The organism is Streptomyces sp. NPDC104226 (assembly GCF_055584085.1).
The window spans coordinates 1-455927 of record NZ_JBVJMS010000007.1 but is presented as its reverse complement, the minus strand read 5'-3'; the positions used below and the strand labels follow the sequence as shown (position 1 = coordinate 455927).

396 protein-coding genes, 4 pseudogenes and 1 riboswitch (1 of these 401 running past the window's edge) are annotated in these 455927 nt (G+C 71.7%); of the genes and pseudogenes, 166 read left to right on the top strand and 234 right to left on the bottom strand.

The window, feature by feature from the left end; translation table 11 throughout:
• The 11 genes from ACZ60J_RS24005 to ACZ60J_RS23955 form a co-directional block, all read left to right on the top strand.
• Nucleotides 1–2853: the 3' portion of a nitrate reductase subunit alpha gene (locus ACZ60J_RS24005; RefSeq protein WP_469684762.1), read on the top strand. The gene continues 831 nt to the left of window position 1, outside the view; 2853 of the gene's 3684 nt are visible here — the last part of the coding sequence; the start codon falls outside the window, past its left edge; the stop codon is at nt 2851–2853.
• Nucleotides 2854–2855: 2 nt separating this feature from the next.
• Nucleotides 2856–4385 carry a nitrate reductase subunit beta gene (gene narH, locus ACZ60J_RS24000; RefSeq protein WP_469684760.1) on the top strand — a complete coding sequence of 510 codons (1530 nt, stop codon included), beginning with the start codon at nt 2856–2858 and terminating at the stop codon, nt 4383–4385.
• Nucleotides 4382–5080 carry a nitrate reductase molybdenum cofactor assembly chaperone gene (gene narJ / locus ACZ60J_RS23995; RefSeq protein ID WP_469684758.1) on the top strand — a complete coding sequence of 233 codons (699 nt, stop codon included), beginning with the start codon at nt 4382–4384 and terminating at the stop codon, nt 5078–5080. The genes narH and narJ overlap by 4 nt, the downstream gene beginning before the upstream one ends.
• A complete protein-coding gene (gene narI, locus ACZ60J_RS23990) occupies nt 5080–5805 on the top strand; it encodes a respiratory nitrate reductase subunit gamma (protein ID WP_469684756.1) in 726 nt (241 codons plus the stop codon). Before narJ ends, narI begins: the two co-directional genes overlap by 1 nt.
• On the top strand, nt 5802–7022 hold the full coding sequence (locus ACZ60J_RS23985; RefSeq protein WP_469684755.1) for a TIGR04053 family radical SAM/SPASM domain-containing protein: 1221 nt from the start codon (nt 5802–5804) through the stop codon (nt 7020–7022). The genes narI and ACZ60J_RS23985 overlap by 4 nt, the downstream gene beginning before the upstream one ends.
• A 67-nt stretch (nt 7023–7089) precedes the next feature.
• A complete protein-coding gene (hemG, locus tag ACZ60J_RS23980) occupies nt 7090–8469 on the top strand; it encodes a protoporphyrinogen oxidase (RefSeq protein WP_469684753.1) in 1380 nt (459 codons plus the stop codon).
• Nucleotides 8470–8721: 252 nt separating this feature from the next.
• A complete protein-coding gene (locus tag ACZ60J_RS23975) occupies nt 8722–9411 on the top strand; it encodes a response regulator transcription factor (RefSeq protein WP_469684898.1) in 690 nt (229 codons plus the stop codon).
• Between the two features lie 5 nt (nt 9412–9416).
• Nucleotides 9417–10673 carry a sensor histidine kinase gene (locus ACZ60J_RS23970; RefSeq protein ID WP_469684896.1) on the top strand — a complete coding sequence of 419 codons (1257 nt, stop codon included), beginning with the start codon at nt 9417–9419 and terminating at the stop codon, nt 10671–10673.
• A gap of 702 nt (nt 10674–11375) precedes the next feature.
• Nucleotides 11376–12122 (top strand): ABC transporter ATP-binding protein, encoded by a 747-nt coding sequence (locus ACZ60J_RS23965; protein WP_469684894.1) that lies wholly within the window; start codon nt 11376–11378, stop codon nt 12120–12122.
• Nucleotides 12123–12212: 90 nt separating this feature from the next.
• Nucleotides 12213–14741 (top strand): ABC transporter permease, encoded by a 2529-nt coding sequence (locus ACZ60J_RS23960; protein WP_469684751.1) that lies wholly within the window; start codon nt 12213–12215, stop codon nt 14739–14741.
• An 84-nt stretch (nt 14742–14825) separates the two neighbouring features.
• Nucleotides 14826–16403 (top strand): alpha/beta hydrolase, encoded by a 1578-nt coding sequence (locus tag ACZ60J_RS23955; RefSeq protein ID WP_469684749.1) that lies wholly within the window; start codon nt 14826–14828, stop codon nt 16401–16403.
• Nucleotides 16404–16484: 81 nt separating this feature from the next.
• Here ACZ60J_RS23955 and moeZ read toward each other — a convergent pair whose 3' ends face one another.
• The 12 genes from moeZ to ACZ60J_RS23895 form a co-directional block, all read right to left on the bottom strand.
• Nucleotides 16485–17663 (bottom strand): adenylyltransferase/sulfurtransferase MoeZ, encoded by a 1179-nt coding sequence (moeZ, locus tag ACZ60J_RS23950; RefSeq protein WP_254384022.1) that lies wholly within the window; start codon nt 17661–17663, stop codon nt 16485–16487.
• 63 nt (nt 17664–17726) lie between these two features.
• Nucleotides 17727–18479, bottom strand: a complete 753-nt coding sequence (locus tag ACZ60J_RS23945; RefSeq protein WP_469684747.1) for a spherulation-specific family 4 protein — start codon at nt 18477–18479, stop codon at nt 17727–17729.
• On the bottom strand, nt 18467–19483 hold the full coding sequence (locus ACZ60J_RS23940; RefSeq protein ID WP_469684746.1) for an NAD-dependent epimerase/dehydratase: 1017 nt from the start codon (nt 19481–19483) through the stop codon (nt 18467–18469). Before ACZ60J_RS23940 ends, ACZ60J_RS23945 begins: the two co-directional genes overlap by 13 nt.
• Nucleotides 19484–19591: 108 nt before the next feature.
• A complete protein-coding gene (locus tag ACZ60J_RS23935) occupies nt 19592–20506 on the bottom strand; it encodes a hypothetical protein (protein WP_469684744.1) in 915 nt (304 codons plus the stop codon).
• Nucleotides 20503–22311 carry a DUF3492 domain-containing protein gene (locus tag ACZ60J_RS23930; protein ID WP_469684892.1) on the bottom strand — a complete coding sequence of 603 codons (1809 nt, stop codon included), beginning with the start codon at nt 22309–22311 and terminating at the stop codon, nt 20503–20505. The genes ACZ60J_RS23935 and ACZ60J_RS23930 overlap by 4 nt, the downstream gene beginning before the upstream one ends.
• Nucleotides 22312–22483: 172 nt before the next feature.
• Nucleotides 22484–24190, bottom strand: coding sequence for a dipeptide ABC transporter ATP-binding protein (locus tag ACZ60J_RS23925; protein WP_469684742.1), 1707 nt, complete (start codon nt 24188–24190; stop codon nt 22484–22486).
• A complete protein-coding gene (locus ACZ60J_RS23920; RefSeq protein ID WP_469684740.1) occupies nt 24187–25179 on the bottom strand; it encodes an ABC transporter permease in 993 nt (330 codons plus the stop codon). The genes ACZ60J_RS23925 and ACZ60J_RS23920 overlap by 4 nt, the downstream gene beginning before the upstream one ends.
• Entirely contained in the window at nt 25176–26159 is a 984-nt protein-coding gene (locus tag ACZ60J_RS23915; protein ID WP_469684738.1) for an ABC transporter permease, read from the bottom strand. The genes ACZ60J_RS23920 and ACZ60J_RS23915 overlap by 4 nt, the downstream gene beginning before the upstream one ends.
• Nucleotides 26156–27895 carry an ABC transporter substrate-binding protein gene (locus ACZ60J_RS23910; RefSeq protein WP_469684736.1) on the bottom strand — a complete coding sequence of 580 codons (1740 nt, stop codon included), beginning with the start codon at nt 27893–27895 and terminating at the stop codon, nt 26156–26158. The genes ACZ60J_RS23915 and ACZ60J_RS23910 overlap by 4 nt, the downstream gene beginning before the upstream one ends.
• A gap of 202 nt (nt 27896–28097) precedes the next feature.
• Nucleotides 28098–28193, bottom strand: a complete 96-nt coding sequence (locus tag ACZ60J_RS23905) for an Ms4533A family Cys-rich leader peptide (protein ID WP_469684734.1) — start codon at nt 28191–28193, stop codon at nt 28098–28100.
• A gap of 45 nt (nt 28194–28238) precedes the next feature.
• The gene (locus ACZ60J_RS23900) at nt 28239–29837 is read right to left on the bottom strand and encodes a DUF3152 domain-containing protein (protein WP_469684732.1); all 1599 of its coding nucleotides are present in this window, start codon (nt 29835–29837) and stop codon (nt 28239–28241) included.
• A 4-nt stretch (nt 29838–29841) separates the two neighbouring features.
• Entirely contained in the window at nt 29842–30888 is a 1047-nt protein-coding gene (locus tag ACZ60J_RS23895) for an alpha/beta fold hydrolase (protein WP_469684731.1), read from the bottom strand.
• Nucleotides 30889–31026: 138 nt separating this feature from the next.
• Between ACZ60J_RS23895 and ACZ60J_RS23890 the strand changes: the two genes are divergently transcribed.
• The 4 genes from ACZ60J_RS23890 (at nt 31027) to ACZ60J_RS23875 (ending at nt 32882) form a co-directional block, all read left to right on the top strand.
• Complete coding sequence (locus ACZ60J_RS23890) at nt 31027–31242, top strand: hypothetical protein (RefSeq protein WP_469684729.1); 216 nt, start codon at nt 31027–31029, stop codon at nt 31240–31242.
• Nucleotides 31243–31388: 146 nt separating this feature from the next.
• Nucleotides 31389–32027 carry a TetR/AcrR family transcriptional regulator gene (locus ACZ60J_RS23885; RefSeq protein WP_266880971.1) on the top strand — a complete coding sequence of 213 codons (639 nt, stop codon included), beginning with the start codon at nt 31389–31391 and terminating at the stop codon, nt 32025–32027.
• A gap of 173 nt (nt 32028–32200) precedes the next feature.
• Nucleotides 32201–32428 carry a DUF3107 domain-containing protein gene (locus tag ACZ60J_RS23880; protein WP_469684727.1) on the top strand — a complete coding sequence of 76 codons (228 nt, stop codon included), beginning with the start codon at nt 32201–32203 and terminating at the stop codon, nt 32426–32428.
• 151 nt (nt 32429–32579) lie between these two features.
• The gene (locus ACZ60J_RS23875; protein ID WP_469684725.1) at nt 32580–32882 is read left to right on the top strand and encodes a hypothetical protein; all 303 of its coding nucleotides are present in this window, start codon (nt 32580–32582) and stop codon (nt 32880–32882) included.
• Between the two features lie 121 nt (nt 32883–33003).
• Here the strand turns inward: ACZ60J_RS23875 and ACZ60J_RS23870 are convergent, their stop codons facing one another.
• Nucleotides 33004–33762, bottom strand: a complete 759-nt coding sequence (locus ACZ60J_RS23870; RefSeq protein ID WP_250741764.1) for a ferritin-like fold-containing protein — start codon at nt 33760–33762, stop codon at nt 33004–33006.
• 437 nt (nt 33763–34199) lie between these two features.
• On the opposite strand from ACZ60J_RS23870, the gene ACZ60J_RS23865 reads away from it, so the two are divergent.
• The 3 genes from ACZ60J_RS23865 (at nt 34200) to ACZ60J_RS23855 (ending at nt 37514) form a co-directional block, all read left to right on the top strand.
• The gene (locus ACZ60J_RS23865) at nt 34200–36263 is read left to right on the top strand and encodes a DEAD/DEAH box helicase (protein WP_469684723.1); all 2064 of its coding nucleotides are present in this window, start codon (nt 34200–34202) and stop codon (nt 36261–36263) included.
• A gap of 106 nt (nt 36264–36369) precedes the next feature.
• The gene (locus tag ACZ60J_RS23860; protein ID WP_469684721.1) at nt 36370–37242 is read left to right on the top strand and encodes an alpha/beta fold hydrolase; all 873 of its coding nucleotides are present in this window, start codon (nt 36370–36372) and stop codon (nt 37240–37242) included.
• A gap of 119 nt (nt 37243–37361) precedes the next feature.
• A complete protein-coding gene (locus ACZ60J_RS23855) occupies nt 37362–37514 on the top strand; it encodes a hypothetical protein (RefSeq protein ID WP_328300661.1) in 153 nt (50 codons plus the stop codon).
• Nucleotides 37515–37598: 84 nt separating this feature from the next.
• Here ACZ60J_RS23855 and ACZ60J_RS23850 read toward each other — a convergent pair whose 3' ends face one another.
• The 4 genes from ACZ60J_RS23850 to ACZ60J_RS23835 form a co-directional block, all read right to left on the bottom strand.
• Nucleotides 37599–38204 (bottom strand): MarC family protein, encoded by a 606-nt coding sequence (locus ACZ60J_RS23850; RefSeq protein WP_469684719.1) that lies wholly within the window; start codon nt 38202–38204, stop codon nt 37599–37601.
• A gap of 67 nt (nt 38205–38271) precedes the next feature.
• Complete coding sequence (locus ACZ60J_RS23845) at nt 38272–39138, bottom strand: PHP domain-containing protein (RefSeq protein WP_469684717.1); 867 nt, start codon at nt 39136–39138, stop codon at nt 38272–38274.
• 195 nt (nt 39139–39333) lie between these two features.
• Nucleotides 39334–39975: a DUF6758 family protein gene (locus tag ACZ60J_RS23840; RefSeq protein ID WP_469684715.1), complete on the bottom strand. Its 642-nt coding sequence runs from the start codon at nt 39973–39975 to the stop codon at nt 39334–39336.
• Between the two features lie 79 nt (nt 39976–40054).
• On the bottom strand, nt 40055–40639 hold the full coding sequence (locus ACZ60J_RS23835) for a suppressor of fused domain protein (RefSeq protein WP_469684713.1): 585 nt from the start codon (nt 40637–40639) through the stop codon (nt 40055–40057).
• Between the two features lie 417 nt (nt 40640–41056).
• On the opposite strand from ACZ60J_RS23835, the gene ACZ60J_RS23830 reads away from it, so the two are divergent.
• Both ACZ60J_RS23830 and ACZ60J_RS23825 read left to right on the top strand, forming a co-directional pair.
• Nucleotides 41057–42181: a magnesium and cobalt transport protein CorA gene (locus ACZ60J_RS23830; protein ID WP_469684711.1), complete on the top strand. Its 1125-nt coding sequence runs from the start codon at nt 41057–41059 to the stop codon at nt 42179–42181.
• Nucleotides 42182–42227: 46 nt separating this feature from the next.
• Entirely contained in the window at nt 42228–42743 is a 516-nt protein-coding gene (locus tag ACZ60J_RS23825) for a hypothetical protein (RefSeq protein ID WP_469684709.1), read from the top strand.
• Between the two features lie 23 nt (nt 42744–42766).
• On the opposite strand, the gene ACZ60J_RS23820 is transcribed toward ACZ60J_RS23825, so the two are convergent.
• Nucleotides 42767–43555: a hypothetical protein gene (locus ACZ60J_RS23820; protein WP_469684707.1), complete on the bottom strand. Its 789-nt coding sequence runs from the start codon at nt 43553–43555 to the stop codon at nt 42767–42769.
• A 256-nt stretch (nt 43556–43811) separates the two neighbouring features.
• On the opposite strand from ACZ60J_RS23820, the gene ACZ60J_RS23815 reads away from it, so the two are divergent.
• From ACZ60J_RS23815 to ACZ60J_RS23805, 3 genes are all read left to right on the top strand, one after another.
• Nucleotides 43812–45119: a magnesium transporter MgtE N-terminal domain-containing protein gene (locus ACZ60J_RS23815; RefSeq protein ID WP_469684705.1), complete on the top strand. Its 1308-nt coding sequence runs from the start codon at nt 43812–43814 to the stop codon at nt 45117–45119.
• 97 nt (nt 45120–45216) lie between these two features.
• Nucleotides 45217–45813 carry a DUF1003 domain-containing protein gene (locus tag ACZ60J_RS23810; protein ID WP_469684890.1) on the top strand — a complete coding sequence of 199 codons (597 nt, stop codon included), beginning with the start codon at nt 45217–45219 and terminating at the stop codon, nt 45811–45813.
• A gap of 42 nt (nt 45814–45855) precedes the next feature.
• Nucleotides 45856–47025 carry an Mrp/NBP35 family ATP-binding protein gene (locus ACZ60J_RS23805; protein WP_469684703.1) on the top strand — a complete coding sequence of 390 codons (1170 nt, stop codon included), beginning with the start codon at nt 45856–45858 and terminating at the stop codon, nt 47023–47025.
• A gap of 82 nt (nt 47026–47107) precedes the next feature.
• On the opposite strand, the gene ACZ60J_RS23800 is transcribed toward ACZ60J_RS23805, so the two are convergent.
• The 5 genes from ACZ60J_RS23800 to sigE all read right to left on the bottom strand — a co-directional run bounded on the left by ACZ60J_RS23800 (nt 47108) and on the right by sigE (nt 51452).
• A complete protein-coding gene (locus ACZ60J_RS23800; protein ID WP_469684702.1) occupies nt 47108–47821 on the bottom strand; it encodes a hypothetical protein in 714 nt (237 codons plus the stop codon).
• Nucleotides 47822–47955: 134 nt separating this feature from the next.
• On the bottom strand, nt 47956–48405 hold the full coding sequence (locus ACZ60J_RS23795) for a sec-independent translocase (protein WP_469684889.1): 450 nt from the start codon (nt 48403–48405) through the stop codon (nt 47956–47958).
• Between the two features lie 118 nt (nt 48406–48523).
• A complete protein-coding gene (locus tag ACZ60J_RS23790) occupies nt 48524–49840 on the bottom strand; it encodes a S1C family serine protease (protein ID WP_469684700.1) in 1317 nt (438 codons plus the stop codon).
• Between the two features lie 152 nt (nt 49841–49992).
• The gene (locus ACZ60J_RS23785; RefSeq protein ID WP_469684698.1) at nt 49993–50676 is read right to left on the bottom strand and encodes an anti-sigma factor family protein; all 684 of its coding nucleotides are present in this window, start codon (nt 50674–50676) and stop codon (nt 49993–49995) included.
• Complete coding sequence (gene sigE, locus ACZ60J_RS23780; protein WP_407837359.1) at nt 50673–51452, bottom strand: RNA polymerase sigma factor SigE; 780 nt, start codon at nt 51450–51452, stop codon at nt 50673–50675. The genes ACZ60J_RS23785 and sigE overlap by 4 nt, the downstream gene beginning before the upstream one ends.
• Nucleotides 51453–51595: 143 nt before the next feature.
• Between sigE and ACZ60J_RS23775 the strand changes: the two genes are divergently transcribed.
• Nucleotides 51596–52258 (top strand): O-methyltransferase, encoded by a 663-nt coding sequence (locus ACZ60J_RS23775; RefSeq protein ID WP_250741749.1) that lies wholly within the window; start codon nt 51596–51598, stop codon nt 52256–52258.
• 34 nt (nt 52259–52292) lie between these two features.
• Here ACZ60J_RS23775 and ACZ60J_RS23770 read toward each other — a convergent pair whose 3' ends face one another.
• Together ACZ60J_RS23770 and ACZ60J_RS23765 are read right to left on the bottom strand one after the other, a co-directional pair.
• Nucleotides 52293–52910 carry a hypothetical protein gene (locus ACZ60J_RS23770; protein WP_469684695.1) on the bottom strand — a complete coding sequence of 206 codons (618 nt, stop codon included), beginning with the start codon at nt 52908–52910 and terminating at the stop codon, nt 52293–52295.
• A 122-nt stretch (nt 52911–53032) separates the two neighbouring features.
• Nucleotides 53033–53200, bottom strand: coding sequence for a DUF3117 domain-containing protein (locus ACZ60J_RS23765; RefSeq protein WP_003966491.1), 168 nt, complete (start codon nt 53198–53200; stop codon nt 53033–53035).
• Nucleotides 53201–53531: 331 nt separating this feature from the next.
• On the opposite strand from ACZ60J_RS23765, the gene chcB reads away from it, so the two are divergent.
• Entirely contained in the window at nt 53532–54335 is an 804-nt protein-coding gene (gene chcB / locus ACZ60J_RS23760; RefSeq protein WP_469684694.1) for a 2-cyclohexenylcarbonyl CoA isomerase, read from the top strand.
• A gap of 183 nt (nt 54336–54518) precedes the next feature.
• Here chcB and ACZ60J_RS23755 read toward each other — a convergent pair whose 3' ends face one another.
• The gene (locus ACZ60J_RS23755; protein ID WP_469684692.1) at nt 54519–55094 is read right to left on the bottom strand and encodes a DNA-3-methyladenine glycosylase I; all 576 of its coding nucleotides are present in this window, start codon (nt 55092–55094) and stop codon (nt 54519–54521) included.
• The gene (locus ACZ60J_RS23750) at nt 55091–55462 is read right to left on the bottom strand and encodes a DivIVA domain-containing protein (protein ID WP_469684690.1); all 372 of its coding nucleotides are present in this window, start codon (nt 55460–55462) and stop codon (nt 55091–55093) included. The genes ACZ60J_RS23755 and ACZ60J_RS23750 overlap by 4 nt, the downstream gene beginning before the upstream one ends.
• Before the next feature lie 76 nt (nt 55463–55538).
• Between ACZ60J_RS23750 and folP the strand changes: the two genes are divergently transcribed.
• Nucleotides 55539–56399: a dihydropteroate synthase gene (gene folP / locus ACZ60J_RS23745; RefSeq protein WP_469684689.1), complete on the top strand. Its 861-nt coding sequence runs from the start codon at nt 55539–55541 to the stop codon at nt 56397–56399.
• A gap of 9 nt (nt 56400–56408) precedes the next feature.
• Here the strand turns inward: folP and ACZ60J_RS23740 are convergent, their stop codons facing one another.
• Together ACZ60J_RS23740 and dapE are read right to left on the bottom strand one after the other, a co-directional pair.
• Nucleotides 56409–57167 (bottom strand): LOG family protein, encoded by a 759-nt coding sequence (locus tag ACZ60J_RS23740; RefSeq protein WP_469684687.1) that lies wholly within the window; start codon nt 57165–57167, stop codon nt 56409–56411.
• Nucleotides 57168–57231: 64 nt separating this feature from the next.
• Nucleotides 57232–58311 (bottom strand): succinyl-diaminopimelate desuccinylase, encoded by a 1080-nt coding sequence (gene dapE, locus ACZ60J_RS23735; RefSeq protein WP_351441536.1) that lies wholly within the window; start codon nt 58309–58311, stop codon nt 57232–57234.
• Nucleotides 58312–58398: 87 nt separating this feature from the next.
• Here dapE and ACZ60J_RS23730 point away from each other — a divergent pair, with 87 nt between their 5' ends.
• Together ACZ60J_RS23730 and ACZ60J_RS23725 are read left to right on the top strand one after the other, a co-directional pair.
• Nucleotides 58399–59373 (top strand): hypothetical protein, encoded by a 975-nt coding sequence (locus ACZ60J_RS23730; protein ID WP_469684685.1) that lies wholly within the window; start codon nt 58399–58401, stop codon nt 59371–59373.
• 228 nt (nt 59374–59601) lie between these two features.
• A complete protein-coding gene (locus ACZ60J_RS23725) occupies nt 59602–59934 on the top strand; it encodes an ATP-binding protein (RefSeq protein ID WP_469684684.1) in 333 nt (110 codons plus the stop codon).
• 73 nt (nt 59935–60007) lie between these two features.
• Here the strand turns inward: ACZ60J_RS23725 and dapC are convergent, their stop codons facing one another.
• On the bottom strand, nt 60008–61105 hold the full coding sequence (dapC, locus tag ACZ60J_RS23720; RefSeq protein ID WP_469684682.1) for a succinyldiaminopimelate transaminase: 1098 nt from the start codon (nt 61103–61105) through the stop codon (nt 60008–60010).
• Between the two features lie 139 nt (nt 61106–61244).
• Nucleotides 61245–61574, bottom strand: a complete 330-nt coding sequence (fdxA, locus tag ACZ60J_RS23715; RefSeq protein WP_030868357.1) for a ferredoxin — start codon at nt 61572–61574, stop codon at nt 61245–61247.
• A gap of 117 nt (nt 61575–61691) precedes the next feature.
• On the opposite strand from fdxA, the gene ACZ60J_RS23710 reads away from it, so the two are divergent.
• Both ACZ60J_RS23710 and ACZ60J_RS23705 read left to right on the top strand, forming a co-directional pair.
• Nucleotides 61692–62684 carry a GNAT family N-acetyltransferase gene (locus ACZ60J_RS23710; RefSeq protein WP_469684681.1) on the top strand — a complete coding sequence of 331 codons (993 nt, stop codon included), beginning with the start codon at nt 61692–61694 and terminating at the stop codon, nt 62682–62684.
• Nucleotides 62681–63472: a transglutaminase family protein gene (locus ACZ60J_RS23705; RefSeq protein WP_469684679.1), complete on the top strand. Its 792-nt coding sequence runs from the start codon at nt 62681–62683 to the stop codon at nt 63470–63472. The genes ACZ60J_RS23710 and ACZ60J_RS23705 overlap by 4 nt, the downstream gene beginning before the upstream one ends.
• A gap of 152 nt (nt 63473–63624) precedes the next feature.
• Here the strand turns inward: ACZ60J_RS23705 and ACZ60J_RS23700 are convergent.
• The 17 genes and pseudogenes from ACZ60J_RS23700 to ACZ60J_RS23620 all read right to left on the bottom strand — a co-directional run bounded on the left by ACZ60J_RS23700 (nt 63625) and on the right by ACZ60J_RS23620 (nt 85799).
• Nucleotides 63625–65762 (bottom strand): annotated as a pseudogene (locus ACZ60J_RS23700) (peptidoglycan binding domain-containing protein).
• A gap of 237 nt (nt 65763–65999) precedes the next feature.
• Nucleotides 66000–66383: a DUF6113 family protein gene (locus ACZ60J_RS23695; protein WP_469684678.1), complete on the bottom strand. Its 384-nt coding sequence runs from the start codon at nt 66381–66383 to the stop codon at nt 66000–66002.
• Nucleotides 66380–67288: an N-acetyl-1-D-myo-inositol-2-amino-2-deoxy-alpha-D-glucopyranoside deacetylase gene (mshB, locus tag ACZ60J_RS23690; RefSeq protein WP_469684677.1), complete on the bottom strand. Its 909-nt coding sequence runs from the start codon at nt 67286–67288 to the stop codon at nt 66380–66382. The genes ACZ60J_RS23695 and mshB overlap by 4 nt, the downstream gene beginning before the upstream one ends.
• A gap of 66 nt (nt 67289–67354) precedes the next feature.
• A complete protein-coding gene (locus ACZ60J_RS23685) occupies nt 67355–67549 on the bottom strand; it encodes a hypothetical protein (RefSeq protein ID WP_250741735.1) in 195 nt (64 codons plus the stop codon).
• 357 nt (nt 67550–67906) lie between these two features.
• On the bottom strand, nt 67907–68992 hold the full coding sequence (locus ACZ60J_RS23680; protein ID WP_469684675.1) for an ABC transporter ATP-binding protein: 1086 nt from the start codon (nt 68990–68992) through the stop codon (nt 67907–67909).
• Nucleotides 68985–69959, bottom strand: coding sequence for an ABC transporter ATP-binding protein (locus ACZ60J_RS23675; protein WP_382976862.1), 975 nt, complete (start codon nt 69957–69959; stop codon nt 68985–68987). Before ACZ60J_RS23675 ends, ACZ60J_RS23680 begins: the two co-directional genes overlap by 8 nt.
• Nucleotides 69960–69971: 12 nt before the next feature.
• Nucleotides 69972–70925 (bottom strand): ABC transporter permease, encoded by a 954-nt coding sequence (locus tag ACZ60J_RS23670; RefSeq protein WP_469684887.1) that lies wholly within the window; start codon nt 70923–70925, stop codon nt 69972–69974.
• A 61-nt stretch (nt 70926–70986) separates the two neighbouring features.
• Complete coding sequence (locus tag ACZ60J_RS23665) at nt 70987–71910, bottom strand: ABC transporter permease (RefSeq protein ID WP_469684674.1); 924 nt, start codon at nt 71908–71910, stop codon at nt 70987–70989.
• Nucleotides 71911–71941: 31 nt separating this feature from the next.
• A complete protein-coding gene (locus ACZ60J_RS23660) occupies nt 71942–73570 on the bottom strand; it encodes a peptide ABC transporter substrate-binding protein (RefSeq protein ID WP_469684672.1) in 1629 nt (542 codons plus the stop codon).
• Nucleotides 73571–73717: 147 nt separating this feature from the next.
• Nucleotides 73718–74641 (bottom strand): GNAT family N-acetyltransferase, encoded by a 924-nt coding sequence (locus ACZ60J_RS23655; protein ID WP_469684670.1) that lies wholly within the window; start codon nt 74639–74641, stop codon nt 73718–73720.
• A 209-nt stretch (nt 74642–74850) separates the two neighbouring features.
• Nucleotides 74851–75906, bottom strand: coding sequence for an ABC transporter ATP-binding protein (locus tag ACZ60J_RS23650; protein WP_469684669.1), 1056 nt, complete (start codon nt 75904–75906; stop codon nt 74851–74853).
• Nucleotides 75899–76945 carry an ABC transporter ATP-binding protein gene (locus ACZ60J_RS23645; protein WP_469684886.1) on the bottom strand — a complete coding sequence of 349 codons (1047 nt, stop codon included), beginning with the start codon at nt 76943–76945 and terminating at the stop codon, nt 75899–75901. The genes ACZ60J_RS23650 and ACZ60J_RS23645 overlap by 8 nt, the downstream gene beginning before the upstream one ends.
• 20 nt (nt 76946–76965) lie before the next feature.
• The gene (locus ACZ60J_RS23640; RefSeq protein ID WP_469684668.1) at nt 76966–77910 is read right to left on the bottom strand and encodes an ABC transporter permease; all 945 of its coding nucleotides are present in this window, start codon (nt 77908–77910) and stop codon (nt 76966–76968) included.
• Complete coding sequence (locus ACZ60J_RS23635; RefSeq protein ID WP_469684884.1) at nt 77903–78835, bottom strand: ABC transporter permease; 933 nt, start codon at nt 78833–78835, stop codon at nt 77903–77905. The genes ACZ60J_RS23640 and ACZ60J_RS23635 overlap by 8 nt, the downstream gene beginning before the upstream one ends.
• A 181-nt stretch (nt 78836–79016) precedes the next feature.
• Nucleotides 79017–80651, bottom strand: a complete 1635-nt coding sequence (locus tag ACZ60J_RS23630) for a peptide ABC transporter substrate-binding protein (RefSeq protein ID WP_469684667.1) — start codon at nt 80649–80651, stop codon at nt 79017–79019.
• Between the two features lie 440 nt (nt 80652–81091).
• Nucleotides 81092–82996, bottom strand: a complete 1905-nt coding sequence (gene typA, locus ACZ60J_RS23625; RefSeq protein WP_469684665.1) for a translational GTPase TypA — start codon at nt 82994–82996, stop codon at nt 81092–81094.
• A gap of 358 nt (nt 82997–83354) precedes the next feature.
• Entirely contained in the window at nt 83355–85799 is a 2445-nt protein-coding gene (locus tag ACZ60J_RS23620; protein WP_469684664.1) for an ABC transporter family substrate-binding protein, read from the bottom strand.
• A 369-nt stretch (nt 85800–86168) separates the two neighbouring features.
• Here ACZ60J_RS23620 and ACZ60J_RS23615 point away from each other — a divergent pair, with 369 nt between their 5' ends.
• From ACZ60J_RS23615 to ACZ60J_RS23585, 7 genes are all read left to right on the top strand, one after another.
• Nucleotides 86169–86408: a hypothetical protein gene (locus ACZ60J_RS23615; protein ID WP_469684662.1), complete on the top strand. Its 240-nt coding sequence runs from the start codon at nt 86169–86171 to the stop codon at nt 86406–86408.
• Nucleotides 86409–86510: 102 nt separating this feature from the next.
• A complete protein-coding gene (locus tag ACZ60J_RS23610; protein ID WP_469684661.1) occupies nt 86511–87335 on the top strand; it encodes a hypothetical protein in 825 nt (274 codons plus the stop codon).
• On the top strand, nt 87335–89248 hold the full coding sequence (locus ACZ60J_RS23605; RefSeq protein WP_469684659.1) for a fumarate reductase/succinate dehydrogenase flavoprotein subunit: 1914 nt from the start codon (nt 87335–87337) through the stop codon (nt 89246–89248). The genes ACZ60J_RS23610 and ACZ60J_RS23605 overlap by 1 nt, the downstream gene beginning before the upstream one ends.
• Nucleotides 89245–90018 (top strand): succinate dehydrogenase/fumarate reductase iron-sulfur subunit, encoded by a 774-nt coding sequence (locus tag ACZ60J_RS23600; RefSeq protein ID WP_469684657.1) that lies wholly within the window; start codon nt 89245–89247, stop codon nt 90016–90018. The genes ACZ60J_RS23605 and ACZ60J_RS23600 overlap by 4 nt, the downstream gene beginning before the upstream one ends.
• Before the next feature lie 84 nt (nt 90019–90102).
• Nucleotides 90103–93459, top strand: coding sequence for a protein kinase domain-containing protein (locus tag ACZ60J_RS23595; RefSeq protein ID WP_469684656.1), 3357 nt, complete (start codon nt 90103–90105; stop codon nt 93457–93459).
• 94 nt (nt 93460–93553) lie between these two features.
• Complete coding sequence (locus ACZ60J_RS23590) at nt 93554–95689, top strand: TPM domain-containing protein (protein ID WP_469684654.1); 2136 nt, start codon at nt 93554–93556, stop codon at nt 95687–95689.
• A 58-nt stretch (nt 95690–95747) separates the two neighbouring features.
• A complete protein-coding gene (locus tag ACZ60J_RS23585; protein ID WP_469684652.1) occupies nt 95748–96467 on the top strand; it encodes a PspA/IM30 family protein in 720 nt (239 codons plus the stop codon).
• 69 nt (nt 96468–96536) lie between these two features.
• Here the strand turns inward: ACZ60J_RS23585 and ACZ60J_RS23580 are convergent, their stop codons facing one another.
• From ACZ60J_RS23580 to ACZ60J_RS23540, 9 genes are all read right to left on the bottom strand, one after another.
• Entirely contained in the window at nt 96537–97199 is a 663-nt protein-coding gene (locus ACZ60J_RS23580) for a hypothetical protein (protein WP_469684650.1), read from the bottom strand.
• A gap of 78 nt (nt 97200–97277) precedes the next feature.
• Nucleotides 97278–99878, bottom strand: coding sequence for a SpoIIE family protein phosphatase (locus tag ACZ60J_RS23575; RefSeq protein ID WP_469684882.1), 2601 nt, complete (start codon nt 99876–99878; stop codon nt 97278–97280).
• Nucleotides 99879–100063: 185 nt separating this feature from the next.
• Nucleotides 100064–100492 (bottom strand): ATP-binding protein, encoded by a 429-nt coding sequence (locus ACZ60J_RS23570; RefSeq protein WP_250741823.1) that lies wholly within the window; start codon nt 100490–100492, stop codon nt 100064–100066.
• Nucleotides 100493–100657: 165 nt separating this feature from the next.
• Nucleotides 100658–101092, bottom strand: a complete 435-nt coding sequence (locus ACZ60J_RS23565) for a (deoxy)nucleoside triphosphate pyrophosphohydrolase (protein ID WP_469684648.1) — start codon at nt 101090–101092, stop codon at nt 100658–100660.
• 41 nt (nt 101093–101133) lie between these two features.
• Nucleotides 101134–101337 (bottom strand): SPOR domain-containing protein, encoded by a 204-nt coding sequence (locus tag ACZ60J_RS23560; RefSeq protein ID WP_469684646.1) that lies wholly within the window; start codon nt 101335–101337, stop codon nt 101134–101136.
• Between the two features lie 160 nt (nt 101338–101497).
• On the bottom strand, nt 101498–103186 hold the full coding sequence (locus ACZ60J_RS23555; RefSeq protein ID WP_469684645.1) for a purine-cytosine permease family protein: 1689 nt from the start codon (nt 103184–103186) through the stop codon (nt 101498–101500).
• Between the two features lie 179 nt (nt 103187–103365).
• The gene (locus ACZ60J_RS23550) at nt 103366–104118 is read right to left on the bottom strand and encodes a GntR family transcriptional regulator (RefSeq protein ID WP_469684643.1); all 753 of its coding nucleotides are present in this window, start codon (nt 104116–104118) and stop codon (nt 103366–103368) included.
• A 126-nt stretch (nt 104119–104244) separates the two neighbouring features.
• A complete protein-coding gene (locus ACZ60J_RS23545) occupies nt 104245–105420 on the bottom strand; it encodes a DUF4190 domain-containing protein (protein ID WP_469684641.1) in 1176 nt (391 codons plus the stop codon).
• Nucleotides 105421–105567: 147 nt separating this feature from the next.
• A complete protein-coding gene (locus tag ACZ60J_RS23540) occupies nt 105568–107142 on the bottom strand; it encodes a S8 family peptidase (protein ID WP_469684639.1) in 1575 nt (524 codons plus the stop codon).
• A 219-nt stretch (nt 107143–107361) separates the two neighbouring features.
• Here ACZ60J_RS23540 and ACZ60J_RS23535 point away from each other — a divergent pair, with 219 nt between their 5' ends.
• The gene (locus tag ACZ60J_RS23535; protein ID WP_469684637.1) at nt 107362–108483 is read left to right on the top strand and encodes a pyridoxal-phosphate dependent enzyme; all 1122 of its coding nucleotides are present in this window, start codon (nt 107362–107364) and stop codon (nt 108481–108483) included.
• Between the two features lie 91 nt (nt 108484–108574).
• Nucleotides 108575–109495 (top strand): EamA family transporter, encoded by a 921-nt coding sequence (locus tag ACZ60J_RS23530; RefSeq protein ID WP_469684635.1) that lies wholly within the window; start codon nt 108575–108577, stop codon nt 109493–109495.
• On the opposite strand, the gene ACZ60J_RS23525 is transcribed toward ACZ60J_RS23530, so the two are convergent.
• The 4 genes from ACZ60J_RS23525 to ACZ60J_RS23510 form a co-directional block, all read right to left on the bottom strand.
• The gene (locus ACZ60J_RS23525; protein WP_469684634.1) at nt 109492–110295 is read right to left on the bottom strand and encodes a trypsin-like serine peptidase; all 804 of its coding nucleotides are present in this window, start codon (nt 110293–110295) and stop codon (nt 109492–109494) included. The genes ACZ60J_RS23530 and ACZ60J_RS23525 overlap by 4 nt on opposite strands.
• Nucleotides 110292–111353 (bottom strand): alpha/beta hydrolase, encoded by a 1062-nt coding sequence (locus ACZ60J_RS23520; protein ID WP_469684880.1) that lies wholly within the window; start codon nt 111351–111353, stop codon nt 110292–110294. Before ACZ60J_RS23520 ends, ACZ60J_RS23525 begins: the two co-directional genes overlap by 4 nt.
• Before the next feature lie 286 nt (nt 111354–111639).
• Nucleotides 111640–112722 carry an alpha/beta hydrolase gene (locus tag ACZ60J_RS23515; protein ID WP_469684878.1) on the bottom strand — a complete coding sequence of 361 codons (1083 nt, stop codon included), beginning with the start codon at nt 112720–112722 and terminating at the stop codon, nt 111640–111642.
• A gap of 354 nt (nt 112723–113076) precedes the next feature.
• Entirely contained in the window at nt 113077–113514 is a 438-nt protein-coding gene (locus ACZ60J_RS23510; RefSeq protein ID WP_469684632.1) for a MarR family winged helix-turn-helix transcriptional regulator, read from the bottom strand.
• 77 nt (nt 113515–113591) lie between these two features.
• Here ACZ60J_RS23510 and ACZ60J_RS23505 point away from each other — a divergent pair, with 77 nt between their 5' ends.
• Nucleotides 113592–114605: an SMP-30/gluconolactonase/LRE family protein gene (locus tag ACZ60J_RS23505; RefSeq protein WP_469684630.1), complete on the top strand. Its 1014-nt coding sequence runs from the start codon at nt 113592–113594 to the stop codon at nt 114603–114605.
• 35 nt (nt 114606–114640) lie between these two features.
• On the opposite strand, the gene ACZ60J_RS23500 is transcribed toward ACZ60J_RS23505, so the two are convergent.
• Together ACZ60J_RS23500 and ACZ60J_RS23495 are read right to left on the bottom strand one after the other, a co-directional pair.
• Nucleotides 114641–115282, bottom strand: a complete 642-nt coding sequence (locus tag ACZ60J_RS23500; protein WP_469684876.1) for a response regulator — start codon at nt 115280–115282, stop codon at nt 114641–114643.
• 62 nt (nt 115283–115344) lie between these two features.
• The gene (locus tag ACZ60J_RS23495) at nt 115345–116637 is read right to left on the bottom strand and encodes a sensor histidine kinase (RefSeq protein WP_469684629.1); all 1293 of its coding nucleotides are present in this window, start codon (nt 116635–116637) and stop codon (nt 115345–115347) included.
• A gap of 110 nt (nt 116638–116747) precedes the next feature.
• On the opposite strand from ACZ60J_RS23495, the gene ACZ60J_RS23490 reads away from it, so the two are divergent.
• Entirely contained in the window at nt 116748–118655 is a 1908-nt protein-coding gene (locus ACZ60J_RS23490) for an FtsX-like permease family protein (RefSeq protein ID WP_469684627.1), read from the top strand.
• A gap of 17 nt (nt 118656–118672) precedes the next feature.
• Here ACZ60J_RS23490 and ACZ60J_RS23485 read toward each other — a convergent pair whose 3' ends face one another.
• The 7 genes and pseudogenes from ACZ60J_RS23485 to ACZ60J_RS23455 all read right to left on the bottom strand — a co-directional run bounded on the left by ACZ60J_RS23485 (nt 118673) and on the right by ACZ60J_RS23455 (nt 127869).
• Nucleotides 118673–119710, bottom strand: a complete 1038-nt coding sequence (locus ACZ60J_RS23485; RefSeq protein ID WP_469684625.1) for an AfsR/SARP family transcriptional regulator — start codon at nt 119708–119710, stop codon at nt 118673–118675.
• Nucleotides 119711–120061: 351 nt separating this feature from the next.
• A complete protein-coding gene (locus tag ACZ60J_RS23480; protein WP_469684623.1) occupies nt 120062–121060 on the bottom strand; it encodes a methyltransferase in 999 nt (332 codons plus the stop codon).
• The gene (locus ACZ60J_RS23475; RefSeq protein ID WP_469684621.1) at nt 121057–122136 is read right to left on the bottom strand and encodes a type III polyketide synthase; all 1080 of its coding nucleotides are present in this window, start codon (nt 122134–122136) and stop codon (nt 121057–121059) included. The genes ACZ60J_RS23480 and ACZ60J_RS23475 overlap by 4 nt, the downstream gene beginning before the upstream one ends.
• 432 nt (nt 122137–122568) lie before the next feature.
• Nucleotides 122569–124058, bottom strand: a pseudogene (locus ACZ60J_RS23470) (nitrosuccinate lyase).
• Entirely contained in the window at nt 124055–126067 is a 2013-nt protein-coding gene (locus ACZ60J_RS23465; RefSeq protein ID WP_469684619.1) for an FAD/NAD(P)-binding protein, read from the bottom strand. The pseudogene ACZ60J_RS23470 and the gene ACZ60J_RS23465 overlap by 4 nt, the downstream one beginning before the upstream one ends.
• Nucleotides 126068–126159: 92 nt before the next feature.
• Nucleotides 126160–127296, bottom strand: coding sequence for a DegT/DnrJ/EryC1/StrS family aminotransferase (locus ACZ60J_RS23460; protein WP_469684617.1), 1137 nt, complete (start codon nt 127294–127296; stop codon nt 126160–126162).
• Nucleotides 127297–127311: 15 nt separating this feature from the next.
• On the bottom strand, nt 127312–127869 hold the full coding sequence (locus ACZ60J_RS23455) for a cupin domain-containing protein (protein WP_469684616.1): 558 nt from the start codon (nt 127867–127869) through the stop codon (nt 127312–127314).
• Between the two features lie 516 nt (nt 127870–128385).
• Here ACZ60J_RS23455 and ACZ60J_RS23450 point away from each other — a divergent pair.
• A complete protein-coding gene (locus ACZ60J_RS23450) occupies nt 128386–129498 on the top strand; it encodes a polyprenyl synthetase family protein (RefSeq protein ID WP_469684614.1) in 1113 nt (370 codons plus the stop codon).
• Nucleotides 129499–129594: 96 nt separating this feature from the next.
• Here the strand turns inward: ACZ60J_RS23450 and ACZ60J_RS23445 are convergent, their stop codons facing one another.
• The 9 genes from ACZ60J_RS23445 to ACZ60J_RS23405 form a co-directional block, all read right to left on the bottom strand.
• On the bottom strand, nt 129595–131706 hold the full coding sequence (locus tag ACZ60J_RS23445) for an MMPL family transporter (protein ID WP_469684612.1): 2112 nt from the start codon (nt 131704–131706) through the stop codon (nt 129595–129597).
• Between the two features lie 203 nt (nt 131707–131909).
• On the bottom strand, nt 131910–133547 hold the full coding sequence (locus tag ACZ60J_RS23440) for a prenyltransferase/squalene oxidase repeat-containing protein (protein WP_469684610.1): 1638 nt from the start codon (nt 133545–133547) through the stop codon (nt 131910–131912).
• A 34-nt stretch (nt 133548–133581) separates the two neighbouring features.
• Nucleotides 133582–135126 (bottom strand): FAD-binding oxidoreductase, encoded by a 1545-nt coding sequence (locus tag ACZ60J_RS23435; RefSeq protein ID WP_469684608.1) that lies wholly within the window; start codon nt 135124–135126, stop codon nt 133582–133584.
• A 132-nt stretch (nt 135127–135258) separates the two neighbouring features.
• On the bottom strand, nt 135259–137025 hold the full coding sequence (locus ACZ60J_RS23430; protein ID WP_469684606.1) for an FAD-dependent monooxygenase: 1767 nt from the start codon (nt 137023–137025) through the stop codon (nt 135259–135261).
• A gap of 83 nt (nt 137026–137108) precedes the next feature.
• A complete protein-coding gene (locus ACZ60J_RS23425) occupies nt 137109–138041 on the bottom strand; it encodes an aromatic prenyltransferase (RefSeq protein WP_469684604.1) in 933 nt (310 codons plus the stop codon).
• A 211-nt stretch (nt 138042–138252) separates the two neighbouring features.
• Nucleotides 138253–139821 (bottom strand): class I adenylate-forming enzyme family protein, encoded by a 1569-nt coding sequence (locus tag ACZ60J_RS23420; RefSeq protein ID WP_469684602.1) that lies wholly within the window; start codon nt 139819–139821, stop codon nt 138253–138255.
• A gap of 160 nt (nt 139822–139981) precedes the next feature.
• Nucleotides 139982–142381: a xanthine dehydrogenase family protein molybdopterin-binding subunit gene (locus ACZ60J_RS23415; protein ID WP_469684600.1), complete on the bottom strand. Its 2400-nt coding sequence runs from the start codon at nt 142379–142381 to the stop codon at nt 139982–139984.
• Between the two features lie 2 nt (nt 142382–142383).
• Complete coding sequence (locus ACZ60J_RS23410) at nt 142384–143019, bottom strand: (2Fe-2S)-binding protein (RefSeq protein ID WP_469684598.1); 636 nt, start codon at nt 143017–143019, stop codon at nt 142384–142386.
• 1 nt (nt 143020) lies between these two features.
• Nucleotides 143021–143914, bottom strand: a complete 894-nt coding sequence (locus tag ACZ60J_RS23405; RefSeq protein WP_469684597.1) for an FAD binding domain-containing protein — start codon at nt 143912–143914, stop codon at nt 143021–143023.
• A 211-nt stretch (nt 143915–144125) separates the two neighbouring features.
• On the opposite strand from ACZ60J_RS23405, the gene ACZ60J_RS23400 reads away from it, so the two are divergent.
• Nucleotides 144126–145853, top strand: a complete 1728-nt coding sequence (locus ACZ60J_RS23400) for a PucR family transcriptional regulator (protein ID WP_469684595.1) — start codon at nt 144126–144128, stop codon at nt 145851–145853.
• 57 nt (nt 145854–145910) lie between these two features.
• Nucleotides 145911–146492, top strand: a complete 582-nt coding sequence (locus ACZ60J_RS23395; RefSeq protein WP_469684594.1) for a Uma2 family endonuclease — start codon at nt 145911–145913, stop codon at nt 146490–146492.
• A 13-nt stretch (nt 146493–146505) separates the two neighbouring features.
• Here ACZ60J_RS23395 and ACZ60J_RS23390 read toward each other — a convergent pair whose 3' ends face one another.
• The 5 genes from ACZ60J_RS23390 to ACZ60J_RS23370 form a co-directional block, all read right to left on the bottom strand.
• Nucleotides 146506–147576, bottom strand: coding sequence for a C40 family peptidase (locus tag ACZ60J_RS23390; RefSeq protein ID WP_469684593.1), 1071 nt, complete (start codon nt 147574–147576; stop codon nt 146506–146508).
• 79 nt (nt 147577–147655) lie between these two features.
• Complete coding sequence (locus ACZ60J_RS23385) at nt 147656–148138, bottom strand: poly-gamma-glutamate biosynthesis protein PgsC/CapC (RefSeq protein WP_469684591.1); 483 nt, start codon at nt 148136–148138, stop codon at nt 147656–147658.
• Nucleotides 148135–149682 carry a poly-gamma-glutamate synthase PgsB gene (gene pgsB / locus ACZ60J_RS23380; RefSeq protein ID WP_469684589.1) on the bottom strand — a complete coding sequence of 516 codons (1548 nt, stop codon included), beginning with the start codon at nt 149680–149682 and terminating at the stop codon, nt 148135–148137. The genes ACZ60J_RS23385 and pgsB overlap by 4 nt, the downstream gene beginning before the upstream one ends.
• Before the next feature lie 2 nt (nt 149683–149684).
• On the bottom strand, nt 149685–151964 hold the full coding sequence (locus tag ACZ60J_RS23375) for a HAMP domain-containing protein (RefSeq protein ID WP_469684874.1): 2280 nt from the start codon (nt 151962–151964) through the stop codon (nt 149685–149687).
• Between the two features lie 146 nt (nt 151965–152110).
• Nucleotides 152111–153289 carry a CapA family protein gene (locus ACZ60J_RS23370; protein ID WP_469684872.1) on the bottom strand — a complete coding sequence of 393 codons (1179 nt, stop codon included), beginning with the start codon at nt 153287–153289 and terminating at the stop codon, nt 152111–152113.
• A 195-nt stretch (nt 153290–153484) separates the two neighbouring features.
• On the opposite strand from ACZ60J_RS23370, the gene ACZ60J_RS23365 reads away from it, so the two are divergent.
• The 3 genes from ACZ60J_RS23365 (at nt 153485) to ACZ60J_RS23355 (ending at nt 154969) form a co-directional block, all read left to right on the top strand.
• The gene (locus ACZ60J_RS23365; RefSeq protein WP_469684587.1) at nt 153485–154357 is read left to right on the top strand and encodes a hypothetical protein; all 873 of its coding nucleotides are present in this window, start codon (nt 153485–153487) and stop codon (nt 154355–154357) included.
• Between the two features lie 86 nt (nt 154358–154443).
• Complete coding sequence (locus ACZ60J_RS23360) at nt 154444–154713, top strand: type II toxin-antitoxin system Phd/YefM family antitoxin (RefSeq protein ID WP_469684585.1); 270 nt, start codon at nt 154444–154446, stop codon at nt 154711–154713.
• Nucleotides 154706–154969: a type II toxin-antitoxin system RelE family toxin gene (locus ACZ60J_RS23355; protein ID WP_469684583.1), complete on the top strand. Its 264-nt coding sequence runs from the start codon at nt 154706–154708 to the stop codon at nt 154967–154969. Before ACZ60J_RS23360 ends, ACZ60J_RS23355 begins: the two co-directional genes overlap by 8 nt.
• 345 nt (nt 154970–155314) lie before the next feature.
• Here the strand turns inward: ACZ60J_RS23355 and ACZ60J_RS23350 are convergent, their stop codons facing one another.
• From ACZ60J_RS23350 to ychF, 4 genes are all read right to left on the bottom strand, one after another.
• Nucleotides 155315–156331: a hypothetical protein gene (locus tag ACZ60J_RS23350; protein ID WP_469684581.1), complete on the bottom strand. Its 1017-nt coding sequence runs from the start codon at nt 156329–156331 to the stop codon at nt 155315–155317.
• Nucleotides 156332–156471: 140 nt separating this feature from the next.
• Nucleotides 156472–156726 carry a Txe/YoeB family addiction module toxin gene (locus tag ACZ60J_RS23345; RefSeq protein ID WP_469684579.1) on the bottom strand — a complete coding sequence of 85 codons (255 nt, stop codon included), beginning with the start codon at nt 156724–156726 and terminating at the stop codon, nt 156472–156474.
• A complete protein-coding gene (locus ACZ60J_RS23340; RefSeq protein WP_327409024.1) occupies nt 156723–157004 on the bottom strand; it encodes a type II toxin-antitoxin system Phd/YefM family antitoxin in 282 nt (93 codons plus the stop codon). Before ACZ60J_RS23340 ends, ACZ60J_RS23345 begins: the two co-directional genes overlap by 4 nt.
• A 198-nt stretch (nt 157005–157202) precedes the next feature.
• The gene (ychF, locus tag ACZ60J_RS23335; protein ID WP_469684577.1) at nt 157203–158291 is read right to left on the bottom strand and encodes a redox-regulated ATPase YchF; all 1089 of its coding nucleotides are present in this window, start codon (nt 158289–158291) and stop codon (nt 157203–157205) included.
• A gap of 134 nt (nt 158292–158425) precedes the next feature.
• On the opposite strand from ychF, the gene ACZ60J_RS23330 reads away from it, so the two are divergent.
• Nucleotides 158426–158893 (top strand): DUF6542 domain-containing protein, encoded by a 468-nt coding sequence (locus ACZ60J_RS23330; RefSeq protein ID WP_469684576.1) that lies wholly within the window; start codon nt 158426–158428, stop codon nt 158891–158893.
• A gap of 30 nt (nt 158894–158923) precedes the next feature.
• Here the strand turns inward: ACZ60J_RS23330 and ppgK are convergent, their stop codons facing one another.
• Both ppgK and ACZ60J_RS23320 read right to left on the bottom strand, forming a co-directional pair.
• Entirely contained in the window at nt 158924–159676 is a 753-nt protein-coding gene (gene ppgK, locus ACZ60J_RS23325; RefSeq protein ID WP_469684575.1) for a polyphosphate--glucose phosphotransferase, read from the bottom strand.
• 63 nt (nt 159677–159739) lie between these two features.
• Nucleotides 159740–160780 carry a 4-hydroxy-3-methylbut-2-enyl diphosphate reductase gene (locus ACZ60J_RS23320; RefSeq protein ID WP_469684573.1) on the bottom strand — a complete coding sequence of 347 codons (1041 nt, stop codon included), beginning with the start codon at nt 160778–160780 and terminating at the stop codon, nt 159740–159742.
• 87 nt (nt 160781–160867) lie between these two features.
• Between ACZ60J_RS23320 and ACZ60J_RS23315 the strand changes: the two genes are divergently transcribed.
• The 4 genes from ACZ60J_RS23315 (at nt 160868) to ACZ60J_RS23300 (ending at nt 164520) form a co-directional block, all read left to right on the top strand.
• Entirely contained in the window at nt 160868–162277 is a 1410-nt protein-coding gene (locus ACZ60J_RS23315; RefSeq protein ID WP_469684571.1) for an APC family permease, read from the top strand.
• A gap of 45 nt (nt 162278–162322) precedes the next feature.
• Nucleotides 162323–163534, top strand: coding sequence for an exodeoxyribonuclease VII large subunit (gene xseA, locus ACZ60J_RS23310; RefSeq protein WP_469684569.1), 1212 nt, complete (start codon nt 162323–162325; stop codon nt 163532–163534).
• A 68-nt stretch (nt 163535–163602) separates the two neighbouring features.
• Complete coding sequence (locus ACZ60J_RS23305; RefSeq protein WP_250742764.1) at nt 163603–163830, top strand: exodeoxyribonuclease VII small subunit; 228 nt, start codon at nt 163603–163605, stop codon at nt 163828–163830.
• Nucleotides 163831–163929: 99 nt separating this feature from the next.
• Complete coding sequence (locus ACZ60J_RS23300) at nt 163930–164520, top strand: malonic semialdehyde reductase (protein ID WP_469684567.1); 591 nt, start codon at nt 163930–163932, stop codon at nt 164518–164520.
• Between the two features lie 135 nt (nt 164521–164655).
• On the opposite strand, the gene ACZ60J_RS23295 is transcribed toward ACZ60J_RS23300, so the two are convergent.
• Complete coding sequence (locus ACZ60J_RS23295; protein ID WP_469684870.1) at nt 164656–165174, bottom strand: DUF4245 domain-containing protein; 519 nt, start codon at nt 165172–165174, stop codon at nt 164656–164658.
• A gap of 210 nt (nt 165175–165384) precedes the next feature.
• Here ACZ60J_RS23295 and glpX point away from each other — a divergent pair, with 210 nt between their 5' ends.
• A complete protein-coding gene (gene glpX, locus ACZ60J_RS23290; RefSeq protein WP_469684565.1) occupies nt 165385–166416 on the top strand; it encodes a class II fructose-bisphosphatase in 1032 nt (343 codons plus the stop codon).
• A 135-nt stretch (nt 166417–166551) separates the two neighbouring features.
• Here glpX and ACZ60J_RS23285 read toward each other — a convergent pair whose 3' ends face one another.
• The 3 genes from ACZ60J_RS23285 to ACZ60J_RS23275 form a co-directional block, all read right to left on the bottom strand.
• A complete protein-coding gene (locus ACZ60J_RS23285) occupies nt 166552–166926 on the bottom strand; it encodes a WhiB family transcriptional regulator (RefSeq protein WP_374213444.1) in 375 nt (124 codons plus the stop codon).
• Nucleotides 166927–167127: 201 nt separating this feature from the next.
• Nucleotides 167128–167727, bottom strand: coding sequence for a TIGR03086 family metal-binding protein (locus ACZ60J_RS23280; RefSeq protein WP_469684563.1), 600 nt, complete (start codon nt 167725–167727; stop codon nt 167128–167130).
• Nucleotides 167728–167795: 68 nt separating this feature from the next.
• The gene (locus ACZ60J_RS23275) at nt 167796–168482 is read right to left on the bottom strand and encodes a DUF1707 SHOCT-like domain-containing protein (protein ID WP_469684562.1); all 687 of its coding nucleotides are present in this window, start codon (nt 168480–168482) and stop codon (nt 167796–167798) included.
• 150 nt (nt 168483–168632) lie between these two features.
• On the opposite strand from ACZ60J_RS23275, the gene ACZ60J_RS23270 reads away from it, so the two are divergent.
• The gene (locus ACZ60J_RS23270) at nt 168633–170297 is read left to right on the top strand and encodes a fumarate hydratase (RefSeq protein WP_469684560.1); all 1665 of its coding nucleotides are present in this window, start codon (nt 168633–168635) and stop codon (nt 170295–170297) included.
• A gap of 91 nt (nt 170298–170388) precedes the next feature.
• On the opposite strand, the gene ACZ60J_RS23265 is transcribed toward ACZ60J_RS23270, so the two are convergent.
• Complete coding sequence (locus tag ACZ60J_RS23265; RefSeq protein ID WP_469684558.1) at nt 170389–170751, bottom strand: hypothetical protein; 363 nt, start codon at nt 170749–170751, stop codon at nt 170389–170391.
• Nucleotides 170752–170804: 53 nt separating this feature from the next.
• Here ACZ60J_RS23265 and ACZ60J_RS23260 point away from each other — a divergent pair, with 53 nt between their 5' ends.
• The gene (locus ACZ60J_RS23260) at nt 170805–171572 is read left to right on the top strand and encodes a glycerophosphodiester phosphodiesterase (RefSeq protein ID WP_469684556.1); all 768 of its coding nucleotides are present in this window, start codon (nt 170805–170807) and stop codon (nt 171570–171572) included.
• Between the two features lie 71 nt (nt 171573–171643).
• On the opposite strand, the gene ACZ60J_RS23255 is transcribed toward ACZ60J_RS23260, so the two are convergent.
• The gene (locus ACZ60J_RS23255) at nt 171644–173203 is read right to left on the bottom strand and encodes a ricin-type beta-trefoil lectin domain protein (protein WP_469684554.1); all 1560 of its coding nucleotides are present in this window, start codon (nt 173201–173203) and stop codon (nt 171644–171646) included.
• A gap of 107 nt (nt 173204–173310) precedes the next feature.
• On the opposite strand from ACZ60J_RS23255, the gene ACZ60J_RS23250 reads away from it, so the two are divergent.
• The 3 genes from ACZ60J_RS23250 to ACZ60J_RS23240 all read left to right on the top strand — a co-directional run bounded on the left by ACZ60J_RS23250 (nt 173311) and on the right by ACZ60J_RS23240 (nt 178071).
• On the top strand, nt 173311–174702 hold the full coding sequence (locus tag ACZ60J_RS23250) for a class II fumarate hydratase (protein WP_469684552.1): 1392 nt from the start codon (nt 173311–173313) through the stop codon (nt 174700–174702).
• A gap of 112 nt (nt 174703–174814) precedes the next feature.
• A complete protein-coding gene (fomD, locus tag ACZ60J_RS23245; protein ID WP_469684551.1) occupies nt 174815–175558 on the top strand; it encodes a cytidylyl-2-hydroxypropylphosphonate hydrolase in 744 nt (247 codons plus the stop codon).
• A gap of 230 nt (nt 175559–175788) precedes the next feature.
• Entirely contained in the window at nt 175789–178071 is a 2283-nt protein-coding gene (locus tag ACZ60J_RS23240) for a SpoIIE family protein phosphatase (RefSeq protein ID WP_469684550.1), read from the top strand.
• Nucleotides 178072–178173: 102 nt separating this feature from the next.
• Here the strand turns inward: ACZ60J_RS23240 and ACZ60J_RS23235 are convergent, their stop codons facing one another.
• The gene (locus ACZ60J_RS23235; RefSeq protein WP_469684548.1) at nt 178174–180429 is read right to left on the bottom strand and encodes a transglycosylase domain-containing protein; all 2256 of its coding nucleotides are present in this window, start codon (nt 180427–180429) and stop codon (nt 178174–178176) included.
• A gap of 239 nt (nt 180430–180668) precedes the next feature.
• Between ACZ60J_RS23235 and ACZ60J_RS23230 the strand changes: the two genes are divergently transcribed.
• The 3 genes from ACZ60J_RS23230 (at nt 180669) to ACZ60J_RS23220 (ending at nt 182699) form a co-directional block, all read left to right on the top strand.
• On the top strand, nt 180669–181583 hold the full coding sequence (locus tag ACZ60J_RS23230; RefSeq protein WP_469684546.1) for an SPFH domain-containing protein: 915 nt from the start codon (nt 180669–180671) through the stop codon (nt 181581–181583).
• Entirely contained in the window at nt 181580–181873 is a 294-nt protein-coding gene (locus tag ACZ60J_RS23225) for a type II toxin-antitoxin system antitoxin (protein ID WP_469684544.1), read from the top strand. Before ACZ60J_RS23230 ends, ACZ60J_RS23225 begins: the two co-directional genes overlap by 4 nt.
• A gap of 118 nt (nt 181874–181991) precedes the next feature.
• A complete protein-coding gene (locus ACZ60J_RS23220) occupies nt 181992–182699 on the top strand; it encodes a peptidylprolyl isomerase (RefSeq protein WP_469684542.1) in 708 nt (235 codons plus the stop codon).
• Nucleotides 182700–182781: 82 nt separating this feature from the next.
• Here the strand turns inward: ACZ60J_RS23220 and ACZ60J_RS23215 are convergent, their stop codons facing one another.
• On the bottom strand, nt 182782–184293 hold the full coding sequence (locus ACZ60J_RS23215) for a DUF2079 domain-containing protein (protein ID WP_469684540.1): 1512 nt from the start codon (nt 184291–184293) through the stop codon (nt 182782–182784).
• A 141-nt stretch (nt 184294–184434) separates the two neighbouring features.
• Between ACZ60J_RS23215 and ACZ60J_RS23210 the strand changes: the two genes are divergently transcribed.
• Genes ACZ60J_RS23210 through ACZ60J_RS23200 form a run of 3 tightly spaced genes read left to right on the top strand, consistent with a single transcriptional unit; the run spans nt 184435 to nt 188035 of the window.
• Complete coding sequence (locus tag ACZ60J_RS23210) at nt 184435–184959, top strand: PadR family transcriptional regulator (protein WP_243335746.1); 525 nt, start codon at nt 184435–184437, stop codon at nt 184957–184959.
• Nucleotides 184956–185642: an ABC transporter ATP-binding protein gene (locus ACZ60J_RS23205; protein WP_266880873.1), complete on the top strand. Its 687-nt coding sequence runs from the start codon at nt 184956–184958 to the stop codon at nt 185640–185642. Before ACZ60J_RS23210 ends, ACZ60J_RS23205 begins: the two co-directional genes overlap by 4 nt.
• Nucleotides 185639–188035: an ABC transporter permease gene (locus ACZ60J_RS23200; protein WP_469684537.1), complete on the top strand. Its 2397-nt coding sequence runs from the start codon at nt 185639–185641 to the stop codon at nt 188033–188035. The genes ACZ60J_RS23205 and ACZ60J_RS23200 overlap by 4 nt, the downstream gene beginning before the upstream one ends.
• 31 nt (nt 188036–188066) lie before the next feature.
• Here the strand turns inward: ACZ60J_RS23200 and ACZ60J_RS23195 are convergent, their stop codons facing one another.
• Nucleotides 188067–189023 (bottom strand): hydrogen peroxide-inducible genes activator, encoded by a 957-nt coding sequence (locus ACZ60J_RS23195; protein ID WP_469684536.1) that lies wholly within the window; start codon nt 189021–189023, stop codon nt 188067–188069.
• 135 nt (nt 189024–189158) lie between these two features.
• On the opposite strand from ACZ60J_RS23195, the gene ACZ60J_RS23190 reads away from it, so the two are divergent.
• Together ACZ60J_RS23190 and ACZ60J_RS23185 are read left to right on the top strand one after the other, a co-directional pair.
• Nucleotides 189159–189713, top strand: a complete 555-nt coding sequence (locus tag ACZ60J_RS23190; RefSeq protein WP_469684535.1) for a peroxiredoxin — start codon at nt 189159–189161, stop codon at nt 189711–189713.
• A 3-nt stretch (nt 189714–189716) separates the two neighbouring features.
• The gene (locus tag ACZ60J_RS23185) at nt 189717–190265 is read left to right on the top strand and encodes an alkyl hydroperoxide reductase (RefSeq protein ID WP_469684534.1); all 549 of its coding nucleotides are present in this window, start codon (nt 189717–189719) and stop codon (nt 190263–190265) included.
• An 84-nt stretch (nt 190266–190349) separates the two neighbouring features.
• Here the strand turns inward: ACZ60J_RS23185 and ACZ60J_RS23180 are convergent, their stop codons facing one another.
• The 6 genes from ACZ60J_RS23180 to ACZ60J_RS23155 all read right to left on the bottom strand — a co-directional run bounded on the left by ACZ60J_RS23180 (nt 190350) and on the right by ACZ60J_RS23155 (nt 197056).
• Nucleotides 190350–191084 carry a hypothetical protein gene (locus ACZ60J_RS23180; protein ID WP_469684533.1) on the bottom strand — a complete coding sequence of 245 codons (735 nt, stop codon included), beginning with the start codon at nt 191082–191084 and terminating at the stop codon, nt 190350–190352.
• Between the two features lie 27 nt (nt 191085–191111).
• On the bottom strand, nt 191112–191876 hold the full coding sequence (locus ACZ60J_RS23175; RefSeq protein ID WP_469684531.1) for a hypothetical protein: 765 nt from the start codon (nt 191874–191876) through the stop codon (nt 191112–191114).
• On the bottom strand, nt 191860–193278 hold the full coding sequence (locus tag ACZ60J_RS23170) for an AI-2E family transporter (protein ID WP_469684529.1): 1419 nt from the start codon (nt 193276–193278) through the stop codon (nt 191860–191862). Before ACZ60J_RS23170 ends, ACZ60J_RS23175 begins: the two co-directional genes overlap by 17 nt.
• 136 nt (nt 193279–193414) lie before the next feature.
• The gene (locus ACZ60J_RS23165) at nt 193415–194113 is read right to left on the bottom strand and encodes an aggregation-promoting factor C-terminal-like domain-containing protein (protein WP_469684527.1); all 699 of its coding nucleotides are present in this window, start codon (nt 194111–194113) and stop codon (nt 193415–193417) included.
• A gap of 437 nt (nt 194114–194550) precedes the next feature.
• Nucleotides 194551–195867 (bottom strand): PhoH family protein, encoded by a 1317-nt coding sequence (locus tag ACZ60J_RS23160; RefSeq protein WP_469684525.1) that lies wholly within the window; start codon nt 195865–195867, stop codon nt 194551–194553.
• A 415-nt stretch (nt 195868–196282) separates the two neighbouring features.
• Nucleotides 196283–197056 (bottom strand): isoprenyl transferase, encoded by a 774-nt coding sequence (locus ACZ60J_RS23155; protein WP_469684523.1) that lies wholly within the window; start codon nt 197054–197056, stop codon nt 196283–196285.
• Between the two features lie 140 nt (nt 197057–197196).
• Here ACZ60J_RS23155 and mgrA point away from each other — a divergent pair, with 140 nt between their 5' ends.
• The 4 genes from mgrA (at nt 197197) to ACZ60J_RS23135 (ending at nt 201286) form a co-directional block, all read left to right on the top strand.
• Nucleotides 197197–198234: an L-glyceraldehyde 3-phosphate reductase gene (gene mgrA, locus ACZ60J_RS23150; protein WP_469684521.1), complete on the top strand. Its 1038-nt coding sequence runs from the start codon at nt 197197–197199 to the stop codon at nt 198232–198234.
• 342 nt (nt 198235–198576) lie between these two features.
• Nucleotides 198577–199011, top strand: a complete 435-nt coding sequence (locus tag ACZ60J_RS23145) for a DUF192 domain-containing protein (protein ID WP_469684519.1) — start codon at nt 198577–198579, stop codon at nt 199009–199011.
• Nucleotides 199012–199070: 59 nt separating this feature from the next.
• Nucleotides 199071–199688 (top strand): SMI1/KNR4 family protein, encoded by a 618-nt coding sequence (locus ACZ60J_RS23140; RefSeq protein WP_382977044.1) that lies wholly within the window; start codon nt 199071–199073, stop codon nt 199686–199688.
• A 287-nt stretch (nt 199689–199975) separates the two neighbouring features.
• Entirely contained in the window at nt 199976–201286 is a 1311-nt protein-coding gene (locus tag ACZ60J_RS23135; protein ID WP_469684517.1) for an extracellular solute-binding protein, read from the top strand.
• Nucleotides 201287–201504: 218 nt separating this feature from the next.
• Here ACZ60J_RS23135 and ACZ60J_RS23130 read toward each other — a convergent pair whose 3' ends face one another.
• The 4 genes from ACZ60J_RS23130 to ACZ60J_RS23115 form a co-directional block, all read right to left on the bottom strand.
• On the bottom strand, nt 201505–202128 hold the full coding sequence (locus ACZ60J_RS23130) for a hypothetical protein (protein ID WP_469684515.1): 624 nt from the start codon (nt 202126–202128) through the stop codon (nt 201505–201507).
• A gap of 96 nt (nt 202129–202224) precedes the next feature.
• Nucleotides 202225–202554, bottom strand: a complete 330-nt coding sequence (locus ACZ60J_RS23125) for a nuclear transport factor 2 family protein (protein WP_469684513.1) — start codon at nt 202552–202554, stop codon at nt 202225–202227.
• A gap of 132 nt (nt 202555–202686) precedes the next feature.
• The gene (locus ACZ60J_RS23120; RefSeq protein WP_469684511.1) at nt 202687–203508 is read right to left on the bottom strand and encodes a polysaccharide deacetylase family protein; all 822 of its coding nucleotides are present in this window, start codon (nt 203506–203508) and stop codon (nt 202687–202689) included.
• Between the two features lie 424 nt (nt 203509–203932).
• Nucleotides 203933–205534 (bottom strand): MDR family MFS transporter, encoded by a 1602-nt coding sequence (locus ACZ60J_RS23115; protein ID WP_469684509.1) that lies wholly within the window; start codon nt 205532–205534, stop codon nt 203933–203935.
• A gap of 165 nt (nt 205535–205699) precedes the next feature.
• On the opposite strand from ACZ60J_RS23115, the gene ACZ60J_RS23110 reads away from it, so the two are divergent.
• Both ACZ60J_RS23110 and ACZ60J_RS23105 read left to right on the top strand, forming a co-directional pair.
• A complete protein-coding gene (locus tag ACZ60J_RS23110) occupies nt 205700–206284 on the top strand; it encodes a TetR/AcrR family transcriptional regulator (protein ID WP_469684507.1) in 585 nt (194 codons plus the stop codon).
• Nucleotides 206285–206396: 112 nt separating this feature from the next.
• The gene (locus ACZ60J_RS23105) at nt 206397–207401 is read left to right on the top strand and encodes an SGNH/GDSL hydrolase family protein (protein WP_469684505.1); all 1005 of its coding nucleotides are present in this window, start codon (nt 206397–206399) and stop codon (nt 207399–207401) included.
• A gap of 34 nt (nt 207402–207435) precedes the next feature.
• Here the strand turns inward: ACZ60J_RS23105 and ACZ60J_RS23100 are convergent, their stop codons facing one another.
• The gene (locus ACZ60J_RS23100) at nt 207436–207567 is read right to left on the bottom strand and encodes a hypothetical protein (RefSeq protein ID WP_469684503.1); all 132 of its coding nucleotides are present in this window, start codon (nt 207565–207567) and stop codon (nt 207436–207438) included.
• Complete coding sequence (locus tag ACZ60J_RS23095; RefSeq protein WP_469684501.1) at nt 207564–208427, bottom strand: hypothetical protein; 864 nt, start codon at nt 208425–208427, stop codon at nt 207564–207566. Before ACZ60J_RS23095 ends, ACZ60J_RS23100 begins: the two co-directional genes overlap by 4 nt.
• Before the next feature lie 184 nt (nt 208428–208611).
• Here ACZ60J_RS23095 and ACZ60J_RS23090 point away from each other — a divergent pair, with 184 nt between their 5' ends.
• Complete coding sequence (locus ACZ60J_RS23090) at nt 208612–208998, top strand: VOC family protein (RefSeq protein ID WP_469684500.1); 387 nt, start codon at nt 208612–208614, stop codon at nt 208996–208998.
• Nucleotides 208999–209022: 24 nt separating this feature from the next.
• On the opposite strand, the gene ACZ60J_RS23085 is transcribed toward ACZ60J_RS23090, so the two are convergent.
• Nucleotides 209023–209388, bottom strand: a complete 366-nt coding sequence (locus tag ACZ60J_RS23085) for a nuclear transport factor 2 family protein (RefSeq protein ID WP_469684498.1) — start codon at nt 209386–209388, stop codon at nt 209023–209025.
• Nucleotides 209389–209458: 70 nt separating this feature from the next.
• Between ACZ60J_RS23085 and ACZ60J_RS23080 the strand changes: the two genes are divergently transcribed.
• On the top strand, nt 209459–210334 hold the full coding sequence (locus tag ACZ60J_RS23080; protein ID WP_469684496.1) for a LysR family transcriptional regulator: 876 nt from the start codon (nt 209459–209461) through the stop codon (nt 210332–210334).
• 32 nt (nt 210335–210366) lie between these two features.
• Here the strand turns inward: ACZ60J_RS23080 and ACZ60J_RS23075 are convergent, their stop codons facing one another.
• Both ACZ60J_RS23075 and ACZ60J_RS23070 read right to left on the bottom strand, forming a co-directional pair.
• Nucleotides 210367–210762, bottom strand: coding sequence for a DnaJ family domain-containing protein (locus ACZ60J_RS23075; RefSeq protein WP_469684494.1), 396 nt, complete (start codon nt 210760–210762; stop codon nt 210367–210369).
• A gap of 49 nt (nt 210763–210811) precedes the next feature.
• Entirely contained in the window at nt 210812–211261 is a 450-nt protein-coding gene (locus ACZ60J_RS23070) for a nuclear transport factor 2 family protein (protein WP_469684492.1), read from the bottom strand.
• Between the two features lie 108 nt (nt 211262–211369).
• On the opposite strand from ACZ60J_RS23070, the gene ACZ60J_RS23065 reads away from it, so the two are divergent.
• The 6 genes from ACZ60J_RS23065 to ACZ60J_RS23040 all read left to right on the top strand — a co-directional run bounded on the left by ACZ60J_RS23065 (nt 211370) and on the right by ACZ60J_RS23040 (nt 218171).
• Nucleotides 211370–211978 (top strand): TetR/AcrR family transcriptional regulator, encoded by a 609-nt coding sequence (locus tag ACZ60J_RS23065; protein WP_469684490.1) that lies wholly within the window; start codon nt 211370–211372, stop codon nt 211976–211978.
• Nucleotides 211979–212169: 191 nt separating this feature from the next.
• Nucleotides 212170–213681 carry an SH3 domain-containing protein gene (locus tag ACZ60J_RS23060; protein ID WP_469684488.1) on the top strand — a complete coding sequence of 504 codons (1512 nt, stop codon included), beginning with the start codon at nt 212170–212172 and terminating at the stop codon, nt 213679–213681.
• A gap of 280 nt (nt 213682–213961) precedes the next feature.
• Nucleotides 213962–215455 (top strand): APC family permease, encoded by a 1494-nt coding sequence (locus tag ACZ60J_RS23055; protein ID WP_469684486.1) that lies wholly within the window; start codon nt 213962–213964, stop codon nt 215453–215455.
• A gap of 53 nt (nt 215456–215508) precedes the next feature.
• Nucleotides 215509–216504 (top strand): hypothetical protein, encoded by a 996-nt coding sequence (locus ACZ60J_RS23050; protein WP_469684485.1) that lies wholly within the window; start codon nt 215509–215511, stop codon nt 216502–216504.
• A 94-nt stretch (nt 216505–216598) separates the two neighbouring features.
• The gene (locus tag ACZ60J_RS23045) at nt 216599–217012 is read left to right on the top strand and encodes a YciI family protein (RefSeq protein WP_469684483.1); all 414 of its coding nucleotides are present in this window, start codon (nt 216599–216601) and stop codon (nt 217010–217012) included.
• 1 nt (nt 217013) lies between these two features.
• On the top strand, nt 217014–218171 hold the full coding sequence (locus ACZ60J_RS23040; RefSeq protein ID WP_469684481.1) for an RNA polymerase sigma factor: 1158 nt from the start codon (nt 217014–217016) through the stop codon (nt 218169–218171).
• A 110-nt stretch (nt 218172–218281) separates the two neighbouring features.
• Here the strand turns inward: ACZ60J_RS23040 and ACZ60J_RS23035 are convergent, their stop codons facing one another.
• Nucleotides 218282–218728 (bottom strand): winged helix-turn-helix transcriptional regulator, encoded by a 447-nt coding sequence (locus ACZ60J_RS23035; protein WP_469684479.1) that lies wholly within the window; start codon nt 218726–218728, stop codon nt 218282–218284.
• 138 nt (nt 218729–218866) lie between these two features.
• Here ACZ60J_RS23035 and ACZ60J_RS23030 point away from each other — a divergent pair, with 138 nt between their 5' ends.
• The 3 genes from ACZ60J_RS23030 (at nt 218867) to ACZ60J_RS23020 (ending at nt 221781) form a co-directional block, all read left to right on the top strand.
• Complete coding sequence (locus ACZ60J_RS23030; RefSeq protein ID WP_469684477.1) at nt 218867–219787, top strand: zinc-binding dehydrogenase; 921 nt, start codon at nt 218867–218869, stop codon at nt 219785–219787.
• 56 nt (nt 219788–219843) lie between these two features.
• Nucleotides 219844–220218: a DUF4267 domain-containing protein gene (locus ACZ60J_RS23025; RefSeq protein ID WP_469684475.1), complete on the top strand. Its 375-nt coding sequence runs from the start codon at nt 219844–219846 to the stop codon at nt 220216–220218.
• A 132-nt stretch (nt 220219–220350) separates the two neighbouring features.
• Nucleotides 220351–221781, top strand: coding sequence for a hypothetical protein (locus tag ACZ60J_RS23020; protein ID WP_469684474.1), 1431 nt, complete (start codon nt 220351–220353; stop codon nt 221779–221781).
• A 43-nt stretch (nt 221782–221824) separates the two neighbouring features.
• On the opposite strand, the gene ACZ60J_RS23015 is transcribed toward ACZ60J_RS23020, so the two are convergent.
• Both ACZ60J_RS23015 and ACZ60J_RS23010 read right to left on the bottom strand, forming a co-directional pair.
• Nucleotides 221825–222103 (bottom strand): hypothetical protein, encoded by a 279-nt coding sequence (locus tag ACZ60J_RS23015; RefSeq protein ID WP_469684472.1) that lies wholly within the window; start codon nt 222101–222103, stop codon nt 221825–221827.
• Between the two features lie 180 nt (nt 222104–222283).
• Nucleotides 222284–222784, bottom strand: coding sequence for an ATP-binding protein (locus ACZ60J_RS23010; RefSeq protein WP_469684470.1), 501 nt, complete (start codon nt 222782–222784; stop codon nt 222284–222286).
• Nucleotides 222785–223000: 216 nt separating this feature from the next.
• On the opposite strand from ACZ60J_RS23010, the gene ACZ60J_RS23005 reads away from it, so the two are divergent.
• The 3 genes from ACZ60J_RS23005 (at nt 223001) to ACZ60J_RS22995 (ending at nt 224616) form a co-directional block, all read left to right on the top strand.
• The gene (locus ACZ60J_RS23005) at nt 223001–223852 is read left to right on the top strand and encodes a helix-turn-helix domain-containing protein (protein ID WP_469684468.1); all 852 of its coding nucleotides are present in this window, start codon (nt 223001–223003) and stop codon (nt 223850–223852) included.
• Between the two features lie 10 nt (nt 223853–223862).
• Nucleotides 223863–224060: a hypothetical protein gene (locus tag ACZ60J_RS23000; RefSeq protein ID WP_469684466.1), complete on the top strand. Its 198-nt coding sequence runs from the start codon at nt 223863–223865 to the stop codon at nt 224058–224060.
• A gap of 85 nt (nt 224061–224145) precedes the next feature.
• Complete coding sequence (locus tag ACZ60J_RS22995) at nt 224146–224616, top strand: DIP1984 family protein (RefSeq protein WP_469684464.1); 471 nt, start codon at nt 224146–224148, stop codon at nt 224614–224616.
• A 302-nt stretch (nt 224617–224918) separates the two neighbouring features.
• Here ACZ60J_RS22995 and ACZ60J_RS22990 read toward each other — a convergent pair whose 3' ends face one another.
• The 14 genes from ACZ60J_RS22990 to ACZ60J_RS22925 all read right to left on the bottom strand — a co-directional run bounded on the left by ACZ60J_RS22990 (nt 224919) and on the right by ACZ60J_RS22925 (nt 236045).
• Nucleotides 224919–225335, bottom strand: coding sequence for an OmpA family protein (locus ACZ60J_RS22990; RefSeq protein ID WP_469684462.1), 417 nt, complete (start codon nt 225333–225335; stop codon nt 224919–224921).
• 226 nt (nt 225336–225561) lie between these two features.
• The gene (locus ACZ60J_RS22985; protein ID WP_383941552.1) at nt 225562–225921 is read right to left on the bottom strand and encodes a hypothetical protein; all 360 of its coding nucleotides are present in this window, start codon (nt 225919–225921) and stop codon (nt 225562–225564) included.
• 258 nt (nt 225922–226179) lie between these two features.
• Nucleotides 226180–226776, bottom strand: a complete 597-nt coding sequence (locus tag ACZ60J_RS22980) for a pilus assembly protein TadG-related protein (protein ID WP_469684460.1) — start codon at nt 226774–226776, stop codon at nt 226180–226182.
• A gap of 5 nt (nt 226777–226781) precedes the next feature.
• Nucleotides 226782–226982, bottom strand: a complete 201-nt coding sequence (locus ACZ60J_RS22975) for a hypothetical protein (RefSeq protein ID WP_469684458.1) — start codon at nt 226980–226982, stop codon at nt 226782–226784.
• A 110-nt stretch (nt 226983–227092) separates the two neighbouring features.
• Nucleotides 227093–227782, bottom strand: a complete 690-nt coding sequence (locus ACZ60J_RS22970) for a response regulator (protein WP_469684456.1) — start codon at nt 227780–227782, stop codon at nt 227093–227095.
• Nucleotides 227782–229041: a sensor histidine kinase gene (locus tag ACZ60J_RS22965; RefSeq protein ID WP_469684454.1), complete on the bottom strand. Its 1260-nt coding sequence runs from the start codon at nt 229039–229041 to the stop codon at nt 227782–227784. Before ACZ60J_RS22965 ends, ACZ60J_RS22970 begins: the two co-directional genes overlap by 1 nt.
• A gap of 3 nt (nt 229042–229044) precedes the next feature.
• Nucleotides 229045–229938, bottom strand: coding sequence for a DUF5936 domain-containing protein (locus tag ACZ60J_RS22960; RefSeq protein WP_469684453.1), 894 nt, complete (start codon nt 229936–229938; stop codon nt 229045–229047).
• Nucleotides 229939–229948: 10 nt separating this feature from the next.
• Nucleotides 229949–230887 carry a type II secretion system F family protein gene (locus ACZ60J_RS22955; RefSeq protein ID WP_469684451.1) on the bottom strand — a complete coding sequence of 313 codons (939 nt, stop codon included), beginning with the start codon at nt 230885–230887 and terminating at the stop codon, nt 229949–229951.
• Nucleotides 230884–232290 carry a CpaF family protein gene (locus ACZ60J_RS22950; RefSeq protein ID WP_469684449.1) on the bottom strand — a complete coding sequence of 469 codons (1407 nt, stop codon included), beginning with the start codon at nt 232288–232290 and terminating at the stop codon, nt 230884–230886. Before ACZ60J_RS22950 ends, ACZ60J_RS22955 begins: the two co-directional genes overlap by 4 nt.
• Entirely contained in the window at nt 232287–232682 is a 396-nt protein-coding gene (locus ACZ60J_RS22945) for a TadE/TadG family type IV pilus assembly protein (RefSeq protein WP_469684448.1), read from the bottom strand. The genes ACZ60J_RS22950 and ACZ60J_RS22945 overlap by 4 nt, the downstream gene beginning before the upstream one ends.
• Nucleotides 232679–233065, bottom strand: a complete 387-nt coding sequence (locus ACZ60J_RS22940; RefSeq protein ID WP_469684446.1) for a TadE/TadG family type IV pilus assembly protein — start codon at nt 233063–233065, stop codon at nt 232679–232681. Before ACZ60J_RS22940 ends, ACZ60J_RS22945 begins: the two co-directional genes overlap by 4 nt.
• A gap of 3 nt (nt 233066–233068) precedes the next feature.
• The gene (locus tag ACZ60J_RS22935) at nt 233069–234373 is read right to left on the bottom strand and encodes an AAA family ATPase (RefSeq protein WP_469684444.1); all 1305 of its coding nucleotides are present in this window, start codon (nt 234371–234373) and stop codon (nt 233069–233071) included.
• Nucleotides 234374–234380: 7 nt separating this feature from the next.
• On the bottom strand, nt 234381–235085 hold the full coding sequence (gene cpaB, locus ACZ60J_RS22930; protein ID WP_469684442.1) for a Flp pilus assembly protein CpaB: 705 nt from the start codon (nt 235083–235085) through the stop codon (nt 234381–234383).
• A 39-nt stretch (nt 235086–235124) separates the two neighbouring features.
• The gene (locus ACZ60J_RS22925) at nt 235125–236045 is read right to left on the bottom strand and encodes a hypothetical protein (RefSeq protein WP_469684440.1); all 921 of its coding nucleotides are present in this window, start codon (nt 236043–236045) and stop codon (nt 235125–235127) included.
• A 415-nt stretch (nt 236046–236460) separates the two neighbouring features.
• Between ACZ60J_RS22925 and ACZ60J_RS22920 the strand changes: the two genes are divergently transcribed.
• On the top strand, nt 236461–238158 hold the full coding sequence (locus ACZ60J_RS22920) for a chitinase (protein WP_469684438.1): 1698 nt from the start codon (nt 236461–236463) through the stop codon (nt 238156–238158).
• 109 nt (nt 238159–238267) lie between these two features.
• Nucleotides 238268–239605: a M14 family metallopeptidase gene (locus tag ACZ60J_RS22915; RefSeq protein ID WP_469684436.1), complete on the top strand. Its 1338-nt coding sequence runs from the start codon at nt 238268–238270 to the stop codon at nt 239603–239605.
• Between the two features lie 88 nt (nt 239606–239693).
• Here ACZ60J_RS22915 and ACZ60J_RS22910 read toward each other — a convergent pair whose 3' ends face one another.
• From ACZ60J_RS22910 to ACZ60J_RS22900, 3 genes are all read right to left on the bottom strand, one after another.
• Nucleotides 239694–241580 carry a serine/threonine-protein kinase gene (locus ACZ60J_RS22910; protein WP_469684434.1) on the bottom strand — a complete coding sequence of 629 codons (1887 nt, stop codon included), beginning with the start codon at nt 241578–241580 and terminating at the stop codon, nt 239694–239696.
• 233 nt (nt 241581–241813) lie between these two features.
• Complete coding sequence (locus tag ACZ60J_RS22905; protein ID WP_469684432.1) at nt 241814–242224, bottom strand: RidA family protein; 411 nt, start codon at nt 242222–242224, stop codon at nt 241814–241816.
• On the bottom strand, nt 242221–242994 hold the full coding sequence (locus ACZ60J_RS22900; RefSeq protein WP_469684430.1) for an IclR family transcriptional regulator: 774 nt from the start codon (nt 242992–242994) through the stop codon (nt 242221–242223). The genes ACZ60J_RS22905 and ACZ60J_RS22900 overlap by 4 nt, the downstream gene beginning before the upstream one ends.
• A gap of 164 nt (nt 242995–243158) precedes the next feature.
• Between ACZ60J_RS22900 and ACZ60J_RS22895 the strand changes: the two genes are divergently transcribed.
• The 5 genes from ACZ60J_RS22895 to ACZ60J_RS22875 all read left to right on the top strand — a co-directional run bounded on the left by ACZ60J_RS22895 (nt 243159) and on the right by ACZ60J_RS22875 (nt 248016).
• A complete protein-coding gene (locus ACZ60J_RS22895) occupies nt 243159–244436 on the top strand; it encodes an amino acid deaminase (RefSeq protein WP_469684428.1) in 1278 nt (425 codons plus the stop codon).
• 32 nt (nt 244437–244468) lie between these two features.
• On the top strand, nt 244469–246055 hold the full coding sequence (locus tag ACZ60J_RS22890) for an N-acyl-D-amino-acid deacylase family protein (protein ID WP_469684426.1): 1587 nt from the start codon (nt 244469–244471) through the stop codon (nt 246053–246055).
• Nucleotides 246056–246119: 64 nt separating this feature from the next.
• Entirely contained in the window at nt 246120–247127 is a 1008-nt protein-coding gene (locus ACZ60J_RS22885) for a YdcF family protein (protein ID WP_469684424.1), read from the top strand.
• 96 nt (nt 247128–247223) lie between these two features.
• A complete protein-coding gene (locus ACZ60J_RS22880; RefSeq protein ID WP_274549281.1) occupies nt 247224–247409 on the top strand; it encodes a hypothetical protein in 186 nt (61 codons plus the stop codon).
• A gap of 124 nt (nt 247410–247533) precedes the next feature.
• Nucleotides 247534–248016: a nitroreductase/quinone reductase family protein gene (locus tag ACZ60J_RS22875; protein WP_469684422.1), complete on the top strand. Its 483-nt coding sequence runs from the start codon at nt 247534–247536 to the stop codon at nt 248014–248016.
• 6 nt (nt 248017–248022) lie between these two features.
• On the opposite strand, the gene ACZ60J_RS22870 is transcribed toward ACZ60J_RS22875, so the two are convergent.
• A complete protein-coding gene (locus ACZ60J_RS22870; protein ID WP_469684420.1) occupies nt 248023–249162 on the bottom strand; it encodes an alpha/beta hydrolase in 1140 nt (379 codons plus the stop codon).
• Between the two features lie 132 nt (nt 249163–249294).
• On the bottom strand, nt 249295–249771 hold the full coding sequence (locus ACZ60J_RS22865) for a macro domain-containing protein (RefSeq protein WP_469684418.1): 477 nt from the start codon (nt 249769–249771) through the stop codon (nt 249295–249297).
• Between the two features lie 310 nt (nt 249772–250081).
• Here ACZ60J_RS22865 and ACZ60J_RS22860 point away from each other — a divergent pair, with 310 nt between their 5' ends.
• Both ACZ60J_RS22860 and ACZ60J_RS22855 read left to right on the top strand, forming a co-directional pair.
• The gene (locus ACZ60J_RS22860; RefSeq protein ID WP_469684869.1) at nt 250082–251293 is read left to right on the top strand and encodes a PTS transporter subunit EIIC; all 1212 of its coding nucleotides are present in this window, start codon (nt 250082–250084) and stop codon (nt 251291–251293) included.
• 2 nt (nt 251294–251295) lie between these two features.
• Entirely contained in the window at nt 251296–251541 is a 246-nt protein-coding gene (locus tag ACZ60J_RS22855; RefSeq protein ID WP_469684416.1) for a DUF977 family protein, read from the top strand.
• 67 nt (nt 251542–251608) lie between these two features.
• On the opposite strand, the gene ACZ60J_RS22850 is transcribed toward ACZ60J_RS22855, so the two are convergent.
• A complete protein-coding gene (locus ACZ60J_RS22850) occupies nt 251609–251941 on the bottom strand; it encodes a hypothetical protein (protein ID WP_469684414.1) in 333 nt (110 codons plus the stop codon).
• A 365-nt stretch (nt 251942–252306) separates the two neighbouring features.
• Here ACZ60J_RS22850 and ACZ60J_RS22845 point away from each other — a divergent pair, with 365 nt between their 5' ends.
• Nucleotides 252307–253518: a pyridoxal phosphate-dependent aminotransferase gene (locus tag ACZ60J_RS22845; RefSeq protein ID WP_469684412.1), complete on the top strand. Its 1212-nt coding sequence runs from the start codon at nt 252307–252309 to the stop codon at nt 253516–253518.
• 13 nt (nt 253519–253531) lie between these two features.
• On the opposite strand, the gene ACZ60J_RS22840 is transcribed toward ACZ60J_RS22845, so the two are convergent.
• Together ACZ60J_RS22840 and ACZ60J_RS22835 are read right to left on the bottom strand one after the other, a co-directional pair.
• A complete protein-coding gene (locus ACZ60J_RS22840; RefSeq protein WP_469684410.1) occupies nt 253532–254173 on the bottom strand; it encodes a biliverdin-producing heme oxygenase in 642 nt (213 codons plus the stop codon).
• The gene (locus tag ACZ60J_RS22835) at nt 254170–255378 is read right to left on the bottom strand and encodes a polyprenyl synthetase family protein (protein WP_469684408.1); all 1209 of its coding nucleotides are present in this window, start codon (nt 255376–255378) and stop codon (nt 254170–254172) included. Before ACZ60J_RS22835 ends, ACZ60J_RS22840 begins: the two co-directional genes overlap by 4 nt.
• 172 nt (nt 255379–255550) lie before the next feature.
• Between ACZ60J_RS22835 and ACZ60J_RS22830 the strand changes: the two genes are divergently transcribed.
• Nucleotides 255551–255949 (top strand): SCO4983 family protein, encoded by a 399-nt coding sequence (locus tag ACZ60J_RS22830; protein ID WP_469684406.1) that lies wholly within the window; start codon nt 255551–255553, stop codon nt 255947–255949.
• Between the two features lie 170 nt (nt 255950–256119).
• On the opposite strand, the gene ACZ60J_RS22825 is transcribed toward ACZ60J_RS22830, so the two are convergent.
• Nucleotides 256120–256620, bottom strand: a complete 501-nt coding sequence (locus ACZ60J_RS22825) for a hypothetical protein (RefSeq protein WP_469684404.1) — start codon at nt 256618–256620, stop codon at nt 256120–256122.
• Nucleotides 256621–256766: 146 nt separating this feature from the next.
• Here ACZ60J_RS22825 and ACZ60J_RS22820 point away from each other — a divergent pair, with 146 nt between their 5' ends.
• From ACZ60J_RS22820 to ACZ60J_RS22805, 4 genes are read left to right on the top strand one after another with little or no spacing between them, the layout of a single operon-like run.
• Entirely contained in the window at nt 256767–257855 is a 1089-nt protein-coding gene (locus ACZ60J_RS22820; protein WP_469684402.1) for a hypothetical protein, read from the top strand.
• 14 nt (nt 257856–257869) lie between these two features.
• Nucleotides 257870–259057 carry a toxic anion resistance protein gene (locus tag ACZ60J_RS22815; RefSeq protein ID WP_469684400.1) on the top strand — a complete coding sequence of 396 codons (1188 nt, stop codon included), beginning with the start codon at nt 257870–257872 and terminating at the stop codon, nt 259055–259057.
• A complete protein-coding gene (locus ACZ60J_RS22810) occupies nt 259054–260682 on the top strand; it encodes a substrate-binding and vWA domain-containing protein (protein WP_469684398.1) in 1629 nt (542 codons plus the stop codon). Before ACZ60J_RS22815 ends, ACZ60J_RS22810 begins: the two co-directional genes overlap by 4 nt.
• Nucleotides 260669–261289 carry a hypothetical protein gene (locus ACZ60J_RS22805; protein ID WP_469684397.1) on the top strand — a complete coding sequence of 207 codons (621 nt, stop codon included), beginning with the start codon at nt 260669–260671 and terminating at the stop codon, nt 261287–261289. The genes ACZ60J_RS22810 and ACZ60J_RS22805 overlap by 14 nt, the downstream gene beginning before the upstream one ends.
• 90 nt (nt 261290–261379) lie before the next feature.
• On the opposite strand, the gene ACZ60J_RS22800 is transcribed toward ACZ60J_RS22805, so the two are convergent.
• Nucleotides 261380–263221 (bottom strand): phosphoenolpyruvate carboxykinase (GTP), encoded by a 1842-nt coding sequence (locus ACZ60J_RS22800; RefSeq protein WP_469684396.1) that lies wholly within the window; start codon nt 263219–263221, stop codon nt 261380–261382.
• A 220-nt stretch (nt 263222–263441) separates the two neighbouring features.
• Here ACZ60J_RS22800 and trhA point away from each other — a divergent pair, with 220 nt between their 5' ends.
• Nucleotides 263442–264128: a PAQR family membrane homeostasis protein TrhA gene (gene trhA, locus ACZ60J_RS22795; RefSeq protein WP_469684394.1), complete on the top strand. Its 687-nt coding sequence runs from the start codon at nt 263442–263444 to the stop codon at nt 264126–264128.
• A gap of 10 nt (nt 264129–264138) precedes the next feature.
• Complete coding sequence (locus ACZ60J_RS22790) at nt 264139–264579, top strand: nitroreductase/quinone reductase family protein (RefSeq protein ID WP_469684392.1); 441 nt, start codon at nt 264139–264141, stop codon at nt 264577–264579.
• A 72-nt stretch (nt 264580–264651) separates the two neighbouring features.
• Here ACZ60J_RS22790 and ACZ60J_RS22785 read toward each other — a convergent pair whose 3' ends face one another.
• From ACZ60J_RS22785 to ACZ60J_RS22765, 5 genes are all read right to left on the bottom strand, one after another.
• Nucleotides 264652–267072 carry a galactose oxidase-like domain-containing protein gene (locus tag ACZ60J_RS22785; protein ID WP_469684390.1) on the bottom strand — a complete coding sequence of 807 codons (2421 nt, stop codon included), beginning with the start codon at nt 267070–267072 and terminating at the stop codon, nt 264652–264654.
• Between the two features lie 50 nt (nt 267073–267122).
• On the bottom strand, nt 267123–268334 hold the full coding sequence (locus ACZ60J_RS22780; RefSeq protein ID WP_469684388.1) for a glycosyltransferase: 1212 nt from the start codon (nt 268332–268334) through the stop codon (nt 267123–267125).
• Nucleotides 268335–268340: 6 nt separating this feature from the next.
• Entirely contained in the window at nt 268341–270062 is a 1722-nt protein-coding gene (locus ACZ60J_RS22775) for an ArnT family glycosyltransferase (protein ID WP_469684386.1), read from the bottom strand.
• Nucleotides 270059–271429, bottom strand: coding sequence for a glycosyltransferase (locus tag ACZ60J_RS22770; protein ID WP_469684384.1), 1371 nt, complete (start codon nt 271427–271429; stop codon nt 270059–270061). Before ACZ60J_RS22770 ends, ACZ60J_RS22775 begins: the two co-directional genes overlap by 4 nt.
• A 275-nt stretch (nt 271430–271704) precedes the next feature.
• On the bottom strand, nt 271705–273768 hold the full coding sequence (locus tag ACZ60J_RS22765; protein ID WP_469684382.1) for a thioredoxin domain-containing protein: 2064 nt from the start codon (nt 273766–273768) through the stop codon (nt 271705–271707).
• A gap of 139 nt (nt 273769–273907) precedes the next feature.
• On the opposite strand from ACZ60J_RS22765, the gene ACZ60J_RS22760 reads away from it, so the two are divergent.
• Entirely contained in the window at nt 273908–274474 is a 567-nt protein-coding gene (locus ACZ60J_RS22760; protein WP_469684380.1) for a Uma2 family endonuclease, read from the top strand.
• A gap of 590 nt (nt 274475–275064) precedes the next feature.
• Here the strand turns inward: ACZ60J_RS22760 and ACZ60J_RS22755 are convergent.
• The 16 genes and pseudogenes from ACZ60J_RS22755 to ACZ60J_RS22680 all read right to left on the bottom strand — a co-directional run bounded on the left by ACZ60J_RS22755 (nt 275065) and on the right by ACZ60J_RS22680 (nt 305204).
• Nucleotides 275065–275886, bottom strand: coding sequence for a hypothetical protein (locus tag ACZ60J_RS22755; protein WP_469684378.1), 822 nt, complete (start codon nt 275884–275886; stop codon nt 275065–275067).
• Complete coding sequence (locus ACZ60J_RS22750; protein ID WP_469684376.1) at nt 275879–277351, bottom strand: zinc ribbon domain-containing protein; 1473 nt, start codon at nt 277349–277351, stop codon at nt 275879–275881. The genes ACZ60J_RS22755 and ACZ60J_RS22750 overlap by 8 nt, the downstream gene beginning before the upstream one ends.
• 442 nt (nt 277352–277793) lie before the next feature.
• Nucleotides 277794–278638: pseudogene (locus ACZ60J_RS22745) on the bottom strand (IS481 family transposase); the annotation flags it as partial.
• A 273-nt stretch (nt 278639–278911) separates the two neighbouring features.
• Nucleotides 278912–280213, bottom strand: coding sequence for a cation:proton antiporter (locus tag ACZ60J_RS22740; protein WP_469684374.1), 1302 nt, complete (start codon nt 280211–280213; stop codon nt 278912–278914).
• A gap of 79 nt (nt 280214–280292) precedes the next feature.
• On the bottom strand, nt 280293–292487 hold the full coding sequence (locus tag ACZ60J_RS22735; RefSeq protein WP_469684372.1) for a non-ribosomal peptide synthetase: 12195 nt from the start codon (nt 292485–292487) through the stop codon (nt 280293–280295).
• A gap of 162 nt (nt 292488–292649) precedes the next feature.
• Nucleotides 292650–293486 (bottom strand): siderophore-interacting protein, encoded by an 837-nt coding sequence (locus ACZ60J_RS22730; RefSeq protein WP_469684370.1) that lies wholly within the window; start codon nt 293484–293486, stop codon nt 292650–292652.
• Nucleotides 293486–296074, bottom strand: a complete 2589-nt coding sequence (locus ACZ60J_RS22725) for an amino acid adenylation domain-containing protein (RefSeq protein ID WP_469684368.1) — start codon at nt 296072–296074, stop codon at nt 293486–293488. The genes ACZ60J_RS22730 and ACZ60J_RS22725 overlap by 1 nt, the downstream gene beginning before the upstream one ends.
• Nucleotides 296075–296200: 126 nt before the next feature.
• Nucleotides 296201–296992 carry a 2-keto-4-pentenoate hydratase gene (locus tag ACZ60J_RS22720; protein ID WP_469684366.1) on the bottom strand — a complete coding sequence of 264 codons (792 nt, stop codon included), beginning with the start codon at nt 296990–296992 and terminating at the stop codon, nt 296201–296203.
• 14 nt (nt 296993–297006) lie between these two features.
• Nucleotides 297007–297999, bottom strand: coding sequence for an SAM-dependent methyltransferase (locus ACZ60J_RS22715; RefSeq protein WP_469684364.1), 993 nt, complete (start codon nt 297997–297999; stop codon nt 297007–297009).
• A 55-nt stretch (nt 298000–298054) separates the two neighbouring features.
• Nucleotides 298055–299092 carry a 4-hydroxy-2-oxovalerate aldolase gene (gene dmpG, locus ACZ60J_RS22710; protein WP_469684362.1) on the bottom strand — a complete coding sequence of 346 codons (1038 nt, stop codon included), beginning with the start codon at nt 299090–299092 and terminating at the stop codon, nt 298055–298057.
• Nucleotides 299089–299946, bottom strand: a complete 858-nt coding sequence (locus ACZ60J_RS22705; protein ID WP_469684360.1) for an acetaldehyde dehydrogenase (acetylating) — start codon at nt 299944–299946, stop codon at nt 299089–299091. The genes dmpG and ACZ60J_RS22705 overlap by 4 nt, the downstream gene beginning before the upstream one ends.
• A 106-nt stretch (nt 299947–300052) precedes the next feature.
• The gene (locus tag ACZ60J_RS22700; RefSeq protein WP_469684358.1) at nt 300053–301180 is read right to left on the bottom strand and encodes a prephenate dehydrogenase; all 1128 of its coding nucleotides are present in this window, start codon (nt 301178–301180) and stop codon (nt 300053–300055) included.
• 23 nt (nt 301181–301203) lie between these two features.
• A complete protein-coding gene (locus ACZ60J_RS22695; RefSeq protein WP_469684356.1) occupies nt 301204–302694 on the bottom strand; it encodes a tryptophan 7-halogenase in 1491 nt (496 codons plus the stop codon).
• Between the two features lie 56 nt (nt 302695–302750).
• On the bottom strand, nt 302751–303845 hold the full coding sequence (locus ACZ60J_RS22690; protein WP_469684354.1) for an alpha-hydroxy acid oxidase: 1095 nt from the start codon (nt 303843–303845) through the stop codon (nt 302751–302753).
• A gap of 1 nt (nt 303846) precedes the next feature.
• On the bottom strand, nt 303847–304929 hold the full coding sequence (hppD, locus tag ACZ60J_RS22685; protein ID WP_469684352.1) for a 4-hydroxyphenylpyruvate dioxygenase: 1083 nt from the start codon (nt 304927–304929) through the stop codon (nt 303847–303849).
• 62 nt (nt 304930–304991) lie between these two features.
• Nucleotides 304992–305204, bottom strand: a complete 213-nt coding sequence (locus ACZ60J_RS22680; protein WP_351376935.1) for an MbtH family protein — start codon at nt 305202–305204, stop codon at nt 304992–304994.
• A 952-nt stretch (nt 305205–306156) separates the two neighbouring features.
• On the opposite strand from ACZ60J_RS22680, the gene ACZ60J_RS22675 reads away from it, so the two are divergent.
• From ACZ60J_RS22675 to ACZ60J_RS22650, 6 genes are all read left to right on the top strand, one after another.
• Nucleotides 306157–307164, top strand: a complete 1008-nt coding sequence (locus ACZ60J_RS22675; RefSeq protein ID WP_469684350.1) for a ParB and winged helix-turn-helix domain-containing protein — start codon at nt 306157–306159, stop codon at nt 307162–307164.
• 216 nt (nt 307165–307380) lie between these two features.
• On the top strand, nt 307381–316263 hold the full coding sequence (locus ACZ60J_RS22670) for a non-ribosomal peptide synthetase (RefSeq protein WP_469684348.1): 8883 nt from the start codon (nt 307381–307383) through the stop codon (nt 316261–316263).
• Between the two features lie 75 nt (nt 316264–316338).
• A complete protein-coding gene (locus ACZ60J_RS22665; RefSeq protein WP_469684346.1) occupies nt 316339–317670 on the top strand; it encodes an MFS transporter in 1332 nt (443 codons plus the stop codon).
• Nucleotides 317671–317724: 54 nt separating this feature from the next.
• Nucleotides 317725–319065 carry an aminotransferase-like domain-containing protein gene (locus ACZ60J_RS22660; RefSeq protein WP_469684344.1) on the top strand — a complete coding sequence of 447 codons (1341 nt, stop codon included), beginning with the start codon at nt 317725–317727 and terminating at the stop codon, nt 319063–319065.
• A gap of 30 nt (nt 319066–319095) precedes the next feature.
• Nucleotides 319096–320376, top strand: a complete 1281-nt coding sequence (locus ACZ60J_RS22655; RefSeq protein WP_469684342.1) for a cytochrome P450 — start codon at nt 319096–319098, stop codon at nt 320374–320376.
• Nucleotides 320377–320545: 169 nt separating this feature from the next.
• Nucleotides 320546–321541, top strand: coding sequence for a hypothetical protein (locus tag ACZ60J_RS22650; protein WP_469684340.1), 996 nt, complete (start codon nt 320546–320548; stop codon nt 321539–321541).
• A 177-nt stretch (nt 321542–321718) separates the two neighbouring features.
• Here the strand turns inward: ACZ60J_RS22650 and ACZ60J_RS22645 are convergent, their stop codons facing one another.
• Both ACZ60J_RS22645 and ACZ60J_RS22640 read right to left on the bottom strand, forming a co-directional pair.
• Nucleotides 321719–322066 carry a hypothetical protein gene (locus ACZ60J_RS22645; RefSeq protein WP_469684338.1) on the bottom strand — a complete coding sequence of 116 codons (348 nt, stop codon included), beginning with the start codon at nt 322064–322066 and terminating at the stop codon, nt 321719–321721.
• Between the two features lie 16 nt (nt 322067–322082).
• Nucleotides 322083–322247: a hypothetical protein gene (locus ACZ60J_RS22640; RefSeq protein WP_469684336.1), complete on the bottom strand. Its 165-nt coding sequence runs from the start codon at nt 322245–322247 to the stop codon at nt 322083–322085.
• Nucleotides 322248–322884: 637 nt separating this feature from the next.
• Between ACZ60J_RS22640 and ACZ60J_RS22635 the strand changes: the two genes are divergently transcribed.
• Together ACZ60J_RS22635 and ACZ60J_RS22630 are read left to right on the top strand one after the other, a co-directional pair.
• Nucleotides 322885–323868: a helix-turn-helix transcriptional regulator gene (locus tag ACZ60J_RS22635; protein ID WP_469684334.1), complete on the top strand. Its 984-nt coding sequence runs from the start codon at nt 322885–322887 to the stop codon at nt 323866–323868.
• A gap of 132 nt (nt 323869–324000) precedes the next feature.
• Nucleotides 324001–327225, top strand: coding sequence for a tetratricopeptide repeat protein (locus ACZ60J_RS22630; protein WP_469684332.1), 3225 nt, complete (start codon nt 324001–324003; stop codon nt 327223–327225).
• Between the two features lie 93 nt (nt 327226–327318).
• On the opposite strand, the gene ACZ60J_RS22625 is transcribed toward ACZ60J_RS22630, so the two are convergent.
• Both ACZ60J_RS22625 and mca read right to left on the bottom strand, forming a co-directional pair.
• A complete protein-coding gene (locus tag ACZ60J_RS22625; RefSeq protein WP_382977232.1) occupies nt 327319–327537 on the bottom strand; it encodes a hypothetical protein in 219 nt (72 codons plus the stop codon).
• A 2-nt stretch (nt 327538–327539) separates the two neighbouring features.
• Entirely contained in the window at nt 327540–328421 is an 882-nt protein-coding gene (gene mca, locus ACZ60J_RS22620) for a mycothiol conjugate amidase Mca (protein ID WP_469684330.1), read from the bottom strand.
• A 121-nt stretch (nt 328422–328542) separates the two neighbouring features.
• Here mca and ACZ60J_RS22615 point away from each other — a divergent pair, with 121 nt between their 5' ends.
• Together ACZ60J_RS22615 and greA are read left to right on the top strand one after the other, a co-directional pair.
• The gene (locus tag ACZ60J_RS22615; protein WP_469684329.1) at nt 328543–328956 is read left to right on the top strand and encodes a DUF4307 domain-containing protein; all 414 of its coding nucleotides are present in this window, start codon (nt 328543–328545) and stop codon (nt 328954–328956) included.
• A 225-nt stretch (nt 328957–329181) separates the two neighbouring features.
• A complete protein-coding gene (greA, locus tag ACZ60J_RS22610) occupies nt 329182–329679 on the top strand; it encodes a transcription elongation factor GreA (RefSeq protein WP_469684327.1) in 498 nt (165 codons plus the stop codon).
• A gap of 82 nt (nt 329680–329761) precedes the next feature.
• Here the strand turns inward: greA and ACZ60J_RS22605 are convergent, their stop codons facing one another.
• The 3 genes from ACZ60J_RS22605 to ilvA all read right to left on the bottom strand — a co-directional run bounded on the left by ACZ60J_RS22605 (nt 329762) and on the right by ilvA (nt 333042).
• Nucleotides 329762–330613 (bottom strand): ABC transporter permease, encoded by an 852-nt coding sequence (locus tag ACZ60J_RS22605; RefSeq protein WP_469684326.1) that lies wholly within the window; start codon nt 330611–330613, stop codon nt 329762–329764.
• Entirely contained in the window at nt 330610–331650 is a 1041-nt protein-coding gene (locus ACZ60J_RS22600; RefSeq protein WP_469684324.1) for an ATP-binding cassette domain-containing protein, read from the bottom strand. The genes ACZ60J_RS22605 and ACZ60J_RS22600 overlap by 4 nt, the downstream gene beginning before the upstream one ends.
• A 159-nt stretch (nt 331651–331809) precedes the next feature.
• Nucleotides 331810–333042: a threonine ammonia-lyase gene (ilvA, locus tag ACZ60J_RS22595; RefSeq protein ID WP_469684322.1), complete on the bottom strand. Its 1233-nt coding sequence runs from the start codon at nt 333040–333042 to the stop codon at nt 331810–331812.
• A gap of 242 nt (nt 333043–333284) precedes the next feature.
• On the opposite strand from ilvA, the gene ACZ60J_RS22590 reads away from it, so the two are divergent.
• The 3 genes from ACZ60J_RS22590 to ACZ60J_RS22580 all read left to right on the top strand — a co-directional run bounded on the left by ACZ60J_RS22590 (nt 333285) and on the right by ACZ60J_RS22580 (nt 334634).
• Entirely contained in the window at nt 333285–333818 is a 534-nt protein-coding gene (locus tag ACZ60J_RS22590; protein WP_469684867.1) for a MarR family winged helix-turn-helix transcriptional regulator, read from the top strand.
• Nucleotides 333819–333888: 70 nt separating this feature from the next.
• Complete coding sequence (locus ACZ60J_RS22585; RefSeq protein ID WP_469684320.1) at nt 333889–334395, top strand: RNA polymerase; 507 nt, start codon at nt 333889–333891, stop codon at nt 334393–334395.
• Entirely contained in the window at nt 334392–334634 is a 243-nt protein-coding gene (locus ACZ60J_RS22580; RefSeq protein WP_469684318.1) for a hypothetical protein, read from the top strand. Before ACZ60J_RS22585 ends, ACZ60J_RS22580 begins: the two co-directional genes overlap by 4 nt.
• A gap of 50 nt (nt 334635–334684) precedes the next feature.
• Here ACZ60J_RS22580 and ACZ60J_RS22575 read toward each other — a convergent pair whose 3' ends face one another.
• On the bottom strand, nt 334685–335839 hold the full coding sequence (locus tag ACZ60J_RS22575; RefSeq protein WP_469684316.1) for a cystathionine gamma-synthase: 1155 nt from the start codon (nt 335837–335839) through the stop codon (nt 334685–334687).
• Between the two features lie 135 nt (nt 335840–335974).
• Here ACZ60J_RS22575 and ACZ60J_RS22570 point away from each other — a divergent pair, with 135 nt between their 5' ends.
• Nucleotides 335975–337081: a hypothetical protein gene (locus ACZ60J_RS22570; protein WP_469684314.1), complete on the top strand. Its 1107-nt coding sequence runs from the start codon at nt 335975–335977 to the stop codon at nt 337079–337081.
• 95 nt (nt 337082–337176) lie between these two features.
• Nucleotides 337177–337842 carry a peptide-methionine (S)-S-oxide reductase MsrA gene (msrA, locus tag ACZ60J_RS22565; RefSeq protein ID WP_469684312.1) on the top strand — a complete coding sequence of 222 codons (666 nt, stop codon included), beginning with the start codon at nt 337177–337179 and terminating at the stop codon, nt 337840–337842.
• Nucleotides 337843–337933: 91 nt separating this feature from the next.
• Here the strand turns inward: msrA and ACZ60J_RS22560 are convergent, their stop codons facing one another.
• From ACZ60J_RS22560 to ACZ60J_RS22550, 3 genes are all read right to left on the bottom strand, one after another.
• Complete coding sequence (locus tag ACZ60J_RS22560) at nt 337934–340669, bottom strand: PKD domain-containing protein (protein ID WP_469684310.1); 2736 nt, start codon at nt 340667–340669, stop codon at nt 337934–337936.
• 210 nt (nt 340670–340879) lie between these two features.
• Nucleotides 340880–343090 (bottom strand): sulfatase-like hydrolase/transferase, encoded by a 2211-nt coding sequence (locus tag ACZ60J_RS22555; RefSeq protein ID WP_469684308.1) that lies wholly within the window; start codon nt 343088–343090, stop codon nt 340880–340882.
• A 147-nt stretch (nt 343091–343237) separates the two neighbouring features.
• On the bottom strand, nt 343238–344284 hold the full coding sequence (locus tag ACZ60J_RS22550) for an NAD(P)-dependent alcohol dehydrogenase (protein ID WP_469684306.1): 1047 nt from the start codon (nt 344282–344284) through the stop codon (nt 343238–343240).
• Nucleotides 344285–344449: 165 nt separating this feature from the next.
• Between ACZ60J_RS22550 and ACZ60J_RS22545 the strand changes: the two genes are divergently transcribed.
• Complete coding sequence (locus tag ACZ60J_RS22545) at nt 344450–345376, top strand: helix-turn-helix transcriptional regulator (RefSeq protein WP_469684304.1); 927 nt, start codon at nt 344450–344452, stop codon at nt 345374–345376.
• Between the two features lie 33 nt (nt 345377–345409).
• Here ACZ60J_RS22545 and ACZ60J_RS22540 read toward each other — a convergent pair whose 3' ends face one another.
• The 5 genes from ACZ60J_RS22540 to ACZ60J_RS22520 form a co-directional block, all read right to left on the bottom strand.
• Nucleotides 345410–346399 carry a GNAT family N-acetyltransferase gene (locus tag ACZ60J_RS22540; protein WP_469684302.1) on the bottom strand — a complete coding sequence of 330 codons (990 nt, stop codon included), beginning with the start codon at nt 346397–346399 and terminating at the stop codon, nt 345410–345412.
• 37 nt (nt 346400–346436) lie between these two features.
• Nucleotides 346437–347114, bottom strand: a complete 678-nt coding sequence (locus ACZ60J_RS22535; RefSeq protein ID WP_469684300.1) for an ABC transporter ATP-binding protein — start codon at nt 347112–347114, stop codon at nt 346437–346439.
• A 111-nt stretch (nt 347115–347225) separates the two neighbouring features.
• A complete protein-coding gene (locus tag ACZ60J_RS22530) occupies nt 347226–348713 on the bottom strand; it encodes an ABC transporter permease (RefSeq protein WP_469684298.1) in 1488 nt (495 codons plus the stop codon).
• A gap of 180 nt (nt 348714–348893) precedes the next feature.
• Nucleotides 348894–350177 (bottom strand): L,D-transpeptidase, encoded by a 1284-nt coding sequence (locus ACZ60J_RS22525; RefSeq protein ID WP_469684296.1) that lies wholly within the window; start codon nt 350175–350177, stop codon nt 348894–348896.
• A gap of 116 nt (nt 350178–350293) precedes the next feature.
• Entirely contained in the window at nt 350294–350578 is a 285-nt protein-coding gene (locus tag ACZ60J_RS22520) for a hypothetical protein (RefSeq protein WP_243340602.1), read from the bottom strand.
• A gap of 164 nt (nt 350579–350742) precedes the next feature.
• Between ACZ60J_RS22520 and ACZ60J_RS22515 the strand changes: the two genes are divergently transcribed.
• On the top strand, nt 350743–351033 hold the full coding sequence (locus ACZ60J_RS22515) for a hypothetical protein (protein ID WP_469684294.1): 291 nt from the start codon (nt 350743–350745) through the stop codon (nt 351031–351033).
• A gap of 85 nt (nt 351034–351118) precedes the next feature.
• On the opposite strand, the gene hutH is transcribed toward ACZ60J_RS22515, so the two are convergent.
• From hutH to ACZ60J_RS22490, 5 genes are all read right to left on the bottom strand, one after another.
• On the bottom strand, nt 351119–352660 hold the full coding sequence (gene hutH, locus ACZ60J_RS22510) for a histidine ammonia-lyase (protein WP_469684865.1): 1542 nt from the start codon (nt 352658–352660) through the stop codon (nt 351119–351121).
• Between the two features lie 651 nt (nt 352661–353311).
• Complete coding sequence (locus ACZ60J_RS22505; protein ID WP_469684292.1) at nt 353312–354430, bottom strand: GGDEF domain-containing protein; 1119 nt, start codon at nt 354428–354430, stop codon at nt 353312–353314.
• Between the two features lie 81 nt (nt 354431–354511).
• Nucleotides 354512–355312 carry an enoyl-CoA hydratase/isomerase family protein gene (locus tag ACZ60J_RS22500; protein WP_469684290.1) on the bottom strand — a complete coding sequence of 267 codons (801 nt, stop codon included), beginning with the start codon at nt 355310–355312 and terminating at the stop codon, nt 354512–354514.
• A 118-nt stretch (nt 355313–355430) separates the two neighbouring features.
• The gene (locus ACZ60J_RS22495) at nt 355431–356618 is read right to left on the bottom strand and encodes an adenylate/guanylate cyclase domain-containing protein (protein WP_469684288.1); all 1188 of its coding nucleotides are present in this window, start codon (nt 356616–356618) and stop codon (nt 355431–355433) included.
• Nucleotides 356619–356753: 135 nt separating this feature from the next.
• A complete protein-coding gene (locus ACZ60J_RS22490; RefSeq protein ID WP_469684286.1) occupies nt 356754–357632 on the bottom strand; it encodes a biotin--[acetyl-CoA-carboxylase] ligase in 879 nt (292 codons plus the stop codon).
• A 131-nt stretch (nt 357633–357763) separates the two neighbouring features.
• On the opposite strand from ACZ60J_RS22490, the gene ACZ60J_RS22485 reads away from it, so the two are divergent.
• The 4 genes from ACZ60J_RS22485 to ACZ60J_RS22470 all read left to right on the top strand — a co-directional run bounded on the left by ACZ60J_RS22485 (nt 357764) and on the right by ACZ60J_RS22470 (nt 360497).
• Nucleotides 357764–359359, top strand: coding sequence for an acyl-CoA carboxylase subunit beta (locus ACZ60J_RS22485; protein WP_254382561.1), 1596 nt, complete (start codon nt 357764–357766; stop codon nt 359357–359359).
• Between the two features lie 19 nt (nt 359360–359378).
• Complete coding sequence (locus ACZ60J_RS22480; protein ID WP_469684284.1) at nt 359379–359588, top strand: acyl-CoA carboxylase epsilon subunit; 210 nt, start codon at nt 359379–359381, stop codon at nt 359586–359588.
• 103 nt (nt 359589–359691) lie between these two features.
• On the top strand, nt 359692–359826 hold the full coding sequence (gene mmpB / locus ACZ60J_RS22475; protein ID WP_266880764.1) for a morphogenic membrane protein MmpB: 135 nt from the start codon (nt 359692–359694) through the stop codon (nt 359824–359826).
• A gap of 62 nt (nt 359827–359888) precedes the next feature.
• Nucleotides 359889–360497 (top strand): Maf family protein, encoded by a 609-nt coding sequence (locus tag ACZ60J_RS22470; protein WP_469684281.1) that lies wholly within the window; start codon nt 359889–359891, stop codon nt 360495–360497.
• Here ACZ60J_RS22470 and ACZ60J_RS22465 read toward each other — a convergent pair.
• Complete coding sequence (locus ACZ60J_RS22465; RefSeq protein WP_469684279.1) at nt 360478–361062, bottom strand: hypothetical protein; 585 nt, start codon at nt 361060–361062, stop codon at nt 360478–360480. The genes ACZ60J_RS22470 and ACZ60J_RS22465 overlap by 20 nt on opposite strands.
• Nucleotides 361063–361503: 441 nt before the next feature.
• On the opposite strand from ACZ60J_RS22465, the gene ACZ60J_RS22460 reads away from it, so the two are divergent.
• Entirely contained in the window at nt 361504–363258 is a 1755-nt protein-coding gene (locus ACZ60J_RS22460) for an acetyl/propionyl/methylcrotonyl-CoA carboxylase subunit alpha (RefSeq protein ID WP_469684278.1), read from the top strand.
• A 219-nt stretch (nt 363259–363477) separates the two neighbouring features.
• Here the strand turns inward: ACZ60J_RS22460 and ACZ60J_RS22455 are convergent, their stop codons facing one another.
• Nucleotides 363478–364425 (bottom strand): DeoR/GlpR family DNA-binding transcription regulator, encoded by a 948-nt coding sequence (locus ACZ60J_RS22455; RefSeq protein ID WP_469684276.1) that lies wholly within the window; start codon nt 364423–364425, stop codon nt 363478–363480.
• A 175-nt stretch (nt 364426–364600) separates the two neighbouring features.
• Nucleotides 364601–366040 carry an NAD(P)H-quinone dehydrogenase gene (locus ACZ60J_RS22450; RefSeq protein ID WP_469684274.1) on the bottom strand — a complete coding sequence of 480 codons (1440 nt, stop codon included), beginning with the start codon at nt 366038–366040 and terminating at the stop codon, nt 364601–364603.
• A 198-nt stretch (nt 366041–366238) separates the two neighbouring features.
• Between ACZ60J_RS22450 and ACZ60J_RS22445 the strand changes: the two genes are divergently transcribed.
• The 3 genes from ACZ60J_RS22445 (at nt 366239) to ACZ60J_RS22435 (ending at nt 369296) form a co-directional block, all read left to right on the top strand.
• Nucleotides 366239–366676 carry a gamma-glutamylcyclotransferase family protein gene (locus ACZ60J_RS22445; RefSeq protein WP_469684273.1) on the top strand — a complete coding sequence of 146 codons (438 nt, stop codon included), beginning with the start codon at nt 366239–366241 and terminating at the stop codon, nt 366674–366676.
• A 125-nt stretch (nt 366677–366801) separates the two neighbouring features.
• A complete protein-coding gene (locus ACZ60J_RS22440) occupies nt 366802–367608 on the top strand; it encodes a purine-nucleoside phosphorylase (RefSeq protein WP_469684271.1) in 807 nt (268 codons plus the stop codon).
• Between the two features lie 38 nt (nt 367609–367646).
• Entirely contained in the window at nt 367647–369296 is a 1650-nt protein-coding gene (locus tag ACZ60J_RS22435; protein WP_469684269.1) for a phospho-sugar mutase, read from the top strand.
• 223 nt (nt 369297–369519) lie between these two features.
• Here the strand turns inward: ACZ60J_RS22435 and ACZ60J_RS22430 are convergent, their stop codons facing one another.
• Genes ACZ60J_RS22430 through afsQ1 form a run of 3 tightly spaced genes read right to left on the bottom strand, consistent with a single transcriptional unit; the run spans nt 369520 to nt 372375 of the window.
• A complete protein-coding gene (locus ACZ60J_RS22430) occupies nt 369520–370182 on the bottom strand; it encodes a hypothetical protein (protein ID WP_469684267.1) in 663 nt (220 codons plus the stop codon).
• Nucleotides 370183–370216: 34 nt separating this feature from the next.
• Nucleotides 370217–371800, bottom strand: coding sequence for a sensor histidine kinase (locus ACZ60J_RS22425; protein WP_469684863.1), 1584 nt, complete (start codon nt 371798–371800; stop codon nt 370217–370219).
• Nucleotides 371698–372375, bottom strand: coding sequence for a two-component system response regulator AfsQ1 (afsQ1, locus tag ACZ60J_RS22420; protein ID WP_250746240.1), 678 nt, complete (start codon nt 372373–372375; stop codon nt 371698–371700). The genes ACZ60J_RS22425 and afsQ1 overlap by 103 nt, the downstream gene beginning before the upstream one ends.
• 199 nt (nt 372376–372574) lie before the next feature.
• On the opposite strand from afsQ1, the gene ACZ60J_RS22415 reads away from it, so the two are divergent.
• Nucleotides 372575–373294, top strand: a complete 720-nt coding sequence (locus ACZ60J_RS22415; RefSeq protein WP_469684265.1) for a SigE family RNA polymerase sigma factor — start codon at nt 372575–372577, stop codon at nt 373292–373294.
• A gap of 133 nt (nt 373295–373427) precedes the next feature.
• On the opposite strand, the gene ACZ60J_RS22410 is transcribed toward ACZ60J_RS22415, so the two are convergent.
• Entirely contained in the window at nt 373428–374153 is a 726-nt protein-coding gene (locus ACZ60J_RS22410; protein WP_469684263.1) for a uridine kinase family protein, read from the bottom strand.
• Between the two features lie 27 nt (nt 374154–374180).
• Between ACZ60J_RS22410 and ACZ60J_RS22405 the strand changes: the two genes are divergently transcribed.
• A complete protein-coding gene (locus ACZ60J_RS22405) occupies nt 374181–374531 on the top strand; it encodes a hypothetical protein (RefSeq protein ID WP_469684262.1) in 351 nt (116 codons plus the stop codon).
• 70 nt (nt 374532–374601) lie between these two features.
• Here the strand turns inward: ACZ60J_RS22405 and ACZ60J_RS22400 are convergent, their stop codons facing one another.
• The 3 genes from ACZ60J_RS22400 to deoC are packed head-to-tail and all read right to left on the bottom strand — an operon-like array spanning nt 374602 to nt 377907.
• Nucleotides 374602–375510 (bottom strand): aldehyde dehydrogenase family protein, encoded by a 909-nt coding sequence (locus tag ACZ60J_RS22400; RefSeq protein WP_469684260.1) that lies wholly within the window; start codon nt 375508–375510, stop codon nt 374602–374604.
• On the bottom strand, nt 375503–376939 hold the full coding sequence (locus ACZ60J_RS22395; protein ID WP_469684258.1) for an aldehyde dehydrogenase family protein: 1437 nt from the start codon (nt 376937–376939) through the stop codon (nt 375503–375505). Before ACZ60J_RS22395 ends, ACZ60J_RS22400 begins: the two co-directional genes overlap by 8 nt.
• 5 nt (nt 376940–376944) lie before the next feature.
• Nucleotides 376945–377907: a deoxyribose-phosphate aldolase gene (gene deoC / locus ACZ60J_RS22390; RefSeq protein WP_469684861.1), complete on the bottom strand. Its 963-nt coding sequence runs from the start codon at nt 377905–377907 to the stop codon at nt 376945–376947.
• A gap of 268 nt (nt 377908–378175) precedes the next feature.
• Between deoC and ACZ60J_RS22385 the strand changes: the two genes are divergently transcribed.
• From ACZ60J_RS22385 to ACZ60J_RS22360, 6 genes are all read left to right on the top strand, one after another.
• Entirely contained in the window at nt 378176–379129 is a 954-nt protein-coding gene (locus ACZ60J_RS22385; RefSeq protein WP_469684256.1) for a hypothetical protein, read from the top strand.
• Nucleotides 379130–379440: 311 nt separating this feature from the next.
• Nucleotides 379441–380157: a hypothetical protein gene (locus tag ACZ60J_RS22380; protein WP_469684254.1), complete on the top strand. Its 717-nt coding sequence runs from the start codon at nt 379441–379443 to the stop codon at nt 380155–380157.
• Nucleotides 380158–380244: 87 nt separating this feature from the next.
• A complete protein-coding gene (locus ACZ60J_RS22375; protein WP_469684252.1) occupies nt 380245–380898 on the top strand; it encodes a class F sortase in 654 nt (217 codons plus the stop codon).
• A gap of 25 nt (nt 380899–380923) precedes the next feature.
• Nucleotides 380924–381541, top strand: a complete 618-nt coding sequence (locus ACZ60J_RS22370; RefSeq protein WP_469684250.1) for a PH domain-containing protein — start codon at nt 380924–380926, stop codon at nt 381539–381541.
• A 50-nt stretch (nt 381542–381591) separates the two neighbouring features.
• Nucleotides 381592–382161 (top strand): VanZ family protein, encoded by a 570-nt coding sequence (locus tag ACZ60J_RS22365; RefSeq protein WP_469684248.1) that lies wholly within the window; start codon nt 381592–381594, stop codon nt 382159–382161.
• Between the two features lie 66 nt (nt 382162–382227).
• Nucleotides 382228–382440, top strand: a complete 213-nt coding sequence (locus tag ACZ60J_RS22360) for a PspC domain-containing protein (protein ID WP_469684246.1) — start codon at nt 382228–382230, stop codon at nt 382438–382440.
• A 17-nt stretch (nt 382441–382457) separates the two neighbouring features.
• Here ACZ60J_RS22360 and ACZ60J_RS22355 read toward each other — a convergent pair whose 3' ends face one another.
• The 3 genes from ACZ60J_RS22355 to ACZ60J_RS22345 form a co-directional block, all read right to left on the bottom strand.
• Nucleotides 382458–383267, bottom strand: a complete 810-nt coding sequence (locus ACZ60J_RS22355) for a sensor domain-containing protein (protein ID WP_469684244.1) — start codon at nt 383265–383267, stop codon at nt 382458–382460.
• A 166-nt stretch (nt 383268–383433) separates the two neighbouring features.
• Entirely contained in the window at nt 383434–383706 is a 273-nt protein-coding gene (locus ACZ60J_RS22350) for a hypothetical protein (RefSeq protein WP_469684242.1), read from the bottom strand.
• A 139-nt stretch (nt 383707–383845) separates the two neighbouring features.
• Nucleotides 383846–384994, bottom strand: a complete 1149-nt coding sequence (locus tag ACZ60J_RS22345) for an adenosine deaminase (protein WP_469684240.1) — start codon at nt 384992–384994, stop codon at nt 383846–383848.
• 114 nt (nt 384995–385108) lie between these two features.
• On the opposite strand from ACZ60J_RS22345, the gene ACZ60J_RS22340 reads away from it, so the two are divergent.
• Nucleotides 385109–385828, top strand: a complete 720-nt coding sequence (locus ACZ60J_RS22340) for an alpha/beta hydrolase (protein ID WP_469684238.1) — start codon at nt 385109–385111, stop codon at nt 385826–385828.
• A gap of 275 nt (nt 385829–386103) precedes the next feature.
• Complete coding sequence (locus ACZ60J_RS22335) at nt 386104–387270, top strand: helix-turn-helix transcriptional regulator (RefSeq protein ID WP_469684236.1); 1167 nt, start codon at nt 386104–386106, stop codon at nt 387268–387270.
• Here the strand turns inward: ACZ60J_RS22335 and ACZ60J_RS22330 are convergent.
• Entirely contained in the window at nt 387206–388147 is a 942-nt protein-coding gene (locus ACZ60J_RS22330) for a LysR family transcriptional regulator (protein ID WP_469684234.1), read from the bottom strand. The two genes, ACZ60J_RS22335 and ACZ60J_RS22330, sit on opposite strands and share 65 nt — an antisense overlap.
• Before the next feature lie 99 nt (nt 388148–388246).
• Here ACZ60J_RS22330 and ACZ60J_RS22325 point away from each other — a divergent pair, with 99 nt between their 5' ends.
• From ACZ60J_RS22325 to ACZ60J_RS22310, 4 genes are all read left to right on the top strand, one after another.
• Complete coding sequence (locus tag ACZ60J_RS22325; protein ID WP_469684233.1) at nt 388247–389527, top strand: MFS transporter; 1281 nt, start codon at nt 388247–388249, stop codon at nt 389525–389527.
• A gap of 50 nt (nt 389528–389577) precedes the next feature.
• The gene (locus ACZ60J_RS22320; RefSeq protein WP_469684231.1) at nt 389578–390822 is read left to right on the top strand and encodes a ribonuclease FAU-1 family protein; all 1245 of its coding nucleotides are present in this window, start codon (nt 389578–389580) and stop codon (nt 390820–390822) included.
• Nucleotide 390823: 1 nt separating this feature from the next.
• Nucleotides 390824–391807 carry an RNA-binding protein gene (locus tag ACZ60J_RS22315; RefSeq protein WP_469684229.1) on the top strand — a complete coding sequence of 328 codons (984 nt, stop codon included), beginning with the start codon at nt 390824–390826 and terminating at the stop codon, nt 391805–391807.
• 91 nt (nt 391808–391898) lie between these two features.
• On the top strand, nt 391899–392909 hold the full coding sequence (locus ACZ60J_RS22310) for a sigma-70 family RNA polymerase sigma factor (RefSeq protein WP_469684227.1): 1011 nt from the start codon (nt 391899–391901) through the stop codon (nt 392907–392909).
• On the opposite strand, the gene ACZ60J_RS22305 is transcribed toward ACZ60J_RS22310, so the two are convergent.
• The gene (locus ACZ60J_RS22305) at nt 392796–393131 is read right to left on the bottom strand and encodes an STAS domain-containing protein (protein ID WP_469684225.1); all 336 of its coding nucleotides are present in this window, start codon (nt 393129–393131) and stop codon (nt 392796–392798) included. The genes ACZ60J_RS22310 and ACZ60J_RS22305 overlap by 114 nt on opposite strands.
• A 56-nt stretch (nt 393132–393187) precedes the next feature.
• Between ACZ60J_RS22305 and ACZ60J_RS22300 the strand changes: the two genes are divergently transcribed.
• Entirely contained in the window at nt 393188–393766 is a 579-nt protein-coding gene (locus ACZ60J_RS22300; protein WP_469684223.1) for a ferredoxin, read from the top strand.
• A 67-nt stretch (nt 393767–393833) separates the two neighbouring features.
• Here ACZ60J_RS22300 and ACZ60J_RS22295 read toward each other — a convergent pair whose 3' ends face one another.
• The 11 genes and pseudogenes from ACZ60J_RS22295 to ACZ60J_RS22245 form a co-directional block, all read right to left on the bottom strand.
• Complete coding sequence (locus ACZ60J_RS22295) at nt 393834–395111, bottom strand: thymidine phosphorylase (protein WP_469684221.1); 1278 nt, start codon at nt 395109–395111, stop codon at nt 393834–393836.
• A 101-nt stretch (nt 395112–395212) separates the two neighbouring features.
• Nucleotides 395213–395605 (bottom strand): cytidine deaminase, encoded by a 393-nt coding sequence (locus tag ACZ60J_RS22290; RefSeq protein WP_243333749.1) that lies wholly within the window; start codon nt 395603–395605, stop codon nt 395213–395215.
• Entirely contained in the window at nt 395602–396867 is a 1266-nt protein-coding gene (locus tag ACZ60J_RS22285; RefSeq protein ID WP_469684219.1) for an ABC transporter permease, read from the bottom strand. Before ACZ60J_RS22285 ends, ACZ60J_RS22290 begins: the two co-directional genes overlap by 4 nt.
• A complete protein-coding gene (locus ACZ60J_RS22280; RefSeq protein ID WP_469684217.1) occupies nt 396864–397979 on the bottom strand; it encodes an ABC transporter permease in 1116 nt (371 codons plus the stop codon). Before ACZ60J_RS22280 ends, ACZ60J_RS22285 begins: the two co-directional genes overlap by 4 nt.
• Entirely contained in the window at nt 397976–399643 is a 1668-nt protein-coding gene (locus tag ACZ60J_RS22275; RefSeq protein ID WP_469684859.1) for an ABC transporter ATP-binding protein, read from the bottom strand. Before ACZ60J_RS22275 ends, ACZ60J_RS22280 begins: the two co-directional genes overlap by 4 nt.
• Nucleotides 399644–399873: 230 nt before the next feature.
• Complete coding sequence (locus ACZ60J_RS22270; protein ID WP_469684215.1) at nt 399874–400932, bottom strand: BMP family lipoprotein; 1059 nt, start codon at nt 400930–400932, stop codon at nt 399874–399876.
• A gap of 218 nt (nt 400933–401150) precedes the next feature.
• Nucleotides 401151–402419, bottom strand: coding sequence for an amidohydrolase (locus tag ACZ60J_RS22265; protein WP_469684857.1), 1269 nt, complete (start codon nt 402417–402419; stop codon nt 401151–401153).
• Between the two features lie 149 nt (nt 402420–402568).
• Nucleotides 402569–403726, bottom strand: a complete 1158-nt coding sequence (locus ACZ60J_RS22260; RefSeq protein ID WP_469684213.1) for a hypothetical protein — start codon at nt 403724–403726, stop codon at nt 402569–402571.
• 123 nt (nt 403727–403849) lie between these two features.
• Nucleotides 403850–404758 carry an N-acetylneuraminate synthase family protein gene (locus ACZ60J_RS22255; RefSeq protein WP_469684855.1) on the bottom strand — a complete coding sequence of 303 codons (909 nt, stop codon included), beginning with the start codon at nt 404756–404758 and terminating at the stop codon, nt 403850–403852.
• Between the two features lie 432 nt (nt 404759–405190).
• Nucleotides 405191–405544: pseudogene (locus ACZ60J_RS22250) on the bottom strand (acylneuraminate cytidylyltransferase family protein); the annotation flags it as partial.
• A gap of 389 nt (nt 405545–405933) precedes the next feature.
• Nucleotides 405934–407340 (bottom strand): DUF6716 putative glycosyltransferase, encoded by a 1407-nt coding sequence (locus tag ACZ60J_RS22245; RefSeq protein ID WP_469684211.1) that lies wholly within the window; start codon nt 407338–407340, stop codon nt 405934–405936.
• Between the two features lie 176 nt (nt 407341–407516).
• On the opposite strand from ACZ60J_RS22245, the gene ACZ60J_RS22240 reads away from it, so the two are divergent.
• Both ACZ60J_RS22240 and ACZ60J_RS22235 read left to right on the top strand, forming a co-directional pair.
• Complete coding sequence (locus ACZ60J_RS22240) at nt 407517–408533, top strand: glycosyltransferase family 2 protein (RefSeq protein WP_469684209.1); 1017 nt, start codon at nt 407517–407519, stop codon at nt 408531–408533.
• The gene (locus tag ACZ60J_RS22235; RefSeq protein ID WP_469684207.1) at nt 408530–409891 is read left to right on the top strand and encodes a polysialyltransferase family glycosyltransferase; all 1362 of its coding nucleotides are present in this window, start codon (nt 408530–408532) and stop codon (nt 409889–409891) included. Before ACZ60J_RS22240 ends, ACZ60J_RS22235 begins: the two co-directional genes overlap by 4 nt.
• Nucleotides 409892–409904: 13 nt before the next feature.
• On the opposite strand, the gene ACZ60J_RS22230 is transcribed toward ACZ60J_RS22235, so the two are convergent.
• The 3 genes from ACZ60J_RS22230 to ACZ60J_RS22220 form a co-directional block, all read right to left on the bottom strand.
• Nucleotides 409905–410720, bottom strand: a complete 816-nt coding sequence (locus tag ACZ60J_RS22230) for a hypothetical protein (RefSeq protein WP_469684205.1) — start codon at nt 410718–410720, stop codon at nt 409905–409907.
• A gap of 112 nt (nt 410721–410832) precedes the next feature.
• A complete protein-coding gene (leuE, locus tag ACZ60J_RS22225) occupies nt 410833–411504 on the bottom strand; it encodes a leucine efflux protein LeuE (RefSeq protein WP_469684203.1) in 672 nt (223 codons plus the stop codon).
• 79 nt (nt 411505–411583) lie between these two features.
• A complete protein-coding gene (locus tag ACZ60J_RS22220) occupies nt 411584–413167 on the bottom strand; it encodes an acyl-CoA mutase large subunit family protein (protein WP_469684201.1) in 1584 nt (527 codons plus the stop codon).
• A 167-nt stretch (nt 413168–413334) separates the two neighbouring features.
• On the opposite strand from ACZ60J_RS22220, the gene ACZ60J_RS22215 reads away from it, so the two are divergent.
• The gene (locus tag ACZ60J_RS22215) at nt 413335–414213 is read left to right on the top strand and encodes a L,D-transpeptidase family protein (RefSeq protein WP_469684199.1); all 879 of its coding nucleotides are present in this window, start codon (nt 413335–413337) and stop codon (nt 414211–414213) included.
• A gap of 246 nt (nt 414214–414459) precedes the next feature.
• Here the strand turns inward: ACZ60J_RS22215 and ACZ60J_RS22210 are convergent, their stop codons facing one another.
• Both ACZ60J_RS22210 and ACZ60J_RS22205 read right to left on the bottom strand, forming a co-directional pair.
• On the bottom strand, nt 414460–415521 hold the full coding sequence (locus ACZ60J_RS22210; protein WP_469684197.1) for a hypothetical protein: 1062 nt from the start codon (nt 415519–415521) through the stop codon (nt 414460–414462).
• Nucleotides 415521–416318, bottom strand: coding sequence for an RNA polymerase sigma factor (locus tag ACZ60J_RS22205; protein WP_469684853.1), 798 nt, complete (start codon nt 416316–416318; stop codon nt 415521–415523). Before ACZ60J_RS22205 ends, ACZ60J_RS22210 begins: the two co-directional genes overlap by 1 nt.
• 538 nt (nt 416319–416856) lie before the next feature.
• On the opposite strand from ACZ60J_RS22205, the gene ACZ60J_RS22200 reads away from it, so the two are divergent.
• From ACZ60J_RS22200 to ACZ60J_RS22155, 10 genes are all read left to right on the top strand, one after another.
• A complete protein-coding gene (locus tag ACZ60J_RS22200; protein ID WP_469684195.1) occupies nt 416857–417378 on the top strand; it encodes a 2-oxo-4-hydroxy-4-carboxy-5-ureidoimidazoline decarboxylase in 522 nt (173 codons plus the stop codon).
• Between the two features lie 152 nt (nt 417379–417530).
• Nucleotides 417531–417911 carry a succinate dehydrogenase, cytochrome b556 subunit gene (sdhC, locus tag ACZ60J_RS22195; RefSeq protein WP_266880720.1) on the top strand — a complete coding sequence of 127 codons (381 nt, stop codon included), beginning with the start codon at nt 417531–417533 and terminating at the stop codon, nt 417909–417911.
• 5 nt (nt 417912–417916) lie between these two features.
• A complete protein-coding gene (locus ACZ60J_RS22190; RefSeq protein WP_469684193.1) occupies nt 417917–418399 on the top strand; it encodes a succinate dehydrogenase hydrophobic membrane anchor subunit in 483 nt (160 codons plus the stop codon).
• 23 nt (nt 418400–418422) lie between these two features.
• A complete protein-coding gene (gene sdhA, locus ACZ60J_RS22185) occupies nt 418423–420177 on the top strand; it encodes a succinate dehydrogenase flavoprotein subunit (RefSeq protein ID WP_469684191.1) in 1755 nt (584 codons plus the stop codon).
• Nucleotides 420177–420944 carry a succinate dehydrogenase iron-sulfur subunit gene (locus ACZ60J_RS22180; RefSeq protein ID WP_469684189.1) on the top strand — a complete coding sequence of 256 codons (768 nt, stop codon included), beginning with the start codon at nt 420177–420179 and terminating at the stop codon, nt 420942–420944. Before sdhA ends, ACZ60J_RS22180 begins: the two co-directional genes overlap by 1 nt.
• A 110-nt stretch (nt 420945–421054) precedes the next feature.
• Nucleotides 421055–421579: a hypothetical protein gene (locus tag ACZ60J_RS22175; protein ID WP_469684187.1), complete on the top strand. Its 525-nt coding sequence runs from the start codon at nt 421055–421057 to the stop codon at nt 421577–421579.
• A 57-nt stretch (nt 421580–421636) separates the two neighbouring features.
• Nucleotides 421637–422395, top strand: a complete 759-nt coding sequence (locus ACZ60J_RS22170) for an alpha/beta fold hydrolase (RefSeq protein WP_469684185.1) — start codon at nt 421637–421639, stop codon at nt 422393–422395.
• 94 nt (nt 422396–422489) lie between these two features.
• The gene (locus tag ACZ60J_RS22165) at nt 422490–422894 is read left to right on the top strand and encodes a hypothetical protein (protein ID WP_469684183.1); all 405 of its coding nucleotides are present in this window, start codon (nt 422490–422492) and stop codon (nt 422892–422894) included.
• Complete coding sequence (locus ACZ60J_RS22160; RefSeq protein WP_469684181.1) at nt 422870–423325, top strand: thiol-disulfide oxidoreductase DCC family protein; 456 nt, start codon at nt 422870–422872, stop codon at nt 423323–423325. Before ACZ60J_RS22165 ends, ACZ60J_RS22160 begins: the two co-directional genes overlap by 25 nt.
• Nucleotides 423326–423335: 10 nt before the next feature.
• Nucleotides 423336–424094: a TetR family transcriptional regulator gene (locus tag ACZ60J_RS22155; RefSeq protein WP_469684179.1), complete on the top strand. Its 759-nt coding sequence runs from the start codon at nt 423336–423338 to the stop codon at nt 424092–424094.
• Nucleotides 424095–424191: 97 nt separating this feature from the next.
• Here ACZ60J_RS22155 and ACZ60J_RS22150 read toward each other — a convergent pair whose 3' ends face one another.
• From ACZ60J_RS22150 to ACZ60J_RS22140, 3 genes are all read right to left on the bottom strand, one after another.
• A complete protein-coding gene (locus ACZ60J_RS22150; protein ID WP_469684851.1) occupies nt 424192–425748 on the bottom strand; it encodes an ABC transporter substrate-binding protein in 1557 nt (518 codons plus the stop codon).
• Nucleotides 425749–425880: 132 nt separating this feature from the next.
• Nucleotides 425881–427407: a metallophosphoesterase gene (locus ACZ60J_RS22145; protein WP_469684177.1), complete on the bottom strand. Its 1527-nt coding sequence runs from the start codon at nt 427405–427407 to the stop codon at nt 425881–425883.
• Nucleotides 427404–427664: an SCO4848 family membrane protein gene (locus ACZ60J_RS22140; protein WP_250744046.1), complete on the bottom strand. Its 261-nt coding sequence runs from the start codon at nt 427662–427664 to the stop codon at nt 427404–427406. Before ACZ60J_RS22140 ends, ACZ60J_RS22145 begins: the two co-directional genes overlap by 4 nt.
• A 121-nt stretch (nt 427665–427785) precedes the next feature.
• On the opposite strand from ACZ60J_RS22140, the gene ACZ60J_RS22135 reads away from it, so the two are divergent.
• Nucleotides 427786–429036: a D-alanyl-D-alanine carboxypeptidase family protein gene (locus tag ACZ60J_RS22135; protein ID WP_469684175.1), complete on the top strand. Its 1251-nt coding sequence runs from the start codon at nt 427786–427788 to the stop codon at nt 429034–429036.
• Here ACZ60J_RS22135 and ACZ60J_RS22130 read toward each other — a convergent pair.
• From ACZ60J_RS22130 to ACZ60J_RS22115, 4 genes are all read right to left on the bottom strand, one after another.
• Nucleotides 428984–429961, bottom strand: coding sequence for a YihY/virulence factor BrkB family protein (locus ACZ60J_RS22130; RefSeq protein ID WP_469684174.1), 978 nt, complete (start codon nt 429959–429961; stop codon nt 428984–428986). The two genes, ACZ60J_RS22135 and ACZ60J_RS22130, sit on opposite strands and share 53 nt — an antisense overlap.
• A gap of 145 nt (nt 429962–430106) precedes the next feature.
• Nucleotides 430107–430730, bottom strand: a complete 624-nt coding sequence (locus tag ACZ60J_RS22125; RefSeq protein ID WP_469684172.1) for a 2'-5' RNA ligase family protein — start codon at nt 430728–430730, stop codon at nt 430107–430109.
• Nucleotides 430731–430870: 140 nt separating this feature from the next.
• On the bottom strand, nt 430871–431884 hold the full coding sequence (trpS, locus tag ACZ60J_RS22120) for a tryptophan--tRNA ligase (protein WP_469684171.1): 1014 nt from the start codon (nt 431882–431884) through the stop codon (nt 430871–430873).
• Nucleotides 431885–432322: 438 nt separating this feature from the next.
• Complete coding sequence (locus ACZ60J_RS22115; RefSeq protein ID WP_469684169.1) at nt 432323–433603, bottom strand: serine hydroxymethyltransferase; 1281 nt, start codon at nt 433601–433603, stop codon at nt 432323–432325.
• A gap of 35 nt (nt 433604–433638) precedes the next feature.
• A riboswitch (ZMP/ZTP riboswitch) is annotated at nt 433639–433729 on the bottom strand.
• A 109-nt stretch (nt 433730–433838) separates the two neighbouring features.
• Between ACZ60J_RS22115 and rocD the strand changes: the two genes are divergently transcribed.
• The gene (gene rocD / locus ACZ60J_RS22110) at nt 433839–435044 is read left to right on the top strand and encodes an ornithine--oxo-acid transaminase (protein ID WP_469684167.1); all 1206 of its coding nucleotides are present in this window, start codon (nt 433839–433841) and stop codon (nt 435042–435044) included.
• Nucleotides 435045–435053: 9 nt separating this feature from the next.
• Here rocD and ACZ60J_RS22105 read toward each other — a convergent pair whose 3' ends face one another.
• Together ACZ60J_RS22105 and ACZ60J_RS22100 are read right to left on the bottom strand one after the other, a co-directional pair.
• Nucleotides 435054–436241 (bottom strand): glutathionylspermidine synthase family protein, encoded by a 1188-nt coding sequence (locus ACZ60J_RS22105; RefSeq protein ID WP_469684165.1) that lies wholly within the window; start codon nt 436239–436241, stop codon nt 435054–435056.
• 6 nt (nt 436242–436247) lie between these two features.
• The gene (locus ACZ60J_RS22100) at nt 436248–436571 is read right to left on the bottom strand and encodes a hypothetical protein (protein ID WP_469684164.1); all 324 of its coding nucleotides are present in this window, start codon (nt 436569–436571) and stop codon (nt 436248–436250) included.
• 115 nt (nt 436572–436686) lie between these two features.
• On the opposite strand from ACZ60J_RS22100, the gene ACZ60J_RS22095 reads away from it, so the two are divergent.
• Nucleotides 436687–437520, top strand: coding sequence for a DMT family protein (locus ACZ60J_RS22095; protein WP_469684849.1), 834 nt, complete (start codon nt 436687–436689; stop codon nt 437518–437520).
• A 149-nt stretch (nt 437521–437669) separates the two neighbouring features.
• Here ACZ60J_RS22095 and pdxR read toward each other — a convergent pair whose 3' ends face one another.
• Nucleotides 437670–439088: a MocR-like pyridoxine biosynthesis transcription factor PdxR gene (gene pdxR / locus ACZ60J_RS22090; RefSeq protein ID WP_469684163.1), complete on the bottom strand. Its 1419-nt coding sequence runs from the start codon at nt 439086–439088 to the stop codon at nt 437670–437672.
• A gap of 46 nt (nt 439089–439134) precedes the next feature.
• On the opposite strand from pdxR, the gene ACZ60J_RS22085 reads away from it, so the two are divergent.
• The gene (locus ACZ60J_RS22085) at nt 439135–439623 is read left to right on the top strand and encodes a carboxymuconolactone decarboxylase family protein (protein ID WP_469684161.1); all 489 of its coding nucleotides are present in this window, start codon (nt 439135–439137) and stop codon (nt 439621–439623) included.
• Between the two features lie 24 nt (nt 439624–439647).
• On the opposite strand, the gene ACZ60J_RS22080 is transcribed toward ACZ60J_RS22085, so the two are convergent.
• Complete coding sequence (locus ACZ60J_RS22080) at nt 439648–440070, bottom strand: hypothetical protein (protein WP_469684159.1); 423 nt, start codon at nt 440068–440070, stop codon at nt 439648–439650.
• Here ACZ60J_RS22080 and ACZ60J_RS22075 point away from each other — a divergent pair.
• Nucleotides 440057–440413, top strand: coding sequence for a hypothetical protein (locus ACZ60J_RS22075; protein WP_469684157.1), 357 nt, complete (start codon nt 440057–440059; stop codon nt 440411–440413). The genes ACZ60J_RS22080 and ACZ60J_RS22075 overlap by 14 nt on opposite strands.
• A gap of 350 nt (nt 440414–440763) precedes the next feature.
• Here the strand turns inward: ACZ60J_RS22075 and ACZ60J_RS22070 are convergent, their stop codons facing one another.
• The 5 genes from ACZ60J_RS22070 to ACZ60J_RS22050 all read right to left on the bottom strand — a co-directional run bounded on the left by ACZ60J_RS22070 (nt 440764) and on the right by ACZ60J_RS22050 (nt 445631).
• Entirely contained in the window at nt 440764–441162 is a 399-nt protein-coding gene (locus ACZ60J_RS22070) for a hypothetical protein (RefSeq protein ID WP_469684155.1), read from the bottom strand.
• Nucleotides 441152–442858 (bottom strand): hypothetical protein, encoded by a 1707-nt coding sequence (locus tag ACZ60J_RS22065; RefSeq protein ID WP_469684153.1) that lies wholly within the window; start codon nt 442856–442858, stop codon nt 441152–441154. Before ACZ60J_RS22065 ends, ACZ60J_RS22070 begins: the two co-directional genes overlap by 11 nt.
• A 135-nt stretch (nt 442859–442993) precedes the next feature.
• Nucleotides 442994–443983, bottom strand: a complete 990-nt coding sequence (locus tag ACZ60J_RS22060) for a malate dehydrogenase (RefSeq protein WP_469684151.1) — start codon at nt 443981–443983, stop codon at nt 442994–442996.
• Nucleotides 443984–444184: 201 nt separating this feature from the next.
• A complete protein-coding gene (locus tag ACZ60J_RS22055; RefSeq protein WP_469684149.1) occupies nt 444185–444778 on the bottom strand; it encodes a DUF3017 domain-containing protein in 594 nt (197 codons plus the stop codon).
• Nucleotides 444768–445631: a bifunctional methylenetetrahydrofolate dehydrogenase/methenyltetrahydrofolate cyclohydrolase gene (locus ACZ60J_RS22050; protein ID WP_254382492.1), complete on the bottom strand. Its 864-nt coding sequence runs from the start codon at nt 445629–445631 to the stop codon at nt 444768–444770. The genes ACZ60J_RS22055 and ACZ60J_RS22050 overlap by 11 nt, the downstream gene beginning before the upstream one ends.
• A 302-nt stretch (nt 445632–445933) precedes the next feature.
• On the opposite strand from ACZ60J_RS22050, the gene ACZ60J_RS22045 reads away from it, so the two are divergent.
• Nucleotides 445934–446569, top strand: a complete 636-nt coding sequence (locus ACZ60J_RS22045) for a hypothetical protein (protein ID WP_469684147.1) — start codon at nt 445934–445936, stop codon at nt 446567–446569.
• Between the two features lie 44 nt (nt 446570–446613).
• On the opposite strand, the gene ACZ60J_RS22040 is transcribed toward ACZ60J_RS22045, so the two are convergent.
• Nucleotides 446614–447513: an MmyB family transcriptional regulator gene (locus ACZ60J_RS22040; RefSeq protein ID WP_469684145.1), complete on the bottom strand. Its 900-nt coding sequence runs from the start codon at nt 447511–447513 to the stop codon at nt 446614–446616.
• Nucleotides 447514–447767: 254 nt separating this feature from the next.
• Between ACZ60J_RS22040 and ACZ60J_RS22035 the strand changes: the two genes are divergently transcribed.
• On the top strand, nt 447768–448820 hold the full coding sequence (locus ACZ60J_RS22035; protein WP_469684143.1) for an aldo/keto reductase: 1053 nt from the start codon (nt 447768–447770) through the stop codon (nt 448818–448820).
• 89 nt (nt 448821–448909) lie between these two features.
• Here the strand turns inward: ACZ60J_RS22035 and purH are convergent, their stop codons facing one another.
• Both purH and purN read right to left on the bottom strand, forming a co-directional pair.
• Nucleotides 448910–450499, bottom strand: coding sequence for a bifunctional phosphoribosylaminoimidazolecarboxamide formyltransferase/IMP cyclohydrolase (purH, locus tag ACZ60J_RS22030; protein ID WP_469684141.1), 1590 nt, complete (start codon nt 450497–450499; stop codon nt 448910–448912).
• Nucleotides 450500–450531: 32 nt separating this feature from the next.
• Nucleotides 450532–451155, bottom strand: coding sequence for a phosphoribosylglycinamide formyltransferase (gene purN / locus ACZ60J_RS22025; protein WP_469684139.1), 624 nt, complete (start codon nt 451153–451155; stop codon nt 450532–450534).
• 261 nt (nt 451156–451416) lie between these two features.
• Here purN and ACZ60J_RS22020 point away from each other — a divergent pair, with 261 nt between their 5' ends.
• Nucleotides 451417–452136: a hypothetical protein gene (locus ACZ60J_RS22020; RefSeq protein WP_469684137.1), complete on the top strand. Its 720-nt coding sequence runs from the start codon at nt 451417–451419 to the stop codon at nt 452134–452136.
• Nucleotides 452137–452145: 9 nt separating this feature from the next.
• On the opposite strand, the gene ACZ60J_RS22015 is transcribed toward ACZ60J_RS22020, so the two are convergent.
• Complete coding sequence (locus ACZ60J_RS22015) at nt 452146–453867, bottom strand: cell division protein PerM (protein ID WP_469684135.1); 1722 nt, start codon at nt 453865–453867, stop codon at nt 452146–452148.
• A 119-nt stretch (nt 453868–453986) separates the two neighbouring features.
• On the opposite strand from ACZ60J_RS22015, the gene ACZ60J_RS22010 reads away from it, so the two are divergent.
• Complete coding sequence (locus ACZ60J_RS22010) at nt 453987–455780, top strand: helix-turn-helix domain-containing protein (RefSeq protein WP_469684133.1); 1794 nt, start codon at nt 453987–453989, stop codon at nt 455778–455780.
• Nucleotides 455781–455927: the final 147 nt, after the last annotated feature.

Genomic DNA, 455927 nt, shown 5'->3' with positions numbered 1-455927 from the left:
CACTGGATGACCGAGGCCCGCTACCGCGGCCAGAAGGTCGTCGCCGTTTCCCCGGATTACGCGGACAACACCAAGTTCGCCGACGAATGGATGCACCCGCACCCCGGTACGGACGGTGCGCTGGCCCTCGCGATGGGCCACGTCATCCTCAAGGAATTCTTCGTCGAGAAGCAGACCCCCTTCTTCACGGATTACGTCCGGAAGTACACGGACCTGCCTTTCCTGGTGTCCCTCAAGGAGACCGATCAGGGTCTGGTTCCGGGGAAGTTCGTCACCGCCGCCGATCTGGGCCGGGAGACGGAGAACGCGCAGTGGAAGACGGTGCTGATCGACGACGCGACCGGCGAGGCCGTCGTGCCGAACGGATCGCTGGGCCACCGCTGGGGCAAGAACGAGCAGCCCGAGTGGAACCTCGACCTCGGTGACACCGTTCCGAGGCTGACCCTGCACGGCACCGCCGACGAGGCCGTCGAGATCACCCTGCCCCGCTTCGAGGACGACGAGCAGGGCGGCACGATCCGCCGCGGTGTGCCCGTACGGCGCCTCGCGACCGCGGGCGGGGACCGGCTGGTCACCACCGTCTTCGACCTGATGCTGGCCCAGTACGGGGTGGGCCGCGAGGGCCTGCCCGGCGTGTGGCCCACCGGTTACGAGGACGCGAGCGCCCCGGGCACCCCCGGCTGGCAGGAGTCGCTGACCTCCGTGCCGGCGGCCCAGGCGACGCGCGTGGCGCGGGAGTTCGCGAAGACGGCCGAGGATTCGCAGGGCCGCTGCATGATCCTGATGGGCGCCGGCACGAACCACTGGTTCCACTCGGAGACCATCTACCGCTCCTTCCTGGCGCTGCTCACCCTCACCGGCTGCCAGGGCCGCAACGGCGGCGGCTGGGGCCACTACGTCGGCCAGGAGAAGTGCCGTCCGGTCACGGGCTGGGCGACGCTGGCCGCGGCCTCCGACTGGTCGCGCCCGCCGCGCCAGATGATCGGCGCGGCCTGGTTCTACCTGCACACCGACCAGTGGCGGTACGACACGCTGCCGGCCGAGGCCCTGGCCTCCCCGCTGGCCACCGGCGCCTTCGAGGGCATGACCGGCTCGGACTGCCTGGCGGCGAGCGCCCGGATGGGCTGGATGCCCTCGTACCCGACCTTCGACCGCAACTCCCTGGAGCTGGGCGCGGCCGAGGACCCGGTCGCCGAGACGGTCCGGCAGCTCAAGAGCGGCGAGCTGGGCTTCGCCGGCGAGGACCCGGACGCCCCGCGCAACTGGCCGCGCGTGCTGAACGTATGGCGGGCCAACCTGCTGGGCTCCAGCTCCAAGGGCAACGAGTACTTCCTCAAGCACCTGCTGGGCACGCACTCCAACCTGCCCGAGGACGGGCCGCGCTGCACGCCGAAGGACGTGACGTACCGGGAGGAGGACGTGGAGGGCAAGCTCGACCTGCTCATGTCCATGGACTTCCGGATGACCTCCACGACGCTGCTGTCCGACGTGGTGTTCCCGGCGGCCACCTGGTACGAGAAGCACGACCTGTCCTCCACGGACATGCACCCCTTCCTGCACGCCTTCACCCCGGCGGTGGACCCGCCGTGGCAGGCGAAGTCCGACTACGACGCCTTCAAGGGTCTGGCGGAGCGCTTCGGCGAGCTCGCCGGGACCCACCTGGGCGTGCGCAAGGACCTGGTCGCCTCGGCCCTCCAGCACGACACGGCCGGCGGCGAGATGGCCCAGCCCGGCGGCGTCGCGCTGGACTGGTCGAAGGGCGAGTGCGAGCCCGTTCCCGGCAAGACCATGTACAACCTGACGGTCGTGGAGCGGGACTACGGCGCGGTCGGCGAGAAGTTCGCCGCCCTCGGCCCGCTGGTGGACGAGCTGGGCGTGACCACGAAGGCCATCACCTTCGACGTCGCGGAGGAGGTCGCCTACCTCGGCGCGAAGAACGGCACGGTCCGCGGCGGCGTCGCCGACGGCCGCCCGCGCCTGGAGACGGCCCAGCAGGCCTGCGAGGCGATCCTCTCGCTGTCCGGCACCAGCAACGGCCGCCTGGCCACGCAGGGGTTCGAGACGCTGGAGAAGAAGGTCGGCACGCACATGGCCCACCTGGCCGCCGAGGCCGAGGGCAAGCGGATCAGCTTCGCCGACACCCAGGCCCGCCCGGTCCCGGTGATCACCTCGCCCGAGTGGTCGGGCTCCGAGTCCGGCGGACGCCGGTACACGGCCTTCACGATCAACACCGAGCACCTCAAGCCCTGGCACACCCTCACCGGCCGCCAGCACTTCTTCATCGACCACGACTGGCTGCACGAGGTCGGGGAGTCCCTCCCCGTCTACAAGCCGCCGCTCAACATGCACACCCTGTACGGGGAGCCCGAGCTCGGCACGGTCGACGAGAAGCAGAAGTCGGTGGCCGTCCGGTACCTGACCCCGCACAACAAGTGGGCGATCCACAGCCAGTACCAGGACAACCTCTACATGATGACCCTGGGCCGCGGCGGCCAGACGGTGTGGATGTCCCCGCAGGACGCGGAGGCGATCGGCGTCGCGGACAACGACTGGATCGAGGCGGTCAACCGCAACGGCGTGATCACCGCCCGCGCGATCGTCTCCCACAAGATGCCGCCCGGCACGGTGTACATGAACCACGCGCAGGAGCGCACGGTCGGCGTCCCCAAGACGGAGAAGACGGGCCGCCGCGGCGGCATCCACAACTCGCTGACCCGGGTGATGCTCAAGCCCACCCACCTCATCGGCGGTTACGCCCAGCTCACCTGGGCCTTCAACTACCTCGGCCCGACCGGCAACCAGCGCGACGAGGTGACGGTCATCCGCCGCCGCGACCAGAAGGTGGAGTTCTAAGCATGCGTGTCATGGCACAGGTCGCGATGGTCATGAACCTCGACAAGTGCATCGGCTGCCACACCTGCTCGGTCACCTGCAAGCAGGCGTGGACCAACCGGCAGGGCACCGAGTACGTCTGGTTCAACAACGTCGAAACCCTCCCCGGCCAGGGCTACCCGCGCCGCTGGGAGGACCAGGAGAAGTGGAAGGGCGGCTGGGAGCGCACCCGCTCCGGCAAGCTCCGCCTGCGGGCGGGCGGCCGCCTCGCCAAGCTGGGCAAGATCTTCGCGAACCCGGACCTGCCGGCGATCGAGGACTACTACCAGCCCTGGACGTACGAGTACAAGAACCTCACCGAGGCTCCGGCGGGCGACGACATGCCCACCGCGCGGCCCGTCTCCCAGGTCACCGGCGAGCCGATCGACAAGATCGAGTGGGGTCCGAACTGGGACGACAACCTCGGCGGTGCCCCGCAGAACGCGCCGAAGGACCCCATCGTCGAGAAGATCCGCGACGAGGTCGGCGAGAAGATCCGCTTCGAGTTCGAGCAGAGCTTCATGTTCTACCTGCCGCGCGTCTGCGAGCACTGCCTCAACCCCGCGTGCGTCTCCTCCTGCCCCTCGGGCGCGATGTACAAGCGCGAGGAGGACGGCATCGTCCTGGTCGACCAGGACCAGTGCCGCGGCTGGCGCATGTGCGTGTCCGGGTGCCCGTACAAGAAGGTGTACTTCAACCACCAGACCGGCAAGGCCGAGAAGTGCACGTTCTGCTTCCCGCGCATCGAGGTCGGCATGCCGACCGTCTGCTCGGAGACCTGCGTGGGCCGCATGCGCTACATCGGCGTCATGCTCTACGACGCCGACAAGGTGACCGAGGCCGCCGCGGTCGAGGACGAGCACGACCTGTACCCCTCCCAGGTGGAGTGCTTCCTGGACCCGTCCGATCCGGCCGTGATCGCCGCTGCCCGCGCGGCCGGCATCACCGACGAGTGGATCGACGCGGCGCAGCGCTCGCCCGTCTACGACCTGATCGCCACCTACCAGGTCGCCCTCCCGCTCCACCCGGAGTACCGGACCATGCCGATGGTCTGGTACGTGCCCCCGCTCTCCCCCGTCGTCGAGGCGGTCGCCGCCACCGGCAGCGACGGCGAGGACGCCGGGAACCTCTTCGGCGCGATCGACGCGATGCGCATCCCCGTCGAGTACCTGGCCGCGATCCTCACCGCGGGCGACACCGTGCCGGTGGAGGCGGTGCTGCGCCGGATGGCCGCGATGCGCGCCTACATGCGCCGGGTCAACCTGGGCGAGGCGAAGGACGAGTCGATCGCCGAGGCCGTCGGGCTGACCGGGCAGGAGATGGAGGACATGTTCCGCCTGCTGGCCATCGCCAAGATCGAGGACCGGTTCGTGATCCCGACGGCGGCCCGCGCCGACGCCGAGGCGCTCGCCGAGACCCACCCGCTGGACGCCGCCGACCAGGGCTGCCCCGTCGGCGCGCTGCCCGAGCCCCGGGTGATGCTCAACCTCGGCACGACGAGGAGGAGTTCGTGAACAGATACGCGCTGAGCGGTGATGCGCTGCTGCGCCTGGTCGCGGGCTGCGTCCTGCAGTACCCCGGCGACTACTTCCACGACGAACTCCCGCGGCTGCGTGCGGCCCTCGCCGGGGCGCCCGCCGAACCGGCCGCACTGCTCGGCACGTTCCTCGACGAGGCCGAGCGGCAGACCCCGATCGAGCTGTGCTCCCAGTACACCTCGACCTTCGACACCCGCAACCGGCGCTGCCTCTACCTCACCTGGTGGATCGACGGGGACACCCGCCGGCGCGGGCTGTCCCTGGTCCGGCTGAAGCGGATCTACCGGGACTTCGGGCTGGAGTTCGCGGGCGAGGAGCTGCCCGACTTCCTTCCGGTGGCGCTGGAGTTCGCCGCCCGCCAGGAGGAGGCAGGCACCGAGCTGCTCCAGGAGCACCGGGCCGGGCTGGAGCTGCTGCGCCTGGCGCTCACCGAGTCCGGGTCCCCGTACGCCCGGGTGCTGGAGGCCGTCTGCGCGACGCTGCCCGGCCCCTCCCCGGAGACCAAGGCGGAGGCGAAGGCCCTCGCGAAGAACGGGCCGCCGCAGGAGCTGGTGGGCGCCGGCTCGGCGCTCGAACCCTTCGGGCCGGGCCTCGACATGCCCTCCGACCTGCCGCTGTCGGCTCCGACCGACCTTCCCTGGCCCACGACACCCGAAAGGATGCCCGCCTGATGGACCTCCTCCTGTGGGGCGTTTTCCCGTACGTCTCGATCGCCCTGCTGATCGCGGGAACGGTGTGGCGGGGCCGGTTCGACAAGTTCGGCTGGACCACGCACTCCTCGCAGCTGCACGAGTCGCGGCTGCTGCGCATCGGCTCGCCGCTCTTCCACTTCGGCATGCTCTTCGTGGTCCTGGGCCATGTCGTGGGTCTGCTGATCCCGAAGAGCTGGACCGACGCGGTGGGCGTCAGCGACCACGCCTACCACCTGATCGCGCTCGGCACCGGCACCCTCGCGGGCGTCGCGGCCGCCGCGGGCATCGGGATCCTCGTCTACCGGCGCTTCAAGGTCCCGGCCGTGCGCCGGGCGACGCTGCGCAGCGACCACGCGATGTACGCGTGCCTGCTCGGCGCGATGGTCCTCGGGCTGACGGCCACGATGCTCAACTCGGCCGGAATGATGGACGGGTACAACTACCGCGACGGCATCTCGCTCTGGTTCCGCAGCCTGTTCACCTTCAGCCCGGACTACCACCTGATGGCGGCCGCCCCGCTCGCCTTCAAGATCCACATCATCTTCGGCTTCGTCCTGTTCGCGCTGATCCCGTACTCGCGCCTGGTGCACATGTTCTCCGTGCCGCTGAAGTACCTGTTCCGGCCGTACGTGGTCTACCGCAAGCGGGACCCGAAGCAGCTCGCCAACCGCCCGAGCAAGCGCGGCTGGGAGCGGGTCTCGTGACCCGTCGCCCCGGTCCGGCGGCCCCCCGCTCCGCCCCCTCGGTCGTCCGCAGCCCCCGCCACGCGGTCTCCGACCGGCCCTTCATCGTCATCTGGGAGGCCACCCGGGCCTGCCCGCTGGCCTGCCTGCACTGCCGGGCCGAGGCGCAGACCCTGCGCCACCCCGAGGAGCTCGACGGGGTCGACGCCCGCCGGGTGATGGACCAGATCGCCGCCTTCGGCAAGCCCAGCCCGCTCTTCGTGATCACCGGCGGGGACCCCTTCCAGCGCGCCGACCTCACCGACCTCGTCGCGTACGGGACCTCGCTCGGGCTGCGCGTCGCGGTGTCCCCCTCCGGGACGCCGACGCTGACCCGCGAGAACCTCGTAGCGGTGCGGGAAGCGGGGGCCATCGCGCTGTCGCTCTCCCTGGACGGTTCGACGGCCGAGCGGCACGACGCCTTCCGCGGGGTGCCCGGGGTCTACGACTGGACGCTGGAGGGCTGGCGGGCCGCCCGTGAGCTCGGGCTCAAGGTCCAGATCAACACCACGGTCACCCGCGACAGCCTGGAGGACCTGGCCGACATCGCCGCGCTGGTCAAGCGCGAGGGCGCGATGCTGTGGTCGGGCTTCGTGCTGGTCCCGACCGGACGCGGGGAGCAGCTGGACTCGCTGACCGCCGCCGAGATCGAGGACGTCCTGCACTTCCTGTACGACTGCGGGGCGGTGATGGCCACCAAGACCACGGAGGGCCACCACTTCCGGCGGGTCGTCATGCAGCGCACCGTCCTGGACGCACGCGGCGAGAAGCCCGTCCTGGGCCCGCTCCACGAGCGCCTCTCGGCCCGCGCCCGCGAGCTGGGGGTCTTCGGCGGGGAGCAGCGGGCCGTGCGCCGGCCGCCCATGGACGTGTCCTCGGGCCGCGGCTTCGTCTTCATCTCGCACACGGGCGAGGTGCACCCCAGCGGCTTCCTGCCGCTCTCCGCGGGCAACGTGAAGAACCACCCGCTGACCGAGATCTACCGCGGCTCGGCGCTCTTCACCAAGCTCCGCGACCCCGCGCTGCTGCGCGGGAAGTGCGGGGCGTGCGAGTTCAAGACGGTGTGCGGGGGCTCGCGCTCGCGGGCGTACGGCTTCACGCGCGACGTGCTGGAAGCGGACCCGTACTGCGCGTACGAGCCCGGCAGCTTCCCCTACCAGGAGGACCTCCGGATCCTGGCCGAAAGCATGAGGCGCTGACTCACCCCGCCCCCATATGTTTCATATGGGAACATATCGACCACGGCTCCGGCCACGGGAGAACACAATGCGTTCAGTGATCGTCATCGGTGGCGGTATCAGCGGTCTGGCCGCCGCATGGCAGTTGCGCGGCCAGGCCGACGTGACCGTCCTGGAGAGCCACGCCAAGGTCGGCGGGAAGCTCCGGACCGGCACCATCGCCGGCATCACCGTCGACGAGGGCGCCGAATCCCTCATGGCCCTGCGCCCGGAGGCCGTGGAACTGGCCGCCGCCGTCGGACTCGGCGAGGCCCTCTGCGATCCCGCGAAGGCCGCCACCACCATCTGGACCAACGGCGCCCTGCGCCCGCTGCCCGCCGGCCACGTGATGGGCGTCCCCACCGACCCCTCCGCACTGATCGGCACCGGACTGCTCTCCCCCGAGGGCGTCGCACGCGTCGCCGCCGAGGAGACCCTCCCGGCCACCCCGCTCACCGAGGACTGCTCGGTCACCGAGTACCTCGGCGGCCGCTTCGGCCAGGAGGCCGTGGACCGGCTCGTCGAACCCATGCTGGGCGGGGTCTACGCCGGCCTCGCCGAGCGGCTCTCACTGCGCGCGGCCATGCCCCGGATCGCGGCTCTCGCGGAACAGGGCACCCCGCTCCTCCCGGCCCTGCGCCGGATGCGCGCCGCGGGCGCCCCCCGCTCGGCGGCCGTGGCCGTCCAGGGCGTCGTCGGCGGCACCGGCCGCTTCCCGGCCGCCGTCGCCGAAGCCTGCGGGGCCCGCATCCTCACCGGGACGACGGCCCGCTCGCTCCAGCAGAGCCCCGGCGGCCGCTGGCGGGTCCAGGCGATGACCGGGGACGGCGCGCTGACGATGGAGGCCGACGCGGTGATCCTCGCCCTGCCCGCCTTCGCGGCGGCGGAGCTGCTGCGCCCCCACTCCCCGATCGCCGAGGAGGAGCTCTCCTCGATCCCGCACGCGTCGACGGCCGTCATCACCATGGCCTTCTCCCGCGCCCAGGCCCACTTCCTCCCCCAGGGCAACGGCTTCCTGGTCCCGCCGGTCGACGGCCACACCCTCAAGGCCGCCTCCTTCCTCTCCAACAAGTGGTCCTGGCTGCACGACGCGGCCCCCGAGACCTTCGTGCTCCGCGCCTCCATCGGCCGCATCGGCGAGGACCAGCTGCTCAGCCGCCCCGACCGGCACCTGGTCCGCTCGGCCATCGCCGAACTCCACCACGCGGTGGGACCCATGGGAGAGCCCCTGGCCACCCGCGTCACCCGCTGGGACCGGGGCCTGCCCCAGTACGGCGTCGGGCACCGCGAGCGCGTCGCCCGCATCCGCGAGGCCGCCGGCAAGCTCCCGGGCATCGCCCTGTGCGGTGCGGCGTACGAGGGCGTGGGCGTGGCCGCCTGCGTCGCGACCGGGCGCGCGGCGGCGAAGCAGGTCCTGGCGCAGCAGTAGGGCGGAGCCGCTCGGGCGCCGTAGGGCTGGGGGCCGGGTCCCCGTTCGTATCGGGCGGGTATCCGCGGACGCTCGGCTCCTCATCCGTTCGGCCCCCGGGGCCGTGGCCGGCCCGTTCGCGGCGGCCGCGGCCCTATCGTTCTTCACAGGTACCCGTCCGCCGAACAGGAGTCGTCCTCCGTGTCCTCCCCCGCCCCGGCCCCCGCCTCCCCGCGGCCCGTCCGCGTGCTGCTGGTGGAGGACGACGAGCTGATGCGCCGCTCGTTCACCGTCTCCCTGGAACGCTACGGATACACGGTGCGGGCCGCCGCCGACGGGCTCACCGGCCTCGAATCCTTCCGCGACGAGGAGTTCGACCTGCTGATCCTCGACGTGATGCTGCCCGGCCTCGACGGGATCGGCCTGTGCCGCAAGGTCCGGGAGACCAGCCTGGTCCCGGTCCTGATGATGTCGGCGCGCGGAGACGGGCTGGACATCGTGTCGGGTCTGGAGGCCGGGGCGGACGACTACGTCGTCAAGCCCGTGGACACCAACGTGCTCGTGGCCCGCATCCGCTCGCTGCTGCGGCGCGCCACCTACGCCCCCGCACCCGCACCCGCCCCGGCGTCTGGTCAGAACGAGGCCGCCCCGGCCGAAGGGAACGACCCCGCCGAGGGCGAGCTGCTGACCTTCGGGGACCTGACCCTCCACACCGGCGGCCTCGACGTGGCCGTCGGCGGAACCCCGGTGGCACTCACCCCGACCGAGCTGAAACTGCTGCTGGAGTTCGCCGCCCACCCGGGCATCGTGCTCGAACGGCACACCCTGCTGCGCAACGTCTGGGACTACGGCTGGGACGGCGACAGCCGGGTCGTGGACCTGTGCGTGCAGCGGCTGCGCGGCAAGCTCGGCCGGGACCGGATCGAAACGGTCCGCGGTTTCGGCTACAAGCTCAGGCGTTGAGAGCGGTGACCTCCTCCCCCGGCCGGCCCCGCCCGCCCCTGCTGACCCTGCGCTGGAAGATCGCCGCACTGGCCGCCGCCACGGGCTGCCTGGTCGCGCTCGTCGTGGGCCTCCTCGTACACGGATGGACCTCGCACGACATCCGGCACCGGGCCGAACGACAGGCCCTCAGCAGGGTCACCTCGGCCACGGACGTCTACCGGCGTTCCCAGACCCTGACGAGCGACGCCCGGCTCGATCCCGCGGACCTGCCGTACGCCCTGCAGAGCCCGACCGACGACGACCCGCACGTGTCCTACGGCGGGAACGTCCCCGGCAGCACGGACCCCACGGTCTGGGGCGCCCAGCGGGTCGCCGGCCCGGGCAGCCCCGTCCTGGCCGTCCAGATCACCATCAACACCGAGTTCGGCGAGCTGTACCGGCTCGACCGGACCATGGCGGTGGCCTCGCTCATCGCCCTCGCCGCCGCCACCCCGCTGGCCGCCTACGGAGCCGGGGTGCTCGCCCGACGGCTGCGGAGGGTCTCCGAAACGGCCCTGCGGATCTCCGACGGGGACCTGGACGCCCGTACCGGGCCCACCAAGGGCCACGACGAGGTGTCCGGCATCGCCGCCACCGTCGACCTCATGGCCGACACCCTCGCCCGCCGGCTGCGCGACGAGCGCCGCTTCACCGCCGACGTGGCCCACGAACTGCGCACGCCCGTGGGCGGACTGCTGGCCACCGCGGACCTGCTGCCGCCCGGCGAGACGGAGGACCTGATCCGGGCCCGGGTCCGCGATCTGCGCGGGCTCGTCGAGGACCTGCTGGAGGTCTCCCGGCTGGACGCGGGCGCCGAACTCCCGGTCCACGCACGGGTTCCGCTCGGCGCGGTCGTCTCCGAGGCCGTGACGCGCACCGGCCTGCCCACCGAGGTCGACGTCGACCTCGCCGAGCGGGCCGGGAGCGTGGAGACCGACCCTCGCCGCCTCGAACGGATCGTCGGCAACCTCGTCGTCAACGCCCACCGGCACGGGGCGGCCCCGGTCCGGGTCACGGTCACCGGCCGCACGGTCGTCGTACGCGACCACGGCCCCGGCTTCCCCGCCGACCTGCTGACCCACGGCCCGCGCCGCTTCCACACGGGCCGGGCGGAGCGCGGCACGGGCCACGGCCTGGGCCTCACCATCGCCCTGGGCCAGGCCCAAGTCCTGGGCGCCGACCTCCACTTCGAAAACCCCCCGACCGGCGGCGCCCAAGCCACCCTCCACCTCCCGACCTGACCACCACCCCAGCCCACCCACCCCCGGGGCACACCCCGGAAGGGGCTCCCGGTCACAGCCCGGAGGAGGCAGGAGCCCGGGGCGCAGCCCGGAAGGGGGCGCGGGGCACGGCCCGGAAGGGGCCCGGGGCACAGCCCGGAAGGGGGCCGGGGCACAGCCCCGACGGGGCCGGGGCGGAGCCCGGAAGGGGCCCGGGGCGGAGCCCGGAAGGGGCCCGGGGCGGAGCCCCGACGGGGCCGGGGCGGAGCCCGGAAGGGGCCCGGGGCACAGCCCCGACGGGGCCGGGGCGGAGCCTCCGGAGGGGGTCCGGGGCACAGCCTCCGGAGGGGGTCCGGGGCACAGCCCGACGGGGGTCCGGGGCGGAGCCCCGAGAGGGCGCGGGGCACAGCCTCCGGAGGGGGTTCGGGGCACAGCCCGACGGGGGCCCGGGGCACAGCCCCGAGAGGGCCCGGGGCGGAGCCTCCGGAGGGGGTCCGGGGCGGAGCCCCGGGGAACGGGCGAAGGGCGGGTAGGGGACCTCGCCCCGCGCAGCGGCAGCCCGCCCGCGCGCCCGCTACGGGACCGATACACACCGGCGCCGCCTCCGATACGCGGCGGCCCAGACCCCGATACCTCCCCCGGACACCCTTCGGAGTGCAGCTTCCCGCGCCGAAGAGGAGAGTCCCCGTGACCGCCGCCCCCGTCACCCCCCATCCGCACTCCCTGCCCACCGGCATCGCGGCCGCGACCACCGACCTCTCGAAGGTCTACGGCAGCGGCGACACCCGGGTCGTGGCCCTGGACGGCGTCAGCATCTCCTTCCACGAGGGCCGGTTCACCGCGATCATGGGCCCCTCCGGCTGCGGCAAGTCCACGCTGATGCACTGCGCCGCCGGGCTCGACTCCTTCAGCTCCGGCTCCGCCCGCATCGGCACCACCGAGCTCGGCTCCCTGAACGACGAGCAGCTCACCCGGCTGCGCCGCGACCGGATCGGGTTCATCTTCCAGGCGTTCAACCTGATGCCGACGCTGACCGCGCTGGAGAACATCACCCTGCCGCTGACCATCGCCGGCCGTAAGCCCGACCGGCAGTGGCTGGACCACGTGGTCTCCCTGACCGGCCTCTCGCAGCGGCTCGGCCACCGTCCCGCGCAGCTCTCCGGCGGGCAGCAGCAGCGCGTGGCGGTGGCCCGGGCCCTGATCGCCCGCCCCTCGATCATCTTCGGCGACGAGCCCACCGGAAACCTCGACTCCCGCGCCGGCGCCGAGGTCCTCGGCTTCCTGCGCGATTCCGTGCGCGAGCTGGGCCAGACCGTGGTCATGGTCACCCACGACCCCGTCGCCGCCGCCTACGCCGACCGCGTGGTCTTCCTCTCCGACGGCCGGCTGGTCGACGAGATGGTGCAGCCCACCGCGGACCGGGTCCTGGACCGGATGAAGGCCTTCGACGCGCGCTCCCGCACGAGCTGACCCGTACGAGCTTCCGCACGAACCAGCCGCCAGCCGCCAGCCCCCGCCGCCCGCCCGCTCCCCGGGCCAGCCTCCCAGGATCCGCATCCCATGTTCCGTACCGCCCTGCGCAACGTGCTCGCGCACAAGGCCCGCCTGCTGATGACCGTGTTCGCGGTCATGCTCGGGGTCACCTTCGTCACCGGCAGCCTCGTCTACGGCGACAGCCAGAAGCAGGCCGCCGTCGACCGGGCGAGCGCCGGCTTCGACCGCATCTCCCTCAACATCTCGCCCAGCACCGTGCCCGGCGCCCCGCCCGCCACCCTCGACGCCCGCACCGCGGCCTCCCTGGCCGAGGTTCCCGGTGTCGCCGCCGCCGCGGGCCGGGTCGACGGCTTCGCCGCCGTCGCCGACCGCGAGGGCCGGCTGCTGGGCAGCGCCGATTTCCGCAAGGGCGGCAACTTCGCCCCGGGCAAGGACGGAACGGACCCGGCCTACGCCTTCACGGAGGGCTCCGGCCCGGTCGACGGCAAGGCCGTCGCCCTCGACGAGGCCTCCGCCTCCAAGGGCGGCTACCGCATCGGCGACACCGTGCGCGTCGGCACGAGCACCGGCGCCGAGTCCTACCGGCTCAGCGGGATCTTCCGCACCGACGCCTCGAAGCTGTCCCCCGGGGGCAGCCGCGTGCTGTTCGACAACGCCACCGCCCAGCGGCTGTACCTCCAGCCCGGCCGGTACACCGACATCGAGATCACGGCCGCCCCCGGCACCGACGCCGCACAGCTCCGCGCCCGGGTCGAAGCGGTGATCCCCAAGGACTCCACCGCGGTCACCGGCGCCTTCCTCGCCCGGCTCCAGGCGAACCTCGCCTCCGGCCACAGCGACACCATGAGCCAGATCATGGTGGGCTTCGCGGCGGTCGCCCTGTTCGTGGCCACCTTCCTCATCTCCAACACCTTCACCATGCTGGTCTCCCGGCGCACCCGGGAGCTGGCCCTGATGCGGGCCGTCGGCGCCACCCGCAAGCAGGTCCGCCGGATCCTGCTGACCGAGTCCGTGCTCGTCGGCCTGGTCGCCTCGGTGGCCGGCATCCTGGCCGGCACCGGGGTCGCCGCCCTGCTCCAGGCCCTCTTCTCGTCCGCCGACAGCCCGGACGCCCCGCTGACCCTGCTGCCCTCCACGGTGGTCATCGCACTGGTGGTCGGCACCGTCCTGCCCGTGATCGCCGCCTGGGTGCCGGTCCGCCGTGCCATGGCCATCCCGCCCGTGGCCGCGCTCGGCGCCGCCGAACCCGCCGCGCCCGCGCGCACCGGCTCCCTGCGCACCGGGATCGGCGCCGCCCTGCTCCTCACCGGAGCGGCCGCCACCCTGTACGGGGCCCTGGCGGGCGACGGTGACGCCCGGCCGGTCATCGGCCTCGGCGCGGCCCTCACCCTGACGGGCGCGATCGCCCTCATCCCGCTCCTGTCCCGGCCGTTCACCGCCCTGCTCCGGCCGCTGCTGCTCCGCTACAGCCCGGTGCACGGCGACCTCGCCGCCCGCAACACCGTGCGCGACCCGCGGCGTACGGGCGCCACCGCCGCGGCGCTCGCCATCGCCCTCGCGCTCGCCTCGGGCCTGTCGGTCCTCGGCGCCTCCGCCACCCGGTACCTCGAGGGCGCGACCACCCGCGACATCACCGCCGACTACCTGGTGCAGGCCCCCGCGGGCGGGCAGCGGATGACCCCCGCCACCGCCGAACCCCTCAAGAAGCTGACCGGCGCCACCTACAGCCCGCTCAACCAGTCCACCGAGTACCAGATCGGCGGCGTCCGCTCGGTCCTGACCGGCGTCGACCCCGCGGCCATCGGCCGCCTCCTGCGCTACGAGGTGACCGCGGGCTCCCTCGACAGCCTCGGTCAGGGCAAGGTCGCCGTCGCCGACTACAAGGCCCGGCAGAACGGCTGGAAGGTCGGCCAGACCCTCCCCGTGAAGCGGCTGGACCAGCAGGGCGAGCTCACCATCGGCGCGATCTACCACGCGGACGAACAGAGCAAGGTGCTGCCCAGCATCACCGCACCCGACTCGCTGGTCGCCCGCTTCGACCCCGCCCCGCACACCGACTCGATCGTCGTGGCCACCGCGGGCGGACCCGGCCGGGCCCAGCTCGCGAGCGTCGTCAAGGCGCTCGGCGACAACCCGGCCCTGTCCGTCCTCGACAAGGCGGCCATCCGCTCCGAGGACACCAGCGGCATCGGCGACCAGCTCTCCCTCTTCTACGCGATGCTCAGCATGGCCCTGGTGATCGCAGCCCTGGGCATCGCCAACACCCTCGCGATGTCCGTGCTCGAACGCCGCAAGGAGATCGGCACGCTGCGCGCCCTCGGCCTGGACCGCACCGGAGTGACCCGGATGATCCGCATCGAGGCCCTGCTCGTCGGCGCCCTCGGCGCGGCCGTCGGCACGGCCATGGGCATCTTCACGGGCTGGGCCCTCGGCAACACCCTCCAGGAGAGCGTCGCGGGATACGCCCTGGTCATCCCGTGGGGCCGGCTCGCCCTCGGGGTGCTGCTCGCCCTGGCCGGCGCTCTCCTCGCCTCCCTCTGGCCGGCCCGCAGGGCTGCCGGCGTCGACATCCCCGCGGCGACCGCCGCGCAGTGACGGCTCACCCCGTACGCCCCGCCCCCGTAACCCGGACGGGTCAGCTCGGGGGCGGGGCGCGCGGGGCGCGCACAGGATGAAGACATGCCCACACACGCCTTGCGGGTCGCCGCTGCCGCCGCCGCTGCCGCCGCGCTGCTCGCCACCAGTGCCTGTTCCGACGGCGGAGGCAAGGAGAAGAGGGGCAAGGACGGCGCCGCCCAGGGCATCAAGAAACCGAAGTGGGGCGACTGCCAGGCTCCCACCGCCGCCGAGGGCGGCGGGCAGGTCCCCGGCAAGGACTGGCAGTGCGCCGTCCTCGACGTGCCCCTGGACTACGCCGAGCCCGAGGGGGAGACGATCCCGCTGGCCCTGATCCGGGCCAAGGCCCGCGACAAGGACAAGCGGATCGGTTCCCTCGTCTTCAACTTCGGCGGCCCCGGCGGCTCCGGCATCACCACGCTGCCCGGCGCGGCGAAGGAGTACGGGGCCCTGCGCGAGCGGTACGACCTGGTCAGCTTCGACCCGCGCGGGGTGGGCCGCAGCGCGCCCGTGCTGTGCGAGGACGACAAGCAGCTGGACGCGTACTACGCCTCCGACTCCAGCCCCACGACTCCGGAGGAGGAGCAGGCCTTCCTCGCCACCTCCAAGAAGTACAAGGAGGCCTGCGAGGCGAAGTCCGGCAAGGTGCTGCCCCACGTCGGCACCGAGAACGCGGCCCGTGACCTGGACCGGATCCGCCAGGCCCTCGGCGACGAGAAGCTGTACTACTTCGGCATCTCGTACGGCACCGAGCTCGGCGGGGTCTACGCCCACCTCTTCCCCAGGAACGTCGGCCGGGCCGTCTTCGACGCCGTGGTCGACCCGACCAAGAACTCCGAGGAGGGGGCCCTCGGCCAGGCCAAGGGCTTCCAGCTCGCGCTCGACAACTTCGCCCAGGACTGCGTGAACCGCGGCGACTCCTGCCAGCTCCAGGGCAGCACCGTCAAGGAGATCGAGGCGAACATCGTCAAGCTCCAGAAGGAGCTGGCGGTCAAGCCCATCCCCGGCTCCGGCGACCGGCTGCTCACCGAGGACTCCGCGACCAACGGCATCGCCTTCGCCCTGTACTCCAAGGAGGCCTGGCCCCTGCTGGAACAGGGTCTGGACGAGGCCGAGGGCGGCCAGGGGCAGTTGCTGCTCGCCATGTCGGACGCCCTCAACGGCCGCGACCCGAAGGGCACGTACAGCAACATCGGGTCGGCCAACACGGCCATCAGCTGCGCCGATTCCAAGGACCGCTACACGCTCGCGCAGACCAAGGCGAAGCTGCCCGAGTTCCGTGCCGCCTCCCCCGTCTTCGGGGACTTCCTCGGCTGGGCCATGCTGGGCTGCACCGACTGGCCCGTGGCCGGCGCCTGGAACACCCCGGACGTCTCCGCCCCCGGCTCGGCGCCCATCCTGGTGATCGGCAACACCGGTGACCCGGCGACCCCGTACGAGGGCGCCCGCAAGATGGTGGAGCGGCTCGGCCCCGGCGTCGGCGTGGAGCTCACCTTCAAGGGCGAGGGGCACGGCGCCTACAACAGCGGCGACCCCTGCGTGCAGCAGGCCGTGAACTCCTACCTGCTGGACGGCAAGGTCCCCGGCGCGGGCACGGTGTGCACGGCGTCGAAGTCCCCGGCGCCGACCTCGCCCGTCTAGGGCGTCCCGCACCGGGACGCGCCGGAGGGGCCGTACCTCGCGCGCGCGAGGTACGGCCCCTCCGGGTGACTGCCGGTGGGTCTAGTAGACCGGCTTCTCGGGCTCGATCTGGTGGACCCAGCCGATGACGCCGCCGCCGACGTGGACCGCGTCCGCGAAGCCCGCGGACTTCAGGACCGCGAGGACTTCCGCACTGCGGACACCCGTCTTGCAGTGCAAGACGATGCGCTTGTCCTGCGGCAGGTCCTGGAGGGCGGTGCCCATCAGGAACTCGCCCTTGGGGATCAGCTTCGCGCCGGGGATCGAGACGATCTCGTACTCGTTGATCTCACGGACGTCGATGATCTCGATCGGCTCGTCGTTGTCGATCCACTCCTTGAGCTGCTTGGGAGTGATCGTCGAGCCGAGCGCGGCCTCCTGGGCCTCCTCCGACACGACGCCGCAGAAGGCCTCGTAGTCGATGAGCTCGGTGACGGTCGCGTTCGGACCGCAGACCGCGCAGTCGGGGTCCTTGCGGACCTTGACCTGGCGGTACTGCATCTCCAGGGCGTCGTAGATCATCAGACGGCCGACCAGCGGCTCGCCGACGCCGGTGAGGACCTTGATGGCCTCGGTGACCTGGATGGACCCGATGGACGCGCAGAGCACGCCCAGCACGCCGCCCTCGGCGCAGCTCGGGACCATGCCCGGCGGGGGCGGCTCCGGGTAGAGGCAGCGGTAGCACGGGCCGTGCTCGGACCAGAAGACCGAGGCCTGGCCGTCGAAGCGGTAGATCGAGCCCCACACGTACGGCTTGTTCAGCAGCACGCAGGCGTCGTTCACGAGGTAGCGCGTGGCGAAGTTGTCCGTGCCGTCGACGATGAGGTCGTACTGGCTGAAGATCTCCATCACGTTGTCGGCTTCGAGCCGCTCTTCGTGCAGGACCACGTTCACGTACGGGTTGATGCCCAGCACGCTGTCGCGGGCCGACTCGGCCTTGGAACGGCCGATGTCCGCCTGGCTGTGGATGATCTGGCGCTGCAGGTTCGACTCGTCGACCTCGTCGAACTCCACGATGCCCAGCGTGCCCACGCCGGCCGCGGCCAGGTACATGAGGGCGGGCGAGCCGAGGCCGCCCGCGCCCACGGCCAGCACCTTGGCGTTCTTCAGGCGCTTCTGGCCGTCCATCCCCACATCGGGGATGATCAGGTGGCGGGAGTACCGACGGACCTCGTCAACGGTGAGCTCAGCAGCTGGCTCTACCAGGGGTGGCAGCGACACGGGGACTCCGTAGATGGTTAAGTCTTAACGGTGGTTCTTCCCGTAACACTGCCACGCCCTCCTTCATTCCGAGACACCCGGTCCGATCCGCGAGACGATTTCGTCCCAGTACCCGGGCATCGAGGCCCACGGGTCCAGGGGAGCGGCCCCGCGCCGGTCGGTGAACCAGATGGTTCCGGCACCCTGCCAGCGGGCGATCCGGAGCGCTTCCTCCAGGTGTGTGCGCGGTACGCCGTGCACGAGGTGGCAGAAGGTCTCGGGCGGATGGTCCGCCGTCCACTCCGCCACCTGCGACCACCGGTAGTCGGCCCAGGACCCGGCGAAGGTGACCAGCTGGTCTGCGGTTTCCGTGTACCCCTCGTAGGGGTGGGTGCCGTGTCCGAGGACGATCCGCAGGCCCTCGCCGAGCCCCCGCAGGGTGTCCGTGACCCGGCGCACGGCAGCCAGTTCGGCCTTTCCGGCCGGGGCGTCCGCGAGGTAGAAGCCGTCGACTCCGTACCAGTCCCGGAAGCGGTGGGCATCGGAGACGAGCTCCCCGAAGGACCGCTCCCCGTCCCGCATGGCGAGATGCCCGAGGATCGCGCCGCCCGACCTGCGGAGCTTGGCCGCCGCGTCCGTGCAGTGCGGGTCGGGCCGGCCGCCCGGCCCGTCCGTGACGTTCAGGACGGCCCAGTGCAGCGGCGTCCCGGGCCGGGTCAGCTCGGCCCACTCCACCGGAGCCATCAGCGGGTGCGCGTACCCGGGGACCCCCAATCCCAGCCGGCCCGCCTCGGTGGCGGCCTGGCCGGCCGTCGGCGGGGTGGTCAGATGCGGCACGCCGCCTCCATCCAGATGTCCGCGAGGGACTCCTCCAGGTTGATCCGCGGCCGCCAGCCGAGCCGGTCGCGGGCGGTACGGACGTCCGCCTGCTGCCAGGCTCCGCAGCCGTCCGGGTAGGGGTACGGCGGCTGGGCGGTCACGGCGGCGAGCTGTTCGGCCGTGGCCTCGGAGCGCGGGGAGCCGATGGCGGCGAGCCCGGCGGGCCGGCCGGGGTGCCCGTGCGCCTGCGGGTGCTGTCCGTGCTGCGGTACGTCGATCTCGTGCAGCGAGCCTCCGTATCCGGCGACCCGCGCCAGCACGGCGGCCGCGTCGCGCAGCCGGACGGCCCGGCCCGTGCCGATGTTGACGACGCCCTGGGCCGCGGACAGCGAGGCGGCGTGCACCGCCCGCGCCACGTCCCGGACGTCGACGAAGTCGCGCTGGACGCCGAGCCCGCTGAGCTTGAGCTCGCCGTCCCCGGACTGCATCGCGCGCCGCATGGCTTCGGCGAGCCGGCCGAGGGGGGATCCGGCGGGGGTGCCGGGGCCTACGGGCGAGAAGACCCGCAGGACCACGGCGTCCAGGCCGGAGCCGAGGACGAGTTCGGTGGCGGCCAGTTTGCTGACTCCGTAGGGCCCTCCCGGTCTCGGGACGGCGTCCTCGGCCGTGGAGGACCCGGGCTGGCTGGGCCCGTACTCGGCGGCGCAGCCGAGCTGGACGAGCCGGGCGCCGCACCCGCTGCGGCGCAGCGATTCGCAGATCGTGGCCACGGCGACCGTGTTGTGCCGGGTGAGCTCGCGGGCACCGCCGCGGGTGGCTCCCGCGCAGTTGATGACGACGCCCGGGTGGACGGCGTCGAGGAACCGGGTGAGCGCGCCGGGGCTGCCGGTGGCGAGGTCGAAGCGGACGTCGGCGTCGTCGCCGCGGCCGAGCGCGGTGAGCTGGACCGCGGGGTCGGCGAGCAGCCGGTCCGCGACGTAGCGCCCGAGGTATCCGTTGGCTCCGATCAGCAGCACCCTCATCGCGCGTCCCCTTGGTTGGTTGGCTGGCCGGTCATGTCTCTGTTTCTCCTTGCTGGATGGGTGGATCGGGTCAGGGGGTACGGCGCTTCGGTGTCTGCTTCCGAAGGTTCAGGGGCGCTGTGCGTGCGCGGAGGCCCGCGACAGCGCGAGGACGGCGGGTACGAGGACCCCCGCTGCGGCGGCGAACGGCGCCGCCGGGACGGGGAGCAGGGCGAGTACGAGGGCCAGCGCCGCCGCGAGGGCTCCGCGGGGGGCTCCGTGGCCGAGCAGCAGCCGGGTCAGCAGGAGCAGCACCGCGAGCGGTACGGCCACCGCCGGGGTGGTCCCGGCCAGTGCGGCCGCCCCCGCGGCGGCCGCGGCGTACAGCGCGAGCGTCCCGAGGAGCAGCGGTCTCACCCCGTCGGCGAAGTCCTCCAGGGCCCGGCTTCCGGCGAGCCTGCGCCGGGCGCGGGCCGCGAAGACGGCGCCGGCCAGGTGTCCGGGGGCGACGGCCACGGCCAGGGCGGTCCCGAGCGGGGTCCCGTACCGGTGGACGGCCCAGCCGAGGGCGGCGGCGGCCAGCAGGTACACGGCGGCGGTGAACCGGCCCCCGGTGGCCCGGCCGGGCCGTCCGAGCGCGGCGACGGTGACGAGCACCGCCAGGGCTCCGGCCCAGGGCACTGCGGCGGCGGCCGCTCCGAGGGCGAGCGTTCCGGGCAGCAGCGCGTAGCCGAAGCCCCGTACGGCCTTGGCGTGGACGGGGATCCCGGCCTGCGGGGCGGGCGGGGCCCCGTCGCGGGGGGTCCGGGCGTAGAGCTCCTCCGCGAGGGAGAAGACGTCCCGGTGGCGGAAGCGTGCGGCGGTGCGGTCGGTGATGCCGTGCGCCTCCAGCCCGGCGGCGATCTCCAGCGGGTCCACGGCGTGTGCGCAGAGCTCGCGGTGGCGGTGGAGCAGCGCCTTGACGGGGTCCCCGGCGGAGCGGGCCCGGCGGGGCGGGGGCGGCGGGTCCAGGGGAGGGACGGCTTCGTCCAGGGGCACGGTCATGGGGAGGCCTCCGGACTCGGGGCGCGTTCGGTGCGCGCGGCGGGGACCATGAGCCCCGGATGGGTGTCGGCGTCGTCCCCGCGGGTCGGGGGTCCGGCCGGGTCGTCGGCGGGCGGGGCGGCGGGTTCGGGGTGCGGGGCGGCGGGTTCGGGGTGCGGGGCGGCGGGTTCGGGGTGCGGGACGGCCCAGGTGGGGGTGGCCCAGTGGCCCGGGACGCGGGCCTCGGGCGGCTGCTCGAAGGGCACCCCGGCGCCGTCGGGGCGGGCCGGGCCGCGGGCCAGCAGCCTCAGGTAGGACTCCTGGAAGGCGGCGACGTTCTGCTCGACGGTGAAGAGTTCGAGGGCCCGGGCCCGGGCGGCCGACCCGAGCCGCTGGGCCCGCTCGGGGTCCTGCAGCAGCGTGGTGCAGGCTTCGGCGAGCGCGCGCGGATTGCGCGGCGGCACGACGAGTCCGGTGCCGCCGATCACCTCGACGACGGCGCCGACGTCGGTGGACACGGTGGCCCGGCCGCAGAACATCGCCTCGGCCAGGGTGATGGGGAAGCCCTCGATGACGGAGGAGAGGACCACCACCCGTCCGGAGCCGTACGCGTGGGCCGGGGACGGCACGTCGGGTCCGCCGATCTCCTCGAAGGTGACCGGGTTCTCGCCGACCGCGTGGGCGTCCGCGGCCTCGTCGGGGAAGAGCTGCGCGGCGAGCGAGCGGCAGTCGGCCAGGTAGCCGTGCCCGACCGCGTGGTTCCCCGCCCCGGCGGGGCCGCCGGGGCCCGCGGTGGCGACGCCGGTGCCGGTCCCGACGGCGGTCGCGAAGATCCGCAGCCGGGCGCGCGGTTCGGCCCGGCGCACCTCGGCGAAGGCGTGCAGCAGGGCGATCAGGTCCTTGGCGGGGTCCACCCGGCCGACCCAGACCAGCGTGTGCGGGTCCCCGCACTCCGGGTCCTCGCCCACGGCGGCGAATCGGTCCGCCTCCATCCCGGGGTAGATCGTGCGCAGTCGCTCGCGGGAGGCCCCGCAGCGTTCCTGCCAGCGCCGGGCGTGGGCGTTGCCGGGGGTGAGCAGGTCGGCCTGGGAGTAGATCTCGCCGGCCAGCCGGGTGTGGAAGGCCGCGAGGAGGGCCCGTACGGCCGGCCGCTCCTCGCGCGCGGAGTGTTCGAGGTAGTGGGCCCGGAGCTGGACCCCGTACTCGGTGACCAGGAGCGGCACTCCGAAGAAGCGTTTGGCCAGGAGCCCGGGGAGGGCCGCCACCCCGCCCGCGGCAGCGTGGCAGACGTCGACCTCGCGCAGGTCCTCGTACCAGTCGAGGGACAACGGCCGCAGCATCCGCTCCAGTTCGTCCACGAACTCCAGCAGGTCGGCGACCTGGGCCCGCTGTACGGCCCTGCTCGCCTCGGGGGCGCGACAGGCGGACTCCACCGCCCGTACGGCCGTCTCCGAGCGCAGTGCCTCGTACAGCCCGCCCTGTTCCCAGGCGAGTGCGGCCAGCCCGTACAGCCCGTCCGCGAACCGGGCGGGGTCGGCTCCGCAGATCCCGCGGACCAGTTCCGTGAAGGCGGCGGCGAAGCGGCGGCGTTCGCGGCGGCGGTAGCTGCGCCCGTCGTCGGCCGGCGCCCACAGCGGGGCGGTGCACACCCGGGTGACGTGGGAGGGCAGCGGCACCCGGCCGTGCTCCTCCTGTTCGGCGCTGCGGCTCAGGGCGTAGAGCTCGAACTCGTGCTGGGGAAGCCCGCGCACGAGCCGGTCGCACCACAGCCTCGCTTCCCCCGTCGCATACGGATAACCACCTTCCGTGAGCAGTCCGATCCGCACGAGTGGCACCCCCGATCTCCCGTTTCAGGCGGTCTCCGTCGGTCCGGGGACCCGCCGGATACGAACTCAAGCGGATATGCCGAAGGCGCGACGGACGGTTGTCCGTCGCGCCACCGGAAGGGGTGAAGAGTCGTAACTTTCCCGTACGGTTCGCGTTCGAGCACGCTAAGAACTACGAGGAGACCGCGAGGACTTCGTCCGAACGGTGCGCACGGCGCCGGCCGAGCCGGCCGGCGGCGGCCAGGGCCGGGTCGGGGGACGGGACGGCGGCCAGCAGCTCCCGGGTGTAGGCGTGGGACGGCCGGTCGTAGACCTCGTCGACGGGCCCTTCCTCCACGATCACCCCGCCCCGCATGACCGCGACCCGGTCGCTGACCTGACGCACCACGGCGAGGTCGTGCGCGATGAACACCAGGGCGATCCCGAGCTCCCGCTGGAGCTCGGCCAGCAGGGTGGTGACCTGCGCCTGAGTGGTCACGTCGAGGGCCGAGACGGGCTCGTCGCAGACGATCAGCCGGGGCCGGGGCGCGAGGGCCCGGGCGATGCCGACGCGCTGGCGCTGGCCTCCGCTGAACTCGTGCGGGTACCGGTCGTAGTGCGCCTCCTCCAGCCCGACCCGGACGAGCAGTTCGCCGACCCGGTCCCGGATCGCCCGCCCGTCCCTCCCGCCCGCCGCGCGGAGCGGGTCCGCGATCGACTCGCCGATGGAACGGCGCGGGTTGAGCGAGGACACCGGGTCCTGGAACACCATCTGCACCCCGGGGACCACCCCGGCGCTCACCGCTCCGTCCCGCCGGACCTGCCCGGAGGTGGGCTCCAGCAGCCCGACGAGCATCCGCCCGAGGGTGCTCTTGCCGCTGCCGCTCTCCCCGACGATCCCCAGCGTCTCCCCGCTCCGCACGAAGACCGACACCCCGCCCACGGCCTCCACCCGCCGCTTCCCCCGCCCGAACTCCTTCCGCAGCGAAAACGCCTCGACGACGGGCGCGTCCGGCCCCTCCGAATCGGGGCCCGCCGGCGCGTGGGGCGCGGGTACGGGCAGCGCCCGTGAAGCCCCCGGCCGGGGCGGCGCCCCCACCGCGTCGAGCCTCGGTACGGCCGCCAGCAGGGCGACGGTGTACGGATCGGCCGGCGCCGACAGCACCGACCCCACCGGGCCCCGCTCGACGACCATCCCGTCCCGCATGACCAGCACCGCGTCCACGCTCGAAGCCGCCACGCCCACGTCGTGCGTGACCAGCAGCAGACCGAGCCCCCGCTCCTCGCGCAGCCCGTGCAGCAGGTCGAGGATCTGCGCCTGGACGGTGACGTCCAGCGCCGTGGTCGGCTCGTCCGCGATGAGCAGCCGCGGTTCGCACGCCAACGCCATGGCGATCAGGGCCCGTTGGCGCATCCCCCCGCTGAACTCGTGCGGCCGCGCCCGGGAGCGGCGCGCCGCGTCGGGTATGCCCACCCGGTCCAGCACCTCCACCGCCCGGGCCCGCGCCGCACGCCGCGTCACGGAGGCGTGCACCCGGTACACCTCGGCGATCTGGTCGCCGATGGCGTAGTACGGGTCCAGGGAGCTCAGCGGGTCCTGGAAGACCATCGCGGCGACGGCCCCGCGCAGCTCTCGGAGCTCCCCCGGGGAGGCCGTGCCCACGTCGGTGCCGCCGACCCGGACGGTGCCGCCGACCCGCGCACCGGTCCCGCGGTGCAGCCCCAACAGGGCTGCCGCGACGGTGGACTTGCCGCTTCCGGACTCCCCCACGATGCCCAGGGCGCGGCCGGGTTCCAAGGTGAAGGACACCCCGTCCACGGCCCGTACGCACTCCCCCGGCCGGCCGGCCGGGAAGTCGACGGTGAGGCCGGTGACGTCCACCAGCGAAGCGTTCGTCATGCCAGAACCACCCTTCGGTCCGCGACGGCGTACAGCACGTCCGCGACGACTCCCGCGATCACGACGGCCGCGCCGATGGCGAGGACGACGCCCACCACCACGGGCAGGTCCACCACCCGTACGCCGTCGATGAGGGTCTTGCCGAGCCCGGGGATCCCGAACAGCGACTCGGTCAGCACGGCGCCGCCGATCATCGTGCCGAAGTCCACGGCGCTGAGTGCGATCACCGGGGCCACCGCGCCCCGCACGGCGTGCCGGGTCACGACGGCCCGCTCCCCCACCCCGTAGGCGCGGAAGGTGCGGATGTGGTCCTCGGCGAGCGTCTCCAGGATGGAACTGCGGCTCAGCCGGGCGTACTTGGCGCTCTCGAAGAAGCCGAGGGTGACCCAGGGCAGCAGCATGTTCCACGCCCACTGCTCGGGGTCGTCGCCGAGCGGTACGTACGTCGGGAAGGGGAGCCACTGGAGGTAGGCGCAGACGGCCATGAGCAGCAGCAGTCCGAGGATGAAGACGGGGGTGCCGGTGGCGGCCAGGGTGACCACGGTCAGTGCCCGCTCGGTGAACCCGCCCCGGCGCAGTGCGGACAGCAGTCCGGTGCCGACCCCGATCACGAGCCAGATCACGAGCGCGCCCAGCGCCAGCGACAGGGTGGCGGGGAGCCGCTCCAGCAGCAGCGCGGTGACCTGCTGGTCGTTCTGGTACGAGAATCCGAGGCAGGGCGCGTCGCAGTGCAGGACGAGCCCGGCTCCGCCGGAGGAGTCCCGGCCCACCAGCAGGCCCTGGAGGAAGTGCAGGTACTGCGCGACCGCCGACTCGTTCAGTCCGAGCTGTTCGCGCACCTGGGCGATCTGTGCCGGGTTGCAGCGTTCCCCGCAGGCGAGGCGGGCGGGGTCGCCGGGGACCAGGTAGAAGAGGGCGTAGATCACGACGGACAGGGTGAGCAGCACGAGCAGTGCGCCGCCGGTCCGTTTGAGCACGAAGCGGGTCACGCCGTGCGCTCCTTTCTGGTGCCGATCCGCAGCCGCGAGTCCTCGCGCGGGTCGAGGGCCGTGCGGACGGCGTCGCCGAGCACGGTGAAGGCGAGCACGGTGACGAAGAGCAGCCCGGCGGGGAGCAGGACGTAGGCGGGGTCGGCGCGGAACCAGGTCTGGGCGCTGGACAGCATCTGCCCCCACGAGGGGGTGGGCGGCTTCACGCCGACCCCGAGGAAGGACAGCGAGGCCTCGACCACCATGGCGGTCGGCACCTTGATCGCGGCGAGGGTGATGACGGGCGCGGCCAGCGAGGGCAGCAGTTCCCGGCGGGCGATCCGCAGGGTGCCGTTGCCCGAGAGCCGGGCGGCGTCCACGAAGTCCAGCTCCTTGAGGGAGAGGGTCTGGGCGCGCACCATCCGGGCGAGGCCGCCCCAGTCGAGCAGTCCGATGACCAGGATCAGCAGCAGCGGCCGCGGGAACCCGGACGGGACGACGGCGGTGAGGGCGATGGCGACCACCAGCATGGGCAGGGCGATCATCACGTCGGTGACCCGGCTGACGACCTGGCCGGCGAACCGGCCGCCGAGCGCGGCGGCGAGTCCGACGACGACTCCGACGAGGACCTGGACGAGGGTGGCGCCGAGCGCGACGAGCAGGGAGATCCGGGCTCCGTAGAGCAGCCGGGTGAACAGGTCGCGGCCGGTGCCCGGTTCGACGCCGAGCCAGTGCTCGCCGGAGATCCCGCCGAAGGAGCCGAGCGGGACGCCGCCGCGCGCGGAGTCGACGAGTTCGTCGTGATAGGCGTTGGGGTCCTGGCCGGTGAGGTGGGCGAACAGCGGGGCGGCGAGGGCGAGGAGGACGAGGAGCGCCAGGACGGCGGCCGCCGCCACGGCCGAGGGCCGTGCACGCAGCCGCCGCAGGAGCTGCCGCCCGGCACCCGGCCCCGGGGCGGTGACCCCGGGGCCGGACGTCGACTGCTGTGCGAGGAGCGTCACTTGACCGCGACCTGCGAGACGTCGAGGACTCCGGTCCAGTCGCTGATGACGACGTTCTTGACGTCCTTGCCGACGAGCCGCTTGTAGACGGGGTGGAAGAGCGGTACGTCGAGCGCCTGCTCGCCGATCTTCTTGTCGAGGGCGCCCCAGCGCTTGCCGGCCGCCGCGAGGTCGGTCAGCTTGGCGATCTCGTCGATCTCGGTGTTGACCGCCGGGTCGTTCAGCTGGGCGTGGTTGTAGTTGCTGCCGTTGGTGACGATCTGCCGCCCGTCGTAGATCGGGGCGAGGAAGGGGGCGCCGGACGGCCAGTCGGCGCCCCAGCGGGAGAGGAAGAAGCCGGGGGTGTTCTTGACGTCCCAGCGCTTCTCGTTGAAGGCGTTGTTCTCCAGCCCCTCCAGCTTGACGGTGATCCCGGCGGCGGCGAGGCCCTGCTGCACGGCGGTGGCGACTTCGGGGCTGGTCTGCCGGTTCTGGGCGTTGGAGTGGGTGAGGGTGATGGTCAGCCCGTCCTTGTAGCCCGCCTCGGCCAGCAGTTCCTTGGCCTTGGCCGGGTCTCCGGTCTTGCCGGCCGGGAAGTGGTCGTACTTCGTGAAGCCGAAGGCCTCCTGCTCGGGCAGGAAGGTGGTGGCGGGTTCGGCGAGGGCGGAGCCGCCGGCGGCGTTGATGACGCTGGTGCGGTTGATCGCGTAGGAGATGGCCTGGCGGACCTTCGGGTTGTCGAAGGGGGCGATCTTGGGGTTGAAGGCGAGGTAGTTGACGTAGCCGAAGTGGCCGGTGCCGATCCGGCCCTCCAGCTCCTTGTCCGCCCCGATCTGCGCCAGTTCGGCCGGGCCGAGGTTGGTGTCGGTGGTGACGGCGGCCGCGTCGGCGCCGGAGCTGGTGGACAGGCGCTGGTTGATGACCGCCGCGTCGAGCCCGGAGCGGACGTCGATCGTGTCCGGGTAGGCCTTGCGCTCCTCGTCGGTCTTCTCGTCCCAGTGCGCGTTGCGCTCCAGGGTGAGGTGCTCGCCGTCGTTCTCGTTCTTGACGACCTTGTACGGGCCGGAGGAGACCGGGTGCTCCTCGTACTTGACCCCGGTGTCCTTGGCCTTGGGCACGGGCGCGAACTGCGTCTGTGTGGCGAGGAAGGGGAACTCCCCTTCGGGCTTGCGGAGTTTGAAGACGATCGTCTTCGCGTCGGGTACGACGATCGAGTCGAGCCCCTTGCCACCGTCCTTGTACGGACCCTCGTACGACTCCCCGCCGACCAGCCAGTCGCGCAGGTACGGGGCTCCGCCCGACAGCTCGGCGGCGAAGGACCGCTCGATGCCGTACTTGATGTCGGCGGTGGTGATCGGCGAGCCGTCCTCGTACTTCAGCCCGTCCTTGAGCGTGTACGTCCACTCGGTGGCGTCGGCGTTGGGCTTGCCGAGGTCGGTGGCCAGGTCGGGCACCACCTTGGCGCCGGCCGGGCCGGCCTCGCGGTTGCGGGTGGTGAGCGTGCGGAACACGAGCGAGGGGACGTTGCCGCCGCCGGAGGTGTACAGGCGGGCCGGGTCGAAGTCGCTCTGCGGCTCGTTGTTGAGGACGGTCAGGGTGCCGCCCTTCTGCGGGGCGGCCCCGGCGGCGCCGGCCTTGTCGCCGGCGGAGGCCTTGTCCGTGCCGTCCGTGGGCCCGCAGGCGGCGGCGCCCCCGGCCAGAACGACGCTGACGGCGACCGCGGCCACGCGGCGCGATATGAGGGACTGACGGGCCATGGGAAAGAGGACCTCTCGGCGTGAAGGGAGATGCGGAAAAGGCCACGCGAGGGGCAGCGGTGTGTGCTCCGGGGGGTCCGGGCGGTCGGCGGCGTGCCGACGGCGGGACGGAAGAACGGAGGAAGCCGCACCTGCGGGCTGGAAGCCCCGGGCGCGGCGGAACGACGGAAAGGAAGGGAAGTCGCGCGCGCTCAGGGAGGCGTCAGCGACAGAAGATGTCGGCCACGCTGTGCGCGGTCACACCAAGCAGCGCCAGCTCAATGGCGGCGCTCGCGGTGGCGGTGTGCAGGTGCGACATGCGGAGAACAATGACCGACCAGCGGACACTTGTCAAAGCCCTGCATCAACTCCCGGGATACACCCAGGGGTTGGGCTTGCAGTGGATTCCGTTGATGTCCAGGGACTTCGTCTGCTGCTGCATGATCGGAGCGAGTGCGCCCGGCGTGGAGCAGCTCACGTGGCCGTGGCCGAGCCGGTGGCCGACCTCGTGGTTGATGAGCATCTGGCGGTAGGCGAACATCTGGTCCGGGCCGAAGGTCGCCGAACCCTGCGCCCAGCGGTACGCGTTGATCATCACGCGGTCGGTCGACGCGGAGTCGCAGGAGACGTTGTCGATGGTGGTGTCGAGGCCGGACTTCCTGCACCAGACGCCGGTGGTCCCGGGGCTGGCGAGCGTGATGACGAAATCCGCCTCGCCGCCCGGCACCCGCTCGAAGGTCTTCGTACCGCCGTGGCCCCAGCTCCGGTCGTCGTTCAGCGTGCGGTGCACGGCCTCGGCGAACAGCTGCGGATCCAGGCCGAGCCCCTGCTCCACGTCGACGCGGTAGCGGACCACCCGCCCCTTGCCGGGAGCCTGCGCCACACCGGGCACGGTGTCGAAGGCGCCGGGGCCCTTCAGCTTCTCGTCGATGGGGAACTGCTGCGCCATCTTCTGGTCGTACGAGAGCTCCGGCGCGGCCTTGATCGCCGCGGAGGCGTCCGGGGTGGGCCGGCCGTCGGAACGGGAGGCGGCGGAGTTGCCCTGGACGGCGTGGCTGTTGCCCTCGTCGGCGGCGCGCACGGGGTTCTTGCCGCTGTCGTTCTCGGAGGCGGCCTGGCCCGCGACGATGACGGCGAGCGCGACGGTGACGGCCGCGGCGGCCATCCCGGCGTACGTACGGCCCTTGCCGCTGCGCCCGCCGGCGGACGGAGCCCCCTTCGGCTCTTCCGCGGGGGTGGCGACCGGCGTGCGCGGCGCGGGGATCCGGCGGTGCGAGCCGGTGGCGGTGACGGCGTTCTCGGCGACCGGGACCGCGCGGTGCGGCCCCGTCGTGGTGAGGGCGTCGTCGGGGAAGGCGTCCTCGGGGAAGGCGTCCCCGCCGACCGTGACCCGGCGGTGCGCGCCCGTGGAGGTCATCGGCGCGTCGAGGGTGACCTGCGGGAAGCCGACCGCGGGGGTGCCGAAGGCCGGGGTGTCGTGGACCGGGGAGCCGTGACCCGGAGTGCGGTGCGCCGGAGCGCCGAGGGCCTGGCTGTCGTACACCGGGGTACCGAAAGCCGGGCTGTCGTACACCGGCGTACCGAAAGCCGGGCTGTCGTACACCGGCGTACCGAAAGCCGGGCTGTCGTACACCGGAGTGCCGAAAGCCGGGCTGTCGTGGGCCGGGCTGTCGTGGGCCGGGCGGGTGCGCGGGGCCCCGCGCCAGTCCCCGTACGTCGTACCGGTACCGGCGGCCGCGCCCCAGGCGCCGCCGGGCTCGTGCTGTTCGGGGTGTCCGCCGCGCGCGGCCGACACCGGCTCGCGGCGCGGCGGGGCGGCGTACCCGCGGGGGGCGGCGGCCGGCTCGGCCCACTCGGCCGAAGCCGGGGCCGCGGCCCGGGCGCCGGCCTGTTCGGCCGGCTGCGGATGGCCTGAGCCGGGGCCGGGAGCCTGACCCGACTCCTTGCGGCTATGTCGTCCCACGTCCTCAGCCCTTGCCGTCCTCGTCGGTGTTCACGGTGTGCTCCGCCGCGCCCGGGTCCGGCTCGGAGCCCTGCCCCTCGGTGGAGGCGGCGGCGTCCTGCAGCTCCCGGAAGGCGGCCGCGACCACCTCGGGGTACTCCATCATCGCCACGTGCCCCGCCTCGGGCAGGCACAGCAGACGCGACCCCCGGTAGGCCGCGGCGGCCTTGCGCGCCATACGGTACGAGACGAGCTGGTCCCGGCCACCGTAGACCAGCAGGGTCGGTGCGAGCACCCGCTGTGCCTGGCGCCACAGTCCGTGCTGGCCACCGAGGGTGTAGGCGTCGACGATGCCGCGCGAGGAACGGGTCATCGCGTCCCAGAAGTACGGCAGCGCGAGCCGCCGTTCCATTTCCTCGACGGCCAGCTCGAACGCCTCGGGCGTCACCCGCGAGGGGTCCCCGTAGCAGAGGTCCGTCACCCCCCGGGTGCGCTGCTCGGCGCTCAGGCCCCGGGTGAGGCGGCCGAAGAGCCCGGCCACTCCGGGTACGGCGAGCAGCGCGGTCGGCACCGCCGACTTCTGCACGCGCAGTTCCGGCAGGGCCGGGGAGATCAGCGTCAGGGTGCGCACCAGGTCGGGCCGCACGGCCGCGACCCGGGTGGAGACGGCGCCGCCGAGGGAGTTGCCGAAGAGGTGAACCGGTCCGCGTCCGGCGGAGTCGAGGTGCCGGATGACGGCGCGCGCGAGGCCGGTGACGGAGTAGTCCCGGTCGGCGGGCGGCGGGGACCAGCCGAAGCCGGGCAGGTCCAGGGCCTCGCCCTCGACGGAATCGGCCAGCTTCGCCATGAGCGCGGACCAGTTCTGCGAGGATCCGCCGAGCCCGTGGACGAACAGCGCGGGCGGCAGTCCGGCCCGGACCGGCCGGCGGACCCGTACGGCCAGTTCCAGCCCGGGCAGCCGGTCGGTGCGCACCTGCTCCCCATCGGCCACGCGTACGCCCCCCACCTGGGACGACTGGGTGGAAGGCGAGGGGTCGGTGGACCGTACGCCCGGCAGCTCGGTCGAAGACATGGGGCAATGTTACGAGACGATCACGCGGGTCCTCTTGTGTTCGCCGTCACAGATGCTTGCGGAACCGCCTAGCGGGGTATCCGCGATCCTCCTAGGCTCGTAAGGGGGAAGGGCGGAAAGGGTGGAAAGGGGTGCTCCATGACTGTCGACCCTGCGGAACCGGACACCTTCCGGTCAGAGCTGCGGGACGACCTCGGTGCGGAAGCCTCCGAGGCGGACGCGGCGGAGCAGAACACGGAGTTGAACCCGACCGGGGACGATCCGCTCACCCCCGTCGGCCAGCGCGAAGCCTCCGAGGGGGATGCCGCCGAGCAGACCCGGGTGGTTCCCCTGGACGATGACGACTACCGCTGAGCCAGCGCTGACCAGCATCTCCGGTGGGTGACCGGCGGTCCGTACCGCGAGAAAACTCGGCTTGAACCCTCCAGATTCGGTTACCGAAAAGTACGATGGCCGCGCGGCGCAAGGCGCACTGTGTTCTAGAGAAAGTGGGAGGCGGCGTGACAGCCATCGAGCAGACCGAGGCAGCGCGTCCGCGGGGCACGCGACTTCCGCGCCGGGCCCGGCGCAACCAGCTCCTGGGTGCCGCCCAGGAGGTCTTCGTCGCGCAGGGTTACCACGCGGCGGCCATGGATGACATCGCGGAGCGTGCCGGTGTCAGCAAGCCGGTGCTCTACCAGCACTTCCCCGGCAAGCTCGACCTCTACCTGGCGCTCCTGGACCAGCACTGCGAGGCCCTGCTGCTGGCCGTGCGCACCGCGCTCGCGTCGACGAACGACAACAAGATGCGCGTCGCCGCGACGATGGACGCCTACTTCGCGTACGTCGAGGACGAGGGCGGCGCGTTCCGGCTCGTCTTCGAGTCGGACCTGACCAACGAGCCGGCGGTGCGCGAGCGCGTCGACCGCGTCTCGCTGCAGTGCGCCGAGGCCATCTCGGAGGTCATCGCCGAGGACACCGGCCTGTCCAAGGACGAGTCGATGCTGCTGGCCGTGGGCCTGGGCGGGGTCTCGCAGGTCGTGGCCCGGTACTGGCTGTCGAGCGAGAGCCCGGTCGCCCGCGACACCGCGGTGGGGCTGCTGACCTCCCTCGCCTGGCGCGGAATCGCCGGCTTCCCGCTGCACCCGACGGACGTCTGAGCGGCGCCGGCGGCGACCGGCGGGCCGGCCCCGGCCGTCGCCGCCGGTCTGACCGGCGGATGTTCGCTGCGAGCGTTTTCGCCGCGCGGCGGACACGTCCCCTCTCCGGGCTAATGTGGACCGGGTAACGGCGCGGCAGATCGCGCGAACCGGACCGTCGGAGGGACAAGGCCGTGGAGGTCAAGATCGGCGTGCAGCACGCACCCCGGGAGATCGTGCTCGAGAGCGACCTGAGTGCCGAGGAGCTGGAGAGCATCGTCACCGCCGCCCTGTCCGGCTCGGCGTCGCTGCTGAGCCTCACGGACATCAAGGGCCGCAAGGTCCTGGTGCCGTCCGAGCGCCTGTCGTACGTCGACCTGGGCGAGCCCAGCGTGCGCAAGGTCGGCTTCGGCGCTCTCTGAGCACCCGGAAGTACCGAGCACCCGGAAGTACCGAGAACGGCCCGGCGGAGTCCTCCGCCGGGCCGTTTCCGTTTCCTCCGCTTCGGGTAGGACCGCTGTAAGACACGCTCCCGGTACGCCCCGGTATTTCCGCCGCTCGAGAGGATCTTCCATGCTGCTGATCGAAGCGCTCGGCTCCGCTCTCCTGGGCCTCGCCCTGGCCGGGGCGGCCGTCCGTGTGCTCGGCCCGCGGCTGCCGTCCTCGCGGGTGGTCCTGGCCAGCGGAGTGGCGGGCGCCCTGTTCGGGGCCTACCTGACGCACACCGCGCTGGGCCCCGGGCACAACACGCTGTTCGCGACCTTCATCGGCGGCGCCCTGGTCTCGGCGGTGGTCCTGTCCCTGCTCCTGCGGCCCGCCGGCCGGACGGGGAGGCCGCCCCGCCGGGCTCCGTTTTCGGTTCCGACGCGGGGCTAGACGGCCGCACTGAGCGCCCCGGGTGACCTTTGACCCATGACGTCGGCCCCCGTACGGAAGCTTCCGTACGGGGGCCGACGTCATGGGCGCTCCGCCTCCGGGGCGGGGACTGAGGGGACTGCTAGGCCGCCAGGCCCAGGGCCGCCATGCGCTTGGTGTGCGCCTTGGTGATCCGGGTGAACATCTCGCCGACGGCCGCCAGGTCGAAGCCGGCCGCCATCCCGTCCACCCCGCCCACCAGCATGGTGGAGAGCGCGTCACGCTCCGCGACCACGCGCTGCGCCTGCGAGAGCGCCTCGCCCATCAGCCGGCGGGCCCACAGCGCGAGCCGGCCGCCGCAGCGCGGGTCGGCCTCGATGGCGGCGCGCACCTTCTCCACGGCGAAACCGCCGTGGCCGGTGTCGTCGAGCACGCTCACGACGAGCCCGCGGGTGTCGGTGTCGAGGTGGGTGGCCACCTCGCGGTAGAAGTCGCTGGCGATGGAGTCGCCGACGTACGCCTTGACCAGGCCCTCCAGCCAGTCCGACGGGGCGGTCTGGCGGTGGAAGTCGTCGACGCCCTTCGCGAAGGGCTCCATCGCGGCGGTGGCGTCCTCGTCGATCGCGGCGAGCCGGTCGCGCAGGCGCTCGAAGTGGTGGAATTCGGCGGAGGCCATCTTCGCGAGCTCGGCCTTGTCCCCGAGGGTGGGCGCGAGCTTGGCGTCCTCCGCGAGGCGTTCGAAGGCCGCGAGTTCGCCGTACGCGAGCGCCCCGAGCAGATCCACCACGGCGGCCCGGTACTGCGGCGAGGCGGAGGCCGTGGCCCAGTCCTGGGCGGCGATACCGGCCGCCTCGGCGGGGGCGCTTTCGTCGGCGGGCGATGCGTTTTCAACGGTCGACATGCACCGCACAATAGCTCGCCGAAAGGCACCGTGAACCACCTGCTCAGTCCACGTAAACGCGCCTACCTGGTGAATTCACCCGACACAGCTGCGCGATTCCGGGGTACAGTGGTATTGCGCCTGCCGAACACTCGGCGGGCCATCCGAATGAGGATGCCCGGTCGGTGGCCCGATCGGCTCCACCCGACCGCCCTCGGCGTGATGCGCACGTTCATACGTCGCCTCCCAAGAGGGGCCCCTCAGCGGCATAAAGCGCCTGAGCGATGGCCGTGGTCCCGCGCAGCTTCGTACGTACGTAGTGGTACTGCAAGCCCGGCACGGTACGACCCCCCTCGCCGCCTCGCGCCGCGTCTCACAGAAGAGGCAGCACCCTGACTACGTTCCGAGACCTCGGGATCTTTCCCGAGACGGCCGAGGCCCTTGAGGCCGTCGGCATCGTGTCCCCCTTCCCGATCCAGGAGATGACCCTCCCCGTCGCCCTCTCCGGCACGGACGTCATCGGCCAGGCCAAGACCGGTACCGGCAAGACGCTCGGTTTCGGCCTTCCCCTGCTGGAGCGCGTCGTCGTCCCCGCGGACGTCGAGGCCGGCCGTTCCACGCCGGAGCAGCTGACCGACGCCCCGCAGGCCCTCGTGGTGGTTCCGACCCGCGAGCTCTGCACCCAGGTCACCAACGACCTCCTCACCGCGGGCAAGGTCCGCAACGTCCGCGTCCTCGCCATATACGGCGGCCGCGCGTACGAGCCCCAGGTCGAGGCGCTCAAGAAGGGCGTCGACGTCATCGTCGGCACCCCGGGCCGCCTGCTCGACCTGGCCGGGCAGCGCAAGCTCGACCTCTCCAAGGTCAAGGCCCTCGTCCTGGACGAGGCCGACGAGATGCTCGACCTGGGCTTCCTGCCCGACGTCGAGAAGATCATGGCCTACCTGCCCGCGAAGCGTCAGACGATGCTGTTCTCGGCGACCATGCCGGGCGCGGTCATCGGCCTGGCCCGCCGGTACATGTCGCAGCCGACGCACATCCGCGCCACCTCGCCCGACGGTGAGGGCGCGACCGTCGCCAACATCACGCAGCACGTCTTCCGTGCGCACAACATGGACAAGCCGGAGCTCGTCTCCCGCATCCTGCAGGCCGAGGGCCGCGGGCTCGCCATGATCTTCTGCCGCACCAAGCGCACGGCGGCCGACATCGCCGAGCAGCTGGAGAAGCGCGGCTTCGCCTCGGGCGCCGTCCACGGCGACCTGGGCCAGGGCGCCCGCGAGCAGGCGCTGCGCGCCTTCCGCAACGGCAAGGTCGACGTGCTGGTCTGCACCGACGTCGCCGCGCGCGGTATCGATGTCGAGGGTGTCACCCACGTCATCAACTACCAGACGCCCGAGGACGAGAAGACCTTCCTGCACCGTGTGGGCCGTACCGGCCGCGCGGGCAACAAGGGCACGGCCGTCACCCTGGTCGACTGGGACGACATCCCGCGCTGGCAGCTGATCAACAAGGCGCTGGAGCTGGACTTCCACGACCCGGCGGAGACGTACTCCACGTCCCCGCACCTGTACGAGCAGCTGAACATCCCGGCCGGCACCAAGGGCATCCTGCCGCGCGCCGAGCGCACGCGGGCCGGCCTGAAGGCCGAGAACCTGGAAGACCTGGGCGAGACCGGCGGCCGCGGTGGCCGTGGCGGCCGCGACGGTGGCCGTGACAGCGGTCGTGGCCGCGACGGCGGACGTGACGGTGGCCGCGGTGCCGCCGCCCCGGCCGCCGAGGAGCGTCCCGCCCGTGCCCCGCGCCAGCGTCGCCGCACCCGTGGCGGCTCGGACCAGAGCAGCGCCGAGCTGCTGACCCCGGTGACCGCCGAGGCAGCCCCGGTCGCCGCGGTGGCCGCCGCTCCCGCGGTCCAGGCTCCGGCGGTCCAGGCTCCGGAGGCTCCGGCCGCCGACGAGGCGCGCAAGCCGCGCCGTCGCCGGACCCGGTCGGCCGCTCCGGCCGCCACCTTCGTCGCCCCGGCGGCGAAGCTGGAGCCCCTGGCCCCGTTCGTCAGGGAGCCCGAGCTGGAGTTCCAGATCGCCCCGCCGACCGAGCCGGTCCGCGAGCGCCGCTCCGGCGCCGCCCGTACCAGCGCCCCGCGTGTCCGTGCGCCCCGCAAGGCCGCGGCGGCTCCGGTCGCCGAGGTCGTCGCCCCCGTGGCCGCGGTCGTCGCCCAGGCCGCCGTGGTCGAGGCCCCGGCCGCTCCGGTCGCCGAGGAGGCTCCGGTCAAGCCGAAGCGCACGCGGACCCGCAAGGTCGCCGCTGCCGCCCCGGCCGCCGAGGTCGTCGCCGAGGCTGCCGCTCCGGTGGCGGAGGAGGCTCCGGTCAAGCCGAAGCGCACCCGCACCCGCAAGGCCGCGGCCGCCGCCCCGGAGACTCCGGCCGCCGAGGCTGCCGCTCCGGCCGCGGAGGAGGCTCCGGCCAAGCCGAAGCGCACCCGCACCCGCAAGGCCGTCGCCGCGGTGGAGACCCCGGAGGCGTAACGCCCTGCCGATGGCCCCGGTCCCCTTCCGAGGGGGCCGGGGCCATCGGCGTATCTGGGGCCGGGCGGAGCTCCCGTACGGGCGTACGGGCCGGTAACCTCGGGCCATGAGCAAGCCCCCGACCCTCACGCTCCCGCCCGCGGCCCGTGCGTACCGCCTGGCGACGGCCCGCGGCGAGTTCGCCGTGCACGAGGCCGTGCCCGCGGGGCCGGCCCGCGGTACCGCCCTGCTGGTGCCCGGCTACACCGGCAGCAAGGAGGACTTCATCGGCCTCCTCGGGCCGCTGGCCGGCGCCGGGTACCGGGTGGTCGCCGTCGACGGCCGCGGCCAGCACGAGAGCGGCGGCCCGCGCACGCAGGCCCCGTACGCCCTGGCGGAACTGGCGCAGGACGTCCTCGCGCAGACCGCCGCCCTGGGCGCGGCCGGTCCGGTGCACCTGCTGGGGCATTCGCTGGGCGGGCTGATCGTCCGGGCGGCCGTGGTCCGCGATCCGGCCCCGTACGCCAGCCTCACGCTGCTGAGCAGCGGCCCGGGGGCGGTCTGCGCGGAGCAGCAGGGCCGTACGAAGCTGCTGGTCTCCGCGCTGGAGGCGATGGGTGACGACATGCCGGGCATCTGGGCGGCCATGCGCGCCATGGATCTGCGCGACGCACCCGCCGAGGAGCCGGGCCTCGCGGAGTTCCTGCGCGCCCGCTGGCTCGGCACCCTCCCCGAGCAGCTGATGGTCACCGGCCGGGTGCTCCTGGAGGAGCCGGACCGGATCGACGAGCTCGCCGCCGCGGCGCCCGGACTGGCGAAGCTGGTGCTGTCCGGGGAGTCGGACCCGGTGTGGCCGGTGTCGGAGATGGACGCGATGGCGCAGCGGCTGGGCGCGGCGAGGGTGGTGGTCCCGGGGACGGAGCACTCCCCGAACGCCGAGGATCCGGCGGCCACGGCGGCGGCACTGGAGGCGTTCTGGAAGGCCTCCGAGGGGATCTGACGGCTCCGACATCCGTTAGTAGTTAGACAGGGAAAAAATTTCCTTAGCGTAGGGAATGTTTGCGGCTTACACTTCGTTAACCCTGTACAAGGAGAAACACTGACGAAGGGAGAAGCCCCATGCGCTTCGAGATTCTGCGCCTGGACGACGTCGACGGATCTGCCGTGGACAGCACCGTCGTGGACGCGGCCTCCGTCAACCGGATCGTGCAGCAGGCCGCGGCCATCGGCCAGCGCATCCTGATCCGACCGGCTGAGACCGTGTCCAACTGACCGCGTCCACCCATTCGCCGAACGCCCCCGCACCGGTCCCGGTGCGGGGGCGTTCGCATGCGTGGCGGCGGCCGGCGGACGGCGCTACGCGCTCTCGATCACCTGGAGCACGCCGTTGATGATCTGCTGGACCGCGATCGCGGACAGCATCATGCCCGCCAGGCGCGTCACGAGGACCACGCCGCCGTCCTTGATCACGCGGATGATGACGAGCGAGTAGCGCATCACCACCCACAGCACGATGTGCATCGCGACGATCGCGGCCCACACCGAGAACTGGGCGGTGGCCCCGTCGGCCTTCTGCACGGCCAGGATCACCGAGACGATCGCGCCGGGCCCGGCCAGCAGCGGCATCCCGAGCGGGACGAGCGCGACGTTCACGTCCTTGGTCTGCTTCGGCTCGTCGGTCTTTCCGGTGAGCAGGTCGAGCGCGATGAGCAGGAGCAGCAGCCCGCCCGCGATCATCAGGGCCGGCACGGAGACGTGCAGGTAGTCGAGGATCTGCTGGCCGCAGAGGCCGAAGACGGCGATGACGCCGAAGGCGACGCAGACGGCCTGCCAGGCCATGCGGCGCTGCACCTTGGCGGGGCGGCCGGAGGTCAGCGCGAGGAAGATGGGCGTGATCCCCGGAGGGTCCATAATCACAAAAAGCGTGAGAAAGAGGGATCCGAAGACGGCGAAATCGAGCACAGTGATGCCTTGCAGGAGAGGGGTGTCGCGAAAAAGGGGGGAAGGGCGGGAGGGGCGGCGGCAGAGGTCAGCCGCGGACGCGTCCACCGGCGCCGGGAACCGGGAACGCCCCGGTCGCACGGCGGGTGATCTCGCCGTAGATCTCGGGGTCGGTCGTGTACTCCCCGAGGCGGCAGGTCTTGCGGCTGCCGTGGTAATCGCTGGACCCGGTGGTCAGCAGGCCGAGATCGGCGGCCAGGCCGCGCAGGCGCGCGCGGGTGGCCTCGTCGTGGTCCATGTGGTCGACCTCGATGCCGTCGAGGCCGGCCGACGCGAGCGCGGCTATGGCGCTCTCGGGCACGCAGGTGCCGCGCTTGACGGCGGCGGGGTGGGCGAAGACGGTGACCCCGCCGGCCGCCTTGACCAGGCGGATCGCGTCGAAGGGGTCGAGCTCGTGCTTCTCGGCGTACGCGCGGCCCCCGTCGGCGAGCCAGTCCGCGGTGAACGCGTCCGACACGGTGCGTACGACGCCCAGCTCGACGAGTGCGGCGGCGATGTGCGGGCGTCCCACGGAGCCGTCGCCGGCGATCCGGGCCACCTGCTCCCAGGTGACGTCCACCCCGAGGCCCTGCAGCTTGCCGATCATGGCCTGGGCGCGCGGGGTGCGGTCGTCGCGCACGAGCTCCCGCTCGCGGTGGAGCTCGGGCTCCTCGGGGTCGAACAGGTACGCCAGCATGTGCATGCCGATGCCGTCGAGCCGGCAGCTCAGCTCGGCGCCGGTCACCAGGGTCAGCCCCTGGGGCAGCGCGGCGATGGCCTCGCGGTATCCGGCGACGGTGTCGTGGTCGGTCAGCGCCACCACGTCGAGCCCCGCACCCGCGGCATTGCGCACCAGCTCGGCGGGGGTGTCCGTACCGTCCGAGGCGGTGGAGTGGGCGTGCAGGTCGATGCGCACAGCCGTACTCCAGGGTTCACGCGCGGACGGGGGGTCGCTCCAGGATACCGTCCGATTTTCCCGCTACGGGCCCCCACCGGCCCGGCCGCGCCAGGGCCCCGGCCTGCGGCCCCCGCCGCGGGCAGCCGGACGGAGTCCGGCGCAGCACCGCGAAGCCGGTGAGGCCCGCCAGGGCCGAACCGCGCGAGCGGTGCGTCAAGAGGAGAGGATGCGGGGGCTCAGGGCGCCGCAGGGCAGCAGCTCCACCTCGGCTCCCGCGTCGCGCAGGTCGGTCAGGACCAACTCGTCGTACATCAGCAGGCCCGACTGCTCCGGCCAGACGATCGCCCACAGCCACAGCCCGCGCGCCTCCCCGGCGAAGACGGCCCGGTCCTCGGGGACTCCGGTGACGTGCCAGAGCGGCGTCGGGCGCCCGGCGGCGACCACCTTGGCGTGCGGCGGGGCGGAGACGTTCATGTAGCGGCCCGGGTCGGGGGCGTCGAGGCCGGCGAAGCGGGCGCCCAGGCCGACGCCCAGCTCCTCGGCGATCAGCAGCAGCTCGCCGATGCCGCCGAGCGGGCCGGGCCCCGAGCAGGCCACTGCGGTGGCCCGGCCGCCGCTGCGGTCGTCACCGGCGGAGGCGATCCCCGTGAACAGCCAGCCGACGGGCAGCGGCCAGGGCATCCAGACAGGCACCTGCGCCCGGTTCACCACCACGCCCAGGCCTTCGACGCTCGGCGGGATCACGGGCTGCAGGGGATGGACCGTGCCGTGTAGCGCGCACTGCCAGGAGTCGGCGAAAAGACCGGGCGCCCTGACCCGGCCACCACACTTCGGGCAACTCGGTTCGCCCCTCATAAGAAGCCACGCTCCTCCCCGCCGCGCGCCCCGTCAAGATGCGATCACCCGTTCGGGCGGCCGGGCGGCGGCCCGATGCTCAGTCCAGGGGGACTGCCGTACGCAGAGGGTCCCGCAGATCCGTGCCGCGCGCGAGCCAGCGTTCCTGCAGGGCGGCCGCTCCGTGGACCCGTTTCCACGCCGCCTCGTTCGCCGTCATCGGCAGGAGGGGGAAGAAGGAGACGGGGTCCATCGGGTCGTCCAGGACGAGGTCCTCCACCAGCCCGCCCGGCTCCGCGACGAGCACGGAGGTGAACGGGGCCCCTTCCCACAGGGGTTCGCCCACGTCCAGCGAGGCGCCGGGCGCCACGATGAGCCCCTCCACCTGGGGCGAGGCCGCCAGTACGGCCAGCGGCCGCAGCAGCCTGTCGGTGGGCGCGAGCCCGCCCCGTACGGTCAGCACGAGCTCCGCGCGCGGGCCGCGGACCGGGTCGGAGACCACCGCCGTGGGGTCGGTCATGGGCTGGGCGGACATGCCGAGGGTCGCGTACCGCACGAGGTCGCCCTCGGTGAAGCGGAGGACTTCGAAGCGGTCGGTGCCCAGGAAGGTGACGGCGGCGCGGGCGTCGGGTTCGCCGAGGGCGGCGCGCAGCCGGGCTTCCACAAGGGCCAGAATTTCTGCCATGGAGCGAGCATAGAACTCGTATCAGCCGGGTAAAGAGCGGCTCTTGACCATCCGTCGGCTGATATCGTTGACCGCTGGTCGGGGACGCTCTCAGAAGAGAAGTTTCAGTGCCCCGGCGACAGGACGTCCCTTACGGGGGACCGGCCGGAGGAGGTGGGGCTGCGGTGCATCGAAGTCGATCGCACAGTACGTGCGGTACCTCTCGCTCTTCCGCTTCGCCGACGGGCGCGCCGCGCCCCCTTTGATCCGCGCGTCCTTGGATGCACACGCCGGATCGGTCGAAGAGCGACGGAAGCACTGTGTCCTCCCGTCCTGATCCTTCCGCCTGCCCGCCCGGACTGTCGACCGGGTGAGCGTGCCGTCCGGAAGGACCTCCCACCCGTACGGTCCGCAGCCGTGCGCGCGAAGGAGCCTGCCATGTCGATGCTGCCCTACCTCCGTGCCGCCGTCCGCCCCGCCCTGCGCAGGTCCACGCCGGCGCAGCCGGGCTACGACGCCACCCGCGACCCGTCCGCGAACAGCGCGGTGGTCGACTGCGCCGTCTACCGCGAGGGGCGGCGCGCCGGGCGCGCGCAGGGAGCCCCCTGCCTGACGCCCCGTGATGCGCTGCGCGAAGTCCGCGCGGACGGCGGATTCGCGTGGATCGGCCTGCACGAGCCGACCGAGGCCGAGTTCGCCGGGATCGCCGCCGTGTTCGGACTGCACCCGCTCGCGGTGGAGGACGCGGTGCACGCGCACCAGCGGCCGAAGCTGGAGCGCTACGACGACACCCTCTTCACCGTCTTCAAGACGATCCACTACGTCGAGCACGCCGAACTCACCGCCACCAGCGAGGTCGTGGAGACGGGCGAGGTGATGTGTTTCACCGGCCCCGACTTCGTCATCACCGTCCGGCACGGCGGCCACGGCTCCCTCAAGGGCCTGCGCCACCGCCTCCAGGACGATCCGGCGCTCCTCGCCAAGGGCCCGTCGGCCGTCCTGCACTCCCTCGCCGACCACGTGGTCGACGGGTACATCGCCGTCGCCGCGGCCGTCCAGGACGACATCGACGAGGTGGAGAGCGAGGTCTTCGCCGCCCCCGCCAAGGGCAGTGCGCGCGGCGGCGACGCGGGCCGCATCTACCAGCTCAAGCGCGAGGTGCTGGAGTTCAAGCGGGCCGTCTCCCCGCTGCTGCGCCCCATGGAGCTGCTCAGCGAGCGCCCGATGCGGCTGGTGGAGCCCGACATCCAGAAGTACTTCCGCGACGTCGCCGACCACCTGGCCCGCGTGCACGAGCAGGTCGTCGGCTTCGACGAGCTGCTGAACTCCATCCTCCAGGCCAACCTGGCGCAGGCGACCGTCGCGCAGAACGAGGACATGCGCAAGATCACCTCCTGGGCGGCGATCATCGCCGTGCCCACGATGATCTGCGGCGTGTACGGAATGAACTTCGAGCACATGCCGGAGCTCCAGTGGCGCTACGGCTATCCCCTGGTGATGGCCACCATCGCCGGTACCTGTTTCACCATCCACCGGGCCCTGCGGCGCCACGGCTGGCTGTGAGGGCGCTGGCTGCGAGGGCGTCCGGGGCGCTGGCTACCCTGTGCGCATGACTCTCAGCGCGCTCGATCTGGCCCTCGTCGAGGAGGCCACCAAGAAGTCCGGCCTCATCTGGGTCCGCGGCTCCGGGGCGGACCGCGGGCTGTGGCACGCCTGGGTGGACGGCGCGGCGCACGTGCTCGGCGACGGGCCCGGGGAGCAGCCGTTCCCGGGGCTCGCGGACGGGGCGGCGGCCGAGGTGACCGTGCGCAGCAAGGACAAGGGCGGCCGGCTCGTCGCGTGGACGGCGACCGTACGCGAGCTCGTGCCCGGCAGCGAGCCGTGGGAGGCCGCGGTGGCCGAGCTGAAGGGCAAGCGGCTCAACGCGCCCGACTCCGCCGAGATGACCGACCGCTGGGCGCGGGAGTGCCGGCTGCTGCGCCTGGAGCCGGAGTCGGTCCGGGCCGACCTCCCCGGGGGTTCGCTGGCGGCGGCTCCGCTGGGCTCCCCGGCGACGACCCGGCAGCCGGTCCCGGCCGGTCTGCCGAAGCTGCTGCTGAAGCGGAAGAAGAAGGCCTCCCGCTAGACCCCCAGCCCTGCGGGAGATCCCTAGCCCTGCGGGTTGGCGCCCTGGCCGGAGCCCTTGCCCTGGCCGGAGCCGCCCTCCTGGTCCTTGGTCGTGGGCAGCTCCGAGCCGTAGTCCACCGTCTGGTCGGGCGCGGGCGCGGTGAGCTCGACCGGCTTGCCCCATTCCGCGAGGGTCACCCGTCCGGCGCCGCCCGCGCGTTCCATGAGGAGCGGGTACGGCGTGCCCTCCAGGGAGACCGAGAGCTTGCCGCCCTTGCCCTGGTCCGCCGAGACCTGGACGGCCCGGGTGGGCCCGACCTTGGTGTAGTCCTCGCCCTTGGTGAGCTTCCCGTCGAGCCCGAGCAGCCCGTCGAGCATGACCTGCATGTCGGTGAACCCGCGGAACTGCTTGTAGGAGGGGTCCCCCTCGGGCACCTTGACGAACTTGTCGCCGAGCTTGCCGGCCGCCTCGGACTGGCCCCAGAAGGCGGCGCCCGCCTTCAGGTAGAGCTGCTCCCCGACCCGCAGCAGCTGGAAGGTGGTGTCGTCCTGGGACTTCACCTCGCCGGAGCCGCCGTCCGCCCCGAGCCGCATGTCCAGGGTGAAGGACTTGCCGCCGCTGACGAGCGTGCCGGACAGGTGGACCGACTGGGCCCCGGTGACGGCCGTCTTCGCCTTGTCCTCGATCTGGTCGGCGGACAGCTTCCCGACCCCGTTCGTCCCCTCGTCGGGATCCGCTCCGCACCCCGTGCCGACGACGGCCAGGCCCGCGCACAGGGCACTGACGAAGGCGGCCCGGCGCAGCCGCGGGGCGGGGAAGTAGGCGGTCACGGGCAGGTGCCCCTCTCGTTGCGTGGCGAGCAGCTGGCAGCGTACCCGCCCGTACGCGGGCCCCTGCGCGGCGCCCGGACGCAGCCCGTGGGGACGCGCGTACGGACGTCGCGGGGGCGCCCCGCGGACGCCGCGCCGGTTCCGGTGCCGGGCCCGGGCGGACGGCCCCACCAGGAGGTTGCGTGCGGTACGGGCTAACCTGAGGGACGGCAGTACCGGTGATCGACGGATGACGCAGCTCGTAGGAGGCGCTCGGATGGCGGCAGGCGCCCCACGGATCTTCGTCTCGCATCTGTCGGGTGTGCCCGTCTTCGACCCCAACGGCGACCAGGTGGGCCGGGTGCGCGACCTCGTCGCGATGCTCCGCGTGGGCGGCCGGCCGCCCCGGCTGCTGGGCCTGGTGGTCGAGGTCGTCAGCCGGCGCCGGATCTTCCTTCCCATGACCCGGGTGACGGGCGTCGAGTCCGGCCAGGTGATCACCACCGGCGTGGTCAACATGCGGCGCTTCGAGCAGCGCCCCACCGAGCGGCTGATCCTCGGCGAGCTGCTGGACCGGCGGGTGCGCCTGGTCGCGGACGACGAGGAGGTCACCGTCCTGGACGTGGCCATCCAGCAGCTGCCGGCCCGGCGCGACTGGGAGATCGACCGGATCTTCGTACGGAAGGGCAAGTCGGGCGCGCTGCGGCGGCGCGGCGAGACCCTGACCGTGGAGTGGTCGGCGGTGACGGGCTTCTCGCTGGAGGAGCACGGGCAGGGCGCCGAGAACCTGGTCGCCACCTTCGAGCAGATGCGCCCCGCGGACGTGGCGAACGTCCTGCACCACCTGACGCCGAAGCGGCGTGCCGAGGTGGCGAGCGCGCTGGACGACGACCGGCTCGCGGACGTGATGGAGGAGCTGCCCGAGGACGAGCAGGTGGAGATCCTCGGGAAGCTGAAGGAGGAGCGCGCGGCCGACGTCCTGGAGGCGATGGACCCGGACGACGCGGCCGACCTGCTCTCCGAGCTGCCGGAGGACGACAAGGAGCGGCTGCTGACGCTGATGCGGCCGGACGACGCCGCCGACGTGCGGCGCCTGCTGTCGTACGAGGAGAACACCGCGGGCGGTCTGATGACCACGGAGCCGATCGTGCTGCGGCCCGACGCGACGGTCGCCGACGCGCTGGCCCGCGTACGGCAGTCGGACCTGTCGCCGGCGTTGGCGGCGCAGGTGTACGTGTGCCGGCCGCCGGACGAGACGCCGACGGGCAAGTACCTGGGGACGGTGCACTTCCAGCGGCTGCTGCGCGATCCGCCGTTCACCCTGGTCAGCTCGATCGTGGACACGGGTCTGGCGCCGCTGCGGCCGGACGCCTCGCTGCCGGTGGTGACCAGCTACCTGGCCGCGTACAACATGGTGGCGGTCCCGGTCGTGGACGAGAGCGGCTCGCTGCTGGGCGCGGTCACCGTGGACGACGTACTGGACCACCTGCTCCCGGACGACTGGCGGGAGACCGACTTCCACTCGGAGGGCTTCGGGGACCCCGAGGACTCCGAGCGCGCGGAAGGAGCCCTGCGTGGGAACTGAGCGGGGGCGCGGCGAGCGCGAGCAGGCACGCGACCGGCGCAAGGAGCAGATCCGGGAGCGGCGCGAACACGCCCGGGCGCAGGCGCGGGAGTACGGGCTGACGGAAGCGGCCGCCGAGCGGGCGGAACGTTCATCCTTCGAGCGCGGCGAGCGGGCGAAGGCCGGTCAGTCGACCGGGTCGAGTGCGCTGTCGCGCTCGCGCACCCGGCTCGACCTGCCGCGCCCGGCCCGCCGGCGGCTGCTGCCCGAGTACGACCCGGAGGCCTTCGGGCGGCTGTCGGAGCGGGTCGCCCGGTTCCTCGGCACGGGCCGGTTCATCGTCTGGATGACCGTCGTCATCATCATCTGGGTGCTGTGGAACATCTTCGCGCCCGTCAGCGTGCGCTTCGACCAGTACCCCTTCATCTTCCTGACCCTGATGCTCTCCCTCCAGGCCTCCTACGCGGCCCCGCTGATCCTGCTGGCGCAGAACCGGCAGGACGACCGGGACCGGGTCAACCTGGAGCAGGACCGCAAGCAGAACGAGCGCTCGCTGGCCGACACCGAGTACCTGACCCGGGAGATCGCGGCCCTGCGGATGGGTCTGGGCGAGGTCGCCACGCGCGACTGGATCCGGTCCGAGTTCCAGGATCTGATCAAGGAGATGGACGAACGGCGGCTATTCCCCGCCGAGAGTGACGAAGGCGACCGCTAGCAGGCTTTCCTGAGGCCCGCCACCGCGCCGTACCATCGGGGCATGGCTACCGACACAAGCTCCGCCTCCGCCGCTGCCGCGCCCGAACAGGACGCGATCCTGGACGCGCTGGCGACGGTGAACGACCCCGAGATCCACCGGCCGATCACCGAGCTGGGCATGGTCAAATCGGTGGAGATCGGTGACGGCGGCGAGGTCGCCGTCACCGTGTTCCTGACCGTGTCGGGCTGTCCCATGCGCGAGACCATCACCAACCTGGTCACCGAGGCCGTGCAGCAGGTCCCCGGCGTCACCTCGGTCGCCGTCACGCTCGACGTGATGAGCGACGAGCAGCGCAAGGACCTCGCGGCGACCCTGCGCGGCGGCACCGCCGAGCGCGAGGTCCCCTTCGCCCAGCCCGGCTCGCTGACCCGTGTCTACGCGGTCGCCTCCGGCAAGGGCGGCGTCGGCAAGTCCTCGGTCACCGTGAACCTGGCGGCGGCGATGGCGGCCGACGGCCTCAAGGTCGGTGTCGTCGACGCCGACATCTACGGCCACAGCGTGCCGCGCATGCTCGGCGTGGAGGGCCGCCCCACCCAGGTCGAGAACATGATCATGCCGCCGTCGTCGCACGGCGTGAAGGTCATCTCCATCGGCATGTTCACCCCGGGCAACGCGCCCGTGGTGTGGCGCGGTCCGATGCTGCACCGGGCCCTCCAGCAGTTCCTGGCCGACGTGTTCTGGGGCGACCTGGACGTGCTGCTGCTCGACCTGCCGCCGGGCACCGGCGACATCGCGATCTCCGTGGCCCAGCTCGTGCCCAACGCCGAGATCCTCGTCGTGACCACCCCGCAGCAGGCGGCGGCCGAGGTCGCGGAGCGGGCCGGCTCGATCGCCGTGCAGACCCACCAGAAGATCGTCGGCGTCGTCGAGAACATGTCCGGGCTGCCGTGCCCGCACTGCGACGAGATGGTCGACGTGTTCGGCTCCGGCGGTGGCCAGAAGGTCGCCGACGGCCTGACCAAGACGGTCGGCGCGACGGTGCCGGTGCTCGGCTCGATCCCGATCGACGTGCGCCTGCGCGAGGGCGGCGACGACGGCAAGCCGGTCGTCCTGTCCGACCCTGACTCCCCCGCCGGTGCGGCCCTGCGCGCCATCGCCGGCAAGCTCGGCGGCCGTGCCCGCGGCCTGGCCGGCATGTCCCTGGGCATCACCCCGCGCAACAAGTTCTGACGTAGGACGCACGAAGGGGGACCGGCGAGAAGATCTTCTCGCCGGTCCCCCTTCGTGCGTCGTCCTCGTTTCGCCGTCGGCCCTACTCGTACGCCGCCAGGTCCCCGATCACCGAGAACCCGAGCCCGTACGCGCTCATGCCGCGCCCGTAGGCACCGAGGTGCACCCCGCTCCCGGTCGATCCGGCCAGCACCCAGCCGAACTCCGACTCGCGGTAGTGGAACGGCGTCGGCTCCCCGTCCACGGGCAGCGACAGCGTCGACCAGTCCGGCCCGTCGAGGTCGTCCGCGAGCTCCCACGCGGCCTCGGTCTGCTGGTCGAGCCAGTCGTCGCGCAGGCTGTGGTCCATCTGCCCCGGCCAGCTGTAGGCCAGCAGCCCCGAGCCGGCCAGCCAGGCCGCCGAGGAGACCGAAGTGGCCTCCAGGACGCCGGTGCCGTCGGCGGTGCGCCGCAGCGGGTTGCTCGCCACCGTGACGACCACCGCGAAGCGCTCCTTCTCCCCGGTGGCGATCTCGCCGCGGGCCGAGGGCTCGTCACCGTGGCCGGTCGAACCGTGCTCCACGCTGCCGTCGGCGCCCGCGGCGACCTGCATCAGCCAGCGGGGGCCGGTGAAGGCCCCGTCCAGCCCGTACCAGGGGAAGTCGGCCCGCAGGTACCCCTCGGCCGCCCGGCGGGCGGCAGGGACGGGCGGGGCGGCCGCGTCCAGGGGCTGCGGATGGTCTGCTTCCGGTGCGGGGGCTGGCGTCTGCGCCTCGGCGGGCTGCGTGCCGACCCGGCTACTGCTCGTCGTCTCCATCGATGCGGCCTCTCGTTCCGTGGGATCCGGAACGGCCCACCCCCCTCGGGCGTCCTGGGTCCGGACTCAAAGGAGGATAGCCATCCGACCGCGGTTCGCCGGGCAGGCAGGCGCGTGCGTGGTCCCGGGTGGCGTCAGGTCGCGTCGGCGTCGTAGCGCGAGCGCTGCTCCTGCGCCGGGGTCGCGGGCTTCTTGACCATGTCCGGTCCGGCGCCCGGCGCGGCGGCGGGGAGGGCTCCGCCGGCGGCCGCGGCCGTGTCGGACTCCTTGCCGTTGACCGCGTCGGTAACGTCGTTCAGTTCCTTGCGGAGATCGAAGCTGCTCCGGATCTCCTTGAGGTCCTCGTTCTCGGTCAGCTGCTTGCGGATGAAGTTCTTCGGGTTCAGGTCCTCGAACTCGAAGTCCTTGAACTCCGGCCCGAGCTCCGAGCGGATGTCCTGCTTCGCACTGTCGGAGAAGGCGCGGATCTTCCGGATGACGCCCGTGACGTCCTGGATGACCTTGGGCAGCTTGTCCGGGCCGAAGATGAGAATGGCGAGCACCACGATCGTGACCAGCTCGAGTGCGCCTATGTCGTTGAACACCTTGCCCCGCTCCTCGGCTCTCTTCACGTCAGGCCTCACACACGGTACCCGGCCGGGTCCGCAGGCCAATACACCAGGACCGGGTGATTACCCGACCGGTTCGGCTTTCACCCGCCCGTCACGAACCGTTCGCCGACCCGAGGACCACTTCCAGCGTGCGCTCCCGGCCCTCGCGCAGCACGGTGAGGGCGAGCCGGTCGCCCGGCCGGTGGGCCCGGATCTTGATCACCAGCTCGTCGCCGCCGTGCACCCGTACCCCGTCCACCTTGGTGATCACGTCGCCCGGCCTGATGCCCGCGCGGGCTCCGGGCCCGTCGGCGGTCACGGCGGGCTTCCCGCCCTCGCCCTTCTCCCCCACCCGGGCTCCGTCGCCGGAGTAGTCCATGTCCAGGGTGACCCCGATGACGGGGTGGGTGGCCCGGCCGGTGCGGATCAGCTCCTCGGCGACGCGCTTGCCCTGGTTCACCGGGATGGCGAACCCGAGACCGATGCTGCCGCGCTGCTGTCCGGAGCTGTCCTTGCCGTCGCCTCCGCGGATGGCGCTGTTGATGCCGATGACCTGGGCCCTGGCATCGAGGAGCGGTCCGCCGGAGTTGCCGGGGTTGATGGGGGCGTCGGTCTGGAGCGCGTCGACGTAGCTGACGTCGCTGCCGTCGCCCTTGTCGCCCCCGGCGGTGATGGGGCGGCCGGTGGCGCTGATGATCCCGGCGGTGACGGTGTTGGAGAGGTCGAAGGGGGCCCCGATGGCCACCACCGGGTCGCCCACCCGGACGTTCTCGGAGTTGCCGAGCGCGAGCGGCCGCAGGCCCCGTACCCCGTCGACCTTGACGACGGCCAGGTCGTAGCCGGCGTCGCCGCCGACCAGCTCGGCGGCGACGCTCTCACCGGTGCTGAAGGTGACCGTTATGGTCCGGGCCCCGTGCACCACGTGGTTGTTGGTGAGGATGTGGCCCTGCCCGTCGAGGACGAAGCCGGTACCGGTCGAACTGCCCTCGGCGGCGTTGACGTGCAGGGTGACCACGCCGGGCAGCGCGGTGGCGGCGATCCCGGCCACGCTGTCGGGAGCCCGGCCGCCGTCGGCGGGAGCGGCCTGCGGGAGTTCGAGCCGGGTGCCGGCCTCCCGCTCGGCGAGGACGCCGGCGTAGCCGCCGATGCCGCCGGCCAGGAGGGCGGCGCCGAGGGCGAGGACGATGCCCTGGCGCAGTCCGAGCCGGCGCGAGCCCGCCCTGCCGTGGTCCACCGTCTGGAGCGGCCGCACGTCCCACGGGTCGTACCGCGGCTCCCGGTCGGGGTCCGCGACGGGCTCCGGCGTGGCCCTCGGGGGCGGTACGGATCCCTCGTGCGCGCCGCCGGGCTCCGCGGGGCGGCTCCACCACCGGGGCAGGGGGGCCGGGACCGGATCCGTCGCCGGATCGGTCTGCTGGCTGTCGGACATGGGTGCTCCCCGCCTGCCTGTCGGTCTCCGCCGGCCGCCCGGGGCGGCGCATCTGGCGGAGATTCAACCAGGTTGCCGGTGCCGCCCGCCCCGGCGGGCCACAGGACGGGACGCACGGGCGAACCGCGGGCAGCGGCCCCGGACCGCTCGGCTCAGCGGTACAGGGAGACCGGGCGTGCGGGGGCGGTCGGCCGGGAGGGCACCGGGGAGACCGCGAGCGGGGAGACCGGGCCGAGCGTCGGAACGGTGCCCGGCTTCGGCAGCCGGTTCTCCCGGACCACCGCGTCGACCACCGGGACCACGGGTCCCGTGCGCGCGGCCGGAGCCTCGCCCCGGGCATTGGGCTCGACCGTTTCCATCGGCAGCGAGCCGCCCAGCGCGATCGCGGCGAGCGACACCGCTCCGGCGGCCACGAACGCGAAGCGGCGCCGCTGCCGGCCCACCTCGTGTATCCGGAACCCCTGCTGCTGCGGCGCGGCGGCGGCCGCGGGCGACGCGTAGCCGAAGGAGGCGAACGGGTCGGCTCCCGGCGGCGGACCGAAGGGGCCGGAAGGTCCGGAGGGGCCCTCGGGACCGCTGCCCGGCAGCCCCTGCAGCCGTGCCAGCAGCCCTGCCGACAGCGGAGGGGGCGCGCTCTCCACGAACATGGTCTTCAGGCGGCGCTGCGCATCGGCCTCGGCCTTGCACTTGGCGCAGGTCGCCAGGTGCGCCAGGACCCGCTCGCGCGCGTCGTGACTCAACTCCCCGTCCACGAGGGCGGCGAGCCGGTCGCCCAGGTGGTGCTCCGCGGAGGAAGCCTGCTCGGCGGGCGACGGGGACGGACTGATCCCGCTCACTCGGCTCCGCCCTCTCCCCCGGTGCCGGGGGCGCCCACGGCCACGCCGGCCAGCGCGCGCTGCTCCGCACGGGCCTCGGGAGACCGGTGCTTGAGCGCCTTGCGCAGGTGCGAACGGCCGCGGTGGATACGGCTGCGGACGGTGCCGAGCTTCACGCCGAGCGTGGCGGCGATCTCCTCGTACGACAGGCCCTCGATGTCACAGAGCACCACGGCCGCACGGAACTCGGGCGCGAGCGTGTCCAGCGCCTGCTGGACGTCGGCGTCGAAGTGGGTGTCGTGCAGCACCTGCTGCGGGGACGGCTCACGGCTCGGCAGCCGCTCGGCGGCGTCGTCGGCGAGGGCGTCGAAGCGGATCCGCTGCTTGCGGCGGACCATGTCGAGGAAGAGGTTCGTGGTGATCCGGTGCAGCCAGCCCTCGAAGGTGCCGGGCGTGTACGTGGACAGCGAGCGGAAGACCCGGACGAAGACTTCCTGCGTCAGGTCCTCGGCGTCGTGCTGGTTGCCCGTCAGCCTGTAGGCGAGACGGTAGACCCGCGCACTGTGCGTGCTGACGATCTCCTCCCACGAGGGAGGGGTCCACGCCTGGGAGCCCGCATCGGCGGCGAACGTCGCGGTGGTTGCGGTGTCTACGGTGCGGAAACGGTCAGCAATGTTGGTCACGGATTTCGGCTCACCGGCCGACCAGAAGAGGCGTCGGAGAACACCCCCACGATCCACAGGCGCAGCCGCACCTCCCCTGTCGGCTCTGGTGGTGTCCAGCGGAGTCCCTACCATAGCCACCCCTCCCGTCAGCTCTGGATAAGCATTTTTGCAGTAACTTTGCACGGGCTCCGGGCCCCAGGCCGCTCCTGCGTCTCTACTGCTCTCAACGCCCGGTCCCATCTGCGGGTTCCCGACTCCAGCGGATACAGTCACCGTTGCGCCAACTATGGGGACAGGAGAGGGTCATTACCGGCAACCGGCAGACGAGCTGGGCGTTCGCCGACGCGTTTGTCGCCGAGGACGACGCTCTGCGATGGGCCCGCGACCGGTCCAGGGAAGCGGGACTTCGCTCCGTCTCCCCCGGCACCGGTGCCGCGCTGCGCCTGCTCGCCGCCACCGCCGACGCGAAGGCGGTCGCCGAGATCGGCACCGGAACCGGCGTCTCCGGCATCCACCTCCTGCACGGAATGCGCGCCGACGGGGTCCTGACCACGGTGGATCCCGAAGCGGACCGGCAGGCCTTCGCCCGCCAGGCCTTCCGCGCCGCAGGCTTCGCGGGCAACCGCGCCCGCTTCATCCCGGGCCGCGCCCTGGACGTACTGCCCCGGCTCGCCGACGGCGGGTACGACCTCGTCTTCTGCGACGGGGACCCCTCCGAGTCCCTCGACTACCTCGCCGAATCGTTGCGCCTGCTCCGCCCCGGCGGCCTCGTCTGCTTCGAGGGGGTCTTCTCGGACGGCCGTACGGTCGACTCCGCGGCCCAGCCGGTCGAGGTCCTCCGGGTCCGCGAGCTGCTGCGCACCGTCCGCGAGACCCCGGCCCTGGAGGCCGCTCTGCTCCCGGTGGGCGACGGCCTGCTCTGCGCGGTCCGGCGCTGATCCGAGCGGGCGGCTCGGCGCGGGAGCGCGGAGCTCAGCGCAGGAGTGCGAAGGTCAGCGCGGCCGTACCGCCCAGCGCGGCGCCCGCGAGGAGCTGCGCCGGCGTGTGCGCCTTCAGGACCAGCCGGGACCAGCCCACGCCGGCGGCGACCAGCAGCGCGGGGAGCAGCGCCGGCCCGAAGACCAGCAGCAGGACCATCACGGTGCCGGCGGCCACCGACATGTGGATGGATATCTGCCAGCCGACCGTGACCAGCAGGGAGGAGACGAGGCCGACGAGCATCGCGACGACCAGCGCGAAGACGTCGGCCGGGGCGCCGAGCACGCGCAGGAGGGTGATCCCGGCGACCACCGAGACCAGGCTCAGCCCCATCGGGACGACCCGCTGGCGCCGCACCCGTATGTGCTGGTCGGTCAGCGCACCGCGCCGGACCCCCAGCAGGATGATGCCGATCGGGACCACCCCGCAGAACACGGCGCCGAGCAGGCCCCAGCCGAGACCGGCCCACGACCCGGTGCTGTGCCAGCCGATCAGCAGGAGCTGGGCCACCACCAGGTTCGCCGGCGCCAGGACCTCCGTGAGGACCTTGGCCGCCTTCTCGCGGGGCGTGCAGTCGGCGAAGGCCGGCGGAGCGGGAGGGGAAAAGGTCACGGTGCGACTCCGGCGATCACGGCCCGGGGCTCGGCCCGGGGACACAACACTGCCCCGGCCGCTCGGTGCGGCCGGGGCAGTGCAGAGAATGCTGCGAAAGTACGATCAGTATCCCCGGGGGATCAACCGACGACCTTCTTCAGGGCGTCACCCAGGGCGTCCGCCTCGTCCGGAGTCAGCTCGACGACGAGCCGACCGCCGCCCTCGAGCGGTACGCGCATGACGATGCCCCGCCCCTCCTTGGTGACCTCGAGCGGGCCGTCGCCCGTCCGCGGCTTCATGGCCGCCATGCTCGTTCCCCTTCCTGAAACCAGTTCATCGTCAGCCGACGGCCCCATTCAGGTGCCTAGTACCCGGCATCGAACACATTGCTTCCAGGCCATTATCCCGCATGTCAGGACCCGATGACCAACATCGGCTGGGAACGCTTGTGCAACGCGCTTGACCAAAACCACTCATTTCGGGGACACGCCTGCGATACTTCGCCGCCGCGGCACGAGTCTGCCCTTCCGTTTATTTGACGCACATCACATGTCCGACCCCGGTCCGGTCCGCCATGCTGACCTTTGCACCGGCCGGTACCGGCCGGTAGCCAGCCCGCGACGAAGGGGGACCCCCGCCATGGCCGACAGCGTGCTCTACGAAGTGACCGACGGACTCGCGACCATCACGATCAACCGGCCCGAGGCCATGAACGCCATGAACACCGAGGCCAAGGTCGCCCTGCGCGACGCGGCCCGGGCGGCGGCCGCGGATCCGGCCGTACGGGCGGTCCTGCTCACGGCGGCGGGCAACCGGGCGTTCTGCGTGGGCCAGGACCTCAAGGAGCACGTCGGGTTCCTCGCGGCCGACAAGGAGCACGGCTCCTCGCTGACCATGAACACCGTCGCGGAGCACTACAACCCGATCGTCCGGGCGCTGACGGAGATGCCGAAGCCGGTGGTCGCGGGCGTGAACGGCGTCGCGGCGGGCGCGGGCTTCGGCTTCGCCCTGGCGGCGGACTTCCGCGTGGTCGCGGACACCGCCTCCTTCAACACCTCCTTCGCGGGGGTCGCCCTGACGGCCGACTCGGGCGTCTCGTGGACGCTGCCCCGCCTGATCGGCGGCTCGCGCGCCTCCGACCTGCTGCTCTTCCCCCGGTCCGTGAAGGCCCCGGAGGCCCTGGAGCTCGGCATCGCGAACCGTGTCGTCCCCTCGGAGGAGCTGGCGGCCGAGGCGCTGGCCGTGGCCCGGCGGCTGGCCGAGGGCCCGACGGTCGCCTACGCGGCGCTGAAGGAGTCCCTGGCGTACGGGGCCTCCCGGTCGCTGTCCGACGCGCTGGACCGCGAGGACGTCCTCCAGGCCCGCGCCGGCGCCTCCGAGGACCACACCATCGCCGTGGAAGCCTTCCTCGCGAAGCAGCCCCCGCGCTACCTGGGCCGCTAGCGGCTCCGCCGGGGGAACGGACCCGGAGACGGGGGGCCGGCCCTGCGGGGCGAGGTCCCCTACCCGCCCTTCGCCCGTTCCCCGGGCTCCGCCCGGACCCTTGGCCGCGTGCGGCGCCGTTCCCGGGGGCCGGCCCCCGGACCCCCGCTCCTCAAACGCCGGAGGGGCTGGATGACCGCCGGGTCAGGGCAGGTCGCGGGACACGCAGCGGGCCAGGTGGTCGTTGACCAGTCCGCAGGCCTGCATCAGGGCGTAGGCCGTCGTGGGGCCCACGAAGCGGATGCCCGCCTTCTTCAGCGCCTTGGCCAGGGCCGTGGACTCCGGGGTCACCGCCGGGATCTCGGTGGTGCTCCGCGGGGCCCGCCCCGGCTCGGGGGCGTAGGACCAGATCAGGGCGTCCAGCTCACCCGCCTCCCACCCGGCCAGGGTCTTCGCGTTGGCGAGCGTCGCCTCGATCTTGGCCCGGTTGCGGATGATCCCCTCGTCGGCGAGGAGCCGCTCCGCGTCCGCCGCCCCGAACTCCGCCACCTTGGCGATCTCGAAGCCCGCGAAGGCCGCCCGGAACCCCTCGCGCCGCCGCAGGATCGTCAGCCAGGACAGCCCCGACTGGAAGGCCTCCAGGCACAGCCGCTCGTACAGCGCGTCGTCCCCGTGGACCGGCCGGCCCCACTCCGTGTCGTGGTACGCGACGTAGTCCTCGGTGGCCAGCCCCCAGGGACACCGCAGGCCCCCGTCGGGACCGGCGAGCACCCCGCTCACTGCTCGGCGGCCTTGGTCAGGTCCACGGAGCCGTCGGCGGGGCCGGCCGCGGGCGCCTGCGCGGTCGCGGTCGCGCGCGCCGTCGCCGCGGTGAGCTCGGCGATCCGCGCGTCGCGCTCCGCCAGCTCCGCCGCCAGCCGCTCCAGTACGTCGTCCACGTCGGACATCCGGTAGCCGCGCGGGGCCACCGGCAGGCGCAGCTCGTCGATGTCCGCCCGTACGACGGGCCGGTTCTCCGGCAGGGCGTCGGAGAGCCGGTCGGGCTCGGCCTCGGGCAGCACGGCCTCGGACCCCCCGCCGGCCACCGCGAGGGTGACTCCCGCGACGACCACGACCAGCGCGATGAGCAAGAACGCGAACACGATCAACTCCCCTGAGAGACTCCGGCCACCAGGTTAAGGTCGCAGGCGAGGCGCGAGGGTCGCCGAAGGAGGAAAGAGCGGGATGCTGCGACTGGGCAGGCGCGAGTTCGACGACCACGAGCCGGTGATCATGGCCATCGTGAACCGGACCCCTGACTCCTTCTACGACCAGGGAGCGACCTTCCGCGACGAGCCGGCCCTGGACCGGGTCGAGCAGGCGGTGGCCGAGGGCGCCGCGATCATCGACATCGGCGGGGTGAAGGCCGGTCCCGGCGAGCACGTGGACGCGGCGGAGGAGGCCCGGCGCACGGTCGGCTTCGTCGCCGAGGTCCGCCGCCGCCACCCCGACGTGGTGATCAGCGTCGACACATGGCGGCACGAGGTCGGCGAGGCCGTCTGCGAGGCCGGGGCCGATCTGCTCAACGACGCGTGGGGCGGCGTCGACCCGAAGCTCGCGGAGGTCGCCGCACGCCACGGCGTGGGCATCGTCTGCACCCACGCGGGCGGCGTCGAGCCGCGGACCCGGCCGCACCGGACGGAGTACGAGGACGTCATGGCCGACATCCTCCGCGTCACGGTCGGCCTGGCGGAGCGCGCGGCGGCCCTGGGCGTACCCCGCGAGTCGATCATGATCGACCCGGGCCACGACTTCGGGAAGAACACCCGCCACTCGCTGGAGGCCACCCGGCGCCTCTCCGAGATGACGGAGACGGGCTGGCCGGTGCTGGTCTCCCTCTCCAACAAGGACTTCGTCGGCGAGACCCTCGACAAGCCGGTCAAGGAACGCCTGCTGGGCACCCTGGCCACGACGGCCGTCTCGGCCTGGCTGGGCGCCCAGGTCTACCGCGTCCACGAAGTCGCGGAAACCAAGCAGGTCCTGGACATGGTCCGCTCGATCCAGGGCCACCGACCCCCGGCGGTCGCCCGCCGGGGGCTGGCGTAGCGGCCGGTCCTACCGGGCGACTTCCTTCGTCACCAGCGCGATCGCCTCGTCCACGTCGTCGGTGACGTGGAAGAGGTAGAGGTCCTTCTCCGAGGCCTTGCCCTGGGCGATGACCGTGTTCTTCAGCCAGTCGATGAGCCCGCTCCAGTACGCCGTGCCGAACAGCACGATCGGGAAGCGGGTGATCTTCTGCGTCTGGACCAGGGTCAGGGCCTCGAACAGCTCGTCGAGGGTGCCGAGGCCGCCCGGCAGGACCACGAAGCCCTGGCTGTACTTCACGAACATCGTCTTGCGGACGAAGAAGTAGCGGAAGTTCAGCCCGAGGTCGACGTGCTGGTTGAGCCCCTGCTCGAAGGGGAGCTCGATGCCCAGGCCCACCGAGATGCCGTTGGCCTCCCGCGCGCCCTTGTTGGCCGCCTCCATCGCGCCCGGGCCGCCGCCCGTGATCACCGCGAACCCGGCCTCCACGAGCGCACCGCCGATCCGCACGCCCGCCTCGTACTCCGGCGAGTCCGCCGGCGTCCGGGCGGAGCCGAACACGCTGATCGCCGGCGGCAGCTCCGCCAGGGTGCCGAAGCCCTCGATGAACTCCGACTGGATGCGCAGGACCCGCCACGGATCGGTGTGCACCCACTCGGAGGGCCCGGCCGAATCCAGCAGCCGCTGGTCCGTCGTACTGCCGGCCTGCACCTGGCCCCGCCTCCTCAGCACCGGCCCGAGCTGCTGCTCCTCGGGCCGACGACGAGCGGACCCTTCAGGGTTGCCCATGATGTGCTCCCTCCTGCTGATCGTTGGATCAGGTTAGGCGCACAAAGGTGACGAGAAGGGGAATTCAGGAGGTCAGCCACGCGCGGAGTCGTTCCTCGCAGTGGAGGATCGCCTTCGTCTCGACGCGTTCGTCGGCCTTGTGGGCCAGGAGGGCGTCGCCCGGGCCGTAGTTGACCGCCGGGACGCCCAGGGCGCTGAAGCGGGAGACGTCCGTCCAGCCGAACTTCGGCATGGCGTGTCCTCCGACGGCCTCCATGAAGGCCGCGGCGGCCGGGTGGGAGAGGCCGGGGAGGGCGCCCGGGGAGAGGTCGTCGATGACGAACTCGTCGATGTCGCAGTCCGCGAAGACCTCGCGGACGTGGGCGATGGCCTCGTCCGTGCTGCGGTCGGGGGCGAAGCGGAAGTTGACCGTCACCGTGCAGGCGTGCGGGATGACGTTGTTGGCGACGCCGCCGTCGATGCGGACCGCGTTGAGGCCCTCGTGGTACTCCAGGCCGTCGATCACGGGCTTGCGGGGCTCGTACGCCGCCAGCGTGGCCAGGATCGGGCTCGCCGCGTGGATGGCGTTGGAGCCCATCCAGCTGCGCGCGGAGTGGGCGCGCTCGCCGGAGGTGCGGAGCAGAACGCGCAGGGTGCCCTGGCAGCCGCCCTCTACCTCGGCGTTGGAGGGTTCGAGGAGGACCGCGAAATCACCGGTCAGCCAGTCGGGGTGGGCTTCGGCGACCTTGCCGAGGCCGTTGAGGTCGGCGGCGACCTCTTCCTGGTCGTAGAAGACGAAGGTGAGGTCCCGGTTCGGCTCGGGGACCGTGGCCGCGATGCGCAGCTGTACGGCGACGCCCGACTTCATGTCGGTGGTGCCGCATCCCCACAGGACGTCGTTCTCGTCGAGGCGGGAGGGTACGTTGTCGGCGATCGGCACGGTGTCGAGGTGCCCGGCGAGTACGACGCGTTCGGCGCGGCCCAGGTGGGTGCGCGCGACCACGTTGTTGCCGAAGCGGTCCACCGTCAGGTGCGGCAGGCCGCGCAAGGCGTGTTCCACGAGGTCGGCGAGTACCTTCTCGTCGCCGCTCACGGAGGGGATGTCGACGAGCCGGGCGGTCAGCTCGGCGGCGTCCAGGGTGAGGTCCAGCTCGGATTCGGACATGGAGCTGACCCTAACCCCCCGGACTGCGGCAAAGCCTTGTCCGTCCGGCCGATGGACGCGCCATATGGCTCAAGTACGGTGGGCGGCGTGCCGCAGACCGATCACGCCAGTCCTCGACGCCGCCGCCCGCTCCGCTGGGCCGCGGGTTTCCTGGTGCTGCTGGCGGTCGCGGGGTACTTCGTCGTGCAGCGCGCCTCGAACGACAACGGCGGGGTCCCCTATTGCACGGCTTCGGCCGACGGGAAGGCCCCCGCGAAGGGGTCCGGCCAGTTCGAGGAGATGTCCCCCGAGCAGGCGGCGAACGCGGCGACGATAGCCGCCGTCGGGGTCTCCAAGGGGATGCCCGACCGGGCCGTGACCATCGCGCTGGCGACCGCCATGCAGGAGTCGGCCCTGCGCAACCTGGACCACGGCGACCGCGATTCGCTGGGCCTGTTCCAGCAGCGGCCCTCGCAGGGCTGGGGCACGCCGGACCAGATCATGGACCCCGTGTACTCGGCCGGGATCTTCTACGACCGGCTGGCCGAGATCAAGGGGTACTCGCGGCTCCCGCTGACGGTGGCGGCGCAAAAAGTGCAGCTGAGCGGGTTCCCGCAGGCCTACGCGAAGCACGAGCCGGAGGCCACCGTGCTGACCGCGGCCTTCACCGGAGCCGGCCACCTGACCTGCATCGGGCCCGCGCCCGCCCGGCCCGGCGATCCGGCGAAGGTCCGCGAGCAGCTGACCCGGCTGCTCGGCAAGAACCCCCTGTACACGCTGCCCGCGGCGGCGGGCGGCGGCGCCGGGGAGGGTGCCGGGGCGGCGGCGGAGTCCGAGGTGACCCTGGTGGCGAAGCCCGGCGGCGGGGAGCAGGCGGCGCGGACCGGGCAGGTGCTCGCGCAGTGGGCGGTGGCCGGTTCGCGCGAGCTGGGGATCGCCCGGGTCTCGTACGGCGGCAAGTCCTGGGTGGCGGGCAAGGACGGCGACCGGTGGCGGGAGCGGGGCGCCGCGGGTGCCGGGAACGGCGCCGGGGATCCCGACGCCGCGGCTCCGGGTCAGGTACGGATCTTCGTGCGCGACTGAACCACCGCTGGACGGGCGTACGACCCGTCCCCCGTACGGGGGTGACCCGTACGGCGGACACGGGGGTCGCGGCGGGCGCGCAACCGCAGGTCGGTGCGTGTTCCGAGCGGTCGGCCCGGAAGCCGATTAAACGATCCGTTACTGATCCTTTACCCACCGGCTCCGCAACTCGCGCCCCCCTCCGAGCGGTTGTCACGGCGTACTCAGCCGCTACCGCTTAGGAGCAACATGTCCCTCCCCCTGACCCGCCGGATCGCCCGTGCCGCGCTGCTCCTCGCAGCCGGGGCAGCTCCCGTGGTCGGTGCGGCCGGCGCCGCAAGCGCCGCGGGCCTGGAGTCCGTGCCGCAGCTGGGCGCGCTCACCGCGCCGGACGCGACGGTCGCCGCCGCGGGTGACACCGCGACCGACGCCCTGCCCGCCTCGACCCTGCCGGCGCCCGCGCCCGCCGACGAGGTGACCGGCGCCGCGGGCAGCCTGCTCGCGGGGCTGCCGCTCGCCGGCGGCGGGCTCCCGGGCGGGCTTCCCGGCGGCCTCCCGGGTGGGCTGCCCGGCCTCGGCTAGGCGCCGCCCGCAGGAACGCCGAGGGGCCCGGGAGCACGAACTCCCGGGCCCCTCGGGCCGTTCGGACGCCGGATCAGGCCAGCCGCTTGACGGCCGCCTCGACGCGTTCGTCCGTGGCCGTGAAGGCGACCCGGACGAAGTGCGCGCCCGCCTCGCCGTAGAAGTCGCCCGGTGCGACCAGGATGCCGAGCTCGGCCAGGTGGGCGACCGTGTCCCAGCAGGGCTCGTCCCGGGTCACCCACAGGTACAGGCTGGCCTCGCTGTGCTCGACTCGGAAGCCGTGCGCCTCCAGGGCCGTGCGCAGGGCCGCGCGGCGGGCCGCGTAGCGCACCCGCTGCTCCTCGACGTGCACGTCGTCGCCCAGGGCCGCCACCGTGGCCGCCTGCACGGGGGCCGGGGTCATCATGCCGCCGTGCTTGCGGATCTGGAGCAGCTCGCCCAGGACTTCGGCGTCACCGGCGACGAAGGCCGCCCGGTAGCCGGCCAGGTTGGACCGCTTGGACAGCGAGTGGACGGCGACGATGCCCTCGTAGGAGCCGCCGCAGACCTCGTCGTGCAGGACGGAGACGGGCTCGGCCTCCCAGCCCAGTTCCAGGTAGCACTCGTCGCTGAAGATCAGGATCCCGTGCTCGCGCGCCCAGGCCACGATCCGTACGAGCTCCTCCTTGGGGAGGACCTTGCCGGTGGGGTTGGACGGGGAGTTGAGCCACAGCAGCTTCACGCGGGCCGGGTCGAGATCGGTGGTGGGGTCGTCGTAGACCACCGGCTCGGCGCCGCACAGCCGCGCGCCGACCTCGTACGTCGGATAGGCCAGCCGGGGGTAGGCGACCTGGTCGCCGGCGCCGAGACCGAGCTGGGCGGGCAGCCAGGCCACCAGTTCCTTGGAGCCGACGACGGGCAGGACGTTGCGGTGCCCGGCGGCGCTCGCGCCGAGACGGCCGCGCACCCAGCCGGTGATCGCGTCGCGCAGCGCGGGGGTGCCCCACACCGTGGGGTAGCCCGGGGAGTCCGCGGCCTCGATCAGGGCGCGCTGGATCAGCTCCGGCACCGGGTCGACGGGGGTGCCGACGGAGAGGTCGACGATCCCGTCCGGGTGGGCCGCCGCCGTCGCCTTGTACGGCTCCAGCTTGTCCCAGGGGAAGACGGGGAGGCGGGCTGAGACTGCGGCCACGTGGTGCTCTCGCTTTCCGATGTTCCGTGCATTGCGCACGTTCCGCACATTCAAGGAGTGTCGTCGTGAAAACACCTCGGTCCCGTGCGGCGGTGAGCCGTACGGGACCGAGGGACGCGCGTGGGGCGGTACCCGACCGTCAGTGGCTCGGGTTGATGTCCGCCGGAAGCGCTGCGATGAAGGGGTGGTCGCGCTCGATCAGGCCGAGCTTGGAAGCACCACCGGGCGAACCGAGCTCGTCGAAGAACTCGACGTTCGCCTTGTAGTAGTCCTTCCACTCCTCCGGAGTGTCGTCTTCGTAGAAGATGGCCTCGACCGGGCAGACCGGCTCGCACGCGCCACAGTCGACGCACTCGTCCGGGTGGATGTACAAGGACCGCTGGCCCTCGTAGATGCAGTCGACGGGGCACTCTTCGATGCATGCCTTGTCTTTGACGTCGACACAAGGCTCCGCGATGACGTAGGTCACGCTCTCGTTCCTCCTCATAAGGGCTTTCCATATCGCGCGGGAGCGCGGCGTCGTCGATGCCCGCCTCTAGTATCTCCGTTCCCGGGCACGATCCGAACAGGAGGGGCGGACAGAGCTGTGGAAATCACTGCCGGTGGACGGCTGGAGATCCGGATTACACCCGCTGACGTGGGTAAACGTGTCTCTGTGCGACGGGTGGAGCACAGCTCGACCGGAGCCCCCTCCTTCACGGACACCGTAGGGGTTCTCACATCCTGGAACGACGGTGTGGTGACGATCACACGAAAGAGCGGTGAGTCCGTCCGCATCGCGGAATCCTCGCTGGTCGCGGGCAAGGTGGTACCGGCCGCTCCGGCCCGCCGCAGGGGCCCCGCGGCCTCCTTCGAGGAGCTCGCGCGGGTCTGCGCACGGTCCTGGGTGCCGCTGGAGAGCGAGCCGCTGGGCGAGTGGACGCTGCGCGCGTCCGGCGGATTCACCCGCCGGGCCAACTCCGTGCTGCCGCTCGGCGATCCCGGCGTCCCGCTGGACGATGCACTCGCGCGGGTGACGTCCTGGTACGCGGGAAGGGATCTTCCGGCCTACGTCCAGACCGCCACGGGCGCCGCGGGCACGCAGGAGCTGCTGTGCGCCGAGCTGGAGGACCGGGGCTGGGTCCGCGAGGTGTCGGCGCTGGTGCAGGTCGGCGGGCTGGCGGCGGTGGGCGACCTGGACGTGGACGATTCCGTGGCCGCGGGCGTACGGCTGACCCGTACTCCGGACGAGGACTGGCTCTCCCGCTACGGGCGGGTGAAGGATCCCGAGACCGCCCGCCGGGTGCTGACCGCGGGGCCCTCGGTGTGGTTCGCGGCGGTGCCCGGCCGGGCGATCGGGCGGCTCGTGGTGGACGGCCGCTGGGCCGGCTTCGGCGCCGTCGAGGTCGACCCGGAGCACCGGCGCCGCGGCCTCGCGTCGGCCGTGATGGCGGTGCTCGCGCGGCGCGCGCTGGAGGAGGGCGCGTCGGCGGCCTGGCTCCAGGTGGAGAGCGACAATGCCGGGGCGCGGGCGCTGTACGAGGGGATGGGCTTCGGGACGCACCACTCCTACCACCACTACCGCCGGGCGGCGGTGTGACCTCGCTCTGGCGGGAGCGGTTCGCCGAGGAGGCGCGGGCGGAGCGGCCCGACCTGGCCACGCTGTGCCTGCTGCTGGCGGCGGAGGGGGACCCTGAGCTCGACGAACGGGCCATGGACTGGGCGCAGATCGAGCTGGACCGGCTGGCGGGGATGCTGCCGTACGGTCTGCGGGGCGCTCGGGCATGGGCCTCGGCGGTGTCCGAACTGCTGGGCGGGCGGCTGGGTTTCCACGGCACGCCGGCCGACTACGACCGGCTCTCGTCCTCGATGCTGCACGAGGTGCTGCGGCGGCGCCGGGGGCTGCCCATCCTGCTGTCCGTGGTCTGGCTGGAGGTGGCCCGGCGGGCCGGGGCTCCGGTGTACGGGCTGGCCCTGCCGGGGCACTTCGTGGTGGGCTTCGGGGATCCGGAGGAGGGTGTGGTCGTCGACCCCTTCGCGGGGGGTGCCTCGCTGGGCGCGGGTCCGGCGGAGCTGGCGGCGGGGCCGCGGGCCGCGGCGCGGACGATGGACATCGTCCTGCGGATCCTGAACAACATCCGGGCCTGGGCCTCGTCGCGGCCCGAGCAGTCGGGGGTGGCGCTGTGGGCGCTGGACCTGGCGCTGCTGCTGCCTTCGCATCCCGCGGCGTTGCGGTACGAGCGGGCGAAGCTGCTCGTGGAGCGGGGGGAGTTCGCGGCGGGGGCCTCCGAGATGGAGTCCTACGCGGTGGTCGTGGACGTGATCGATCCGCCGGCCGCGGTGCGGATCCGTGCGGAGGCGATGGCGGCGCGGGCCCTGCTGAACTAGCCCGTGCACCGGCCCGGTGCGGGTGGGTCCGCTACCCGCCCTTCCGCCGTTCCCCGGGGCTCCGCCCCGGATCCCGCGCCCCGCACGCCGGCGGGGCCGGAAGCGCGGAGCCCCTCCCCGGTGTTCGGGGAGGGGCTCCGGTGCGTTCGCGGTCAGCTCGGGTTGGTGTCGATGACCCCGGTCCGCTCGGCGGTCGTCTTGCCGCGCAGCGCCTTTCCGAGGACTCCGGCGACGTCCTGCGGGGTGACGGCGGTCTTCTCGCCGGTGCCGCGCATGATGAGGACGCCCTCGAAGGTGTTCCCGTAGGCCGTCTTGAGGGCCTCCAGGTCGTACTTCTCGACGAGGTGGCCGTCGACGACCTGCATGCTCAGGATCTTCGGCAGGGACTTGGCGCCCAGCGGGATGGACTTGGTGCCCGCCTTGACGAGGACCGGCGCCGACATCGCGGGCTGGGCGAAGTCCTTCATGGCCCGGTCCAGTTCGGCCTGGTCGACGACCGGCTCCTTGGTGGCGACCGGGAGGGTGACCGGGGCGGCCTTGCCGCTTTCGACCATGGCGCGGAAGGCCTTGGTGACCAGGTCGACGGAGCCGTCCACGTCGAGCGTGGATCCGGCCTTGCCGGGAACGGCGACGGCCTTGCCCCCGTCGAAGGTGATGCTGCCCTCGGTGGCGGAACCGGCGGTGCCGGCCAGCTCCTGGAGGGCGACCCGCAGCTTCTCGTCGTCGATGGGCAGGACGGCCTCGGCCTTGCGCTCGCTGCCGAAGAGCGAGCCGATGACCGTGACGGGGTTGTAGTCGCTGCCCGCGGCGTTGCGGACGGTGGTCTGGCTGTCCAGGCTCAGGCCGGCCTTCTCGGGCTTCAGCTCGACCGTCTTGCCGCCGACGGCGAGCTGGAGCGGGGCGGCGGCGCGGTTGCCGAAGGAGGTCTGGAGCTTGGCGACGGCCTCGTCGCGGCTGCCGCTGATGTCGACACCCATGACGGTGGTGCCCTTGGGCACGTCGGAGTGGTTGAGGAGCAGACCGGCTCCGTAGGCCACGCCGCACAGCACGAAGACGGCTCCGCCGAGGAGGACGACCTTGTTGCGGCCCTTCTTGGCGGGCTTGGCCGGGGCGGCTGCGGCCGCCTTCGGCTTCGGCTTGTTCGCGGCCGCCGGGGCGGGCGCGGGCTGCGGGTATCCGGCCGCGTCCACCTCGGGGCCGGGCCAGCTCGGCTCCTGCTCCCCGCCCACCGGTACGGAGCCCAGCGCGGGACCGCCGGTCGGCCCGTCGGGACCGCGGCCGCTGCCGGGCCAGGCCGGGGCGGGCGGCACGGGGGCGATCAGGGCCTTGGCGACGGGACCCGTGGTGGGGCCGGAGCCGTAGTCCATGCCGGCCTGCGGCGCGGACGGTGCGGCGGGACCGGGACCCTGCGCGGGGCCCGTACGGGGACCACCGGGAGCACCGGGTCCCGCGGGCGGTGCGGGGTAACCGGCGCCCTGGCCGCCGCCGACGCCGGGGCCGCCCGGGCCGGGGCCCATCGGCGCACCGGGGCGCGGCCCTGCCGGGCCCTGGGCGAAGCCCTGCTGCGCGGGCCCGGGACCACCGGGACCGGGACCCGTCGGCGCACCCCGGCCGGGGCCCATGGGCGCGCCGGGACCGGGGCCCATGGGAGCACCGGGACCGGAGCCCATCGGAGCACCGGGACCGGGACCCATGGGTGCACCGGGACCGGGGCCCATCGGAGCACCGGGGCCGGGGCCACCGGGGCCGGGGCCCATCGGAGCACCCGGGCGCGGCCCTGCCGGGCCCTGGGTGAAGCCCTGCTGCGGGGGCCCGTCGAAGCGCGGGCCGCCGGCCGGAGCCGGTCCGCGACCCGGGACCGGGGCGGGAGCCTGCCCCTGGGCGGGCGGGGAGCCCGCCTTGCGCGGTGCGAACCAGTTGCTGGGCGCGCCCTCGCCCGGAGCCGGCTCGGGCGCGGCCGGCGGGGCGGCGGGCTCGGGCGCCTGCCCGGGCTCGCCTTCGGGCATGGTCTGGCGTACGACCACGGGCGGAATCGGCCGCGAACCCGGGATGTTGATCCGGATCCGGGTCGTCAGCTGGGTCTCCGTCTTCGGCCCGTCGGAATCGGGCGCGGACGGCTTCGCGGGCGGTGCGGTCACTGAACTCTCCTCCGGAATGGTCGCCGCGCCCGGCCGGGGGGCACTGCCGTGGTCGGATACTGGCCTGATCCGTTCGGAGCCGCACCCGAGGGGTGGGCGGCTCCGCCGGGCCCGTCGGGCCCGGTGGACGGACTGTCAGTATCACGACTCAAAGCAGGTTCTCCCGGTCGGCTCCGCCGCCCGTCATAGGGTGCGCGGGCAGCTCGGCGGCCGGTCCACCATACTGGGCACCGCCCGCGCACACCCGGCCGCCGGGAACGCAGGGTTCCCCTTGACCTCCCGTGCGCCCCCTCCGCAACCCGCCTGAGCACCTGTCGCACGGCAGCGCCGGGTCCGTGAACGCGGTGGCCGGGCCGCTCGTCAAGGCGTCGCGCGCGGCCGACGCCCCGTCACTTGGCGCTCCTGGCGGCCGAAAGCGGCCGGTCCCCCGGAAGGCTCATCGTGGCGCACATCACAGCGAGTACCACTCCACCCAAAAGGTAGGCGTACATGCTGATTCCGGACGAACCGAGCAGGAAGTCGCCCTCCGGCCGGGGCACGCCGAGGATGACGTAGGAGAGGAACCAGCCACCCGTGGCCGCTCCGACGCCGATGCCGGTGCCCAGGGCGATCCGGCCGCCGAGGAACAGGCCGAAGAGCGCGAGGAGCGCGAGCAGCAGTCCGCCCGGGAACCACAGGTCGACGACGAGCCAGCCGGCGACGCCGACCAGCACCCCTGCCGCCAACAGGCCCAGCAGGGCGCCGATGCGCCCCGCGTTCCATGCGCCGGTCACGCCCGTACCCCCGCGAAGAGGTCGCGCTCGCGCTCTCCCGCCGGGGCTCCCGGCGTGCCCAGGGCCAGCTCGTAGTACTCGTGGGTGAACAGCGGCTGCGCCAGGTCGTTGGAGAGCGCGAAGAAGGGCCCGTCCACGGCGATCTGGGTGGCGTGGGCGCGCATCGCGGCGGTCTTGGCGGCCACGAACGCCTGCTCGGCGGCCTCGTCCCCGCCGATCTCGGCGGTGATCCGCTCGTCGGCCACCACGCCCGGCACGTCGTCCGGCGTGGCCGGCTCCGGGAAGGGCACCTCGCTCCCGGCCTCGTGCAGCCGGGCGAAGCCCTCCTCGACGACCGTGCGCGGGACCCGGTTCCAGTAGAGCTTCTGGATGGCGTGCGGTGCGCCGAGGTCCCGGCGGTAGGCGGTTTCCGCGGCCAGTTCGGCGGCGCGGGTGGCGACGCGGTGGGCCTGGATGTGGTCGGGGTGGCCGTAGCCGCCGTCCGGGTCGTAGGTGACGAGGACCTGGGGGCGCAGTTCGCGGATCACCTCTACGAGGTACCCCGCGGCCTCGTCCACGTCGGCGGACCAGAAGGCACCGGGCCGGCGGTTCTGTTCGGCGCCCATCATCCCGGAGTCCCGGAAGCGGCCGGGGCCGCCGAGGAACCGGTGGTCGGCGACGCCCAGTTCCTTCATGGCATCGGCGAGCTCGCCGATGCGGTGGGCACCGAGGGCGTCCTCGCGGTCGGCCGTCAGGTGGGCGAGGCCGGGCGGGATGACCTCACCCTCCTCGCCGAGCGTGCAGGTCACCAACGCGACATGGGCGCCCTCGGCCGCGTACTTGGCCATGGTGACGCCGTTGTTGATCGACTCGTCGTCCGGGTGCGCGTGCACGAGCAGGAGCCGACGGGCGGGAAGACCGTTCATGGTGCCCACCCTACGAGGACGGGCGGACCCGCCGCCCGGAACCCCACGCGGCGACCCCTGCCGCACCTAGAACTTGAGGCCGCTGATCATGCTCGCCACGTTGTTGGTCAGCTGGGAGAGCGTCGGAGCCACGGTCGAGCTCGCCAGATAGAAGCCGAGCAGTACACAGACCACTGCGTGACCCGCCTTCAGGCCCGAACGCCGGACCAGCAGGAAGACGACGACTGCCAGCAGCACCACGGCCGAGATCGATAGTGCCACGGCGTTTCACCTCCACGTCGAGCGGACATCGGGTTCGCGTACTCGCAACTCGGTGCTCGGCAGAGTCATACCCACCGTGCGCTACGGATCATAACTATCCGTACCCCGACATCGATCGATTCCGGCAGCACGAGGGGCGCATGCCGCGCACGTCCGGGGTCACAGGAGTGCCGGCCGGGGAAGCTGTACGCCTCCCCGGCCGGCTGTCGGCACCCGCACGGCCGCACGGGATCAGGCTGCCGGGCCCAGATCTCGGGACAGAAACGGTCAAGTTGCCTGCATGTAAACCGAGTTGGGGGCCCACCGGATGCCGTTCACAGCTGTGGCGAGAAATGAGCGGTCGCGGGGGCCTTCGGCTCACTCCTTGGTCGGCGGTCCCGGCTGCGCTCCCGGCTGCGTTCCTCCGGGCGGGCCCGGCTGCGGTCCCGGCGGAAGGACGGCCCGCTCCGAGGCGAAGTGGCAGGCCGAGGGGTGGGCCGTCGGACCGCCCGGGAGGAAGGCCGGGATCTCCAGCAGCGGGACCTCCGTGGCGCAGCGCGCCTCGGCCTTCCAGCAGCGGGTGCGGAAGCGGCAGCCCGAGGGCGGGTTCGCCGGGGAGGGCACGTCGCCGGAGAGGATGATCCGCTCGCGGCCCGCGCGGGCCCGCGGGTCGGGAACCGGAACGGCGGAGAGCAGCGCCTGGGTGTACGGGTGGGTGGGGTGGTCGTAGATCTGGGCGTCGGTGCCGATCTCGACGATCCGGCCCAGGTACATGACGCCGACCCGGTCGGAGATGTGGCGGACGATCGAGAGGTCGTGCGCGATGAACACGTAGGAGAGGTTGAACTCGTCCTGGAGGCGCTCCAGGAGGTTGACCACCTGGGCCTGGACGGAGACGTCGAGGGCGGAGACGGGCTCGTCGGCGACGATGATCTCGGGCTGGAGGGCGAGGCCGCGGGCGATGCCGATGCGCTGGCGCTGGCCGCCGGAGAACTGGTGCGGGTACCGGTTGATGTACTCCGGGTTGAGGCCGACGACGTCGAGGAGTTCCTGCACCTTGCGGCGCCGGTCGCCCTTGGGGGCCACCTCGGGGTGGATCTCGTACGGTTCGCCGATGATGTCGCCGACCGTCATGCGCGGGTTCAGCGAGGTGTACGGGTCCTGGAACACCATCTGGATGTTGCGGCGGACGGCCTTCAGCGCGCGGCCGGACAGCTTGGCGAGGTCCTCGCCCTTGTACGTGATCGCGCCCGCCGTCGGGCGTTCGAGGTTGACCAGCATCTTGGCGACGGTGGACTTGCCGCAGCCCGACTCCCCGACGATGCCGAGGGTTTCGCCGGCCCGCAGGTCGAAGGAGACCCCGTCGACGGCCTTGACGGCGCCGACCTGCTTCTTGAAGAGGATGCCCTGGGTCAGCGGGTAGTGCTTGACCAGGTCCTCCACCACGAGGATGGACTCAGCCACCGAGGCACTCCTTCCAGAAGAAGCACGCACTGGCGCGGTCCGGTCCGACCTCGGCCAGCGGCGGTACGTCGGTGCGGCAGACGGCCTGGGCCATCGGGCAGCGCGGGTTGAAGGCGCAGCCGGGCGGGATGGCGAGCAGGTTGGGCGGCAGGCCCTTGATGGCGTAGAGCTCTTGGCCCTTCTGGTCCAGCCGCGGGATCGAGTCCAGCAGGCCCCGGGTGTACGGGTGCGCGGGGTTCCGGTAGATCTCGTGGACGGGGGCCGCCTCGACGATCCGGCCGGCGTACATGACGGCGATCTTGTCGGCCACGTCGGCGACGACGCCGAGGTCGTGGGTGATCAGGATCAGGCCCATGTTGAGCTCGCGCTGGAGCTCGGCGAGCAGGTCCATGACCTGGGCCTGGACGGTGACGTCCAGGGCGGTGGTCGGCTCGTCCGCGATGATGAGCGAGGGTTCGAGGGCCATCGCCATGGCGATCATGATGCGCTGGCGCATGCCCCCGGAGAACTGGTGCGGGTAGTCCCCCACCCGCTCCCGCGCCGCCGGGATCTTCACCCGGTCCATCAGCTCGACCGCCTTGGCCCGGGCGTCCTTGCGGGACATCCCGCGGTGGACCTCGTACATCTCGCCGAGCTGCGCACCGACGCTCAGGACCGGGTTGAGGGAGGACAGGGCGTCCTGGAAGATCATGGCCATCTCGGCGCCGCGGACCTTCCTGCGCTCCTCCTCCTTCATCTTCAGCAGGTCCCGGCCCTTGAAGAGGATCTCGCCGCCCGCGATGCGGCCAGGGGGCATGTCGAGGATGCCCATGACGGCCTGGGCGGTGACGGACTTGCCGGAACCGGACTCGCCGAGCACGGCGAGGGTCTCGCCTTCGGCCACGGAGTAGTTGACCCCGTTGACGGCCTTGGCGACTCCGTCCCGCGTCTTGAATTCCACGTGCAGGTCGCGCACTTCGAGCAGCATGTGCGGGGCTCCTCAGCGCAGCTTGGGGTCGAGGGCGTCGCGCACCGCGTCGCCGAGCATGATGAACGCGAGCACGGTGATGCTGAGCGCGCCCGCCGGGTAGAGCAGCATGTGCGGGGCGTTGCGGATCTGGGAGGCGGCGTTGGAGATGTCGATGCCCCAGGAGACCGTCGGGGGGCGCAGGCCCACGCCGAGGAAGGACAGGGTGGCTTCCAGGGCGATGTAGGTGCCGAGCGCGATGGTGGCGACGACGATGACGGGGGCGATGGCGTTGGGCGCCACGTGCCGAAGCAGCATCCGGGCGTTGCCGGCGCCGAGCGCCCGCGCGGCCTGGACGTAGTCGTTCTGTTTGGCGGTGATGACCGAACCGCGGGCGATGCGGGCCAGTTGGGGCCAGCCGAGCAGCACGATGAAGCCGACCACGGGCCAGACGGTGGTGCTGGTGACCACGGACAGGAAGACCAGTCCGCCGAGGACCACGGGGATGCCGAAGAAGATGTCGGCGACCCGGGAGAGCAGTGCGTCGCCCCAGCCGCCGAAGAACCCGGCGAGCCCGCCGAGGGCGGAGCCGAGGAGGGCAGCGCCGAGGGTGGCGCAGATGCCCACGGTGATGGAGGCGCGGGCCCCGTAGACGGTACGGGTGTACACGTCGCAGCCCTGGGTGTCGTAGCCGAAGGGGTGGCCCGGGGAGGAGCCCTGCTGCGACTTGGACAGGTCGCACTGGAGCGGGTCGCCGCTCGCGATGAGCTGGGGCCAGATGGAGATGACCACGAGGAAGAGGATCAGGAGCGTGGAGACGATGAAGACGGGGTTGCGGCGCAGCTGGTGCCAGGCGTCGGACCACAGGGAGCGGGCCTTCTCCTGGGGGCCGGCGGGGGCTCCCCCGAGTTCCTTCTCCAGGCTCTCGGCCTCCTCCAGGGCGAGATCCATGGGCCCGCCCTGGCCGGTGGGGGCGACCGACTCCATGGGCCCGGGTGCCAGCGGATCGTAGGCGGGGCGGTCGGGGGCGGGTCGCTCGGGGTCGGGCTCAGGCATAACGGATCCTCGGGTCCAGGACCGCGTAGAGCAGGTCGACGAGCAGGTTCGCCAGCAGGAAGACGATCACGAGGATGGTCACGAAGCCGACCACCGTCGGGGAGTTGTTGCGCAGGATGCCCTGGTAGAGCTGGTAGCCGACCCCGTGGATGTTGAAGATCCGCTCGGTGACGATGGCTCCGCCCATCAGGGCGCCGATGTCGGTGCCGATGAAGGTGACCACGGGGATCAGCGAGTTGCGCAGCAGGTGGCGGGTGACGACCCGGCGCCGGGGCAGGCCCTTGGCCACGGCGGTGCGGATGTAGTCGGCCTTGACGTTCTCGGCGATGGAGGTGCGGGTGAGCCGGGTGACGTAGGCGAGGGAGACCAGCGCGAGCACGATGCCGGGCAGGATCAGCTCGCTGAAGGGGGCGTCCGGGGAGACGGTGGGCCGCACCCAGCCCCATTTGACGCCGAAGAGGAACTGGAGCAGGTAGCCCGTCACGAAGGTGGGCACCGAGATCACCACGAGGGTGAGGACGAGCACGCTGGTGTCGATGGCCCTGCCGCGCTTGAGGCCGCTGATCACGCCGAGGGTGATGCCGACGAGGATCTCGATGGCGATCGCGACGATGGTCAGGCGCAGGGTCACCGGGAAGGCCGAGGCCATGAGTTCGGTGACCTTCTGGCCGTTGAAGGCGGTGCCGAAGTCGCCCTTGAAGATCTGGCCCATGTAGTGGAGGTACTGCTTCCACAGGGGTTGGTCGAGGTAGAGGTCCTTGCGGATGCGTGCGGCGGTGGCGGGGTCGGGGGCCTTGTCGCCGAAGAGGGCGGCGACCGGGTCACCGAGCGCGTACACCATGAAGAAGATCAGGAACGTGCTGCCGATGAACACGGGGATCATCTGGAGCAGTCGCCGGATCACATAACGTCCCATGGACTGCTCCAGGATCGATCCGCGAGAAGGGTCAGCTGACCTTGATCTGGTCGTACACGGGGACGCTGAACTGGTTGAGCGCCACGTCCGAGATCCGCTCCGAGTGGCCGGCGCTGCCGTTCTGGTACCAGAGCGGGATGGACGGCATCTGGGCGGCGAGGATCTTCTCCGCCTCCTGGAACGTGGCGGTCGCCTTGGCGGTGTCGCTCTCCCTGTTCGCCTCGTCGACGAGCTTGTCGAACTCCGGGCTGCTGAACTTGCCGTAGTTCGAGGAGGCGCCGGTGTAGTACAGCGGCTCCAGGAAGTTCTGGATCAGCGGGTAGTCGGCCTGCCAGCCGGAGCGGAAGGGGCCGGTCAGCTTGAAGGCGCTCTGCTGGTTCCTGAAGTCGGCGAAGGTGCCGACGGGGTTGACGGTGCAGACCGGCCCCTCGCCCAGGGCGTTGTTGATGCTGTTGCAGACGGCGTCCATCCAGTCGCGGTGCGAGCCGGTGTCCACGTTGGACGTCAGTGTGACCTTGCCGCCGGGCAGTCCGCCGGCCTCCTGGATGAGCTTCTTGGCCTCGGTGGGGTTGAAGGAGCAGGCCTCGCCGCAGGCGGTGGCGGAGAAGCCGCCCTTGTCGCCGAGGGCCGGTGAGGTCCAGTCCTTGGCCGGGGTGCGGGTCTCGCGGAAGATCTGCTTGGTGATCTCGTCGCGGTTGATGGCCATCGAGATGCCGCGGCGGACCTTCTCCATGCCCTCCTTGCTCCACTGCGGGTCGTACAGCGGGAAGGTGAGGGTCTGGATGATCAGGGCGGGCTGGTTGATGTAGCGGTCGCCGAGGTCGTTCGCGACGTTCTTCAGCTGCTGCGCCGGGATGTCGTCGACCAGGTCGAGGTTGCCGGAGATCAGGTCGGTGTAGGCGGTGTTGTTGTCGGTGTAGACCTTCAGGTCGACTCCGCCGTTGACCGCCTTGTCCTCACCCGGGTAGGCGTCCCACTTGCGCAGCTTCATGCCGGTGCCCTTGGTGTACGAGTCCACCGTGTAGGGGCCGTTGCCGACGGGCTTCTTCAGCCAGCCCTCGTGGTCGGTGAAGAAGGTCTTGGGCAGGGGGGAGAACGCCTGGTAGCCGAGGGTCTCGGGCCAGGTGGAGAACTTCTCCTTGAGGGCCACCGTGAAGGTCTTGGGGTCCTTGACGACCAGGCCGGACATGGTCTTGGCCTTGGGGTCGCCCTTCTCCGGGTGGACGTCCGCGTAGCCGACGATGTCGGAGAAGAAGGGCGAGTTGTTCTGCTTCTTGCTGACGTCGGCGCCGTAGTTCCAGGCGTCCACGAAGGACTGCGCGGTGACGGGCTCGTCGTTGCTGAACTTCCAGCCGTCCTTCAGCGTGATGGTGAAGTTCTGGCTGTCGGTGGTCTCGATCTTCTCGGCGAGGAAGTTCTTCGCCTCGCCGGTCTTGGGGTCGTACCGCTTGAGCCCCCGGAAGATCATGTCGAGGACCTTGCCGCCCTGCACCTCGTTGGTGTTGGCGGGCTCCAGCGGGTTCTGCGGGTCGCCCCACGAGGAGCTGACGATCCCCGACTCGCCGCCTCCGCCGCTGTCGCTTCCGCCGCCGCAGGCGGTCGCCGCGAGGGCGACGGCCGCCGCACATGCGGCCCACTTGGCGTGGGTGGCTCCGCGCATGGAGTGCCTCCTCAAGGATCCCAAGACTCACTTGTGGGCCAATGTCACCCGATGTGGGGTCCCGCACACTCCTGGTTGGACCGATTGCACCTTCGCGCCCCCCGCCTGTCACCCCTGCGAGTGCAAAGCGGGGGTCCCGGCGCGGGGTCAGAGCGCCAGCTCCCAGGTGACCACCGCGTAGTGCAGCGCCATGCCGTGGGCCTCGTACAGGGCGAGCGCCCCGGTTTCGTTGGCGGTGTCCACGCCGAGGCCCACCGTGGAGCGGCCGCGCGCCGCGTAGGCGGCGAAGCCGTGGCGCAGCAGGAAGCCGCCGACGCCCCGGCCGCGGGCGGCCTTGACGACGCCGAGGTGGCTGATCCAGCCCATGCTGGTGCGGTCGTCGCGGGTCAGCAGGACCCCTACGTCGCCCAGCGCGGGCAGGCTCGCGATCCACACCAGCGACCAGTCGAGGCCGCGCCCGTCGATGTGGTCCAGCCAGGGTCCGTAGGGGCGGTCCACGTGGCCGAAGTGCTCGGCGAAGGTCTCCTCGATCAGGGCGTGGGCGCGGCGGGCCTCGGCCTCGTCCCCGTCGCAGGGGCGCAGGGTGAGCCCGGCGGGGGCGGCCGGGGGCGCGTCGGCCCGGTCCACGGCGCGGGTCAGGACCCGGTAGCGGCGTACGGTGCGGTAGCCGCGGCCGGGCAGCAGGTCGGCGTCGAGGGTGGGCCGGACGTTGAGCTGGATCCTCAGGAAGGCTCCGGGCACGCCGCCGGCGAGCTCGCGGGCCCGGACCTCCATCCGCTCCAGCAGCCGGACGGCGGCCTCCCGGTGCCCCGGCAGGACGTAGTGCTCGGAGTCGACGCGTCCCGGGCCCGCGTCGGCCCACACCAGGGCGTAGGCGACGAGCCGGCCGCCCTCGAAGGCGAGCCAGGAGTCCCGGCCGAGGTCGACGTCGGGATGGTGCAGGTCGGCCTCGACGGCGGCGAGGTCGGTTTCGGGACGGCCGATCTCGATCATGTCGACGGCGTTGAGGAGACCGCAGACGGCCTCGGCGTCCGAGGGCCCGGCGGGCCGTACGGTCAGCAGGTCGCTCATCGGACCACTCTCGGAGAGCCGGGGCCCGGCCCGCAACCGGCTTTCCCCGCGCGGCGGGTGCGCGGGCGGGCGCGCGCGGCACGGCGCGCGCCGCCTGCCGGGGCCACACGGACGGGGCCGCAGGGACGGGGCTGCGCGGACGCGAACGCGCGAACGCCCGGTACCGGAGTGATCCGGTACCGGGCGTTCGCGGTGCGTCTCGCGCGGGGTCAGACGGCCAGGACGGCCTTCTCCTCGGCGAAGTGGCAGGCCGACTCGTGCGCGGCCAGGGACTTGACTCCCTTGAACCGCTCCGGGATCGCGAGCAGCGGCTCCTCCGTGGAGCACTTCTCCTCGGCCTTCCAGCAGCGGGTGCGGAAGCGGCAGCCCGACGGCGGGTTGGCCGGCGAGGGGACGTCACCGGTGAGGATGATCCGCTCGCGGCCCTCGCGGGCGGCCGGGTCCGGCACCGGGACCGCGGAGAGCAGCGCCTGGGTGTACGGGTGGGTCGGGTGCTCGTAGATCTGCTCGTCGGTGCCGATCTCGGCCATCTTGCCGAGGTACATGACGCCGACCCGGTCGGAGATGTGGCGGACGATCGAGAGGTCGTGCGCGATGAAGATGTAGGAGAGGTTGAACTCCTCCTGCAGCTTCTCCATCAGGTTGATGACCTGGGCCTGCACCGACACGTCGAGCGCGGAGACCGGCTCGTCGCAGATGATGATCTCCGGGTTGAGCGCGAGGCCGCGGGCGATGCCGATGCGCTGGCGCTGGCCGCCGGAGAACTGGTGCGGGTACCGGTTGATGTACTCCGGGTTGAGGCCGACGACGTCGAGGAGCTCCTGCACCTTGCGGCGCCGGTCGCCCTTGGGGGCCACCTCGGGGTGGATGTCGTAGGTCTCGCCGATGATGTCGCCGACCGTCATGCGCGGGTTCAGCGAGGTGTACGGGTCCTGGAACACCATCTGGATGTTGCGGCGGACGGCCTTCAGGGCGCGGCCGGACAGCTTGGTGATGTCCTGGCCCTTGTAGAAGACCTCGCCGGCGGTGGCGCGTTCCAGGTTCATCAGCAGCTTGGCGACGGTGGACTTGCCGCAGCCGGACTCGCCGACGATGCCCAGGGTCTCGCCCTGGTACAGGTCGAAGGAGATGCCGTCGACGGCCTTGACGGCGCCGACCTGCTTCTTGAACAGGATCCCCTGGGTGAGCGGGAAGTGCTTGACGAGGTTCCGGACCTGGAGGATCGGCTCGCCGCGCCCGGGGGCGCTGGTGGTGGGCTCAGCCATGGAGCTGCTCCTTCCAGAGGTGGCACGCGCTTTGACGGCCGGCCAGTTCGCTGCCGTCCTGCTCGCTGACGGGCTGGAGCAGCGGGAGGTCCGTACGGCAGACGTCCTGTGCCTTGATGCAGCGCGGGTTGAACGAGCAGCCGGTGGGCAGGCGCAGGAGGTTCGGCGGCAGGCCCTTGATCGCGAAGAGCTCCTGGCCCTTCTGGTCCAGGCGCGGGATCGAGTCCAGCAGGCCGCGGGTGTACGGGTGCGCGGGGCGCTTGTAGATCTCGTGGACCGGAGCGGTCTCGACGATCCGGCCCGCGTACATGACGGCGATCTTGTCCGCGACGTCGGCGACGACGCCGAGGTCGTGGGTGATCAGGATCAGGCCCATGTTGAGCTCGCGCTGGAGCTCGGCGAGCAGGTCCATGACCTGGGCCTGGACGGTGACGTCCAGGGCGGTGGTCGGCTCGTCCGCGATGATCAGGTCGGGCTCCAGCGCGATCGCCATGGCGATCATGATGCGCTGGCGCATACCGCCGGAGAAGTGGTGCGGGTAGTCGTCGACCCGCTGGGCCGCCGCCGGGATCTTGACCTTCTCCATCAGTTCGATGGCCTTGAGCCGGGCGTCCTTCTTCGACATGCCCTCGTGGACGCGGAACATCTCGCCCAGCTGGTAGCCGACGGTGAGCACCGGGTTCAGGGAGGACAGGGCGTCCTGGAAGATCATGGCGATCTTCCGGCCGCGCAGCTTGCGCCGCTCCTCGAAGCTCATCTTGAGCATGTCCTGGCCGCGGAAGAGGATCTCGCCCTGCGGGATCTTGCCGGGGGGCATGTCGAGGATGCCCATGATGGCCTGGGCCGTCACGGACTTGCCGGAGCCGGACTCGCCGAGCACGGCGAGGGTCTCGCCGGCGCTCACGGAGTAGTTGACTCCGTTGACCGCCCTGGCGATGCCGTCGCGGGTGTGGAACTCGACGTGCAGGTCGCGCACTTCGAGGAGCGGCGTCTGCGGGTCCCCGTCACGCGGGGAGGGAACGCTGGAGGTGTTGTCCATGGTGATCACTTACGCCCTCCTCAGCGCAGCTTGGGGTCGAGGGCGTTGCGGACCGCTTCGCCGAGCATGATGAAGGCGAGGACGGTGATGCTGAGCATGATCGAGGGGTACAGCAGGATGTGCTGGGCCACTCGGATCTGCGAAGCACCGGCGGAGATGTCCACGCCCCACGAGATGGCCGGCGAGGCGAGGCCCAGACCCAGGTAGGAGAGGGTCGCCTCGGCGGCGATGTAGCCGCCCAGGGCGATGGTGGCGACGACGATCACCGGGGCCATCGCGTTCGGCAGGATGTGCCGGAACAGGATGCGGGAGGTTCCGGCGCCCAGCGCCTTCGCGGCGTGCACGTAGTCCGACTGCTTCACGGTGATGACCGCGCCGCGCATGACGCGGTTGATCTGCGTCCAGCCGAGGAAGGCCAGGGCGAAGACGACCGTCCACACCGTGCGGTCGGTGAAGGCCTGGAGGACGACCATCGAACCGAGCAGGAACGGGATGCCGAAGAAGATGTCCGTGACGCGGGACATGATCGCGTCCGTGATGCCGCCGAAGTAGCCGGCGATCATTCCGGTGATGCCGCCGACGACGGTGACGATCGCGGTCACGGCGACGGCGACGATGATCGAGGCGCGGGTGCCGTAGACCAGGCGCGAGTAGACGCTGCGTCCCTGGCCGTCCCAGCCGAGCCACTCGGGCGAACCGACCTTGGCGAGCTCGGGCTGACCGAGGAAGTGGTGGACCAGGTCGCCCTTGGTGGGGTCGGCGCTGGTGAACCAGCCCGGGAAGGCGGCGATCACGAGCAGGAAGAAGATCAGCACCGCGGAGACGACGAAGTACGGGTTCCGACGCAGGTCGGCCCAGGCGTCGCCCCAGAGGCTGCGTGCCTTCTCTGCCTTCACGGGGTCGACGGGGGCGGCCGCGGTAGCGGTCCCGGCCGTCGCGGTGTCGGTCTTGGTCATGTCAGGCATACCGGATCCTCGGGTCCATGACCGCGTAGAGGAGGTCGACGAGCAGGCTGGCTATGAGGTAGACGACGACCAGGACGGTGACGACACCGACCACGGTCAGGCCCTCGCGGCGGACGACCGATTCGTAGATCAGGCCGCCGACACCCTTGACGTTGAAGATGCCCTCGGTCACGACGGCGCCGCCCATGAGGGCACCGATGTCGGTACCGAGGAAGGTCACCACGGGGATCATCGAGTTGCGCATCAGGTGCACACCGATGACGCGGCTCTTGGGCAGACCCTTGGCGACCGCGGTGCGCACGTAGTCGGCGCGCAGGTTCTCGGCCATCGAGGTGCGGGTCAGACGGGCCACGTAGGCGAGCGAGAGTGATCCCAGCACGACGGCGGGGGCGATCAGCTCGCCCCACGTCTCCTTGTTGCTGACGTTCGGATCGATCCAGCCGAGCTGGAAGGCGAACACCGACTTGACGATGAAGCCGAGGACGAACACCGGCATCGAGATGATCAGCAGGGTGAGGATCAGGATGAGGTTGTCGACCAGCTTGCCGGCCTTGAGGCCGGCGACGATCCCGAGGGTCAGGCCCAGGACGATCTCGATGGCGAAGGCGAAGAAGGCCAGGCGGAGCGTGACCGGGAAGGCGGCTCCGATGACGTCCGTGATCGCACGTCCGCTGCGGATCTGGGAACCGAAGTCGAAGTGGAACAGGATCCCGGTCATGTAGTTGTAGTACTGCTGGTACCAGGGCAGGTCCAGCCCGTGCTGGTGGCGGAGCGCCGCCAGCGTGGCGGGGTCCGTGCCCTTGTCCCCGAAGAGTCCCGCCACGGGGTCTCCGGGCAGGCTGTACACCATCAAGAAGATGAGCAGGGTCGTCCCGAAGAAGACCGGGATCATCTGGAGCAGTCGTCGTGCGACATAGCGCCCCATCATGCCTCCGTAGAAGATGCGGCAGGCGCAGCCGGACGGGCCCTTTCGCCACGCACGCGCGTGACGGTTCCGTCACTGCGTCGCGAAAGGGCCCCCCGGGCGCTGCGTATAGGCCCGGATGCGGGCCGGCTCCCCGCCGGCCCACATCCGTCTTTTACTGAACTCGAAGTCGAGCCAGGACTTACTTCTTGACCTCGACGTCCTCGAGGATCGGGTCGCCGTCCTGGGCGTACTTCACGTTCGAGACCTTCTCCGAGTAGCCCGCGTTGACCTTGTAGTACCAGAGCGGGATCGAAGGCATGTAGTTGACGAGTTCCTTCTCAATGGCCTGGTAGGCCTTCACGGACTCGTCGAGGCTCGGCGCGGTGTCAGCCGCGGCGATCTTCGCGTCCAGCTCGGGGCTGGTGAAGCCACCCTGGTTGCCGCCGGCGCCCGTACGGAACAGGTCGCTGATGAAGTTGGCGTTCACCGGGTAGTCGAGGACCCAACCGGAGCGGTAGATCGACTTGACCTGCTTGGTCTTGCGGGCCGTCAGGTCGGCCTGGAAGTCCGGCTTGGCGTCGCCGGTGCACTTGACGCCGGTGGCCTGGGTGATGCTGCCGCAGACGGCCTCGACCCATTCCTTGTGACCGCCATCCGAGTTGAACTGGATGAAGATCTCGTTGTTCGGGACGCCGCCGCCCTCGGCGATGAGGGCCTTGGCCTTCGCCGGGTCGAACTTGGCGACGTCACCGGCACCGGTCGGCGTGTAGCCGAGGACGCCCTTGGCGACCCAGCCGGTCGCCGGCTCGCGGGTGCCCTGGAGCACCGTCTTGGTGATGGTGTCGCGGTCGATCGCCATCGACAGACCCTGGATGACCTTCGGGTCGATCTTCTTCGGCTTCGACCACTGGTCGGCGTAGTACGCGATGGCCAGCGTCTGGACGGCGGAGTACGCCTGGTCCACGGCGCGGTCACCGAGGTCGGCACGGTAGACCGGGAGGTCCTTCGGGCCGATCTGACGCAGGACGTCGACGTTGCCCGACTTCAGGTCCTCGTAGGCGGTCTCGAGGGTGGAGTAGTTCTTGAGGATCACACCACCGTTCTTCGCCTTGTTCTCGCCCTTGTAGTCGTCGAAGCGGGTCAGCTCGATCTGCTTCTTGTGCTCCCAGGACTTGAACTTGTACGGGCCGTTGCCGACCGGCTTCTCACCGGCGGCCGCGGGGTCCGCGTAGAACGAGGCGGGCAGCGGGGAGAAGACCTCGTAGCCGAGCTTGTACGCGAAGTACGGGACCGCGTTGGCGAGCTCGATCGTGAAGGTGTTCTCGTCGACGATCTTCAGACCCTCGAGCGCCTCGGCGGTGGGCTTGGCGCCCTCGGCCTCGGGGTGCAGGGCCTCGAAGCCCTTGATGTCGGCGAACCAGGACGCGTTGCCCTGCTTGTTGTTGATGTTCGCGGCCCAGTTCCACGCCTTGACGTAGGACTCGGCGGTCACCTTGGTGCCGTCGTGGAAGGTCCAGCCCGGCTTCAGCTTGACGGTCCAGAGCTTGCTGTCGTCCGACTTGACCGACTCGGCGTTCACGTAAACGATCTTGCCGTCGGCGTCGTAGTCGACGAGCTGGGAGAACAGGCCCGACATGACGATCGAGCCGTTGGACTCCATCGTGTCGGCCGGCTGGAGGAGCTTCTCCGGCTCGCCCACCTCGACCGAGAAGATTCCGTTCGGGTCGGCCTCACCGCTGGCGCCGGACTTGCCGTCGCCACCGCCGCAGGCAGTCGCTGCCAGGGCGACGACAATCGCGCCCGCTACCCACTTGGCGCTCTTGGCACCGCGCATGGGTTTCCTCCTCATGAGTCCACTGTCTGATGTGAAGGACACAGGTGCGTTTCGCCGACACCCCTGACGGCGATAGGACCGGTGTCCCGAGTGTGCTCGTGAGTCGACGCTCCCCACAGCGTGTGACCCATTGACCCGAGCTCAATGGAGCCATCCTCAGGGACTGCTTGACCGTAAACCACACTTAAGTGGTCTCGTTTTCACAACATCGCACTACGGCTAAAACCCGAAATCCGGACAAACGGATAGGAGACAGACATGAACGAAACGGACTGTTAGCTCTTCTTCCGGAGTGTCACGGTCGGTATGCGGACACCGGACCGAAATAATCCGCTTGACAAAAGCGAACAGCCCCCTTCGTCACGGTGTACGTGACGGAGGGGGCTGTTCACTTGAGCCCGTACCGGGCAGGACCCAGGTGTGACCCAGGTCCTACGCGACTACTTGCCGGACTTGGCGCGCGAAGCGGTGCGCGAGCGGTCCTTCTGGTCCAGGACGACCTTGCGGATGCGGACGGCCTCCGGGGTCACCTCGACGCACTCGTCGTCGCGGCAGAACTCCAGGGACTGCTCCAGGGAGAGCTTGCGCGGGGGCACCACGTTCTCCGTGTTGTCCGCGGAAGCCGCACGCATGTTGGTGAGCTTCTTCTCCTTGGTGATGTTCACGTCCATGTCGTCGGAGCGGGAGTTCTCGCCGACGATCATGCCCTCGTACACCTCGGTGCCGGGCTTGGTGAACAGGACGCCGCGCTCCTGCAGGTTGATCATCGCGAACGGCGTGACCGCACCCGCGCGGTCGGCGACCAGCGAACCGTTGTTACGGGTCACCAGCTGGCCGAACCACGGCTCGTGGCCCTCGTGGATCGAGTGGGCGATGCCCGTACCGCGGGTGTTCGTCAGGAACTCCGTACGGAAGCCGATGAGACCGCGCGACGGGACGACGAACTCCATGCGGACCCAGCCGGAGCCGTGGTTCGACATGTTGTCCATGCGGCCCTTGCGGACGCCCATGAGCTGCGTGACCGCGCCCATGTGCTCCTCGGGGACGTCGACCGTCATGCGCTCCACCGGCTCGTGCACCTTGCCGTCGATCGTCTGCGTGACGACCTGCGGCTTGCCGATGGTCAGCTCGAAGCCCTCGCGGCGCATCTGCTCGACCAGGATGGCGAGCGCGAGCTCACCACGGCCCTGGACCTCCCAGGCGTCCGGGCGCTCGGTGTCGAGCACGCGGAGCGAGACGTTACCGATCAGCTCGCGGTCCAGACGGTCCTTGACCTGGCGGGCGGTGACCTTGCGGTCCTTGACCGCGGACTTGGCGTCCGCGCCCTTGCCGCTGCCGCCGCGGCCGACCATCGGGGAGGTGTTCGTACCGATGGTCATGGAGATCGCCGGCTCGTCGACCGAGATCAGCGGGAGCGCGATCGGGTTCTCCGGGTCGGCCAGGGTCTCACCGATCATGATCTCGGGGATACCGGCCACCGCGCAGATGTCACCGGGGCCGGCGACCTCCGCGGGCTTGCGGGTGAGCGCCTCGGTCATCATCAGCTCGGTGATGCGGACGTTGGACATCGAGCCGTCGCGCTTGATCCACGCGACGGTCTGGCCCTTGCGGAGCTCGCCCTGCTCGACGCGGAGCAGCGCGATGCGGCCGAGGAAGTTGTCGGCGTCCAGGTTGGTGACGTGCGCCTGGAGGGGGGCCTCCTCGTCGTACACCGGGGCCGGGACGTGCTCCAGGATGGTGGAGAAGAAGGGCTCCAGGCTGTCGCTGTCCGCGGGGACGGTGCCGTCCTCCGGCTTGGTCAGCGAGGCGATGCCGTCACGGCCGCAGGCGTAGACGATCGGGAACTCGATCTGCTCCTCGGTCGCGTCCAGGTCCAGGAACAGGTCGTACGTGTCGTTGACGACCTCGTCGATCCGGGAGTCCGGGCGGTCCGTCTTGTTGATGCAGAGGATGACCGGCATGTTCGCCTGCAGGGCCTTGCGCAGGACGAAGCGGGTCTGGGGCAGGGGACCCTCGGAGGCGTCCACCAGCAGGACGACCGCGTCCACCATCGACAGACCGCGCTCGACCTCACCACCGAAGTCGGCGTGGCCGGGGGTGTCGATGATGTTGATCGTGATGGGCGCCCCGCCGTCCTTGGGGTGGTACTTCACCGCCGTGTTCTTGGCGAGGATCGTGATGCCCTTCTCACGCTCCAGGTCGTTCGAGTCCATCATGCGGTCGTCGAGGTGCTGGTGGGCGGCGAAGGCACCGGCCTGCTTGAGCATGGCATCGACGATGGTCGTCTTGCCATGGTCGACGTGGGCGACGATGGCGACGTTACGGATGTCGTGGCGCGTGGGCACTTCGGCGCTTCTCCCGGGATCGTGGATGGCGTCGCGTACGGTCCGGCACGCGCGCCTCGACCGGGCGGAAAACCTGCCACGGCCTTACCCCATCGTACGTCGGTTGGCGGGAACCGCCTGCCGGGGGGTCTGTCAAGAGGCCGGGCGACTGAGCAGGACCGGGTCCTGGGTGGGGGGACTCGGCCACGGGTGGTACCGGTAAACACGCGGGTCAACGGGTATCTACGACCTTGCCCGCCGGGTGATCCGGCGGGCAAGGGACTTGAGTCACATCTGAGCTTGAGACCTTCGAATCAACCCCGGATGCACCCCTTCGTCATCACTTCTTCGTCTTGGCTCCTCGTACCGGCCCTTCGCCCTACTTCTTGTCGTTCTTCCCCTTGGCCGGGGCCGGCTTCTTCCAGCCGATGTCCTGGTACCGCGGGGCTCCGAGGCCGAAGGCTCCGGCATTGACCAGACCCGGCTTCACGGCCACCAGCTCGGGGCGCTGGTAGAGCGGGATGGACCCGGCCGCCGCCCAGATCCGGGCGTCCGCCTTGCGCATCAGGTCGCGGGAGGCCGCCTCGTCCAGCTCGCCGAGCGCCTGGTCGAAGAGCTGGTCGATGTGGTCGGTGCCGACCCGGGTGTAGTTCTGCTCGACCAGCAGCGAGCCGTCGGCGGCCGGCTCCGGCTTGGCGAAGATGGGCCGGGCGTCGGTGGCCGGGTAGGCGGTCGCGGGCCACGAGTAGAGCGCCAGGTCGTACTGGCCCGAGGCGATGTGGTCCTTGAAGAAGCTCTCGTCGGCCACCTTGGTCAGCTCCGTCTGCACGCCGACCTTCTGGAGCATCTGCGCGATCCGCTCTCCGACCGTGCGCAGCGCCTCCGAACCGGGGCCGGACGGCAGGACGAAGCGCAGGGCGAGGGGCTTGCCGTCCTTGGCGAGCATGTTGCCGGAGGTGCGTACGGCCTGCTTGGCGGGGGCCGGGGCGGTGCTCGCCTTGGCCGGGTCCGCCGGTTCGGCGGCGGTCTCGGCATCCAGGGCCGGGCTGCGCTTGCCGTCGTCCACGGCGTCGGCCTGGGCCTCGGCCTGGGCGCGCAGGTGCTGCTCCTGGAGGTCCGCGAAGGGCTCCGGGGCGAGCACCGGGGAGGGGCGGTTCTGCGCGCCCCGGCCGCCTTGGCCGCCCGCTGCGAAGGCGTCCGCGTCGACGATCTCGCCGTCGTGGGCGGAGCGGTACCCGCCTTCGGGCAGGTCCGCGCCCGCAGGCTCCTCGGGGCCTTCGGGGCGGTCTGGGCGGTCGGCGGGGAGGGTGTCGCGCAGGGCGGCCTTGGCGCCGCGGGCGACGTCCCCGGGCTTGTCGTCCTGGCCGACGATGTAGAGGCCGTCGTTCCCGGTGCCCGGGCCCGCGGCCGGGACGGCGGGGGTCTTGGAGTCGTCCGTCTCCTTCGCGGCCTCCGCGCCCGCCTTGGCTCCGGCCGGTTCGGTGATCTTGCCGCCGCGGCGCCAGCCGGCGTCCGCGAGCAGGGCCTGCGAGGCCTGGGTGTCCTGCCCGCCGAGGGCGTCGCTGTTGTCGGCGTACGCTTGCTGCCCGGCCAGCGCGAGGTGGCTGCCCACCGGCTTCGCGGGGAGGCCGAGGGGCTTCAGGACGATGTCGGCGAGCGCCTGGCGGTCCAGGGCGCGGGCCACGGCGCGGCGCACCCGCTCGTCGGCGAGCGGGCCGCTGGCCCCGTTCATGGCGAGCTGGGTGTAGGCGGGCTCCAGGGACTTGCGGACGGTGAAGCCGCGCAGGGCGGTCTGCTCCTCGGCGTACCGCTTCACCGACTCGGCGTGCTTCTGGCGGGTGGCCTGCGCCTCCTTGGCCTTGTCCTCGTCCAGTCCGAAGGCGAGCGCCCACGACAGGGTGGCCTGCGCTGCCGTCACCGAGGCGGCCGGGCCGTGCGCCCCGTCGGCCTTGGCGGCGTCGCGGCGGGCCAGGGCGATCCGGTCGGCCCCGGTGCGGTCGATCTCGGCGAGGTCGAGCTTGCCGGCGGCCAGCGCGGCCGGGCGTTCGGAGCGGGGCACCGCGGTGAGGACCAGGGTGTCGAGCTTGGCGGGGCTGCCCCACCAGCGCGGGTTGCGGGTCAGCGAGGCCGTCCCGGTCTTCTTGTCGACGGCACCGAGCCCGAAGGGGCCCGCGGTGACCTTCAGGGCGCCCCGGGCTCCCTCGTTGAAGCTCTCCGGGGTGCCGGTGACCTGCTTGGGGTAAAGGGGGCTGAAGAGGGAGCGCCAGTCGGCGTACGGGCGGACGAAGGTGACCTTGACCTCCAGGTCCGTCTTGCCGCGCTCGATCTTCTCGATCCGGTCGTAGCCGGCGTTGCGCGCCGTCCAGTACGCGGAGTCCTTGCCGTTCAGGGCCCGCCACTGGGCGACGAAGTCGGCGGCGCCGATCTCGCGGCCGTCGCTCCAGACCGCCTGCTGGTTGAGCTTGTACAGGACGACCTGCTTGGGCTCCCGCTCGACGACCTCGGCCTTCTCCAGGTAGTCGGGATTGGCCACCGGCCGTCCCTTGCCGTCCAGCACGAACAGCTGGGGCAGCACGGCCCCGGCGATCCGGTTGGTGGTGGTGTCCGCATCGGCCTGGAAGGCGTTGAGGGTGCCCGGCATCGAGTCCACGGCCCACCGCAGCACCCCGCCGTCGGCGACCTTGTCGCGGGTGGCGGCCGCGATGTCCTGCCCGGCGGCGGCCGGGCCGCCCTCGTCTTCACCCGCGCCGCAGCCCGCGAGCAGCGGCAGTGCAAGAACTCCCGAGGTCAGGAGCGCCAAGGACCTGCGCCTTCTCTGGGACATGGGTGGTACCTCCGGGACGGGGCGTGGGGGTGTGGGAGAGCCGTGAAAGGGGGGTGTTCTGATCACGTTCGGCGGTATATGGAGCTGATCACACTGGGTGCCGAAACCCACTGAAATCGACACCCCGCCGGACCCGCCGCAGCCGCTGCCCGCCACGCCGCGAACCCCACCCGTGCGGACCAATCCGGCTTGCGTTCGGGGCGGGCGTTCCCCCGTAAGAGGGACGGAAGGGGGGGCGGGAGGGGCGCACGGTTCACGCCTGCACGCCCGCAATCGCTGCACGTCCCTTCACAACGGGGGACGGGAGGCGCGACACTCGCAGGCGCACATGAGCGTTGCCACCGCACCCAGCGGAAGTGAGGGCAAGTCATGTCCCTGCAGGACGATTTGACCGCCGTACGGCGCAACCTGAACGAGCTGCTCCGCTCCGTGGAGCAGCTGGAACGGGGCATCGGAAACGCGGCGCGGCACGCACCGGCCGCCTCCCCGCCTCCCGGCGGGGGCGTACTGCACGGCGTCGTCGAGGTGCCGGACACCCCGTACGACAGCGCGCTGTGGACGGACGTCGACGACGAGGGCCTCGGCGCCCGCGGCCGCCGCGCTCCCTGACCCGGCCCCACCGCACACCCACCGGCCCACCGGCCCCGGTCAGCCGCAGCGACGGCGGCCGGGCCCTCGGGGCACCCCTCATCACTCCACCCGGAGTCCCTCTTGGCCACAGGCACCCAACCATCCCCACAGCGGCCCGGCGGCGTCCACGACGCCTCGCGGGCCGCGATCGCGGCCCGGCACCTGCGGACCGACCGGTGGTGGCTCTCCCCCGCCGGCACCGCGGCCGGGCTGCTCGCCTTCATCGTCTACTCGAGCTGGCGGGCCTTCGCCAACGCCGACTACTACGCGGCGCCGTACGTCTCCCCGTTCTACTCCCCGTGCCTCGCGGAGAACTGCGCCGACATGCGCGGCGGCCCGAACCTCGACCTCTTCGGCAGCTGGTGGGGCCTGTCCCCCGCCCTGCTAATCCTGGTCTTCCCGCTCGGCTTCCGGCTGACCTGCTACTACTACCGCAAGGCCTACTACCGGGGCTTCTGGGCCTCGCCGCCGGCCTGCGCGGTGGCCGAGCCGCACGCCTCGTACAGCGGTGAGACCCGCTTCCCGCTGATCTTCCAGAACATGCACCGGTACTTCTTCTACGCGGCGCTGCCGGTCGCGGGCATCCTCACCTACGACACCGTGCTGACCTTCCGCGACGAGCACTACGCATGGGGCCACATGGGCCTGGGAACCGTGCTGTTCCTCGTCAACATCGGGCTGATCTGGGCTTACACGCTGTCCTGCCACTCCTGCCGGCACATCATGGGCGGCCGCCTGAAGCACTTCTCCAAACACCCGGTCCGCTACCGGCTGTGGGGCTGGATCAGCCGCCTCAACACCCGTCACATGCAGCTGGCGTGGGCTTCGCTGATCAGCGTGGCCCTGTGCGACCTCTACGTGTACCTGCTGGCCAGCGGCGCCTTCACCGACCCGAGGATCTTCTAGTGACCCAAGTGGAACGGCAGCAGTGGGACGTGGTCGTCGTCGGGGCCGGCGGTGCCGGGCTGCGGGCCGCGATCGAGGCGCGCGAGCGGGGCGCCCGTACGGCCGTGATCTGCAAATCCCTCTTCGGCAAGGCCCACACCGTGATGGCGGAGGGCGGGATCGCCGCCTCCATGGGCAACGTCAACGAGGGCGACAACTGGCAGGTCCACTTCCGCGACACGATGCGCGGCGGCAAGTTCCTGAACCAGTGGCGGATGGCGGAACTGCACGCCAAGGAGGCCCCGGACCGGGTCTGGGAACTGGAGACCTGGGGCGCGCTCTTCGACCGCACGCCCGACGGGAGGATCTCGCAGCGCAACTTCGGCGGGCACGAGTACCCGCGGCTCGCGCACGTCGGCGACCGGACCGGCCTGGAGCTGATCCGCACCCTCCAGCAGAAGATCGTCCAGCTCCAGCAGGAGGACTTCAAGGAGTACGGGGACCACGAGGCCCGGCTCAAGGTCTTCCAGGAGTGCACGGTCACCCGGGTGTTGAAGGACGGCGAGAAGGTGTCCGGCACCTTCTGCTACGAGCGCGAGACCGGCCGGTTCTTCGTGCTGGAGGCCCCCGCGGTGGTGCTGGCCACCGGCGGCATCGGGAAGTCCTTCAAGACCACGTCCAACTCGTGGGAGTACACGGGCGACGGGCACGCGCTGGCGCTGCTCGCCGGGGCGCCGCTGCTGAACATGGAGTTCGTGCAGTTCCACCCGACCGGCATGGTCTGGCCGCCTTCGGTGAAGGGCATCCTCGTCACCGAGTCGGTGCGCGGCGACGGCGGGGTGCTGCGCAACAGCGACGGCAAGCGGTTCATGTTCGACTACATCCCGGACGTGTTCAAGGAGAAGTACGCGCAGACCGAGGAGGAGGGCGACCGCTGGTACGAGGACCCGGACCACAACCGGCGCCCGCCCGAGCTGCTCCCCCGCGACGAGGTGGCCCGGGCCATCAACTCCGAGGTCAAGGCCGGGCGCGGGTCCCCGCACGGCGGGGTGTTCCTCGACGTGTCCACCCGGATGCCGGCCGAGAAGATCAAGCGGCGGCTCCCGTCGATGTACCACCAGTTCAAGGAGCTGGCGGACGTGGACATCACCGCCGAGCCGATGGAGGTCGGCCCGACCTGCCACTACGTGATGGGCGGCATCGCGGTCGAGTCCGATACGGCCGCCACCCTCGGGGTGCCGGGGCTGTTCGCCGCCGGTGAGGTCGCGGGCGGGATGCACGGCTCCAACCGGCTCGGCGGGAACTCCCTCTCCGACCTGCTGGTCTTCGGCCGCCGGGCCGGGCTGCACGCGGCCGAGTACGCGGCGCAGGGCGCCCCGGCCGTCGGCGGGCGGCCCGAGGTGTCCCAGGCGCAGATCGACGCGGCCGCCGCGGAGGCGCTGGCCCCGTTCCACGCCGCCGAGGGCGCGGAGAACCCGTACACCCTCCACCAGGAGCTCCAGACGGCCATGAACGACCTCGTCGGGATCATCCGCCGCGAGGGCGAGATGGCCCAGGCCCTGGAGAAGCTCGCGGGCCTGCGCGTACGGGCCGCACGGGCCGGGGTCGAGGGGCACCGGCAGTTCAACCCGGGCTGGCACCTGGCCCTGGACCTGCGCAACATGCTGCTGGTCAGCGAGTGCGTGGCCCGCGCGGCCCTGGAACGCACCGAGAGCCGGGGCGGGCACACCCGCGAGGACTGCCCGGCGATGGAGCGGTCCTGGCGGCCGGTGAACCTGCTGTGCCGGCCCGTCGACCCGCCCCCGGCGGACCCCGCGGCCGCCCGGATCGAGCTGACCCGGGTGCGCACCGATCCCATCCGATCCGACCTGCTCGCGCTCTTCGAGAAGGAAGAGCTGGTCAAGTACCTCGCCGAAGAGGAGCTCTACGAGTGAGTAGCTACGATGCCGCGTTCCGGATCTGGCGGGGCGACGCGGAGGGCGGTGAGCTGCGCGACTTCACCGTGGAGGTGCACGACGGGGAGGTGGTCCTGGACATCGTCCACCGGCTGCAGGCCACCCAGGCGTCCGACCTGGCGGTGCGGTGGAACTGCAAGGCGGGCAAGTGCGGTTCGTGCAGCGCGGAGGTCAACGGGCGGCCGCGGCTGATGTGCATGACGCGGATGTCGACCTTCTCCCGCGAGGAGACGATCACCGTGACCCCGCTGCGGGCCTTCCCGGTCGTCCGCGACCTGGTGACGGACGTGTCCTTCAACTACCAGAAGGCGCGCGAGGTACCCGCGTTCGTGCCGCCGGCGGGGGTGGGTCCGGGCGAGTACCGGATGCAGCAGATCGACGTGGAGCGCTCGCAGGAGTTCAGGAAGTGCATCGAGTGCTTCCTGTGCCAGGACACCTGCCACGTGGTGCGCGACCACGAGGAGAACAAGGGCGCCTTCGCCGGCCCGCGCTTCCTGATGCGGGTGGCGGAGCTGGACATGCACCCGCTGGACGCGGCGGCGGAGGCGGGCCTGGACCGCAAGCGCACCGCGCAGGAGGAGCACGGGCTCGGCTACTGCAACATCACCAAGTGCTGCACGGAGGTCTGCCCCGAGGGGATCAAGATCACCGACAACGCCCTGATCCCGCTGAAGGAGCGGGCCGTGGACCGCAAGTACGACCCGCTGGTGTGGCTGGGGAGCAAGATCGGGCGCCGGTCCGGTCAATAGCCGCCCCCAATCGTTCACTTGGCAGGACACAATGCCCCCTGAGCAACGTCGTTGACGTGAAGTCAGGGGGCATTCGCGGTGCGGGTGGGGGATCAGCTGGCGGGCCGGTACCGCCTCGAACAGCGGCTGGGCCAAGGCGGCATGGGCGAGGTGTGGCGGGCACACGACACGGCGCTGGAACGGGCCGTGGCGGTGAAGGTCCTGCTGGAGGCGGCCACGAACGACGAGCTGGTCGCCCGCTTCCGGCGCGAGGCCACGATCGGGGCACGGCTCCAGCACCCCGGCATCACCGTGGTGCACGACGTGGGGCAGGAGGACGGGCGGCTGTTCATCGTGATGGAACTGCTCGCCGGTGAGGACCTGCGCACGGCGCTGGTCCGGACCCCGGGCGGGATGCCGGTGGCGGTCGCACTGGACCTCGCCGCGCAGACCGCCGAGGCACTGGCCGCCGCGCACGAACGCTCGGTGATCCACCGCGACCTGAAGCCGGCCAACCTCTTCCTGCTGCCCGGGGGCCGGCTGAAGATCTGCGACTTCGGCATCGCGCACTCCTCGGACGCCACGGCCGGCTGGACGGTCACCGGCCGGATCTTCGGCAGCCCGCCGTACATGGCCCCCGAGCAGTGGCGGGGCGAGCGGGTGGACGCCCGGTGCGATCTGTACGCGCTGGGAGGTGTGCTGTACGCGCTGCTGAGCGGCGAGGCCCCCTTCGGGGAGGCCGAGAGCCCCTACGTCCTGATGCGCCGGCACATCGAGGATCCGCCGCTCCCGCTGCGCGTGGGCGGCGCCCCGGTCACGCCGGAGGTCGAGCGGCTGGTGCTGCGGCTGCTGGAGAAGGCCCCGGCGGACCGGCCGGAGTCGGCGCAGGTCGTGGCCGGGGAGCTGCGGACGCTGCTGCGTGCGGAGGCGTGGTCCGGGCCGGGGGCGGGGCCGGAGCCGGAGCCGGGGTCCGCGATGGGCTCGGAGGTGCCCGTGGGGCTGACTGCCGTCCCGGCTCCGGGCGGTACGGCGGCCCCGGGGGCCGTGACGGACCCGGCGGATCCGGTCGGGGCTCCCGGGAACGGGTTCGGGCCCGTCGCCGTGGCCCCGCCGGCCGGCGGGGGCGGGGGCGGGGGCGGATTCGGGCCCGTGCCGGCCGGCGGGGGCGGGGGCGGATTCGGGCCCGCGCCGGACGGCGGAGGCGGCTCCGGGCCGGTCTCCGCGGCCGCCCCGGGTGGCGGGAGCACCGCCGCGCCGGACACGGGTGCCGTTCCCGCTCCCGTACGGGAGCTCGTACGGGAGCTGCTGCTGGAGGTGGAGGAGTCGCTCCGCGCCCTGCCTCCGCGCGCCGAGGCGCGGATCGACGTGCTGGCCGTGGCCGCCGATGCCGCGGCCCGCTTCGACGGCGGACTCGCCGGGCGGCTGCTGGCCGGCGCCGAGGCGGCGGCATGGGAGGCCGGCGGGGGTGACGGCGCCCGGGCGGCCCGGTTCCTGACCGGGCTCGCCAGGGACACCTCCGCCCACGCCCCGGCGCGGGCCCGGCGGCTGCTGACCGACGCGCACCAGGCGCTGTTCACCGTGTTCGGCTCCAACCGGTCGGGCCCGCTGCGCGCGGTGGCGGAGGAACTGGCCAGGGTCGCTCCGGAGCGGGCCGCGCGGATCGCGGCGGACCACTTCGCGGACGGCCCGGCCGAGAAGCGGCTCCACGCGCGGATCGCCACGGCCGTCGCGGCGGCGGATCCCGCCGAGGCCGAGCTGCGCCTCGCGCTGATCCGGGACGCCGGACTGCGCGGGGCCGCCACCTACGACACGGTGCTGGCCGTCGCCCCGAACGATCTGGCGGCGGCCCTGCGCCTCAGCGAGCGGATCGGCTCCGCCGGGGGCCGGCTGCTGGCGCTGTGCCAGGTGGCGCGCGACCGGGCGGAGGCCGGGGACCCGGCGGGCGGGGCCAGGGCGTTGGCGCAGGCCGAGGAGGAGCTGCCCCGGTTTCTGGAGGAGCGGGCGGCCTGGCTGCGCGAGGAGGCCGCGCACCACGCCGAGCAGGGCAGGCTCGTACAGGCGGAGCGGCTGCGGAACCAGGCCTCCGGCCTGTTGCGCCGCCACCCGCAGGAGGCCGCCGACGAAAAGGCCGACCACGCCCTGGACTCGCTGGCCTCGGCCCGGGCCGCCGTCGAGGGGGCGGCGCGGCCGCCGCTGGACCCGGCGGTGGCGCGGGAGCGCGCGGGCCGGGCCCGGAACCTGCCCGACGCGGCGGAACGGGCGCGGGCCCTGGCCCGGATCGCCCGGGAGTGCGTGGCGGGCGCCGGGGCGCCCTGGTTGCCGGAGGCCGCCGCCGACGCCGGGAGTCCCCTGCCGGCGGGCACGACGGTCACGGGCCGCGACGGGGCGCCGCCGCGCGGGCCCAAGGCCGCCCCCGGGGCTCGGGCGTGGCACACGAACGCCCGTCCGGCCGGCCTGTACGCGGCGGGTGCTCGCGTGGTGTGGCACAAAGGGGCCGAGGTGGGCTGCGTACGGACGGACTCGGGCACGACGCTCTGGACGGCGTACGCCGACGAGGGTGCGGCCGCTCCGGAGCTGCCGGGGACCGGGCCGCTGCTGGTGTCCTGCGAGGCGGACGCGGCCACGGTCTACGTCCAGGTCCGGCGGGACGACGCGGCGGGGGTACGGCTGCTGGCGCGCGAGCCGCGCGACGGGCGGGTGCGGTGGTGGCGGGACCTGCCCGGGGAGCGGCCGCTGCGCGGCGCCGGGCCGGTGCTGGTGCTCGGGGCGCCCGGTGATCTGACGGCCCTGCGGGCCGCGACGGGCGAGGTCCTGTGGCAGCGGTCGCTCCCGGACCCGGCCACCCGCTCCGCCGCGGCGGCGGGAGACTGCCTGGTACTGGCGGACGACCGGCTGGTCCAGGCACTGCACCTGCCGACCGGCAGCCCGGTGTGGTCCTTCCCGCGGGCCCGCCCGAAGGAGCGCGCGCTGCACGGGGACCGGCTGCCGGGCGGCCCGGTGCACCTGCTGGACGAGGGCGCGCTGCTGGCCCTGGACCGGGCCACCGGCCGGGAGCTGTGGCGGTTCGCGCTGGGCACCCCGGCGGAGCGGCTCCTCGTCGAACGGGGCACGGTGTACGCGGCGGCGCACCGCCCGGACCAGGGCGCGGACCTGGTCTTCGCGCTCGATGCCGGGACCGGGGCGCTGCGCTGGCAGCGGGCGCTGACCCGGCGCGAGGGCCGGGTGTGCACGCTCGACCTGCTGGGGCTGCGCGAGGGCGGCCTGTTCGTCACGGTCCCGCGGGGCGGCCGGCGCGGTCTCCTGAACCGTTCCGCGGACCCCTTCGTCACCGTCCTGGACCCGGCGACCGGCAAACCCCGCCGCCAGTGGGAACACCCGGCCCTCACCCAGGGGGCCACCCTCCTGGTCGGCGACCGCCTCGTCCTGTCCCGTCCCGAACTCACGGCGTACGCCCTGCCGTGAGTCCGCGGGCGGCGGCGGACCGGCGGCGGTGGTCCGCGGGCGGGCGGGCGAACTCCGGGTGCGAGGGTACGAAACCACCCATACGCTCCCAGATGTGACGCCGCCAACGAGACGCACCACCGCCTCCATATCCCTCCGGGCCGCCCTCGCCCTGGCCTCCGCCGGCCTCGCGCTCTCCGGCTGGACGGTGGCCACCGCCCCGGCGGCGCGGGCCGACGATCCCGTGACCCTGTCCCAGCAGGGGCAGATCACCGACCGGGTGGGCGCCCTGGGCGACCGCAGGCCCGAGGTCACCGCCGCGCTGGACAAGCTGTACGCCGACCGGAAGGTCCAGCTGTTCGTCACGTACGTGCGCGACTTCTCCGGCCGGTCGGCGCAGAGCTGGGCCGACGCCACCGCCCAGAAGAACGGCCTCGGCCAGAACGACGTGCTGCTGGCCGTCGCCACCGGGGCCCGGCAGTACGCCTATTCGGCCGATGTGGACTCCGGATTCACCAAGGAGCAGCTCGCGGCGGTCGCGCAGACCGCCATCGAGCCGGCCCTCCGGCAGAACGACTGGGCGGGCGCCGCGATCGGCGCCGCCGACGGCTACGACGCGGTGCTGGGCGGACAGCCCGTGCCGGTCCCGGCCATCGTCCCCGGCGAGGCCGACCCCGGAGGCGCCGCGGCGAGCGGCGAGAGCGGCGCCGGGGACTTCGTCCTCCCGGTGGTCGCGGTCGGCGCGGCCGGCGCCCTCGGGGCGTACGCGTACACCCGCCGCAGGCGCAAGCAGGCCGGAGGCAGCGGCGGCTCGAAGACCACCGGCTGGTCCGGACAGGGCCCCGGCCCCGTTCCCCTGCCGGAGCTGGACGCCAAGGCCAAGGCCCTGCTGGTGGAGACCGACGACGCGATCCGCACCAGCACGGAGGAACTCGGCTTCGCCACAGCGCAGTTCGGCGAGGAGGCGGTGGCGGCCTTCACACAGGCGGTGGAGTTCGGGAAGGGCGAGCTGACGGCCTCCTTCCGGCTGCGCCAGCAGCTCGACGACGCGTACCCGGAGGACGACGCCACCCGCCGCCGGATGCTGGACGAGATCGTGGCCCGCTGCACGGAGGCGAGCCGTCGGCTCGACGCCGAGACGGCGGACTTCGACCGGCTGCGGGACCTGGAGAAGAACGCCCGGCAGGCACTCGCGACCGTGGAGGCCCACTTCCGCGCCCTGACGGGCCGTACGAGCACGGCGGAGGCGACCCTCACGGCACTCGGCCGCCAGTACGCGGACTCCGCGGCGGCGCCGGTGGCCTCCAACCCCGAACAGGCCAAGGACAGGCTGCTGTTCGCGACGACCAGCCTCGGCGAGGCCCGCGCCGCGATCGACACCGGCGACAACGGCAAGGCCGCCGTGCACGTCCGGGCCGCCGAGGGCGCCGTGGACCAGGCGGCGACCCTGGTCGACGCGGTGGAGCGGCGTGCGCAGGAGCTGGCGGAGGCCGCCGGGAAGCTGCCCGGCGCCCTGAGCGAGACGGACACGGACCTGGCCGACGCGAACGGGCTGCTGTCCGGCACCGCCGAGGGCACCTCGACCGCCGATCTGCGCGGCCGGATCAGCCGGGCGCAGGCCGTACTGGCCGACGTGCGGCGGGAGCAGAGCGCCGGCCGGTACGACCCGATGGACGCGCTGCGCCGCGTGGAGGAGGCCGACGCGGCCCTCGACGAGGCGCTGGCCGGGGCCCGCGAGCGGGAGTCGGGCCGGCAGCGGGCCGCGGCCCTGCTCGATCAGGCCCTGCTCACGGCCCGCAGCGCGATCGGCGCGGCCACGGACTACATCACCACCAGCCGGGGCGCGATCGGCAGCCAGGCCCGTACCCGGCTGGCGGAGGCGCAGCGCCACCTGGATCGGTCCATGTCCCTGGCGGGTTCGGACCCGGCGGGCGCGCTCGCCGAGGCCCAGCAGGCGGACTCGCTCGCGCGCCAGGCGCAGCAGCTGGCCGAACAGGACGTACGGGGCTACCAGAACCCGTACGGCGGGGGCGGCCGGCAGCAGGGCGGCGGCATGGGCGGCGCGGTGCTCGGCGGCATCATCCTCGGCGAAATCCTCGGCGGCGGCCGCGGCCGCGGCGGAGGCGGCTTCGGCGGCGGGGGCGGAGGCGGGGGTTTCGGCGGCGGCTTCGGCGGGGGCGGCGGCCGCGGCCCCGGCTCCTTCGGCGGCGGCGGCACCCGCGGCCGCATGGGCGGCGGCGGCCGCTTCTAAACGCAGGTACTTCCCTCCTCCCCCCTCCCTACTCTCCCCTCCCAAGGAGCCAGAACCCATGAGCAAGCAGAGCATCCTCGGTCGCGTCACCCAGCTCGCCAAGGCCAACATCAACTCCCTGCTGGACCAGGCGGAGGACCCGCAGAAGATGCTGGACCAGCTCATCCGCGACTACACGAACAACATCTCCGAGGCGGAGCAGGCCGTCGCCACCACCATCGGCAACCTGCGGATGCTGGAGGCGGACCACAAGGAGGACGTGGACGCGGCCTCGGAGTGGGGCGGCAAGGCCCTCGCGGCGAGCAGGAAGGCCGACGAACTGCGGGCGTCCGGATCGACCGCCGACGCCGACAAGTTCGACAACCTCGCGAAGGTCGCGCTCGGCCGCCAGATGCAGTCGGAGAAGGAGGCCAAGACGGCCGCGCCGACGATCGCCGCCCAGACCGAGGTGGTCGACAAGCTGAAGGCCGGCCTGGACTCGATGAAGACCAAGCTGACGGAGCTGACGGCGAAGCGCGACGAGCTGGTGTCCCGCGCCAAGACGGCCCAGGCCCAGAACACGATGATGGACGCGGTGAAGAACATCGACGTCCTGGACCCGACCAGCGACATCAACCGCTTCGAGGAGAAGGTCCGCCGCGAGGAGGCCATGGCCCTGGGCAAGCAGGAACTGGCCGCCTCCTCCCTGGACGCCCAGTTCGAGTCCCTGGACGACCTCGGCAAAACCTCGGAAATCGAAGCCCGCCTGGCCGCCCTGAAGGCGGGCAAGGCCGCCTGACGGCCCGGCACGGTTCCGCACGGCGTGGTGGGCCGCCCCTTCTCCTGGGGGTGGCCCACCACGCCGTTGTCACCAGGGGCTGCGGATCTTGACGCCGAGGGCGCGGACCTGGTCCCGGCTCTGTTCGGGGAGTCTGCGCAGCAGGTCCTCGCCGACGGCGCCGTCGCGCCGCCAGATCTCGCACAGGGTCTCCAGTGCGGCCCCGGAGACCTCCGGGTCCCGGTCCGCGGCGGCGCCCACCAGGGCCTCGACGACGACCCGGGAGCGCAGCGAGCCGACCGCCCGTGCGATCGCGGCCCGACGCTCCGCCGGGACCTCCGGGTCGGCGAGCGAGCGCAGCACGTCCTGCGTGTCTCGGGCGTCCGGGTAGGGCAGCACGGCGGTCACATAGGTCAGCTGGGTGGCCAGCAGGATCAGGAACAGGTGCGGTGCGATCAGGAGCAGCGGCAGCGCCGGGACCAGGACGAGCAGCACCATCCAGCCGCCCCGGATCTTCGTCGGGCCGCCGCTCGGCGGCTCGTACCGGCGCCCGGCGAGCGGGACGATGACGAGCATCGTCCCGACCGTGAGGAGCGGTACCAGGAGCAGCACCAACCGCAGCGTCAACGCCCACTCGACGCCGTCGGCGCCCTGCTCCATGGCGGCCACCGCCCACGCCAGGGCCCCCGCGCCCGCCAGTGCGGTCACGACGTACCGCCACAGCGCGGTCCACAGCCACTTGCCCGTACTCATGCGTGATTCCGTTCGTTCCCCCGTGCGGCGCGACCCCGGACGGGCCGCGCCTCCCCGTACGCGCTCACCCGTACGCGCTCACCCGTACATGCTCAGCAGTTGCTCCGCCGAGAGTTCCGCCACCGATTCCGCCACCTCGCCCGGGAGCGGGAGCTCGAACCAGACCGTCTTGCCGCGGTGCGTGCGGCGCGTCCCCCAGCCCGCGGAGAGCAGGCCGACCAACTGGAGGCCGCGGCCTCCCTCGTCGGTGTCGCGGGCCCGGCGGCGGCGGGGCTGCACCAGGTTGGCGTCCCAGACCTCGCAGACGAGGGTCCGGTCCAGCAGGAGGCGCAGCCGGATCTCGCCCTCGCCGTACCGCAGGGCGTTGGTGACGAGCTCGCTCACGAGGAGTTCCGTGGTGTCGAGCAGTCCCTCCAGGCCCCACGCGGGCAGCTTCGCCCGGGCCAGTTCGCGGGCCCGGCCCACCGAGCGGGCCTCGCGCGGGAGCTGCCAGTCGCCGACGGCGTCCACCGGAAGGCCCTGGACCCGGGCCATCAGCAGCGCGATGTCGTCCTCGCCGTGCCGGGTGTCCAGCGTGTTCAGGACGTGGTCGCAGACCTCCTCCAGCGGGCGCGCGGGATCGGCCAGCGCGTCGCGCAGACCCCGCAGGCCCTCCTCCAGGGGGTGGGTCCGGGATTCGACGAGGCCGTCGGTGTAGAGCGCGAGCAGTGCGCCCTCGGGTAGTTCGACCTCGACCTCCTCGAAGGGTTCCCCGCCGACGCCCAGGGGCATTCCGGTGGGGATCTCCAGCAGCAGGCCGGGGCGGGGGGTGCCGCCCTCCTCCACCGGTTCGACCAGCACCGGCGGCATGTGGCCGGCGTTGGCGATGGTGCAGCGGCGGGTGACCGGGTCGTAGACGGCGTAGACGCACGTCGCGAGGTACACCTCCGAGCGGTCGGCGTCCCGCGAGTGCAGTGCGGCCCGGGAGGCCTGCTGGGAGCCGCCGGGCGCGCCGAGGCCCCGGGCGATCTCGTCCAGCGCGGTCAGCACCTCGGCCGGTTCCAGGTCGAGCAGCGCGAGGGTCCGTACGGCGGTGCGCAGTTCGCCCATGGCCACGGCGGCCCGCAGTCCGCGGCCCATGACGTCGCCGACGACCAGCGCCGTGCGGTGCCCCGGCAGCTCGATGACGTCGAACCAGTCGCCGCCGACCTCGGTGGCGGCGTTCCCCGGCAGGTAGCGGCAGGCGATGTCGAGTCCGGCGGCCTCCGGGTCGCCGGGGGGCAGCAGGCTGCGCTGGAGGATCAGGGCACGTTCGTGCTCGCGCCGGTAGAGGCGGGCGTTGTCGATGCAGACGGCGGCCCGCGCGGCGAGCTCCACCGCGACCGCCCGGTCGCGTTCGCCGAAGGGCTCGCTGCCCTTGGTACGGGAGAACTGCGCGAGTCCGACCACCGTGTCGTGGGCGACCAGCGGGACGACGAGCGTGGACTGTACGAGGTCCCCGGACTCGGGCCCGCCTCCCTCCACCAGCCGCGGCCGCGCCGTGCGCAGGGCGAAGGCCCCCGGCGAGCCGGCCGGGTAGCGGTGCACCTCCCCTACGGAGACCAGCGCGCCCGGACCCGACAGCGGCGCGTCCGACACGGCCGAGGAGAAGGCCACCCGCCGCAGCGGCGCCGAGGGGGCGCGGACCGTGCCCTGCGCCGGAAGTGCCGGCAGGCCGGGTCCCTGGGGGCGGGCGGGGCGGTCGTCGTCGCCGAGCAGCAGTCCCTGGTAGAGGTCGACGGCGGCCAGGTCGCAGAAGCCCGGGACGGTGACGTCGAGGAGTTCGCGGGCGGTGGTCTCCAGGTCGAGGGAGTTGCCGATGCGGTGTCCGGCCTCGTTCAGCAGGGCCAGGTTGCGCCGGACCCCGGCGGCCTCGCGGGCGGCGAGGTGGCGGCGGGTCACGTCGATGCCTATGCCGGCGACTCCGATGGGGCGGCCGGTGCCGCCGTGGACCCGGTAGAGGTTGATGGACCAGTGGCGGTTGTCCCGGCTGCCGGGGGCGGCGCCGGTGATCTGGAGGTCGTTGACCGAGTCCCCGGTCTCCAGGACCCTGCGCAGCGCTTCGGCCATCCGGTCGGCCTCGTGCGCGGGCAGGTAGTCGTGGACGGTGCGGCCGCGGTGTTCCTCGGCGGCGCCGCCGAAGACGGTGGCGAAGCGGCGGTTGGCGCGCTGCACGGTGAGGTCCGTGCCGAAGAGCAGGAACCCGAAGGGAGATTGGCCGAAAATCGCCTGCGAGGCGGCCAGATCGGATTCGATCCGGCGCAGCGCGCGAACGTCGACCACGACGCAGAGCGCGGCCCGCTCGGCGGTTTCGGTCTGGGTCGGCATCACATAGATCTCAGCCACCCCGTGCGCACCATCGCCGCCGGGGATCCGGAAGGGGATCAGGCCCGTCCATTCCTTGCCGTCGAGAATCTCGGCCACCCTGCGGTGCGCGCCGGCGCGCAGCTCCGGGGGCATGAAGGCGTCGACGGGGTCGCGGCCGACGGCCTCGGCCGCGGTCAGCCCGAAGAGTTCCTCGGCGCGCAGACTCCACTGGTCGATCAGCCCGTCGGGCCCGATCGAGAAGGAAGCGACCTTTATGTAGTCATATATCGAGCCAGGCGGGCTGCTGTGCCACAGGGAGTCGCGCCAGGTCTCCCCAGACGCTTCCCCGGGCACACGGGCCTGATGTGCCTGTACAGGTATCTCGCTCACGCGACCGTCCCCTCCAGCTCACCGCAACCGGACCGGCCATGACCGAAGTATTCAGCACCACGGCGCTCTACGACACGGCCTTCGCGATCACAAAAAGATCCCGTTGTTTTCCAGCCAAGCCGTGTGATCGTCGGCTGCCCCTCACCTTGTTACTCACCAGGAAGAGCCAATTCGAACCACACGGTCTTCCCCGACTTCCCGTGCCGGGTCCCCCACCGCTGTGCCGACACGGCCACCAGGTGGAGTCCGCGACCCCCCTCGTCGTCGGGTTCGGCCACCCGTTCGCGGGGTGGATCCGGAAGCGGATCCGAAACCTCCACGAGAAGTGCCGGACCCGAGGGAGCGTCGGCGACGGCCGGATTGCGCCGTACGAGACGGACTCCGATGGGGCCGGAAGCGTACCTCAGGGAGTTGGTGACCAGCTCGCTGACCAGCAGGACGGTGACGTCGCCGACGGCGTCGAGACCCCAGTCGCGGAGGGTGCCGCGCACCGCGTGGCGGGCGGTGCGGACGGCACCCGGTTCGGCGGGAAAGGCCCATTCGGCGCATTCACCGTCAGTGTCGATCACGCCGATCACTTCCCGGGCCGGCTGGCGACCCCAGTCCGGTTCGAGGGGGAACAGAACCTCGGGTACATGGACGAGATACGGATTAATAGCGACATACCCGATATTCACGGCGTCGTACCACTCGGCCCCCCACAGACCGGCGCACTGTGGCGCAGACGGCCTAGCCCGCGCGCTTCACGCGCCCCCGGCCACCCCGGGAGCCTCGCGCACGCCGTCGCCCGCGCTCAGCCTGCGGCCCGCTTCGGCGACGGCCGGGCGGTCCTGGTCGAGCCAGTCCACCGAGTCCAGCTCCTCGGGCCGGAGCCAGCGCAGCTCGTCGTGGTCCTCCAGCGGGAGCGGATCACCCGACAGCAGCCGGGCCGTCCACACGTGCAGGACGAGGCCGGGCTTCAGCGGCCACTCCCCCGGGATCCGCTCCAGCGCCTCGGTCTCCACGCCGAGCTCCTCGCGCAGCTCGCGCACGAGCGCCTCGGGTACGGATTCACCCGGCTCGGCCTTGCCGCCGGGGAGCTCCCAGCGGCCGGCGAGCTCCGGGGGTGCGCTCCGGCGGGCGGCCAGCAGGCGCCCCTCATGACAAAGGGCTCCGCCCACGACCACGCGTACAGTCATGGGCGGAGCCTATGGCAGCGGCGACGGATGCGCCGCACCGCTCAGTTCCTCGTGCCGGTCCGGCCCGCAGTGCTGTCCTGACCGAGCCGCTCGATCCAGTAGAGCTGTTTGTGCCCTCTTCTTTCGAGGCTGTCGGCGACCTTCTGGGCCTCGGCCCGGGTGGAGTACCGGCCGACCCGGTAGCGGTTGCCGTTGTCGTCCTCACGTATGACCAGCCACGGGAGCAGGGCACCGCTGTCGTTCATCGCGTTTCACCCTCCGCCGACGTACCTGCCCGGGAAACCGCATTGCGCATATGCCCGAGCCTACGCCCGACCTTTACTCAGCGGATACGGTTTTTCACGAAGAGGTACCTCACGGGCGTACGCATCCGGCCATGCGTACGAGCGGGCCGTGCGCGCCGGTTCAGCGCCCGCGCACGGTCGGCAGCGGCAGGATCACGGGCCCGGCGGGGTTCCCGGTGCGGCAGACGTCCCCGCAGGTCGCGTCGAGGGAACAACAGAGCGAGCAGATCGCGCCGGACACGACGGGGCAGTCGGCGATGTCGGGGAGCTCGTACGCGGACTCGCAGACGGCGCAGAGGTGCGTGGCGGTGGCGTCCTCGACGACCGCGTCCGGGCCGTTCACCGGGTTCGGCCTGGCCAGGTAGTACCTCCCCTTCGTCGCCCAGGCGATCAACGGGCAGAGGACGAGCGCGAGTCCGGCCGCGATGAAGGTGGAGAAGGCCTCCGCGTATGTCCCGAAAAGGCCGAAGAAGGCGAGGATCGAGACGGTCGAGGCGATCACCATCGAGCCGAAACCTGCCGGATTGACCGAGTAGAGGTAGGCCCGCTTGAACTCGATGTACGGCGGGCTGAGCCCGAGCCGCTTGTTGATCACGAGATCGGCGGCGACCGCGACGATCCAGGCGATGCCGACGTTGGAGTAGAAGCCCAGCAGTTTGCCGAGCATCGCGAACATGTTCAGCTCCATCAGCGTCAGCGCGATGCCGAGGTTGAGGAAGATGTACCAGACGCGGCCGGGGTGGCGGTGGGTGACCCGGGAGAAGAAGTTCGACCAGGACAGCGAGCCGCTGTAGGCGTTCGTGACGTTGATCTTGATCTGCGAGACGATGACGAACAGGGCGGCGACGGGCAGCGCGAGCCCGCCGAGCCAGGGGCGCAGCGCCTCCAGCTGCGGGGCGATCGGCTCCAGCGCGTGCGTCTTGCCGACGGCCTCCAGGGCGACGAAGGCCAGGAAGGCCCCGCCGAGCTGCTTGGCCGCGCCGATGATCACCCAGCCGGGGCCGGCGGCGAGCACGGCGAGGTTCCAGCGGCGGCTGTTGGCCGGGGTCTTCGCGGGCATGAACCTCAGGTAGTCGGCCTGCTCGCCGATCTGCGCGATGAGCGAGAGCGCGATGCCGGTGCCGAAGCCGAAGCCGATCCAGGAGAAGCCGGAGCCGGCGCCTTCCGTCCCGCCGAAGTGTGCGAAGGCGCCCCAGGCGTCGGGGGCCTCGAAGGCGAGGACGAGGAAGGGCAGGACCAGCCCGATCAGCCAGATCGGCTGGGTCCATGCCTGCACCTTGGCGAGGGCGCCCATGCCCTTGAAGACGATCGGGATCACGATGAGCGTGGTGAGCAGGTACCCGATCTCCAGCGGCAGTCCGACGGCCTGGTGCATGGCCTGGGCCATGATCGAGCCTTCGAGTGCGAAGAAGATGAAGGTGAACGAGGCGTAGATGAGGGAGGTGAGGGTGGAGCCGAAGTACCCGAAGCCCGCGCCCCGGGTGACCAGGTCCATGTCCAGGCCGTACGTGGCGCACGCGCGGGCGATGGGGATGCCGGTCAGGAAGATGACGGCGGCGGCCGCCAGGATCGCGGCGGCCCCGCTGGTGAAGCCGTAGGCGAAGACGATGGAGGCGCCGATGGCGAAGTCGGCGAGGTAGGCGATGCCGCCGAGGGCGGTGCCGGCGACGGTGCCGGGGCCCCAGCGGCGGAAGGAGTGGGGCGCGTATCTGAGCGAGTAGTCCTCGCGGCTCTCGTCCGCGGCGAGCTTGGCGTAGCTCCGGCGGGGCGGTTGCGCCGGGGGCGCGGGGGTGGTGGCGGTATCGGTCATACCGCCGGACGGTAGGACCGCCATGTGACGACCCGTCACTCACGGGCGTTGCCCGGGGGTTACGCCCCCGGGCCCTGCGTCACGGCGGGGTTACACCCCCCGCGACCCCGTGTCCGCGTTCCGGTGCGGCGCCGCCGCCAGGGGCTCCGCCCGTCCGGGCCGGCGGACGTCCCCGGGGGTCAGCGCACCGGCAGGTGGTACGCCAGGCGGTAGCGGTCGGCCGGGATGACGACGTCCGCCGTTTCCACGGCCCGGCCGGAGGCGAAGTACGTGCGCCCGATCACCAGCACCACGTGTCCCGGCACCCCGCCGAGCTGCATGTTCTCCTCCGCCAGGCCCGGCCGCGCGCCGACCTCCTCGACCACGTTGTCCACGACCACGTCGATCGCGGCCATCCGGTCCACCACCCCGGACCCGCCCAGCGGGCCCTCCTCCGGCAGCATCACCGGGCTCCGGCCGGTCACGGCGAGCGGCTCCCAGGAGGTCGACAGCATCATCGCCTCGCCCGCGTCGCGGTAGACGTACTGCGTCCGCATGACCCGCTCGCCCGGCTCGATGCCGAGCCGCTTCGCGATGTCGGCCGGGGCGGCCGCCTGTTCGCTGCTGGAGTCCCAGGTGCCGCGCGCGCCTGCGTCCGCCTGCTCCTGCCGGAAGGGGGTCGAGACCCCGCCGGTGCGGTAGCCGGAGCGGGCTACGCGCCGCGGGACGGGTTGCTCGCGCACGTAGGTGCCGGATCCGGACCGGCCCTCGACCAGCCCCTCCGCCATGAGGACCTTGCGCGCCTCCAGGGCCACCGTGTCGGAGACCCCGTACTCCTCACGGATCCGGGCCTGCGAAGGGAGCCGGGCGTGCGGAGGCAGGGACCCATCGACGATCTTCCGTCGCAGATCCCCGGCGACGCGCAGATAGGCCGGCTGCTCGCCGAAAGTCACAGGCCACTCCCATCAGGTTGACAGACAGCTACACCCTGGCAACCGACGGTTGTCCATCGCAAGCAAGGGCCAGAGTTTCACCCGAAGTGATGAAGCCAGGTCACTCAAACCCACACGTCACATGCGTTACGCGGACTCTCTGGACGGGCTCCGTCCCGGCCCCGGCGAGCCGCCCGGCGGACCCGAGCCGCCTCCGTCGCGCCCCTTGCCCCCCTCGGATCCCGCCAGCCACTTCGGAACCGTCGTCGACAGTCCGTACGCCCCGCGCAGCGTCTTCTCCAGCTCCACCGGCAGAGCGGCGGCCGCCCGGTCCCACGCCTCCAGGAACTCCTTCGCGCTCTTCGCCCGCCCCGCCCGCTGCCACTCGGCCCGCGCGACGGCCAGCCGCTCCTGCTGCACCGCGGCCGGGCCGGCCAGTTCCGGCCGTCCCTTCGCCGCATCCAGCAGCTCCGACTCGGCGCCCAGGGCCCGGTCCATCTCCGAGGCCCAGGACAGGTACCAGGGCAGCCTGTCCGCCACCTCCCCGTCGGGCAGCTCGCCCCAGACCGTGTCCACCCTGTTCATCACGCGCAGGAAGGCGACCTGGTCGGCCGTCAGCGTGGCGGCGTCCTTGCGCAGGCTGCCGCGGTGCTCCCGGCCCGGGGTGCCGATCACGCACACGATCCGCCGGTCCCCGTCGCTCCAGCTGCGGCGCGAGGGGGCGAAGTAGTACAGCTCCGCGTACGCGGGCAGGGCCCAGCTGTCCATCGCGTACGCGTCCTGCGCGCTCCAGCAGTCCTTCGAGGCGGTGTCCCCCATCCGCTCCGCCCCGGGGAACCTCTCCTCGCTCATCGAGGTCGCGGAGGTGACCTCCGCGTCGTGGACCTCGGCGCAGTCGATCCGGAACACGAGGGGCGCCTCGGCGAGCAGGTCTCCGCCGGCGACGTTGAAGCAGTGCCCGAGGCGCAGGTCGTCGGCGTCGACGAGCGTGCCCGGCACGTCCTCGCGGAGCTGCGCCGCGCGCCGGGAGCCGCTGCGTTCTTCGAGGGTGTCCAGGGCCCGTCCGAGCGTGGGGACGGCGGCGGCGACGGCGAGGCTCATCACCAGCGACGCCACCAGTCCGCAGACGGCGAGCGCCTTGCCCCGTTGGCCGCTCTTCCCGATCTGCACGAGGGCCACGACCGCGAAGACGAGGCCGAGCGGCGGGAAGCAGAGCAGCCCGACGAGCAGCGAGGCGAGCGCGAAGCCGTTGAGCGGGCGCGCCCCGTACGGGTACCCCTGCGGGGGCGGGGCGGGCCAGTGGTGCGGGGGCTGGGTGCTCACGGGGCTCCAGGAGGGAGGCGAACGAATGCGCGCATGGTACGCAGCGGGGGCGGCCGTCGAAACGGCCGCCCCCGCCACCTTCATCGCTTCACTGCCGCGCCGGAATCAGAACTCCGGGTTCAGAGCTCCGGGATCGGAACTCCGGGATCAGAACTGGAGCGCCCAGGAGTCGATCTTTCCGGTGTCGATGTTCGCGTTGTCGTTGACCCGGAGCTTCCACACTCCGTTGGCCACCTCGGAGGAGGCGTTGACCGCGACGGTCTTGATGATGTTGTCCGCGCTGCCGCCGGTGCGGTTGTGCAGGTTGTACAGGGTGCCGTCGGGGGCGACCAGGTCGACCTTCAGGTCACTGATGTAGGTGTGCTTGATGTCCACCGAAACGCTCAGCGTGGCCGGGGCGTTCCCGGGGATCCCGCTGACGGTGATCGGCGATTCGACGGTGGAGTTGTCGGCGATCGCGTAGTCGGCGGTGTTCTCGAAGCGGGTGCCCGGGTTCGGCGGGGTGGTGGAGTTGCCGACGTTGAGCAGCCGGTTCGGGGAGCCGGTGCCGGGGCTGGTCACGACGTTCGGCGTGGCCGCGTTCACCAGGGCCGTGGAGACCTGGGCCGGGGTGGCCGCGGGGTTGGCCGCGAGATAGAGGGCGGCGGCACCGACCACGTGCGGGGTCGCCATCGAGGTGCCGGAGATGGTGTTCGTGGCGGTGTCGCCGGTGCCCCACGAGGAGGTGATGCTGGAGCCGGGGGCGAAGAGGTCCAGGACGGCGCCGTAGTTGGAGTAGCTCGCCTTGGCGTCGGTGTTGGTGGTGGCGCCGACGGTGATCGCCTCGGTCACGCGGGCCGGGGACTTGGTGTTCGCGTTGGTGGACTCGTTGCCCGCCGCGACCCCGTAGGTGATGCCGCTGGCTATGGAGTTGCGCACCGCGGTGTCCAGCGCCGAGTCGGCGCCGCCGCCGAGCGACATGTTGGCGACGGCCGGCTTGACGGCGTTGCGGGTCACCCAGTCGATGCCGGCGACGACCTGGGCGGTCGTACCGGAGCCGTTGTTGTCGAGCACGCGCACGCCGACGATCTTCGCCTTCTTGGCCACGCCGTACGCGGTGCCCGCGACGGTGCCGGCGACGTGCGTGCCGTGGCCGTGGCCGTCCTGCGCGGTGTTGTCGTTGTCGATGGCGTCGAAGCCGTCGGAGGCGCGGCCGCCGAAGTCCTGGTGGGTCTTCCGGACGCCCGTGTCGATGATGTACGCCGTGACGCCCTCGCCGGCCTTGTCCGGGTAGGTGTAGCTCTGGTTCAGCGGCAGGGCCGCCTGGTCGATCCGGTCCAGGCCCCAGGACGGCGGGTTCGGCTGGGTGGTGTCGACGGTGAACACCCGGTTCTGCACGACGGACTTGACGGCGGGGTCGGCCGCGAGCTTCCTGGCCTGCGCCTCGGAGACCTCGATGGAGTAGCCGTTGAGGGCCGCGCTGTAGGTCCGGTCGATCCTCGCGCCGTACCGCTTGGCCACGGCCTTGCCGCTGTCGGCCGTGGAGCGGGCGGCGGAGTCGTTCAGGGTCACGATGTAGCTGCCGGAGATGGTGCCCTCCGCGCCGGCGTTCTCGATGACGCCCTGCGGGGCGAGCGGGGCTGCCGAGGCGGGTAACGCGAGTGCGGCTCCGAGGGCGAGGGCCAGTGTGGCGGTCGCTCCGATGCCGGTGATCTTCCGGCGGGTGTGACGCGTCGCGGACATGTGAGGGGTCCTCCTCATAGGTGGTGCGCTGCGGGGGGTGCGCAGCCGTCGGGCTGCTGCCAGGGCATGACTTTTAGACATGCCCATGACAAGCAATTCGGCCCAACGATGCGCCGCTGACGAAAGGTTGACCCACGGAGTCGCTCCACCACAAGAGGACAACGAACGCGTAACATCCGTGCCATACATCGGCCATGAAAGAGCAAAGGCTCACCGCACATGACGCACGCACTACCCGGCTACGTCTGCTCGGAGGACGGCACCCGTGCCGACGCGCGGACGGCTCCGTGGTGCTGCCCGCTCTGTGGTGGCCCGTGGGACCTCGACTTCGTCCCCGACCCGGACGCCCTGCCGGATCCCGCGGCCGGGCCCCACTCGCTCTGGCGCTACGGCTCCGCACTGCCGCTGACGGGGGCCTTCGCCGTCACGCTGGCCGAGGGGAACACCCCGCTGGTGCCCCTGTCGGAGCGGGTGCACGCCAAGCTCGACTTCCTGATGCCCACGCTGTCCTTCAAGGACCGCGGCGCGGTGATGCTCGCGGAGGTCGCCCGTCGGCTCGGGCCCGAGCGGGTGGTGGCCGACAGCAGCGGCAACGCCGGTACGGCCTTTGCGGCCTACTGCGCACGGGCCGGGCTGCGCTGCGAGGTCTTCGTGCCGGAGGGCACCTCGGCGAAGAAGACGGAGCAGATGCGCGCGCACGGCGCGACGGTGACGGTGGTGCCCGGCGGACGCGAGGCGGCGGCGGTGGCGGCCCGCGAAGCGGCCGACCTGCCGGGGGTGTTCTACGCCAGCCACGTCTTCAACCCGTACTTCCTGCACGGCACCAAGACGTACGTCTACGAGATCTGGGAGGCGCTGGGCGGCCACCTGCCCGAGGTGATCGTCGTCCCGGTCGGCAACGGCACGCTGCTGCTCGGGGCCGCGCTGGCGGTGGAGGAGCTGGCCCGTCGCGGGGTCCGCCCGCCGACGCTGATCGCCGTCCAGTCGGCGGCCGTCGCCCCGCTGGCCTCCGCCTTCCACGCGGGCGCCGAGGACGCCGAACCCGTCCCCCAACTCCCCACCCTGGCCGAGGGGATCGCGATCCCGGCGCCGCCGCGGGCCCGGCAGATCCTGGCGGCCGTCCGCGCGTCCGGGGGGACCTTCCTGACCGTCACCGACGAGCAGGTCCGCGCGGCCCAGCTCGACCTGGCCGGGCGCGGGCTCTTCGTGGAGCCCACGGCCGCCGCCTGCTGGGCCGCGGTCGGGCCCACCGCACCCGACGACCCCCTCCGGGGCCGCACCGCGGTCGTCCCGCTCTGCGGCGCGGGCGCCAAGACGGGGCTGGCGGCGCCGGCGGCCTGACGGGACCGCCGGATCCGGGGACCCCGGGGCGGATCGCCCACATCCCGGAATCCTCGATGGGTGCAAGGGCCAACGACATAGGCTCCGCGTCATGCGCACCGCAACGGCCCGTGTCTGGATCGCCCTCTCCCTCGTCTACGTCGTCTGGGGCTCGACCTACCTCGGCATCCGGATCGTCGTCGAGACCATGCCCCCGTTCCTCTCCGCCGGGGCCCGCTTCATCACCGCCGGACTCCTCCTGGCCGGCATCGTCGCCTGGCGCGACGGCCCGGCCGCCCTCAAGGCCACCGGCGCCCAGGTGCGCGCGGCCGTCCTGGTCGGGCTGCTGCTGGTGCTCGGCGGCAACGGCCTCGTCGTCCTGGCCGAGACCTCGATCCCCTCCGGGCTCGCCGCCCTGCTGGTGGCCGCCGTCCCGATGTGGCTGGTCGTCCTGCGCGCCGGCTCCGGCGACCGCCCCTCCCCGCGCACCGTGGCCGGGGTGCTGCTGGGCCTCGGCGGGCTCGCCGTCCTGACCAGCCCGGGGCTCGGCGGGGAGATCGCGCTGGGCGGGGTGCTGCTGGTGCTGGCCGGCTCCGTGTGCTGGTCGCTCGGCTCCTTCTCGGCGGCGAAGCTGACCCTGCCCGCGAACCCCTTCACCGGGAGCGCGTACCAGATGCTCGCGGGCGGGGCCGGCGGGATCGTCGTCGGCCTGTGCCGCGGGGAACAGCACGGCCTGGACGTCACCTCGTACTCCACCGCGTCCTGGCTGGCCCTCGGCTACCTCGTGGTGTTCGGCTCCCTCGTCGGCTTCACCGCGTACGTGTGGCTGCTGCGCGCGGCCCCGCTCTCGCTCGTGGCCACGTACGCCTACGTGAATCCGGTCGTGGCCGTCGCCCTGGGCTGGCTCATCCTCGACGAGGCCCTGACCTGGCCGATCCTGCTCGGCGGCGCGATCGTGGTGGCGGCGGTGTGCGTGATCGTGAGCACGGAGCGGCGCCCCGACGCCCGGCACGATCCGAAGGAGACGGCCTAGGCCGTCGGCTTCGCCGCCCGCTCGTACAGGGCCTTCGCGCGGTCGTCGAACAGGGCGGCCGTGGAGTCCACGTCCGTGTCCCCGCCGCTCAGCACCCCGATGAGCTGGCCCGGCCGCCCCGGTCCGCCCCGGTCGGCGATCCACGGGCTGCCGCTCGTCCCCGTCCAGAACCCCGAGCAGTTGATGTAGAGCATCGCGGGGTCGTCCTCGTCGTGCCGGCTCTGCGTCGTGCAGGCGACGGGCTTGTTCTCGGGGTTGTGCTCGGACTGCGGATAGCCGACGACGGTCACCTCCCGTTCGTAGCCGGAGGTCCACACGGGCTTGGGGGCCTCGCCGCGTCCGACGACCTCCTGCAGGCTGCGCCCGTCCGCGTCCGGTCCGACGGTGAGGAAGGCGTAGTCGGCGGTGTCCTCGCCCCACTTCGTCCAGCGCTCGTCGACCTGGATGGAGCGCACCTTCCACACGCCGAGCGGCTGCCGCCCGGAGCCCTCCCCGGAGAAGGCGGGGGCGAAGGCCAGCTCGCCGATGGCCAGCCCGTCGTGCGCGGCCTCGCCCGGCCGCCCGTCCTCCCCGGCGGGGGCCACGCAGTGCGCGGCGGTGGCGACGACGTTGCCCTGCGGGCTGTCGACGACGCTGGCCGTGCACCAGTGCTCGCCGCCCGCCATGAGGACGCCGACGGTGGGGAAGGGGATCGTGCCGCCTTCCTCGTAGCCGCCGGAGTCCCTGGCGAAGACCACGGCGACCAGGGCGACGGCCCCCGCGAGGGCGGCCGAGACGATCCCCTTGAGCCCGCGGCTCACCGCGGGGCGGCGCCGTTCGCGCCGCCGCCCGGGGCCGGCCGGGGCTTCGGGGTGGGTGCGGACATCACCTTGCTGATCCACTCCAGTGCGCCCTCCCTCATCCCGCGGACGTAGGACTTCCCGTTGTGCTCACCATCCTGGATCACCTGCAGCGTGGTGTGCACGGGACCCTTGCCGTACTCCTTCATGAACTTCTCGGCCTTGTCCCGGCCGGACTCCTTGGTGCCGATCTGGAAGTTCACGTAGACGTCCGGGCCGCCCGCGGCGATCAGCTTCGCGGCGAGCTTCTCGGGGTTGTCCGCGTCCATGGCCTGCTTGTTTCCCTTCCACAGCGGGGAATCGGGGACGATGTCGACCCCGCTCGCGATGGCCGCCTTGAAGCGGTCGGGGTACTTCAGGACGTGCTTGAAGGCGCCGAATCCGCCCGCCGAGGAGCCCATGAAGGCCCACCCGTCGCGGGAGGTGAAGGTCCGGAAATTGGCCTTCGCGAAATCCGGGACGTCTTCGACCATCCAGGTGCCCATCTTGGGCTCTCCGGGGATGTCCGAGGCGTCGAAGTGGTGCTTGGTGTCGGCGTTGTGCACCGGCATGACCAGGATGAAGGGCAGGCTCTTGCCGGACTTCGCCCCGTCGCTCACGGCCTGCTGGAGGCCGAGGCCGGGACCCGTCCCCCAGTAGTTCGTGGGGTAGCCGCGGCCGCCGGGCAGGGAGATCAGGACCGGGAAGGCGCTGTCGGCGTAGGCCGGGTCGTCGTACTCCTTCGGCACCCACACCCACACGTCGCCGGTGAACCCGGACTTCTTGCCGGTCAGGGTGGTCTTGGCGATCTGGGTGCCGTCCGGCAGCCGGGAGGTCCGGACGAAATCGGCCTTCGGCCCGGTGGGCATGCGGACACCGGCTGCGGATCCGGTGTCGGAGGCGGCGGACGCCGCGGTCCGGGACTTCCCGAAGGAGACGGGATCGCCTATGTCCGAGAAGAGGCCGTAGTGGTACGCGGCCGCCCCGCCGCCCGCCAGGAGGGTGAGCCCGAGCCCCCCGCCGATCAGGATCAGGCGCAGCCGGCGCTTGGGGCGGCCGGCCCCGGGCCCCGGAGCGGCGCCGCCGGTCCCGGCGGAGCCGCCGGCCGTGGCGGCGCTCCCGGTCGTGGTCGCGCCGTCCCCGGTGGTGGCGGCCCTGTCACCCTGCAGGTCTTGGTGCACGGATCGTTCCCGTTCCTTCTCCGGCGCCCCCTGGGAGCGCGGGTAGGACCGATTGGTCCCCCTTACATCCATAACAGAGGTATGAACGACCGGATGGGTTGCCTGGGACGGGTGGACGTGTCGAGGGCCACGCCGGTCGCGCGGGTCAGCCTGCTTCGGGCTTGGGCCCCTTCAGGACCTTGCTGACCCATTCCAGTGAGCCCTCCTTCATGCCGCGGACGTAGTGCCAGCCGTTGTGCTCGCCGTTCTGGATGTCCCGGATGGTCATCTTGACCGGGCCCTTGGCGTACTTCTGCTGGAACTGCGTCATGCGCTCCTTGCCGCTCTCCTTGGTGCCGATCTGGAAGTTGATGTAGACCTCGGGGCCGCCGCTGCCGATCAGCTTCTGGGCGAGCTTCTCCGGGTTGTTCGCGTCCATCTCCGCCTGGTGGCCCTTCCACAGCGGGGAGTCGGGGACGATCTCGCCGCCGCTCGCGATCACGGCCTTGAACTTGTCGGGGTGCTGGAGGACCGTCTTCATGCCGACGAAGGCGCCGGAGGAGGAGCCCATGAAGGCCCAGCCGTCGCGGGACTTGTACGTACGGAAGTTGGCGCGGGTGAAGTCCGGGACGTCCTCGGCGATCCAGGTGCCCATCTTGTGCTGTCCGGGTATGTCGGAGCCGTCGTAGTAGTACTTCGCGTCCGGGTTGAGCACGGGCATGATCACGATGAACGGGAGGCTGGTGCCGGCCCGGACGCCCTCGCTGATGGCCTTCTGGAGGCCGAGGCTGCGGTCGGCCCAGTAGTTGTTCGGGTAGCCGTTGCCGCCGGGGAGCGCGATGAGCACCGGGAAGCCGCTCTTGGCGTACTTCGCGTCCGCGTACTCCTTCGGCGTCCACACCCAGACGTCGCCCTCGAAGCCGGACTTGGCTCCCTTGAGGCGGGTCTTGGCGATGATCGTGCCGTCGTCGAGCTTGGTGGTCTGCTTGAACTCGGAGGCCGGTCCGGTCGCGGGCTGTACGTCCGGGTCGCCGGCCGGCGCGGACGGGCTCGCGGGGGTCCGGCCCGGGTCACCCTGCGCTCCGGCGTCGGCGGGGGGCGGGGTCTTGCCGAAGCTCACCGTGGAGCCGTCGCCGGAGAACCAGTCCAGCTTCCAGGCGGCGAAGCCGCCTCCGCCGAGGACCAGCGCGAACGCGACGGCCAGGCTGGTCCACAGCACGCGGCGGGAGCGCCGCGGGGGCTCGGGTATGTGCGGAGGGACGTACTGATCCTGCCGGTACGGCTGTTCCTGCTGGTACGGCTGTTCCTGCTGGTACGGCTGTTCCTGCTGGTACGGCGGGTGCGCCGAGTAGGGCTGGTACGGCTGTTCCTGCGGGTACGGCGGCTGCGCCGGGTAGGGCTGGTACGGCTGGTCATCGGGCCGCGGGCGCTGCGGGTCCTGGTGCACGAACTTCGCTCCGAACGGTCATGACTGCCCCCCGGTGGGACAGAGGGGACGGGGGTCCCCCTAGTCCTGATGTGTGAATCCCCCGGATAGTTCCAAATCAGCGCAAAATCATGATCCGGATCCCGCACACCCCGTCTCGACGCACCGCGCCCCGGCTCACCTCAGCGCGTCGAGGACGCCCGCGCACCGCCCGAGCAGTCCGATCAGCAGCTCCCGCTCCTCGTCGCTGAACTCGGCGGCGAGCGCCGTCTCCACCGCCACCGCCCCCGCGTCGGCCAGCTCCATCACGGAGCGCCCCTCCTCGGTGAGCCGGGTCTCCAGGACGTTGCGGTGCAGTTCGTGCGGGGTCCGCTCGATGAGTCCGCGCTCCACGAGGTTCTTCAGCACGGTGTTCATGGTCGGCGGCGTCACCCCGCACAGCCGCGCGAGCGAGGCGGCGGAGATCCCGGGCTTCTCGGAGAGCCAGAGCAGGGCGGCGTACTGCGGAACCGTTACTGCGGCCGGCTTCAACGCCGTGTTCTTGGCCCCGACCAGCGCCTGCTCGGCGCGCTTGACGTAGGAGCCGATGCGCTGCTCGACGGGCATGGAAGTCATCCACGCATCATAAAGCCCTTGCATGCATTAGAGCTCTAACTTAGATTCGTGCTCATCCAGAGAGAAGAGGACGTCCGATGAAGAAGTTCCCGCCCGCCGCCCTGCCCGCCGCCCTGCTCGCCCTGACCGCCGCCCTGGCCCTCGGGCCGGCCCCCGCCGCCTCGGCCTCGGCCGGCGACGCCCCCGGCGGCCGGGACGTCCGTACGGACATCTCCACGGCCTTCGCCCTGCCCGGCGAGAAGGTCTTCCCGGAGGGCATAGCCGCCGACCCCCGCACCGGCGCGGTCTACGTCGGCTCCTACTCCAGCGGCACCGTCTACCGGGCCCGCTCCGGCGAGCGCGCGGCGAAGGTCTTCCTGCCGCCGGGCACCGACGGCCGCCACACGGCGAACGGACTGCGGGTCGACGGGCGCGGCCGGCTCTGGGTGACCGACTCCACCTCGGGCGTCTCCGTCTACGACACCCGCTCGGGGGCCCGGGTGGCCCGCTTCGAGGTCCCCGGTGACGGGCCGCGCTTCGTCAACGACCTGGTCTTCACCCCGGACGGCACCGCCTACCTCACCGACAGCGTCCGCGCGGTGGTCTACCGGGTCACCCCGGGGCAGCTGGCCGCCGGCTCCGGCCCGCTGCTGCCCGCGTACGACCTGAGCGCGCGGCTCTCGTCCCCGGCGGGCAGCATCGGCCTGAACGGCATCACCGCGGACCCGGCCGGGCGGTTCCTGCTCACCGTCGACATGACGGCCGGGGAGCTGTACCGCATCGACCCGGTCTCCGGCTCGGTGTCCCGCGTGGCCCTGACCGGCGGGGACCTGAAGACCGCCGACGGCATCGACCTGGCCCCCGGCGGGGTCCTGCGCGCGGCCCAGAACACGCGCAACACCCTGAGCCGCTGGCAGGTGTCGGCCGACGGCACCCGGGCCCGCCTGGTGCGCAGCCTGACGGACCCCGCGCTCCAGATCCCGACCACGCTGGCCCGGGTGCCGGGGCGGGTCCTGGTGGTCCGGTCGCAGTTCGACAAGGACGGCGGGCCGCTGCCCCCGTCCGGCGGCGCGCCGACCGCCTTCACGGTCGCCTCGGTCCGCGGCTTCTGACCGGGTGCCGGTCCGTACTCCTTGGTGCCGGTCCGTCAGCCCCGCAGATAGGCGAGGACCGCGAGGACGCGGCGGTGGGACTCCTGCGCCGGGGGCAGGTCGAGCTTCATCAGGATGTTCCCGATGTGCTTGCCCACCGCCGCCTCCGAGACGGTGAGCCGGCGGGAGACCTCGGCGTTGGAGTGTCCCTCCGCGACCAGGGCGAGCACCTCCCGTTCGCGGGCCGTCAGCCGTTCCAGGGGGTCGCGGCGGCGGCTGATGAGCCGGCGCACCACCTCGGGGTCGACCACGGTCCCGCCGGACGCCACCCGCGCGACGGCGTCGAGGAACTCCTCGACCTGCCCGACGCGGTCCTTGAGCAGGTATCCGACGGCCGTCCCGTCGCCGGAGTCGAGCAGCTCGGCGGCGTACGAACGCTGCACGTACTGGGAGAGGACGAGGACGGGCAGGTCCGGCCGGGTCTCGCGCAGCCGCACGGCCGCCCGCAGCCCCTCGTCGGTGTGGTCCGGGGGCATCCGCACGTCCGTGACGACGATGTCGGGCCGGTGCTCGGCGACGGCCGCTTCGAGCGCGGCCGCGTCGCCGACGGCGGCGACCGTGCGGTGGCCGAAGCGGGCGAGGAGACCGACGAGGCCCTCGCGGAGCAGTACGGAGTCCTCGGCGAGGACCACGCGCAGGGGCTGCCGGACGGCTCCCGCGACGGCCCCGGGGCTTACGGGGTCTACGGGGCCGCCGGTTCCTACGGGGTCTTGAGGGCCTTCGGTGCCTTCGGGACGCAAGGGATCTCCACACGCAGCAGGGTCGGCCCTCCGGGAGGACTGGTCAGGGTCAGTCTGCCGTCCACGACCGACACCCGGTCGGCGAGCCCCGTCAGCCCGCTCCCCCGGCCCGCGTCCGCGCCGCCGCGGCCGTCGTCGGACACCTCCACGGTGAGCCGGGTCCCGTCGTGCCGGCCGGTGACGGTGATGCGGTCGGCCCCGCTGTGCTTGGCCGCGTTGGCCAGGGCCTCGCTGACGAAGAAGTACCCGGCGGACTCGGCCGGTTCGGGCAGCCGGCCGGGGAGGTCGAAGTCGGTGTCGACCGGGATCGGCGAGCGGTCGGCGATGTCGGCGACGGCGTCGGGCAGGCCCCGGTCGGTGAGCACCTGCGGGTGGATGCCGTGCACGAGCTCGCGCAGCGAGCTCAGCGCCAGCCCGGCCTCGGTGTGCGCGGCGGCCAGTTGCGCGGCGAGCGGGCTGCCGGGCGGGGCGTCGAGCCGGGCCAGGCCCAGGGTCATGGACAGCGCGACGAGCCGCTGCTGCGCACCATCGTGCAAGTCCCTTTCGATGCGCCGCCGTTCGGCGTCGAAGGCGGCCGCCAGCCGGGCCCGGGAGCTGGTCAGCTCGGTGACCTTGACGGCCAGGTCGCCGGGGCCGGGGCCGAGCATCAGCCGGGCCAGAGCCGCGCGGGCGGCCGCCACCGCGCCGAGCACGTAGAGGAAGAGCGGCAGGAGGAGCAGGCCGACGGCGGCGCACAGCAGGGCCTCGGGGTAGCCGGTGATGCCGTGGATCTTGAGCGGGTTGGCCTGTTCCCCGTCGAGGGCGAGCAGGACCGGGGTCGCCAGGAGGTCGGCGGGCAGGAGGAGCGCGGTGCCCACGGCGAGGAGTTCCAGCGGCCACAGCAGGGTGGCGGCGAGCACCGCGTAGCCCAGTTCCCGCCAGGTCGCCTGCTCGCGGAAGCGGGTGCGGGCCCACGCCGCGAGCCCCGTACGGTCCGGATCGCGGTGCGGGTCGGGCAGCGGCGCGGAGCCCGGGTCCCACAGGCGCAGCCGGCGGCGCTCGACGGCCGCGAACGGTACGCCGGCCAGCGCGAGCGCGGCGAGCAGCGGAAGCCCCACGAGGACGACGGCGAGCACCGCCCCGGACACGGCGAGCAGGGTCAGCACGGTGAACGCGAGCGCGCCGGTGATGCCGCCGGTGAGGAGGTAGGCGGCGGCGCGCCACGGCCGGGCGGTGCGCAGGTACCGGCCCGGGACGGGGAGGGAGAGCGGCATGTGTCCACCGTAGGCGGCGGGTGCGGGCGGCGCGGTAGGGCTGGCCCTACCCCTGGGACTCGCCCCTGCCCCGCTGACCGGGGGGCGGCGCGGCCGGTTGGCTGGGAACCATGCTGAAGATCGCGTTGAGGTCGCTGCGGCGGCGCTGGATGACACAGGTGGGAACGTTCGTGGCGGTGGCCCTGGGGGTCGCGCTGATGACCGTCATGGGGCTGGGGCTCGCCGCTTCGGCGGCGATGCCGGCGGGCGCGGAAGTGGTGGGCCTCAACTCGATGCTCGGGACCGCGGGCGGGGTGAGCTCGTTCACGGCGGCCTTCGTGGTGGCGTCGACCTTCTCCTACGCCGTGGCCGCGCGGCGGCGGGAGCTGGGGCTGCTGCGACTGGCCGGGTCGACGCCCGGGCAGCTGCGGCGCCTCGTGATGACGGAGGCGGCGGCCGTCGGGCTGGCCGGGTCGGCGGCCGGGATCGTCCTGGGCCGGGCGGGTGCGCCGCTGATGGCCCGCTGGACGGTGGCGCAGGGGCTGGCGCCCTCCGGGTATGCGATCGGGGACCAGAGCTGGCCGCTGCACACGGCGTTCTGGACCGGGCTGCTGGTCGCGCTGGCCGGGGCGTACGCCGCGTCCCGGCGGGCGGGCCGGGTCGGTCCGCTGGAGGCGCTGCGCGAGGCCGTGACCGACGAGCGGCCCATGACCCCGGGCCGTTGGGCGGCCGGGGGCGGGCTGCTGCTGTGCGCGGTGGGCTTCGTGGCGTGGCGGCTCGGGTCGGACCCGGGCACGCTGCTCAAGCGCAAGACGTACACGGTGCAGCCGATGCTGCTGATCTCCGCGTGCGGGATGCTGGCGCCGGTGCTCGTACGGCCCGTCGTGCGGCTGCTGATGTGGCTCCCGGTCCGGCTGACCTCGTACGCGGGCCGGGTGGTGCGGGCGAACGCCGCGGCCGGGATCCGCCGGACGGCCGCGGTGGCGGCGCCGGTGCTGGTGATGGTCGCGCTGACCGGATCGCTGCTGGGCGCGGCCTCGACGATGACCGAGGCGAAGACGGTGGAGGCCCGCGCCCGGACCGGTGCGGACTACGTGCTGACCGGCGGGCGGCTGCCGGACTCCGCCGAGATCGCCGGCGTCCCGGCGGGCAGCGTCCTCGCGGTGGCCGACACCCGTCTGACGGTGCTGGAGGAGGGGTTCGTGAAGGTGCCGACGGAGGCCTCGGCGGTCGATCCGGCGGCGCTGGCGGAGGTCTCCCGGCTGCCGGTGGTGGCGGGCTCGGTCCGGGACCTGGACGACGGCGGCATCATCGTCACGGAGGAGTGGTGGCAGCACCGGGTGGGTGACTCGGTACCGCTGTGGCGGGCGGACGGCACCGAGGCCCGGCTGCGGATCGTGGCCGTGATGCGGACGGGCACCGGCAACAACGGGGCCTTCGTCACCCCGCGCAACGCGCCCGGCGCCGAAGTCTCGCGCATCGAGGTGAGGGCGCCCGCGTCCGCCGCTCCGGCGGTCCGCGCGGCGGCGGCCCGGTACGGGGCGACGGCCCACACCAAGGAGGAGTGGCTGACGGCGACGCACCCGCGCACGAAGCGCCTCACGGTGCTCGGCTACGTCCTGGTCCTGGGCATCGCCCTGGTCTACACGGCGATCGCGCTGGCCAACACCCTGCTCATGGCCACCTCCGACCGGGCCGGCGACCTGCGCCTGCTCCGGCTGGCCGGGGCCACCCGGGGCCAGGTCCTCGCGGTGACCACGGCCGAATCCCTGCTCGCGGTCGTGGTCGGCACCGTCCTCGGGACGGCGGTCACCGCGGTCAACCTGGCGGGCATGCGCGCCGCCCTCGCGGTCCTCGGGGTCGGCTCGCCGGTGGTGGTCCCCTGGCTCGCGATGGGGGCGGTCGCCGGTGTCTGCGCCGCGCTCGCGGCCCTGTGCACCCTGCTCCCGGCGGCCCGCGCCCTGCACCGCCGGACAGGACGGCGCAGGGCGCGGCCGGGTGGAACACCCGGTATCGGTGCCGAGTTGGTCTCGGCCTGAGGGCGGTCCGCCCCGGCTCAGTCCAGGGTCGGGGCCTGGCGCAGGATCTCGACCTCCAGGCGCTGCAGCGCCGGGCTCGACGAGATGCCCAGGTCCTCGGCCATGCGCCGCTGGTGCATCCGCAGCACCGAGAGCGCGTCGGCCTGGCGTCCGGCCCGGTACAGGGCCAGGCTGAAGAGCTCGCAGCCGTACTCGCGCAACGGGTGGGACTGGGTGAAGCCCGCCAGTTCGGAGACGGCCACTTCGTGGGCGCCCACGGCGATCAGTGCCGCGCAGCGGCCCTCGACCACCGAGAGGCGCAGTTCCTCCAGGCGCACCACCTCGGGCGACACGTGGGTGGCATCGGAGACCTCCGCGTACGCCTCCCCGCGCCACAGGGCGAGGCCGGTCTCGAACTCCTCGAGGGCCCGCTGCGGGTCGCACCGGTCCAGCGCCTGCCAGCCGGCGGTCGCACACGTGCCGAACCGGTGGGCGTCCACGTCCACGACGCTGCTGTCCAGTAAGTAGCCGCGGCCACGGGTGCGCAGCACCTTCGCGGGCTTGCGCGGTGCGCGGTCCGGTTCCAGCACCCGGCGCAGGTTGGCGATGTAGGCGTGGAGCGAGGAGATCGCCGACTGCGGGGGCTGACCGTCCCACAGCGCTTCCACGAGCACGTCCACCGATACGGGCTGGCCCACCTGGCTGACCAGCAGGGTGAGCGCCGCACGCTGCTTGGTGGCACCGAGGTCCACGTAGCGTCCGCCGATGGTCGCCTCGATCGGGCCCAGGACCCGGAACTCGACCTTGGTCGGCGGTACGTCCCCGGCCTCCTGCGGATCCTCCTGCGCCCACCGGACGCCGCCGTGCGGCCGCGGGGCGGGGGGCTGGGGCGCGACGGCGGGCGCACCAGTCCGCTCGCGGGCCATCTCGAAGACGGAGGCGGGGGGCGGGGACTGGAGGTCGAGCTCCAGCGCCATCGTGAAGTACATCTTCAGCGTCTCGTTGGCCTGCCGGAGTTCCCGTACTTCCCGCTCCAGCTCGGCGACGCTCCGCGTGCTCCTGCTACTGCCTCCCAAACGCTGTCCGGGGACAATGTCCGTACCTCGTCTACCGCCGCTCCTCAGATCTGTGGCCAACACACCGAAATCAATTTTCTCGTTCACTGCCTCTGTACTCATCAAGCTCCCCCGAAAGATGCGTACGTCCCGGCCTCAGCCGGATGACGAGAGTCGTCACCTCTGCACCAGGAAGCATCCTGCATGGCGATCAAGAATGACAACCCTCGTTGAAAATCTGGTGAGTTGAACTTTAGCCAGCCGGACGGCATATGCCGAACAGGTAGTTCCGTCACCGATCATGCTCGGAGCGCCGGGGTGGGGTACATTCCGCTTCCCCTCCGACCGGCGCTCCGCATTAGGGCCCTCGACTTACCTCGCGAAGATCAACGTCGTCGGCGAAGGCGTGCTCTGGAAGGTGATTTCACCGAAGCCGGCCTTCGTGAGCCAGGCGTGGTAATCCGCCCGGCTCCAGGTGCCACCGTGCCGGCTCTTGAGCAGCATTTCCGAGGCGAAGGTCAGCGCGAACGGGGGGCCGCTGCGGTCGTCCTCGACGATGTAGTCGGAGACCACGAGCGTGCCGCCGGGCTTCAGGGCGCTGCGCGCCCTGGCGAAGATCGCGATGTTGTCCTCCGGCCCCTCCTGGTGGGCGATGTTGGAGTACATCACGACGTCGTGCTCGGCGTCACCGAACCCCGTGGTGTGGAAGTCCCCGTCGACGTAGCTCACGCGGTCGCCCACGCCCCGCTCGGTGAGCAGCCGGCGGGCGATCGAGTTGATCGGCTCCCAGTCGAGCTGGGTCGCGCGCGCGGCGGGGTTCAGTTCCAGCCAGATGCCCGAGCAGATGCCCGAGCCGCCGCCGATGTCGAGGATCGAGATCTCCCCGGCCTCCGACAGCCGCAGCGTCTCGGCGGCGATCTTCGCGACGGGAACCGACTGCGCCGCGATGGCCTGGACGAGCTGCTCCCAGTGCGGGTTGTCGGCCACCTCCACCACGGCGTCCGTCAGCGGGCCGCCGGTGCGGACGACCTCGGGAAGCACCGAGAGGCTGCCCATGTGGCCCATCTTGAGCTTGGCGAACCCGCTCAGCGATGCGGCGCGGCCCTCCACCAGGAAGGCGGACGCCTCGGCGGTGTTGCGGTACTCCCCGCCGTCCACCTCGACCAGGCCGATGCTGACCAGGCCGTCGAGGAGCGCTTGCGCGCCCCGCTCGGAGATCCCGGCGAGGTCGGCCAGGTGGGCGGCCGAGGTCGCGCCGTCCTCCAGGTGCGTGAACAGGGAGTGGCTCGCCGCCGTGCCCAGGATGCCGGTCGCCCAGTACCCGGTGATGAGCCGCATGATCCGATCCGACGTCGGCTGGCCGTTGGTCATGCCGTCCCCACCATGCTTCCCGAGAGCTGACGCGGCACCGACCGGACGGCCGGCTTCGCTTCCACGTGCTGCGGGGCGGCCGGAACCCAGCTCCCCAGTACCATTTCGGCCGTTATCCCGGGACCGAATCCGGCAATCACCCCGGTGGATCCCGCCGACAGCCGTTCGGCTTCTTCGAACTGCCGGCGAAGGGCGTCGAACACGACGGCGCTGGCGATGTTCCCGTATTCCGTCAGCGTGGACCAGCTGTGACGGAAGACCGTGCGGTCCACGTTCAGGAACTTGGCGAGGTCGTCCAGAATGCGGGGGCCGCCGGCGTGAATGATGTAGAAGTCCAGATCTCCGATGTCCCAGCCGTGGAGCGTGGCCAGCTCGCCCAGCACCGGAGCGATCGGCTCCATCGTCCCGGGCACGCGCCGGTCGAGCTGGAAGTGGAATCCGGTGTCGCGGACGGAGTACGAGATCCAGTCCTCGGTGTGCGGAATGAGGTAGGAGGCGTTGCGCTCCAGCAGTACGCCGGCGCCGCCGCTGCCCCGCACCACCGCGGCCGCGACCGCGTCACCGAACAGCCCGTCCGACAGCAGCGAACCGACGTCGTCGGCCGTGGGCTGGTAGCACAGCGAGCACAGCTCGCAGGAGACGATCAGGACGTTGCTCTCGGGGTGCGCCGCGCAGAAGTCGTGCGCGCGGTTGATCGCCGCACCGCCCGCGGCGCAGCCGAGCTGCGCGATGGGGAGCTGCCGCGTGTCGTAGCGGAATCCCATCTCGTTGATCAGCCACGCGGTGAGCGAGGGCATCATGAACCCGGTGCACGAGACGTAGATGATCGCGTCGATGTCCGTCGCCACCAGGCCCGCGTTCTCCAGGGCCTTTTCGATGACTTCCGGGCACCGCTTCTTCGATTCGATCTCGTAGATGCGATTGCGTTCCTGGAAACCGGGGTGGCGCAGCGTCTTCTCGATCGGCTGGACCAGGTGACGCTTGCGCACCCCCGTGTTCTCTATCAGTCGAAGGGCCAGCGGAAGCTGCGGCTTGCCCGCGTGCGCTTCCCTGGCGAATGCCAGAGTGTCTTCCATCGTGATGATGTGTTCCGGCACGCTCACCGAAGGCTTACATAGAATTGGCATACCTGGCATCTATCTCTCTGATGTAGAGAATGTTCTGCTGCCCTCACAGCGTGTACGTTCCCCAACATCCCGTATGGCGCTTGCTACTGGCTTGGCGGTGACTTGCCTTCCCCGGGGCCTTTTGACCGGACCATTCGGCAGGGTCTTTCACACGGCCTTTAAGCCGTGCGGATAGGGGGCGGGTTCCCGTGGGAGGCCGTGGGCGGTCACGGGAGGACGCGGGAGGCTGCGGCAGGCACATTGGCCGAAACTCGCCCACCCCTCGGCCCCCGGGCATGACGGAGCCCCGGCCGGGGACGGGCGACCCCGAAGGTCGTCCGCCCCCGGCCGGGGCTGTCCGCGGCGCCGGCCCCGGTGGACCGGGATCCGGCGCGGCCTCGCCTACTCCGCCTGCGCCCGTGTCTGCGGGAGCCGGCCGGAGCGGGCCAGCTCCTGGTCGACCAGGGCCGGTGCGGCGCCCGTGTACCCCTCCGGATCCAGCAGCCGGACGATCTGGGCGTCCGTCAGGTGCCGCTTCACCTTGGGCAGGGCGCCCAGGATCTCGGCCAGCGAGCCGCCGGTGCGCTCCGCCTCGGCCGAGGCCCGGGTCAGCAGTTCCTTCGCCTCCGCCTTGCCGATCCGGGGCGCCAGGATGGCGGACACTCGCTCCGACACCACTTGGCTCCCCGTCAGCATCAGGTTCTCCCGCATCCGTTCGGGCCGTACGACCAGCCCCTCGGCCAGTTCCACGGCGGTGTGCGCGGCGCCGCCCGCGAGCCGCAGGCACTCGCGCAACAGCTGCCACTCGGCGTGCCACACCCCGGCCGACCGTTCGTCCTCACACACCAGACACTGCGTCACCCCGGTTGCCAACAGAGGCACTTGGAGTGCGGCACTGCGGATCAGGGTGGCCAGGACCGGGTTGCGCTTGTGCGGCATCGCCGAGGACGCGCCGCGTCCTTCCACCGCCGGTTCGCAGACCTCCGCGACTTCGGTCCGGGTCAGCGACTGCACGTCCACGGCGATCTTGCCGAGGGCGCCCGTGACGAACGCGAGGGCGGCGGCGAGGTCGGCCATCGGGGTGCGCAGCGCGTGCCACGGCAGCGGGGGGCGGGCCAGGCCGGTCTCGGCGGCGTAGGCGTCCAGGAGCCGGTCCGTGTAGTCGCCGCGGTCGCCGTCGCTGCCGTGCTCGCCGTCGCTGCCGCCCTCTGCGGGCGGGGCGAACTCCAGGTATCCGGCGAGGGTTCCGGCGGCTCCGCCCAGCGATACGGGCAGGCCTCCGTCGAGTACGGCGGCCACCCGGTCCCGGGCGTCCAGCAGCAGCCTGCGCCAGCCGGCCGCCTTCAGGCCGAAGGTGGTGGGTACGGCGTGCAGGGTGAGGGTGCGGCCCGCCATGGCGGTGTCGCGGTGCCGGGCGGCGAGGTCCGCCAGTGCTTCGGCGGCCCGTTCCAGGTCCGCGTGGATCAGCCGCAGCGTGCGGTCGGCGACCAGCATGGCGCCGGTGTCGAAGACGTCCTGGCTGGTGGAGCCGTGGTGGACGAACTCGGCGGATTCCGGCGACTCGGCGGCGACCAGCCGGGTGAGCTCCCGGACCAGTCCGACCACCGGGTTCGCGGTCTCGCGCGCGAGCAGCGCGAGTGCGCGGACGTCCAGCCGTTCGGCCCGCGCCGCGCGGCTGATCACGGCGGCCGCTTCCGCGGGCACGCTGCCGGCCTTGGCCTGGGCGCGCGGGCGAGGGCCGCCTCCGCGTCGAGCATGGCCTGCAGCCAGGCCGCGTCGGAGGTGACGGCCTCGGCGGGCGTGCCGGCCCGGACCGGTGAGAGCAGCCCGGAGTCGGGTCCGTACCCGGCCGGCTCCGGGCCGGGCGCGCTCGCTCGGTTGTCGGCGCTCATGCGTTCACCTCGACGGGATCGGTGGGCGAATGCCGGTACGGTCCGGGTGGAGCGGGCGGACCGGCGTGGGCGGACAGGGCGAGCACGGCGCAGGCGATGGCGTCCGCGTCGCCGAGCGTCTGGGAGTTGACCCCGGGGCGGCTGCCGGCGGCGGTCACCCAGTGCACCGCCTCGGTGGGGACGCCGTAGGCGAACCGGCGCGGGTGCGCCCGGCCTTGGGCGTCGACGAGGCGGTAGGGGCGCTCGGTGACGGCCAGCCCCTTGGTCTCGTACGAGACTCCGCAGGCGCCCTCGATGCGGTAGCGGGCAGCCTGCCCGCTCTCCAGCAGGTCCAGCAGCAGCGGCTCCGCCGTGCGCGGCAGGTCCGGCTCCGGGAGCCGGGCCTCGATCAGGGCCGTGGCCCGGACCGGGGGCCCGGGGACGGCGTCGGACGTGACCGTGAACACCGCCGGAGCCGCGTCCGCACCGGCAGCGGACTCCGTGTCCGCCGCCGGGGCGTGCACGCGCACGCCGGGGCCCGCCACCTCCACGACTCCGGCCTCGATCAGCGCGATCAGTTCCTCGATGCGCGAGGCGGGCGGCCCGATGGACAGGAAGGCGTTGAGCGGGGTGTACCAGCTCTGGAGGTCGTCCCGGTAGGAGGCGCCCTCCAGCTTTCCGTGGTCGACCGCCAGGCGTATCTCGTTGCGCAGATCGCGCAGGACGTCCAGGGCCGCCTTCAGCGGGCCGCGGACGTTGCCGGCCCTGGCCTGGCGCACGTCCTCGGCCAGGTGGCCGAGGAGCCAGGCGCGGTGGCCGGCGCGGTCGCGCAGGACGCGGCTGCGGTGGGGCCGGGCCAGCGCCTCCCAGTCCCAGCGGTCCTCCGGGGCGATGCCGGCGGCGTCCAGCAGCCGGCCCTCGGACTCGGGGTCCGGCGCCGCGAGGTACTGCTCGACGAAGGAGGCGCGCTGCCGCTCCCGCCCCCGGGCGGCGAGCAGGGCGCCGTAGTAGACGCCCTCCACCTCCTTGGCGATCAGGGGCCACAGGTCGGTGAGGAAGTGCAGCCGTTCGCCGTCCGCCGCGCGCCGGTGCATCCGGTCGATGGCCTGCGGGGTGAGCAGCCGCGGCTCGTGGCGCTCGTACGGGCCCTTCTGGTTCTCGCCGCGCGCGTGGTACGGCACACCGCGCCGGGAGCCGGCGACGATCTTCGGCTCGCGGCCCGAGGGCCGGTAGCGCAGCACCTCCCCCTCGCGTGCGAAGGTGCCGCCGCGGCCCTCGGTGAGCAGCGCGAGCACGTCGAAGCAGTTGAGGCCCAGGCCGCGGACGAAGACCGTCTCGCCAGGCGCCACCACGGACAGGTCCACGTCCGCGGGGTTCGAGGGGCCGATGTACGTCAGCCCGTGCGCGGCGGCGGACCGCGCGAGCGCGCTCTCGCCCCGGGTGGGCCTGGCCGGTACGTGGCCCAGGGCGAGGACCACCGCGTCGAGGCTGGTGAGCCGGGTGCCGTCGGCCAGCTCCAGGGTCTGCGGACCGCCGTACCCGCCCCCGTCGGTCAGGGACACGGCCCGGGTGCGGTGCTCGACGATGGTGACGTGCTCGGGCGCGGCCGCGGCCACCGTACGGAAGGCGTCCTCGAGGTAGGCGCCGTAGAACGCCCGGGTGGGGTAGTCGTCCGGGCCCAGCCGGCGGGCCTCGGCCAGCGCCTCGGCGGGTAACCGTCCCTGCAGTCCGGTCTCTTCCGCGGTGCGGGCGAGGCCGGCCGCCCACTCGTACAGGCTGGGACCCTCCTCGACGGGGCCGTCCATCAGCACGCTGTGGTCGGTGTAGACGGTGACCTGTGAGGCCACGGTGTTCATCAGCAGCTGGCGCGGCTGCTCGGTGCGCCACACGCGTCCGGGGCCCGGCACGTGCGGCTCGACCACGTGCACGGTCACCGCTCGGTGGGACGGGGATTTTCGCTCGTTGGCACAGAGCCGCTCCAGGACCGCGAAACCGCGCGGCCCCGCGCCGACAAGGGAGACCGTAAGCACCAACACTCCTCACACACAGGGTCGCCGACGCGAGGGGACGGCGCTTCGGGAGACGGCGCGGCAGCACCGGGTCCTGCCGCCGCGCCGGGGGTTCAGCGGCTGCGCGCGTGGGTGCGCAGCTCGGTCCGCAGGACGCTCACGACCCGCTCGACCTGCGCCTCGGTCAGTTCGGCGTGCATCGGGATGGCCAGGTTGCGCGCGAAGAGGTCGGCCGAGACCGGGCACTTGCGCTTGGACTGGTACACGGGCTGCACGTGGGTCGCCCACGTGCCGTGCCCGCAGCCGATGTCCTGGGCGCGGAGCGCGGCGGCGAGCCCGGCGCGGTCCACCCGCGGGTCCAGGGTCACCATGTAGGACTGCCAGGCGTGGGTGCGGTCCTCGGGCACCTGGGGAACCGCCAGGAGGTCTTCCTCCGCGAGGAGTTCGCCGTACTGGGCGGCGATGGCGCTGCGGCGGACCAGCAGTTCGTCGATCCGGCCCATCTGCACCCGCAGGATCGCGGCCGCGATGTCGGACATCTTGTAGTTGTAGCCGATGTCGGTGAACTCGGGGATCGGCAGTCCGACGACCTGCGACTGGTCGAAGATGCTGCCGATGCCGAAGGAGGACCGCAGACGCGCGTCCTGGCCGATCACGGGGTCGGCGGAGAGCAGCGCGCCGCCCTCGCCGCTGCTGGCGCCCTTGCGTCCGTGGAAGGACAGGCAGGCCACCGGCGCCAGCGTGCCGGCCTGGCGCCCCTGGTAGGTGGCGCCGACCGAGCAGGCGGCGTCCTCGACCACGAACAGGCCGTGGCGGTCCGCGATCGCGTTCAGCTCGGCGTAGTCGGCGGGCAGGCCGACCGTGTCCACCGCGATGATGCCGACGGTCCGCGGTCCGATCAGGCTCTCCACCGCCTGCGGGTCCACGGTGCCGGTGTCGGCGCGCACGTCGGCGAAGACGGGGACGGCGTCGACGTAGCGCACCGCGTGGGCGGGGGCCGGGAAGGTGTAGTCGGCGACGATCACCTCGTCGCCGGGTTCGACACCGAGGGCGAGCATCGCCAGGTGGAGCGCGGCGCCGCAGTTGCTGAGCGAGACGGCGTCGCCGACTCCGTAGCGCTCGACGAGCTGGGCCTCCAGGGCCTTGCCCTGGGGGCCCTGCCCGGCCGGCCAGCCCGAGGAGAACACCTCGGCCACGGCGGCCAGTTCCTTCTCTCCCAGACTCGCGTGAACGAGGGGAATCCTGTCCATGGTGGTCACCTCTCGTCAGGCCGTGCGGTCGGTCGCGGAGCGAAGGTCCGGAAGGACGGGCGGTTCGAAGCGCAGGGGCGTGATCTGGTTGACGTCATTGCGTTCGCGCATCGCCTGAATGGCTTCGATGTCCACCGAAGGGCCGGAGGAGAGGATCTCGATGATCTCCTCGAAGTAGTGCTCGTGGTGGGGCGAGGGGTAGCTCTGGAAGAGCATGCGCGCCGGTTCGTCGGACGCGTTGCGGAATGCGTGCGGGGTGTTCGGGGGGACGAACATGCAGGCACCCGCGGTGGCGCGGACGGCCTTGTCCCCGGCGGTGGATTCCCAGTCGCTCCAGCCGTCCGTCGTGCGCTCGGCGGGCTCGAACGCCAGAAGCTCCAGCTCCCCTTCCAGGACGTAGAAGAACTCCTGCGAATGGGTGTGCGTGTGCGCACCGACGTCGAATCCCGGCGGCACGATCACTTCGAAGATCGAAATGGAAGAGCCGTCCGCCGCGGTGACCTTGAAGGTCACGTCCTGCGCCTTCGTGACCAGTTTGCGCCCCTGGCCCGGGGGAACGATAAGCCCGCTCATGTGATTGATTCCTCGTGGTCTGTGCGAATGTCCGCTCGAGAGCGAGCGGCCCGACGGCCTGGGGCAACGGGCCGAGGAGGCACGCCAAGTCCCGCCCGCTGCACGCCTGTTGGCTGGGGTGGCGGCGTTCCGCCCCGTCCCCCGCTGGGGCCGCGCCGCACGCCGGACGGACGGAAGTGCGGTGCGAGGGAATTCGCTTCCGGATCTCCGGTCAATGGGTTGCACGAAGAGGATCACCGAGCCGGGAGAGACTCGTCAAGGCCTCCCGTCCGCACGCCTAGAATTCCCCAAGTCGAATGCATGCGACCGGCGACTTGGCTGCGACTGTTTTCCGGATTGGAATCGGCTTGCGCCAAGTCGGCGCCAATCCGCCCCTCAGTCCCCGGCAAGTCATTTGACCGAGGATGACCGTCGCGGCTCGGAAAGCCCGAAATCCTGCGGCCTGAATTCACGAGTTCCCGGTGGCCGGATCCGTGACGGCTGCCGCCCGACGAAGTGACTGCCAAGGAGAACGTCTTGTTGAAACTTCCCGCGGAACCAGACCGGCGCGCGCCGCAGGCCCCCACCGGGAGCGCCGACGCGGACCGCGACGCCTGCGACAGGCTGCTGGCCCGGGTCGGCGTCGCGATCGACGACCTCCTGAAGGCCGAGAGAGCGCACTGGGGGGCGGTGAACGCCCGCGTGGCGGTACCGGTCGAGGCGGTCGCCGACATCGTCAGGGCGGGTGGCAAGCGACTGCGGCCCGCCTTCTGCGTGAGCGGCTACCTGGCTGCCGGCGGCACGGCGGACGAGCGGGACGCAGCGGACACGGAGACGGTCGTCGCGGCGGCCGCCGCGCTGGAGCTCCTGCACGTGTTCGCCCTCATCCACGACGACATCATGGACAACTCCGATACCCGGCGCGGGACTCCCACCGTGCACGCCAAACACGCCGCCCTGCACGCGGAGCGCGGCTGGGCCGGCGAGCACCGCCGGTTCGGAGAGGGCATCGGCATCCTCGCCGGCGACCTGGCGCTCAGCTACGCCAACCGGCTCGCCAGCGGGCTGACCGGCCCGGCCCTGCAGATCTGGAACGACCTGGTCACCGAGGTCATCATCGGGCAGCAGCTGGACATCGCCCTCGCCGCCGAGCTGACGGCCGACCCGGCGCTGTCCCGCTGGGTGGCCGTCTGCAAGTCCGGCCGCTACACGATCCACCGGCCCCTCGCCCTCGGGGCGGCCATCGCCGGACGGCCCGAACTCCAGCTCCCGTTCGAGGAGTACGGGGTCGCGGCCGGCGAGGCCTTCCAGCTCCGCGACGACCTGCTCGACGCCTTCGGCGACGGGGTGGCCACGGGCAAGCCCGCCGGGCTGGACCTCGTGGAGCACAAGATGACCCTGCTGCTGGCCCTGGCCGCCACCAAGGACGAGCGGGTGGCCCGGCTGGTGGAGGACGGCAGGAACGGCGGCTGGGACCCGGCCGAGCTGAGCGAGGCCCTGCACGCCTCCGGCGTCCGCCAGGAGGTCGAGGAGCAGATCGACCGGCTCGTCGGGGCGGCCTGCGCGGCGCTCGACGGCGCGCCGCTGGCCGAGGACTGGGACAAGCGCCTGGTCAAGATGGCCGAGCAGGTGGCCTACCGCGACCGCTGAGCCGGCCGCACACCGCACCGCGCACCACCACGCACCACCAGAAGGGCCTCCCGGCGGGTGCCGGGAGGCCCTTCGTACGTCACGTACGCGGCGCCGTCACTTGCCGCCGAGAGCGGGCTCCAGGTCGGGGGCCTCCACCAGGGGCTCGCGGTCGTCCTCCCGCAGGAACAGCTTGCTGGGCCACCACATCCAGCGGCCCACGTCCAGGGTCAGCGCCGTGACCAGCACCGAGCGGACGATCATCGTGTCCAGCAGGACGCCGAACGCCACCGCGAAGCCCAGCTCGGCCGCGAACACCAGCGGCAGCGAGGCCATCGCGCCGAAGGTGCCGGCCAGCACCAGACCCGCCGAGGTGATCACGCCACCGGTGGTGGACAGGCCCAGCAGGGCGCCGCGCCGGGTGCCGTGCTCCACCGACACCTCGCGCACCCGGGTGACCAGGAAGATGTTGTAGTCGATGCCCAGTGCGACCAGGAAGACGAAGGTCAGCAGCGGGAAGGAGGCTTCGGCACCCGCGAAGCCGAAGACGTGGTTGAACACCAGGCTGCTCACACCGATGGCCGCGCCGAAGGACAGCACCACCGTGGCCATGAGCAGCACCGGGGCGACGACCGAGCGCAGCAGCAGCATGAGGATCAGCAGCACCACGACCAGCACGATCGGGATGATCACCTTGGAGTCGCGGGCGGCGGCCGTCTGGGTGTCGAGCATGACCGCCGAGCTGCCGCCGACCTGGGCGTCGGCGCCCTCGACCGCGTGGACGGCGTCCCGGGCGTCCTTGACGGTGCCCATCGCGAGCGTGCTGCTGGGGTCGTCCGCGAGCTCCCCGAGCATGACGGCCTCGCCGTCCTTGGCCGTCGGGGGCGTGACGCTCACGATGCCGGGGACACCGAGCAGCGCGGTCCGCACCTGCTCCGCCGAGGCGGCCTTGCTCACGACGAAGATGGGGTCGCCGGAGCCGGCCGGGAAGTGCTCGGCCCGGATCTTCTCGCCGACGGCCATCTGCGGGGTGTTGGTGAACTGGTCCTTGTTCGCGAGCCCGTCGGCCTTGAGGCCGAGCACGCCCAGCGCCATGACGGCGAGTGCGAGCGCGGTGCCGATCCACACGAGCCGCGGCCGGCCGGAGACGGCGGTGCCGACCCGGGCCCAGATTCCGCTTTCGGCGGTGGCGGGCGCTCCGTGGACGGGCTTCACCGGCCAGAAGATCCAGCGGCCGCAGGCCACGAGCAGGGCCGGCATCAGGGTGATCATGGCGAGCAGGCCGACGAGGACGCCGACGGCGCAGGCCGGACCGAGTCCCTGGGTGGAGTTCAGGGTGGCGAGCATCAGCAGCATCAGGCTGACCGCGACGGTCGCGGCGCTGGCGATGATCGCGGGGCTGGAGCGGTACAGGGCCTCCGCCATCGCATCGTGCCGGTCCTCGTGCCGGAGCAGCTCCTCCCGGTAGCGGGAGATGAGCAGGAGCGCGTAGTCGGTGGCGGCGCCGAAGACCAGGACGGTGAGGATGAAGCTCGTCTGCTTGTTGACGACCAGGCCGGCGTTCTTCGCGAGTACGTAGATCACCGCCTCCGAGGTGACCAGGGCGACACCCACGGTCAGCAGCGGGAGCAGCGGCAGCAGCGGGCTCCGGTACGTCAGCAGCAGGATCGCCACCACCACGAGCGCGGTGATCGTCGTCAGGGCCCCGCCCCCGCTGAACGCCTTGATCGAGTCGGCCGCGTAGCCACTCGGGCCGGCGACGTGGAAGCCGAGCCCGTCGGCGTTCTTCTTGCCGACCTCGGTCATCGCGTCGACGACCGTGCCGATGCCCTCCCAGCCCGACTTGTCCTTCTTGACCTGGACCACCGTCTGGATGGCCTTGCCGTCGTCGGACTTCACCGGCCCCTGGGCCGGCCCGACGATGTTCTCGATGCCCTTGAAGGCCTCGACGTCGGCCTTCGCCTTGTCCAGGTCGGCCTCGGTGACGCCCGCGGACCGGTCGTAGACCACGACCGCGGGGATGGTGTCGGCGGACATGAACTTCTCGGCCCGCTCCACGACCGCGGTCGATTCCGCATTGCCGGGAAGCCAGGCCGAATTGTCGTTCTCTTCGACGTCGCCGAGCTTTCCGGCCAGCATGAGGGCCGGAACGAGCAGGGCCGCCCAGAGTGCGATGACGACCCATTTGCCCAGCCTTCCACTGGGCAGGGCCGCTATCTTGCGCATCATGTCAATTCCTCGGTCTTCCGTCGAAGGGTAAAGAGCGCGAAGGTGCTGCTGAGACGTGAACGGTCAAGAGGCTAGGGCACGTTGACCCCGCACGAAGGGAGGAGGAGGTCCAGGACCTCCTCCTCCCCCGGTGCGTTCAGCGGCCGTGGTGACATCGAGTGGGCGATTCCTCGAATACGGCGTGAACGGCCATGCCCCGAGCCTCAGTTGACTCCCTGGAGCACGGCCGCCGTGTCCCAGATCCGGGAGCGGACGTGCCCGAAGGCGAGCAGCACCGGAGCGTCGGTCAGGATGGGGAAGCTGTACGGGAACGGGCGCGGGCCGACCATGTCGGGCGGGCCGCTGTATCCGCCGTCCGCGTTCTGGTGCGCGAGCAGCCAGGACAGCGCGCGCCCGATGGGCCGGTGGTCGGTGCCGTAGCACAGGGTGATCAGCCCGTAGGCGGTGCTGATGTCGTCGCTGGGGTCGCCCGGCTGCATCCCCCAGCCGCCGTCCTCGTTCTGCGTGTCGAGGACCGTGCGCTCGATCCGCTCGGCCATCCGGGCCACGTGGTGGTCCTGCGGGCCCGCGGTGCAGGCCGCGAGGCGCGCACGGAAGATCGTGTGCAGCCGGCTGCGGCTCCAGCCCGGCTCGAAACCGCCGTCTTCGAGCTGGCTTTCGGTGAGGAAGGTCAGGGCGCGCTGCCGGGCGGCCAGCGTGCCGGGGTGCGGGGCGAGCCCGCAGATGGCCGCGGCCGTCATACAGGGTTCGGAGGAGGCCCCGGCGACGTACGTGGGGAAACCGCCGTCGGCGCCCTGGACCGCCAGCAGCCCCGCCACCCCGCGCCGCACGGAGTCCTCGTAGCCGATCGGGTCGATGGCCTGGAGGAACTCCAGGGCGCACGAGGTGTCGTCCACGTCGTTCTGCGCCACGATCTCCGACATCGACCAGCCGTCGGTGAGCGTCGCCCCGCGGGAGAGCGAGGCGGGCGCGGCGCCGCCCTGGTGCTCGACGAGCATCCCCGCCATCCGGCGCAGCAGCTCCGTCGGGGCGCCCGCCGCGACGAGGGCCGTACCGGCGGTGGAGGTGCACCAGTTGTGCATCTCCAGCACGAACGGGAAGCCGCCGTCGGCGCGCTGGTGGCGCAGCAGCGTCTCCAGGCCGCTGCGCACGGTCTCCTCGTTCCCGGGGAATCCGGCGAGCCCGTGCAGCACCAGCAGGTGCATCAGGGCGTACCCCTCCCACACCGTCGTCGCCGGGTCGGTGGCGGCCAGGGTCTCCAGCGCGGCGGCGGTGACCTTGTTCTCCACCCCCGCGGCGGCGGCGAGGATCAGGGTGACCGAGGCCTGCTGCACGGCGGCCCAGGAGTGCAGGGGGTCGGAGGGGACCTCGTCGGCGACCGCGCCCAGGACCTCGGACGGCAGCGGGCAGCCGAGGACGGACAGCACCGCGCACACCATCATGCGGCGGCGGGCGGAGATGAACCCCGGGGCGTCGCCGAGCACGCCCTCCGTCAGCTTGGCGACCAGCTCGGCGTCGCCGTCGGACTCCCGGCCGGTGGCCCGTGCGAGGGCGAGGGCCGCGAGGACCCGCTCCAGCTTGTCGGGGGTCTCCTGGTTCGCCCGGAGGAACTCCAGCAGGCGGTCCCGGGCGGACGAGTCCGTACCGGTGCGCGTCATCAGCGCCAGGGCGAGCGCCGATTCCAGCACCCTGCTCTGGCACTCCTCGCGCAGCGCGCCGTCGGCATCGACCCGGCCGGCGACGTGGGCGATCAGCCGCTCCGTGGCCTCGCGCACCTGATCGGGGTCGACCTCGGCGGGCCACGGCATCGGGGCGGCGTACTCCAGATCCGCTATGTACACGGAATGCTCCTATCTGTGGGGCCGGGGAGCGGGATCAGCGGACGCTCTGGGCGAACTGGAAGAACTTGTACGGGTCGTACTTGGCCTTGACCGTGCGCAGCCGCTGGTAGTTCTCGGCGTAGTACGAGCGCTCCCAGTCGGGCAGCCGCGCGTCGATGAAGTTCTGGTAGGTCTCGCCGTTCGAGTAGGGGTCGATGGCGGCGAAGCCCGCGTCGACCCAGCGGTTCGCCGAGGCCTTGGCCTCGTCGGCGACGGGGGCGACGGCGTTCGCGGTGAGGAAGCTGACCGAGAAGAGCGTGTCGCGGTGCACGTACGCGGTGGCGGTGCGCGCCACCTTGTTGGCCTCGCCGCCCAGGGCGGAGATCTGCAGCTGGCGCATCTGGCCGGGCATCCGGTCGCTCTCGAAGACCGCCAGGGCCTTCGCCCAGCCCTCGCGCGGCATGGTCCGCTTGAACAGACGGCTGCGCCAGGCGCCGAACGCGGCGCGCGGGACCTTGCCGCCCGGGCTGGTGTCGTCGCGGTGGCACTCGTCGACGGTGAGCTCGGCGCAGCGGTAGAGCTGCATCATCACGCTCTTGTACGGGGCGGTGAACTTCTGCTTGAACACCGGCGGCACGCCGACGATCGACAGGAGGCGGGCGATCTCCGCGTCGAAGGCGGGACCGGTGTCCACGGAGCCGAGGAAGATCGACGCGGTCGGGACGGTGCCGGGGGCGGCGTCCGTGAGCGTGACGTTCATGCCGCTGCCGATCGAGTGCGGCGCGTCGACCAGCCACTTCGCCCAGCCGTCGAGCATCTCCAGCGCCTGCGCGTAGGGCCAGGCGATATTGATGGCCGCCACGTTGGTCAGCGGCGAGGGGGTGACGTCGTAGTGGGTCACGATGCCGAAGTTGCCGCCGCCACCGCCGCGCAGGGCCCAGAACAGGTCCCGGTGCCGGTCCGCCGAGGCGGTCACGATGCGGCCGTCGGCGAGGACCACCTGCGCCGAGGTCACCTTGTCCGAGGCCATGCCGATGTAGCGGGTGAACAGGCCCATGCCGCCGCCCTGGAAGAACCCGCCCGCGGCGACAGTCGGGCAGTAGCCGCCGGATATGCCGAGCCCGGCCGGCGCGAGGGTGTTCGCGATGTCGACGAGCTGCGCACCGGTGCCGATCCGCGCGGTGCCGTTGCCGGCCCCGAGGGTGACCTCGTTGAGCCCGGACACGTCGATGACGAGGCCCTGGGTCGTGGAGTAGCCGGCGGCGCTGTGGCCACCGCTGCGCGCCGCGACCTCGATGTCGTGGTTCTGGGCGAAGTTCAGACACTTCGCGACGTCGGAGGGGGTCTTGCAGTAGGCGACCGCGCGCGGGTTGGCGGCGTCGAACTGGACCTGGTAGAGCTGCTTCGCGCGCTGGTAGTCCGCGTCGGACGGCAGGACCAGGTGTCCGCTGAGCCGCTCCTCCAGCCGGCCCCACCGGATCCCGGACCGGGTCCGGGATCCCACGGACGCGGAGGCGGACGCGGGGAAGACGGCGGACGCGCCGGCCGCGGCGAGGGCGGCTCCGCCGGTGCCGACGAGGAACTTTCTGCGATCGATCATGTGCTGCTCTGCCTCTTCTACCCAGGAGATCTTGCGTGCGGGACGGGTGAGCGCCGGGGCGCTCGGGGGGAGGGCACTGCCCGCGCCCTCCCCGGTGCGGGGCCTTCTTGCGGGGCCTGGTTGCGCGGCCCGTTACGGGGCCTTCTGCTCCAGGACCTGCGCGAGCGCGGCGGCCAGGGCCTCGGCCGGGTTCTCCTCGCCGCCTGCGCTGCGCCAGGCGACGTGGTTGTCGGGCCGGACCAGCACGGCGCCGTCGGCGGCCGTCTGGCGGACCGCCTCCCAGGCGCCGTCGACGTCGGCGTACTGCCCGCCTTCGCCGATGGCCACGGCGACGACCGGGACCGAGAACGTCTCGGACGCCCGGGCGGCCGCCTCGGCCCACGCCGTCCCCTCGGGGCCGGTGATCAGGACGAAGCCGGTGCGGGCACCGGTCAGGTCGTGCGTGGACAGGCGGCGGCCGTCCTGCTCGATCCACGCGTGGGGCAGCCGGTGCCCCGGGCGGGTGGTGGGCTCGTACACGTCGCCCAGGGCGGCGCGGGCCGGCGGCCGGCTGCCGTCGGGGACGACGGCGCCCGCCTCGTAGGCGAAGCCGATCTCCACGTCGTGGGCCTGGCACTCGCCGCGGTGGGTCGCGAAGATCTCCGCAGCCCGCTGACGCTGGGCGGCGCCGACCGGGGTCGGGGCGAAGTAGCCGAAGAACACCGGCGTACGGCGCTCCGCCGGGATGTGCTGGCCGAGGCCGACGGCCCCGTCGATGACGACCTGGTGGTGTGAGGCCGCGGACATGGCCCAGCCCAGGTTGAACTGGCCGACCGGCTTGCGCTCCGCCTCGTAGGTGTCGAGCAGGCTGTCGGGGGCGTTGCCGGCGACGACCGCCGCCAGCTTCCAGGCGAGGTTGTGCGCGTCCTGGATGCCGGTGTTCAGGCCGAGTCCGACGGCGGGCGGCTGGCGGTGCGCGGCGTCACCGGCGAGGAAGACCCGTCCGTAGCGGTAGTGCTCGGCGAGCACGGCCTCCACGGTCCAGCTCGTCACGTCGTGCAGGGTCACCTCCAGCTCGGGCAGGCCTAGGACCTCGCGGATCCGGGCGGTCACCGCCTGCGGGTCGGTGCGGTCCACGCCGACGAGGTGGAGGTGCATGCCCCATTCCTCGCAGTTCTTCCCCCAGGTCGGACCCATCTCGATGAGGGCGCTGGAGAGGTCCTGGCGGTAGGGGTTGAGGAACCAGGTGATGAGCGAGCCCTCGTTCCACACCTCCGACAGGTCGGCGGAGAAGTAGACCGTCGTGGCGTCGAACAGGGAGGGCAGGCCCTGCATGGTCACGCCGAGGGCCGCGCCGACCGTGCGGCCGCCGTCGGCCGCGATGGCGTACCGGGCCACGACCGTGGTGGTCGCGCCGGTCTCGACGTCGCGGATCTCGGCGGTGACGCGGTCGCCCTCCTCCGAGATCGAGGTCAGCTCGTGGCCGAACAGGACGCGTCCGGGATTGCGGCGCTCGGCGTGCTCGCGCAGGATCGGCTCCAGCCGGACCTGGGGCAGCTTCGCCGACAGGACGGGGCCGGCCGCCGCGTACGTCTCGCTGAGCCCGCCGCCGCCGAAGCCGTCCATCTCGTGGATCAGCTTCCCGTCCAGCGGACCGGCGCCGGTCAGCGTGGTCTGGTAGCGGACCTTGCCGAACTTCTCCAGCGGGGCGCCCTGTTCGAGCACCTCCGCGTCGAGGCCGTGCTGGCGGAAGACCTCCATCGTGCGCTGGTTGATGTAGTGCGCCTTCGGCAGCCGCGAGGTGTCCGCGCGGCGCTCCACCAGCACGTGGCCGACCCCGTGGTCGGACAGGAAGGCGGAGGCCGACAGGCCGGTCCCGCCCCCGCCCACGATCAGGACCGGAACTTCGATGGTTCCCATGTTCGTCTTCGTCCTTCCAGAAAATGACAGCTCGAAATGAGCAGTGCGCAGGAGCGGGGAGGGGGAGGTGAACCGGAGGATCTTTAAACGGGGTTGTCCAGCGCCCCGTCTTCCAATTGCATGATGTCGAGCACTCCGGACTGCCACCGGTAATAGGACTGGAGCTTGTAGTACTCGCCGTCGGGCTGGGAGGCGACGGCGTACACGAACTTGGTGGTGGGATCGGCCGCGCGCACGTGCTTCACGAACCGCTCGACCTTCGGGTCGAGTTCGACGCCGAGGGAGGTCGGGTCCTCGGTGGCCACGGCGAAGCAGATCCGCTCGACCTTCGGAGAGTCCCAGTTCAGGGTCACGTAGATGCCGAAGGCCTGCCGGCCCAGTTCGAGCATCTGGGCGCTCGGCTCCGCCTGGTCCACCTCGCGGAGCATCGACCGCACGGCGTCCGGTGCGAAGCCGCCCGTGGGGGGCTCGCCGAAGTACACGTTGACGGTCTTGTGCTTGTAGTCGATTCCGAGCAGGCCGACCGTTTCGCCCATGCCGTACCGGGCGAAGAACTCGATGCTCTTTCCGAGGCTGGGCGGCATCGACGGGATTCCGGCGAGCTTCGCCGTCGCCTGGAGGTCGTTGCGGGGAAAGACCAGCCAGATCTTCTTGAATCCGCGGACGACCCCGAAGTCGATTCCGTAGCTCTCGACCGGGCAGGCCTCCCGGATGTCGGAGAGCAGGGCGCCGACGGGGTGGTCCGTCCGCGGGGTCAGACCGTGTTCCACGGCGAGCGCGTACGGGTCCACGTCCAGCGGGGTCGTGAACCGGCAGTCGAGCTCGCCCTCGTGCTTCCGGCCGGTCCCGAGCCGGAACGCGACCACGGCCTGCGCGAGGGCGTCGCCGTACATGTCGAGGAGGGGCAGGACCTTGTCCCGCGCGCACTCCACGTCCAGCAGGCCGGCCGCTTCCTCGATGGCCGCGTAGAGAACGTGCACCGGGCTCTCTTCGGTGCTCCCGGCCGCCTCACTCATGGCTGTCATCATCTTGACGCTTCATGTGGGCAACACTCGGACACCGATCTTGCCGTCCACTGTTCCGCGACTTGACGCCGACTTGGCGGTGATCCCGCAGGCCGGAGCACGGGTGCGTGCGGGCACGCCGAGCTCCCGGCGGACCGGGGCCTCCACCGGGAGACCCGTCCGCCGGGAGCGCGGGGCGCGGCGCGCGGCGCCGCCGGGCGGCTCAGACCTGCCGCAGGAGCTTGTCCTCCAGCCGGCGGGACAGCTCCACCCGCCGGGTCTTCATCGTGGCCGTACGGGGCAGTTCGGCCAGCGGGATCTGGATCGGATCGGCGAGCTGGGGATAGGCGGCGACGGCCGTGCGCCAGCGGTCCCGGTCGAGCGGCTCGTCGCCGTGGGTGCAGACGATCGGGACGCCCCGGGAATCGGGGCCCAGTACGACGACGAGCTCGACCAGCTCCTCCAGCCTGTCCAGCACGAGGTCCTCGATCTCCAGGCTGCTGCCCACCCCGGGGATCATGTCGATCTCGCGGTCGAGCATGTGCAGGCAGCCGAACTTGCTGCGGTAGCCGACGTCCCCCGTGCGCCACCAGCCGTCGTGCACGTTGGCGTCGTAGCGCTCCTGCTCACCGTGGTACGTCTTGGCTATGCCGTCCCAACGGGCGTCGATGAGACCGGGGTTCTGCGCGGAGGGCCGCTTGCCGTTCTGGCTCACCAGCCGCACCCGCGCGCTGCCCGGCAGCGGGTAGCCCACGCAGCGCCCGTCCATCCGGTGCGCGGACCAGCGGTAGTACGGCCGTCCGACGGCCGGGCCGACCTCGCTCTGCCCGTAGATCTGGAAGAACTGCGCCCTGCGCGCGGAGGCCCCGAGGAGCCGGCGGACCGTCCTCGGGTGGATCGCGTCGAAGGTGCTGCTGAAGTACTTCACCGAGGCGAAGGGCTTCCGGGGATCGTCGGCCAGGTTCTCCCACGCCAGGAAGGAGTTGGGGAGCGCCTCGATCAGACCGGGCCGGTGCTTCAGGAAGAACTCGGCGACGTCCTCGGGGGCGCCGCGGTTGACCAGCAGCACCGGCAAGCCCTTGGCGAGGCACAGGGCCATCGCCGCGAACATCCGGGAGTGGCCGAAGGCGATGTGGATCGCGACCGTCTCCCGCTTGCGCATCAGCGCGAGCAGGACCAGCTGCGGCCGCAGCCGGGCGCGCATCGTCCGCGGGGTGTGCACCACGAGCTTGGGTATCCCGGTGGTGCCGGACGTGTGCGTGATCATCGCCGGCTCGTCCAGGCCCTGGAGGCTGGGACGTACGGCCGCAGACCCTGCGAGCTCGGCGAGCGAGGTCACTCCGGGGGCGGAGCCGCCGACGCTGATCACGCTCCGGGTGAGCTCGGCGAGCGGCAGCCCGGCCAGCGCCTCCAGCTTGGGGCCGTCCGTGAGCAGGTGCGGCCTGTCGAGCCGCTCCATGAGGGCGGCGAGGGTCGGCCCGTCCAGCGTGTGCGACAGCATGACCGGGACCGCGCCCGTGCGCGCCACGGCGGTGGCCAGCAGCCAGACGTCGAAGTTGGCCGCCTTGTGGACCACCACGTGCTCGCCGGCCTTCACCCCGGCGGCCGAGATCCGGCCCGCGAGGTCCTCCACGTGCCCGGCGAGTTCGGCCACCGTCAGGTGCCGGCCCGCCCCGGGCAGGACGTCGAGGTCGTGGTCGAGGGTCAGCGGCGTCGAACCGCCCGCCGCCGCGGCCCGTTCCGGCACGGACCCGAGATAGAGACCCTGCTTGTGTATCGAATTCCGCCTCATGAGACCTCCGTCCAGACCCGCGTCGCTCCCGGTGTTCGCTGGATAACGGCGGTCTGTATCACGACACTTCGGAGTCCCAGCATCCGCCGGAGCACTTGGGCGGAACTGACCCCCGAGTTGGCCGCCACTTGGCCTCGGCGGCGGCCCTCGGGGGCCCGGCTCAGGACCCGGTGAGGTGTTCCGGCCGGACCGGGGTCTTGTTCAGCTCCAGCCCGGTCGCGGCGCGGATCGCCGCGAGGACGGCCGGGGTGGACGACAGGGTCGGGGCCTCGCCGATGCCCCGGACCCCGTACGGGGAGTGCGGGTCGCCCATTTCGAGGTAGTCGACCGGGAGCGTCGGCGTGTCGAGGATGGTCGGGAGCAGGTAGTCCGTGAAGGAGGGGTTCCGCACCTTCGCGGTCTTCGGGTCCACGATGATCTCCTCCATGATCGCGACGCCCAGGCCCTGGACGGTGCCGCCCTGGATCTGGCCGACCACGGACAGCGGGTTGAGCGCCTTGCCGACGTCCTGGGCGGTGGCGAGCTCCACGACCTTGACGAGGCCGAGCTCGGTGTCCACCTCCACGACCGCACGGTGCGCGGCGAAGGAGTACTGGACGTGGCCGTTGCCCTGGCCGGTCCGCAGGTCGAAGGCTTCGGTGGGACGGTGGCGCCACTCCGCCTCGATCTCCACGACCTCGTCCTCCAGGACGTCCACGAGGGCGACGAGCACCTCTCCCCCGGCGGTGACCACCTTCCCGTCCTCCAGGAACAGTTCGGCGTCGGCCCACGCCGCGTGCCGGTCGCCGAACTTGCGCCGGCCGATCTCCAGGACCTTCTCGCGGACGAGTCCGCAGGAGTTCTTGATGGATCCGCCGGTCATGTACGTCTGGCGGCCGGCCGAGGTCGACCCGGCCGAGCCCACCTGGGTGTCGGCCGGGTGGATGGTGACCTGCTGGACGCCGAGCTCGGTACGGGCGATCTGCGCGTGGATGGTGATGCCGCCCTGGCCGACCTCCGCCATGGCCGTGTGGACCAGCGCCACGGCCTCACCGTTGATGACCTCCAGGCGCACCTTGGCGGTGGAGTAGTCGTCGAAGCCCTCGGAGAAGCCGACGTTCTTGATGCCGACGGCGTAGCCGACGCCGCGGACGACCCCTTCACCGTGCGTGGTGTTGGACAGGCCGCCCGGCAGCGCGCGCACGTCGGCCGCGCCGTCGGCGCTCTCCCACTGGCGCTCGGGCGGCAGCGGGCGGGCCTTGACCCGGCGCAGCAGCTCGGCGACGGGGGCCGCGCCTTCCACGATCTGGCCGGTGGGCATGACCGTGCCCTGCTCCATGGCGTTGAGCTGCCGGAACTCCACCGGGTCCATGCCCAGCTCCGCCGCGAGCTTGTCCATCTGGGCCTCGTACGCGAAGCAGGCCTGGACGGCGCCGAATCCGCGCATCGCACCGCACGGCGGGTTGTTCGTGTAGAGGCCGACCGCCTCGATGTCCACGTCGTCGATGACGTACGGGCCGACCGAGAGGGAGGCCGCGTTGCCGACGACCGAGGCCGTGGACGAGGCGTAGGCCCCGCCGTCGAGCACGATCTTGCACTTCATGTGCGTGAGCTTCCCGTCCCGGGTGGCGCCGTGCTCGTAGTACAGCTTCGCCGGGTGGCGGTGGACGTGTCCGAAGAAGGACTCGAAGCGGTTGTAGACCATCTTCACGGGCTTGCCGGTGCGCAGCGCCAGCACGCTGGCGGTGATCTGCATGGAGATGTCCTCGCGGCCGCCGAAGGCGCCGCCGACGCCGGCCATCGTCATGCGGACCTTCTCCTCGGGCAGGCCGAGGACCGGGGCGATCTGCTTGAGGTCCGAGTGCAGCCACTGGGTGGCCACGTACAGGTCCACTCCCCCGTCCTCGCAGGGCACCGCGAGTCCGGACTCGGGGCCGAGGAAGGCCTGGTCCTGCATGCCGAAGGTGTACTCGCCGGTGACGATGACGTCGGCTCGCTCCCGGGCCGCCGCCGCGTCTCCGCGGACGATCGGCTGGCGGTGCACGATGTTCGGGTGCGGGACGTGACCGGCGTGGTGGTCGTCGCGGTTCTCGTGGACGAGTACGGCGTCGGGGGCCAGGGCGGAGGCCTCGTCGGTGACGAGGGGCAGCTCCCGGTACTCGATCTTGATCTTGGCGGCGGCGCGGCGGGCCGTCTCCGGGTGGTCCGCCGCCACCAGGGCGACCGGCTCGCCGTGGTGGCGGACCTTGCCGTGCGCGAGGACCGGAGTGTCCTGGAACTCCATCCCGTAGTACTTCACCGGGGTCGGCAGGTCCTCGTAGGTCATGACCGCGTGCACGCCGGGCAGGGTCAGGGCCTCGGAGACGTCGATGGAGACGATCTCGGCGTGGGCGACGGTGCTGCGGAGCGTCTGGCCCCACAGCATGTCCTCGTGCCACATGTCCGAGGAGTACGCGAACTCGCCGGTCACCTTCAGGGTGCCGTCCGGGCGGAGCATCGACTCTCCGATGCCGCCCTTGGTACGGGCTCCCTGGGTGCCCTGGGTGACCTCGGTGGGAATGCCGGTGGTGGTGCCAGCCATGATCAGACCGCCTCTTCCTGGAATCGTTCGTGTTCCCGGCGGGCGGCGGCCAGGCGCACCGCGTCCAGGATCTTCTCGTAGCCCGTGCAGCGGCAGAGGTTGCCGGACAGGGCCTCGCGGATGTCCGCGTCGGACGGCTCGCCGACCCGCTCCAGGAGCTCGTCGGCGGCGACCAGCAGACCGGGCGTGCAGAACCCGCACTGGACGGCGCCGCAGTCGATGAACGCCTGCTGGACGGTGGACAGTTCACTGTCGCCGCTGTCGCCGCTGTCGCCGCTGCCGCCGCTGCCGCCGACTGCGGCGTCATCGGCGTCACCCTCACCTACGCCTACGCCTACGCCCTCGACCGTGCTCGTGCTCGTGTCGCGACCCCCGTGCGCGACACGCTGCCCGGCGTAGGCGGCCAGTCCCTCGACCGTCACCACGTCCCTGCCCTCGGCCTGACCGGCCGCGACCAGGCAGGAGCAGACCGGCACCCCGTCGAGACGGACGGTGCAGGAACCGCACTCCCCTTGCTCGCAGGCGTTCTTGGAGCCGGGCAGACCCAGCCGCTCCCGCAGCAGGTAGAGGAGGGACTCTCCCTCCCAGACGTCATCCGCTTCTCTCGGACGGCCGTTGACCGTGAGGTTCACGCGCATGTCACGCAACTCCTTCCGTGCCGCGGCTCGTTCCGCGGCGGTACGACTCCCAGGTCCAGCCGAGCGCGCGGCGGGCCATGATGCCGACGGCGTGCTTGCGGTAGCTCGCGGTGCCGCGGACGTCGTCGATCGGGTTCGCGGCGCCCGCGCAGAGCTCCGCGAACCGCTTGGCGACCGACGGGGTGAGGGTCCGGCCGTTGTCCCAGAACCCGCCCTCTTCGAGCGCGGCGTCCAGGAACTCCTCGGCGGCCTTCGCCCGGATCGGTGTCGGCGCGGCCGAGCCGATGCCGGTGCGCACCGTCCTGCCGTCCGGATGCAGGGCGAGCCCGAAGGCGCAGACGGCGATCACCATGGCGTTGCGCGTCCCCACCTTGGAGTACTGCTGGGGGCCGTCGGCCTTGGTGACGTGGACGGCCCGGATCAGCTCGTCGGGGGCGAGCGCGTTGCGCTTCACCCCGGTGTAGAACGCGTCGATCGGGATCAGTCGGGTGCCCCGTACGGACTCCGCCTCCACCTGGGCGCCGGCCGCGAGCAGTGCCGGATGCGCGTCGCCGGCCGGCGAGGCGGTGCCGAGGTTGCCGCCCACGCTGCCGCGGTTGCGGATCTGCGGCGAGGCCACGGTGTGCGAGGCCAGCGCGAGACCCGGAAGCTCCCGGCGGAGCCCCTCCATGATCCGCGCGTACGGCACGGACGCGCCCAGCCGGACCGCGTCCTCACTCACTTCCCACTCCCGCAGCTCCGCGATGCGGTTCAGGTCCAGCAGGTACCCGGGACGCCGGTGGTCGAAGTTGATCTCGACCATCACGTCCGTCCCGCCCGCGATCGGCACGGCCGTGGGATGGGCGGCCTTCGCGGCGAGCGCCTCCCCCCAGTCGGCGGGGCGAAGAAATTCCATGAGCGGCTCTCCTCGTTCGCATGTGGCCAGAAGTAGTCGTCGGCCGCATGCGCAGAAGTACACCGCGGTCCCCAGGGGGCGAGGCAGTCACCGATCGCTCAGAACCGGCTTCGCCGACGGCTGTGGACGAGCATGCTTTCCTCCACTGCCACGGCTGTGAGCTGGGCTGTTCCTCTCCCCACACCCTCCGCGCCGTGCGAAGGTAGTGATCATGCGGCTACGCGAACTCCTGGACGACACCGAGCTCGGACTGCTCCTGCTCGTCGGCCATGCCACCGACGGGACCGGTTCCTCTTCCTCGGCCGACGGCCTGCTCGACCGGTCCATTTCCGCCGTCGCGACCAACGACCTGGCCGACCCCGGCCGCTTCCTCACCGGCGGCGAGCTCGTCCTGACGGGGCTCGCCTGGTGGCGTGCGGACGGGGACGCGGAGTCGTTCGTACGCGTCCTGCGCCGGGCGGGCGTGACGGCCCTCGCGGCCGGCGAGGTCGAGCACGGGCTCGTCCCGCACGACCTCGTGCGCGCCTGCCGGCGCCACGGGCTGCCGCTGATCGCCGTACGGCCGGAGACCTCGTTCGCCGCGGTCACCGAGCGCGTCCTGCAGCACCTGCACCGCCGGGACGCAGGCGGCCCGGCACCCTCGGCCTCGACGGCTTCCACGGCCTCCCTCGCCGCCCTGGTCGAACGCCACCGCCGGCTCCTCGCCGACCGGGCCGCCCCGGACTCCGTACTGGAACTGCTGCGGCACACCCTCGGCCTCGACGTGCGCGTCCTGTCCGCGACCGGACGCCAGATCGCCGGAGCCCGGCCGCCGTTGGGCGCCAGGACGGCGACGGCACTGGCCGCCCGCCACCTCGCGGCCCGCCGCGCGGGCGGGACGGCCCCGCACACGGTCACGGTCGGCGCCCGCCTCTACTCCCTCGTACCGGTGCCGGCACCCGGACCCGCTCGCGCTCCCGACACCGCTCCCGAGGCCGCCGAACTGGGCGACTGGCTGCTCGTCATGGAATCCGACACCTCGCTCTGGCCCGCCCCCGACCGGGAACTCCTCGACCGCACCGCCGAACTGGTCGCCGACGCCCGCGCCGCCCACGAACAGTCCAAGACGGCCCGCAACGACCTGGCCGACCGCTCCCTCGCCCTGCTGCACGACAGCAGCGTCCCGGCCGAGGAGATCCCCGTCCGCCTGCGCAGCACCGCGCAGGCCGTGGTCAGCGGGGTCGGCCACTGGCCCCGCTGCCAGTTCGTGGTCGCCTCGGGCGAGCGGCACGGAGCCGGCCCCGTCCCCGCCGCGGCCCTGCGCGTCCTCCTGGAGGAGGCCCTGGTCCAGGAGGGCGGCCCGGTGCCGGTGTCCTCGGAGGACATCGCCGCCACCGTCGACGGCGACCGGGCCGTCCTCCTCGTCCTGGTCCCCGAGCCCTCGGACACCCGCCCCGACCCGGCCCTCGACCACACCGCGCTCCAGCGCAGGCTCTCCGCGGCGCTCGCCCGCTGGCTCGGCCCGGGGGACAGCGTCTCCGTCGGCGTCGGCTCCCCGGTGGCCGAGCCGGGCAACGCCCGCCGGTCACTGGAGCAGACCCACAACGCCCTGCGGATCGCCCACGCCGCCCCCGAGCAGGTGACCGTCCGCGGCCCGGAGGACCTCACCTCGCACATCCTGACCCTGCTCCCCCTCATCCCGGCCGAAGCCCGCCGGGCCTTCGCCGCCCGCCTGCTGGACCCCCTGCGCGATCACGACGCCCGCCACCGGACCGAGCTCCTGGCCACCCTGGAGGCCTTCCTCGACTGCGACGCCTCCTGGACCGCCTGCGCCGACCGCCTCCGCCTCCACGTGAACTCGCTGCGCCGGCGCATCGCCCGCATCGAACACCTCACCCACCGCGACCTGTCCCGCCTGGAGACCCGGCTGGACTTCCTGGCAGCACTGAAATCCGGCTGACCGGGAATCACCCGCACGAGGCCCTCGCCCGACGGCCGCAATCGCTAGGGTTGACCCATGACCGCACTGCCCGACTGGATGCGCCCGCCGCGCGCGGAAGGCTGGTTCGCGGAGGACCTCGACCGCCTCCCCGAGGCGCCCCGCCACACCGAGCTGATCGACGGAGCCCTCGTCTTCATGATGTCGCCGCAGCGGTCCTGGCATGGCCGCCTCGTCACCGCCCTGACCACCGCGCTGATGACCCAGGTTCCCGCCGGTTTCGAGGTAGAGCGGGAGATGACGATCCGCCTCGATGCCCGCAACCGACCCGAGCCGGAGCTCCTGCTGACGGACCTGCCCTACGATCCCGACCGCACCTGGTACGCCCCGGAAGACGTCCATCTCGTCGTCGAGGTCGTCTCCCCCGAATCGGCCCACCGCGACCGCACCGTAAAGCTGCGCAAGTACGCGGAGGCCGGTATCCCCCACTACTGGTGCATCGAGGACGAGGACGGGGCACCCGTCGTGCACGTCTACGAGCTCGACACACCCACCGGCGCCTACGCGCCCGCCGGGATCTTCCGCGGCACCCTCCGGCGCCCGGTCCCCTTCGAGGTCAGCCTGGACCTCGACAGGCTCACGCCACCCCGAAGCAGCTGAAAGCCGTGGCCCGTCAGAGCCGCTTCGCGCTCCGCAGGGTCGCCGCGTAGTAGCCGTTGCCGTCCAGGCGGGAGGTGCCGCCCTTGTCGCCGATGGTCGGGCCGTTGGCCTCTTCGCGGCTGGAGATGAAGATCTGGTGGCCGTCGGTGTCGGTGCCGAGGAACATGCCGGTGTGGTCCAGCCGGTCACCGGTGCGCCCGTCCAGCTTGAAGAACAGCAGGTCACCGGGTTGCAGCACGTCGATGGAGGTGGGGCGGCCGTCGGCGCCGACACCCTTGAGCGGGATGACGTCCACGCCGGCCTTGGAGCGGGCCATGCCGTTCGCGGTGCGCGGCAGGCCGTCGCCGGCGGTGTCCGAGGCCATCAGCGGGAAGCGCGCCCGGTAGCCGAACACGGTCCGGATGAAGCCGGAGCAGTCCATCGAGCGGGCGCGCATCGCTTCGGGCTTCGCGGTGGTGCCGCTGCGGAAGGTGTACGGGATGCCGAGGTAGTCGTAGAAGTCCGACTCCTCCAGCCGGTAGTCGTTGCCGACCGAGCCCTTGGGGTTGATCGGGCCGAAGTTCGCGTCGCCCGCGTACGCGACGCCCTCCGCGTCCTTCTTCACCGGGGCCTGGTCTCCGTACTGGAAGGCGATCGCGAAGAGGTCGTCCTCCTCGCTCCCCTGGTACTTCTTGAACCACTCCTGGAACCACTGCTCCTTCTCGGCCCCGCCGCGCCAGGTCTCCGGCATCAGCCGCACCCAGTTCTCGGTGACCACCCGGGTCTTGGTGGTGGCCGGTTCGGTGAAGGTGCGGCTGGGGCCGGTGAGGGTGGCGGTGCGGGCGCCGTCCGTGAAGGTGGCGAGGATCCCGCCCTTGGCGTCGCGCAGCACGGACCGCTCGGGGTTCTTCAGCCGCTCCCACTTCTGGGCGCCCTCGTCGCCCCCCTTGGCCGCTACGGGGGCGTCGACGAGCGACTGGATGGCCGGCGCCTTGGCCTGCTCCTCCTTGCGCAGCTCGATGGTGAAGTAGACGCTGCCGGCCAGCAGGGCGATCACGGTGGCCGCGTGCAGGACGGGACGTGTGCGGCGCTTGGGCGTGGTCATCGGATGCTCCGGGCGAGGTCGGTCGGGCGGCGGGCAGCACCGACGAAGGGGCGGGCGGGGGCGGGGGGCCGGGCCGGGGTCACGCGTGCGGCATGGCGCCGAGCAGGATGCCGGCGGTCAGCACGACGTACGTCATGAGCGTCGCGGAGCCGGTGGCCAGCAGGGTGGCCCCCTTGGGCTGGCGCACCAGCTGGTAGGCGATCAGGCCGGGCACGATGAAGCCGAGGGTCTGGTTCGCGTACAGCAGCGGGAACTTCATCTGCAGCAGGATCACCACGCCGCCCTGGAGCAGCACGCCGATGAGCACGACGGTCGCGAACAGCCGCTTGCCGTAGAGGATCACGTAGCGCTGGGCGACGAGCGTGAGCGCGTACGTCAGGACGGTGACGCCGAGCACGATCGCGGCGCGCTGGAGGTCCTCGATGAGGGTGAGGGCGAGCCAGCCCGGGGTGATCATGCCGCCGGGGGAAAGGTTCGTCGTCAGGTAGCAGACGAGAGAGAACAGCAGACCCAGGGCGATGCCGATCGCGGCGATCTCGGGGGTGAGGACGGCGGGGATCAACGGGGTTCTCCTGGGTTGGACCACTGTGGGGGCTGCGGCTGCGCGGGCTGCGGCTGCTGGAGCTGCGGCCACTGCGCCGCCTGGTACGACTGCTCCGCGGGCGAGAGATGCTCGTACGGGGGCTCGTACGGGGGCTCGTACGGCTGGTACTGCTGCGGGAACTGCTGGTTCGCGTACGGCTGGTTCGCGCCGCGCGGCGCAGGGATGTACGGCACCGGGACGTGCGGGGTGCGCATCCGGCGCTCCTCCTCCGCCGCGGGCAGGTTCGCGTACGGGTCGAGGTGCTTGACGTACAGCGCCATGGTCTGGTCGTGCCGTACGTACTGACCCGGCGATCCGGGCCCGGCCGGGGCCTCGCCGTCCTCCTCGAAGGAGGGCAGCTCGGCGAGGTGTTCCAGCAGGATCTCGCCCTGGCCGTGGATGTTGCCGATGGCCACGAGCGAGGACTCCTGGCCGAGGTGGCCGAGGAGCTCGTGCATGAACTCCTCGCCGTCGCGGTCACCGCCGAGGTCGACGGCGCGGTCGCGCCACTCGGCGGGGATCGCGTCGATGGCGCTCTTCGCCGGGTGGCCGATCACGAACACCTTGTCGGGCTGGAGGTCGGGCACGATCTGGCCCATCTGGCCGTTGCGCTCGACCCGGTCGGGCCGGCAGTTGATCACCACGTTCAGCGGGCGGCTGATCGCACCGAGGTCGAGGAGCTGGTTGATGTTCATCAGCGTGGACTCGGGGTCGTTGGCCGCGAACACGTTCGCGAAGCGCAGCCGCTTGTCGCCGGGGCCGATGTAGCGCTCGACGGAGAGCACGCCGGGGTCCGGCGGGGCGTCGTACATGCCCTGCAGCGCGGTCTCCCGGTCGATGCCGAGGAGCTCGGCCACGACCAGCGCGATGGCCACGTTCTCCTTGAAGGTGAACCAGCTGAAGCCGCGCAGCTCCTCGTCGCTGACGATCTCGGGGTCGGCGTAGACGAGTTGGCAGTTCCGCGCGTCCGCCTCCTCCTGGAGGACGTGGAAGCGGTCCTTCTCGGCGGTGACGCAGATGCCGCCGTGCGGCATGGAGCGGGACAGCGAACGGCCGATGTCGTCGAGGGTCGGGCCCATCTCGGCCACGTGGTCCTCGCGCACGTTGCACAGCACGCCGATGGTGGACTGGATCAGCTTCTCCTGGTTGAGCTCCTGGAGCGGGGGCATCACCGCCATGCACTCCATGACCAGGGCGTCGGGCTTGTAGGCCGCCGCGCGGCGGACGATGCCGATCTGCTCGACGACGTTGGCGATGCCGAACTTGCGGTAGACCGGCTCCTCGGTGGCGTCGGGGTGGATGAAGCGGGCCGCGGTGCCGGTGGTCTTGGCGACCGTGACCAGCCCGCCGCCGCGCAGCGCGCCCGCGACGAGCCGGGTGATGGAGCTCTTGCCGCGGATGCCGTTGACCAGCACCCGGGTGGGTATGTCCGCCAGGTTCGCGAAGTGGCGCCGCTGCTCGACGATGCCGGCGATCAGCATCACCACGCAGCACACGACCAGCACGCTGAAGAGAAAGAGCACGGTCAGTTCCTTCCGGCCTTGGCGGACCGGCCGGTCCGGGCGGTCCGGGCGGCGGAGCCGCCGGCTTCCCTCTTGCGCAGCTCCTGGAGCTGCTGCCTGACCACTTCGAGGCTGCGGGTGACGGCGCCCACCTCGTCGTGGTGGCGCGGGTAGAGGACGGTACGGCGGTCGCCGTCCGCCAGGGCTTCGGCGCGCTGCGCGAGGTCGCGCAGGGCCCGGATCACCACGATGTGGAGCCAGCCGAGGCAGATCAGGGCGGCCGTCAGGCCGAGCAGGCCGGCCAGCACCGTGCGGTTCTGCAGGTTGTACTCGGGGATGGCGAGGCCCTTGGCCGGCTGCCAGCTCACCACGGTCCAGGCGAGCGGCTTCGCGGCGCCGCCGCCCGCCATGGGGACCGCTGCGGCGATGGTGATGCCGGTGAGGTCTTCGTTCCGGCCGCGCAGCAGGACGCTGCTGGGTCGCGGGCCCTTGCCGACCTTCTGGTTGGCGCCGGCCGCCAGCGCCCGCATGCTCTCGTTGGGCAACTGCTGGAAGGCCAGGTAGCCGTTGTTGCCGCCGATGACGCGCTGCTTCTCGTCGATCACCCTGATCTCGCCCAGACCGGGCCGCTTGAGCAGGGAGTTGAGGAAGTCGATGCGCAACTCGCCCACCACGGAAGCGCCCTTGAGGCCGGGGGCCGCCGCGAACTCGATGATGACCGGCGCGTTTCCGGATTCCAGCAGCAGCACCGGCTCGTCGACGGGGGCCTTGGCGTCCGGGTGCCGGGGCTCGGCCCCGACCTTCGCGGTGATGGTGCCGTTCTCCTGGAGCACGTACAGCGACTCGTAGCGCTGGTGCTGCCTGAGGGTGCGCTCCAGGATGCCGGTCATCTCGGCGGGGGTGGTGGCTGGGCCGATCAACGAGCCCACGGAGGTGAGGTCGGCGTGCCCCTCGTTGAGGGCGCGGCGGACCCGGTCGGCCATGGTGTCGGTGCGCTCGCGCTGGTCGTGTACGAGCGTCTGCGGTACGGGGACGGATGCGCCGGCCCGGTTGAGCAGCAGCACCAGGGGTGCGGACCACAGCAGCAGGAGCGCGCCGCAGGTGGCGAGCAGGGCGCGGGCGCCGATCCGGCCGCGGCCGCGGCCGGGGTTGTGGGCCTTCTGGGCCTCGGCGGACTCGCCGAGCAGCTGGCGGCGCAGCCGCTCCAGGGCGGTGCCGATGCGGGCGGCCTCGCCGTACTTGGGGCGGTTGACCGGACGCTGCAGGTCGCCGCGGCTGAGCCGGCGGCTCTCCAGGAACAGCTGGAGCAGCGGCCTCTGGACGGTGCCGATGAGGAGGGAGACCGCGAGGAGGCCGATGACGAGCAGGACGGCCGCGGCGGCGATCCCGAAGAACGGGTCGACGACGGTGGTGGGGTCCTCGGTGACGGCGACGAGCGAGATGACGGTCAGTCCGAGGGCGGTGGCGGCGGTGCCCTTGCCCGCCTCGGGACCGGTCAGGCTCGCGTAGCCGACGACGGGCCGCTCACCGCCGGCGGAGGGGCCGAGCAGGCTGCCGCTGACACCGCGGAACCCGCCCGCGCCGGGCTCCTTGGTGGTCAGCGGGTTGGCCTTCGTCTTCCTCGCGGCGATCTTCGCGTACTTCTTGAGCTGCTTGCGGGCCCGCTCGGTCTCTTCCTTGACGTCGTCCGACTGGATCTGCTCGTCGTTGGCGAGGCCGTCGCTGCTGAGGATCTGCCCGGTGGAGTCGGCGACCGCGATGGCCCGGAACTTGCCGAGGCTGACGCCGGGGAAGCGCAGGCTGCTCGAAGCGACCAGCAGCTTCTGGGGCTGGCCGGGCCAGGACAGTACGGCGAAGGTGAGCAGGCGGGTCTCGCCGTTCTCGAGCCGCACCATGCGCGGGACGAGGCCGCCCGCCTCGGTGGGCTTGGTGTGGTCGAGGGCGGTCAGCGGCACGTTCTCGCCGCGCTGGGCCTCCAGCCGCCCCGACGCGACCTCGATGACGGCCGTGCCGCGCCACTTCTGGTAGACGTTGCCGAGCTTGTCGAGCACCGTGTCGGCGGAGACCGGACTGCCCGCGTTGAAGAGGGTGGCGGTACGGGAGAGGTCGGTGATCGACTCGTCCAGCGAAGCCCGCATCGCGATGGCGCCGTCCTCGGCGAAGTACTGCTGCGAGGTGCGGACCGCCTCGGGGACGGACTCGTTGCCCACCTTGCCGAGGTGGAAGGCGGTGAGCGCGGCCAGGGCGAGCAGCAGCGCGGACAGCGCGGCGATGGGCGGCCGGATGCCGCCCAGCAGCGACATGTCCGCCCTGCGACGGACCTTCTGCCGCCGCTTCGTGCGCGACGCGGACAACGGGACTCCTGTGGATGTGGGTAAGGGTGCGGGACGGTTCGCCGTACGGCGCTTCTTCATCGCTGTAGCTGAGCTGTCGCCATCGCTGTCGCTCGTCAGCGGTTGGTCAGGGGAGCCAGTCCGTCCTTGCCACCGCCCCGGTTGAGCAAGGTGCCCTCGGTGCGGTCGTACGCGAGCCGGTAGCGGGCGCGCCGCTCGGGCGTCTGCCCGCCGCCTTCCTTCAGCGCGGTGGCGAGGTCGATCAGCCGGTGGTCCTTGACCTGTCCGGTGTCGGGCACCTTGACCGCGGGGTCGGCCGCCTCCGGGTCAGGGGGCAGCTCCACGAAGGTGGGGACGTACCGGGCCCGGACCTCCCAGGTGCCGTTCTTCTCCGCGAACTCGAACCAGCCGATGACGCCTTCCTCGGACAGTCCGCTGGGCACCTCGTGCCGGGCGAGCTGGTTGCCCAGTCCGTACGCGACCCAGATGTCGCCGACCTTCTCCATGGGCTGGACCACGTGGGCGTGGTGGCCGATGACCAGGTTGATGCCGGTCTTCTCGGAGATCTTCCTGGCGAGGCCCAACTGGAGCGCGTTCGGGGCGGGCTGGTGTTCCGTGCCCCAGTGGATGCTGAGGATGACGACCTCGGCGCCGGCGGCCCGGGCGGCCTTCTCGGCGGCCGAGATGGCGTCCAGCGAGGTCTTGTTCACCAGCCAGGGCTTGTCGGCGGGGACCTGGCGGCCGTTGAATCCCCCGGCGAAGGAGATCTGCGCGACCTTGACGCCCTTGACGTCCATGATCAGCGGCGTGCGGCCCTCTTCCGGGGTGCGGGCGGAGCCGGTGTGCTTGAGGCCCGCCTTGTCGAGGGCGTCGAGGGTGCTCCTGACGCCGCCCTCGCCGTGGTCGAGCGCGTGGTTCGACGCGGTCGAGCAGGTGTCGTACCCGATGTCCTTGAGGGTCGTGGTGATCTGCGGCGGCGCGAGGAAGTCGGGGAAGCTCTGGAACGGCCCCTCGGGCTTGCCCAGCACCGGCTCCATGTGGCAGATCGCCAGGTCGGCCTTGCTGATGACCGGCTTCACCGAGGCCATCATCGGGCCGAAGTCCATGCCGCCGCCCTTGCCCGAGGCCTTGCCGTCCTGCTCGGCCTGCGCGGTCAGCTCGGGGTGGACGAGGACGTCACCGGCCGCGGCCACGGTGAAGGAACGCCCCTTGGCCCCCACCGCCAAACGGCCCTTGGCGTCACCACCGGATCCCCCGTCTCCGAGAAGCCCACAGCCGGTGAGGGCGGTGGACAGAAGGAGGAGGAGGACAACCCCGGAACGGAGGAACGCAACGAGAGAGGCGGATATCTTCACTCGGTCTATCTTTATCCGACCATGACTCCGTTCCTTGCGAAACGTATAACGATTAAGGCAACTCTGTGCGCACTGATGGCGGTGGCCGCGATTATGGCGTATTTCGCAATATCCTCCTGTCGACCATCAGGTGAATTGCAGGTTAATTCCGATCCCCCGACGCACACGACACCTCCGGCGGCTCCGGGGATCGACCTGGAGAGCCGGGTCACGGAATTCACGCAGGGGTTCGGAGAGCGAGGGGGCTACCGGATCCCCACGGCGGACGAACGCCGGACGGTCACCCGGGGCGTCGCCCTGCTCCTGGACGGCGACCGGGAGGGGGCGCGGGGGCGCCTGGCCGAGGTCGACTACACCGTGCAGGCGTTCACGGACACCGCGAGCGGCCGCCACTTCGCCGAGATCGCAGACGCGGCGGGCACGCCGGGCCCCGGGAACCGGGGATGGGGCCGGGTGTACGTGGACCTGGGCGCGAAGCCGAGCTGGAGCGTGCAGGTCCCGCACCCGATCGCCGACCAGGAGACCGAGCGCCTCGGCGCCCGGGTACTGCGCGGAGCGCCCGGCGGAGTGATGGTCCTGGCCGGCGCCCACCGCACGGCCGGCGAGGGCGACTCCGCCGACGTCGCCCACCGTACAGATTCCGTATTCCACCAGGTCATCGAAGAACTCACAAAGCGACGCCTACCCGGTGTACAGCTCCACGGATTCGCCAACGAATCCTTCCCGGAATTCGACGCCGTCGTCTCGACGGGCGCCGGAGGCCGCGCCGTATCCGAGGCCAAAACCCTGTCGACGGCCCTGACCAAAGCGGGCCTGGAGGTCTGCCGAGCCTACGCCCGCACATGCAAACTATCGGGCACATCAAACGAACAGGGCCAAACGGCAGCCGACGAAAACCTCCGCTTCCTCCACATAGAACTCGCCCGCGCCACAAGAACGAACAATTCCCGCCTCACCGACGTGGCGAAGGCCATCACGGCCCTCACCCACCGCTGGTCCACGCCGTGACGCCCGCCCCGCATGCCGCCACGCCTGCCACCGGCACCGACCGAGGCGCCCTTGTGTACACATGGCACACTCGGTACCTTTGAAGCATGATCCAGCCGCTGCCCATAGAGTCCATTCGCGACGTACGCGCCCACTTGGCGGAAGTCGTCGAGCGGGCCGACCGCGACGACGTGCCCACTGTCATCACACGTCGCGGCAAGCAGGTCGCCGCCGTGGTCTCGATCGAGGTGCTGCGCAAGTACCAGGAGTGGGAAGAGCGCGAGATCAACCGCATCATCGACGAGCGCATGGCGAGCGCGGCCGTCGGCGTCCCGATCGAGGACGTGATGAGGGAGACCCTGGCACGCAGTGAGTGACTACCGCACGGTGTTCCGGCCCGAGGCCCAGGCCGAGCTGCGCAAGATCCCGCGTGACATGGCACTTCGCATCCTGGTCAGACTGACCGAGCTGGAGAGCGACCCCTTCGGTTTCAACACCACCGCACTCGTATCCCAGCCTGAGCGCCGCCGCCTACGGGTCGGCGACTACCGCATCGTCTACACGATCGACGACGGGGAGCTGGTCGTGCGGGTCGTACACGTCGGACACCGCTCCACGGTGTACGACACGTAGCGGCTCCGGGTTCTGCGGACACACAACGGCCTGACCTGCTTTCTCACAGGTCAGGCCGTTGTGGTTGCCCACGTCCGGTCAGGCGTTGAAGCGGAACCTTCAGCAGAGAGCACACGGAATCTGCAACCGCCACCCGATCGAGGACACCTTGAGGGAGACGCTGGTAGCCGGCGAGTGGGTCCCCCAGACAGTTTTCCGAGCGTAAACACATCCCCAGCTGGCAGATATCCCTCGCGACGCAGGAGGTTCAGTTCCTGCGAACAGAAGTCCGACCGGCGCGCCACTGGATGGAGTCAGAATCAACTTCGAGACCATCGACCGGACACACCCTTGCGACCCCCGAGGTCAGTCGAGCTTCTCGAACGCCGGCCTTGGTGCGATGATGGGCGTGCGCTTTTCATTGATATTGAGCCATGTCGGAGCTTCCACCGACATGAGCTTGCGGTCGACAGTAATCAGATTCTGCTGCGCTGCTTCGTTGAGGGCGTCAAGTATATCTACCACTTTCACCTTCCCATACTTCTCCAGTTGCGCCTGAATTTTCTGGGCCTTCGCGCTCGGCTTGTAATAATAGGGTGCGCGATCATGCCTGCCAACCGTCAGAATCGCTTCAGCAACTGCTTCATACGCATCGTTAAACAAGCCCATGAAACCGTCGGGGTCTGGCAGTGCAATCAGATGCAGACTTTTCCACCTCTGATATCCCGCCGGAAGGTCCAGGGCCTGTGGAACAATGGCCACTCGGAGTCCATTGCCGTCTTCGAGTTGATGCCAATTGCTTTTGATGGTCGCGGCAGCAAACCGCACCTTCTCCGTACCACTCAGGAACAGGTCGGTCTTCCATACCTTCTTGATCCGTTCCCGCAGATCAGGTTCGGCGGCGACACCGCGAGCAGCGATCGGCACCCAGGATCCAAATGCGAACGGCCGACCTGACCCGTCAGGCAACAACACCGCATCACCACTCGCATTGTTGACGACGGCCTCAGTGAATCCGAGATGGCGTGCACGCTCGTGACCGAACATCAGAGACGTAGGCCTGTCCAAGTCAGCGAAAGCCCTAGGGCTCACCTTCCTGAGCGCTTCGCCGACCAGATCGGTAACGCGTGGTTCGCCGCCGACAATCGCCTCGTGAACGGCCCACTCAAACCCATCCCCACGCGACCCCTTGTCGCGGTGCAGGCGAGCGAGTTTAGCAAGCTGTCGAAACGTGACATCAACCCGATCGCAATTGAGGTCTTCAAGGTCTGCTTGCGACAATTCATCAAAATGAGCCCTCAGAATTGACCGCGATACCGCATAAAGAGCACGACCGTACTCATCAACTGGTTCGGCCTGACTAAGGAAGGTGACATCAGCCATTCAGCGACTCCCTATTTCACCACACGAAAGATCGAACCGAAACTCAGCTACGGCGGAGCGGACGCCGAACACAGAGATACCACCTGCGAAAAACGAGGTTTAAAGCAGGCTATTGTCCCAGCACACCGGACACTCCCCGATCAGTAGTGATACCGGGCAGCGAGGATGACAATCTCATTGTCCGTCACCAGATACACGAGGCGATGCTCGTCGTCGATCCGTCGCGACCAGGCCCCAGGCAGGTGATACTTCAGCGGCTCCGGCTTGCCAATGCCCACGAAGGGGTCACGCCTGACATCTTCGATGAGCTTGTTGATCCGGGCGAGCATCTTACGGTCGTTCTTGAGCCAGGACGTGTAGTCCTCCCAGCCCTGATCCTCGAAGACGAGCCTCACGCGGCACCCGCACCCGCGTCCGGCGACTCGGGATCGATCAGCTCACGCTCCGACACATTGGTGTGCGACAGAGCGTTCTCGTACGCCTTGAGCAACCGCCGGGCGTTCGCTGGTGAGCGCAGCAGGTAGGAGCCCTCGCGCAGCGCCATGTAGTCCTCGGCCGAGACAAGCACGGCGTTGCCATGCTTGGAGACGATCTCGATGGCCTCATGATTCTCGTTGACCTTTTTGATCAACGGAAACAGTTCCTTGCGCGCTTCACTCGCAGTGATGGACATAACCTCAACCCTCCCATCAAGTGGTACTCAATAACGTACCACTCTTGGTGTCATTCGAGAGGGGAACCGACTGATGGCGCCTCAGCCGATCCAGCACCCATCCAGCACGGGGAAAGGCCAGGGGCCCACCCTCGGAGAGGTGGACCCCATCTGACCTGCATGTTTGCCACGTCAACGACGTGGTGTTATTTCATCCGGTCACACGTTGAAGCGGAACTCCACCACGTCGCCGTCCTGCATGATGTAGTCCTTGCCTTCCATGCGGGCCTTGCCCTTGGCGCGGGCTTCGGCCACCGAGCCGCAGGCGACCAGGTCCTCGAAGGAGATGATCTCCGCCTTGATGAAGCCGCGCTGGAAGTCGGTGTGGATCACGCCGGCGGCCTCGGGGGCGGTGGCGCCCTTCTTGATGGTCCAGGCGCGGGTTTCCTTCGGGCCGGCCGTCAGGTAGGTCTGCAGGCCCAGGGTGGCGAAGCCGACGCGGCCGAGGGTGGCCATGCCCGGCTCCTCCTGGCCGACCGACTGGAGGAGTTCGAGGGCCTCCTCGTCGTCGAGCTCGATGAGCTCGGCCTCCAGCTTGGCGTTCAGGAAGATCGCCTCGGCCGGGGCCACCAGCGCGCTCTGCTCGGCCTTGAAGGCCTCGTCCGTCAGCTCGTCCTCGTCCACGTTGAAGACGTAGAGGAACGGCTTGACCGTGAGGAGGTGGAGCTCGTGGAGGAGGTCGCCCTGCTCCGTGCCCTTCGTGATGCCGTGCGAGAAGAGGGTGTCGCCCGCTTCGAGGATCTTCGTGGCCTTCTCGACGGCCGCCAGGACCGCGATCTTCTCCTTCTGGAGGCGGGACTCCTTCGTCAGGCGCGGCACCGCCTTCTCGATGGACTGGAGGTCCGCGAGGATCAGCTCGGTGTTGATCGTCTCGATGTCGTCCTTCGGCGAGACCTTGCCGTCGACGTGTACGACGTTCTCGTCCTTGAAGGCGCGGATGACCTGGCAGATCGCGTCCGACTCGCGGATGTTCGCGAGGAACTTGTTGCCGAGGCCCTCGCCCTCCGACGCACCGCGCACGATGCCCGCGATGTCGACGAAGTCGACCGTCGCCGGGAGGAGCTTGGCGGAGCCGAAGATGCCGGCCAGGACGCCGAGGCGGGCGTCCGGAACGCCGACGACGCCGACGTTCGGCTCGATCGTGGCGAACGGGTAGTTGGCCGCCAGCACGTCGTTCTTGGTCAGGGCGTTGAAAAGGGTCGACTTGCCGACATTCGGCAGGCCGACGATTCCGATCGTGAGCGACACGTTGGCGACTTCCCGTAGCTGGAGGGGGCGGCGGCCCGGAGTGGGCCACCGGACAGTTTACTTTCCGATGAGGGGGCCCGGTTGTACGCGTGTCCGGGCACCCGATCGACGGCCTCCCGGCCTAGTTTTGGGGGGTGGAGCGATACAAGGCGCGTACGGTACGTCACCCAGCGGAGCGGAACCCCGGCCCCGGGCGGTCCCCGGTACGCCGGCTGCCCCGGCCCCGGCTGACGGGGCTCGGCGGCGGGCTCTTCGCCTGCGCCGCGATGTTCCTGATCGGCGGCCTCGACTGGCTGCTGTTCGACGCCTCGCTGTTCGCGTACGGGCTGATGTTCCTGCCCGTGGCCGCCGCGACCGCGCTCTGGGTGCGGCCCGCCGACCTGATCACCGCGCCGATCACCGCGCCGATCGCCTTCGCCGCCGGAGTGTGGCCCGTGTCGGGCGGCTCCGGCGGCTTCGCGGGCGAGGTGATGGGGCTGGTGTCCGCGCTGTCCCTGCACGCGGGCTGGCTGTACGCGGGCACGCTCGTCGCGGCGCTGATCGCACTCGTCCGCAAGGCCGTGCTCATCGGCCGCCGCCGCATGCCCCGCCGCGCGGCGTAGAGGCCCCCCGGATCCGGGGGGATCAGCCCGCTACCCGGCCCCGGTAGCCGAACGTGCCGCCATCGCCGCGCCCACGATGCCCGCGTTGTTCTGCAGCTCCGCCGGCACGATCCGGGCCCGGACCCCTTCGATCAGCGGCAGGAACTTCTCCGGCTTGCGGCTCACGCCCCCGCCGATGATGAACAGGTCCGGGGAGAACAGCATCTCCACGTGCGCCAGGTACTTCCCGACCCTGCGCGCCCAGTGTTCCCAGGTCAGGTCGCCGTCGTCCTTCGCCTTCACCGAGGCCCGCTTCTCCGCGTCGTGGCCCTTCAGCTCCAGGTGGCCCAGCTCGCTGTTGGGCACCAGGTGCCCGTCCGTGAAGAGCGCGCTGCCGATCCCGGTGCCCAGCGTGAGCAGGATGACGGTGCCGTCGACCCCGCGCCCCGCGCCGTAGGCCATCTCCGCGACCCCGGCCGCGTCCGCGTCGTTCAGGACCGTCACGGGGCGGCCGTCCAGGCGCGAGGAGAGCAGCGCCGCCGTGTCCACGCCGACCCAGGACTTGTCCATGTTGGCCGCCGACCGGGTCACCCCGCCCGTGACCACCCCGGGGAAGGTCACCCCCACCGGGCCGTCCCAGTCGAAGTGGCGCACCACCTCGACGACGCAGCCGGCCACCCCGTCGGGGGTGGCCGGGTGCGGTGTCAGCACCTTGTGGCGCTCCTGCGCCAGGTCGCCACGGTCCAGGTCCACGGGAGCGCCCTTGATCCCTGAACCGCCGATGTCCACGCCGAAGATCTCCATGGACCCACCGTAGAGAAGGACCCGCCGGAGCGCCCTGCGGTGGACGGTCCTGCTTCCGTGTTCCTACTCCGCCGAGCCCGGAGCCGAGCCCGCAGCCGACCCCGGAGCGGCGACGAGCTCCGCCGCCTCCGCGCGCAGGTCGCGGCGCAGTTCCTTGGGCAGGGAGAAGACGATGGACTCCTCGGCCGTCTTGACGATCTCCACGTCCGCGTACCCGCGCGCGGCGAGCCATTCCAGCACCTCGTCGACGAGCACCTCCGGCACCGAGGCGCCCGAGGTCAGCCCGACGGTGGTGACGCCCTGGAGCCAGGCCTCGTCGATCTCGGTGGCGAAGTCCACGAGGTACGAGGCCTTCGCGCCGGCGTCGAGGGCGACCTCGACGAGGCGGATGGAGTTCGAGGAGTTCTTGGAGCCGACGACGATGACGAGGTCGCAGTCCTTGCCCATCACCTTGACCGCCTCCTGGCGGTTCGAGGTGGCGTAGCAGATGTCGTCGCTCGGCGGCGAGACGAGCAGCGGGAACTTGGTCTTCAGGGCGTCGACCGTCTCCATCGTCTCGTCGACGGAGAGGGTGGTCTGCGAGAGCCAGACGACCTTCGACTCGTCGCGGACGGTGACCTTCTCCACGTCGTGCGGGCCGTCCACGATGGTGATGTGGTCCGGGGCCTCGCCGGAGGTGCCGATGACCTCCTCGTGGCCCTCGTGGCCGATGAGGAGGATGTCGAAGTCCTCGTTCGCGTAGCGGATCGCTTCCTTGTGCACCTTGGTGACCAGCGGGCAGGTGGCGTCGATCGTCGCGAGCTTGCCGCGGGCCGCCTCCTCGTGCACCACGGGGGCCACGCCGTGCGCGGAGAACATCACGATGGAGCCCTCGGGGACCTCCTCCGTCCGCTCGACGAAGATGGCGCCCTTGTTCTCCAGCGTCTTCACGACGTACTTGTTGTGGACGATCTCGTGCCGCACGTAGACCGGTGCGCCGTACTGTTCGAGCGCTTTCTCGACGGCGATCACGGCTCGGTCCACGCCCGCGCAGTAGCCGCGCGGGGCGGCGAGCAGAACGCGGCGGGATGCGGGAGCGGGGGCGTCAGCAGTCATGGGCTCCATCGTACGGGGGTGTCCAGCAGGCCGGGGATCGCCCGTTCGGCAGAAACTGGGTCGAACATCCACACAGGCCACACCTCCGGAGGAACGATGGCGTCCGCGACGGATCCCAGCACGCCACCCGGCCCGCCCGGCCCGACGGGCCCGGCCGGAGGGCCGTCCGCCGCGCCCGGCACCTCCCTGCGCCGCAGTCTCGGCTTCCGGGACCTGGTGGTCTACGGGCTGCTCTTCATCGCCCCCATGGCCCCGGTCGGCGTCTTCGGCACCCTCGACGCCAAATCGCACGGCGCCGTCGCCCTCGTCTACCTCGTCGCGACGGTGGCGATGGCCTTCACGGCGTTCTCCTACGCGCAGATGGTGCGCGTGGCCCCGCAGGCCGGCTCCGTCTTCACGTACGCCCGCAAGGGCCTCGGCGAGGGTCCCGGGCTGATCGCCGGCTGGATGGCGATGCTCGACTACCTGCTGATCCCGGCGGTCGCGTACCTCTTCTCCGGGATCGCCATGAACGCCCTGGTCCCGGAGGTCTCCCGGTGGGTGTGGACGGCCCTGGCGGTGGTCGTGACCACCCTGCTGAACCTGTGGGGCGTACGGGCCGCCGCGCGGGTGGGCTTCGCCGTGCTGGCCATGGAGATCGCGGTGCTGCTGGTGTTCCTGGTCTCGGCGGTGACCGTACTGGCCCGGGGCGCGGAGCACCGCGGCTGGCTCTCCCCCTTCACCGGGGACGGCTCGCTCGGCGGCTTCTCGACCGCCGCCGTGCTCGGCGCGGTCTCGGTGGCGGTCCTGTCCTACCTGGGCTTCGACGCCATCGCCTCCTTCGCCGAGGAGGTGACGGGCGGCAGCGCGAAGGTGGCGCGGGCGGTGCTGTTCTGCCTGGCGCTGACCGGGGTGCTGTTCATCGCCCAGACGTACCTGGCGGCGATCCTCTCCCCGCTCTCGGCGGCGGAGCTGGCGGCCGAGCCGGGGAAGCAGGGCTCGGCCTTCTACACCACGGTCGAGGCCTCCGTGGGGATGTGGCTGCACGACCTGGTCGCCGTCAGCAAGGCCGTCGGGGCCGCCTTCGCGGCCCTGGCCGGGCAGGCCGCGGCGGGCCGACTGCTCTTCGCGATGGCCCGCGAGCGGCGGCTGCCCCGCGCCCTGGCGCACACCTCGCACGGGACCCCGCGCCCGGCCCTGCTGGTGGCGGCGACGGTCACGCTGATCGCGGCCGTGTGGGCGGCCCGGCGCGACGACGGGCTGGACCACCTGGTGTCGGTGGTCGACATCGGGGCGCTGGTGGCGTTCACGCTGCTGCACGCCTCGGTGGTCGGCTGGTTCGTGGTCAAGCGCCGCGAGGGGGCTCCGAACTGGTTCAAGCACCTGCTGATCCCGGTCCTCGGCGCCGCCGTGACCATCACGGTGATCGTCGAGGCCTCGTGGACGGCGCAACTGGTGGGGGCGGTGTGGCTGCTGGTGGGCCTGGGCGTCCTGGTGGCCCAGCACGGGCGACGCGGGCAGGACTAGCCCGTCTCCGACGCCGGTGTCGGCGCGGGCGGTTAGCCTGCCTGCATGGGTCTGAATTCGTCGGCTGACGCGCCGCTGCCGGTCGGTCAGGTGTCCCGGCTCATCGGGGGCTGGATCGACAGGCTCGGCCAGGTGTGGGTGGAAGGGCAGATCACGCAGCTCTCCCGGCGGCCGGGAGCGGGGGTGGTCTTCCTGACGCTGCGCGATCCCTCGCACGACATCTCCCTCGGCGTGACCTGCTACCGGCAGGTCTTCGACGAGGTCGCGGACTCCGTCACGGAGGGCGCGCGCGTGGTCGTCCTGGCCAAGCCCGAGTGGTACGCCCCGCGCGGGCAGCTGTCCCTGCGGGCCACCGAGATTCGGCCGGTCGGCATCGGCGAGCTGCTCGCCCGGCTGGAGCGGCTCAAGCGCTCCCTCGCCTCCGAGGGGCTCTTCGCGCTGGACCGCAAGAAGCCGCTGCCGTTCCTGCCGCAGCTCGTCGGGCTGGTGGTCGGGCGCGCCTCGGCTGCGGAGCGCGACGTGCTGGAGAACGCCCGGCGCAGGTGGCCGGCGGTCCGCTTCGAGGTGCGCAACGTCGCCGTCCAGGGGGTGCACGCGGTGCCCCAGGTGGTCCAGGCGGTCAAGGAGCTGGACGCCATGCCCGAGGTCGACGTGATCATCGTGGCCCGCGGGGGCGGCAGCGTGGAGGACCTGCTGCCCTTCTCCGACGAGGAGGTCGTACGGACCGTCGCGGCGGCCCGTACCCCCGTGGTCTCGGCGATCGGGCACGAGCCGGACTCCCCGCTGCTGGACCTGGTCGCGGACCTGCGGGCGTCCACGCCCACGGACGCGGCGAAGAAGGTGGTCCCGGACGTCGGCGAGGAGCTGGAGCGGGTACGCCAGCTGCAGGGCCGGGGGCTGCGCGCCGTGCGCGGGCTGCTGGACCGGGAGGAGCGGGGGCTCGCGCACGCGCTCGCGCGGCCGGTCTTCGTCCACCCCCAGCGGATGGTGGAGACCCGGGAGGCGGAGGTGGACGCGCTGCTGGCGCGCAGCCGCCGGACCTTGGGGCACTTGCTGGACCGGGCCGATTCGGAGCTGGCGCACACCCTCGCCCGGGTGGTGGCGCTGTCCCCGGCCGCCACTCTGGAGCGCGGGTACGCGGTGCTCCAGCGGGCCGACGGGCACGTGGTGCGCTCGCCCGAGGAGGTGTCGGCGGGGGACGTGCTGCGGGCGCGGGTGGCGGAGGGGGAGTTCGCGGTGGAGGTCTCGGGGACCTGACCCGACCTGACAAACGACACACTGTCACAACACTTTGTTGATCTTCGCGGTTTAAGGTGGGAGAGGGAATGGCCGAGACCGATACGGCGCTGGGGTACGAGCAGGCCCGGGACGAACTGATCGAGGTCGTCCGCAAGCTGGAGGCCGGCGGCACCTCGCTGGAGGACTCCCTCGCGCTCTGGGAGCGCGGCGAGGAGCTCGCGAAGGTGTGCCGGCACTGGCTGGAGGGGGCCCGCGCCCGGCTGGACTCGGCGCTGGCGGCGCGCGAGGCGGCGGAGGGGGCCGGCGGCGAGTGATCTCGCTCACCTGCTCCCATATTTAGTTGAATTTTCACCTATCTCCGTCGTAGTCTCAGGACATCGCTTCAGCAGTCCCGCACAGAAGAAGGCTTTTCGATGTCTCTCGTTCTCGACGCCGCCGCTCAGGACCTCCTCTTCCGTGAGGCCCGCACCGCCAACACGTTCTCCGACGAGCCGGTGACCGAGGAGCAGGTCCAGGCGATCTACGACCTGGTGAAGTTCGGCCCGACCGCCTTCAACCAGACGCCGCTGCGCATCACCCTGGTCCGCTCCCCCGAGGCCCGCGAGCGCCTCGTCAAGCACATGGCCGAGGGCAACCAGGCCAAGACCGCCGCCGCCCCCCTGGTCGCGATCCTGTCCGCGGACAACGAGTTCCACGAGGAGCTCCCGCAGCTGCTCCCGCACTTCCCGCAGGCCAAGGACGCCTTCTTCTCCGAGCGCCCGGTCCGCGAGCAGTCCGCGCTGGTCAACTCCGCGCTGCAGGCCGCGTACTTCATCATCGGCGTCCGCGCCGCCGGCCTGGCCGCGGGCCCGATGACCGGCCTGGACTTCGCCGGCATCCAGAAGGAGTTCCTGGACGGCGACCACACCCCGCTGATGGTCATCAACATCGGCAAGCCGGGCGAGAACGCCTGGTTCCCGCGCTCCCCGCGCCTGGAGTTCGACCAGGTCATCACGACCGTCTGAGCCCGGCCACGAAGGCAGTGAACGCGAAAGGCCGCGCCCCCCGGATCCGGGGGGCGCGGCCTTTTCGGTTCGTGCCGCGCCGTGCTGCGTCGTACGAGCCGCGTGCCCTACGAGCCCTGCGCTACGAGCCCTGCGCTACGAGCCCTGCTTGAACTCCAGCGCCGCCGCCATCGCGCCGAGCTGCTCGAAGGAGGCCGTCCCGGTCACCACCGTCACGTAGCCCTGCTCGTGCCGCACGAGGGCGTCGTACTTCTCGCCGTCCCAGCGCTCCCAGACCTGGTCGCCGACCTGCTGGGTCTGCCCGGTGGCCGCCGCCTGCCGGGTGACCTTCGCGATGTACCGGTCCGTGGCGTCCGCGGACTGCTCCACCGCCACGTACTGCTGCGCCGGGTCCAGGAAGCCCAGGTGCCAGGCACTGGCCTCCTTGCGCGCGAATCCCACCGAGGTCGCCCGCCACTCCGGGGGCAGCCCGACGGGCACCGCCACGGGGTACGGGGCCGCGCGCCGGGCCGTGAGGCTTTCGACGCGGTAGTCGACCACCTTCGTCGGATCGGCCTTCTCGTCATGTGGGATGACCAAATAGATCCCCCCGACCACGAGCCCGATCACCGCGAGGGACCGGATCATGTCCACGACCGTCTGCTTGCCCTTCATACCTGCCACGACACCATCGTCCCGCATGCCTCCGGGCGATCACCGCCGGGGTCCCGATGGCGCGCCAGGAGCCGCGCAAGATGTCCGCTCAGGACAAACCGCTGACCGATATGGCGCTCATACGTGACCCGGTCTGCTCAATATGTCGACGTACCGATAGAGTCCAGGGACCCTCACTCTGGCCGTCGCCGTACAGAAAGGTGCGCTCCGATGACCGAGCACAACCTGCCGCCCCAGCTCGAAGTCTCTCCGGAGGCACCCGACCGCAACCTCGCCCTGGAACTCGTACGGGTCACCGAGGCCGCCGCCATGGCCGCGGGCCGCTGGGTCGGACGCGGTGACAAGCTCGGCGCCGACGGCGCCGCCGTCAACGCGATGCGGACCCTGATCTCCACCGTTTCGATGAACGGCGTCGTCGTCATCGGCGAGGGCGAGAAGGACGAAGCCCCGATGCTCTTCAACGGCGAGCACGTCGGCGACGGCACCGGTGCCGAGGTCGACATCGCCGTGGACCCCATCGACGGCACCACCCTGAACGCCAAGGGCATGCCGAACGCCATCGCCGTGCTGGCCGCCGCCGACCGCGGCGCCATGTTCGACCCGTCCGCGGTGTTCTACATGGAGAAGCTGGTCACCGGTCCCGAGGCCGCCGACTTCGTCGACATCAACGCCCCGGTCTCCGTCAACATCCGCCGCGTCGCCAAGGCCAAGAACATGGCCGTGGAAGACGTCACGGTGATCATCCTGGACCGCCCCCGCCACGAGGGCATCGTCAAGGAGATCCGCGAGACCGGCGCGCGCATCAAGTTCATCTCCGACGGAGACGTCGCCGGCTCGGTCCTGGCCGTGACCGAGGACAGCGGCATCGACCTGCTGCTCGGCATCGGCGGCACCCCCGAGGGCATCATCTCGGCCTGCGCCATCAAGTGCATGGGCGGCACCATCCAGGGCAAGCTGTGGCCCAAGGACGAGGCCGAGCGCCAGAAGGCGATCGACGCGGGCCACGACCTGGACCGCGTCCTGTACACGGACGACCTGGTCTCCGGCGACAACGTGTTCTTCGTCGCCACCGGCATCACGGACGGCGAGCTGCTGCGCGGCGTCCACTACCGCTCGGAGACCGCGACCACCTCCTCGCTGGTCATGCGCTCGAAGTCGGGCACGATCCGGCAGATCGACTCGACCCACCGCCTCTCGAAGCTCCGCGCGTACAGCGCGATCGACTTCGACCGCGCCAAGTAGGCCGCGGGCGGCACGGCAACACCGAAGGGGCGCTCCCGCGTGCGGCGGGGGCGCCCCTTCGGTGTGCCGTCCGACGGGACGGCTCGCTCCGAGGCTGCACTGCTCCGAGGCCTCGGCCCTACGAGGCTTGCGGCCCTACGAGGCTTCGCGCAGCTCCCCCGCCCGGCGCCGCCGGCGGGCCAGCACCACCCGGCGCTCGGCGGCCGTCAGCCCGCCCCAGACTCCGTAGGGCTCGGGCTGGATCAGTGCGTGCTCCCGGCAGGCGACCATGACGGGACAGCGGGCGCAGACCCGCTTGGCGGCGTCCTCGCGGGACAGCCGGGCGGCGGTCGGCTCCTTGGACGGGGCGAAGAACAACCCGGCCTCGTCGCGCCGGCACACCGCATCCGCGTGCCATGGGCCGTCCTCTTCCCTGGCCGGCACCCGCGGCTTCGGCACGACAGCCGCCGGGCGCCCCTGAAGACTCTGGACGGCGGCTACCTGCAGGGACTGGCGCGGCGGATGCGGCACGGTCTACTCCTGACGACGTATACGCGAGCGAGAGAGGCGACGCACCTGTCCCTACCCGCTGTGCGCGCCCCTATGCACCGAGTGCCGCCGATCCGGCCGGTTCGACCGAAAGGTGCTCCCGCCCCGGCCGCCCCGCGGCCCCGCGGCCCCGCGGCCCCGCGCCGCACCACCCCTCCCGGCCCCGCGCCCGTCACCCGGGCGTCACGCCCCTGGCGGCGTCCAGTCGCTGCGGCGGCCCAGGAAGGCGAGCAGCGCACCGGCCGGATCGGCGTCCGGATCGGGCGCGGGATCGAGCGCGGGAGCGTACGCGAACCCGCGCAGCGGCTCGGCGAGCAGCCGGGCGGCCGGGCTCAGGGCCGCCGCGAGGGCGGGGGTGAGCGGGGAGGCCTGGCCGGTGGCGACCGCAAGGTCCCAGGCGTGGACGGCGGCGTCGAGCGCGGCCGCGGCGACCGCGGTCTCCGCGGGGAGGGTGAACGGGGGCAGCGGCACGGCCACCTCGGCGGTGCCCGGCGCGACCCCGGCGAAGGCCTCGGCGCCGGCGACGAGGGCGGGCTCCAGCAGCTCCACGGGGCTGCCGGCCAGCGTGCCGGTGGGCGCGAAGGGGTCCTCGGCCGGTCCCGGCCCGCCGGTGAGGCGGCCCGCGTAGGCGAGCTGGTCGCCGGCCGCGTGCTGGAGCACTTGGCCGACATTCCACTGGTCGCACGGCGTCGGTGCGCCGAGGGCGTCGGCCGGTATGGCGGCGACGACGGAACGCAGAGCCCCGTACGCCTGGTCGAGCAGGTCCCACTTGGATTCGGTCATGGGCCGACCCTACGGACCGCTACCGGCCAAAGGGACTTATTTGAGCCCCAGTTGTCGTCGTGTCGGCCTCAGACCGCACCCTCGCGGCCCTTGCGGAGCCGGTTCGCCAGATCCACCAGGCGGGATCCGAGCTTGGGGCGGGCCTCGATGTTGCCCAGCAGCGCGAAGCCGCGGACGATCACGACCGGGGCCTGCGGGTCGGTCTCGCCGCGCCCCTCGCCCCGCACCTCGAAGTTGCCGAGGACGCCGCTGCCGTAGCCGCGCAGGGTGACGTTCTCCGGGACCAGGATCTCGACGTTGCCGAGGATGCTGGTCACGTTGATCTCGGTGACCTGCTGCTCGAAGACGGCCTGGGTCAGATCGATGCTGATGTCGCCCATGACGGAGACGGCGCGGGTGTGCGCGCCCGGCCGCCAGCGGCCCTTGCGGGAGGAGCTGCTGCACACGGCCACGACCGTCTCGACCGGGGCTCCCGCCGGGGCGCCCACGGCCCGGTACACGGCCTCCTGGTGCGCACCCGCGCCGGGCGCGGGCAGGTCCCGTACGAGCACGTCCAGCTCGGCGACCGTCTTCAGCGCGTACAGCGAGTCGAGCCGGTCGGAGTGCTCCTCGCCGGTCAGCCGGCCCTCCGCGACGGCGTCGGCGAGGATCTGCGCGATCCGGTCCCGGTCCGCGTCGGAGGCGCGCAGCCCGGGGGCGGGGGCCGGAGCGGATGAGGGCTGCGGGGGCTGAGAGGGCTGCTTTTCCAGGTCCACGCACCACAGCATAGCGAGACACGATAGATCGCGATACTGGGCAGTGAGCCTTACCTCACAACAAAAGCCGCCGGAAGAGGTCCTACGCTGGATACCGCGCTGCCAAACGGTCGTCAGCGCCGTCTGCCGAGTGAGGGAATGACTGCCGTCATGCCAGAGTTTGCGTACACCGACCTGCTGCCCCTGGGCGAGGACTCCACCCCGTACCGGCTGGTGACCTCCGAAGGCGTCTCGACCTTCGAGGCCGACGGCCGTACGTTCCTCAAGGTCGAGCCGGAGGCGCTGCGCAAGCTCGCCGAAGAGGCCATCCACGACATCCAGCACTTCCTGCGCCCCGCGCACCTCGCGCAGCTGCGCCGCATCATCGACGACCCCGAGGCCTCGGCGAACGACAAGTTCGTCGCCCTGGACCTCCTCAAGAACGCCAACATCGCCGCGGCCGGCGTCCTGCCGATGTGCCAGGACACGGGCACGGCGATCGTCATGGGCAAGCGCGGCCAGAACGTCCTGACCGAGGGCGGTGACGAGGCGGCCCTCTCCCGCGGCATCTACGACGCCTACACCCGCCTGAACCTGCGCTACTCGCAGATGGCGCCGGTCACCATGTGGGAGGAGAAGAACACCGGCTCGAACCTGCCCGCGCAGATCGAGCTGTACGCGACCGACGGCGGCGCGTACAAGTTCCTCTTCATGGCCAAGGGCGGCGGCTCCGCCAACAAGTCCTTCCTCTACCAGGAGACCAAGGCGGTCCTCAACGAGGCCTCCATGATGAAGTTCCTGGAAGAGAAGATCCGCTCGCTCGGCACCGCGGCCTGCCCGCCGTACCACCTGGCGATCGTGGTCGGCGGCACCTCGGCGGAGCACGCCCTCAAGACCGCGAAGTACGCCTCGGCCCACTACCTGGACGAGCTCCCCACCGAGGGTTCCCCCCTGGGCCACGGCTTCCGCGACGAGGCCCTGGAGCAGCAGGTCTTCGAGCTCACCCAGAAGATCGGCATCGGCGCGCAGTTCGGCGGCAAGTACTTCTGCCACGACGTCCGCGTGGTCCGCCTCCCCCGCCACGGCGCGTCCCTCCCGATCGCGATCGCCGTCTCCTGCTCCGCGGACCGCCAGGCCACCGCGAAGATCACCGCCGAGGGCGTCTTCCTGGAGCAGCTGGAGCGGGACCCGGCGCGCTTCCTCCCGGAGACCACGGACGAGCACCTGTCCGCCTCCTCCGACGTGGTCTCGATCGACCTGAACCAGCCGATGGAGTCGATCCTCGCGACCCTCACCCAGCACCCGGTGAAGACCCGCCTGTCCCTCACCGGCCCGCTGGTCGTGGCCCGCGACATCGCGCACGCCAAGATCAAGGAACTCCTCGACTCCGGCGCGGAGATGCCGCAGTACCTCAAGGACCACCCGGTCTACTACGCGGGCCCCGCGAAGACCCCCGAGGGCTACGCCTCGGGCTCCTTCGGCCCGACGACGGCCGGCCGCATGGACTCCTACGTCGAGCAGTTCCAGGCGGCGGGCGGCTCCAAGGTCATGCTGGCCAAGGGCAACCGCTCCCAGCAGGTCACCGACGCGTGCGGCAAGCACGGCGGCTTCTACCTCGGCTCCATCGGCGGCCCGGCGGCCCGCCTCGCCCAGGACTGCATCAAGAAGGTCGAGGTCCTGGAGTACGAGGAGCTCGGCATGGAAGCCGTCTGGAAGATCGAGGTCGAGGACTTCCCGGCCTTCATCGTGGTCGACGACAAGGGCAACGACTTCTTCCAGAACCCGGCCCCGGAACCCACCTTCACCCACATCCCGGTCCGCGGCCCGGGCCTGTAACGCAACACCCCGAGGGCCCCTCCACCACCCGGCGGAGGGGCCCTCCCGCATGCCCGGACGGCCGCCCCGTGCCGGCAGGGCGGGACCGCGATCACCCCCGGGGCCCGCTGCACATCCCGCGCAGCAGCTCTGCCTCCACCGGGGTCGCGTCCAGGCCGTGCTCCCGCACCTCGCGCAGCTGCGGGAGCGTGAGTCGGTACCACGCGCGGACGACTTTCAGCGGGACACCGTCCGGCCCGCCGACGGCGATGCGCACGGTCCCCTCCGCTGCGACGATCCGCTCGCGGATCAACGGCGGGGGCACCCCCCGGCCCTCGTCGCACGCATGGAGTCCGGACTCGACGCAGTAGTGGTTGTCGTACCAGCACAGAAGGCCGTCGACGATCCGCTGCCACGTCTCGGACCGGCAGGAGGCGCAGGGCCCGCAGTGCGTCATCCCCAACTGTTCAACCATCGGTGCAGGATCGTGCACCGGCTCGCCCGCCGCAGCCGGATAACGTCTGCGGTATGACTGAGCAGCCGTTCTCCCCGGCCCGCGGTACGCGGGTCATCGCGCATCGTGGGGCCTCCCACGAGTACCCCGAGCACACCATCGGGGCCTATCGGCAGGCCATCGCCGACGGGGCCGACGCGCTCGAATGCGATGTGCGGCTCACCGCCGACCAGCGGCTGGTCTGCGTGCACGACCGGCGGGTCGAGCGGACCTCCGGTGGGCGCGGGGTCGTCTCCGAGATGACGTACGAGGAGCTGCGCGCCCTCGACTTCGGGGCGTGGAAGGGGGACGGGCACGCCGGGGCACGGGTGCTGCTCTTCGAGGACCTGGTCGAGGAGGCGCTGGCCGCGCCCTATCCCGTCGGGCTGGCCGTGGAGACCAAGCACCCCACCCGGGCGGGCGGCCGGCTGGAGGCCGAGCTCGTGCGGGTGCTCGGGGAGTACGGGCTCGCCGACGGTGCGAGCGGCCGCGTCGAGGTGATGAGCTTCTCCCGGTCCGCGCTGACCCGGATGCACCGCCTCGCGCCGGGGCTGCCCGCCGTGTACCTGATCGAGCGCCGGGTGCGGCCGGTACGGCCGCCGTACGCGACTCACGCGGGTCCCGGCATCGAGCTCGTGCGGCGGGACCCGGGGCTGGTGGGGCGGCTGAAGGCGAAGGGGTTGCAGGTGCGCGTGTGGACCGTGGACGAGCCCGAGGACGTGGAGCTCTGCGTGCGGCTGGGCGTGGACACGCTCATCACCAACCGGCCCCGGGACGTACGCAAGCTCCTGCTGGACATGTGATCACCCGGCCGGGGTGCGCCGGCCGGGTGTGGGGGGTACGGGTCTGGCGGGGGTGAGGGTCTGGCGGGGTGTTACGCGAAGCGCTGGTTCGCGGAGCCGTTGCAGGGCTGGAGGCGCAGCGGCTCGTGGGCCGCGGCCACCGTCAGGCACTGGCCGGGGGCGGCGGCGGGCCGGAAGGTGGCTCCGTCGCGGACGAACTGCTGGTTGGCGCCGCCGTGGCAGTTCCAGATGATGAGCCCGGTGCCGTTGCCGTAGTTGGCTCCGGGCGCGTCCAGGCAGCGGTCGTGGGTGAGTTCGACGTGGAGGGACTTCTTCGCGGAGTCGTACCACCAGCCCTGGTTGCGGCCGCCGTGGCAGTCCCAGCCGAGGACCTTGGTGTTGTTGGCGCTGGAGCTGCCGCTGGAGTCGACGCAGTTGCCCGTCGCCTCGTTCTTCAGCGGCTTGAACAGGTCGTCCCAGGCTCCGGCCTGCAGGACGGGGGTGCCGGTGCTGGCCGGGTCGGCGCAGGAGGCCTCGCGCAGGCCGGAGGCGTAGAGCTGGGTCAGACAGGACGCGAAGGCGCCGTGGCCGCGGTAGTTGGGGTGGAAGGACTGGCGGGCGGTGTTCTCGTCCCACGGGAAGTGGTCCCCGAGGTCGAGGTAGAGGCCGCGGGCCCAGGTGTCCTCCATGCAGACCTCGTGGCCCTGGAAGAGCCGCGAGTTGTCGAGGTAGGTCGCGCCCGCGGCGAGGGCGGCCGCGCGCATGCCCTTCTCGAAGGCGGGCACCGCGTAGTTGCGGCCCCAGGTGGCGTCGGAGTCGTAGCCGGCGCAGCCTCCGGGGAGCTTGCCGGGGAAGTTCGGGTTGTCGTTGAAGTCGGGGCCGATCGGGCTGGGGTAGCCCATCACGACCAGCTTGTAGTCGGAGTCGGCGTATCCGGCGTCGCGCATGACCGTCTTGAGGTCGCCGATCGTCGCCTCGACCTTCGGCTTCAGGCCGTCGACGCGCGCCTGCCAGCCCGGACCGTACTTCGGCTCGCAGGTGCCCTGGCTGAGCACCCAGCGGGTGACGCAGTCGGTCATGACCGGGCCGAACTGCAGGTCGTCGTTGGCCCCGGCGACCAGCAGCACCATCTTGATCCTGGTGTTGCGGGCCTTGATGGCGAGGCTGTCGCTCTGCACCAGCTCGTCGGCGTACTGCTTGCTGCCGCCGATCCTGATGTTGCCCGTGTAGCCGCCCGAGCAGGCCACGTTGAAGGTGTAGTCGGCCGCGATGCCGGTGCGGTGGATCGCCGTGTCCGGCGAGCGGTGGCACTGGTTGGACGGGGTGTTGGTCGCGGGGTCGTAGTTGCCGATGCCCTCGCCCGAGATCTCGCTGTCGCCGAGCGAGATCAGGCCGGTCTTGCGGTCCGCGAGCGGCCGGATCGCGGAGTCACCGTAGATCTTGACGGCCTCGGCGGCCCGGACGGCCTCCAGTTCGGGCGTGAGGGGGGTGGCCACGGTCCCGGCGGAGGCCCGCGCGGCAGACCCCGCCGTGGTCGCCGCGTGGGCCGTGGGGGTGATGGCGGTGACACCCCCGAGGGCGGCCGCAGCCGCAGCTACGGCGGCGAAGGTAGATCTGAGCCTGATCCTTGATTGCGTACGGACACGTGCCATGAACGCCTCCCCGATCTCGGTGTTACCCCCGGTATTTACTGGCCGGTAGGCGAGTTGGGAACAGTCCGAACAAGACAATTGCTCAACTTTTTGAGGAGGCACCACACATGACGAATGACCAGTTCCGCACCGAGCACGACTCCATGGGTGACGTACGCGTCCCCGCCCACGCCAAATGGCGAGCTCAGACCCAGCGCGCCGTGGAGAACTTCCCCGTTTCCGGGCAGCGCCTGGAGCGGGCCCACATCGAGGCGCTGGCCCGGATCAAGGCCGCGGCCGCGACCGTCAACGCCCGGCTCGGCGTGATCGACCCCGACATCGCCGACGCCATCGTCTCGGCGGCCGCCGAGGTCGCCGAGGGCCGCTGGGACGACCACTTCCCCGTCGACGTGTTCCAGACGGGTTCCGGCACCTCGTCCAACATGAACGCCAACGAGGTGATCGCCACCCTGGCCACCGAGCGCCTCGGCCGCGCCGTCCACCCCAACGACCACGTCAACGCCTCGCAGAGCTCCAACGACGTCTTCCCGTCGTCCATCCACATCGCCGCCACCGCCGCCGTCACCGGCGCGCTGATCCCCGCCCTGGAGCACCTGGCCGGCGCGATGGAGCGCAAGTCCGCCGAGTTCGCACAGGTGGTCAAGGCCGGCCGGACGCACCTGATGGACGCCACCCCGGTCACCCTGGGCCAGGAGTTCGGCGGGTACGCCGCCCAGCTCCGCCTCGGCGTCGAGCGGCTGCGCGCGGCGCTGCCGCGGCTGGCCGAGCTGCCGCTGGGCGGGACCGCCGTGGGCACCGGCATCAACACCCCGCCCGGGTTCTCCGCGGCCGTGATCGCCGAGGTGGCCGCGGCGACCGGGCTGCCGCTGACCGAGGCGCGGGACCACTTCGAGGCCCAGGGGGCGCGGGACGCCCTCGTCGAGACGTCCGGAATGCTCCGTACGGTCGCCGTCTCGCTCACCAAGATCTGCAACGACCTGCGCTGGATGGCATCGGGCCCGCGTACCGGATTGGCCGAAATCAACCTCCCGGATCTCCAGCCGGGGTCCTCGATCATGCCCGGAAAGGTCAACCCGGTCGTGCCGGAGGCCGCGCTGATGGTCGCCGCCCAGGTGATGGGCAACGACGCGGCGGTCGCCGTGGCGGGCGCCGCGGGCAACTTCGAGCTCAACGTGATGCTGCCCGTGATGGCCCGCAACCTGCTGGAGTCCATCCGGCTGCTGGGCTCCGTGAGCCGGCTGCTGGCCGACCGCACCGTGGACGGAATCACCGCCAACACGGCCCGGGCCAGGGAGTACGCCGAGTCCTCGCCCTCCGTGGTGACCCCGCTCAACCGGTACATCGGCTACGAGGAGGCCGCCAAGGTCGCCAAGAAGTCCCTCGCGCAGCGCAGGACGATCCGCGAGGTCGTCCTGGAGTCGGGCTACGTGGACCGCGGCGACCTCACCCTGGAGCAGCTCGACGAAGCGCTGGACGTGCTGCGGATGACCCACCCCTGACGCCGGCGGGGCCGCCCCCTCCCGGGGTCCGGATCCGGTCGTTTCCCGCCCTCGGACACCTCGGTGACCTGCAGCGCAGCGATCCTCCGGACCCCCGCCCTAAGATCTGCCCATGACAGGTACCGGAGGCCGCGGGGGCGGCAGTGCGCAGAGCTCGGCACGGGGCTCGGCCCGGCGTGCGGGGCGGGGCGCCGCGGAGGGCGTCCGCTGGGCGCCCGGAGAGCAGATCCTCTGGCGCTACCGGGACCACGCGCCCGACGCGAAGGGCGCCGTCCACATCTGCCGGCCCGTGACCGTGGTGGCCGACACCGACGAGCTGCTCGCGGTGTGGATGGCCCCCGGGACCGAGTGCGTCAAGCCGGTGCTCGCCGACGGGACCCCGGTCCACGAGGAGCCGCTCGCCACCCGGTACACCGCGCCACGGACCACCGTACGGTCACGCTGGTTCGGGGCGGGGGTGCTGAAGCTGGCGCGGCCCGGGGACCCCTGGTCGGTGTGGCTGTTCTGGGACCACGGCTGGGAGTTCAAGAGCTGGTACGTGAACCTGGAGGAGCCGCGGACCCGGTGGTCCGGCGGCATCGACTCCGAGGACCACTTCCTGGACATCTCCGTCTACCCGGACCGCACCTGGAAGTGGCGGGACGAGGACGAGTTCGCACAGGCCCAGCGGTCCGGTCTGATGGACCCGGAACAGGCCCGGCGGGTGCGCGCCGCGGGCAGTGCGGCAGTGGACCTGATCAGGGCCTGGGGCCCGCCGTTCTCCGAAGGCTGGCAGGATTGGCGACCGGACCCGGCCTGGGGCGTACCGGCCCTGCCGGAGGACTGGGACCGCACTCCGGCGCATATGACCTCATGAGACCCTTGATGCGCCCCCGGGGGGCAATCGTAGGATCGTCCTCCGCCGGGGCGTCGGCGGGCAAATGTCGCCAGCAGCACAGCATTTGACCTAGGCCGACGCGATATCGAGAGGTAACGAGCGGGACGCGGAACCGCGGGGTGATGGTGTCCCCGCCGCTGAGCGGGTATACCGCGACTGACCGAGTTGAGTGCAGCGCACATCGAGCGCAAACGGACGGAATGCCACGCGTGACGGAGTACCCCACCTCTCAGGAGGGCCCCCAGCCGGTTGCCTCCGGCGGTCGGACGGACGAGCCCGGCCACGGCACGGAGGAACTGGGCCACGGCAAGGCCCCGCTCCCGGCGGCCGAGGCCGTGCGCACGCATGCGCAGCCCCAGGCGGCGGACCTGCCCCGTCCCCGCGCCACGGCGGAGGCACCGTCCGCCTCCGACGGGGCCGGGGGCTCCGACGAAGGCACGGACTCCCCCGCCGCGCCCGGCCGGGGCGACGCCCGGGTCCGGGCCGGCCGTGACGAGGCCGCGGCCGCGCAGGCCGGCGCTGCGCGCAGCCGCGACGGCGAAGCCGCCCGCGGGGTGGCGGGACGGCCCGGCACGTCGGGGCAGGCCGGACAGCCCGGCGCAGGGCACACCGGTGCCGGGCAGACCGGCACCCCCGCGCAGGTCAGCGGCATCGGAGTCGACGCGACCATCGCCCGGCGGGAGGGCGACCGGCTGCGCTTCGTCGGAGCCGCCACCCGGCGGATCGCGCGCGGGATCGACCTCGACGAGATCGTGCTCGGCCTGTGCCGGGCCACCGTGCCCACCTTCTCCGACGCGATCCTCGTCTACCTGCGCGATCCGCTGCCGGTCGGCGACGAGCGGCCCGTCGGACCGGTCGTTTTAAGGCTGCGCCGAACCGACCGGCTCCGGCCGATCGACGAGTTCACCGGAGCCGGAGCAGGAGCGGGAGCCGGAGCAGCTGCCGGATCCGGTGCCGGTGCCGGTGCCGGGATCCCCGCCGGCCTCGCCGGTGCGATGACCCCCGACGGCGAGCTCGACTTCAGCCAGCTCGCCCTGGTCGGCCCGCAGGGTGACCTGCCCGCGGCCGAGCTGTGCGAGATCCGCCCCGGCGGGGCGCTCGCCGAGGTGCTGCGCGGCGTACGGCCCGTCTTCGGGTCCTCCGCCGCGGCCCGCGCCGCCCTGCCGGAGCTGCTGGGCGCCGACCACCCGGTCCCGCGCGGCCAGCGGGCCATCCTCGCGCCGCTGCGGGGCCGCCGCCGCGTCATCGGCGCGGCGGTGTTCCTGCGCACCCCCGAGCGGCCCGCCTTCGAGACGAACGACCTGCTGGTCGCCGCCCAGCTGGCCACCCACACCGCGCTGGGCATCGACAAGGCCGTGCTGTACGGCCGCGAGGCCTACATCGCCGACGAGCTCCAGCGCACGATGCTGCCCGACAGCCTCCCCCAGCCCACCGGGGTCCGGCTGGCCAGCCGCTACCTGCCCGCCGCCGAGACGGCCCGGGTGGGCGGCGACTGGTACGACGCCATACCCCTGCCCGGCAGCCGGGTCGCGCTCGTCGTCGGCGACGTCATGGGCCACTCCATGACCTCCGCCGCGATCATGGGCCAGCTCCGTACGACGGCCCAGACGCTGGCGCAGCTCGACCTGCCGCCCGCCGAGGTCCTGCACCACCTGGACGAGCAGGCGCAGCGCCTGGGCTCCGACCGGATGGCCACCTGCCTCTACGCCGTCTACGACCCGGTCTCGCACCGGATCACCATCGCCAACGCCGGCCACCCGCCGCCGGTCCTGCTCCACCTGGGCGGCCGCGCCGAGGTGCTGCGCGTACCCCCCGGCGCCCCCATCGGCGTCGGCGGCGTGGACTTCGAAGCCGTGGAGCTGGACGCCCCGGCCGGGGCCACCCTCGTGCTGTACACCGACGGCCTGGTCGAGTCCCGGCTGCGCGACGTCTGGACGGGCATCGAGCAGCTCCGCGAACGGCTCGCCACCACCGCGCAGCTGACGGGCCTGGACCACCCGCCGCCGCTGGAGGCCCTGTGCGACGACATCCTGGACATGCTCGGCCCCGGTGACCGGGACGACGACATCGCGCTGCTCGCGGCCCGGTTCGACGGCATCGCGCCCAGCGACGTGGCGTACTGGTTCCTGGACCCGGAGGAGACCGCTCCGGGCCGGGCCCGCCGGTTCGCCCGCCGCGCGCTGGCGCGCTGGGGTCTGGAGGAGCTGGAGGACTCGCTGGAGCTGCTGGTCAGCGAGGTCGTCACGAACGCCGTGCGGTACGCCGAGCGGCCCGTGACCCTGCGCCTGCTGCGGACGGACGTACTGCGCTGCGAGGTCGGCGACGATTCCCCGCAGCTGCCGCGCCAGCGCCGGGCCCGGGACGACGACGAGGGCGGCCGCGGCCTGTTCCTGGTCAACCGGATGGCCCGCCGCTGGGGTGCCACGCGCCTGAGCAGCGGCAAGGTCGTCTGGTTCGAGCTCGCGCTGCCGGGCTCGCAGGACCGCCGCTGAGCCGACTGCCGCCGACCGGGCCGCCACCCGGACGCACCACTGCCCCGCGGCTTCGTGCCTGCGGGGCAGTGGTGCGTCCGGGTCCTGCGGTGCCTACGGGGCCTACGGTTCGGGCACCCGGTTCGGCGGCGAGGGCTTGTCCGAGCTGGACTTCGTCGGGGACGGTGTCTTGCTCGGGGTCGTGCTCGGCGTGGTGCTCGGCGTCGAGCTCGGCGTCCGGCTGGGCGTCTGGCTCGGCGTCCGGCTGGGCGTCTGGCTCGGCGGCTGCGAGCTCGCGGACTGGCTCGGGGAGGTCGACGCGGAGCTGCTGGGGCTCGACGACTGGACCTTGCCCATGTCGGCCTCGTCCAGGTCGAAGGAGCCCGTCTTGCCGCCCTTGAGCGCGTCGAGGGTGTACTGCTTCCAGATCGCGGCCGGGAAGCTGGAGCCGCCGGCGCGTCCGCCGCCGGCCGTACCGGTCAGGCTGGTCTGGGTGTGGGTGCCGGGCTCGTCACCGAACATCGCGACGACGGTGACCAGTTCCGGGGTGAATCCGGTGAACCAGGCGGCCACGTTCTTCTCGGTGGTGCCGGTCTTGCCCGCGGCCTCGTAGGCCGAGCTCTTCACCGCCTTGCCGGAGCCGTCCTCGACGACGCCGGTGAGCACCTTGGTGACGGTGTCGGCGGTCCTGCGGCTGATGGCCGTGTCGCCGACGGCGCGGACCGGCTTGTACTCGCGGTCCGCGTGCTTGGCGGACTTGATGATGCTCGGCGTGACCTTCTTGCCGTGGTTGTCGAAGGTGGCGTAGACGCCGGCCATCTCCACGGTGTCGGCGCTCATGGTGCCGAGCGACATGGCGGGCTTGTCCTCGGGCCAGCCGTCGCGGTCCCGCATGCCCAGCTGCAGGGCGGTCTTCTTCACGTTCTTCGGCCCGACGTCCACGATCATCTGGGCGTACACGGAGTTCACCGAGGAGTTGGTCGCGGACTGCACCGTCATCATCGGGTCGCCGTAGTCGCGGTCGTCCTGGTTCTGCGGGTTGAACGGGACGTCGCTGCCGACCACGGGGCGCTTGCTCGTGCCGTCGTAGAGGGTGTTGGGCGTGATCGGCTTGCCGTCCTGCGTGGTCGCCTTGCCCTCCAGGGCGGAGGCGAGCACGATCGGCTTGAAGGTCGAGCCCGGCTGGAAGTCCTTGCGCAGGGCGTTGCTGGCCCACTGCTCGCTCTGCCCGGTGCCGCCGTACATCGCCACGATCGCGCCGGTCTTCGGGTCCACGGAGGTGGCGCCCGCCTGCACGGCGGCGTCGACCGGGCGGCCCTTGCGGTCGAGCTTGGATTCCAGCTCGTCCTGGACGGCCTTCTCCAGCGCCGCCTGCTTCTTCGGGTCGACGGAGAGGGTGATCTCCCAGCCGCCGGCCTTGAGCTGGCCTTCGGTCATGCCGGTCTGGCGCTTGAGCTCCTCGTCGGCGGCCTGGATCAGGTAGCCCTTCTGGCCTTCCATACCGGTGGGAGCCTTGGGCTTGATCGGCTCCTGGAACTTCATCTCCTTGCGCTTGGCCGGGTCCAGCTTGCCCATCTTGACCATGTTGTCGAGGGCGCCGTTGAAGCGGATCATGACCTGCTTCTTGCCGTTCGGGCCGGCGGTGGCCCAGTCGTACTGGCTGGGGGCCTGGAGGAGGGCGGCCAGGTACGCACCCTGTTCGAGGGTCAGCTTGTCGGAGTCGACCCCGTAGTAGGCCTGGGCCGCGGCCTGGATGCCGTAGGCGTTGCGGCCGTAGAAGTTGGTGTTCAGGTAGCCCGCGAGGATCTCGGGCTTCTCCATCTCCTGGTCGACCTTGAGGGAGATGATCATCTCCCTCAGCTTGCGGGACGCCGTCTGGTCCTGCGTCAGGTAGAAGTTCTTGACGTACTGCTGGGTGATCGTGGAGCCGCCGGCCGTGCCCTTGCCGGTGACGGTGTTGAACAGGCCCCGGGCGATGCCCTTGAGGTCGATGCCCTTGTCCGAGTAGAAGGACATGTTCTCGATCGCGATGAAGGCCGTCTGCACGTCCGCCGGGATCTTGTCGATCGGCACGATCTGGCGGTTCGTGGCGCCGACGCGGGCCATGACCGTGCCGTCGGAGAGCTTGTAGACGTTGTTCTGCGTCAGCGCCTCGGCGTTGGGGTCCGGCGGGTCCACGTAGAAGTAGAGGCCGATCAGGGCCGCCATGCCGAGCAGGATCGCGCCGAAGAAGGTGCCGAGCACCTTTCTCCAGGTGAAGAAGCGGCGTATGCCGGCCGGTTTGCCGCCCGAGTTCCCGCCCTTGCCTTTGACGCGCCCGCGCGGCGCGCGTCGCGCACTGCGCTGCTGCTGCGCCTTTCGCGCTTCTGCTCGGCCCATCGCTCCCGCTCCGCTCGATATCCCCCCGACGTCAGCTCAGAAAGCTAACACCGGAGCCTGTGACAAAAACCGGCCAACGGGCTCTCATACCGGGCAAATCGGACGTGACAATGAGCACCCATCCCACAGGAACCGACGCAGATGGAGCCCGGGAGGTTGCCAGACTCCCGCCCCGCACAAAAAAGTGATATCACTTTGCTAAGCGGCCCGACCGGCTGCCACTGGATGAAACGGGGCACATGATGACGAACACCACGGGTGGTACCGAGACCGGCGTACGGGAGTTCCCCGCGCGCAGCGTGGGCGGCGGGCTCGCGCTGCTGCTCGGCCTGGCCGGAGTGGCGGCCGGGGCGGGCCTGATCGCGCTCGGCGCGGTGGCCGGGAGCGACGGGGCCAAGGCGGGCCTGATCGCGGCGGGCGTCCTGCTGACCATCGCCGCCGTCATCGCCATGAGCGGCCTGAACACGGTCGCGCCGGGCGAGGCCCGCGTGGTCCAGCTGTTCGGCCGCTACCGCGGCACCGTCCGGACCGACGGCCTGCGCTGGGTCAACCCGCTGACCTCCCGCCGCCCCCTGTCCACCCGGGTCCGGAACCACGAGACGGCCGTCATGAAGGTCAACGACGCCTACGGCAACCCGATCGAGCTGGCGGCCGTCGTGGTGTGGCGGGTCGAGGACACCGCGCGCGCCGTCTTCGAGGTCGAGGACTTCACCGAGTTCGTCGAGACCCAGACCGAGGCGGCCGTCCGGCACATCGCGATCGAGTACCCCTACGACGCCCACGAGGACGGCGGCCTGTCGCTGCGCGGCAACGCCGAGGAGATCACCGAGAAGCTCGCCGTCGAACTGTCCGCCCGCGTCGAGGCGGCCGGCGTCGAGATCATCGAGTCCCGCTTCACCCACCTCGCGTACGCCCCGGAGATCGCCTCCGCGATGCTCCAGCGCCAGCAGGCGGGTGCGATCGTCGCGGCGCGCAAGCAGATCGTCGAGGGCGCGGTCGGTATGGTCGAGCTCGCCCTGACCCGGCTCGCGGAGCAGGACATCGTGGACCTCGACCCGGAACGGAAGGCGGCGATGGTGTCCAACCTGATGGTGGTCCTGTGCGGCGACCGCGCGGCCTCGCCGGTGATCAACACGGGCACCCTCTACCAGTGAGCCCCGACCGAGGCGCGGACTCCCCCGCCGACCCGGCCGACCCGGCAGACCCCGCCGAGGGCCGGGCGGCGGCCCCCAAGGCCGCCCGGCAGGCCCGCAAGCAGGTGCTGCTGCGGCTCGACCCGCAGGTGCACGACGCGCTCGCGCGGTGGGCAGGGGAGGAACTCCGCAGCGCCAACGCGCAGATCGAGTTCCTGCTCCGCCGCGCCCTGTCCGAAGCCGGCCGCCTTCCCGGCGGGGCGGGCCCCATCCCGCCCCGGGGCCGCCCCCGTAACGCACCGGATTCCTGAGGGGCTCACGACCGGGGGGCTGACCCCCGAATTGCGCGGCGTGTGCCGCCCGCCGCATCCGTACGACTGGATACGCTCACCGCGTCATATACGGCCGCTCACCGAATTCGAGGCTCGTATGAATCTGACCAGTGGGACGAAATCCGGCGGACGGCGGGCGGCCCGGAAAGCCGCCGTCGCGATCACGGCGGTCGCCGCCTGTTCCGGACTCACCTGGACGGCGCTCTCCCTCACCGGTGGCGTCACGGATTCCAAACCGCCCGTCACGTGCGCCTACACCCCCTCCGACGGCGTGACCAAGGCCGCCGCCCCGGGCTTCGACGCCGCGGCGGCGGCCCGGCCGTACACCGCGAGGATCGACACCGAGGAGGGCCCCGTCACCATCGAGGCCCTGACCGAGGACGCGCCGTGCACCACCAACTCGTTCTCCTTCCTGGCCGGGAAGAAGTACTTCGACGGCAGCAAGTGCCACCGGGTCACCACGCGGGGGATTTTCGTATTGGAATGCGGCGACCCCGCCGGAGAGGGCAATTCCGACCCCGGATACTGGTTCAAGGACGAAAACCTGGCCGGAGCCTCCTATCCAGCGGGCACCGTCGCCATGTCCAAGGCCCTGCCGGGAAAGAACGGCAGCCAGTTCTTCATCAGTTACGCCGATCCCACCTTCCGCATGCCGCCCAGCTGGACCCCCTTCGGGAAGGTCGTCGGCGGGCTGGACGCGGTGGCGAAGATCGCCGCCAAGGGGACGGCGGACGGATCGACCGACGGAAGGCCCAAGGAGCCCGTCGTCATCACGTCGGTCACGGTGCAGCGCCCCTCCGAATGAGGCCGGCCGTCTGAGCGTCGCGAACAGCCGTGGGGGGCGCCGGCCGGGCCGGCGCCCCCCCATCCCTGTCCGGCGCCGGCCGCTATCGGGCGCGGCTCAGCAGGACGAAGCCGTCCCTCTCGTCCACCGTGTGGTACCCCCGGGCCCGGGCCTCGTCCAGGGAGATCTGCTCCTGGACGACCGTCATCGGCCACCGCAGATGCGCCGCCACCTGGGTGTCGACCATGATCCACTCGGGGTTGGGGCGGCTGTCCCCCCATCCGTAGAGGCTGACGCTGGTGCGGTCGGCGAGGTGGGGCACGAGGTAGTGCGAGGCCTGGACCGTGGCGTCGTCCGGGATCTCGTCCATCACGCTGTGGGCCACGGCGATGCGGGGATCCTTCACCCAGGTCTCCGGCTGCGTCAGCTGCCACAGCGGATAGTGCGGCAGCAGCAGCAAGGTGACCACCGCCGAGCCCGCCAGGTAGCGGTACAGGCTGCGGCCGCTCGCCCCCCGCCGCTGCAGGGCGTCGGCGAAGGCCACGAAGACGACCGGCATGACCAGCAGCGAGTAGTGGTAGCCGGTGCCCCAGTGGGGCGGGTAGTTCGAGGCCAGCCGCCACAGCACGGAGGGCAGGGCGATCAGTGCGATCGGCGAGCGCAGGGCCAGGAAGAGGGTGGGGGCCAGGATCAGGACGAGGGTGGTGACCTTCTCCTGCGGGGTGATCAGACCGAGCGTCAGCTGGTGCAGGAGGGCCAGTGCGCCGCCCTGCGTCTCCCCCACCAGTGCGCCGCCCGAGCCGCCCGCGCCGCCACCGGGGTTGTGGGAGACGAGATAGCCGTCGAACCCGCCCGGATGGAAGGAGGCCAGCACCAGCAGGGCCAGCCCGGTCCCGGCCACACCGGCCGCTGCCGTGAGGAGTCCGAGCCTGCGCCCGCCGCGCCCGCCGCGCCAGGCGATGACCAGGCCGATCGCGGCCACCGTGAGCCCGAGGTCCTCCTTCACCAGCAGGAGCGGCAGCGCCCAGCAGGCGGCGGCGCGCAGCCGGCCGTCGCCGAGGGCCGTCAGGGAGAGGGTGAGCAGCGGCAGGGCGAAGGCCCACTCGTGGAAGTCGGAGGAGACCCCGCTCGCGAGGCCCCAGGAGAGCCCGTAACAGGTGCCGATGACCGCGGCGGCCGCGGTGCCCAGTGTCCGGCGGGCCCAGAAGACCAGCGGCAGCACGCTTCCGGCGACCAGCGCGGCCTGCGCCACGAGCAGCACCTTCACCGAAGGCCACAGCCAGTACAGCGGCCCCAGCAGGGCCAGGATCGGGGAGAAGTGGTCTCCCAGGACCGGGAAGTCGGGCCCCTTGACCTCGGAGACGGGCAGATGCCCCGACGCGTAGGAACGCACGACCTGGACGAAGATCCCCAGATCGAAGCTGCGGGAGAGCAGCCGTTCGTGGATCCGCAGGGACAGGGCCATGTAGGCGAAGAACAGCGCCCCCGCCATGGCCCAGATCCACCAGTCGGCTCGGGGGCGGCCTTCCGCGGACGGCGTCGGCGCCTCCCGCTCCTCGGCGCCCGTCTGCTGCGGTGGGAGTGCGGCGGCGGTGCTGCCGGTGGGTGCTCGCATGGGCCTTCAAGATGCCAGCAACGTCCCGGCCGGGCCCGGAGTCGCCTGCGACGTGGGCGGATTCCCTTCGAATGGCGGACTCCGCCGGCTATGCACCCGACGTATACATCGAGCGTATACACCGCGTGTATAGTCCTCGGCATGTCCATCAGTCACGCACTCCTCGGCCTCCTGGAGGCCGGCCCCCGTCACGGTTACGACCTCAAGCGGACCTTCGACGAGAGATTCGGCCACGACAAGCCCCTCGCCTACGGCCAGGTCTACTCGACCATGTCCCGGCTGCTGAAGAACGGTCTGGTCGAGGTCGACGGGGTGGAGAGCGGCGGCGGCCCGGAGCGGAAGCGCTACGCGATCACCGACGCCGGGATCACCGACGTCGAGGGCTGGCTCGCCCAGCCCGAGAAGCCCGAGCCGTACCTCCAGTCGACCCTCTACACGAAGGTCGTGCTCGCCCTCCTGACCGGCCGCAGCGCCCAGGAGCTGCTGGACACCCAGCGCGCCGAGCACCTGCGCCTGATGCGCATCCTCACGCAGCGCAAGCGCAAGGGGGACCTCGCCGACCAGCTGGTCTGCGACCACGCCCTGTTCCACCTCGAAGCGGACCTGCGGTGGCTCGAACTCACCGCCGCCCGCCTCGACCAGCTCGCCCAGGAGATACAGCGATGACCCCGGCCGGCACCCTCCTCAGCGCCACGGACCTCCGCAAGACCTACGGCACCACCCACGCCCTCGACGGCGCCGAGTTCTCCATCCACGCCGGTGAGGTCGTCGCCATCATGGGCCCCTCCGGGTCCGGCAAGTCGACCCTGCTGCACTGCCTCGCGGGGATCGTCACGCCCGACTCCGGCACCATCACCTACGCCGGCCGCGAGCTCTCCGCCATGAACGACGCCGAGCGCAGCGCCCTGCGCCGCGGCGAGTTCGGCTTCGTCTTCCAGTTCGGCCAGCTCGTCCCCGAGCTCACCTGCGTCGAGAACGTCGCCCTGCCGCTCCGCCTCACCGGCGTGAAGCGCAAGCAGGCCGAACGGACCGCCCTCGAATGGATGGAGCGGCTCCAGGTCGACGACCTCGGCGGCAAGCGCCCCGGCGAGGTCTCCGGCGGCCAGGGCCAGCGCGTCGCCGTCGCCCGTTCCCTCGTCACCAACCCCCGGCTGATCTTCGCCGACGAGCCCACCGGCGCCCTCGACTCCCTCAACGGCGAGCTCGTCATGCAGCTGCTCACCGAGGCCGCCCGGTCCACGAACGCCGCCGTCGTCCTCGTCACGCACGAGACCCGCGTCGCCGCGTACTCCGACCGCGAGATCGTCGTGCGCGACGGCAAGTCCCGCGACATGGAGCGCGCGGTATGAGTCACGGGAACCACAGCAAGCACAGCAGTCCCGGCCGGCAGGGCGCCCTCGCCGTCTGGCTCCGGGACCTCGGCCTCGGCGCCCGCTTCGCCTTCGGCGGCGGCCGACAGGGCTGGACCCGTACCCTCCTCACCGGCCTGGGCGTCGGCCTCGGCGTCGCCCTGCTGCTCGTCACCAGCGCGGTCCCGAGCGCCCTCGCCGCCCGCGACGCGCGCGGCGCCGCCCGCCAGGACTTCTCCTCGCCCACCGCCGACGGACCCGGCCGCGACACGCTGCTGATCACCGACGTGAACCAGACGTACCGCGCCTACGGGGTCGACGGACGGCTGGTGCAGCCCGAGGGGCCGGACGCCCCGCTGCCCCCCGGCGTGAAGAAGCTCCCCGGCGCCGGCGAACTCGTCGTCTCCCCCGCCCTCGACAGGCTGATGAAGACCGGCGAGGGCAAGCTGCTGCGCGACCGCCTCGACGGGAAGATCGTCGGGACCATCGGCCAGGCCGGCCTGGTGGGCCCCGGCGACCTCTACTTCTACGCGGGCAGCGACAAGCTCCCCGCGCTCCAGAAGGAGGCGCCGAACTACATCAAGCGGATCACCTCCTTCGGGTACACCCATGAAAAGGAGGGCCTCGACCCCGTCCTGACCCTCCTCGTGGTGCTCACCTTCGTCGCCCTGCTGATGCCGGTCGCCGTGTTCATCGGCGCCGCCGTCCGCTTCGGCGGGGACCGCCGCGACCGCCGGCTCGCCGCACTGCGCCTGGTCGGCGCCGACGGCCGGATGGTCCGCCGGATCGCCGCCGGCGAGGCCGGCGCCGGATCCCTGATCGGCCTCGCCCTGGGCACCGCCTTCTTCCTGGCCGCCCGCCAGGCGGCTCCGGCCATGGACCTCTACCAGCGCAGCGTCTTCCCCTCCGACCTCAACCCGGCCCCCTGGCTGGCCGTGCTCATCGCCCTGGCCGTGCCGGCCGCGGCCGTCGCCGTGACCCTGTTCGCCCTGCGCGGCGTGGTCATCGAGCCGCTCGGCGTGGTCCGTACGACGACTCCGTCCAAGCGCCGCATCTGGTGGCGGCTGCTGCTCCCGCTGGCCGGGCTCGGCCTGCTGGCCCCGATGATCGGCAAGGGCAACGACAGCGGGCACTTCAACCAGTGGCAGGTCTCCGGCGGCGTGGTCCTGCTGCTCGTCGGCATCACCGTCCTGCTCCCCTGGGTGCTGGAGCGGGTCGTCGGCCGGATCGGCGGCGCGGGCCCGGTCTCCTGGCAGCTGGCGGCCCGCCGCCTCCAGCTGACCAGCGGAAGCTCCGCCCGGCTGGTCAACGGCATCGCCGTCGCGGTCGCCGGAGCCATCGCCCTGCAGATGCTCTTCGCCTCCGCGGCGGACTCGTACACCGAGGACACGGGGCACGACCCCTCGCGCGCCTCGATCTCCGTCCTGCAGCGCACCAACAACGGCGGCGAGGCCGTCGCCCAGGTGCTGGCCGGGACCAAGGGCGTCACCCAGGCCGTCGCGGAGTCCTCGACCAATGCCGGGCGCAGCGCGGACCTGAGCTACTCGGACACGACGGTCTCGGTGACGACCGGCACCTGCGCCGCCCTCAAGGAGCTGGCGGAGCTGCCCTCCTGCAAGGACGGCGACGCCTTCGTCATCGGCGGCTCCGCCAAGCCCTCGGGCATGACCGGTGACAGCGCGAAGCCGGGCGAGAAGCTGTTCGCCGGGAACATCTTCAAGGAGAACGAGGACACCGTCACGAAGCCGGTCGCCTGGACCGTGCCCACCGACGCCCGGACCGTACAGGCCCGCAAGGGCCCCATGGGCGAGATGCTGACCGGGCTGCTGGTCACCCCGGCCGCCGCCCCGAAGGGCATGGGCAACTACCAGTCCTCCCGGGTGTACGTGAAGCTCGACCCGAAGGTGCCCGACGCGCTGGAGCTGGCCCGTACCGCCGCCTTCAAGGCGGACCCGCTGTCCGTCCCCATGACGCTCCAGGCCACCGAGGTCAACGACCGCTTCTCCTCCATCCGGACCGGCCTCTTCGTGGGCTCCGCCCTCGTGCTGATGCTGATCGGCGCCAGTCTGCTGGTCTCCCAGCTGGAGCAGCTGCGCGAGCGCAAGAAGCTGCTGTCGGCGCTGGTCGCCTTCGGCACCAAGCGCTCCACGCTCAGCCTCTCGGTGCTGTGGCAGACGGCCATCCCGATCGGCCTGGGCCTGGCCCTGGCCACGGTGGTCGGGCTCACGCTCGGCGTGGTGCTGCTCCAGATGACTGGGGCCACGATCACGGTCAACTGGACCGCGGTCCTGGGGATGGTCGGCATCGGCGCGGGCGTGGCCGTCCTGGTCACCCTGCTCAGCCTGCCGCCGCTGCTGCGCCTGATGCGCCCGGACGGGCTCCGCACGGAGTAGCCGCCGTACGCATCCCCCCCTGCGCCCGCTCTCAGTCCGTCAGCCAGACGGGGAGCGGGCGTACGGCTTCGCGCAGTGCGGCGGCGACGGCGCGGAACTCCTCCTCGCGGGCCGTTCCCGTCCGCATGGCCAGTGCGATCCGCCGCGAGGGCGCCGGTTCGGCGAAGTAGCCGGTGGCCAGGTGCTCGTTGCGGGCGGTCTCCAGGCGCAGCGCGGTGCGCGGCAGCAGCGTGACGCCGAGTCCCCCGGCGACCAGTTGTACGAGGGTGGACAGCCCGGCGGCGGTCGTGGTGACGTCCGCCCCCGCGGTGCGTCCCGCGTCGCGGCAGATGTCGAGGGCCTGGTCGCGCAGGCAGTGCCCCTCGTCGAGCAGGAGCAGCCGCAGTCCGCGCAGTTCCTCGCGCGGGATGTCCTTGCGGCCGGCGAGCGGGTGATCGCGCGGCGCGAGCAGGACGAAGTCCTCGTCGAAGAGCGGCAGTTCGGTGACCCCGGGCACCCCGAGCGGTACGGCGAGCAGCAGCAGGTCGAGCCGGCCGCCGCCCAGCCCTTCCAGCAGCGAGGCCGTCTGCTCCTCGTGCACCTGGAGGTCGAGCCGGGGGTAGCGCCGGTGGAAGAGCCCGAGCACGGTCGGCAGCAGGTACGGGGCCACGGTCGGGATCACCCCGAAGCGCAGCGCCCCGGTGAAGGGGGCCCGCACCGCCTCGGCCTCCTCCAGCAGCCCGTCCATCGCGTCGAGCACCGCCCGTGCGCGGCCCGCGATCCGTTCTCCGGCGGGCGTGAGCAGCACCTTGCGTGTGGTCCGCTCCAGCAGCCGCACCCCGAGCGCCTCTTCCAGCGCGGACACGGATCCGGAGAGCGCGGGCTGGCTCACCCCGATCGCGGCGGCCGCGTCCCGGAAGTGCAGCTGCTCGGCGACGGCGGCGAAGGCCCGCAGCTGCGCGAGCGTCGCCTGCTTCGGTGTCGCCTGCTTCGGCCCCACAGCAGCCATTGATAGGTACCTCCGATCACTGGGAACCGGTCTGGCTATTTATGCAATCAATGGGGCTGTGTCAGCATGTGAGACACGTCCAACCCCCCGGAAAGTCCCCCAAAAGGGTCACTTTCCTCTGTGCAAGGAGAGCACGTGCTCACTGTCGGCGACCAGTTCCCCACCTACGACCTGACCGCTTGCGTCTCGCTGGAGGCCGGAGCCGAGTTCGCGCAGATCGACCACAAGACCTACGAGGGCAAGTGGAAGATCATGTTCTCCTGGCCGCTCGACTTCACCTTCGTGTGCCCGACCGAGATCGCCGCCTTCGGCAAGCTGAACGAGGAGTTCGCCGACCGCGACGCCCAGATCCTCGGCTTCTCGCTCGACTCCGAGTACGTCCACCACGCCTGGCGCAAGGACCACGCCGACCTGCGCGACCTGCCCTTCCCGATGATGTCCGACATCAAGCGCGAGCTCTGCTCCGACCTCGGCATCCTCGGTTCGGACGGTCTCCCGATGCGCGCCGTCTTCATCGTGGACCCGAACAACGAGATCCAGTTCTCCATGGTGACCGCCGGTTCCGTCGGCCGGAACCCCAAGGAGGTCCTGCGGGTGCTCGACGCCCTGCAGACCGACGAGCTGTGCCCCTGCAACTGGAACAAGGGCGACAGCACCATCGACGCCGGTGCGCTGCTGGCCGGTGAGTGACGGATGTCCCTCGACTCCCTCAAGTCCGCCGTACCGGACTACGCCAAGGACCTGAAGCTGAACCTCGGCTCGGTCATCGGAAACGCCGACAGTACGGGCATCCTCTCCCGGCAGCAGCTGTGGGGCACCGTCCTGTCCTGCGCCATCGCCGCCCGTTCCCCGCGCGTCCTGCGCGAGCTGGAGCCGGAGGCCAAGGCGGCCCTGTCGCCGGAGGCGTACACCGCCGCCAAGGCGGCCGCCGCGGTCATGGCGATGAACAACGTCTTCTACCGCACCCGCCACCTGCTCTCCGACCCGGAGTACGGCACCCTGCGCGCGGGCCTGCGGATGAACGTCATCGGCAACCCCGGCGTGGAGAAGGTCGACTTCGAGCTGTGGTCGCTCGCCGTCTCCGCGATCAACGGCTGCGGCCAGTGCCTGGACTCGCACGAGCAGGTCCTGCGCAAGGCCGGCGTGGACCGCGAGACGGTCCAGGAGGCCTTCAAGATCGCCGCCGTGATCCAGGCCGTCGCCGTCACCCTCGACTCCGAGGCCGCGCTCGCGGGCGAGTGACCCTCCCCCGGTGAACGCGTACGCACCGCAGGGGCCCCGCGACTTCGGTCGCGGGGCCCCTGCGCGCGTCCGCGGCCGGACGGACTACCGCTCCAGCTTCGTCATCAGCGCCCGCATGTCCTCGATCATCGCCGCCTCCATCGCGCTCTCGTCGACACCGCCGCCCTTGCCGCCGGGAGTATCGGTTTCGTTGGCGCCGGTGGCCTCGTTCCAGCGGATCCACTGCACCGTGAGGGTGAAGACCGCCCCTCCGTCGAGGACCATCAGCCGCGATCCGCGCCGGGCGTAGTACCGGTCGACCACGGCCCGCTCGCCCAGGCCCACCACCGCGTAGCGCTCGTCGAAGTCCAGCCGGGTCGCCGGGTCCGCCCCGGGGCCGGTGGCGAACTCGGCCTCCGGATCCTCCTTCTTGTGCAGCTCGACCAGCAGTTGGGCCCCGTACATGACGCTGCCCTCCTGGTAGGGCGTGGAGACCGTGCAGTACGACCAGTCCTGCGCGAGGAACACGCCCGCGCCGCTCTGGCGTCCCTCGAACTCCCGGTTGGCGGCCTGGCCGACCGTCTTGAGCTCGAACTCCTTGCACAGGTCGGGCGAGTGCACATAGTCGAGGCGCGGCAGGTCCGGGAAGCGTTCCTGCACGGCCAGCGTGCCCGCCCACACCGCCGAGGCCGCCAGCACCCCGCCCAGCGCCCACAGCCACGGTCTCCGCGCGCCGCCGCGTACGCGCTCGCGCGCGGGCTCGCCCGGAAGGGCCTCCACGGCCCCCTCCGCCCCGCTGGCCGTGTGCCAGTCCCCGTCGATCTCGGGCTCGCCGATCATCCCCGTGTCCCCCCGCCGTTCCCCCGGCTACGTGCGCAGTGCCTTCACCAGGCCGTGCATGTCGTCGATCATCGCAGCCTGGATCGCGTCGGAGTCGGGCTTCGGCAGTTCCTGCGGCGGGCCGGCCTCGATCGGATTGCCCTCGGCGTCGACCGCGTCCGGGCCGAACGACCACACCGTCACGTCCAGGGTGAACACCGCACCCCCGTCGAGGACGGCGATCCGCCACGCCTGTTCGTACTCCGTCTCCCAGATCAGCGCCTGCTCCCCGAGCCCCGGCACCGAATGCGGATCCGAGCGGGTCGTGCCGATCCAGCCCGCGGGCGCGGAGGCCGCGCCGAACTCCGGCCCGGGGTCGGTCCGTTTGTGCAGGGAAACCGAGGACTGGACCTGGTACGAGAGCCCGACCTTCCTTGCCGGGCCGCCCTGCTGGGTGCTCATCTGGCAGTACGCCTGGTCCACTCCCGGGTGCTCGAACGTCCTCGGGCTGGAATCCCACTCGACCGCCTCGGCGAGCCGGGCCAGCGCGGGCAGCTTCGCCGCGTCGCACAGGCTCGGGGGCAGCGCGTACCGCAGCGGCGGGCGGTCGTCCTGCGGGGTCACGGCCCACCAGCCGCCCGCCCACAGCACGGAGGCCGCCAGGGCACCGCCCAGCGCCCACCGCCAGGGCCGGCGGGCGGCCGACGGGGACCCGCCGTAGCCCTGCCGTCCCTCCGGCCCCTCCAGTGCCTCCGGGCTCTCCGGCCCCGGCAGGATGGACGAGCCGCCGTCGAACTCAGGCTCCGTTATCACCCGTACGTGTCTCCTCCGCTTCGGATGCCGTCTGGCCCAGGGCCGTCGCTCCGTGCGGCCCGGGGCCGACCGGGGAGAGCCCGTGGTGGAGCTGTTCGCGCGAGTAGGCCCGCAGGTAGCCGACCACGGTGTTGGTGACGGCGACCAGCGGAACGGCGACCACCGCTCCGCCGATGCCGGCGACGAGGCCGCCGGCCGCCACCGAGAGCACCACCGCGAGCGGGTGGACCCGTACCGCCCGGCCCAGGATGAAGGGCTGGAGCACGTGGCCCTCGATCTGCTGCACGGCCAGCACCACCAGCAGCACCATCAGCGCGGTGAACGGCCCCTGGGTCACCAGGGCCACGACCACGGCGAGGGCGCCGGAGATCACGGCGCCGACGAGCGGGATGAAGGCGAACAGGAAGATGAAGACGGCGAGCGGCACGGCCATCGTCACGTCGAGGAAGTAGAGGCCGAGGCCGATGAACACGGCGTCGATGAGGGCCACGAGGACCGTGCCCCGAACGTACGCGGTGAGGGTGCGCCAGGCACGCGGGCCGGCGCCGGCGACGCCGGGGCGGGCGGCGGCCGGGAGCAGGCGCGTGGTCCAGTCCCAGATGCGCTTGCCGTCGTAGAGCAGGAAGAGCGTGGAGAACATCGCGAGCAGCATGCCCGTCAGCACTTCGACGAGGACGGTGACGCCTTGCAGGCCGGCGGAGGTGATCTGCTCGGTGTTGGTGCCGATGGTCTCGCTGAGGTTCTTGGCGATCTCGTTGATCTGCTTCTCGGTCACGTGGAACGGACTGTCCAGCGCGGCCAGTTTCAGGTCGTTGATGCCTTCGCGCAGCCGGGCGGAGAGGTCGTCGAGGTTGTCCATCACCTGCCAGACCACGAACCAGCCGACCAGCCCGATGACCACGAACCCGAGGATCGCGGTGAGGGCCGTGGCGAGTCCCCGGGGCATCCCGAGCCGGCGCAGCCGGACCACGAAGGGCTGGAGCAGTGCGGTGACCAGGAGGGCGGCGGCGAAGGCGAGGACGACCAGGCGGACTTCGCTGATCACCCGCATCAGGACCCAGAGCATCCCGGCGAGCAGCAGCAGCCGCCAGCTCGCCTCGGCGGCGACGCGGACGCCCCACGGGATGACGGACACCGGGTCGGGACGCACGGGGGCGGCGTGGAAGGCGTGTTCGACGCCCGGATGGTGCGCGGGCGCGGCCGGGGCGGGGGTGTGCTCCGGGGAGGCGGAAGCCGGGGCTGCCGGGGACGCGGCGGTGCCGGGCGGGGTCCGCCCGCCGCGCCCGGGGGCCGGTAGGTCGCCGGAGGTCTCGGCCTCGACCTCGGCGCGGCGCTCCGCGAGCCGGGCCTCCACGTCGCTCAGGCTCTTGCCGAGCCGGCCGATCCAGCCTGTCTTCGCCATGTCGTTCCCTTCCCCCCGCTCCGGACCGCGCGCCGGGGCACGCCTCGAAAGACCGTACACGCGAGGAGCCCCGCACCGTAGGACGGTGCGGGGCTCTTCGGGGTTGAGGCGCGCGGGCGCGCTCTCCTCCCGGGGCCTAGTACCAGCCGTTGGACTGGTGGAAGGTCCAGGCTGCGCACGGGCTGCCGTAGCGCTTGTTCATGTAGTTCAGACCCCACTCGATCTGGGTGGCGGGGTTGGTGCGCCAGTCGGCACCGGCCGATGCCATCTTCGAGCCGGGCAGGGCCTGGACGAGGCCGTAGGCGCCCGAGGACTTGTTCACGGCCTGGTAGTTCCAGGTGGATTCCTGGTTGATGATCTTGGAGAAGCACCCGAACTGCCCCGCCGGGACCATCTGCTGGGCGATCGCCTTGACCTGGGCCACCGTGTAGGAGGCCTGGGGGGCGAAGGAGGATCCGTCGCGGGCGGCGGAACGGCTCGCGGCCTGTTCCTTCTCGTCGCGCTCCTGCTTCGCCTTGTCGTCGGCGGCCTTCTGCGCTTCGGCCTTCTTCGACTTGGCGTCCTGGGCGGCCTGGATGCGGGCCGCTTCCTCCGCCGAGCGCTTGGCGTCGGTGTCGGCGGCGTGCGCGATGGAGTCGGCCTGCTGCGTCAGGGACGCGTTCTGGACCTCCGCCTGCTGGCCGACCGGGATGTCGGCAAGGAGCGTCATCCCGGACGCGGTCGTCTCGAGGTCGTTCGAGGCGGGGTCGCCAGTGGCAACACCCACGACGGCGCCGACGGTGGTGACGGCGGTGGCCGAAGCCACTGCGAATCCCCGAACCGAGATCCGGCTCACACGGTTTCCTTCCAGCAGCGTCCGCAGTGACTGCGCGGGCGCAATAGTGCCCTTGACGCTGGCCTCCATGGTGATGCGGTCACTGGAGGCGCGGACCCGTGGGCAACTCCCTTGCGGGAGTGCCGCGTGATGCTCCGGGCGGCATACGGCGATCGGTTGTGGAGTTAGCGGTACTGCGCGCATCTCACGGGAGATACAGGTGTGCCGTATGCGGGGCCTGACGGAAAACAGACTCTGCCGGACCTCGACGCCGCAGGGCAATTCTCCGTTGCGTGGGAAAGGTCACACCTGGCATGTAGCCACTGCTTCCGGCAAACCCCTGTGCGCGGGGGCGCCGCCCGGCTAAGCTCTCTGGCCTTTGCCGGGCGGCGCCAACTCACCTTCCCGCTATGCGCGTTTTACCTGGTTTGCGGCCCGTACGGACCGTCGGCCGGGCCCTACATGTTCTCCAGCATCTCGGTGACCAGCGCGGCGATCGGTGAACGCTCGGAGCGGGTCAGCGTGACGTGCGCGAAGAGCGGATGCCCCTTCAGCTTCTCGACCACGGCGACGACTCCGTCGTACCGGCCGACCCGCAGGTTGTCGCGCTGGGCCACGTCGTGGGTGAGGACCACCCTCGAATTGGCCCCGATACGGGACAGAACGGTCAGCAGGACATTGCGTTCCAGCGACTGCGCCTCGTCCACGATCACGAACGCGTCGTGCAGCGAGCGGCCGCGGATGTGCGTGAGCGGCAGGACCTCCAGCATCCCGCGGTTCAGCACCTCCTCGATGACCGCGCGCCCGGCGACCGCCGAGAGGGTGTCGAACACCGCCTGGGCCCAGGGGCTCATCTTCTCGTTGGCGTCCCCGGGGAGGTAGCCGAGGTCCTGGCCGCCGACCGCGTACAGCGGGCGGAAGACCATCACCTTCTGATGCTGCCTCCGCTCCAGTACGGCCTCCAGCCCCGCGCACAGCGCCAGCGCCGACTTTCCGGTGCCGGCCCGGCCGCCCATCGAGATGATCCCGATCTCGGGGTCGAGCAGGAGGTCGAGCGCGATCCGCTGCTCGGCGCTGCGGCCGTGCAGCCCGAAGGCCTCGCGGTCGCCCCGTACGAGCTTCACGTTGCCGTCGGCCGTGACCCGGCCGAGCGCCTTGCCGCGCTCCGACTGGAGGACCAGACCGGTGTGCACGGGGAGTTCCGCGGCCTCCGGTACGTAGAGCCGGTCCTCGGAGAAGAGGAGGTCCACCTGTTCCCCGGAGAGCGCCAGCTCCGTCATGCCGGTCCAGCCGGCATCGGTGATGGCGAGTTCGGCGCGGTACTCCTCGGCGATCAGCCCCACGGAGGAGGCTTTGATGCGCAGCGGGAGATCCTTCGAGACGACCGTGACGTCGTAGCCCTCGGCCTGGAGGTTGCGCGCGACCGCGAGGATCCGCGAATCGTTGTCCCCCAGCCGGAAGCCCGCGGGCAGGACGCTCTGGTCGGAGTGGTTGAGCTCGACGCGCAGGGTGCCGCCCAGATCGCCCAGCGGGATGGGTGCGTCGAGGCGTCCGTAGCGAACCCGGAAGTCGTCGAGCAGGCGGAGGGCCTGACGGGCGAAGTAGCCGAGTTCGGGATGGTGCCTCTTTGCCTCCAGCTCGGTGATCACGACGATCGGGAGCACGACCTCGTGCTCGTCGAACCGCGAGATCGCGTTGGGGTCTGCCAGCAGGACGCTGGTGTCGAGGACGTAGGTCCGCCTGTCGGGCAGGCGGCTCTTTGTGCTGGTCACCACGGAAGGACGTACCCCCTCGGAAGAGGTCGGGCCATGAAGACCGGACCGGTCATCGGCACCCCTGCGCGGGCCGACTTCCGGCCCTCCCGTCCGTCCGTGCGAGCCGCACGCGCGTCCTGGTGCAAAGGGCCTCCCGGGCGGACGACCCCATGCCGTCCGCTGAGATTCGACACCCGTGGATCGGGCGTCGACCTGCAAGGGGTATTCCCCGATTGGGTCCAGCCATGCCATGGCATATGACGGACGCTCGGTGAATCCCTGGTGAAGGCCTTGCGCGGAGGGTCCCGGGGGACGGCCAGGGCGTACGGGGACACGGGTACGGCGCGCCACGGAGGAGTCCGGGCGCGCCGTGAGGTGCCGAGGGGGCGTCAGAAAGTCGCAGGTCAGGAGCCTTACGGGGGCCTGCCGGGCGGGGTCAGCTGCCGTAGCGCCGGTGGCGGGCGGCGTAGTCGCGCAGGGCGCGCAGGAAGTCGACCTTGCGGAAGGCCGGCCAGAAGACCTCGCAGAAGTAGTACTCGGAGTGCGCGCTCTGCCACAGCATGAATCCGGACAGCCGCTGTTCCCCGCTGGTGCGGATCACCAGGTCCGGGTCGGGCTGGCCGCGCGTGTAGAGGTGCTCCGAGATGTGCTCGATGTCGAGGATCTCGGCGAGCTCCTCGAAGGAGGTGCCCTTCGAGGCGTGCTCCAGCAGGAGCGAGCGGACCGCGTCGGCGATCTCCTGGCGGCCGCCGTAGCCGACCGCGACGTTGACGAGTATTCCGTCGATGTCGCGGGTGGCCTCCTCGGCCTCCTTCAGGACGGTCTGGGTCCCGGCGGGCAGGATGTCGAGGTTGCCGACGTGGTGGACGCGCCAGCGGCCGTCGGCGGCGAGGCCGCGGACGGTGTTCTCGATGATGTTGAGCAGCGGGCGGAGCTCGACCTCGGGCCGGTCCAGGTTGTCCGTGGAGAGCATCCACAGGGTGACGACCTCGACGTCCGTCTCGGTGCACCAGCCCAGCATCTCGGAGATCTTGTCTGCGCCGGCCTGGTGGCCCTGCACCGTCGTACCGCCGGAGGCCTTGGCCCAGCGCCGGTTCCCGTCGAGGATCACACCGATGTGCTTGGGCGTCTCGTCATGGTCGATGCGGCCTTCCACCCGGCGTGCGTAGAGCCTGTACACAGGACGGCGTACCAGGTCGCGCAGCTTCACGATCTTCCAGCCCCTCCGAGCGATACCCCCGTGCGGAATGCGGTGGTCCCCCCGTGTCCGCCACAGACCGCCACATTACTGCGCGACGGGATCCCGCATCCAACTCGGTCCTGTCACAAGTCCGTGATAGGGAGGACAACGTGACTGAAAACAATCCCTATCGGGCAGAGCCCTCGCGGTACGACTCCATGGAGTACCGGCGCACCGGCCGCAGCGGACTCAAGCTCCCCGCGATCTCCCTCGGCCTCTGGCACAACTTCGGCGACGACGCGTCCCTGGGGTCCCAGCGGGCGATCCTGCGCCGGGCCTTCGACCTCGGCGTCACCCACTTCGACCTGGCGAACAACTACGGCCCGCCCCCCGGCTCGGCCGAGCTGAACTTCGGCAAGATCTTCGCGCAGGACTTCGCGTCCCACCGCGAGGAGCTGGTCCTCTCCACCAAGGCCGGCTACCTCATGCACGAGGGGCCGTACGGCGAGTGGGGCAGCCGCAAGTACCTGCTCGGCTCGCTGGACGCCTCGCTGAAGCGGATGGGCGTCGACTACGTCGACATCTTCTACTCGCACCGCTTCGACCCGGAGACCCCGCTGGAGGAGACCATGGGCGCGCTGGCGTCCGCGGTCCAGCAGGGCAAGGCGCTCTACGTCGGCGTGTCCTCCTACACCGCCGAGCAGACGGCCGAGGCGGCCCGGCTGCTGCGGGAGATGGGCGTGCGCCCCCTCATCCACCAGCCCTCGTACTCCATGATCAACCGCTGGACGGAGGACGACGGCCTGCTCGACACCCTGGAGGAGGCCGGCATGGGCTGCATCTCCTTCGTGCCGCTCGCGCAGGGGCTGCTGACCGGGAAGTACCTCAAGGGCATCCCGGAGGGCTCCCGGGCCACCCAGGGCAAGTCCCTCAACCCGGACCTGCTGTCGGAGGAGGTCGTGCGCCGGCTGAACGGGCTGAACGAGATCGCCGCGCGGCGCGGGCAGACGCTGGCCCAGCTCGCGCTGAACTGGGTGCTGCGGGACGAGCGGATGACCTCGGCGCTGATCGGCGCGTCGAGCGTCAAGCAGCTCGAGGAGAACGTGGCTTCACTGGCCGGTGCACCGCTGTCGGAGCAGGAGTTGAAGGAGATCGACTCCTTCGCGGTGTCCACCCCCGGCGCCAACATCTGGGCCCAGCGGGGCTGACCTGCGCGTTTGCCGGAAGGTGCGGTCGCACTGCCCGGGAACGAAAAACGGGCCGGTCCGTGGGGGGGATACGGACCGGCCCGAGGGGGGGGTTCCACCATAACCCTTCGTAAAGCCTGCTGCGCGCATCAGCGCGACACGATTACTCTCCGGAGCCGGCCGGGAGCGCTGCGCAGAGCCGAAACGGCCCCCACAGCCCTTGTGGGGCCCGGCGGAAGGCCCGTACGGACCAACCGTCCGGCGTCCCTCCCCAGGGGGACCCCACCGGGTGCACCGGCTTGACGCCGAAGCCTTCGGCGGAGGCCTGACCCGGGGGGGCGGGCGGACCCTAGGGTGGGCCGCATGGGGAACAGGGAACGGTGGCAGGACGGCGCGGCCACGCTGTACATCGGGCGGGAGGCGGCCCTGGAGGGGGAGGCGGCCCTGGCGGCTGAGGCGGCCCTGGAGGTACCTCTGGAAGGGCCCCTGGAGGTACCCCTGGAGGTGGCCGCCTCCTACCGGGCCCGCACGCGGGGCCTCCTCGGGCGGGACGGGATCGAGGGGGCGATGCTCCTCACCCCGGCTTCGAGCGTGCACACCTTCCGGATGCGCTTCGCCATCGACGTGGCCCACCTCGACCGCCGGCTCACCGTCATCGCGCTGACCACCATGGCCCCGGGCCGGCTGGGCCTCCCCCGGCTGCGCGCCCGCCACGTCCTGGAGGCCGAGGCCGGAGCCATGGCCGGCTGGGGCCTGCGCGTCGGCTCCCCGCTGCGGATACGTCTCACGGCTCGCTAGGCACTCCTACCCACCGGCGGTAGGTTGGGGCGGTTGAGCTGGGGTGGCAGGGGAGCGGCATGACCGAGAACGCGCGCATCAAGGCGCTGGAGCAGATCATGCCGGCGACCCATGGAGCCGACGAGGACATCGACTGGCAGGCGGCCGAGGCCGTCTGGGGCAGCCGGTTCCCCGCCGATTTCATCGCCTTCATGGGCCGCTACGGCGCGGGCTCGATCAACGGCGAGGCGAGCGTGCTGCTGCCCCTGCCCAAGCCCGGACTCCAGTGGGACCCTGCGCAGATGGCCGAGGAGACGGCCAACGCCCGCCAGGTCTGGGAGGCGGAGGGCGGCCGGGCCGCCTTCGACGTGGACCCGGAGTCGATCCTCGCCTGGGGCGTCACCGGCGGCTCCGACATCCTCTGCTGGCTGACGACCGACCCCGACCCCGACCGCTGGCCCGTTCTGGTGGTCGGCCGGCACACCGCCGACTCCTTCGCGGTGTACCCGTACGGCATGGCCGAGTTCCTCTACCTGCTGTGCAACGACGAGTTCGACGTGAGCCCGGTCGGCATCACCTTCTGGGACGGCGGCCACCTCAGCTTCGTGCACTGGCAGAAGGCCCAGCGCCGCTGGCAGGAGGGGCGCAACCCCGAAACGGGCGAGCCCGATCCGTACGCGGGCGACTTCGCGGACTGAGACCGCCGAACACCTCCCCCTCCTCCCCTCCCGCCCGTTCTGCCGCGCGCCGTGGCCGGAAACGGGCGTTTCGGCATGTCTACGCGCGTCCGAATTGTTGATCACATATCGGAAAACACCATTCGGAAATGCCGCAGTTGGAGCATTGAACACAAGTGCCGCCCCAATGGAACCAACCGCCCACCCACAGGAGAGAATTCCGGCCAAGGGGCCAACGAGGGACACCACGGCCCGGAGTAACTCATAAGTAATAACGGGACTCAAAAGAAATTCAGGGGAATCCAACCGTGCGACGAAGAATCTTCAGCGCGGCCGCCACCACGGTCGTGCTCGGTCTGCTGATACCGCTGGCCGGCTGCGGCAGCTCCGGCGGAAGCGCTGATGAGAGCGGTGCCCTCCGCCTCGTCGCCGCCGAATACGGGGACAACCCGGCCACCAGTTCCAAGGCTTTCTGGGACAAGGTGACGGCTGATTTCACCGCCTCCAACCCCGACATCAAGGTCCACGTCGAGCTCCTGCCATGGGCCGACATCGACCGGCAGGTCTCCCGCATGGTCAAGGACGGCAACGCCCCGGACATGGCCCTCATGGGCGGCTACTCGGACTTCGCGGCACAGGGCAAGCTCTATTCCGCCCCCGAGCTCCTCCCGGTCTCCGCCGAGGCGAACTTCCTCCAGCCCCTCTCCGACGCCGGTTCCGTCCGCAACACCCTCTACGGCCTGCCCTTCGTGGCGAGCAGCCGCCTCCTCTTCTACAACGAGAAGCTGCTCACCGACGCCGGGGTCATCCCGAAGGACGCGAAGAACGGCTGGCAGCCCAAGACCTGGCTGGACCTGAAGGCCGCGGCCACCGCGCTCAAGGCCAAGGGCGTCAAGACCCCGCTCGCCATCCCCCTGGGCCCGGAGGAGGCGCACGCCGAGGCGATGATCTGGGAGCTCAGCAACGGCGGCGGGTACGCCGACAGCAGCGGCAACTACAGCCTGGCCTCCGACCAGAACATCGCGACCTTCAAGTGGATCAAGCAGCACCTGGTCGACACCGGTCTGGTCGGTCCCACCGCTCCGTCGCAGCTCAACCGCGCCGACGCCTTCGCCGCCTTCACGCGCGGCGAGGTCGGCATGCTCAACGGCTACCCCCAGCTCGCGCACGAGGCGCGCACCAAGGGGATCACGGTCGGCGCCGTCGCGATGCCCGTCTCGGACTCGCTGGGCTCCGGGGAGGTCCCGCCGAACGTGGGCGTGGCCGACTGGATGATGGCCTTCAAGCAGAACGGCCACCGCGAAGAGATCGGCAAGTTCCTGGAGTTCGTCTACCGGGACAAGAACCTGGCGGACTTCGCCGGCCGCTACCACCTGCTGCCGTCCACGGTCTCGGCCTCCCGCACGCTCGCCGGCTCCTCGGGCATGGACAAGAACGACCAGCAGTTCCTGAACGCCCTGCGCGGCGCGCAGCTGTACCCGGTCAACGACCCGTCCTGGGTGGTGATCAGCGACACCATCAAGCGCAACATCGGCCGCGCCGTGGATCCTTCCGGCGACCCGAAGGCCGTCCTGGAGGAGATCGCCACCAAGGCGAACGACGCCAGGAAGGGCCGCTGACCCGGCGCCCCGCCGGCATCTGCCCCACCGTCGAGGAAGAACCCCCGAAGGCCCTGACCGAAAGGGACCTTCGCCCCCTGCCGCACCTCACCCCGGGCGGCATGATGGCTGGTACGGCTTTGATCCAAGGCCGAGGCCCAGCCGCCCGCAAGCGCCCACAAGGCGCGCGGGGCGGCCGGCCCACCTCTCTCCGCCCCGCCCCGCCCCTCCACTGCGTCCTAGCTGGCGCCCTGGTTCTTCGGCGTGAAGGCCGTGCGGTACTGCTCGCAGCTGGAGTCCCAGGGCAGGGATCCCCTGAGGGTGCCGTAGCCGGTGCGGGTGACCGACCATTCCACCGTGTAGGTCCCGGTGTCGCACGTGATGCGCTTGCCGCCGGGGATCTTCGTACGGCCCGTCGCGGGCCGGTTCTCGAGCTCCCGGTGCACCTTCGCCACCTCGGCGTGCCGGGCATCGCGCAGGACGGCGTGCAGGACGAGCGCCTGCTTGCCGTCCTTCGTCGTCAGCACCTTCTTGACCCCCTGCGAGTCCGCCACCGACCACGCGAACTCGTACCCGGGCTCCCAGGCGAGCGTCTTGGGGTCGCCGACCTTGCGCTCGTACTCCTCGGCGCCCTTGGGGCCGGGGCGGGTGATCGTCTTGTACTGGATGGTGGGGAAGAAGCGGAACTGCGCCTCCACCTTGTGCATGTCGTCCTTGGTCCACATCGACTTCATCGCCTTCTCCCCTCCGCTCGGATCCTGCAGGTACGTGCCCTCCGCGGCGGTGGCCGCCCCCGAGAGGGCCGGGGCGAGGGCCGCCGCGGCGGCGGCGAGGACGAGGGCGGCGGTGCGGGTGCGGTTCATGCCCGGACCAACGGGACCCTCCGGCGGGCCGGAACGACGCAGCGCGCCCTTTCACCCGTACGGGATCCGGCCGGGCGGGAGTGCCTTGGGGCGTGTCTAGGCCTGACCGGTCTCGAAGCGGCTGATGCGGCCGCCTCCCGGGGCGATGACGAACCGCCAGGTGGTGCGCATCTCCCCCCAGGTGTCATTGCGGTAGGCGACGGTCAGGGTGCGGCCGCCCTCGGACTCGGACTGGACGTCCATGTGGCCGCCGGAGTCGAAGATCTCCCGGTCGATCCACTCGTGGAGGTCGCGCTCCGTTCCGTCGTCGGACATGGTCGCGTCGGCGGTCAGGAGCGCGAGGAAGGCGTCCTTGTCGTGCGCGTTGACCGCGCTGACGAGGGCGCCGACGACGGGGTCGGACAGCTTCCCGGGGGCGATGGCCACGGAGACCTCCTGGTCGGGCGTACGGGGCGTACGGGCGCGGGCGCGCCGGTACGGGCCCCCCGTGCACGACCAGGGAACACCCCGGGTGGCGGCGGGGCGTCGACCCTCACCCGTTCGCCACCGGACGGCGTGTCAGGCGCTGGGGCCGGTGACCACCGGGAAGCCGGTGGGCCGGCCCTGTTCCTTCAGCCAGGCGAGGACCTGGTCGAGGGCTTCGACGCTCTGGGTGCGGTCGCCGCCGCCGTCGTGGAAGAGGATGGTCGGGCCGTTGCCGATCTCGGCCTTGACCGTGCCCACGATCGCGGACACGCCGGGCTTGCTGAAGTCCTTGGTGTCGATGTTCCAGCCGAGCGGGCGCATGCCGTTGGCGGCGGCCAGGGCCCGGCTCTCGGGGGTGAAGGCGCCGCCGGGCGCCCGGTAGTACTCCACCTTGGCCCCGCCGCCCGCGGCTTCCTCGATCTGCTGCTTCGCGTCGAGGACCTGCTGCTGCTGGTAGGGGAAGGGCTTCTTGTCCATCCCGGTGTTGTGGTCCATGGTGTGGTCGCAGAGCCGGTGGCCGTCGGCGACGACCTTCTTGACCACGTCGGGGTGGGCCTTGGCCTGCGGTCCGATCATGCAGAAGACCGCCTTCACGTCGTACTTCTTCAGGGTCTCCAGCACCTTCGGGGTCCACTTGGGGTCGGGCCCGTCGTCGATGGTGATGTTGACCGCGTTGCCGCCGCTCTCCGACGCGTGGGCTATGCCGTCGGGGACCTGCCCGCCCGGCTTCCCGGGGGCCTGCGGGTCACCGCCGCCCTGCGCGGGGTCGTCGGTCTGCCGCGAGACGTTCTGGTGGTTGGTGTCGTGGCCCGGGTCGACGAGCGCGGTGACCCCCCACGCGGTCGCGGCCACCGCCGCCACCGCTCCGGCGACGGCGATCCGTGCCTTCGTCCCCTGCATCCGCGTACGCGTCATGAACCCCATGTGCTCTCTCAACTCCCCAGATCGACGTCCCCGTGTGAGCTCGCACTGGTCAGGACGTCGGCCGTGGATGCAGGGTTGCAGGCCGAATGGCCCATAAATTGTGTGTTGTAGGACCTTGGTCCCCCATCGTCCCGAATTCCTGCCCACCGGGAACCACTCCCAAATCCCGCCTCTCGGCCAGGATTCAGCCCCTCCGGCGTTTGAGGAGCGGGGGTCCGGGGGCGGAGCCCCCGAAGGGGTCCGGGGCGGAGCCCCGGTTTCGGGAAGGGGCGGGGTGGGGGAAGCCCCGCACAGCAGCCCCAGCCGACCGCCCGGCGATCGGGCAACGCCCCGCCGGGCAAACGCCGATGGGCCCGGCCCGAAGGATCCGTAGATCCTCCGGGCCGGGCCCACTTCACACCGGCGCGCGAGCAACTCAGTGCATGACGGCCGCCTCCGGCGCCATCTCCGACTTCGCCGAGCCACCGCCGCCGGCGCCGGCCGAACCCGCGGGGCCGGCCCCGCGGAGGGGGACCTCCTTGACGAACCAGGCGGCCGCGAAGCCCAGTACGGCGATCCCCGCACCCAGCAGGAACGCCGAGTGCGTACCGGCGGCCACCGCGTGCTGGTAGGCCTCCCGGACGACCTCCGGAAGCTTCGCCAGACTCGCCGCGTCCAACTGCGCGGAGCCCGCCTTGGCCGCCGCCTCCGGACCGAGCCGGTCGGTCATGGTGCTGGTGACCTGACTGGTGAACAGGGAGCCCATCAGCGCGACGCCGAAGGAGCCGCCGAGCGTACGGAACAGGGTCGCCGAGGAGGACGCGACGCCCATGTCCTTCATGTCGACGCTGTTCTGGGCCACGAGCATCGTGATCTGCATCAGGAAGCCGAGGCCGGCGCCGAGGACGGCCATGTACACGCCGGACATCAGGCGGCTCGTCCCGGTGTCCATGGTGGCGAGCAGGAAGAGCCCGACGACCATGAGCCCGCCGCCGACGATCGGGAAGATCTTGTACTTGCCGCTGCTGGTGGTGATCCGGCCCGCGATCAGCGAGACGACCATCATCGAGAGCAGCATCGGGAGGAGCAGCAGGCCGGAGTTGGTGGCCGAGGCACCCTGGACCGACTGCTGGAAGAGCGGCAGGTACAGCACGCCGCCGAACATCGCGAAGCCGACCAGGAAGCCGATCACGGACATGAGGGTGAAGTTGCGGCTGCGGAAGATGTGCAGCGGCATGACCGGGTCGGCGGCCTTGGTCTCGGCGTAGAGGAAGCCGGCGATGGAGGCGATGCCGACGGCGATCAGGCCGATGATCTCGGCGGAACCCCAGGCGTACTCGGTGCCGCCCCAGGTGGTGACGAGGACGGTGGAGGTGATGGCGATGGTCAGCAGGGCCGCGCCGAGGTAGTCGATCTTGGGGCGTTCCGCCCCGTGCTCCTTCTTCGGGAGGTGCAGCACCGCGGTGACCATGGCCAGGGCCACGGCGCCGAGCGGCAGGTTGATGTAGAAGGACCAGCGCCAGCCCATGTGGTCGGTGATGGTGCCGCCGACCAGCGGGCCGCCGATCATGGCGAGGGCCATCACGCCGGCCATCATGCCCTGGTACTTGCCGCGTTCGCGGGGCGGGATCAGGTCGCCGATGATCGCCATGACGCCGACCATCAGACCGCCGGCGCCGAGGCCCTGGATCGCGCGGAAGCCGATGAGCTGGCCCATGTCCTGGGCCATGCCGCTGAGCGCGGAGCCGACCAGGAAGATGACGATCGAGGTGAGGAAGGAGCCCTTCCGCCCGTACATGTCGCCGATCTTGCCCCAGATGGGAGTGGAGGCGGCGGTGGCCAGGGTGTAGGCGGTGACGACCCACGAGAGGTGTTCCAGGCCGCCGAGTTCGCCGACGATCGTGGGCATGGCCGTACCGATGATCATGTTGTCCAGCATGGCCAGCAGCATCGCGATCATGAGCGCCATCAGGACGACCCGCACGCTGCGCGGCTTCACCTCCTCCGAGGTGTCCGCCTTGATCTTGTTTTCCACCATGTTCCACTCCCCTGGCGCATATGCACCGGCCCTGGGACTTACTTGCCGACCGGCTAGTTCACTACACTGGGGAAGGTAGACCCGTAACTAGCCGGGCGTCAAGTAAGTAGTCGAGCCGGCTGCCGTCAGCGGTCGCCGGCACTCGTCACCAGCCAGAGGAGAGTCATGTCCAGCAGCAGTCCGCAGCAGCGCCGTGGTGATACGCGGCAGCGCATCCAGGACGTCGCACTGGAACTCTTCGCCGAGCAGGGGTACGAGAAGACGTCGCTGCGGGAGATCGCGGAGCGACTGGGGGTCACGAAGGCGGCGCTGTACTACCACTTCAAGACCAAGGAAGACATCATCATCAGCCTGTTCGAGGACCTGACGCGGCCCATCGACGAGCTGATCCAGTGGGCGGAGGAGCAGCCGCGCACGCTGGAGATGAAGCGGGAGGTCCTGCGCCGCTACAGCGAGGCGATGGCGGGCGGCGCCTCGCTGTACCGCTTCATGCAGGAGAACCAGGCCTCGCTGCGGGAGCTGACCATCGGCGAGACGGTGAAGAAGCGGCTCTTCGCCCTGGTGGAACTGCTCCGGACCGGCCAGGAGGACGCCCCACTGGCGGACCAAGTGCGGTGCGTGAGCGCACTGTTCACCCTGCACGCGGGAATGATGTTCCTCCAGCACGTGGAGGGCGACCCGGAGGAGACCCGCCAGGCCGCCCTGGAGGTCGCGACGGACCTGATCGCCCAGGCCCACGGGCAGGCGTAGGGATCATCGATCACTCGATCGAGCGATTACTCTCCGTAGTCATCTCGGCTACTTTTGGTGATGTGCGCTGCGGAAGGGCTGCGGCGCCGCCCGAGCCAAAGGCACCGCCGCCATGATGCGTCTCGCCCTCACCCTCACCACCGCCGCTGCCGCGGCAGCCGTCTTCGCCACCGCGCTCGCGCCGCACGCGTCCGCGCCGGCCGGCCCGCTCTCCTACGTCGCACTCGGGGACTCGTACAGCGCGGCCTCCTTCGTGCGCCCCTGGAACACCGACGGATGCGGCCGCTCCGAGCAGGACTATCCGCACCAGGCCGCGCGGCGGCTGAAGCTGAAGCTCACCGATGTCACGTGCTCCGCCGCGGAGGTCAGAGCGGGGCTGCTGGGCCCGCAGTCCGAGCTGAAGGGGCCGCCCTCAGTGCCCCCACCGGGGGGATGGGCCGCCAAACCGGCCCAGATCAAGGCCGTTACGGCAACCGCCGATCTCGTCACGGTCGGCGCCGGCGGCAACTCCGTGGGCTTCGCCGAGATCGTCGAGGCCTGCGTGAAGCGCGGCCTGGCCTCTTTCGGTACGGGCTCCCCGTGCACCGATCACTACGCGCGGGGCAGCGGCGCCGCGGGACTCACCGCCCGGTTCACCGCGCTGGAGGCCGATTTCGCCGCCCTGTTGAAGGAGATCCGCGCGCGGGCACCGCGCGCCGGGGTGGCGGTCGTCGGGTATCCGGCCATCGTCGACAGCTCCGCGGGCTGCACCTGGGGCTCCTGGCGCCAGTTCGGAACCGTCGCCAAGGGCGACATGCCCTGGCTCGACTCCGTGGAGCGCCGCCTCAACACCCTCCTGCGGGAGCAGGCCCGCCGGAGCGGCGCGGTGTACGTGGACACGTACTCCTCCAGCACCGGGCACGGGGTGTGCGCGGCCGCGGAGCAGCGCTGGATGTACGGGATCAAGGACGACCTGACCGGGCCGGGCGAGCAGAGCGACCCGCCCTCGGAGCTCTGCCGCTCCATCCCGGCCCGGGGCGAGGCCTGCACCCTGCTCCACCCGAACCTCCCCGGCGCCACCCACCAGGCCGACCGCGTCACCGAAGCCCTGACCGCGCTGGGGGCGACCAGATCCTGACTCGGCCTCGGCGGATGCTCCGTCCGCCCAGCATTCATTCCGCCGCGGGCGGCTTCCTGAACCGGTCGCGGAGGGTGCGCTGGACGGCCGAGCCGATGAGCAGGACGACGGCGGTGCCGAGTCCTCCGAGCAGTTCGGGCAGGGCGGCGTGCAGGAGTTCGTTCACGGCTTCACCGCCGCGGCGGCACGCTCTGCCTGGCGGGTGCCGAGGCGGTGGAGCTTGCGGCGCACCCGCTCGCCGTACGCAGCAGGCTGCGCGCTGTCGATGGCGGCCACCGCCCAGGAATCGGCCCCGGCGGCCCAGGTGCGGGCCACCGCCTCCTCCGACTCGGCGAGCTGCCGCAGCACGGCACCGACCCGCCGGTCCTGGAACTCCTCGTCCACGAGCAGCGACTCGGGGCAGCGCCCGTCGGACACCACGTCGGCGAGCGTGAGGCCGTCGCCGACGGGTCGGCTGAGCAGGGTGACGCGCTGGCCGCGCGTGCGGTGTTCCCACAGGGGCAGCATCTGGTGGTGCGCTTCGCCGGCCTCCCGGCGCAGCAGGCGTCTGAGCGCCGGGTCGTCGACCGCGCGGTCGTGCAGCGCGTCCACCCAGCTGCCCAGCAGGGCCATCTCGACGGCCGCCCGCCACCACACGGGATGCGCCAGCCCCAGCCAGGTCCGGCTGAACTCGTCGACCGTGGCGTGGTCGCCGTCGATGGCCGCGTTGCGTGCGACCAGCGCGTTCTGCAGCAACACCCGCTCGGAGGTGGTCAGGTGCCACGGCCCCCGAGTGGCCAGAGCCAGCAGCAAGCTCGAGACGACGTCATAGAGTTCCGGCACAAGGTCGGGCATGAACTCCGGGCTCGACAGACCGGGGATGACCGCCAGAATCCTTATGGCCAGGTAAGTGACGTCGTGCAGGTCCTCGGGGTAGCGGCCGAGCGCCCGTTCCGCGTCGATGGCGACACGCTCTTCGTGCGTGCCCGGACGCCTGGTCTCGGCGACGCACGCCGGGCAGAGATGGACCGACTCCAGGATGGTCATGGGCCTTCCTCCAGGGTGAGGTCTTGAGGTTCTCTCTCCCAGGGCGCCGGAGTCGGCCCAATCGGCAAAGAATCTTCCGACCGCCTCCCAAGGCCTCCGTCACGTCCGGCGTGCAGGGGGTCGCCCCGGTCCAGGCGGTTGGTCGGCGCTGGCCCGGCGCCCGAAGATCAGAAAGACTCGGGGCATGGTTTCGATAGTGCAGAACGTGGCGATCGACTGTGCGGACGCCTATGAACTGGCCCTGTTCTGGAGCCGGGTCACCGGCTCCCCGCTCTCTCCGGAGGACGGCCCGGGTGCCCGGGAGACTCAAGTGCTTCTGCCAGAAGGCCCGGTGCTGTACTTCAACCAGGTCCCCGAGGCCAAGACGGTCAAGAACCGCCTCCACCTGTGCCTGCGCCCCGAAACCTCCCGGGACCAGGAGGTCGACCGGCTCCTGGACCTCGGAGCCGCCTTCGTCGGCGACCACCGGAACCCGGACGGTTCGGGGTGGGCGGTCCTCGCCGACCCCGAGGGCAACGAGTTCTGCGTCCTGCGCAGCGACTCCGACCGCGCCACCGCGCCCGCACCGTAGCTCCGCGGGTCAGGCGGAGCCGTCTCAGTTCTGCGCCTCGAATCCCGCCAGCAGTGCACGGGGGTCGAAGGTGACACGGATCCGGGTCACCTTTCCGTCCTCCACGTGCATCCAGTTCACTGTCGGAGTAGGTGGCGCAACGCTCGTGTACAGGTCGAACCAGGTGATCACCTCATCGCCTTCCGCCACCCGCACTTTCACGTCGAGCTTCTCCAGAACGCGCCCGAGCCCCTTCAGCCCGGCGAGCGCCTCGTCTACCCCTGATGCCGTTCCCAGCGTTCCGACGAAGTCGACATCCTCGGCCAGCACCCCCCGCAAGGTGTCCAGATCGCCCGCCTCCCAGGCGGAGAAGTAGGTCTCGGCAAGTTCTCGCGCAGTCCTCGTCGTCATGCCTCCATCCTTCAGCCATCAGATCCATCCGTCCAACAGATGGATCCGATGGCATCTATCATCACCGGATATGGAGATGCACCAGCTGCGCTACTTCGCCGCGATCGTGGACGAGGGCACCTTCACCGCCGCCGCCCATCGTCTGCATGTCAGCCAGTCCGGCATCAGCACCCAAGTGGCCAAGCTGGAGCTGGAGCTGGGGCAGCAACTGCTCGACCGCTCCGGCCGTCAGATCCGCCTCACCCCGGCCGGCGAGGCGGTTCTTCCCCTCGCGAGAAACGCCCTCGCCACTCTCGAAGCCATCAAGCACACCGCCGCCGAGTTCGCCGGCGCGCTCCGCGGCCGGGTCCGCCTCGGCATGATCATGGGCTGCTCGATCCCCGCCTTCCTCAACACCATCGCCGACCTCGGCCACACCCACCCCGGCATCGAGGTCAGCCTCCACGAGGGCCACTCCGACGATCTCCAGGCCCAGGTCCTCGCCGGATCCCTCGACCTCGCCCTGATCGGCTACGCGGGCAGCGTCGCCCGGGGCCTTGAGGCGAGCATCGTCATCGACGAGCCGATCACCGCAGCCGTCCCCGCAGGGCACCCCCTCGACCGCCCGGACCTGCGTCTGCGCGACCTACAGGACGAAAGGATTCTCTGCCTCTGCCCGGGGACCGGCATCCGCGCCGCCTACGAGGACTCCTGTTACACCATCGGTCTCCGCCCACGCGTGGACGTCGACGCCAGCTCTCCGGTCACGCTGCTCCGTCTCGCCGAGCGCGGCGCGGGCGTCGCCATCCTCAGCGCGTCCTCGACAGAAGGCTTCAGCCTGCGGGCGATCCCGCTCACCGACGCCTCCACGCACGCCCGGCTCGGACTCATCACCCGCCAAGGCCAACACCCTCCGGCCGCGCAGCTCCTGCGAACCAGGCTCCTCGCCGCGCTGCGAGCCGGATAGGTATGCGTGTGGAGAAGGCCCGGCCATCCCCCCTAGTGGGAGTCGCGCCAGCGGGTGAGTTCGGCTTCCACGTTGAATTCCTTGAGGTTCAGCGGGGGGCCCGGCGGGGGCCTGCGGAGGGCCGTGCGGATCTTGTCGTTGATCTCCATCAGGAGGGCGCGGGCCTGGCGTTCGGTGCGGGCGGCCTTGAGGGCTTCCCGGACGTCCTCCGCCTCCTTGCGCAGCGCGAGCGCCGGGGGGAGGACCGCGAAGCCCTCGCGGTGCAGTTTGCCCTTGATCCACCACGACTCGTCGTACGGGGCGTCGAGCGAGGCCAGCGGCTTGCCGAAGCCGGGCAGGTCCTTGAAGTCCCCGCGCTCACCGGCCTGTCTGATCTGGCGGTCCACGAAGGATTCGAAGCTGACACCAGGTGGTTTGCGCTCGGTCACATTGCCTCCCAAGAGTCCCCGCCAGCATAACTCGGGCCTGGTGACGGCCTCAGAGGCGGCGGTCCGACTCCTCGATCGGGATGTCGTTGATGCTGGCCTCGCGGCGGCGCATCAGGCCGGCGGCGTCGAACTCCCACTGCTCGTTGCCGTGGCTGCGCCACCACTGGCCGCTCGCGTCGTGCCACTCGTACTCGAAGCGCACGGAGATGCGGTTGTCGGTGTACGCCCAGAGCTCCTTGCGCAGCCGGTACTCCAGCTCGCGCTCCCACTTGTCCGCGAGGAACTCGCGGATCTCGGCGCGCCCGGTCAGGAACCGGTCGCGGTTCCGCCAGGCGGAGTCCTCGGTGTAGGCGAGGGCGACGCGTTCGGGGTCGCGGCTGTTCCAGGCGTCCTCGGCGGCCTGCACCTTGGCCCGGGCGGATTCCTCGGTGAAGGGCGGCAGCGGCGGCCGGACGGAGGGAGAGGGGGGAGAGGAGGGGGTGGTGGGAGTGGCGGTCACGGGGGCACCTCTCGGTTGGAGTGTGGGGAGAACGGGCGTTCTCGGCTCTGTCCCGAGGTTAGAGAACGGGCGTTCTCTGCGCAAGGGATTCTGGTCTACGCTGCTTTCATGCCTGCAGCCCCCGCCCCGATGGACGACGAAACGGCCCGTACGCGCCTGCTGGACGCCGCGGAGGCGCTGTTCTACGCCGAAGGCATCCAGGCCGTGGGCATGGACCGCATCCGCGCGGAGTCGGGTATCCCGCTCAAGCGGCTCTACCGGCTCTACCCGGCCAAGGAGTCCCTGGTCACCGCCTATCTGGAGCGCCGCGACCGCCGCTGGATGGCGAGCCTGGGCGCAGCGGTCGCAGCAGGGCACCGCGACCCCGTCGGGGCCGTCTTCGGATGGCTCGCGCAGTGGTTCTCGGAGCCGGACTTCCGCGGCTGCGCGTTCCTGAACGCGTACGGGGAGCTGGGCGCGGGTCCCGCCGGGGTGCTGGACGTCGTACGCCGCCACAAGGCGGAGCTACGGGCGCTGCTGGCCGGCATCGCCGGTCCGGGCCGGGAGGGGCTGGCGGAGCAGCTGCTGCTGCTGGTCGAGGGGGCGACGGTGGTCGCGGCCCTGGACCCGGGCCCGGGGGCGGCGGTGCGGGCGCGCGAGGCGGCGTACGTCCTGCTCGGGGCGGAGGGGAGCACGGGCGGAGGGGCCGACGCAGGGGCCGCTGGAGAGGTCGCCTGAAAGGCCGCCGGAAAGGCCGCCGGAGGGGCCGACGGAGGGATTTACGCGGCTACCGAGTGAGCGGGCACGCGTCGTTCACCAGCACGTCGCATTGTCAGCTTTTAACTGGTGTTGGAACTTTTGTCCACCGGAAGACCGCATTCGGCGGTCGCCCTCCGGTTCCGTCGCCTTTCCTCGCGGAGGAAACACCCTTGTCTGCTTCCCGCTGCACGTCGGCCGCCCTGGTCGTCGCGGCCGTCACCGCGACCTGCCTGATGCCGGCCATGCCGGCCTTCGCCGCCGGCTCGCCGCACATCCGGTTCTCCCAGCCGTACGTCCCCTCGATCGCCGCCGGAAAGACCGGCCGTGTGGTCATCGTGGCGGAGACCAGCGGCGATCCGGCCCACAGCAGCAGCTTCCGGATCACCGCGCCGGAGCGGACGACCTTCCCCGAGGCCCGCTTCTACTGGAACGGCGACCGTGCGGGCGCGCCCTGCACCCTGTCGGGCAACCACCGCCAGCTGACCTGTGACGCCGGGACCCGGGCGGGCTTCGCCTTCCCGGCGCAGAGCGACACCCGGCTGGGCGTACTCGTACGGGTGGACGCGGACGCTCCCGAGGGAACGACGCTCGACGGCGGCGAGTGGGCTGCGGCCGGCGCCTCGCCCGGTCTCTACGCGGTGTCCACCCCGGTGACGGGGCCCAAGGGCGACGACGGGCGTGACGGCCACGACGGGAAGCCGGGCCACGACGGAAAGCCCGGTCACCACGGCCGCCCCGGACCCAAGGGCGACAAGGGTGACCAGGGCGAGCGGGGTGAGCGCGGCGAGAAGGGTGACCGCGGGGACCGCGGCGACCGTGGGGAGAAGGGCGAGCGCGGGGAGAAGGGCGACCGCGGCCCGAAGGGGCCGCAGGGACCCCAGGGCCACAAGGGTCCGAAGGGCGACACCGGCCCGGCGGGCCCGAAGGGCGACACCGGCCCGGCCGGCGGACCCAAGGGCGACAAGGGTGACACCGGCGCCCCCGGCCCGAAGGGCGACACGGGCCCGGCGGGCGGCCCGAAGGGCGACACCGGCCCCGCAGGCCCCAAGGGTGACACCGGCCCGGCCGGCGGACCCAAGGGCGACAAGGGTGACAAGGGCGACCGCGGTGACCGCGGGGACACCGGCCCGGCCGGGCCGACGGGATCGCGCGGACCGGGCGGACCGAAGGGCGAGCAGGGCCCGAAGGGCGACCGCGGACCGGGCGGACCGCGCGGCGACCAGGGCCCGCGGGGACCGAAGGGCGACCGAGGACCGGGTGGACCGAAGGGCGACCAGGGCCCCAAGGGTCCGAAGGGCGACCGCGGCCCCGGTGGACCCAAGGGAGACCAGGGCCCGAAGGGACCCAAGGGCGACCAGGGCAAGCCGGGCGCATGCAAGTGCGGCAAGGACCACGGCGGTAAGGACCACGGAGGCAAGGACCACGGCGGCAAGGGCGAAAAGCCCGGCCAGTCCGGCAAGCCGAAGGCGCGCATCGTCAGCGACAAGCTGCACGTCCGCACCGGCCCCGGCACCCAGTACAAGAAGACCGGCGTGCTCAAGTACGGCGCCGAGGTCCAGGTGCAGTGCAAGACCAACGGTGCCCAGGTCGACGGCAACGCCATCTGGTACAAGCTCGCCGACGGCAGCGGCTGGATCGCCGCCCGCTACGCCGCGAACCTGAACCGCATCCCCACCTGCTGACGTAACGCCGGCACCAGCACCACCCGCCCTTCGGTGCGCATCGAGGCCCCCGAGCCCCGATGCGCACCGAAGGTGTTTTCCGCCCCGCGGAGAGCACCACTACGGACACGCACGGACACCGCACGGACAACGAAATCCGCACACCCCGTCCACACTGACCGTCAATCCCCGCCTTCACCAGGCAGTTGGACAAAAGAAACCGAAGAGTAACCCTTGTGCGCCACCGCCGCCGCGGGCAGGATCTAGCCCTTGTACGCGGCGTGGAAGGGCGCAGCCAGTGGTGAGCAGAAGGCCCGGCACCGACGGAGGCGGCCTGCGCGCCGGCTCTCTGGGGACGTTCGACTCCATCGCCCTGGCGGTCGCGGGCTGCGGGCCGGCGTACACCGTCGCCGCGACGGTCCCGGCGCTCATCGCCACCGTCGGGGTCGCGGGTCCCGCCGTGCTCCTCGCCTGTGCGATACCGATGATCGGCATCGCGCTGGCCTTCCGTCATCTGGGGCGTCTCGACGTCAACGCCGGGGCGAGCTACGCCTGGGTGGCGCGCACCCTGCATCCCTTCCTGGGTTTCCTCAGCGGCTGGGCCCTGGTCGTCGCCGCGACGGCCTTCCTCGTGTCGGCCACCCTCCCGGCCGGCAGTGCCACGCTCGCGCTCGTCAGCCCGGACCTGGCCGCGCACACCGGCCTGGCCACGGCCGTCGGAGCCGGCTGGTTCCTGCTCATGGCCGCCGTGGTGGCGCTGGGCGCCCGGATCAGCCCGTACGCCCGCCGCGTCCTCACCGGCGTCCAGCTCGTGCTGCTCCTGGCCTTCGCCGTCGCCGCCCTGGCCGAGGACGGGAGCGCGGCGGAGTTCTCGCTCTCCTGGTTCGGCTTCGGCCACTTCGACGCCGAGCACAGCTTCGTCGCCGGTGCGCTGATCGCGGGCGTCAGCTACTGGGGCTGGGACGTCTCCAGCAACCTCAACGAGGAGACCCGCACCAGTCGCCGTTCCTTCGGCCTCGGCGGCCTGATCGGAGTCGCGCTCTCGTTCGCGGTCTTCGTCGTCTTCACCGTCGCCACCAACGTCCTGATCGGCGCGGACGCGGTACGGGACAACCCCGACGGCTTCCTCTCCGTGCTCGGCGACGCCGTCTGGCCGGGCTGGGGCGGCCGGCTGCTCGTCCTGGCCGTCGTGCTGTCCACGGTCGCCACCCTGGAGACCGCCCTCCTGCAGGCGACGCGCACGCTCTTCGCCATGGGCCGCGACCGCACCGTGCCCGCCGCGTTCGGCCGCATCCACCGGGACTGGCAGACGCCTTCCGTCGCCACCGCGACGGTGGCGGCCGTGGCGCTCCTCCTCGTCACCGTCTCCGCCACGGCCGGCTCCGGCACGCAGTTCGTACGGGACGCCCTCAGCGGCATCGGCCTGCACATCGCCTTCTACTACGCCCTCGCCGGACTGGCTGCGGTGGTCGCCTACCGCAAGGTCCTGTTCAGGTCCGTGGGCACCTTCGTCTTCGTCGGGCTGTGGCCGCTCGGCGGGGCCCTGTTCATGATCTGGATCTTCGCCCTGTCGGTTCCGGAACTGACCGGCAGCGCCCTCGCCATCGGCCTCGGGGCGCTCGCCCTGGGGCTGGTCCCGATGACCTTCGCCCGGCTGCAGGGGGTCTCGTACTTCCGGCCCAGGCCGCTGGATCCCGGACAGGACGCCTTCTACGAGGAGCAGGGCTCGGGACCGGTTCCCGGACCGGGTCTCGCCGCGGCCGACCGGCGGGACGACGTACTGACCGACTTCTGACGACGCCGAGCGCACCGACACCCCACCCATCCGAGGACAGGACAGGACAGTCCATGGCACCCTGGCCGCGCCGCCGCAGCCGTTCCGGAGCAGGAGCAGGACCAGGAGCTCCGGTCTACGACCAGGCGTTCGGCGACCGGGGCCTGGAGCAGTGCCGCCAGGACATGGTGATGGGCCGCTGGGAAGGGGCCCGCGACCTCCTGGCCGAGCACCCCCGCACCGACTGGGACCGGCGCGCGCACCGCATCCGGCTGCTCGCGGACGCGGCGGCGAGCCGGCGCACCGTGGACGTCTGGTACGCCGCCGACCCCACCGATCCGAACGCGGCGGTCCTGCGTGCGGAGACCGAGGTGATGCGGACGTTCGCCGCGGCGCGCAGCGGGGCGATGCCCCCGAACGACAGCCTGGACCAGGTGGCCGGCCTCTGCCTGCGGGCCGCCGGCCTGGCCCCCGAGGACCCGTACCCGTACGTCTCCCTGGTGACGCTCGCCCGGCTGTACGACCGCGGGGACCCGAACATGGGCCACTGGTGGAAGGAGCTCCGCGCCCGCGACCCCTACCACCGGGAGGGCCACCACCAGGCGCTGCGCTACCTGTCCCCGCGCTGGCACGGATCGAACGGCGAGGCCAACAACTTCGCCTGGGACGTGGCCGTCTACGCCCCGCCCGGCTCCCCGCTCGTGGTGCTGCCGCAGGTGGCGCGGGCGGAGCAGTACCGGCACCAGACGGAGGCGGAGGGGCGCACCGCGATCGGCCTGGCCTACCACTGGAGCGGGGACCGGGCCCGCTGGGACCTGCGCAACGCGCTGGACGGCTGGATCGGCCGGCGCACGGTCGCGTACGCCCAGGACGTCGCCGACCTGAACTACCTCGCCCACGGTCTGGTCCACGCGGGCATGGAGGACCGGGCGCCGGCCGTCTTCGACCTGCTGGACAACCGGGCCACCCGGGTCCCGTGGTCGTACAGCGGCGACGCGGAGAGCCTCTTCGTCCGCTGGCGGGACAAGGCGCTGGACACGGCACGGGACACGGGTCGAAAAGAATCTTGAAAGTTCTCGTCCGGGGATGTCGAGAACCCGCGCGCTGCTCCGTCTCCTCAGTGGAAGCGGCCAGAATGGGCCGCACGGCACGGAGGAGACCATCATGGCCAAGTACCTGCTTCTCAAGCACTACCGCGGCGCCCCGGCGTGCGCCAACGACGTCCCCATGAGCGAGTGGACGCCGGAGGAGATCACGGCCCACATCCAGTACATGCGCGACTTCGCGGACCGGCTGGAGGGCACCGGCGAGTTCGTCGACGGCCAGGCGCTCGCCCCCGAGGGGACCTGGGTCCGCTACGACGGCGAGGGCCGCCCGCCGGTCACCGACGGCCCCTTCGCCGAGACCAAGGACCTGATCGCCGGCTGGATGGTGATCGACGTGGACAGCTACGAGCGCGCCGTCGAGCTGGCCGGGGAGCTGTCCGCTGCCCCCGGCGCGGGCGGCAAGCCGATCCACGAGTGGCTGGAGCTGCGCCCCTTCCTGGCCGCGCCGCCGAACGTCCCCGAGTGCCACTGACATGACCGCCGACCTGGACGAGGCCCTGCTCCGGAGCCTCACCCCGCAGGTCCTCGGCATCCTCGTCCGCCGCGGAGCAGACTTCGCGGCGGCCGAGGACGCCGTCCAGGAGGCGCTGCTCGAAGCGGTGCGCGGCTGGCCCGAGGACCCTCCGCGGGATCCGAAGGCCTGGCTGGTCACCGTGGCCTGGCGGCGGTTCCTCGACGCGACGCGGGCGGACACCGCCCGCCGCCGGCGCGAGGACCGGGTGGAGGAGGAGCCGGCTCCGGGCCCCGCGCCCGCGGTGGACGACACGCTCCAGCTCTACTTCCTGTGTGCCCACCCCTCCCTGACCCCCTCGTCCGCCGTCGCGCTCACCCTGCGCGCGGTCGGCGGGCTCACGACGCGCCAGATCGCCGCGGCCTACCTCGTCCCCGAGGCGACGATGGCGCAGCGCATCAGCCGCGCCAAGCGCACCGTCGCCGACGTGCGCTTCGACCGCCCCGGTGACGTCGGCACCGTCCTGCGCGTCCTCTACCTGGTCTTCAACGAGGGCTACTCCGGCGACGTGGACCTCGCCGCCGAGGCCATCCGCCTCACCCGCGGCCTGGCCGCCTCCATCGACCATCCCGAGGTGTCGGGGCTCCTCGCCCTGATGCTGATCCACCACGGCCGGCGCGCCACGCGCACCACCCCGGACGGCACGCTGGTCCCGCTCGCCGAGCAGGACCGTACCCGCTGGGACCGGTCCCTGATCGCGGAGGGCATCGGCATCCTGCATCCCGCCCTCGCCCGCGACCGGCTCGGGGAGTTCCAGGCGCAGGCCGCGATCGCCGCCCTCCACGCCGACGCGCAGACCACCGAGGAGACCGACTGGGTGCAGATCGTGGAGTGGTACGACGAGCTCGTGCGCCTGACCGACAGCCCGATCGCCCGCCTCAACCGGGCCGTGGCCGTCGGCGAGGCCGACGGCCCGCGCGCCGGCCTGGCGGCGCTGGCGCAGCTCGACCCCGCGCTCCCCCGCCACACCGCGGTCGCGGCCTACCTCCACGAGCGCGACGGCGACCCGGCCACGGCGGCCCGCCTCTACGCCGAGGCCGCGCACCGGGCCCCCAACCTCGCGGAACGCGACCACCTGACCCGCCAGGCGGCCCGCCTGAACTCCGTCCACCGCGGCTGACCGACGGCCGGCCCGCCGGCGATCGGTCGATCGGTCGGTCGGTCGGTCGGTCGGTCGGTCGGTCGGGACCATGCTCGGTCGGGACCACGCTCGGTGGTCGGCTCGACGCCTCAGTCGGTGGCGTCGCCCTTCTCCTGGTCGTAGCCGCCGCGGTGGGTGAGGACCTCCGCCATGTGGCCCTCCGCCCAGGCCTTGATCCCCTTCATGAGCCCCTGGAGCGAGCGGCCGAGCTCGGTCAGCTCGTAGCTGACGGTGACGGGCACCGTGGGGGTCACGGTCCTCGTCACCATCCCGTCGCGCTCCAGCGAGCGCAGCGTCTGCGTGAGCATCTTCTGGCTCACCCCCGAGATCCGGCGCTGCAGCTCGGAGAAGCGCATGGGCTGCGGCTCGTCGCCGGGTGCGGTCCCCGGGCCGTCCCCGCCCAGGGCGGCGAGGACGAGGGCGACCCACTTGTCGGAGATGCGCTCCAGGAGCTGGCGGCTGGGACATTGCGCGAAGAAGGCGTCGTACTCCGCCTTGGCCGCGGCCCGCCGCTGGGATGCGGTCGTGGTCGGCATCACTCGTCTCCCCGCTCGGTCACTTAGGCACCTTCAGGTGCCTTCTTCCCGCCGGTCAGCAGGTACCTCCATGGTGGTGACACGCCCGAGCGATGGCAAGGCCGTCCACCTCAACGGGCCTCCACGTAGGAGCAGTTGATGATCCAGCACGCCACTTCCCGCCGCGCCGTGGTCCGCGTCCCGTCCGGACCCCGGTCGGTCGAGACCGTCACCGTCCCCCTGCCCGAGCCGGGGCCGGGACAGATCCGGGTCGAGGTCGCCGCCGCGGCGGTCAACCCGGTGGACCTCGGGGTGGCCGGGGGCGTCTTCCACCGGCTCGGCCTCGTCGACCAGCCCCGGCACACCGGGCTCGGCTGGGACTTCGCCGGCACCGTCGACGCCGTCGGTCCGGGCGCCCCGCTCCGGGTCGGCACGCGGGTCGCCGGGTTCCTCGACGGATTCGACCGCGACCACGGCTCCCATGCCGAACACCTCCTGGTCGCCGCCGCGAAGGTCGCCGTCGTACCGGACGCCCTGGACCTGATCGAGGCGGCCGTGGTGCCGCTCAACGCCACCGCCGCCGCCCAGCTCGTCGACCTCCTCGGCGAGGCACCGGCCGGGGCCGGGCGCCTGCTGGTGACGGGCGCGGCCGGCGCGGTGGGCGCGTACGCCGCCGTCCTCGCCCAGGACCGCGGCTGGCAGGTGACCGGGACGGCCCGCGCGGCCGACGAGCCGTTCGTACGGGGCCTCGGCGCCGACTTCGCCACCGGAGTCGGGCAGGGCTGGGACGCCGTCGCCGACGCCGGAGCCCTCCAGGAGGAGGCCCTGCGTGCGGTCGGCGACGGCGGCCGCTTCGTCGGCGTCCAGCCCGCGTCCCGGCTCCCCGAGGAACGCGGCATCACCGTCGAGGTCCTCTTCGCCCGCCCCGACGCTCCGCTCCTCGCCCGCCTGCTCGAACGCGCGGCGACAGGCGAACTCCCGACCCGCGTCCACGCCGTCACCCCGCTCGCCGAAGCGGCGGATGCCTACGCGGCGATGGCCAAGGGCGGCATCCGCGGCCGGATCGTCCTCACCCCCTGACAGCCCCGGCCCACCCCCCACGCCCACTCTGACCCCCTCTACGAACAGGACAGCCGATGCTCACCACCCTCGCCACCGTTCTCGCCGCCCTGCTCGGCGCAGCCCTCGTCGCCATGGGCGCCCTGGCCCTCGCGAAGCCGCGGAACGCCGCCGGCTTCGGCGTCCCCGACGCTCCGGTCGACGACCCCGCCTTCCGCTCCTTCCTGTACGTGAAGGGTGCGCGCGAGATCGTGTGCGGGGTCTTCGTGTTCGTGCTGATGCTCGTCGCACCGGCGTCGGTGCTGGGCTGGTACCTGCTGACGTTCGCGGTGATGCCGGTCGCGGACGCGGTGATCGTGCTGCGCAGCGGCGGACCGAAGGCCACCGCCTACGGAGTCCACGCCGCAACGGCGGCGGTCATGGCGGCGACCGCCCTCGGCCTCCTGCTCTGACCCGACCGAGAGCGGTCGGACCGGCTGTCCGAAAACACACCATCCCGTCCGTGGGCCGCTGTTAGCCTCGCCCGGCATTGATCAACAAAGACAAAGCGGGGGAACGTGCGTACGGGGAACGCGGGGAAAGCAATGGCAGGCGTCGTCCTGTCGGTCGCCTTGGCAGCCGGTTGCAGCGGCCCGGGCGGCAACGGGGGCGCGGACGCCGCAAACGGCAAGGGCAAGACCGGCGCCTTCGGCGAACAGCTCGACGCGGGCAAGCCGGTGGTCAAGCTGAGCGTGCCGCCGCAGTACGACGGGTCCAAGGGCTGGGACGAGACCCTCGGCTGGGTGCCCGATTCGGTCGGATCCCTGCCGGTGTCCTCCGTACCCCGCACCGATCGGGTCGCGCTGCTGTACGGGGGCCCCGAGGGGTACACCGTGCAGGCCAAGGCGCCCGACGGGAAGGTCGGCTGGAGCTCCGTCCCGTGGAAGGTCCCGGTCCCCGTCAACGCCGACGAGGGCGGCACCTCCTCCGACGAGGCCGCGGAGATCCCCGACCTGACGGGTGTCGAACTGGACGATCGCGGCTACGTCGTCGCATTCGCCCACGGCATGAGCGGCAAGGACGCCCTGCACGAGGGCACCGAGGTGGTGCGGCTGGCGGTGTTCCCGGCCGACGCCTCGGGCGCGGGGGTCAAGCCCCTGCGCGAGGTGGACGTCCCGGTGTCGGGTTCGCCGAAGCAGGTCCGGGTCAGTGCGGAGGGCGGGCGGCTGCTCGTCGCGTACGGGGAGCGCGGGACGTACCCGCGCTCGGCGGCCGTCGTGGACGTGACGTCCGGGTCCGTCACCCCGTACGAGGACCCGAACAAGCTCCTCCCCCAGTGCGCGCAGGCCACCCTCTGCCAGACCAGCCGGGTGATGGCGGTGAGCCCCGAAGGCCCCCTGGTCTCGATGGGCCTCGGGCACGGCTTCGGCGTCCCCGGCCGCTGGTTCAGCGACTCGGTCCGCCCCGACGGAGTCCAGTCGAAGGCCCCCATCACCGAGTACTGGAACGGCAGGGCGTACGGGGTGGTGAACGGCCGCCTCCTCGCCTCGTGGGGCAACGGAGGGAAGGACGGCTCGCCGGAGCGTTCCCCCACCTGGTCGGTCCACGACGTCCGGACCGGCGCGGTGCTCGCCCGCATGGAGTGCACGTACAAGGAGTCCCCGACCATCCTCGACCAGTCCCCCGAGCACCCGACCATCGCCTCCCCCTCGGGCCGCTACCTCGCGGCCGGCCCGGTCGCCTTCGACCTGGAGCGGAAGCAGGGCATCTGCCTGCAGGGCGACGGAAACCGCAAGACGATCCGGCTCGCCTCGATCCGCAACGACGGCACGGCCTACGGAGCGGTCGCCGACGACGACGCCCCGGCCTCCGAACCGGTCGTCGCCCAGCTCGACCTCAACTCCCCGACGGGAGACCCGAAGGTCCTGGCCACGGGCGTCGACATCCCCGTCCTGACGGACTTGGGCGGCGCGGGCCTCTTCCTCGCCCGCGACGAGAACAAGCTCCTCCGAGTCTCCCTCCGCCGATCCAACTGACCCGACGAGGTCCGGGGTCCGGGCCGTACGGTGCTGCGCGCGATCACCAGTAGCGCACGCGCGCAGCATCGTCGTGGATCCATACGAGGGCGTTCCGGAAGAGCGCCATGCGATGTCCGTCCGGGGTCTCCAGCTCCAGACCCAGGCCCGCGATCGGGCTCGCGAGTTCGGAGAACATGATGCCGTCGGGGTCTGGTTCGTGGCGGTCCTGCCACTGGGCGAAGGCCTCGTAGAGCGCTCGAACCGACGGCCAGTCGGGGCCGGGGGTGAACCGGCAGAGGAACCAGGGCATGTCGATCTCGTACTGAAACAGCTCGCCCACAAGGTCCGGACCCCGCATCAAGCGCCACGTGGGTCGTAACGGGTCCTTCAGGCGCGGAGCTGCATAAAACGACGGACTCATTCCACTCTCCAGGCGCTGGGTGTGCACGTGATTCCGAGTGTCGAGAAGGATGGACTGCACGGTCGTGCCAAGCGAGCCCCCCGAGGAGGGCCGCCACCGTCAGTGGGTGAGGTAGCCGGCGGCGCCCGCTACCGGGAGGGTCGCCCAGGTGCGGGTGCCGCCGCCGGGTTCCCGGGACTCGCCGAAGCCCCAGGCTCCGCCGCAGTCCCGGACCACGGCGGACATCACCCGCAGCGCGGCCCGGCGGCGGGCCTCGCAGTGGGCGGCTAGGCGGGGGTGGGCGTGGGGAGCGTGCCCGTCGTAGACCGTGAGGCACAGCGCGTCTTCGCGGTGGCGGAGGGCGAGGTACAGGCTCCGGCCGGGGTCCAAGTACCAGGCCGCGGCGATGAGTTCTCCGACGACCTGGACCGCGGCGGGCACGACCCGGTCGAGGTGGTGGGCGTGCAGCACGGACCGTACGGTGCTGCGCGCGATCTGAGCGCTGTACGGCTCCCCGGGCACGGTCAGGCTGCACGACAGCCCGTCAGGGGAGGGTGCCCCGTCGGAGGGCGGACAGGCATCGAAGCAGCCGGGGCTGGGGGGCATGAAGGGGCTGAGCATGACGGACTCCCTGTCATGAGCGTGCGGGTTGCTCTCTCGCTGGTGGGGGCAGTGGCTCGTCGCCGGAGCCGCGGCATGCTGCGGCGATGCACTTCCAACTCCCTTGCGTGAGCGGTGCATTACCGAATGTAGCGGATGGCGGGCGCAATTGTGCCCCCGCTTGGAGAAATTGCCCCGCCGTCACCGGGGGCACCCCTGAACCGGCAGACTGCTGACATGACAGCCAGGACCTCTCCGACGCACCGGCAGCGGCGTGTGGGCGCGGAGTTGCGCAGGATGCGAGTCGCCGCCGACGTCTCCGCTGAGTCGGCGGCTGCCGCTCTGAACGTCAGCCGCTCCCAGCTCTCGGCGATCGAACAGGGACTTCGCGCGGTCAGCGAAGAGCGCCTACGAACCTTGGCTGTGCGTTGCGGAGTGACGGACAAGCCCTACGTCGACAAGCTGTCCGCCCTGGCACAGCCGCGGGACCGCGGCTGGTGGGAGGCGTACCGCGGTGCGATCCCGCAGGGCCTGATCGACATCTCCGAGCTGGAGTGGCACGCCACCCGGCTGTGCACGGTGCAGACCGTCCACCTTCCGGGGCTGCTCCATCAAGGCTCCTACGCCCGAGCCGTCTTCGGCTCGGTGCTACCCGCGCTCCCTCCGTCCGAGGTCGAGATGCGCGTGGCACACCGCCTGAAGCGACAGCAGGTGCTGGAAGGCGACGACGCCCGCCCGTACGACGCGTACGTCCACGAGGCCGCACTGCGCATGCAGTTCGGCGGCCGCCGGGCCACCCGGGAACAGCTTGAGTACCTCTGCGAGGTCTCGGGGCGGGACAACCTCACGCTCCGCGTCCTGCCCGTGGAGACGGGGGCCTTCCCGGGTGCCGGACACGCGATGCTCTACGCCGAAGGCGCGGTCCCCCAACTCGACACCGTGCAACTCGACTCGGCCCACGGCCCCGAGTTCATGCACGACGAGGCACAGCTCTCGAAGTACCAGTCCCACATCCACTGGATGGACAAGCACGCACTGACGCCAGGTGCATCCCGCGAGTTCATCCACGCAATCGCCAGACACCTCTAAGGAGCCCCCGATGGCCGACATCGACTGGGAAGACGCCTTCTGCGGCGAAGGAAACAACTGCTACCGGATCGGGGTGGACGGGGACGGCAACAGCTACATAGCCGTCTCCGGGCAGGAGGACGCGTACCTCACGGACACCCGCGAGGCCCTGCGCCAGCTGATCCGGGACATCAAGGCCGGCAAGGCGGACCACCTCCTGGCGGAGTGACTCCGGCCCGCCCGAAAAGGAATGGATCAAGCCGAGGCCGCCTCCCTATATTGGCGCGGGGGACAAGGGACAGGAGGTGGGGCCGGTGAAGCTTGCCGAGGCACTTGCGGAACGTAAGGACACCGCGCGGCGCGTAGAGCAGCTACGGGCACGTGTGGTCAGCAATGCCCGTTACCAGGAGGGCGAGCCGCCCGCCGAGGACGCCGCGCAGCTGCTGGCGGAAGCCGGTGACGCGCTGGACTCCCTGGAGTCCCTGATCCGGCGGATCAACCGGACCAACGCCGCGCTCGACATGGGTCCCGACGGCACCCTCACCGACGCACTCGCCCGCCGGGACGTCCTGCGCCTGCGCCACTCGGTGGTCACGGCTGCGGCGGACGCGGCGGCGGGTTCCGGCAACCGGGGTCACGGCCGGCAGCTGCGGTCCGAACTGGTGACGCTCTCGGCGCTGCCGGTCTCGGAACTGCGTGCCCGGGCCGACGTACTGGCACGGGAGATCCGCGAGATCGACGTACGCATCCAGCGTACGAACTGGGAAGCCGACCTGCTGGACTGAACGGTCCGGCAGGACGGGGTCATGTGGAGCAGGTAGTCGCTTCGGAGGCGAGCACAAACCGAGGGGCCGGCGGTTTTCCGGCCCACTTCTTGGTGTGTGAAGAGCAACGCAGGGGTTCGACTCCCCTATGACAGTGCAGCTCAGCACGGCACACAAGTAACAGTGCACAACACACGGCACACCACCACGTGCAGGTCCGAAGCGGTGAGGGCGGGTTCGGGGCTTTCCACACGGCCTCTGCCGGCGGTCACGGTCGACATCGTCGACGGTGACCGCCGGTTTTGCTTACGGGGCGGGGCGGCCTACTGGCCGCTGCTCCGCGGGAAGGTGATCTCCACGCGGCGGTTCTTCTTGCGGCCTTCCTCGGTGCCGTTGTCGGCGATCGGGTAGTCCTCGCTGTAGCCGCGCACGTCGAACTTGACCGCCGGGTTGGTGACGGTCTTCGCCAGCTCGGCCTGGACGGCGTCGGCGCGCTTCTTCGAGAGCTCCTTGCCGTGCTCGTAGCTGCCCTGGTCATCGGTGAAACCGAAGACTCGGACGGTGGTGGCCTTCTGGGAGTTGATCTCCTGCGCGATGGCCTGGATACGGGCGGCGGCCTGGGCGTTGAAGATGGCGCTGTCCTCGGGGAACATCACCTCGGATTGCAGGGCCATCATGACGGTTTGGTTGGTCTCCTGGCGGCGCTGCTCACCTCCGATGTCCTCGACTACCTCCACCATGTCCAGCACCTTGACGGGTGCGAGCACACCGCCCTGCGGGAGCTTCAGTCCTGGGGAATCAGCTTTGATGGGCACGGGCGCCGAGGCCGAGGGCTCGGTCCCGGGAGGCACGGAGGGCGTGACGTCGTCCGCATATGCGCTGGTCGCTCCGACGAAGTGGGCACCGGCGATGACAAGGCCGGCTACGGCTGTTGCAGCTGTGGTGCGATGGCGTTTAGTCATGGAGTCACCCGGAGATTTTGACGGTGGCCGCGGCGAAGCTCGGCAAGCCGAACGCGACCTCGGTCGTACTTGTAGGCGGTGCGGGGTACTGCGCGAAGATGGGGACACTTTCCCCGGCCTTGATTGGCGTCAGTCCCGTGGTGCACGCGCACCTTCCCTCGGTGTCACGCAGCACGTAGTACCGCTTCTTGCCCGCAGTATCGACCACAGTGGCCCCAGCGATCGATGCCGGGCTAGCGGTCTTCTCGTCACCGCGCCAGGTAGCCATCTGCGAGAACGTCGAGGAGCCCGTGTTCTTGATCCGCCCGCTGACGGTGAGGTATCCGTCTTGGTTGCGCACAGCCGAATTGATCTCCAGGATCACACCCGCGGGCCCTTGCGAAGTAGCGATGACCTCAACAGGTTCCGATCCCTTTGACCCAGTGGGTGCAGGCTGTGAAGCCTGGCTTTCCTGACTCTGAGGAGTGGCGGACTTCTGCGGCTCCTTTGCCTGATCGTCGCCTCCGCCGCATCCGGCCAACCCGAGGGCCAAGACCGCCGCAACCGCAACGGCCGCTCCCCCGCGGACCTTCGCCTTCTGCCGCATGCTCATGTACGCCGTTTCCTTGTCTCTCGTTCGATGTCAGTCGGCCAGTCGCACAACGAAGAGTTTCCTCGCCAGCTTGTACAGAGAACCTGGATCCGACGGATTGACGATGATCACCGATCCATCCCGGCACTGAATGTCGACAGGCCCGCCACCCTCGGGCGGTGGCGGGGTAGTCGCTGGCTGCAGGGAGCACCGTGGTTCGATCAAGGCCGTAGCCCTGGCGGTGGCACGCATGTTCTCGGTCCCCGGGATGACCGAGTCCCCGACCGTGCCGTTGGTCGTCACCATGACGGTGAACTCTGGTACATCGAAAGCGCATTCCGCAGTGGCATCGTTCGTGGCGGCGAAGGCATTCGCCTGGGCACAGGCCCCCGCGGTATCGAAGCGACGGCCTCTGATGATCTCCTCCCACTCCTCCGGTGTGAGGGTGAGGAGGTTCCTGCCCCTGAACGCGTTGTCCCTGACCTCCTGCGCAGCCGCGAGCGCCGCCGCGTCGGCGGCACCCTGGGCATCGCTGCGCGTGGCCCCCGCCATCCCTACGACGACGAAGGCCAACGCGGCAAAGAGCAAGAGGGCCATCATCACGGCATAGAAGGGGAGGACCTGGCCCCGATCACGCGAGCCTGACACAGCTATCAGGTGGTGATGTCGGTCAAGACCTCTGAGATGGCGTTCGCGATGTTGGCCGCAAGCCCCGACCCGATGATCGCCGCGATGATCAACGCGATGATCACGATGATCCCCAGATACTCGAAGACCGTCTGCCCCTCGTCCGCGCCCCGCCGCAGGCGGTTCTTCCGTTCGACGATCGCCTTGAGCAGCTTGAGGTTCTGCATGGGAGTCCTCTCCAGAGCCGGCGTCGATTTCGGTCCGCGGACGGTACTTCGACGCACCAGCAGTTGCAAAGGGTCCCGGGACCCAATTACGGACCCACTGCGCACTCCGTCTACCCATGGCCAGCCACCCCCGGACGGGCGGTTCCCAGCCAACGGGCTATCGCCTCGCTCCTGGTGGCGGTCTGGAGCTTCGCGAAGATCCGGTTGATGTGGTTCTTGACCGTCTTCTCGCTGATAAAGCAACTGGCTGCGATCTGCTGGTTACTCATGCCGGATGCGATGAGATCCATGACCTCCTCCTCACGCGAACTCAGGCCGTAGACAGCATGGTTGGGAAGACGCTCCGAAGACTGTCCCACAGTTCGTTGCGGATGCGAAGAGGCCCGGAGTTCCGTGAGTACCGCGCTCGCCGCCGTCGGGCTGAAGTGGGCGCGGCCCGCGCGGACGTCGCGGACGGCCGTCACGAGGTGGTCCGGCGTGAATTCGCCGTGCACCAAGTAGCCTCCTGCACCCAGCAGCAGGGCCTCGCGGACGATCTCCGACTCCTGGCTGTACGTCAGCATCAGGACCGGGGCGAGCTGGACGAGGTGCGGGAGCGCCGAGATGCCGTCCACGCCCGGCATCCGGACGTCCAGCAGGATCACGTCGGGGGTGCGGAGGCGCGTCAGGTGCAGGGCCTCGCGGCCGTCTGCCGCCTCCCCCGCCACCTCTATGTCCTCCGCGGTGGACAGGAGGGCCGCCAGGCCGGCCCGTACGACCGGGTTGTCATCGGCGATCAGGACGCGCAGCGGGGCCGCCATCACGCACCACCGCCGGAGGCGGGCGCGGGGAGTGCCGCCAGTGGCAGGGTCAGCCGGACCAGGGTTCCCGGGCGCCCGTCGGGCCGGGCTCCGATGTGGAGGCGGGCGCCGATCGCGGTGGCTCGTTCCGCCATGCCGAGGAGGCCGAAGCGGCCCGCGGAGGACAGGGCCGCGACGTCCACGCCGCCGGCCAGGCCCAGGCCCAGGCCCCGGCCGTCGTCCTCGATCACCAGCACCAGGTCGGTGTCCTCCACAGCTGCCGCCACCGTGATGCGTGCCGCGTCCGCGTGGCGGCGGGCGTTCTCCACCGCCTCCCCCGCCACCGCCAGCACGTGGCGGGCCACCGGGGAGGGGACGACGGGGAGGGGGCCGTTCACCCGCAGCTCGGCGGCCGAGGGGTCGAGGCGGGTCCGGAGTTCGGTGGCCAGGGAGACGCCCGGGGCGTCCAGGTCCCGGCGCAGGTCGGCCAGTACGTCCCGGGACTCCGTCGCCGCGCGGCGGGCCGCTCCGGCCACCAGCCCGGCCTGGCGGCGGAGGGATTCCGGGTCGGTGGTGCGGGTCAGGGAGTCGGCGGCGAGGGCCAGGCCGTGCAGGGTCTTCGCGACGGAGTCGTGGAGCTCCCGGGCCAGGTGGTCCCGCTCCGCCTGGACCGCTTCGGCCACCGCCAGGCGGGCCCGGGTCTCCAGGAGGGCCTGGCCGGCCGTGCCGAAGCGGAGGAGCAGGTCGCGGAGGCTGGCTCCGATCGCGCCCGCCAGGACGCAGAGCATCGACAGCATCAGGGCTTCGGCGACCACTGCCACCACGGCCGCCTGGATGCCTGCGTAGACCGCCGATCCGCGCCAGCCGTAGACGATCCCGGCCAGGAGCGGGGTGCACACCGAGGCGAGGAGGAGCGGGGAGCCGGGGGTGGCGGTGACGAGGAGCAGGCCGCTGAAGATCCAGTCGACGGCCAGGGGCCAGCGGTGGCGCAGGAGCAGCGGTCCGAAGCGCTCCCAGTCGCGGAACAGGGCGTAGGACAGCATGAAGGTGAGGAGGACCGCGCCGCCCGCCAGGTGGGTCGGTGTGCCGGGTGCCGTGCGGCTCAGGACCACCGGGGTGCCGAGGGCGATCATGACCAGGCGGAACGCGAAGACCTGGCGGCACAGCGCCTGCAGGGCGTTGACCTGGAGGGCGATCGGCAGTTTCACCGCGGGGCGGGCGGTGGACGGCCGGTCCCGTGCGGCGGTGTACGCCGTGATGTCCAGCGAGGTGGCGGTCATGGCTCAGCCGCCCCCGAACAGGCCGCTGAAGTCGACGTCGGCTCCGTACACGAACCCGCCGATGAGGAGGATCATCGTGCCCGGCAGCATGAACGTGGTCACGGCGAAGGTGGCCCGCGGGACGGCCTTCGCGGCCCGGCGGCGGGCGTTCTGGGCGTCGGTGCGGCGCATGTCCTCGGCGATGGCGATCAGGGTGTCGACGATCGGGGAGCCGAGCTCCTCGCCCTGCTGGAGGGCGGTGACGAACTGGGCGACCTGCTCGGAGTCGTTGCGGCGGCGCAGCTCGTCGAAGGCCTGGCGGCGGCTGACGCCCATGGTCATCTGTTGCAGGGTGATCCGGATCTCGTCGGACCAGGGGCCTTCGTACTTGTCCGCCACCCGTTCCAGGGCCGGCCGGAAGCCGATCCCGGCGCTGACGACCACCGCCAGGACGTCCAGGAAGTCGGGCAGGGTCCGCTCGATGTGGTTGCGGCGGATCTGGATGGCCGACCAGAGGCCGGCTTCGATCCAGAACACCCCGAAGGCGACCATGAGGAGGGCCAGTACCAGTTGCCCGTTGATCAGCATCGCGAAGGCGCCCACGCCGCCCAGGAAGGCGTAGACCGCGCGGCGGGCGGCGTAGCGGTCGATGGTCAGGCCGGAGGGGTTGCCGGCGCGGTCGATCTGGCGGCGTTTGCGCGCCACCCGGTCGGGGCCCATCAGGCGCAGTATCAGCGGCGCGTAGCGGATGCCGGCGCGGTCGATGAGGGAGCCGACGGCGGTGGTGCGGGTGGCGCCGACCTCCAGGGCGAGCATGAGGTCGGTCGGGAGCCTGGTGTCGGCGCGGTAGAGGCGGATGCCGTGGAAGATGCCGAGGACCGACAGGGCGACGGCGAGGGCCAGGAGCAGGGCGGTCATGTCGGCCTCCTCAGACGGCGATCTTGGTCAGGCGGCGGATGAAGACGAAGCCGAGCGCGAAGAGGCCGAGGGCGACCAGGACGGCGGCCTGCCCGACCACGGACCCCGTCATGCGGTCGAGCGCGCCGGGCATCATCGCGTCGACCAGGAGCAGGGAGCCGACGCCCATGACCGGTACCAGGTACGCGGTGACCGTCACCTGGGACAGCTGCGTACGGACCTCACGGCGGGTTTCCTTGCGCTGTTCCAGCGTCACCGTGAGGTTGCGCAGGCTGCCGACGATGGCGCCGCCCGCCCGGGCCGACAGGACGAGGGTGGAGACCAGGACGACCAGCTCCCGGGAGGGGAGGCGTTCCTCGATCTCGCCCAGGGCCTCCTCCATGGAGTGCCCCACCGCGAGCCGGTCGGCGACCCGGGCCAGTTCCTCGCCGGCCGGGGCGTCCAGTTCCTCGGCGGCCATGCCGATGGCGGTGCGCAGGGCCAGGCCGGCCTGGGTGGCGTTGGCGAGGATCCGGGCCACGTCGGGGAGCTGGTTGATGAACCGCTCGGTGCGGCGGGCCCGTTGCCAGTTGAGGAAGGCGTTGGCTCCCCACAGGGCGATCAGGCCGGCCACCGGGCCGAAGAACGGGGCCAGGAAGGAGGCCGCGATCAGCCAGATCCCGGCGACCGCGGCCAGCATGTAGACGAAGTACTCGCCGACGGTGAGGTCCAGGCCGGTGACCGCGAGCTTGCGCTCGATGCCGCGGCCGAGCTGGGTCCTGCGCAGGCGCCGGTCCACGCCGGGGAAGCGGCGGCGCCGGCCGAGGGGGGCCGGGAGGCCGGTCGCCGAGAGCCGCTCGATGAGCGCGGCGCGCTGGGCGCGGCCGGTGGCGTAGGCGTGGATGCCGAGGACCGCCAGCACGCAGGTCAGCAGCGTGGCGCCGAGGGTGAGGGAGATCAGTGGGTTCACAGGGCGGTCCGGTTGATGCGGGCGGGGAGGGGGCCGGCCAGCGGATCGGTCAGCGGGTCGTGGTACGCGGCCTGGCGCGGGTCGTGCAGGGGTGCCTCCGCCGGGGCGACGCCGAAGGCCTGCGGGATCGGCTGGTTGTTCATGTACAGGCGGTCCGCGAGCCAGCGGGGCAGCGGGTAGTACTCGAAGCGGCCGTGGACGCGACCGTCGGGGCTCATGGGCAGCGCGGCGAAGCGGCAGACCGTGGTGATGCGGAAGGGCTCGCGGCCGTGCGATTCGAGGAGGGAGATCTCGGTGATGCGGCGCTGGCCGTCGCCGAAGCGGGTGAGCTGGACGATGATGTGGACGGCGCTGTTGATCTGGTCCTGGAGCGCCTCGAAGGGGACCTCCACCTCCGACATGGAGGCGAGGGTCTGCAGGCGCATCAGGGCGTCGATCGCGCTGTTCGCGTGGACGGTGGCGAGCGAGCCGTCGTGGCCGGTGGACATCGCCTGGAGCATGTCGAGCGTCTCGCCGCCGCGGACCTCGCCGACGATGATGCGGTCGGGGCGCATGCGCAGGGAGTTGCGGACCAGGTCGCGGATGGTGATCTGCCCCTTGCCCTCCACGTTCGGCGGCCGGGATTCGAGCCGGATGACGTGCGCCTGCTGGAGCTGGAGCTCGGCGGAGTCCTCGATGGTGATGATGCGCTCGCCCTCGGGGATCAGTCCGGAGAGGGCGTTGAGGAGGGTGGTCTTGCCGGTGCCGGTGGCGCCGGAGACGATCACGTTCAGCTTGGCCGTCACCAGGCCCGACAGGAGGAGCAGCATCTGCTCGTCGAGCGACCCGAGGCCGATCATCTCGTGCAGGGTGAAGGCCCGGGGGAAGCGCCGGATCGTGAGGGTGGCGCCGGTCAGCGAGAGCGGCGGGATGATGACGTTGACGCGCTCGCCGCTGGGGAGGCGGGCGTCGACCATCGGATTGGCCTCGTCCACGCGGCGGTTGACCGTGGAGACGATGCGCTCGATGGTCTGCATCAGCTGCTCGTGCGAGGCGAAGCGGAGCGGGAGCTGCTCCACGCGGCCGGCGCGCTCCACGAAGATCTGGTCGGGGCCGTTGACCATGATCTCGGAGATGGTGGGGTCTTCGAGGAGCGGTTCGAGCACGCCGAGGCCGAGCGCCTCGTCGACGACGCGGCGGATGAGCTGGGAGCGCTCGACGGTGGAGAGGACCGGGCCCTCGCGGCTGATGATGTGGCCGAGTACGCGCTCCAGGCGCGCGCGGCGCTCCGCGGGCGCGAGCGCGGACATCTCGGCGAGGTCGATCTCCTCCAGCAGCTTGGCGCGGTACGAGGAGACCAGGCGGCCGTCCTCGCGCGGATTGTGCCGCTCGTCGGGGGTGTTGACCCTGGAACGCAGGCTCATGGTCCGGTCACCTCGGGGTCGTCGTTGGGCATGACTGCGCTCCCCTGGACCGGAAAGTCGCCGATTCCGGGCACGACGGATTCGACCGTGAGGGTCACCGTCATCCTGACCGAGGCCCGGTTCCTGGACAGCTCGAAGGTCGCTCCCCGCGCGAGGTTCGCCGAGATCGCCGCCCGCCCGGCGGCCGCGCCCGCGCCCGGCTCGCGCGCCTCCACGCGGGCGGCCGTACGGGCCGCGGTCTGGGCCTGCTGCACCACGTACGCGGACCAGCCCAGCTGCATGCCGCCGAGTCCGACCAGCAGCAGGATGGGGAGGAAGCCGAGGTACTCGAGGGAGATCGCGCCCTTGTCGCGATCACCTCGGCGCAGACCGCTGAGCCGTATCCGGTTCATCTCAGTCCCTCCTCCTTGGGGGAGCCGCCCTTGCCGGTGATGGGTTCACCGATGTTGAGCTGCGGGAGCAGGACCGGCAGGCCGATCCGGACCTCGGCGGTGTAGACGTCCCCCGACGTCCCGCAGGTCACGGAGAACGAGCCCCAGCCGCTGCCGATGTGCTCCCCCGCGGCCTCCTGGCACGCGCCGGCCCCGCGCACCGCGCCGGCCCGGGCCGCCTCGTCGGCCGCGTTTCCGGCCAGGGAGAAGGCGTAGCCGATCAGCACCATCTCCCAGACCGCCACCACGGCCAGCAGGATCCAGGGCAGCATGCCGACGAACTCGATCACGAGCTGTCCGTCGTCCCCGCGCTCCCGCCACCGGAACCGTCTCCGGCCGGCCACCCCTCAGCCCTCCCGCCCGCGCCGCGACCAGGAGCCGAGGGCTCCCCGGTCTCCGCGCAGCCGCGCCACCGGCCCGGAGCCCCGCACGGCCAGGGCCGCGCCCGGCTCGGTGGCCGCCGGGGCGTCCGGCGCCTCCGGGGCGGTCAGCAGGCCCAGTTCGCCGGCCACCGTCCACAGGGCCTGCTTGACCGTCGAGCGGTTGTCGAGGTCCTGGACGCGGCCCGCGTCGACGACGGCCTGGAGTTCCTTGAAGTTGGCCGGCACGGGGGTGCGGACCGACCGGGTCTTGGTGATCTTCTCGATCAGGGCGGGCTGGATCTCGGTCTGCTTGGACCAGCGGTTGACGACCATGGTGGTCTCCTCCGCCTTCCTGACCTGGAGCCGCTCCCACATCCGGACCATCCGCTTGGCCGCCCGTACCGCGACCACGTCGGGGGTGGTGACCAGGACGGCCACGTCGGCCAGTTCCACGGCCGCCGCGTTGGCGCCGGTGACCTGGGTGCCGCAGTCGATGACGACCAGTTCGTAGCGGGCGCGCAGGGCGGCGACGACGTGCCGGGCGGCCCGGTCGTCGACCTCCTCGCCCCGTTCGCCGTCGGCCGGGGCCAGGAGCAGCGCGAGGCCGGTGCGGTCGTCGTAGACGGCGTCCTGCAGGACGCGCGGGGAGATGTCCTGGATGCCGGCGAGGTCGGCGACGGAGCGGCGGAACTGCACGTCGAGGTACGAGCCCACGTCGCCGGCCTGGAGGTCCAGGTCGACCAGGGCCGTGCGCCGCCCGGCCGCGACCGCCGCCAGCGCGAACTGCACGGCCGCGAAGGTGGCGCCGACCCCGCCCTTGGCGCCGGTGACCGTGACCACCTTGCCGCCCGGGCCGCTGGGCAGTTCCGGGCCCCGGCCCAGGTGGCGGCGTACGCCCACGGACCACTGGGAGGCGGCCTGGACGCGGGCGGCGAGCTCCTCGTAGGCGAGGGGCAGGCCGATCAGGCCGCGGGCGCCGGAGTCCATGGCGGCGGAGAAGAGGGCGGGGCTCGCGTCGGAGGTGAGGAGGACGACTCCGACCGCGGGGAAGCGCAGGGCGACCTCGCGGATCAGCTCCAGGGCGGGGAGCGGACCGATCCGCTCGTGGACGAGGACCACCTCGGGCAGCTCGTCGATCGAATCGCTCGCGAGCCGGGCGAGGGTGTCGAGGAGGGAGGTGGAGTCGGGGACGGGGCCGGCCGGTTCGGCCCCCGGGAGCTGGCTGAGCAGGGTGGCGATGGCGCGGGCGGACTCCTGGTCGCCGACCGCGGGGAGGATTCGGGTGGTCATCGGCGCCTCACCGGTCCCCTTCGAGGGTGTAGAAGTGGTCGCCCGGGTTGGGCGCCGAGTCGGTGCCGGGTGCCACCAGGGCCAGGCGTACGTGCACGGCGAAGGACTCGGCGTAGGCCACGCGCTGGGTGTCCTTGGTGGACAGGGCGAAGGTGATCGGGACGGCGTCGACGGGGCTCTTCTTGTCGGCGTCCTTGCTGTCGATCGGGGTGAGCCTGCCGACGTTGATGACGCGGGCGTTGGCCACCATGAGCACGGAGGTGTCGGGGTCGGTCGGCTTCTTGCCCTTGTAGGTGCCGATGATGTTGACCTTGGCTCCGGGGGTGACCTTGCCGGCGACGCCCGTGGAGGCGTCGATCATGATCGCGATCTCCTGCTCCCCGGCCTGGAGCTTCGGCTTGTCGACGAACATGTCGTTCTGGAGCAGCGAGCCCTTCTTCAGGGAGGTGAGCGCCAGCTTGTCCTTGAGCACGCCCAGATCGGTGACGGCGGTCTCGGACAGCCACCGCTTGGGGACCGTGACCTCCTCGAACTGGCCGGCCGCCAGGGGGGTGTACGGGGCTATGTCGCCCTTCACCCGGTAGGCGACGACCTCGTTGCCGACCTTGGAGTTGACGTCTCCCATCACCACGAGGACTCCGCCGAAGGCGGCGAGGGCGCACAGGACCGACAGGATCAGCAGGATGACGCCGCGGCGCTGGCGTGAGTTCATGTGCGTCGTACCTCGCCGTTCTTCATTCGTTCGGGCCGGTCAGTGTCTGGATCTGGATCTGGGGCGGAGCCGGTCCGCGGGGGTGGCCGCGGAGGCCTCCTGCGGAGGCGGCTGCGGTGCGAGGAGCGGGGCGGAGCAGAAGCTGCAGCGGTCGCCGATGAGCTCGAAGCCGCACCAGCGGCACTCCTCGCGGCGGACCGAGGCGACGAGCTGGTAGAGCACGGAGGGGTCGGGGATGGCGGCCGCGAACTCCACCAGCTTCGGCGTGGCCCACCAGGCGGCCGAGTCCGCGGGCAGCGGGTTCTCCATGACGCCCTGGACCCGCCAGGCGGGGGCCAGGTCGGAGGCCACCCAGTCGGAGGTGAGCTGGCCGCGGGCGAAGGTGAGGTGGGTGGCGAAGTCGGGGCCCGGGGGGAGGGTGGCGCCGCCGCCGTGGGTTCCGCCGGAGCCCGAGCCCAGTTTGACCAGGTGCGGGGTCGGATGGGCCAGTACGGCGAACTGGGCGTTCGGAGACCAGGACTTGGCGTGCGCCTTCAGCCCGACCTGTACCCGGTCCAGCTTGGCGACCGAGCCGAGCAGTGCGCCCGCGTAGATGTAGTGGGCGAGTAAGCGGGCGGCGGAGGCCAGGACGCCGGGGCTGAAGTCGCAGACGCTGAGCTGGCGCAGCTGACGCACCAGCAGGGCGGTTCCCAGCGGCGGGAGATCGACGTCGACGAGTGCGATCCGGTCGGTTTCCAGGATGGCCCGGACGGTGTGCAGGCGGCGGACGGCGGAGGCGCGGAGCCAGGAGGGCACGAGGACCACCAGGTGGCCGTGGCGCTCCAGCAGGCCGGCCGTCTGGGCGAGCGCGCCGTCGAGGTCGAGCTCCTCGGGCGGCGGCAGTACGGCGGCGGCCGGGGTGTGCCGGTCCGGGGCCGGCAGCACCAGATCGGCGCTGGTGACAGCAATGGCGATCGGCATGCGCATCCCCCCGTTCACCCCGTCGTCCACGGGCGTTCCCCTGACCGCGGCGGGTGCGCGCATGCTGCGCGACCGCAAACGATCAACACCCTTCCCCCTTGCCCGAGCACCATATCCACGTCCTTCCTGACAGGGCAGGGCCTTGCACATTCCCGTGCCTCCGGCACGTGTCACGGGGGGCGGGAAAATCCGGACAACAGGGATCGCAAGTCGACGGGCAGGTCGATCAGTTCAAGCCATATTGCAAAGACTCTTGACATGGACATTGGACTAGACCAACTTGGCCGCAGGGCACCCCACGGCCCCGAACCCGCCCCACACGCTTGCCCTGGTCCTGCACCACGCCTGCCCCGAACCCGATCCGGAACACCTCTCTGACGCGTCCTCACTTCCCCACTCCCCCCACGGAGCCCACGTGAACCGCATACGTTCCCTCGCCATCCCGCTCGCCGTCACCCTCGCCGCCGCCGGCCTCACCGCCGTGGCCACCGGCACCGCCCAGGCCGCCGACGTCAACGTCGTCCGCAACGGCGGCTTCGAGTCCGGACTCGCCAACTGGACGTGCACCTCCGGCAGCGGCGAGGTCGTCTCCTCCCCCGTCTTCGCGGGGGCCGGCGCCCTCAAGGCCACCCCGGCGGGCCAGGACAACGCCCGGTGCAGCCAGGTCGTCACCGTCAAGCCGAACTCGACCTACACGCTCAGCCAACAGGTCAACGGCTCGTACGTGTACCTCGGCGCGACCGGGACCGGCACCCAGGACGTCTCCACCTGGACCCCCGGCACCGGCGGCGGCTTCCAGAAGCTGTCCACCACCTTCACCACCGGCCCGAGCACCACCCAGGTCACCGTCTACACCCACGGCTGGTACGGCCAGCCCGGTTTCGTGGTCGACGAGTTCAGCGTCTTCGGCCCCGACGGCGGAGGCGGCACCGACCCCGGGCCGTCCATCCCCGGCGCGCCGTCGGGCAGCGCCGTTTCCGGCCAGAGCTCCAGCGGGCTCACCCTTTCGTGGAACGCGGTCAGCGGGGCGGCCGGGTATTACGTGTATCAGGACGGCGTCCGCGTCCAGACCGTGACCTCGGGCACCTCCGCGCAGATCACCGGGCTCGCCGCGTCGACCACGTACTCCTTCCAGGTGAGCGCGTACAACGCGGCCGGCGAGGGCGTGAAGGGTGCGGCCGTCCCCGGCACCACCACGAGCGGCGGGGGCGGCAATCCGAACCCCTCGGTGCCCAAGCACGCGGTGACCGGCTACTGGCAGAACTTCAACAACGGCGCGACCGTCCAGAAGATCTCCGACGTCTCCGCGCAGTACGACATCATCGCCGTCTCCTTCGCCGACGCCACGAGCACGCCCGGCGCCATCACCTTCAACCTCGACTCGGCCGGCCTCGGCGGCTACACGGTCCCCCAGTTCAAGGCGGACATCGCCGCGAAGAAGGCGGCCGGCAAGTCCGTCATCCTCTCCATCGGCGGCGAGAAGGGCACCATCTCGGTCAACGACTCGGCGTCCGCGAACAACCTCGCGAACTCCGCGTACGCGCTGATGCAGGAGTACGGCTTCACCGGGATCGACATCGACCTGGAGAACGGCCTGAACCCGACCTACATGACCCAGGCGCTGAAGGCGCTGTCGGCGAAGGCCGGACCCTCGATGGTCCTCACCATGGCCCCGCAGACCATCGACATGCAGTCGACGGCGGGCGGCTACTTCAAGACGGCCCTCGCCGTGAAGGACATCCTCACCGTCGTCAACATGCAGTACTACAACAGCGGCGCGATGCTCGGCTGCGACGGCAAGGTCTACTCCCAGGGCTCGGTGGACTTCCTCACCGCGCTGGCCTGCATCCAGCTGGAGGGCGGGCTCGACCCCTCGCAGGTGGGCATCGGGGTCCCGGCCTCCCCCAGCGGCGCGGGCAGCGGCTACGTCTCGCCGACCATCGTGAACAACGCGCTGGACTGCCTGGCCAGGGGCACGAGCTGCGGCAGCTTCAAGCCCTCGAAGACCTACCCGGGGCTGCGCGGCGCGATGACCTGGTCGACCAACTGGGACGCCAAAGCGGGTAGCGCTTGGTCCAACGCGGTGGGTCCGAAGGTCCACGGCCTGCCGTAGCAGGTAGGTGTGTGGGGATGGCTGGTTTGAGGTTCTTGACCCGGACATGCCACGAGAGCACGCTGTGCGCGTCCGCACGGCTACCCCCACACTCCCACCAGGAGAACGCATGCGGCTCCACCACCGCCGAAGGGCCGCCGTCACGGCGGCCCTTCTCGCGCTCGCGCTCGGCGCACCCGCCTACGGCCTGAGCGCGACGGCAGCCCCGCCGCCCACCCCGTCGACCGCCACCCAGGACGAGTCGATCACCCAGTACGAGATCCAGGGCCCGTCCACGGCGACGGAACGCACCGCCCTGCTCCGTACCGGCATCTCGATCGACGAGGTGGACGCCCGCTCGGTCGTCGTCAGCGCCGACCCGATGCAGGCCAAGAAGCTGCGCGCCCTCGGCTACGAGCTGACCGCGCTGCCCGGACCGCCGGACCGCTCCGACGGGCGCGACATCGCCGCCGGGATCAACGACTTCCCGTCGAAGGACGCGCTCTACCACAACTACGCCGAGGCGAACGCGGAGATCAACCAGCGCATCGCCCAGTACCCCTCGATCATGAGCAAGCAGGTCATCGGAAAGTCCTACGAAGGCCGCGACCTCATCGCGATCAAGATCAGTGACAACGTTGCGACCGACGAGGCCGAGCCCGAGGTGCTCTTCACCGCGCACCAGCACGCCCGCGAGCACCTGACGGTCGAGATGGCCCTCTACCTGCTCAAGGAGTTCGGCTCCAAGTACGGGACGGACTCGCGGATCACCAACGCGGTCAACGGGCGCGAGATCTGGATCATCCCGGACCTCAACCCCGACGGCGGCGAGTACGACATCGCCTCCGGCTCGTACCGCTCCTGGCGCAAGAACCGGCAGCCGAACTCCGGCTCCTCCTACGTCGGCACCGACGAGAACCGCAACTGGAACTACAAGTGGGGCTGCTGCGGCGGCTCCAGCTCCAGCAAGAGCTCCGAGACCTACCGGGGCCCGGCCGCCGAGTCGGCGCCCGAGGTCAAGGTCGTCTCGGACTTCGTGCGCAGCCGCGTGATCGGCGGCAAGCAGCAGATCAAGGCCGCCATCGACTTCCACACGTACAGCGAGCTCGTGCTGTGGCCGTACGGGTGGACGTACAACGACACGGCGCCCGGACTGACCGCCGACGACCTGGCCGTGTACAAGAAGATCGGCACCAGCATGGCGGCCAGCAACGGCTACACGCCCGAGCAGTCGAGCGACCTGTACATCACGGACGGGACGATCGACGACTGGCTGTGGGGCAACCAGAAGATCTTCGCCTACACCTTCGAGATGTACCCGACCGGCTCGGGCGGCGGCGGCTTCTACCCGCCGGACGAGGTCATCGACCGCGAGACGGCGCGCAACAAGGACGCGGTGCTGCAGCTCCTGGAGAACGCGGACTGCATGTACCGGTCGATCGGCAAGCAGGCGCAGTACTGCCCGTAGTGCCCGCTGCCACGTGAGCCGGGGCGCCCCACCGCCAGGGGGGCGCCCCTTCGCGCGTGCCGGCCCGGCCAGATCCGGAAGAGACGGCCTAGTCCTTCTCCGCCTCCTGGGCGTTGCGCCAGATGGTGAGGTCGACGGTGAGGTACTTGGTCGACTCCTTGGCGCCCGTCCGGCCGCGGAAGGTCGCCACCGCGATGTGCCCGGCCTTGCTCAGCACGCAGACCTGCGAACCGTCCGTGAGCTCGTCGAGGCCGACCTTCTCGGTGAAGCGGGTCACCGCGCGGCAGGTCTCCAGGGAACCCTTCTCGGAGTTGTTCAGCAGGACGATCTTGCCGTTGTCCGTGCCGAACTTCTCGTCCCCGAACAGGGTGTCCCGGTAGTAGAAGAGGTCCCCCGAGCCGTAGAGCACGCCGCTCTTGGTCTCGGCCGGGCGCGGCGGATTGTCGGCGAGCATCACCTGGTGGTTCTCGGGCATCTCGATGTGCTGGTACGAGACCGGCTGCGGGTCGGCGCGCTTGCCGTTCCCGCCCGGCGAGGCGCTCGCGCTCGCCGTGCCACCGCCGCCGCTGCCGGGCGACCCGGCCGCGCCGTCCTTCTTGTCGCCGTCCGGCAGCAGGGACCCGATGACGGCGAGCCCGATGACCGCACCCACGACGGACAGGGTGACGATCAGCCCGGTCCGCTTGGGACGGGCCGGGGCGGGCGGGTACGTGGGCTGCCCCCATCCCGGCTGCGCGTAGGCGGGCTGGGCGTACGCGGGCTGCGGGCGCGGGGGCTGCGCGTACGCGGGCTGCCCGAACGAAGGCTGCGGGTGCGCCGGCTGCGGGTGCGTCGGCTGCCCGTACCCGGGCGGTGTCCCGTAGCCGGTCGGGGCCGTCGGCGGTCCGGTCGGGGCCGGAGCGGGCTGCGCAGCGGCGGCCTGGGTCGCGGCGGCGGCGAGACCGGTGGGCGCGTAGCCGGGCGCGGCGGCGGGTGCCGGGGGCGGGCTCGCGGCCGGAGGCTGCGCGGAGACCTCGGTCGGCACCGGCGTGGCCGGCCGCGGCGGCGGGGTGGGCGCCGGTGCGGGCAGCGACTGCACCCGCTCGGTGATGGAACCGGCGACCGCGCGCGGCAGCCAGTCCTCGCCCTGGCGCAGCGGCTCGGCGCCGGCGGCCTCGTTGCACAGCGCGATGACCTCGGTCAGCGCGGGCCGGTCGGCCGGGTCGCGGCTGAGGCAGCGGGTCACCAGGGGCCGCAGCTCCTCGGGCAGCCCGCCGAGGTCGGGGTCCTCGTGCACGATGCGGTAGAGCACGGCGTGCGAGGGCCCGTCGCCGTAGACGGAGGACCCGATGGCCGCGAAGGCGGCGATCTGGCCGAGGGCGAAGACGTCGGTGGCCGGGGTGATCGTGCCCGCCGAGGCCTGCTCGGGCGCCATGAACGCCGGGGTGCCGATGCTGACGCCCGTGCTGGTCAGGGCGGTGGTGTCGGCTGCGCGGGCGATGCCGAAGTCGATGACGCGCGGGCCGTCGGAGGCGAGGAGCACGTTGGCGGGCTTCAGGTCGCGGTGGACGATGCCCGCTCCGTGGATGACGGTCAGGGCCTCCGCGACCCCGACGGCCAGCAGCAGCACGCTGCGCGGCGGCAGTGCGCCGTGGTGGGCCACGGCGTGCGCGAGGGAGGGGCCGGGCACGTAGGCCGTGGCCAGCCAGGGCTGGGCGCCCTCGGTGTCCGAGTCGATGACGGGGGCGGTGTAGAGCCCCTGGACCCGCTCCGCGGACCGTACTTCCTGCTGGAAGCGCCGCCGGAACTCGGGGTCCTCGCCGAACTCGGACCGGATCACCTTGATGGCGATGGGGCGGCCGCCCGGCGTGTACGAGAGGTACACCTTGCCCATGCCGCCCGCGCCGAGCACCGCCGCGAGCCGGTAGCCGCCCACGACCTCCGGGTCGTCCGCCTTGAGCGGTTGGAAGATTCCTGCCGAAGGTGCGCTGCTCATTGAGGATCCGTCCCTGCTAGCGGCGTCCCGGCCCCCGCCGGCGCCCCGAAGTCACCCGCGAGGGTACCCAATGGGCGGCCGTCGTCCCACCGGGACGGACGGCGTTCCCGGCGGCGGGAGTTGGCCCGCCGCCGGTGCCGCCGGGCCGCCGGTGCCGCCGGGATGCGCCGGTCAGCCGCGGAAGACGGGGTACCCGTCGCCGTCGGCGTCGGACCCGCCCTCGGTGTAGCGGACTATCCCAGCACGGCGAGGGCGTCGATCTCGATCAGCAGGTCGCCGGGGAGGCCCACGTAGACGGTGGTGCGGGCGGAGGGGGCCGCCTTCAGGTTCTGCTCCTCGAAGTAGGCGTTGTAGATCTCGTTCATCTCTTCGAAGTGCGTGGTGTCGGTGAGGTAGACGCGCAGCATCATCACGTCGTCCCAGCCGGCGCCGCCCGCCTCCAGGACGGAGCGGACGTTCTCCAGCGTCTGGAGGGTCTGCTCGCGCAGGGTGGGGCCGGCGGGCGTGGGCTCCTGGCCGTCCACGTGCGGGAGGAAGCCGACCTGGCCGGCGACCTGGAGGATGTTGCCCTTGCGGACGCCGTGCGAGAACTTCGCGGGCGGGTCGGTGTGGGTGGCGGGGACGATCGCGATCTTGTCGGTCATGGCCTGTGTTCTTCCTGTTCCTGTACGGGGCCCGAGCCTGAGTACTCGCGGCCGATGGCGTCGGCGGTCTGCCGTACGAGCGGGAGGAGTTCGAGCAGCCCCACGACGGAGAGGACCACGCCGGGGGCGGAGACGGACATCGCGGCGACCACGCGGCCGTCGGGTCCGCGGACGGGGGCGGCCAGGCAGTTCAGGGACTCCTCGTGCCCGCCGATGTCCGTGGCCCACCCCTGGGCGCGTACGAGGTCCAGCTCGCGCAGGTACGCGTCGGCGTCGGGGGTGGAGCGGGAGGTGTAGGCCGGGTACTCGATGCGCGCGGCCAGGGCCCGGCGCTCCGGCTCCGGCAGGTCGGCGACGAGCAGCTTGGCCACGGCGGCGACGGTGAGGGGGACGGGCCGGCCGATGCGCGAGTACATCCGCACCGCGTAGCGGCTGTCGACCTTGTCCACGTAGACGACCTCGTCGTCCTGGTGGAGGGCGAGGTGCACGGTGTGGCCGGTGATCCGGTTCAGTTCCAGCAGGTGCGGGTGCGCGATGTCGCGGACGTCGAGGTTCTCGATGGACTCGGCGGCCAGCGCGAAGAGGGAGGCCCCGAGCCGGTAGCGCCCGTCGCCCTGCCGGTAGACGAAGCCGTGCTCCTGGAGGGTCCGCAGCAGCCGCAGGGCCGTGCTCTTGTGCACGTCGAGCACCTCGGCGACCTCGCCGAGCCCGGTGGGGCCCTTGGCCAGGGCAGGCAGGATCCGGAGCGCCCGCTCCACCGACTGGCTCACGCCGCCACCTCTGTATGGAATCGGGGCTCGGCCTGTCGGCCCGGCCCTGCCGACCCGGCCCCGTTGACCCGTCGTCACCCGGGATGTTAGACAGCATGCAGCAGTGCACGCAACGACTGTTGCACTGTACGCAACATCCGCAATGCCCCGGGAGGCACACGCACATGCCCAGCGACCCCGTCCAGGCACTCGCCCAGGAGCCGGTGGACCACCGGTTCAAGGGACTCCCCCCGGACGCCGGGCAGGCGGGCCTCACCGTGGGAGAGCTGACCGCCGAGCGGCGCAGCCTCTACACCGGCGGCTTCACGACGCCCGTGCTCACCCTCGACGCCGAGGCCCTGAGCCACAACCTCGCAGCCCTGGGCACCTACGCCGAGCGCCACAACCTGGCCTTCGCCCCGCACGGCAAGACCTGCATGGCCCCGCAGCTGTTCCGGCGTCAGCTGGAGCACGGGGCCTGGGGCATCACCGCCGCCGTCCCCCACCAGGCGCGCGTCTACCGGGCGTTCGGCATCCAGCGGATCTTCCTCGCCAACGAGCTCGTCGACGCCGCCGCCCTGCGCTGGGTGGCCTCCGAGCTCGCCGCGGACCCCGACTTCCGCTTCGTCTGCTACGTGGACTCCGTGCGCGGGGTCCAGCTCATGGACCGGGCCCTCCGGGGGCAGTCCCAGCGGGTCGACGTGGTCGTCGAGCTCGGCGCCGGGGAGGGCGCCCGCACGGGGGCCCGTACCGACGAGGACTGCCGGGCCGTCGCCGATGCGGTGGCGGGAACGGACACCCTGCGCCTGGTCGGCATCGCCGGATACGAGGCGGAGGTGCCCGGCGCCGACCCGGACTCCGTGCACGCCTACCTGCGCCGGCTCACCGCCCTGGCGGCCGAGTTCGACAAGGCGGGGCGGTTCGAGGGGGTCGGGGAGATCGTCGTCAGCGCGGGCGGCTCCGCCTGGTTCGACGCCGTCGCCGACGTGTTCGCCGAGCTGCCGGAGCTCTCGCGGCCGGTCCTGAAGCTGCTGCGCTCCGGTGCGTACGTCTCCCACGACCACGGCTGGTACACCCGCCTCACCCCCTTCAACCGGATCCCCGAGGAGGGCGGCCTGCGCCCCGCCTTCCGGCTCTGGACGCAGGTGGTCTCCCGGCCGTCCCCCACGCAGGCGTTCGTCAACGCCGGCAAGCGGGACATCGCCTACGACCTGGGGCTGCCCGAGGCCGAGCTCGTGCGCGATCCCCTGACCGGAGCCGAGCGCCCGGCCACCGGCATCCGCGTCCTCAAGCTCTCCGACCAGCACGCCTGGCTGGAAACGGACTCCGCCGAGGACGTCCAGGTCGGCGACTGGGTGGCGCTGGGCATGTCCCACCCGTGCACGATCTTCGAGAAGTGGCCGCTGATCCCGGTGGTGGAAGCCGACGGCACGGTCACCGAGTACGTCCGGACGTTCTTCTAGACGCCCGGCTCCCGAGGAGCGTTCCCACCACCATGGACCTGGTCATCCGAGGGGCCCGCGTCGTCGACGGCACGGGCGGGCCCTCCCACACCGCCGACGTCGCCGTCCACGAGGGCCGCATCGTCGAGGTGGGCGGCCGGATCGCGGGCGGCGGGCGGCGCACGCTCGACGCCCGCGGGCTCGCCCTGGCCCCCGGTTTCATCGACATGCACGCCCACAGCGACCTGGCCCTGCTGCGCGATCCGGACCACGGCGCGAAGGCGGCCCAGGGCGTGACCCTCGAAGTCCTCGGCCAGGACGGCCTGTCGTACGCCCCCGTCGACGACCGCACGCTGGCCGAGGTGCGGGCCGCCATCGCCGGCTGGAACGGCACGGGCGAGGACATCGACTTCGACTGGCGTGACGTCGGCGGGTACCTGGACCGGCTCGACCGGGCCCACGGCGGGCAGGGCATCGCCGTGAACGCCGCCTACCTGGTCCCCCAGGGCACCGTCCGTGCCCACGTCGTCGGCTGGGGCGACCGCCCCGCCACCCCCGCGGAGCTCGACCGGATGCGGGCGCTGGTCGCGGAGGGGCTCGCGCAGGGCGCCGTCGGCATGTCCTCGGGGCTCACCTACACCCCGGGCATGTACGCCTCCGGCGCCGAACTGGGCGAGCTGTGCCGGGTGGTGGCCCGCTACGGCGGCTACTACTGCCCGCACCACCGCTCGTACGGCCGCGGGGCCATGGCCGCCTACGCCGAGATGGTCGAGCTGACCCGCGAGGCCGGCTGCGCCCTGCACCTGGCGCACGCCACGATGAACTTCGGGGAGAACGAGGGCCGGGCGGGCGAACTGCTCGCCCTGCTCGACGGCGCACTGGCCGGCGGCGCCGACATCACCCTCGACAGCTATCCGTACACCCCCGGCTGCACCACCCTGGTCGCCCTGCTGCCCAGCTGGGCGAACGAGGGCGGACCCGAGGCGGTCCTCGCCCGGCTGCGCGACGACGCACAGGCCGAGCGGATCCGGTACGCGCTGGAGGTGGAGGGCGCCGACGGCTGCCACGGGGTCCCGGTCGACTGGTCGACGATCGAGATCGCCGGGACCACGGACCCGGCCTACGGGGCGTACGTCGGCACGCGCGTCCCCGACTGGGAGACGGCCCGGGCGCTGCTGCTGGGCGACCGGCTCGGGCCGAGCATCCTGCAGCACGTCGGGCACGAGGAGAACGTACGGGCGATCATGCGCCACCCGGTGCACACGGGCGGCTCGGACGGCATCCTGCAGGGCGCGAAACCGCATCCGCGGGCCTACGGCACCTTCCCGCACTACCTCGGGCAGTACGTGCGCGAGCTGGGCGTCCTGTCCCTGGAGGAGTGCGTCGCCCACCTCTCCGGCCGTCCCGCCGCACGGCTGCGGCTGCCGGACCGGGGGCTGGTGCGCGTCGGGCACCGGGCGGACCTGGTCCTCTTCGATCCGCTGACGGTCGCGGCCGGATCGACGTACGAGCAGCCGCGCGCGCTGCCGTCCGGGATCCCGTACGTGCTGATCGACGGGCGTTTCGTCGTACGGGACGGGCGCAGGACGGACGTCCTCGCGGGGCGGTCCGTCCGCCGGACCCCGTACGGCGGGCGCTGATCGGCCACGGATCGGCCGCCGACGGGCTGCCGGTCGGCCGATTGCCGCACATACGATGAGCAGCATGTACGCCTTTGTTCCCGCCGCTCTCTTCCTCGTCCTCTTCGGCGTGAGCGTCCGGGAGGACCGCCGGCGCTTCCGCAACGCGGTCTATCTGGGCCTCACCCTCATCTTCCTGTCCGTCGCCCTGCTCACCCTGGTCCCGAACCTGCCCGCCGGTCTCGACACGGCCGTCGTCGCGCTGGTCTTCCTGGTCCCGGCGCTCGGCACGATCGCGCTCGGGTTCTTCCTGATCGGCAACGCCGTGACGGTGATCCGCAAGGAGGGCCGCCGCCCGGCGCTCCTCTCCTTCGCGGCCGGGGTGGCGATCTTCGCCCTGATCGGGTTCGTCCTGATCCTGGGCAACCGGGGCTCGCAGTCCTGGGACGCGGTGGTGGTGGGCGTGCTCCTCCTGGCCGGGTACGTCTCCTTCCTCTTCCTCTGCTTCCTCGCCTACGCCTTCCTCTACGGCCGGATCAAGGTGCACGGGGACGTCGACTTCGTGGTGATGCTCGGCTCCGGCCTCATCGGCGGCGACCGGGTCCCGCCGCTGCTGGCCTCGCGGCTGCGCAAGGGCCGGGAGATCCACGACGCGCAGATCGCCCGCGGCGGGCGGGTGCCGCTGCTGCTGACCTCGGGCGGCAAGGGATCGGACGAGAAGCTCGCGGAGGCGCGGGCGATGGCCGACTGGCTGATCGCCCAGGGCGTGCCCCAGGACCACGTGCGGCTGGAGGACCGGTCCCGCACGACGGAGGAGAACCTCCTGTTCAGCCGCACGATCATGGAGGCGGCCGACCCCGGCTACCGCTGCGTGGTGGTCACCAACAACTTCCACGCCTTCCGCGCCGCGATGATGGCCCGCAAGGCCGGGGTGAACGGCCAGGTGCTGGGATCGCCGACGGCGGCGTACTTCTGGCCGAGCGCGACGATCCGGGAGTTCGTGGCGGTGTTCTGGGAGCACAGGACCGTGAACCTCGGCATCTGCGGGGCGGTCGTCGTCCTGACGGCCGCACTTGCGGCCCTCACGGCCTGAGCCGCGGCCCGGCCGGGGCCCGGCCCCGGTCCCGAGGTGCGTTCATGGGGGCGCGGCCGGAGGATGGGGGCCAGGGGGACACAGCAGGAGGTAGCCATGGACAGTGAATCGGACCAGCAGCCCCAGCGCCCCGCCCACCTCTACACGGGGTCGGAGCACCCGTTCGACCCTGAGGACCTCGTCATGGCACGCGGCCAGGACCCGACGCCGGAACGGGTCGAGAAGGCGCGCAAGCTGATCGAGAAGGAGGGCGCGAGGGCGCTCGAACGCTACCTCCCGTAGGTGGGCCCGGAGCGGGGCGGACCGGGCACCCGGTCCGCCCCGAGGTGCGCGGCGGACGGTGCGCATCCAGAATCGATGGATGCTCGTTAGCCGCTCGGGGGCCGAATCCGAAAGGACCGCAACGATGGCGATCGACTCCCCCACGACCGCGACCGGGACCCCGACCGCGACCCCCGACTGGGACCACCCGGCCGACCCGCCGACGGGCCAGCTCTCCACGCACGTGCGCACGTACGTGGACACCTCCGGCGCCGACGGGCACCTGTGGCACGGGGTTCCGACGCTGCTCCTGACCACCCTGGACCGGTTCTCCGGCCGGCCCGTCCGCACGCCGCTGATCTACGCGAAGGACGACGGACGCCACATCGTGCTGGCCACCGCGGCCGACGGCACGCCCGGCGTCCCCTCCTGGTACCGCAACCTCACCGCCCACCCCGAGGTCCGCCTCCAGGTCGGCGCCCTGACCGCGCAGGCCCGCGCACGGACGGCGACCCCGGCGGAGCGGGAGACGTACTGGGAGGCCGTGACCGCCCTGTGGCCCGCCTACGAGGACCACCAGTCGGCGGCCGCACCCCGCGAGATCCCCCTGGTGATCATCGAACGCTGAGCCGGCCTAGCCGGCCTGGCGCTGCGGCCGGGAGCGGACCCATGCGGCGAAGTCCTCCATGCCGTCGATGAGGGCCTCGAAGCGGAAGGAGTGGAAGAGGTCGAAGGCGTGGTGGCCGCCGGGGAGTTCGACGTACACGACCGGCGAGGTGGAGACGGAGCGCAGGGCCGTGACGAGGGCCTTGGGGTTGTCGGTGTCCACCAGCTCGTCCAGGTCGCCGTGCGCGATGAGGAACGGTGGCGCGTCCGCCCGGGCGAGGTTGACCGGCGAGGTCGCCGGGTCCCCGTCGAAGTACACCCCGAGGTAGCCGTTGAGGGCGATGGCGGCGGTCACCGTGGTGTCCGCCTCCTCGAACCCGGGCTGGTAGGCCGGTTCGTTGGGGGTGAGGGCGGCGAGCGCCGCCATGTGGCCGCCCGCGGAACTTCCCGATACGAACACGCCCGCCGCGGGGTCCGCGCCGTACGCCGTGGCGTGCTCGCGGGCCCAGGCGATGACCTTCTTCGCGTCGATCAGGTGGTCCGGGTGGGAGAAGGCGGGCCGCAGACGGTAGTTGGCGCTGATGCAGACCCAGCCCCGGCTCGCGAGCCGGTAGAGCAGGGGCAGTGACTGGGTGTTCTTGCGTCCCTGGTCGTAGTGGCCGCCGTGGAAGTGGATCAGTACGGGGCCGCCCTCGGGGCGCGCGCGGTGGTGGTAGACGTCGAGGAGGTTGCGGCGGCCCGCGTCCCCGTACGCGAGGTCGCCCACCCGTGTGACGTCGCCGCGGCGGCGGAACACGGGCCGGAGCAGGATGCGCGCCAGGGGCGGCCTGCGGCGGGTGGCGGCTCCGGCACCGAGCGCCTCGTCCAGGGCGCCCCTGACCAGCGGCGCCGTCCGTATCCCCCGGCGGGCGGCCACCACGAGCCCGGCGGCCGCGACGGCGGCCAGAGCCACGGCCGCCCGGTCGGCAGCCGTGGCGATGTCGCCCTCCGCGAAGGCCAGCGCCGTGGAGGCGGTCAGCGCGTAGAGGGCGACGTGCGGTATCTCGTTGAAGACCAGGCCGAGCCGGTAGCTGAAGAAGAAGAGTGGCTTCGGCCCGCGGATGCGCACCAGGCAGAACACCGCGATCACCGCCGCCAGCACAGCGGTCAACGCATAACCCACAGCCATCGGAACCACTCCCCCGCGACGCCAGTGCCGAAGTACCCCTCTGTGGTTCCACGGAGGAAGCGCCGGCGAAACCGCCTGGTGCCGCGCCGGGCGCCGCGACCCCGTGGACCTTTCCGGTCGCGGCACCAGGCACTAGGCGAAGTCGTACACCGTGACCGGTATCCCCTGCGCGCACAGCCCGTCCCGGACCAGCGGGCCGACGCGGGACCACGTGCCGCCGGCCAGTCCGCAGCCGATGCGGGGCATGTGGACGGAGGCACCCCGTTCCACGGCGTGGCCCGCCAGGCGGGCGAGGCACTGCTCGATCGCCTCGTACCGGACGGGCGGGCCGCCGCTGCCGGTGCGGATGCCGTGCTGGCCGATCATGTTCGCGACCCAGGTGTCCGGGCGGACCTGGACGAGCTGCACCGCGCCCAGCGCGAAGTCGTTCCCGCTGCGACCCCTGTGCCACGCCCGGTACGCGGCCTCCGGCTCGCTCCAGCGCTTCGAGAGGGCGAGGACGAAGCCCTTGCCCCAGCCTCCGCGGTCGTTGCAGACGTGCGCGATGATCTTCGGCCCCCGGGCCTGCGGACTGCTCGCGTCCCCCCGGACGATCGTTGGCTCGTGCATGCCGATCCCCCCTTTCCCCTGTCCGGAAGGTACCCGGACCCTCTGACAGCGCCGGAAGGCACGGGGAGGGGAGGGGCTTGGGGCCTCAGCCTTCGGGTCGTTGGTCCGCAGTCTTTACGACCATGGGTTTATGCCGTTTTAACCGTGTTACAACTGGAACATCGCGCTGCAAATAGCGCATTTTCCTTAGCTGTTGCCCAGCCCACACAAGCGCTGCCTGCCTTGGCAACACACCCCGTTTCCTCTGGAGGAAGCAACCGTGAGTACAGCCGAGCAGACGGCCCCGTCTGCCAAGAAGAACTCCGCCGCCATGGCGGTCATGCAGCGCCTCGGCCGCAGCCTCATGCTGCCGATCGCCGTGCTGCCGGCCGCCGCGCTGCTGATGCGCTTCGGTCAGCCGGACATGCTGGGCAGCGACTCGCTGCCGAGCTGGTGCAACGAGATAGCCAAGTACATGGCCGCCGGCGGCGGCGCCATCTTCGACAACCTGGCGCTGCTCTTCGCCGTCGGCATCGCGGTCGGCTACGCCAAGAAGGCCGACGGCTCCACCGGTCTCGCGGCCGTCGCGGGCTACCTGGTCTTCGCCAAGGTGCTGGGCACCTTCACCGACGGCAACGTGCCGCAGATCGAGAAGGTCGTCGAGCACAAGGTCGCCCTCGTGGACGCCCCGGTCAACGCCGGCGTGCTCGGCGGTGTCGTCATGGGCGTCGTCGTCGCCCTGCTGTACCAGAAGTTCTACCGGACCAAGCTGCCGGACTGGGCGGGCTTCTTCGGCGGCCGCCGCCTCGTCCCGATCATGTCCTCCCTCGCGGGTCTGGTCATCGGCATCGTCTTCGGCCTCATCTGGCCGGTGCTCGGCAAGGGCATCCACGGCTTCGGTGAGTGGCTGGTCAACTCCGGCGCCGTCGGCGCGGGCATCTTCGGTGTCGCCAACCGTGCGCTGATCCCCGTCGGCATGCACCACCTGCTGAACTCCTTCCCGTGGTTCCAGGCGGGCGAGTACAACGGCGCCCACGGCGACATCGCCCGCTTCCTCGCCGGCGACCCGAGCGCCGGACAGTTCATGACCGGCTTCTTCCCGATCATGATGTTCGCCCTCCCGGCCGCCTGCCTCGCGATCGTGCACTGCGCCCGCCCCGAGCGCCGCAAGGTCGTCGGCGGCATGATGTTCTCCCTCGCGCTCACCGCCTTCGTCACGGGCATCACCGAGCCGATCGAGTTCACCTTCATGTTCATCGCCCCGGTGCTGTACGCGATCCACGCGGTCCTGACCGGTGTCTCGATGGCGCTGACCTGGGCGCTCGGAATGAAGGACGGCTTCGGCTTCTCGGCCGGCGCGATCGACTTCTTCCTCAACCTCGGCATCGCGTCGAACCCGTGGGGTCTGGCCGGCATCGGCCTCTGCTTCGCCGCGCTGTACTACGTCATCTTCCGCTTCGCGATCACCAAGTGGAACCTGCCGACCCCGGGCCGCGAGTCCGACGAGGAGCTCGCCGAGATCCTCAAGGCCGAGGCGAAGTAACCGTGCCCACGACGCAGCGCACTCCCGGGCGGGGAATGCCTTGCGAGGAGCGGCGCGAGCTGATCGCCGGAGCGGTGCGGGCCAACGGCCGCGTCCGGGTCGCGGACCTCGTACGGGAACTGGGCGTCAGCCGGATGACCGTCCACCGGGACCTCCAGCACCTGGACGCGCAGGGCCGGATACGCCGGATCCGCTCCGGGGCGACGATCGCGGCTCCCGCCGCGGACGCCGCGCCCGCCACGGCCTGAGCGCCACCCGAAAGCGGGGGCGGGGCACCACCGACCGACCGGTGGTGCCCCGCCCCTTTCGCGTTCCTCAGGCCCGTGCCGTCGCGACCAGCAGCCCGCGCCACCGGGTGCGCTCCGCGACCAGGCAGGCCGCCGCGAGGGCCGTCACCGGGACCGCCGCCCACACGGGCCAGGCGGACCAGGAGGCCGCCACGGCCACGACGAGCTGGAGCAGCACCAGCGCGATCGTCACCGTGCCCGGCACCGCGACGATCACCTGGGCCTTGTCCCCCGGCGTGGAGAACACCGTGGGCAGGCCGATCAGCAGCACCACGCTCGCCACCGCCGCCGTCACCGACCAGCCGGCCAGCGCCCACGGGGCCGCCACCCAGGCGCACAGCTCGGTCGCGAAACGCAGCACCGAGGGGAGGTCCGCCTTCGGTCCCGTCCCCGGTCCCGTCCCCGATGCACCCGGTGCGCCCCATCCGCCCGGTGCGCCCGGTCTTGCGTCGTCCATCTCCCGCGTCCCCCGCTCTCCTTGATCACTGCCGCGCGCCGCAGACACCTTAGGAGCCGACAGGGTGACGAGCGCAACACCGTTCCCGGGCCCTCCGCTCGGCCCACTCATTCCGCAGGCCGGAGCGGGGCCGCGGCCCCGGTTTCCAAGGGCTCGTGGCGCCCGTACCCAAGCTTTGCGCGAAAGGGGACATATCGGTCTGCCGCCCGCCCCTGGGCTCCGGGTCAAATAGCGGAGCGCGCCCGCATCGGGACCCGTAAGCTCCCGTCATGCAGGTGATCCAGTCAACGAAACTCGCCAATGTCTGCTACGAGATCCGCGGCCCCGTCCTCGAAGAGGCGATGCGGCTCGAAGCAGCAGGTCATCGCATCCTCAAGCTCAACACCGGCAACCCCGCGGCCTTCGGCTTCGAGTGCCCGCCGGAGATCCTTGAGGACATGCTCCGCAACCTGGGCAACGCCCACGGATACGGTGACGCGAAGGGCCTGCTCTCGGCGCGCCGTGCGGTCATGCAGCACTACCAGACCAAGGGCATCGACCTGGACGTCGAGGACGTCTACATCGGCAACGGGGTCTCCGAGCTGATCCAGATGTCGATGCAGGCGCTGCTCGACGACGGCGACGAGGTGCTCGTCCCGGCGCCGGACTACCCGCTGTGGACCGCGTCCGTCAGCCTGGCCGGCGGCACCGCCGTGCACTACCGCTGCGACGAGCAGTCCGACTGGATGCCGGACCTCGCCGACATCGAGCGCAAGGTCACCGACCGGACCCGCGCGATCGTGATCATCAACCCGAACAACCCGACCGGCGCCGTCTACGACGACGAGATGCTGCGCGGGCTGACGGACATCGCCCGCCGCCACAACCTGATCGTCTGCTCGGACGAGATCTACGACCGGATCCTCTACGACGGAACCACGCACACCAACACCGCCGCCATCGCGCCGGACCTGCTGTGCCTGACCTTCAACGGGCTCTCCAAGAACTACCGCGTCGCCGGCTACCGCTCGGGCTGGATGGCGGTGTGCGGGCCCAAGAAGCACGCCTCGTCCTACATCGAGGGCCTGACGATCCTGGCGAACATGCGGCTCTGCGCCAACATGCCCTCGCAGCACGCCATCGCCACCGCCCTCGGCGGACGCCAGTCGATCAACGACCTGGTGCTGCCCGGCGGGCGGATCCTGGAGCAGCGCGACACGGCGTACGAGCTGCTGACGCAGATCCCCGGCATCACCTGCGTGAAGCCGAAGGGCGCGCTGTACCTGTTCCCGAAGCTGGACCCGTCCGTCTACAAGATCAAGGACGACCGGCAGATGGTCCTCGACCTGCTCCGCGAGGAGAAGATCATGGTCGTGCACGGGACGGGCTTCAACTGGCCCGAGCCCGACCACTTCCGGATCGTGACCCTGCCCAACGCGAAGGACCTCGCCGACGCGGTCACCCGGATCGGCAACTTCCTCGACGGGTACAGCCAGCCGTAGCCGCGAGCCGTGACTACGCGGCTGCGACGAGTCCCGCGGACAGGGCCTCGGAGATCGCGGCGACGTGGTGGTAGGCCTGCCCGGCGGCGGCGAGCACCCGGTCCTGCTCGCCGGGGCCGGGCAGCGCCGCGTTCAGGCGCGCGGTGAAGCGGGCCCAGCGCTCGCGGTCGCCGCTGGCGTAGTACGCCACGCCGTCCGTGCCGGGCAGCCCGTAGGCCTCGGCGACGTACCGGCGCAGGATCGTGCCGCCGAGCGTGGAGCCCTCCAGCACGTAGAGGAACCCGAGCAGGGCCGGCGGGTCCGAGGCCGCGGCCGCGCGGATCTCCCGTACGAGGGCGTCCGCCGGGGCGGCCGCGGTGGACGCCGGGAAGACCCCGTCCTCGGCGAAGTACATCAGGTCGCGGTCTATGCGGGGGAGCTTGACCAGCTCCGCCGACCACACCGAGGTGACGCACGGGTCCGTGGCGCGGGAGAGCTCGGCCTCCAGCGCCGCCAGGACCCGGCGGTAGGCGGCGAGCTGGGTGACGTACCGGTCGAGCGGGAGCGTCCCGGCGAGCATCGCGAGGGAGAAGGGCGTGCCCTCCAGCTCCTGGTGCCGGCCGCGGGTGCTCGCCCGGATGCGGTCGACGAGCGTGTGGCGGTCCGTGGGGCTCATGCGCCTCCACCCTTCAGCAGCGTCGCGTGCAGCCGGTCGATGAGGTGGCCCTTGCGTTCGATCGTCACGTCGAAGTAGCGGGCGCTCCGCTCGGAGCGGCACACGCCGCGGACCGCCTCCATCGCCGAGCGCTTCAGCTCCACCGCCTCCGCCGCGAGGACGAGGAGCGTGCGGTCCAGCTCCGGATGACCGAGCACGAACTCCTTCAGCCGCGGCCCCACCAGCTCGCCCGAAGCCCGCAGCCCGGCGGGCGCGGAGTCGAGCAGTTCGAGGAGGACCCGGTTGCTCAGCTGGCCGAAGTCCTCGTGGGTGGCGCGGCCGCAGAACCCGGGCACGAAATCGGTCAGGTCGTTGAAGAGCTGGCTGGCCAGTCCGAGGCGGCGCATGGCCTCGTCGAGGACCCGGCGCTCGTCCTCCACGACGCCCAGGGCCGCCACCGCCGCGTCCAGCGGCATCCGGAAGAGCGTGCCCGTCTTGAGCGCGGCCATCGACTCCCAGAAGGCGATCCGCTCGCCGCGGGGCGCGGCCGGCAGTTCGGCGCGGGTGGCCGCGGTGCGCGTGGAGACGTCGACGGCCTGGCCCGTCAGGCCCCGGCCGACCGACTGCAGCAGGCTCCGTACGACGGCCGGGTCGGCCGCGTGCTCCAGGGCCGCGGTGATCAGCAGGGAGCCCGTGTTGAGGGCGAGCGGGATGCCGTGGGTGACGTGGAGGGCGGGCTCGCCGTAGCGGACGCCGCTGCCGTCCTGGATGTCGTCGAGGACGACCGCGGCCTTCAGCAGGACGCGCACCGCCACGGCCGCGCGGCGGACCGCGGCCAGGTCCGCGGCGGAGTCTCCCCCGCCGGACCCACCGGACCCGCCGGACCCGTCGGCCTCACCGGCCTCGCCCGGGAAGCCCCGGTAGTTGCGGTAGGCCCAGAACACCATCGAGGGCCGCAGCGGGGCCCGGCCCTCGGGCGCTCCCGCGGTGGGGGCCAGGGCCTGCTGGCCCACCTTCGAGCCGACGGCATCGGCGACCGGGACGTACAGGGAACGGGCCAGCGCCGCCTCGTACACCGATTCCGGTGCGGACGGCGCGGTGGTCAAGGAGGCCAGGAAGGCTGCCAGGTCGCTCTCCAGGAGCGCCGCGTCGCTCCGTACGACTGCCTCTACTGCCTCTGCGCCCGATATGCCTGACGCGCCCGACGCGTCTGCGGCCCCAGCCATTCCGTCCCCCGAGCGTCACACCAGTCGGGTCACCTGCCCCGAAAGGAGAAGAGTCGGCATTGCCCCCCGGCCATGGCAAGACACATTCAAGCCGACACACAGGACCAAGATTCAGCTCAACTTTAGAACGAATCCAATGTAGGATGGTCCTCTGACCACGCAGGAGGACTCCATGTACGAGCCGATTCGCACCAAGGCGGTCGACCCCCGCATAGGCGTCCACCCCGGCGACTACCCCCGCAGCAGCCGCTCCGAAGCACTGGACATCCAGCTCGCCGGGCACCTCGCCGCACTGCTCACCGTCACCGACGAGCTCGGCCTCGACGAAGCCGCCGCCGTCGTCGCCGCCCAGGTGACCCGCCTGCGCGGAGCCGAGCCCGCCCGCGCGCCCCGGCGGCCCGGCCGGGAGCACGACGCCGAGGCCACGGCCGTGCTGCACCAGCGCGCCCACGATCTTGCCGCCCGCGCCCTGCTCGTCGCCGCGTCCCGCGCCGACACCACGGTGGCGATCCTCGCCGCCGAGCGCATGGACGCGCACGCCGCCGCGCTCGACCTCGTTGGCGCCCACTGACGGCCCCGGTCCGGGGCCGCGGAGGCTCCGGACCGGGCGCCATGCCCTGCGGGGCTTGAACCTGCAACCCGCTTCGCCGCTGCCCGGCGGACGCGCCTGCCCTGCGGGCGGAGTCCCCTACCCGCCCTTCCACCGTTCCCCGGGCGCTGCCCGGACCCGAAGAGATCGCCTCAAACGCCGGCGGGGCTGGGGATGTCGCCCGCGGGGCTGGGAACGTCGCCGGCGGGGCTGGGGATGTCGCCGGCCGGGAGGGATGTGGCCGGGGTGAACTCGGCCGCCGCGACGCCGCACCAGGGGGCCGTCGCCGGGGGCCAGAGCGGGCCGACCGCTTCGGCTTGTTCCGTCGCGGCCGGGCGGACGCCCGGGATCTTCACCAGGACCTGCGGACCCCGGTCGGCGGGACCCGGCACCGGCTGTTCGCGGAACTCCACCGTGACCACGTACGCACCCGGCTCCGGGAAGCCGTTGACCGCCTCGACCGAGGCCACCACGCGTCGGCTCACCGGGTCGATCCGGCAGTCGGTGATCCGTACGTCGTCCGGCGCGGCCCCCGCCGGCCGCACCGCCGGCCGCCCTCCCGCCCATACGTACAGCCCCAGCGGGGCGAAGACCAGCAGTCCCGCCACGAACACCAGGGCGACCAGCCAGCCCTGCCACTTCAACGCGCTCACGCCACCCATGGGACGATCCTCCCGGCCCGCCGCCCCGGGAACCAGCACCACAGGGCCCACACAGCATTTCGAAGTGGGACCGCCTGGTCACCTCTCGTTCACTCAACTCCGCGCGGAATGTGGGTTTCCGCGAGCACTCTGCACCCGTGAGACGCATCCTAGGAATCGCCCTGGCGGTCCTCCTGGTCGGTGGCGTGATAGTCGTCATCGCCCTCGGAGGACAGAAGCCGGAGGGCACGGCAACGAAGACCGTGCGTGGCGTCATCGGTTCGGAGAAGTCCGAGTTCTTCCGCGACCCCGACGTCGTCAAGGCCCTTGCAGACAAGGGCTACACCGTGAAGACCGAAACCTCGGGATCCTGGGCGATGGACCAACTCGCCCTCAAGGACTTCGACTTCGCCTTCCCCAGCAGCACGGAACCGGCCGCGGGAATCGAGGAGAAGGCGGGCGTGCAGGGCGCCCAGACCACCAAGCCCTTCTTCTCCCCGCTCGTCGTGATCGCCCGCTCCAACGCGGCCAAGGTGCTCAGCGAGCACGGCCTCGCGAAGATGAACGGCAAGAACACCGGCACCCTCCTCCTCGGCCCCTTCCTGAAGGCCGCCGCCGAGGACAGGAAGTGGCAGGACCTCCAGGGCGGGACCAACGCCTACCCCGAGCTGGTCGGCACCGTGTTCGTCAAGACCACCGACCCCACCACCTCCAACTCGGGCGCCCTCTTCCTCGCCACCACCTCGAACGTCGCCAACGGGACGGCCGTCGTCTCCGACGACGCCGCCATCGAGCGGACCGCCCCCCTGATGAAGAAGCTGATCTCCGTCCAGGGCGCCCTGGAGCAGAGCACCGACGGCCCCTTCCGCGCCTTCATCAGCGGCAGCGGAGAACCGCTCATCCTCGCCTACGAGTCCCAGGTGGCGAGCCTCCTCCAGCAGAAGCAGGTAACGGGCGACGTCGCAGGCATGGTGGTGCTGTACCCCGACACCACCGTCAACTCCCCGCACACCTTCGTACCGATCAGCGAGAAGGCCAAGGAGCTCGGCACCCTGCTGGCCACCGACCCGAAGCTGCGCTCGCTCGTGATCCGCCACGGGTTCCGGCCGACGGAGGGCGTGGCCGAGTTCACCGCGGCCACCGCGCCACACACCGCGTACCTCAACGCGGAGCTGACCGGCCTGCGCCAGGTCAGCGCACCGACCGTCAAGGTCCTGATGGCGCTGGCCGCGCGGGCCAAGGGATAGGGGGACCGACCGTCATGACACTGACACCGCCCGAGAACGCCCCGCTCGTCCTCACCGCCCCCGAGCCCGTGGCCCCCGTCCGGCGGGAGCAGGCCTCCGGCCTGGTACCGCTCCAGGACGGGGTGCGCGAGGAGATGGCCCGCCGGGCCGGGGAGTACGTCGGCTCGCTGGCCGGCATCGACAGCCGCTCCCCCGAGTTCGCGAACCGCATCGGGGAGATCGCCGGCCTCGGCGCCGCCGACATCCGCGGCGCCGCCCAGCAGTCCAACCGCATGCTGGACCGGGCCGTACGCTCCCTCGGCGCGGACGGCGGCGGCGACGCCCAGGCCCGCGTCGCGGGCTCGCTCGTCGAACTGCGCCGCACGGTCGAGGACTTGGACCCGAGCGACGGCAACTCCGCGAAGGGCGTGCGCAAGCTCCTCTCCAAGCTGCCCGGCGGCAACAAGTTCCGCGACCACGTGGCCAAGTACGCCTCCTCGCAGGCCACCCTCAACCGGATCGTCGGCGCGCTGCGCGGCGGCCAGGACGAGCTGCGCCGCGACAACGCCGCCCTGCACACCGAGCGCGCCCGCCTGTGGGAGACCATGGGCAAGCTCCAGGAGTACGCAGTGCTCACCGAGGCCCTGGACGCGGCCGTCGAGCAGCGGATCGGCGAGCAGAGCGACCCGCAGCAGGCCGACGCGCTGCGCGTGGACGTGCTGTTCCCCGTACGGCAGAAGCACCAGGACCTGCTGACCCAGCTGGCCGTCTGCGCCCAGGGCTACCTGGCGATGGACGTGGTCCGCCGCAACAACGAAGAGCTGATCAAGGGCGTCGACCGGGCCGCGACCACGACGGTGTCCGCGCTGCGGATCGCCGTGATGCTGGCGCAGGCACTGAACACGCAGGGCGAGGTCATCAAGCAGATCGACACCCTGCGCGACACCACGGAGGGCCTGATCCGCGGGAACGCGGAGATGCTGTCCACGCAGAGCGGGGAGATCCAGCGGATCGCCGCCGACCCGGCCGTCGGTGCGGAGACGCTGCGGACGGCCTTCGCCCAGATCTACAAGACCCTCGACACCATCGACACCTTCAAGGTGCAGGCCACCGAGAACATGGCCGCCACCGTGGAATCCCTGACCGGCGAACTGCAGCAGGCCTCCGCCTACCTGGCGCGCACCCGCACCGCCGGCTCCCTGGAAGGCGGCGACGCCCGATGAACGGCATGAACATCCGCGGCGCGGTGCTGCGCAGACGGCTGGCCGCGGCGGTGGCGCTCGCCGCCACCCTGCTCGGGGCGAGTGCGTGCACGGAGGACTCCGATGCCCCGAAGCCGAAGCAGACCGCGTACCAGGAGGGCAGGCTGCGCGTCCTGGCCTCCAGCGAGCTGTCCGACATGGACGAGGTGCTGAAGGCGGCGAAGGCCGCCACCGGGGTCGGCGTGGAGCTGACCATGTCGGGCACCCTCGATGCGGTCGAGCAGATCGCCTCCGGCAAGGCGGACGGCAAGTACGACGCCATCTGGCTCTCCTCCAACGACTACCTGCGGCTGCGGCCCGAGGCCGCGGGGAAGCTGTCGAGCGAGACCCCGGTGATGTCCTCGCCCGTCGCCCTCGGCGTGAAGCCCGAGGCGCTGGCCCGGCTCGGCTGGAAGCCCGAGTCGGTGACCTGGTCGGCGGTCCACGAGGCCGTGGCCGGCGGGAAGCTGACGTACGGGATGACCGACCCGGTGCGCTCCAACTCCGGTTTCTCCGCCCTGGTCTCGGTGGCCTCCGGGCTTTCCGGCGCGCAGGCGGCGCTGACCGACGCCGACGTGGCGAAGGCGCAGCCGCTGCTGAAGGGGTTCTTCACCGGGCAGAAGCTGACGTCCGGCTCCTCGGGCTGGCTGGCCACGGCGTACACCCAGCGCGGGGACGTGGACGCGCTGGTGAACTACGAGTCGGTGCTGCTGTCCATGAACCGGGACGCCAAGACGAACCTGACGGTGATCCGGCCGCTCGACGGCGTCGTCACCGCCCACTACCCGCTGACCCTGCTGACCTCGGCCCCGGCCGGGGCCCGCGAGTCGGGGCGGGCGCTGACCGAGTACCTGAGCGGCGCCGAGGCGCAGAAGGCGATCACCGAGAAGACCTTCCGGCGGCCCGTCGCGGCCGGGGTGACCCCGGCGGCCGGGCTGAACCCGGACAAGCGGCGCGAGCTCCCCTTCCCGGGCACCCGGTCGGTGGCGGACGGGCTGCTGGCCAGCTACGAGAACGAACTGCGCCGGCCCTCGCGGACGGTGTACGTGCTGGACACCTCGGGCTCGATGGCCGAGGAGGACCGGATCGGGCGGCTGAAGTCGGCGCTCACCGACCTTACGGGGACGGGGAGTTCGGGTACCGGGGAGCGGTTCCGGGACCGTGAGGAGGTCACGCTGCTGCCCTTCGGCGACAAGGTGAAGAAGGTCCTGACGCACACGGTCGAGCCCGGCAATCCCGGGCCCGCCCTGGACGCGATCCGGGGGGACGTGAAGTCGCTGCAGCCCGACGGGGGCACGGCCATCTACAGCAGTCTGCAGGCGGCGTACCAGCACCTGGGCAAGGGCAACGCGGACGCCTTCACCTCGATCGTGCTGATGACGGACGGCGAGAACACCGCGGGCGCCGGGGCCAAGCAGTTCGACGCCTTCTACGCGGGGCTGCCCGAGGCGCAGAAGCACACCCCGGTCTTCGCGGTGCTGTTCGGCGACTCGGACCGCAAGGAACTCGCCCACATCACCGAACTGACCGGCGGGCGGCTCTTCGACGCCACCGACGGCAACGGTTCGCTGGACGGAGCCTTCGAGGAGATCCGTGGCTACCAGTAGGCCGCTCGGCGCGCGGCTCCTCGGATTCCTGGAGTCGAAGAAGAACCTGGCCGGCAGCGCCTGCGGGCTGGTCGGGGTGGGCCTGACCCTCACGGGGGTGGCCGGCACGTACTGGCCGGTGGTGGTCGCCGGGCTGTACGGGGCGGGCGCGCTCGTCGCCCCGCCGGAGGTGCCGGCCCCGCCGGTGCCGCCGGAGCCCGCCGAGCAGCTGGGCTTCGTACGGGAGGACTTCGCGCGGCTGCAGGGGTACGTCGGCGAGGTGGACCTGCCGGCGGAGCCCGCCGAGGTGCTGACCGGGCTGCTGGAGCTGTACGCGGCGATGCTGGAGCCGGGCTGGGTGGCGGGCGTCCTGGCCGCCGACCCGGAGGCGGTGCACGCGCTGACCCGGGCCATCCGCACGGACGTGCCGGAGTGCGTGGACACCTACAACCGGACCCGCTGGTGGACCCGGCTCACGGCGGGCGGCGAATCGCCCGAGCGCCACCTGGAGCGGCAGCTGACGCTGCTGCGGGAGGAGGCGGAACGCATGACGGCGGACCTCCGTGAAACGGAGGCCCGCCGTCAGCAGACGCACACGACCTATTTGGAAGGCCGCAGGGAATCCTGAGTCGGGGAATCCCGCGTCAACCCGTGGCCGGGGACAGCCGGCCGCAGGAGTTCGGTGGGGCGAGGGCCCTGGGGCCCGGCCGGAGGCGGATCAGCCCAGGCGCTCGACGAGCGCCTCGTACTGGTCCCACAGCTCCTTCGGCGTGTGGTCGCCGTAGGTGTTCAGGTGCGCCGGGACCAGCGAGGCCTCGTCGCGCCAGACCTCCTTGTCGACCGTGAGCAGGAACTCCAGGTCGGCGGTGGGCAGGTCCAGGCCGTCGGTGTCCAGGGAGGCGACGGTCGGCAGGATGCCGATCGGGGTCTCCACGCCCTCGGCGGAGCCGTCGAGGCGGCCGACGATCCACTTCAGGACGCGGCTGTTCTCGCCGAAGCCGGGCCACACGAACTTGCCCGCGTCGTTCTTGCGGAACCAGTTCACGTAGTAGATCTTCGGGAGCTTGGACTGGTCCTTGTCCTTGGCGACGTCGACCCAGTGACCCATGTAGTCGCCCATGTTGTAGCCGCAGAACGGCAGCATGGCGAAGGGGTCGCGGCGCAGCTCGCCGACCTTGCCCTCGGCGGCGGCGGTCTTCTCGGAGGCGATGTTCGAGCCGATGAAGACGCCGTGGTTCCAGTCGAAGGACTCGGTGACCAGCGGCACGGCGGAGGCGCGGCGGCCGCCGAAGAGGATCGCGGAGATCGGGACGCCCTTGGGGTCCTCCCACTCGGAGGCGATCGTCGGGCACTGCGAGGCGGGGACGGCGAAGCGGGCGTTGGGGTGGGCCGCCGGCGTCTCGGACTCCGGGGTCCAGGCGTTGCCCTTCCAGTCGACGAGCTGCGCGGGCGCCTCTTCGGTCATGCCCTCCCACCAGACGTCGGAGCCGTCCGGGGTGAGCGCGACGTTGGTGAAGACGGTGTTGGCGTACATGGTCTTCATGGCGTTGGCGTTGGTGTGCTCGCCGGTGCCGGGGGCGACGCCGAAGAAGCCGGCCTCGGGGTTGATCGCGTAGAGGCGGCCGTCCTCGCCGAAGCGCATCCAGGCGATGTCGTCGCCGACGGTCTCCACGGTCCAGCCGGGGATGGTCGGCTCGAGCATGGCGAGGTTCGTCTTGCCGCAGGCCGAGGGGAACGCGGCGGCGATGTACTTCGACTCCCCCTGCGGCGGGGTGAGCTTCAGGATCAGCATGTGCTCGGCGAGCCAGCCCTCGTCGCGGGCCATGACGGACGCGATGCGCAGGGCGTAGCACTTCTTGCCGAGCAGGGCGTTGCCGCCGTAGCCCGAGCCGTAGGACCAGATCTCACGGGTCTCGGGGAAGTGCGAGATGTACTTGGTGGTGTTGCAGGGCCACGGCACGTCGTCCTGGCCTTCGGCGAGCGGAGCGCCGAGGGTGTGGACGGCCTTGACGAAGAACCCGTCGGTGCCGAGCTCGTCGAGGACGGCCTGTCCCATCCGGGTCATGGTGCGCATGGCGACCGCGACGTAGGCGGAGTCGGTGATCTCGACGCCGATCGCGGAGAGCTCCGAGCCGAGGGGGCCCATGCAGAAGGGGACGACGTACATCGTGCGGCCCTTCATGGAGCCGCGGAAGATGCCGCCCTCCTCGCCCTTGCCGGCGAAGAGCTCCTTCATCTCGGCCGGGGCCTTCCAGTGGTTGGTCGGGCCCGCGTCCTCCTCCTTCTCGGAGCAGATGAAGGTCCGGTCCTCGACGCGCGCGACGTCGGAGGGGTCGGAGGCGGCGTAGTACGAGTTCGGGCGCTTGGCCGGGTCCAGCTTCTTGAAGGTGCCCTTGGAGACGAGCTCCTCGCAGAGGGCCTCGTACTCGGCCTCCGAGCCGTCACACCAGACGATGCGGTCAGGCTGGGTGAGGGCTGCGATGTCACCGACCCAGGAGATGAGCTCCTGGTGCTTGGTGGGGACGTCGGAAGTGGTGCCAGCCGCGATGTCGCGCGCCACGATCGCTCCTTGTTGAGGGGTTTGATTTGTGATTGCCCCGTGGGGGCCGCGACCCGGACGCTTCGCGCTCCGCTCATCCGGTGTCGACCGCACTCATCTGATCATCCGGTGCGTGTGCGCATATGTCCAGGGGGCTTCTCACGTGAGCATCGCCACTCCGGTCAATCTTCCGTAAAGCGCACTAACGGAAACCTACGCAACCGTAGGTAGCATGGCCGGTATGACTTCCGACGCCGCTGCCGTGGCCGCTCCGATGGTCGAAGCCGCCGATCAGGAGGCCAAGCCGCTCATGCGCGGCTGGCTCCACACCGGCATGTTCCCGGCCGTGGTGATCGCCGGCCTCGCCCTGATGGCCTTCACGGACTCGACCCGGGCCCGCGTCGCGTGCGGGGTGTACATCCTCACCGCGTGCCTGCTCTTCGGAGTCAGCGCCGTGTACCACCGCGGTACGTGGGGCCCGCGCGGCGAAGCGATCCTGCGGCGGCTCGACCACGCCAACATCTTCCTGATCATCGCGGGCACCTACACCCCGCTGACCGTGCTGCTCCTCCCCGACTCCACCGGGCGGACGCTGCTGTGGGCGGTCTGGATCGCGGCCGCGGCCGGCATCGCGTTCCGCGTCTTCTGGGTCGGCGCCCCGCGCTGGCTGTACACCCCCTGCTACATCGCCATGGGCTGGGCGGCGGTCTTCTTCCTCCCCGACTTCATGCGCACCGGCGGCATCGCCGTCCTGGTGCTGGTCATCGTCGGCGGCCTGCTCTACAGCGTCGGCGGCGTCATCTACGGCATCAAGCGCCCGAACCCCTCCCCGCGCTTCTTCGGCTTCCACGAGGTCTTCCACTCACTGACCCTGGCCGCCTTCGTCGCCCACTACGTGGGCATCTCGATCGCCGCCTACCAGCACTAGAGGACTCCCCGTGCCCGACTACGACCCCTCCGCCGTGAAACTCAGCCCCAACCCGCGGGTGCGCGACCAAGCCGTCCGGTACGAGGAATCGGGCGGCACGCAGGACACCGACACGAACGGCTCGCCCTGCCTGCTGCTGGACTACCGGGGCCGCGTCAGCGGCGAGTGGCACCGCACCGTCCTCATCTACGCCGAGGACGGGGACAGCCGGCTGATCGTGGCCTCCAACGGAGGCTCCGACAAGCACCCCCTGTGGTTCGCGAGCGTCGAAGCCCACCCCGAGGTGCACGTGCGGGTCCTGGGCGAGCGGTTCCGCGCCCGGGCCGACACGCTGCCCCCGCAGGAGAAGGCCCGCGTCTGGCCCCTCCTGCTCGCCGTGTTCCCCCGGTACGAGGAGTACCAGAACGGAACGGACCGGGACATCCCGGTGATCCGGCTCCGCCGGGCCTGAACCACGGAACGCGTCCCGGGGCCCGAGCCCCGGGACGCGCACCCCCGGTCGGCGACGCCCGCCGACGGGCACCTACCCGCAGGCGTATCCGTCACCGTCCGGGTCCAGGCGGAGCGGATCGCTGCCGTTGACCTTCAGGCGCGCCGGGTACTTGTGGGCGGCCAGCCAGTCGCAGCGGGCCTTCGTCGTCGCCTTCACCTCCGCCGGGAACCGCGTGGGCACGCACACGTTGGCCGTCCCGTAGTGCCGGTCGCAGCCGGCCACGTTCGGGGCCACCGGGGCCGAGTCCCGCTTCGCGGCGTTCTGCTTCGGGGCCGCCAGCTCGCTCGCGAAGGTGTGCTCGTGCGCGGACGGGGGCTCGGCGGCGGCCGCCAGCGCCGACGGGCCGCCCAGGTGCACCCACTTGGCGATCGACGGGACGCCGTTCGCGTCGACCGCGAAGAGCATGTACCAGCCGGGCGGAGCCAGGTTCGGGTTGCTGGTGACGTTCAGGTCGACGGTGGTGCCGTTGACGACCGTCAGCGGCAGGTCCACGAACCGCTGGTTCGGGTCCGAGGAGTGGGTGACCGCCGCCGGACGGATCAGCTCCGCCTTGGCGACCGCCCGGTCGACGGTGATCCGCTGCGTGTCCCCGTACGTCCACTGGCTGTCGATCACCGAGGTGATCTGCGGGCGCGCCCCCTTGAAGAGGTACGGCGGGGTGTAGATCGACACGTTGTGGTTGTACGTGCCGTTGCCCGGGTTGTCGCCGACCGACATGACGCGGCCGTCCGGCATCAGGAACGACGCCGAGTGGTACGTCCGCGGGATCGGGTCGGTGGCCAGGCCCGCCTGGTAGGTGTTGGTGGTCGGGTCGAAGAACGAGGCCTCGTACACCGGGTCGGCCCGGTCGTGCAGCCCGCCGCCGGTCTCCAGCACCTTGCCGTCCGGCAGCAGCACCGCCGACACGAACATCTTGCCCTCGGCGCCGGTCTGCGGCCGCTTGCCCTGACCCTGGTCGACCAGGCCCTGGGGGATGTCCGGGCCGGCCGTGTAGGCGGGGCTCGGCTTCTTCAGGTCGATGATGTCGGTGAGCCGGTTCGCGGCCGGGTTGCGCTCGTTGTTGCCGCCGCCGATGGTCAGGACCCGCTGGTCCTGGGCCGGGGGCAGCAGCACGCTCGCCGACTCGTCGCGCTCGTCCTTGTTCCGCAGGCCGGGTACGTCGGTGATGGTGTTGGCGTCGTAGTCGTAGACCGAGGCGCCGGTGCCCGGGGTGCCGTTGCCGAAGGTGTGGCTGCCCGAGTAGAAGAGCCGCCCGTCCTGCATGAGGATCATCGACGGGTACAGGCCCCAGTACGACCAGGTCTGGTTGACCTCGTTCATCGGCAGCCACTTGTTCTGCGCCGCCGAGAACTTCTCCGCGGTCACGTCGCCCGTGGAGTCCTCCTTCAGACCGCCGAAGGAGATCACGTCACCGTTGCCGAGGATCGTCGCGGACGGGTACCAGTGCCCGCCGTTCATGTCGTTCGTCTTCGTGTACTTCTCGGTCGCCGGGTCGAAGGTGTACGAGTCCTTCAGCCCCTGGTAGCCGATGGTGCCGTCCGCGGAGGGATAGCCCTTGTTGCCGCTCATCACCAGCACCCGGCCGTCGGACAGCTGGACGTGGCCGGAGCAGAACATGTCCACGGGTGTCGGGATCGTCTTGAACGAGCCGTTCGCCGGATCGTAGACGGCGGAGGTGAAGGTGCCCGCGTTGAACTGGGCGATGTCGTTGCCCGAGCCCGCGATCAGCAGCACCTTGCCGTTCTTCAGCACGACGGCGTGCATCGAGCGCACCGGGTTCTTGGCGGCGATCACCTCCCACTTGCCCTTGGCGCACTCCGTGGCCGTGCCCGTGCAGGTGGGCTGCGGCGGGGTGACGCCGACCTCCTCCAGCGTGTAGTCGTCGGTGGTGAGCGTGCCCACCCCGTAGACGGACAGGCCCCACACGATCTGGTCGGTGTTCGGCGGGACCGCCGGCGTACGGACCGACGTGCGCGCCCACGCGGCGCTGACCGGGGGATTCTGCAGGTCGGTCCAGTACTGCCAGCCGGCCGTCGTGTCGTGGCGGAACACCGTCACCGACACGTCCGGGGTGTTCGACTTGTACCAGGCCGACAGGTCGTACTGTCTGCCCGGCACGACCGTCGGGGCGCAGGTGCCGTTCTCGGTGACCAGGGCCTTGCGGTCGCCGTCCACCCGGCGGGTGAGCGAGACCCTCATCGCCTTGGTGCCGGAGTGTGCGTCGGCGACGGTCGCGAAGGTGAAGTCGTTGTCCCCCCAGCCGGACTTCGACCAGCAGGACGGCATGTCGGAGCCGGCCGGGCCGGCGGTTTCGAAACCGGGGTTGGTGAGCAGGTTGGGCGGTCCGGCCGTGGCCGGCTGCGGTGCGCTCAGCAGCAGGCCCGCGGTCATCGCCCCGACGGCCAGCAGTGCGGCCCGCCACCGTGCCCTGCCCCGGATCTTCCTTCGCATGGGGAGCATCCCTTCGTGCGGCTCAACGCGTGCGGTTCGACTCGTGCGGCTCAACTCGTGTGCGTGCGGCCCGCCTTGCGCGGGAGGTAGACGAGCGCCTCCGTCGCCGCGAACCGCAGGACGAAGGTGGTGACCAGGGCGAGCGCGGTCGCGGACAGCACCCCGAAGCCCCACGTGCCGACGAACACCGCGATCAGGGGGATGCGCAGCAGCAGATCGGCATTGGCCAGCAAGGTGAAGCGGCCGAGGCGGTCGGCCCAGTGCCGGTGCCGGCGCCGGTCGCGGAACAGCAGGGTCTCGATGAGGAGGAAGTTCCACAGCACCCCGGCCTGGTTCGCCACCACCTCGGCGAGCAGGTAGTTCATGCCGGTGTGCGTGAGCATCCACAGCGCGGCCAGGTTCGGGACGAAGCCGGAGAGCCCGACCAGCCCGAAACCGATCATGCGGGCCAGCGGGGTCGCGGAGCGCAGCGAGGCCAGGTGGGTGAGGAAGCGCAGGCCCTCGCGGGCGGTGGACTTCGACTCCCCCGAGAAGCGGTCCTGGAAGACGAAGGGCACCTCGGCCACCCGTCCCGGCCGGCAGCGCACGGCCAGCTCCAGCAGGATCTTGTAGCCCAGCGGCTTCAGCGCCTCCTGGGTGACCGCCGAGCGGCGCATCGCGAAGAACCCGCTCATCGGGTCGCTGATCCCGCGCAGGGCGCGCGGGAAGAGCCCTTTGGTCAGCCAGGTCGCTCCGCGCGAGACGGCGATCCGGTAGCTTCCGGCGAGCCCGGCCCGGCTGCCCCCGGCGATGTAGCGGGAGGCCACGACCAGGTCGGCGCCGGTGCGCGCGCCCTCCCCGACGAGCTCGGGGACCAGGTGGGGCGGGTGCTGGAGGTCGGCGTCCATGACGACGATCCAGTCGGTGTCCGCCCGGCCGATCCCTTCCACGACGGCCCCGCCGAGCCCGCCGTCGGGGCTGTCGCGGTGCAGGACCTCCACCGGGAAGGCGCAGGCCGGGGCGGCCTTCTCGATGACGGACGGGGTGTCGTCCGTGGAGTCGTCGACGAACAGCACCGAGACGGGGAGGTGGGCGGGGAGCGCGGCGGCGAGCCGGCTCAGCAGCTCCTCGATGTTCCCGGACTCGTTGAAGGTCGGGATGATGAGGGTGACGCTGCCCGGGGCGGGTGCCTCGCCGGCGGCCTCCGGCAGGTGCGGGGCGTTCGGTTCGTGCAGGGCGTCCAGGGCATCCAGGGCGTGCGGGGTCCGGAGGTCTTCGCTCATGCCGGTTCAGCTCCCGTTGCCGGTGCGGGAGGCGGCCGCGGGACCGCCGGTGTCCGTACGCCGGATCTCGATGCGGTCCTCGCCCTCGCCGAAGACGGCGACCGGGGTCGAGTGCTCCAGCGCGGCCTTCACGTTGGGCAGTTGCGCCGCGTCGCGGCGGACGGTGGGCGAGGAGACCACGTAGTCGATGTCCCGCCAGCCGCCCGGCAGGGTCTTGGTGACCGCCGGGTCGAGGTCGGCCTTGTAGAACCAGATGGCGCCGAGCCCCGGGTCGTACCCGTGGTGGACGGCGTCCAGCCACAGCGCGTCGTCGACGAGCACCCGGGTGGTGGCGGGGTCGCTCACCTCGCGCCCGAGCCAGGCCGCGGCCTGCCGGTACGGGGCGTTCGCGTCGACCGTGAGGGCCGTGCGGTTGCCGTCGTACCAGCGCGGGAGGAGGTACAGGGCGGCCGAGGCGGTCAGTACGCCGATCAGCGCCCACCGTCCGTAGGCCAGGGCGCGCCGCTCCCCCGGTGCGCGGCGGCGGCGCAGCACCGCGTGGGTGACGCTGGCCGCGCCCCCGGCGAGGACCAGCGCCAGGAACGGCAGCGCCTGGATCACGTACATCGCCGGGAGGTAGCCGGAGGGGCGCATGGCCACGAGGGCGAGGATGACCACGGCGAGCGCCGGGCCGGCGAGCGCCCGGGCGGTGACCGACCACCGGATGGTGACGAGCAGCAGCACGGCGCCGGCCAGCCCGCCGAGCGGCAGCACGGTGTCGTAGTACAGCCAGGACTCGAAGACCCCGTTCGAGCCGGTGCCGGGGTCGAGGATGAAGCCGGAGCCTTCCCGGCCCATCTGGTAGACGATCCCGCCGATGAGGGAGACGTGGCCGGAGCCGGGCAGCAGTTCGGCGTTGAGCAGCGCGTACAGGGGGTACGTGATCCCGATGAGCACGCAGGCGGTGACGGCTCCGGTGACGGCGAACTTGCGGGTGTCCCGGTGGCTGTGGCGCCACATGGTCACCAGCAGCGCCGGCAGCACCACCAGCATCGTCTCCTTCGTCAGCACGGCGGTGGCGGCCGCCAGGCCGGAGGCGAAGTGGTGCCACAGGTGGCGGCTGGGGGACGCGGCGAGGCAGAAGGCCAGCAGCATCCACATCACGGCGATGTTGTCGAGGAAGATCTCCCGCTGGAGCACGACGGAGAGCGGGGAGAGCCCGAACAGGCCCATGGCGAGGCCGGCCGCCCAGCGCGGCAGCCAGAGCCGGCGCGCCAGCACGTACAGCAGGACCGCGCTGGCGGCGGAGACGGCGAGCATGGAGAAGCGCATCGGCGCGACGGTCATCGCGTCGGGCACGAACAGGGACGGCAGGTACGTCAGGCCCGCTATCTGGATCCAGCCGAGCGGGGGATGGTCGTACCAGTAGGTGTAGTGGGCCAGGCCCTTGCCCTGCTGGACGGCCCAGGCCTGCGCGAGGTAGGTGCCCTCGTCGTCGCTGAGGGTCGGGAAGTTCGTGATGTTCCAGCCCTGCACGAGGAGGATCGCCAGCAGCAGCGCACCGCAGAGCAGCAGGTCGGGGCGGGAGGAGCGGAAGCGGACGAGCGGCCGGGCGGGCGCGGGCGGGCGGACCCCGAGGCCGCCGGTCCGCTGGCGCGGGATCCGGGCGGCATCGGCGGCGGCGTCGGCGGAGTCGGTGGCTGTCGAACCGGGCGCGGCCTCGGTGGCCGTGGGCAGGGTGGCGGTCACCGGTGGCTGTCCTCTCGGGTGAGGGTCTTCTGGCTGCTCGGGCTGCTCGCGCTGATCAGGCTGCTCGGGCCACTCGGACTGCTCGGACCGCTCGGGACGTCGCCGGACGGGGACGTGAGGTGGGCTCCGGTGTGGCTCGTGAGCTCCCACTCGTTGCGTCCGAGCTGCTCGCGCCAGACCGCGCGGATCGCGGCGCCGGCCAGCATCACCTGGTAGAACGGGCCGCCGACCACGAGCTTGACGTAGTGCGGGAAGCGCACCCGCATGCCGTACTGGCGGCCGAAGTCGTGCAGGCCGACCACTTCGAAGACAAAGGTCGCCACCGCGGTGATCATCGGCAGGAAGGTGACGATCGCGACGCCGACGGGCACGTCGAGGAAGACGGCGACGGCGAAGTTCACCGGGATGACGACCCCGGAGTAGGCCTGCATGAACGGGGACATGAGCGTGTAGCGGGCCAGCCAGCGCTGGCCGCGGCCGGGCAGCTGCTGCCAGTCCTTCTTGCGGTAGACCTGGAGGAAGCCCTGGTTCCAGCGGGTGCGCTGCTTGAGCAGGCTCATGAGGGACCCCGGGGTCTCCTCGCGGGTCACCATGTCGGAGTCGTAGGCGACGACCACCTTCTTGCCGACGGAGGACAGCCGCACGCCCAGGTCGCAGTCCTCGGCGAGGCAGTTCGGGTCCCAGCCGCCGGCCTCGCGCAGGACCTCGGTGCGCACGAAGACGGTGTTGCCGCCGAGCGGGATGAAGCCCTTCTCGGCGTGCAGGTGCAGCCGGGAGCGGAACCAGAAGAAGTACTCCAGGCAGTTGCGCAGGCTGTACCAGCTGGAGTGGAAGTTGATCAGCTGGACCCCGCCCTGGACCACGTCGGCGTCGGTGCTGCGGAAGGCGTGGTCCACGTGGGACAGCAGCTCGGGATGGACCTGGTCCTCGGCGTCGAAGACCCCGACGATGTCGCCCCGGCAGTGCGGGAGGGCGGTGTTGAGGGCCTTCGGCTTGTTCTTGACCTCGTGGTGGTCGGTGACGACGCGGACGAGACCGGGCGCACGGGCGGCGGCGCGCTCGGCCACCTCCGCGGTCCCGGGGTCGTCGTGGCCGACGATCACGATGATCTCGTAGTCGCGGTGGCTCGATTCCAGGAGCCGTTCGATGGTGTGCTCCAGGACCGCCTGCTCGTGGCGGGCGGGCAGCAGCAGGGAGAAGGCCAGCCGGCCGCCGCCGTCGGGGCGGTCGAAGCGGGTCGAGGCGAGCGTCTCGGGCGTCCGCCAGGCGTGCATCTGCCACCAGAGCGTGAACGCCGCCATCCAGAAGAGCGCGAGCGAGACCACACAAATGAACACCGATATGAGCAATGCGTCCCCCACAGACATGCCGCAACCCCATGCGGCGATCCCCAGAACCCCCCGGGGACGGGCGCGTCCGGCAGGCTCCCCAGCCCGCCGCCCTCGCCCCGCCCCCGATTCCCCCCGTGTGCGCAACCCCCGGTGCGCGCCACCACGGCGCCCCCTGGCGCCGAGAGTGACCGATCAGTGACTCCGAAGTCATGAGACTAGGCAGTGAACATGACGCATAGGAGGTTTCGAGATAACAACCACGTTGCCGAATTGACCTTGAAGCAAACGGAATTGACGCTACTCCCGTGCTTTCAGGGATGAACCGTACCCAACTGGTCAGCCAGCTCGACCGGATCGGTCGTAGGCCGCGCGCAGACGAAATGTCGACAGACATACGCCGTCGGGGCGTCGTGCACCAGCGTGCGCTCGGCCAGAAGGGGGAACTCCCCACCACCGCCGTCCGCCGACCCCGGCAGACCCGTCGCCACGACCGCCCCGGGAGCCGTCCCCAGCAACGCGACCCGGTGCAGCTCCGCCCGCGCCGGATCCTCCGGATGCCCCACCACGGCGACCTCGCGCGGCCCGTCGACCAGCGCCTCGGCGACCGCCAGCCCGTGCCCGATGAAGCGCGGAGCGCGCGGCCCGAGCGCGTGCACCACCGCCAGCGCCCGCTCGGCCGCCGTACGGTGCGCCTGCGATCCGGTGTGCGCGGCGTACGAGAGCAGCGCGCCGGCGGCGGCCGTCCAGCCGGAGGGGGCCGCGGTGTCGGTCGGGTCCTGCGGGCGCCTGATCAGCTGCTCCGCGTCGTGCGCGGTGTCGTAGAGCGAGCCGTCCTCGGCGGTGAACCGGTCCAGGACCAGATCGACGAGGAACCCGGCGAATTCCAGCCAGACCCCTTCGCCGGTGACGGCCGCCAGCGCCAGGAAGCCCTCGGCGACGTCCCCGTAGTCCTCCAGCACCCCGGCGTTGACCCCGACGGCCCCGTCCCGGCTCGTCCGGGCGAGCCGGGCCCGGCCGGCCGCCGCGTCGAAGTGCACCCGCACGAGCAGGTCGGCGGCCTCCGTGGCGCGCTCGACGAGATCGGGCCGGTCGAAGAAGGCCCCGCACTCGGCGAGGGCCGCGATGGCCAGCCCGTTCCAGGCGGCGACGATCTTGTCGTCCCGGCCGGGCGCGGGCCGCTCCTGCCGCGCGGCCAGCAGCCGCTCCTTGAACGCGGCGAGCCGCTCGTCCCCGATGTCCGGTCCCTGCGCGGGCAGTTGGAGGACCGACATGCCGTGCTCGAAGGTCCCCTCCTCGGTCACCCCGAAGCAGGCGGCGGCCAGGTCCCCGTCCTCCTCCCCCAGCGCCTCGCGCAACTGGGCGGGAGTCCAGGCGTAGTAGACGCCCTCCACGTGCTTGCCGGTCCGCGGGTCCTCGCTGTCGGCATCCAGCGCGGAGGCGAAACCGCCCTCGTGGGTGCGCAGTTCGCGCACCATGAAGTCGGCGGTCTCCAGGGCGATCCGGCGCGCGAGCTCGCCCCCGGTGCTGCGCCAGAGGTGGGCGTAGACCCGGCAGAGCAGCGCGTTGTCGTAGAGCATCTTCTCGAAGTGCGGAACGACCCACTCCCGGTCCACGGAGTACCGCGCGAACCCGCCCCCGAGCTGGTCGTAGATCCCGCCCCGCGCCATGGCCTCACAGGTCTCGACGGCCATCTGCAGGGCCCCCTCGGCCCCGGTCCGGGCGTGGTGGCGCAGCAGGAACTCCAGCACCATGGACGGCGGGAACTTGGGCGCCCCGCCGAATCCGCCGCGCGTGGCGTCGTACTCCCGCACCAGCCCGAGCAGCGCCTGCGCGAGCTCCTCGGGCCCGGGGGTGCCGGCCTTCCCGTAGTCGAGCTGCCGTCCCGCGAGGTCCCGTACGATCCGCTGCGCGACCTCCGCCACCTCCTCGGGCCGCCCCACCCACGCGGTGCGCACGCCTTCGAGCACCTGCATGAAGGAGGGCATCCCGTGCCGGGGCTCGGGCGGGAAGTAGGTCCCGAAGTAGAAGGGCTCGGCGTCGGCCGTCAGGAACACGGTCATGGGCCACCCGCCCTGCCCGGTGGCGGCCTGCACGGCCTCCATGTAGACGGCGTCGATGTCGGGGCGCTCTTCGCGGTCGACCTTGACGTTGACGAAGTGCTCGTTGAGGTACGCGGCGGCCAGCTCGTCCTCGAAGGACTCGTGGGCCATGACGTGACACCAGTGGCAGCTGCTGTAGCCCACGCTCAGCAGCACCGGCACACCGCGCTCGCGGGCCTCGGCGAACGCCTCGGGCGACCAGGGCCACCAGTCGACGGGGTTGTCGGCGTGCTGGAGCAGATACGGCGAGGTCTCGTTCGCGAGGCGGTTCGGCATGCGGCCAATGTATGCCGTGCCCCATTCCCTCCACGGGCCCGGCACGGCCTCCGTTCCGGTTCCAGGGCCCGGGCTAGCCCCGGGCAGTACGCTGGTGGCAGCACTGCCGAACCACCGAGGCCCTCGAAGGAGGCTCACCATGACCGCCGACATGGTGGCGCCCGCGTGGATGCACACGCAGATCTCCGCGGAGCAGTACGACTCCTGGTCGGAGGAGCAGTGCGCCGGCATCGAGGTCGTGGACGGGATGGTCGTCGTGAGTCCGAGCGCGTCCAAGCGACACAACCGGCTGGCGCGGATCCTGGCCAACGCCTTGGACGCAGCTGCAGGCCCTGACTGGAACGCAGACACGGACTTCGACGTCCGCCTGCAGGACGTGCCGCTCACGAACCGCCGTCCTGATGTCATCGTCTACCGGGCAGAGACCATCGACCTCACACCCACCCGCCCCGAGCACGTGCTCCTGGTCGTCGAGGTCGTGTCGCCCGGTTCGGAGACCACCGACCGGGTCGTAAAGGTGGACCAGTACGCCAAGGCCGGCATCCCCTTCTACTGGCGAGTCGAGCAGGCCGCCACCGGTGTCCCGATCGTCTACACCTACGTCCTCGACCCCGCCACCAAGACCTACAGGGACGGTGAGGTGTTCACCGGCACGGTGAAGGCGGCCGCACCTTTCTCCCTCACCGTTGATCTTGGAGACATGTAGAAGCCGAGAATCATCCCACGTGCACTGGTCGGCTGGTAGCGCCCGCATCGTGGTTCTTCCCGGAGCGATCGTGGCATTCTGCGAGTGCGGACCAGGGACACCCCCGCCGATGTCACGCCAGCCCGTATCTAATTACTTAGCCGCACGCAGGCAATACTGATCTAAATCGCGCTAGCCGGACGGTCACCCACATGGCGACCTGGCTACGGCATCCAGTTACGGTCCGTCGACTAGCGGGCTAGCAATTTCAACTTTGTGGCCCATGCCACTGACGCACCGGCACTTCAGGCCGACGAGACCGACTCTCCCGAGTCGATCCCAGGAGCTCGCGCGACCATCCTGAACCGCGCACGTCAGAGAGAAGGACGCCCGCACAGCCATCGCAGCTCGATTACCACGTCGAGTCCCCCACCGAGATCAGGGCGACGCCATCCATCTGCATGGCGGTATGGTGCGAGATTTCCCTGAGAGTAAGACGTCAGGCGTAGACGACCAGAGAACTCGACCCTCTCGTTGTGCAAAGCCTACGGCGTACCGATGCCCCGTTCCAGACCGTGTTCTGTTATGGAGGAATGAAAAACCCGCTCAGATCAAGGAGCAGATCTCATTCCCTCCATGAGCGACCTGGCAGTCACCAGTTCTTCCTGGCAATAAGCGGTGCTCCCAAAGACAGATATCAACTGCTCACAACGAGCGATATCCACCTCCTCATTACCTCCATCCAATACCATGTACCGATTTTCCATCCATCTCTGCATCGTAAATTGAAAAAGTTCTTGATTCGCGAGTCTCACAAGATGGTCACAGACCGCGAAAGCGCGCTGCACCAGGGGTGCGTTCAATTTCACTCTATAAACTTCCCCCCTGGCCACAAGAACGCCCAAGCGCTTTGCACCATCAGAGTCAAGGTGACCTCGCCAGTGGGCCGCGGCGTGCCTGATCTGACAAATGGTCTCAAACGCTTCAATGGCGGCACTCAACTCGCGGTGTCTACTCGCGTCAAATTTAGTGAATCGCTTGATCTCCTTAGATATAACCCCCTTCGAGCTGAACAGCGACCGCTCGAGTAGTGCGAGGCTCAGCAAATCCTGCGGATACGCGGCTGCCGCCGAGTAATTTAGCGCCTCTCTTCCTATATTCTCGGCTGTAAGAGGACATACGGCCGCGAGCGAACTGAGTAGCCGACGGAAGTAGGATTCCGTAGAACTTACCGCTGAAATTATGAACATCTCAGCAAGAACATCGGGGTGAGCGGCAGCTTCGATTATTCCGCTAGTTTTAGCCAGCGCTACCAGTGCAGCTTCAAACTCATCGATCGCAGAGTCAGGACTGTGCTCGACCCCCGTTACACAATCAGCGAGGTGCATCGTCTCCGGCTGAGAGCCAGCCGACACCTGGAGCTCTCTACTCATAAACGAACTCCTCTGCCAACACCCGAATGCGACTGGCCCTAATCGGCCCCACGTAGGGGACTTTCAGCAAGACCTGCCGTTCATCATCCAGAAGGATGTCCTTGACTTTTCTGATGTCACTCCTATTTTTAATTCTGTCCAGCAGAGCGTTTCCGATCGGAAGTTTTTCGATTGGAGCATCCAAGAGCTCCTCAAACACCGATACCTGCTCAAGCCGAGTGCCACAATTAGAACAGAAGCGCGCTTCCGGATTATCCCTCTCGGTTTGACAATTCGAGCAGGCACCAAGATTGAGACGGCAACGACTCTGATAGTCCTCACCTAGCAGAGTTCCAACCTGCCGGCGAACTCGAACATGGGGATCACGCCTTGTTAGGGCTTGGATCGCAGAAGCCACACTTGGGTTCCTACCCAAACCCAGGGACGTTCTAGTGATGAGGAGGCTGAAGTGCGGGATAATCACTCTATAGTTGACCTTCCCCATACTGATCCCCCCCGCCACTGGTCTCACTACTCCTGCATACTCCAGAAAACCTAGAACTCTTTCGATCTCCGCGCTCACAGGCTCCTGGATCAGCAGTGTGGTTGCTCTCCCGCTATCAGGATCCGCTGCCACCCTACGATCATTATATTCACGGATCGCTTCGATTCCATTGTCAACCAACTGCTGCCCGATGGTTACGAAATTCTTATAGCGGGGCAGCTTATCCTCAAGCGAAGTGAATACCTTTAGTGCACCATTAGCGTTCTCGGCGATAGCCGCATCAGCCAATCTACGTGCCGTTGACTGGCGGTGAGTCGATTCCGACTCCTCCAAAACTTGAGCGATCATTGCGAGAAAAGCACGGGGAACACCGAACGATGCAAGAGCAAGATAATCGATTACACCGTCACGTTGCGACAATCTCTCGAAATTCTCCTTCGTAAGTCGACGCTTAGCGATGTCCCGCATCATCTCCGAAAAACCGGGAGAATCTGTCTTGAGCCATACGCTAGTAACTTGAGCGTCCTGCCCTACATGGAACCTAGGGGTATAGCTAGTGACGCCGGGATAAACTGCCGCCTTTGCGCTTACACTGCGCGACCGAAGCGCACCAAATACCTCGAAAAATTCGCGCTGCTGTTCGGCAGAGAATGCGTGGGCAGCATCATCCAACAGGAGTACGATTCGACGTCGACCTGTATGCTTCTTGCAGACATCCAAGAAGTCCAAAACTCCAGTGATGTCGAACGAGCTCTCCGGTGCCCTTTCAAGGTGTCTACGCTCAACAGCAGAAACCAGATCGTGCGCCGTACGGCACAGAGGCTCCTGGTTTTCCGGTACAGATATCTCCAACTCGCGCAGGGTGGCTGAAGCTCCCGCTACCACTTGCGCAAGAATCCACTGACGAAAAAAGGGAAGAGCCGTAGCCGATCGACGAAATTCCGGCTCGATCGAGATGGATTTCGCGTAATTCACGTACACGGGAAATACTCTCGGGCTGCCCAGTTCCCTGTAGTACGCCATTTTCAGGTAGGTACTCTTACCCGACCCACGAGGACCGATTAGCAGCCTCTGCCCCGGCGACTCGAGGGAGTTCAGAATCGAGTGCTCCCGTTCGCTCAGCACGGTCCACGCCTCGAGTTGTTTCCGACTCAGATCCTCGGCCCGGAGGTTACCTCCGAGGATGTCACTTGAATCCGCCTGAGTCTGGTCAGCAGCATCTAGGTTCAAATCATCCCACCCCACCCATACTGGACATCTAAGACAGTAGAGATATTTCGCCACAATCGAACGAGTCAATCAAGTGGGATGTCGAGACTCTGATCCCCGGAGTGAATTCTAATCCACCACCTTCCCTTATTTCCTTGAGTTCATCCGATGAGCAGTGCCCACTGCGCGAGGGCTCGCGGCAAGACCGAATCGGCCAGTCGGTGAACGCTTCCATGCGTAGATGGTCTGAGGTGTAGGGCTGGTAGTAGGCCCATTCCTCGAGCAGGGTGCGGTGGAAGCGTTCGACTTTGCCGTTGGCCTGCGGGCGCAAGGGCCTTGTCCAGCGTGGGCTGATGTCCAGGTCACGGCAGGTGTCGCGCCGGGTGTTCTTGCTGTAGGGCCAGGCGTTGTCGGTCAGGAAGCGTTCCACGGTGACGCCTCGTTCAGCAAACCCCTCGGTGGCCCGCAGCAGGAAGGCGGCGCAGCTAGGGGGGTCTTCGGTGTAGGCGAGGCGTGCGTGGGTGTCTAGTGCGGTGTGGAGGTAGGCCCAGTCGGCCCCGACCTTGTTGCGGCGGCCTGTGGCCTGGCCCCGGGTCTTGTGGCCGCCGCCGTCAGGGGTCCAGCCGAGTTTCTTGACGTCGATGTGGACCAACTCGCCGGGCCGTTCATGCTCGTATCGGCGGACGGGCTCACCGGTGGCCCGGTCCAGGGCGGCCAGCGGCGGCATGCCGTACCGGGCGAGGATGCGGTGGGCGGTCGAGGGCTCGAGATCTTGCAGCGGGCGGCCAGCCGCAGGGCCCGAAGCGGTGCCGGCGCCGCAGCCGCAGCACCTGTTGCTCCACCACGGCCACCGTCCTGGCCGGCTGGTGGTGGGGCAGCTGGTACGTCCCTCATTCCGGCGACGCTCAGTGTGCGGTAGCGGCCTGCCCAGCGGGCAGTGGTGGTGCGGCTGACCTGGAAACGTTCCGCTGCCCGCCGCACGGGCCAGCCGTCGTCCACGACACAGCGGGCGAGCCGTAAGCGTCCGGTCTCGGTCAGCGGGGCATTACGGTGGGCCACGAGGGCCTCCTGAGCTCGGTGGAGATGTCGCAATCCACACCGAACCCGGAGGCCCTCACCCATTTCAAGAACCCAGCACGCGTGTCACCAACGTCCCAGGACAACACACCTAGCCCTCCTTGCCTACTTCCATGCCCTGGCATGCGTCCTGCACAGGTTGGTCAGTATCGGAGCTACCTGGTGTGCGCATGGGATATCCGCGGGTCGCTCTGCCCTCCGCGCTTCGTGCCGGTCGTGTCCTTCGTGTCCCTGTGTGTCCCTCGCGGGACGGGCTCAGCGGGCCACGGCCTGGTTCGGCTGCTTCAGGGGGAGGGAGCGGCGCTGGGCGGTGATGCGGTCGATCAGGGTGAGGGCGGGCGCCGTCAGCACCGTGGTGACCAGCGTCATCACCACCAGCATGGCGAACACGGTGGGCGTGATGATCCCCAGCTCCAGTCCGACGCCGAGCACCACGAGCTCGGTCAGCCCGCGGCAGTTCATGAGTGCGCCGAGCGAGAGCGCCTCCTGCCAGCCGAGTCCGGTCACCCGGGCCGCGCCCGTGCTGCCGGCCCACTTGCTGACGGTCGCCACGACGACGATGACGGCGCACCAGCCCCACAGGCCCGGCTCCGCGCCGATCAGCCGGAAGTCGGTCTTCAGTCCGGAGTAGGCGAAGAACAGCGGCAGGAGGAGCACCACGGTGAAGCCGCGCATCAGTTCCACCGCCGCCGCCTGGGCCGCACCGCGCGGAACGACGGCGCCGAACAGGAAGGCTCCGAAGATCGGGTGGATGCCGATCCAGTCCGTGGCGAAGGACGCCAGCAGGATCCCGGTGAGGAGCAGCGGCAGGACCGTGATCCCGTCGCCCATCCGGTCCGCGTGACGCTCGGCCAGCCGGGCCAGCAGGGGGCGCAGCCCGTACATCATCGCGAAGATGAACACGGCGCTCAGCGTGACCGTGACGGCCACCCCGGTCAGGGAGGTGTCGTGGCCCAGGGCCGTCGCCAGGGCGAGCAGGCACCAGGCGGTGATGTCGTCGACGGCGGCGCACGTGAGGGCGAGTGCCCCGACGGGGGTGCGGTCCATCTTCCGGTCCGTGAGGATCCTCGCGAGCACCGGGAACGCGGTGATGCTCATCGACAGGGCCATGAAGAGCGCGAACGCCGGGAAGCCGATGCCGGTGTCGGCGAAGCGCCCGTACATCGCCACGGCGAGGAGGATCCCGCCGGCCATGGGCACCGCCACGCTCACGTTGCTGACCAGGGCCGCGACCTTGCCGCGGCTGCGGACCTGCGCCACGTTCAGCTCGTACCCGACGAGGAACATGAAGAGGACCAGGCCGATCTGGGCCAGCGAGTTGACCACGGGCAGCAGGTTCGCGGGAAAGAGCCACCGCTGTCCCTCGGGCCAGACGGCCCCGAGGAGGGAGGGGCCCAGTGCGATGCCGGTCATGATCTCGCCGATGACCGGCGGCTGCCCCAGCCGCCTGCAGAGGCGGCCTGCCGCCCGGCAGGCGGCCATGATCAGGGCGATCATCAGGAAGAGGTGGGACAGGGGGGACACCGCGGGCAGATCGAGTGCGAGCTCAGTCGGCATGGGCGTGGCCTCCGTTCTGTGAAGTGTCGGTTGGTCGGGTGGTGCGGGTGGTTCGGGTGGTTCGGGTGGTGGTGCGACGTCAGTTGGCGCGCGGGCGGGTCATGCCCTGCCAGACCTCGGCGAGCACGTCCGGGCGGGCCATTTCCGCGTGGCTGCAGGCCAGGCTCTCGATGTCGAGGCGACCCGATACGAAGGCGTTCCAGACACCCGCGTCGAGCGCATCGGCGGGCCGGTCGAGGGCCGCCTCGTAGAACTGGACGTCGCCGTCGAACTCCCCGGGAACGTGCTCCGTGATGATCCGGTGGTTGTTCCGGTAGACCGCGGCGATGTCCGTGAGGTGGCGTTCGGCGAGTTCGGTGAACATGCTCCCGCCCCTGCGCAGACCCTCCACGATCCCCGCCATCGTGAGCGGCTCGTCGCCGCCCTCGGCCCGTACGCCGAAGAACTCGGCGAGACCCGCCACCACTTCCTCCTCCGCGAGGGGGAGGGGCGTCCCGGCCGGCTGCACGGGGTAGGAGTCCAGCAGCGCCAGGATCTCCACCTGCTCGCCCTGGGCCCGCAGCTGGACGGCCATCTCGTGGGCGACGACGCCGCCGAAGGACCATCCCATCAGCCGGTACGGACCCGATGCCTGCGCACCGCGGATCTGCCGGACGTAGTCGGCCGCCATGTCCCGGATCGAGTCCGGGAGGGCTTCCCTGCCGTCCGTTCCGCGCGCCTGGAGGGCGTGGACGGAGTGCTCCGCCGAGGCGATGCCCGCCAGCGGCGAATAGCACCAGCCGATGCCGCTCACGGGGTGGACGCAGAACGTGACCGCGCTGCTCCCCCGCTCCTTGATGGGCAGCAGTACCTCGAACGCCTCACCGGCCGGGGCGTCGCCGAGCTGTTCGGCGAGGGTGGCGGGGGTGGGCGCGGCGAAGAGGGCCCGCAGGGCGAGGGTCTCGCCGAGGACGTCCCGGATGCGGCCGATCAGCTGGACCGCGAGCAGGGAGTGGCCGCCGAGCTCGAAGAAGTTGTCGTCGATCCCGGCCTCGGGCACGCCCAGGACCTCTGCGAACAGGCCGCACAGGACCTCCTCGCGCGGGGTCCGGGGGGCACGCCCGGACACGGCCGCCTCGTACACGGGCGCGGGCAGGGCCCGCCGGTTCAGCTTGCCGTTGGCGGTCAGCGGCAGCCGCTCCAGCACCACGAAGGCGGAGGGGACCATGTACTCCGGGAGGAGTCCGGCGGCGTGGGCGCGCAGCGCCTCGGTGTCCACGGCGGACGCGGCGGACTCGGCGGAGACCGCGGACCCGGCGGACCCGGTGTCCTGGCCCGGATCGGGGACCACGTAGGCCACCAGGCGCTTGTCGCCCGGCTGGTCCTCCCGGGCCACCACCGCCACCTGGGACAGTCCCGGGAAGCGGGCCAGGACCGTCTCGATCTCGCCGAGTTCGATGCGGAAACCGCGGATCTTGACCTGGTCGTCGAGCCGGCCCAGGTACTCCAGCTGCCCGTCGTCCGCCCAGCGCGCCAGGTCTCCGGTGCGGTACATGCGGCTGCCGGCCGCGCCGAACGGATTGGCGACGAAACGGTCCGCCGTCAGGTCGGGCCGGCCGAAGTAGCCGCGGGCCAGCCCCGCACCCGCCAGGTACAGCTCCCCGGCCACGCCCGCCGGCACCGGCTGCAGCGTGCCGTCCAGGACGTACGTCTGCATGTTGTGCAGGGGGCGGCCGATCGACGGCGCCTGCGTGACGGGCCCGTCCGTGGACCACACCGTGGCGTACACCGTGGCCTCGGTCGGGCCGTAGATGTTGTACACGCGGTCGGCCCGGACCTCGGCCCTGACCTCGGCGGCGGCCTGCGCGGGCAGGGCCTCGCCGCAGAACAGCAGGGTGCCCGCGGTGGTGCGTACGTCGCCCTGGGAGACGATCCGGGCGAGTGCGGACGGGACCCCGCTCATCAGGGACGCCGTACGGCCTTCGGCCTTGCGGTCGCCCAGGGCCAGCAGGTCGCGGAGCACCTCGATGCAGCCGCCGGTCAGCAGCGGGCCGAACATCTCGAACACGGAGACGTCGAAGTTGAGCGAGGTGGTGAACAGGACGTGCGCCAGCCGCTCCGGACCGAACTCGTCACGGGCCCACACGGCCAGGTTGGCCACGTTGGCGTGGGTGACGACGACGCCCTTGGGGCGGCCGGTCGATCCCGAGGTGTAGATGATGTACGCCGGGTGCAGCGGCTGCAGGACCGTGCGGCGGTCGCGGTCGGTCGGGTCGGTGGCGGGCCTGCTCTCCAGGGAGGCGACGACCTCGGGAGCGTCCAGGACCAGGCGCGGGGTCCGCGAGCCGGCCGGGAGCATCTCCTCGGTCTCCCCCACCGTGAGGACGAGCGCGGGATCGGCGTCCTCCAGCAGGTAGGCGATCCGGTCCGCCGGATAGGCGGGGTCGACGGGCATGTAGGCGGCCCCCGTCTTGAGCACGGCGAGCAGCGCCACCATCGTCTGCGCGGTGCGCGGCAGGGCCAGGGCGACGAACTGCTCGGGTCCCACCCCCTGCGCGATCAGCTGGTGGGCGAGGCGGTTGGCCCGCTCGTTCAGCTCGGCGTAGCTCAGGTCCGCGTCCGAGGCCAGGACGGCCGGACGCTCGGGAGTCCGGGCGACCTGCGCCTGGAAGAGCTCGGGCAGCGTGGCCCGGGGCACCTCGACCGCGGTGTCGTTCCAGTCGCGCAGGACCTTGCGCTGCTCCGGCGCGGAGAGGATGTCGATCCCGCCGACCGGCCGGTCCGGGTCGGCGACCGCCGCCTCCATCACCCGCACCATGCGGGTCACGAGGGTTTCCACGGTCTCCCGGTCGAACAGGTCGGTGCTGTAGTGCAGCAGGCCGCCGATGCCGGCCGGACCGCTGTCGGCGCCCGTGCCGCTGCCCTGGTGCTCGGTGAAGGTGAAGCCCAGGTCGAAACGGCTGAAGACGACCGGGACCGCCTCCTGGGCCACGGTCAGGCCCGGCAGGCTCAGCGGACCGTCGCCCGCGGCGTCCAGGCCGAAGATGACCTGGAACAGGGGGTGGCGGGCCAGGGACCGCTGGGGGTTGACCGCCTCCACCAGGCGTTCGAAGGGGACGTCCTGGTGGGAGTAGGCGGCGAGGTCGGTTTCCCGGGTGCGGGAGAGGAGTTCGCGGAAGGTGGGGTTTCCGGAGGTGTCGTTGCGCAGGACCAGGGTGTTGACGAAGAACCCGACGAGGTCGTCCAGGGCTTCGTCGGTGCGGCCGGCGACCGGCGTGCCCAGGGGGATGTCGGAGCCCGCACCGAGTCGGGTGAGCAGGGTGGCAACGGCGGCCTGGAGCACCATGAACAGCGTGGTGCCGGTCTCCCGGGCCAGGTCGGCCAGGGCGCGGTGCAGTGCGGCATCGATGCGGATCGGGACGGTGTCGCCGCGGTAGTCGGGCACCTTCGGCCGCTGCCGGTCGAAGGGCAGCGCGAGCTGGTCGGGAATCCCGGCGAGGGTGCTCTTCCAGAAGTCCAGCTGCCCGCTCACCACCGAGTCGGGGTCCTCCTCGGTGCCGAGGAGCTCGTGCAGCCACAGGGTGTAGTCGGCGTACTGGACCGGGAGCGCGGACCACTGCGGTGCCCGACCCTGGAGCCGGGCGCGGAACGCCGCCTCCAGATCCCGGCCGAGGGGACCCATCGAGGCGCCGTCGCTCGCGATGTGGTGCATGAGCAGCAGGAGGGTGTGCTCACCGGGGTTCACGGTGAACAGGGTTGCCCGCAGCGGCAGTTCGGTGGTCAGGTCGAACACGTACTGACCCGCGTCGCTCAGTGCCGTGGACAGCTCGTCGGCTCGGCAGGCGGTGCGCTGCAGCTCCAGGCCGACGGCGTCCGCCGCCAGCACCACCTGGGTCGAGGTTCCGTCAAACTTCCGGAAGACGGTCCGCAGGCTCTCGTGGCGCACCACCACGTCGTTCAGGGCCCGTTCGAGAACACCCGCGTCCAGCGCGCCGGCGATCCGGAACGCCACCGGGACGTTGTACGTGGCGTTCGCGCCCTCCAGCTTGTTGAGGAACCACAGGCGGTTCTGCGCCGGAGACAGCGGAATCCGCTCCGGGCGGGCCACCGCGGTCAGCGCCGCCCTGGCCGACCCGGCCTGCGTGATCTGCTCGGCCAGTCCGGCGATGGTGGGGGTCTCGAAGAGGCTGCGGACGGGGAGCTCGATGCCGAGGGTGGTACGGATGCGGCTGACGAGACGGGTGGCGAGGAGCGAGTGGCCGCCGAGCTCGAAGAAGCTGTCGTCGATCCCGACGGTCGCGAGACCGAGGGTCTCGGTGAACAGTCCGCAGAGGATCTCCTCGCGCGGGGTGCGGGGTGCGCGTCCGGCTGCCTTTGCCTCGTATGAGGGGGCGGGGAGGGCTCGGTGGTCGAGCTTGTTGTTGGTGGTCAGGGGGAGTTGGTCGAGGACGATGAGGGCGGAGGGGACCATGTACTCCGGGAGGAGTCCGGCGGTGTGGGTCCGCAGGGCTTCGATGTCCACGTCCGCGCTGTTGTGGCCGGTTTCGGGGACGACGTAGGCGACGAGTCGCTTGTCGCCGGGCTGGTCCTCCCGGGCCACCACTGCCACCTGGGCGAGTCCGGGGTAGCGGGCGAGGACGGCTTCGATCTCGCCGAGTTCGATGCGGTAGCCGCGGATCTTGACCTGGTCGTCGGCGCGGCCGACGAAGTCGAGAAGTCCGTCGCCTGCCCAGCGGGCGAGGTCTCCGGTGCGGTACATGCGGCTTCCGGCCGGCCCGAAGGGGTCCGCGACGAAGCGCTCCGCGGTGAGGTCGGCGCGGCCGTGGTAGCCACGGGCCAGACCCGTACCCGCCAGGTACAGCTCGCCTGCCACACCCTGGGGAAGCAGGGAGAGCGTGTCGTCCAGGATGTAGGCGCGCATGCCGTCCAGGGGACGGCCGACGGGGACGGGGGCGGGCACGGTGTCGCCTGCGGTCCAGGGGGCCTGGGTTGCGAACAGGGTCGTCTCGGTGGGTCCGTAGGCGCAGCGGACCAGGGTGTCGGGGGCGTGTTCCAGTACGCGGCGTACGGCGGTCGGGGAGATCAGGTCGCCGCCGGTGATGACTTCCCGGACGCCGGTGAAGCACTCGGGTGCTTCTTCGGCCATGACGCGGAACAGGCCCGCGGTGATGTCGAGTCCGGTGATCTCCTCCTCGACCACGAGCCGGGCGAGCTCGGCGACCGCGAGGTCACCCTCCGGCGTGATGACCGTGCGCCCGCCGTGCAACAGCGGGACCCAGAAGGCGTAGGTGGAGGGGTCAAAGGCGTAGGAGGCCAGGAGCAGGACCCGCTCGTGGGCGCCGGGCCGTTGGAACATGCCGTCCACGACCAGGTCCAGGATGTCGCGGTGCGTGACCGCGACGCCCTTCGGGCGGCCGGTGGAGCCGGAGGTGTACATCACGTACGCCAGCTGCTCGGGGTGGCAAGCCACACCCGGGTCGGTCACCGGCAGCGAGGCCAGCTCGGTGTCTTCGTCGATCACCACGACCCGCGGGGTGTCGGGCAGACCCCGCTCGCGGGTCGCTGCGTCGGCCAGCAGCACGGGGGCGGAGGTCTGGTCCACGATCCACTGCATGCGATCCAGCGGGTAGCCGCTGTGCAGCGGCAGGTAGAAGGCACCCGCCTTGAGGACTGCCAGGAGTGCGACGACGAGGTCCACGGAGCGTTCCATCAACACCGCGACCGGTGCTTCCGGGACCACACCCAGGCCCACCAGCCGGTGAGCGAGCTGGTTCGAGCGCTCGTCCAACTCCCGGTAGGACAGCTCGCGTCCGGAGCACCGCACGGCCACCGCGTCCGGAGACAGCAGCGCCTGCGCCGTGAAAGCCTCCTGCACGGAACCGGCGTCGAGAGCCTCACCGGGCTCCGCACCCGCCCACGACTCCAGCAGCCGCACACGCTCGGCCGCACCGATCACGTCGATGCGACCGATCGTCTGCTCCGGGTCGGCGGAGACGGATTCCAGGACACGGGTGAGCGTGGCGAACAGGCGCTCGACGGTCTCCCGGTCGAAGAGGTCCGTGGCGTAGGTGATGTAGGCGCGCACCGGGCCGGGAAGGCCTTCGTCGGTGTGCTTCATGAGGAAGTTCAGCGACATGTCGAACTTCGCCGTCTGCTGCTCCCCGACGATCTCCCGGGCCGTCAGACCGGGCAGGTCCAGGGTGCTGCCGTCGCCGGTCTGCAGGTTGAGCAGGACCTGGAACAGCGGGTGCCGGGACAGGGACCGCTGGGGGTTGACGGCCTCGACGACGCGCTCGAACGGCACGTCCTGGTGGGAGTACGCGGCCAGGTCGGTCTCCCGGACCTGCTCCAGCAGGCTGCGGAAGGTCGGATTCCCCGAGGTGTCCGTGCGCAGGACCAGGGTGTTGACGAAGAACCCGACGAGGTCGTCGAGGGCTTCGTCGGCGCGGCCCGCGACCGGGGTGCCGATCGGGATGTCCGTCCCCGCGCCCATCTTCGTCAGCGCCACCGCCAGCGCGGCCCGCACCACCATGAAGGGGGTGGCGCCCGTGGAACGGGCCAGGTCGGCCATGCCGCGGTGGGCTTCGGCGGCCAGCTCGAAGAAGACCGTGTCGCCGCGGTAGCCGGCGGTCTTCGGCCGGGGGCGGTCGTAGGGCAGTTCGAGCTGGTCGGGGATGCCTTCCAGGGCCTTGGTCCAGAAGGAGAGCTGCTCGCTCGCCAGGGAGTCGGGGTCGTCCTCCGCTCCGAGGAGCTCGCGCTGCCACAGCGTGTAGTCCGCGTACTGGACCGGCAGCGCCGGCCACGACGGCTCGGCCCCCTCGGTCCGGGCCCGGAAGGCGATCTCCAGGTCGCGCGTCAGCGGTCCCAGGGAGGCGCCGTCGCTGGCGATGTGGTGCAGGAGCAGGAGCAGGACGTGCTCGGCGGGGGCCGCGGTGAACAGCGTGGCTCGCAGCGGAAGTTCGGCCGAGAGGTCGAAGACGTACTGACCGGACTCGGCCACGAGCGCGTCCAGCTCGTCCGCCCCGCAGGCGATCCGGTGGAGCTGTACGCCGGCGGCGTCCTCGTCGAGGATGACCTGGACCGGGGCCCCGTCGACCTCCTGGAAGACCGTCCGCAGGCTCTCGTGGCGTGCCACGACATCGCCCAGGGCGCGTTCGAGCACGGCGGGGTCGAGCTCCCCGGCCAGCCGGAAGGCCACCGGGGCGTTGTAGGTGGCGCTGGTCTCCTCCAGCTTGTCGAGGAACCAGAGGCGGTTCTGCGCCGGGGACAGCGGGATCCGCTCCGGGCGGGCCACCGCGGTCAGCGCGGGCCGGGCCGCCCCGGCCAGTGCGACCCGCTCGGCGAGGGCCGCCACCGTGGGCGCCTCGAACACGGTCCGCACCACCAGCTCGACGCCCAGGACCGCACGGATCCGGCTCGCCAGCCGCGTGGCCAGCAGCGAATGACCGCCCAGCTCGAAGAAGTTGTCGTCGACACCGACCGCGGGCACGCCCAGGACGTCGGCGAACAGGCCGCACAGGACCTCCTCGCGCGGGGTGCGGGGGGCCCGCCCGGCGCCGGTCGACGGCACCTCGGGGGCGGGCAGGGCGCGCCGGTCCAGCTTGCCGTTGGTGGTCAGCGGCAGCCGGTCCAGGACCACGAGGGCGGAGGGGACCATGTACTCCGGGAGGAGTCCGGCGGCGTGGGCGCGCAGCGCCTCCGTGTCCACTGCGGACATGGCCGACCCGGCCGACACGGCGGACCCGCCGTCCTGGCCCGCTTCCGGGACCACGTAGCCCACCAGGCGCTTGTCGCCGCCCTGGTCCTCACGGGCTATGACGGCCACCTCCGACAGTCCCGGGAAGGCCGCCAGTACGGCCTCGACCTCGCCGAGTTCGATGCGGAAGCCGCGGATCTTGACCTGGTGGTCGACCCGGCCGACGAACTCCAGCAGTCCGTCCTCCTGCCAGCGCACCACGTCACCGGTGCGGTACAGCCGCGCCTGGGGGTCGTCCGAGAACGGGTGCTCGACGAACCGCTCCGCGGTCAGCTCCGGGCGGTTCCAGTAGCCGCGGGCGAGGCCGGGGCCGCCGACCCACAGCTCGCCGGGGATGCCGGGGGGAAGCAGGGCACCGTTCCCGTCCACGACGAACACCTCGGTGTTCGTGATCGGCCCCCCGATGGGGAGCTGTCCCGTCCGGCGGGTGGTGCGGTCCACCTCGTAGCACGTGGTGAACACCGTCGCCTCGGTCGGGCCGTACCCGTGGATCAGGTGCTCGGGGGCCCAGGGCCCGGCCACCAGCTGGTCCACCACCGGCCGGTCGATCGCCTCGCCGCCGAAGAACACGTACTGCAGGCCGGCCAGGAGGTCGGGGCAGTCCAGGAGGTGCTGGCGGAGCAGGGGGGCCGTCATCCACATCATCGTGACGCCGGAGCGGTGCAGGGCGGCCTTGAGCTCGACGGCGTCGAGGAGGACCTCCTTGTCCATGACGACCATGGCGGCGCCGGACGTCAGCGCGGGCCAGCATTCGAAGGTGAAGGCGTCCCAGGCGAAGTTGGAGGGATGGGCGACCACGTGGCCGGGCCCGATGCCGGCGAACACGTCGCTGTCGACGAACCGGCAGACCGAGCGGTGCTCGATCATGACGCCCTTGGGCGTACCGGTGGAGCCGGAGGTGTAGATGACGTGGAACAGGCTGTCGGGGCCGACCTGCACGGACGGGTCCGTGTGGGGCCGGGTGGCGATCTCGTCCCACTCCCGGTCGATCAGGAGCAGCTCGGCGTCCACACCCGCCAGCCGGTCCTGGAGGTGTGCGTGGGTGATGACCAGCGACGCCTCCACGTCGGCGATCATGAACTCCAGCTGGTGGGACGGGTAGTCGTGGTTGAGCGGCACGTAGGCGGCGCCCGCCTTCAGTACGCCCAGGACGGCGACGACCGCGTCGATGCCCCGCTCGACACAGACCGGGACCCGCTGCTCCGCGCGCACGCCCAGGCCGATCAGGTGGTGGGCGAGCCGGTTCGCCCGCATGTCCAGCTCGCGGTAGCTCACCGCCTCCTCGCCGCAGAACACGGCCGTGGCGTCCGGGGTGCGGGCGACCTGCTCCTGGAACAGCTGGTGCACGGTGGTGTCGGCGGGGTACGGGACGGTCGTGTCGTTCCACTCGACGACGAGCCGGTGGTGCTCCTCCGGGGACAGGAGGCCGATCCGGCTCAGGGGCAGTTCCGGGTCGGCCGCGACCTCGGCGAGCAGCCGCTGCAGGGACCCCGCGATCCGCTGCGCGGTGTCCTCGGTGAACAGGTCGAGGGCGAAGCCCAGCCGTCCCGTGACTCCGTCCGGAGCTCCGTCCGCGGCGTGCTCCTCGAAGAGTTCGAGGGTGAGGTCGAACTTGGCGACGTCGGTGTCGCCCAGGGTCACGTCCGTGGTCAGGCCCGGCAGGTCCAGGCGTACGGCCGTGTTGTTCTGCATGGCGAGCAGGACCTGGAAGAGCGGGTGCTGGGCGGCGGAACGCTCCGGGTTGACGGCGTTCACCACGGTCTCGAAGGGGACGTCCTGGTGGGCGAAGGCCTCCAGGGACACCTGGCGCACCCGGGCCAGCAGCTGGTCGAAGGAGGGGTCGCCGGTGGTGTCGGTGCGGATCACCAGGGTGTTGACGAAGAAGCCGACGAGGTCGCCCATCGCCTCGTCCGTGCGGTTGGCGATGGGGGTGCCGACCGGGATGTCGTGCCCGGCGCCCAGCCGGGAGAGGACCGCGGCGAAGGCGGCCTGCATCACCATGAACAGGCTGGCCCGATGGGTGCGGCCCAGGCCGATCAGGCGTCGGTGCAGCTTTGCGTCGAGCGCGAAGGAGACCGTGTCGCCGCGGTGGCTGGCCGTCTTCGGCCGGGCGTGGTCGTAGGGCAGTTCGAGCTGGTCGGGGATGCCTTCCAGGGCCTTGGTCCAGAAGGAGAGCTGCTCGCTCGCCAGGGAGTCGGGGTCGTCCTCCGCTCCGAGGAGCTCGCGCTGCCACAGCGTGTAGTCCGCGTACTGGACCGGCAGCGCCGGCCACGACGGTTCCTGCCCCGCGCACCGCGCCGCGTAGGCACGGCTGATGTCGTGGGTCAGCGGGGCCAGCGACCAGCCGTCGGAGGCGATGTGGTGGACGAGCAGGAAGAGGACCTGCTCGGTCTGCGACAGGGAGAAGAGCCGGAACCGCACCGGCGGGTTCACCGCGAGGTCGAAGCGCTCCGCGGACAGCTCCGCGATGCGGGCGGCGAGGGCGGCCTCGTCGGTCTGTACGGTCTCGAAGTCCTGCAGTGCGCGGTGCGCGGGCAGGATCTGCTGGAACGGCACGCCCTGGGCGTCCTCGGGGAAGACGGTGCGCAGGCTCTCGTGGCGCTCCACCACGTCCAGGAGTGCGGCCCGCAGCGCGGCCCGGTCCAGCGGACCCGACAGCCGCACGGTGAGGGGGAGGTTGTAGGTGGCGCTGGTCTCCTCCAGCTTGTCGAGGAACCAGAGGCGGTTCTGCGCCGGGGACAGCGGGATCCGCTCCGGGCGGGCCACCGCGGTCAGCGCGGGCCGGGCCGCCCCGGCCAGTGCGACCCGCTCGGCGAGGGCCGCCACCGTGGGCGCCTCGAACACGGTCCGCACCACCAGCTCGACGCCCAGGACCGCACGGATCCGGCTCGCCAGCCGCGTGGCCAGCAGCGAATGACCGCCCAGCTCGAAGAAGTTGTCGTCGATGCCCACGGCCGGGAGGCCGAGGGTGTCGGCGACCAGGCCGCAGAGGATCTCCTCGTGCGGGGTGCGGGGAGCACGCCCGGTCCGGGTCTCCGGCAGTTCGGGGGCGGGCAGGGCGCGCCGGTCCAGCTTGCCGTTGGTGGTCAGGGGGAGCTGGTCGAGGACCACGAAGACGGAGGGGACCATGTACTCCGGCAGCAGGCCGGCGGTGTGCGCCCGCAGGGCCTCGGCCTCCGGCGTCCCGTCGCGGTCGCCGTGGCCCTCGCCGTCGCCGTGGCCGTGGCCCGGCTCGGCGACCACGTAGGCCACCAGGCGCTTGGCGCCCGGCTGGTCCTCGCGGGCGACGACGACCACCTGCGACAGTCCCGGGAAGCGGGCCAGGACCGTCTCGATCTCGCCGAGCTCGATGCGGTGCCCGCGGATCTTGACCTGGTCGTCGGCCCGGCCCAGGAACTCCACGAGTCCCTCGGCGGACCAACGGGCGAGGTCACCGGTGCGGTACATGCGGGTGCCGGCCGGGCCGAAGGGGTCGGCGACGAACCGTTCCGCGGTCAGGTCCGGGCGGCCGTAGTAGCCGCGGGCCACGCCCGTGCCCGCCAGGTACAGCTCGCCGGTCGTGCCGGCCGGCACCGGCGACAGGGCGTCGTCGAGGACGTGGGCCTGCATGCCGTCCAGCGGAAGCCCGATCGGCAGCGGCGCCGGCAGTTCGCCGTCGCCGGACCACGGGTACTGCGTCGCGTACAGGGTGGTCTCGGTGGGACCGTACGCGCTGCGCACGACGATGCCCGGGCAGTGGTCGAGCACCCGGCGCACCGCCGTCGGGGAGACGACGTCACCGCCCGAGATGATCTCCCGTACGCCTGCGAAGACGGTCGGGTCCTCCTCGGCCATCACCTGGAACAGCCCCGCGGAGACGTCCAGGGCGGTGATCCCCTCCTCCGCGATCAGGCGGGCGATCATCGCCACGCTCGGCTCGCCCTCGGGCGTGATGACGGTGCGCGCACCGTGCAGCAGCGGCACCCACAGGCCGTAGATCGAGGGGTCGAAGGCGTACGGGATGACCATGAGCACCCGGTCGTGGGCGCCCGGCCGGTCGAACATGCTGTCCACCATCAGCTCCAGGACGTCGCGGTGGGTGACCGCGACCCCCTTCGGGCGGCCCGTGGAGCCCGAGGTGTACATCACGTACGCCAGCTGGTCCGGCCGGCAGTCCACACCCGGGTCCGTGACCGGGAGCGAGGACAGCTCGGCGTCCCGGTCGACGAGGACGACCTGCGGGGCCTCGGGCAGGCCCCGCACACCCATCGCCGCGTCGGCCAGCAGGACCGGGGCGTTCGTCTCGTCGACGATCCACTGCATGCGCTCCAGCGGATAACCGCTGTGCAGGGGAAGGTAGAAGGCACCGGCCTTCATGACCGCCAGGAGTGCGACCACCAGGTCCACCGAGCGCTCCATCAGCACCGCGACCGGCGCCTCCGGACCCACGCCCAGACCCAGCAGCCGGTGCGCGAGCCGGTTCGCCCGCTCGTCGAGCTCCCGGTACGACAGCTCCCGCCCGGCGCACCGCACCGCCACCGCACCCGGAGAACGCAGCACCTGCACCGCAAAAGCCGCCTGCACCGAATCACCGATCAACGTCGTGCCCGACTCGAACGACCGGTCCTCGGCACAATCAACAGCAGTTGCAGCACACATGGCCAATTACTCTCTTTCAGGGATGTGGGATGCCCGGGAGAAGTCCGGGGAGGAGAGCGGGAGTTACGCCGGGGTGGGGTCCGCCACGTCGCGGTTCCACTCGGACTTCGTGGACTGCCAGCCGTCCTCGTCCACTCCTCGGCGCCAGTAGCCGGAGATGGACAGCTGCTCGCGCGCCAGGCCGCGTTCCACCCGGAGGTGGTGCCGCAGCGACTTCACGAAGTGCGCCTCTCCGTGGACGAAGGCCTGGACCGTGCCGGCCGGGAACTCCGCCGTGGAGACGGCCTCGTGGAGCGCCGCGCCGATCTGGCCGTCACCGCGGTGCAGCCAGACGATGTCGGCATCGGCCGGCGTGTGGATCTTCTGCTCCTCGTCCGGGCCGGCGACCTCGATGAACGCCTTGGCGGTCGCCCCCGGGGGCAGCGCCTCCAGGGAGGCCGCGATCGCGGGCAGGGCGCTCTCGTCACCGGCGAACAGGTGCCAGTCGGCCTCCGTGCCGGGCGAGTAGCCGCCTCCGGGACCGACGAAGTGGATCTCGTCCCCCGGCCGGGCGTTCGCGGCCCAGCGGGCGGCCAGCCCGTTGTCGCCGTGACAGGCGAAGTCCACGGCCAGCTCGACGGTGTCCGGGTCCCAGCTGCGCACGGTGTAGGTGCGGGTCCGGGGCCACTGGTCCCTGGGGAAGTCCTTGCGGACGGCCGCGAGGTCGAACGGCTCGGGGTACTGCACGTCCTCCAGGGGGAAGACGAGCTTGACGTAGTGATCGGTGTACTGGCCGGCGTCGAACTCGTGCAGGCCTTCTCCGCCGAGTACGACCCGGACCATGTGCGGGGTCAGCCATTCGACCCGCAGCACCTGCCCCCGGTGCAGTGCCGACCTGTTGGGCTTCGGATTGTCGGACATCAGTGGCCCCTCTTCCCTTCCGGTGCGTCCGCGGTGTTCTTCAGTGCTCGCGCCAGAACCGGAGCGATGTCGGCGAGTGCGTCCGCACTCATCAGCTGCATGTGCGTGTACGCAGTGGCGTGGTTCTCGATCCGGCCGCTCACGTACGGCTCCCAGACCTCGGAGAGTCCGGTGGAGGCGCCGTCCGGCCCGGCCGCCTCGAAGAAGAGGACGTCGCCGTCGTACGGCTCGCAGGCCGCCGCCCGGCTGATCCGCAGGTTGTTCGCGGTGATGTCGATGAGCGCGGCCACGGTCCGCTCCTCGAGGCTGGCGAGCGTTCCGCCGTGGGCCTTGAGGATGTCGAGGATGCGCGGCATCGCGATCGGCTCGTCGCCCGGCTCGGCGTGGAAGGCGCCGATCCCGTCGAAGGCGAGTTCCAGGAGGTCGCGCTGGGTGCGCGTGCTGTCCTCGCTGTCGTGCCCGCCGGTGAAGGCGTCGAGCACGGCCAGCAGGGACACCTCCTCGCCGTCCTGCTGGAGGCGGGCGGCCAGGGTGTGGGCGACCTTGCCGCCGAAGGACCAGCCCAGGAGGGCGTACGGGCCCGACGGCTGGATCGCCCGGATGCGGCCGAGGTAGTCCTCGACGAGCTCGTCCATGTCGGCGGGCAGCGGCTCGTCCGCGGCCAGTCCGCTGGCCTGGAGCCCGTACACCGGGTGGTCCTTCGGTACGTAGCGCAGCAGTCCGGCGTAGCACCAGGCCATGCCGCCGCCGGGGTGCACGCAGAACAGCGGCGTACGGCTGCCGACGGGTCGCAGGTTCAGCACGTGTTCCAGTCCGCTGTCCTGCGTCTCGCTGTCCGCCTGGCCCAGGTGCGACAGGGCGGCCACGGTCGGGGTGTTGAGCAGGCTGCGGATGGAGAGCCGCACGCCCAGGATCGCCCGGATGCGGCTGATGAGGCGGGTGGCGAGGAGGGAGTGGCCGCCGAGCTCGAAGAAGTTGTCGTCGATGCCGACGGTGGGCACGCCCAGGATCTCCGCGTACAGGCCGCAGAGGATCTGCTCGATCGGGGTCCGCGGGCCGCGTCCGGTGCCGGGGGCGGGGGCGGGCAGGTCGGAGGCGGGCAGGGCCCGGTAGTCGACCTTGCCGTTGCTGGTCAGCGGCAGCCCGTCCAGGACCTGGAAGGCCGAGGGCACCATGTACTCGGGCAGCAGCCCGACCGTGTGGGTGCGCAGGGCTTCGGTGTCCACCGTGTCGTGGCCGGTCGCGGCGACCACGTAGGCGACGAGGCGCTTGTCGCCGTCCTGGTCCTCCCGGGCCACGACCGCGACCTGCGCCAGGCCCGGGAAGCCGGCCAGGACGGCTTCGATCTCGCCGAGTTCGATGCGGAAGCCGCGGATCTTGACCTGGTCGTCGGCGCGGCCGACGAAGTCCAGAAGTCCCTCGCCCGCCCAGCGGGCCAGGTCACCGGTGCGGTACATGCGGCTGCCGGCCGGCCCGAAGGGGTCGGCGACGAAGCGTTCCGCGGTGAGGTCCGAGCGGCCGTAGTAGCCGCGGGCCAGACCGGTGCCGGCGAGGTACAGCTCTCCGGCCACGCCCTCGGGGAGCAGGGAGAGGGCGTCGTCGAGGACGTAGGCGCGCATGCCGTCCAGCGGGCGCCCGATCGGGACGGGCGCCGGTACGTCGCCGCCCGCGGTCCAGGGGGCCTGGGTCGCGAACAGGGTCGTCTCCGTGGGCCCGTAGGCGCAGCGGACCAGGGTGTCGGGGCTGTGTTCCAGCACCCGGCGCACCGCGGTCGGGGAGATCACGTCGCCACCGGTGATGACCTCGCGGACGCCGGTGAAGCAGGCGGGGTCTTCCTCGGCCATGACGCGGAACAGACCCGCCGTCACCTGGAGGCCGGTGATCTCCTCCTCCGCGATCAGCCGCGACAGCGTGGCCACGCTCAGGTCGCCCTCCGGCGACACCACCGTCCGGCCGCCGTGCAGGAGCGGCACCCACATCTCGTACGTCGAGGGGTCGAAGGCGTACGGAGCCACCATCAGCACCCGCTCGTGCGCGCCGGGACGCTCGAACATGCCGTCCACCACCAGCTCCAGGACGTCGCGGTGGGTGACCGCGACCCCCTTCGGGCGGCCCGTCGAGCCGGACGTGTACATCACGTAGGCCAGCTGCTCGGGGTGGCACTCCACACCCGGGTCGGTCAGCGGCAGGGAGAGCAGCTCGGCGTCCTGGTCCACCACCACGAGGCGGGGTGCGTCGGGCAGGCCGCGCTCGCGGGTCGCGGTGTCGGCCAGCAGGACCGGGGCGGAGGTCTCGTCGACGATCCACTGCATGCGCTCCAGCGGATAACCGCTGTGCAGCGGCAGGTAGAAGGCACCGGCCTTCAGGACCGCCAGCAGCGCGACCACCAGGTCCACGGAGCGTTCCATCAGCACCGCGACCGGGGCTTCCGGACCCACGCCCAGGCCGATCAGCCGGTGTGCCAGACGGTTCGACCGCTCGTCCAGCTCCCGGTAGGACAGCTCCCGTCCGGCGCACCGCACGGCCACCGCGGCCGGAGAACGCAGTACCTGCGCCGCGAAGGCCGCCTGTACCGATTCACCGATCAACGCCGTACCCGACTCGAACGGCTGATCGTCGGCAAAACGAACAGAACTTGAAATAAGCATGTGTCAATCACCCTCTTTCGGGGTCGAGTTCGCACGTGTGTCGCACGGACAGGGCCACACAGGAGCTCAGTTGCTTGATGCGGAAAGGGATACGGATCCCAGGGACCCGAAGGACGCCCGGACGGTGGAACCCGGCGCGAGATCGACCGCCGCGGCCAGCGATCCGGCCAGGACCACGTCGCCGGCACCGATCCCCGCACCGAAAGAGGCCAGCAGGCGCACGAGGCAGGCCACGGATTGCGCCGGATGTCCCATCACGGCCGCGCCGGTCGCGGTGAGCACGCGGTCGTCCGACTCGAAGACCATGGTCTCGGCGGCGAGGTCGCGTCCGTCGAAGGGAACGGCCTCGCCCACGACGACCATGGCCGAGGAGGCGTTGTCCGCGACGGTGTCCACCCAGGCGATGTCCCAGTTCTCGATGCGGCTGTCGAGCACCTCCAGGGCCGGGAAGACCTCGGTGGTGGCGTCCAGTACGTCCGCGGCGGTCGTACGGGGATCGGAGAGGTCGGTGCCGATCCGGAAGGCGATCTCCCCTTCGACCTTGGGCGAGATGAACCGTCCCGGATCGAGGCGGGCGCCGTCGGCGAGGATCATGGCTTCGGTCAGGAAGCCGAAGTCCGGTTCGTCGACTCCGAACATCTCCTGGATGGCCAGGCTCGTCGCGCCGATCTTGTATCCGGCGTGCACCGCCCCGTTCTCGTGCTCCAGGGCGCGGAAGGCGCGCTGGACGACGTAGGCGTCGTGTGCGGTGAAGTCGGGATACCGGGCCGAGATGGGCGGTACCGGCTTGCGTTCGTTCTTGGCGTTCCACAGTTCGGCGGCTATGCGCCGGTGGACGGCCCCGGGTTGCTGAAGCATCGTGCGCGACCGGGCTACTTGGTCGCCAGGAACAGCCGGCCGCCCGGCATGACCTGGGAGGAGGCCTCGACGTCCGAGAAGCCGGCGCTGCGGAACTTCTCCACCCACTGGTCCTCGGTGGGCAGGTTGATGCCCATGAAGTTCGAGTGCAGGTAGGTGAAGAGGGCGCTGAACTTGCGCTCGCGGTCCTCCTGCCCGTAGGAGACCGCGTCGACCACGGCCAGGATGCCGCCGGGGGTCAGCGCCTTGTGGCAGGTGCGCAGCACGTCGTCGAAGGCGGCCTCGTCCTGCAGGACGTCGTGCATCACGAAGCAGGCCTGGATGACGTCGGCGCCCTCCAGCGGGCTGGGGTCCTCGATCAGGGACTCGACCGAGCGCTCCACGACCCGGAGCCGGCCGTCGACCCCGGCGCGTACGGCGTCCTCGCGGGCGGCGGCGCAGGCGCCCGCGCTCAGGTCCAGGGCGACGCCGGTGCGGCCCTCGTCCTGGGCGAGGAGGCCGATGAGCAGGCCGGCCGCGCCCGCGCCGAGGTCGACGACGTGCTTGGCGCCGGCGGCCACGACCCGCTCGACGACCGCCGGGTAGAAGGTGCGGTCCCCGATCCAGCGCGAGCTGACCGCCACGCGGCGGCCGTCACGCTGGAAGGTCTCGGCGGCGGACTCGTCCTCGGAGAGGAAGGCGCGCGCGTTCTGCAGGAACGGGCTGTTGGCGGTCAGGGACCAGGACAGGTAGCCGACCTGGTGCCTCCAGTCCGCGTAGTCGTCGGACGCGCGGTACAGGCCCTCGCCGTCCCCGGCCGCGAGCAGTCCGGCGGACGACAGCGCGAGGACGAACTCCCCGAGGCGCTCGTGGGAGAGGCCCGTCGCCTCGGCCAGGTCGGCGACACCGAAGGTGCGGCCCGAGTCCAGCACCTGGTCCACGCCGATCTCGGCGCCGATCTGGAGCAGTGCGGCGACCGCCGCGTAGTCCGCTCCCACTTCGCGTGCGGAATCCAACGTCAACGTCATTTTCGATCCTCAGATTTCGGATGTTGCGGAGAGTTCGGAGAGTCCGGAAGGTCCGTCACATGACGGCGTAGAGCGCGTTCTTCTCGGCGAGATCCATGGCGACTTCGATGATCGAGTCCTCCTGGCCGGCGACGACGCCCCTGCGGCCGAGCTCCATCAGGATGTCCCGCGGGTCCACCTGGAACTGCTCGGCGGCGCGGCGCGTGGGTCCGGCGAATCCGGAGAAGACACCGGCGATTCCGCTGGTGATGGTCACGCTGTCGTTCGTCGGGACGCGCTTGACGAAGGTGGATTCGGCGAGGTCGCCGGCGTCGAGGGCAGCGAACAGCTGGAGCTTGGTGTCGATCTGCTCCAGGTGCAGGTTCGCGGCGACCAGTTCGAGCGGTGCGTTGCCGGCGCCGGCTCCGAAGCCGCGCGCCGTGACGTCCACGATGGTCGCGCCGGCCTTGATGGCGGCCATGCTGTTCGTCACCGAGAGGCCGAGGTTGTTGTGGCCGTGGAAGCCGATCTCGATGTCGAGTGCCTCGACGAGCGCGCCGACCTTCTCGGCGACCGCGGTCGGGGTGTACGCGCCGGCCGAGTCCATCAGGACGACCGCGTTCGCGCCGTACCCCTGCATGAGCCGCGCCTGCTCGATGAGCGTCTTGGTCGACGCCATGTGGCTCATCAGCAGCAGGCCCTTGACGGTGACGCCCATCGAGCTCAGCATCGTGATCTGCTGGCGGGTCACGTCCGCTTCCGAGCAGTGCGCGCCGACGCGGACCTCGTCGACTCCGCAGTCCAGTGCGGGCTTCAGGTCGCGTTCGACGGTCGCGAACCCGGGGATGGACAGGACGCCGAGGCGGGTGTTCGTCAGCTGCTCGCGGGCGGCGGTGAGCATCTCGATGTCGCTCAGTGCGGCGCGTCCGACCTGGATGGAGGAGGCGCCGAGGCCGTTGCCGTGGCCGACCTCCAGGAGGTCGGCGCCCGCCAGCTCGGCGGCCTTGGCGTAGGCGGTGATGTCCGCACGCCCCAGCTGGTGCGCCACGGCGTGGTTTCCGTCGCGCAGGGTGGTGTCACAGATTTCGAGCCGACGCTCGGTGGGGGTGCTCATCGACGTGCCTCCGCTCGGCCTTCGGCGACGGCCACGGCCGCGCAGGTGATGACGTCCAGGTTCCCGGCGTAGCGCGGGAGCCAGTCACCGAGCCCTTCCACTTCGATGGTCACCATGATGCGATCGCCCGTCGCAATCGGCGGAACGACCACGCGATACCCAGGTACATAGGAATTGATCCGCTTCTCCATGAGGTCGACCGAGACGCGCAGCGCCTCCATGTCGATGTTTTCGGAGGCCGGGACCGCGATGGTGTTCCTCATGACGATTCCCGGCTCTGCCGGGTTGATGATGAGGATCGTCCGTGCGGTGTCCACCCGGCTGAATTCGTGAGTCGCCTTCTGGGTGGTGAAGGCGTATTCGTCGATGTTCGCCCGCGTCGCGGGGCCGACGCTCTGCGAGGAGCTGGCCGTGGCGATCTCGAGGTAGCCCAGGCCGTTCTCGGAGGCCTCGCTGAAGCAGTGCGCGATGGGCACCGCGGCCTGTCCGCCGCAGGACACCATGCTGACGTTCGGCTCGGTGAGGCACTCCTCGAGGTTCAGTGCCGGAACGCAGAACCTGCCGAGGTTGGCCGGGGTGAGGTCCACGACCGGGATGCCGAGGGCTCCGAGCACCTCGTAGTTGTGGACCGCGTCCGCGGCCGACGTGGAGTCGAAGACCAGGTCGATGCGGTCCGCGATCGCGACGATGGCGTCGAGCCCGTCGGCGGACGTCGGAACCCCGTGGGATTCGGCGAGCTCGATGCCCGGCGAGGTGGTGCGCCGTCCGGCGAACATGTCGCAGCGCAGATAGGGCGAGGCGATGACCTTGAGCAGCAGGTCGCAGCCGATGTTTCCCGTGCCGATGATGGCCACGCGAAGAGGGTTAGCAATGGTTTCATCGTATGTGAGCATTCACCCGTCCTCTTTTCTCTGATTCGATCCGGTGAAATGGGTGTGGGGGTCCGTTCCGAAATCGGGCCTACGCCACATGGAATTGATCAGCCGCGCGGCCCGCCCTTTCCCTGACGGGTCCGACGTTCCAGCCGGCATCGCCGAGCTCCCGTACGATCTGGCCGGCGCGCACCGCCGGGACGGCGAACACGAGGGAGAGGGCGTCCTCGTGCGCGGAGTACCGCGGTACGGCGTCCTCCTGCTCCACGTGGAGCGTCCTCAGCACGTCCAGCAGGCGGATCAGCTGTCCGGGTCCCTCCGGGACCAGCACCTCCACGTGCGTCTGCCGGTCCGCGGCCTGCCGTTCCTCGATCGCCGCCAGTCCGGCGGCGCCCCGGTTCAGCAGATCGACCATCGGTTCCAGGGTCTGGGCCCTGGTGTCCAGCGGCGCGCCCGGCAGGTCGTCGAGCGTGGCCATCAGGGTCGTCAGGTCGTCCCTGAGCTCCCGCAGCACTCCGGCCACGGCCGAGGCGTTGGCCTGCAGGATGTCGTTCCACAGTTCGGTGTCCCGGACGGCCGTCCGCGTCACGTCGCGCAGCGCCTGCCCCGCGAGCCGGAACGAGGCCCGCGAGCCGTGCTCCAGCCGCGCGGCCATCAGGCTGGCCACCACGTGCGGAGCGTGCGAGGCCAGCGCCACCGCGTCGTCGTGCGCGCGGTCGTCCATGATCGCCGGGATCGCCCCGCACAGCGCGATCATCTCGAACACCCTGTTCACCGCGTCCTGGGACGTGGTCTCCGACGGAGTCAGGACCCAGGGCCGGTCCTCGAACAGATCCGCGCGGGCGGCGAGCGGACCGCCGCGCTCGCGGCCGGCCAGCGGATGGCCGCCCACGTAACTGGCCGACGTACCGCCGGACTTCCAGATGTCCCGGGCCGTCTGCGCCTTCACACTGGCCACGTCGGTGTAGGTCCGGGCCAGCCCTCGGGCCTGCATCCTGGCGAGCACGGCGCCCACCGCGCCCGGCGGTACGGCGATCACCGCCAGGTCGGCCGACTCGTCCGGAGCGCCCAGCACTCCCGCTCCCAGGGCGGCCGCCGTGCGGGCGGCCACCTCGTCCTTGTCGAGCAAATGCACACGTACGCCGTGCCGGCTCACCGCCAGGCCGATCGAGGTGCCGATCAGACCCGTGCCGACCACGGCCATGGTTCGTATCACCGCTACCCCCGTCAGCCTCTAGGTCAGTAGCTGGGGTTGGCCCAGCGCATTCCGTCGGCGGACGGTACGAACCCGCCCTGGCGGATCGGCTCCTCGTCGTCGAGGACCTCTCCGAGCGCGGCGTGGACCTGGATCTTGGCGCCCTCTTCCAGGACGGACTGCACGAGCGTCGAGTCGAAGAGGTCGCGGTCCGCTCCGGTCTCGCCGGCCGGCTCTTCGACCAGCTCGGAGAACTCCCGGAAGGTGGACTCGTGCTGCTCGGCGTAGGAGCTGGCGTTGACCAGCCCGCTCTCGCCCGAAGCGCCGCCGCCGACCAGCTCGACGAAGGACTCCAGCCCGGAGGTGGAGCTGTTCATGACCTTCTTGGCGGTCCAGAAGTACGAGTCCTCGTCCCGGTGCATGTCGTAGAACGCCACCAGGAAGTCGTGGAAGAGCGCGTACTCGTTGCGGTACCGCGCCTCGTACTCCTCGAAGACCTCCTTCTCCTCGAACTCCCCCGCGAGGACCGAGTTGACGGAGCGCGCGGCCAGCAGGCCGCTGTAGGTGGCGAGGTGCACGCCGGAGGAGAAGACCGGGTCGATGAAGCACGCCGCATCGCCCACCAGGACCATGCCGGGGCGCCAGAACTTCTCCTGGATGTACGAGTAGTCCTTGCGGATGCGGATCTCGCCGTACGGGCCGCTCTCCACCCGGCGCGCCTCGGACAGGTGCTCCGCGATGAGCGGGCACTCGTCGATCAGGCTCATCAGAGCCTTCTCCTTGTCGCCCTGCACGCGCTCCAGCGCCTCGCGCCGCAGGACCGCGCCGACGCTGGTGAGCTCGTCGGTGAGCGGGATGTACCAGAACCAGCCGTCGTCGAAGGCGGCGCAGAGGATGTTGCCGGAGTTGGGTGCCGGCAGGCGCTTGCCGCCTTCGAAGTAGCCGAAGAGGGCGATGTTCTGGAAGAACTCCGAGTAGTGGCGGGTGCCGCCGATCTTGGTGTGGATGCGGCTCTTGTTGCCGGAGGCGTCCACGACGAAGCGGCTGCGCACCTCGTGGCGCACCCCGTCGGCGTCGGCGTACCGCACGCCGCAGATGACGCCGTCCTCCTCGATGACGTCGACCACGGAGCTCTTCTCGCGGACCTCGACGCCCTTGGAGCGCGCGTTGTCCAGGAGGATCTGGTCGAACTTCATCCGCTCGACCTGGTAGGCCAGCGAGGTCGGGCCCGAGAAGGTCTCGGAGACGGAGAAGGAGAACGTCCAGGGTTCGGGGCTGCTCCCCCACCGGAAGGTGCCGCCGCGCTTGGGCATGAACGCGGCCTTCTCCAGCTCCTCCGAGACACCGAGGAGCTTGCAGATGCCGTGCACCGTGGAGGGCAGCAGGGACTCTCCGATCTGGTACCGGGGGAACTCCTCCTTCTCCAGGAGCAGGACCCGGTGCCCCTGCATGGCCATCAGGGTGGACGCGGTGGAACCGCCCGGACCACCGCCCACGACGACGACATCGAACTGATGGTCGTTCTTCTCAGACATGACTTCTTTTCTCCTTCGATGGCACCGGAGGACGTCCGGGCCGCAAACAGCGGTACTCAGACCCGCAAACCGGAAATTGTTGAGCGCAAGGTGCGTGCGGCGGCCGGATCGGCGCAGCCGGCCAGGAGGAGGGCCTCTTCGAGTTCCGTCCGCAGGATCGAGAGCACCTGGGCGACTCCCTGCGCCCCGGCCGCGCTCAGCCCCCACAGGACCGGGCGCCCGATCAGGACCCCGTCGGCCCCCAGCGCGAGGGCGCGCAGGACGTCGGTGCCGCTGCGGACACCGCTGTCCATGAGGACCTGGCACTGCCCGCCCACCGCTTCGGCCACCCAGGGCAGTGCGGTGATGCTGGCCGGTGCGCCGTCCAGCTGCCGGCCGCCGTGGTTGGACACCACCACGGCGTCCGCCCCGAGCCGTACGGCCTGTTCCGCGTCCCGGGGGTCGAGGATGCCCTTGACCACCAGCGGAAGCCGGGTCTGCTCCCGGATCCACTCCAGGTCGGACCAGCCGAAGGTCGGGTCGAAGGCCGACTTCGTGTGGGCGGCCACGGCCGACTCGCCCGGCCGGCGCGCATGGGCCGCGGAGGGTGCTCCGGACTCCAGGTTGGCGCTGCGGATCCAGGAGGGGAGCGTGAACTCGTTGCGCAGGTCGCGCAGCCGGCGGCCCATGATCGGGACGTCCACCGTCACCATCAGGGCCTGGCAGCCGACCTGTTCGGCGCGGCGGATCAGCTCCGCCATCAGGGCGCGGTCGTGCAGCCAGTAGAGCTGGAACCACAGGTCCGCTCCGACCTCGGCGATCTCCTCCAGCGAACGACTGCTGATGGTGCTGACCACGAAGGGCACCCCCGCCGCCAGAGCGCCCTGAGCGGCGGCGAGTTCGCCCTCCGGGTGCAGCAGGCGCTGGTACGCCATCGGTGCGACCGCGAGGGGCAGCGCCGCCGGACCGCCCGGCAACTGCGCACCGGTGTCGACCGACTTGATGCCGGCCAGTACCCGGGGCACCAGCGAGACGCCGTCCAGCGCGGCCCGGTTGGCCTCCAGGGTCGATTCGGATCCGCTGCCGCCGGATACGAAGTCCCACACCGTCGGCGCCAGGCGTGCGGCGGCGGACCGCCGCAGGTCCTCCACGCACAGGGGCTGATGGGTCATGTCAGGTCCCGGCCTCTGCGTCGGCCCGCTGCCGCTCGACCGCTTCGTAGAGCGCCTTGATGTTCCCGCTTCCGAACGTGCGGGCGCCCATGCGCTCGATGACCTCCATGAACAGGGTCCGGCGCGGGTGGACCGACTTGGTGAAGATCTGGAACAGCTGGCCGTCGTGGTCCTCGTCGACCAGGACGTCCAGTTCCTTGAGTTCGGACACCGAGTACTTCGTCAGATCCACGCCCAGCAGCCGGTAGTAGGCGCCGGGGGTGCTCAGGAAGGACACGCCCCGCGACTTCATGAGGCCGACCGACTCCACGATGCTGTCCACGGTGAAGGCGATGTGCTGGACGCCGGCCCCGCCGTGGTTCTTCAGGAACCCGTCGATCTGTCCCGGCTCCAGAGAGGTGTCGGGTTCGATCAGCGTGAGCGTGACACCGCCGGACCGGCTCTGGACCACCTTGGAGTCCATGGCCTGGCTGCCCACCACGATGCGCTCTTCGAAGATGGTCCGGAAGTCCAGGACCTGCTCGTAGAACTCCACGGTGGGTGCCAGCTGCCCGGCTTCGAGGCAGATCGCGAAGTGGTCGATCGTGTTCAGGCCGCTGTCGAAGCGGGGGCCCGTCCCGGAAACCGGGGAGATTCCCGGAAGGTCCCGCACATCGCTGTCGCCCGGACGCTGCACGAAGGTGTGGAACACGTCGCCGAAGCCTCTGATCGAGGCCGTCAGCACCCCGTCCCGCTCCTGCGGCTCCGCCACCGCCACCGCGCCCCGGCGCACCGCCTCGGCGAACATCCCCCGGGCATCACGGGTCGTCAGGGCGATGTCGGCCACCCCGTCACCGTGCTGCGCCACGTAGGCGGCCGCGGGGTGGTCGGCGCCCTGCGCCGAGGTCAGCACCAGCCGGATCTCGTTGCGGCCGAGCGCCACCGACCGGACGGGCGTGGCGGATTCCGCCGGTGCGGAGGCTCCGTAGATCTCGAATCCGTAGCCGTCGACGAACTGCTCCGCGGCCACCGCCGTGTCCTGGACGTAGAACTCGACGTGGTCGACGGCGAGCCCGTCGAAGGGGGATGCGTTCGCATGCGTCATGCACGTCACCGCTCCGGTCGTCTGCCGGGGCAGGGACCGGAGGTCGTCTGAGAGGAGGATGCTCACGCCGTCGCACTCATCTGCTGGACCAGGCTGTACGGCCGCATTTCCGTCCAGGTCGAGTTGATGTACTCGATGCACGAGGCGCGGTCGCTCCGGTGAACGGCGCTCCAGCCCGCCGGCACCTCGGCGAACTTCGGCCAGAGCGAGTACTGCTTCTCCTCGTTGATCAGCACGAGGTATTCCGCTTCGGGGTCTTCGAAAGGATTGGTCACGACGTCACTCCTTCTGCTTACTCATCCTTGACGAACTGAAGGCATGAAAGATCTCGCCGGCACGGACAGGAAAGTTTCCCGGACTCTGTACGGCCCGGATTCGATGGCCCGCAGAAAAGCCTCTGCCCGGCCCATCACCTTGTGAACGATCCCCGTCGAATGACCCAGCGGCCTTCTGGAGCGAGATTTGCATGATCACGGGGAGGAATTCAACTCGTCGGACTTTGCGTTGAATACGCTGCCGACCAAGGAATTCCTCGCGCACCGGCGGCCTCACCGGTAAGGCGCCGCACGGTAATCGGGGGGTCTCCCTGCTCACCGTGCGGCGTCACCCGCAAAGGCCTGGTCCGGCGGGGTGTCCATCTGCGGCGCTGCCGCAGTTGGACGCCCCCGGTCTCTCCTCACTCACATTCACAGCCGTCGGACCTGCGTTGTTGCGCCGGTGCCGTGGCTGTCCCCGCAGCATGGTCCATGCCGTCGAGTCCGGTCCAGGGAGCGCGTGGACACCGGAGAACGACTCCACCAGGGGCTTTTCGGGGAATGGCCGCAAGCGGACTGGCCGGTGAATGCCAATGCGAAAACCCGCTGGTCGACCGCTTTTCCAGGGGTCCGCGGATGGCACCAAACGGCCCTGGCTAGTCCTGCCAGCCACAAGTCCTTACGAGCGGGGTGTGCGGGAGGAGAAGCTCTCCCCATCAACCGGGAACGGCCTCTGAACAGGCCGGATACCCGTCCCTTGGCCACACCTCTCGTGGAGGAGCACCGCTATGCCTCGCGCCCCGCGTGGCCGGATCGACCCGCGTCGTCTCGAGGGCCTGCGCACCGGCCCGCTCCTCGTCACCAGCCGCCTTCGGAGGCCGACCCAGTGAGAGCGACGTACGCAGCGACCGCCGGCACCGCAGCCGAGGACACGGGAACGCAGGGAACGCAGGGAACGCAGGGAGTGCAGGGAATGCAGTACGCCGAGGAGGTTCCCGTCACCGCGGTGACCGTCGGCGAATCGCCCCGGTCCACGGGGGCCGACGAGGAACACGTCGCCCGGCTCGCCGAAACCGAGGAGGAGCTTCCGCCCATCCTGGTGGACCGCCGGACCATGCGCGTCATCGACGGGGTGCACCGCCTCGCCGCCGCCCGGCTGCGGGGCCGGCAGACCATTTCCGTGAAGTTCTTCGACGGCTGCGCCGACGACGCGTTCCTGCGCGGCGTCGAGGCGAACGTCACGCACGGACTCCCCCTGTCCCAGGCCGACCGGCGCGCCGCCGCGGCACGGATCGTGGCGACCCACCCGCACCTGTCCGACCGTTCGATCGCCCGGGCCTCGGGCCTCGGCGCCAAGACGGTCGCGACGCTCCGCCGGAGTTCCGGTGCGGACACCCGGGACGGCCTGCGGGTCGGCGGGGACGGCCGGGTCCGGCCGCTGAGCAGCGTGGAGGGCCGGCAGCGCGCGGCCGAGATCCTGGCCGAGCAGCCGCAGGCGTCCCTGCGCGAGGTGGCACGGATGGCCGGGATCTCGCCGACGACGGTGAGCGACGTCCGCAAGCTCCTGGAAGCGGGCCGGGATCCTCGCACTCCGGGCGGCGGTACCAGAGCACGCGCCGAGGTCAACTCCTGCGTGGAACAGGGGCGCCCGGGCGCGTCGGTCACCGCACCGATCACCGCGATGGCCGACCCGGCGGGTCGGCGCGTACAGCCGCACCGGGTGGACCCCGCGGCGGTGCTGCAGAAGCTGGTGCGCGACCCCGCACTGCGCCAGCGGGAATCCGGCCGCCACCTGCTGCGCCTGCTGCAGCACAACGCCGTGGACCAGCCCATGTGGGCGGACCTGGCTGCCGCGGTTCCGGCACACGCCGGCGGTCTGGTGGCGGATCTGGCCCGGCAGTACGCGCAGAGCTGGGCCGCGCTCGCGCAGGAGTTGTACGAACGGTCCGAGGACTTGGAGAGCCAAAGGATGACCGGGTGAGCCGCCGCCCCGACGACTGCCGTTCATCAGGCTGATCGCGCAGCGGAAATGCACCGCCACGATCTCCCTGACATCCGTGTAGCCGCATTGCCGGCCCACCTGAATTCGCGCGACCCCCACCCCGAAAGAGAGTTATTGGCAATGCGTGCTGCAACTGCTGTTGATTTTGCTGAGGATCAGCCGTTCGAGTCGGGTACGGCATTGATCGGTGATTCCGTGCAGGCGGCTTTTGCGGTGCAGGTGCTGCGTTCTCCGGGTGCGGTGGCGGTGCGGTGCGCCGGGCGGGAGCTGTCGTACCGGGAGCTCGACGAGCGGGCGAACCGGCTCGCGCACCGGCTGCTGGGTCTGGGCGTGGGTCCGGAGGCGCCGGTCGCGGTGCTGATGGAGCGCTCGGTGGACCTGGTGGTCGCACTCCTGGCGGTCATGAAGGCCGGTGCCTTCTACCTTCCCCTGCACAGCGGTTATCCGCTGGAGCGCATGCAGTGGATCGTCGACGAGACGAACGCCCCGGTCCTGCTGGCCGACGCCGCGAAGAGCGAGCGGGGCCTGCCCGAGGCCCCGCAGGTCGTCCTCGTCGACCGCGACGCCGAGCTCGGCTCGCTCCCGGTCACGGACCCGGGTGTGGACTGCCGGCCGGACCAGCTGGCGTACGTGATGTACACATCCGGCTCCACGGGCCGCCCCAAGGGGGTCGCGGTCACCCACCGCGACGTCCTGGAACTCGTCGTGGACGGACTGTTCGAGAAGCCGGGTGCCCACGAGCGGGTGCTGATGGTGGCCCCGTACGCCTTCGACCCCTCGACGTACGAGATGTGGGTGCCCCTCCTGCACGGCGGCCGGACCGTCGTGTCGCCGGAGGGCGACCTGAGCGTGGCCACGCTGTCGCGGCTGATCGAGGAAGAGGAGATCACCGGGCTGCAGCTCACGGCCGGCCTGTTCCGCGTCATGGCCGACGAGGCCCCGCACTGCTTCACCGGCGTCCGGGAAGTCATCACCGGCGGCGACGTCATCTCCCCGACCGCGGTGCGCCGGGTACTGGAGCACTGCCCCGGCACCGTGGTGCGCTCGACGTACGGACCCACCGAGACCACCCTGTTCGCGACCCAGGCCCCCTGGACCGCGGACGACACCGTGCCCGCGCCGATCCCGATCGGGCGCCCGCTGGACGGCATGCGCGCCTACGTCCTCGACGACCGCATGGAGCTCGTGGAGGACGGGACCGGGGAGCTCTACCTGGCGGGTGCCGGTCTGGCCCGCGGCTACTACGGCCGCTCGGACCTGACCGCGGAACGCTTCGTCGCCGACCCCTTCGGCCCCGCCGGCAGCCGCATGTACCGCACCGGTGACCTGGCCCGCTGGGCGGGCGACGGACTCCTGGACTTCGTCGGCCGCGCCGACGACCAGGTCAAGATCCGCGGCTTCCGCATCGAACTCGGCGAGATCGAGGCCGTGCTCGGCCAGTTCCCCGGACTCTCCCAGGTCGCGGTCGTGGCCCGGGAGGACCAGCCCGGCGGCAAGCGCCTGGTGGCCTACGTGGTCGTCGAGACCGGCCACCCCGCGGTGGACTCCGAGGACCTGCACACCCACGCGTCCGCGCTCCTCCCGGAGTTCATGGTCCCCTCCGTCATGGTGGTCCTCGACCAGCTGCCGCTGACCAGCAACGGCAAGGTCGACTACCAGGCCCTGCCCGCGCCCTCGTACGAGACGGGCGCGTCCAGGCGCGGGCCCCGCACTCCGCGCGAGGAGATCCTCTGCGGGCTGTTCGCCGAGATCCTCGGCGTGTCCGAGGTCGGCATCGACGACAGCTTCTTCGAGCTCGGCGGCCATTCCCTCCTCGCCACCCGCCTCATCAGCCGCATCCGCACCACCCTCGACATCGAGATCCCCTTCCGCACCTTCTTCGAGACCCCCACCGTCATCGGCCTGGCCGAGGAGATCACCCGCGCAGGATCGGCCAGGACCGCACTGACCGCGGTGGACCGCCCCGAGCGGATCCCCCTGTCCCCGGCACAGAACCGCCTTTGGTTCCTCAACCAGCTGGACAGGTCGACCGCCACGTACGTCCTGCCGCTCGCGGTACGGCTCACCGGGCACCTCGACCGTGCGGCCCTGGAAGCGGCGCTGTACGAGGTGACCGGCCGGCACGAGAGCCTGCGGACCGTGTTCCCGGAGGTCGACGGCGAGCCCCGGCAGCGCATCCTCGACCCCGGCGAGTTCCGCCCCGGGCTCCCCGTGACGGAGGTCGACGCGGCGGACCTGGAGGAGGCCCTGCGAGCGGCCGGCAACACCACCTTCGACGTCACCGTCGATCCCCCGTTCCAGGCCCGGCTGTTCACGACCGGCCCGGAGCAGCACGTCCTGCTCCTCCTGCTGCACCACATCGGGAACGACGGCTGGTCACTGGGCCCGATGGCCCGCGACATCAGCCTCGCCTACGCCGCACGCCGCACCGGTACGGCACCGGCCTGGTCCCCGCTGCCCGTGCAGTACGCCGACTACACCCTGTGGCAGCGCGAACTCCTCGGCACCGAGGACGATCCCCACTCGGCGGTGAGCGAGCAGCTCGCCTTCTGGAAGCAGGCCCTGGCCGGGATTCCCGACGAGCTCGCACTGCCCTTCGACCGGCAGCGGCCGAAGGTCGCCGACCACCGCGGCGACACCGTCCCGATCCACATCGACGCCGCACTGCACCGCGCCCTCGCCGACCTGGCCCAGGAGACCGGCACCACGCTGTTCATGGTCCTCCAGGCCGCCCTCGCCACCCTCCTCACCCGGCTCGGTGCGGGCAGCGACATCCCCCTCGGAACCCCCGTCGCCGCCCGCACCGACGAAGCCCTCGACGACCTCGTCGGGTTCTTCGTCAACACCCTGGTCCTGCGCAACGACACCTCCGGCAACCCCACCTTCCGCGAACTCCTCTCCCGCACCCGGGAAACCGACCTCGCCGCCTACTCCCACCAGGACGTCCCCTTCGAACGCCTGGTGGAGGTCCTCAACCCGGAGCGCTCGCTGGCCCGCAATCCCCTGTTCCAGGTGATGCTGGCGCTGCACACGCAGGCGGCCCCCGTGTTCGACCTGCCCGGTCTGACGGCCGTCACCGAGGACCTCACCAAGGACGTGACCGGCTTCGACCTCACGTTCAACTTCTACGAGACCACGGACGCCGCCGGCGACCCCGCAGGGCTCGAAGGCTTCCTGGAGTACCGCACCGACCTGTCCGACCCGGCCACCGCCGAGCGGTTCACCGAGGGCCTGCGGCTGCTGCTCGCGGCCTTCGCCGACCGCCCCGACCAGCCGATCGGCGCCGCCGCACTGCTCTCCCCCGCCGAGCGCAGCACCCTGCTCGCCGAAGGGGCCGGAGCGCCCGCCCCCGAACACCGCTTCCTCACCGACGTGTTCGAGGAGCACGCGGCGCTGCACCCGGGCGCACCGGCGCTGGAGCACGAGGGCTCCGTACTCACCTACGCCGAGCTGAACGCGCGGGCCGACCGCATCGCCCACTGGCTCACCCGGGAGGGCGTCGGCTCCGAGGACCTGGTGGCGCTGGCCGTGCCCCGCTCCGTGGAGATGGTGGCGGCGCTGCTGGGCGTCCTGAAGGCCGGCGCGGCCTTCCTCCCCGTCGACCCGGGCTACCCGGCCGACCGCATCGCGTTCATGCTCCGCGACGCCGCCCCGGTCCGGGTGCTCACCAGCCGCGCGGCGGCCAGGCTGCTCCCCCAGGACGGCCCGCCGGCCCTGCTCCTGGACGATCCCGCCGCCCTGGCCGGACTCGACGGCGCCGGTCCCGCGGCGGCCGGGCGCACCGCCCGGCCCCGGCCGGACGACCTGGCCTACACCGTCTACACCTCGGGCTCCACCGGCACCCCCAAGGGCGTGGCCGTCACCCACCGCGGCCTCTGCGCACTGGCCGCCACCCTGGCGGAGAAGTACCGGATCCAGCCCGGGGACCGGGTCCTGCAGCTGGCCTCGATCAGCTTCGACATGGCGCTGGAGGACTTCCTCCGGGCGTTCTGGTTCGGCGCGACCCTCGTCGTCCCCGCCCCCGGCCCGCTGGTCGGGGACGCCCTCGGCGACTTCCTGGAGCAGCGCCGGATCTCCTGCGCCGACATGCCGCCCAGCGTGCTCGCCACGCTGCCGGAGCGGCACTTCCCCGCCCTGCGCGTCCTGAGCGTCGGCGGCGAGGCCTGCCCGCCCGCACTGATCGCGCGCTGGGCGGACGGACGGCGGATGCTGAACCTCTACGGTCCCACCGAGTCCACGATCTCGGCGACGGCCAGCCGCCCGCTGTCCGCCGCCGACCCGGCCGCGTCCATCCCCATCGGCTCGCCGGTGCACGGCACCCGGGCGTACGTACTGGACGAGCGCCTGCAGCTCACGCCGCGCGGGGTGCCGGGAGAGCTGTACATCGCGGGCGCGGGCCTGGCCCGCGGCTACCTGCGGCGTCCCGGACTGACGGCGGAGCGGTTCACGGCCGACCCCTTCGACCCGGCCGGCGGCCGCATGTACCGCACCGGAGACCTGGTGCGGTGGCGCACGGACGGCCAGCTGGAGTTCGTCGGCCGGACCGACGACCAGGTCAAGATCCGCGGCTACCGCATCGAGCTGGGCGAGATTGAAACCGTGCTGGCCCGCCATGCGGCGGTGGCCCAGGTCGCGGTGGTCGTCCGCGAGGACCGGCCGGGCGACAAGCGCCTGGTGGGATACGTGGTGGCGGCCGGGTCCGCCGGCGCCGGGGTGAGCACGGACGAGCTGCGCACCCATGCGGGCGTCTCCTTGCCCGAGTTCATGGTTCCCGCGGCGTTCGTGGTGCTGGACCGGCTGCCGCTGACCGGCAACGGCAAGCTGGACCGGCGGGCCCTGCCCGTCCCCGTGTACGAGGCCGAGACCGGCGGCCGTACGGCCCGCGGTCCGCAGGAGGAGATCCTGTGCGGGCTGTTCGCGGAGATCCTGGACCTGCCGATGGTGGGCATCGACGACAGCTTCTTCGCGCTGGGCGGGCACTCCCTGCTGGCGGCCAAGCTCGTCAGCCGCATCAGGTCGGTCCTCGGCGTCGAACTCCCGGTACGGGCCCTGTTCGAGGCTCCTACGGTGGCCACCCTGACCGGCCTCGTCGCGCAGGCGGACACGGCCAGGCCCGCACTGACCGCGGTGGAGCGCCCGGAGCTGGTACCGCTGTCCCCGGCGCAGAACCGGCTGTGGTTCCTGAACAAGCTGGAAGGGGCGAGCGCCACCTACAACGTCCCGGTGGCGTTCCGGCTCACCGGAGACCTGGACGCGCACGCGCTGGAGCAGGCCCTGAACGACGTGGCGGTACGCCACGAGAGCCTGCGCACGGTGTTCGAGGAGATCGACGGCCGGCCGGCGCAGACCGTACTGAGTACGGACGCCGCACCCCTGAACCTCCAGCACGTCGTCTGCGACGCGGACGGACTGGACGCCGCACTGCGCGCCGCCGGGGAGTACGTCTTCGACCTCTCGGCCGAAGCCCCGTTCCGCACAACGCTGTTCGCACTCGCACCCGACGAGCACGTCCTGCTGCTGCTCATGCACCACATCGCGAGCGACGGCGCCTCGATGGGTCCCCTCGGACGTGACCTGGAGACGGCGTACGGCGCCCGGCTCCAGGGCCACGCACCGCAGTGGTCCGCGCTCCCGGCGCAGTACGCCGACTACACCCTGTGGCAGCGCCGGATCCTCGGCGAGGACACCGACCCCGAATCGACGGTGAACAAGCAACTCACCTACTGGACGGAGGCGTTGGCGGGCATCCCGGACCACCTCGAGCTGCCCTTCGACCGCCCCCGGCCCAAGGTCGCCGGCCATCGGGGCGACATGGTTCCGGTCCGTATCGGCGCCGAGCTGCACCGTGCGCTCCTCGACCTGGCCCGGGAGACCAACACCACCCTGTTCATGGTGCTCCAGGCCGCCGTCGCCACCCTGCTGAGCCGACTGGGCGCGGGATCGGACATCCCGCTCGGCACCCCGAGCGCAGGACGCACCGACGACGCCCTCGACGATATGGTCGGGGTCTTCCTCAACACGCTCGTCCTGCGGACCGACACCTCGGACAACCCGACGTTCCGGGAGCTCCTGGCACGGGTCCGCGGGACCGCCCTGTCCGCCTACGCGCACCAGGACGTGCCGTTCGAGCGCGTGGTCGAGGCCGTGAATCCGGTGCGCTCGCCCGCCCGGCACCCGCTCTTCCAGGTCATGGTCGTCCTGCAGAACTCCGTGGGAGACGCGCTCTCGCTGCCCGGCCTGGTGGTGAAGGCCGAGGAGGCCTTCAGTACCCGTACGTCCAAGTTCGACCTCGGCTTCGTCCTCAACGAGAGCCACGAGGCCGACAGCGGCCCGGCCGGAATCACCGGAATGCTGGAGTACAGCACCGACGTCTTCGAGGAGTCCTCCGCCGCACGGATGGCGTCCCAGCTGGTGGCGGTACTGACACAGCTCAGCGCCGCCCCCGACCTCCGGATCGGCGAGGCACAGCTCCTGTCGCCGGCCGAGCGGGTGCGGCTGCTGGAGTCGTGGGCGGGTGCCGAGCCCGGTGAGGCTCTCGACGCCGGTTCCGTACAGGAGGCTTTCGCGGCGCAGGCACTGCTGTCTCCGGACGCGGTGGCCGTGCGGTGCTCCGGACGCGAGCTGTCCTACCGGGAGTTGGACGAGCGCTCGAACCAGCTCGCACACCGGCTGGTGGGCCTGGGCGTGGTCCCGGAAGCACCGGTCGCGGTCCTCATGGAACGCTCCGTAGACCTGGTGGTGGCACTCCTGGCAATCCTCAAGGCCGGCGCGTTCTACCTGCCGCTGCACAGCGGCTACCCCCTGGATCGCATGCAGTGGATCGTCGACCAGACCTCCGCCCCGGTCCTCCTGACCGACACCGCGACACATGCGAACGGCCTGCCCCACACCCCCCAGGTAGTCCTCATCGACCAGGACACCGAACTGGCCTCACTGCCCGTCGAAAACCCGGATGTGGCTTGCCACCCCGAGCAGCTCGCCTACGTGATGTACACCTCCGGCTCCACCGGCCGCCCGAAGGGCGTCGCGGTCACGCACCGCGACATCCTGGACCTGGTCGTGGACGGCATGTTCCAGCGCCCCGGCGCCCACGAGCGGGTCCTGCTCCTGGCCTCCTACGCCTTCGACCCCTCCACCTACGCCTTCTGGGTGCCCCTCCTGCACGGCGGACGCACCGTCATCACCCCCGAGGGAGACCTCGCAGTCGCCGAACTCGCCCGACTCGTCGTCGAGGAGGAGATCACCGGACTCGACATCACCGCGGGCCTGTTCCGCGTCATGGCCGAAGAAGCCCCCGAGTGCTTCACCGGCGTCCGCGAAGTCATCACCGGCGGCGACCTGATCTCCCCCACCGCCGTGCGTCGGGTGCTGGAACACGCCCCCGACACCCTGGTCCGCTGTGCCTACGGGCCCACGGAGACGACCCTGTTCGCGACCCAGGCCCCCTGGACCGCAGGCGACACCGTGCCCGCCCCCGTCCCCGTCGGCCGTCCCCTGGACGGCATGCGCGCCTACATCCTGGACGACACGCTCTCCCTGCTTCCCCAGGGTGTGGCAGGCGAGCTGTACCTGGCGGGTACGGGTCTGGCCCGCGGCTACCACGGCCGCGCTGACCTCACCGCTGAACGGTTCGTCGCGGACCCCTTCGGACCGGCCGGAAGCCGCATGTACCGCACCGGAGACCTCGCCCGCTGGGCAGGCGACGGACTTCTCGACTTCGTCGGCCGCGCCGACGACCAGGTCAAGATCCGCGGCTACCGCATCGAACTCGGCGAAATCGAAGCCGTCCTCACCCGCTACCCCGGACTCGCCCAAGTAGCCGTCATAGCCCGCGAGGACCAGCCCGGAGACAAACGACTCGTCGCCTACGTCGTCCCCGAAACCGGCCACAACACGCTGGACGTGGACACCGAAGCCCTGCGCACCCACACCGCCGGACTCCTCCCGGAGTACATGGTCCCCTCCGCCCTCATCGTCCTCGACCAACTCCCCCTGACCACCAACAACAAGCTCGACCACCGAGCCCTCCCCGCCCCCTCATACGAGGCAAAGGCAGCCGGACGCGCACCCCGCACCCCGCGCGAGGAAATCCTCTGCGGACTGTTCACCGAGATCCTGGGCGTACGAGAGGTGGGCATCGACGACAACTTCTTCGAGCTCGGCGGCCATTCCCTCCTCGCCACCGGCCTCATCAGCCGGATCCGCACCACCCTCGGCATCGAGCTCCCCGTCCGCAGCCTCTTCGAGACCCCCACCATCGCCGCCCTCGTCGAGCAGCTGGACAGGGCGCCGGGGACCTCTTCCGGGACCGGGAACTCGTTGGGCGTCCTGCTTCCGCTCCGCACCGAGGGAGACCTCGACCCGCTGTTCTGCGTCCATCCGGCGATCGGGCTCAGCTGGTCGTACTCCGGTCTCCTGCCCCACCTGGACCGCAGGCAGCCGCTCTACGGGCTGCAGGCACGCCGGTTCAGCGAGCCGGACGCCCCGGCGCCCGGGCTGGAGGAGATGGTCGAGGACTACCTGAAGGAGATCCGGGCGGTTCAGCCCTCCGGCCCGTACTCCCTGCTGGGCTGGTCCTTCGGCGGCATCGTGGCCCACTCCCTCGCGGTCCGCCTGCAGGCGGAGGGCGAGGAGGTCGCGCTGCTCGCCCTGATGGACAGCTACCTGCCCACCGACGGCTGGGAGAGCGCGCGGCTGTCGTACGACAGCCCGGAGGTTCTGGGTGCCATCACCGAGTCCATCGGGCACGACCCGACGTCACCGGCAAGTCCTCTCGCCGGACTCGGCGCGGAGGGGTTGTCGGCGCTGGTCGGGGTCTTCGTGGACATCGCCAACCTGAGCGATCACATCAGTGCCGGGACGTTCACGGGCGACATCCTCTTCTTCGCCGCCACGGCCGACAAGCCGGGCAGCGACCTCACTCCCGACGTCTGGTCTCCGCATACGACCGGACGGATCGACGTGCACGAGATCGACTGCGTGCACGGAGCCATGACCCAACCCCGTCATCTGTCCGTCATCGGACGGGCAGTGGCGGCCCGCTTGGCCGACAACCCGGGGAGCCGGGACAAGGCCTGACCCTCCCCCAGTCCCTCAGGGGCTGTCCCTGTCTCGGTACAGCCATCCGTGAACGCATATCTCAGGAGAAACGTGATGTTCAGCAGCAAAGAGAAGGAAGCCCAGCCGCGCATGAGCAGCAGCTTCAACAAGGTGTGGGTGGCGACGATCTCCTCGTCCCTGGGCGATGGCGTCCAGATGGCCGCACTGCCCCTGCTGGCCGTGCAGCTGACCGACGACCCCATGCTCATCGGTGCGTCCGGCGCGGTCGCGATGCTGCCCTGGTTCCTGTTCGGTCTGCCGGCCGGAGCCCTGGTGGACCGGTGGAACCGCAAGAAGGTGATGCTGCGGGCGGACCTCGTCCGGCTCGCGATCCTCGCCCTGCTCGCGGTCGCCGTCCTCACCGGCAACATCAACATCTACATGCTGATCGTGGCGGGATTCGCGCTGGGCTGCGGAGACATCTTCTTCGACATCGCCGCGCAGACCGTCATGCCGGTGGTCACCTCCGGGGAGAAGGAGCTCATCCGGGGCAACAGCCGGATCTCCGCCGCCCAGATCAACGGCGAACAGCTCGTGGGCCCCACGCTCGGCGGTGTGCTCTTCACCGTGTCGCATTCCCTGCCGTTCATCGGGAACGCGATCTCCTTCCTGGTCAGCGCCGTCTGCGTCGGTTCCCTGAAGGGTGACTTCGGGAACGCGGCCACCGACGAGCCGGTCCGCAGGAACCTGCGCGCCGAGGTATCGGAGGGTCTGACCTGGCTGCTGAAGCACCGGGTCCTGCGCACGCTGTCCGCCACGGCCGCCGTCGGCAACCTCGTCTTCACCGCCCAGATGTCGCTGCTGGTCCTGCTGGCCAAGAACGAGCTCGGTCTCGGAGAGGTCGGCTACGGCCTGCTGCTCAGCTCGACCGCCGTCGGTGCCTTCATCGGCAGCTTCGCGGCCACCACGATCTCCAAGAAGCTCCAGGTCGGCACCATGCGCGTGCTCGGCATGTCGCTCGAAGGACTGGCGATCGTCGTCCAGGGCCTGACCGGTAGCGCCTGGGTGGCCGGCGCGATGATGGCCGTGATCGGCTTCTCGATGAGCGTCCAGATCGTCGTCGTCGGCTCGCTGCGCCAGCGTCTCGCGCCGGCGAACATCCGCGGCCGCGTGCTCTCCGCCAGCCGGCTGATCTCCCTCGTGGGTGCGCCCATCGGCGGTCTGCTCGGCGGCTACCTCGCGAGCACGGTCTCCCTGCGGACGCCCTTCATCTGGGGCGGCGCCCTGATGGTCCTGGTGGCCCTGGCCAGCTACCCCGCGCTCAGCAACCGCGCGATCCGCGAGGCGACGGAAGCGCTGGGCGACCCGGCGGCCGACCCGAAGGCCGACACCCCGGCCGACCCGAAGGAAGCCGCGGAAGAGCCTGCCGCCGCCTCCTCGAAGTAGACCCACGTCGAAGTAGTCGCGGGACCACCGGTCCCCCTAGGCAAGCGAGATCGCATGAACGACAGCGGAGTGGAACTCCTGGCCGCCGACCTCAGCACGGACCGGCTGCACGCAGCGCTCCAGGACCCGGCGCTGGCCTCCATGAACTTCCTGAACGAGGTGTCCGGCCGGTTCCCCGGGGCCATCTCGCTCGCCGCCGGCCGGCCCCGCGAGGACTTCTACGACGTGGCGGACCTGTCCCGGTACCTGCAGGTCTTCTGCGACCACCTGGCGTCCGAGAAGGGGGCGGATCCGGAGACGGTCCGCCGCACCCTCTTCCAGTACGGCCGGACCAAGGGCATCATCCACGACCTGCTCGCCCGGCACCTCGTCCGCGACGAGGGCATCGACGTCGACCCCGAGTCGATCGTCGTCACGGTCGGCTGCCAGGAGGCGATGTTCCTGGTGCTCCGGGCACTGCGCCGGGACGAGCACGACGTCGTCCTGTCGGTTTCGCCGGGGTACGTCGGACTGACGGGTGCCGCGCGGCTGGTGGACATGCCCGTATGGCCGGTACGGGACGACGAGCGCGGGATCGACCTCGACGACCTGGTCGACCAGATCGAGGCGGTCCGCGCCGCCGGCAAGCGGCCACGGGCCTTCTACCTCGTCCCGGACTTCGCCAACCCCTCCGGCGCCAGCCTCGACCTGGAGGCCCGCCGGAGACTGCTCGCCATCGCGGCCGAGCACGATCTGCTGATCCTCGAAGACAATCCGTACAGCCTGTTCCAGGCAGCGGACGGCCGGCGCCTGCCCACGCTCAAGGCACTCGACACCGCGCGCCGGGTCGTCTATCTCGGCTCGCTCTCCAAGACCTGTTTCCCCGGAGCCCGGATCGGTTTCGTCGTCGCGGATCAGCACGTCGCCGGTGCGGGGGAAGAACTCACGCTCTTCGCGGACGAACTGTCCAAGATCAAGAGCATGCTCACCGTCAACACACCGCCCGTGGCCCAGGCCATAGCGGGAGGGAAGCTGCTGGAGCACGACTGCAGTCTGGTCGAGGCCAATACCAGGGAAATCCAGTTCTACCGCGGGAATCTCCGGCTGCTGCTGGACGGCCTGAGCCGGCGTTTCCCGCCTGGCGGAAACCACCAGGTCTCCTGGAATGCCCCCAGCGGCGGGTTCTTCGTGGTGGTGACCGTTCCCTTCATCGCCGACAACGCCGCCCTGGAATACGGGGCCGGAAAGTACGGCGTGCTGTGGACACCGATGAGTCATTTCTACGACGGACCCGGCGGAGAGGACAAACTGCGCCTTTCCCTGAGCGCGGTGTCTCCGGACCAGATCGAAACAGCGCTGGACCGATTGGCCTTGCTCATCGCCGACCTTTCCGGCCCGCGAACATCCATGCACTAGTCCCTCGTCCCGAGGGTCAGGAGATTTCACATGTCACACAGAGACACACTGGCCGAGGACCTCACCCGCGTGGACCTCACGGACCCGAGCGCATTCCTGCACCCCCGACTGGAAGAATTCTGGCAGCGCGCCCGGACCGAGCAGCCCGTCTATCTGCATCCGGCCACGGAGCGCGGAACCGAATTCTGGGTGGTGTCCCGCTACGCGGACGTCATGGCCGTGCTGCAGGATTCCGAGCACTTCAGCTCGAAGCCCGGAAACATGATGTCCTCGCTGCACAAGCCCGGAGGCGATCCCGCGGCCGGCAAGATCCTCGCGCTCACCGACGCACCGCGTCACAACGCCATGCGGAGCATCCTGCTGAAGGCGTTCAGCCCCCGCACCCGCAAGGCCGTGACGGACAAGCTGCAGCAGCGGGTCGACCAGCTCATCGGCAGCGCCATGGCCAAGGGGACCTTCGACTTCGCCAAGGAGGTCGCGGAGGCCATCCCCATGGGGATGATCTGCGATCTGCTGGGCTTCCCGTCGCAGGACCACCAGTACCTCCTCGACCTGAGCCAGAAGGCGCTCAGCACGGACGAGGACGGGCTGACCGCCGAGGACATCTGGCTGTCCCGCAACGAACTCCTCATCTACTGCCAGGAGATCATCGAGGCCCGCCGCGAGAATCCCCAGGACGACCTGATCAGCGCGATGGCCACCTCCGAGATCAACGGCGTGCCCATGACCGACGACGAAGTGGTCGTCAACTGCTACGGGTTCATCCTCGCGGGAGATCACACCAGCCGGCTGGCCATGATCGGCGCCGTGCACGCCTTTTCCCAGTACCCCGATCAGTGGCGGGCACTGAAGGAGGGCCGCGTCCAGATCTCCAGTGCGATCGAGGAGATCCTGCGCTGGACGACGCCGGCCATGCACACCGGCCGCACGGCGAAGTCCGAGGTCACCATCGGCGGGCAGACGATCCGGGAGGGCGACCACGTCATCCTCTGGAACAGCTCCGCCAACCGCGACGAGGACGTCTTCCCCGATCCGCAGGTTTTCGACCTGGCGAGGACGCCCAACAAACACCTCTCCTTCGGCGCCGGAACCCACTTCTGCTTCGGGTCCTACCTCGCGCGGGCCGAAATCACCGCCGTCCTGAAGACCCTCTGCGCCACGGTGGACCGCATCGAGCTCGCGGGCGAGCCCAAGCCGCTCCTCTCGACGTTCCTCAGCGGGTACAGCAGCCTGCCGGTCTCCTTTGTTACCGACGAGTTCGCTGTTACCGACGAGTCACCAGCTTTTGTTACCGGCGAGTCAGCCGCGTAATAGCCGGCCCGCTCCTCCTGCCGTCCCGGATCGCGCACACCCCGTTCAACGCGAAGGATTTTGTGAAGTGATTGAGGTTGAAACCCAGGCTCATCATGCGAATGTCCCGCCCCTCCACCTCCTGAAGGCGGAACAGCTTCCCACCTCACGGAGCGCCGTCACGGGCCTGATGAACCAGCGCACGGCCGACGCCCTGCGGACCGTCCTCGCCATACCCCCGCACGAGCCCGACCGGCGCGCGTGGGCCGCCGTCGATGCCGCCCTGGCCTGCCTGACCCCGCCGGCCGCCTCCGCCCGGTACACCGATGCGGAGCGCAAGTCCGTGCCGGAGGACCTCTACGAGGAACACGACCTGTTCTTCGGCGCGGTCAGGGTCACCGGCAACCCGGTGGAGACGTTCACCCACACGATGCTCGAATCCCTCCGCAGCCAGCTCGGCGACGCCATCGCCGCCGGGATCAGCCTCAGCACCGGCGAGCGGGCCCAGCTGCGCGAGTCGTTCTGGACCACCTTCCACGGGCTGTGGCGGATGGGAGTCGAGGGAACCCCGTTCGCGTACGCGGCCCGTGTCCACACCCGGGGCACGGGCGCGGAGATCGACGACACCACGAGCGATCCGCTGACCCGCTGGAAGCTCGGGCACCAGGTCTTCTTCGCCCTCATCCAGGCCCTGATCGTCTCGGTGGGCTGCCTGCACGACTACCTCAAGGACGACCCGGACGACGTCGACGGCGCCTGCCGGCTGATCGAGGACGCCACGGTGCTGATGATCGGCTCCGGCACGTCGATGCGGTACGCCGGCGACTTCACGAGCACCCACTACGCGGACTCGGTGCGCCCCGCGATGATGCCGCCGTTCATCAATGCCAAGTTCAGCGGCCTCCAAGTACGCGACCACCGGATCCTGCTCAAGCTGCTCAACCGGGTCAAGCCGCTGCTCGCGACGCCCGCCCCCGCCGTGGACAAGTCCTACAGGCAGCTGCTCGACGCGATGTCGACGGCGTACGACGCGCACATCGCGGTCTGCTCGCGGTTCGGCGGCGACCGCGAATCGAGTCTGCGCACGCCCGGCTCCAAGGTCCCCGCGGCGGAGATCCTCGAACGGTTCCGCACCCGGCGGGTCGGCGCCGCGACGCCGGTGTGCCCGATGGCGGCGGTGCGGTGATCTGACATCGCCACGGAGACGCCGAGCGCACAACGCAAGCAGTCGCCTCGGTCGGAGACGACCTTGGCGACGGCATTGCAGCAACCCGAGCGAGGAGCTACTGGTGTGGCGGTGTGGTGGTTGTGCGGACCCCGGGGCCCGCGCCGCGATCACCCAGCTCAACCGGCTCGGCTGCGGCTACATGTCGAAGATGCGGGTTCCCTGAGGGACGATCAGTCCGATGCCGGAGCTCGGCTCCCGGGACAGGTCCACGGCGGAGCATTCGACGACGCTCCAGCCTCTTAATGCGCCTGCCCGTCTCACAGCACGGTCAATGAGCTTCCGGGCCTGGGCGGTTGCCCTCACCTTGTCGACCGCGGACATGAACGCCATGAGGCCGAAGCGGCCCTCCGCGTCATCGATCACGGTCAGGTGTTCCAGGCCGTCCTGCGGTTCGGCCGTCGCCCAGACGACCTCCTCCAACACCCCGGATCGTGCCCTCTCGGCACCGGGGGCCGGGATCATACGGATGAGTACAGCGAGCATGGAACTGCTCCTCGGATCACGGGCCCCAGGTGAAGGTGTCGGACGGGCCGGACGCCGCCGACACTACGACGTCCGCGGCGGGCGGCGTGTCCGCGGCGCTGGGGCCGGCGAGGGCGAAGGTTCCGGTCAGAGCGAGCAGAACAACCAGGGCAAACTTCTTAAAAGACTGCGTTCCAGGCATGGTGATACTCCTCAGGAGGGGGGAGGTCGATTCCGCTTCATCCGGCTGCCGTTGGGCTCGACCGGCTGGCGATGACTAGAGCTTGGCCCGCCGCCACCCCGCCCCGTAAGGACTTCAGGCTGGCATGATCCGCGCTGTCAGCATCGTGCAGCCCCGGACACCCCCCTGCAGGGCTCTGACCATGCACTTCTCCCCCGTGGCAGTCTCTTGCCTGGCCGCCAGATGCCACTGCCGGATCCGGCGCCCGGCAGGCACCCTTTCCGGACACAACCTTTTGAGGCCAAAGGGCACGGAGGACGCATGCCGCACTTCACAGGCTTCGTGCGTCCATATCGCGAAGAAGCAGTGCGCCGAGATCACGCCATTTGAATCGTGTGCCCGTTACCAAAACGAGCTATGATCCCCGGGATGCCGACAGGGGAACGTCGGCGTCCAACTGACCTCGGGGGAGTGCAGAGCAGCGTGTCTGACGTACGGGAAATCAGGGGAGACAACTGCGGACAGACCATCCGCAGGCGTCCGCATGCCCCAATACCACCCGCCCGCCTCTCGCTGGACGGCTACGACCACTCGGAATCGCAGAACGTCGCGTACCCGACCCCTGTCGTCGCCGCACCAGCACGAAAGAGGTGAAGCCTTGCTCGAAGCACTCGGCCTGGAACCCGCCGCTGAAGTAGTTTACCGCTCACTCCTGGACTCCCCCCAGTTGGGGATCGAGGAACTGTGCGCCCGCTCGGGACTTACCGAGAACGCGGTGCGCACCGCATTGGACCAACTGGCCCACCTCCATCTGCTGCGCCCCAGCGGACCGGGGTCGGAGGGCCTGCGTCCGGTGGATCCGGGAGTAAGCCTCAGTGCGCTGCACGCGCGCCAGAGCGCTTCCCTGACACGACATCAAAAGCAGCTGGAAGAAGCCAAGGAATCCATAGCCGTACTGGCCGCCGAGTACGGTGGCGCCCGCCGGGAATTCCTGCCCGAGGTCGCCGAATGCCTCGACGGAATCGACGCGGTCCGCGTCCGCCTGGAGGAACTGGCGGAGAGCACCAAGGAAGAGTGCCTGTCCTTCGTCATCGGCGGCGCCCAGCGCCCCGAGGACATGACCGCCGCCAAGGGTCCCGACCAACTGGCCCTGGAGCGCGGCGTCTCCGTGCGCTCGATCTACCAGGACAGCCTGCGCAACGACGCGGCGACCACCGGCTACGTCCGCTGGCTCTCCGCGCTCGGCAGTGAGACCCGCACCGTTCCCGTGCTGCCCATGCGCATGATCATCGTGGACCGGAAGGTCGCCGTCGTCCCCCTGGAACCGGGCAACCCCCTCAAGGGCGCCCTCGTCCTGCACAGCCCGGGAGCCGTCATGGCCCTCGTGATGCTCTTCGAAGAGGTGTGGAGGAACGGCACCCCCTGGGGCGTGCCGCTGCCGAAGGACCACCGGGGGCTCGGCCCCCAGGAGCGCGAACTGCTGCGTTTGCTCGCCGCGGGCTCCACCGACGAGGTCGCCGCACGCCACCTCGCCATCTCGGTGCGCACGGTCCGCCGGCTCGCCGCCGATCTCATGACCCGTCTCAATGCGCACAGCCGGTTCGAGGCCGGTGTGCTCGCCACCCGCGAGGGATGGGTGTGACCGGCTCGCCGGGACGTCGCCTTCTCCCCGCAGAGGCCAACTCCCTCTGAACTAGCTCAGATTCTCTCGCGCTCGCGACCGTCACGGCGGACACTTGAGGCTCCATGCCGGAGCTCTCTGAGGGGGATGCCGATGCGGGACAGTCATCGCGGTGAGGCCGAGCGGCTGCTGGGGCGGGCCGTGGAGGAGGAGTCCCGGCGGGGAGCGGGCGGGGCGGCGGCGACTCCCGAGGCCAGGGCTGCGCTGCTGGCGCGCGGCAAGCAGGCGCTGGACTCGCTCGCGGCGAGCGCGGCCGCCGAGTACGAGGCGTACACCCGCGCACTGGACGAGGCGGCCGCCGGGGACGAGTCGCTCGGCGAGGCCTTCCGGCGCGCGAACACCTCGACCGCCCTGCTGGTCACGGGAGTTGCAGCTGCCGCAGCCGTCATGGCCGACCTGGCCTTCAGCGTGGCGATCGGCACCGCACTGACCGCCGGCGCCGTCGTGGGCGTGGCCGGGGCGACGGCGACCGTGGCCAAGGTGACGGCCCTGCACCTGCCCGCGGCGAACCGGCGCGCCGGGGAGCTGGGCCGGCCGGGCGGCGCCGAGCAGCTCAAGCTGCAGTGGCTGTCGGCGCTGGAGGTGCGCGGGATACGCCCCTTCCTGGAGCAGCAGCGCAAGGTGGCCGCGGCGCAGCACACCCCGGCCAAGGTGAACGGGACCGCCGGCGCCCCCGGCTCCACCCTCCAGCTGCGCGGGGCCAATCGCAGCGCCGAGGCCCGCCGGCGGGCCATGCTGGAGCAGTCCTTCGGGCAACTCCCGGCGTTGGAAGGCCCGTTCGCCGGACGCCGGGCGGAGCTGGCCCGGATCGCGCAGTGGGTGCACAGCGCCCGGGCGAGCACCGAGACCCGTCCGGTGGTCGTGGTGCTGCACGGGGAGCCCGGAGTGGGCCGCACCACCCTCGCACTGCATGCCGCGCAGGCGCTGCGGGACCAGTTCAGGGGCGCCTGTGTGGTGGACCTGCGCGGCGGGGGCGCCTCCGAGAGCCCCCTGCCGACCCGTGAGGCACTGCTGCACCTGATGAACCGGCTCGGTGCGCCCCGCGAGCAGCTGCTGTTCCGCGAGGGTTCCTCCGCGGAGCAACAGGTGCGCAGGCTGGGCGAGTTGTACCACCAGCACGTGCAGGGCACCCCGGTGGCGGTGGTCCTGGACGATGCCGTGGACGCCACGCAGGTACGGATGCTCGTGCCCGAGCGCTCCGAGAGCCTGGTCCTGGTCACGGCCCGGGAGCCGCTGGAGCTGCCGGCCGAGCTGGCGGCCTGGGTGTACCAGCTGCCGGTGACCCGGCTGGCGGAGGAGGCCGGCGCGGAGCTGGTCCGTACGGCGGGCACGGCCGCAGCCGCGTACCCGCAGGACTCCGTACGGGAGCTGCTCGCGCTCGGCGCCGGGCTGCCGCTGGCGCTGCGCGTGCTCGCCCCGCTCGGGGGCGTCGGCAAGGCTCCGGAGGCGGGCGGTTCGCTTGACGCCGCCCTGGACCTGGCCTACGCGGCCCTGCCCGAGGAGCGGCGCCGCCTCCTGCGCCGGCTGACCCTGGCGGGCCGGGCCTCGCTCGGGGCCGCGGCCGCGGCGGCGCTGATCGACGCGGACCAGGTGGAGGCCGGGCGGCTGCTGCGCGAGCTGGCGCAGGCGGGACTGCTGGACCACGTACGCGGGGACCGGTTCCGGATGCACGACGCGGTGCGTGCGTACGCGGCGGCGCGGCTGGCGCAGGACGAGGACCGGGCCGGTGCCTCGGCGGCGCACGAGCGGCTGATCCGTACGTACGCGCAGCTCGCGGACTCGGTGATCCGGATGGTCGACGGGAAGATGTCCACGCGGGCGAACGCCCTGTCCAAGGCGAGCACGGTCGGCGGGCACGGCTTCGCCTCCCTGGACGCGGCCCTGCGCTGGCTCGACGACGAGTCCAGCTTCATCACGGCGGCGCTGCGCCGGGCGGAGGGCGTGGACCAGCAGGCCGTCCTGGACCTGCTGGGCGCGCTCTGCGACTTCTGCCTGCTGCGCGGCGACCTGTACCGGCTCGGGGAGATCAACGAGCTCACGCAGGCCGTCGACCAGGGCCTGCTGGTCCGCTCGGTGCAGTGGCGTACGGGCATCGCGGCCCGCCAGCTCGGCGAGCTGGACAAGTCCCGCACCACGCTGACCTCGCTGGTCGACCAGTACAAGGAGGCCCGCCAGGAGGCCGGCGCGGGCATGGCGCTGGTCTCGCTCGGCATCACCCTGCACCACCAGGGCAACCTCCCCGAGGCCTCGGCCCGCATCCGCGAGGCGCTGGTGCTCCAGGCCCCGGACGAGCTCGCGGGCGACCGGGCGTGGGGCCTGCACGCGCTCGGCGCGGTGGAGCGCGACCGCGCGCACCTCGCGGAGGCCCTGCGGCTGCTGCGCGAATCGCTGACCCTGCACCGGGAGAGCGAGAGCGTGCACGGCGAGGCCTGGGCGCACCTGCAGCTCGGCCAGGTGTACCTGCGCCTGGGCGAGGTGCCGCGCGCGGAGGCGGAGCTGCGCCTGGCGCTGGAGCTGTACGGGCGCACGCGCGACGACCGGGGCCAGGCGTGGGCGCTGACCCAGCTGGGCCGGGCCCGGGTGGTCGACGGGGATCCGGGGCCGGCGCTGGACCGGCTGCGGGACGCGCTGGCCCGGCACCGGGAGGCGGAGGACGCGCGCGGCGAGGCGTGGACGCTGTACTACCTGGGGCAGGCGCTGGAGGAGGCCGGGGAGCGGGACCGGGCTGTGCGGGAGCTGGAGCGGGCCCGCACGATGTTCTCCCGGATGCGGGACGTGTACGGGCTGGCCCACGCCCGCCACCACTCCGGCCGGGTCACGCGCGACCAGCGGGCGGCGCAGACGGGGAACCTGAAGAACTCCGGCTTCGCCCGCCAGCTGCTGATGGACGCCCGGGCCGACTTCCGCCGCATCGGCCTGGCCCACGGGGAAGCCTGGACCTGTCTGGAGCTGGCAGTGATCGACGCGGGCAACGGGCGGACCGCGCAGGCGCTGGACCTCTGCGAGGAGGCGGTGCGGCTCTTCATCTCCTACGGGGACCGGCGCGGGGAGGACTGGGCGCGCTTCCTGCGCTGCACGCTCCTGCCGTACGCGCTCCCCGCGGCCCCGGACGAGGCGCGGACGGAGCTGGCGCGGCTGTCGGCGGCCCCGCATCCGAAGCGGGACGGGCGGCTGGAGGACTGCCTGGAGTCCTACACGGTGATCCTGGCGCGCGGGGTGGACCCGGCGGAGGGGTGGCAGGCCTGGCGCCTGTCCCTCGTACCGAACCTGCACTCGCGGGAGATCATGGGCGTCCCGGTGCCCCTGCCCTCGGTGTAGCCCGGCACGGCCGCCCCGCACCAGGGCGTGCGGAGACCCGCCGCCCGGCCGCGCGGGGCGGCCGGGCCGGCGGTCGTCCGGTCCGTACGGCCCCTACGGGGCGCGCGTGCCCTCCGTCGGGGCGGGCTCGGGGGCTTCCTTGAAGTCGACGCGGCCCATGTGGCGGCTCATCGACTTCATCAGGCCCCACACCCCGAGGGCGAGGGCCGCGAACACGACGAATCCGAGGAGGCCCGGGGTCACCTTGTTCTTGTCGAAGGTGTCGCCGGCCAGCGGGAGGAGCTGGACGATTGCTTCGTGCGTAGCGCTCATAGCTACGCATTCTCCCGGATGCCCGCGAAGAGGTCGGACTCGGGGAGGGAAGTGGCCACGAGGGACTTCGCGAGCTCGTACTCCTCCGTCGGCCAGACCTCCTTCTGGATCTCCATCGGAACGCGGAACCAGCCGCCGTCGGGGTCGATCTGCGTGGCGTGGGCGATGAGCGCCTTGTCACGGATCTCGAAGAAGTCGGCGCAGGGCACGTGGGTGGTCAGGGTCCGCTCCTTGCGCTCGAACTCCTTCCACCGCTCCAGCCACTCCCCGTACGGGGATTCCAGGCCGCGGGCGAGCAGCGCCTCGTGCAGGGCGATGGTGCGCGGCTTGTTGAAGCCCTGGTTGTAGTAGAGCTTCTGCGGCTGGTACGCCGGGCCGAACTCGGCCTCGGGGTACTTCTCGGTGTCGGCCGCGTGATCGAAGGCCACCATCGTGATCTTGTGGGTCATGATGTGGTCGGGGTGCGGGTAGCCCCCGTTCTCGTCGTACGTGGTGACGGCCTGCGGCCGGAAGGCGCGGATCTTCTTCACCAGGCGGCCGGCCGCCTCGTCGACGTCCACCAGGGCGAAGCAGCCCTCGGGGAGCGGCGGCAGCGGGTCGCCCTCGGGAAGGCCGGAGTCGACGTATCCCAGCCACTCCTGGTCGACGCCGAGGATCTCGCGCGCCTCGTCCATCTCCTTGGCTCGCACCTCGTGGATGTGCTCCTCGATGTACTTGTCACCCTGGAGCTTGGGGTTCAGGACGGAGCCGCGCTCGCCGCCCGTGCAGGTCACGACCAGCACGGACACCCCCTCGGACACGTACTTGGCCATGGTGGCCGCGCCCTTGCTCGACTCGTCGTCGGGGTGGGCGTGGACGGCCATCAGTCGAAGCTGCTCGGTCAAGACAGGATCCTCTTTGAGTCGTCAGGGCGGGCGCTCCTATAGTGACCGAATCGGACGGTGGAAAAATTCCGGGGGGTCACCCCGGATTCCCGTTGTCCGGCCACCTCGAAGGGAACGATCGATGAGCGCGGTGCGCGAAGAGCTGCCCGAGGGCCGCTACGGCCGGTCGGCGGATGAGCGTACCGACCGCAGGCTCAAGGTCGTCGGATCGGTCCTCGGGGTCGCCCTGCTGGGTGTGGTCGGCTGGATCGGCTGGGACTACGTGGCCGGTCAGAGCGTCAGTGCCGAGCTCATCAAGTACAAGGTCGTCTCCGACTCCGCGGTCGAGGTGCACCTGGAGGTGCGCAAGGAGGCCTCGGTCACCGGCGTGTGCACGCTGAGCTCGCAGGACGAGTCGCACGCCGAGGTGGGCCGCGCCGACTTCACCTTCGCGCAGAACAGCGGGCGCGTGGACGAGATGGTCACGCTGAAGACCACCGGCCGCGCCACGATGATCGAGATCGTCGGCTGCCGTCCGGCCGGCTCCGCGGGCTGATCCAGAACTCGGGCCGAGGTGTGCCCGTGGCGTTCACGGGGCATGCCCGAAGTGTGTACGGGCTGTACACGGGGCATGCCCGAGGTAGACACGGGGCACGCCCCGAGGGTGATCCGACGCAGTTCACACACTTGGCGTCCTCCCCCTTTTCTTCCCGAATTGTTAGGCTCGTGGTTTCGTCCGCCGCTGGCGGCTTTGTAGTCCCTGTACCGACGAGGAGCACCCGTGACCCAGACGAGCGAGAGCGTCACCTGGCTGACCCAGGCGGCGTACGACCAGCTGAAGGCCGAGCTGGAGTACCTCTCTGGTCCCGCACGGTCGGAGATCACGATCAAGATCGCGGCGGCCCGCGAGGAGGGTGACCTCCGTGAGAACGGCGGTTACCACGCGGCCAAGGAGGAGCAGGGCAAGCAGGAGCTGCGCATCCGCCAGCTCACGCAGCTCCTGGAGAAGGCCAAGGTCGGCACGGCTCCCGCCTCCGACGGCGAGGTGGCCCCGGGCACCCTGGTCACGATCGCCTTCGACGGCGACGAGGACGACACCATGGAGTTCCTGCTGGCTTCGCGCGAGTACGCGTCCTCGGACTTCGAGACCTACTCCCCGCAGTCCCCGCTGGGCTCCGGCGTGCTGGGCAAGAAGATCGGCGAGGACGCCCAGTACGAGCTGCCGAACGGCAAGCAGGCGTCGGTCAAGATCCTCGACGTCAAGCCCTTCACCGGCTGATCACCCCCTTTCTTTTCAGCACGGAGCCCCGCCGGGCAGCTGCCCGGCGGGGCTCCGTGCTGAAGGCGGTGTCAGGCGGTACCTACGCCGTCGCCGAGCGGTACTTGCGTACGGCCAGGGTCCGGAACACCACGATGATCACGACGGACCAGAGCAGCGAGGCCCACACCGGGTGCTGCATCGGCCAGGCGTCCGACGGCGACACACCCGGGTTGCCGAAGAGTTCGCGGCAGGCCTGGACGGTCGCGCTGAACGGGTTCCACTCCGCGATGGGCTGGAGCCAGCCCGCCATGTTCTCGGTGGGCACGAACGCGTTGGAGATGAACGTGACCGGGAACAGCCAGATCAGCCCGCCCGAGGTGGCCGCCTCCGGGGTCCGCACCGACAGGCCGATCAGGGCGCCGATCCAGGAGAAGGCGTAGCCCAGGAGCAGGAGCAGCACGAAGCCCGCCAGGGCCTTCGGCACGCCCTCGTGGATGCGCCATCCCACGAGGAGCGCCACGATCGCCAGGACGACCATGGTCAGGGCGGTCTGCACGAGGTCGGCCAGGGTGCGGCCGGTGAGGACCGCGCCGCGGGCCATCGGCAGCGACCGGAAGCGGTCGATCAGACCCTTGTGCATGTCGTCGGCGATGCCCGCGCCGGCTCCGGCGGTGGCGAAGGTGACGGTCTGCGCGAAGATGCCGGCCATCAGGAAGTTCCGGTAGTCGGCGGCGCTGGTCGAGCCGCCGATCATCATCGAGCCGCCGAAGACGTAGCTGAACAGCACGACGAACATGATCGGCTGGATGAGCCCGAAGATGACCATCTCGGGGATGCGGGACATGCGGATCAGATTGCGCTTGGCCATGACCAGGGAGTCGCTGACCCCCTGGACGATGCCGCCGCGCGGGCGCGGCGCCGCCAGCTCCGGGGTCGTGGAGGTGAGGGTCACTTCGCCACCTCCTTACGGTCCTTGCGGGCATCCGCCGACTTCGCCGGCTTCGCGGACTTCGCGCCGCCGGGAGCCTCGCCGTCCTCCTCCACTTCCCGTTCCGCCGCGTGGCCGGTCAGGGAGATGAACACGTCGTCCAGGGTCGGCCGGCGCAGGCCGATGTCGTCGATCTCGATGCCGCGGCCGTCGAGTTCACGGATGACCTCCGCGAGCAGCTTGGCGCCGCCGGAGACCGGCACGGTCAGCTTGCGGGTGTGCTCCTCGACGGTGGTCTCGCCCTTGCCGAAGCCGGCGAGCACCTCGCGGGCGGTGGCCATGTGCTCGCGCTCGTGCACGACGACCTCGACACGCTCGCCGCCCGTCTGGGCCTTGAGCTGGTCGGAGGTGCCGCGTGCGATGACCCGGCCGTGGTCGACCACGGCGATGTCGTGCGCGAGGTGGTCGGCTTCTTCCAGGTACTGCGTGGTGAGCAGCAGGGTGGTGCCGCCGGCGACGAGCTCCTTGATGATGGCCCACAGCGCCTGGCGGTTGCGCGGGTCGAGGCCGGTGGTGGGCTCGTCCATGAACATCACGGGCGGGCTGACGACGAGGGCCGCGGCGAGGTCGAGGCGCCTGCGCATGCCGCCGGAGTACGTCTTGGCGGTGCGGTCGGCGGCGTCGCCGAGGTTGAAGCGCTCCAGCAGTTCCGCGGCCCGGGCCTTGGCGGCCTTGGCGCCCATCTGGTAGAGCTGGCCGACCATTTGGAGGTTCTCCCGGCCGGTGAGGTACTCGTCGACGGCGGCGAACTGGCCGGAGAGGCCGATCGCGCGCCGGACTTCGTTGGGGTGTTTGAGGACGTCTATCCCGGCCACGACCGCCTTGCCGCTGTCGGGTTGGAGGAGGGTGGTCAGGACCCGGACGGTCGTGGTCTTGCCGGCGCCGTTGGGGCCGAGCAGACCGAGGACCGTGCCTTCGGGTACATCGAGGTCAACGCCGTCCAGAGCCCGTACGTCGCCGAAGGTCTTGACCAGACCTTCGGCGTAGATGGCGCCTGGCATATGGGTGCTCCCAGTGCGAATCGAACCGGTTGAATCGTGACATTCCTACGCAAATCCTATGCGCGCCGAGCCGACCTCGCTCGGCCGAACGGGCGACACCGTATCGCGTCATATCGCGTCTCGCCACCGGATCGGGGAGTGTCACCCGGACCCGAGCCGCTAGCTCATCACCGTGTACCCCGCGCCGTGCAGCGCCCGCGCCACTTCCGCGCAGTGCTTCGGCCCCTTCGTCTCCAGGTGCAGCTCCACCTCCACCTCCGTGAGCCCCAGCCGCGGATCCGTCCGCACGTGACTCACGTCCAACACGTTCGCATCCACCACTGACAACTCGCCCAGCAGACCGGCCAGTGCCCCCGGCCGGTCGGTCACCCGCAGCCGCAGCGACAGGTAGCGGCCGGCCGCCGCCATGCCGTGGCGCAGGATCCGCTGCAGGAGCAGCGGGTCGATGTTGCCGCCGGACAGCACGGCCACCACCGGGCCGTCGCCGTACAGTTCGGGCTCGCTCAGCAGTGCGGCCACCGGGCTGCACCCGGCCGGCTCGACCACCAGCTTCGCCCGCTCCAGGCAGAGCAACAGCGCGCTGGAGAGCGCGTCTTCGGACACCGTACGGACGTCGTCCAGCAGCTCGCCAATGATTTTGAAGGGGACGTCGCCGGGCCGGCCCACCTTGATGCCGTCCGCCATCGTGTTCGGGTTGTCGATGGACACCGGGTGCCCGACCTTCAGCGAGGGCGGGTACGCGGCGGCGCCCGCCGCCTGCACCCCGATCACCCGGACGTCGGGGCGCAGCGCCTTCACCGCGACCGCCACCCCGGCGGCGAGCCCGCCGCCGCCGATGCCGACCAGGATCGTGCGCACCTCGGGGCACTGCTCCAGGATCTCCAGGCCGACCGTGCCCTGGCCCGCGATGATGTCGCGGTGGTCGAAGGGGTGGATGAACACCGCGCCCGTGCGGTCCGCGTACTCCTGGGCCGCGGCCAGCGTCTCGTCCACGACCTGCCCGTGCATCCGCACCTCGGCGCCGTAGTCCTGGGTCGCGGCCACCTTCGGCAGGGGCGCCCCGACCGGCATGAACACGGTCGAGCGGACCCCGAGGAGGGAGGAGGCCAGCGCCACGCCCTGGGCGTGGTTGCCCGCGCTGGCGGCGACGACCCCGGCCGCCCGCTGCTCGGGGCGCAGGCCCGAGATGCGCACGTACGCCCCGCGCAGCTTGAAGGAGCCGGTGCGCTGGAGGTTCTCGCACTTGAAGTGGACCGGGGAGCCGGTGAGCGAGGAGAGGTACCGGCTGCCCTCCATTGCGGTCACCCGGGAGACGCCGGAGAGCATCTTCTGGGCCCCCCGGATGTCGTCGAGGATGACCTGCGGGACGGGCTGCGGCACGCGGTAGTTCATGCGGCCAGTCTCGCAGCCGGTCCGTGGCGCGCTGCGCTGCGCTGGGCGGGACGGGTGAGCGGGCAGGCGCGGGCGCCGGACGGGGCCCGACCCGGAGCGGCGATATCTCGCCGTGCGGGACGGCTCGTAGTCGCCGGTCGACCGCTGCCGTATCAGTTCTTGTACGAGGAGTACGAGCCGTCGCACGGCCGCGTACTCTGTCCCCCATCCTTGTCGGCCCCATGCGAAGAGAGCCCACGGCCATGCCCTCCACCCCGGCCAGTTCCGACCTGCCCGCGCCGGCCGGCGCGCCCGCCGAAGCCGGTCTCCTCGACGCGCTCCAGCACCAGGTGGCGGTCTTCGCCCGGCGCGCCGAGCAGACCCGCCTGGGCGGGGTCGGCCAGGCCCGCAACTCCATGGACCGGGCCGCGTACCTGCTGCTGAACCGGCTCGACCTGGAAGGCCCGATGGGCGTCAAGGCGCTCGCCGGCGGCATGGGCATCGACTCCTCCACCGTCACCCGCCAGGTCGCCCCGCTCGTGGACAGCGGCCTGGTCAAGCGGACCTCGCACCCCGAGGACGGCCGGGCCGTGGTGCTCGCGCTGTCCCCGCGCGGGCTGGCGCGGCTGGAGGAGGTCCGCTCCTCGCGGCGCGAGCTGATGGCCCGGGTGACGGACGGCTGGGACGAGGCGGAGCGGGAGTCGTTCACCGGCCTGCTGACGCGCTTCAACGTCTCGCTGTCCGAGCTGATGTCGGCCGGCTCCGAGCCCGGATCCGAGGCCGGCCCCGCCTCCTGAGGCCCGACGGCCCCGCCTCCTGGCGCCCGACCCCTTCCGAGGCGCTCCCTCCGGCCGCACTATGTGGACTGTGGACCACGGGCCGGGCCCCTACGCGGAGTTCGAAGCCTTCGTCGCGGGCGCGGCGGGGCGGCTCCTGCGCGTCGCGATCCTGCTGACGGCGGAGCCCGCGTCGGCCGCGTCCGGCATCCCGGCCCCGGCCGAAGCCCCCGCCGCGCGCGGGCTGCTGGCCGGCGCGCTGGCCCGTACGTACGCGAACTGGCGCAGGCTGCGCGGGGACGACCCGTACGACCACACCCGCCAGGAGCTGTGCGCCGCCTTCGCCCGTACCGGCCGCCGCCACCACGGGGGCAGCGGGGTCCTGGGGCGGCTGGGCCCGCTGGAGCGGCTCGTCGTGGTGCTGCGGCTCTACGAAGGGGTCGCGGAGGAGGTCACGGCCGCGCAGCTGGGGCTGGCGCCCGAGCGGGTACGGACCCTGTGCGACCGGGCCGTCGCCGAGCTGGGCTCCCGCCCCGGCGCGGCCCCCGGTGCTGCCTCCGGCGCCCGGCCGGACGCCCGGCGCAGGGAGGCGGCATGAGTCGCCCCGATCCCCGGGAAGCCCAGGTCAAGCGGCTGCTGGAGGGCCCGTACCCGGCGGTGCCGGCCGATCTCGCGGCGGGCGCGGCCGCACGCGGCGACCGGCTGCTGCGCCGCCGCAGGGCCCTGCGGCGGATCGGCTGGAGCCTGGCGTGGGCGGCGGTGGTGGCCTTCGTGGTGTGGGCCTCGCTCACCGGCGCCTGGTCGACCCCGTCGAGCGAGGTCTCCCCGCCCTGGTAGGTCTCCCCGCCCTCGTGAACGGGGACGGGGAGACCTCGTGGCGCTCTCGGCTAGCCCAGCGCCTGCGCGAGGTCGGCCAGCAGGTCGTCGACGTTCTCGATGCCCACCGACAGGCGGACCAGGTCGCCCGGGACCTCCAGGGCCGAACCGGCCACCGAGGCGTGGGTCATGCGGCCCGGGTGCTCGATGAGGGACTCGACGCCGCCGAGGGACTCGCCCAGGGTGAAGATCTTGGTCCGGTCGCAGATCGCGACGGCCTCCTCCTCGCCGCCGGTGACGCGGAAGGAGATCATGCCGCCGAAGTTGCGCATCTGCTTGGCCGCGACCTCGTGGCCCGGGTGCTCGGGCAGGCCCGGGTAGAGGACCTGGTGGACCTTGGGGTGGCGGGCGAGCATCTCGGCGATCTTGCCCGCGTTCTCCGCGTGCCGGTCCATGCGGACGGCCAGCGTCTTGATGCCGCGCAGCACCAGCCACGAGTCGAAGGGCCCGGCCACCGCGCCCATCGCGTTCTGGTGGTAGGCCAGTTCCTCGCCCAGCGCCGCGTCCGCGGCGACGAGCGCACCGCCGACGACGTCGGAGTGGCCGCCCATGTACTTGGTCAGCGAGTGCACGACCACGTCCGCGCCGAGCGCGAGGGGCTGCTGCAGGTAGGGGGAGGCGAAGGTGTTGTCCACGACCAGCTTGGCGCCGGCCGTCCGCGCGATGTCGGCGACGACGGCGATGTCCGTGATGCCGAGCAGCGGGTTGGAGGGGGTCTCGACCCAGATGACCTTGGTCTTCGGGGTGATCGCCGCGCGCACCGACGCCGGGTCGGAGGTGTCGGCGACCGACCACTCGACGCCCCAGCGGGAGACGACCTTGGCGAAGAGGCGGAAGGTGCCGCCGTACGCGTCGTTCGGGATGACCACGTGGTCGCCCGGGGAGAGCAGCGTGCGCAGCAGGCAGTCCTCGGCGGCGAGCCCGGACGCGAAGGCGAGGCCGCGCCGGCCGCCCTCCAGCGCCGCGAGGTTCTCCTCCAGCGCGGTACGGGTCGGGTTGCCGCTGCGGCTGTACTCGTAGCCGCCGCGCAGCCCGCCGACGCCGTCCTGCTTGTACGTGGACACCTGGTAGATCGGGGGTACGACCGCGCCGGTCAGCGGGTCCGCCGTATTGCCCGCGTGGATGGCGCGGGTCTCGAAGCTCTGGTGCTCGTGGCTGTCGCTCATGGCCCGATGCTAAGCGGTCCCGGGGAGCCCGAGCGCACACCAGGACCCCCCTCCCCCTCCCCTCTCCCTGTCCTCCCCCCTCCCCTCTTTGCCTCCTATTGGCCTTCGCACGGGTCGGTCTGGTTCGCTGGGGTCATGGAGATTCTGTGGTTCCTGCTCGCGATGGGTCTGCTCTTCGCCGCCCTCTCACCGATCCTGCGGCGCAGGCGCGGCGGATTGCGCCTGGTCACGCCCGGGAGCCCGGACGCCGCCGACCCGGCGGACTACGGATTCGCCCTCCAGGAGGAGCTCGACATCCGGATCCCCGGCCCCGACCAGGACCTGATGGACGCCCTCGACCACGTACGGCGGACCGGGCAGTGGCAGGCCGCCTCCCAGCTGCTGGCCGGTACCCCCCGGGAGGGCGAGGTGCGCTGGCAGCGCGTCCAGGCCTTCGCCGGCTCTGCGGCGCTCGAGCTCTCCCAGGAGCCCGGGGCCGGGGCGGCGTGGCTGAAGGCCTGGCGGCTGGAGGCCCCGAAGGACGCGGGCGGTGCACAGGTGCACGCCGAGCTGCTGGCGCAGCAGATGTGGCGGCGCCCGGAGGGCATGAGCGAGAGCGACGTCCGGATCATCGCGGAGGAGGCCAGGGAGTCCTGCGCCAAGGCCGCGCTGCTTGCCCCCGGCGACCCGGTCCCGTACATCGTCGAGCTGTCCGTGGCCCGCATGCTGCACTACTCCGAGCCCGAGTACGACGCCCTGTGGGCGAAGGTCATCGACCGGGCGCCCCAGCACATGGGCGCGCACCTGGCGGCGCTGAACTACTGGTGCGAGAAGTGGCACGGCTCCCGCGAGAAGGCCGACGCCTTCACCCACCACGCCGCGGCCCGCGCCCCGCAGGGCTCGCTCCTGGCGGCCCTCCCGCTCTTCGCCCTCTACGAGCACATCCCCGACGCCGTCCTGGTCCGCAACTTCCACGGGACCGCGACGGTGACCCGGGCGGTGGAAGGGGCCCTGTACGCGGTCCACACCGCCCGCCCCGACGACCCGATGCTGGCGCACGTACGCCACCTGCTGATCCTCTTCCTGGTCGGCGGCGAACGCTGGGCCGAGGCCATGGACCAGATCCGCCACGTCGACGGCTACGTCGGCGCCCTCCCCTGGTCCGCCGACCCGGACCCGGCGGCCTCGTACGCCATCTACCGCGCCCTGGCGGTAGCCGGCTACGAAGCCAACGGCGGCTCCCCGGCGACGCTGCCGCACTGACGCGGACGTCGTCGGCGCCGGCATCGGCGCCGGCATCGCGTCGGGAATCCCGGCCCGCCGTCCGCCGTTATCGGTAGACCACTAGGAGGGAATCCATGTTCTCGTACCGCCGCACGCCCGAGCTCCCCACCCGCGAGGAAGCCATCACCGGCCGCGCGGAGCCGCTCTTCGGGCTGCCCGCCGTGCACACCGTGCTCGGCAACCCCCTCGCGGGCCCGTACCCCGCCCACCTCGAGGTCGCGGACTTCGGCCTCGGCTGTTTCTGGGGCGCCGAGCGCAAGTTCTGGCAGACCCCGGGCGTGTGGACCACCCTGGCCGGGTACCAGGGCGGCTTCACCGAGAACCCGACCTACGAAGAGGTCTGCTCGGGCGGCACCGGCCACACCGAGGTGGTCCGGGTCGTCTTCGACCCCTCCCTGGTCTCCTACGAAGCCCTGCTGAAGCTGTTCTGGGAGTCCCACGACCCCACCCAGGGCTTCCGCCAGGGCAACGACGTCGGCACCCAGTACCGCTCGGCGGTCTACACACACTCCCCCGCCGCCCAGGCCACCGCCGAAGCCTCCCGCGAGGCCTACCAGCGCGTCCTGACCGCCTCCGGCTACGGGCAGATCACCACGGCGGTCCTCCCGGCGGCGGAGCGGCCCTTCTGGCCTGCGGAGGCGTACCACCAGCAGTACCTGGACAAGAACCCCGGCGGCTACTGCGGCATCGGCGGCACGGGCGTCTCCTGCCCGATCGGCGTGGCCCGCGCCGACGGCTGACCGTCGGGACCGTACGACGGAGGTACGACGGAGCCCCGGTCCCCGCGCGGTGCGGGGGCCGGGGCTCCGTCGTGTGCCGGGGGGGGCTGGGTCAGCCGGTCGTGAAGTAGCCGAGGAGGTCGGTGATCACGTGGTTGGGGCCGCCGTAGCTGTTGAAGACGTTCACCTTGCCCCCGGGGCCGACCGGGGAGATCACGTGGTTCGGGACCGTGCGGCCGGGGAGGGTGTTGAGGCTGCTGGCGCCCGGGAGCGTGCCGCCCGCGGCGTACGCCGTGAGGAAGCCCGGGGCGGTGGTGTCCGTGGCGGTGATGTTGAGGACCGCTCCGAGGGCGTTGGCGGGGAGGCCGGAGACCGTGGTCGTGGCGCCCGGGGCGAGCTTGCCCGTGGTGCGGGTGTCGGCGAGGCGCTTGGGGACGACCGGGGTGAACAGCGCCTTGCCGTCCTTGCCGTAGTAGCCCACCGCGTCCAGGATCACGTGCGTCGAGCCGGAGTTGGTGAAGAGGGTGATCGTGCCGTTCGGACCGACCGGGACGATGGCCTGGTTGGACTTGTCCTTGCCCGGCTCCACGTTCAGGTTCGAGGTGGCGGGACGCTTGGCCGGATCGGGATAGGCGATGACGTGCGCCTGCTCCTTCGCGCCGGTAGCGGTGAGGTTGAGGGCGACCGCCTTGGCGTCCGCCGGGATGCCGTTGACGCCCGCCACCTTCACCGTGCGGGTCTTGGCGGCGGACAGCGCGCCGCCCGACGTACGGGTGTCCAGGACCCGGGTCGGGGCGAGCGGGGAGAAGCGCTCGCCGACGTTGGGCTGGTAGTAGCCGACGAAGTCCACGATCAGCTCGGCCTGGCCCGAGTTCAGCTGCGCCCGTACCTTGCCGTCGGCCCCCACCGGAACGGTGACCGTGTTGGAGGAGGTGCCGCCGGCCACGACGTTGACGTTCGAGGTCGCCGGACGGGGCTGGCCGGAAGGCCAGACACTGAGGTGGGTGTCCTCGGTGGCGTTGGTCACCGTGACGTTGAGGACCGCCGAAGCCATGCCGCCCGAGAGCTCGTGCCCCTGGAAGGCGGTCGAGTTGGGCAGCTGCACGGGGATCGGGTACCCGCCCCGGACGTCGGTGTCGGTGGTGCGGGTGTCCAGCAACCGGAAGGGCTCGGAAGCAACGTAACCGGACGGCGCGTACCTGGCCTTCACGGTCTTGGTCACCGTGGACTTCGCCCCCTTGGAGTCCCGGAGGGTCAGCGTCACCTGGTAGTCGCCGGGCGACTTGTAGGCGTGCCCCGTGCTACGCAGCCCGTCGCCGTGATCGGTCTCGCCGTCGCCGAAGTCCACGTCCATGCTCGTCACCGGCCACGGCGCCGCGGTGGCCGCCGTGTCGATGGAGACGCTCAGCGGGGTGGGGCCGCCCAGGGGGCTGGTGTTCGTCGGCAGGTTCGGGCTGGACGTGAAGGCGGCGGTCAGCGGGCCGGCCGGAGTCACCTTGGCCTGGCCGGAGCCGGAGACCTCCTTGCCGACGGCGTTGATCGCCGTCACCTTCACCTCGCATGCGCACGGTGCGCTGTACACGTGCTCGGCGGTGGTCGCGCCGGTGGCCACCGGGGGCGTCCCGTCGCCGAAGTCGTAGCGGTAGGTGAGCGCGGCGGCCCAGGAACTCACCGGCTTCGCCGTCGCCCTCACCTTGGTGCCGGCGGGCGCCCATGCCGGTGCGATGTCCACCCCGACGCCGCTCAGGTCGTCCTGGGTCTCGAATGCACCCCGGTCGATGAATCCGCCGTTCTTGCCCCTGTTGGGGACCCTCGGATCGTCCGCGGTGGGCTTGCCGTAGAAGTCGACGGGGATGGCGCCCGGCGCCGTCGGGTCGCCGGAATCGATGGTGGGCGATCCGTCCTTCGGCCCGACTGCGTTGAAGTCCGGGGCCAGGATGTCGTGGGCACCCTGCCCCGTGGCGGCCTTGAACGCCGCCGGGGTCGGATAGTTCGTACCGGCCCACGTGTAGGGGGTCATCTTGACCTCGGGTCCGGTGATCACGTTGTAGTCGACCCGGACACCCGGCGCCGCGTCCGCCGCCACCAGGATGCCGGTGCGCGGCACGGTCGAGGTGCAGTGATGGCCCGCCCCCCAGGTGATCAACACGTTGTTGGACACGGTCGTGCCGGTCGCGGTGCCCCCGACCGAGAGCGCGGCCTCGCAGGAGGAGACGAACGTGTTGTTGGTGACAGCCGTCTCCGGAGCGTCCGCCTGGGTGACGGCCGTCGTGTTGGCAAGGCCGAAAATCTGGTTCCGGCCGAGCACCGTGCGCCGGGCTCCGCCTTCGATCGAGACCTTGGGCAGCTCGCTCCGGGTCACCTGCACGTCCGTGCTTCCCTCACCGACCACGAGCCCCTTGAGGTCGTCTCCGACGCCGATCCTGAGCTCCTCGAGCCGGACATCGCCGGAACCCAGGACCTGTACACCGTCGGAGATATCAAGGTCGTGGACCACCACGTGGGAGGCCCCCTTGATGATCAGGGCCGTGTGCACGTACGCCCAAGACCCCTCGGCGGTGAAGGTGATCGGCTTGCCCGGTTCCCCCGAGCGGTCGATGGTGACCGCTCCGGGGTCGTCCGTGGTCGACGCGATCCGCACGGTCCGCCCCGGCGCGACGACCTTGGCTGCCGCCGATATGGAGCAGAACGGGACGGCCTTCGTCCCGCTCCCGCCGTCCGAACAGTGCGAGCCCTCCGCGCTGTTCACGTACAGGTCGGTCGGGGTCCCGGCAGCAGCGGAGGCCGGTATGCCGAGCAGGGTGACGAGGCCCGCGGTGAGCAGGACCGTCGCACGGGTAGGACGCACGCGGTGGGTTCCTTCGGCGCAGAAGCGATGGGGATCGACCGGGGACGCGGTGCCGCGCGACGGTTGCACGGCCGTTCCCCCCTGCAACGGTCGGGCACACGCGAACCCTGAAGTCTCCGGCCATCATCCTCCGCCGCACAGTCGGTGTCACCCCTGATCATTCGCCGCGATCGGCGCATACGGCCCGTTCCGGGGATGCGGTGCGCCCCCTCAGACCACCGTCACCCGCGCCGCCGCCCACGAGGTGTGGTCGAAGGCGGAGTTCGTGTTGGCGTCCTCGACCACCAGGTGGAGGAGGCGGATTCCGCGGACGTCCACGTCCAGCGCGGTCGGTCCCGAGGCGCCGGTCAGGATTCCCGTCGTGGCGAGGACCCGGCCGTCGCCGCGGACGGTCGCGCGGGTGGCTCCGGATGCCGACTGCTTCTTCGAGAAGTCGTCGATGCCGACCACGGCCGTGAAGCGGTTCCCGCGGCCGCCCAGGTGGTAGACGATCTCGGACGGGGCGTGCACGCCGAGGCCCTTTGCGTACGTGACGCCGCCGAAGGCGATCGGGGTGCCGTCCCCCGCCGCCTGTTTGCCGTTGGAGCGGTCGATCTCGACCGGGCCCCAGCCGTTGGCCGCCGAGACCCAGGGGAGGTCGCTGAGGTAGCTGTCCCGGGTGGGCGGGGCGGGCAGCGGGGTGTACGGGGCCCGCGCGGTGAAGGCGTTGCCGCCCGCGGTGGCCGATGCGGTCAGGGTGGCGGCGCCGGCCCCGGGCGGGGCGGTGAGGGTCCACACCGTGGTCAGGGACTGGCCCGGGGCGAGGGTGGCGGCCGCGGCGGGGCCGGCCGGGGTCGCGGTCCAGCCGGCCGGAACGGTCGGCTGGACCCGGGCGTCGGCCCAGGGGCGGGCCGTGCCGTTGGCCAGGGTGGTGGTGAGCGATCCGGCGGACGGGGACGCCGTCACGGTCAGGCCCCAGGGGCGGCGGGCGTAGGTGTCCGCCCAGGAGGAGCGCAGCAGGGCCGTCAGTGAGGCCACCACCGCCGGGTTCGCTGCGGCCACGTCGTTCTTCTCGCCGGGGTCGGCCGCCAGGTCGTAGAGCTCGAACTGCCACTGGGCGTCCGGGACGGTGCGGTCGCGCGCCGGGGCGAACCGGACGGCTTTCCACCGGTCCTTGCGGACGGCCTCGGCCACCTGCTTGGCCCGGCCGCCGTCCTGTGTGTTGGCGCGGCTGGTGACGCCCTGCTCGTCGCGGTACCAGTACAGGTGGCCGTGGACCGGGGCGAGCGCGGGGGCACCGTTCAGGACGGGGGCGGCCGAGAGCCCGTCGATGTCGGAGGGGGCCGGGGCGCCGCCCGCCAGGTCGGCGAGGGTGGGCAGGAGGTCGTAGAGCGGGGTGGGGCGGGTGCTGGTGGTGCCGGGGGCGATCCGGCCCGGGGACCAGGCGACGAGGGGGACGCGGACGCCGCCCTCGTACAGGTTGCGCTTGTACCCGCGCAGCGGGCCGTTGGCGTCGAAGAGGTCCGGGTTGACCCCGCCCTCCTCGTGCGGGCCGTTGTCGGAGGCCACCAGGACGACCGTGCGCTCCGCGACGCCCCGCGCCTTCAGCCGGTCGACGACGGCGCCGACCTGCGCGTCGAGGAGGCTGATCTGCGCCGCGTGCGCCTTGTTGGCCTGCGTCCAGGTCCGGGAGGCGTAGGCGCTCGCGTCGGGGATCTCGCTCGGGGCGTGCGGGAGGTTCGGGGTGAGGAAGAGCAGGAAGGGGGCGGGCCCGGCGGCGTGCGCGTCGATGAAGCCGAGGGCGCGCGCGGCGATCGCGTCGGGGGCGAAGGTGCCCGTCGGGACGGTCTCCTTGGCGTTGCCGTTCCAGAGGTACGCCGGGTAGTACTGGTGGGCGTGGCCGTGGTCGATGTACCCGTAGAACTCCTCGAAGCCCCGCGCGGACGGATGGCTCGGCTGGTCCCCGGCTTCCGGTCCGAAGCCCCACTTGCCGAAGAGGCCCGTACGGTAGCCGCGTGCCCGGAGCACCTCCGCGAAGGTGGTGTCGCCCGGGCCGAGGCTGCCCTGGCCGCCGCCGGAGGGGTTGGCCCGGACGGCGGCGTGGCCGGTGTGCAGGCCGGTCAGCAGGGCGGCGCGGGAGGGCGCGCAGACGGCTGCCGCGGAGTAGGCGTCGGTGAACCGGAGTCCCTCTGCGGCCAGTTGGTCGATGCGCGGGGTGCTGATCAGTTTCTGGCCGTACGCGCCCAGGTCCCCGTAGCCCAGATCGTCGGCCAGGATCACCACGAGGTTCGGCGACCCCTCCTCACCGGCGGCGGCCCCGGCGGCGGCACTGGCGACGGCCCCGGCGGCGGCCGCCCGCGCGGGCCGGACGGCCTGCGGGAGGGCCGCGAGGCCGACGGCCGCGGCCGCGGAACCCGCGAGGAAGTGGCGGCGGCTGGACATCTCGAACTCCCCTGCGGCTGAAGGCTGATGGGAAGATCGTCCGCGCGGAGGGCCGCCGAGACCATGCACGGGGCATGAAAAGCGTGTGACGGCGGACCTGGCACGGGCCCCGGGTGCCGTGCACCCGGGGCCCGCGTCAGGCGCCGGTCAGATGGTCGAGGTGTCGATGACGAAGCGGTAGCGGACGTCGCCCGACTGGACGCGCACGTAGGCCTCGTTGACCTCCTCGGCGCGGATCACCTCGATGTCCGCACCGAGCCCGTGCTCCGCGCAGAAGTCGAGCATCTCCTGCGTCTCGGCGATCCCGCCGATCATCGAGCCGGCCAGGGTCTTGCGGCCGCCGATGACGGAGAACAGGTTCAGCGAGACCGGCTCCTCCGGGGCGCCGACGTTCACCAGGGCGCCGTCCACCTTGAGCAGACCCAGGTAGGAGTCGAGCGCGAGCGGCGCGGACACGGTGGACACGATCAGGTCGAAGCGGCCGGCGAGCTCCTTGAAGGTGGCCTCGTCGCTGGTGGCGTAGAAGTGGTCGGCGCCCAGCTTGAGCCCGTCGTCCTGCTTGCGCAGCGTCTGCGAGAGGACGGTGACCTCGGCGCCGAGTGCGTGGGCGATCTTGACGCCCATGTGGCCGAGGCCGCCGAGGCCGACGATCGCGACCTTCTTGCCGGGGCCGGCCTGCCAGTGCTTGAGCGGGGAGTAGAGGGTGATGCCGGCGCACAGCAGCGGGGCGGCGATGTCGAGGGCGAGGCCGTCGGGGATGCGGACGGTGTAGTTCTCGTCGACGACGACGTGCGTGGAGTAGCCGCCGTACGTGGGCCGGCCGCTCCGGTCGAGGGCGTTGTACGTGCCGGTCATGCCCTCGGCGCAGAACTGCTCCTGCCCGGCGAGGCACTGCTCGCACTCGCGGCAGGAGTCGACGAAGCAGCCGACGCCCACCCGGTCGCCGACGGCGAACTTGGTGACCTCGGGGCCGACCTCGGTGACGACACCGGCTATCTCGTGGCCCGGGACCATGGGGTAGATGCCCTCGCCCCAGCCGTCGGTGGCCTGGTGGATGTCGGAGTGGCAGATGCCGGCGAACTTGATGTCGATGAGAACGTCGTGGGCGCCGACCGGACGGCGCGGGACGGTGGTGCGCTCCAGCGGGGCCTTGGGCGCGGGAGCGGCGTAGGCGGCGACCTGGGTGACGGACACGGTGGGGCTCCTCGGTGCGGGACTGCTGTCTGTGCGGTGCTCCCAGCCTGCACCGGCCCGCCCGGGACACCCATCCCCCTGTCCTGCCTAGGTCTGGCGAACCTACCCTTGGCGGGGTCAGGCTCACGCCCCCGGCCCGCACCCCCGCGCCGTGATACTGGGGTCATGGACCACCTTGATCAGCGAGCCGAGCTCGGCGAGTTCCTGCGCTCCCGGCGCGCCCGGCTGCGCCCCGAGGACGTGGGCCTGCCCGACTACGGGCGCCACCGCCGGGTCCCGGGCCTGCGCCGCGAGGAGCTGGCGCAGCTGGCCGGGGTGTCGGTCGCGTACTACACGCGGCTGGAGCAGGGCCACGGCCAGAACGTGTCGGCGGAGATCCTCGACGCCATCGCGCAGGCCCTGCGCCTGGACGGCACGGAGCGTGCGCACCTGAGCCACCTGGCCGGCCCCAAGCCCCGCAAGCGCCGCCAGGCCCCGCGCCCCCAGCAGGTCCGGCCGGAGCTGCGGTCGCTGCTGGACGCGATGGACGGCGTACCGGCGTACCTGGTCGGGCGGCGCCAGGACGTCATCGGCTGGAACCGGCTGGCGGCGGCCGTCTTCGGCGACTTCGGAGCGCTCCCGGCGCAGGAGCGCAACCTGGTGCGGCTGGTGTTCCTGGACCCGGCGACGGCGGAGCTGTACGCCGACTGGGAATGCCGGGCGTGCGAGGTGGTGAGCAATCTGCGCGTGTACGCCGGGCAGTTCCCCGACGACGAACGGCTGTCGGCGCTGGTCGGTGAACTGTCCGTCAAGAACGAGGAGTTCCGCCGGCTGTGGGCCGCCCACACGGTGGCCGACAACAAGATCCACGGGGTCAAGCGGCTGCGCCACCCGCTGGTCGGCGAGCTCCGGCTCTCCTTCGAGACCCTGGCCCTCCCGGACGACCCGGCGCAGTTCCTGGTCACCTACCACGCGGCCCCGGGCTCCGCCTCGGCCGACGCCCTCAACCTCCTCGCCTCCTGGTCCGCACCGTCCGCGGTGCCTTCCGCCGCGCCGGAGCGGGACCGGGAGCGCGAACACGCCCCGGGTCCCGTCGAGGAGTCCGCCCCGTAGGCGCCCCGGCTCCCGCCCCGGCCACGCCCCCGCCTACAGGGTCAGCTGGAAGTACCCGACCCCGCGTTCGCGCCGGTAGCCCAGGGCCTCGTTCACCGCGAGCATCGGGGTGTTGTCGTCCGCCACCGAGGTGGCGACGGTGCGCAGGTCCGGGTGGCGGACGGCCGCCTCCGCGAGCATGCGGAGCTTGACCGCGCGGCCGAGCCCGTGGCCCCGGTGGGCGGGGACCACCACGGTGTCGTACTGGAGCGCGCGCGGGCCCGCCGGGTCGGGGAGGACCAGTTCCGTGTAGGCCGCCACCTCGCCGTCCGGGGTGACGGCGGCGACCGTGGTCAGCGCGCCTCCCCGGTCCAGGATCTTGCGGTGGGCCGCGTGCAGGCGCTCCGCCGTCCAGGGCTGGACCTGCTGGTCCAGCTCCCCCGTCGGCGCGTCCTGCATCGCCCCGTGGGCGAAGGCCACGGCCTGCGCCCACGCGTCGGGCACCGGTCCGGGCCAGCAGTGCAGCTCGTAGCCGGGTGCGACGGGCGCGGCCCCTTCCTTCGCGGCCTTCGCCGCCTGCGCCCCCTGCACCCACCGCGCCTCCCGTACGTCCTGCACGTACCAGCCCATCGACAGGACGTTCTCGAAGCCCACGGCCTCGGCGAACGCCTGACCGGGGCCTCCCAGGTCCACCTCCGCCGCCACCGAGGTGCGGCCGTCCGCGAGCAGCTCCTCGCGGGCCCGCTCCCACAGGGCCGTGCCCACACCGCGCCGCCGCGCGTCGGGCCGTACGGTCAGCTCGTCCAGGAACGCCGTGTGGTCGTTGACGCCGTCGGTGAAGAGGACCAGGGAGGCGACGGCGTCGTCCGTCGCCCAGTACAGCGAGCGCCCCCGCACCGAGGGCACCCGCAGCGCTCCGGCCACCTCCGTCCGGGAGGGCGGCGGGGTCCCGGGCAGGTCTGCCGTCCTGGCGGCCGCCAGGACGGCCCACCAGTGGTCGACTTCGATGTCGGTCGGCGGCACGGAGAGCGGGGTGATGGTCATGCTCCGGACCCTAGGCCGTCGGGTGGTGTCCGGCTGATCAGGCGTTCTCGGTGACGGTCACCTTCCCCCGCCGGATCGTCGCCACCCGCGGGGCCCGCTTCGCGAGCGCGCTGTCGTGGGTGACCATGACGAAGGTCAGGCCGTGTTCCTTCCACAGCCCTTCGAGCAGGTCCATGACCTCGTCGCGCATGGACTCGTCGAGGTTTCCGGTCGGCTCGTCGGCCAGCAGCACCTTCGGCCGCTTCACGAGTGCCCGGGCGATGGCCACGCGCTGCTGCTGGCCGCCCGACATCTCCCCGGGCAGGTGCCCCATCCGCTCTGCGAGGCCTACGGACTCCAGCGCCTCGGCGGCCCGGTCGCGCCGCTCGCGGGCCTTGAGCCCGAGCGGCACGAGGGCCGTCTCGACGTTCTCCTGCGCGGTGAGCGTGGGGATCAGGTTGAAGGACTGGAACACGAAGCCGATGTTCTCCGCGCGGACCCGGGTGAGGCGGGACTCGGAGACGGTGGCGAGGTCGAGTCCGTCGAGGACGATCTGTCCCGCCGTCGGGCGGTCCAGGGCGCCGAGCATCTGGAGCAGGGTGGACTTGCCGCCGCCCGTGGGGCCCTGGATGACGAGGCGGCCGCCGTCCTCGATGGTCAGGTCCACGCCGGCGAGCGCGTCGATGGTTTCCTTGCCGCGCTGGTAGCGCTTGGTGACACCGGTGAGTTGGTACATCTCTGGTTCGTTCCCTCGGGTTGCGGGGCGGTGGGACGGGCGGGCGGTGGGGCGGGCAAGCGCAGGGCCGTACGAGGCGTCCGTACGGGCCTGCGAACCCGCGGCCGCGGGCTATTCGACGCGGCGCAGTGCGTCCGCCGGCCGCAGCCGGGAGGCGCGCCAGCCGCCGAAACCGCCTGCGATGAGCCCGCCCGCGACGGCGAGCGCGACGGCCAGGCCGATGGTGGAGAGCGAGACGGGTGCGGTGAGCGCGATGTCGAGGGCCTTGCCGGCGCCCTGCCGGGCGGTGCGCATCATCCCGCCGCCCCCGCCGCCCGGGCCCTGGCCCCGGCCGCCGCCGGCCGCGAGCTGCGCGGTCAGCCGCGGGCTGATCGCGGTGATGGCGTACGCGGCTGCGAGCCCGAGGCCGATGCCGAGCGCTCCGCCGATGAGGCCGTTGACCAGGGCCTCGCCGGCCACCTGGCCGGTGACGCGGCCGCTCTTCCAGCCGAGCGCCTTGAGCGTGCCGAACTCGCGGACGCGCCGGGACACGGCCGAGGAGGTCAGCAGTCCGGCGACGAGGAAGGCGGCGAGGAGGACCGCGTAGGAGAGCCACGTGCCGACGGTGGAGGCGAGGGAGGCGGCGGCGGAGAGCGACCCGGAGACGGTGTCGGCCAGGTCGGCCGAGGTGGTGACGGTGGTGTCCGGGACGTTCTTCTGGATGGCCTGCTTGACGGAGCCGATCGCCTGCGAGTCCTTGGCCTGGACGTAGACCGTGGTGATCTTGCCGGGGGTTCCGGCGAGGGTCTGGGCCTGCCCCAGCGGGACGTAGACGTTGGCGGCCGCGTCGCCGCTGTCGGCGGTGGCGATCCCGATCACCTTGAACGCGACTCCCTTGACGGTGACTTCGGAGTCGACGGCGAGCTTGTTCTTCGTGGCGTAGGCGCTGTCGACGACGGCGACGGCCGCGCCGGTCTCGCCGGCCGCGAAGGTGCGGCCCGAGGTGATCTTGGAGGTGGTGAGCGGTCCCAGTTCGGGCCGGGTGACGTCCGCGCCGTAGACGGAGAAGGAGTTGACGTCGAAGTCGGCGCCGCCTCCCTCGACCGTGCCGCCCGTACCGCCCGTACCGCCGGCGGCGCCCGGCTTGGCGGCCGCGCCGCCGCCCGTCCGGCCCTCCGCGCGCCTGAACTCACCCCGCTTGAACTGCCCGTTGACCTTCATCACCTGGAGGCTGAGGCCGCCGACGGCCCGTGCGACCCCGGACTGGCCGGACACCTTGTCCACGGTCGCCGCGTCGAGGGTCTCGAAGCCCTGCGGCATCACGAGGTCGCTGCTCTGCTCGGCCTCGGCGCCGGCCTCGCCCTCGCCCCTCGCGTCGAACCTGAACCGGGGCCGGGCCGAGGTGTCGCCCTCGGCGGGCGGGGTCTGGGCCTTGGTGACGGTCATGTCGGTGCCGAGGCCGTAGAGCGACTGGAGGACCTTGCCCTGGGCCTGCGTCATGCCCGCCGAGACGGAGGTGACGACGATGACGAGGGCGATGCCCAGCGCGAGTCCGGAGGCGACGACGAGCGCCGCCTTCCTGCGGCGGCGCAGCTCGCGCCGGAGGTAGGTGAAGAACATGCGGCCGAAAGTAGGCAGCACCGGTGACGGCCGGATAAGCCGTCCATAAGAGCCGGATGAGAACACGAACTCACAGGTGGAGCACAGGAATACGCACAGACGGACGGCGGGGAGCCCCCTGGTCGGGGCTCCCCGCCGTCCGTCTCGGCTGCGTCGGGGTTCGGCTGTGGCGCCGGCGGGTCAGACGGCCGAGCCGGCCTTCCAGTCCGCCCAGTTCATGTTCCAGCCGTTGAGGCCGTTGTCCGGCTTGATCGTCTTGTCCGGGGAGTTGACGACCGTGACGACGTCTCCGATGAGGGAGTTGTCGTAGAACCAGGCCGCGGGCTGGTTCGGGTCGTTCGCGCCCTTGACGTCGTTCAGGCCGACGCAGCCGTGGCTGGTGTTGGCGCTGCCGAAGACCGAGTCCGGGCCCCAGTAGTTGCCGTGCACGAAGGTGCCGGAGGTGGACAGGCGCATCGCGTGCGGCACGTCCTTGATGTCGTACTCGCCCTTGCCGTCGTCGTCCGTGAAGCCGACGGTGGCGCCGTTCATCCGGGTCTCCTTGAACTTCTCGGAGATCACCATCTGACCGTTGTAGGTCGGGTTCTGCGGGGAGCCCGCCGAGATCGGGATGGTCCTGAGGACCGCGCCGTCCCGGGTGACCGTCATCTTCTTGGTCTTCGCGTCGACCGTGGTGACCTGGCTCCGGCCGATCTTGAAGGTGACGGTCTTGCTCTGCACGCCCTGGATGCCCGGCCCGCCCTGGACCCCGTCCAGCGCCAGCTTCAGGGTGACGGTGGAACCGGCCTGCCAGTACTTCTCCGGGCGGAAGTCCAGCCGCTGCGTGCTGAACCAGTGGCCCACGACCTCCTGGCCGCTGCTGGAGGTGACCGTGATGCCCGCCTGGACGGCCTTCTTGTCCTTGATGGACTTGTCGAAGGTGATCGAGACCGGCATGCCCACGCCGACGGTCTGGCCCTCGTCCGGGATGAAGGAGCCCACGAAGCTGTTCTGCGGGGAGACGGTGGTGAAGGAGGCGTTCTCGTGTGCCTCGCGGCCCGCCTCGTCCTTCGCGGTCGCCGACAGCGCGTACTTGGTGGAGCGCTTCAGCGCGCCGTCCGGCTTCCAGCTCTTCCCGTCGGCGGCTATCTTGCCCGGCACCGCCGTGCCCTCGGAGCTCTTCAGCTCGACCTGGGTGAGCGTGCCCTCACTGACGGCGACGTTGGCCGCGTCGTTCAGGCCGACGTTGGTGGCGCCGTCCTTGGGCGTGATGGCTATCTTGGCCTTGGAGGCGTCCTTGGCCGCAGCCGCGTCCACGTCCGCCTGGGACTCGGCCGACGCTTCCCCGTTGCCCTTCGGCGCGGCGCCGCCGCCCTTGTCGTCGCCGCCGCATCCCGCCAGCACCAGTACGCCGCCGAGTACGGCGGATATGGCCACCAGGGACCTTCTCCGCCGCTTGCTGTCCGTCCTCACACGCCACTCCATCGTTGCCGGAACCCCGAACTCCCCGGGCAGGGGGCATGACCCCCCTGCCTCGTCCTGACAACGCATTACACCCCGAGGTGCTGCCCCATTCCGTTCGAATGTGGTCAACCCCACCGTCAGGCGTTGTCAGTCTCTTCGTCGAGCTCCCCATCTTCCTCGTCGAGGTCCCACTCCATGGACTCGGGGTCGTATTCCACGGGCTCGCTGCTCCAGGAGGCCTGTGCGAGCTCCACGCCGGGGATCTCCGCGACCAGGTCAGTGGGGTCCACCAGGTAGGCCAGGGCCTCCGACTCGTCCTCCCGGACGGCCGCCTCGGCGTGGCCGCGCTCCTCGTCCGGCATGAACTCGTCGGCCTTGATGTGCGCGAGGGCGGCTCCGGTGAGCGCGTCGACGTCCGGCACTTCAAGTACCAAATCGACCCGAAGGCGTACGTATCGTGAGGTCTCAGAAGGGTTCATACGACGGAGAGTAATCCCGTGGCGGCCCCGACTTTCCCACGACCCGCCCCTTTCCGTAGCATCACCGCACGGGGCCAATTCGCTGCTGCCACAAGGGGGATCGCACCGTGTCCGCACGTCGATCAACACTCACCGCTCTCGGAGCGACCACCCTCCTCGCCGTCCTGTGGTTCGTCCCCTCGGCCAACGCCACCGCGCCCGAGCACGCGAAGGCCGCCTCCGGCGCGCCCGCCGCCGCGAACACCCAGGTCCAGGCCGCCTCCGCGGCCGCGCCCACCCTCGAGCTCGCCGACACGGGCGGCGTGGACACCACGCCCTACCTGCTCGGAGGCACGCTCTTCCTGAGCGCGGGCGCCGGCTTCGTGGCCTTCTCCGTACGCCGGTCGCGCTCCGCGTAGCGGTACCGCTCCACGCGAACGGGTGCGGCCCCGGGGACATCCCCGGGGCCGCACCCGTTCATCCGTTCATCTGTTCATCGAGCTCTCAGGCGAGCGGCCCGGTGACGGTCTCCACGGCGTCCACGAGCGCACCCGACCGAACGAAGGCGTCCGCGGCGGCCAGGTCGGGCGCGAGGAAACGGTCCGGCCCGGGACCCTCCACACCCGCCGCGCGCGCCGCCGCGATGGCGGCCCGGCTGGCCGGCGCCGGGGTCAGCCCGTGCCGCAGCTCGATGGCACGGGTGGCCGCGTACAGCTCGATCGCGACGATCCGGGTGAGGTTGTCGACGGCGGTACGGAGCTTGCGCGCGGCCGACCAGCCCATCGAGACGTGGTCCTCCTGCATGGCGGAGGAGGGGATCGAGTCGGCGGAGGCGGGAACCGCGAGCCGCTTCATCTCGCTCACCAGGGCGGCCTGCGTGTACTGGGCGATCATGAGCCCGGAGTCCACGCCGGCGTCGTCCGCGAGGAACGGCGGCAGGCCGTGGCTGCGGTTCTTGTCGAGGAGGCGGTCGGTGCGCCGCTCGGCGATCGACCCGAGGTCGGCGGCCGCGATCGCGAGGAAGTCGAGCACGTACGCGACCGGGGCGCCGTGGAAGTTGCCGTTGGACTCGACCCGGCCGTCGGGCAGCACCACCGGGTTGTCGACGGCGGCGGCCAGCTCCCTGGACGCCACGAGGGCGGCGTGCGCCATGGTGTCGCGGCCCGCGCCGGCGACCTGCGGGGCGCAGCGCACGGAGTAGGCGTCCTGGACGCGCGGGGCGGACTCCTCCTGGAAGTGCCCGGTCAGGCCGGAGTCCTTCAGGACGGCGGCCATGTTGGCGGCGGAGGCGCCCTGGCCCGGGTGCGGGCGGATGGCGTGCAGCTCGGGCTGGAGCACCTTCTCGGTGCCGAGCAGTGCCTCCAGGGTCAGCGCGGCGGTGATGTCGGCCGACTTGTAGAGCCTGTCGAGGTCGGCGAGGGCCATGCACAGCATGCCGAGCATGCCGTCGGTGCCGTTGAGGAGGGCGAGGCCCTCCTTCTCGCGGAGCTCGACGGGCTCGATCCCGGCCTCGGCGAGCAGCTCGCCGGCGGGGCGGACGGTCCCGTCGGGGCCCTCCGCGTCACCCTCGCCCATGAGCGCGAGCGCGCAGTGGGAGAGCGGCGCGAGGTCTCCGGAGCATCCCAGCGAGCCGTACTCGTGCACGACGGGGGTGATCCCGGCGTTGAGCACGTCGGCCATCGTCTGCGCGACGGACGGGCGGACGCCGGTGTGCCCGGAGGCGACGGTCTTCAGCCGCAGGAACATCAGCGCCCGCACGACCTCGCGCTCGACGCGCGGGCCCATGCCGGCGGCGTGCGAGCGGACGATGTTGCGCTGGAGCTGCGCGCGCAGCTCGGGGCTGATGTGCCGGGAGGCGAGCGCCCCGAACCCGGTGGACACCCCGTAGACGGGCTCGGGCTTCGCGGCGAGCGCGTCCACGATCTCGCGGGCCCGCCCGAGCGCGGCCACAGCCTCGCCGGAGAGCTCGACACGGGCGTTGCCGCGGGCGACGGCGATCACGTCTTCGGCGGTGGTCCCGGACGTTCCCACCACGACAGTGTGCATATCCATATTCAGCACCCTACGGACTGAATCTCTCCATGTCACCCCTTCCCCACCCCCTCCCGACCGGGGCCCGTTGACCGGGCACGGCCAGGTCGCCCCTGTGGGGCGAGGTCCCCCGCAGCACCCGTTGCCCGCCGCGCGGGGCGAGGCCCGCGCAGCACCCGTCCCCCGCCGCGCGGGGCGCGAGGTCCCCGCAGCACCCCTTGCCCGCTGCGCGGGCTGTGAGGTCCCCTACCCGCCCTCCGCCCGTTCCCCGAGGCTGCGCCCCGGACCCGCTGCCGGCGGAGCCGGCCACACCCAGCCCCGCCCTCGTTGGAGGCGCGGGGTCCGGGGCGGAGCCCCAGCGTCCACGCCCTCTTCCCGGGCTGCGCCCCGGACCCGTTGCCGGCCGAGCCGGCTACATCCAGCCCCGCCGGCGTTTGAGGCGCGGGGTCCGGGCGGCGCCCGGGGAACGGTGGAAGGGCGGGTAGGGGACCTCGCCCCGCAGGGCAAGCCGCCACGGGTCGCAGCGCCGACACCCCCGCTTGGGGGCCTCACCCGCCTGCGGCCCGCCCGGGGCCTGCCCGGGGGCGCCGCCCACCCGGGGCCGGGGCCGGACCCGCCCGAGGCGCCACCCGCCCGGAGCCGGGGGCCGGGCCGGCCCGGGCCCCGTTACGCGCGCCCGCGGAAGCGGCGGCGTTCGCCCGGGTCGCCGGGGTCCGCGTCGGCGAGGCGGACGACCGCCGTGTCCCGCCCCGCGACCACCGGCTTCGCCGACCGCGCCGCCTTCGCCTTGTACTGCGCCGCATCGGCCAGCCGGAACAGCCGCCGGGAGGATTTCACCGGCCCGATCGGGTCCCCCGTGGAGGCGACGCCGCAGGCGACCCCCTCCCCCAGCTCCAGCTCGGCGGCCCGCAGGCACACCTCCTCGCTGACCCGTACCACCTCGTCCGCCGAAGGCCCCACGCTGACCAGGCAGAACTCGTCCCCGCCCAGCCGCGCCACCAGCGCACCCGGCAGCATCGCCCCGCACAGGCTGAGCACGGAGCCGAACCGTTCCAGCAGCCGGTCGCCCATCGCGTGGCCGAGGGTGTCGTTGACCTTCTTCAGGCCGTTCAGGTCGCAGACGACCAGACTCACCACGACCTCCGCACCACCGCGCCGGTGCTCCTCCAGCGCCTCGTCGAGCCGCATGTCCACGGCCCGCCGGTTGGCCAGCCCGGTCAGCGGGTCGGTGAAGGCGAGCCGCCGGGCCTCCTCCAGCCGGTCGCTCTGCGCCAGCCCGGCGGCGATCACCGCCGCGAGGACCTCCCCGAACTCCGCGTCGTCCTCGTCGAAGTCCGCCATGCCCTCGTCCCGGGCCACGTACAGCTCTCCCCAGGCCCGCCCGCTCAGCACGATCGGAGCCACCACGCACGTGCCCCGCCCGCGCCGCCGCAGCGCCTCGCCCCGGCGTCCCGGCCGGTCGCCGACCGCGCTGTCCACCCAGGCGTGGGGTCCGCCACCGCCGACCCAGCGCTCGTGCAGGAACTGGGTGATCTCGGGGAAGTCGTGCACGGGGTAGGACTCGTCCTCGGGGAACTCCTCCTCCCCGTCCCGGCGCTCCCCCTCGTTCACGAGCACCCGCAGGCGCCCCCGCTCCCGCTCCCACGCGGAGATCGCGGCGAACGAGCCGTCCATCGCCAGCCTCGCCCCGCGCGCGGCGGCCCGCACGCTGTCCCGCGGCGTGCACGCGGCAGCCATGGCCTGCGCGAGGCCCACAACGGCTCGAAGCCGCCCGTCAACACCCATTACCCCAGGTTAGGGAGTTTTGTCCGATTTAGTGATAATTGGCGCGACATTCGGTGGCATCAAGATCACACCGGGTCACGATCACACCCCGGGCCACTCCGGCTTCCGCTTCTCGTTGAACGCCGCCACGCCCTCGGCCCGGTCCCCCGAGAAGGCCACCGTCCGCCACGCCGCGTCCTCGATCTCCAGCCCGGCCGCCAGGTCCATGCCGTGCCCGAGCCGCAGCGCCCGCTTGGCCGCCCGCAGCCCGACCGGGGAGTTCGCCGCCATCGCCGCCGCCATCGCCAGCGCGGCCTCGCGGTCCGCCCCCGCCGGCACCACCGAGTCCACCAGGCCCAGGGCCAGCGCATCGGCGGCCTCCACGCGCCGCGCGGTGAAGATCAGCTCCGCCGCCCGCGCCGCCCCCACGCGCCTCGGCAGCAGCTGCGTGCCGCCGCCGCCCGGGATCACCCCGACCGACACCTCGGGCAGCCCGACGACGGCCGTCGCGTCGGCCACGATGACATCGCACGCGAGGGCCAGCTCGAAGCCGCCGCCCAGCGCGAACCCGTGCACCGCCGCGACCACCGGCATCGGAAGCTCCAGGACTCCCCCGTACGCCCCCCGCGTGGTCGGCCGCTGCCGCAGCAGCTCGGCGTCCGAGAAGGAGTTCCGCTCCTTGAGGTCCGCGCCCACGCAGAACGCCTTCTCGGCGGTCGAGGAGAGCACGACGACCCGTACCGACGGGTCCGCGCCCAGCGCCGCGCACGCGGCGCCGATGCACCGCGCCATCTCGGTCGACACGGCGTTCATGGCCTTGGGCCGGTCCAGGACCAGCTCGGCGACGTGCCCGTCGCCCGCACGCCGTACCGCGACGAACTCCCCGAAGCGCTGCTCCGACATCTCTGCGACCCTCCCGCGTTAACGACCGTTATCAACGGACTCTAGCGCGCGGAGCAGCCCGGCAGGAGGCCTCGGGCCGGCCAATCCCGGGCACGGCCGCCGGGCGGCCGCGGGCGCGTCAAGCGGGGGTCTTGGGGCTCCGGCGGGTCAGCGACCAGGGTTCCACCACGCCGAGGCCGCGGACCGGGCGCTGGAACATCGGCTGGAGCGCGAAGCGGTAGGTGCCGCCGCCCTCCTCGTTCTCCGCCTCCTTCTCCGAGACCGGCGCCGCTCCCGTGCGGCCCAGCTCCTCGGCCATGGCGCCGTCCACCAGGACCGCGTCCTTCGGCGCTATGGAGGTCAGCCGCGAGGCCAGGTTCACCGTGGTCCCGAAGACGTCGCCCATCCGGGTGGTCACCGTCCCGAAGGCGATGCCCACGCGCAGCTCGGGCATCTGCGGATCGGCTTCCATCGTCTCGATCAGCCGCAGCGCGATCTCCGCCGCCGTGGCCGCGTCGTCGGCGCAGTACAGCACCTCGTCGCCCAGCGTCTTGATCAGCCGGCCGCCGTGCGCCGCCACCAGGTCCGCGGAGGTCGTCTCGAAGGACTCGACCAGCTCGCCGAGCTCCTCCTCCTCCAGCCGCCGGGTCAGGCGGGTGAAGCCCACCAGGTCGGCGAAGCCCACCGCGAGGCGCCGGTCGACCATCTCCTCGTCGTCCGCGACCTGCACGACCCGCCCGGTCGCGGCCGCGAGCTGGCGCCGCCACACGTAGACGAGGAACTCCTCCAGCTCCGGCAGCAGCAGCTCGACCAGCGGGTACGTGACCTCCGTACGGGTCATCCCCGGCTCCGGCGGCTCCGTCAGCCCCTCCAGGAAGGAGTCGATCTGCCACTCCGCGAGCCGGGCCGTGGTCTGCCCGGTGGACCGCGCCACCTGGACCGCCATCGGCTCGCTCAGCAGCCCGGCCTCGACGAGGCCGGCGAGCCGGCGCAGCGCCAGTACGTCGGCCTCCGTCAGGGCCCTGGCCTGGCCGATGTCCGCGAAGCCCATGGCCCGCCAGAAGCGGGAGGCGAGCTCCATCGAGACCCCGGCGCTGCGGGCCGCCTGGAAGGGCGTGTACCGGCGCTCGGCGCCCAGGATCAACTGCTCCAGGCGGATGGCCAGCGGGTCGGCCGTCGGGTGCGCCGTGTGGTCGACCTCGTGGTGGGGGGTGTGCTGCTCGCGCCCGATCGGGGTCGTGTGGACTCCGGAACCGGCCGGGCCGCCCGCACCGCCCGTCGCCGTTGCGGGGGCGGGCGCGCTGGACTGAGGGTCGTCGACGGTCAAGGGCCGCCTCCTGTCCATTGCCGTGCGCACTGCCGAACCGGGTGATCACCGCGAGGACCGGGATCGCCTAAACCATACGGCAGGTGTGCCGTAGCTCACTCCCCTACTCCGTCACCCGGGGCGGTCCCCCGCGGGCTACCGCACGGAGCGCAGATGGACGACGTCCCCTGCCCCCACGGCCTCGTGCTTGTCCTCCGGCGTCCGTACGACGAGCCGTCCGTCGGCGTCCACCGCTTCGGCCGTCCCGGTGAGCGTGCGCCCGCCCGGCAGCTCGGCGCGCACGTGCTTGCCGAGGGTCGCGCAGCCCGCCGCGTACGTCTCCTGCAGACCGCTGGCCGCCGGGTCGCCGCCGGCCTCCCGCCAGTTCCCGTACCACTGCTCCAGGGAGCGCAGTACGGCCTTGAGCAGCGGGTCCCGGTCGGTGACGGTGGCCTTGGCCAGCGCCAGCGACCCGGCGCTGTCCACCGGCAGCTCGGCGTCGGTCAGCGTCACGTTGAGCCCGATCCCGAGGACGACACCGTCGGCCACGCGCTCGGCGAGGATCCCGCCGGTCTTGCGCTCCTCCCCGTCCACGGTGACCAGCAGGTCGTTGGGCCACTTGAGGGAGGTGTCGACGCCCGCCGCGCGCGAGAGCCCGGTGGCGGTGGCCACCCCGGCCAGCAGCGTCAGCCAGCCCCACCGCTCCTGCGGCACCGCGGGTCCGGGCTTCAGGAGTACGGAGAAGAACAGTCCCGACCGCGCGGGCGCGACCCAGCTCCGGTCGAGCCGGCCCCGTCCGGCGGTCTGCTCCTCGGCGACGAGCACGGCCCCCTCGGGCAGCTCCGCGGCCCGTGCGGCGAGATCGCTGTTGGTGGACCCGGTGGACCCCACCACCTCCAGCGAGCTCCACAGTCCTTCGCCGGTCACGAGGGCCCGCTGCAGCGCGGCCACGTTCAGGGGCGGCCGGTCCAGACTCGACCAACGGCCCGCGGAAGCTCCGGTCGAAGCCCCGCCTGATGCATCTGATGGCGTCATGCAACCCAGATTAGGTGTGTCAAACGCCGCACCGCCGAGCGCCATGCCCGCCGATACGCTACGCACCAGTAGCTAGTAAAAACCAAGTAAGTCACCAGGCAGTTGACACCACGCAGGGAGCCGCGACCCCGATGTCACAACCGTCAGAGCCGATCGACATGCACACCACCGCGGGGAAGATCGCGGATCTGCAGCGCCGCGTCGAGGAAGCCACGCACGCCGGCTCAGGGCGGGCAGTGGAAAAGCAGCACGCCAAGGGCAAGCTGACGGCGCGTGAGCGGGTGGCCCTGCTGCTGGACGAGGGGTCCTTCGTCGAGCTGGACGAGTTCGCCCGGCACCGGTCGACGAACTTCGGGCTGGAGAAGACCCGCCCCTACGGCGACGGCGTCGTCACCGGCTACGGGACCGTCGACGGGCGGCCCGTCGCCCTGTTCTCGCAGGACTTCACCGTCTTCGGCGGGGCCCTCGGCGAGGTCTACGGCCAGAAGATCATGAAGGTCATGGACTTCGCGCTGAAGACCGGCTGCCCGCTGATCGGCATCAACGACTCCGGCGGCGCCCGCATCCAGGAGGGCGTCAGCGCGCTGGGCATGTACGGCGAGATCTTCCGCCGCAACGTCCACGCCTCCGGCGTGATCCCGCAGATCAGCCTGGTCGTGGGCCCGTGCGCCGGCGGGGCCGTGTACTCCCCCGCGATCACCGACTTCACGGTCATGGTCGACCAGACCTCGCACATGTTCATCACCGGCCCGGACGTCATCAAGACCGTCACCGGTGAGGACGTCGGCTTCGAGGAGCTGGGCGGGGCGCGCACGCACAACAGCACGTCCGGCGTCGCGCACCACATGGCGGGCGACGAGAAGGACGCCATCGAGTACGTCAAGTCGCTGCTGTCCTACCTCCCGTCGAACAACCTCTCCGAGCCCCCGGCCTTCCCCGAGGAGGCCGACACCGAGGTCTCCGAGACCGACCGCGAGCTCGACGTGCTGATCCCGGACAGCGCGAACCAGCCGTACGACATGCACAAGGTGATCGAGCACGTGCTCGACGACGCGGAGTTCCTGGAGACCCAGTCGCTCTTCGCGCCGAACATCCTCACCGGCTTCGGCCGCGTCGAGGGGCACCCGGTCGGGGTCGTCGCCAACCAGCCGATGCAGTTCGCCGGCTGCCTGGACATCGACGCCTCCGAGAAGGCCGCGCGCTTCGTGCGGACCTGCGACGCCTTCAACATCCCGGTGCTGACGTTCGTCGACGTCCCGGGCTTCCTGCCGGGCACCGACCAGGAGTACAACGGAATCATCCGGCGCGGCGCCAAGCTGATCTACGCCTACGCCGAGGCCACCGTCCCCCTGATCACCGTCATCACCCGCAAGGCCTTCGGCGGGGCCTACGACGTCATGGGCTCCAAGCACCTGGGCGCCGACCTCAACCTCGCCTGGCCCACGGCCCAGATCGCCGTCATGGGCGCGCAGGGCGCGGTCAACATCCTGCACCGGCGCGCGATCGCCGAAGCGGAGGAGGCCGGCACCGCCGACGAGACCCGGGCGCGGCTCATCACCGAGTACGAGGACGCGCTGCTGAACCCGTACACGGCCGCCGAGCGCGGGTACATCGACGCGGTGACCATGCCGTCCGAGACCCGGGCGCACGTGGTGAAGGGGCTGCGGCAGCTGCGCACCAAGCGCGAGTCCCTGCCCCCGAAGAAGCACGGCAACATCCCGCTCTAGCCGTCACGAGGAGCTCACAGTGGTGATCAAGGTCGTCAAGGGGAACCCGACCCCGGAGGAGCTGGCCGCCGCACTGGCGGTGGTCCGAGCGCGCGCGGCGGCCCTCGCGTCGGCGCCGTCGGGCGCGGAGCGGGTGGCCGACGCGTGGGCGGCGCCGGGCCGGGTGGCCCGGCGGACCCTGCCGCGCCCGGGGCCGGGCGCGTGGGGCCGCACGTACTGGCCCGCGTAGGACGCGGGCGCAGTCGCTGTCCATGAAGATGGCGTGAACTGCCCGTGGCGCCTGAGTACCCGTACTCAGGCGCCACAGGAGTGCTCGGGGCCAGGATCGGGGCATGCTCTGGTCAGACCCGAAGAACGAGCCGCCGAAGGACATGCGCGACGCCGAGGCGATGGTCCGGCGGATGACGGTGATCGTCGTCATCGCGATGGTCGTCGTGGTGTACGTGCTGGGCGTGGGCGGGTTCTAGTGCCGTTGCCGGTCACGGCGTAGGGCCGCGGCCACCCGTGGGGCGCCCCTACGATGGCAGGCATGACTGCTGCCCCCGGCCACGCCCTCGTCCTCGCCTCCGCCTCGCCCGCCCGGCTGAACCTGCTGCGGCAGGCCGGGCTCTCCCCGCACGTGATCGTGAGCGGCTTCGACGAGGACACCGTCACCGCGGACTCCCCCGCCGAGCTGGCGCTCGCGCTGGCCGAGGCGAAGGCGGCCGTCGTGGCGGCCCTGGACGAGGCCGCGGGCGCCCTGGTGATCGGCTGCGACTCCGTGCTGGAGCTGGACGGCGAGGCGCTGGGCAAGCCGGCGGACGCCGAGGAGGCCACGGCCCGCTGGAAGTCGATGCGCGGGCGCGCCGGGGTGCTGCGCACCGGGCACTGCGTCATCGACACGGCGAGCGGTGCGAAGGTTTCGGCCACGGCGTCGACGACGGTCCGCTTCGGCGAGCCGACGGACGCGGAGGTCGCGGCGTACGTGGCGAGCGGCGAACCGCTGCACGTGGCGGGGGCGTTCACCCTGGACGGGCTGTCGGCCCCGTTCATCGAGGGCATCGACGGGGATCACGGCAACGTGATCGGCATCTCCATGCCGCTGCTGCGCTCCCTGCTGGCCGAACTGGGCGTGTCCATCACGGACTTGTGGGCTTGACGTCCCCGAGCTTCCCGAAGTCCCCGAAGTCCGCGAGCGGGTGACCCGGCAGCGCGTCCCGGACCTCCGGTGCGCCGTCCGGCCCGCCGTCGGGCCCGCCGAAGCCGTCAGAGGGCCCGCCGAAGCCGCCCTGGGGGCCGCTGGAGCCCCCCGCTGGGCCTCCGGCGCCCTCGCCGGCCCCGCCCGCGCCCTTGGCCGCGTAGAGCGTCAGGCTCAGCACCAGCAGGCAGAGGATCAGCATCATCACCGCGAAGGCGCCCCAGCCGACCAGGCCGACGACGAGGGCGCCGAGCAGTCCGTGGGTGACGGCGGCGCTGATGAGGAGCACGCGGGCGAAGGAACCCGGGGCCCGGTCTCGGACGGCGGCGACGACGAGGAACACGGCGCAGGCGAGCAGGAACAGGGCCATGCCGGCGCCGAGCGCGTAGGTTGCCTTGGACATGACATCCGGATCTGCGCCCGCGATGGACATCGACTGGTTCTCGGTGGTCCGGCCCAGGACGAGGTGGACGAAGCCGAGCACCGCCGCCTCCACGACGAGTACGACCGCGGTCGCTCCGGCCACGGATCTCCGCAGCACCACGCCACCCACGCCACTCACACCAGCCACGACGCCCCCACCCCGCACGCACAAGCCCGTTCGACGCCTGGAGGCTACTAACGGGTAAACCTTCGGACAAGGGGCCGGAGCCGCTTCGTTACGGCCGGGCTGCCACAGGGCGACCCGCCGGTGCCGACGCCACGCCCGGGCGGGGAATGCATGGGCCGTTCGTAGGGATTCGACAAAGAATCACCCTGGGCCGCTGACCCGGGGAACAGAGACCCCGGACACACGGCAGGGTTACTGTGCAGTCGGGGATCCCCCTGACATGGGGCGCCACAAGGGTTTTATCGACTCGGGATCCACTCGGATCACAGTCCGTGTGGGCAAGGTCACCACCGGGGAAGGGTCGAAAGGCCGTGTGGGCTGTCCCTAAACTCAGCTTGTTTCAAGGAGGGAGCCATCGTGCGCAAGGTGCTCATCGCCAACCGTGGCGAAATCGCTGTCCGCGTTGCTCGGGCCTGCCGGGATGCCGGGATCGCGAGCGTAGCCGTCTACGCCGATCCGGACCGGGACGCCCTGCACGTCCGCGCGGCCGACGAAGCTTTCGCGTTGGGCGGTGACACCCCGGCCGCGAGCTACCTGGACATTTCCAAGATCCTGCAGGCCGCAGCCGACTCCGGTGCGGACGCCATCCATCCCGGATACGGCTTCCTGTCCGAGAACGCCGAGTTCGCGCAGGCCGTCATCGACGCGGGCCTGATCTGGATCGGCCCGCCGCCGCAGGCCATCCGCGACCTGGGCGACAAGGTCGCCGCCCGGCACATCGCGCTGCGCGCCGGTGCGCCGCTGGTGGCCGGCACGCCCGACCCGGTCTCCGGTTCGGACGAGGTCGTCGCCTTCGCCAAGGAGCACGGCCTGCCCATCGCGATCAAGGCCGCCTTCGGTGGCGGCGGTCGCGGCCTGAAGGTCGCCCGGACCCTCGAAGAGGTCCCGGAGCTCTACGACTCCGCCGTCCGCGAGGCCGTGGCCGCCTTCGGCCGCGGCGAGTGCTTCGTCGAGCAGTACCTCGACAAGCCGCGGCACGTGGAGACCCAGTGCCTGGCCGACTCCCACGGCAACGTGGTCGTCGTCTCCACCCGTGACTGCTCGCTGCAGCGCCGCCACCAGAAGCTGGTGGAGGAGGCCCCGGCGCCGTTCCTGACGGAGGCCCAGAACGCCGAGCTGTACGCGGCGTCGAAGGCGATCCTGAAGGAGGCCGGCTACGTCGGCGCCGGCACGGTGGAGTTCCTGGTCTCCGCCGACGGCCTGATCTCCTTCCTGGAGGTCAACACCCGTCTGCAGGTCGAGCACCCGGTCACCGAAGAGGTCACCGGCCTCGACCTGGTCCGCGAGATGTTCCGCATCGCGGACGGCGAGGAGCTCGGCTACGGGGACCCGGTCCTGCGCGGTCACTCCTTCGAGTTCCGCATCAACGGCGAGGACCCGGGCCGCGGCTTCCTGCCCGCCCCCGGTACGGTCACCAAGTTCGAGCCGCCGACCGGCCCGGGCGTCCGCCTGGACGCGGGCGTCGAGTCCGGCTCGGTCATCGGCCCGGCCTGGGACTCCCTGCTCGCCAAGCTCATCGTCACGGGTGCCACCCGCGAGCAGGCCCTGCAGCGGGCGGCGCGCGCGCTGGCGGAGTTCAACGTCGAGGGCATGGCCACGGCCATCCCGTTCCACCGTGCGGTCGTCGTCGACCCGGCCTTCACGTCCGACCCGTTCACGATCCACACCCGCTGGATCGAGACCGAGTTCGTCAACGAGATCCCGGCCTTCGCGGTTCCCGCCGCGGAAGACGCCGAGGACGAGCCGGGCCGCGAGACCGTGGTCGTGGAGGTCGGCGGCAAGCGCCTGGAGGTCTCCCTCCCGTCCTCGCTGGGCATGACCCTGGCCCGTACGGCGGCCGCGGGCGGCGCGAAGCCCAAGCGCCGCGCGGCCAAGAAGTCCGGCCCCGCCGCTTCCGGCGACACCCTGGCCTCGCCCATGCAGGGCACGATCGTGAAGGTCGCGGTCGAGGAGGGCCAGCAGGTCAACGAGGGCGACCTGATCGTGGTCCTCGAGGCCATGAAGATGGAGCAGCCGCTGAACGCGCACCGCTCGGGCACGATCGTGGGCCTCGCGGCGGAGGTCGGCGCGTCGCTCACCTCGGGCGCGGCGATCTGCGAAATCAAGGACTGACGTCCTCGGCCGGGCGTCCGGGGCTCCCGCCCCGGACCCCGGCCCGGGCTGCGCCCGCTCCCCGGGCTCAGCCCGGACCCACGCCTCAAACGCCGGCGGGGCTGGATTGTGGCCGGTGTCAGCCTGCATGTGCGGGCTGACACCGGCCGTATCCAGCCCCTCCGGCGTTTGAGGAGCAGGGGTCCGGGGACTGGTCCCCGGCAACGGCGCCGCAGGTGCTCAGCGGCGCCGCATCTCCGCGACCCGCGCACGCTCCGCCTGCTGTTCGTGCAACGGCGGTGCCGCGCTACGGAGCTGGGCCGTCGGGCCACCCCGGCGCTGAACCGGGAGGGGTGATTCCCGGCGCGGGCGCCGACCCGCCATCGACTCCCCGCCGCCGGAGGCACTCGCTCCGGCCACGGTGATCTGCACGCCCTGATCCGCCAGCGCCTGCAACTCCGTACCGGCCCGGTCGTCGTGCGCGGGCGGCTCGTCCGTCACCAGCCGGGTGATCACGTCGGTCGGCACGGTCTGGAACATGGTGTCCGTCCCGAGCTTCGTGTGGTCGGCCAGGACCACCACCTCCGCCGCGGCCTGGACCAGCGCCCGGTCCACGCTCGCGGAGAGCATGTTGGACGTGGACAGCCCGCGCTCGGCGGTGAGGCCGCTGCCGGACAGGAAGGCCCGCGAGACCCGCAGCCCCTGGAGGGACTGCTCGGCACCGCTGCCGACCAGCGCGTAGTTGGACCCCCGCAGGGTTCCGCCCGTCATCACCACCTCCACCCGGTTCGCATGGGCCAGCGCCTGTGCGACGAGCAGCGAGTTGGTGACGACGGTGAGTCCGGGCACCCGGGCGAGCCGGCGGGCCAGCTCCTGGGTGGTGGTGCCGGCGCCGACGACCACGGCCTCGCCTTCTTCGACGAGTCCGGCCGCGACATCGGCGATGGCGGTCTTCTCCGCCGTCGCGAGATGGGACTTTTGCGGAAAGCCGGATTCCCGCGTGAAACCGCCCGGCAGTACCGCACCGCCGTGCCGGCGGTCGAGGAGTCCTTCTGCCTCCAGTGCCCGCACGTCCCGCCGTACGGTCACTTCGGAGGTCTGGACGACGCGGGCGAGCTCCCGGAGCGATACCGCTCCGTTGGCCCGCACCATTTCGAGGATCAATTGGCGACGTTCTGCAGCGAACACGAAACTGACAGTAACCCGGGTGACCGTCTGCTTTCAGCTCCTTGCGCCGGAATTCCGAAGTTGTCCATACCGTGGGGCAGTTAGTGGTATACGCGGTCGGCCCGCCGCGCACCTGCTCCGCGGCGGGCCGACCACCCACTCCAAAGCCCTTGCCCACAAGGGCCGTTATCGGTGTTTACGCCTCACCGGAGGCCTTCCGCGTGTGCAGCTGGCGGGCGACCTCGGCGATCGAGCCGGACAGCGAGGGGTACACGGTGAACGCGTTTGCGATCTGCTCGACCGTCAGGTTGTTGTCGACGGCGATCGAGATCGGGTGGATGAGCTCGCTCGCGCGCGGCGAGACGACCACGCCGCCGACGACGATCCCGGTGCCGGGACGGCAGAACAGCTTCACGAAGCCGTCCCGGATGCCCTGCATCTTGGCGCGCGGGTTGCGCAGCAGCGGGAGCTTGACGACCCGGGCGTCGATCTTGCCGGCGTCCACGTCGGCCTGGGTGTAGCCGACGGTGGCGATCTCGGGGTCGGTGAAGACGTTCGAGGAGACCGTCTTCAGGTTGAGCGGGGCCACCGCGTCGCCGAGGAAGTGGTACATCGCGATGCGGCCCTGCATGGCGGCCACCGACGCGAGGGCGAAGATGCCGGTCACGTCGCCGGCCGCGTACACGCCGGGCGAGGAGGTGCGGGAGACCTTGTCGGTCCAGATGTGCCCGGACTCCTTGAGCTTGACCCCGGACTCCTCCAGGTTCATGTTGCTCGTGTTCGGGATCGCGCCGACCGCCATCAGGCAGTGCGTGCCGCTGATGACCCGGCCGTCGGAGAGGGTGACCTCGACCCGGTCGCCCACCCGCTTGGCGGACTCGGCGCGGGAGCGGCCGATGACGTTCATGCCGCGGCGCCGGAAGACGTCCTCCAGCACGGCGGCGGCGTCCGGGTCCTCGCCGGGGAGCACGCGGTCGCGGGAGGACACGAGGGTCACCCGGGAGCCGAGGGCCTGGTACGCACCGGCGAACTCGGCGCCGGTCACGCCGGAGCCGACCACGATGAGCTCCTCCGGGAGCTCTTCGAGGTCGTAGACCTGGGTCCAGTTCAGGATCCGCTCGCCGTCGGGCATCGCGTCGGGGATCTCGCGGGGGGTGCCGCCGGTCGCGATGAGCACGGCGTCGGCGGTGAGGATCGTCTCGGACCCGTCGGCCGCGGTGACGATGACGTCCCTCGTGCCGTCGATGCCCTGCGGGCCGCCGAGCTTGGCGCGGCCCCGTACGACGCGGGCGCCGGCCCGGGTGACGGAGGCGGTGATGTCGTGGGACTGGGCGAGCGCCAGGCGCTTGACGCGCCGGTTGACCTTGCCGAGGTCCACGCCGACGACGCGCGCGGCCTGCTCGATGTGCGGGGTGTCGTCGGCGACGACGATGCCGAGCTCCTCGTACGACGAGTCGAAGGTCGTCATGACCTCGGCGGTCGCGATGAGAGTCTTGGAGGGCACGCAGTCGGTGAGCACCGACGCGCCGCCCAGACCGTCGCAGTCCACGACGGTCACCTCCGCGCCGAGCTGGGCCCCCACGAGGGCCGCCTCATACCCGCCGGGTCCGCCGCCGATGATCACGATCCGGGTCACGAAAACTCCGCCTCACGTCTACCCGGCCGGCTGCCGCCCCGGCCGGGGCTTCCGGGGGGTCTCCCCGGGGGATGCATTCCGTACGTCATTGTCCCGCACGCATCAAGGTGCTTCACGCCCGGTCCCACCATCCGGGACGCGGGCCCCGTAGGCGGCCGGGAGCGCAGCCGGGGCCGCCCCTCCCGTACCCTCGACCTCATGTCGCTCTACGCCGCGTACGCCGGCAACCTCGACCCGCGGCTGATGACGCGCCGCGCTCCGCATTCGCCGCTGCGCGGCACGGGCTGGATCAACGACTGGCGGCTGACCTTCGGCGGCGAGCAGATGGGCTGGGAGGGCGCGCTGGCGACGATCGTCGAAGCGCCGCGCCACCAGGTCTTCGTCGCGCTGTACGACGTGGCCCCGCTCGACGAGGACTCCATGGACCGGTGGGAGGGCGTCGGGCTCGACATCTACCGCCGCATGCGGGTGCGCGTGCACACGCTGGACGGCGAGGAGGCGGCCTGGGTGTACGTGCTCAACGGCTACGAGGGCGGCCTGCCCTCGGCCCGCTACCTGGGCGAGATCGCCGACGCCGCCGAATCCGCGGGCGCCCCGCACGACTACGTGATGGAACTGCGCAAGCGCCCCTGCTGACCGGCGCCCCGCAGGTCCCGTCCGCCCCGCCGGGGACAATTGGTTGGAAACGACAAAGCAACGATCCGAATACCGTGAGCGGTGCCATCTACGCGCGTAGGCCGAGAGCGGCTACGCTCTTCCGCGTGAACGCATCTGTTACCGACCCCTTCGCCGCCGCCGACGCCGCAGCCGCCCGCCTGCGCGAGCTGACCGGCGCCGAGACCCACGACGTCGCCCTCGTGATGGGCTCCGGCTGGGCCCCCGCCGCGGAGGCGCTCGGCGCGCCCGAGGCCGAGTTCCCCGTCACCGAGCTGCCCGGCTTCCCGCCCCCGGCCGTCGAGGGCCACGGCGGCAAGATCCGCTCGTACAAGATCGGCGACAAGCGCGCGCTGCTCTTCCTCGGCCGGACCCACTACTACGAGGGCCGCGGCGTCGCCGCCGTCGCCCACGGCGTGCGCACCGCCGTCGCCGCCGGCTGCAAGACCGTCGTCCTGACCAACGGCTGCGGTGGCCTGCGCGAGGGCATGAAGCCCGGCCAGCCGGTCCTGATCAGCGACCACCTCAACCTCACGGCCACCTCGCCGATCGTCGGCGCGAACTTCGTGGACCTCACCGACCTGTACTCGCCGCGCCTGCGCGCGATGTGCAAGGAGATCGACGAGACCCTCGAAGAGGGCGTCTACGTGCAGTTCCCCGGCCCGCACTACGAGACCCCGGCCGAGATCAACATGATCCGCGTCATGGGCGCCGACCTGGTCGGCATGTCCACCGTGCTGGAGGCCATCGCCGCCCGCGAGGCCGGCGCCGAGGTGCTCGGCATCTCGCTGGTCACCAACCTGGCGGCGGGCCTGTCCGGCGAGCCGCTGAACCACGAAGAGGTGCTCCAGGCCGGCCGCGACTCGGCCTCGCGCATGGGCAAGCTGCTGACCCAGGTCCTCGCCCGGATCTGAACCGGCGACCCGACCGACGACGAGAGGTAGTGCAGGACGTGCAGGACGATCTGATCGCACGGGCGCAGGCCTGGCTGGCCGAGGACCCGGACCCGGAGACGGCGGACGAGCTCGCGAAGCTCATCGAGGCCGGTGACACCACCGAGCTCGCGGACCGCTTCTCCGGCATGCTGCAGTTCGGCACCGCCGGACTCCGCGGCGAGCTGGGCGCGGGCCCGATGCGGATGAACCGGAACGTGGTGATCCGGGCCGCGGCGGGCCTCGCGGCCTACCTCAAGGCCCAGGGCCACGCCGGCGGCCTGGTCGTCGTCGGCTACGACGCGCGCTACAAGTCGGCCGACTTCGCCCGCGACACCGCCGCGGTGATGACCGGCGCCGGGCTGCGCGCCGCCGTCCTGCCCCGTCCGCTGCCGACGCCCGTCCTCGCGTACGCCATAAGGCACCTGGGCGCCGTCGCCGGCGTCGAGGTGACCGCGAGCCACAACCCGCCCCGGGACAACGGCTACAAGGTCTACCTCGGCGACGGCTCGCAGATCGTCTCCCCGGCCGACGCCGAGATCGCCGCGCAGATCGACGCGATCGCCGCGCTGGCCGACGTACCGCGCGCCGACGGCGGCTGGCAGGACCTCGGCGACGAGGTCCTGGAGGCCTACCTGGCCCGTACGGACGCCGTCCTGACCCCCGGCTCCCCCCGGGGCGTGCGGACCGTCTACACGGCCATGCACGGCGTCGGCAAGGACGTGGTCCTGGCCGCCTTCGCCCGCGCCGGCTTCCCCGCCCCGGTCCTGGTGGCCGAGCAGGCGGAGCCGGACCCGGCCTTCCCGACGGTCGCCTTCCCCAACCCGGAGGAGCCGGGCGCGATGGACCTGTCCTTCGCGAAGGCCGCCGAGGTCAACCCCGACATCGTCATCGCCAACGACCCGGACGCCGACCGGTGCGCCGTGGCCGTCCCGGACCCGGCCTCCGCCTCCGGCTGGCGGATGCTGCGCGGCGACGAGGTCGGCGCGCTGCTCGCCGCCCACCTGGTGCACAAGGGCGCGCGGGGCGTCTTCGCCGAGTCCATCGTCTCCTCCTCCCTCCTGGGCCGGATCGCGGAGGCCGCGGGCGTCGGATACGAGGAGACCCTGACCGGCTTCAAGTGGATCTCCCGCGTCGAGGGCCTGCGCTACGGGTACGAGGAGGCGCTCGGCTACTGCGTGGACCCCGAGGGCGTCCGCGACAAGGACGGCGTCACGGCCGCCCTGCTCGTCGCGGAGCTGGCCTCGGAGCTCAAGGAGCAGGGCCGGACCCTGACCGACCTGCTGGACGACCTGGCCATGGCGCACGGCCTGCACGCCACCGACCAGCTGTCGGTCCGCGTGGAGGACCTGTCGGTCATCGCCTCGGCGATGGCGGCGCTGCGCGCGGAGCCCCCGGCCTCGCTGGCGGGCCTGCGGGTCACCTCGGCGGAGGACCTGAACAAGGGCACGGCGACGCTGCCGCCCACGGACGGTCTGCGCTACTACCTGGAGGGCGACTACAAGGCCCGGGTGATCGTCCGCCCGTCGGGTACGGAGCCCAAGCTGAAGTGCTACCTGGAGGTCGTGGTCCCGGTGGCGGAAGCCTCGGACCTGCTCCCGGCCCGCGCCCGCGGCCAGGAAGTCCTCGACGCGATCAAGAAGGACCTGGCCGCAGCGGCCGGCATCTAGCCTTCTCCACGCGCACCTCGCACTGCTTCGCAGGCTTCGGCCCGCTGCGCCGGACTCCGTCCGTCGGCCCGGCAGGCAGTGCGTCGGCCTCCCGGGCTCCGGCTCGGGGGGCCGTTGCCGTGTCCGGCCGCCCGGCCCCACACCGACCTCCGCCGGTCCGGAGGCCGGTGCAGCCGCGCGACGTTGGGAAGGCCCGCCCGGGCCGAGCCGCGCGAGCGGCGCTTCAGGAAGCGGACGGCGCCGGGCTCGCCGACGGCAGCACCACGTCGCCCAGGGTCGGGACCGACTCCGGCCGGGAGCGGACGGCGGCCGTGCACTCCCAGGCCCTCGGCGGATCCGCGTCGGGACCGCCCAGGACCACCGGGCCCGGCCCCGCCGAGACCGCGTCGCTCTCCGCGAGCGTGCACACCAGCTGCGACAGCGCCACCGGCGGCAGGTCCTCGGGCTTGCGGCTCAGCCGCACCGTGCCCGCCGGGTCCGCCGGCCGCGGCGCCGAGGCCGTCAGCGTGGCCGGCACGTCGGTCGTGAAGCCGGCCTCCAGTTCCTCCGCCGACGGCTCCCGCTGGAGCGCCGCCAGCAGGGCCTGGGCGGCGAACACCGCAGCGTCCCGCGCGGGCTGCTTCTCCGTCCCCGGCACCACCCGCTGGACGCCCACCAGCTGCGCCCCGCAGACCAGTTCCACCGTGGCCCGGATGCCCTGCACCCCGTCCGTTCCCGCGGCGGTGCCGGTCGGGGTCTTGCAGGAGACCCGCGAAGGCGCCGCGCCCACGTCCACCGGCACGGTGGTCGCCCGGATCCCGCAGCCCGACAGGACGCCGACGGACACCAGGCTCAGGGCCGCCACCAGGGCCGCCGTACGCCTCGTCCCGGCCCGGGCCCCTGCCATGGCCCCGGCCCCGGCTCTGGCCCCGGCCCCCGTCCTACTCCTCGTCGCCACCGGCGATCACCTTCCCCACGTCCACCGGCAGCCGCAGCGTGAACAGCGCACCGCCCTCCGCACCGTTCTCCGCGGTGATGTCGCCGCCGTGGATGTGCGCGTTCTCCATCGCGATGGACAGGCCGAGCCCGCTGCCGTCGGACTTCGGCCGCGACGCGCTCGCCTTGTAGAACCGGTCGAAGACGTGCGGCAGTACGGCCTCGGGGATGCCCGGCCCGTTGTCCCGTACCGCGATGACCAGCCAGTCCTCCTCCACCCGGATGGAGACCCGTACCGGCGATCCGCCGTGCTTGAGCGCGTTGCCGATCAGGTTCGCCAGGATCACGTCGAGCCGCCGCGGGTCGAGCCGCGCCACGATCCCGCGCTCCGCGTCGAGTTCGACCGCGTCGAGCCACGCCCGCGTGTCGATGCACGCCGTCACCTGGTCGGCGACGTCCACGTCGTCCAGCACCAGCCGCGCCGTGCCCGCGTCGAAGCGGGTGACCTCCATGAGGTTCTCCACGAGGTCGTTCAGCCGCCTGGTCTCGCTCACGACCAGCCCCACCGCCGGTGCGATCATCGGGTCGAGGAACTCGACCTCGTCCTCCAGCACCTCGGCCACCGCCGTCAACGCCGTCAGCGGCGTGCGCAGTTCGTGGGACATGTCCGCGACGAAACGCCGGCTGGACTCCTCCCGCGCGCTCATGTCGGCGACCTTCTTCTCCAGCGCCTCCGCCGTCTTGTTGAAGGTGTGGGCCAGGTCGGCGAGTTCGTCCGTCCCGGACACCTCCAGCCGGTGGTCCAGCTCCCCTTCGCCGAGCCGGCGCGCCGCGTCGCCGAGCCGCTGCACGGGCCGCAGCACCGTACGGGCCGCGGCCTGCGCGAGCAGCGCGGACCCGAGCAGCGCGAGCCCGGTGGCGATGGTCAACGACCAGGCCAGGGCGTTGAGGTCGTCGCGCTCCTGGGCCAGGGACTTGTACATGTAGCCGGTCGGCCCGCCGCCCACGATCCGGGTGCCGCCGACCAGGTAGGGGTTCCCGTTCGGCTTCGTCCGCTGCCAGTACACGTGGTACGCGGCGTCGTTGGCCGAGGTGGTCTTCTGCCGGTCGTTCACGGCGTGCTGGAGCGACGCCGGTACGTCGGCCAGCGAGAAGGCGTCGGGTCCGGCCGACCCGGCCACCTTGCGGCCTTCCTTCTCGTCCACCAGCAGCACGCTGTAACCGGGGCTGCTGCCCGCCATCATCTCGGCGGCGTGCTGCAGTTCCTCCTGCGTCGGGTCGGCGGGCAGCGCCGCGGCCCGGTTCTGCATCTCCTGCCGGAAGTCGCCGAGGGCGGCGTCCTGGGTCCGGGTCAGGACGGCCTCGCGGTTGAGCCAGTACGCGATCCCGGACGCGGACACGGCGGCGGTCAGCGCGACCAGTGCGAACACGACGAGGAGCCGCAGCCGCAGGCTGGTCCAGCGCCGGCCCGCGAACAGGGCTCTGATCACTGCGGGGAGTCCAGTCGGTAGCCGACGCCCCGCACGGTACGGATCAGGGTGGGCGACGAGGGCACTTCCTCGACCTTGGCGCGCAGCCGCTGCACGCAGGCGTCGACGAGGCGCGAGTCGCCGAGGTAGTCGTGCTCCCACACCAGCCGCAGCAGCTGCTGGCGGGAGAGCGCCTGGCCGGGGCGGCGGCTGAGTTCCAGGAGCAGCCGCAGCTCGGTCGGGGTGAGCTGGAGGTCCTCGCCGTTCTTGGTCACCGTCATGGCGTTGCGGTCGATGACCAGCGAGCCGAAGACGGCGGAGTCGGTGGCCTCGCGCTCGCCGCGGCGCAGCACGGCCCGGATGCGGGCGTCGAGGACCCGCCCCTGGACGGGCTTGACGACGTAGTCGTCCGCCCCCGACTCCAGGCCGACGACCACGTCGATGTCGTCGTTGCGCGCGGTGAGCAGGATGATCGGCAGCTGGTCGGTGCGCCGGACGCGCCGGCACACCTCGAAGCCGTCGATGCCGGGCAGCATGACGTCGAGCACGATCAGGTCGGGCCGCTGCTCACGCAGCAGTTTGAGGCCGTCCTCGCCCGTCGCCGCGGTGGCCACACGGTGGCCCTGGCGGGTCAGGGAGAGTTCGAGGGCCGTGCGGATGGCGTCGTCGTCCTCGATGAGCAACAGGAAAGGCACGGGCTCATTCTGTCCCATCGCCCCTCGGGACTTCGACCGCCCTGCACTTCGAATCCCCGGGCCGTCTCCGCGGGGTCTGCGCGGGGCTCCGGCACGGACCCTGTGACAGGCCTGTGACAGTCGGAGGACACCCCGGTTATGTCGGGCGGGCAGTCTTCTTGGCAACGGACCAGACAGACTCCACGACGGGGGGCGCGAGATGAACACGCTGCACAGCATCAACACCAGCGCGGTTGTCACGCGGCTGCACGATGTGAACCGCCGCACGGCAATCCGTACGGCGACGGCCCCTTCCCGGCGGCCGGCGCACGTGGTGGCCATCGACGCGAAGACCTACGAGCGCCCCTCCGTCCCCGCCCAGCGCACGCCGGGCTCCACGGACGCCCCGGACTCCTCCAACGAGGCCGAGTTCACGGCGTACGTCCAGGAGCGGCGGGCCGCCCTCTACGCGACGGCCTTCCACCTGACCGGCGACCGCTACGAGGCCGAGGACCTGCTGCAGACCGCACTGTTCTCCACGTACCGCGCCTGGGACCGCATCAGCGACAAGGCCGCCGTCGGCGGTTACCTGCGCCGCACGATGACGAACCTGCACATCAGCGCCTGGCGCCGGCGCAAGCTCAACGAGTACCCGACGGAAGAGCTGCCGGAGACGGCCTCGGACACGGACGCCATGGGCGGTACGGAGCTGCGCGCCGTGCTGTGGCAGGCGCTCACCCGCATCCCGGAGCCGCAGCGCACCATGCTGGTGCTCCGCTACTACGAGGGCCGCACGGACCCGGAGATCGCGGAGATCCTCGGCATCAGCGTCGGCACGGTGAAGTCGAGCATCTGGCGTTCGCTGCGCCGCATGCGCGAGGACGAGGCGCTGAGCTTCGGCCACGACGAGTCGGAGTCCTTCGAGGACCTGGTCGCGTAACGGCGGCCACCACACAGACCAAAGGGCCAGGGGGCCCGTCCTGCGGGGGTGGGACGGGGGCCACGGGGGCAAAGGGCGGGATCGGGCGGACGGGGGTCCGCACGGTCCCGCCCTTTGGCATGCCCGGGGCCGGCTACGCGCCGACCGCGGCCCGGTGCCGGCCCGCCGCGGCGGCGGCAAGACGGCCGAGGGCCTCGTCACGGCCGCACGCGTGCGCACCCAGCGCGGTGTGCCGGGCCACGATCCCGCGCTCGGCCCGCATCAGCCGCCAGCCCCGCCGCAGAAGCATCGGCACCGACTTGCGGCCCTCGCGCAGATCCCGGGCCAGCCGGCGCCGGAAGGTGGTGCTGGGCCGCCCGCGCAGGCAGATCGCGTCCGCGAGCAGCCCGAGCTCCTGGCACCGTACGACGACGTCCGCCGCGAAGATCCCCTCGGCTATGAACAGCGGGGTCCGGGCGATGTCCAGAGCCTCCGTGCCGGTCCGCGAGGAGGTGGCGATGTCGTAGACGGGGACCTCGGTCCGCCCGGCCGCACACAGCTCGGCGATCGCGGCCACGGCCGCCTCCGCGTCCCAGGACAGCGGGGAGTCCCAGTCGATGTCGGCACTGCCCTCGACGGACGGGAGCGTCGGGTCGTCGCCGTCCTTGTAGAAGTCGTCCAGGCGCAGCACGGGCAGCCCGGAACGGGCCGCCAGCGAGGACTTGCCGGAACCCGAGGGCCCGGTCAGCAGGACGACACGCGTAGGCAAAGGAGAGGAACAGCTCACGGAACAACAGTGTGAACTATTACCTCGCCCAGGGGACCTGCCCAAAGGCCCGTTGGTATTCAGAATCACATCTCCACTACGCTGCGTGCGCATCCGACTACGAACCCAGGTGGGATCCCCATGGCACGTCACGCAGCCCCGTCCGTACCGAACCGGCTCCGCAGCGCGGGCCTGAGCCTCTCGATGGCCGGCGCCGCCCTCGCGATGGCCGCCGGAGGCGCCCAGGCGGGCGAGCTCGATGTTCCGGCCGCCCTGGCGGGGGTCTCCGACCCGATCTCGAACCTGAAGGTGAATCCGCTGGCCCACACCGGCGTGGACCCGCTGGACAACGGCGTCGCCACCCAGGTCGCGGACTTCCCCTCCGTCGGCACCGGCATGGTCACGGGGATCCTGACCCAGGGGCCGTCGGTCGGCGAGCTGCCCACCGCGGCGGTCTCCTCGCTGCTCGGACCGGTGCTGCCGAAGCAGTAGGCGCGAAGGCGCGAAGAGGCCCCGGCAGCGCGGGGGACACTGCCGGGGCCCGTTTTCGGGGGTGGGGCCTCTAGTACGAGGACCCGCCCGCGCCCAGCGACCCGGTGGGGTGCCAGACGGTCTTGGTCTCCAGGAACGCCGTCATGCGCGCCGTACCCGGGTCCGCGGTCCAGTCGTCCACAGGCTGTGGACGCAGGACGCGCTTGAGGTTGTCCGCGGCCGCGATCTCCAGCTCCTTGGCCAGCGCCTCGTCGGCTCCGGCCAGGTCGATCGCGTTGACGTCCTGGTGGGAGGCCAGGTGCGGGCCCATCTCGGCGGCCTTGCCGGAGAGGACGTTGACCACGCCGCCGGGCAGGTCGGAGGTGGCCAGCACCTCACCGAGGGAGAGCGCCGGGAGCGGCGCCTTCTCGGAGGCGATGACGACGACCGTGTTGCCGGTGGCGATGACCGGGGCGATCACGGAGACCAGTCCGAGGAAGGACGAGGCCTGCGGGGCGACGACGGTGACGACGCCCGTCGGCTCCGGGGTGGAGAGGTTGAAGAACGGGCCCGCGACCGGGTTGGCCCCGCCCACGATCTGGCCGATCTTGTCGGTCCAGCCCGCGTACCAGACCCAGCGGTCGATGGCCGCGTCGACGACGGCCGCGGCCTTCGACTTGGACAGGCCCTCCGCCTCGCCGACCTCGCGGACGAACTGCTCGCGGCGGCCCTCCAGCATCTCGGCGACGCGGTAGAGGATCTGGCCGCGGTTGTACGCGGTCGCGCCCGACCAGCCTCCGAAGGCCTTGCGGGCGGCTACGACCGCGTCCCGGGCGTCCTTGCGGGAGGACAGCGGGGCGTTGGCCAGCCACTTGCCCTTGGAGTCGGTCACCTCGTACACCCGGCCGCTCTCGGAGCGGGGGAACTTGCCCCCGACGTACAGCTTGTAGGTCTTGAAGACGCTCAGACGCGTCGTAGAAGACGAAGAAGACTCAGACATCGAGGTAGCCCTCCAGGCCGTGACGGCCGCCTTCGCGCCCGAAGCCCGACTCCTTGTAGCCGCCGAAGGGCGAGGTCGGGTCGAACTTGTTGAACGTGTTGGCCCAGACGACGCCCGCACGGAGCTTGTTGGCGACCGCGAGGATGCGGCTGCCCTTCTCCGTCCAGATGCCGGCGGACAGGCCGTACTGGGTGTTGTTGGCCTTGGCGACGGCCTCGTCGGGCGTACGGAAGGTCAGCACGGACAGCACCGGGCCGAAGATCTCGTCGCGGGCGACGGTGTGCGACTGGGAGACGTTCGTGAAGAGCGTCGGGGCGAACCAGTAGCCCGCGTTCGGCAGTTCGCACGGCGCCGACCAGCGCTCGGCGCCCTCCGCCTCGCCGGTGTCCGCGAGGGCGGTGATCCGGGCGAGCTGTTCGGCGGAGTTGATCGCGCCGATGTCGGTGTTCTTGTCGAGCGGGTCGCCCAGGCGCAGCGTGGACAGCCGGCGCTTGAGCGAGTCGATCAGCTCGTCGTGGATCGACTCCTGGACCAGGAGGCGCGAGCCCGCGCAGCAGACCTGGCCCTGGTTGAAGAAGATGCCGCTGACGATGCCCTCGACGGCCTGGTCGATCGGGGCGTCGTCGAAGACGATGTTGGCGCCCTTGCCGCCCAGCTCCAGGGTGACCTTCTTGGAGGTGCCGGCGACCTGGCGCGCGATGGCCTTGCCGACGGCGGTGGAGCCGGTGAAGGCGACCTTGTTCACGTCCGGGTGCTCGACGAGGGCAGCGCCCGCGTCCCCGTACCCGGGGAGGATGTTGACGACGCCCTTGGGCAGGCCCGCCTGGCGGCAGATGTCCGCGAAGAAGAGGGCGGAGAGGGGGGTCGTCTGGGCCGGCTTGAGCACGACCGTGTTGCCCGTGGCGAGCGCCGGGGCGATCTTCCAGGCGAGCATCATCAGCGGGAAGTTCCACGGGATGACCTGGCCGGCCACGCCGAGGGGGCGCGGGTTCGCGCCGTAGCCCGCGTGGTCGAGCTTGTCGGCCCAGCCCGCGTAGTAGAAGAAGTGCGCGGCGACGAGCGGCAGGTCCGCGTCGCGGGTCTCCCGGATCGGCTTGCCGTTGTCGAGGGTCTCCAGGACGGCCAGTTCGCGGCTGCGCTCCTGGATGATCCGGGCGATGCGGAAGAGGTACTTGGCGCGCTCGGATCCGGGCAGCGCGGACCACTTCTCGAAGGCCTTGCGGGCGGCCTTGACGGCGCGGTCCACATCGGCGGCGCCGGCCTGCGCGATCTCGGCGAGGACCTCTTCGGAGGCCGGGGAGACGGTCTTGAAGACCTTGCCGTCCGCCGCGTCGGTGAACTCGCCGTCGATGAACAGCCCGTAGGAGGGCGCGATGTCGACGACGGAGCGGGACTCGGGGGCGGGTGCGTACTCGAATGCGGATGCCATGGCGATCAGTCCACCGTCACGTAGTCGGGACCGGAGTACCGGCCGGTGCTCAGCTTCTGGCGCTGCATCAACAGGTCGTTGAGCAGGCTGGAGGCTCCGAAGCGGAACCAGTGGTTGGACAGCCAGTCCTCGCCCACGGTCTCGTTGACCAGGACCAGGAACTTGATCGCGTCCTTGGTGGTCCGGATCCCGCCGGCCGGCTTCACGCCGATCTGGATTCCGGTCTGCGCCTTGAAGTCGCGGACGGCTTCGAGCATGAGGAGCGTGTTGGCGGGCGTCGCGTTGACCCCGACCTTGCCGGTGGACGTCTTGATGAAGTCGGCCCCGGCCATCATGCCGATCCAGGAGGCGCGGCGGATGTTGTCGTACGTGGACAGCTCGCCGGTCTCGAAGATCACCTTGAGGCGGGCCGCGCTGCCGTCGGGGCGGGCGCAGGCCTCCTTCACGGAGCGGATCAGCTCGTAGGTCTCGAGGTAGCGGCCGGCGAGGAAGGCGCCACGGTCGATGACCATGTCGATCTCGTCGGCGCCCGCGGCCACGGCGTCGGCCGTGTCGGCGAGCTTGACGGGCAGGGCCGCGCGGCCGGCCGGGAAGGCGGTGGCGACGGAGGCGACCTTGACGTCGGCGCCGTTCAGGGCGGCCTTGGCGGTGGCCACCATGTCGGGGTACACGCAGACGGCGGCCGTCATGGGCGTGGTGCGGTCGGTCGGATCGGGGTTGGCGGCCTTGGCGGAGAGCGCCCGGACCTTGCCCGGGGTATCCGCGCCTTCCAGCGTCGTCAGGTCGATCATCGAGATGGCGAGGTCGATGGCGTACGCCTTGGCCGTCGTCTTGATCGAGCGGGTGCCGAGGGAGGCCGCGCGGGCCTCCAGGCCGACAGCGTCGACGCCGGGCAGCCCGTGCAGGAAGCGGCGCAGCGCACTGTCGGACGTCGTCACGTCAGCGAATGCGGTGAGGGTGGTGGGCATGGTCACCACATGAGCATATCTACGCGCGTAGCGGCCTGTCACCCCCCTCTGCCGATTCGAGGGGATCCGGAAGGGAATCGCCCCGTCCACTCCGACACGCGTTCGGCCGTTACGTGCCCATTACAGGAGGCGGATCCTCCGGCCTCACACGCTTCGTAACTTTGTCACCAGCAGCCCGCCACACCTGACCCGGCCGAACCAGACCGAAACGGATTCGTCGCGGCATGCGGCTCTCCTCTACCCACTTCCGACCTGACACGGAGTCGTCATGCGTACCGCCCTTGCCCTCCGCACCTCGATCACCACCGCCGCCCTCGCGGGCGCGATGCTCCTGCCCGCCGCCGGCAGCGCCTTCGCCGCGCCGGTCACCGCGACCCCGCAGGCGGCCGCAGCGGCCCCGGCCTCCGACAACAGCCGTTACGAGGGCAAGGCCGTGTACATCGGCGAGGGCCTGGTCGCGGTGCTGCGCAACAAGGTGGAGGGCCCCGAAGCCTGGATCCGCGAGGTGGGGACCGGCTGGAAGCCCGGAGACGCCTACATGAAGCGGATCGTGACGGTGCTGGACCGGAGCAAGCCCGCCGACAGGACCGAGAGCCTGTCGCTCGAGCTGACCAAGGCCGCGAGCGCCCACCCCGTGCTCGTCGTCACCGCCAAGGACGGGCGCGTCACGTCCTTCCCCCTGCCCGCCGGGCAGGCCAGCACGGACTGCCGGGTCGGGCCGGTCGGGCACTCGCTGGGCGCGGGCGTGCGGGCCGAGCTGTACGTCACCGAGAAGGGGCCGAAGGCGGTCCTCTACAACTCCGGCGAGGGAGGCCCCTGGGACACCCTGGACCGCACCCGCCCCTCGCTGCCCGCCACGGAAGGCATCATCGTCCGGATCCTGAACCCCAGCAGCGCCACGCCCGTCCTCGAATGGAAGACGCAGGGCGGCGGCACCCCGTTCGGCCGGGCAGCGTTCCCCGCGTTCCCCAAGGGCTGCCGGCCGGGCTACGCGTTCACCGAGACCAAGCCGGCGCCGAAGCCCTCCACGCCCGCCCCGTCGAAGCCCAAGCCGCAGACGGCCGTGGTTCCGAAGGGGCCGGTCGCGGCGGGTGCCGAGCTCGGTACGGAAGACACCCAGGGCGCCCCGGTCGCGGTCGCCGGTGCCGGGGTCCTCTCGGTGGGCCTCCTGCTCGGTACGGCCTTCGCGGTCCGCAACCGCAGGGCCCGCTCCCGCGGCTGAGCACGGCCCGGGCAGTCCCGTTCGCGTGCCCTCCGGCGCGTCGCCCTCGTGGTGGCCCGCCGGGGGGCGTCCGGAGGGGCTCCGGACGGGGTTCCGGCCTCGTCCGGGCCTCGTACGCTTCGGATGCGGGTGCGGTCGTCGGACTGCTGTTCGTCGTTACGCAGCCATGACAGGACGACCACGGTCCGGTCGATCAAGATCCGTAGATTTCTCCTCAGCAGCCCCGCAGACCTGACCGGACGACATCCCGACAGCGACACCGCGGCATGCGACTCTCCGCCCCTTCCCAGACAATGCTTCCAGGAGTCGTTATGCGAACCGCCCTCCGTACCTCGATCGTCACCGCCGCCCTCGCCGGAGCGCTCCTGGCGCCCGCCGCGACGGCCATCGCCGCGCCCGACCGGGCCGCGCAGGCCGTGACCGCGGTGTCGGCGGACCCTTCGGGCAACGACCGCTACGACGGCGAGACCGTTCTCGTCGCCAAGGGCCGCATCGCCGTGCTCCGCAACGGAGCGGAGGGACCCGAGGTCTGGATCCGCGCGGTCTCCCCCGACTGGAAGCCGGGCGACGGCTGGGCCGGCCGCGTGCTGGCCAAGCTCGACCCCACCCACAAGCGCGCCGTCATCGAGGGCGTCCAGTACGACCTCCGGAAGGTCGCGGTCGGCCAGGACAAGAACCGCTACGGGCTCGACGTCCACGTGCTGGGCGAGGGCGCCTCCAGCGGCTGGTACCTGCTGCCCAAGGCCGCCCCCGCCACCACGCCCCCGGTGAAGTCCCCGGCGAAGCCGGCAGCGAAGCCGGCCGCCGTGTCCCCCGCCAAGCCGCAGACCGCCGTGGTCCCCAAGGGCCCCGTCGCCGCCGGCGCCGAGTTCACCGGTGCCGCCGAAGCCTCCGGGAACACGCAGGCCGCCGCCGCGGACACCGACGACAGCATCACCGCGGCCACCTCCGCCGCCCTCCTCGCGATATTCGGCGGGCTGGGCACCACCCTCGCCGTCCGCGCCCGCAAGGCCCGCGTCCGCGGCTGAGCCGTCCCGCCCCCCAGCCGCTCGTTCCCGCTTCCGGCGGGCCACCCCACGGTGGCCCGCCGCAGGCCGTTCCCCGGAGTCGTTCCCATGGTTCACCGCGTTCACCGCCCGTCCCGCCGCCGTCCGCTGCTCGCCGCCGCCCTGCTCGGCCCGCTGGCCCTGGCCGCCCTGACCGGGTGCGGCGGCGCCGCTCCGGCCGCCACGCCGCCCCCGCACGTCGCCGAGACCTCCGCCGCTCCCGTGCCCCCCGCGGCCGCGCCGTCGGCTTCGGCGCCGCCGGCCGCGGCCCTGCCCGCCTCCGCGCCCGTCCGGGTGAGGATCGCCTCGGCCGGCGTGGACGCCTCGCCGGTGCTGGAGCTCGGGCTGGCCTCCGACGGCACGGTCCAGGTGCCCTCCGTAGCGGACGGCGACAAGATCGGCTGGTACACCAAGGGGGTCACCCCCGGCGAGACCGGCCCGGCGGTGCTGATCGGCCACTTCGACACCGCGCGCGGGCCGGCCGTCCTGCGCAACGTCTCGCGCGTCCACACCGGCGACGAGATCAGGGTGACCAGGGCGGACGGCACCGAAGCCGTCTTCCGGGTGCGCGAGCTGGAGCAGGTGGACAAGAAGGAGTTCCCCACCGCGAAGGTCTACGGGGACACCCCGCGCCCGGAGCTGCGCGTGATCACCTGCGGCGGTGACATCACCGACGGTCACCGCCCCGACAACATCATCCTGTACGCCGATCTCGTGGGGTGAGACGGCGTGAGGCAGAATCGGCCGCATGAGCAGCGATCAGCCCACCGAAGAGCCGGCGTACGACGACCGGGTCTACCGCTCCCCGATGGCCACCGTCACCGGGGTGATGCTGCTCGCCCTGCTCGCGTGGCTCTGCGGCGACGCCGTGGTGCGGGGGCACGGGAACGTCCCGTGGATCGCCCTCGCGGTCGCCCTGCTCCTGGCTCCGCTCATCGTGGCGTTCACGGTCCGTCCGGCCGTCTTCGCCAACGCCGACCGGCTGCGCGTGCGCAACCCCTTCCGGGTCATCGAGCTCCCCTGGGCCGCCGTCGACGTACTGCGGGCCCGCTTCTCCGCCGAGGTGCTCGCGGAGGGGAGGACGTACCAGCTCTGGTCGATCCCGGTCTCCCTGCGGGAGCGCAACAAGGCCAACCGCCGCCAGACGCGCCGGCTCGGCACGGGCAACGGGCAGAACAAGACCCCGGACGGGGAAGTCCGCCGGGCCTCCGCGGACCGGACCATGGACGAACTGCGGACCCTGCACGAGCACGGTGCCTCGCGGACCGGCGCCCAGGGCTCGGTTCAGGTCTCCTGGTCGTACGAGATCATCGCGCCCGCCGTGATCGGCGCGCTGATCCTGATTGTGCTCCTCGCCACCGGCTGACCGGCGGTTTCCCCGGAACCGCCGGGGACGGAAGCCGCGTCTCCACTGGCGTGCACCGTCTCAAGGACAAGCGTGTCAAGGGCAGCGGCAGCGCCGCCGTACAGCTGTGGATCCGGCTCCTCGCCGGGGTCCTGCTGGGCGCCCACCTCCTCCTCGTCGGCTGGCTGATGCTGCGCCCGCTGGACGTGCCCTGGGCGGCTGCCGCCAACCTGACCCCGCTGGAGGGGATCAGGGCGGACCTCACCCAAGGCCCCCTGGAGGCCGCCCGCCGGATCGGCGGCGGGCTGGCACTGCTGGCCCCGCTCGGGGTGCTGCTGCCGCTGCTCAGCGGGCGGGTGGAGCTCGCGCCGCTGGCGACCTGGTCCTCGCTGGCCCGGACGGCCGCCGCGGGCGCGCTGGTCTCGGTCGGCATCGAGATGCTGCAGACTGCGGTCCCGGGGCAGGTGGTCGATGTGGATTCGGTGCTGCTGAACACCCTCGGCGTGATGCTCGCGCACCTGGCCGTGGTCCCGGCCCTGAGGGCCCGGATGCGTCGATCTCAGGGGGCGACCCCGAGAATTCCCAGGGTCGGGCTCGGCCCCTGGACCGACGTTCTGTCCTCTGTTCAGCGGGAGTATTGAGGCATCGCGGGAAAACCTCCCGCGGACCGCACCACTACTGAACCGCACCACGACAGAGGAGAGACCATGAGCGCCCTTGCCCGCCCCCGTGACGGACGATGGATCGGCGGAGTCTGTGCCGGTCTGGCGCGCCGCTTCGGAATATCCGCGAACACGATGCGGATCATCTTCGTCGTTTCGTGCCTGCTGCCCGGCCCGCAGTTCCTCCTTTACCTGGCGCTGTGGGTGCTCCTGCCGAACGAGAAGTCGGGCACGACGTCCGCCGCCACCGGCTGGTAGCCGGCAGGACCAGGAATTCAGCGCGCGGCGCGGACCTTCTGGAGTTGCTTGTCCGCGACCTCGTGCGGGACCTGGGGGGCCTGGGGTCCACCCGTGACGTTGAGCGCCATGAGGCGCATGACCGTGTCCCCTTGGCGTACGACGACCAGGTGGACCTGTGCGGTGACGCCTCCGGCGGCTGCGGTCGTCGTCCAGCTGACGCTCTCGTCGCCGCCCGTCTTGTAGTCGGCCGCCTTCACGTCGCGGTACGTGCCGGTCTGCTTCTCGACGGTGGCGGTGAAGCCGCCCGCGCAGGCGGCCACGGCGTCCTTCAGTCGGGTGATCAGCGTCTTGGCGTCGGACTCGGCGTAGGAGCTGACGGAGGCGGAGATGGCCAGGCCGAGCTGCTTCTGGGAGCCGATGCCCCGGTTGACCGTCGCGCGCGCCGCCGGGTCGGGCTTGTCGCCCATGATGTCGGCGAGCGGCTGGCAGGCCTTGCGGTCCGCCTGCGGCTGGCCGTCGGGGGCGTTCGGGTTCTTGCCGTTCGCGGAGATCTGGTAGCCGGTCAGGTCGCCCTGCTGCAGGGCGGCGCGCTCCAGCCTGCTCGCGCCCGGCTTGGGGCCGGTCGTACCGCCGGTGCCGCCCGTGTCACCGGATCCGCCGGTGCCCGCGGAGCCCTCCGGGCCGGACCCGCCGGCCGAGCCCGCCGTAGCGGACTGCCCGGGCACGCTCGCGGAGCCCTTCGGGTCCGGGTCCTTGCCGGAGGCAGGGGTGTTCGTACTGCCGCAGCCCACCGTCGCTGAGAGCAGGGCGGGGAGCAGCACGGCCGCGGCCGTTCGTGCCTTCATGCGCATGGTCGAAACCTCATACCCAGTGTTTTGGCGGGCAGTTGGCGGCGATCCTGGCACATGACGCGACGCGGCACACACCTGCTCGAAGAGGCGTGCGCCGCGTGGGCGTGCGTGCGAATCGCGTACGGGTCGCGTACGGATCCGGCAGGGGATCCGAAGTGGATCAGGCGCCGAGGCCGCTGGTCGGCAGGCCGCCGAGCAGGCCGGTCACCGTGCCGAGCGCGGCGGCCGGGTCGGTCGCCTCGGGGGCCTTCTGGCCCTCGTCGGCGGTCACGTGCTGCTGGCTGGTCGCACCTTGGACGGCGCCCGTGACGGTGCCCAGAGCGTCACCGAGACCCACGGCGGGGACGGCGGCCGAGGCGGTACCGGCGGCGACGGCGGCGAAGGCGGCACCGAGAGCGGCGACACCGAGGGTCTTGGCAGCTGACTGCTTCATGAAGAATCGTCCTTGCGACGGGGAAATGAGCGGCTCCGCAAACTAGTCACTTCAAACCCCCTCCCGCAAACATCATTAAATACGAGAAAGCGCCCGGGAATTGCTCCTCCCGGGCGCTTTCAGTCCGTCACGCCATGGCCTAGGCCGAGACGGAACCGCTGGTGGAAGCGGTTTGACGGAACAGCCATTCCGACTTCAGCTCCGCATAACCGGGCTTGATCACGTCGTTGATCATGGCCAGTCGTTCATCGAAAGGAATGAACGCGGACTTCATCGCATTGACCGTGAACCACTGCATGTCGTCGAGCGAGTAGCCGAAGGTGTCGACCAGGTGCTCGAACTCGCGGCTCATGCTGGTCCCGCTCATCAGCCGGTTGTCGGTGTTGACGGTCAGCCTGAAGTGCAGTTTCCGCAGCAGGCCGATCGGGTGCTCGGCGTAGGAGGCCGCCGCACCCGTCTGCAGGTTCGACGTCGGGCACATCTCCAGCGGGATCCGCTTGTCCCGGACGTACGAGGCCAGGCGGCCCAGCGTCACGGAGCCGTCGGCGGCGACCTCGATGTCGTCGATGATCTTCACGCCGTGGCCGAGCCGGTCGGCGCCGCACCACTGCAGGGCCTGCCAGATCGACGGCAGGCCGAAGGCCTCGCCCGCGTGGATGGTGAAGTGGTTGTTCTCGCGCTTGAGGTACTCGAAGGCGTCGAGGTGGCGGGTGGGAGGGAACCCGGCCTCGGCGCCGGCGATGTCGAAGCCGACGACGCCGTTGTCGCGGTAGCGGTTGGCCAGTTCCGCGATCTCCAGCGCACGGGCCGCGTGCCGCATGGCGGTCAGCAGCGCGCCGACGCGGATCCGGTGTCCGTTGGCCTTCGCGCGGCGCTCGCCCTCGCGGAAGCCCTCGTTGACCGTCTCGACGACCTCTTCGAGGGTCAGGCCGGCTTCCAGGTGCTGCTCGGGCGCGTAGCGGATCTCCGCGTAGACGACGCCGTCCTCGGCGAGGTCCTCGGCGCACTCGGCGGCCACCCGGAAGAGGGCCGCCTTCGTCTGCATGACCGCACAGGTGTGGGCGAACGTCTCCAGGTACCGCGGGAGGGAGCCGGAGTCGGCGGCTTCCCGGAACCAGATGCCGAGCTTGTCGGCGTCGGACTCGGGAAGGTTCTCGTAGCCGACCTCGCGGGCCAGCTCGATGATGGTCCCGGGGCGCAGACCACCGTCGAGGTGGTCGTGCAGGAGCACCTTCGGGGAGCGGCGGATCTGATCCGGGGTGGGCAGGTTGGGGGTCTCGCTCGTCATCTGGGCACTCTAGCTCCTACGCGCGTAGAGCGGTGAGACGGTGGGCGTTGCCGATATGTAACAGTGACCGCGCGGACGGGTGGCGTACACCTCCGCGTCTGAGACTGTTCCGTCATGGCACAGCATGCGCCGCCGGCGCGCGGGGCCCGCCTGGGGCGGGCGGCCGGCGCGACCGGCCCGGTATCAACGGTCAGTGGTGTGGTGCTCCTTCTCCCCGGAGCGTCCAGATTGTCCCCCGGTCCGGTACGTCCGCTGGCGCGGGCCCTGGCCCGTGCGGGTGCGGCGGACGGGCTGGTCACGCACCAGGTCGTCCACGGAGCGGGAACCCGCGAAGGGGACGCCGAGTGGGCCGCGGACGAGGTGGTGCGGCGGTACGGGGACGTACCGGTGTGCCTGGCCGGCTACGACGCGGGCGGGCGGGCGGCGCTCGCCGCGGCGGGCCACGAGGCCGTCAACTCCGTTCTGGCGCTCGCCCCTTCGCTCTCCCGCCCGTCGGAGGAGGACTCCCCCGAACCGGTGAAGCAGCTCTCGGGCCGCCGGGTCCTGATCGTGCACGGCACCAACGACGCCCGCAGCGACCCGGAGTTGTCGTACCGGCTGGCGACCCGGGCGAAGAAGGCGAACCGCACGACGTGCCGCTTCGAGGTGCACTCGGACGGACACGGACTGCGCGAGCACCAGGCCGAAGTCGTGGCCCTGTCCGTGGACTTCGTGCTGGGCTCCGTGTTCTCCGGGCCCTACTCACGGCCCGTCACCGACGCGCTGGCGGCTCCCCCGCCGCTGGGTCTGCGCATGCCGCTGGCCTCCGGCTACGGACGCTCCCTGCGCGGCTGAAGGCGGCCGCGCGAGGCCGCCGCCGGCCGCGCCGCCCCCGCCCGGTCGGATGACACGGGCGGGCCGGCGCGACCACCTTGAGGCACGCGCCCGCGCGAGGGCGCGGTGCCGGACGGCGAAGCGCGGACTCTGGATGCCCGCGCCCTCCCCCGAGAACGCCGTGGTACCACTGTGCCGGTTAGGCCTATCCTCACGAAGATCGGAGGGCATCGTCTTGACGCCTTGCGGGAACACGAGGGGTTTACACATCGGCACAGTCCGGGACGAATATGCACATGCCATCGGATGAAACGGACCAACTGAGCTCCACGGCCCGGCGTCTTTACGCGTACGCGGCCGAACGGCACGCCTTCTCCGAGGCGGAGGCCGGCGAGGCGCTCGGTGAGTCCGTCGGCTCCGCTGTCACCGAACTCGCGGCGGCCCACCTGATCCAGCCCCGCTCCCGTACCGGCTCCGGGGCCGCGGACGACGACTGCCCCGACGGGCCGGCCGGAACGTGCTGGAGCGCCGTGTCCCCGCAGGCCGCGGTGGCCCGGACGCTGGCCCCGCTGGCGGTACGGGTGCGCCAGACCCACGACGAGATGGACCGGCTGCGCGGCCGGCTGGAGGCGCTGCTCCCCGCGTACGAGGCGGGCACCGACCTGCGCGCCCGCGGCGGGGCGAACGCCCTGGAACTGGTCACCGACCCGGCCGCACTGCAGGTCCTGATCGGGGAGCTCATCGCCTCGGCCGAGTCCGAGGTGCTGACCTGCCACCCGGGCGGCGGCCGCAGCACGGCCACCCTGGAGGGGGCGGTGGTGCGGGACGAGGCGATGCTGGCCCGGGGCGTGCGCATGCGCACCCTCTACCAGCACACCGCCCGCTACTCCCGCCCGACGGCCGCCTACGTGGAGCGGGTGACCGCGCTCGGCTCGCAGGTCCGTACCGTCGGCGACGGGCTGATGCGGATGATCCTCGTCGACCGGCACACCGGGCTGATGGAGGTGCAGGACGACATCAAGGCGGCGCTGGTGGTGCGCGAGCCCAACGTCGTCCAGTTCATGGTGCAGACCTTCGAGCGCTGCTGGGCGGAGGCCGAGCCCTTCAGCACCACCATCGGTCCGGAGCAGGCCCGTTCCATCTCCGACGAGCTGCGCCAGACCATCGTGCGGCTGCTGGCGGAGGGGCTGGAGGACAAGGTCATCGCCCGGCGCCTCGGCATGTCGGAGCGGACCTGTCAGCGCCACATCGCCGAGATCATGCGGGCGGTGGGGGCCAAGTCCCGTTTCCAGGCCGGGTTCCTGCTGGCGTCGACGGCTGCGGCGACGGCCTCCGCGGCCACGGCGGCCACCGCTGCCGCCACGGACTCCCCGAACTCTGCGGACTCCGGGACCCCGCTCACTCCCCACCCGGCTGGAGCTCCGGAATCAGCCGCCCCCGACGGGACAGCAGGAACTTCTTGAACTCCGCCACCGGCGGCGTGTCCGGGTGCCCGTCGAGCCAGGCGACCCCGATCTCGCGGACGGCCCGCGGAGCGGTGACCGTCAGCTCGACGACCCCGGGCCGGGGCACCGCGGGCGGCGGCAGCAACGCCACGCCGAGACCGGCGGCGACGAGCCCGCGCAGGGTCTCGGCCTCCTCCCCCTCGAAGGCGACCCGGGGCGTGAACCCGGCCTCCGCGCACAGGTCGTCGGTGATGCGGCGCAGCCCGTAGCCGGGCTCCAGGGTGACGAAGGTTTCCTCGGCCGCCTCGGCGAGGCGGATGCGCTTGCGCGTCGCGAGCCGGTGGTCGTCGGGGACCACCAGGCGCAGCCGCTGCTCGTCGAGGCGGCGGGCCACCAGGTCCGGGGCGTCGGGCAGCGGCGAGGTCAGGCAGAGGTCGAGCTCGCCCGCGCGCAGCTTCTCCAGCATGGCCTCGCCGTAGTTCTGGACCAGGGAGAACCGTACGCCGGGGTGGTCGGCCCGGAAGGCCCGGATCAGGCCGGGCACGGTCTCGGGGCCCAGGGTGTGCAGGAAGCCGAAGGCGACCTTGCCGAAGGACGGGTCGGCGTCCTGCTGGACGGAGCCGGCGGCGCGGGCGATGTCGGCCAGTGAGCGTTCCGCCGAGGCGAGGAAGGTGCGGCCGGCGGTGGTGAGCGCGACCGTACGGCCCTTGCGTGCGAACAGCGTGACGCCCAGGTCCTGTTCGAGCCGGACCATGGCCCGCGACAGGGTGGACTGGGGGACGCCCAGCTCGTGCGCGGCCCGGGTGACGTGCTCGTGCCGTGCGACGGCGGCGAAGTACGCGAGGCGCGGGGCCAGCGCGTGTGTCACGGACATGTCTTCTTCGTAACGACTCATCGATAGGCGCCCATCTGACCTGCACTGATGCATGAATGGATCGATTATCGCGAATCTGTGCATTGGACGCATGAAAAGGACGGCCCTACGGTCGTAGACATGCCTCCCGCTCATACCGGGGCATCCGTCATCCCGGGTGCCTCCACCCCGTCGTTCCCCGCCTCCGCACCCGAGGCGCACGAGCCCGGCCGTCCCGGCTACCGCCGCCTCAGCCTCGCGCTCTTCGCCGCCGGCCTGGCCACCTTCGCCCTCCTCTACTCCACCCAGGCGCTGCTGCCCGCGATCTCCGACGGCTTCGGCGTGACGGCGGGTCAGGCCAGCTGGACGGTCTCCGCGGCCACCGGTGCGCTCGCCCTGTTCGTCCTGCCGCTCAGCGCGCTCTCGGAGCGGTTCGGCCGGACCCGGATGATGACCTGCTCGATGGTGATCGCGGTCGGCGTCGGCCTCCTCGTCCCCTTCGCGCCGAACCTGGAGTGGCTGATCGCGCTGCGCGCCGTCCAGGGCGCGGCGATCGCCGGCATCCCCGCCTCCGCGATGGCGTACCTGGCGGAAGAGGTGAAGCCGAAGGCGCTGGTCGCCGCGATCGGCCTGTTCGTGGCGGGCAACTCCATCGGCGGCATGAGCGGCCGCCTCGTCACGGGCTGGGCGGCCCAGGTCTGGGGCTGGCGCGGCGGACTGCTGGCCGTCGGCCTGATGTCGCTGGCCTGCGCGGCGGCCTTCCTCGTCCTCCTCCCCCGGGCCCGGTTCTTCCGGCCGGCCTCGCTGAACCCGCGCGCGGTGGGACGTACCGTCTCCGGGCACCTGCGCGATCCGCTGCTGCTGCGGCTGTACGGGATCGGCGCGCTGTTCATGACCGTGTTCGGCGCCGTCTACACCGTCATCGGCTACCGCCTCGTCGACGAGCCGTTCTCGCTCGGCCAGGGCCTCATCGGCTCGATCTTCCTGATCTACCTGGTGGGTACGGTCTCCTCGGCCGCGGCCGGGCAGCTGGTGGCCCGGCTGGGCCGGCGCGGCGCGCTGTACCTGGCGGTGACCACGACGGCGGCGGGCCTGTTCCTGTCCCTCGCGGAGTCGCTCACCGCGATCCTGCTCGGCCTGGTCCTCATCACGGCGGGCTTCTTCGCCGGCCACGCGGTGGCCTCGGCGGCGGTGAGCCGCACGGCGAAGACGGGCCGCGCACAGGCCTCGGCGCTCTACCAGTCGGCGTACTACGTCGGCTCCAGCGCCGGCGGCACGCTGGGCGCCCTCGCCTACCACGCGGCGGGCTGGGCGGCCACGGTCACCCTCGCGCTGCTCGCGGTCGCCGGGGTCGTCACGATCACCCTGTACGGGTCCCACGCGGCCCGCTCGGAGCGGATCGCGGCGCTGGCGGCACGCTGAGGGGTGGGCGCACCGGGGCCCTCCACCCGCGGATGGCATGATCGCCGGTCATGTCCCCAGTCACGGTCAACGTTCACCTCATACTCGGCAGCACGATCAGCATGATCATCCCGGCCCGCGTGGTGGAGTCGGGCGATGACGGCCTGCTGCTGTGGGTGGCCCCGGGCACCCCGCTCTGGCGCGCCACCATCCCGCCCGGCACCCACCTGCGGGACCTGCCGCCGGAGGGCTCCTACCCGCTGCGGGCCGACCGGTGGCGGCACGGGGGCGCACTGATCCTGCAGCCGGCCGGGGCGGGGCACGCGGTGTGGTGGAGCTTCACGCGGGAGCAGGAGTTCCGCAGCTGGTACGTGAACCTCGAATCCCGTGTCGGCAGCCCGGACGGCGCGGACGTCCACGTCACCGACCAGGAACTCGACATCACGGTGACCCCGGACCGCGTGTGGGAGTGGAAGGACGAGGAGTCCTTCGCCGCGAAGACGGGCCACCCGGTGTACTGGACCCCGGCCGAGGCCGCCGCCGTCCGCGCGGAGGGCGTCCGCGTCACCCGCCTCATCGACACGGCCGCCTACCCCTTCGACGGCACCTGGTGCGACTTCCGCCCCCCGGCATCATGGCCCCTCCCGGCCCTCCCGCCCCTGCCCCTGGGGTCGGTCACCGCCCCCTCGGGGACGCTGGTGCTGGGGAAGGCGGGATGGATCGACCACCGGCCGGACGGGCCCCGCTCGCGGAGCGCCCTCGCGGTGGCGGCGGCGGGCGGCGGACACCTCCACGACGGCGGGGCCGCCGGGCCCGAGCCCTACGGCTACGAGGCCGTGGCCGTCCCGGCCGCCACCGACCGGCCCCTGCCCGTACGGGCCTGGACGGCGCCGTCCCCCTTCGACGGCCGGCCGGTGGTCTCGACCCTGGAGACATCCCTGGGCCTCCCCTGGAACCACGGCCCGGCTCCGGTCCCCCTCGGAGACCTCCCGGTCGACCGCTGCGGCATGGTCCTGGGCGACGCCCTGGCACTGGACGCCTTCGAGGGCCTGCACGGCACGTCCGTGGACGACCACACCGACTACCACCGCGCCCAACGCGCGGGCCGGAGCCACCCGCTGCTGGCCGGAGCAGTCGAGGTCGGCGGGTGCCGGGTGCTCGGGCTCGGGTGGGACGCGGGAGACCACTCCATGCGGCACCGGGGCGAGAGGACGTACGGGCAGGTGTACCCGGTGACGCTGGAGGAGCGGGCGGGAGAGGCCGTCCTACGGTGGGTCGTACCGCCGTACGAAGCCGAACCCGGGGCAGGTACCTGACGTGCCGTTCCTGCCCCACGCCTACCGGGTGACCCAGTACGACCCCGCCGACCGGGGTCCCGACGGCAGCTACCGGGGGCCGCTCGGCACCGACAGCGACCACGGACCGGTCGAGGCCGCCTACCTGGCGGCGATCGCGGCCTTCGCGCGCGAGAGCGGGGTGGGGCTGCTGACCGTACGGGACCCGCAGGTCCCCGGAAGCTCCGGGCACCTCGGTCGGGAGCCCGTGGTGGAGGGGTACGGGCTGACCGGACTGTTCCCCGAGGGCCCGGCCGGGTTCCACGACGGCGCGCGGGTGACGGTGCCCGTGGCGCTGGAGCTCCTGCGCGGCATGCTCCGCGGCGACGGCCCCTCCTGCCGGCTGGAGGCCGGGGAGGCGGGCCGGGAGTTCTTCGCCGTGCAGGTCGGGTGGGACCTGTACGTCTACGTCGGCTCCCGCACGGCCTGCGGGGCCGCCGTGGTCCGCACCCGGGAGCTCGGGATCTTCGCGGAACCGATCGAGGTCTCGCCGTACGACCCCGGGTTCGACGACCCGTACGAGCTGCGCGCCGCCGACGCGGAGTTCTGGGAGCGGGTGGGGGCCAGTGCGGCGCGCGGCGAGGCGGGGCTCGTCGAGGAAGAGCACGCCTGGACCCGCTGGCACCGGATCGACGCCGGCGGGGACGTTGCCGGACGGCTCCGAACCCTGCGCGCCGGGCTCGCCCCGCGCGCGCGTCTGAACGTCTGGCCGGGGCTGTCCCCCGATACCGCCGGGCTGATCGCGGGGCTGCCGGAGGAGTTCTCCCTGGAGTGCGTGTGGGAGGACGCGGACGGCCGGATCTTCAGCGGTCGCGCCGACGAGGAGGACCGCGCGGAGCTGGTCGAGGTGCTCGCCGGGGCACGGGCCGCGGCGCTGCTGCCGGTGTACGCCGACGACCACGAGCCCCTGTTCACCGGGGTCCTGCCGGATCCGGACGGGGTGGTCCGGGCCCGGTGGCAGGTGTAGGGGGGCTTCCGCCGCCTCGTTCCGGGCTGCGGTTGTCAGAGGGCTCGGGTAGTTTCCGGGGTATCGGGAACTAGCAGGGGGATCACGGGACATGACCGAAGCCACCGCCCACGGGACCGAGCTCGACGCCGCGCTCGACCGGTATCGCGTCGAGCTCACCGGGTACTGCTACCGCATGCTCGGCTCGGCCTTCGATGCCGAGGACGCGGTGCAGGACACCTACATCCGTGCCTGGCGGAGCTTCGAGAAGTTCGAGGGGCGGTCCTCGCTGCGGTCGTGGCTGTACCGGATCGCCACCAACGTGTGCCTGGACCTGCTGAACGCGGGGAACAAGCGGGCCCGGCCGATGGACCTGAGCGCGCCGCAGCACCAGGCGTCCGCCGTGCTCAACGAGCGGCCCGAGGTGACCTGGCTGGAGCCGGTGCCCGACGGGCGGGTGCTGCCGCAGACCGCCGACCCGGCGGAGATGGCGCTGGCGAAGGAGTCCGTACGGCTCGCGTTCGTCGCCGCGCTCCAGCACCTGCCGGCCAAGCAGCGGGCCGTGCTGATCCTGCGCGAGGTGCTGGCCTGGAAGGCCGACGAGGTGGCCACCCTGCTGGACACCACCGTCGCCTCGGTGAACAGCGCGCTGCAGCGGGCCCGGGCCACGCTGTCCGCGACCCGGGTGCGGGAGAGCGAGGCGCTCGACCCGCTGGACGGCGATCAGGCGAAGCTGCTGGAGCAGTACCTCGCCGCCTTCGAGGCCTACGACATCTCCCGGCTGACCGCCCTGCTCCACGAGGACGCCGTGCTGTCGATGCCGCCGTTCGACCTGTGGCTCCAGGGCCACGCGGACATCGCGGCCTGGCACCTGAACCAGGGCATCGGCTGCAAGGGCTCGCGGCTGCTCCCGACGACGGCGAACGGCATGCCGGCCTTCGGCCAGTACCGGCCCCGGGAGGACGGGCAGCCGGGCTGGACCCCGTGGGCGCTCCAGGTCCTGGAGGTCTCAGACGGGAAGATCGTCGGGCTCAACGCCTTCCTGGACACCGCCCGGTGGTTCCCGCTCTTCGGGCTCCCCGAGCAGCTCGACGAGGCCTACGAGGTCCAGCAGGGCGCGTAAGGCGGGCCCGGCCCCGGTGACCCGCAGGGGCCGGCCGGCGGCCGTCAGCCGGAGCCGGGCCAGGGCCTCGACGGCGGCGAGGTCCGGCACGGTGACGGCCCCGGCGTCGCACACGACCGCCGTCGCCCCGCCGTCGTAGAGCCTGGCCAGCCGCGCGCACAGCAGCGCCGCGTCCTGTCGGTCCAGGGCGGGTCCGGGCAGTACGAATCGTTCGCTCTCCACGAGGTGATGACCGCCGCGCCTTCCGGAACTCATCGGCGCCCGCGCAGAATGATCCGATGATCACTGGCTACTGGGATCCGGTGCCCACCGCCCGGCGCCTCGCCCCGCCCGAGGGCTCGCGCTTCGCGCATTTCGGGTCGCCCATGTTCAAGGGGGTCTGGGCCGAGCGGAACTGGCGCAACGTCCCGGGCCCGTTCTACGGCGCGGACACCGACAGCCTGATGCTGAGCCGGGACTGGGCGCCGGCGCACATCGCCTACGACGACGACTGCTGCGAGTTCGTCTTCCGCCAGCCGGTGAACGAGCGGGAGACCGAGACCCTGCTCGACGGCGCCGGCTGGGAGCTCTACAACGGCTACGCCATGGACGGCGACGACCACTGGACGGTCGAGGGCGTACGCGACTGGTGGCGGGACCGGGGCCGGGTGCGCGAGTGGGCCGTCCGGACGGGCGCGCAGTGGGCCGGGTGGGACGAGACGGACGAGTTCGCCGGCTTCTACCGCGCGCACGCGCAGGGGCACCGGGACTTCGTCGCGCACATCGACGACGGCCTGGAGGCCTACCTGCGCGGCTACCTGTACTGGCTGGAGCACCGGCGCGAGCCGGAGCCCCGGGAGGCCCTGCCCGGGCTGTGAGCCCCGGCCCGAAAGGCGCCGGCGCGGCTCCGGACGGGGAGCCGCGCCGACGGGATCGGGGCCCGGATCAGGCGATGCGGTCCAGCACGATCGGGGTCGCCGAGAAGGACGTGCCCGCCGCGGCGACGTCGAAGGTGCCCTCCAGCGCCGCCAGGGCGTAGTCGAACTTCTCCGGGGTGTCGGTGTGCAGGGTCATCAGCGGCTGGCCCGCCGTGACCGTGTCGCCCGGCTTCGCGTGGAGCTCGATGCCCGCGCCCGCCTGGACCGGGTCCTCCTTGCGCGCGCGGCCGGCGCCCAGGCGCCAGGCGCCCACGCCCACGCCGTACGCGTCCAGCCGGGTCAGCACGCCCGAGGACGGGGCCGTGACCACGTGCTGCTCGCGGGCCACCGGCAGGGCCGCGTCCGGGTCGCCGCCCTGGGCCGCGATCATCCGGCGCCACACGTCCATCGCGGAGCCGTCGGCCAGGGCCTTCGCCGGGTCGGCGTCCTTGATGCCCGCCGCGTCCAGCATCTCCCGGGCCAGGGCCAGGGTCAGCTCGACGACGTCCGAGGGGCCGCCGCCCGCCAGGACCTCGACGGATTCGCGGATCTCCAGGGCGTTGCCCGCGGTGAGGCCGAGCGGGGTGGACATGTCGGTGAGCAGGGCGACCGTCTTGACTCCGCTGTCCGTGCCCAGGCCCACCATGGTGCGGGCCAGCTCGCGCGCGTCCTCGATGTTCTTCATGAAGGCGCCGGTGCCGACCTTCACGTCCAGGACGAGGGAGCCGGTGCCCTCGGCGATCTTCTTCGACATGATCGAGGAGGCGATGAGCGGGATCGCCTCGACGGTCCCGGTCACGTCGCGCAGCGCGTAGAGCTTCTTGTCGGCCGGGGCCAGGCCGTCGCCGGCGGCGCAGATGACGGCGCCGGTGGTGTCCAGGACGTGCAGCATCTCCTCGTTGGAGAGCAGCGCGCGCCAGCCGGGGATGGACTCCAGCTTGTCCAGGGTGCCGCCGGTGTGGCCGAGGCCGCGGCCGGAGAGCTGCGGGACGGCCGCGCCGCAGGCGGCGACGAGCGGGGCCAGCGGCAGGGTGATCTTGTCGCCGACGCCGCCGGTGGAGTGCTTGTCGGCGGTCGGACGGGAGAGGGAGTCGAAGTTCATCCGCTCGCCGCTGGCGATCATCGCGGCGGTCCAGCGGGCGATCTCGGCCCGGTTCATGCCGTTGAGCAGGATGGCCATCGCCAGCGCCGACATCTGCTCGTCGGCGACCACGCCGCGCGTGTACGCGTCGATGACCCAGTCGATCTGCTCGGGGCTCAGTTCACCGCGGTCGCGCTTGGTACGGATGACGGAGATGACGTCCATGGAAGTGCTTCCTTCTACGCGCATAGAGAGAGGAGAGGGGTTGGCGGGAGGGCCAAGGGGGACGGCCCCCCGCCCTGCAGGGTGGGGGGCCGTCGCCGCGGCTATCTCAGATGGTCCGGCCCGAAGGCCTGCGGCAGCATCGCGGAGAGCGGCAGGACGCCTTCCGGCGTCTCCACCTGGAGCTCGGCGCCGCCGAACTCGAAGAGGAGCTGGCGGCAGCGGCCGCAGGGGACGAGGATCTCGCCCTTGCCGTCCACGCACGTGAAGTGCGTGAGGCGGCCGCCGCCCGTGGCCTGGAGGGAGGAGACCAGCCCGCATTCGGCGCACAGGCCGAGCCCGTAGCTGGCGTTCTCGACGTTGCAGCCGACGACGGTGCGGCCGTCGTCGACCAGCGCCGCGACGCCGACCGGGAAGCCCGAGTACGGGGCGTACGCCCGGGACATGGCCTCCCGGGCGGCCTCGCGCAGCGCCTCCCAGTCGGGAGCGGCCGTCACTTGCCCTGGCCCTTGCGGTACGGCATGCCGTCCGCCTTCGGCATCCGCAGGCGCTGCGCGGACAGCGCGAGCACCAGCAGCGTGGTCAGGTACGGGGCGGCGTCCACGAACTGGCTGGGCACCTGGTCCGTCAGCGCGTACCAGAGGAACAGCAGCACGGCGAAGACCGCCGAGACCGCGGCCGGGACGTAGCGCTTCTTGTACAGCTGCCAGGCGACGACCAGGACGAGCAGGATCGCGATGAGCAGGAGCATCGCGTGGACGTTCTCGGCGCCGCCGCGCAGCTTGAGGCTGTCGGTGAAGCCGAAGAGTCCGGCGCCGAGCGCCATGCCGCCCGGCATCCAGTTGCCGAAGATCATCGCGGCGAGGCCGATGTAGCCGCGGCCGCCGGTCTGGCCCTCCTGGTAGATCGGGCTGGCCACGATCGACAGGAACGCGCCGCCGAGGCCCGCGAGGGCGCCCGAGACGATCACGGCGATGTACTTGTACTTGTAGACGTTGACGCCGAGGGATTCGGCGGCGACGGGGTTCTCGCCGCAAGAGCGCAGGCGCAGGCCGAAGGTGGTGCGCCAGAGCACCCACCAGGTGCCGGGGATCAGCAGCAGGGCGACGACGGTCAGCAGCGACAGGCCGGTGACCAGGCCGCCGACGAGGCCCGCGACGTCCGAGACGAAGAACCAGTGCTTGCCCTGGAGGGTCGCCATCCAGTCCGACAGCCCGGGGATGGTGATCTCGTAGATCGGTTCGACGCGCGGGGACTGCTTGGAGGAGCCGCCGGGCGCCTCGGCGAACGTGAAGTTCGACAGGTACTGGGTGAAGCCCAGCGCCAGGATGTTGATGGCCACACCGGAGACGATGTGGTTCACGTTGAAGGTGACCGTGATGATCGCGTGCAGCAGGCCGCCGATGGCGCCGCCGATCAGACCGGCGATGACGCCGGTCCAGGGGCCCCACTGGTAGCCGGCCCAGGCACCGAACCAGGTGCCGAGGATCATCATGCCTTCGAGGCCGATGTTGACGACGCCCGCGCGCTCGGCCCACAGGCCGCCGAGGCCGGCGAGGCCGATCGGCACGGCGAGGGAGAGCGCTCCGGAGACCTGGCCGATGGAGGTCAGGTCGTCCGCGCCGCTGATCACGCGGACCAGCGAGACGAGCGCGAGGCCGCCCGCGATGATCAGCATGATCCACGGGAGGGTGAGCTTGGTGCGTCCGCCCTGCTTCTTGGGCGCGGCGCTGGTCGCGGAAACGGTGCTGGTGCTCACGCCGAGACCTCCTTGTCGGTCGTGATGGCGTGGCCCGCGGCCAGCTCCTCGCCGACCTTCTGCTGCTGGCGTCGGATGCCGTAACGGCGGACGAGCTCGTAGGAGACGACCACCGCGATCACGATCAGGCCCTTCATGATCGTGCCGATCTCCTTGGCGTACCCGGCCGTGTCGAGCGAGGCCGAGGCCTTGTCGATGAAGGCCATCAGGAACGCGGCGAAGAAGATGCCGATGGGGCTGTTGCGGCCCAGCAGCGCGATGGTGATGCCGGTGAAGCCGACGCCGACCGGGAAGGACAGGCTGTACGTGTGGCTCTCGCCCAGCAGCACCGGCATGCCGGCGAGGCCGGCGACGGCGCCGGAGATGAGCATCGAGGTGATGATCATCTTCTTGGCGTCCACGCCGGAGGCCTGCGCGGCGGACTCGCTGGCGCCGGTGGCGCGCAGGTCGAAGCCGAAGCGGGTGCGGTTCAGGACGAACCAGTAGACGGCGCCCAGGGCGAAGGCGATGAAGGTGAAGCCGTAGATCTCCAGGCCGTCACCGAGGGAGATCGCCGGGAACCAGCCCGACTTCGCGATCTCGCCGGTGGTCAGGTCGTTCGAGCCCTGGGGCTGCACGCCGAGGTTCTTCGGCAGGATCAGCCAGGCGATCAGGCTGGTGGCGATCGCGTTCAGCATGATCGTGGAGACGACCTCGCTGACTCCGCGCTTGGCCTTCAGGATGCCCGCGATGCCGGCCCAGAAGGCACCGACCAGCATGGCGACGACCACGATCAGCAGGATGTGCAGCGGGCCGGGCAGCGAGACCGCCGCGCCGACGACCGCCGACAGCATCGCCGCGAGCCGGTACTGGCCGTCGACGCCGATGTTGAAGAGGTTCATCCGGAAGCCGACGGCCACGGCCAGGGCCGCCAGGTAGTACGTGCCGGCCTGGTTGACGATGAGGACCTGGACGTCCTCGTAGCCCGCGTTCTCCACCATGAGCCGCAGCGGTTCGATCGGGTCCACACCCGTCGCCGCCAGGACGACCATGGTCAGCAGGAAGGCGGTGACCAGCGCGAGCGCGGGCCCGGCGAAGCCGAGGAGCAGCCGGTCCTTGTCGAGTTTCTTCATCGGGCCTCGTCCTCCGGGGAGTCGGTACGGGCGTCCGTGCCGGCGGCGGAGTTGTTGTCGGTGGCGTCCAGGTTCCCGGTGGCGGCGCCCGTCATGGCGGTGCCGAGCTCCTCCGGGGTCACGGTCGCGGGGTCGGCGTCCGCGACCAGGCGGCCGCGGTAGATCACGCGCAGGGTGTCGGACAGGCCGATGAGCTCGTCCAGGTCGGCGGAGATCAGCAGGACCGCCAGGCCTTCGCGGCGGGCCTCGCGGATCGCGTCCCAGATCTGCGCCTGCGCACCGACGTCCACACCGCGGGTGGGGTGGGCGGCGATGAGGAACTTCGGGTTGTGGCTCATCTCGCGGCCGACGATCAGCTTCTGCTGGTTGCCGCCGGAGAGCGAGGCCGCGGTGACCTCGATGCCGGGCGTGCGGACGTCGTACTCGCGCACGATCCGCTCGGTGTCCTTGCGGGCGGCCTTCGGGTCGATGACGCCGCGCTTGGAGTTGGGGGCCTCGGTGACGTGGCCGAGGATGCGGTTCTCCCAGAGGGGCGATTCCAGCAGCAGACCGTGCCGGTGGCGGTCCTCGGGGATGTAGCCGATGCCGCCCTCGCGGCGCTTGCGCACCGGGAACTTGGTGATGTCCTCGCCGTCGAGGGTGATGACGCCCGCGTCGGGGGTCAGCATGCCCATGAGGGCCTCGATGAGCTCGGTCTGGCCGTTGCCCTCGACGCCCGCGATGCCGAGGATCTCGCCCTTGTGGATCGTGAGGCTGATCCCGTCGAGCAGCAGGCGTCCGCCGACCGCGGTCTCGCGCAGGTTGGCGTCCGGCAGGCCCGGCGTGCGCGCGGTGTCCTCGGTGACGACGGGTGCGCCGCCCTCGGCGACGGTCAGCCGCTCGACCTGGAGCATCGGGACGGTGGTCACCGTGGACTCGCGGGTCTCCGGCGAGGGCAGCTCGGAGCCGACCATCAGTTCGGCGAGCTGCTTGGTGGTGGCGGTCCGCGGGTCGGCGGTGCCGACCGTGGTGCCGCGCCGGATGACGGTGATGTCGTCGGCGACCTTCAGGACCTCGCCCAGCTTGTGCGAGATGAAGATGACGGTCAGGCCCTCGGACTTGAGTTCGCGCAGGTTGTCGAAGAGCGCGTCGACCTCCTGCGGCACGAGCACCGCGGTCGGCTCGTCGAGGATGAGGATCTTCGCGCCGCGGTAGAGGACCTTGAGGATCTCCACGCGCTGGCGGTCGGCGACGCCGAGGTCCTCGACCAGGGCGTCGGGACGCACGCCGAGGCCGTACGCGTCCGAGATCTCCTTGATCTTCTTACGGGCCTTCGCGCCGATGCCGTAGAGCTTCTCGCCGCCGAGGACCACGTTCTCCAGGACGGTGAGGTTGTCGGCGAGCATGAAGTGCTGGTGCACCATGCCGATGCCGCGGGCGATGGCATCGCCGGGGCTGCTGAAGGAGACCTGCTCCCCGTCGATGGCGATGGTGCCCTCGTCCGGCTTCTGCATGCCGTAGAGGATCTTCATCAGCGTCGACTTGCCGGCGCCGTTCTCACCGATCAGGGCGTGGACCGTGCCCTTGCGGACGGTGATCGCGATGTCCTTGTTGGCGACGACGCCGGGGAAGCGCTTGGTGATGCCGTGCAGTTCTACGGCGGGGGGCGGGCTGGACGCGTTGATGACGCACTCTCCTTGGCGCGGAAGGAGCTGAAGGCAGGGAGGGACAGAGCGGGGGTGTGAAAGTATCGCGTCCACGATGCTTCTACGCGCGTAGCACTGTCGAAAGTGAAAACTTGCGGCCAACCGGCCACAAGATCACATGAAACCACGTGACATGAGCCGGGGCCCGGGAGCGATGAGACCGCTTCCCGGACCCCGGGTATCACGCGTGCAGCAGGTCGGACCAGGCCTTACGGCGCGGTCTTGACCTCGATCTTCTTGGCGATGATGTCGGCCTTCGCCTTGTCGACCGCGGCGATGAGGTCGGTCATCTCCTTGTACTTCGGGTTGGAGTCGGCCAGGCCGACGCCGTCCTTGTCCAGGCCGTAGCGGACCTCACCGGACTCGGGCTTGCCGTCCTGGACCGACTTGATCAGGTTGTAGACCGAGTCGGAGACGTCCTTGGTGACCGAGGTCAGGATGGAGTCCTTGTACTTCGCCAGACCGGCCTGGTTGTACTGGTCCGAGTCGACGCCGATGGCCCACTTGCCCTTGGCGGCGGTGGCCTCGATGGCACCGGAGCCGGCCAGACCCGCGGCCGAGTAGATCACGTCGGCGCCCTTGTCGAGCTGGCCCTCGGCCGCGGCCTTGCCCAGGTCGGGCTTGGCGAAGCCGTCGAAGTTCGGCGGCTGCGTCAGGTACTGGACGAGCACCTTGGCGTTCGGGTTGGTGTCCTTGACGCCCTGCGCGAAGCCGGCCTCGAACTTCTTGATCAGCGGAACCTCGACACCGCCGATGAAGCCGACCGTGCCGGTCTTGGACGCCTTGGCGGCGGCGACGCCGGCCAGGTAGGAGCCCTGCTCCTCGTTGAAGACGAGGTTGGCGATGTTCTTCGCCTGCACCGAGGTGTCGTCGATGATGCCGAAGGTGGTGTCCGGGAACTTCTCGGCGACCTTCTTGATGGCCGGCGCGTAGGCGAAGCCGACGCCGATGACCGGGTTGTTGCCCTTGCGGGCCAGCTCGGTGAGGCGCTGGACCTTGTCGGCCTCGCCCTCGCCGTCGGTGGGCTCCGCCTGGGCGCCCTTGATCTTGAGGTCCGTCTCGGCCTTGTGCAGGCCCTCGTAGGCGGCGTCGTTGAACGACTGGTCGCCACGGCCACCGATGTCGTACGCGATGGCGGCGGACTTCTCCGCGGAGGACGAGGCGGAGGAAGACGAGTCGGAGGACTTCTTACCACCGCAGGCGGTGGCAGAGAGGGCCAGCGCAGCGGACGCGAGGCCCACGGTGGCGATCCTGGTGATCCGGCGCAAGGGGAGGCTCCTTCAAAACCTGACCGAAGCGCCACGACCGGCGCTGGTTTCGCCGAGATCGTAACGCGCGTAGATGTCAGTTAAAGGCCCGTTCATGAGTCGTTATCGGATCGTCGTGAACCGGACAGTGACCGATCAGTAACAGCCGACGCGCCCGACCCATGTGTACCAAGGGCCGGACGCGTCCGCCGGATCAACCGCCGATGTTGTAAGAACTTCTACCCGGCCGACCCCGCGAGCCTGGCGCGTCGCGCTTCGAACGGCTTGCCGTCGAGCAGGGCCGCGGCCGTGAAGAACTCCACTCCGACCCCGATCGCGGTCTCGTCCACGTCGAAATCGCCCCGGTGCAGATCCCGCTTCGTGGTGTCCCCCGGCGTACGGACGCCCAGGCGCGCCATGGCCCCCGGGACGTGCTCCAGGTACCAGGAGAAGTCCTCGCCGCCCAGGCTCTGCTCGGTGTCCTCGACCGCGTCGGCCCCGCGCCGGGCGCTCATCGCCTCGCGCAGCAGTTCGGTGACCACCGGATCGTTGACGACCGGGGGGACCCCGCGCACGTAGGTGATCTCCGACTTCGCGCGGTGCATCGAGGCGATCTCGTCGATGATCGCGTGGATCTGGTCGGGGGCCTCGTGCCAGGAAGCCAGGTCCAGGCACCGAACGGTTCCGGACAGTTCCGCGTGCATCGGGATGACGTTGCAGGCGTGCCCGGCCTCGATCCTGCCCCAGGTGACCGACATTCCCGAGCGGGCGTCCATCCGCTTGGTCAGCAGCGCCGGCAGGTCGAGGGCGAGCCGGGCGGCCGCCGTCACCAGGTCGGTGGTCAGGTGCGGACGGGCCGTGTGCCCGCCGGGGCCTTCGAGGGTGACCTCCAGCCGGTCGCAGGCCGAGGTGATGGGCCCGGTGCGCAGGCCGATGCGGCCGGCGTCGACCCGGGGGTCGCAGTGCAGGGCGATGATCTTGCCCACGCCGTCGAGCACCCCGGAGTCGATGGCCTCGGTGGCGCCGCCGGGCAGCACCTCCTCGGCGGGCTGGAAGAGCAGCCGCACGGGCCGGGGCAGCTCGCCGCGGCGTTCGAGCTCGGCGAGGACGAGGCCGGCGCCGAGCACCACGGTGGTGTGCACGTCGTGGCCGCAGGCGTGGGCGCGGTCCGGGACGGTGGAGCGGTACGAGACGTGCGTCTTGGCATCCGGGATGGGCAGGGCGTCGATGTCCGCGCGCAGGGCCAGCATGGGACGTACGCCGTCCCAGGTGCCGACGTCACAGATGAGGCCGGTGCCCGACTTCAGCACCCTCGGGCGCAGGCCCGCTTTCTCCAGCCGGGCCTTGATCGCCGCCGTGGTGCGGAACTCCTGGTGTCCTAGCTCGGGATGCATGTGCAAGTCCCGGCGGAAGGCGATCAGTTCGGCACGCAGGTGGTCCGGAAGCTTGCCGGGCAGCTCGGGCCGGTCGGGCGCGGCGGGCTGGGCGGTCTGGGACTCGCGGGACATCAACTGGTTCACCCGTTCAAGGGTAGGCGCACCCATGGGTCAACTGGCTGGAGATCACCAAAAGTTCATGCCGTTAGGGGAAAGAAACCCGGCCTCTGGACGCATGACCGGATGGACGCGCGGGTAAACTCGCGCGCTTAACTCTGCACTCATCCGGCCGCCGAAGCCGTCTGAGCAGGAAGTCTGTGCACATCACGGGCGGTGTCGGTGACTCCGGCGAGGAAACCGCGGGCCCGCTCCGAGGCCGACGGGGTGAGCCAGCTCGGATCGACATCGCATACGGCCACGGTCACACCGGTGCCGATCAGCGCGTACGGCAGGGTGTGGACGACCGTGGACGGAAAGCTGACGATCGTCCGGCCGACCGGTCCCCGCCGGGCGATCAGCTCCAGCGGCAGGTCCGGGCGTACGATCTCCAGCCCCGTCGCCTCGCTCAGCAGGCGCAGCTTCTCCGGGGCCTCCCGGCGGTGGGCGAAGTAGCGGGTCGCGCCGTGTTCCAGGGTCAGGGCGCGGACCGCCTCCAGGTAGCGGTCCGGGTCGACGACGCCGGTCTCCACCAGCGAGGTCCCGACCAGGTCGGTGCCCTTGGTCAGCCGGGGCGGGCCGAACCGGGCCCGGGTCCAGGCGAAGTCGTTGAGCCGGACGGTCATCCCGCCGTGCGCGGTGACCGGCATCGAGCTGAACACCTCGACGCGGCGTCCGCCGTCCGGGCCCGGGGTGAACCGCCGCCGGGCCGTCGCCGAGACCGGCGCGTACGCCAGCTCCCGCAGCCGGCCCGGGAGGCCTCCGCCGCCGACCCGGTGCCAGCGCACGAGGCGCTCGCCGCGGGCCGTCTGGGCGATGAACTCCATGGTCGCGGTGCCGTCGTCGACCACGACGAGCTCCTCGGCCCGGACGAGCGTGAGCAGGAGCTGCACGTAGCGGGAGAACGGATCCCCTATCACCACCCGCTCGGCCGCCCGTACCTCCCGCGCGAGCGCCGCGAAGGCCTTGACGGGCGCGAACCGGCCGCCGCGGGCCTCCTGCCAGCACACCTCGTGCCCCTCGTCCCGGGCCAGCCCCGCCATCCGGCGCAGCTGCCCGCGGGACATCGGGTCGGTGGGCGGGAGCACCACGATCCGCAGCCCCCCGGCGGCGACCGGCGCGCCCGGAGCGGGATCGCTCCCGCCGCCGCGGGCCGGTTGCCGCGGGACGGCTCCGAGGAGCCGGTCGGCCCCTCGGGCGTGCGCCCACTCCAGGACGTTGAGCAGTTGGACCGGGCTTTCGACGAAGGCCAGGGTCGGGGCAGGTGCTGAGGGGGTCACCACGTACTCCTCGGGAGAGGGTGGCGGGGCCGGAGATCCAGCCCCGCCGGCGTGTGGGGCGCGGGGTCCGGGGCGGAGCCCCGGGAGGGGCCGGGCGCGGCCCGGCCTACGGGTCGGGGCGCCGGCCTATACGGTGGCGAGCTCCCCCTGGACGCGGCGGAGCTTCTTCATGGGGGCGAGCTCGGAGTCGTAGACCCGCTTGATGCCGTCGCCCAGCGCGGTCTCGATGGTGCGGATGTCGCGGACCAGGCGGGTCAGGCCGCCCGGCTCCACGGAGGCGGCCTGGTCGGAGCCCCACATCGCGCGGTCGAGGGTGATGTGGCGCTCCACGAAGGAGGCGCCGAGGGCCACGGCGGCCAGGGTGGTCTGCAGACCCGTCTCGTGGCCGGAGTAGCCGATCGGGACGTTCGGGTACTCCTCCCGCAGGGTGTTGATCACCCGCAGGTTGAGCTCCTCGGCCTTGGCCGGGTACGTGGAAGTGGCGTGGCAGAGAAGGATGTTGTCGCTGCCGAGCACCTCCACCGCGTGCCGGATCTGCTTCGGGGTGGACATGCCGGTGGAGAGGACGACGGTGCGGCCGGTGGAGCGCAGGGCGCGCAGCAGCTCGTCGTCGGTGAGGGAGGCGGAGGCGACCTTGTGGGCGGGGACGTCGAACTTCTCCAGGAAGGCGACGGCCTCGGTGTCCCACGGGGAGGCGAACCAGTCGATGCCGCGCTTGGCGCAGTGTTCGTCGATGGCGCGGTACTCGCTCTCGCCGAACTCCACGCGGTGGCGGTAGTCGATGTAGGTCATCCGGCCCCAGGGGGTGTCGCGCTCGATGTCCCACTGGTCGCGGGGGGTGCAGATCTCGGGGGTGCGCTTCTGGAACTTCACGGCGTCGCAGCCGGCTTCGGCGGCGGCGTCGATGAGGGCGAGGGCGTTGCCGAGATCGCCGTTGTGGTTGATGCCGATCTCGCCGACGACGTAGACGGGGTGGCCCGGTCCGGCGGTGCGGGAGCCGAAGGTACGGAGGCGGGGGGCGGGGGTGACCGTCATGGCAGGGCTGTCCTTCGGAGCGTGGGGTGTACGAGGGGGTGCGGTGGGGGTCGGGGTGGGGAGCGGGGTGGTGGCCGCGGCCGGGCGGGGTGTGCGGGCCGGTGCGGTGAGGGGGGCGAGCGGGGCGAGTACGGGGACGAGGGCGCGGGCTCGGGCCAGGTCGTGCGGGTCGTCGATCTCCAGCACCCGCGCCGGGTCGGTGGCGACCGGGACGGTCCGCCCGAAGAACCGGTGGCGGGCGGTCCGGAAGCCGGCGGCGTCCATGGCGTAGGCGGCGCCGGTCTCCAGGAGGTCCTGGGGGCGGTCCTGGCGGCGGGGGCGGTACGAGGTGTCGTGGTTGACCCCGGTCCCGGAGCCGTCGGGCGCCGCCCGCCAGAGGAAGCCGTGGAAGGGGGCTGCGGTGAGCGCGGAGTCGGCGGCGCCGGACGCGACGGCGGCGGCGACGGACTCCACGTCGGAGGCGGTGACGAAGGGGCTGGTGCACTGGACGAGGAGGACCACGTCGACGGTGACGGAGTGCAGCTCCTCGAAGGCGTCGAGCGCGTGCAGCAGGGCGGCCTCGCTGGTGGCGGTGTCCCCGGAGATCCCGGCGGGCCGCCGCAGCACCACGGCCCCGGCCCCGCGGGCCGCGTCGCCGATGGCCTCGGAGTCGGTGGACACCAGGACGTCGGTGACGGTCGCGGCCCCCAGACAGGCCCGGACGGCCCGGACCACGAGCGGCATCCCGCCGACGTCGGCCAGGTTCTTCCCGGGCACCCCCTTGGACCCCCCGCGTGCGGGGATCACGGCGAGCACCCTGGGCACGGCACGGACCTCCCGGAGCGCCCCCGCGGCGGCCGGCCCGGGAACGGCGGCGAGGCGTGTCGCTGCCGCGGGCGCAGCAGCGGCGCGGGTCGCGGCGGCGGGCGTGGCTGCGGCACGTGCGACATCGGCGGGCGTGGCGGCGGCGCCTCCGCCGGCGGGCGGAGTGGTGGCTGCTGCGCCTGTTGCAGCAGTCGGCGGCGCGGCGGTGGGCGGTGCGGCGGCGGGCCTGGCGGCCGGCACGGCAGCGGGGGGCGTCGTAGCGGGGGCCGTAGCTGCGGGGGCCGTAGCTGCGGCGCGGGTGGCGGCCGCGGCGCGGGTCGCGGCCGCGCGGGCGACGGCGGCGCGGGTGACGGCTCGGGCCGGGCGGGGGCTCACAGCTCCCCCATGCGGCGGATCACCGGCGCGACGCGCTGGACGCCGTGACGGTAGGCGCCCCGGGCGGCTTCGCGCAGGTGGGCGCGGAGCCGGCGGCGCAGCCGGGACCCCTCGGTGCCGGTCCGGGCCGCGCCGGGCAACGGGTGCCCGTCGGGGCCGAGATGGTGCCTGGCCAGGATCCCGGGCAGGTACCCCGGCGCGGTGTCCCGGGTGTAGTAGGGCGCCACGGGCGGGAGCGGTCCCCCGCCGAGCAGCTTCGCGAGGTGCGCCTGCGCGGCGGCGTACTGGTCGGCGGGGCCCGGGGCGGGGGCCGCAGCCGGTCCGGGCACGGCCACCGCCGGGTTGCCGACGCCCTGGGCTGCGAGCCACCGGGGGTCGGCCTCGGGGAGGAGGCCCGCGTCGAGCTGGGTCCAGGAGGCCAGGCAGCCGGAGCCCAGGAAGTGGTGGTTGCCGAGGGTCTCGCGGACGCCGAGGTCGGTCAGGACGGCCGTCGGGATGCCCCGGTGGAGGGACTCCAGGGCCGCCGTGGAGGAGACGGTGACCAGCAGGTCCGTGGTGTCCAGGACCTCGCCCATGTTCCCGTACACCAGACGGCAGTTGGAGGGGAGCCCGCCGGGGAGCTGCTCCGCCAGGCGCTGGTAGGGAAGCTCCTCCAGGTGCGTGGTGTGCTCCCCCGGCCGGCTGCGCAGTTTGATCAGCACCTCGCGCCCGGGGTGCAGCCGGGCGTGTTCCGCGGCGCGGCGCAGCAGGTACGCACGGTCCGCGCGGGCGTCCGGCACGGACGGCTGGACCGCGAAGACCACCCGGAGGGCGGTGCTCCCCGCAGGCTCGTACCCGTGCGCGTCGGCCGGTTCGAGGAAGGGGAGGGCGGTTTCCACGACGGCCCCGGCGTCGGCGCCGACCCCCTCGTAGACCGCGCGGAACCGCCCGGCGTCGTGGCGGGAGTTGGCGAGGACCAGGTCGGCCCCGTGGCGCAGCAGCAGGCCGTCGGCGAGCTTCTCGTAGACGACTCCGACGTACCCGGTGACGAACGCCGGCCGTGCGGCGGGCTCCGGCCACAGGGCGCGGGCCCCGTGCAGGACGGCCTGGACGGCGCCGCCGACCAGGGCGAGGACGACCACGTCGTACCGGTCGCCGGGTTCCCGCTCCGCCGCCGACAGTTCGGCGAGGAATCCCGCGCAGGTGACTTCGGTGAGCCGGTCCGCCCGGACCCCGACCTCGCCGAGCTGGCGCGCCGTGGGCGTGGCCCGGCCGCGGAGCAGGTATCCGGTCAGGTGGACGGAGTCCGGTTCCGGGGAAAGGCGGCGCGCGGTGAGCGCTCCCCATTTCCAGCGGGTGTCGGAATCGGCGAGTACGGCCACACGGAGGGCGGCCCGATGGGCCGCGCGGTTGCTTGCTGGCACCCGGCAGAAGTTATTCCGGCTTTTCGGTGATCGGCCCAACGAACGCACAACAGCGGGTTAACAGCCCGTCGACTCCATGCGAAAGCGTGCGGGTTAACGTGCCTGCCGTGCGTCGTTCACATGGAATCCGTGTCCGGGCCACAGTGAATGACGAGCGGCGCCCTAATGTCTCGCGAGTGCTCAAGCTCTCTGTTGTCGTGCCGTTCTTCAACGTGCAGACGTATGCGCCGGATGCCCTGAAAAGCCTCGAAGTCAACGCCCGGGACGATTTCGAGTTCCTGCTCGTCGACGACCGCTCGACGGACGGGACGCCCGCGCTCCTGGAACGGGCGGCCCGCGAGCTGCCCGGCGCGGTGCACCTCAGACACGAGCGCAACGGCGGCCTGGCGACGGCGCGCAACACGGGTCTGGACGCGGCCCGCGGGGAGTACATCGCCTTCCTGGACGGGGACGACTGGCTGGCGCCGGGCCACCTGGCCCGCACCCTGGCCGCCATCGAGGCTCTGAACTGCGATTTCGTGCGCACCGACCATGTCCAGTGCACGGGCAGGACGCGCAGTGTCCAGCGCGTCCCCTACGGGCCGGAGTCGGTGGTGGCCGATCCTCGCGGCGCGATCCTGCCCGTCGCCCGGGCGACCTCGGTGGACTATCCGTACGCCTGGGCGGGGATGTACCACCGGCGGCTGCTGGACCGCGGGCTGCTGCACTTCACGGACGGTCTGCGGACGGCGGAGGACCGGCCGTGGATCTGGCGGCTGCACCGGGAGGCGGAGTCCTTCGCCCCGGTCGGTCTGCCCGGAATCTTCTACCGTCGCGGGGTTTCCACCTCGCTGACACAAATCGGCGACGAGCGGCAGCTCGATTTCATTCGGGCATTCGATCAAGTTCTGTCGGAAACGGCCGCCGACCGGGAATCCGATCTCCTCCTCCCGAAGGCCGTCCGAACATACTGTGCAATTATCGCGCACCATGTCGGGTCCATCGAAAGGTTCGAACCGTCCGTGGCCAGAAAACTCCGATCGATGAGCACGGCCGCACTCGGCAGAATGCCGCAGCAGCTCCTGGACCGGACCCTCGACGCGATGGACGCCGACCGCGCGGCCCTGCTCCGCCGGCTCCGCCGCCGCTCCACGGCCGGATCCGCCCCCGCGACCCCCGCCGCTCCCGCCGCGTCCGCCGGGGTGACGGCGTGAACGTCACCCAGATCTTCCTGGCCTCCACCCTCTACGGCACGGCCACCCTCGCCGCCGCCCTCGACGCGGACCTGTTCCCGCCCGCCGGCCGCCGGATCCTGCTGACCAGCAACCACTCCGTCACCGCCGAGATCACCCCCGGCCTGCCCGACGCGCCCGGCTTCGCCGCCCTGAGCAGCCGCTTCGACACGGTCCTCGACTGGAACGCCGTCATCGCCCCGCAGCACCCCAGCACCTGGAGCCCGCGGGCCGAGGACGTCCCGCTGTGGGAACGCCAGTTGCGCGCCTCCTGGGGCCTGGGCACCGACCGCGTCGAGCTGATCGTGGAATCGCTCCAGGTGCCGCCCGCGCAGAGCCTGTGCCGGCTCTTCCCCGGGGCGGCCATGGAGGTCTACGCCGACGGGCTGATGAGCTACGGCCCCACCCGCTTCCGGCTCGACCCGGCGCTCGGGATGCGCGTACGGAGGGTGCTGCACCTGGACCTCGTACCGGGCCTGGAGCCGCTGCTGCTGACCGAGTTCGGAGTACGGGCCGAGGCGATCCCGGCCGCCGCCTTCCTCAAGGTCATCGGCGAGCTCGACGCGGCGGTCCAGACGCCGGAGATCGAGACCCCGGAGATCGAGACCGCCTCGTCCGCGGCCCCCGCGCTCCTGCTGGGCCAGTACCTCTCCGCCCTCGACCTGGTGACCGCCGCCGAGGAGGAGGAACTGCACGTGGAGATGGTCCGGGGCGCGCACGCGCTGGGCCACCGCGAGCTGGTCTTCAAACCCCACCCCAGCGCCCCCGCCGCCTACTCCCGCCGTGCGGAGGAGGAGGCCGGGCGGCTCGGCGTCCGGCTCACCGTACTGAGCACCCCGGTGCTCGCCGAGACCCTCTACGAGCGGCTGCGCCCGGCCCTGGTCGTCGGCTGCTTCTCCACGGGACTGCTCACCGCCGCCACGCTGTACGGGCTCCCGGTGGCCCGGACCGGCACGGGGACCGTCCTCGCGCGGCTGTCCCCGTACCCGAACAGCAACCGGATCCCGCTCGTCCTGGCCGACGCCCTGCTGCCCGACCTCGCGGACCCCGCGGCCGTACGCTCCTGGACCCCGCCGGGACCCGAACGGGTCGCGGCGGACCTGGCGGGCCTGCTCGCGGCGGTGGGCTTCACCATGCAGCCGAAGATCCTGACGGAGCACCGCGCGGAGGCCGAGCGCTGGCTGACCGCGCACCTGACCCCGGACACCTGGCGCTACTTCACCCGCCGCCGGCTGACCACGCTGGGCCTGCCGGGCGGCATCCCGGCACAGCTGTCCTTCCTGCCCCGCAGCCGCGCCGCCCGCCGGCTGGCCCGGCTGCTGCGCAGGGCGGTCGGGTAGCCGGCCGAGGCGGCTACGGGGCGGTGCCGGCCGTGGTGTCCACGGTGACGTTCATGTTCGTGGTGCTCAGCCAGGGCGTGTTGTCCCGCACCTTCCACGTGGTGTCCCCGCGGAAGGGCTGGACCACGGTGAAGCGGCCGGCGTCGTCCGTGCGGGCGGACGCCCCGCCCACGCTGATGGCGGCCCCCGCGGGCACCGGCTTCCACGTGCCGTCGGCGGACTCCCAGGTGACGGTTCCGCTGACCCGGGCGTCCGTTCCGTAGGGGCCGGTCAGGGTCGGGGAGTCCAGGGCGATGCGCGCGGTCACGGCCGCCACGGGCACCGGTACGGACGTCTCGCCCCTGACGCCGTCCGCCTCGGCCGCCAGGTGGACGGCCGTCTTGTAGGAGTCCTCTCCGTCGCCGTTCTCGGCACCGGAGGCGGTGACCCGGGACTCGAACCGCCCCCGCGCGTCGGTGGCGAGCTGTGTGATGACGGAGCCGGTCCTGGCCGTGAACGCGCCCGTGAACGGCTTGGTCGAGCCGGTGCGGGGGTCGTGGACCGTGATGTAGCCGGAGACCACCGTGTCCGGGTACGCGAGGGAGACCACGTTCGCGGCCGCCAGGTGGTCGAAGGAGAGGAACGGCTTCCCGTCCTCGGTGGGCGCCTTGGGCGCCGGGGTGGCCGGTGTGACTGTGGTCGCCGTGGGCGCCGTGGTCACTGCGGGCGACGCGGACACAGCGGACACAGCGGACGCCGTATGGTCCACGGCGCGGGCGGCCGCGGACACGGCCAGTACGGCCGCCGCGGCCGTCACCGCACAGCGGACCGTGCGGATGTGCTTCTTCATTGATCCCCCCAGATCGATTCTTCGGTCGATCAGGGGACCGCCGGGACCGCCCGATGGTTGTACGGCGAATCGGTCGAAACGGGTCGGGCCGGCGTCCGGGCCGACGCGCGGGTCAGCTCACCGCCAGCTTCGCCGCGAAGCCCAGGAAGACCACGCCCGCCGCCGAACTGGCCCCGGCGGCGAGCCGCTTGCGGCGCCGGAAGGTCGCCGCCAGGCGGTCCCCGCCGAAGATCAGCGTGGTCAGGTAGAGGAAGCTGCCGATCTGCATCAGGCTGCCGAGCAGCAGGAACGACAGCGCCGGGTAGGCGTAGGCCGTGTCCACGAACTGCACGAAGAAGGACATCAGGAAGAGGATGGCCTTCGGGTTGAACAGACTGATCAGCAGCGCCCGCCGGTAGGGCCGCTCCAGGTCCCCGGCCTCCGCCTCGGCGTCCACGGGCCCGCCCGGGGCGCCCTCGCCGGCCCCGGCCCGCTCGCCGCGGGCACGCCACATGGTCCACGCGCCCCGCAGCATGCCGAGGGCGAGCCAGCTCAGGTATCCGGCGCCGAGCACCTTGACGACGCCGAACACGATCGGGTTGGTCTGCAGCAGCGCCCCGGCGCCGACCGCGGCCAGGGTCATGAGCACGGCGTCTCCGGTGAACACGCCGGCGGCGGCCCGGTACCCGTGGCGGACCCCGCCGCGCGCGGCGGCGGAGAGCACGTAGAGCGAGTTCGGCCCCGGCAGCAAAATGATCAGCACCAGGCCGGCGACGTACGTCGGAAGATCTGTGACACCCAGCATGTGCAGGAGTGTCCCATGGGGACACACCTGTCGCGCCACTGGATTCCACGGACTGGGACCACATCGCAATCAGCCACGGTCACCAGCCGGAATCAGCCGGCACGTACGTCCCCCACACCTCACGCAGCGCCCCGCACACCTCCCCCACCGTGGCCCTGGCCCGCAGTGCCTCCCGCATCGGATAGAGCACGTTCTCCGTGCCCGCCGCCGCCTCCCGGAGCGCCGCCAGCGCCTCGTCCACGGCCGCCCCGTCGCGGCCCGCCCGAAGGGCTGCGAGGGACGCCCGCTGCCGGTCCTCGATCGCCGGATCCACGCGCAGCGGCTCGTACGGCTCCTCCTCGTCCAGCGCGAAGCGGTTCACCCCGACCACCACGCGCTCGCCGCTCTCGGTCTCCCGGGCGATCCGGTACGCGTTCCGCTCGATCTCCTCCTTCTGGAAGCCCGCCTCGATCGCGGCCACCGCCCCGCCCATCGCCTCGACCCGCGCCATCAGGTCGAGCGCCGCCGCCTCCACCTCGTCCGTCATCCGCTCCACCGCGTAGGACCCCGCGAAGGGGTCGACGGTGTGCGGCACGTCCGTCTCGTACGCCAGCACCTGCTGGGTCCGCAGTGCGAGGCGGGCCGACTTCTCGGTGGGCAGCGCGATCGCCTCGTCGAAGGAGTTGGTGTGCAGCGACTGGGTGCCGCCCAGCACGGCGGCCAGGCCCTGCACGGCGACCCGTACGAGATTGACCTCGGGCTGCTGCGCCGTCAGCTGCACCCCGGCGGTCTGGGTGTGGAACCGCAGCATCAGCGACTTCGGGTCCCGGGCCCCGAACTCCTCGCGCATGACGCGGGCCCAGATCCGGCGGGCCGCACGGAACTTCGCGACCTCCTCCAGAAGGGTGGTGCGGGCGACGAAGAAGAAGGAGAGCCGGGGCGCGAACGCGTCGACCTCCATCCCGGCGGCCAGCGCGGTGCGTACGTACGCGATCGCGTCGGCCAGCGTGAAGGCGATCTCCTGCGCGGGCGAGGCCCCCGCCTCGGCCATGTGGTAACCGGAGATGGAGATGGTGTTCCACCGGGGGAGCTCGGCCCGGCAGTAGCGGAAGACGTCGGCCGTCAACCTCAGGGAGGGGCCGGGCGGGAAGATGTAGGTCCCCCGTGCGACGTACTCCTTCAGCACGTCGTTCTGGACCGTGCCGGTCAGCAGACCGGGGTCGATCCCCTGCTCCTCGGCGACCAGTTGGTAGAGCAGGAGCAGCAGCGCGGCCGGCGCGTTGATCGTCATCGACGTGGACACCCGGTCGAGCGGGATCCCGTCGAACAGCACCCGCATGTCCTCGACCGAGTCGATCGCGACGCCCACCTTCCCCACCTCGCCGTGCGCGAGCGGGGCGTCGGAGTCGTGCCCCATCTGGGTGGGCAGGTCGAAGGCCACGGACAGCCCGGCGGCGCCGCCGGCGATGAGCTGCCGGTAGCGGGCGTTGGACTCGGCGGCGGTACCGAACCCGGCGTACTGGCGCATGGTCCAGGGCCGTCCGGTGTACATGGTCGGGTAGACGCCCCGGGTGTACGGGTACTCCCCCGGCTCCCCCAGTTCGGTCCCGGGGTCCCAGCCGGCGAGGTCCTCCGGGCGGTAGACGGGCGCGATCGGGACCCCGCTCTCGGTGTGCCGCTCCATGTGACGCGCTCCTTCGTGGCTACGAGGTGCCCTGGGCTGATAAAACGTCCCCGCGGCGACCGTGCGGCGGCCGCTGGTCACAATGGCGCAACATCGCGGCCGTCCCTGCAACTGACCACGCCCACGTCGCATCACCTAGATACACACGTAGAAATCGGGGGACTGCAATGCACCGCCAGAAAGTCATAATCCGCGCACTGGGTCTGGCCACCGCCGTCGCGCTCGCCGCGACCGCCTGCGGACCGCAGAAGACGGATGCCACGGGATCCGGTTCTTCCGCGCCCGCATCGCCCACGGCGGTCGCCTCTCCCGACGCCTCGCCGTCCACGGACGCCAAGCCGGGCGACGCCTCGCCGTCGGCTTCCCCGTCCACGTCGTCCTCGCCCTCCGCTTCCGCCTCGCCCTCGCCGACCGTGAAGCAGGTCATGGCGAACGGCGACGACAGCGAGCAGGTCCGCGAACTGCAGGCCCGGCTGCGCCAGCTCAAGCTGATGACGGTCGCTCCGACCGGTTTCTACGGTTCGAAGACGACTTCCGCGGTCAAGTCCTTCCAGTCGAAGAACGGCCTGCCCGCCACCGGCGGCGTGGACGAGGCCACCTGGAAGAAGATCCAGGGCGCCACGAAGAAGCCGACCGCCGACGAGCTGCGCCCGCCGACCGTCAACGAGCCGGACGCTCCCGACGCGCGCTGCATGACGGGCCGCGTGATGTGCATCAGCAAGGAGAGCCGGACCCTCGCCTGGATGATCGACGGGAAGGTCGTCTCCACGCTGGACGTGCGCTTCGGCTCGGAGAACACCCCGACCCGCGAGGGCGAGTTCAAGGTGGAGTGGAAGGCGAAGGACTGGACGTCGACGATCTACCACACGCCGATGCCGTACTCGATGTTCTTCAGCCGGGGCCAGGCCGTGCACTACTCGGCCGACTTCGCCGCCCGCGGCTACGCCGGCGCTTCGCACGGCTGCGTGAACGTCCGGGACAAGGCCAAGCTGGCGACGCTGTTCGACGCGGTGCAGGTCGGCGACAAGGTCGTCGTCTACTGGTGACGCACGGGCGGCCGGGCGGCGGGGGATGTCCCGTCCGGGCCACCGGACGAGGGAAGTTGAGGGCGCGGGCGGGATCGGGGGAACGAATCCCGCCCGCGCCGTGTGCGCAGAGCCCAGGGGTACGGGGGGAACCCCGGCTCATGCGCGGCCGATGACCAGTCGGCTCGTTATGTACTGCGCCGCCGGTTCGAAAAGTGTTACAGGCGGGGCGTGGACCATTTCAGGCCAGTGTCCGGTACCCGGTTCTCAGCGGCTCCGGTCCGACTCCGCGGACTTCGGGGAAGCCGTGCCGGCCGGGACCAGCCCCAGCGAACGCGACGGGGATCCCGGACCCGTGGGGGAGCCAGGCAGGCCTCCGCTCGATCCGCCGCCGGTGGCCGCGTCGAGCACCCCCTGGCAGTAGCGCGGGACCCGCATCAGCCCCTTGGCCAGGCGCACGAGCTTCTCCCGGCGGGCCTCGTCGATCCGCCCCGACCGGTAGTCCTTGCACAGTTCCACCGCACCGCCGCGGCTCCCCTTGTCCCGGCCCGAGCCTTCGGGGTCCGTCGACATGCCGTCGACGCCGCCCTGGCGGGACCGGTCCCGGCCGTCCTTGTCCCCGGTGGCCCCGGTCTGCCCGCTCGCGGACGGTTCCGAGCCGGTACCGGTGGTCGTCCCGGCGACCTCGCCGGGTACCGCCGGCGTACGTCCCCCCGTGTTCGGGGTGTCCCCCGGACTCGGGCTGCCGCTCCGGCCGTCGCCGTCCTGCGGCACGGTGCTGAGGGGCGGGGTGAGGGGTGCCGAGAAGCGGCCCTGGACCGAGGCCGTCGAGGAGGGTTCGACCGTCACCGAGGCGGCCGGCAGTCCGCCGGCGGCGTCCCGGGAGTCCCGGTCCAGCAGTCCGGCGCCCGCGGCGGCCGCCAGGCCGCCCACGGCGACGCCGGCCACCGCGGCGGCGAGGGCGAAGCGGACCGGCCTCCTGCGCCGGGGGCCCGGTCCGGCCGGGCCGGCGGGCACACCGAGCTCGACCACCGTGTCCGCGGAGGCGAACAGCTCGGCGTCCGGAGTGCTCGTCTGCGGTTCCGCCCGGAGCACGGAGCGGCGCGCACGGAACGCGGCCACCGCGGCGGCCTCTCCCCGCAGTTCCCCGGGCAGCCCGCCGACCTCGGCGCCGGACTGCGTCGGCGGCTCGGCGAGTGCGTCGAGGGCGGCGCGCAGCCGCTCGGCCCGGGCCTGGACGTGGTGCTCGGCGCCAGGTGCGGCCGGTTCTCCGCGCAGCAGTCGGTCCGCCGCGGCTTGGTCCAGCCACCTGTCGCGCTCGTCGGCCATCACATGTCCTTCTGCGTCCGCCAACGTGAATCCGTCACACCGGTTTGCTCTACGAGGCCCGCGGCGCGGGCCCGCTGCGCCGGTACGGCGTCGAGGTCCCGCCCTCCCCCGGCGCCCCGTGCGCTCCTCCCGTCATTATCGCCGAGGCGGCGCCCCCGCCCGGCGCCGGCGCCGACACCGACGGCCGGGCCCACGCCTGACCCGATCCCCGCGTCGGGGTCGGCCTCGGGGTCGAAGTCCCCGCCGGCGGCCTCGCCGAGCAGCTCGGCCAGCTTCTTCAGGCCCCGGTGCGCGGCGGTGCGCACCGCGCCGGGGCGCTTGCCCAGGGTCTCGGCCGCGCTCTTGGCGTCCAGCCCGACGACCACCCGTAGGACGACGGCCTCGGCCTGGTCCTGCGGGAGCTGGGCTATGAGTTCCATCGTGCGGCAGGTGGAGAGGGACTCCATGGCCTCGCCGGCGGTGTCGGACTCGGCGGCGTGGCCCGTCAGCTCCGTCTCGTCCCCGCCGACGGCGGGCCGGCGCCCGCGCATGCGGATGTGGTCGAGGGCCCGGTTGCGGGCGATGCGGGCGGCCCAGCCGCGGAAGCGGTCGGCGTCGCCGGTGAAGGAGTCGAGGTCGCGGGCGATCTGCAGCCAGGCCTCGGAGGCGACGTCCTCGGCGTCGCCGTCTCCGACGAGCGTGCGGACGTATCCGAGCAGGCGCGGGTGCACGGCACGGTACACAGAACGGAACGCGATCTCGTCGCCGTCTTGTGCCGCGAGCACCGCGGTGGTCAGCTCCGCGTCGTCCCCCAGCAAAATCCCCAACCCGTTCACAGTCCCGTTTGTGTGGCGCAAATCAGCACGTTACGGCTTTCAAGCACCTTCGTCCACGAGTTGTACAACGCGCAACCATCCCTGCGCGGAGCGAGGTGTGACACAAAACGCACCGAAGACGCTGACAGGGGTGCGGGCTTGTCGCACGAGTCCGCGACGGATGGCGGCCGGGGCCTCTCCTGTGGGGGGTGGCGGCCTCGGTCGCCCTCCCCCTTTCAGCCCCCCTCAGGGCCATCATGCCCCGCGCCCCCGAGGGGTCTCCGAGCGGCCCCACACCCGGTCCGACAGGCACTCCCGTCATCCTTTCGGCTCACTTCCGGGTGAAAACCGGGAATGGGTACGACACACCCGGCTCCGCGTCGATAGCGTGGCGGTACACCCGCGCCACGCCACGAGGAGCCCCCCGCTGTCCAGCCACCTTCCGGCACAGGCCCGCGGAGACTCCGGCCCTTCCCATGGCTCCCCCTCCCTCCACGACGCCGAGCCCCTCCACGACGCCGACCCCTTTCACGACACCGGGTTGCACGACACCGGGCTCGTGCGGTTCAACGCCCTGTCCCCCGAGGCCGCGCATTCCGCCCTGCTGCAGTGCTGCGGCAGCCGGCGCTGGGCCCAGCGGGTGGCCGCCCACCGCCCTTACCCCGACTTCGGCGCGCTACTCGCCGCCGCCGACGAGGCCTCGTACGACCTCTCCCAGTCGGACCTCTCCGAGGCGCTGGCCTGCGAGTTCCCGCCGGAGCTGGAGCACGGGGCCGCGTACGCCGCGGTCCTCGCGCTCGACGCGGCGCACGGGGAGTACGAGCGGACCTTCGGCCACGCCTTCGTGATCTGCCTCGACGGGACCACCCCGGAGGAGCAGGCGGACCAGCTGCTGGCCGCGATCCGGCGGCGGATGGGCCTGGACGTGGACGAGGAGCGCGCCATCTCCGCGGACGAGCTCCGCCGTGTCGCCCAGGTCCGGCTCGCCGACCTGACACATTGGCTGACCTCGACGGATGGGGTATCTGCTGCCGAATTCGGGCTATTCGCCCCTGTGGGATAGTCCGTCCGTGCCTGTTTGATCACACCGATGGCCCCCGAGCAAGGGAACCGACGAAGCGTCGCTACGATGTCCGGGGCCGGAGGACCGTACCCGGCCGGGCCCGACCGACAAAGAAGCCGGCTGGCCCTCACCCCGCTTCCGGAGGGTTTTCCGTGCCGGCTGGAACGTTGTACCGCGGCCGGGAAGGAATGTGGTCCTGGGTGGCTCATCGAGTCACCGGCGTCCTCATCTTCTTCTTCCTGTTCGTACACGTCCTCGACACCGCTCTCGTCCGCGTCTCCCCTGAGGCGTACGACGATGTCGTGGCTACCTACAAGACTCCGATCGTCGCGCTGCTGGAGTACGGCCTCGTCGCCGCAATCCTGTTCCACGCGCTCAACGGTCTCCGTGTCATCGCCGTGGACTTCTGGTCCAAGGGCCCCCGCTACCAGAAGCAGATGCTCTGGACCGTGGTGGGCATCTGGGTCGTGCTGATGGTCGGGGCCCTGTACCCCGTCCTCGGACACGCTTACCTCGAACTCTTCGGGAAGTGACACGCATGTCTTCTGACACTTCTTTCGAAAAGGCCATCGGCGACGTGGAGGGCGTGTCCCTCTACGACGTCGACAACCCGGCGCCGTACATCGAGGCCCCGCGCAAGCGCACCAGCAAGACGCCGCGCTCGACCCGGGGCAACTTCGAGATGGTCGCGTGGCTCTTCATGCGCCTCTCGGGCATCGTGCTCGTCGTCCTGGTCCTCGGCCACCTGCTGATCCAGCTCGTCCTCGACGGCGGCGTGTCCAAGATCGGCTTCGCCTTCGTGGCCGGCCGCTGGGCCTCCCCGTTCTGGCAGGGCTGGGACCTGCTGATGCTGTGGCTCGCGATGCTGCACGGCGCGAACGGTCTGCGTACCGTCATCAACGACTACGCGGAGCGCGCCAACACGCGGCTGTGGCTCAAGGGCCTGCTCTACACCGCCACGGTGTTCACCATTCTTCTGGGCACGCTGGTGATCTTCACCTTCGACCCGAACATCCGCTAGGCAACGGGGCTGAGGCGAAACCAATGAAGATCCACAAGTACGACACCGTCATCGTCGGGGCGGGTGGTGCGGGCATGCGCGCCGCCATCGAGTCGACGAAGCGCAGCCGCACCGCCGTGCTGACCAAGCTCTACCCCACCCGCTCCCACACGGGCGCCGCGCAGGGCGGCATGGCCGCCGCGCTCGCCAACGTGGAGGACGACAACTGGGAGTGGCACACCTTCGACACGGTCAAGGGCGGTGACTACCTGGTCGACCAGGACGCCGCCGAGATCCTGGCGAAGGAGGCCATCGACGCGGTCCTCGACCTCGAGAAGATGGGCCTGCCGTTCAACCGCACCCCGGACGGCACCATCGACCAGCGCCGCTTCGGCGGGCACTCCCGCAACCACGGCGAGGCGCCGGTCCGCCGGTCCTGCTACGCCGCGGACCGCACGGGCCACATGATCCTCCAGACGCTGTACCAGAACTGCGTCAAGGAGGGCGTGGAGTTCTTCAACGAGTTCTACGTCCTGGACCAGCTCCTGGTCGAGGAGGACGGCGTCAAGAAGTCGGCCGGCGTGGTCGCGTACGAGCTCGCCACCGGCGAGATCCACGTGTTCCAGGCGAAGTCCGTCATCTACGCCTCCGGCGGCACCGGCAAGTTCTTCAAGGTGACCTCCAACGCGCACACCCTCACGGGTGACGGCCAGGCGGCCTGCTACCGCCGCGGCCTGCCGCTGGAGGACATGGAGTTCTTCCAGTTCCACCCGACGGGCATCTGGCGCATGGGCATCCTGCTGACGGAGGGCGCCCGCGGTGAGGGCGGCATCCTCCGCAACAAGGACGGCGAGCGCTTCATGGAGAAGTACGCGCCGGTCATGAAGGACCTCGCGTCCCGTGACGTCGTCTCGCGCTCCATCTACACCGAGATCCGTGAGGGCCGCGGCTGCGGTCCCGCCGGTGACCACGTGTACCTGGACCTGACGCACCTGCCGCCGGAGCAGCTCGACGCGAAGCTCCCGGACATCACCGAGTTCGCGCGCACCTACCTGGGCATCGAGCCGTACACGGACCCGATCCCGATCCAGCCCACCGCGCACTACGCCATGGGCGGCATCCCGACGAACGTCGAGGGTGAGGTCCTCGCGGACAACACCACCGTCGTCCCGGGCCTGTACGCGGCCGGCGAGGTCGCGTGCGTGTCGGTGCACGGCGCGAACCGCCTGGGCACCAACTCGCTGCTGGACATCAACGTCTTCGGCAAGCGCTCGGGCATCGCGGCCGCCGCGTACGCCCACGCCAACGACTTCGTCGAGCTGCCCGAGAACCCGGCGCAGCAGGTCGTCGACCAGGTCGAGCGGCTGCGCAACTCCACGGGCAACGAGCGGGTCGCGGACCTGCGCCTGGAGCTCCAGGAGACGATGGACGCCTGCGTGATGGTGTTCCGCACCGAGCAGACGATCAAGACCGCGGTCGAGAAGATCGCGGAGCTGCGCGAGCGCTACCTGAACGTGTCCGTCCAGGACAAGGGCAAGCGCTTCAACACGGACCTGCTGGAAGCCATCGAGCTGGGCAACCTGCTCGACCTGGCCGAGGTCATGGCCGTGTCCGCGCTGGCGCGCAAGGAGTCCCGCGGCGGTCACTACCGCGAGGACTACCCGAACCGCGACGACGTCAACTTCATGCGCCACACCATGGCGTACCGCGAGGTCGGCGACGACGGCAAGGACTCCGTCCGCCTGGACTACAAGCCGGTCGTCGTCACCCGCTACCAGCCGATGGAGCGTAAGTACTGATGGCCACCCCGACCCTGAGCAAGACGGACGAGATGGAGGCGGCGGCAGCTGCCTCGCCCTTCATCACGGTCACGTTCCGGATCCGCCGGTTCAACCCGGAGATCTCGGACGAGTCGACCTGGCAGGACTTCCAGATCGAGATCGACCCGAAGGAGCGCGTGCTCGACGGTCTCCACAAGATCAAGTGGGACCTCGACGGCACGCTCACCTTCCGTCGCTCGTGCGCGCACGGCATCTGCGGCTCCGACGCGATGCGGATCAACGGCAAGAACAGGCTCGCCTGCAAGACGCTGATCAAGGACATCAACCCGGAGAAGCCGATCACGGTCGAGGCCATCAAGGGCCTGACGGTGATGAAGGACCTCGTCGTCGACATGGAGCCCTTCTTCCAGGCGTACCGGGACGTCATGCCGTTCCTGGTCACCAAGGGCAACGAGCCGACGCGCGAGCGCCTGCAGTCCGCCGAGGACCGCGAGCGCTTCGACGACACCACCAAGTGCATCCTGTGCGCCGCGTGCACGTCCTCGTGCCCGGTGTTCTGGAACGACGGCCAGTACTTCGGCCCGGCGGCGATCGTCAACGCGCACCGCTTCATCTTCGACTCGCGCGACGAGGCGGGTGAGCAGCGCCTGGAGATCCTGAACGACAAGGACGGCGTGTGGCGTTGCCGCACGACCTTCAACTGCACCGACGCGTGCCCGCGCGGCATCGAGGTCACGAAGGCGATCCAGGAAGTGAAGCGCGCCCTCATCACGCGCCGCTTCTGATTCTCTGATGTACGAGGGCCCCGTCCCCGGTGTTCGCACCGGGGACGGGGCCTTCCGCGTACCGGCAATCGCCCTACTGGCCCGCCGGAGCCTGTGGAATCATCGGGCACATGAGTGAGCAGCAGCCGAACCCTTACGCGAGCGACCCGGGCCAGGGCGACGAGTACAAGTGGGGCCCCGGGACTCCGAGTTACGGCTACCCGCAGCCCTATCCCCAGCCCCCGGCCTACCAGCCGACCATCGGCGGAGCGGGCATTGCGGCCCAGATGCCGATGGCGCCCATGGGGTACCCGGCCGCCGGACTCTCCCTGGGCGACATCACGATCGCCGGCGACCAGATCATCACCCCGTCGGGCACCATGCCGCTCAAGGGCGCGGTGTGGAACGCCACTGACTTCTCCCGGACGGAGGAGAAGATCCCGGCGCACGCGATCGTGCTGGCCGTCATCTTCTTCCTCTTCTGCCTGCTCGGCCTGCTCTTCCTCCTGATGAAGGAGCGCCGCACCACGGGGTACATCCAGATCACGGTCAACAGCGCCGGCCGCCACCACTCCACGATGATCCCCGCGGTCGACCCGGGTACCTACATGTGGGTCATGAGCCAGCTCAACCAGGCGCGTGCGCTGAGCATGTGACGCGGCCCCGGGGAAACCCGGTGGTCCGCGGGGGCGGGTGTCCGGGAAGATCGGCGGATGATCATTTCTCATGATGTGGACGGTCCCGCCGACGCCCCGGCCGTCGTTCTGCTGCACTCCTCCGTGTGCGACCGGCGGATGTGGGAGCCGCAGTGGCAGCCGCTGCTCGCCGCCGGGTTCCGGGTGGTCCGGCCGGACTTCCGGACCTGCGGCGACTCCCCCGCCGCCGAAGCCCCGTACAGCGACCACGGGGACGTACGGGAGCTGCTGGACCACCTCGGCATCCGCCGGGCCGCCTTCGTCGGCTCCTCCTACGGCGGGCGGGTGGCGCTGACCCTGGCCGCGCTGCACCCGGAGCGGGCGAGCGCGCTGGCGCTGCTGTGCCCGGGCCGGCCCGGGCACGTACCGAGCGCGGAGCTGCAGGAGTTCGGGGCTGCCGAGGACGCCCTGCTCGACGCCGGGGACCTGGAGGGCGCGGCCGAGTTCAACGCCCGGTACTGGCTCGGCCCGGAGGCCGGGGCCGACACCCACCGCTCCGTACGGGACATGCAGCTGGCCAACTTCCGGTCGGAGCCGTCCCCCACCGGGGACCACGAGCTCCCCGAGCCCGCCGTCGACCTGGCCGCCGTCACCGCACGCGTCCTGGCCGTCGGGGGCGCCCACGACGTCGCGGACTTCCGCCGGATCCCCGCCGAGCTGCCCTCCCTCGTCCCCGGCGCCGCACATCTCGAACTCCCGTGGGCCGGCCACCTCCCCTCCCTGGAACGCCCGGAGGAGACCACCCGGTTGCTGCTGGACTTCCTCCTCGAACGCTGACGGAACCACCCCCGCACATTCGCTTGAACTGTTCAAAAATGGGTCTACAGTCAGTGCTGTCAGCAGTTGAACACGTTCAAGGGGGCTGAGGGCAATGGACCTCACCGTGGTCGCGTACGTCATCTACCTGCTCATCAGCATCGGCCTCACCGTCTGGGTGGCCCGCACGCTCAGCCGCAACGGCCGCGTCTTCATCGGGGACGTGCTCCAGGGGAACGAGAAGCTCGCGGACGCCGTCAACCAGCTCCTGGTGGTCGGCTTCTACCTGGTCAACATCGGCTTCGTGACCCTCTACCTGCGCTCGGCCGAGGAGATCGTCGCCGCCCGCGGGCTCTTCGAGGCCCTGTCGGTCAAGCTCGGCGTCGTGCTCCTGGTCCTCGGCGTCATGCACCTCGGAAACGTCTGGGTGCTGAACAGGATGCGCCGCCGGGGCATCATGGAGCGCCAGCAGACCCCGCCGGTCGCCCCCCAGGGGTGGACCATGCCCGCCGGGGCCTGATCACCGTGGCCACCGCGACCCGGCACCTGACGGTGCTCTACGACGCGAACTGCCCGCTCTGCGTGCACATCCGGCACTGGCTGCTCGGCCAGCGATGGCTGGTACCGCTCCGGCTGATCCCCGCCGCCTCCTTCGAGGCGCAGCGGCTCTACCCGCGGCTCGACCACGCCTCGACGCTGAAGGAGATCACCGTCATCGGCGACTCCGGACAGGTGTGGAAGGGGACGGACGCCTTCATCGTCTGCCTGTGGGCGCTGGCCGAGCACCGGCCGAAGGCGAACTGGCTGGCCACTCCGGCCGGCCGGCCCTTCGCCAGGGCCGCCATGTACACCGCCTCCACCTGGCGCGAGGCGGTACGGGACGGCTCCGCGGCACCTCCGGAGGAAGTGGGGGAACCGGCCTGTGACGACCAGTGTTCCGCGCCCCGATAGGCTCGGGACCGTGACTGATCAGAAGGCTCCCAAGAGCGAGCAGACCCGCACGCTCATCCTCGAAACCGCGCTCCGTCTCTTCCAGGAGCGCGGCTTCGACAAGACGACGATGCGCGGTATCGCCAAGGAGGCCGGAGTATCGGTCGGCAACGCCTACTACTACTTCGAGTCCAAGGAACACCTGGTCCAGGGGTTCTACGACCGGATCGGCGCGGCGCACCTGGCGGCGGTCCGGCCGATCCTGGACCACGAGACCGATCTGCAGAAGCGGCTCGCCGGCGTCCTGACCAGCTGGCTGGACATCGCGGCGCCGTACCACGAGTTCGCCTCGCAGTTCTTCAAGAACGCCGCGGACCCGGAGAGCCCGCTCAGCCCGTTCTCCCCGGAGTCGGAGGCGGCCCGCAAGACGGCGATCGACATGCACCGCGAGGTGCTGGCGGGGGCCAAGACCAAGGTGCCGGACGAACTGGCCGACGTCCTGCCGGAGCTGATGTGGCTCTCGCAGATGGGCCTGGTCCTCTACTGGGTCTTCGACCGCTCCCCGGACAGCGAGAAGACCCGCAAGCTCGCACAGCGCGGCGCGCAGCTCACGACCCGGGGCATCATCCTGGCCCGGTTCCGGGTGCTGCGGCCGCTGGTGCGGGAAGTGCACGAGCTGTTCACGGACTTCCTGCCGGGCATGGCCCAGTCGGCCGTGTCCCGTCCGGGCCGCAAGCGGGCCTCCGACCCGGACGCGGGCCCGGAAGAGGGCCCGGAGGTGGGTCCGTAGGATGGCCCGTGGGAGGGCCCGTGGGAGGGCCCGCCCCGGAGGAGGGCCGGAGCCCGTATGGGCTCCGGCGGCCCGTGGGAGGGTCCGGCCGCGTGGCCTACAGCCAGCTGAGCTCCCACAGGCGCCACACGCCGGTGCCGTCCGAGAGGTACTGGGCGCCCGCGACGGCCTCGCGCGACATCACGTAGTCCTTCTTCTGCCAGATCGGCAGCATCGGGACCTGCTGCGCCACCAGCTTCTGCAGGTCGCGGAAGTCGTTGGCGGCGGCGCCGCGGTCCGAGAAGGACTGGGTGCGGGTGATGAGGTCGTTGACGGCCTTGTCGGAGTAGCCGCTGTTCATGGAGTTGTCGGCGCCGACGAGCGGGGCGATGAAGTTGTCCGCGTCCGGGAAGTCGGCGATCCAGCCGATGGTGTAGGCGTCGAACTCGCCCGCCGCGTAAGCCTTCTGGAAGTCGTTCCACTTCTCGACCGGCTTGATGGTCACCTGGAAGAGGCCGGTGGACTCCAGCTGCGCCTTCAGCTCCTCGGCCTCGGGGACGCTCGCGCCGCGCACGTTGACCCCGAGGGTGATCGCGACCGGGGTGGTGACTCCGGCGTCCTTGAGCAGCTTCTTCGCGGTGACCCCGTTCGGCGAGGGCCAGGCGTCGAAGAACGGCGTGCTGTGGGCCGCGATGCCCGCCGGGACGAGCGAGTAGAGCGGGGTGACGGTGCCCTTGTAGACCTCGGTGGCGACCTTGGCCCGGTCCACGACCGCGGCGACGGCCTGGCGGACGGCGGGCTGGGCCACCGGGGAGCCGGGGCGGAGGTTGAAGACCATGCTGCGGATCTCCGTACCGCCCGAGGCCTGGTACCGGGTGTCCTCCAGGCCCGGGTTCAGGTCCGCCAGGACCGCCGGGGGCATGTCGCGGTGGGCGACCTCGATCCCGTGGTCGGTCCAGGCCTGCTCCAGCTGCGCGGAGTCCTTGAAGTACTTCACGGTGACCGGGCTCTTGGAGACCTTGCCCTGGCCCTTGTACGAGGTGTTCGGCTTGAGCTCGGCGCTCGCGCCGGCGCTGTAGCCGGCGAGGGTGAAGGGGCCGGAACCGTCGACCTTCTCCTCCTCGCGCAGCGCCTTGGCCGGGTACTTGTCCTTGTCCACGATCGAGGCGGCGCCCGTCGCGATCTTGAACGGGAAGGTGGCGTCCCCGGCGGAGAGGTTGAAGGTGACCGTGCGGCCCTCGGCCTTGACCGACTCCAGGGTGTTGAACAGCGGCGCCGGCCCCTGGTCGGAGTTGATCGCCTTGATCCGGTCGAAGGAGAACTTGACGTCCTCGGCGGTGATCGCGCGGCCGGAGGAGAACTTCACGTCGGAGCGCAGCTCGCACTGGTACGTGGTGAGCTTGTCGCCGACGAAGGCGCACGTGGAGGCGGCGTCGGGGACCGGGGTGTCGGCGCCGGGCTTGATGGTCAGCAGCGACTGGTAGACGTTGCTGAACAGGGCCCAGGAGCCCGCGTCGTACGCCCCTGCGGGGTCGAGGGAGGAGACCACGTCGCTCGTGCCGACGCGGATCGGCTTCCCGCCGCCGGCTTCCTGTGGCAGCAGCTGCCAGGTGGCGACGCCGGCGACGCCGAGGACCAGCCCGGCCGCGATGACTTTCGAGCGGACAGACCGCAACATCCTTGACTCCACCCCACGGGGCGCACACCGGAGCGTGCGACCAGCTATCCGATTATCGGTCACATCCCATCACGGAATTTCGGCCTCGGGAAGGCCGATTTGTGGCGTGGCGTTGAGGGTTCGGGTGGTTCAGGCCTGATATGAGGCGAGTTCGACGACTGTGATGTCCGACGGCGCACCGACCCGGACCGGCGGCCCCCAGGCGCCCGCACCGCGCGAGACGTACAGCTGGGTGTCCCCGTAGCGCTCCAGTCCGGCGACGGTGGGGTTGGCGAGCTCGGCGACGTACTCGCCGGGCCAGAGCTGCCCGCCGTGGGTGTGACCGGAGAGCTGGAGGTCCGCCCCGTACCGGACGGCCTCGTCGATGACGATCGGCTGGTGGGCGAGGAGCACGGCGCTGCGGGCACGGTCCCGGTCGCCCAGGGCCGCCTGGAAGTCCGGGCCGTGGCCCTCGCTCTCGCCCGCGATGTCGTTGACCCCGGCGAGGTCGAAGTACGGGAGCTCGCGGCGGGCGTTCTCCAGCGGGGTGAGGCCGAGCTCGCGGACGTGGTCCACCCACTGCTGGGCCCCGGAGAAGTACTCGTGGTTGCCGGTGACGAAGTACGAGCCGTGCCGCGAGCGGAGGCCTCGGAGCGGTTCGGCGGCGGGGCCGAGGTCGTGGACGCTGCCGTCGACGAGGTCGCCGACGACCGCGATGAGGTCGGGCTGCGTGCGGTTGATCGTGTCGACGATGCGGGTGGTGTGGGCGCGGCCCAGGATCGGGCCGAGGTGGATGTCGCTGACGACGGCGATGCGGAAGCCGTGCGCCGCGCGGGGGAGCTTCGCCAGGGGGACCTGGACCCGCTTGACGCGGGGGCCGCGGAGGACTCCGTACGTGCCGTAGCCGACCGTGCCGGCTGCTGCGGCGGCGGCCGTGCCGGCCACGATCCGCGCGAAGCGGCGCCGGCTGACGCCGGAGGGGCCGGGCTGCGCGGGGTCCGCCTCCGCGGGGCCTGCCTCCGGCGGGGCCGTCGCCGTGACGGAGGTCGGCCCGGCAGGGGCCGCGGGCTCGGCAGTGGCTTCGAGGGTGGCCTGCGGCGCGGTTCCCCTCCCCGCCCCTTCCCGAATCCGGGGCTCCGCCCCGGACCCCGAGCCGGGTCCCGACGCGGCCGCGCCTGCGGCGGCCGACGCAGGGCGGGGCTCCGCCCCGGACCCCGGGGCGTCCGCGCCCGTGGCGGCGGGCGCGGTGCGGGGCTCCGCTCCGGGCGCCGGCGGGGCCGCGCTCTCGGGGGCGTGCGGGACGGTCGGCGCACCGGACTCGGTGGGGCCCGCGGGCCCGGGCTGCGGGGCGGTGGCTGTGTTCGACCGGCGGAGCCAGAGCGCGCGGACGGGCTCGGCCACCAGCATGGCCAGGGAGAGGTACAGGAGGACGGCCAGCCACATGTAGCCCGGCCAGGCGACCGCGCGCTCCAGCCAGAAGGGGGCTCCGGCGCGGCCCGCGACGAGGGCGGCCACGGACAGGAGCGGGAGCGCGAAGGCCAGGGCGGTGCCCGTGCGGCGGATCGCGCCGCCGGGGGCGGTGGTGTCGCGGACCAGGCGGACCCAGAGCCAGCGGTGCACCAGCACCAGGAGGGCCAGGACCAGCAGGGCCACGGCCGCGACCAGAACGATCGTCATGCGCCCGCCTCCGTACGTGATTCACGCCGCAGTGCCCGCACTCCGCGCAACCCGATCACTCCGACGGCCGTCCCCAGGAGAAAGGACGCCACCGCCAGGAGAAGGTGGACCCAGAAGTACGCGGTCGGGTCCCCCGCGGCGTCGAAGGCCAGACCGCTGCCGTCCTTCCACAGGTTCCGGACGAAAGACACCCAGATGAACCAGCTCCACACTCCGAAGGCGAGCAGGAACCAGGAAGCGGCGCGGCTGAGTCTCATGGACTCAGTATCTGTTTCGTCCCCAGGACGGACGCGCCGGGGTGGGCTGTCCCGGCGGTGGTTGCGGCGGGTTGGCCGATCCATGACGCTAATCACAGCATCGGGATGTACTTTCACCTGCGTGTCTGCCAAGAAGACCGCGTTGACGGTCCTTTCCGCCGCGCTTCCCGCCCTGCTGGTCCCGGCACTGCTGGCTCCGGCCGCCTTCGCGGCGCCCACGCCGACGCCGCCGGCGGACGGGAAGGGGCAGCCCCCCAAGGCGCCCGCGCCGCCCGCCTCGATGTCCACGGTCGGCGGTGCTTCCCTCGGGCAGCCCGGTACGCAGGTCAGCCTGCTGCCCGGCGCGCCCGCGCTGCCGGCGAACCTGACGGGGCGTTCGTGGATCGTGGCCGACGCCGAGACCGGCGAGGTCCTCGCCGCGCACAACGCCCACTGGCGGCTCCCCCCGGCCTCGACGATGAAGATGCTCTTCGCCGACACCGTGCTGCCGGGTCTGCCCAAGGACCAGGTGCACAAGGTCACCGACCAGGAACTGGACGGGGTCGGCGCCGGCTCCAGCCTCGTGGGCATCAAGGAGGACGCCGAGTACAGCGTCCACGACCTGTGGCTCGGGGTGTTCCTGCGCTCCGGGAACGACGCCGTGCACGTACTTTCGGCCATGAACGGCGGCGTCGAGAAGACCGTCAAGGACATGCAGGCGCACGCCGAGGAGCTCCAGGCCCTGGACACGCACGTGGTGTCCCCCGACGGCTACGACGCTCCGGGCCAGGTCTCCAGCGCCTACGACCTCACCCTCATCGCCCGCTCCGGTCTGCAGAAGCAGGACTTCCGGGAGTACTGCGGCACGGCCAGCGCCAAGTTCCCCGGCCGGCAGGAGCCGGGCAAGCCGCGCGAGACCTTCGAGATCCAGAACACCAACCGGCTGATGACCGGAGCCGGCGGCCTCTCCCCCTACAAGGGGATCGCCGGGGTGAAGAACGGCAACACCACGATGGCCGGCTCGACCTTCACCGGCGCCGCCCAGCAGGGCAACAAGAAGCTGCTGGTCACGGTGATGAACCCGGGCACCGGGGGCGCGAACTCCGTGTACGAGGAGACCGCGGACCTGCTCGACTGGGGGTTCGCGGCGGTCGGGAAGGTCAAGCCGGTGGGCGAGCTGGTGCCGCCGAAGAGCGCGGACACCACCTCCCACGGCTCCCCGGCCCAGTCCCACGAGAACAACCCGTCGGCGTCCGGTGCGGGCTCCGGCGGCGGGATCGGTACGGCCTTCGGCGTGGCGGGCGGGGTGCTGGCCGTGGTGGCCGGCGGGGCCTACGCGGTCAACCGGCGCTGGCCGCGGGGGCGCGGCCGCCGGGCTCGCGGCCAGGTGTAGCGGAGTCGGACGTGGCGGACGTGGCGGACCCGGCGGGCTCCGGGTCCTCCACGCCGTCCCCGTCGGTGTCCTCGACGGCATCGCGAGTCGCGGTCCACGCCGCGCAGAAGAGCAGCAGCTTCGCCGTGAGGTTGATCCAGATCAGCAGCGCGATCGGCACGCCGAAGGCCCCGTACATGCTCTTCGTGGCGACCTCCCGCATGTAGCCGCTGAGCAGCAGCTTCAGCAGCTCGAAGCCGGCCGCGCCGAGGAGGGCCGCCTCGATCAGGCGGCGGCGGGGCGGTTCGACGCCCGGGAGCAGGGTCAGGACGTAGAGCAGCAGCAGAAAGGCGGCCACCACTCCGACGAGGAAGGCCCCGCCGCGCAGCAGGCCGCCGCCCGCGCCGTCGCGCGGGACGTGCAGCCAGTCCCCGGCCTTGCCGACCGCACTGGAGCCGAAGATCGAGGCGGCGGCCGAGGCCAGGCCGACGCCGCCGAGGCCCATGAGGACGAGCGTGTCCTTGCCCTTGCGGACGAAGGGGTTGCCCTCGTCCTCGTCGTCCTTCTCCCACACCGCGCGCAGGCAGTCCCGCATCGAGCCGACCCAGCCGATGCCGGTGAAGAGCAGGACGGCGGCGGCGATCAGCCCGACCGTGCTCGCGTTCGCGACGAGGGCGTTGATGTCGAGCTGGTCGGAAATGCCGGGGACCTGCTCGGCGAGGTTCCTCTGGAGCTTGTCGAGCTGGTCCTGGGTGAGGAGTCCGGCGCCGATCGCGGCGGCCACGGTGATCAGCGGGAAGAGGGCCAGGAAGCTGATGAAGGTGATGGCGGCGGCCAGCCGGCTCCAGTGCACGCGGTCGAGCCGCTGGTACGAACGCCACAGGTGGGTCCGCATGAGCGCGGACACCAGGGGCCCGATCAGCGGGAGTTTCGTCAGCCAGTCCATACGGTCACCGTAAATGAGCTGTCGCAAATAGCCGGGATTGCCGCTTTTGGGTACTACGGTCGTCGATTGTGACTTTTTGCCCGACGGCTCGGCCGTTCCATGCCCTGGTCCTGCGAAGGATCGGTTTCCGGTTCCGGTTCCTGCGTCAGGAACGGCGTACGGTCGCCTCGCCCGCGGCAGCCCCCGCACTGCTGTCCGTCGCCGAGCCGAGCTGCGCCGGGACGCCGCTCGCCCCTCCGCTTGCCCCGTTGCCGAAGGGGTATTCGCGCAGCTTGCGCCAGACCCCGTCCGAGCCCTGCTCGTAGAGGGCGAAGCCGGAGCAGACCCACTCCGCCGCGTAGTCGGCGAGGGTGCTGAACGCCAGGTCCATCGCCTCCTCGGAGATCCCGTGGGCGACCGTGACGTGCGGGTGGTACGGGAACGCGAGCTCCCGGCTGAGCGGCCCGTCCGGGTCGCGGACCTGGCCCTGGAGCCGGGTGCAGCCGGGGCCGCCCTCGACGACCTGGACGAAGACGACCGGCGAGAGGGGACGGAAGGTGCCCGTGCCGGCCAGCCGCATCACGAAGGGGCGGCCGGCGGCCGCGACCTCGGCCAGGTGGGCACGGATCTCGGCGAGCCGGTCCGCGGCCACCTCCGTCGGCGGTACGAGGGTGACGTGCGTGGGAATGCCGTGCGCGGCAGCGTCCCCGAAGCCGGCGCGCAGCTCCTGAAGGCTGCTGCCGTACGGCTCCGGGACCGAGATCGAAACGCCGAGCGTTACGGTCCCCACGTAGCTCTCCTCCGCCTGTAGTCCCTGTGCGTGGTCTGTGCTTCGCCCGTGCTCCGCCTGTGCGTCGCACGAGTGCTGCCGCCCCAGTGTGGCGGCAGCACCCCCCAGATCGCCAGGGCCCTCTTCCTCTTCCGTGCCCGTCAGTGCTTCGCGGGCAGGAAACCGAGGTGGTCGTAGGCCTGCGCCAGGGTCTCGGCGGCGACCGCCCTGGCCTTCTCCGCGCCCTTGGCCAGCAGGGAATCCAGGGTCTCCGGGTCGTCCAGGTACTCCTGGGTCCGCTGCTTGAAGGGTGTGACGAAATCGACCATCACGCCGGCCAGGTCGGTCTTGAGCGCACCGTAGCCCTTGCCCTCGTACGCGGCCTCCAGCGCGGGGATCGACTCCCCCGTGAGGGTGGAGTAGATCGTGAGCAGGTTGCTGACGCCGGGCTTGTTCGCGGTGTCGAACCGGACCACGGCCTCGGTGTCGGTGACCGCGCTCTTGATCTTCTTCTCGGTGGCCTTGGGCTCGTCGAGGAGGTTGATCAGGCCCTTGGGGGAAGACGCCGACTTCGACATCTTGATCGCCGGGTCCTGGAGGTCGTAGATCTTCGCGACCTCCTTGACGATGTGCGCGGCGGGGAGGGTGAAGGTCTGCCCGAAGCGCTGGTTGAAGCGCTCGGCGAGGTCCCGGGTCAGCTCGATGTGCTGCCGCTGGTCCTCGCCGACGGGGACGGCGTTCGCCTGGTAGAGCAGGATGTCGGCGACCTGGAGGATCGGGTACGTGAACAGGCCGACGCTGGCGCTGTTGACCCCGCCCTTGGCGGACTTGTCCTTGAACTGCGTCATGCGGCTGGCCTCGCCGAAACCGGTGATGCAGTTCATGACCCAGCCGAGCTGCGCGTGCTCGGGCACGTGGCTCTGGACGAAGAGCGTGCAGCGCTCGGGGTCGAGACCGGCGGCGAGGAGCTGCGCGGCGGACAGCCGGGTGTTGGCGCGCAGGTCCTTCGGATCCTGCGGCATGGTGATCGCGTGCAGGTCGACCACCATGTAGAAGGCGTCGTGCGTCTCCTGGAGGGCGACGTACTGCCGGATGGCTCCGAGGTAGTTCCCGAGGTGGAACGAACCGGAGGTGGGCTGGATGCCGGAGAGCGCGCGAGGACGATCAGAAGCCATGGCCCCATTCTCTCAGGTGTGACACCGGGCTCGGCCCCGCCGCTGGCCGGAACCCGGCGGCTCCCGTCTCCCGGGCCCGCCCCCCGCCCGGATACCCGGCGGTAGCGCCCCGTCCGGATCCCACCTCGGCCGAGCGACCGCTTTCCCCCGAGGTCACGGGGGTGCCGCTGCGCGGGGTCTGGGGCGGAACCCCGAGGGGGGTCCGGGGCGCAGCCCGGTACCCCCCTCCAGCCCGTCCGGCGCTTGAGGACCGGGGTCCGGGCAGAGCCCGGGGCCCCATCCAGCCCCGCCGGCGCTTGAGGACCGGGGTCCGGGCAGCGCCCGGGGCCTCATCCAGCCCCGCCGGCGTTTGAGGCGCGGGTCCGGGCAGCGCCCGGGGAACGGTGGAAGGGCGGGTAGGGGACGGCCCCGCAGGGACCGCCCTCTACCCGGGAGGGGTCAGGCGACGGGCAGGCCCGGGGCCGGGAAGGCGGCCATGAGGTCGGCGACCTCGGCCCGGACCGCGGCCAGGGCCGACTCGTCCCCCTGCCCGGCGGCAGCCACCGCACGCTCGATCCACCCGGCGACCACCGGCATGTGGTCGACACCGAGCCCCCGGGACGTCAGCGACGGCGTACCGATCCGGATCCCCGACGGGTCGAACGGCTTGCGCGGATCGAACGGCACCGTGTTGTAGTTCACGACGATCCCGGCCCGGTCCAGCGCCTTCGCCGCGATCTTGCCGGACACCGACTTGCCCGTCAGGTCGATCAGGATCAGGTGGTTGTCCGTACCGCCCGAGACCAGATCGAAGCCCCGCTCCAGCAGAGAAGCGGCCAGCGCCTTCGCGTTGGCGACGACCGCATGCGCGTACGACACGAACGAGGGCTGCGCCGCCTCGTGCAGCGCCACCGCGATACCGGCCGTCGTCTGGTTGTGCGGGCCGCCCTGGAGGCCCGGGAAGACCGCCTTGTCGATGGCCTTCGCGTGCTCCTCGCGGCACATCAGCATCGCCCCGCGCGGACCGCGGAGGGTCTTGTGGGTGGTCGTGGAGATCACGTCCACGTGACCCGCCGGGGACGGGTGGGCCCCGCCCGCGATCAGGCCGGCGATGTGCGCCACGTCGGCGACGAGCACCGAGCCCGCCTCCTTCGCGATCGACGCGAACGCCTCGAAGTCGATCGTGCGCGGGAGCGCCGTACCGCCGCAGAAGATCAGCTTGGGCCGCTCCGCCAGCGCGAGGTCCCGTACGGCGTCGTAGTCGATGAGGCCGGTGTCGGCCTGGACCCCGTACTGCACGCCCCGGAACCAGGAGCCCGTCGCCGAGACGCCCCAGCCGTGGGTCAGGTGCCCGCCCATCGGCAGGGCCATGCCCATCACGGTGTCGCCGGGCTTCGCGAAGGCCAGGTACACGGCGAGGTTCGCCGGGGAGCCGGAGTACGGCTGCACGTTGGCGTGGTCGACTCCGAAGAGGCCCTTCGCCCGCTCCACGGCCAGCGCCTCGATGCGGTCGATGTTCTGCTGGCCCTCGTAGTACCGGCGGCCCGGGTAGCCCTCGCTGTACTTGTTCTGCAGCACCGTGCCGGAGGCCTCCAGCACGGCGGAGGAGACGTAGTTCTCGCTCGGGATGAGGCGCAGCGTCTCGGCCTGGAGGGTTTCCTCGGCGGCGACGAAGGTCGCCAGCTCGGGGTCGGTCGCGAGCAGGGCGGGGTGACGGTACGGGGGGTGGTTCGCGCTCATGGCGGCTCCTCCGGGGTCGATGTCGGATCTCGTCCCCGCGAGGCCCAGGCGAGCGGCCCTGTATGCGGTCGTGCGCGCACGGCTCCCCCGGAGTTGGTTCTCCGTGCGCCAGTCGCCGTGCGTATCCGACACCCTAGCGGCCACGCCGCGAGAAAGGTTTCTCCGTCCGGTATTCGAGCGAGGATGCAGAGTGACGCCACCCTCGTCACCGGCCTGACGGACGATCGGAGACCCCGTGTCGACAACTGCTGATGCCATCCGCTCCGCCGACGCGCACAGCGCGCACAACTACCACCCCCTGCCCGTCGTCGTCGCCACCGCCGAGGGCGCGTGGATGACCGACGTGGAGGGCCGCCGCTACCTCGACATGCTCGCGGGCTACTCCGCCCTCAACTTCGGCCACGGCAACCGCCGGCTCCTCGACGCCGCCCGCGCCCAGCTGGAGCGGGTCACCCTGACCTCCCGCGCCTTCCACCACGACCGCTTCGCGGACTTCTGCACCGAGCTCGCGGCGCTGTGCGGCAAGGAGGCCGTCCTGCCCATGAACACCGGGGCGGAGGCCGTGGAGACGGCGGTGAAGACCGCCCGCAAGTGGGGGTACGAGGTCAAGGGGGTCCCGGACGGCCACGCCAAGATCGTGGTGGCGGCCGACAACTTCCACGGCCGCACGACGACCATCGTGTCGTTCTCCACCGACCACGACGCCCGCGACCACTTCGGCCCGTACACCCCCGGCTTCGAGATCGTCCCGTACGGGGACCTCACCGCGCTCGCCCACGCCGTCACCTCCAACACCGTCGCCGTGCTGCTGGAGCCGATCCAGGGCGAGGCCGGCGTGCTCGTGCCGCCCGCCGGATACCTGCAGGGCGTACGGGAACTGACGCGCGAGCGGAACGTCCTGTTCATGGCCGACGAGATCCAGTCGGGCCTGGGCCGCACCGGCAAGACCTTCGCGTGCGACCACGAGGGGGTCGTCCCCGACGTGTACCTCCTCGGCAAGGCGCTGGGCGGCGGGGTCGTGCCCGTGTCCGCGGTGGTGGCCGACCTCGACGTCCTCGGCGTGTTCAAGCCGGGCGAGCACGGCTCCACCTTCGGCGGCAACCCGCTGGCCTGCGCCGTCGCCCTGGAGGTCGTCGCGATGCTGCGCACCGGCGAGTACCAGCAACGCGCCACCGAGCTCGGCGACCACCTGCACCGGGAGCTGAACCTGATGGTCGGCGGCGGTGCGGTGACCGCCGTACGCGGCCGCGGGCTGTGGGCGGGCGTCGACATCGACCCGGCGCACGGCACCGGCCGGGAGATCTCCGAGAAGCTGATGGGGCTCGGAGTCCTGGTCAAGGACACCCACGGGTCGACGATCCGGATCGCGCCGCCGCTGGTGATCTCCAAGGAGGACCTGGACTGGGGGCTGGACCAGCTCAGGTCGGTCCTCGGCGGCTGACCGGACGGCTCAGAGGATCACGTGGGGCAGGAAGCGGGCGTACTCGTCCGTGACCGGCCCCGCCGACTCGCGGATGCCCAGGCCCGCCGCCTCGTCCTCGACGACCCACGCGCCGAGCACCACCCGGTTGCCGTCGAAGTCGGGCAGCGGGGCGAGGCCCTGGAAGACGTACGTCTCGTCCTCCTCCGGTGCGAACGGCTCGCCGCCCACCGGATGCAGGGTGACGCCCGCGCCCTCGCGGCCCAGCAGCGGCTTCGCCGCGTAGCCGGTGGTCGTGGCGAGTTCGCGCGGGCCGTCCAGGTAGGCGGGCAGCAGGTTCGGGTGCTCCGGGAAGAGCTCCCACAGCACCGCCAGCAGCGCCTTGTTGGAGAGCAGCATCTTCCACAGGGGCTCGATCCAGGCGGTGGTGCCGGAGCCGCCGCCGTGGTCGTACGTGCCCAGGACCTGCGGGGCGAACTCGTCGGTGGCCAGCCACTCCCACGGGTAGAGCTTGAAGATCGCGCGGATGAAACCGAGCTTCTCGTCCACGAACCGGCCGGACAGGGAGTCCCAGCCGATCTGCTCCACCGACAGCTCCCGCGCGTCGATGCCGGCCTGCTCGGCGGTCTCCTGGAGGTAGGCGACCGTCATCAGGTCCTCGCCGAGCTCGTCGGTCTCGGAGTGCGCGAAGTGCACCGGGCCGGCCGGCAGCAGCTCCGCCTGGCGGCGCCAGGCGTCGACGAGCCGCTCGTGGAGCGAGTTCCACTGGTCGGCGCCGGGGAAGCGCTCCTCCATCCAGAACCACTGCGGGCTGGCCGCCTCCACGAGGGAAGTGGGGGTGTCGGCGTTGTACTCCAGCATCTTGGCGGGGCCGGTGCCGTCGTAGCGCAGGTCGAAGCGGCCGTAGAGGGACGGCTGTTCCGCGCGGCGCCGCCAGGACTCGGCGATCAGCGCGGCGAGCTTCGGGTCGGTGATGCCGAGGTCGGCGAAGCGGTCGTGGTCGACGATGTGCTGGGCCGCCGCCAGGCACATGGCGTGCAGCTCCTCGACGACGTTCTCCAGCGCCTCGACCTCGGGGAGGGTGAAGGAGTAGTACGCGCTCTCGTCCCAGTAGGGGCGCAGGGAGTCGTCGGGGTAGCGGGTCAGGGGGTAGATCAGCCCCTGCTCCTCGACGGTCTTCTGCCAGTCGGGGCGGGGCTCGATGGTGTGGCGCTTCACCCTGGATCAGCCGCCCGAGGAGCTCTTGTGGCTGCCGCCGATGCCGCCGCGGGTGACGGCGGACTTGTCGAAGCTGCCGCCGCTGACCTTGTTCTTCGCGACGGTGCCGCCGTAGTAGTACGCACCGCGGCCGCCGCTCTTGCACTCCTTGGAGTTCAGCTTCTGCAGGGTGGCGCGGTCCGCGCAGCGCTTGTCGGGCTCGTTGCTGCTGCCACAGGCCACCAGGGCCGCGGCGAGCAGGCCCATGCCGCCGAGGGCGACCGTGCCGGAGCGCATGCGGCGCGCGGTGTCGTTGCTCTTGCTGCTGCTACTGCTGCTACTGCTGTCCATGAACGGTTCGCTCCCCCTGGGTGGCCGGCTGCGCACAGACTAGAACGGCCGCCCCGGCCGACGGAATCCGGCCGACGTGGGATCCGTGACCTAGAGTCGTTTCGTGCTCATTGGGATGATTTGCGCGCTCGGTGCGGCGGTCTGCTTCGGCACGGCGTCGGTGCTGCAGGCGGTGGCGGCACGGGCCGCGGAGCCGGGAACGGGCTCCGGGGTCGACACGGCGCTCCTGCTGCGGGCACTGCGCCAGTGGCGCTATCTCGCCGGACTCTGCCTGGACGGGATCGGCTTCGTCCTCCAGATCATCGCCCTGCGGCACATCCCGATCTACGCGGTGGGCGCGGCCCTCGCCGCCAGCCTCGCGGTGACCGCGGTGGTCGCGGCGCGGCTGCTGAAGGTGCGGCTGAGCGGGACGGAGTGGGGCGCGGTCGCGGTGGTGTGCGCGGGGCTGCTGATGCTGGGGCTGGCGTCCGGTGAGGAGGGCTCCGGCCAGGGCACGCTCGCGCTGAAGCTGGGGCTGCTGGCGGTGGCCGGACTCGTCCTGGTCGTCGGGGCCGTGGCGGGCGGGCTGCCGGACCGCAGCCGGGCGCTGACCCTCGGCCTGGCCGCCGGGACGGGCTTCGGCGTGGTGGAGGTGGCGGTCCGCCTCATCGACGACGTCTCCCTCTCCGCCCTGTCCAACCCGGCGTTCTACGCCCTCCTCCTGGGCGGCGGCTCCGCCTTCCTCCTCCTCACCTCCGCCCTGTCGCGCGGCTCGGTGACGGCGGCGACGGCCGGCATGGTGCTGGGCGAAACGATCGGCCCGGCGGCGGTGGGCGTGGCCTGGCTGGGCGACCGCACCCGCGAAGGCCTGACCTGGCTGGCCATCACAGGCTTCCTGGTGGCCGTAGCCGGCTCCCTGGCCCTGGCCCGCTTCGGCGAACCCCCGACCCCCAAGCCGTCCAGCGCATGAGGCCCTCCCACCCGTCCAGCGCATGAGGCCCTCCCACCCGTCCGGTGTTTGAGGACCGGGGTCCGGGGCGGAGCCCCGCGGGGGGGGTCCGGGGCGCAGCCCCGGGGAACGGGGGAAGGGTGGGTAGGGGACGGCCCCGCAGGGCGCGCTCACGGGAGCGAAGCGACCAGCGCGGACAGCGTCGGCGCCCACGCACTCTGGGACGGAGTCCCGAAGCCGACGACGAGCGCCTCCCGCGAAGGCATCGCCGCCTCCGGATGCCGGAAGAAGGACAGCGGCAGCAGCCCCAGATCCTGCCAGGCGGCCGCCCGCAGGGCCGCCCGCTCCCCGCCCGGCGGAAGATCCAGCACCGCGTGCAGTCCGGCCGCGATCCCGGAGACCACCGCACGGGACCCGACCGCCGCCACCAGCTCGTCGCGCCGCCGCCGGTACCGCAGCCGCATCCCCCGCACGTGCCGGTCGTACGCCCCGGACCGGATGAACTCCGCGAGCGTCAGCTGGTCCAGCGCGCTGGAGCTCCAGTCGGTCCGCCCCTTCACCGCGAGCACCTCGTCCAGCAGCGGCCCCGGCACCACCATCCAGCCCATCCGAAGCCCCGGCGCCAGCGACTTGCTCGCCGTGCCCAGGTACACGACCCGGTCCGGGTCCAGCCCCTGGAGCGCGCCGACCGGCTGGCGGTCGTAGCGGAACTCCCCGTCGTAGTCGTCCTCCAGGATCAGCCCGCCGGTGGACCGCGCCCAGTCCACCGCCGCCGCCCGCCGCCCGGGCGTCAGCGCGGCGCCCGTCGGGAACTGGTGCGCCGGCGTCAGCAGCACCGCCCCGGCGCCGGAACCGGCCAGCCCGGTGGTGCGGGCCCCCGCCCCGTCCACCGCCAGCGGCCGCGTCCGCAGCCCGGCGCCGGTGAGCAGGTCCCGGTGCGCGTCCAGCCCGTACCCCTCGACCGCCACGTCCCGGATCCGCCGCGCCCGCAGCATCCGCGCGAGCAGTATCAGGGCCTGGCCGAAGCCCGCGCACAGCACGATGTGCTCGGGGTCGGCGTACACCCCGCGGGCCCGCGCCAGGTACCCGGCGAGGGCCTCGCGCAGCTCCACCCGACCGCGCGGGTCCGCGTACCCGAAGGCCTCGTTCGGCGCCTCGGTCAGGGCCCGCCGGGCCGCCGCCAGCCAGGCGGCGCGCGGGAAGCCGCCCAGGTCCGGGGAGCCGGGCTTCAGGCTGTACGAGGTCTGCGCGCGCACGGGGCGCCGTACGGGTACGGCCGCCGCGGAACGCCGTCCCGCGGCCCCCGCCCCGACCCCCACCCGGGCCCGCTCCGCGACCCGGGTCCCGGAGCCCCGCCGGGCGGTGAGCCACCCCTCGGCGACGAGCTCGGCGTAGGCCTCGGCGACGGTGTTGCGGGCGATCCCGAGGTCCACCGCGAGCGAGCGCGAGGAGGGCAGCCGGGTCCCCGGGGCCAGCCGCCCGCTGCGCGCCGCCTCGCGCAGCGCCTCGGTCAGCCCGGCCCGGACGCCGCGCCCGGGGACCGGCTCCAGATGCAGGTCGGCACCGAAAGTGGCCCACGATTCCGTCATGGACATGGACCATATAGGCGGGCCGCCCGGCTCCTAGGCTGATGCCATGACCAACACCGAGAAGGCATCCGAACACACCCCCCGCATGCAGCTCGCGAAGCTCGCCCCCGAGTTCTACAAGGCCGCCGTGGCCCTGGACGCGGCGGCGGCCAAGGGTCTGGACCCGGCCCTGGTCGAGCTCGTCAAACTGCGCGCCTCGCAGATCAACCACTGCGCCTTCTGCATCGACATGCACTCCAAGGACGCCCTCGCGGCGGGCGAGGACGTGGAGCGGCTGCTGCTGCTCGGCGCCTGGGAGGAGTCGCGGCACTTCTACACGGAGAAGGAGCTCGCCGCGATCGAGCTGACGGAGGCCGTGACCGTCCTGACGGACGGTTTCGTTCCCGACGAGGTCTACGAGCGGGCCGCGAAGCACTTCGAGGAGAAGGAGCTGGCCCAGGTGATCGCCCTGATCGCCGCGATCAACGTCTGGAACCGGATCGGCGTCACCACCCGCCTGACCCCGGGGCACTACACCCCGGGGATGTACAAGTAACCCCTCGCGCGCCGCGCCCGGCCGTCATCCGCCCGTGGGGCGGAAGGCGGCCAGCGCGGCTTTGTGGTGGGACTGGGTGAGCGTCCACTCGGGCGCGGGGCCCGCCGTGAGGACGGCCCACTTCTTGCCGTCCTCGGCGACGAAGACCCGTTCCACGCCGCGGCGCCGGCCGTGCGACTCCGCGCTGTCGTACTCGTAGACCAGCTCCCCGCCCTCGGGGGCGCCCTCGGCCGGGCCCACGCGGATCTCCTCGTAGCCGGTGGTCTGGGCGCGCAGGTAGGCGGAGGCGCCCTGGACGGCTGCGAGCGGGGTCAGTTCGGGCTCGCTCACCTGGAAGACCTGGACCAGCGCGGTGCGGTCGGGAGAGCGGTAGAAGACCCCCGCGGCGGCCTCCTCCCGGAGCCACCCGGCGGGCACGGCGAGGGTGAACCCCTTGGCGTCGCGCACGGTCTCGTGGGCGGAGTCGCTCGGGCTGGGGCTCGGGCTGGGCGTGGGGCTGCCGCTGCCCGTCGGCGACGGGGAGGAAGAGGAGCGGGTGGCCGTGGCCGACGGGCCCGTCGTCCCGTCCCCGCTCGGCGGGGCGCCGGCCGCCGTCGGCCCCGCCTGCGGCGGCTGCTCCCCGGTGTCCCGCGCCACGAACCACACGGCGGCGGCCCCGAGTGCGAGCGCGGCCACGGCGACGGCCGCCGTGGTCGGCGTCAGCCACCGCCCGCCGGCCCGCGGGGGCGGCGGCTGTACGGGGTACCCCGGCTGCCCGGGCTGCGGATGCGGATACGCCGGGTACGGGTAGGGGTCCGGCGCCGCCCCCGGGCCGTAGCCGGGAACGGTGGCGGCCGGGCCAGGGTCCAGTGCGTAGCCGGGAGCGGGCGGCCGGCCCGGAGCGGGGGCCGGGGCTACGCCCGGGGCCGGGTCGTGGCCCGGAGCGGGCGCGGGTGCCGGGCCGGGAACGGGCGCCTGACCCGGAACGGGCGGCGGACCCGGAACGGGGGCAGGCACCGGACCCGGCGCGGGTGTCGGTGGCGGGGCGTGGCTCGGGGTCGGTGCGGGGAGCGGCGGCTGGTCGGGCCGGGGCGGGTCGGGGTCCGTGACCCAGCGCTGGGTCACGGGGTCCCAGCGGGGGGCGTTCTGCGGGGGCACGCGTCAGCCTCCCAGGGTGGTCAAGAGCCCGGCCAGGGCGGTCGCGGCGCTGACCGAGTCCACCAGCGGGGCCCAGCGTTCCAGGGCTCCGCGGAGCCGGGGCACCAGGCCGGGGCGGATCTCCTCGGCCCCCTCCAGTCCCTCGGCGACCCCGTCGAGCTCGGCGTCGAGCGCCGCCCTGTCCGCTCCGCGCGGCAGCCGTACGAGGGCCGCGCGCAGCTCCAGTACGGCGTCGAGGAGGGCCTGCGGCCCGACCGGGTCCGTCCCCGCTCCCCCGTGGTGCACGGTGTTGGTGTTGTTGCTGCCGCCGATGCTGAACGCACTGCCCGTGACATCGCCGATGCGGACCGCGGGCTCCTGCCCGGCAGCGCCCGTCCCCGTCACGCCGTCTTCAGTTGCCACCGGAACTCCTCTTGACCTTGGTGCTGTTGGTGTTGTTGCTGCCGCCGACGCTGAAGGCGCTGTGGTTCACCGACTGGATGAACACCCCGCCCTCGGCGACGTTGACCGCGCGCTGCGCGAACTCCTCGGTGTGCCAGCCCGCTTCGTGCAGGGCGAGGACGACGCCGCCGACGACCCGGTCCTGGATCGTCTTGAGGAACCGGTCGAGGTCCATCAGGTGGAACAGCGAGCCGTTGTCCTCGGATGCCAGCTCGCGCACCGACGTCCGAGGTCCCTCCGGCCGGGCCCCGCCGTGGCCGCCGGTGACGATCCGCCACCAGCTCGCCAGGCCGCGGCCCAGCGTGGCCGCGGAGGCCGCGAGGGAGCCGGGGGTGTTGCGCAGGGCCCAGACGGCCTTGCCGAAGCCGCTGTTGTTGCGGTAGCGCTGGGCGTCCGCGTCCGCGTTGTGGAAGTCGGTCCGGACGGGCAGCAGCACGTGCGGGGCCACCTCCAGCATCATCATCCCGCCCTGCGTGTGGACCCGTACGAAGACGGTGACGACGAGGTTCTCGTCCCAGCCGCCCACCCGGACGCGCAGGAAGTGCCGGCGGCGCTCGCCGCCCTCCTCGATGGAGGCGGCCCGCTGCTCGCCGAACTGCCCGTGCACCACCTGCGCGGTGTCCCGGTGCGGCAGCCCGCCCGCGGGCAGGAACACGCACTCGTCCAGGACCAGTTCGCGCATCCGGTCGCCCACGGCGGCGGCCTGTTCCGGGGAGCCGTGCGGGGAGGGCACCCGCAGGCCTTCCAGCAGCGGGACGATCCGCGCCAGGATGTGGGCGTTGGTGACGGCGACCGGCTTGCGGTCGGGGCCGAGGCCTTCGCGCGGGCGCAGCTCCACGGACAGCTGCCAGGGCCGGAAGGGATCGCCGGCCCCGCAGAACGGGTCGTTGATGTCGTACATGATCATCGGCGCGTGCTGCTCGGCCCGGATGCGCTGGCGGACCCGCTGGAAGCGGGCCCCGTCGGCGGCTTCGGCCGGGTCGTTCGCGTGGTCGGCGTAGCGGGGCTCGGAGAGCTCGGTGGCGAGGGTGCGGAAGACGTGTCCGCGCTGGAGCCCCACGACGGTGACCACCCCGGCGAAGACCACCGGCACCCACCACAGGGCGGCGGTGCCCGCGGCCGCTTCGCCCGCCGTGCCGAAGGGCAGGACACCGCCCCCGCCCACCGACTCCAGGGCGCTGAACAGCATGACCCCGCCGAAGCCGACGACGAGCAGGGCGAAGGCCAGCGTCCACCAGGCGTAGATCCGCACGATCACGGACAGGAGGCGCAGCCCCGGGACGTTCCGGGCGCGCAGCCAGTCGGCGAGGCTCAGCAGGAGGAAGGGCAGGACCAGTGCGGCGAGGGCGCCGCCCGTGAGCAGGGATCCGACGAACCAGGCCCCGAGGACCCCGGCGGCCCAGCCCAGTTCGGCGCGGCGCGCGCGCAGCGCGTGGGCGAGGACCCGGGAGGCGTCGTAGCCGTAGGAGGGGGCGACGATCCGTTCCTCGTGGACGTACAGCTCGTCGATGACCCGGTCCCGGTACCCCGCGTCGAGGTACGTCCCCGCGCACAGGAAGCGGCCGGCCTCGCTGAGGGAGGGGTGGACCGGGGGGCGGCCCGCGGAGGGACCGGCCCAACTGCCGCCGGGCTGCTGGGGAATCGCGTTCTCGGTCACCGACCGACCCTAGGGTTCCCCTCCATGCGGCGACAGAACGATTCACGCCAAACGCCCCGGCCAGGTTTGGCCGGGGCGTTGTGGTGTTCGTACCGCTCGTACGGGGGCCTGCGCGGCCCGGCCGTACGGGAACGACTAGATCAGGCCGAGCTCGCGCACCGCGTCGCGCTCCTCGACGAGCTCCGCCACGGACGCGTCGATGCGCGCACGGGAGAACTCGTTGATGTCCAGGCCCTGGACGATCTCGTACGTGCCGTTCTTGGTGGTGACGGGGAAGGAGGAGATGATGCCCTCCGGGACGCCGTAGGAGCCGTCCGACGGGATGCCCATGGAGGTCCAGTCGCCGGCGGCGGTGCCGTTGACCCACGTGTGGACGTGGTCGATGGCGGCGTTGGCGGCCGAGGCGGCCGAGGACGCGCCGCGGGCCTCGATGATCGCCGCACCGCGCTTGGCGACGGTCGGGATGAAGTCGTCGGCCAGCCAGGCCTGGTCGTTGACCAGCTCGGCGGCGTTCTTGCCGGCGATCTCCGCGTGGAAGATGTCCGGGTACTGGGTCGCCGAGTGGTTGCCCCAGATGGTGAGGCGCTTGATGTCGGAGACGGCGGCGCCGGTCTTGGCGGCCAGCTGCGAGATCGCGCGGTTGTGGTCCAGGCGGGTCATCGCGGTGAAGCGCTCGGCCGGTACGTCCGGGGCGGCGGCCTGCGCGATGAGCGCGTTGGTGTTGGCCGGGTTGCCCACGACCAGGACCTTGATGTCGTCCGCGGCGTGCGCGTTGATCGCGGCGCCCTGCGGCTTGAAGATACCGCCGTTGGCGGAGAGCAGGTCACCGCGCTCCATGCCCTTGGTGCGCGGGCGGGCGCCGACCAGCAGCGCGACGTTGGCACCCTCGAAGCCCTTGTTCGGGTCGTCGAAGATGTCGATGCCGGCGAGCAGCGGGAAGGCGCAGTCGTCGAGCTCCATGGCGGTGCCCTCGGCGGCCTTCATGCCCTGGGGGATCTCCAGGAGGCGGAGCTTGACCGGCACGTCCGCGCCGAGCAGGTGGCCGGAGGCGATGCGGAAGAGCAGCGCGTAGCCGATCTGGCCGGCGGCGCCGGTGACGGTGACATTCACGGGAGTGCGGGTCATGGCCTTCTCCGTTAGACAGCTGGGGGTGGGGCGTCCTTGCCCCATGTGCTGGGAGGACGCCGCTCCGTGGCCCGGAAAATCTTGACGTGAAGAGACATCCGCGGTCAGGCTATCCGACCCGGGAACACCCCAATCCCCCGCCCCGTGTGGCGCGGGGCACACGGGGCGTCCTCCGGGGGTGGCCCGGGGGCCCCTGAGGACTCAGCGGACCGTGAAACGGACCGCGGTCTCCAGGAAGGGAAGGTTCAGCCACGGCCTGGGTTCCATGACGAGCGCGAGCATCGTGATCGCCACGCCCAGCAGGCCGTACGTGACCATGTCCGTGAAGCGGGAGCGCACCGCGAGCATGCCCACGGAGGGCAGCAGCCGGCGCATCACCGAACCCGCGATCATCGCGATCCCGATCAGCAGGCAGCCGCCGCGCGCATGGCCCATCGCGGTGAGCAGCAGTCCGGCCGCGGTGGCGGCCAGGACGGCCAGCATCGGCCACTGCCGGGCCGGAGCCGGGGCGTCACCGGGCGCGGCCCGGCCGCCGCCCTCGGGACGCGCGGTGTCCCGGGTGACCGAGGGGAAGCGGCGCGACTTGGCCCCGTCCGCCTCGCCCGGCCCGTCCGCCCCGCCCGGCCCGTCGGCGTCCGCGGATCCGGGGGTCGGCCCGCCGGCCCCGACCCCGTCTTCCTTCCTGGCCCAGCTCGGCACGTGGCGCGCGGCCGCGGAGGCGGCGGACCTGGTGGGAGCGGGGGTCCGGGCGGGTTCGGGGGCGGTGCCGGGCTCCGGCTCGTGCTCAGCCGGCACGGGGAACCGCCCGCTCGGCGGCCTCTACGACGTTGACGAGCAGCTGCGCCCGGGTCATCGGGCCGACGCCGCCCGGGTTCGGGGAGATCCAGCCGGCCACGTCCGCGACCCCGGGGTGCACGTCCCCGACGATCTTGCCGTTCTCGTCGCGGCTGACGCCGACGTCGAGCACGGCCGCGCCCGGCTTCACGTCCTCCGGCTTGACCAGGTGCGGCACGCCGGCCGCCGCGACGACGATGTCCGCCTGGCGCAGCAGCCCGGACAGGTCGCGGGTACCGGTGTGGCACAGGGTCACGGTCGCGTTCTCGGACTTGCGGGTGAGCAGCAGTCCGATGGACCGGCCGACGGTGATCCCGCGGCCGAGGACGACCACGTGCGCGCCGTTGATCTCGACGCCGTGGTGGCGCAGCAGCTGGACGATCCCGTACGGGGTGCACGGCAGCGGGCCCGGCTCGTTCAGGACCAGCCTGCCGAGTGACATCGGGTGCAGGCCGTCGGCGTCCTTCGCCGGGTCCATGAGCTCCAGGACGCGGTTGGTGTCGATGCCCTTGGGAAGGGGGAGTTGCACGATGTAGCCGGTGCACTCCGGGTTGGCGTTCAGCTCCCGCACGACCTCCTCGATGTCCTCCTGGGAGGCCGTCGCGGGCAGTTCGCGCTGGAGGGAGGCGATGCCGACCTCGGCGCAGTCCTTGTGCTTGCCGTTGACGTACCAGCGGCTGCCCGGGTCGTCGCCGACCAGCAGGGTGCCGAGGCCCGGGGTGATGCCCCGGGCCTTGAGCGCCGCCACGCGGGCGGTCAGTTCGGACTTGATCGCGGCTGCGGTGGCCTTGCCGTCGAGAATCTGGGCAGTCATGACCCCATCCTCCCGGATGGAGCGGCCGCGGAGCCAGTCGCGGCCTCCCGTACGACCTGTCCGGCTGCGTTCCCGCCTCGCTCCTGCCGCGTTCCGGCTTCGTTCCGGCTTCGTGCTGGCTTCGTTGCATCTGCACAACAAGTGCCTGGCCGGCGGCGTCCCGGCTGGACAAGCCCGGTCCGGCCCGACGACCATGCGGGGAAAGAGTGCCGCGGGCAGTGCCGGGGGGCGGGCCGCACGATTTGCAGTGACTCCTCCGCGCGTGCCGTGCGTCCCCGCACTTCCACGGAGGAACACCCCAGATGAGCTACGGCGACCCGAACAACCCCTACGCGCAGCAGCCGCAGGGCGGCCAGCCCGCCTACGGATACCCCCAGCAGGCCCCTCAGGGCATCCCGGCCCAGGGCGGCTACGCCTACCCGCAGCAGGCCTACCCGGGCGGCCCCGGCTTCCCGGGCGCGCAGGTGCCGATGCCGGGCGGGGTCAAGGGGGCGCGGGTCGTCCTCTGGATCCTCGGGATCCTCTCGGCCCTCGGCGGCGTGGCCGTCGCCGTCATCGGCGCCCTGTTCGCCTCCGAGTTCGACACCGGCAGCTCGTCTTCGAGCGACGCGGCCACCGCCCTGAGCATCTTCTTCGTCATCATCGGCATCGCCCTCCTCGCCTACTCCCTGTGGCCGATCCTGACCGCGGCCAAGCTGGGCAAGGGCCGCGGCGGCGTACGGGTCTCCGGGATCATCTACGGCTCGCTGCAGGTCCTCTTCGCCGCCATCGGCCTGGTCGGCAACGTGGTCACGCTCAGCAGCGAGCACGGCGCCCTGGCCGGCGCCGCCGCGTTCTCGCTGGTCCTCGGGCTGATCTCGCTCGGCCTGGGCCTGTGGATCATCATCGGCCTGGCCAACTCCGCGGCCGGCGCGTACTTCGGCCGCCCGCGGTACTGACACCCGCGGCGGCGGGATCCCCGGCAGGATACGGAAGGGGCGGCCTACGTGAGGACGGCGTCGGGGTCCCGCGTCCGCCCTGCGAGGATCCGCAGGGCCGCCTCCGAGGAGGATCCGGGCTCGGCGGTGTACATGATCAGGGTCTGGTCGGGATCCGCGGGCAGGGTGAGGCTCTCGTAGGCGAGGGTGAACTCGCCGGCCTCGGGGTGGCGCAGGTGGTAGCCGCCGTGGGTCTTCTCCCGGACCTCGCGCAGCTCCCACAGCCGCCTGAACTCCGCGCTGCGCTCGGACAGTTCGTCCACCAGCCGGGTGAAGGCCGGGTCGTCCGGATGGCGGCCGCGGTCGAAGCGCAGGTAGGCGACCAGGTCGCGGGCCTTGGTCTCCCAGTTCACGAACCGGCTGCGGGTCTCCTCGTGGAGGAAGACCAGCCAGGCCTTGTTGCGCTGCTGCGCCGGCAGCTGCGAGAAATCGGTGATCAGCGTCGCGAACAGCGGGTTCCAGGCCAGCACGTCGGTGCGGCGGCCCACGACGAAGGCGGGCGTGCCGGGCATGGACCGCAGCAGGTTCAGCAGGCCCGGGCGCACCTGCTGCTCGGGAGCGGCGGTCCCGGGCGCGGGCGTCCCGGCAGCGGCGGTCCCGGTCCGGGAGCCCTGGGACGCCGTGCGGACGAGCCGGTGGAGGTGGCCCGTCTCGGTCTCGTCCAGCCGCAGGGCCGCGGCCACGGCGGCCACCACCGCGTCCGAGACGTTGGCGGTACGGCCCTGCTCGAAGCGCACGTAGTAGTCGACGCTCACACCGGCGAGCTGGGCGAGCTCCTCCCGGCGCAGGCCCGGTACCCGGCGGCGCTCGCCGAAGGCCCGCAGCCCCGCGTCCTCGGGCCGCAGCCGGGCGCGCCGCGAGCGCAGGAAGTCCCCGAGCTCGCTCCTGTGATGGCTCTGGCCCACCTGTGCCACGATCCGTCCCCCTGTTCGCCCGGCCTCCCGGCCGCCCCCGGCCTGCGCGGCCATTAGATCAAGGAACGCGTGCGGGTCCCCGGGAGGGGGGTTCCGGCAGACCCGGGTTCCGGGGGTGCCCAGGCTCAGCCGGGCCCTGGGTAGCCCGTCGGATCCGGCGAAAGATGGTGTCAGCGCCGGAGAGAACGGCGCGGCGGGCCGGGTCTCACCGGCCGGCCGGACTTCGTACAGGAGAGACCAGCACCATGAACGCCCTTCCCACCACCCCGCTCGGCACCACCGGCATGGACATCACCCGCGTCGGCTTCGGCTCCTGGGCCGTGGCCGGCTCCGGCTGGAGCTTCGGCTGGGGCGCCACCGACGACGCCGAGTCCGTCGCGGCCATCCGCCACGCCGTCGAGAGCGGGGTGAACTGGATCGACACCGCCGCCGTCTACGGCCTGGGCCACTCCGAGGAACTCGTCGGCAAGGCCCTCGCGGACCTGCCGCAGGCCGAGCGCCCGTACGTCTTCACCAAGGCCGGTCTGGTCTGGGACCCCGAGAACCCCTCGTCCACGCCCCGGCGGATCATGAAGCCGGCCAGTGTGCGCCGCGAGGTCGAGGACTCGCTGCGCCGGCTGGGCGTCGACCACATCGACCTGTACCAGGTGCACTACCCCGACACCGGAGAGTCGCTGGAGTACGCCGGTGACGGCTTCGGCTCGGTGTCCCCCAACGCCACGCCGCTGGCGGAGTACTGGCAGGTCATGGCCGACCTGAAGGCCGAGGGCAAGGTGCGGGCGATCGGCTTGTCCAACCACACGCCCGACCTGCTGGAGGCGGCCGAGCGGATCGCCCACGTCGACGTCGTCCAGCCGCCGTTCTCCGCGATCAACCGCTCCGCGGCCGCCGAGATCGCCTGGGCCCGCGCCCACGGCACGGGCGTCATCGTCTACTCGCCGATGCAGTCGGGCCTGCTCACCGGGGCCTTCACCGCCGAGCGCGCGGCGAACCTGGGCGCCGACGACTGGCGTTCGTCCCACCACGACTTCACCACGGGACTGGCCGCCAACCTGGAACTCGCCGAGGCCCTGCGCCCCGTCGCCGCGCGCCACGGCGTCTCGGTCGCCGAGGTGGCCGTCGCCTGGGCACTGGCCTGGCCGGGGGTGAGCGGCGCGATCGTCGGTGCCCGTTCCCCGCGGCAGGTGGACGGCTGGACCGGCGCCGGCTCGGTCTCCCTCACGGAGGCCGACCTCGCCGGGATCGCCCGCGCGATCGAGGAGACGGGCGCGGGCCAGGGCCCCGTACGCGCCGCATGACGGCGTCGACCGGCGCCCGCGGACGGCTGAGGCCGCCCACCGCGCTGCTGCGGTGAGCGGCCTGCGCCGTCTGCGGGTGAGGACCGGACTCAGTGGAAGAAGTGCCGGGTCCCGGTCAGGTACATCGTCACGCCCGCCGCCTTCGCGGCCTCGACGACCAGCTCGTCGCGCACCGAACCGCCCGGCTGGACCACGGCCTTGATGCCGGCGGCCGTCAGGATCTCCAGCCCGTCCGGGAAGGGGAAGAAGGCGTCGGAGGCGGCGTACGAGCCCTGCGCGCGCTCGGCGCCCGCCCGCTCGACGGCCAGCTTCGCGGAGTCGACGCGGTTGACCTGGCCCATGCCGACGCCGACCGAGGCGCCGTCCTTGGCGAGCAGGATCGCGTTGGACTTGACGGCGCGGCAGGCCTTCCACGCGAAGGCCAGGTCGGCGAGCTCGTCGGCGGAGAGGGCCTCGCCGGTGGCGAGCGTCCAGGTCGCCGGGTCGTCGCCGTCGGCCTGCACGAGGTCGCTCTGCTGGAGCAGCACACCGCCCGAGATCGGCTTGAGCTCGGCCGGCTGGTGCGGGGCGCCCTCGACCTTCAGGACGCGGATGTTCTTCTTCTTCGCCAGCACCTCGACGGCGCCCGGCTCGAAGTCGGGGGCGACGATGACCTCGGTGAAGATCTCCGCGACCTGCTCGGCGAGCTCCACGCTCACCGGGCGGTTGACGGCGATGACCCCGCCGAAGGCCGAGACCGGGTCGCAGGCGTGCGCCTTGCGGTGGGCCTCGGCGACGTCCTTGCCCACCGCGATGCCGCACGGGTTGGCGTGCTTGATGATCGCGACGCAGGGCTCTTCGTGGTCGTAGGCGGCGCGGCGGGCCGCGTCGGTGTCCACGTAGTTGTTGTAGGACATCTCCTTGCCGTGCAGCTGCTCGGCGTTGGCGAGCCCGCCCGGCTGACCGTCCGTGTAGAGGGCGGCGGCCTGGTGCGGGTTCTCGCCGTAGCGGAGGGTGGACTTGCGCTCCCAGGCGCCGGCCAGGAACTCGGGCAGGGCGGCCGTGTCCTCGGGGGCTTCCGGGGCGTACGCGTTCGTGAACCAGGAGGCCACGGCCACGTCGTACGCGGCGGTGTGCTGGAAGGCCTCGGCCGCGAGCCGCTTGCGGGCGGCGAGGTCGAAGCCGCCGCCCTGGGCGGCGGCGATCACGGCGTCGTAGCGGGCCGGGCTGGTGACCACGGCCACCGAGGGGTGGTTCTTGGCGGCGGCGCGGACCATCGAAGGGCCGCCGATGTCGATCTGCTCGACGCACTCGTCCTCGGTCGCGCCCGACTGCACGGTCGCGAGGAAGGGGTAGAGGTTGACGATCACCAGGTCGAAGGGCTCGACGCCCAGCTCGGCGAGCTGGTTGCGGTGGTCCTCCAGGCGCAGGTCGGCGAGGATGCCGGCGTGCACGCGCGGGTGCAGGGTCTTGACCCGGCCGTCCAGGCACTCGGGGAAGCCGGTCAGCTCCTCGACCTTGGTGACGGGCACCCCGGCGGCGGCGATCTTCGAGGCGGTGGAGCCGGTCGAGACGAGCGCGACACCCGCCTCGTGCAGACCGCGGGCCAGCTCTTCCAGTCCCGTCTTGTCGTACACGCTGACGAGCGCGCGCCGGATCGGGCGCTTCGACGCGGCGAGGTCCTCGCCCTCTGCGGTCACGGTCTCTACGGTCCCTGCGGCCTCTGCGGCGGTCACTGGATTGTTACCTTTCGTCCCTCGATGCGGTAGCCGTGCCGGGCCAGGCGCCCCACGACGTCGACGAGCAGCTCGCGCTCGACTTCCTTGATCCGCTCATGGAGAGCGGCTTCGTCCTCTTCGTCCCGGACCTCGACCACACCCTGGGCGATGATCGGACCGGTGTCCACGCCCGCGTCCACGAAGTGGACGGTGCAGCCGGTGACCTTCGCGCCGTAGGCGAGCGCGTCCCGTACGCCGTGGGCGCCCGGGAAGGCCGGAAGGAGGGCGGGGTGGGTGTTGACGAACCGGCCGCCGAAGCGGCCGATGAACTCTGGCCCGACGATCTTCATGAACCCCGCCGAGACCACGAGGTCCGGCGCGTGCGCGTCCGTGGCCTCCGTCAGGGCGGCGTCCCACTCCGCACGGCTCGCGTACGCCTTGACCGGGCAGACGAAGGTGGGGATCCCGGCCTTCTCGGCACGCTCCAGGCCGGCGATGTTCTCGCGGTCGGCTCCCACGGCGACGACTTCGGCGCCGAAGCCCTCGGATCCGCCGGGGTGGGCGTCGATGGCGTCGAGCAGGGCCTGGAGGTTGGTGCCGGATCCGGAGACCAGCACGACCAGGCGGGAGGCGGCCATGGGAGGCCCTTTCTCGTCGAGCGGGGGCGCCTCCCGGCGTGACCGGGGGCGCGTCGTTCGTCTTGTGTGATCGCATGAAGAATCGGGTCCCCGGTTTACGGGGGACCATACGAAGCCACCGATCGCCTGCAACGATACCGGCACACCGGACGGCCCCCGAGGGACGGGGGGACGGGTGGGCGGTAGCGTCTGGCGTACACGCCGTAAACAGGCCTCGGACGTCCCAGCGGCGTCCACGACACAGGGGATGAAACACACCCGATGCCGGACCGCCCCCAGCCCGACCGCCCGACCGACGACAACCCCTTCGCGGCGCCCCCGGAAGGACGGCCCGATCAGCTCTGGGAGCCGCGCGCCGGCGGTGACGGCGGCGACCCGAAGAACCCCGGGTCGGGACCGGGCGCGGACCCCGGGTCGGGACCGGCTCGCTGGGACCCCACGGACCCGATCCAGCGGCGGGCCCGGTACGCGCTGCTGGCCGGCATGTGGGGCTTCTTCTTCGGGGTCTTCGGCATCCCGTCGATGGGGCTGCTGCTGGGCGCGCTCGCCCTGTACTGGGGGATCAGCGCGCTGCGCGGAGTCCCGGCGAAGGCCTCCGGCGACGGGGCGGAGGGCGCCTCGGGTGCGACGGGCACCACGGGCGCCTCGGCGGCGGACGTGGGGACGAGCTCGGGCCGGGGCGCCGGTACGGACCTCGGCGCGGGCGCCGCCGGATCGGGTGCCGGTGCGGCTCCCGGGGCGGCCCGGGGCGGCCTGGCCGCGCTGGGCGCCGCCGCGCGGCCCCAGCGGACGGCGGCCGCGAGCGGCCTGGTGACCGCTTCGCTGGCGATCCTGCTGGCGCTGTCCTCGTACGCGGTGCAGCTCGCGTACAAGGACTTCTACGTCTGCAAGCAGGACGCCCTCACCAAGCCGGCCGAGCTGCAGTGCAACGACCTGCTGCCGGACAACTTCATCGGCAAGATGCTCCAGGTCCAGCGGTAGGGCCCGTCCTCAGTCGGTTCCTGCGGGGTCCGGTGCCGGCGCCGGCGCCGGGACCCCTGCCGGCGTCTCGGGCGACGGGGTGGCCGCCGCCGCCGGATCCGGCGGCGGAGTCCGGCGCGTCAGGACGCGGGCTCCGGTCACCGGCGGGACGAGCGGGGCCGCCGCGCTCGGGGGCGCCGGGAGGGGCGCTCCGGCCGCCACGAGCGCCCCGGGCGCGGGCGTCGTCGCCAGGGGCGGCTCCGCGGGCAGGGCCGGGATCGGGATCGGGGTCAGGTCCAGCTTCAGGCCGGGCATGACCAGCACGGGACGCTTCGGCGGTGCGGACACCGGCCGGACCCCCTCCTCCGGGACCCGGGCCGCGGACGGCCCGCCGCCCTCCTCCGGGGTGCCGGAGAAGTCCGGGATCAGGGTGCCCGCCGCACGGCGCAGGGCCGCCCAGCGGACCTCCCGTACGCCGCTGTCGTGCCAGCCGTCCTCCGCACCCTCGCCGGCCAGGCCCCTCGCGGGCCGGTTCCGCCAGGCGTGCACGGAGACGGCCAGCGGGACCGCGAGGACCAGGGTCCAGCCCAGGGCCGCCGCACCCGCCTGCCACCACACGGGGCCGAAGGCGGCCAGCTCCCGGGACCCGAGGGGCCCCGCCGAAGCCGCGGCGAGGACGGCCGTCGCCAGGGCGCACACCAGGGCGCCCAGCGCTGCCGTGAGCGCGGTCTCCCCGTACGAGACGTCGCGTGCCCGGCGCACCGCGAACCAGCCCACCGCCAGCCCGGCCACCACCGGCACCGCGCCGACGGCCCAGGTCAGGGGCGTGCCGGGACCCTCCGCGGGCAGCGCCGCGAGCAGCGGGAAGCCCGGCAGCGCGCCCGGGCCGTCGAAACCGAGCGGGGTCGCGGCGGCTCCGGTGCCCAGCGCGAAACCGGGGCCGAGGGCGTAGGAGGCGCCCCAGACGACGGCGTTCGGGATCAGCGCGAGGGCCAGCAGCAGTACCGCGAAGCGGCCCGACCAGACCCCGGTCAGCGCCGCGAAGGAGCCCTGCACCTCCGCCCCGTGCCAGGCCAGCGAGACCCCGACCAGCAGGGCCCCGCCGCCGAGGAGCACCAGGACCCCGCCGGCGCCGGCCCGCAGCGCCAGCGCGTAGCGGGGCCGGGTGAGCCGGCCGGGCAGCTGCCCGAGCGGCCTGCCCCGGTACTCCCAGACCCCGCCCGCGGCGGCGAGGGCGGCGACCAGCGGGAGGTGCCGGGCCGCACTGAGCGGGTCGGCGGGCATCGGCCCGGAGGCGGCGTAGACGACGGCCAGGGCGCCGACCGCCAGGTAGCCGCAGAGCACGGCGGAGAACACCACGCCCGCGGGCAGCGGCTCCGCGCCCCGGTCCTCCTGCGCGGCGCTGCCCAGCCGGGCGGCACGCCGGATGAGCAGGGCGGGCAGGGCCACCAGCAGCAGCGGGGTCAGGCCGACGGGGGCGGGCACCCCGGAGAGGGTGTCGTAGCGGACGAGCTCGGTCCCGTGGGCGAGCAGCCAGAGGCCCGCGGCGAGGTGCAGGGCGCCGCCGGGGCCGCTGTCGGGGTACGGGGAGCTGATCCACAGCACGACGACGAGCACGGCGAGGAAGCCGAGCCCCAGTACTGCGGCGACGGCGCCACCCACGACACACGCGGCTGCCGCCGGTGAACGACGCCGTACGGGGGCCCTGGGGGGCGTGGGCAACGAGGTCCCGCGTTCGGTCACTTGGGTCACGACGCCATGGTGCCAACGACACGCGCTATGGGCGGGTAACAGGCGAATGACCGTGGTGTCGCTCAATATACGTTTATGTACTTTTTCGGTCAGGGATTCCGGGTCGCGGGGAGTCTGGCATGACACAGAGCGTCACGGAGCTGGGTCTCCCCACCCCGAAGGAACGCCGACGCCTGCGCGAAGCAGCCGATCTGACGCACGAAGAGGTCGCGGCGGCGGTGGGTGTCACCTCGAACACGGTCCGCTCCTGGGAAACCGGCCGCACCCACCCGCGGGGCCGCAAGCTGGAGGCCTACTCCAAGCTCCTGACCAGGCTGTCCGCCGACGACGCGCCCGGCTCCGCCCCCTCGGGCCCCACGGCCCGGGCCGACGGCTCGGCGGCCCCGGAGGACCCTGCCCGGAGCGACGGGAGGGGCCCGGGCGCGGGTTCCGAATCGGGTTCCGACCCGGGTTGCGAATCGGGTTCCGCAACCCCCGCGAAGGGTCGGGGCGAGCGTGCCGCGGAGGAGCACGCGGAGGGCGCGTCCGAGGACGCCTCCGAGGACACGGCGGAGGCCGTCGGGGCGGCAACCGGCCCCGCTCCCGCAGATGCGGACACGGCGTCAGGCGCCGACGCCCCCGAGGGCCGGTTCGGGCTGCGCATGATGCGCGGACTCGCCCGGCCCGTCAGCACGCAGACCCGGCCCAAGGCCGCCGCCAAGCGGGCCGCGAAGCCCCCCGTCGCGATGCCCCGGCACGACTCCAAGTCCCCGGTCAGGGCCGGTGCCGCCGCGGGCGGCCAGGGCGGAGCCGGCCGCGCGGCCCGCCGCCCCGGCAGCCACCTGCCCCCCGGCACCGGTACGGACACCGGCACGGCCCCGGCGAACCCCGCCGCGGCGGGCTCCGAAGCCGCCACCCGGCCGAGCGGCGCCGGCACGGGCTCCGGCTCCGGAGCCGACTCCGCGTCAGCCGCAGCACAGCCGACCGGAACTGACGCCGGACCGGCCGCCAAGGCCGCGGGACCTGCCGGACCCGCGGCAGACCCCGCCGTGCCCGGCAGCCCGGCGGCGGAGGCCCGTACCGCCTCCGAGGACGCCCCGGCCGAGGACGCGGCCCCGACGGTGTCGGCGACCGACGCCTTCGAGGCCCTCTACGACCGCGTCGCCCCCGCCCTGACCCGTCAGGCCTACCTCCTCACCGGCCGCCACGGCCTCTCCTGCGAGGCCGTGGAGCGCGCCTTCCAGCAGGCGTGGGAGCGCTGGCCCGAGGTCGCCACCGACCCCGATCCGGTCGGGTGGGTGCGCGCGGCCACGTACGAGTACGCGCTCTCCCCGTGGCACCGGTTCCGGCGGGCCCACCGGCATCCCGAGGAGCCCCCGGCCGATCCCGCGGACCGCATCCTGCTGGACGCGATGCTCGCGCTGCCCCCGGCCCACCGCCGCACTGTGCTGCTCTACGACGGCGTCGGGCTGGACCTCCCCGACACCGCCGCCGAGACCGAGGCCTCCACGCCGGCCGCGGGCAACCGGCTCGTGGACGCGCACGCCGACCTCGCCGACCGGCTCCCCGAACTGGACGGCGTACCGCCCGCGAAGCAGTCCGCGGTGCTGCGCGAGCGGCTCGGCACGCTGCGGCCCGCGGGGCCGCTGGAGCCGCGCGCGGCAGCCGTCGTACGGGTGGCCGGCGAGCACCGCAGCCGGCTGTGGACGCGTGCGGTGATCGGGGTGACGGCCGTCATCACCGCGGCGACGGCCTACACCTGGGTGACCGCCCCGAGGGAGTACGAGCCTCCGCGCGCGCCCGGCGCGAGCGTGTCGGGCGTACCCCCGCACAGCGGCCCGCAGCAGCTCACGGACGAGGGCCGGCAGCTCCACGACAAGCTGCTGTCCGACCCGTCGGCCGGACCCTCCCGGATCTCGCCGAGCCTCGAATAGCGGCACGACGGCAACGGGCGTGGCCCGCACCCCTCACAGGGTGCGGGCCACGCCCGTCTCGCCCCATAACCAACGAGCGCTTCCCCATTCACAGCGTTTCGGATGTCCCCCTCCAGCTTCGCGGTTCCAGTCGGCGTCTTGTCCCCC

What these genes read in the sequence shown, in the direction of transcription:
- ACZ60J_RS22630 (WP_469684332.1), top strand. Translation starts at nt 324,001, where the DNA reads ATGCGGGACAGTCATCGCGGTGAGGCCGAGCGGCTGCTGGGGCGGGCC.
- ACZ60J_RS22415 (WP_469684265.1), top strand. Translation starts at nt 372,575, where the DNA reads ATGAACACGCTGCACAGCATCAACACCAGCGCGGTTGTCACGCGGCTG.
- ACZ60J_RS23890 (WP_469684729.1), top strand. Translation starts at nt 31,027, where the DNA reads ATGACTGTCGACCCTGCGGAACCGGACACCTTCCGGTCAGAGCTGCGG.
- ACZ60J_RS22530 (WP_469684298.1), bottom strand. Translation starts at nt 348,713, where the DNA reads ATGTTCTTCACCTACCTCCGGCGCGAGCTGCGCCGCCGCAGGAAGGCG.
- ACZ60J_RS23670 (WP_469684887.1), bottom strand. Translation starts at nt 70,925, where the DNA reads ATGGAGTCGGTCGCCCCCACCGGCCAGGGCGGGCCCATGGATCTCGCC.
- ACZ60J_RS22050 (WP_254382492.1), bottom strand. Translation starts at nt 445,631, where the DNA reads ATGACTGCCCAGATTCTCGACGGCAAGGCCACCGCAGCCGCGATCAAG.
- ACZ60J_RS22615 (WP_469684329.1), top strand. Translation starts at nt 328,543, where the DNA reads ATGAGCGCGGTGCGCGAAGAGCTGCCCGAGGGCCGCTACGGCCGGTCG.
- deoC (WP_469684861.1), bottom strand. Translation starts at nt 377,907, where the DNA reads ATGCCCACCACCCTCACCGCATTCGCTGACGTGACGACGTCCGACAGT.
- ACZ60J_RS22835 (WP_469684408.1), bottom strand. Translation starts at nt 255,378, where the DNA reads ATGGCTGGGGCCGCAGACGCGTCGGGCGCGTCAGGCATATCGGGCGCA.
- ACZ60J_RS23010 (WP_469684470.1), bottom strand. Translation starts at nt 222,784, where the DNA reads ATGCTCAGCCCCTTCATGCCCCCCAGCCCCGGCTGCTTCGATGCCTGT.
- ACZ60J_RS22175 (WP_469684187.1), top strand. Translation starts at nt 421,055, where the DNA reads ATGAGTGAGCAGCAGCCGAACCCTTACGCGAGCGACCCGGGCCAGGGC.
- ACZ60J_RS22355 (WP_469684244.1), bottom strand. Translation starts at nt 383,267, where the DNA reads ATGAAGGCACGAACGGCCGCGGCCGTGCTGCTCCCCGCCCTGCTCTCA.
- ACZ60J_RS22760 (WP_469684380.1), top strand. Translation starts at nt 273,908, where the DNA reads ATGACCGCCGACATGGTGGCGCCCGCGTGGATGCACACGCAGATCTCC.
- ACZ60J_RS23395 (WP_469684594.1), top strand. Translation starts at nt 145,911, where the DNA reads ATGACCGCACTGCCCGACTGGATGCGCCCGCCGCGCGCGGAAGGCTGG.
- sigE (WP_407837359.1), bottom strand. Translation starts at nt 51,452, where the DNA reads ATGGTAGGGACTCCGCTGGACACCACCAGAGCCGACAGGGGAGGTGCG.
- ACZ60J_RS23445 (WP_469684612.1), bottom strand. Translation starts at nt 131,706, where the DNA reads ATGATGCGCAAGATAGCGGCCCTGCCCAGTGGAAGGCTGGGCAAATGG.
- ACZ60J_RS23955 (WP_469684749.1), top strand. Translation starts at nt 14,826, where the DNA reads ATGCCCACACACGCCTTGCGGGTCGCCGCTGCCGCCGCCGCTGCCGCC.
- fomD (WP_469684551.1), top strand. Translation starts at nt 174,815, where the DNA reads ATGACAGGTACCGGAGGCCGCGGGGGCGGCAGTGCGCAGAGCTCGGCA.
- ACZ60J_RS23035 (WP_469684479.1), bottom strand. Translation starts at nt 218,728, where the DNA reads ATGCCGACCACGACCGCATCCCAGCGGCGGGCCGCGGCCAAGGCGGAG.
- ACZ60J_RS23095 (WP_469684501.1), bottom strand. Translation starts at nt 208,427, where the DNA reads ATGACCATCCTGGAGTCGGTCCATCTCTGCCCGGCGTGCGTCGCCGAG.
- ACZ60J_RS22830 (WP_469684406.1), top strand. Translation starts at nt 255,551, where the DNA reads ATGTACGAGCCGATTCGCACCAAGGCGGTCGACCCCCGCATAGGCGTC.
- ACZ60J_RS23200 (WP_469684537.1), top strand. Translation starts at nt 185,639, where the DNA reads ATGAGTCACGGGAACCACAGCAAGCACAGCAGTCCCGGCCGGCAGGGC.
- ACZ60J_RS22320 (WP_469684231.1), top strand. Translation starts at nt 389,578, where the DNA reads ATGTCCCCAGTCACGGTCAACGTTCACCTCATACTCGGCAGCACGATC.
- trhA (WP_469684394.1), top strand. Translation starts at nt 263,442, where the DNA reads ATGACTTCCGACGCCGCTGCCGTGGCCGCTCCGATGGTCGAAGCCGCC.
- ACZ60J_RS23280 (WP_469684563.1), bottom strand. Translation starts at nt 167,727, where the DNA reads ATGACCGAATCCAAGTGGGACCTGCTCGACCAGGCGTACGGGGCTCTG.
- ACZ60J_RS22580 (WP_469684318.1), top strand. Translation starts at nt 334,392, where the DNA reads ATGAGTCGCCCCGATCCCCGGGAAGCCCAGGTCAAGCGGCTGCTGGAG.
- ACZ60J_RS22525 (WP_469684296.1), bottom strand. Translation starts at nt 350,177, where the DNA reads ATGGAGTGGCGTGTGAGGACGGACAGCAAGCGGCGGAGAAGGTCCCTG.
- ilvA (WP_469684322.1), bottom strand. Translation starts at nt 333,042, where the DNA reads ATGAACTACCGCGTGCCGCAGCCCGTCCCGCAGGTCATCCTCGACGAC.
- pdxR (WP_469684163.1), bottom strand. Translation starts at nt 439,088, where the DNA reads ATGACGGAATCGTGGGCCACTTTCGGTGCCGACCTGCATCTGGAGCCG.
- ACZ60J_RS22335 (WP_469684236.1), top strand. Translation starts at nt 386,104, where the DNA reads ATGCCATCGGATGAAACGGACCAACTGAGCTCCACGGCCCGGCGTCTT.
- ACZ60J_RS23425 (WP_469684604.1), bottom strand. Translation starts at nt 138,041, where the DNA reads ATGAGTGAGGCGGCCGGGAGCACCGAAGAGAGCCCGGTGCACGTTCTC.
- ACZ60J_RS22975 (WP_469684458.1), bottom strand. Translation starts at nt 226,982, where the DNA reads ATGCAGAACCTCAAGCTGCTCAAGGCGATCGTCGAACGGAAGAACCGC.
- ACZ60J_RS23650 (WP_469684669.1), bottom strand. Translation starts at nt 75,906, where the DNA reads ATGGCTGAGCCCACCACCAGCGCCCCCGGGCGCGGCGAGCCGATCCTC.
- ACZ60J_RS23360 (WP_469684585.1), top strand. Translation starts at nt 154,444, where the DNA reads ATGATCCAGCCGCTGCCCATAGAGTCCATTCGCGACGTACGCGCCCAC.
- ACZ60J_RS23180 (WP_469684533.1), bottom strand. Translation starts at nt 191,084, where the DNA reads ATGATCGGCGAGCCCGAGATCGACGGGGACTGGCACACGGCCAGCGGG.
- purN (WP_469684139.1), bottom strand. Translation starts at nt 451,155, where the DNA reads ATGGCCGCCTCCCGCCTGGTCGTGCTGGTCTCCGGATCCGGCACCAAC.
- ACZ60J_RS22865 (WP_469684418.1), bottom strand. Translation starts at nt 249,771, where the DNA reads ATGCACGAGCCAACGATCGTCCGGGGGGACGCGAGCAGTCCGCAGGCC.
- sdhA (WP_469684191.1), top strand. Translation starts at nt 418,423, where the DNA reads ATGAAGATCCACAAGTACGACACCGTCATCGTCGGGGCGGGTGGTGCG.
- ACZ60J_RS23315 (WP_469684571.1), top strand. Translation starts at nt 160,868, where the DNA reads ATGGCGTCCGCGACGGATCCCAGCACGCCACCCGGCCCGCCCGGCCCG.
- ACZ60J_RS23925 (WP_469684742.1), bottom strand. Translation starts at nt 24,190, where the DNA reads ATGACGAACGCTTCGCTGGTGGACGTCACCGGCCTCACCGTCGACTTC.
- ACZ60J_RS23835 (WP_469684713.1), bottom strand. Translation starts at nt 40,639, where the DNA reads ATGGCAGAAATTCTGGCCCTTGTGGAAGCCCGGCTGCGCGCCGCCCTC.
- ACZ60J_RS22045 (WP_469684147.1), top strand. Translation starts at nt 445,934, where the DNA reads ATGAGCTACGGCGACCCGAACAACCCCTACGCGCAGCAGCCGCAGGGC.
- ACZ60J_RS22020 (WP_469684137.1), top strand. Translation starts at nt 451,417, where the DNA reads ATGCCGGACCGCCCCCAGCCCGACCGCCCGACCGACGACAACCCCTTC.
- ACZ60J_RS23205 (WP_266880873.1), top strand. Translation starts at nt 184,956, where the DNA reads ATGACCCCGGCCGGCACCCTCCTCAGCGCCACGGACCTCCGCAAGACC.
- ACZ60J_RS23430 (WP_469684606.1), bottom strand. Translation starts at nt 137,025, where the DNA reads ATGGGAACCATCGAAGTTCCGGTCCTGATCGTGGGCGGGGGCGGGACC.
- ACZ60J_RS22445 (WP_469684273.1), top strand. Translation starts at nt 366,239, where the DNA reads ATGTCGCTCTACGCCGCGTACGCCGGCAACCTCGACCCGCGGCTGATG.
- trpS (WP_469684171.1), bottom strand. Translation starts at nt 431,884, where the DNA reads ATGGCTTCTGATCGTCCTCGCGCGCTCTCCGGCATCCAGCCCACCTCC.
- ACZ60J_RS23415 (WP_469684600.1), bottom strand. Translation starts at nt 142,381, where the DNA reads ATGGCTGGCACCACCACCGGCATTCCCACCGAGGTCACCCAGGGCACC.
- ACZ60J_RS22140 (WP_250744046.1), bottom strand. Translation starts at nt 427,664, where the DNA reads ATGAGACTCAGCCGCGCCGCTTCCTGGTTCCTGCTCGCCTTCGGAGTG.
- ACZ60J_RS23725 (WP_469684684.1), top strand. Translation starts at nt 59,602, where the DNA reads ATGTCCCTCCCCCTGACCCGCCGGATCGCCCGTGCCGCGCTGCTCCTC.
- ACZ60J_RS22765 (WP_469684382.1), bottom strand. Translation starts at nt 273,768, where the DNA reads ATGCCGAACCGCCTCGCGAACGAGACCTCGCCGTATCTGCTCCAGCAC.
- dapE (WP_351441536.1), bottom strand. Translation starts at nt 58,311, where the DNA reads ATGTCCGAATCCGAGCTGGACCTCACCCTGGACGCCGCCGAGCTGACC.
- ACZ60J_RS23860 (WP_469684721.1), top strand. Translation starts at nt 36,370, where the DNA reads ATGAGCAAGCCCCCGACCCTCACGCTCCCGCCCGCGGCCCGTGCGTAC.
- ACZ60J_RS22215 (WP_469684199.1), top strand. Translation starts at nt 413,335, where the DNA reads ATGCACCGCCAGAAAGTCATAATCCGCGCACTGGGTCTGGCCACCGCC.
- ACZ60J_RS22965 (WP_469684454.1), bottom strand. Translation starts at nt 229,041, where the DNA reads ATGACCGCCACCTCGCTGGACATCACGGCGTACACCGCCGCACGGGAC.
- ACZ60J_RS23140 (WP_382977044.1), top strand. Translation starts at nt 199,071, where the DNA reads ATGACCGAGAACGCGCGCATCAAGGCGCTGGAGCAGATCATGCCGGCG.
- ACZ60J_RS23090 (WP_469684500.1), top strand. Translation starts at nt 208,612, where the DNA reads ATGGTTTCGATAGTGCAGAACGTGGCGATCGACTGTGCGGACGCCTAT.
- ACZ60J_RS22165 (WP_469684183.1), top strand. Translation starts at nt 422,490, where the DNA reads ATGGACCTCACCGTGGTCGCGTACGTCATCTACCTGCTCATCAGCATC.
- ACZ60J_RS22505 (WP_469684292.1), bottom strand. Translation starts at nt 354,430, where the DNA reads ATGGGTGTTGACGGGCGGCTTCGAGCCGTTGTGGGCCTCGCGCAGGCC.
- ACZ60J_RS23185 (WP_469684534.1), top strand. Translation starts at nt 189,717, where the DNA reads ATGTCCCTCGACTCCCTCAAGTCCGCCGTACCGGACTACGCCAAGGAC.
- ACZ60J_RS22785 (WP_469684390.1), bottom strand. Translation starts at nt 267,072, where the DNA reads ATGCGAAGGAAGATCCGGGGCAGGGCACGGTGGCGGGCCGCACTGCTG.
- ACZ60J_RS23260 (WP_469684556.1), top strand. Translation starts at nt 170,805, where the DNA reads ATGACTGAGCAGCCGTTCTCCCCGGCCCGCGGTACGCGGGTCATCGCG.
- ACZ60J_RS22870 (WP_469684420.1), bottom strand. Translation starts at nt 249,162, where the DNA reads ATGGCTGTGGGTTATGCGTTGACCGCTGTGCTGGCGGCGGTGATCGCG.
- ACZ60J_RS22085 (WP_469684161.1), top strand. Translation starts at nt 439,135, where the DNA reads ATGACCAACACCGAGAAGGCATCCGAACACACCCCCCGCATGCAGCTC.
- ACZ60J_RS23120 (WP_469684511.1), bottom strand. Translation starts at nt 203,508, where the DNA reads ATGACGCGTACGCGGATGCAGGGGACGAAGGCACGGATCGCCGTCGCC.
- ACZ60J_RS22280 (WP_469684217.1), bottom strand. Translation starts at nt 397,979, where the DNA reads ATGAAGAAACTCGACAAGGACCGGCTGCTCCTCGGCTTCGCCGGGCCC.
- ACZ60J_RS23405 (WP_469684597.1), bottom strand. Translation starts at nt 143,914, where the DNA reads ATGGAATTTCTTCGCCCCGCCGACTGGGGGGAGGCGCTCGCCGCGAAG.
- ACZ60J_RS23400 (WP_469684595.1), top strand. Translation starts at nt 144,126, where the DNA reads ATGCGGCTACGCGAACTCCTGGACGACACCGAGCTCGGACTGCTCCTG.
- ACZ60J_RS23940 (WP_469684746.1), bottom strand. Translation starts at nt 19,483, where the DNA reads ATGAGGGTGCTGCTGATCGGAGCCAACGGATACCTCGGGCGCTACGTC.
- hemG (WP_469684753.1), top strand. Translation starts at nt 7,090, where the DNA reads ATGCGTTCAGTGATCGTCATCGGTGGCGGTATCAGCGGTCTGGCCGCC.
- ACZ60J_RS23675 (WP_382976862.1), bottom strand. Translation starts at nt 69,959, where the DNA reads ATGCTGCTCGAAGTGCGCGACCTGCACGTGGAATTCAAGACGCGGGAC.
- ACZ60J_RS22375 (WP_469684252.1), top strand. Translation starts at nt 380,245, where the DNA reads ATGGTTCACCGCGTTCACCGCCCGTCCCGCCGCCGTCCGCTGCTCGCC.
- ACZ60J_RS22170 (WP_469684185.1), top strand. Translation starts at nt 421,637, where the DNA reads ATGATCATTTCTCATGATGTGGACGGTCCCGCCGACGCCCCGGCCGTC.
- ACZ60J_RS23635 (WP_469684884.1), bottom strand. Translation starts at nt 78,835, where the DNA reads ATGGGGCGCTATGTCGCACGACGACTGCTCCAGATGATCCCGGTCTTC.
- ACZ60J_RS22590 (WP_469684867.1), top strand. Translation starts at nt 333,285, where the DNA reads ATGCCCTCCACCCCGGCCAGTTCCGACCTGCCCGCGCCGGCCGGCGCG.
- ACZ60J_RS22255 (WP_469684855.1), bottom strand. Translation starts at nt 404,758, where the DNA reads ATGACGGTCACCCCCGCCCCCCGCCTCCGTACCTTCGGCTCCCGCACC.
- ACZ60J_RS22010 (WP_469684133.1), top strand. Translation starts at nt 453,987, where the DNA reads ATGACACAGAGCGTCACGGAGCTGGGTCTCCCCACCCCGAAGGAACGC.
- ACZ60J_RS23790 (WP_469684700.1), bottom strand. Translation starts at nt 49,840, where the DNA reads ATGTCCGACAGCCAGCAGACCGATCCGGCGACGGATCCGGTCCCGGCC.
- ACZ60J_RS23875 (WP_469684725.1), top strand. Translation starts at nt 32,580, where the DNA reads ATGCTGCTGATCGAAGCGCTCGGCTCCGCTCTCCTGGGCCTCGCCCTG.
- ACZ60J_RS22720 (WP_469684366.1), bottom strand. Translation starts at nt 296,992, where the DNA reads ATGCTTCAGCAACCCGGGGCCGTCCACCGGCGCATAGCCGCCGAACTG.
- ACZ60J_RS23510 (WP_469684632.1), bottom strand. Translation starts at nt 113,514, where the DNA reads ATGACTTCCATGCCCGTCGAGCAGCGCATCGGCTCCTACGTCAAGCGC.
- ACZ60J_RS23645 (WP_469684886.1), bottom strand. Translation starts at nt 76,945, where the DNA reads ATGGACAACACCTCCAGCGTTCCCTCCCCGCGTGACGGGGACCCGCAG.
- ACZ60J_RS23660 (WP_469684672.1), bottom strand. Translation starts at nt 73,570, where the DNA reads ATGCGCGGAGCCACCCACGCCAAGTGGGCCGCATGTGCGGCGGCCGTC.
- ACZ60J_RS22645 (WP_469684338.1), bottom strand. Translation starts at nt 322,066, where the DNA reads ATGCTCGCTGTACTCATCCGTATGATCCCGGCCCCCGGTGCCGAGAGG.
- ACZ60J_RS23350 (WP_469684581.1), bottom strand. Translation starts at nt 156,331, where the DNA reads ATGGCTGATGTCACCTTCCTTAGTCAGGCCGAACCAGTTGATGAGTAC.
- ACZ60J_RS22875 (WP_469684422.1), top strand. Translation starts at nt 247,534, where the DNA reads ATGGCGATCGACTCCCCCACGACCGCGACCGGGACCCCGACCGCGACC.
- ACZ60J_RS22715 (WP_469684364.1), bottom strand. Translation starts at nt 297,999, where the DNA reads ATGACGTTGACGTTGGATTCCGCACGCGAAGTGGGAGCGGACTACGCG.
- ACZ60J_RS23830 (WP_469684711.1), top strand. Translation starts at nt 41,057, where the DNA reads ATGTCGATGCTGCCCTACCTCCGTGCCGCCGTCCGCCCCGCCCTGCGC.
- leuE (WP_469684203.1), bottom strand. Translation starts at nt 411,504, where the DNA reads ATGCTGGGTGTCACAGATCTTCCGACGTACGTCGCCGGCCTGGTGCTG.
- ACZ60J_RS23905 (WP_469684734.1), bottom strand. Translation starts at nt 28,193, where the DNA reads ATGTCGCACCTGCACACCGCCACCGCGAGCGCCGCCATTGAGCTGGCG.
- ACZ60J_RS22410 (WP_469684263.1), bottom strand. Translation starts at nt 374,153, where the DNA reads ATGCGCACGCAGCGTAGTGGAGATGTGATTCTGAATACCAACGGGCCT.
- ACZ60J_RS23320 (WP_469684573.1), bottom strand. Translation starts at nt 160,780, where the DNA reads ATGGAGCCCATGACTGCTGACGCCCCCGCTCCCGCATCCCGCCGCGTT.
- ACZ60J_RS23555 (WP_469684645.1), bottom strand. Translation starts at nt 103,186, where the DNA reads ATGACCGATACCGCCACCACCCCCGCGCCCCCGGCGCAACCGCCCCGC.
- ACZ60J_RS23475 (WP_469684621.1), bottom strand. Translation starts at nt 122,136, where the DNA reads ATGGAAGACACTCTGGCATTCGCCAGGGAAGCGCACGCGGGCAAGCCG.
- ACZ60J_RS22600 (WP_469684324.1), bottom strand. Translation starts at nt 331,650, where the DNA reads ATGCCAGGCGCCATCTACGCCGAAGGTCTGGTCAAGACCTTCGGCGAC.
- ACZ60J_RS22265 (WP_469684857.1), bottom strand. Translation starts at nt 402,419, where the DNA reads ATGTCCCGCGAGTCCCAGACCGCCCAGCCCGCCGCGCCCGACCGGCCC.
- ACZ60J_RS23460 (WP_469684617.1), bottom strand. Translation starts at nt 127,296, where the DNA reads ATGGACAGGATTCCCCTCGTTCACGCGAGTCTGGGAGAGAAGGAACTG.
- ACZ60J_RS22625 (WP_382977232.1), bottom strand. Translation starts at nt 327,537, where the DNA reads ATGAGCGCTACGCACGAAGCAATCGTCCAGCTCCTCCCGCTGGCCGGC.
- ACZ60J_RS22345 (WP_469684240.1), bottom strand. Translation starts at nt 384,994, where the DNA reads ATGACGAGCGAGACCCCCAACCTGCCCACCCCGGATCAGATCCGCCGC.
- ACZ60J_RS23020 (WP_469684474.1), top strand. Translation starts at nt 220,351, where the DNA reads ATGGCAGGCGTCGTCCTGTCGGTCGCCTTGGCAGCCGGTTGCAGCGGC.
- ACZ60J_RS22880 (WP_274549281.1), top strand. Translation starts at nt 247,224, where the DNA reads ATGGACAGTGAATCGGACCAGCAGCCCCAGCGCCCCGCCCACCTCTAC.
- ACZ60J_RS22310 (WP_469684227.1), top strand. Translation starts at nt 391,899, where the DNA reads ATGACCGAAGCCACCGCCCACGGGACCGAGCTCGACGCCGCGCTCGAC.
- ACZ60J_RS22350 (WP_469684242.1), bottom strand. Translation starts at nt 383,706, where the DNA reads ATGAAGCAGTCAGCTGCCAAGACCCTCGGTGTCGCCGCTCTCGGTGCC.
- ACZ60J_RS22230 (WP_469684205.1), bottom strand. Translation starts at nt 410,720, where the DNA reads ATGAAGAAGCACATCCGCACGGTCCGCTGTGCGGTGACGGCCGCGGCG.
- ACZ60J_RS22675 (WP_469684350.1), top strand. Translation starts at nt 306,157, where the DNA reads ATGCAGTACGCCGAGGAGGTTCCCGTCACCGCGGTGACCGTCGGCGAA.
- ACZ60J_RS22890 (WP_469684426.1), top strand. Translation starts at nt 244,469, where the DNA reads ATGGACCTGGTCATCCGAGGGGCCCGCGTCGTCGACGGCACGGGCGGG.
- ACZ60J_RS23045 (WP_469684483.1), top strand. Translation starts at nt 216,599, where the DNA reads ATGGCCAAGTACCTGCTTCTCAAGCACTACCGCGGCGCCCCGGCGTGC.
- ACZ60J_RS22380 (WP_469684254.1), top strand. Translation starts at nt 379,441, where the DNA reads ATGCGAACCGCCCTCCGTACCTCGATCGTCACCGCCGCCCTCGCCGGA.
- ACZ60J_RS22650 (WP_469684340.1), top strand. Translation starts at nt 320,546, where the DNA reads ATGAACCAGCGCACGGCCGACGCCCTGCGGACCGTCCTCGCCATACCC.
- ACZ60J_RS22810 (WP_469684398.1), top strand. Translation starts at nt 259,054, where the DNA reads ATGAACGGCATGAACATCCGCGGCGCGGTGCTGCGCAGACGGCTGGCC.
- ACZ60J_RS23115 (WP_469684509.1), bottom strand. Translation starts at nt 205,534, where the DNA reads ATGGTGGAAAACAAGATCAAGGCGGACACCTCGGAGGAGGTGAAGCCG.
- ACZ60J_RS23630 (WP_469684667.1), bottom strand. Translation starts at nt 80,651, where the DNA reads ATGCGCGGTGCCAAGAGCGCCAAGTGGGTAGCGGGCGCGATTGTCGTC.
- ACZ60J_RS23215 (WP_469684540.1), bottom strand. Translation starts at nt 184,293, where the DNA reads ATGCGAGCACCCACCGGCAGCACCGCCGCCGCACTCCCACCGCAGCAG.
- ACZ60J_RS23265 (WP_469684558.1), bottom strand. Translation starts at nt 170,751, where the DNA reads ATGGTTGAACAGTTGGGGATGACGCACTGCGGGCCCTGCGCCTCCTGC.
- ACZ60J_RS22295 (WP_469684221.1), bottom strand. Translation starts at nt 395,111, where the DNA reads ATGGACGTCATCTCCGTCATCCGTACCAAGCGCGACCGCGGTGAACTG.
- ACZ60J_RS22640 (WP_469684336.1), bottom strand. Translation starts at nt 322,247, where the DNA reads ATGCCTGGAACGCAGTCTTTTAAGAAGTTTGCCCTGGTTGTTCTGCTC.
- ACZ60J_RS22655 (WP_469684342.1), top strand. Translation starts at nt 319,096, where the DNA reads ATGTCACACAGAGACACACTGGCCGAGGACCTCACCCGCGTGGACCTC.
- ACZ60J_RS22895 (WP_469684428.1), top strand. Translation starts at nt 243,159, where the DNA reads ATGCCCAGCGACCCCGTCCAGGCACTCGCCCAGGAGCCGGTGGACCAC.
- ACZ60J_RS22545 (WP_469684304.1), top strand. Translation starts at nt 344,450, where the DNA reads ATGGACCACCTTGATCAGCGAGCCGAGCTCGGCGAGTTCCTGCGCTCC.
- hutH (WP_469684865.1), bottom strand. Translation starts at nt 352,660, where the DNA reads ATGCACACTGTCGTGGTGGGAACGTCCGGGACCACCGCCGAAGACGTG.
- ACZ60J_RS22400 (WP_469684260.1), bottom strand. Translation starts at nt 375,510, where the DNA reads ATGTCTGAGTCTTCTTCGTCTTCTACGACGCGTCTGAGCGTCTTCAAG.
- ACZ60J_RS22990 (WP_469684462.1), bottom strand. Translation starts at nt 225,335, where the DNA reads ATGGTGGAGGTAGTCGAGGACATCGGAGGTGAGCAGCGCCGCCAGGAG.
- mshB (WP_469684677.1), bottom strand. Translation starts at nt 67,288, where the DNA reads ATGAACGGTCTTCCCGCCCGTCGGCTCCTGCTCGTGCACGCGCACCCG.
- ACZ60J_RS23870 (WP_250741764.1), bottom strand. Translation starts at nt 33,762, where the DNA reads ATGTCGACCGTTGAAAACGCATCGCCCGCCGACGAAAGCGCCCCCGCC.
- ACZ60J_RS23615 (WP_469684662.1), top strand. Translation starts at nt 86,169, where the DNA reads ATGTCCCTGCAGGACGATTTGACCGCCGTACGGCGCAACCTGAACGAG.
- ACZ60J_RS23560 (WP_469684646.1), bottom strand. Translation starts at nt 101,337, where the DNA reads ATGAACGACAGCGGTGCCCTGCTCCCGTGGCTGGTCATACGTGAGGAC.
- ACZ60J_RS23620 (WP_469684664.1), bottom strand. Translation starts at nt 85,799, where the DNA reads ATGTCCCAGAGAAGGCGCAGGTCCTTGGCGCTCCTGACCTCGGGAGTT.
- ACZ60J_RS23815 (WP_469684705.1), top strand. Translation starts at nt 43,812, where the DNA reads ATGGCGGCAGGCGCCCCACGGATCTTCGTCTCGCATCTGTCGGGTGTG.
- ACZ60J_RS22470 (WP_469684281.1), top strand. Translation starts at nt 359,889, where the DNA reads ATGACTGCTGCCCCCGGCCACGCCCTCGTCCTCGCCTCCGCCTCGCCC.
- ACZ60J_RS23235 (WP_469684548.1), bottom strand. Translation starts at nt 180,429, where the DNA reads ATGGGCCGAGCAGAAGCGCGAAAGGCGCAGCAGCAGCGCAGTGCGCGA.
- ACZ60J_RS22885 (WP_469684424.1), top strand. Translation starts at nt 246,120, where the DNA reads ATGTACGCCTTTGTTCCCGCCGCTCTCTTCCTCGTCCTCTTCGGCGTG.
- ACZ60J_RS23000 (WP_469684466.1), top strand. Translation starts at nt 223,863, where the DNA reads ATGGCCGACATCGACTGGGAAGACGCCTTCTGCGGCGAAGGAAACAAC.
- ACZ60J_RS22755 (WP_469684378.1), bottom strand. Translation starts at nt 275,886, where the DNA reads ATGAGTAGAGAGCTCCAGGTGTCGGCTGGCTCTCAGCCGGAGACGATG.
- ACZ60J_RS22210 (WP_469684197.1), bottom strand. Translation starts at nt 415,521, where the DNA reads ATGGCCGACGAGCGCGACAGGTGGCTGGACCAAGCCGCGGCGGACCGA.
- ACZ60J_RS22695 (WP_469684356.1), bottom strand. Translation starts at nt 302,694, where the DNA reads ATGTCTGAGAAGAACGACCATCAGTTCGATGTCGTCGTCGTGGGCGGT.
- ACZ60J_RS23030 (WP_469684477.1), top strand. Translation starts at nt 218,867, where the DNA reads ATGATCCAGCACGCCACTTCCCGCCGCGCCGTGGTCCGCGTCCCGTCC.
- ACZ60J_RS23840 (WP_469684715.1), bottom strand. Translation starts at nt 39,975, where the DNA reads ATGAGGGGCGAACCGAGTTGCCCGAAGTGTGGTGGCCGGGTCAGGGCG.
- ACZ60J_RS22180 (WP_469684189.1), top strand. Translation starts at nt 420,177, where the DNA reads ATGGCCACCCCGACCCTGAGCAAGACGGACGAGATGGAGGCGGCGGCA.
- ACZ60J_RS22860 (WP_469684869.1), top strand. Translation starts at nt 250,082, where the DNA reads ATGGCGGTCATGCAGCGCCTCGGCCGCAGCCTCATGCTGCCGATCGCC.
- ACZ60J_RS22910 (WP_469684434.1), bottom strand. Translation starts at nt 241,580, where the DNA reads ATGAGCAGCGCACCTTCGGCAGGAATCTTCCAACCGCTCAAGGCGGAC.
- ACZ60J_RS22730 (WP_469684370.1), bottom strand. Translation starts at nt 293,486, where the DNA reads ATGTCCGACAATCCGAAGCCCAACAGGTCGGCACTGCACCGGGGGCAG.
- ACZ60J_RS22095 (WP_469684849.1), top strand. Translation starts at nt 436,687, where the DNA reads ATGATTTGCGCGCTCGGTGCGGCGGTCTGCTTCGGCACGGCGTCGGTG.
- ACZ60J_RS23005 (WP_469684468.1), top strand. Translation starts at nt 223,001, where the DNA reads ATGACAGCCAGGACCTCTCCGACGCACCGGCAGCGGCGTGTGGGCGCG.
- ACZ60J_RS22485 (WP_254382561.1), top strand. Translation starts at nt 357,764, where the DNA reads ATGTCACAACCGTCAGAGCCGATCGACATGCACACCACCGCGGGGAAG.
- dmpG (WP_469684362.1), bottom strand. Translation starts at nt 299,092, where the DNA reads ATGAGCACCCCCACCGAGCGTCGGCTCGAAATCTGTGACACCACCCTG.
- ACZ60J_RS23855 (WP_328300661.1), top strand. Translation starts at nt 37,362, where the DNA reads ATGCGCTTCGAGATTCTGCGCCTGGACGACGTCGACGGATCTGCCGTG.
- ACZ60J_RS23295 (WP_469684870.1), bottom strand. Translation starts at nt 165,174, where the DNA reads ATGAAGGGCAAGCAGACGGTCGTGGACATGATCCGGTCCCTCGCGGTG.
- ACZ60J_RS22300 (WP_469684223.1), top strand. Translation starts at nt 393,188, where the DNA reads ATGATCACTGGCTACTGGGATCCGGTGCCCACCGCCCGGCGCCTCGCC.
- ACZ60J_RS23585 (WP_469684652.1), top strand. Translation starts at nt 95,748, where the DNA reads ATGAGCAAGCAGAGCATCCTCGGTCGCGTCACCCAGCTCGCCAAGGCC.
- ACZ60J_RS23220 (WP_469684542.1), top strand. Translation starts at nt 181,992, where the DNA reads ATGAATCTGACCAGTGGGACGAAATCCGGCGGACGGCGGGCGGCCCGG.
- ppgK (WP_469684575.1), bottom strand. Translation starts at nt 159,676, where the DNA reads ATGGAGATCTTCGGCGTGGACATCGGCGGTTCAGGGATCAAGGGCGCT.
- ACZ60J_RS22690 (WP_469684354.1), bottom strand. Translation starts at nt 303,845, where the DNA reads ATGACCCATCAGCCCCTGTGCGTGGAGGACCTGCGGCGGTCCGCCGCC.
- ACZ60J_RS22660 (WP_469684344.1), top strand. Translation starts at nt 317,725, where the DNA reads ATGAACGACAGCGGAGTGGAACTCCTGGCCGCCGACCTCAGCACGGAC.
- ACZ60J_RS23110 (WP_469684507.1), top strand. Translation starts at nt 205,700, where the DNA reads ATGTCCAGCAGCAGTCCGCAGCAGCGCCGTGGTGATACGCGGCAGCGC.
- ACZ60J_RS22780 (WP_469684388.1), bottom strand. Translation starts at nt 268,334, where the DNA reads ATGAGCGAAGACCTCCGGACCCCGCACGCCCTGGATGCCCTGGACGCC.
- ACZ60J_RS22575 (WP_469684316.1), bottom strand. Translation starts at nt 335,839, where the DNA reads ATGAGCGACAGCCACGAGCACCAGAGCTTCGAGACCCGCGCCATCCAC.
- ACZ60J_RS23825 (WP_469684709.1), top strand. Translation starts at nt 42,228, where the DNA reads ATGACTCTCAGCGCGCTCGATCTGGCCCTCGTCGAGGAGGCCACCAAG.
- ACZ60J_RS22540 (WP_469684302.1), bottom strand. Translation starts at nt 346,399, where the DNA reads ATGACCATCACCCCGCTCTCCGTGCCGCCGACCGACATCGAAGTCGAC.
- ACZ60J_RS22385 (WP_469684256.1), top strand. Translation starts at nt 378,176, where the DNA reads ATGCGTACCGCCCTTGCCCTCCGCACCTCGATCACCACCGCCGCCCTC.
- ACZ60J_RS22845 (WP_469684412.1), top strand. Translation starts at nt 252,307, where the DNA reads ATGCAGGTGATCCAGTCAACGAAACTCGCCAATGTCTGCTACGAGATC.
- ACZ60J_RS23250 (WP_469684552.1), top strand. Translation starts at nt 173,311, where the DNA reads ATGACGAATGACCAGTTCCGCACCGAGCACGACTCCATGGGTGACGTA.
- ACZ60J_RS23895 (WP_469684731.1), bottom strand. Translation starts at nt 30,888, where the DNA reads ATGTCTTCGACCGAGCTGCCGGGCGTACGGTCCACCGACCCCTCGCCT.
- ACZ60J_RS23210 (WP_243335746.1), top strand. Translation starts at nt 184,435, where the DNA reads ATGTCCATCAGTCACGCACTCCTCGGCCTCCTGGAGGCCGGCCCCCGT.
- ACZ60J_RS23255 (WP_469684554.1), bottom strand. Translation starts at nt 173,203, where the DNA reads ATGGCACGTGTCCGTACGCAATCAAGGATCAGGCTCAGATCTACCTTC.
- ACZ60J_RS22360 (WP_469684246.1), top strand. Translation starts at nt 382,228, where the DNA reads ATGAGCGCCCTTGCCCGCCCCCGTGACGGACGATGGATCGGCGGAGTC.
- ACZ60J_RS23580 (WP_469684650.1), bottom strand. Translation starts at nt 97,199, where the DNA reads ATGAGTACGGGCAAGTGGCTGTGGACCGCGCTGTGGCGGTACGTCGTG.
- ACZ60J_RS22950 (WP_469684449.1), bottom strand. Translation starts at nt 232,290, where the DNA reads ATGAGCCTGCGTTCCAGGGTCAACACCCCCGACGAGCGGCACAATCCG.
- ACZ60J_RS22945 (WP_469684448.1), bottom strand. Translation starts at nt 232,682, where the DNA reads ATGAACCGGATACGGCTCAGCGGTCTGCGCCGAGGTGATCGCGACAAG.
- ACZ60J_RS22555 (WP_469684308.1), bottom strand. Translation starts at nt 343,090, where the DNA reads ATGTCCAGCCGCCGCCACTTCCTCGCGGGTTCCGCGGCCGCGGCCGTC.
- ACZ60J_RS22915 (WP_469684436.1), top strand. Translation starts at nt 238,268, where the DNA reads ATGCGGCTCCACCACCGCCGAAGGGCCGCCGTCACGGCGGCCCTTCTC.
- ACZ60J_RS22370 (WP_469684250.1), top strand. Translation starts at nt 380,924, where the DNA reads ATGAGCAGCGATCAGCCCACCGAAGAGCCGGCGTACGACGACCGGGTC.
- ACZ60J_RS22925 (WP_469684440.1), bottom strand. Translation starts at nt 236,045, where the DNA reads ATGCCGATCGCCATTGCTGTCACCAGCGCCGATCTGGTGCTGCCGGCC.
- ACZ60J_RS23230 (WP_469684546.1), top strand. Translation starts at nt 180,669, where the DNA reads ATGATGACGAACACCACGGGTGGTACCGAGACCGGCGTACGGGAGTTC.
- ACZ60J_RS23270 (WP_469684560.1), top strand. Translation starts at nt 168,633, where the DNA reads ATGCCAGAGTTTGCGTACACCGACCTGCTGCCCCTGGGCGAGGACTCC.
- ACZ60J_RS23170 (WP_469684529.1), bottom strand. Translation starts at nt 193,278, where the DNA reads ATGGCGAAGACAGGCTGGATCGGCCGGCTCGGCAAGAGCCTGAGCGAC.
- ACZ60J_RS22060 (WP_469684151.1), bottom strand. Translation starts at nt 443,983, where the DNA reads ATGACCCGCACTCCCGTGAATGTCACCGTCACCGGCGCCGCCGGCCAG.
- ACZ60J_RS22405 (WP_469684262.1), top strand. Translation starts at nt 374,181, where the DNA reads ATGGCACGTCACGCAGCCCCGTCCGTACCGAACCGGCTCCGCAGCGCG.
- ACZ60J_RS22905 (WP_469684432.1), bottom strand. Translation starts at nt 242,224, where the DNA reads ATGACCGACAAGATCGCGATCGTCCCCGCCACCCACACCGACCCGCCC.
- ACZ60J_RS23505 (WP_469684630.1), top strand. Translation starts at nt 113,592, where the DNA reads ATGAAGAAGTTCCCGCCCGCCGCCCTGCCCGCCGCCCTGCTCGCCCTG.
- ACZ60J_RS23975 (WP_469684898.1), top strand. Translation starts at nt 8,722, where the DNA reads ATGCGCCGCTCGTTCACCGTCTCCCTGGAACGCTACGGATACACGGTG.
- glpX (WP_469684565.1), top strand. Translation starts at nt 165,385, where the DNA reads ATGACCGAGCACAACCTGCCGCCCCAGCTCGAAGTCTCTCCGGAGGCA.
- ACZ60J_RS23065 (WP_469684490.1), top strand. Translation starts at nt 211,370, where the DNA reads ATGCCTGCAGCCCCCGCCCCGATGGACGACGAAACGGCCCGTACGCGC.
- ACZ60J_RS23085 (WP_469684498.1), bottom strand. Translation starts at nt 209,388, where the DNA reads ATGACGACGAGGACTGCGCGAGAACTTGCCGAGACCTACTTCTCCGCC.
- ACZ60J_RS23040 (WP_469684481.1), top strand. Translation starts at nt 217,014, where the DNA reads ATGACCGCCGACCTGGACGAGGCCCTGCTCCGGAGCCTCACCCCGCAG.
- ACZ60J_RS23080 (WP_469684496.1), top strand. Translation starts at nt 209,459, where the DNA reads ATGGAGATGCACCAGCTGCGCTACTTCGCCGCGATCGTGGACGAGGGC.
- ACZ60J_RS23800 (WP_469684702.1), bottom strand. Translation starts at nt 47,821, where the DNA reads ATGGAGACGACGAGCAGTAGCCGGGTCGGCACGCAGCCCGCCGAGGCG.
- ACZ60J_RS22490 (WP_469684286.1), bottom strand. Translation starts at nt 357,632, where the DNA reads ATGACGCCATCAGATGCATCAGGCGGGGCTTCGACCGGAGCTTCCGCG.
- ACZ60J_RS23935 (WP_469684744.1), bottom strand. Translation starts at nt 20,506, where the DNA reads ATGACCGTGCCCCTGGACGAAGCCGTCCCTCCCCTGGACCCGCCGCCC.
- ACZ60J_RS23435 (WP_469684608.1), bottom strand. Translation starts at nt 135,126, where the DNA reads ATGATCGATCGCAGAAAGTTCCTCGTCGGCACCGGCGGAGCCGCCCTC.
- ACZ60J_RS22935 (WP_469684444.1), bottom strand. Translation starts at nt 234,373, where the DNA reads ATGACCACCCGAATCCTCCCCGCGGTCGGCGACCAGGAGTCCGCCCGC.
- msrA (WP_469684312.1), top strand. Translation starts at nt 337,177, where the DNA reads ATGTTCTCGTACCGCCGCACGCCCGAGCTCCCCACCCGCGAGGAAGCC.
- ACZ60J_RS22430 (WP_469684267.1), bottom strand. Translation starts at nt 370,182, where the DNA reads ATGGCAGGGGCCCGGGCCGGGACGAGGCGTACGGCGGCCCTGGTGGCG.
- ACZ60J_RS23340 (WP_327409024.1), bottom strand. Translation starts at nt 157,004, where the DNA reads ATGTCCATCACTGCGAGTGAAGCGCGCAAGGAACTGTTTCCGTTGATC.
- ACZ60J_RS22190 (WP_469684193.1), top strand. Translation starts at nt 417,917, where the DNA reads ATGTCTTCTGACACTTCTTTCGAAAAGGCCATCGGCGACGTGGAGGGC.
- folP (WP_469684689.1), top strand. Translation starts at nt 55,539, where the DNA reads ATGCTGCGACTGGGCAGGCGCGAGTTCGACGACCACGAGCCGGTGATC.
- hppD (WP_469684352.1), bottom strand. Translation starts at nt 304,929, where the DNA reads ATGACGCATGCGAACGCATCCCCCTTCGACGGGCTCGCCGTCGACCAC.
- xseA (WP_469684569.1), top strand. Translation starts at nt 162,323, where the DNA reads ATGGGTCTGAATTCGTCGGCTGACGCGCCGCTGCCGGTCGGTCAGGTG.
- ACZ60J_RS23960 (WP_469684751.1), top strand. Translation starts at nt 12,213, where the DNA reads ATGTTCCGTACCGCCCTGCGCAACGTGCTCGCGCACAAGGCCCGCCTG.
- ACZ60J_RS22770 (WP_469684384.1), bottom strand. Translation starts at nt 271,429, where the DNA reads ATGTCTGTGGGGGACGCATTGCTCATATCGGTGTTCATTTGTGTGGTC.
- ACZ60J_RS22535 (WP_469684300.1), bottom strand. Translation starts at nt 347,114, where the DNA reads ATGTACCAACTCACCGGTGTCACCAAGCGCTACCAGCGCGGCAAGGAA.
- ACZ60J_RS22130 (WP_469684174.1), bottom strand. Translation starts at nt 429,961, where the DNA reads ATGGACTGGCTGACGAAACTCCCGCTGATCGGGCCCCTGGTGTCCGCG.
- ACZ60J_RS23410 (WP_469684598.1), bottom strand. Translation starts at nt 143,019, where the DNA reads ATGCGCGTGAACCTCACGGTCAACGGCCGTCCGAGAGAAGCGGATGAC.
- ACZ60J_RS22570 (WP_469684314.1), top strand. Translation starts at nt 335,975, where the DNA reads ATGGAGATTCTGTGGTTCCTGCTCGCGATGGGTCTGCTCTTCGCCGCC.
- ACZ60J_RS23480 (WP_469684623.1), bottom strand. Translation starts at nt 121,060, where the DNA reads ATGACCAACGGCCAGCCGACGTCGGATCGGATCATGCGGCTCATCACC.
- narH (WP_469684760.1), top strand. Translation starts at nt 2,856, where the DNA reads ATGCGTGTCATGGCACAGGTCGCGATGGTCATGAACCTCGACAAGTGC.
- ACZ60J_RS23420 (WP_469684602.1), bottom strand. Translation starts at nt 139,821, where the DNA reads ATGAGGCGGAATTCGATACACAAGCAGGGTCTCTATCTCGGGTCCGTG.
- ACZ60J_RS23665 (WP_469684674.1), bottom strand. Translation starts at nt 71,910, where the DNA reads ATGGGACGTTATGTGATCCGGCGACTGCTCCAGATGATCCCCGTGTTC.
- ACZ60J_RS23050 (WP_469684485.1), top strand. Translation starts at nt 215,509, where the DNA reads ATGGCACCCTGGCCGCGCCGCCGCAGCCGTTCCGGAGCAGGAGCAGGA.
- chcB (WP_469684694.1), top strand. Translation starts at nt 53,532, where the DNA reads ATGGCCGACAGCGTGCTCTACGAAGTGACCGACGGACTCGCGACCATC.
- ACZ60J_RS22840 (WP_469684410.1), bottom strand. Translation starts at nt 254,173, where the DNA reads ATGAGCCCCACGGACCGCCACACGCTCGTCGACCGCATCCGGGCGAGC.
- ACZ60J_RS23025 (WP_469684475.1), top strand. Translation starts at nt 219,844, where the DNA reads ATGCTCACCACCCTCGCCACCGTTCTCGCCGCCCTGCTCGGCGCAGCC.
- ACZ60J_RS23540 (WP_469684639.1), bottom strand. Translation starts at nt 107,142, where the DNA reads ATGTCCGCGACGCGTCACACCCGCCGGAAGATCACCGGCATCGGAGCG.
- mmpB (WP_266880764.1), top strand. Translation starts at nt 359,692, where the DNA reads ATGCTCTGGTCAGACCCGAAGAACGAGCCGCCGAAGGACATGCGCGAC.
- ACZ60J_RS23765 (WP_003966491.1), bottom strand. Translation starts at nt 53,200, where the DNA reads ATGGCGGCCATGAAGCCGCGGACGGGCGACGGCCCGCTCGAGGTCACC.
- ACZ60J_RS23565 (WP_469684648.1), bottom strand. Translation starts at nt 101,092, where the DNA reads ATGACTGTACGCGTGGTCGTGGGCGGAGCCCTTTGTCATGAGGGGCGC.
- ACZ60J_RS23375 (WP_469684874.1), bottom strand. Translation starts at nt 151,964, where the DNA reads ATGTCGCTGCTGGGCGGCATCCGGCCGCCCATCGCCGCGCTGTCCGCG.
- ACZ60J_RS23530 (WP_469684635.1), top strand. Translation starts at nt 108,575, where the DNA reads ATGCGCACCGCAACGGCCCGTGTCTGGATCGCCCTCTCCCTCGTCTAC.
- ACZ60J_RS23195 (WP_469684536.1), bottom strand. Translation starts at nt 189,023, where the DNA reads ATGGCTGCTGTGGGGCCGAAGCAGGCGACACCGAAGCAGGCGACGCTC.
- ACZ60J_RS23910 (WP_469684736.1), bottom strand. Translation starts at nt 27,895, where the DNA reads ATGGCCCGTCAGTCCCTCATATCGCGCCGCGTGGCCGCGGTCGCCGTC.
- ACZ60J_RS23455 (WP_469684616.1), bottom strand. Translation starts at nt 127,869, where the DNA reads ATGAGCGGGCTTATCGTTCCCCCGGGCCAGGGGCGCAAACTGGTCACG.
- ACZ60J_RS23490 (WP_469684627.1), top strand. Translation starts at nt 116,748, where the DNA reads ATGCTGAAGATCGCGTTGAGGTCGCTGCGGCGGCGCTGGATGACACAG.
- ACZ60J_RS22960 (WP_469684453.1), bottom strand. Translation starts at nt 229,938, where the DNA reads ATGACCGCCCTGCTCCTGGCCCTCGCCGTCGCCCTGTCGGTCCTCGGC.
- ACZ60J_RS22325 (WP_469684233.1), top strand. Translation starts at nt 388,247, where the DNA reads ATGCCTCCCGCTCATACCGGGGCATCCGTCATCCCGGGTGCCTCCACC.
- ACZ60J_RS22330 (WP_469684234.1), bottom strand. Translation starts at nt 388,147, where the DNA reads ATGAGTCGTTACGAAGAAGACATGTCCGTGACACACGCGCTGGCCCCG.
- ACZ60J_RS22145 (WP_469684177.1), bottom strand. Translation starts at nt 427,407, where the DNA reads ATGACGATCGTTCTGGTCGCGGCCGTGGCCCTGCTGGTCCTGGCCCTC.
- ACZ60J_RS23130 (WP_469684515.1), bottom strand. Translation starts at nt 202,128, where the DNA reads ATGAACCGCACCCGCACCGCCGCCCTCGTCCTCGCCGCCGCCGCGGCG.
- cpaB (WP_469684442.1), bottom strand. Translation starts at nt 235,085, where the DNA reads ATGAACTCACGCCAGCGCCGCGGCGTCATCCTGCTGATCCTGTCGGTC.
- ACZ60J_RS22035 (WP_469684143.1), top strand. Translation starts at nt 447,768, where the DNA reads ATGAACGCCCTTCCCACCACCCCGCTCGGCACCACCGGCATGGACATC.
- ACZ60J_RS22340 (WP_469684238.1), top strand. Translation starts at nt 385,109, where the DNA reads ATGGCACAGCATGCGCCGCCGGCGCGCGGGGCCCGCCTGGGGCGGGCG.
- narI (WP_469684756.1), top strand. Translation starts at nt 5,080, where the DNA reads ATGGACCTCCTCCTGTGGGGCGTTTTCCCGTACGTCTCGATCGCCCTG.
- ACZ60J_RS23105 (WP_469684505.1), top strand. Translation starts at nt 206,397, where the DNA reads ATGATGCGTCTCGCCCTCACCCTCACCACCGCCGCTGCCGCGGCAGCC.
- ACZ60J_RS22100 (WP_469684164.1), bottom strand. Translation starts at nt 436,571, where the DNA reads ATGGACAGCAGTAGCAGCAGTAGCAGCAGCAAGAGCAACGACACCGCG.
- ACZ60J_RS23495 (WP_469684629.1), bottom strand. Translation starts at nt 116,637, where the DNA reads ATGCCGCTCTCCCTCCCCGTCCCGGGCCGGTACCTGCGCACCGCCCGG.
- ACZ60J_RS23640 (WP_469684668.1), bottom strand. Translation starts at nt 77,910, where the DNA reads ATGCCTGACATGACCAAGACCGACACCGCGACGGCCGGGACCGCTACC.
- ACZ60J_RS22970 (WP_469684456.1), bottom strand. Translation starts at nt 227,782, where the DNA reads ATGGCGGCCCCGCTGCGCGTCCTGATCGCCGATGACAACCCGGTCGTA.
- ACZ60J_RS23535 (WP_469684637.1), top strand. Translation starts at nt 107,362, where the DNA reads ATGACGCACGCACTACCCGGCTACGTCTGCTCGGAGGACGGCACCCGT.
- ACZ60J_RS22220 (WP_469684201.1), bottom strand. Translation starts at nt 413,167, where the DNA reads ATGGAGCGGCACACCGAGAGCGGGGTCCCGATCGCGCCCGTCTACCGC.
- ACZ60J_RS22115 (WP_469684169.1), bottom strand. Translation starts at nt 433,603, where the DNA reads ATGAGCGCGAACCACCCCCCGTACCGTCACCCCGCCCTGCTCGCGACC.
- ACZ60J_RS22395 (WP_469684258.1), bottom strand. Translation starts at nt 376,939, where the DNA reads ATGGCATCCGCATTCGAGTACGCACCCGCCCCCGAGTCCCGCTCCGTC.
- ACZ60J_RS22740 (WP_469684374.1), bottom strand. Translation starts at nt 280,213, where the DNA reads ATGCCGACTGAGCTCGCACTCGATCTGCCCGCGGTGTCCCCCCTGTCC.
- ACZ60J_RS23305 (WP_250742764.1), top strand. Translation starts at nt 163,603, where the DNA reads ATGGCCGAGACCGATACGGCGCTGGGGTACGAGCAGGCCCGGGACGAA.
- ACZ60J_RS22815 (WP_469684400.1), top strand. Translation starts at nt 257,870, where the DNA reads ATGACACTGACACCGCCCGAGAACGCCCCGCTCGTCCTCACCGCCCCC.
- ACZ60J_RS22500 (WP_469684290.1), bottom strand. Translation starts at nt 355,312, where the DNA reads ATGTCGGAGCAGCGCTTCGGGGAGTTCGTCGCGGTACGGCGTGCGGGC.
- ACZ60J_RS23805 (WP_469684703.1), top strand. Translation starts at nt 45,856, where the DNA reads ATGGCTACCGACACAAGCTCCGCCTCCGCCGCTGCCGCGCCCGAACAG.
- ACZ60J_RS22665 (WP_469684346.1), top strand. Translation starts at nt 316,339, where the DNA reads ATGTTCAGCAGCAAAGAGAAGGAAGCCCAGCCGCGCATGAGCAGCAGC.
- ACZ60J_RS23390 (WP_469684593.1), bottom strand. Translation starts at nt 147,576, where the DNA reads ATGACCACGCCCAAGCGCCGCACACGTCCCGTCCTGCACGCGGCCACC.
- ACZ60J_RS23740 (WP_469684687.1), bottom strand. Translation starts at nt 57,167, where the DNA reads ATGGGCAACCCTGAAGGGTCCGCTCGTCGTCGGCCCGAGGAGCAGCAG.
- ACZ60J_RS23655 (WP_469684670.1), bottom strand. Translation starts at nt 74,641, where the DNA reads ATGAGCGACCTGCTGACCGTACGGCCCGCCGGGCCCTCGGACGCCGAG.
- ACZ60J_RS23300 (WP_469684567.1), top strand. Translation starts at nt 163,930, where the DNA reads ATGTCTCTCGTTCTCGACGCCGCCGCTCAGGACCTCCTCTTCCGTGAG.
- ACZ60J_RS23145 (WP_469684519.1), top strand. Translation starts at nt 198,577, where the DNA reads ATGGGGAACAGGGAACGGTGGCAGGACGGCGCGGCCACGCTGTACATC.